The following is a 461373-nucleotide window of genomic DNA, read 5'->3' on the forward strand; positions in this document are numbered from 1 at the left end:
AAGGTTATCTATGTATCGGGAAGTATGGCTTCACGGGCAACCCAAAACAAGGACGCTCCGGTTGATGCCGCCATTGTCGGTATTATCGATACGATAGACGTAGAAATGAAATTTGGAGGGAAGGATTAATGGATGCACTGAATATAAAAGAAGCCCTGCAGTGGCGAAAATTAATTGATACATTACTAGATAAAAATCAATTTGCAGATCTCGTACTTCAAGGTGGCTGTTTCATTAACGTTATTACAAGAGAACTATATGAGGCAGACATAGCAGTAAAAGGAGAGCATGTGCTACTTGTTGGAGATGCCGAGGAGCTAATAGGTCCTTCAACCAAAGTAGAAAATGTAAGTGGTAAGTTTGTCTCTCCAGGATTCATTGATTCCCATATGCACTTTGAAAGTGCGGTATTGACTGTCACAGAATTTTCAAAGCTTTCTCTTCCTACAGGAACGACAACGTTGATTGCTGACCCCCATGAAATTGGAAATGTCTTAGGAGTTAAAGGGATGCAAGCAATGATTGAAGAAGCTACGACACTGCCCCATCAAGTTTTTTATACCGTTCCCTGTCTCACACCCGATGCTCCCGGACTCGAAACGGCAGGATACGATGTGACTTCTAAAGACATGAAAACCTTATTGAATGATCCGTATGTTCAAGGGATCGGTGAGACCCAAGGATTTAGTAATGTTAACCCAGTTTATCAGCATGCTTCGGAGCTGATTGATGACCAACTGGCTTCTGTATCCTATGCCAAAAGCATTGGAAAGACTGTAGAGGGCAATGCTCCCGCCTTATTTGGTAAAGAACTTGCAGCTCATATTATTAGTGGTGGCACACATATTTCCTGTCATGAAACGACAACAAAAGAAGAAATGATTGAAAAATTACGGTACGGTGTGAGTGTCTTTATGCGCGAAGGTTCATCCCAACGTAACATGGCAGAATGTATTCGCGCAATTACCGAGGAAGGACTCGATTCCAGAAGAGCCATTCTCGTATCGGATGATATGGTTCCTGAAGACTTGCTAAAAGATGGTCATATGAACGATATCGTCAAAAGAACGATTGCCCAAGGAATTGATCCTGTAGAAGCCATTCAAATGGTGACCATTAATCCCGCTACTCACTTCGGTTTTCAAGATCTCGGTGTACTAGCTCCAGGGAAACGAGCAGACATCGCTGTTATTTCAGATTTAGAGCAGATGACGATTGATCAAGTGTATGTAGGTGGAAAGAAAATCGCTGAAAATGGTGAACTGACGATTGATATTCCAAGTTATACGTACCCAGAAACGGTTAAACAATCGATCAAACGTGAGCCAGTTAAAGAAGAAGATTTACACATTAACGTAAGTGATCGAAACAGAACGCATTCACATGCTACGGTTAGAGCCATTAAAGCTATACCAGATCAAAATCTGACAGGGACCGGAGAATTTAAATTAAATGTAACAAATGGTATCGTGCAGCCTTGTCTTAAGCAGGATGTTTTACCTCTCATGGTAGTGGAACGTCACGGAAGGTCGGGAAAGATAGGCAAAACCTTTCTCCATGGGTTTCAGCTCCAGTCCGGAGCCATTGCTGAAAGCGTTGCTCACGACACTCATAATATTATTGTTACCGGGACTAACTATGAGGATATGGTAACAGCTGTCAATCGCGTTATCTCCATGCAGGGAGGGATCGCAATGATCAAAGATGGCAAAGTAGTTGGTGACTTGCCATTGAGAATTGGCGGGCTAATGACAGATGAATTTACAGGAAAAGAAGTCAGCAAAAAAATAGCAGAGTTGCATTCGTTGGCTAAGGAAGAGCTCGGTTGCGGCTTCCATGTTCCATTTATGCATTTATCATTCTGGTCATTGGTGACTAGTCCTGAATGGAAAATTACAGACATGGGCTTGATCGAAGTTGATAAATTTAAAATTATTCCTACGATCATTGAATAAATGAGGTATTGATTTGACAAGGGATAAGAAGTAAACATTGAAGTGACAGTTTTATAGAAAGGAGAAGGTGATGTGACTCGACTCATAGACTTATCACAGGAAATATATCAAGGAATGCCAGTATTTCCATTACACCAAAAAACGATGATTTTTCCGAATATGACTCATGAAGAAGCAAAGGAACAAGTAGGCTTTGAATTTGCAACGAATAACCTTTTAATTAATGAACACGGCCCCACTCATACGGATGCTACTTACGAATTTGATCCAAATGGAAAAACGATCGATGAAATGTCATTAGAATATTTTTACGGACCGGCTATTTGTCTGGACCTCTCCTATATTTCTCCTGATGCATATATTTCAGCTTCTGACCTGGAAAGAGCATTGAAGAAATCTTCTCAAGTTATTCAAGAAGGGGACATTGTTCTTCTTTACACCGGTCACTATGAGAGGGCATATAGTACAGATGAATGGTTAACGCGATATACCGGATTGGATTATAACGGAGCGAAATGGTTAGCAGAAAAAGGAGTTGTAAATATTGGAATCGATGCCCCAGCAATTGACAACCCAAAAGACCCTGACTTTTCTGGTCATCTCGTCTGCAGAGAATACCAAATGTCAAATACCGAAAATCTATGTAATTTAGGGGAAGTAGCCGGGAAGAGATTCCTTTACTTTGGCTTACCTTTAAAAATAAGAAATGGGACAGGTTCCCCTATTCGAGCTGTAGCGTTACTAGTTGATTAATATTTTTGAGTTGTAAAGGGGTGGTTAGCTTGCCAAGTTCGGAACAGGTAATAAAAGAGGAAATTCTCATTCCTCCATATGAGGGAAGAAGTATTTTGGTTCGAAAAAATGAAGCCTTGATTATTATTGATGTAGAAGGAAAGCAAGTTGGTGATTTCGTATGCTTTAATTTTCATGACGCACAAGAATATGTATCTCCAGTCCATATGAGAGCATCATTAAGCAGCATTAGGTTAAAAATCGGAGATGGGCTATACAGCAATAAACGACGCCCTTTGATGACTTTTGAACAGGACACCGTTGGTAAGCATGACTTCTTCTTTCCTGCCTGCGATTATTATCGCTACAAAGTAGATTATAATATGGAAGATCACCCTAACTGCCATGACAACCTAAAAAATAGCTTGAAATCCTATAATTTAGATCATTTGCCTGTACCTGATCCGATTAATTTTTTCATGAATAATAAGCTAAATGACCTTGGAGATTATGAAATTTGTGAACCTTTATCCAAACCTGGTGACTACGTACAATTAAAGGCTGTAGAGGATGTTGTGATTGCGGTTTCCACGTGCTCACAAGATATGGCTGCAGTCAATGGGTTTAACGTTACTCCTCTAAAGCTTCAGGTCTTATCAAGCAACGGTTAATCTTTCATACAGGATTTTTAGGAAGGTGAAAATATGGAGGAACTATCTTTCTTACAAAAACTCATACGAGCCAATAGCTCAAATCCACCGGGGAATGAGTATGAAGTTGGAAAGATCATAGCAGAGCGTGCAAAACATTCCGGAATCGATATGACATTTGGTCACCTCGAAACGAACAGATGTAATGTCCAGGCTAGGTTAAAAGGAAATGGCCAAAAAAAAGTTTTATTGTGCGGGCATATGGATACCGTTTCTCCAGGTGAACAAACGTGGGAACACGGTCCATACTCAGGCACAATAGAGGGAGACCGTCTGTATGGTCGTGGTGCTTCCGACATGAAAAGCGGACTGGCCGCAATGTATCTCGCATTTGAATCACTCTATCAATCTAAGAATCATTCATCACTAGGTGAGGTCGTTTTCCTGGGCACTGCGGGTGAAGAAGTGGACAGTTGCGGAGCAAAGCAATATTTAAACGCTAATCGTATCGAAGAATTTGATGCCATTGTCATTGGTGAACCTACAAATGAGAAAGTGGTCATTGGTCATAAAGGTGCACTGTGGCTCGAGATCGTGACATTTGGAAAAACAGCACACGGATCGATGCCGCACCTCGGTATCAACGCTATTGATCATATAACACTTGTAATCGGTCTTATCGAACAACTAGGTCTAGAATGGAAAGTGACGAAAGGACCATTAGGACAAAGTAGTATGGCCATAACGAAAGTAGGCGGTGGCATCCAGACGAATGTTATTCCAGACCGATGTTATATCCAAGTAGATATTCGTAGTATCCCCCCGCAATCTCATAATGAATTATTAGCGATAGTGGAGAACAAGCTAGAAGATATTGCAAGAAAACATCCATCTTTTCGTTGTAAAGTTGAGACATTATTGGATCGGGCACCTTTATTAACGGATCCTTCGACTGACATAATTCAAAAAGCGTTAAAAATTAATGAAGGTCAATTGAGAGAAAATCATGCAAGCGCCTGCTACGGTGTTTCTTACTACACAGATGGGTCTGTATTAAATCCGCAAAGTGAAATTAGTACTCTTATCTATGGTCCAGGCGATGAAAAGTTAGCCCATCAACCAAATGAATGGGTCGATATTCACGCTTACCTACGCTCCATTTCATTTTATAAGGATTTGTTGACATCATATTTTACCGAATAATTTGATGCCACCTACACTTATGACCCCATGAGAGAGACGATTGTAGCTCCAATAAATACAAGAACAGCAACAATTAAGATCAAAAAGGAGACCTTTTCTTCTTTTTTAAGAAAAAACTTGCTGAGAATCACAGTAAGAACAGGATCTATCGCCAGAATGGCTACGGAATAGCTGACGAGAATGTAGGATACTGACAAATAAAAAAGGAGTAATGCTAGGCTCGTCAGCACTCCGGCACAAACGTAATACTTATTGATCTTTTGAAAGTTTGCCCTAATAAACGAACGAATATTTCCTTTTCCAGCTTCGATCACTGATAGAAATAAAAAAGCTGTTAAACACCCTAAAAATACACCTAATATTGGTTCATACATATATTCCATTGCTTGTTTTGTAAGTCCCTGTCCCAGCCCATAGGCTACAGCTGCTGCCAGAGCGAGCCAATACCCTGATCGCTGAGCAACCTTTGCCCCTTCTTGAAAAAAACGCACCCCTAATAATAGTAACCCTACCATAATTAATGATATCCCAACCCAAGGCCAGAGCGTAATTTGTTCGTGAAGGACGACCACTGCAAATAACACCGTAAACGCAGGAGCGGAATTTTTAATCGCAACTGCTTTTGAAGAACCATTTATTCTAATGCTCGAATATAATAAAGACCTGCCAACCACATTGATCAAAAACCCCGCAACAGCAAATAAAATTACGCCTGTTCGGTTCAAATTTGGGAGGCTGCCAAAAATGACAGCGAGGGCTAGTACATGCCCCAGAACGATAACATTTATGAGTGTAATGATCCAAACGCCATTATACTGAGAGTGACTCATTCCTTTTTTCAGGACGATGTTGGTAATCGAATAACACAGAGCCGATAAAAAAGCCAGCATATAACCCATGAATGTCACCCTTATCTATTTATGTGTCACTACAATTCATGTCTGTTAGCCTATGCCACAACTTTTCGTTTGTTTCAGATAATATTAAATGTTGAAGTAGGATTTGTAAAAGGTGTATCGAATCAATGAAAGTGCTCTATAAAGAATTCAATGATAAGGAGAAAACAACAATGAAGCTTCAGGAACACTTCGTTAGATCCGTCCGTTTATATTTTAAATCTGAAGGTGATAAATGGCTGCAAAACTTACCGAGTACTATTCATTACTGTGAAGACAAATGGTCTCTAAAAATGAAAGAACCTTTTGCCCTTTCCATTAACTACGTTGCACCTGCATTAACTGCCACTGGAGACGAAGTAGTGGTTAAGATCTGCATCCCTGGAGAAGAATGTCTTAATGAATTAGAGGCCTTACAGTTATTCGGGGAAGAAAGAATGGTCAGACTGATTCGTTCAGATAAGGAAAAAGGTATTCTTATCTTGGAAAGACTGTCACCCGGGGAAATGCTAGTAGAGATTAATAACGACGAGGAAGCTTGCATCATAGCCGCTAATGTTATAAAAAACATAACCATTCCAGTACCTCCACTGTGTAAATTACCCACCACTCAAGCTAGAGAGGAAGAACTCAGCAAAATGGTACAGGAACATAGAAATGGGATTGGTCCTATTTCACATCAAACCCTTCATCGTGCATTACGCGTTTTTACATATATGAATAAAACGATAAAACAGTATTGGCTACTTCATGGAGACTTTCATCATTACAATATTCTTTCTTCCGGAAGAGGGGAATGGAAAGTTATAGACCCAAAAGGGCTCATTGGTGAAGTGGAATATGATTTAATTCAATATATGTTGAATAATTTGCCCAATGATCATTCATTTGAAGTGATCGAAAAGCGAGTGGACATTTTCACAAATAAACTTAACCTAAATAGAAAACGCCTCCTTCTTTGGGGATACTGTCACACCGTATTAGCAACGGCATGGACAGTGGGTGAGGATGGGGCATATAATGAAAGCTTTTACAGGGGAATTGAAATTTTTAAAAAGCTATATGAAAAGGAACCTGGTAAGATAAGTTAAATAATACCATTAATAGTTCTTTATATCCTCAATTTTGGCTAAAAACTATTGAAGGTTTATTTTTATCCAATCGGGTGAATGGCCGTAATAGGTGGTTCACCAATACCTTTAATAAAACCACTTCCAATACCTTCATAAAGTAACTCGATAATGTAAAACCTATATTGAGTCCGTTCAGTAAATAGTCGAGAAATGCTAAGGGGTGAAAGAAATGGCATTAAATGTTGCCCAAAAACTTATTAAAGATCACTTAATATCAGGTGAAATGTCACCTGGGGAGGAAATTGGGCTTAAGATTGATCAGACGTTAACACAAGATGCAACCGGAACAATGGTGATGTTGGAATTGGAAGCAATGGGAATCGAGCGGGCAAAAACCGAGGCGTCTGCTCAGTATGTAGATCACAATATCATCCAGGTTGACAGTAAAAATCCGGATGACCATTTGTTTTTACAAAGTGCAACGAAACGGTTTGGCATGTATTACAGTAAAGCTGGAAATGGTGTTAGTCACCCGGTTCACATGCAACGGATTGCTATCCCAGGAAAAACATTGTTAGGTTCGGACAGCCATACATGTGCAAATGGGTGCATGGGCATGCTTGCCATGGGAGCAGGTGGAATTGATGTCGCAATGGCGATTGCTGGAGAGCCGATTTATATTAAAATGCCCAAAGTATGGGGGGTTAAATTAACTGGAGAATTAAACGATTGGGTAAGTGCAAAAGATGTTATTCTTGAATTGCTAAGGCGCTACGATGTAAAAGGCGGCGTCGGTAGTATTATTGAGTTTTACGGACCTGGTCTAAATTCTCTAGACTCGATGGACCGTCATGTGATTGCCAATATGGGGGCAGAGTTAGGGGCGACAACGACCGTCTTTCCGTCAGACCAAGAAGTAAAGCGCTTTTTAGCAACACAACAACGCGAAAAAGATTGGGTCGAAATCGTAGCCGATAAAGATGCAACCTATGACTTGCATGAAGAGATTAATTTAACTGAAGTTGAACCGTTAATTGCTAAGCCATCAAGTCCAGGCAATGTTGTCTCTATTTCGGAAGTAGCGGGTGAGCCGATTTATCAATCGTACATTGGATCTTCTGCTAATCCTGGGTACAGGGACTTTGCCATTGTAGCTGAGATCGTAAAAGGAAAATCAGTAGCAAGTGGTGTTTCATTTGATATCAACCCTTCCTCAAGGCAAATACTTACTGATTTAATTAATGAGGGTCACATAACAAGCCTTATATCAGCTGGAGGAAGACTGCATCAAGCTGGGTGTAACGGTTGTATCGGTATGGGGCAAGCTCCTGCAACGGGGCGGAACAGTTTACGAACAACACCAAGAAATTTCCCTGGTCGATCCGGGACTCGTGAAGACAGTGTATTTCTGTGCAGTCCTGAAACAGCTGCTGCATCTGCATTAACAGGGGAAATTACTGACCCACGTACACTCGATATGAAATTCCCGAAAATTGAGGAACCAAAAAAGCCAACGATTGACGTCGATTTATTAGAAACACCTCTCCCACCGGAGGAAGCAAAAAAAGTAGATTTATACAAAAGCCCAAATATTACGTCTATTCCTGAAATGGAGCCACTACCAGATGAGTTAAATATTCCAGTACTTTTAAAAGTAAGTGATAACATTTCCACTGATGAAATTCTCGCTGGTGGTGCTCGTGTGCTGCCATTTAGAAGTAATTTAGAGGAAATCAGTAAATTCTCCTTTGAAATACTGGATGAAACTTACTATGACCGCGCACAAGACGTTTTAGAAAAAGGAGGACATAGCATTGTTGGAGGCTACAATTACGGTCAAGGTTCTAGTCGGGAGCACGCAGCTTTAGCTCCGCGCTTTTTAGGGCTCCGTGCGGTCATTGTTAAAGATTTTGCCCGGATACATTGGCAAAACCTTGTCAATTTCGGCGTGCTTCCCCTAACATTTAAAAATGAAAGTGATTTCGACAAAATCAATGCAGGCGATGTGATTTCCTTTAGTCAACTGAGAGAATCGCTTGAAAAAGGAAACGAAATTACCGCCACGATTAAACCAAAAGACATTCAAATACAATGTGTCCATTCGATGTCAAAAAGACAAGTTGATATTATGCTAAAAGGCGGGTTAATAAATTGGGTAAAATCAAGACAAACATAGTCAGGAGGTCAACATCATGAATAGACAAAATCTTTGTAAAGCCTGTGACGGCTCTGGATTATTGATGGATGATGAAGAATGGAGGTACACCTGCTCCGTTTGTGGTGGTGACGGGGTCATGAGTATGGGGGAGAGTCCTGAACCAGAAAAACCTTTTTCAGTTGATGAAAATAACAGAACTCTTGAATAATGTACAGCAAACAGCCAGTACCCTCTGATCTGGCTGTTTATTTTTTACGAAAATGAATATTCATTTTTTCTATGAAGCGTATTGGTTGATTGGCACCTTAATGGTTATGGTATAATTTGGTCTTCACTACTAAAAAACGAATACTGCGAGGCGTTCACATGACTAAAGTAATTTTATTTGATTTAGACGGGACCTTACTCCCAATGGACACGGATGCTTTTGTGAATCATTACATCAAGGAATTGGCTCCAAAAGTGGGGCATATTGTTGATCCAAATGAATTTGTCAAAGCGCTGATGGCCGGTACAGAAGCAATGATGAAAAATTTAGACGCTAATGAAACGAATGAACAAGTATTTGAAGCAACCTTTTTATCGATTCTTTCCATAAATAGAGAAGATATATGGCCAACTTTAGACGACTTTTATGAGACCGTATTTCCAACTTTTTCGCACATGTGTAGCCCGACTTCTATGGCAAGAAAAGTTGTCAAAGAAGCCACAGACAAAAAGTATAGAGTTGCAATCGCCACAAATCCTGTATTTCCTAAGGCAGCAATTAATCACCGGTTAAAATGGGCTGGTATAGATGACATGCCATTTGAAATCGTAACGGTTTATGAAGAAAGCGTTTACACAAAACCTCACTCCCATTATTACCAAGATATTTGCGATCGTCTTGACGTAAAGCCTGAGGATTGCGTCATGGTCGGAAATGATAAACAAGAAGATATGGTCGCAAGTAATATCGGCATGAAAACATTCTTAGTCGAAGGATGTGTCATTGACCGTGGGCAACCGCAATATCCTATTGATGATCAGGGGACGTTGGAAGAGTTTTATCAGAAACTAAAAGAGCAAACGGGAGTGTTTGCTCATCAATAACAAAATATTAAACACATGGCATTTAGATAAGCCCATGTGTTTTTTGTTTTTAAAGGATATTGGGTTAGTTCTAGAGAAAGAAACATAATTAGTAGTAAAACGGGGGAATCGATATGAAGATTGAAGAGATATTTAATCATTTACCAACGCTTGAAACTGATAGACTTACGCTCCGGAAGTTCACAATTCATGACGCACAGGATATGTTTGCTTATTCATCAGACCCTGATGTATCAAGGTATGTCCCGTGGGAAGTTCACAAAACAATAGATGATTCGATTGGATTCTTAAGATATATTTTAAAACAATATGACGAAGGGAAGTTAGCACCTTGGGCAATTGTTTTAAAAGCTCGGAATGACGGTGGAAGGTACATTACGTGCTAAATATTTTATTAAAGGAAAATTTAGAGATATGGAAGTACACTCAATATTAAAAGAGGAATTTCAAAAAAATACAAACCGGGCAGAATCCTAATTTAAACATATGAATAGGAGGTATCACCATTGGTTATCCAAGCTAACATGTCTCCAAAAGCAATCGGTGAAGTTTGGGAAAACACAACAGAAGTTTTTGAAAATCATCATGTGCCTATCACGGAAAAAACATTGAAAACATTTGTTTAAGAAAACTCCCTTCATACACTGCTTAAAGAATTAAATGCAGTCGTTGGAAGTTCTACTGAAACTTGTATAGGTGGCGGCTGACAAATGCCTTCTAAAAAGGAGTAGGTTACTTCTTTAGAAAGATAGAAGCAATACGAAAAAGTACATCCTCTATTGAAGATGTACTTTCTTTGTATGACTACTATTTAACAACAACACTTGAGTTATTCCTGCTAAAATTGGTAATTCAAGTAGCGGTCCGACAACCAGAATTAAAGCAATAAGTGGCTGGTCCAGGAAAGCCGTCATTGCAATCCCAGTGCTATTGGGGAATTTCTAGCTAATGTTGTCATACTAAAGCTGGTTTTGTCGTAATATGAGAACTTCAAAGCGCTACCTACTTTTTGACCAATGATAAAATTAATTATAAAGAATGATAATATCGGAATGATGATTTTCCATATTAAATCTAAGTGATCAAGTAACAATTGACCTTTCGCAGCAAACATAGCAACAATAGCTAAACTTAAAAATACCGTTGGTAAAATACTCATCGTAGGGCCTATTTTTTCTTTTATTTGTTCCATATTATTTAGAATTCTCTTTGTTATAAACGCTAGTAACAGAGGTATTAACAAAACAAGGAAGATACTTTCAATAAAGATAGAAAAATCGAGATTTACTGTTGTACTACTAAATATCAGTAGATACACCGGTAATAATAAGATTTGCAATATCAAATTGATTGGTAATATAGTCGTAGATAAAGCTACATTTCCTTTTGCTATTCCTGTAAAAATTAAATACCAATCCGTACAAGGTGTCACCATCAACATGATGAACCCTATCCATAATGCAGGATTGTCTGATAAAAATAATAACGCTAGTAACCAGGCTAAAACCGGAGTCCAAACAAAATTCATTAAAATAGTCGCGTAGGTGAACTTTACGTTTTTTAATGCAGACTTTATATTTTCAAAAGGGAGCTGTAAAAAAGTAATATAAAGCATCGCAATTAATAAGGGAAGAATAAAGCTTTCTGCATTCAATCTTACTACTTCAAGTTGCCTTAAACTAATTCCGATTATGATGGATATAAGAATGATAAAAGAATACATTTTCTCCATTAAGTTCAATTTTCCCTCACACACCTATGATTAGTCATGTCAATTTTACCATAATGCATGAACTAAGGTGCCCTAAGTAAAAGAGAAGAATTTAATGAAAAGATGAAGGTTTTATTTCCGGGCAGGACCTATGAAAAACCGCGTTAGCTCGCATGTTTTAAAGTCTCTAGGATGCTTTTCCCTTGAGACGAGCGGCGTGAAGGTAGCTGCTGTCCGCTTTTACCTTCTTATCTTTCAAAGAAAACTTTGCTTGCCGCCAACCATTAATGACGGAAGCCTTAATTGCGCTTAAAACTTTAATCCTTTAAAGAAGTTAAACTTCCTTAAAGTATTAAAAAAAACCTGAGTAAGGACCCAGGCTCTTGTTATAGGAGTAGCGTGGAAAAGCTTGATCATATCTATACTGGGGATGCTAGAGTAATTAAGCTTCGAATATAGCGAAAAGCTGTAATAAAGTCATTCGATTCAAAACGATGAGTTACACCATCAACTTTTTCAACAATAGGCAATACTTCTGCTGCATCTGCGAAACCGGCATGTAGATAAGAAATCTCTACAACATACGGTCCTTCGATGACAAATGGAGTAATCTCATCTTTTTTATTCAATGCATCGATCATTTTCTGTTTAATTAATGCCTGAGATTTTACTGGGGTTAAGTTTCGTGATGTATACCGGTTCACTGTTTGTTTTACAATAGCTGTTTCAACGGAAGGTATGAGTTGTTCTACTTCACTAGCAGCATGCTGACAACCGGTAACAAGCACAGCTGGCACGCCAAATACGCCCGCGATTGCAGCATTAATACCAATTTCTCCGTAATCGACACCGTTGACTTTAATATTTTGAACTACTTTTCCACTAAACGAGTGATTTAAAATACCGTCTTGTCCCATTCTAGCATGATGACCTAATAAAATTGCCGCGTCATAGCTTGAATCTATTCCTTGCATCATTGCTAACATTTTCGGTGAGCCAATGATATAGTCTGCCTCATTATGTACCAATTCTGGGATTAAGTTTCTCATTGTACCATGAGAATCATTGATCAGGATCTCAGTGGCTCCAGCTTCTAATGCCCCTTCAACAGCTGCATTCACCTCTTCAGTCATAAGTGTACGAGCGCGATCGTGTTCTCGACCATCTCTATGAGTATGCTCCTGATGGACAACACCTGCTACACCTTCCATATCCGCTGAAATAAATACCTTCATTTGAATCACTCCTGTGATTATTATTTTCCCTTTCTATATGTATTGGCGTTAAATTGCCGCAAACCCTTTATTTATGTTTGGTTTTAGTTATTAGGACATCGGTAAAGTTTTTTGGTAAACTTCTACGAATAAAAGAGGGATGTTGATAGATACATAGAATAGTCAGACTATAACTATTTTAAAAGAGGGTGAAACGAAAAAAATGCAGAAACAAACGTGGATTTCTAACTTCGAACCATTTGCAGACAAAATTCTTGATAAGTATAAGGTTCCTGGAACGGCCATTGCGGTTTCAAAAGACGGAGAAGCGCTTTATCAACGAGGAATTGGTTATCGTAATCTAGAAAAGAAATTAACGGTAACAGAAGACACCATTTTCGGAATTGCTTCGATCACGAAATCGTTTACCGCAATCGCAATTATGCAGTTACAAGAAGCCGGAAAACTTTCAGTAGAAGATCGAGTGATTACTTACTTGCCAGAATTTAATATTTCAAGAAAAGAGCAAGCGGATAAGATCACTATTCATCATTTTCTTACCCACACTTCTGGATTGCCAACACTTCCAAGTCTTTATTTTGCGATGAAGCGTTCGATGGAGAATGACCCTTCTGTGACTGACAAACAACAGGCAAGATTAAAAGAGCATGATCCAATTGATCATTATCACCACCTCATAGCCTTTATTAGTGAGTTAGAGTTTGACTTACTCGGTGAGCCTGGAACAGAGTTCAGTTATTCTAATGATGCCTACGCATTATTAGGAGCGATCATCGAAAGAGTCAGTGGATTACCTTACGACGAATATGTAACGGAATATATTTTAAAACCTGCAGGTATGACGTCCAGTACCTTTGATTTAGACAGAGTTATAAACTCTGAACACGTAACCACGATATATGCTTCTAAAGAAGAAGAAGAAGAAAAAGAAATTTATGAGGCAGAAAATTGGTGGGATTCACGAGCAATGTTAGCTGGAGGCTTTTTACGTTCCACACAAAAGGATATGATGCGTTATACTGAGCTCTTTTTAAATGATGGCAAAGTAGGAGAACAGAGAATTCTAACACCCGAAAGTGTCAAAGAGATGACGCATCCTCACTTTCAATTTCTAGAAGGTAAATATTATGGCTACGGATTAATGATTACACCTGATTATAATGGAGGCACGTTAGTTGAACATGGTGGCAGCTTAAAAGGAGTCTCTTCGCATATGAGTATTGTCCCTGAAAAAGGCTTAGCAGGTATTGTTTTAACCAATCTAGTTGGGGTGCCGGTATCACCATTATTATTAGGAGCTCTTAATTCTATCCAAGGTTTAACCCCAGAAACACCCCTGCAAACTTATCGCGACTTCAGCGTGAATAGCAACGACCTCATTCGCTACATTGGTAAGTATACTTCAGGAGAGTTTGCAGAAATGGAGATTTCTATGGAAAGTGATCAGCTTTCCTTTACAACTGAAGGGAAGACTTACCCAATGAGACCTGTTGGTAAAGATTTATTTACGATGGAAATGAATGAGACGGAGGTTCCCATACGTTTTTTATTTGATCACCATGGTGAGAATGATCGCCTTTTTATCGGAGTCCGACAATTACTCAAAGAGAATTCAGAAGAAAAAGCGGAAAGTGTATAACTTTATTGGAACAAGCATGGTGAATTATTCATCATGCTTGTTTTATACCTTAAAATTTGTAAGACTGAGAATCCAATCTTTTAAATCAACAACACGTAAGTAATCAGGAGATGTGCTTGTCCCTGTCACAATCATCGGAATAAGCGTGTCATTTTTATGCAAGCCTCCGTGACTAGCCCCTCCTACATGAGTAGGTGTGCTTTCTCCAATAAATTCATGCTCAGGTTTCACAGTGGTTACTACAAAGTCTCCCTTATGAGAGTATAGGGAACTATGGATCCTTTTTAGAGCATCAGGAAACTCCCCAAATTCGATATTGTTCCCATCAACCTTTAAATCAAGAATTGAATAATCCCCAGCAAGATCCCATGTTTGATTATAAACATCTTTCATATTACCGTTTTCTTTAAATTGCAGCGATCCTTCATTACCACCTGATGTAACATGAATCCAGTCAGCTTTTTTCCAAGCTATCATTTCAATTCTGGAGTCCACTTTTAATTTCTCTACGATGTCCGTTAAAGGGACTTCGTCTATGTTTAAAGAGTAAATGTAACAAGATCTAAGATTGATACCTAAGACGATTTGGTCGTCTTTTTGAACACCTTTTCTAAGCTTGGTAATCTTGAGTGGATTCAATACTTTTCGCAAATCAACGGAAGCATGCTGACGATCGCTTGTAATTCTCGATTGACCATTATCCCCAATCAATATCCATATGTTGTTCTCCAGTGCATCTCCCCAAGTAGGAAATGAATCTAAGATCGTTTGGATTTGTTGATCCATCTTTTTAATACCCTTAATTTCCATAGGTCCATGTTTATGAACGTTTTTATCATGATCTGGTAAATAAACAAAGGAAAACGCAGGAATTTCATTATTCTTAACTAGGTGAGAAAATTCTTGCACAGAAAAATCGTTATTAAAACCACATTTGTTCCAAAGATGACTATATTTTTTGAGCGGGCTAAGTTTGTTTAACGATCCATATACAAATTTTGAAGGGGACCGAACCTCAACAGTTTTATCAACCGATAAGAAAAAACGCATTAAGGGTGGCATTGTTAATGTATTTAAAGAAGCTCCCCTATGGACAAGGGGATTTATAGAGGCTGATTCTTTTCCCCGCTCGTGGATCTCTTCATGGATGGTTTTCACGTCTGAATTTAAGTGTTCGTTATTTAGTCGATAGATGACATCATACACACTTCTAGATAACCCCATCTTCAATAACTCCATTATATGAGTCCCGTAATTAATGATTCTGTTATCTTGTTTGCTGTACCAGGAAAGAGCAGGAAGATGATGTTTATCGCAATATTCCCCTGTTAATAGTGTAGCTTCAACATTCACAGACATCGCTGGAAAAGGTGTAACCACATCGGGGTAATAATCAGCATGATCCATAAAGTACTCGAGTGCTGGCAACGTCTCTTCTTTTAGTGCAAGTTGTAAAGCCTTGTCCATCAATGTATCAAGCATAACCATAATAACCTTTTGTTTTTCCATGATTTATCATCCTCTTTAATCATTAATGCAATAATCGATCCTCAAATAAACCCTTACAGGACTTTAGTATGGAGGATACTGAATTAATTATGTGAAAAAGGGTGAATTAGTAAAGCCAAAAATAAATGGTTGTTTAAAAGGAAGTATCAATATTTCCCTAATTGGAAAGATACTATTAGGAATAGGAGAGTGGGTAGTGAAATGCTCAAAGAAGGAGAGGGAGCTTAAGATGAATCAACCATTTATTTTTTCAGCATCCATTGGACATGGTCATAATCAAGCTGCAAAAGCTCTACGACATGAATTCAATAACCAAGGCTTCGAACCCGAAATTATTGATACTTTTCACGCTATAAACCCATATCTACATAAATTTATGTTACATAGCTATATTCACATGTTAAAAGTGAGTCCTTTAGTGTGGCGTAGAATTTATTTTTACGCAGAAAAGCACCCTTTGTTTCTGTTATTAGACCGCTTCGGAACGCTCTTTGTTGAACATCTCCACTTAATGATGATTCAAAAGCGTTGTCCATTTATGATATCAACTCATCCGTTTGTCACAGCCTTTTTATCCAGAATGAAACATAAAAAACAAGTGGACATCCCATTATATACGGTAATTACTGATTTCGTTTTACACCCAGCTTATGTGAGACAAGAAATTGATGGTTACTTTACAGCCTCACCTCAAGTGAATGAATTTGCCAACCTGTATAAAGTTCCTTCCAATCGATTTTTTTCTACCGGAATCCCAATAACCAAAAGTGATAGCTTTAAAAAATCAAGACGAGCTGCACGGTGTGAATTAAATCTTGACCCAAATAAAAAGACCCTCTTAATCGCTGGAGGTGGCAGGGGATTAACCAATTATGTAAAAATCATCCGCACGTTAGAATATTTAAAGGAGCCTATTCAAATTTTATGTTTGATTGGTCACAATCATCGATCTAAGCAAAGTATTATGAAACAGATGAGCAAACATAAAATACGCGCTATCGATTTTACAGATCAATTTTTATTGTATTTAAAAGCAAGTGACGCCATTATTTCTAAGGCTGGTGGTTTAACGATGTCAGAAGCGCTAGCTTGCGAAACACCGATTATCGTTTTTAACCCTGTTCCCGGCCATGAAGAACAGAATGCACAATATTTAGCAGATTGTGGTGCTGCGGTAAAAGTAAATGGCTATTATGAATTGCCAAGTATTTTAGAGCATGTGTTATATGATCAAGGATATTATGAAAAGCTTCAACATCACGCACGAATACTGAAGAAACCAGATGCAGCCAACGAAATCGTAAAGAGAATGCTGATGTTGTTTGAGCAACATAAAAAGGCTTAGAAATAACCAAATAGAGGGTGTCCTAAAAGATCAAAGTCCTTTTGGGGCACCCTCTTAATCGTAGCTTTGATAACTACCATCCAATTTTATTAATGAAGATAGGTTTTGAATTAATTTTCTTTTTTCTAAAAAATTTTACTTATTACTGGTGTTTTATGGTATCATATATCTATAAGATACATATCAATAAGATATATGGAGGGTATCATGTCTAAAGCAAACCAAACGAAGTACGCACTTCTTGGACTTCTAACAACTAAGTGTCGAACAGGATATGCGATAAAACAAATGATTGACCAGAGCCTAAACCACTTTTGGAAAATTAGCTATGGTCAAATTTATCCAAACTTAAAGAAACTTGTCGATGAAGATTTAGCTACAGTTATAGAAGCAACACAAGAAGGAAAACCAGATAAAAAAGAATACCAAATCACAGATAAAGGGTATCTTGCTCTCCAAGAATGGCTGCAACAACCGATTAGAAATTTCAACTCAGAAAAAAATGAACTTTTATTAAAACTTTTCTTCAGCCGTCATCAAGATCGTCAAACTACAATTGATCACCTTAAAACTTACAAAACAATGTTAATTGAGCGGCTTCAAACCTATCACTCTATTGAACAAGGCATTTACTCATTAGATAAAAAAGAAGAGGATGCAGAGTACTGGTTCATTACATTGGATTATGGGAAAAGAAGTGCACAAGCTTGTATAGATTGGTGTGACGCTACGTTAGAAAAATTAAGCTTAAAAGAGCAGGGGGACGAAGAGGAATGAAGAACAAAGTGTACACAGGACGATATCATGCAAAAACCGATGAAGATTTTATTGTATTTGTTATTGGCATGCGTATAAACAAATGGCGTTCGGTAACGAAATGGTGGCCTGTTCTTAATGCGATGCCACCGATGATTAAAGAATTGTATTCGAACAAAGATCACGGCTTTCTTTCATTAGAAACAACGGTTAACTTCCGTACGATTAAAATGGTTCAATATTGGCGCACCTTAGAAGATCTATTAGCCTATGCACATGGGGCAAAACACCTTCATGCATGGAAATCGTTTAATACGAAGGTGGGAAATAATGAAGCGGTGGGAATCTTTCACGAAACCTATGCAATGACTCCGGAGAAATATGAAAGTTTATATGCAAACATGCCAGTTTATGGTCTTGCAAAAGCCATCGGTATTCAACCTGTTACCTCCAACACAAACTCAGCTGAAGATCGTATGTATCATGGATAAAGTCAAGTATGAACTAGCACACTTTTGCAATTGGATAAATTGCTGATAAAATCCCGAATATAAAACTTGTTGTTGCTCAACTAATGAAATGAAAAGGACCACTCGATCTCCATATTAATCAATCAAAAGAAGAAGACGTATATAGTGTTAGTGCCACAAAGGGTGACTATATACGTCTTCTGTCTATTATCCAGACATTTTTCCATCCTGATTTTCTCGCATCCAATGTCGGTGCTGGCCAATCGCATTAATGAACTCTTGGGTAAAAGCTGTTAAATCTGTTGCGTTACGAATTGTCACGACACCTAGATCTGTGAATACTTTCGATTGATCATCCGCTCCAGCCATTGTGACTCCTTGAACTTCAGCTGCTGTTAGTAAATCAATGCCTTCATTCGTTGCTCCGATAGGTTTAGCATGTATAAATGTATCACTAACAAAGGTTTTTGCATCTTTTTGCATCATTAAACTGTTCACACATTGTTGACCTGAAGCGACAAAGAGGGCATCATACATGACAGCTGCACTTGTCGCATAGCTTTTATTTGCCTCTAATTGCTGTCCTTCAGCGCTTGAAAGCATACCTAAGTTTTTGCTTACAATATCCACGTGTATTCCCGCAGTTTGCAAGGCTGTCATCACTTCTGTTACCTCTTTGAAATTAAATCCATTTTCCGCTAAGACGGCTAATTTCCGTGTACGAGCACCTTTGATAGTATTTTCCTGACTTACAGCTGGTGAAGAATCTGTAACACCTGTTCCGCCAGGGCTAGCAGGTGGATCTACACCAATGCCTGCTGCAATTTGGCTCGCTAAGTTACCGTCAACATTGTTGAACATTTCCACTACACGCTGCTTGATCGTTTTATCTTTCACTTTGCCAACTTCGAAGTGGAAAGCCTTAATAATATGCTGTTTTTCAGCAGGCGACATGCTATTCCAAAAAAGGGTCGCCTGTCGATAGTGATCATTAAAGCTCTCGCTACGCGTGCGAATTTTTTGACCGTCAACTTTCTCCATGTAGTGTTTATAACCATTCTTAGGGTCTGGTTGTGGGTCATTTTTCCGCAAAGAGTTTTTTGAGTAGGCAACAGCACCACGATCGATCGTCATGCGATGGAAGCCATCACGCTGATTATTATTAACTGGAGCGGTAGGTCGGTTGATCGGGATTTCATGAAAATTTGGACCACCTAATCGCAAAAGTTGTGTGTCTTGATAAGAAAATAGACGTCCTTGTAGTAGAGGGTCATTACTAAAGTCAATCCCAGGTACGACATTCCCTGTATGAAAGGCTGCCTGCTCGGTCTCGGCAAAGAAGTTATCCTGATTGCGGTCCAATGTCATCTTCCCAATGATTTTAACAGGAACGAGTTCTTCTGGCCAAAACTTCGTTGGATCAAGGATATCAAAATCGAACTTAAATTCATCCTCTTCCTCAAGGATTTGGACACCAAGTTCGTATTCAGGATATTCCCCCATATTGATTGCTTCCCAGAGGTCCTTTCGGTGGAAGTCAGGGTCCTTACCAGCCAGTTTTTGAGATTCATCCCATGTAAGAGAATGTACACCTAGCTTAGGCTTCCAATGAAACTTGACGAAACGAGCTTTCCCTTGCTCATTAACAAACCTAAACGTGTTCACACCAAAGCCTTCCATCATCCGGAAGCTGCGCGGGATCGCTCTATCAGAAAGCAGCCACATCATCATATGAGCCGTTTCGGTATTACTTACTACGAAATCCCACATCGTGTCATGAGCTGCCGAAGCTTGTGGTATCTCGTTGTGCGGTTCTGGTTTAATCGCGTGAACAACATCAGGAAACTTGATGGCGTCTTGAATGAAAAAGATCGGGATATTATTAGCAACCAAGTCATAGTTCCCGTCTTCGGTATAGAACTTAGTAGCAAATCCACGGACGTCGCGAACGGTATCGGCTGACCCTCGTGAACCAACTACCGTAGAGAAACGTACGAAAACAGGGGTCTTTACAGACGGATCTTGTAAAAATTTCGCTTCTGTAAACTCCGCCATCGGCTCATAAACTTGGAAGTATCCGTGCGCACCAAAACCACGGGCGTGGACAACACGCTCTGGAATCCGTTCATGGTCAAAATGAGTCATCTTCTCCCGGAAATGGAAATCCTCCATGATGGTAGGCCCACGTTCGCCAGCCTTTAGGGAGTCATCCGTATTCGTGACGCCAACTCCTTGGTTTGTCGTTAACCTAGTACCTTTATGATCGACACGAGCGTCTTCTAGTTGCATATCCTTTTCGTTTTCCGGATTTGCAGCATCATTTTGCTGGTTATTGTCCATTTTCATACCTCACAATCGTTTAGAATTTAACGTAATTCACCATGTACCAATTTAGGAAAGCCTAAAGTACATTGGTAAATAAGGAATATTTTACTGCTCAAATTAGTTTGTCAATTGCAGACGGTTTTATACTTGGAAATAGGATAAATTCATCAAATGTATCAAAATTGCTTCTGATAACGTAGAACCACCAGGATTTTGTTATTATTAAATTAAAGAAATCTACATTTGAAAGGACATGATTATTTGAAAGCAATCATATTCGATTTCGATGGAACGTTAGCTGATACGTTGCCGGTTTGCTACAATGCGTTTCAATACGTATTTAAAGAATTTGACGGTAAAGACCTGTCCCCAGAAGAAATTAAAAGAATGTTTGGTCCATCTGAAACAGGTATTATTAAAGAGAACCTCTCACATGTAAACAAAGAAGAAGCAATCGAAAATTACTACACAAAGTATTTAGACAATCACACCTATCTCGTAATGGAGAATGAAGAGATAAAAGAACTACTCGTTTATTTGCAAGACAAAGGTATTAAGCTAGGAATTGTTACAGGAAAAGCAAAAAGGAGCTTGGATATTTCATTAAGAGCTCTTCAAATGGAACATTTTTTTGACGTGATCATCACAGGAGATGATGTCACTCAGGCAAAACCTCATCCTGAAGGCGTCGCTAAGGCATTATCCAGCTTGGGGGTGGGAAATGACGAGGCGATGTTTATTGGAGATAGTGATGCAGATGTCGAGGCGGGAATTAGAGCAAACGTTATTACAGTAGGAGTGAACTGGCTGCCCAATTATCAAGCGGTTGAATTTACAAGTCAACCAAATCTTCATTTCACTAATGTTTCAGTATTTCTGGAAACTTTGAAAGCAGGTAAACTGTATGAGTCATAAATGGCTGGAGTGGGCAAAAAGAATTCAATCACTCTCTCAAGCGGGGCTATCTTTTTCAAAAGACGTTTATGATTTAGAACGGTATGAAGAACTTCGCTCACTAAGTGCAGAAATCATGGCAGAATATACAGATGAAGGTATGGAAAATATTCAAGAGCTGTTTACTAATGAACAAGGTTACCAAACTCCGAAAACCGATGTTCGTGGGGCTGTTTTTCGTGAGGAAAAAATCTTACTTGTAAGAGAAAAGCTCGATAATAATTGGTCTTTGCCAGGTGGTTTTTGTGAAGTAGGGCTGTCTCCTGCAGAAAACATCCTAAAAGAAATAAAAGAAGAGTCTGGATATGAGGTTATTCCGCAAAAAATAGTAGCACTGCTAGATATGAATAATCACCCCCATCCACCACAACCCTTTCATTATTACAAAATATTTATTCAATGCAAAATTATTGGCGGCAAGGCAACTACCGGAATCGAAACAAACGATATTCATTTTTTTCCGAAGAGAATTTGCCCTCACTTTCTACCGGTAGAAATACAGCCTCACAAGTTAAAATGCTGTTTGACTATATAAGAGACCCTCATAAAGAAACAACCTTTGATTGATTTTCACAGACAAAAGAGGTGCCATTAAATGAAGACGTTTAAAGTTACAGAATTAAAAAGGGAGCTACAAAAATTAGACAAAAAAGAGCTTATTACCATTATCAGTGACTTATATAAGGCAAATAAAGAGGTAACAAAATCGTTATCTGTCAAGTTTGGCGGGAGTAAAATGGTTGATGAACTATACCAAGAAGCCAAACAATTTTTCCAAAACGAGGAGAACCTAAAATGCGTTTGAAAGAAGCAAAAAGCGCTATAAGTAACTTCAAGAAATTAACAGGGGATGATTTTAAAACATTAAACCTAACACTTAATACGTATGACGATATTAATGAAAATTTTTATGATAGTTTAGAAAATGCCTATGAATCTGTTGTGAATCAATGTTGTGTAAGAGAAGACTATTATAAATCTTTAGCTGATCGGCTTGAAGAGGCTGTTCATAATACGGATGGAATTGGCTGGGGTTTCCATGACGGCTTATGTGAACTTTACTATTCGTTACGATGGCTAGAAAATTAGTTTTATTCTTTGAATACTGATAAGGAGTTAAACGATGGAGCAAATAAAAAATATCTTTTGTATTGGAAGAAACTATGCAAACCATGCAACGGAATTGGGGAATGAAATCCCTTCGTCACCGATCCTTTTCTCAAAGCCCACACATTCTTTAGTAAAAGCAGATGGGAAAGACATTTTGTTTCCAGGCGGTAGAGGAGACATTCACCATGAGCTTGAAATGGTTATTTACATAGGTCAAGAAGTTACTGCCGGGTTTCATGTGGAAGATGTTGTTGAAAAAATAGCATTAGGCGTAGATTTCACCCTTAGAGATGTGCAATCGAAACTTAAGGCAAAAGGTCATCCGTGGTTAAAAGCGAAAGGATTTAAAAATTCAGCTGTTGTGACTGATTTTTGGGATTTTCCAGGGATTGAGATCTGTAAAGAAACAGACTTTTCATTAGTGAAAAATGCCAACGTTGTTCAAGTTGGAAACATTGAAAATATGTTATTTGACTTTAAACAATTAATTGAGCATTGTCATGGTTATTTTGGACTTAATGAAGGCGATATCATTTATACAGGTACCCCAGAAGGTGTTGGCCCAATTCAACATGGTGATGTATTTCGTCTTATGTGGGGGAATGATGAAAAAGGACGATTTCCTGTTAAAATAGGTAACGAATAAATAGAAAAATGAAAAGACCATCAGACGTAATACACGTTCGATGGTCTTTTATTATACCTATAAGAAAAACGGGAAGAACCAATACATTGACTAGAAAAAAGTGGACGTTAACTCGAATTAAGAAACTTTCAATAAAATAGGGAGTCTCACTATACTAATTACTCATTTAAACATACCTTAATAAGTGAAGAAGGCAAGACCTTTAAAATCAATCAAAGGAGGTTAGAGGTATGTCTCATGAATATTACCATTTATGTAGGGATAGTATAGGTGCAGAAGTTGAAATAAGAGACTGTCATGGAAAAGTTTATGTTGGAACAATTGATAGAGTAGACCCTGACCATGTTTATCTTCGTCCAATAGGACCTTGTGATCACGGTCATGGAATGTACTTTTTCGCTGGTGCAGCATTAACTGCTATTGCATTTGCTTCAATCGTAGCTTTCCGCTTTCGCAGAAGAAGACATTTCTTTTAACACAGACTAGATAAAAGGCAATAGACTTTTTAAAAGGTAGCTGCGAGGGTGTGTACTTTGTTATGAAGAAGAAAGAATTATCTTTAAAACCTTTTAAAACGGAAAATTTAATCTTTAGAGAGTTGACTACAGAGGATAAATTAGACATTTACTGCCTCTATTCAGATCCTAAAGTTATTAGATTAGATCACAGTGAACCTTTTAAGAACATGATTGAAGCTGAAGAATTAATAAGAGTTTTTCAACAGTCTAATAATAGCTATAGTTCCATAAGCTGGGGGATAGAATTAAGAGAATCTAATAAAATTATCGGAACGTGTGGATTCAAAAATTGGGATAGATTATCACACCATGCAGAAATCGGTGGGAATATTTTAAGTAAGTATTGGGGTAAGGGCTACGGAACTGAAACATTAAAGTTCATGATGGAATACGGTTTTACTAAAATGCACCTAAATAAAATTTGTGCACATACAAATGTTAAGAATAGCAGTGTGTTAAAGATAATGCCCAGATATGGATTCCAACAAGAAGGAATGCTTCGTGAACATCAACTTTTAGAGGGAGTATTCCACGATGTGTTAATCCTCTCATTACTAAGAAAAGATTATAATCTTCTGTTGGGCTAAAAAACGACCTTGAGTTCGCTAGACATCGAACCGTAGATTTTATATGCTTTCTTTACTCTAAATGAAAAGACCATCAAACGTAAACGTTTGATGGTCTTAGTAATACTTGTGTGTTCAAAAGCCTCTAAAAGAAAAATGGGAAGAACAACCGTCTAATTCCAAAAAACGGAAAGCGATGACGTCTAAATCGTCGGAACCGTCTTGGGTAGCCGTACCCACCACCATATCCGCCAAATCCAAACTGACGTTCATATTCATGATTAGAACCTTGGTCCATATCACCCACAGGAACTAGCATATCGACACCATTTTGATCCATGCCGTCTATAATTCCGTCATAAACCTGCCCATCATTTGTTTCAAATTGTACTAAGTGATTATTGTACGCTTGACATAATTCATGCAGTTGCTGTTGGTGGGCTGCAGGATCTGCTCCTCCGGGTTGCATTTGTTGTTGACCGCCGTGTGGCACCTGATTCATGTTGTATTGTCTCATGATTCCCCCCTCCTTACACGGTTATCATATTTCAGCACGTGGGTATTTGTGCATAAACTTACTGTATTTAAAATTGTATTATCAAATCTCCCCACACGTTTACAAGTAAACCAAAAGGTAGATTACCGCTTTTCATAAGGTAAAAATTTTCCATCTAACGTAATGACAACCCGCTCTCCATCGGGATCCTCATAGTCAGGACGTTTATCTACTTTAATGTCTAAATTGATCGCGCTCATAATCCCGTCACCAAACATTTCATTAATTAGCGCTTTTAATGTAGTGCCGTACACTTGAGTAATTTCATAAAATCGATAAATTAACGGATCAACTGGCACAGCTTTGTCTAAAGAGCCACGCATAGGTGATTCTTCTAGTATATAGGCAATCCTCGAGTCAATATTTAATAATTGTGCTAAATGAAGCGCATCCTCTCTGTTCATGGATTCCTGGCCATGCATAACAGCAGCTATCCATTCTTTACTCCCACCAATTTCGTTTGCTATGTCCTCAAATGTAAATTGTTTCATCTTTTTTGCAATTAAAAGTTGTTGAGATACTCCAGCTCTATTCACATAAGAAGTTGCAGGTGAAGGGTGGGGTTGATATTGTTGTGGACTTTCAAATGCTTGATGGAAATTTCGATAATACTCATTCATTAATATTCCCCCATCATTTCAATCTGTTTTTATTTTACTCTGGGTGCTTTCATTAGGTGTCTATTTGCCACTAAAAAACAGATATAATATAAGAATTCTGTATTTTTCTCACGATGGACCAAAATAATACAATATTTGCACAGGTAATATGCTATAAATAATTATAATCATGCATATTGGTGGTGGTAATGGAGTGACTAAACTCTTTTTCTTAGTATTAGCTTTAATTGGAGGTATGATGACGGGGACACAAGCCTCCATAAATGGAGAACTTGGGAAAAAGATTGGTGGATTAGAAGCGGCATTTGTCTCTTTTTTTATTGGAACGATATTTTTAGCTTTGTGTATGCTTTTTCTGGGAAAAGGACAAGTAGGTCTGGTATTCACTTTACCAAAATGGCAATTAATTGGAGGTCTTTTTGGAGCGGTATTTGTAGCTTTTACTATTTTCTCTGTACCCAAAATAGGTGTAGCCTTAGCTATTTTTGCAGCCATTTTAGGACAGATTATTATTAGTCTTGTTATTGATCATTTTGGTTTATTTAATGTAGAACCTATTTCTATTAATTGGGATAGGTTTATGGGGTTAGTATTAATGCTGTTTGGTCTGTACTTCATTTACCGAGGAAGCTTTTCAAGTTAAGTACAAGGGTTCTATTTTACAATTTGATCATTCAAATTCGAGGATAATTTAACATAATGTATAGTGTATTACACAAATATTCAACGTACAATCGACTTATCTTCAGAATTTTCCGTTAATTTCTAATATTCAATTTAATTATGAGGGAGGGTTATAAAGAAGATACTCAATTAGAAACTCTTCATATGGTTAATCGTTTAATATATATCAAGTTACAGGAGGAGATAATATGTCTGACAACGTAAAAATTGGTTTAATACAAGCTTCAAACGATGTTCATGGTGATGAACCGGTAGATGTTCATAAAGAGAAGGCGATTGAAAAGCATATTAAACTTGTAAAAGAAGCTAAGGATAAAGGGGCACAAATTATCTGTTTACAAGAAATTTTTTACGGTCCCTATTTTTGCTCGGAACAAAGTACGAAATGGTATGATTCCGCAGAGGAAATTCCTAATGGTCCTACCACTAGACGTTTTCAAGATTTGGCTAAAGAACTAGAAGTAGTGATTGTTTTACCTATCTATGAAAGAGAAGGGATCGCTACTTATTATAATACCGCTGCTGTTATTGATGCAGATGGATCCTATTTAGGCAAGTATCGAAAACAACATATCCCTCACGTAGGTGTAGGTAATCAAGGTTACGGCTTTTGGGAAAAGTTTTATTTTAAACCGGGAAATTTAGGTTATCCAGTATTTGATACAGCTTTTGCAAAGGTTGGTGTTTATATTTGCTATGACCGTCATTTCCCTGAAGGTGCAAGACTACTTGGCTTAAATGGAGCAGAAATTGTATTCAATCCTTCTGCAACTGTAGCTGGATTATCTGAATATCTATGGAAGCTTGAACAACCCGCACATGCGGTAGCAAACGGCTATTATGTAGGAGCTATTAACCGCGTTGGACTGGAAGCACCCTGGGAAATGGGTGAGTTTTACGGTCAATCCTATTTAGCAGACCCTAGAGGAAACTTTGTTTCAATAGCAAGTCGTGACCGGGATGAAGTTATTATCGGTGACATGGATAAGAAAGTGATTCGTGAAGTTCGTGATACTTGGCAGTTTTACCGCGATCGCCGCCCAGAAACCTATGATAAAATGACTGCGCTTCTTCCATAGGTAGGCTTTTTTAAACTTTCTTGCTAACCTGTTTTAAAGAACGGAATGATCTTGTTAAAGGAGGTATTTCTAGTGACTAGCAAGGTACCGACTATATCGTTTCAAGATTTAGAAAAAAACTTTGAGGAAGTAAATATAGGGTTGTCAAATCAAGAAGCGAGTGAAGAGGCCAACCGCTGCCTCTATTGTTATGATGCTCCTTGTATTAAAGCTTGTCCAACAGATATTGACATTCCTAAATTTATCAAAAAAATTGCATCCGGCAATTTAAAGGGATCAGCAAAAACGATAATGACGTCTAATCCAGTGGGGGCAAGCTGTGCGCGTGTTTGTCCAACTGAGGAACTTTGTGAAGGTGCTTGTGTACTCAATCATTCTACTAAACCGATTATGATCGGAGACTTGCAAAGATACGCAACGGACTGGGCAATTAAAAATGAGCAAGTGTTATTTAAATCTGGAAAAAAGAACGGCAAGAAAGTTGCGATTGTTGGTGGTGGTCCTGCTGGATTATCAACTGCCCGAGAATTAGCTCTATTAGGCTATAAAGTTACGATATTTGAAGCAGAAAATGAAGCAGGCGGTTTAAATACTTATGGCATCGTTTCATTTAGACTACCTCAATCTATTTCCTTTTGGGAAGTGGATCAAGTTAGAAAATTAGATGTTGAGATTCTTACCAATACAAGAGTTGGAAAAGATGTGTTACCAGAAGAGTTATTAGAGAATTACGATTCCGTTGTCCTAGCAATAGGAATGGCAAGTGTACCCATGCTTGGGATAGAAGGAGAAGACTTAGAAGGAATATATGATGCGATTGATTTTGTTAAAACAACGAAGTCAGAAACAATTAGTGACGACTTTATAGATAAGCGTGTTGTTGTAATTGGAGCAGGTAACACCGCCATTGATGGAGCTACTTGTTCTGTTCGACTAGGTGCTGAGAATGTAAAGATATTATACCGACGAACAGAGCAAGAGATGACGGCATATGACTTCGAATACCAATTCGCAAAACAAGACGGGGTAGAATTTCGTTGGCTAACCTCGCCTATAAGGATAGTAGGGGATGAGAATGGAAAAGTCACAGCAATCGAATGTATTAAAATGACGTTAGGAGCTCCAAATGAAGACGGACGCCGTCGCCCGGTTCCTGTTGAAGGTTCAGAGTTTACTCTTGAAGTGGACGCAGTCATTAAGGCTATTGGTCAATCTCGTTACACTTCATTAATTGAAAGCTTTGGATTAGAACATAGTGATGGGGTAGTAAAAGTAGATCAAGATAGCTATCAAACATCGAACGATAAAGTTTTTTCATGCGGTGATGTTATTTTTGGAAAAGGACAAGGGGAAGCAATGGTCGTTACCGCAGCACAACAAGGAAAAAATACTGCTTATGCCATACACAAACAATTATCCAAAGAAGCAACAGAATCAGCATAGGGGTTGATTTATACAAAACAAGGAGGTTCATAGAATGGCTGATTTACGTATTGATCTAGCAGGAATTAAATCACCCAATCCTTTTTGGCTCGCTTCTGCACCACCCACAAATTCTGGCTATCAAGTTCAAAGAGCATTTGAAGCTGGTTGGGGCGGTGCTGTTTGGAAAACACTTGGAGACCCTATCTTGAATGTTACTTCCCGATTTGCGTCAATGGACTTTAACGGGCAAAGGGTAGCAGGATTTAATAACATTGAACTAATTACAGATCGTCCGCTTGAAGTCAATTTAAAAGAAATCTATGAGACGAAAAAGAAATTTCCTAACCATGCTATTATCGCTTCCTTAATGGTTGAACCAAAGCAGGAAAAATGGCACGAGATTGTAAAACGAGTAGAAGAAGTCGGTGTCGATGGTCTTGAACTAAACTTTGGGTGTCCACATGGTATGGCTGAGCGCGGGATGGGGTCCGCTTCTGGCCAAGTTCCCGAATTAGTAGAAAAGCAGACGTATTGGACAAAAGAAGTTGCCCAAACTCCGGTTATTGTTAAGCTCACTCCTAATATAACTGACATTACAGTAACAGCAGAAGCTGCTGTTCAAGGTGGAGCAGATTCCGTAAGTATGATAAATACGATTAATAGTCTTTCATCCGTTGATTTGGACACATGGAATACAGTACCTAATGTTGCTGGAAAAGGAGCACATGGTGGTTACTGTGGTCCGGCTGTTAAACCAATTGCCCTTAACATGGTCGGAGAATGTGCTCGTAACCCTCAAATTAACGTACCGATTTCAGGAATTGGTGGAATCTCAAATTGGCAAAATGCCGTTGAATTTATGCTAATGGGAGCAACTGGTGTACAAGTCTGTACAGCGGTCATGCATCATGGATTTAGGATCGTCGAGGACATGATCGAGGGGCTTGATAACTATTTAGATGAAAAAGGACTTGAATCAGTCAACCATTTGGTAGGAAAATCAGTACCGAAATATTCTGACTGGGGAAATTTAGACCTAAACCATAAAGTAGTCGCAAGAATTAATAATGATGTTTGCATCAACTGTAATAAGTGTCATATCGCTTGTGAGGATGCGTCTCATCAATGTATTGATATGTTAAAAGATAATAAGGGGCAAGAATACCTCAACGTGCGGGAGGATGACTGTGTCGGATGCAACCTATGTTCGATTGTCTGTCCTGTCGATGGTGCCATTGATATGATCGATATTCCTAGCGCACAGCCAATGACTTGGAATGAACGTCAATCAGCACTGAAATCCGCTGAGCTCATTACTAAAGAAAACGTTGTTAAATAAGTTGACTTCGTAAAGTTTGTTGATTTTTGAGCGAAATTTTATAAAAGAGCCTTAAATAAACAGGAGGTCGCTAATGTGAAAAAAGTAATTAAAAACGGAACCATTGTTACTGCAGCAGACACTTACCAAGCAGACCTATTGATTGTTGATGGTAAAATCTCAACCATCGGACGGGATTTGTCTGATGAAGATGTGGAAGTTGTAGATGCAAAAGGCTGCTATGTCTTTCCTGGCGGTGTTGACCCACACACACATCTTGAGATGCCTTTTGGTGGTACGGTCTCAAAGGATGACTTTGAAACAGGCACTATAGCCGCAGCTTATGGCGGAACAACAACAGTGATTGACTTTTGTTTGACAAATAAAGGGGAACCATTAAAGAACGCTATCCAAACGTGGCATGATAAATCAAAAGATAAAGCAGTAATTGACTATAGTTTTCATCTAATGATTAGTGAAATAAACGATGCTGTCTTAAAAGAATTGCCTGTAGTGATGGATGAGGAAGGAATCACCTCATTTAAAGTTTTTATGGCGTATAAAAATGTATTTCAAGCAGATGACGAGACATTGTTTCGGACATTGGTTACAGCAAAAGAGCTGGGCGGACTTGTCATGGTCCATGCAGAAAATGGGGATGTTATAGACTACTTAGTAAAGAAAGCATTATCAGAGGGGAAAACTGAACCAATTTACCATGCTCTTACAAGACCACCAGAGGTAGAAGGAGAAGCAACAGGAAGAGCTGCACAATTAACTGGATTAGCGGATTCTCAGCTATACGTTGTTCATGTTTCTTGTGCTGAAGCAGCCAGAAAAATTGCCGAAGCTAGAGAGAAAGGGTATGACGTATGGGGAGAGACATGCCCACAGTATTTAGTTCTAGATCAAACCTATTTAGAGAAACCTCATTTTGAAGGTGCAAAATACGTATGGTCACCGCCTCTTCGTGAGAAAGAAAATCAAGAAGTACTTTGGAATGCTTTGAAAAATGGTCAATTACAAACGTTAGGCTCTGACCAATGTTCCTTTGATTTTAACGGTCAAAAGGATTTAGGCAGAGGAGATTTCACGAAAATTCCAAATGGGGGACCGATCATCGAAGATAGGATAAGTTTACTTTTTTCTGAGGGAGTAAATAAAGGACGAATAACGTTAAATCAATTTGTTGATATAACGTCAACAAGAATCGCTAAATTGTTCGGACTATTCCCACAAAAAGGAACAGTTTCTGTCGGAGCAGATGCTGATCTTGTTATTTTTGATCCAAATGCGGAAAGAACGATATCTGCAGAAACTCACCACATGGCTGTGGATTATAACCCGTTTGAGGGCATAAAAGTTACGGGACAACCAGTTACGGTATTATCACGCGGTGAGTTTGTGATTCGTGATAAGCAATTTGTAGGAAAACCAGGTAATGGACAATACTTAAAGCGTGAAAAATATAACCCTAAGCAAAAGGAAATTCAAAAATTAACAAAGTAACACCTGTTAATTAGGACTAGTACAATAAGAAAAGTGCAAGGCGCCCGCATACCCGACGAAATGCAAATGTTCTGTCCGATAAAAAAGTGCTTTCTACTTTTAATCGGTCAGGTTATTTGACACAAGCCGATGGCGCCTAGATCTAGACATTGAAACGTAAATTTTAATACTTTATGAACTTTAAATAAAAAACAAAAACACAACCTCTAGTAAATTTTAATAACAATAGCTTGGCGTAAACCTATATGGTTAAGCCAAGCTATTGTAAAGACCTTTAAAGAACCACATGTCATGTAAAAAGGTTTTTATAAGAGGATGTTCAAAAAGTCCGGGAAAAATAGCTATCGAATATCTGCGTCACCTTACTTTTACACTCCTCACTTATTTAAAGCATACGTTCCGGTGCTCAAAGTGGCGCTTTCTTGAATTTCTCGGCTCTTTTGTTCTCCTTTTGAACACACACTTTAATGGTGAGGGGTGTTGGGATGAGTAAAAAGGATCGTTATCTAAAGTCACCTGATCTATTACCTGTAAGTCACGCCGGCAAGAAAATTAGTTCATTTGGATTTATGATCATGTGGGTAGGGATGGCAGTCGTACTCGCTGCCTTTGCGATTGGGGGAGCCGGTGTTCAAAGTTTACCTTTAGGTTGGGTGATCGTTGCTGGTTTTGTTGGATGTATTGCAATCGGTTTATTTATTACGGTTATAGGTGATATTGGCATTGAACATGGCCTTTCTTTCCCAGTCTATATGAGAGCACCATTCGGAACGGTAGGAACACATATCCCCTCTGTTGTACGTGGTTTAACAGCCTCATTCTGGTTTGGAATTAATACATTCTTTGGCGCTACAGCAATTAATGGAATACTTTTTGTGTTATTTTCATTTGATAATTGGTTCCTCTGTTTTATTATTTTCGCTATAGCACAGCTATTAAATACCGCACTTGGAATTAAAGCTATTGAACGTTTTGCGGATTTAGCTGCCCCTATTATAATCATCATCTCCATTTGGATCTATAGTACACTATCAGGACGTGCCCTTGAACAAGGAAGAGATGTCTGGGTATGGGTTGAAACTCCAGTAACTGGAGTCGCAGCAACAACAGCCTTTTTTATTATCGTCTTTAGTGTCATGGGTTTTTGGGCAACTCTTGCAGCAGACATCCCCTCCATTTCACGTTTTATAAAAGCACCTAAATATGAAAGAAATTGGTTAAAACGAAATAAGTCGTCTCTACTTGGCAGTGTCGTTGCTATGCCACTGGCACAAACATTTATCATCGTCATCGGTGCAGTTTCATATATTGCGGTATCAGATTATGACCCAATAGTTGCCCTTCAAGAAGCAGCAGGAGGAATTGTATTAGTCATTTTACTTGTTATGATTGTGTTTGCCCAGTGGTCGACAAATATAGCAGCCAACTTAGTTCCAGCTGCAACAATTTTCTCAAACGTCGGTGGTCCGAAAGTTCCGTATTGGGCAGGGGTGTTCATGGCTGGGATTGCTGGTACAGTAGTTCAACCTTGGAATTTGTTTGATATATTAATTCCTTTGTTATTAATAGTAGGGGGGATATTATCAGCGATTGTCGGTATTTTATTTACCGATTACTACATCCTCAGAAAACGAAGAGTCAATGTACATGATTTGTATAATGTAAAAGGGCAGTACAGATATTTAAATGGTTTTAACGTCGCCGGTTTCATTGCTTGGATTCTTGGCGGTATCGCAGCTTACTTTCTAGCAAACTATTCATTCATTGTTGGTTTTATTGTCGGGGGTGGAAGTTACTATCTACTGGCAAAATACTGGTGGTTCAATAAATACAAACAATCAGAAATTGAAGATCCCGATGATGAAAAATATTTAGGAATTACAGTTGGGAGAGACTGGGATATAGAAGAAGCAGAGCAGAAGGAACAAACAATTCTACCCAATATCTCATCAACTGAAAAAAATGTATAAACACTAAATTAATTAAGGATAGGTGGGGAGCGATCTATGTCATCTTATAACGAGTTTATTTCGGAAAGAGATAAAATTGATTTTTTAATTGATCAAGGGTATCAAATAAAAGCAGTTACGGAAAATTTAAGTGGAGCATTTGTTGAATTTGAGAAAATTAAGAAAAAACAGGTGGAGGGGAAGCAGGAAACTCGAACATTGCATATTTTAAATGCAGATGCTAGAAAATATTTTTCAACGTTAATTATAAAACAACAGCAGCTCTAACGAAATATAATTTTAAAAAGGATGTTTTTGAAATGAAATGCTCTTGTTGAGCGTTAGGCAAGCTAATGCTTGCCTAACGCATAGCGTGACAGTTTTTCAACTCAAACGATGTTACGGACAAATGAATTTGTCCTCCACCATCATTTGAGTTGAAAAACACGCTCAAAAAAAATAAGCTTTGAGGTAGAATTTTAGGAAAATATTCACTTACTACTTATATCTTATAAACAGGGAATCCCTGTTTTTTTTGTTTAAAGAGGATATTAAAAAAGTCCGGGAAAAATAGCTGGCGAATTTCTGTGTCATCTTATTTTTCCACTCCTCACGTATTAAAAGCATACGTCCGGTGCTCAAAGTGGCCCTTCCTTGAACTTCTCGGCTCTTTTTGTCCTCCTTTTTGAACAGACACTTAAAATGAATATTCCCAAAATTCTTATCAATTACTACTTTCCATACTATAATAGAAATCATAGTTTAACCTAAATCTTATCTCACTTTTAAGGAAGTGCTTTTAAAATGAAATCCTATTTAACAATAAGTGAAATATTAAAAAGAAAGTACTTTGAAAATATTGAAGTTGTTGCTGGTATTAAAGGGTTACAAAGGCCAGTAAAGTGGGTTCACGTAGTAGAGGTCATTAAGATAAAAAAACTGTTAAATGGGAATGAGCTAATTCTAACAACAGGTTTAGGTTGGAAAAAGAATAGTCATTTGTTTAAGTATTTGCTTGAACAACTTATTGAATGCAATGCTTCAGGTTTATGTATTGAAAAAGGAACAAACACCTCATCCATTCCTCGAGAAATTATTGATCTAGCTAATAAACATCAGTTTCCAATTATCATCTTTCATGAAGAAGTACCATTTGTAGAAATTACACAAGACATTCATTCATTACTTATTAACAAACAATATCAAATGATTTCAGACTTAGAAGACTATTCTCAGCAATTAAATAAAAAATTACTCGAAATTGACCACTATGAAGAAATTCTAAAGTTTTTTCACCACTATTTAGATGTGCAAATTATCGCTATATTTAACTTGGATGAAATAAAGTTTATCCCGGAAATACCTAGAGAAGAAAGGGATCAACTCTTAAGACATGTAAATGGAGATGAAAGTAAAAATAAGCAACAAATCGCAAGGCAGCCGGTTCAAATTTTAGGAAACCAATATGCCGAGTTAATTATCGTTACTCACACACGAGAATTTACTGAGTTTGACTATTTACTTCTTGACCGTACAACCACTGCCCTTGCACAACATTTATTACGAAATTTATTTGTCGAAGAGAAACAAAGAATGGAAGAAACAGAATGGATGCTTGATTGGCTTGAAGGCCTACACAGCGAGGAAGACATCCGCGAATATCTGTCCTATCACCAATCTGAGTTACAACTAAGCGGTGGTATTGTTTGTGTGTGTAAATTAAATACAAATAGGTCCAGGAATATAGATAGCACATACTTTAAATTACTTTTTCGAACCATTTTTGAACAATATGGGTTTTATACTTATTCTACAGAGGTCAGGAACCAACTTGTATTTATTTTAGTTAATCAACGAATCCCTACAAATTGGAAACCAAGAATGATCAAAGGCTTTTCTCGTATCAAAAATACCAATTCAACTAAACTTGAAATCTCGTCTATTTCATTTGGAGTCGGGAAATTTGTTCATAACTTGCGTGATATACATAAAAGTTATCGAGCTGCAAAAGAAACGCTGCTGCTTCAAAATACATTGTCTGAAGGAAGTAAAAGCTATTTCTATGATGATTTACATTTGTATCATATTATTTCACTAATCAATAAGCATAGCGATCTTCATGAAATTATTATGGAATACTTAGAACCAGTAATCGACTATGACAAGAAATACAATGGAGCATTAATGGAAACATTAAAAACTTATTTGGCTTGTAATGGTTCAAAGCAAGAAACAGCTAAAAAGTTATTTATCGTCCGACAAACGTTGTATCACCGTATTGAAAAATTAGAAAAATTACTCGGGGATAATTTCATGAGCCCTGAAAAACGATTGGTAATTGAGTTTATGACGATCGCTTATAATTACCTATTTACGTTAGGAGACAAAAACAATGAATGATCAACCGACAACCTATCTCAAAAAGGACTAAAATCTAGTTTTTAGTCCTTTTTTAAATGAAAATGACAAATAAAGTTACATTGTTGAAAAATTTATTCATTATGTGGAACCTTTAACCTTGCTGTTTTTACATTATGTCTAATGAAAGAATGATTTCGTTAATAGATAATAATGGTAACGAATAATATTTTAGAAAATTCTTAATAAAATATAGGAGGTATATTTATGTCAGTAATAAAGAACCAAACCAATGTGTTAAAAAACTATATTAATGGACGATGGGTAGATTCAAATACCAGTGAAACATTAGAGGTACCGAATCCTGCAACCGGTAAAGTGTTAGCTCATGTTCCGATCTCAACAAAGGATGATGTAGATAACGCGGTAAAGGCAGCTAATGAAGCATTTACAAAATGGAGAAATGTACCTGTTCCAAAGCGGGCAAGAATTTTATTTAAGTATCACTATTTATTAACAGAGAACCATGAAGAGCTTGCTAAGCTAGTTGTTCAAGAAAACGGTAAAGCCTATAAAGAAGCGTACGGGGAAGTGCAACGCGGAATTGAATGTGTTGAATTTGCTGCTGGAGCACCAACATTAATGATGGGAGAATCATTATCTGGTATTGCTGAAGGAATTGATTCAGAAATGTTCCGTTATCCTCTTGGAGTTGTTGGTGGTATAACGCCGTTTAATTTTCCGATGATGGTCCCGCTTTGGATGTTCCCACTAGCGATTGCATGTGGAAATACATTTGTACTAAAACCTTCTGAAAGAACACCATTATTAGCTAATAAGCTTGTTGAATTGTTTAGTGAAGCCGGTGCTCCGGATGGAACTTTAAACCTTGTTCATGGTGCGCATGAAGTGGTTAATGGATTGTTAGATCACGAGGATATAAGAGCCATTTCTTTTGTTGGTTCACAGCCCGTTGCAAAATATGTGTACGAACGTGCAGCTTCACAAGGAAAACGTGTCCAAGCACTATCTGGAGCTAAAAACCATCATGTTGTTATGCCTGATGCAGATATGGAAAAAGCTGTTCAACATATTATTAGTTCTACTTATGGGAGCGCGGGACAACGATGTATGGCATGTAGTGCTGTTGTTGTCGTAGGAGACGGAGAAGAATTTGTTAACGCTTTGAAAGAAAAAGCAAGTGAATTAACTATTGGAACTGGATTAGACGAGGAAGTTCTTTTAACACCTTTAATTCGACAAGAACACAGAGAAAAGACATTGGAATATATTAAAAATGGCGTAAAAGAAGGGGCTTCACTTATTCGGGACGGTCGAAAAGAAATGGATGAGCACAAAGGCGGTTACTTTTTAGGTCCGACCATCTTTGACCATGTTAATCCCGAGATGACCATCGCAAAAGAAGAGATCTTTGCACCTGTTCTTAGTTTACTACGAGCGAAGGATTTAGATGAAGGCTTAGAGTATATTCGAAAATCACGGTTTGGAAATGGTGCAACGATCTATACCAACGATGCACATGCTGTTCGTCAATTCCGAGAAGAAGCTGATGCGGGTATGCTTGGAATTAATATCGGTGTTCCAGCAACTATGGCATTCTTCCCATTTTCAGGTTGGAAAGATTCATTCTATGGAGATCTTCATGTGAATGGAAAAGATGGAGTGAACTTCTTTACAAGAAAGAAAATGATTACATCAAGGTTTGACCATTAAGCAATCCTTGATTGTGAGGAGGAGGATTTTGTATGGAGAAAATTAACCATGAACAAACTTCCCAAAAAAAGGATGAACAATATATTTGGCACTCAATGAAGCCTTATAACCCTGATGGAACTATGGTTATAAAGAAAGCTGAAGGAGCTTGGGTAACAGATATAAATGGTAACAAATATTTAGATGCGATGGCCGGATTATGGTGTGTGAATGTAGGCTATGGACGAACAGAATTAGCTGAAGCAGCTTACAAACAGTTAAAAGAATTAGCTTATTTCCCTTTAACACAAAGTCATTTACCTGCAATCGAATTAGGTGAAAAGCTCAACTCTATGTTAGATGGTGAGTACGTAATATTCTTTTCAAATAGTGGGTCTGAAGCAAATGAAACGGCTTTTAAAATAGCACGTCAATACCACCAGCAAAATGGCGACCACCATCGTTATAAATTCATTTCCAGGTACCGCGCTTATCATGGTAGTTCAATGGGGGCACTTGCTGCAACAGGTCAGGCTCAACGTAAATATAAATATGAGCCCTTAGCACAAGGATTCATTCATGTTGCCCCTCCAGATTTATATCGCTCTAATGATCAAATCGACGGTAAACCTGAAGAACTAGAATCTGTGAAAGACATTGACCGAGTTATGACTTGGGAATTAAGTGAAACGGTTGCTGGTGTTATTATGGAGCCCATCATTACTGGCGGTGGCGTTCTTATTCCACCTGAAAGTTACATGTCAGCTGTAAAAAAAGCATGCGAAAAGCATGGTGCACTGCTTATTGTTGACGAAGTGATTTGTGGATTTGGTCGAACCGGTAAACCCTTTGGCTTCATGAACTATGATGTAAAACCAGATATTATAACAATGGCTAAAGGGCTGACAAGTGGTTATCTTCCACTGTCTGCAACAGCTGTGCGAAAAGACCTCTACGAAGCATTTAAAGGGTCAGATGAGTATGAGTATTTCCGTCACGTTAATACATTTGGCGGAAGCCCAGCAGCATGTGCATTAGCATTAAAAAACCTTGAAATAATTGAAAGGGAAAACCTCTCTGATCGCTCAAGAAAATTAGGAGAACAAGTTAGTAGTGAACTTAGCAAGCTGTTACAGTCTCATCCTTATGTAGGAGATGTTCGTGGTAAAGGCCTTCTTATAGGAATTGAGCTTGTAAATGATAAGAAGACTAAAGAACCCATTGATGAGAAAGTGGTCAACAAAGTCATTGCTTCATGTAAGGAAAATGGGCTTATTATTGGTAAAAATGGTGCTACTGTAGCCGGATTTACAAATGTCCTTACTCTTGCACCGCCATTAAACATTAGGGAAGAAGACCTGTCCTTTATTATTAGCACACTATCAAATGCATTGAATGAAGTGAAATAAGAATAAGGGAGGAAACGTAGGTGCATTGTTGAAATTGCTTTTCCAATGCTACTGATGCCTAATTGACCACGCAGCTTATTCGCGAAGTAACGCCGTTGCTTGTGCTAGATATTAAAATGTAAATTTTACACATTTTCAGCTCTAAATAAAAGCTTGAAGTACTTGTAATCAATGGTTAGATTTATTGATTACAAGTACTTTTTTTACATAACATGGGATGTATATGTGTAGTTTAATAACAATAAAGGGAAGCTAGAAGTGTGACATACAGTTTCGTATATTCAATAAGAAAGAAAAATCGTTTGAGGATTTATGTTTTTGTAAGAAGAGTCAAAAAAGGTAGGAACTATATAGATCCAAGTTTTTGAAGACTGTTATCTAAGGAGTGGTAAAGTTGAAACCTAAAATGGTAAAAGAATCGAAGGTTATTAAAACCCACCTAGTTCTACCTAACGAAACAAACAATCATAGTACTTTGTTTGGTGGCATCTTAATGAGGAACGTCGATGAAGTTGCGTCGATAAGCGCAAGAATGCATTGTAGATCAGAAGTGGTTACAGCTTCTACCGATTCTGTTGACTTCTTGCACCCAATTTTCCAAACTGATTCGGTGTCATTAGAGTCTTTTGTTACATGGACTGGGAAAACGTCTATGGAAATTTTCGTTAAAGTTATCGCTGAGAATTTTGAAACAGGTGAGAGAAGAATAGCAGCTACTGCCTTTATTACTTTTGTCAGTCTAGGAGAAGATGGAAAACCAACTGCTGTTCCAGAAGTAACTCCAGAAACAGAGGAGGAAAAAAAGCTTCACGAGACTGGTTTAGATCGTGCAAAAATACGAAAGGAACGTAGAAAACAAAGTAAAGAATTGGCTGAATTTATTACAACTGATAAACCTTGGGAATAGTTTTTTTAAGAACTTAGGTTAGGAATAATTGACATAGAAACCATAGAAATCAACACATCAACATTAAGTTAAAAGATTTTCTTCTTAACCAATTCTTTCATTTTTCACAACCTAACTTCATAAATCACACTCTACTCATTCAATTATAATCAAAACGTTATAACATGCTACCCTTATCTGTTGTGAGAAAAGTATTGAGTAAGCTCACACCTAGAACCAGTTATAATTGGGTAATCGATTAACTTTGTAATATGGATATGCCTCTAAAAATAAATTGAAATGAAGACTATTTTGTTATTTTGTAAAAGGGGGAGAGCGTTTATGATCCGAAAAAAAATGAGGCCAGCATATATTCGTTCCCGTCCTTTAGACGGAAGAGCACAAATCTGTTACACAAAAAAGGAATGGGATGAGTTGAATCAACAACAGGTAACAGTGTTTTCAGAACTTAAATTTGAGAGCAAATTTATTGAGGTTCTCCGTGAAGCAGTTAGTACGATTTTCCCTGGTGCAAAACATGCTGGAGTTGCACGATTTATTTTACAATCACTACGGACTGTCCATCAACAGGATATAGCAACTTATGAAAATGGATTAAAGCAATTGGAGCAACTAGCGAAATCAACGTTCGGCAAATCATTTAGAAGACTTTCCGAAAATAATAGAGCTAGCATTCTTCAAAAGCTTGAAGGTACTGAATTTTTTGAGCTACTCAGGGAGCATACGATGCAAGGGATGTTTGCGGATCCTAAGTATGGTGGGAATCGCAACATGATCGGATGGAAGTTAATTGACTATCCCGGTACCAGATTTCACCCAATTACCCACACTAGTCGAGGTTGGAAAACAGAGGATATCGTTAGCTTGAGAGGAGATGTTAGGAAAAACAATGGCAAAAAAATATGATGCTGATGTCGTTATCGTCGGCTGTGGTTGTGCAGGGGGGATATTAGCAAGGGAACTTACAGACGCTGGTCTTCATGTGATTTCATTAGAGCGAGGACCTGATATTAGTTCCGAGGAATATTCCATGGATGAATTAAAGTTCCCTATTCGGAACAAAGTTTTGTGGGGCCCACAGGATGAACCACGCTTTACTTGGAGATCAGACGGTAGTAATTCTACGGAACGAGTTATTACGGGATGGAATGGATGGGGACCAGGGGGAGATCACCTCCATTGGGGAGCACAATCATGGAGATTCCAGCCTGCTACTTTTGAAGCTAGAAGTGTATTTGGTCAAGTGGAGAATGGAGCGATAGTAGATTGGCCAATATCCTATGACGATTTAGAACCATATTATCAAAGATTTGAAGAGAGAGTAGGCATAAGTGGAGACCACACTAAAGATCCCTTCCATCCTCCACGTACAAAACCATACCCCATGCCCCCAACTGTACCTAGCTATGCCACTCGACATTTTGTAACAGCAGCAAAAGCCTTAGGTTACGACCCCTTTCCGGTACCAGGTGCCATTAACTCCACTGATTATAATGGCAGGTTCGCCTGCGGTTATTGTGGTTTTTGCCAAAGCTATGGCTGTACTGTAGAAGCGAAGGGTGATGTGGGACTGACGGAAATTCGCAAAGCTAGGCATAACTCTAATTTTGAACTCCGTTTTCACAGCCGTGCATTTGAAGTCGCTGTTGATATACACGGTCATGCCGAAGGAGTAAAATATTTTGATAAAAACAAGGATGTGCAGCATGTGACTGGGCGACTTGTAATAATTGCAGCAAATTACTTAGAGTCTACTCATTTAATGCTTCTTTCGAAATCTGCACTATTCCCTAATGGCATTGCCAACAACGGTGGCCAAGTAGGACGTTATTTTCATATGCGCGACATTACCCAGTTGATTGGAATTTTCGACGAGCCGATGAATTCCTTTATTGGACCAACTCCAAGATGGGCAGTGAACAAATTTGCTGATGATAATTTTTCTCCCGAAGAGTATGGAGAAGATTTTGTAATGGGCGGAAATATTACTGGAGCAGATCAACATGGCCTGGCTGGTCAGCCAATAGAATTCACAGGTGCACCAACTCCAGAAGGCATCCCAAACTGGGGTGAAGCATATAAGAAATTTATATCAAAAGCATATACTCACCATTACAACTCTCGAATTTACTTAACAGAACCCCCTCAAGACGATAAACATATTGACTTAGACCCTAATGTAAAGGATTCCTTTGGATTACCAGTACCTCGAGTAACCTTTGACTGGCATCATCAAACCTCAAAACAGCACGCCTTTTTACGTCAGCGAGCGTATGAAATATATGAAAAGGCAGGTGCACTTCACATTTGGGGCGGTGAATTGGGGGATCCATGGGTACTAAACAGTCATGCAGGGGGAACGACCAGAATGGGGGAAAACCCTGAGGAATCTGTTGTGAATCGCTACTGTCAAACTCATGAAATAAACAATCTTTTCGTTGTTGGAAGTTCCTCATTTCCAACTATCGGGGCTTATAATCCTGGGGAAACCGTGGGAGCACTGGCCTACTGGGTAGCCGAATTTATTAAGAAGGAAGCAAAAGTAGGGAAGGTGTTTAATTGAATAATAAATTATGCCAAAGCAATAATTATGTAACTCAATTATTTGTTTAAATCCTCATCCTCGAAAGTTAAACGATGACTAATGTTACATTTTGAAAAAAACTTCAAACTTGTTAAATTAAAAAAAGTTCAGCTAAAAAAGGTACGTTAATAAGTTAATGAGTACCAATAATGTAAATAGGAGGACTAGAGGTAGCTGGAAAAGCAAATATACCGTTAATGAAGATTATTTCAAGACATGGTCAAACAATATGGCGTATATTTTAGGTTTTTTTGTGGCAGATGGTTGTATTACTAAAGATCTTCAAACAATCATTTTCGTTCAAAAGGACATTGAAATTTTACACAATTTAAGAAAAGAACTAAATTCTACACACAGGACTTTTTAAATGAAAAGACAGGGGTTCATTCTCTTAATATTAATAGTAAAATTATGAAAGAAGATTTAATTAAGTTGCATGGGATACACTCTTGTAAGTCAAATATCATAGATTTCCCGTATGTTCCCAATGAATATATGAGCCATTTTATCAGGGGATATTTTGCTGGAGATGGAAGTATTAATTATCGAGGATACACTATTTGTTTTGTAGGTGGATCGGAATCATTTTTCACATCTTTAGATGAAATATTTAGTGAAAAAGGCTACAATACCCGATTAAAAAAGTAAAACAACAAAAATTACCTAAAATTGTTTATCAGCGGGAAAAAATCGGTTAGCGAAAGTATAAAGAATTTCCAGAAGTATAAATTAAATCGTAGCGGGGTAGAGAGTTAATATTTTTTCTACCCTAATTATTTTTTGTTAGTTTACATAATATATATTATAGGAGCCAACAAAAATAAGTAAAATCCAGTATCAAAAGATAAGTAAACTCAATATTTTGAGACAGGATAAATTTTTTAAACAACAATCAATAGTTTCCATAAACATCGAGTGATTCGTTAATAAGTCGTTGATTTATCCCGGTTAGTCCATACTGATCTGAAGTTATCAAACTCCACAATACGGTTTCATTTCACTTTAAATCAAGTTGTCTCATTTCACATTGTGCCCTTTCTCAGAAGGTTTTGTGAATGGTTGGCAGCTTCTATAACCGTCTCATTTGATCATTGAGATCACAATAAACGTCGGTTTTAATCATCAACTTCAATCACAGCTACATGAGCTTTTGGCGATCCAATTGAATAAGCGTTAATTCCAGCTTTAATAAAATCGACTAATAGCCATAGCGTTAATTCAAAGCAATTTCGGTTGTTCCATATTTTACGTGATGTTCTCTGATCAATTCTACAGAACGTTGCTGAACGTCATAATTAGCATGCTGACGTTTAAACCAAGCTTTTGCTAACCCTATGTCGCTAAAGTTTTGTAAACAGCTTGAATGGCTGTACTAAATCCCATGGCTACCTCCTCTGCTCAAATACCTTTTAGTTTACATAATAAAAATATGGTAAGTTACCTTCGATGCTTTTCATTTTTTATTCCTCTTGTGTCAATCTAGCTATTTTTTACCACTCGCTTATTTACATTACTTTCACTCAACCACCCCCCTGCCAATTAAATTGGCTGAAATTGGTCTTGTTTCTAATTCTCTAGCCCAAACAGATAATTGACCTATATGGTGAATTTCGTGTGCAATAACATGATTCATAACTTCTCTATACGTAAAATCATCTATTAACTTGGAATCTAGTTCTGAATTCCATTCCTCAACAAACTTAATAATTGTTGGACGGCATTGCGCCGATAGCTTCTTAACTTTACCTAATGATGAGTAGTCAGCATAATTATAATGAAATTCAGGCTCCCCTCTTAAACCATTTATCCAGGCTTGCTCCACATCAACAATATGAAATAGTGTCTCTAAGATACTTCCCAATCCACCTGTTCGCGGACTTGTTAGTTCTTCGTGAGGAAACTGACCACACCATTGAAACCATTCATTACGGACTTGCCAATTATATCGATATAAAATCTTCAAATGATCTACTCCCCTTTAATCTATTTTCATTTCTTTTAAATCCTTTCTCCACACACAGTTAAAAGAAAAATTGAATATTCATATTGTTAATATTGATATAACGAAAAACATCGAGTGTTATAACCTTTTACGATTGTACACTCGATGTTTTATACTCATTTACTTGTTGATCATTCATTTTTTAATTTAAACAGTAAGTGAGGATAACTCACGAACGAAATACAACAGTAAATGATCATCAACCTGGACTGTCGTCCCAGGTTTGACAGTTCTGTTTTTATACGTGACTCCTTGTTGGTCAGGCATATAACCTCTATTTATATACAGTTTCAAAGCTGAACTGTAATCCTTATATAGTCCAACTCCTAATCCAACAGTATTATGATGCTTTGCAGCAATACGTTCTAATTCATCCATCATTCTTGTCGCTATGCCATTACGTCGAAACTCAGGAAATACGATGAGGTCATTGATTTCTGGTATTTGCTGTTCTTTAAAATAAAGATAACATGACTCACTGACCATTTGGCAACAACCGGCTAGCTGATTATTATGAAATGCAAGTAAGGTGATTTTTTCACCATATTTATTCTCTTCCAAGCATCGCTCAAAATAGTCTTTGTTTCGGTCTATACCGCGAGTAATAAAAGCTGCTTTAAAAGTTTCTATATCTTCTGGTTCAATGGTTCGTATAACGATGCGATGCATGACAAAACTCCCTTAGTATCTTCTAAATATAGTACCTTTTCCAAATGTACCATAAAGAGTAAGCCATGAAGCAACTGTCATGTATCTGTAACGTAGTTGTAAACAGTACGACAAAAATGATTCTGTTTTAAGAAAATCTCGTTAAAATATAGCCGATGCCTACAACCCAAGTTAATAGTCCAAATCCAAAAATACACTTTGTTCCAAAGCTTTTCACTTCATTTACTCCTTTCTTTCTATAAAGTAAGTCAATTCTATCCGGTCGCAACATTGGATCCCGTTTTCAAAAATCAGGTCAGCATAGTTCTCAATAAAGTAATTAGGGATGATTTCCGTCATGCGAAATCCACATTTTTGGTATAAGGCAAGTTGTTGAATACTTGAATTACCGGTAGCGATTAATAACGTTTCCCCGCCCCTTCTATCCACCTCACCAATACCAAAGGTGATCATCTTTCGTCCATACCCTTTCCCTTGTTCAGACTCCTTAACTGCGACATTCATAATTTCATAGCTCATCTTCCCTCTTTGGAGAATAACAATAGCTCCTACAATAGCCTCTTCAACCTCGAGTACAAAAAGTAGACTTTGGCTCAGATAAGCATCAATTTGTGCTTCCGATGGATCTGCTAACATTAGCAAATCCATCGGAACATGTTCATTTTCTTTCAGTAAGCGGATCTTCATTTCAGGTCGTCTTCCCTTTCTTACGCTTCCCTTCGTAGAGCGTTAAGTACGTTGATTCTTGTCGCTTTTGCCGCAGGACGGAAGCCAGATATCATCGCTACAGCAATACTAATGGCTGTTGCGATCAACACTAGTTGAATCGGAATATATGAAAATGTGATATCGAACCCTTGGGATTCTGTAGTGGCTTCAAGAATCATTGGAATCAAAGCATTTGCACCTATACTTACAATATATGCAATCAAGACACCAAAAATGGATCCAATTATGCCGATTGATGCACTTTCCATTAAGAACATACGTTTGATACTCGCAGGGTTGGCACCTAACGCCTTCATTACACCAATTTCATGGGTTCTTTCCGTTACTGCCATCGTCATCGTGTTAAAAATACCAATTGAAGCAATGAATACGGCGATTGTTCCGACAAAGATCAACCCAGCTTTGAATGCTGTGAAAAACATATTGAGTCCTTTTAGTTCTTCTGAAATCGAAAACACTGTAAATCCCTCATCTTTTAAAGCATTTGTTGTGTTTTCAACTTGCTCAACACTATTTACATGAGCAATAACATCGGTATACTTTCTGTCTTCTTGTCCGGCTAGTGCAATCAGTTCCTCACGTTTGTCCTCCCCGATATACAAACTGTAGTCTGATAGCCAATCCCTCGTTGGCTCTACTGCAATCCCAACAATTTTATAATCATTTTGATAAAGTAATTCTTCAGTGTCAGGCTCTTGCATGTTTAGTGTTATCGTCTCATTTAGCACTTCACCTTCAAATGTTCGAGGTTCACTACCTTCTTCGTTTTGGTTCATTTGCTCGCCTTCCTCGGCGTTTTCATGAAGGAATTCTTTAAAATGGTAACCTACGATAATTTCATTATTATTTTCGGGAAAGCGGCCTGCTGATAAACGGAAGTTAGACTCTTTTTCTGCTTCAAAATCTGTAATCGTTACGTTTCCACTCCCACTGTAATCTTCATTGAATGTAATCTCAACTGGTTTTTCATGAATTTGTGACCTAGTAACAACCGTTCGGATATTCTCTGTATTTCTAACGTTATTAATCCATTCATCAGTCATTGGTTCAAATTCATCATTTGCTTGCTTTCCGATAATGTCAATCTGTGTTAGTGGTTGATGACTGGAAGCTTCTTCGACTAGGCTGTCTTGCAAACCAAAACCAATGGAAGCAAGTACAATAAGAAACGAACAGCCCATCGTGGTTGCAAGTACTGTCATAAAAATACGCAATTTATTCTTTTTCATGTTCCTTCTAACAAATTGTATTTGATCACTTAGCTTCATAATGGACACCTCTTTCTTGCTTTAAGACACCATCATGTAAATTCATCGTTCGATCTGCAATCGATGCGACCTCATTATCATGGGTAATCATTAAAAAAGTTATGTTTTGTTCTTTATTTAATTGACGAATCAACTCAAGCACATCTTCTTCCGTTTCAGAGTCTAAGCTTCCTGTAGGCTCGTCTGCAAAAATCATCATTGGCTCTGTAATTAAAGCCCGGGCAATGGAAACCCGCTGTTGTTGGCCACCTGAAAGCTCGTTTGGATAATGTGTTGCATGAGAATCCAAACCTACTTTTTCGAGCATTTTTTCAGCTAGCTCTTTACGGGTATTTCGATCAACACCTTTCAGTGTCAATGGAAGCTCTATATTTTCATAAGCTGTAAGTCCAGGAATCAATTCGTAGTTTTGAAAGATGAATCCGAAATGGTCTAAACGGAATTTTGCCCACTGCTTTTCATTGAATTTAGTTACATCCGTACTATTTATCGTAAGCTTCCCTGAATCTGCTTTTATATAGCCAGACAATAAATTAAGTAAGGTGGACTTCCCAGAACCACTGCGACCAATGATCGAGACAATTTCTCCTTTTTTCACGTTGAAATTAACGTCCTTTAATACCGGTACTAGCGACTGGTTTCCTTTCTTCCCAATCGCGTAAGAATAATGTAAATGTTCTACTTCAATCATTGCTTTCACCTCATCTAAAATATGTGTTTGAAGTGCCAGTGTTAAACGCAAGAAACTGACTCCTCATATAAACAACAGTGTATGTTGTGTGTTGTGTGTATTACACTAATTAGTACACTTAATATATTATTCTCGTAATGAATGAATGTCAATACCTTTTTTTAATTGTGCGGGGACAGTCCCCGCACAATTCGCTCTCGCACATTTTTTTACATAAAGAAGGTCCCCTTGATCTTGAATCAAGGGGACCTTCTTAGTCTTCTCCGTTATTATAACGTTCCATTATTTCCAGCAGGAGGGTCGTTGCTGGTTTCGGGCTTTTCTACCCAAGCGTCAGCTACTTCACCTACGTCTGTTACATCAAAAATAAAGGATCCGTTTGTATAGCGGTCGCTTGGTCGTACTTTTTTAGCTTCAATTGAGCCGACCGTTCCATTTTCTGATTGAATGTAGATCGTTTCCGAACCATCTACAGTAAAGAACTTTGCTATACGATGTGGTTGGCGTTTTAATTCTTTAAGCATAACAACCCCGCGCTTAGCTCTTGTTGTTTTTTCAAAAGCGGAGAGGCTCATGCGTTTATAAGCTCCACGTTGGGTAATTAAGAACAGGTATGGGGTCATATCTTGAGAGAACACTTGACCGCTCACGACAACATCTTCAGCCTTTAAATTAACGGCTTTCACTCCAGCTGTCCTTTGGCCTGTTAAGCTAACCTCTTCTTCATCGTACCATAATCCATAGCCTAGACGAGTCGCAAAGAATAAATCCATTTTCCCGTCGGTGAGATGTACATCAATCAATTCGTCATCTTTCTTCAGCTTCACTGCCATTAATGCTTTAGAATACCGTTGTGCTTTATAATCAGCAAGACCGGTACGTTTAACCATTCCGTTTTTCGTGACAAAAAAGAGGTAATGGTCTTCGTTAAACTCTTTAACTGGCATTGCTTTAAGGATCTCATCGTCACTTCCCATTTGAACGAGGTTTGCGACATGCTGTCCGTTATCTTTCCAGCGAATTTCTGGCAGTTGATGAACAGGTAAATACAAATACGAACCTTTTTTCGTAAATAAAAGTAGTGTTTCTGTCGTGTTGATCTCATATTCACCGATCAGCCTGTCCGTTTCTTTCATACCTGGTAATTCACCTTTTGAGCTTGCGTAGGACCTGAGACTTGATCGTTTGACGTAACCTTCTTTCGTAACGGTCACCATTACATCTTCAGAAGGGACAACGACTTCAAGATTAATCTTTAAATCTTCAATTTGTTCTTCCACCTGTGATTTACGCTCTTCAGCATACTCTTTACGGATCGCGCGTAGCTCACGTTTGATTTCACCAATGAGTTTCTTCTCACTCGCTAAGATTGCTTCGAGCTTCTCAATTTGCTTTTTAAGCTCTTCTGATTCTTTTTCAAGTGTCGTAATGTCTGTATTTGTTAAACGGTAAAGCTGCAACGTAACAATCGCTTCTGCTTGCGCCTCAGTGAAACCATAGGCCTCTTGGAGGGCACGTTTAGCGTCGCCTTTATCTTTAGACGCACGAATTGTTGCAATCACGTCATCGAGAATGGAGATGGCTTTAATTAAACCTTCGACGATATGTTGTCGTTCTTGTGCTTTTCTCAAATCAAACTGTGTCCGTCGTGTAACAACTTCTTTCTGATGCTGTATGTACGCATCTAATAAATGCTTCAACCCTAATTGCTGAGGCGTTTTATTATAGATCGCCACCATATTAAAATTATAGGAAATTTGCAAATCGGTGTTCTTAAATAAGAAATTTAAAATCCCTTGTGCATCTGCATCTTTTTTCAATTCAATGACAATACGTAAGCCTGTACGGTCTGTATCATCTCTGACTTCTGCAATACCGTCTACTTTACGATCTAAACGAAGTTCATCCATCTTTTTCACGAGGTTTGCCTTGTTTACTTCAAAAGGGATTTCGTGAATGATGATTTGCTCACGACCTCCACGCATCGTTTCAATTTCGGTTTTTCCACGCAAAACGATTTTGCCTTTCCCCGTGTTATACGCTTTTTTTAAACCTTCAACTCCTTGGATAATCCCACCTGTAGGGAAATCTGGACCCTTTATATATTCCATCAAGTCATCCACCGTACAATCTGGTTTTTCCATTTGCATGATCGCAGCATCAATAACTTCACCCAGATTGTGTGGTGGAAGATCTGTTGCATAACCACTGGAAATTCCTGTTGAACCATTTACCAACAAGTTTGGAAATCGTGAAGGTAAAACGACCGGCTCAGAATCTGAATCGTCAAAGTTCGGCATAAATTCAACTGTATCTCTTTCAATGTCTTTAAGCAGTTCAGATGATATTTTAGAAAGCCGCGCTTCTGTATAACGCATTGCAGCTGGTGGGTCGCCATCAATAGATCCATTATTACCATGCATCTCCACGAGCAGGTGGCGCATTTTCCAATCTTGACTTAAACGAATCATCGCTTCATAAACGGAACTATCTCCGTGCGGATGATAGTTTCCGATTACGTTACCTACTGTTTTTGCAGACTTTCGAAATGGCTTGTCTGCTGTATTCCGATCATGATGCATCGCATATAAGATACGACGCTGAACAGGCTTTAGTCCGTCTCTTGCATCCGGTAAAGCACGATCTTGAATAATGTATTTACTATAACGTCCAAACCTGTCTCCGATCACGTCTTCTAGAGGCAGGTCCAAGTATCGATCTTTTTCTTGCTCCACTTGATTACTCCTCCTCGGTGACCATTAAATTTTCACTGTCTAAAATGTTTGTTTCTTCTTCAAGACTAAAGGCCACATTTTTTTCAATCCATTTTCGCCTTGGTTCTACTTTATCGCCCATTAAGGTGGATACATGTCGTTCCGCCCGGGCGATATCATCAATTTTAACTCGAACAAGGGTACGGGAGTCCGGATTCATCGTCGTTTCCCAAAGCTGAGTGGCATCCATTTCACCAAGACCTTTGTATCGTTGAATGGTATATCCTTTACCTACTTTTTTCATTGCTTCTTTCATGCCGTCTTCATCCCAGGCATACTCTGTTTTCTCTTTGGCACCAGTACCTTTACTTACTTTATATAGTGGTGGTAGAGCGATATATATTTTTCCTGCTTCAATTAACGGACGCATATAGCGATAGAAAAACGTCAGAAGTAAGACTTGAATATGAGCACCATCTGTATCAGCATCGGTCATAATCACAATTTTATCGTAATTGATATTATCCAAGTCAAAATCAGGGCCTACGTCGCCACCAATTGCATAGATAATTGTACGGATTTCCTCGTTTTTCATAATGTCAGCAAGTTTCGCTTTTTCTGTGTTGATAACCTTACCTCGTAAAGGCAACACAGCCTGGAACTTACGGTCGCGCCCTTGCTTCGCTGAACCTCCTGCAGAGTCCCCCTCTACAAGATATAGCTCGTTTTTCTCTCGATTTTTCGACTGTGCTGGCGTGAGTTTACCACTCAGCATCGCGTCCTTCCGCTTGTTTTTTTTCCCATTACGAGCATCTTCACGTGCTTTTCGCGCAGCTTCTCGAGCCTGTGCTGCCTTAATTGCCTTACGAATGAGCGTGTTGCTGACTTCAGGGTTTTCTTCCAAAAAGAACGTCAATTTTTCACTTACGATTGAGTCAACTGCGGAGCGAGCTTCCGGTGTTCCGAGCTTTCCTTTTGTCTGTCCTTCAAATTGCAATTTATCCTCAGGGACTCGGATCGAAACAATCGCTGTAAACCCTTCGCGGATATCGTTTCCATCTAGATTTTTATCTTTTTCTTTAAGCAGCTGAAGCTTTCGGGCATGCTCATTAAAAATCCGTGTGACACCAGCTTTAGCCCCTAATTCATGGGTTCCACCGTCTTTCGTACGAACATTGTTTACAAATGACAGCATATTCTCTGTATAAGCATCGCTGTACTGAAAAGCGAAGTCAACTTCAATTCCTTGTTGTTCCCCTTCAAAGGAGACTACAGGATGAAGCGTTTCTTTCTCTTCGTTCAAATAGTCGACAAAAGCTTCAATACCAGTGTCAAATTGAAACGTATCGCGAACCGTCTCTCCTTTAGGGCGTTCATCGACGAGTTCAATTTTCATACCTTTAATTAAAAAGGCTGCTTCACGAAGTCGTTCAGATAACGTTTCATAATTATAGTGAATGGTATTGAAAATTTTTGGGTCTGGCTTAAAGTGAACGACTGTTCCAGTTTTACGTGTCGCACCAGTCTTTTCAAGCGTTGTCACTGGTTTTCCACCTTGTTCAAAGCGCTGATGGTGCACAGTACCATCACGGTAAATCGTCACTTCCAAAAACTCTGAAAGGGCGTTTACAACAGAGGAACCTACGCCATGAAGGCCGCCGCTCGTTTTATAACCACCTTGTCCGAATTTTCCTCCAGCATGAAGGACAGTAAAAATGACTTCCGGTGTCGGTTTACCTGTACGGTGCATCCCCGTTGGCATACCGCGTCCCTCGTCTTTTACACTGATACTCTCATCTTTATGTATGGTTACTTTAATCTCGTCTCCGTAACCTGCTAACGCTTCGTCAACCGCGTTATCAACTATTTCAAACACGAGGTGATGCAGCCCCCGGTGATCTGTACTCCCTATATACATACCAGGTCTTTTTCTAACAGCATCTAAGCCTTCAAGTACCTGAATGGCATCATCATTGTAGGTAAAACTAGACTGTTGCGTCAATCTTGTTACTCCTTTCTATCCGTTCAAGCTACCTATTCTGCTCCACTTCTCTTTTTCTACTCATATGAAGCCTATCCCTCTTTTTAACGATCGAAGGAATATAAGAACTGTGCTATTATCATACCATAAGAACAAATGTTCTCGCGTCGAATTCTTAATCAATCATACCATATGATGGAAAGCGCCTTTTGCACTATGTTTAATGTAGCGATTAATGTGCCGTTTTTCAAGCCGTTTTATAAAATAATGTTGAAATCATAGGATTTACGAGTTATTTTATTTATTCATAACAAGAAAAGACCTATATTGATAGGAGCCTTTGTAATCAATATATCCCTCATCATACACTCTAATCCGAACTAACAAAAGCAGACTCTCTTTGCTGACCGGACGTATGAAGCGATGCGAGATACCATTGGTAATAAAACAAAACAAATCCTCTCTTTTACGAGAGGATCGCTCGCTATCTTAGCATTATCATTTCGTTATTGCATGTTCTACTTTAATGCACCGGTCCATAATCACTTTCATGCCTGCATCTTTAGCAATTTGATAGGCATTTTCATTTTCTAAGCCTAACTGTGCCCAAAATACATCAGCGTCAATTTTAGCGGCGTCCTTTGCAACCCCCGGTAAAAATTCACTTCGTCTAAATACATTGACAATATCAACATGTTTGTTAATTTCTTTTAAGGAATCCAGCGCCTTTTCTCCTAACACTTCGCTACAATTTGGATTCACGGGAATGATTTCATACCCTGCAGATTGCATCGCTTCAGAAACTTGATATGATGTACGTTCAGGATTATCTGACAGACCGACAACAGCAATACGTTTAGCAGTTTTTAATATGTCTTTAATTTCATCTCTAGATGGATTTTCCATGGGATCGAACACTCCTTTTTGTACATTTACTAATTGTATTGTTCCTCATTGGAATTGTCACTAAACAAATGACTGGTTATTTAACAATCATAACAGGACACTTTACACGTTTGGCAACTTTATGGCTGACACTCCCTAAAACCATTTGCTGAAACGGATTCAATCCACGGCTGCCAATGACAACAAGGTCCCATTTCCCTTCGTTCACTGCTTTTACAATTGAGGGACCAGGTTCTCCAAAAATAGCTTTCATTTCATAGATTAAATGATGTTTCTTTAATAGGTCTTCAATTGGACGAAGTTTTTCCTTTCGATGTTCCGGCAAAGATTGAAGCGGGTAGCCATTACCCAAAACATCGGACCGAATAGGCGTTTCATCCACAACATGTACGAGCGTGATTTTAGAATGTTCGATTACTTTTGCTATGCCCGCTGCTTTTTCAGCAGCTCTTAAAGAATGATCTGATCCATCGGCAGCTAAAAGGATCTTTTTAAACATCATGATCCCTCCCTTGTAAACGCTTTCTTTCTATTATAATCGATAATCTTTATATTTTCTCGGTATAATACACAATTTTCAGAAAATATTTGCTATATTTTACAAAAGGAGCGTCCCATTGGACACTCCTTTGATCTTTCAGTCGCTTAATAAGCCTTCGTTTACAAGGTAGTCCCTAGCAACATCCATTGCATTTTCATCCCCAACTTCTACTCGATGGTTCATATTCTGCATTTCCTCATCACTGATTTTTCCTTCCAACTGATTCAAAATAGCTTCAAGCTCTGGATATTGATTGAGAGTATCGGCTCTTACTAAAGGAGCTCCTTGATATGGAGGGAAGAGACCTTCATCATCTTTAAGTACTGTCATGTCGTATTCTACGATGTACCAATCCGTTGCGTAAGCGTCCATGAGATCAATATCTCCAGATTCAAGCGCATGTGGTCTGAGACCCGCTTCCATCGTTACAACATCAAAATCGATATTATATAGATCCTGAATGCCTAAATAACCATCTTCACGATCAGAAAACTCATGGGTAAATCCTGCCGTTAAATCGTTGTTATAAGAAACCAAATCGGAAATCATTTCTACATGAAGTTCTTCAGCACGGTCTGTCATCATAGCGATTGCATACGTGTTGTTAAACTGCATCGGCTGTAAGAAAACGAGACCGAATTCCTGCTCCATGACGTCTTTTGCTTGTTCAAAAACCTCCTCTTCATTCGTTGAATTAAGTTCTTCATCAAGTAAGCTCAATAGAGCAGTTCCTGTAAATTCTGGATAAATATCAATATTTGCAGATTGTATCGCATTAAAAACAAAGTCCGTTTGTCCTAAGTTCGGCTCCAAGTCAACATTTAAATCCGTCGCATCCTCAATTAACAATTTATACATATTAATAATAATTTCGGGTTCTGACCCTAATTTTCCGCCAACTGTAATGTCTGCTTGTTGCGGTTTTACAATGAGTGGACTCATTACAATAAGAGTAGCGATCAGTACAACAAAGACAATGGGTTTAATCGAGTTACCAGCAGATCGCCGCTCAGTAAAACGTAAAATAACGTCAAAGAGTAGGGCGAGTAGTGCAGCAGGAATCGCTCCTAATAGAATATACTCATTATTTGACCTGGAAATACCTAACATGATCAAGTCTCCCAAACCACCAGCACCAATAAGCGCTGCAAGCGTTGCCGTCCCAACAATAAGGACCATCGACGTCCGGACACCTGCCATAATAACAGGCATCGCAATGGGAAGTTCAATTTTATGAAACCTTTTAAACGAGCACATGCCCATCCCTTTTGCTGCTTCAACCAGGGATGAGTCTACTTCTTTGACTCCCGTATAGGTATTTCGTAAAATAGGAAGTAGTGCGTAAGCCGTCAATGCTACGATCGCAGGTGTTGTGCCTATCCCGATCAGTGGAATCATAAACCCAAGTAAAGCTAAGCTCGGTATCGTTTGCAAGACTGCTGATGCTCCGATAATTGGTTCAGCTACCCGTGGAAATCGGGTTAAAAAGATCCCTAAAGGTAACGCAATAAATACACTCAGCAGTAAAGAGATGATAGATAGCTGTAAATGTTCCCAAGTAGCCGTCCAAAGTAAATCCTGTCTTGATTGGAATAACTCAACAAAGCTTTGAAATTGGATCACTTTCTATTCCTCCCTTTTAAACGGGCATCACTAATATAGAAAGCAATGTCTTTAATTGTAATAACACCTAACAATTGTCCAGATTCAACGACAGGTAAGACATCTTGATTTGCCTCTTTAAACACGTTCATTGCATCATGAAAAGTCTGAATCGGCCTGACAGTATAGTTAAAAGGGACAATGTCGCCATCTTCACCAAGTACCCCTTCAAATGTATGGTTGTTATATTGATATACAAACAGCGGCTGATCAGGGCTTGTTCGCTCCACATGATTCGTGAAGGTCTCGTTCTTACTGATCATATAGTGCATTCCACTCGACCCTGTCCTGAGTAAGGTCCGGACTTCGTGTGCCCATCTATTCTCACGGTCTCCTATAAATTCTTTAATAAAATCATCTTTAGGTCTTTGCAATAATCGAGACGGCGTGTCTATTTGGACGACACGTCCTTCCTTCATTACACAGATACGATTCCCAAGAGCTAACGCTTCATCTATATCATGTGTGACAAAAACAATCGTTTTCTTTATTTCTTGCTGGAGCTTCACAATGTCTAGCTGTAACTGCTCACGACTAATTGGATCAAGCGCACTGAATGGCTCATCCATCAAGATGATATCAGGATTTCCGGCCAAAGCGCGGACAACTCCAACTCTTTGCTGCTGGCCACCAGACAATTCGCTTGGTTTTCGATCTCGATATTTATCTGGGTCTAACCCTACCATGTCTAAAAGGTCATCAACCCGTTTAGCAACTTCTGCTTTTTTCCATTTTTTTAATTCTGGTACGATCGCAATATTTTCAGAAATTGTCATGTGCGGAAATAAAGCAATTTGCTGTAGCACATAGCCAATATTCCACCGTAACTGTTTAATTTCCTGTTCCTGAATATTTTTACCGTGAATATTAATTACACCTTCAGTCGGTTCAATTAACCGGTTAATCATTTTCATCGTTGTAGTTTTACCACAGCCGCTCGGTCCAATTAAGACAAAAAAATCACCTTTTTCTATCGTAAAAGACAACGAATCAACCGCCTTCGTTCTGTCTTCAAAAACTTTTGATACGGAAGAAAACTCAATCATGGCCACACGTCCTTCATTTGGATACTGGTTACTTCAATTGTTTTTCTAAAGAATTTCCTCTATTAGATAGACTTTTGTATGTATAAAAAGAAACTCTATGTTATATTTCACGTTTCCGATTTTGTGAAACGTTTTTTTAGAGTGAAAGTATAACGAGACAGCTACTTTCACGCCGCTCGTCTCAAGAGAAAAACACCCTTGAGACTTTAAAACATACGACGGAAGCTAACGCTTTTTTTTATAAAAAATTACTACGCGGCTGTCTTATAATTTTTACTTAAAGTACGTGAAATATTTGAATGAAAAAGTGGCTTCCTACTTAAACGACATAGGAAGCCACTTTAATTTTAGTCCTGTGTTGTGAGGTCGTCCATCCATTGACTGACGTGTGTTTTTGCCTCGGTAAATTCGGCTTCCCAGTCTGGTAAAATACCCTCGTTCATTTTAGACTCGGGAAGAATAGCATAATCTCGCCAGTTGGTTCGATCTGTATAAACAGGTATAAACGTTGGTTCATCGATAATCGTGAATGTTGCGGGCCCGGCGATGACTCTTTTTGCTGTCACTTGTGCCATCCCGCCAATTCGCCTTTCGACTCCTTCTTGACCTGAAATGAAGTTACCTAAAGAATAAGCAACAAACACTTGTCTCCCATCACTTGTATGTAACCATTCAAAGGGGTGAAGGACATGGGGATGATGTCCAAAAATGATATCAGCGCCTGCTTCAGCTGCTATGGATGTAATGGATGTCTGAAAATCATTTGGATACGCTGTGTATTCATCTCCATAATGAAGGTTTAAGACAACGACATCTGAATCTTCTTTTGCCTTCGCAACTTCACCTTCGATCCTCTCTTCATCAATGAGGGCGATAAGATGCTCTTTACCTTCCGGGACTTGCATACCATTAGTCCCGTATGAATAGGACAAAAAAGAAAAAGTAAGACCGTTAACATTTGTTGTTCTTAACGTCTGCTTGTCTTCCTCTGACTCATAAGCACCTACATAAGGAAGGTCAATAGCATTCAAATGATGTATCGTATTTTCTACGGCTTCAGCACCATAATCGAGAGTATGATTATTGGCAATGCTAAGCATGTCGAACCCTGTCTTTTGCAATGCATCTCCGACTTCTTTTGGACTATTAAATCGAGGGTAGCCTGATAAACCAACGGTTTCACCCCCGAGCATCGTTTCCTGGTTTGCAATCGCAAAATCTGCTTGCTGTATGTGAGGCGCAATGTGTTCAAACATCGGATAAAAATCAAATCCATCCTCCGATTGTGCATCATGAAAAATACTGTCGGAAATCAACACATCCCCTACGCCGAGAATTGTCGCTTCTTTATCTACTTTAGTATTCCTACTGGATTGTATATATTCGCGAACTGTATGGTTACTTGTTTCCTTAATCATTTCCTGACCACTGACTTCTCCTATAATACGAAAGCCAAAGATAGAACCAACGACCGCAATAATGACTATTAAAGCTGAAATAGACCTTTTCATAAGTTAATTTCCTTTCAATCGTTTCATAAACTATCTAGTTATAAAATATCACTCTTGACGTATTTTTAATTAGATTTTCTCACTCTATCAGCATAACAAAAAATTTCGTTTTTGTAACGTTAATATGACATTTCCATTACAAAAAAGTCGTATATTTTCATACAGTACACAATTTAGTCAAATTTTCGACATACATAACATACAACGAAATCGATTGACCTATGAGATTTAAACAACCAGCTAAGAAGATAAATGCCTAAAGAAAAAACAAAAAAACCCGGAGTTCCGGGTTTTTAAGTAATACGTTTAAACTTTCAGCTTATAGACATCACGATATTTATCTTTTAAATAGTGAATTAAATAACTTGGATCAATTGCTTCTCCTGTCGTTTCTTTTAAGATATCAAGAGGAAGTTTACTTTTTCCGTATTGATGAACGTGCGTTGTCATCCATTCTTTGATCGGTGTGAGTTCTCCTTTGCGGAGAAGATCTTCAAAGTTATCATTCAACTCACTTTGCAGTGCATTCATTAGTTGAGCAGCGTAGACGTAACCTAGCGCATAGGACGGAAAGTAACCAAACGCACCACCAGACCAATGCACATCTTGTAATACACCTTCTCCGTCATCATTTGGGCGAACCCCAAGATATTCTTCCATTTTATCATTCCATGCTTCAGGCAGGTCTTTTACTTCGAGCTCACGATTAATTAAGGCTTTTTCAAGTTCATAACGGACAATAATATGGAGTGCATAGGTCATCTCATCTGCTTCAATTCGAATAAGAGAAGGACCTGCCACATTAATTCCTCGGTAAAACGTATCAAGGTCGACTTCATCAAACTGGCCGTCCGCATAATCTTTTAAAAGGTCATAATTTTTCTCCCAAAAGGCACGATTTCGTCCGACGAAGTTTTCCCAGAAAAGGGATTGTGATTCATGAATGCCCATCGAAGTCCCAGAGCATAATGGTGTACCTACCAGATTTTCTCCGATATTTTGCTCATAGAGAGCATGACCCCCTTCGTGAATCGTACCAAACACAGCGGTGCGAAAATCATCCTCATCGTATTTTGTTGTCACTCGTACATCACCAGGGTTCAACCCAATTGCAAACGGATGCACTGTCGTATCTAAACGGCCTGCCTCAAAGTCGTATTGCATCTGTTCTAATATTTTTTTACTTAGTGCTTCTTGGTTCGAAGCAGGAAATTTTTTAAATAAAAAGTCTGTTTTCGGTTTATCTGCTGCCTCCGTTACCGCTTGTACAAGAGGCACGAGATGATTTCTTAATTCACCAAAGACACGATCTAACGTTTCCACGGTAAGACCTGGTTCATAATCATCGAGTAGGGCATCGTATTTATTACCCTCATAGCCAACCCATTCAACATACTTCCGGTTAAATTCCACAATCTTTTCTAAATAAGGACGAAAGCTTTCAAAGTCTGCATTCTCTTTCGCTTCTGGCCAAATCGATTCGGCATTCGATGTTAACACAACGTAGTCTTGAAACTCTTTTTCTGGAATGTTTTTTTGCTTATCGAAATTTCTTTTACATTCTTTCACAGAAGCGATCGTGACTTTATCAAGTTGATCTTGAACGTTTTCATCACTCAATACCTTTAAATAATGCTCCATTTGAGTTGAAATGGACATTTTAAAGACTTGAGATGACAAAGTCCCTATGACTTCAGCACGCTGACTTGCTCCCTTTTTTGGAGCACCTGTACGTAAATCCCATGCCATCAGACCAAGAGATTCATTATAATGACTCATTCTCTTAACATAGTCCTGAAACTCTTTTTTTATTATCTCTACATTGTTATGACTCAAATCGACTCATCTCCTTACAATTCAATCTTTAACTCATTCGTAATTCCGGTCTTTAATTCCTGCTTTTTTAGGATAAAATTTCTTACCTAATCATGATTATTGATTCTTGTTTGAATTTCAATGTAAAATAAGTAGGCGAAGTTGAGGAGGTTGGATTAATGAATTTAACGATTACTGAATCTGCGGTAAAATTTTATAAACAGGAAATGAAATTATTAGACAATGACGCGGTGCGTTTTTTTGTAAGAGTAGGCGGAGTTGGTTCAGGGGGGTTTTCAGCAGGTATTACAAAAGATCTCCCTGTCTCAGATCGGCATTCCGTTACCGTAAACCATATTACATTCTATGTATCAAGCGATGACGAATGGTATTTTGATGGGATGACGATTGATTTCAACGAAGATCGCGGTGAAGTACAATTTTCTAATCCAAAGATCGAGGACGTAACTAATCCTCAAGGAAAAGGCTAAAAAGTGATGTTGTTCATGGCTGATTTTTTGAGCCCTATTTATACAGTACGTGAAATATAAAGAATAACAAAAGAGGCTGTCTCTTCACGTTTTGTAAAGAGACAGCCTCTTTTGTTATTCTTTAGCCTCATCAAGCTGATTCTCTAATTTTTCGATAAGTCCCCGGGAATATTCTCCTAATTCCCCGCTCATTTCATAATTCACAGCTTCCTGCAATTGTCTTTTTGCGTCATTTAATGCATTTGTTGCGGTCTCAAGCTGACCTGTATCCATGCTCATGGTCGCTTGTCCGACCATTTTTTGAGCAGCTTTGATTGCCATCTCTACTTGCTGAATGTCGTTAAATGGTTTAGACATAATCTTTCCCCTGCCTTTTATAATTTTCTTAATTTACCCTGCATTTTCGATCATTTCATTGACTTCATCTTGATGCTCTTCCACCCATTCACGGGCTAATTCCTCTTCGTCTCCACCGTCTTCAATTTCGGCAATCATTTGCTCCACTTCTTCTACATCTATGCTCCAATTACTGAAAAATTCATAGGCTTCTGGAGCATTTTCCGCTAGTTCTCTATTCACTACAACATGTACTTCCGATGTTTCAAAATATCCTTGTTCATCTTCGAGCACATTCAAATCGTAATCGACAAACATTGGATGAGGACGCCAGCCTAAAAATAAAATTGGGTCTTCAGACGGAACGTGACGTTGGACTTCAGACAGCATCCCCGCTTCACTTGATGCAACATACTCAAGATCTAAGTCGTATTCCTCAATCATTTCTCTTGACGTTTCTGTCATCCCAGCTCCTTCTTCAATGCCATAAATACGATTGTCAAATTGATCTTCCTGTCCTTGCAGATCTTCAACTGATGCAATTCCTTCCACGTAATCAGGGACTACCCAGCCCAACTCTCCGTCTGGATAACTAACTGAAGCACTTTCAATTGTATCCTCATACTGCTCCATATAATCTTCGTGCATATCTGGAAGCCACGCATCCATAAATACATCCAAATCACCTCGTGAAAGCCCTGTATAAACAGCACCTGCATCAGCTTCCTGTAGCTCAACGGTATAACCCATACCTTCAAGAATTTCTTTTGCGATATAGGTAGGAGGAATCGTTGAAGTCCAGTTTGTGACACCAAAGTGAATCGTTTCATCACGGTCTTCCGCACCATCCTCTTGTTCACCTTCATCTGGAGTGGCTTCTTCTCCGGTATCATCCTCAACTTCTTCACCTATGCCACAACCGTTCATTACGAGAACTGCCATGATCCCTAGTACCGCAAACACGAGTACAAACCACGTCCAATGCTTTCTCATTTCTTTCACTCCTTATCTTGAAAATTTATCGTTCCGTCTTGATTCCTTGCGTAATTCGATCCAAAATAATCGCCAATACAACAATCCCTAAACCACCAATGAGTCCAAGTCCTACGTTAACACTTGAAATACCGGATAAAACGATCGAACCAAGGCCTGGTGCTCCAATCATTGCAGCGATAACTGCCATCGAAAGCGCAAGCATAATCGTCTGATTAATCCCTGCCATGATCGTAGGCAAAGCAAGCGGAAGTTGAACTTTCATCAGCATTTGTCCTGAAGTGGAACCGAATGCTCTAGAAGCTTCCACGACGTCTTCTGGCACTTGGCGTATTCCTAAATTCGTAAGTCTGACACAGGGTGGAGTTGCAAAGACAAAGGTTGAAATAACAGCCGGTACGCCCCCTAAACCAAAAAGTAAAATCGCCGGGATAAGATAAACGAAACTCGGCAACGTTTGCATAAAGTCGAGAATTGGCCGGACGACTTTAAGCACGCCTTCTGATTTAGCACTCCAGATACCTATTGGAATACCAATAATGATCGACAGAAATGTCGCAACAAATATAATCGCCAGCGTTTGCATACCCTCTTCCCACAGATCAACAGACCCGAGATAAAAGAGACCAATCAAACTGAAAATCGCAACCCCCTTCCCCGCTAAATACCAGGCAAGAACGACGATTATGATTGTTAATACTTCAGCTGGGATCGCATTTAAAGCCCAATTTATCCACTCAAGTAACGTTCCAATCCATCCCCCTGCCATATCGAAAAACGGACCTAAGGTGGGGATCAGCCAGCTATTTACAAAATCATTTGTCCACTCTTCTAATGGAAAATAAAAATAGTTCATGCTATCCCTCCTTTCCTTGATCCGCCGGGCTAGTATCCGTTATCACTTGGTTAGTAGCCATATCATTCTCATCCTCAGCAGAGTTCTCTTCGTCTTCTGTTTCTTTTCCGATTACGAGTCCTGAAAGAATTGAAACGCGCACGATAATCCCGCGAAGTTTTTCATCTTCCACAACAGCAATCGGATAGTTTGTTTCTGCTGCGATTGGAATTAATTGATCTAGTGGTGTATCAAGTTCTGCAGTGGCATAACCTTGGATGAGTAAGTCATCAATCGACTGATCACTGTCAATGGCTTTAACTGCATCATCAATCGTAAGTAACCCTTTTAGGACATTACCGCGATCGACAACAAAAATACTGGAGATGCCTTTTTCCTTCATTCGCCTTACCGCTACCCTTGGTCCGTCTTTCGATGAGGTAACCACGTCCGGTTTTTTCATGACATTTTCAGCAACAAGTACCTTGGAGCGATCGACATCTTGAACGAAGCTCGCAACATAATCATTAGCAGGCTCTCTCATAATTTCTTCTGACGTACCAATTTGTACGATTGCACCGTCCTTCATAATCGCAATCCGATCACCAAGCTTTAATGCCTCATCCAAATCATGAGTAATAAAAAGGATTGTTCTATTTAGTTTATCTTGAAGCTCTAAAAGTTCATCTTGCATGTCTTTTCGAATGAGCGGATCTAGGGCGCTAAATGCTTCATCCATGAGAAGAATATCAGAATCCGTCGCAAGAGCTCGTGCCAGTCCAACGCGTTGCTGCATCCCGCCGCTCAGTTCATCCGGATAACTGTTCTCATAACCACCAAGACCTACTGCTTCAATTGACTGTTTCGATTTTTCTTCACGTTCTTTCACTTCAATCCCTTGGATCTCTAGTCCATACTCTACGTTTTTTTGGATCGTTCGATGAGGTAAAAGAGCGAAACGTTGAAAAACCATCCCAAGTTTCGCCCTTCTCGTTTCTATGAGCGATTTTTTATTCATCTTTGTAATGTCTTCACCATCAATTAGCACTGATCCTGAAGTCGGTTCGATTAATCGATTCACAAGACGAATAAGTGTTGATTTTCCGCTCCCGGAAAGCCCCATAATCACAAAAAATTCCCCAGCCTCCACTTCAAAGCTTGCTTGGTTTACCCCTACGGTATTACCTGACTCTTTTAAAATCTGATCCTTCGACTTCCCCTCTTTAAGAAGGGAAACGCCTCGTTTAGGATTCGGACCAAATACTTTCGTTAGATTACGCACTTCAATCTTCTTCATTGGCGTTCTCCTTTATAAGTCCTTTATTCTCTGCTTACTATTTACAATTTCTGCTGATTCATGCATAAAAGTGGGAGGAAAATGGGCTTCTTCCTATTGAGATTAATGAGGTCGGATTAATTTAGTGTTCAATCGTTTTCCACAACCTAAAAAAAGCTGCCACCGACAAAGGTGACAGCTTCTGTAGCATTTACTTATCTTCTTTTGGTTTCGGAGGTCTTGGTCCCCAATATTGATACAAATCCGTTTTAATATTCCCGTTATAAAGCTTACGTTTCTTCGTTGCTGTTTTTCCATAATACAACTCAAATTTTTCATGTGATGTAATCATATAGACAGACCATGTCGGAAGATACTCTCGGAAAGTAGCACCGACCTCTTTATATAACTTTTCCACTTCCGCTTTTTCCCTCATCCGTTCTCCATAAGGAGGGTTACCAACAATAACCCCGTATTCTTTCTTTGAGCGTAAATCCTTCGCTTGCATTTGCTTAAACGTAATCAAATCTGGAAAACCTGCTTCTTTAGCATTGTTTATAGCGAGGTCGACCATACGATGATCAATATCAGTCCCATATATTTCAAGAGGCTGATCATAATTTGCCAAATCTTCTGCCTCCTGCATTGCCGAGTCGAACCAGTTTTGTTCAAACCAATCCCAGCCTTCAAAAGCAAATTCCCGATTAAATCCCGGAGCAATATTTTGGCCAATCATCGCAGCTTCAATGGCTATCGTTCCGGAACCACAAAAGGGGTCGACAAAAGGACGATCAGGATGCCAATTTGTTAATTTAATCATCGCCGCAGCTAACGTTTCTTTAAGAGGCGCCTCGTTATGTAAATAGCGATACCCCCGTTTATGAAGGCCACTAGTTCCGCTCGTATCGATCGTGAGAGTAGCAATGTCCTTATGCAAAGCCACTTCAATACGATAAAAACCGCCGTTTTCATCGAACCAATCTTTTTTATAGGAAGCTTTCATTTTTTCCACGACGGCCTTTTTAACAATTGCCTGACAGTCAGAGATACTAAACAGTTGAGACTTTACCGATCGTCCAATAACAGGAAACTCTGCATTCTCAGGTAAGTAATCCGTCCAAGGCAATGCTTTTGTTTGTTCAAATAATTCTTCAAAGCTCGTCGCTTTAAATTCGCCCACTTTAATTTTAATTCGGTCCGCTGTACGCAGCCATAGATTCGTCCTTGCAATCCCGGTAGGGTCAGTTGTAAATGTCACTTTTCCATTCTCTACAGTTACATCATCATAGCCGAGTTCTTTTACCTCTTGGGCTACAATTGCTTCTAGTCCCATAGCAGCTGTCGCGATAAGAGTTACCTTTCCTTTCAATGGTCGTCATTCCTTTCGTATTGAGAATCTCACTTCACTCTCTTTACAATATGTAAAAAACCCCACGAACACAAGGTTGTGGAGTTACATTTCAAAACGTTGCGCCCATTGCGCTCTGTAAGCCATGTTCTGTTCCATTGTACTACAAACGGGGATTGCCCTCGTACTCCGGTGGTAATCATCTATCTGCAGGTGTCACTCGTGCACCTGTCCCCCTCTCCGTTGAGTTCCATTGAGGGGATGCCCCTACCATATTTTGGGTTTCTCGCTCGTGGGGTTTACCTCGTTCCACTCTGTTCATTTCTAAACAGACTTCGTCACTGTGGCACTTTCAAGGGTAGTAGACCGTATCCTAATAGGACGTAGGTTGTTTCCCTGCCGTTAGCCAATAAAAGACTACCTTGACTTATGAATTGGTCAAGCACGAACACTACAGTCACTCTCAGACTGTGCGAGCATGGACTTTCCTCTACACGTAAAAACGTGCAGCGATTACCCGAACACAAAAGACGCTTCGTTACTACCGTTTTATTTGCGACAAAGAATAGTATACCATAAAAGGAATTCAAAAAGCAACAGGTAGGTTACATTTCCATCCCGCATGCTTACTTGTTCATCTGTATTGCTTGTCTTGCCAATACATCGGCTTCTTTGTTTTGTTTACTCGGAATCCATTTAGTAAAACAATGGTCAAAATGAATGTCGATCAGCTTAAGAGCTTCTGTTAAGTAAGTTTCAAAACTGCTTCGTTTTACGTATTCTTTTTCAAGAGCATCAGCAACAATTTGTGAGTCAGTACGAATAGAGAGAATTTTAAACTCATGCTCCGCACACAGTTTCAACGCTTCTAACAAAGCTGCAAATTCAGCTTGGTGGTTCGATAAAGTACCTAAAGGAACAGACTTCCGCAATACGTAACCTTCACCTTTTATGAAAACCCCAGCACCGGAAAGACCAGGATTACCGGCACTTGCTCCATCAATATATACTTCAACCAAGGTCTAAACCTCGCTATTCGTTTAACTTACTGCCAAATACGTGTTTTTCCAAGTTCGATAAACGTCTTAGAATGTCATAGTTCGTATTGCCGTTTTGGGGTTGTGGCTGATGTCGCTTCGTTTGCTCATTAAGTGTCGTAGCTTCTTTTTTCAAACGTTCCGTTTCTTTCTCTAAAAATTGAATTCGTTTTTCATACGCATCGTAATCTTTTATTATTTGATCAAGGAACTGGTCCACTTCATCTTGACTGTATCCGCGTATCGTAGTTTTAAATTCTTTTTCGAGAATTTCTTTTGGTGTTAAACGAGCAATCTTCTTTTGCATTGCGTTCACCTCTGTCAATGTACATGATTATTTTCTTATTTTTTCAGAAACCGCTCTTGTTGTCAATTCCAGTCTTCCTGCTGGTCACGTATGGATTCTTCGATATCATCCGGTGTTAAATAATAAACTGGATAATCGGTTGCCTCATGCTTTTTGTTTGCATACGTTAAATAATAATCCGGTGATCCGGGTGTGAATTCATCATACAGGACGAGAAAGGCATGACTTTTGTCGACAATGAATTGATTTTTCATTCTTAGTTGAGCCGGATTTTCATAAGGTCTCTTCGTTATATGTTCAGTAAAATCACTTTGGGACCAAATCGCTTGGTAGCTTTCCTTCCACGTCTCTTTCCAACGTCCTTCTTGTTCGTAAAATGGGGCTAATGTAGCCAATTGCAAATCAGGATAGTCTTGTTTTAATTCGATAAGGGCTTCAGCTGCCCAGTGTTCAACTCCTGGTTGTCCACTTGTAATAAGCCATTTAAAATCTATTTCTTCTTTTAAGACTTGAATTTTTCTTTTAATCGCTTCCTTCAAATAAGGTAAATGTGGGTGCTTTTCGTCAAAGATTCCTAATTCGTGGGGCTTATAACCAGTCACTGCAAGGGCTTCATACATATGTATTCCTACCTTTCCCCTTTATCATAACATAGCCTGAGGTTAGGAAATACGTGAAATTATCAAAAAAAGAGCGGACTCATCCGAGGATGGTCCGCCCACCTTTTAAGCTAGCAGCACTTTCCTTTACCTTTGCCATGTTGCGCTCCAGCTACTTGACCTGGAAAACCCATGTTTGGATGTGCTTGCGCCCCTGCTACTTGACCTGGAAAGCCCATGTTCGGATGTGCTTGCGCCCCTGCTACTTGACCTGGAAAGCCCATGTTCGGATGTGCTTGCGCTCCTGCTACTTGACCTGAAAAGCCCATGTTCGGATGTGCTTGCGCTCCTGCTACTTGACCTGGAAAGCCCATGTTCGGATGTGCTTGCGCTCCTGCTACTTGGCCTGGCCCCATTTGCGCACCTGCCACTTGAGGTCCACCATTGATATGCTGATGAGACACTTGGTCTACTTGAGAAGCGGTGTGTGGATAACTATGCACGTGTTTATACAAATGGTGATTTACGTTCGTCGTGTGCGTTGGATGCACTTCAGGAACGATATATTCACAACATGAGTGTGTCACTTGTTGCTGTGTAGGATGCACGCGCGGTGGCATACACTGAGCTTTTGTACGCGGACGTTTAAACATACGCTGTATTCCTCCTTTTTGATTCGGTACACTATCAACCTATGTGAGTCCCTACATACATGTACTAGTTATAAAACCTATTTTTGGTGTTTTTCTATGTGTTAGTGCCTGAATAAAAGGGATATTGTGTATAGGGTCGTTTATTCTTTTTCATTTTAAATTACTAAAGTAAAAACCGAAACAAAAAAGGCTTTCTTACAAGCCCTTAATGTGTTTGTTCAACAAAGAAGATTAAACCCTTGCTCGAAAGGAGGACAAAAAGAGCCGAGAAGATCGAGGCGCAGAAGTCTCGAAGCCCAGAGCGTAGGTGATTACTACGTGAGGACTGGAGAGACGATGCAACAAAGAGATTCGACAGCTATTTTTCCCGGACTTTTTGAACATCCTATTAAAGAGTTAGAAACGGAAACTCGACCGCCCCATCCCTCGCCTCTGTCATAAACCAAAACGTAAAGCCAATCACTGCAAAGAACATTAATAAGATCATCGTTTTCATGCTTTCTCTCCCACTTAAAAAACTTTACTATCGTATTGTAAGAATTTCCTATGAAATAATCAACAGGTATTTTGCAGAAAATTGCATTTTTCTTACCATTTCGTCATGATTTTCTCAAAAAACAGGCTAAAACACCCAAAGAAACTACACGATACTCGAATAAGCGCAAAATCTGCGCTCACCCGGGAAATACCCAAAAGTTTATTTCCGTGTTATATTGGGAAAAGATAATTAATAATATAAAAATTGGGGGAGTGAGTGAACAATGCCAAAAGTAGAAGTACCTGGATATGGATCATTCGATACTTCAAAAGGAACGAAGCTTGTTCTAGCGCTGGAGGACAATGGTATTGATATTCTTCATCGATGCGGAGGAAAAGCTAAATGTACAACCTGTCGCGTAGAAGTACATGAAGGAACATTCGAACCTAGGGGTGAAGCAGAAAAAGCGAAATCACTAGAAGAAAACTGTCGCCTTTCCTGCCAGGTCAGCGTTCAATCCGACGTTAAAGTGACACCGAAAATGACTGTGTCATCTTCAGGAATGGATCCAGGTCCAAGACCAGAAAAATAAAAATATCGAATTAAGATCGCAGGACCGGGTTTCTGCGATCTTTTGTTATTTTCTGAAGATCACCGTAAGTGTAGATCTCTTTTTTCTTAAGCTCATCGACTAAATACATAAAGACTTCAGCTGTCATGTGAGCGTCATTTAACGCATGGTGGCGCATTCTTTTTTCAATGCCTAGCCTCTTAATCAGGTGATCGAGGCTATTTTTCTCATTTGGATAAAGGTAGTTCGCAATTTCATAGGCATCGACAAAATAGGGATTAAATTTGGAGAGCCCCCACCTCTTAGAGAGCTCTTTTAAGAAAACGACATCAAAACTTGCAGGATAGGCGACAATGACCGTATTTGACATGAACTGTACAAAACGAAAGAAACCGACAAGAAAGGGTTCTCCCTCTTTAATATCCTTTCGGCTCAACCCTGTTAATTCCGTCACATCGTCCGATACTGGTTTAAACGGTCGGACAACCTCATAAAAATGTTCAGGGAATTTAATATGATTCGCATTTACCTTCATCGCTCCTATTGAAATGACTTCATCCCCCATCCGTGGGAAAAAGCCAGTCGTCTCCAAATCGAAAACGGTAAATGTTAGCTCATCAAGAGAAACGTCATCAATGCTCCCTTCAGGTTGAAGGTCCATCATTTCTGCAATTAACGCATCGTATAGTGCACGGTTTTTTTTAACCCACCTTCGTTTCATTTGATGAAAAAAGTGGATATCAAAAAGAATGTAGCGTAAATAGTGTAGTATGGATACCTCCATGTTAGAGCCCCCTATTTCTCGCAAAGCTCAATTCACTCATTTGCTGCATTCGTTTTGCTACCATTAACGCTTCTTTCAATTGTTTGCGCTGATCTTTCGTTAATCGATGCGTGGCCAGTTCATTTGATAGCGGCTGATTGTCTCCTAATTGACGCAAATTTTCCTGAATCCGAAATTGATATAAATAGTCTAAAGCGAGTTTCGCATTTTTTACATCTCGTGGATGGAACACTTCCTCTTTTTGTAACGTATGAAGACGCCTAAGTGTACTTACCTCTTCAATGCCATAACGAATGGCAAAAATGCGCACTCCGTTTATTATTTGCATAATCGCTGACTTTTTTAAATCAAGAGTCCGATTTTTACCTTTCGTACCAATTCGCCCAAACGCTTGAATTGGCACACGAAAACGAATCGTATCTTTCATCAGCATCGCATGAAGAATTCTTCCTTTTTGAATAGGCGGCGTGATTTTTTTGCGAAGCTTCTCTGCAAGGTTAAAATCTCCGAATAACGGTCGGTAATCAACAAAGATTGTGAAGTCTCTCACTTCCTGGGCATCGGTTTCTTTCACCCAACGTCTCACTTCTTTTTCCCAGTCGTTAATACTTCTTCGCCACTTTTCCTCTTTGGCCATGATCCCGCCAGTGCATTCCGGAAAACCACATACTACTAATCCTTGATTAATTTTTTCCGCAAATCGTTTAAAATAAGCATCAACGTGATCGCGGCTTTCTAGATGTTCATAGTTATCTAAAATAAACCCGTTATCCTGGTCAGTACTAAATGCTTGTTCGCCTCTCCCTTGGCTTCCCATCACGATAAAGCAATAATTGACAGGCGGCAATCCGTGCCCTTCCACTTTCATTTCCCGTAAAGCAGCACGAATGACTTGAATGTGAATTTGATCATTGTATTTTGAAATAAATTCACTCATTTCAGTGCCGTATGTTTGTTCGATGAGAAGCTCTTCTGTAAAGGCAAGAAAAGAGTCATTTGTTTTTGGCGACAGTTTAGCGAGATCTTCTAAGTTTTTTGCATGGCTGACGTTGTAATATAAATTTAAGTATTCCGATTCATGTAGTCGAAGAAAGGACTCAGCTGTAAGAATACCTACTACTTTTTCGCCATTTAAAACGGGCACCATATGGACTCGATCATCTTTAAAATAAGTAAGGACTTCATAGCTAAACGCGTCCGCCTGAGTGGAAACTGGTTTTGCATTCATCCAGCTGTCAACGGAATCATGATTGGCATCGTTGCTTAACCCTTTTAAAAGCTCAGTTTGGGTAATTGTACCTTTGAGATTGTGGTCCTGATCGACCACAGTTAAACCAGGTCCTCTCCAATCACCTAGCGCCTTAGCTGCCTGTATTAACGTTTGCTCTTTGTAAATGAACTTAGGTTTATCCATGATTGTATGTACCCGCGTCTTATACAACGCAACATTTTCTGTATCTGATGTCGTCCCTTTTCCTTTTTTCATTTCATCGTAAAGAGACTTCATGCGCTGACCGATTCCCGCTAAAATAATATCGGAAAAAGCTGTATTTTCTGTCATCACCTTAAGGAAGTCACTTTTTTTCAACTTTACCGTTTCACAGTCTTCCAGAGCCTGTACCGAAAAATTCATCTCGCCTCCTGAAAGCAGGATCATAAGACCGATTAAGTCACCAGGATAATAAAAGCGCACGGAAAACTGTTTGCCATCTTCCCGGTGAAGGACGTTCTTTGCCAAGCCTTTTAATAAGAAGTAAACTTCAATTTCTCCTTCGTCTTCATGAAAAATAAATTCATTTTCACGAAATGATCGTCTTTCGGACTGTCCGATAACCGTCTTAAATTGCTCAGCTGTTAACAAATGAAACGGATATTTATCTCTAATTACCTCAAAATATACTTGTTCTTCTGTCAACGCCCTTCACTCCTTTCTTGTTGAACAGCAACTTTTTTCTCGAGCCGATCCATTCGTTTTTTTAACCTACATAATTTAGGCTGCTCATGACGAGCAACCCGAGCTGCTTCCAGTTCAGCGTTCATCGCTTTCCCTGTAAAAAACAGCGCCTTTTCAAAGTCTTTGTCCTGGTGCTCCATTATTTTAGCGAGTTCTTCATAACTTTCACGCAAACTGGATAAGCCAGTATTTGATTGAATACTTCGCTCAAAAAACCTTTTAGCTTCAGTGAATTTTTTTTGCTTTTTATATATCATGCCCAATTTGAGATATGCGGTGCTTTGTGTGTTGCCATGAGTTAATGCCGCTTTTTCGTAATGATCACAAGCGGCGCCAAAGTCTTTTACTTGTGCAAACCAATTTCCCATTTGGAGATGCTCGATATTCGATGAGTGCGTATCATCTATTTTCAATAACCGCTTAGAAATATCTGCAAACAAAACGATCAACGATAAAACGTCCCATTCATGGTGCCGGAAAATCCCTTCCAGCTCTTCAGGATTTTTATGCTCTAAGTATTCAAAATACAAAATCGGCGCGAGACTTCCTGGTGTCTCGTTTCTCCTTTTTATCTTTAGCCTTTCGCTTTCGACAATGGACAGCCGGCACGATGGTAATTCGTATTTCCAAAGTCTACGAGCCGCATGTAATAAATCAAAATGACCAAACTTCGGTAATTTAGGTACTTCATTTCGAACAAAAGCATGCCGCGACTTTACATGAGGCCAGTCGAATGCTTTCCCATTATAACTGACCAAATGATTACTTGGTTGAAAATCTGATAGAAAACCGTGAAAAAAAGCTGCTTCACTCGCCGGTCCCGGCATAAAGTGCTGGACAACCTCAACATAATCTCCTTTGATACGCGAATAGCCCATTAAGAAAATTGACGTCCCTGCTCCGCTAGATAACCCGGTCGTTTCTGTATCAAAGAATAGAAGGTCTTCTATGTGAACGCCTTTCGTTGAAAGAGGGTGTTCTGTTTTTTGACCCTGCCACGCTTCATGTACTTCTTTAAGCTCTGAAAACCGGCGATTGCCATGGTAATTTGTTATTTTATAGGAGCGCTTGCGAATAAGAGAATACTCACCATCAAAAAAATGCGGTTCAAACCCATATTTTTTCCACAGTTTTTCATGAGAAAAGGGGAATCTGTCATCGGTTTTTTCAAAATCACCTGCCGAGGTTGGCTCTGGACGGCCAGAGCGATGTGATCGTTCTGGCACTTCATTATTCATATACCCTTTCATTCTCTGCAATTTCCCTTGTAAACTCATCATTTCACCCCCTTATCCACACCTTGTTCTATTTTATATGAAAATAAATGAATAGAAAACCACTCTGTTTTTAAATACTAAGTGGAGCTATATTCGAAAAGGGAGCTTACTAAATGAGCAAAGGGAATCAAGAACAGCAAAAACAAAAAAGTTTTATTGAAGTCTTGACTCTTTGCCAAGACTCAGATGACTTTGTCGTTGATGAAATTGCAAGTATCGAGCAAACATTTTACATTTCATTCTTTGATACGTTAGTTGATAATAAAGTTTTGCAAGAATTAATGATTCAACCTCTTCAAAGTGACGCCATCTATTCCTTTGAAGATATGAAAAAAAACCTCCCCTTAGATGAAATCAAAGTCGTATCAACCGGGCCTGAAGTTGAAGATGGCCTCCATAGAGGTCAAGTTCTTATTCAGTTAGATAAAGGTTCACCTTATGGTTTATTGGCGTCTGCCCCAAAAGACCAAAATCGTTCGATAGCGACTCCTGAAATTGAATACAACGTCATTGGGCCAAAGGAAGGGTTTGTTGAGAACCTTTCAGTCAATATTAATTTAGTTCGTAGACGTCTGATCAGTTCAACTTTATCAATAAAAAAGCTGAAGGTAGGCTCGATTTCAAATACAGAGGTAGCTGTTTTGTATTTATCCGACATTGCGAGCGACGAAAATGTCCAAACGATGATTCAGCGCATTAAAGCGATTGATTACGATGAAATAAGTGATAGTTCGTACGTTTATCAATTTATTGAGGATAATAAAAATTCCCCATTCCCGCAGATGATTGATACCGAGCGCCCGGATCGGGTTGCAGCTCAATTAACGGAAGGAAAAGTGGCGGTGCTTGTCGATGGTTCCCCATCGGCTATTACAGCGCCCACGACCATTATTGAATTTTTCGCCTCCTTTGAAGATTACTATTTATCATGGCACATCGCTACTATTTTTCGATTGATTCGTTTATTTGCTGTCATCTTTTCCGTACTGTCAACACCGTTATATGTTGCGGTCATTACGTATCATACCGAACTAATTCCTCAAGATCTAATGGCAACGTTAGTTATCTCACGAGCGATTATCCCGTTTCCACCGATTATTGAAGCTATCTTTTTAGAGCTGACGATTGAACTGTTAAGAGAAGCTGGAGCCCGTTTGCCTACTAAGGTTGGACAAACGATCGGTATCGTAGGCGGTATCGTAATCGGGACTGCTGCGGTAGAAGCTGGATTGACGAGTAATGTTTTGCTTATTATCGTCGCCTTAGCTGCATTAGCTTCATTTACAACGCCTGTCTACCGAATAGGGAATACGATTCGATTGATCCGATTTCCTTTTTTGTTCATCGCTCAGCTCTGGGGAATTATCGGAATAGCGTTGTTATCGACATTTTTCATTATTCACTTAATCACGCTAACATCGCTTGGTCGTCCGTATTTGGAGCCTCTTTACCCGTTTCGTTTTCGTGATCTGCGCGATGCATTTTTCCGACTGCCTTTTAATATGCAATACGAACGTCCTGAATTAATGCAAACGAAAAAGCAGTACCGTTTCAAGAAAAAAGAAGGCAAAGAAATCCGCGACATTGATCATGATATTAACTAAGGAGGGAATGTACAATGTCCATTCATCACAAACAAGGCTTTTCACACATCTCTCCTTTTCTCGTATTTTTTCTAATTCATTCTATGCAAGTCGGCGTAGGTGTTTTAGGATTTCAGCGTTACCTTGCTATGGACGCAGGGTACAATGCTTGGATTACGATCATTTTGGCAGGAGTATTGGTGCATATTTCGATTTGGATGATTTACCGGATACTCTTACGCGATGACAAAAAAACAGACCTCATCGAAGTACACAAGCACTACTTCGGAAAATATATTGGCAATTTTCTTAGCTATGCTTTTCTCGGTTATTTTTTGTTCATGGGAATTACTGTCGTAAGAACGTACGTTGAAGTCGTACAAGTTTGGGTGTTTCCGAGTTTGGCAACTTGGCCGTTGACATTAGCGATTCTCCTCATGATCGTTTATGGGATTTATAACGGTTTTCGTGTCGTTGCAGGGGTCGCTTTTTTAGGAGTCGTGATTCCATTTTTTTTAGTTCTCACGATGTTTTCACCGTTAGAATTCGCTAATCCCAATCGTTTATTACCGGTTGAATTTAATATAAAAGAGCAGTTACCTGCCATAAAGACGATGACACTTAGCTACATCGGCTTTGAATCACTCGCTTTTTATTTTCCGTTTATTCAAGATCCAAAGAAAAGCCAAAAATGGGCTCATTTCGGAAATGGCTTGTCCGTTCTAATTTATTTACTTGTCGCTCTTGTGTCATTTTTGTTTTATAGTCGTATCCATCTCGAACGCATTATATATCCGACTTTAACAATGTGGAAAGTAGTAGAGCTACCGTTTATTGAACGGTTTGAGTATATCGGCATCGCTTTTTGGCTGTTAGTAATCACGCCAAATATTATGATTAGTATTTGGGTCGTAAGCCGTGGTATGAAAAAGCTATTACGAACAAGCCAAAAAAGTACACTATACTTCACAGCAGCAACAGTATTTTTATTTGCGATTTCTTATCAAACACGTGAAAGCATTAACCAATTAAATGATGGGGTGTCAAACGTGGGCTTCTATATCATTTTTGGTTACATCCCTGTTTTGTATATTGTGACAACGATCATGAGGAGGTTTAAGAAAAATGGCACGAAGCAGCAAAACGCAAAATAAGTTGTCCTTACTCTTCCTCATGATGGTCTTAGTAACGGGATGTGTAGAACCGCACATATTAGATGAATTGCAACTTGTTCATGCAATCGGGTATGACCAAGTTAGTGAGGATAATATTGAAGGTACGGTTAGCATTCCCGTTTTCAGAAGTGAAGAAGATATAACTAGTGAAACCATTAGTGCAGTTTCAAGAACAACGAAAGATATTCGATTGTTCTTAGATGCTCAGTCTTCAAAACCGCTACATACCGGGAAAGTGTCGACAATTTTATTCGATCAAGCACTTTCTGAAGCAGGTTTAATGCGAATTCTCGATACGTATGTACGTGACCCAAGAATAGGCATGCGTATTCATCTTGCCATGGTCGAAGGAGTTTCTACCAAAGAATTACTTGAAACAACCTATCCACTTGAAATTGAGACAGCCGTGTATATTACTGATTTGATTGAACAAAACACTGACCAACAAAACCTTCCAGAAACGAACTTCCACACGTTTTTAAGCCAATATTATGGGCAGGGGCGCGATCCTTTTTTACCAGTCTTAAAGAGAGAAGAGAACGTCATAAAATTAACCGGCCTCGCTCTCTTTGATGGTGACAAATATGTTGAATCCATTGATTTAAAGGAATGTTTTTATGTGAAAGTGTTGACCGAACGTTTCGGTGACGGCTTTTATGAAATCATTCTCAATCCAGAAGAAGATGAATATACGACGCTTAGAAATTTTGACGCAAAAACAAGCTTTAAAGTTGAAGACGCAAAAACGAACCCGAAAATTGAGGCAACTATCGATCTAACGGGGAAAATCAATGAATACTCAGGACCTACATTAGACGAAGAAAAAATCGACGAAATTCAATCATTAACAACCAAACAGCTCCAGACAGAAATCAGTCAATTTATTGAACGAATGCAAGAACTAAATATTGATCCAATTGGACTAGGCGACCAAGTTCGACGTCACGACCCAGAGTTCTCCGACGATAAATGGAAACAACAATACTCAGATGCTGAGATAACCGTAAATGTCAAAATCACCATCAAAGAAACCGGCGTCGAAGAATAATTTTGGGGACTGTCCCCGCACAATTTTGTGTAAAATTATGGGGTGTGTATTATAAGATCAATGGAGATCGACTCGTACAACACTTCTTTTGTGAAAAATTGAACTGGAAACAATAAGAAAAACCGCATAGCGGCCTTTTATTAAAAACAGCGTCAGCTCGCATGTTTTAAAGTCTCAAGGATGCTTTTCCCTTGAGACAAGCGGCGTGAAGGTAGCTGTCCTCTTATAAATGCTTATCTTTTTAAAAAGGGCGTTCCGCATGAACGGAACGCCCTTTTTTAAGAGTTTAGAAATTATAAAAAATCTACGTATCGATGTCTAGCTCCAGGCGCCATCGGCTCGTGTCAAATAACCTGCCCGATTAAAAGTAAAAAGCACTTTTTATCGGACAGAACATTTGCATTTCGTCGGGTACTCAGGCGCCTTGCGCTTTTCTTGTTGTTTTACACTCTTTTCGCCATCGGAGGTCGTGATTTCAGGAGGCGCAAAACAAGCTGTTTTGCGTTAGCTTCTTCATTGTCTATACCTGTTTCGGCAGAGCCGATACAAGAGGGGCACCCTTCTTCACAAGGACACGATTCAACGTATTGATTTGCTTCTTCCAACGTGGTGTCTATCTGTTTATACACTTGATCGGATAACCCGATTCCTCCTGGATACCGATCATATAAAAAGACAGTCGGTTTTTCCGAATGAATCGCCTTCACTTGAGGAACTGCATGTAGATCGTTTTTATCACACATGACGCTCACACATGACACATGCTGCCAAACGTGTGCCAACCCACCTAGAGCTTCTTCCAGTGTCTTTTCACCCCACTCCTTTACGAGTTCTTCAGGAAATGATAACGAAACAGCTTGGGTGTGAAGCTCTTGTTCTGGAAGGTGGATCGGTCCAGAGCCGATATTTTCAAACGTCTCCAGCTTGATTTTTTTAAAAATCGTCGCCATCGCCGTTACCATCACATCGCCAAACTCAACCTCACCGTAATTTGAGCTTTTTGTTTCATCCACTTCAAGAACTTTAAGGTTGACCGCTAAGTTGGCATCAGTAAAATACTCCACATCAACTTCTCTGACGTACGCTTTCTTTTCATCCCAGTCAAGCTCTTCCACTTGAAATTGTGTTCCTTCGTGGAGGTAAATCGCCTCGTCATGGAGAAGCGTCAAGGCGCTAAACGTATCCATTTCTCCAATAACCCGGTGGTACGCGACATCAGTTTGATCTATAATCACCACATTTTCCTGAGCTGCAGACCGTAAGCTAATGTTATGTGCCGGAAAAGCGTCATTCATCCAGTAAAACTTATTTCGCTGTGTATGAAGAACGCGTTCATCAACTAAAAATTCCAGCATTTCCTCGACCTCAACACCGTCAAATGACTCGCCTCTTTCAAACGGAAGCTCATAAGCTGCACACTTTAAATGATCAATCAAAATGATCAAATTATCTTTGTTAATCCGTGCTGTTTCTGGAGTTCCTCCAAAGAAAAATTCAGGGTTAGTAAAGATGTATTGGTCGATCGGCGTGGAATTTGCCACCATAATAACGACAGACTCATCTTGTCGTCGCCCCGCGCGACCTGCCTGCTGCCAGCTCGATGCTACCGAACCTGGATAGCCTGTCATAATACACACTTGCAGTTGCCCAATATCAACACCAAGCTCTAGTGCATTCGTACTCACAACACCAATCGTATCTCCTCGCCTCAAGCTCCGTTCAATTTCCCGGCGCTGATTCGGTAAATAACCACCACGATAGCCCCGTATCTTTTTTTGACCCAAGTCGTACTTTATCAACTCTTGGAGATGACTAAGGATAATTTCCACACGTACGCGGCTTCTTGCAAACACAATCGTTTGGATGTTTTGCTTTAGAAAATCAGCAGCCAATTGATTAACAACCTTCGTCGCACCAGCCCTTATGTTGAGCTGCCGATGAACAATCGGCGGGTTATAGAAAACAAAGTGCTTTTTCCCTCTCGGTGCTCCGTTATTGTCAATAAGCGTAACGTTTTCACCAACCAGCTCTTTACTCAATTCGTTTGGATTAGCAATGGTTGCCGATGTACAAATAAACGTCGGGTTACTACCATAATACCGGCAAATCCGTTTTAACCGTCGTATCACATTTGCCACATGAGAGCCAAACACACCACGATACGTATGTAGTTCATCAATGACTACGGTTTCCAGATTTTCAAACAATGAAATCCACTTCGTATGATGCGGCAAAATCGCCGCGTGAAGCATATCCGGGTTCGTAATCACAATATGACCTGCTTTTCGGACGACTTGACGAATGTTCGCCGGTGTATCCCCGTCATACGTATAGCTGTTCACATTAACATCAATATCATCAATCAACTCATTAATTTCACTTTTTTGGTCCTGAGCAAGCGCCTTTGTCGGAAATAAATAAAGCGCGCGACTGTTAGGATTCTCAAGTTGTTTTTGTAAAACGGGTAAATTGTAGCAAAGTGTTTTACCAGACGCAGTTGGTGTGACAGCCACGACATTTTCCCCGCGATTCACCGATTCATAAGCACTTGCCTGATGAGTGTACAACTGAGATATTCCTTTTTTGAGCAACCCTTCCTTTAGTCGTCTATCGATCGAGTCAGGGAATGGAACCGTTCGTGCCTGCTTTTCTTCTATTTCATGCCAGTGGGTGACATTTTCATCATTCTTTAAATCTCGTAAAAGGCTATGTAAGTCTTTTTTTCCAAACATTCGACTTCCCCTCTTTCTATTCCCTTTCTAGTATATCGAATAGACGTTTGCCTCGCAAAAGGAAATGTTAGTTTACATAACTATAAGCAACATAAAGAAAACTTGGCATACCGCCAAGCCTAATTGCGCTTATACTTTATTCCTTTACAGAACAATAAATTTTATAATTCTGAGCTCAGGCGGCTCAACGGTTCAAAGAATGAAAAATGGAGCCCCCCCCCCAAATGTCGCATTTAGGTAAGTGACCAAACAAATGAAATGGGAGGAAACCCCTCAGTCTATTGTACGACAAGATAATCTTTTTAGCCCCCAGCGCAGTAGGCCGGAATCTGCGAGACTCCCTCAGGAAAAGTTGATATGGCGGGGGTCCGCCCGGATTTTGAGGCCCTAAAAAATTTTTTTGTACTCGCCTCCGACTGCCAAGGTCCACATAATTCTTGTAAATACATTTACTGTATTTAGAGATTACGCGTTGCGTTGGGAATGTGGGATACATTTCCATATATAGGTGTAATTCACACGAGAAAAACTCTGCTACAATCAGGTGACTTACCCTCCCATGTCTCCTGGCATCAAGTGCCTACATTCCTTCGTTGGGTCTTGCCTGACGCAGATCTCGGACTCTTACTCCTGCATGGACTGCCCTTTACTGGGCGTCTAAAGTCTCCGTCTTGCCGAATCTCTGTGCCTGTGTTGTCAAAGGTACATTAAAGCACTGTGAAGCCTTACGCTGCCTTGTTCTGAGGATAGTTGGAAGAGTCTATCAACATTCTCTCAGGGTCAAACATTGCCTGTTTCTTGCTAAGTCCATGGAACACCTGAAGCAGCTTTCTGCATAGCACAACCATTGCTTCTTTCTTGGTCAGTGGATTTTGTTCCCGTGAGTGATAATGCATGTACAGTTGACGAAAGCTTGCATTGTTCTGAATGAGCGGAAGGATCGCTTTATAAAGTAAGGCTCGTAGTCGTTTTCTTCCGCGTTTAGAGATCTTCTTTGTGCCTTTATGCTGACCTGAACTGTTCTCACGCAACGTAAGTCCCGCTAGCTTAATGAGTTGGCGTGGATGCCTGTAATTGCGCATAGAGCCTGTTTCAGCCAATAACTCGCTTACAGTGTTCTCGCTGATTCCCGGAATGGAGACGAGGTACTGAAACTCTTCTAATGACTGGGCCTGCTCAACCATCTGGGAAGTCACCTCTTCAAGTTGTGATTCCAATAGTTCCAGCTGTTGAACAAGGCTGCGAATCTCCAGCCGTGACATTTCCTGACTGCGTGTTACGCCAATAGAGTGACGAGCCACTTCAATCAGGGTCACCATTTTGGGTTTCCCAGCATACTTGGCGCCAGCTTTCTTCTGTTGCCTGACCATCTCTTCGACAGACAAATGTGGAACATCCTGGGGAAGAGGTGTCAGCTTTAAAACGGCAAGAGCTTGTTGGCCCAATTCACTGAAGACTTGATTGAATTCCGGAAAGTAAAGATCCTTCCATCGCTGTATCCTGTTTTTTACGGAAGAGATATCTTTTCGTAATCGTTCCCGGATTGCGGATCCATGCCTCATGTGATGTTCAGCGGTTGTCATCTTCCGCGGTATACTAAAATAGCCGTTAGGAAGAAGTTTCGCTATAACGCGTGCATCTTTAGCGTCGTTCTTCGTTTGAGAATTATCGTCCATTTCCTTGGATTGTTTTACATGCATTGGATTGACGATGACAAAAGGGAATTCGAAAGCCTCCAGCATAGCCGCAAGGTTCATCCAGTAGTGGCCGGTTGCTTCAAAACCGATGAGCACATTTGATTTGTTGTGTGTCTCCATCAGTTGTCTAACAGCCTGCTCAAAATGGATGAAACCATCTTTTGACTGGTGGATGCGCCATACTTTCGTTAATTCGCGTCCGCGCAAATCGACGGCACAGGCATAGTGATTCTTTTTTGCAATATCGATTCCAATAACTAGAGTGTTTTCGTTGACTTGATTAATTCGTTCATTTCTACTACGATTCATGAAGGGTTCCTCCTTTGTGATTGCTGGTTTGTTTTTGCACCTTGCATCATATCGGAGGATCCTTTTTTTATCAATAGGGGTAAAACCTATCCGACAGGAATGCTCCTGCGGAAAAACGGACGAGTCAAGACCCCGCAGGGCGCCTTTCCCGAGGAGGCTTGGCGGTTCGTCCGCGGAAAGCGAACAGATTCAGGCCTACGGAGCTCCAAAAAGTATTAATCAAAAAAATTTGTTGACCCATTGCCGTCTCTAGACATTTTTGGGTAGTAGCTTTTCTTCACACCTAACGAAGATTATCTAACTTAATTTATAGATATTGCAAAAGTGCAGTTGCAATGGAAAAATAAATTAATAAACCTAAAATATCATTGACTGTTGTAATAAACGGTCCAGATGCAATAGCTGGATCAAGCTTTAATTTATTAATGGCAACTGGTACCACTGCACCAATAATTGTCGCAATGCTTAATGTTAAGAAAAGTGATATTCCTACGATAAACGCTAGTATATAGCTATCATATAAGAACGGTACAACAACCATTAATACGACAGCACAAATAATTCCTAACATAATCCCTGTTCCAAATTCCCTTTTTATTGTATTAACTAAACCTTTCTTTTCGAAAGAACCAGTTGCTAGTGAACGAACCATTACCGCAAGTGATTGTGTACCAGTGTTCCCTGCGGAGTCCATAATAAGCGGGATAAATACAGCCAGTAACACAATTTCTTCTAAAGTTTCTTCGAATTGCCCAATTACACCAGCGGTTATTAATCCGAAAAACATCAGTAGAATAATCCAAGGGGAACGTTTTCTTGCTGCCGCAAAGGAAGTGATATTAACATCTGTTGCCCCTTTGGCTGCGGAAATCTCTCCAAAATCCTCTGTTGCCTCTTGTTCTAATACATCGATGACATCATCAACGGTTACGATACCAATGAGTTCATTCGTACTAGTAACAACAGGTGCTGCTAATAAATCATAGTCTTTAATTAACTCAGCAACTTCTTCTTGGTCAGTAGTCGCTTCAACTGAAACCACTCGCGTACTCATGATCCTTTCAACTGTTTCCCCTAATGGAGTTACAATTAAATCACGTAATGAAACGACACCAACAAGTTTATCTTTCTCATCAACGACATAAAGATAATAAATAGTCTCCGCTCCAGGTCCTTCTTCTCGAAGACGATTCATAACTGTAGAAGCAGTATCAGTAGCTTTAATAGCTATAAACTCTTTTGTCATTATTGCCCCTGCTGACTCTTCAGGATAAGATAAGAGTTCCATAACTTCATCTGCTTCTTCTTTATCCATGGCATTTAAAATGTCTTTTGCATGAGGTTCATTAATCTCACCTAGGAAGTCAGCAATGTCATCAGACTGCATATGATTAAACATGTTTGCAGCATAATCTTTGTCTAACTCTAAAATAACTTCTTTTTGTGATTCAACATCTAACCCTTGAAATATTTCTGCAAATTCACTAGCAGAAAGATATTCATAAAACATTGGTCTTTTGTCTTTATATAATGCCAGGAAAAGATCCACCTGATCCGTAGGGTGTAATTCTAAAAAGTATTCTAGAAATTTGTCTTTCTCATTATTTTTTAAAGCTTTAAAAATGCTGTCAAAATACTTATCACGTGCGTCTTCATTCAACCTGTTCATTATTTTTACCTCCCTTTTGTCTATGTAAGTATGAAGGGTTCTACTTAAAAGATTCCTTTAAAACAAAAACCTATACATTCTGTCCATTAATACGAGTTTCTGGTGTTGCCATGATTGTCTCCTCCTCATTGAGCCCATTGCCCCACCTCCATTTAAAAATATAAAAAACCATCTTCAAACGAATGAAGATGGTTGTAGTTACATTAGAAATAAGCATCACAAAATCACCTTCGATGGTTTCTGTTGACCCATTGGCGTCTTTGGACATTTTTAGGCAGCAGCGTATCTCCAGCACAGGAGCCTCACCTAACGAGGATTTTATTAATTTTACAATGATCAGATTAGTTTAAACAATGGTGAAGCTTTTCAAGAGATCCCCCATTCCAAAAACATGAATAGATCGAACGCGGAATTATTAAACAAATCGAATGAACAACAGGCTTATCCTCACCTTTTTCCTTATCAAACGCCTCCTCGCCGCCTCACAGGTACTAATCTACTGAGTTATGAGCGTGTTGCAGCGATTAATCTATTAGGATTATTATTAGCTGTTATAAAGCACCACTATCATTCATGTTTTAATCTTCCCTTCGTTACTTTACCTTTTCAATTCAGAAGAAAAAATCTGTGATCTGTCTTGCCCTTTGTTTCTAAATCCTGGTGAAAATACCCTCTCTTTCTCTTTGTTATTCTCATAAGATATTTTAATAAAGAAGAAAGGGTGAAATGTTAAATTGAATCATAATGTAACAGGATTTATATATGACTCCGGCAATGATGACTCCATACATTCACATAACCTATATATAACAACCTGGGATGGAAAACCTCTACACGATCATCACTTTGAAGGCGTTACGACGTTCGACGTAGGACACGATCATGGATATGCAGGAACAACTGAACCCGCACCAAGTGGTGTACAACACACTCATCGTTACTGTACTTTTACCACCTTCGATGCTGAACACAAACATATGATACGTGGCGTAACTGGACCCGCTATACCTTTACCAAATGGAGGACATTATCATAATTTTAGAGGCGTAACTACGGTTGATGGTCCCACTCCCCATAGGCACGGATACTGTGGGAAAACTAGTATTTAGCCCCCTATAGAAAACTCGTTCTTCCTTTGGTGACTGCCTTATGTATTATGACGTATTTCACATTGTATTCTTCAAATATCCAGACCAACCCGTACGCAGGTTTACTATATAGAAAAAGAATAGTCCGTCCTATAGAATTTCCCCCATAGAACGGACACTTTTTCTTGTCGTGTATTACCTTTGGTCCGGAATATTCAACAGTTCCGAAACAGTCACAAACTCATAGCCTTGCTCCTGTAATGTTGGAATGATTTCGTGAAGCGATTCGATTGTCTGCGTTCGATCGAACTCCGGTTCAGCCCCGTCATGCATAAGGACAATTGATCCTGGCTGGATTTGAGTAAGGACATTTTCTGCAATTTCCTCTGGCGTGATTTCTTGCCAATCCAGTGAATCGACACTCCACCCGATCACAGAGTAATTCAATATCTCTAGTTCCTCTACAAGTTCCCTGTATAAAAATCCATAAGGGGCTCTAAATAATGTCGTTCGGAGTCCTAGAACCTCTGCAAGTACATCTTCTGTGCGAGTCACTTCTTCTACAAGTAGATCGACATCGGCTTCTTCAACGAGATCAGGATGCCAAAACGTATGATTTCCGACGACATGACCCTCTTCTACAATTCGTTGTGCAAGATCCGGGTTCGCCTCCGCCCTTGCGCCCATTAAGAAAAAGGTCGCTGGAACATTATACTCGCTTAACACATCAAGAACGCCAGGCGTAAATCGTGGATCTGGTCCGTCATCAAAGGTTAAGGCAATTTTATTTTCTGTCGTCGGTCCTTTTAAGAAAACCGTATCAGGATATTCCTGTTGTAATGTAACGTCTGGAACAGGGTCGAGTTGACGTACTTCACGTTCTGGACCGCCTTTAAGTGGCGGTAATTCCTTGTCGGGTTGTTCCGGGGTGTCTTTATCCTTTTTCCACCACCATTCTTGTTGTACATCACCTGAAGAGTTGTCATTTGCATGAACACTCATAACTCCTAACGCTTGGAAACTAACCAAAAAGACAAGTACTATGAATAGTATGGATCGATTGACTTTCAATTTTCCATCTCCTTTTATTTCAATAACTTCCTACGTAGCTATTTTTTTGTATAAATGGATCCAATTATTCATTTTTAACAACAAAATGTTAAAGTACGTGCTCAATAGTGTCTCTGAAATGAAAATAGAAAGCCTCTGCATTAACAGGGGTTTCCGAGTTTTAGATTGATGTATAATAGAGCAAAATAAGGTTAATCCAGTTCGTCTGCAACCATGTCTTTTACTTCAACCAACGCTCGATTCGGTTCACTTGCTGGATCTTCATTTCCATAATAAGAGTAGCTAAAATAATCAGCATTATAGCCGTTATAATGAACATCAAGATCGTGAATGATTCGGTGGAGATGAAGCAGGTGATCTACGCCTTCTGTTTCGTTTGCTGCAATCGCGATCATTCTAATCCGCTCAAAGTCATAGCTCATCGCTTCTGTTGCAGCAGTGTTAATCATCTCATCGACTTCTTCGAGTAATTGCTCGTGATTTGTCTTTACACTACCCCACTCGATGTTTCGATAGCCCCCATAGCCTACTAAGTTGTTAAAGTAGCGATGCCAATCCGCAATAAAACTTGCCAATTCTCCGTTTTCTGGTTCTGTTTTACTATCGAAGGATTTACCGATTCCGATTCGTTGTTCAAAGTCATTGAGTTGGTCAGCTTCCTCTGCCACAAGACCTTCCTCGTCAGTTTCGATGTTTTCGTCATCTACCTCTTGCTCTATCGTTTCACTGTCGGCCTCGTCTTCTGAATCCGTCAAATAGACCGTCGTGATAAAAAAGACTGTACATAGTAAAAGTAACCCACCCGCAGTATATTGTAATTTTAGTTTCATAGGACCTTCCTCCCCACTCTCTATTGACAATAAAACCACCATACCAATAATTGGGTGTTACGTGAAGTGATGCGACTCAATATAAAAAACCTGCCTTAAAACAAGCAGGTTTTTCTCGTCTTTTTAGACACCCCTTTGGTCGGGGTCCCAAATGATTTTATGAAGCTGTAGACTTACTTTTACATCAGCCAGCTTATTTGCCAGAACCTTCTCCACAAGTTTTTTCGGCGGCATTGTTTCCCAAACAGGGCTGAACAGAACTTGCCCTTGATCATGAAACTCTCCAACCACATTTTTTGCCTCATAAAAATCTGTATCATTTGCAATGACAAACTTCACTTCATCCTGTCTTTGTAAAAGTGCAAAGTTATTCTCAATCATCCGCTCTTTTTCACCAGAAGCTGTCAGTTTATAATCCATCACATAGCGAGCTTTCGCGCAAACAGCTTCGTCACTTCGTCGCAGGGATTCAAACGGTGCCAAATCGATGGCCCCATTTGTTTCAATATGAATATCTACAATGCGATCGAGGTCAGCCATTGCTTTTAGAAGAGCCGCTGACTTTTTCCCGTGAATGAGTGGTTCCCCACCCGTAAAGCAAATATAGCGGCTGTCAAGCTCTTGAATCCGGGTAATGATTTCATCGATAGTTGCCTCAAACTCCGGCTTTTCCGGCGCATAACTATAAGGCGTATCACACCAGTGACAGCGTAAATTACAATGAAAAACACGGACAAAAACGGTCGGAAACCCAGCGGCAGATCCTTCCCCTTCAATCGTCTCAAATATTTCTACCATTGGAAGTTTCCAATTCATGTACTCTTCTTTTGCTGGGAGGTTAAAGTTACGCATCATTTTCTACCATCCACTCGCGTTTCAACGAAGCAGAACTTGTCGGCGTTTCATATAATACGAGCTCTTCTAAACGTTGTCCTTGCTTTTTCATCCCTTCGTCTTCTAAAGCAACGTCTAACTGTTCCCAGATCCAGACGATCATATTTTCTGCTGTCGTATTCATATTCGGAAGGACTTCATTTAAATAACGGTGGTCAAGTTTTGCTTTGATTGTTTCTTCATATATTCGTTTTACATCACCAAAATCTACAGAAATCCCTACGTCATTGACGTAACCGCTAACCGTAATAACTAGTTTATACGTGTGCCCGTGCAAGTTCTTACATTTCCCCTCATAACAATGAAGGTGGTGGGCAGCATCAAACGTAAATTCTTTTGTGATCCCGACTCGTTTATGGTGATACTTTAATTCCGTCGGTTGAATGTCTTCACCAAGCTTTTCTACTTTTTTCGGTATGTTAAATTCCATCTTTTCACGCTCCCTAGTTTTTTTGTTGCGAGGGGTGGGAATTTCGAACCCTCTAATCAACTCGTACCATCTTAACATGATTTCAAAAAATCACAAGGTACTCGAAATTTTCTGATCTTTATCATCCAGAGTGATTATGATTTGAAACTAATTGGACTTGTGGTAGCATTTGGTCTTGTGATTTTTTACGAGTACATATTGTCATCTATTCCTTTGTATGACGAGATAGAAAGGAATTGTAAGTGGCGTGTATAGAATGTGAAATTTCCAACAAATACTAACTTAAACAAAAGTTCTTGAGGAGGAATTTTGTGAAAAACAAACCTGGATTCGATTGGCCGGTCACACTCATCAGTGGTGGCTTGCTTTTATTATTCGTTATCGTTGCGTTAATTGATGTGGACTTTGTATCAGGACTCGTTGATACTGGGTTCGGATTTTCAGCAAATTATTTCGGCGCATTTTGGCAATTATTAATGCTGGCTACTTTTTTTATTGCGATTACCATTGCATTTAGTGCTTTTGGAAAAATTCGTCTTGGAAAACGCGAAGACCCGGAAATGAGTACATTTAAATGGATTGCAATTATCATGTGTACCCTGCTGGCTGGTGGTGGTGTGTTTTGGGCTGCAGCAGAACCGATGTACCACTTCATTGATGTTCCACCAATGTTTCCGGGAGTTGAGCCGGGAACTACTGACGCTATTGCTCCAGCTCTTTCCCTTTCATTTTTAGATTGGGGCTTCCTAGCATGGGCTATCCTCGGAACATTGGGCGCGATTGTGCTTATGTACGGTCATTACCATCGCGGTATGCCATTAAAGCCTCGGACCCTTTTGTACCCGATTTTCGGTAAAAAAATTATGAAGAACAGTGTATTAGGCACCCTTGTCGATGCGTTCTCGATTATTGCTGTAGCTGCTGGTACCATTGGTCCGATCGGATTTTTAGGCCTGCAAGTGGCTTACGGACTGGAAGCACTCTTCAATGTACCAAACGTTTTCTCAACGCAAGTACTGATTGTTATTGGACTCGTGAGTATAGCCGCTATATCTGCTGTAACGGGAATTCATAAAGGCATTCAACTATTGAGCCGGTTTAACGTTATTTTTACCTTTGTATTAATCATAGCTGTCTTAATCCTCGGACCAGGTGGATTTATTATTGATCAGTTCATCGGAACGTATGGTGTTTATTTGCGTGAATTTTTACCGATGAGCTTGTACCGTGACGATCCAGGCTGGTTAGCATTTTGGACAGTTTTCTTTTGGGGGTGGTTTATCGGGTACGGGCCAATGATGGCTATCTTCATTAGCCGTATTTCCCGAGGTCGAACCATTCGCGAACTTGTCGTCGCTGTAGCGATCATTGCCCCTGTGGTCACAAACTTCTGGTTTACAGTTGTTGGAGGAACGGGAATTCATTTAGAACTGATGAATACCGGGTCGGTCTCTGATCCTTTAAATGCTGGCGGACTCCCTGCATCGATGGTTGCTATCGTCACCCAGCTTCCGTTCGGCACAATCCTTGCAGCAGCGTTTCTCATCGTGACGATCATTTTCGTTGCAACAACGAGTGATTCCATGAGCTACACAATTTCCATGGCTGTGACGGGAACAGGTGACCCGTCCAGTGCTCTCCGTGTTTTTTGGGCAGCGATTATGGGGATTGTTGCTGCAGTTCTCCTCTATATTGGTGAAGGCAGTGTCGATGCTCTACAATCGTTTATCGTTGTAACAGCAGTACCGGTTTCCTTCATTCTGCTTCCGTTACTATGGACGGCACCAAAAGTAGCTTCAACATTGGCCATTGAACAAGGCATCAAACAACCAGCGAAAAAGCGCTCGGTGGATCACTAGAATATAAGAAAAGCGTAATGTAGCCGCGTACCCGTCGAAATGTAAATGTTCTATCCGGTTAAAAGTGCTACTTACTTTTTTTGAGCGTTGCAGGCTTTTAACTACTCAAAAAATGATGGAAAAGGAAAAAAACTTTTGCCTTCAACTCCTCATTTGAGTTGAAAAACGCTCAAAAACAACAAACAGACTATTTATTTGAGTAATATATCGGTGCGAGTAGGCGCTTTATCATCTGTTCAAGCATTATATCGGCGAAAATAGACAATATACCAGCGGAAATAGCTCGGATATCGGCAATTCGACAAAAAACGCGCATCAAACTATCTTTAAATTTTACGAAAGGAGCGGGATTAGTCCCGCTCCCATTTTTACATAGCTAATTTTCCCCTAACACTGCAAGCAGCAAATCCGGACGGTCAGTAATAATCCCGTCAACTCCTAACTCAATGAGCTCTCGCATCGTTCCTTCATCGTTAATCGTCCAGTAGTGGATGTCCATCCCGAGTTTTTCCGCGCCATTAATCAACTTCGAATCCACTAAATCAAAAATACTTTCCTCTGTCGGAAGTTGAATAGCATCTACTTTTGGTGAATAGAGCCCGTTTAAGAATAACTTATGCAAAAGAACATACTTAGTGACCTCTTGACGTCCACCGCTCACTGCCACTTGCCCTAGAGATATTTGCGTAAAATAGTCAATAATGTCCTGTTCAAAGCTGACCATCAAAACCTGGTCTTTCATTTCATATTCTTGAATGAGTTCCCAAACCCTTTCGCTCATCTCTTCATAACGTTCTACATCGTTCGTTGCTTTTAGTTCAATGTTTAGTCGCATGTCTTTAAACTCTTGAAAAATTTCCTCAACTGTCGGAATCGTAACACCTTGCCCACGATAACTGTACTCTCCATTCAAGTCTTGAAAGTAATTCGCTGCATCCAGCTGTTTAATCTCCTCTAAGGTAAGATCATTTACTTTTCCAACTCCGTCTGTTGTTCGATCAACTGTAGAATCATGAATAGCAACAAGGTGACCGTCTTTGGTAATATGTACATCAAACTCAATTACATCTACACCTAAGTTACGAGCGTTTTCAAAAGCTTCCATCGTATTTGACGGAGCCAGTTGTTCACCACCCTGATGAGCAATGACTAATGGTTGGTTTCCTTCAGTAAAAAACGCTTTTTCTTCCCTTTCGTTGACTGGAAAAAGGTGAATGATCAACCATAGGACGAAAAGGACGCCCAATACTAAATAAATCCGTTTCCGTAAACTTTTCTTGCTTTTTTCTCTGACTTTCTCTATAACCATCCCCCGACCTCCCTGCTTCAATCACACTCATAACTACTCTTCTAGATGCTTAGATCCATTCCTCTTTTTATAACTTGTCGAAACTTAATAGATGACAGTCGGTAAGTTTATTGTACGAAGAACGCAAGGCGTCTGAGTAGCCGACGACATGCATATGTACTGTCCGATAAAAAGTTTTTTTACTTTTATGCTTATACTTTCCTTTAGTGAAATTGAACTTTCTTAAAGTGCAAAAAACGGCATTATCTCAACCATGTCTCAGAAAGACTGCTTGGATAATGCCGTCATTGAATCGTTTACTTTACCGTTTAGACAAAAGAGTGGACTTCCCTTCGTTTTCACCATTAATGAATGACGCAATTCGTTTAAACACTAACTTTTGAATGGAAGCGGTTTCGTTCAAAAGCTGATGACCAGCACCTTCAAATAAAGCGACTTGTATAAAGGGACATTTATCTTTAAAGAATTCTACGTTGTCCTGCCATTGAACTGTAGTGTCATTTGTCCCCTGTAATAAATAAACGGGGATATTCACTTTTGAACAATTGAGGATCCGTTGTTGCCATTCTGTAAGCGCTATTAACCAAGATATCGGCAGCTCTTTTACTTGTAGGGGGTCCTGTTTCAAAAAATCAAGATAGCGTTCGTCACTGGAATTTTGTTTAAAACGACGCTTTTTTTTCGAGATCCCCTTACTTAATACAGGCAAGATCATTCTTACCCATTTCCACTGATAGGGGTGATACAAAGGACCTGCGAGCATCAAAGCCCGTAACGGGAGGACTTCTTCTGATGTACCGTGAAATAACACAGCTCCTCCTGTACTGTGACCCAACCCGTATAGAGCTCCTCCGCTACGATAAGGTTCCGCAGAAGTCAACCCACTTTGCACTGCGTCCACATAATAATTGAAATCCTGAATGTCCCCTCTGTCTCCTTCAGATAAGCCATGCCCTGGTAAATCAACCGCCACTACTTCATAAGACTGCTTTAATAGTACGTTTACTGTAGCGCTTAACCCACCAGTATGATCCAAGTATCCGTGAACGAATAGCACTGTTCCTTTTGGATTATTAGGAGTAAATATTTGTACGAAAATATTTGAGCGATCAGTCTCTGTAAGCTGACAACGATAGGTTGTTATATGTTTGAAATCAAATTGATAAAACTGCAGGTAATCCGATAAAGAAGCTTCTTTGTAATGGGGATTGCATTGAGTAAAGTCAAGCTTCTTTAGAGGGATCTCCTCCACCCAAGTAACGTCTTGATCGTCGGTCATGGCGTTTTTCTCCTTTCAACCTAAGTTCTTTAAAACAAAGAGACACCTATAACAAAGGTGCCTCTTTCACTAAATCTACTCATCTGCAAGCGCATCTGCAAAGGCTTTTGCATAAGCTGGCAAGTCAGGAGGTCGTCTGCTAGAAATAATGTGACCATCAATCACAACGTCTTCATTATGCCATTCTGCCCCAGCGTTCATCATATCATGCTTAATTCCAGGCGTACTTGTGACATTTCTGCCTCTTAAAATGTCTGCTGAGATGAGAACCCAGCCTGCATGACAAATTTGACCAATTGGACGTTTCTTTTCATCCATGTACTTCACCATATCCAACACTTCGTCATACCTTCTCAGTTTATCAGGAGCCCAGCCTCCAGGCACTAATATTCCATCATATTCAGTAATTTGAATGTTTTCAAAACTGTAATCACTTTTAACTGGTACACCATATTTTCCGGTGTAGGTGTGCTCAGCTTCTTTTCCAGCGATATGAACAATCGCTCCTTCTTCTTGGAGACGGTAAATCGGGTACCACAACTCTAAGTCTTCAAATTCATCATCAACAACGGTTAAAACTTTCTTTTCTTTTAAACGCAACATCTGCCACCCCTTTTTTCTAAAGGTTCAATCCAATATTTAATATTTGGCATTTAAGCCTTAACTATGTATTTCCCCAGGTCCAATTAAGCTAAACAAGGATTGCTACCAATAGAGATATTTTTGTAAAAATAGAGGATACGTTTCATTTAATAAAACAAGCATCCTCTACCTTGTATAGCATAAAAAAGATTCTATTGTCTAATGTTGTGCTGTTGATATATTCTTGATTTGGCATCACATCGCAAACCAAATCCATGGCTTCTTCACCGAGCATTTGTTCATCGAGACCTTTAGGAAGATAGAGAATTCGATCTTTGAGACAGCCACTCGTGTAGAAAGTCTGGCAGCTTTTCTTTTAAAGCAAGACTAATATGCCCGCCTTTTATACGTTTGTAGGTTTTATCCTTACTAGATACTAAATTCATAATCGGTAATGTTAGACTTTCTGGGACAATATGATCCTCGGTTGTAGAAACGACTAATAAATTCGCATTGATATTGGAAAGATTGACTTTCTGGCCGTCTATGAGTAGTTTACTTTGAACGAGTTTGTTATCCCTGCCAAGCTCGTTAATCAATTGTTTTAAAGTAGCACCAGCGAAAGGAATATGCTCGTTCAGCCATTTATTGACGAGCTGTCTTTTTCTCATATACTTTTCGTCGTTTGAGCGTTGTAAAGGAGGTAGGTGAGAACTATAGGTAAACGGAGAGGTCGCCATTCGTAAGCTACTTTCTACCATTTTGGCAGGGATGATCCCATAAACATCTATTAGTTGATCAGCACTGAAATCTCCTTTTTTTAACGCACTAGCCCAGTTAGGAAATAGATGTGCTTTACTGAAATCTAACGGCGGTGCAAAGAGGATGAGATTTTTGATTGGCTCTTTTGCAAGTGCAGTGTATATAACTGCTAACGTTCCTCCGAGACAGTAGCCAACCACAGATAATTCACCTTCATTTGAATGACGTAACGTGTGCTGGGCCCCTTTTTGAATGTACTTGCTCACATAATCGTCCAGCGAGAAATGTTTATCTTCATATCCGGGTTTACCGAAATCAAGTAAATAAACATCATAGCCACTTGATAAAAACGAGTCTATCATACTCATACCAGGGTCTAAATCTAAAATATAAGGTTCATTAAGTAGTGAGTAAATAAGAAATAGAGGTGTGCGGTACTTTTTCTTTGCTGAAGGGTAATGCCAGAGGACTGCTTTGTTTTTCTTCCACACCGCTGTACGGGGTGTTTGTCCGACTTGGAGCTCAGGATTATTTAAATTAGAAGGATATCTCCCCTCTCCACCTTTCCTGCCATTCTTTCCTTTTTTCCTCATTTTATTTTCTCCTTCTTCAATTTATTAACTGTTCAAACAGTACTCGTAGATTATTTGATTTTTTTGTTCCCTACCCTTAACGCACCTTTACTTGGTTTTTGAACAGCATCCCTATCTGTATCTTCGCTTATCTTTTCTTGTTCTTTTGCAAGTAATAGGATTTTCTCTTCTAAGTCGTCTAGCTTTTCTTCAATTTGAATCGCTATTTTTGTGACATTGGCAATATCGTCTTTAGTAGGCATGTTGAGTTGAAGCGCAAGGATTTCTGTATAATCACGTAGCTTTTTTAAAGAATTAGCGTGGTTTTGCATGCGTGAACGAGTTTTTTTGATTGTTCTAGGATCCTCTAACCGTTGATGAACAAGCTTATTTAATTGAGATTCTGACTGAACCCCAAGTAATGATATAAATTCTTGGAGAGATTTCTTATTTGACATATTTGTACCTTCCTTTCCTTAATTACGTTTTACTAGACTAAAACTCTGAACTTTTAATCCTCTCTTTATATTTATATACATACATACATGCAATTGTTAAAAAAATAGTCCTTTTGCCTTCGCGGTGATCACCGAAAACCTCCACGAAACTATTATTTTTCTGTTATTTAAACTATCGTACCTACCTCTTTTCTTTCGGTTCCATAGAATAATGAAGTCGGTTAAATTAAAAGGCTGTTTTCGTAAAGTTTGTTGTTTTTGAGCGTTTTTTCAACTTAAATGATGTTGCGGACAAATGAATTTGTTCTCTATGCGTGACAGTGCAAGCATTTGCTTGCCTAATGCTCAAAAAAACCTTTTATAAAAAAGCTAATAAAAAATAATTGAAAAAGGAATGACGCGATTGGTTAATAGATTTTTTTCACGAAACACTCCCCCAGGTCCTAAAGGAAAATTAATAGTTGGAAGCTTAAATGATTTTCAAATCGATCCCCTTCGATTTTTGTCGCAGCTAACGGAAGAATACGGAAATGTTGTGCGGTTTCGTTTGGGGCCTTTCCAGCGGATATACCTCATAAATGACCCAGAATTAATTAAAGAAGTTCTCGTAACAAAGCAAAAGGTGTTCATCAAATCACGGGACATTCAAACACTAAAAGCTGTAGTCGGAGAAGGTCTCTTAACTAGTGAAAAAGAGCTTCATATGCACCAACGACGGCTTATTCAACCCTCTTTTAAAAAGGTGCACATTAATCATTACGCTCAGGATATGATTGATACAACGAGTGGGTATATTTCCAAGTGGGAAGACAGAGAAGAAAAAATAATCACCGATGAGATGATGAACATTGCACTCGGTATCATTACGAAGACGATGTTCAGGATGGATTTTGAGGAAGGTGCGCATATTCTCGGGGAACCGATGGATGCTGTCATGAAACTAGGGGTAAAGAGAATGAGATCACTCGTTCAGCTGCCTTTGTGGGTTCCTTCAAAAAGCAACCTTAAGCTAAAGAAAGCGGTAAAAACAATTGATCAGGTGCTTTATCGGATGATCGATGAACGAAGAGGAGATTCTAAAACCCGTACAGACCTTCTAAGTATATTAATGGAGGCTCGTGATGAGGAATATGGGATAGGGATGTCTTACAAGCAGCTTAGAGACGAACTAATGACAATTTTCCTTGCAGGTCATGAGACAACAGCAAATGTCCTGTCATGGACACTTTACTTGCTATCGCAACATCCAGAAGTTGATCAAAATCTGTACAAAGAAATTTCAGATGTTACTCATGGAGGATCACTCACTCCTGATCATTTTTCAAAACTAACATATACACAAAATATTATCTGGGAATCGATGCGATTATACCCTCCAGCTTATGTGATTGGCCGTCAAGCAGTCGAAAACGTGGAAATCGGAGGCTACGGGTTGAAAAAAGGGGACATGGTTCTCATGAGTCAGTATGTGATGCACCGCAATACGGCGTATTTTGATGACCCCGATAGTTTTAATCCTGAGCGCTTTGCGGATAATTTCCTAAAAACACTCCCACCTTACGCTTATTTTCCGTTTGGTGGTGGTCCAAGAGTTTGTATCGGGAACCATTTTGCTTTAATGGAAGCTGTTCTCGCACTAGCGTCAATTGCAAAAAAGTATCGTCTGAAGCTCGCATCCGGCCACCATAAAGTAAGACCGCAGCCACTCATCACACTCAGGCCGAAGCGTGGCTTACGCATGATTGTTGAAGACCGAAGCAAACTTGATACAGATTTTTAAATCCGAAACCAATCACAGCAGATAAAAAAACAACCCAACTCTAATAACGAGTGGATTGCTTATATAGTGGAAAGCGTTTGTTATTTTTCGCCCTGCCACTCTGCAAAAAATTGATGTAAATACTGCTCTAGAAACGCATGTCGTTCATAAGCTAAACGCTTTCCAGTGAGTGTATTCATACGTTCTCTAAGCTTTAATAGTTTTTCATAGAAATGATTAATCGCGGTAGATTTTCCTTCCCGATACTCTTTTAAGCTCATTTCTTCCCGGACATTGACTTCCGGGTCATACATTTCGTCTCCCTTTGCCCCTGCATACATAAAGCAGCGGGCAATTCCGAGCGCTCCCAGCGCTTCTAATCGGTCAGCATCTTGGACTATTTTTGCCTCTAACGTTACCGGTGGTGTATTCTTTCCTCCGCGAAAAGAAATCGAAGCGATGATGCTAACAATTAGATCCACTTCGTTTACTTGCTCGTTTATAAGCCAATCCTTTACTGCCGCTTTCGCTGTTTCTTCGTCCGGATAAAACTTGTCGTCTGCCAGGTCATGAAGAAGAGCCGCCAATTCACAGATGAAAGGGTCTCCTCCTTCTTCTTCTGCCAGTTTAACAGCCATCGATCTTACCCGATGCGTATGGTACCAGTCATGTCCTGTATGATCGTGCTTAAAGAAGTCCCAGGCCCATTGTTCTGCTTTTTTTATTACAGTTGCTTGGTTCATTTTTACTTCCCGCCCTTGTCTACTAGGAGTCGAATTTTGAAAAAGTGACATTATGATACTGAAATGGTTTCTTCTTGTATAGAGTGTTGATCGTAGCTTGTTTTATTTCATTTTTTTCAAAGTACTTATAAGGAATAGAGACCGTTATCTCGTCTTTGTAAAACGGGAAGGGATTAAGGAATACTTCATGTTCAGATTGCCACTGCGCCTGAATTTTTTCATTACCTAGTGGTACTAATTGTTGAGGAAAGCCATCTTGAAACCACAACACTTCTTGTTCTTTTTTTACACCCCACTCGTTCATACAGACGTACAGAGACAAATTATCACAAAGCTGCAGCAACTGAAAGTGAAAATGAAGACCTTGTTTTTCTCGATCATCAAAAGAAAAATGGCTATGGAGTCTCCTCTGGCGCTTTTCTTCTTTGTTTGTAAATTCACAGCCTATCCGGTCAATTTTACCGCGGAAAAAGCTCGTATAGTGAAGACTCATTAACAATGCACTGTATTCGTCAATAGCTTCCATCTCATCTACACCTTGTGTGTACGCATCAATTTTTTTCTTTATCGGATAATCAACGAAGGATAGAGGCTTGTTCGTTTCATAATGGAGAAGAATGTGTTCATCAAGGTCAGCCCAGCCGCGATCATGTTGGGTAATGGCTAGCCCTACTTTGTTAAATTGCTCCTGCATTAAAAACAGATCACGCCGCCACGCTCCTGCTAGCGTACCGGAAATATGGGCATGCCGGTCTTGTTCCATGAAATAGTATCCGTTTGAGTTTTCACGAATGATCATCAAACCACCCCACTAGTCGAGACATTCCATTTCTAATGTATTCATGTTCAAAAAGGAAAACCGACTTTTTGAACATCCTCTATATTTCAATTCTTTAATCACTCTATATTTCCCTGCCACTTGCATTAAAAATCCTCAGGTAACCGAAATACCCGAGGATTTTCCAACATCACGTTATTTAATTTCAGACAAACATTCATCACATTGATGATAGTAACAATCGGCCATCTCCTCAAAGACCGTTCCGCATTTCGTACACTCTTTTGGTGGAAGATTTTGAAAAAACTCTTTGTTGGACATAATCATTGTTTTTCCCCTCCATCTCTTTATTATTTTCATTGTATTACAACAATGTAATTTATTCAACAACTATTATAAAACAGTTAATAAAAATATACCCCACTTTTACAACCAAAAACATGATTTTAACTTTATTTATAGTATTAGTTTTAATACAGATACTATCTACACTATTGTTATATGACAGGTTAACGAAATGTTGACGGCGCTTTTCCTGCAACTTAATAAATTTCTTTAGCAGAGTATAAAAATTTACAGCACTATTGGGGAGGACAGTGTTCGTAGGAATAAAGGAATCCCTTTGCCTTTCGAGCTGATGCGGTCTATAATAATACTGATAGTTTTCTCACATACAAAAGAGGTTTTGTTCGACAAGGAGGTTTAACGGATGGCTTTAAAAAAGTGGCTTTCATTCACGTTTGTATTAACGGCTTTCTTCTTAACACCAGTCGCATCAACATTTGCAGCTGAAGGTGGAAATGGGGAAGAAGAAGGTGTATCGTTAATCACTCAAGGTCCGCTCGTCATTATGGGAGTGGCAACGATTATCGTCATGATTTATTACGCATTTCGTGACTAAGAATTTGAAGATATTCTACATAAAAAGCGGAGTGAGAATTTTTTCTCACCCCGCTTTTTGTTATAGTACTTATTCACATTATCCTCTCAAATTTCAACCTTGCGATCAAACAGCCAGCTGATACCGATAAAAATAGCGGCCATAAGACCTAATTCAATTAATGTATTACCTAAATATACAACCTCCATCACTTCTCCACTCTGATTGATGGCTGCTGTTTCCGCCGTTATATCAACCATCAATTCATTCGGGATATTGTCGAGCGTTAAAATCGGTCCCCAATAAGCAATTGCACTATAAATTCCCGTATCGATAATTAGTGACCAGACATAGCTTGCCCCAATGGCAATCCCAATCCCGAGGAGCCATCCAAGTGGGCGAATAACTTTTCCTAGTACGTAAATGAATAATCCTGCAAGACCTAACGGTAGTGCGGCGTAGGCAATAAACGCAAAGATCCAAAGGAAATACTCGCTGTACAAAGAACTAAGCGTCGCAATCACTTCTGCTTCTCCAGGGATTGCACGTTCCTCAAATGTTTGCCCAGCTTTCTTCATGAGAAAGTAAAGGCTGGTCATAGAGAAAAGAAGAGAGAGAGTAAATGCTGTAAATGCTGCAGCAAACTTAGAGGTTAAGAGCTTCCACCCTCGCTGTGGAAGGTTGAACCAAATAAGCGCCGTACGGTCTTTCCACTCTCTTCTTAGTGATAATAAGATCATAAAAAACAAATAAAACGAGTGCATAACTAAAACCGGAATTGAAAAAAACACAATCAGACCGGATGCTTTTTCAATGCCATACCAAACTAACGAAAATACAGCAATTAAAAATACCAGATTTAGTGCCATTAAAAATGTATTTTGACGAATTTCTTTTCCTGTCAAGGCTAACCAACTCATTGGAGGACCTCCCTCATTGCTTCAACTACGCTTTGACCGCGCTCTTCACGAATCGTTTCCACATTTTCAGATAATAATATTTCTCCTTGCTTTACAAACACGATATGATCCAGGAATGGCTCCACTTCAGCGACTTCGTGTGTCGAGATAAATGTGATCTGCTTATGGATGTTCGTGTGTCGGATGATCATTTTTAAAATTTCTTCCCTCACGATCGGATCAAGCCCTGATAATGGTTCATCAAGAAGTAAAATCGGAACATCTCTCGCTAGTGTGATGGCCAGCTTTACCCGGGCTCGATTTCCTTTCGATAAGTTTTTTATTTTATCGTCTAAATCGATATTTAATTCCTCGAGCATTTCTGTTGACTTTGCAGACGAAAAATCTGGATAAACCTTTTCAAAGAAAGCAACTGCCTGACGGACACGCTGGTAGTCATAAAGGGAGTCTACTTCTGCTAAATAGGCAACCTTATTTGCAATCATTCGATTGGTGCGCTCTCCCATAACATAAACATCACCGCTGCTCGGGCGAAGCATACCGGCAATAATCTTTAATAACGTGGACTTCCCACTGCCATTAGGTCCAACAAGACCAACCATTCCAGGTTGGTGCAATTGCAAGTCAACACCGGTCACTGCTTTTTTCCTCTGGTATCTTTTATTCAACCCGCGAATTTCAATATAGTTCTCACTCACTCTTATTTCCTCCCCCGTTATTAACGTATTCCTGTATTAATGTAACAATCTCGCCTTGTGTGTACCCATATTGGTTGAGTGTATCGACAAAAGCTTCAATTTGCTTTTCTGTTGTAGCTTTTTTTAATCGCGCGATAATCGAGTCGTCTTCCGTGACAAATGTTCCCTGCCCCCGTTTAGATTCCACAATTTTTTCGCGTTCCATTTCCATATATGTTCTTGACACTGTATTTGGATTAACGCCCGCATCCACCGCCATTTCACGGACTGACGGTAATTTTTCGCCAGGTTTTAATTCGCCTCGGCAAATGTTCCCGTAAATATACTCCATAATCTGGATATAGATCGGACGATTATTGTCAAATTTTATTCTCATGATTGATATCCCTCCTTTTTAGAGGCTTCTCTATAGCGTTTTGTATCCCAAACCGGTTAATCAGCCTTTTTATTTCTACAGTAGGGATCCATATTGTATCCTTATCCCATCATGTCTTTATGTTCTAGTGTACTATATCGACAGTACACTAGCATACATATTCTGTCAACGTATTTTTGTGAAAAACAGTTAAATGCTCTTTTCTAAGAAAAAGGAGCTGGACTTCAATGTCCACCTCCTTTTATCATCCTTTATTTGATTACTTTCACTTCTTCGATAACGACATCTTCATCAGGGCGTCCTTCACCATCCACAGGAACCGCAGCAATCTCATCGACTACCTCCATCCCGTCAATCACCTGGCCGAAGACAGTATGTCCCGTATCCAAATGCGGCGTGCCTCCACGTTCACGGTACTCCTCAAACACTTTTTCTTCAATGTTTCCACCTTCTATAGCTTGTTCAAGCGATTCGATCATATGGTCGTCGATTTCATCGTTCTGAACGATAAAAAACTGACTAGAGTTAGTGTTTGGGCCGCTGTTGGCCATAGACAACGCGCCTCGGATATGTACGAGATTCGGGTCAAATTCATCTTCGAACGCTTCCCCGTAAATACTCTCTCCACCAGCTCCTGTTCCAGTTGGGTCACCGCCTTGGATCATAAAATCTTGAAGAACACGGTGGAATGTAACGCCTTCATAATAACCCTCTTCTGCGTGGGTTACAAAGTTTTCTACTGTTTTTGGCGTGTATTCTGGAAACAGCTTTAAACGAATCTCGCCTTTTGACGTCTTCATCACAACTTCCTGCTCGTCTTCGGCTACTTCTTCAGTGAACTGCGGATAATCTGAGAGTGCCGCATCACTTTCTCCCTCATCGCTGCCACAAGCGGCTAATAATAGAATCGTACTGAGTGCGATACTTCCCGCTATCATTTTGACTGATTTCCTCATAGTTCCTCATCCCCTTCTATGTATGTCTTCACTATAATATGGATGTTCAAAAAAGTCTGGAAAAAAAGCGACTTCAGCAGCCTCGATCTACTCCGCTCTTTTTACCTTCTTTTTTAAACACGCACTATATGGTTATTATTATTGATTTTGTAGCTCAAGTGCAAGTTGGAATACTTTTCTTATTGACTACTTTCTAAAAATCAGGGTAATATAAATATAGAACACTTGTTCGTTTTAACAAAGAAAGACCTATGAAAGGAGCTGTTATCCTATGGCCAAACTCACAGTTGAAGAAGAACGTCTGAGTGAATCGTTTATTTTGTATGAACTTATGCGCAGAGTTCTGGAAAAAGATTTGGTCAAAATGGCTCAAGCCCCCGTCAAGCTAAAAGATCCATACATTCATTTAGTAGAGCAAACACTCCGTGACCTTAGCAAAAAGCTTCATGATACAAAAGCGCAGATGAAGCGATTGAACATTAAAGTAGAATTAAACGAACACGACGAAACGTTTTCAGAGTACACGATTTTTTTTCGCGGCTATGCATCTACGGCCAAATATTTAAATGTACACTTGAGAAACCAAGTCGCCAAACAAATCGAAGCCTGGTTTTTACATCGATCCGATTTTCACAATGGACCAAACCCGAGTCCCCCGCCCCATTAAAGCGATGCGCGCAGGAGCGGTTTGATCTTCGGAAACACACGAAGAGCGGTATTGTAAAACACATCGTCCCACGAAGACTCTGGTAGATAGGATTGAATAAATTCAACATACGGCTTTACTCTCACAAGAGGCCAATCCGTACCGAACATAAACTTGTCATAGTGATCACAAAACGCGAAAGCATGTTTGAAATGATCAAAAAAATGCGGTGTGTTAGCAATACGGTCTACCGCTTTTTCCTCACCAACAATGAGGCCGGAAAGGTCAGCAAACACATTAGAGTTTTTGTATACCACTTCCGCTGCATCAAGCATCCAGGGGTCACCAAAATGAGCCATAACAAACGTAACACCCCTGTTTTTCACTGCTGTTTCATCAATCGTTAACGGATGGGCATATTTAAGTAGCCCTCGTTCAGAGTAGGTATCCCCCGTGTGCAGGACAACCGGAAGCTGGTACGCTTTCGCCAATTCATAAACAGGAGCATACACCGGGTCGTGAGCATAAAACGGGTAATAGCCTAAATAAATTTTCATCCCGACCGTTTCCGGCTTTAAAAGTGTTTTTTCGAGCTGAATAAGATCGTACTTCCTTAACTGATACGGGTTTATTCCAGCACAATAGCCCATATTTTTCGGTAAGGTTGGAGACAAATCTAGTCCCATAGGGGTAGGAGGAGCAGAATCAGGAAATCCCTCTCCTCCTTCAATTTCTCTAAGCCCCATGGCAATCGTAAACACTACATTCGCTTCAGCAAATTCTTTTTTGTAACCAGCATAGGAATAATCGATATGAGACAAATTCCTCGCTGTATGATGGAAGCTTTTTATGTGTGAAAAGTGGACGTGAGCATCAATGATTTTCATAGCTGACTAGTCCTTTCTGTTACGATCCGAATCAAAACGAAGCGAACGAAGGTCTCTTAATGCCTCGAGAGGAACGTCTGTCTTATTCAACACAAAAAACATTGGGTCAGAGCGAAACAATTCGCCGTCATTTAATGGAAAATTCCGTTTAGATGCCGCTAAGATGACGTCTTGATTCATATAGAGCTCCAGCCCTTTACTTGATTGCTCTGACAAAATAATCAGCTTGTCATCCACACCCGCTTTTGAAATAGTAAGCTGAGAAAAACCGTCCATATGCTGCTCATGAGCATGATGAGAGTACGTAGGAGAACGGTTGTTATCAAGCTGAGCAGAAACGTCCCCAAGTTCACTTCCGGGATTAATATTAAACCCGTGGACAACTTTTTGATCTGGCCAATACGTTCCCGTGTGCTGTTCAATTTCAATCATCGCACCAAGAACAGGAACACCCGGTAGAACGAAAGCATAATGATGAATTTTGACACCTTTATAGTCAGGATGGTCATCAACGGTGTACGATTGTTTAATCGCGGACCATTCGTTGTTATGCTGATCAAACAGTGAAACAAATTGCCCTTGCGAGTTTTGCTGTAACACCGATCGTGCAGTAAGGCCGGGTAAAGTAGGACAGATCCCGCCAATCCAAGGGTTCCACCACGATTTAGGACCTGGCTCAGGAAATGAAGAAGCAAGCCACTCAATCCCGTTTTTCTTTAACGAATAAACGGCCGGATAAAAACCAGGGGCTGCTTTAACGGAAAAAATGCCATTATCCAGCTCCAATACCGAATGATCATTTTCTTGCCCTTCATTATACGAGACCGCCTCATTCGTCACCGGGAACAACAGCGTTGATTTCGTAAACCCTAGCCCTGACAACCGGCCGGTTAGATTTGCAAGCACTGGCTCTCTATGACTGCTAAAAGACGTTTTCACTTCCCAAGTCCTCTTAGCTTGCTCACTCGTCCATATTGTTTCAGAAATAACCTCGCCGTTTCCAAAAGAGGCCTCAAGAGAAACGTCAGAAGATCTGGATAACCGTTGATCAAAGAAAAGGACCGTTTCTTTTTGGATGAACGGGTTCCGGTCCTTCGTTCCCCAACGCAATACATTTTCTGGGTCCCATTTTGTTAAATTCTGCTTCCTTCCAGCATAGTTCCTCACTTCTTCTACAGAGTGAAGAGTACCAATAGAAAAAGTAGTAGCAGACGTTGTCACCGAATCTCCTGAAGCAATAATAGGAAATTTATGTTCAAAATACAAGATGTGCCAGTCATGGAAATGAAGTTTTAATTTAGAATCCCAAATAAGCGCAGCAGGCCACCCTTTATAATTGGAGAAAAGCCAGTTTTCAGAGACCTTACCTTCATCCCAGCTATTTACCTCACTGTTATAAGTGCCTTTATTATGGATCCACTTCCCTTCATAAGGAATGACAGTTTCACTTAGGTCAAACATAAACGGTTCATTTAGTCGAAGCCCCTCTAACATTTGTTCACCATGATTTTCCACAATAAAATACTGGCTCATCATGCCATCCGCAGTTAATTCGAGCATGCGAACGACCGTTACTCCAGGAAACTCCTGTGATGGATATGAAATCGCCACGCCAATTTTGGTATTTTCTTCAAAAAAGCTGACATCTTTTGGTTTCATTTTTGAAAACTCTTCTGAAAATGGCTCCCCTAATCGAGGATAAAACAATAAGTAGTCTCCATTGTTAAAGCGTCCTCGCTCAATTAGCACACTGTTATCCTCTTTTTTTAGCGCTACGTGATGAAGGCCGTAATACAAATGGATATACTTTTTGCACTCTCCGTAAACCCCAGCTCCCATCACGTTCATCGAGAAGGAAAGCTCTTGATCAAATGTTACGTTTTCCTTTTTGCCATGTTCCGGAAAAGTTGCCTCAACACGTAAGGTTTTACGATAAAAGGCCGGACCTTCTAATTGATACGAAAGAGGTATTACACGCTTTTCTTTCTCTTCTAAATGAACGTCATATTCCCTGTTTTCAAATTGAACATTTTTATTTTCAGGCAGCTCAAAATAAACAGAAACAGGTGACTTTGTATTGTTTTCTACTTGGATATACGCTTTGTCTAGTTGCTGCAAAAACGACTGACTTCCAATCATCTTTCCTGAAATGCTCACCGGAGCTTTACAAAGAACGCCAGTTTTCATCGTGACAGCGGAGCCATTAACACGAATGTTTGCTTCAACAGCTGGATGTGTTTGCATTTTCATTTGATCTTCGTGGCGTTCTAAGACAGTGAAGTGGCTTTGAAGCGTTACCTCTGAACCAGCTTGTACTGTCACTTCCTCTTCGTAGTGAAAATGAATATTTTTTTGCTCAATCCCGGTTATGTCAATGTGAATTGTGTCGTCTGATGTGTTTTTAACGATAAAGTTGACCGGATACGTTTTTCCATAAACACAATGATGATGTTCAATCACCATCATTACCTCATACTCATTTGTCTTACATGAGCGTATCCCTCGTCCTGTTTTTTCGAATTGTACTTGTAAGTAATGTTCATCCTTTCCCCATTCGTATGTGTAAAAGTCAAAGCCATTTTCTTTTTTTCCGTCAGGTTCAGTCTTGATTTCCCGAATACTATCAGCGTACCAATCAACTTGCTCAAAAAATGCAGAAAACAACTCAGTCGACCGGACCGTTGGTAAAAAGTTCATTAGATGAACGGTATCGTCACGGTTTTCCCAGAAAAAACCACACTTTTTGTACAAAGGAACTGCTTTAGTGTTGCCTGGCCACGTGTATAAATCAAGCCGTGGCCATTTACGCTTAACCGTTTCTTCTAAAGCTGTCAGAAGAAGTTTTTTACCAATCTTCCTGCCGTGGTAATCATCTCTAACATTTAGTAAAGGGATATAAAGTGCACCTTCATCTTCACGGTACTCTGACAATCCACAATAGCCGACTACACGGTCTCCTTCCATTGCAAGGTAAGTGTAGATATTCGTTGAGTTAGCTTCTTGGGCACGGACCTGTTCTTCTGTTTGCACATCGGAGTGGCCTCCCCACCCTTCTCGACTACAGTTCCACATCTCTGCCACTGCACTTGCTAATGAAGGATCATACGTTCTGATAACGATTTCCTTTTCTGTCACTTCCACCTTGTTCTCCTCCTTTAACCATAAAAGAGCACCTCCGGGCAAGGAAGGTGCTCTTAAGTTAGTTAGTTTGACTCTGATTCTGAATCGTAATAGCCTTTTTCTTTTACTTGTTCGTATGCAGTTGTCAAAATCCCCTGGATCGCCTGGCCGCGGTCTTTTTTACGTTTCTTAAATTCTTCATAAAGTTCGGCGCCGCTAAACCCTTCTTCAACCAACGTTTTTAATAGCATGTCGGATAAATCGTCTTTCTTAGCGACAATGACGCCATCTAAATGGATACAGACATGATCTGTAAGGTCGTTCACTGATTTCACCGAACACACTAACGTAGCAGGGTCATTCGTCTTCTTCGTAATTGTCACCTCTGCCATGAATTGTTGATCTGCTTCTGCATATTCATTAAAAAAATCTCGCCATTCTTTATCTAGGATAGCTTCTACAAGCCAGTTTTTCTCCGCTTCTTCTTTATTAATAATAAGGCCATCCACCAACGGAACCTGTTTCCCTTCAAGTTCCTCTGTTTCATGGTTATCAAACAAAACGGCTAATGAACATAGTTTAAACGTTTTCATCAGGCAACCCTCCATCTCTTCTGGCATCCTATCATGTTCTTTCGCCAAAGAACAGCATAAACCCTCCCTCCATCACACTTTTACACAAAATTGTGCGGGGACTGTCCCCGTTCTTCTTGACATTCGATAGTCGCAGACAGCACAATGACGATAAGAGTTCACCACTTCCACTTGTATGATTTTACCATTCATATTGTTTTATCATGTGCAGATGAAAGCGAAAGCATTCTTTCATATATAAGGAGAAACAAACGAATGTCTAAACGAGAAGTACTTTTTACATCTTTATCTCCAGATCTATTTAACCCACTAATCAAAAACAGGCAACCGATCATGGTCTATCAGGTTGTCCCTCTTTCTCATTATTATATAACCGAGCCGGAAAAACGTTCAAAATATGTAACTTTCAAGTGGGATCTACTCTATAATATCTTCGAAACGGCCGATCGCGTATGGATTGAAGCGTTGCCAACACCAGAGGGATCTCTTATTCAAGGCTCAAAGAATGTCACGCCTTTTTCACAACGAGTTCTTGATGCCTGTTCTATCTTCACAAATACAGAAGTGATTTATTTACAAAAAGTGAAAACACGAGATAATTTGAGACCTCACCGCCATCGTTCCGTGACATCTATCCAATCAATGAAGCTAACAAAAACAACTGACGCAAACGAATGTGCTCAAGATTATATAAACTGGCTTCCGACTGTCACGCGTGGCCTCGTCCAAACTACGTTCACTACCTGCTCCATTGAAATGAACATTCGTCTGGGAAAGTCGCACATCACACTGCTCCGCCTCACCCGAACACAACCTTTTACAGAAAACTTGGCAAGCTATGCCGTAACGGAGGGACTATTAACTAAAAGCGCCACAAAAATTCCAACGGGATATTTTCAATTCCTTATTCATAGGCAGCACCTTTTTACCGCTCTTACTCACTTTCAGCCGGCACTTTGGTGGCCAATATATCGATGTACACAAGGTCCGATCCATGCCCTTGTGATGCACTTGTATAAAAAACGCATTGAAACTAGATAATTCAATACGTACCTAAGAAAAACAGCGTCAGCTCGCATGTTTTAAAATCTCAAGGATGCTTTTCCCTTGAGACGAGCAGCGTGAAGGTAGCTGTCCTCTTATAAATTCTTTTAAAAAGATGCCCAACCATCGTCGGGCATCTTTTTTCCAACTTCATTCAAGTCCGTCTATCGTGTCTGCATCACCGTATGCGATCGGGGCATTTTCAACACGATCAAAGCTTTGTTCGAGATCCTGATACAACCGGACACCTTCAAGAGATATTACGGCTGAACCTGTCGGAGCAAAGTAATATAACGGGAACGGTTCGGGCTTCACCTTAATTTCACCGGCTTCTTGGATTGGAAATACCGTTAAAAATCGGTCAATAACCTGGAAGGCAATCCCATAGATGAAAGTCGTATTTAAATACTCCGTCTTTATCTCATCAAGATCGCCTTCATTTAGATACTCATAGTAACTCCGCCATTTTTGCTCCGCCACTCGACCAGCAGCAGTATGGGGAGAAATAAAAAAGATCATTAGTAGGTTGGATAAAGCAGCTAAGAAAATACCAAGGCCTAAAAAAAGGAAGCATAAATACAAAAACACTGCTGATAACAATCCCAACCACACCCGTTATGATCACAACTAACCTGGGTAAGGTAAGCGGCCGGTACAAATCCAACTTTTCCATTGTAACGACTGTTTCTTTTTCCCACTGATGCAATTCTTGTAAATAACTTTCCATTCTGTCTTTATCAGATGTGAACCGCTCGAGGTCATCTACTCTAAAAGCCCCTTTATCTCCAATACGATAGAGAAGCCACTGTAATAAATAGCGTTCATCGTTTGTTAACGGTTCATGTTTACTTTCTTTTGTTTGGTCAGTAAAAACATACGATTGCTCATTTTCTATAAAGTTTAGTTTTACAGCTTTTTTTGATACTAAGTGCAAAAGCCCGGCTGTCATATCATTTGAAGATAAACCTCGTCTTAATATCAGCTTAACAACTACGGCCGGACTGAGCGAGGTTTTCTCCACGACGGAGAGCTTTTTTTCAACTTCTTTATTTAAAGAGGTCGGACCTTTCCGTTTTTTCTGCTCAATCACCCAAACAGTAACTGCTACACCAGTAATTAAAGTCAACATTGCGATCCCGGAAAAAAGTAACATAACTATATGTCCCCCTTCTCCATATTTTTGTATATATGTTTATCACACTAAAAGTGCGTGTTCAAAAGGAGCATAAAAATAGCCGAGTAGGTCGAGACGGAGAAGCGAGCCAACGAGCTTCCTCAGGATTGGGTGGCTCCTGCGTTGGCCACATGTTTTTAAAATTCAAGATAATTTCCGTTCAGGTACCGACGTGTATTTCTTTGTTAGCACCATTTTTCTAAAATAGTAAGTGAGAATGATAACACAATAGAGCACAAACCCTGCAATCGCCCAGATAAGAAAGGAGTCACTTGCTACATCTTCTATCCATAAAGGAGAAGATAATAACGATAACAGCCAGACCATGGACAGATTTCCAAACAGAGACGACCAAAAATAAGCCTTCCAGTTAATCGGTGTGAAAGCAGCTGCCGCTGAAATCAAGTTGCTTGGAAAAACGGGAATGCTTCGGAGGACAATGATCATACACACACCATATTCGCTAATCCAACGGTAATATCGATCAAATTTTTCTTTCCGCTTTGACCAAATCCGCTCAGAAATGCGATGGTTAAAATGCTTAACTAGATAAAAACAAGCGAGTGCACCTAAAAGGGTTCCTATTAAACTATAAACCGCTCCTTCAATCACACCAAATGAAAGAAGGTGGACGACGATAATAAGGAGAACAGGAAAAAGAGTAAAAATATTTTGTAAAATCATTAATGGGATCGTAACAAATAACAGGAAGTACCCCATTTCCTCGAAAAGCGTATCTATAAAATAGTCTACATTATTACTTCTTGCCTCTGTCACCCAATCACTTTGCCAAACAACAATCAAAATGATAAGAAGAGCAGCGCCGGATAACCACTTTTTCAAGCGCATCACCTTCCATATATAAAACGAATTCTTAAGTCAATTATACTGAAACCACGTTCCTAGCACAATGAAAGCTTCCGTTACATAATCCCTCACTTTTTTCGCAAAATAAACAAGGTAAGGAAAAGTGAGGTAACCTATGGCTAAGACAAATAAAAAAGCAGAAAAAATGTTAACATGGTGGCAATTATCATTATTAGGTATTGCCGCTACAATTGGTACAGGGTTTTTCCTCGGCTCGAGTATTGCGATACAAATGGCAGGGCCTTCGGTAATCTTTGCCTACATCTTTGCTGCGATAGGGACGTATTTTGTTTTCGAAGCTCTTGCCAAAATGACGATTGATAACCCCGAAACCGGGTCTTTCCGTACTTATGCAAGTAATGCATACGGCCGCTGGGCAGGATTTAGCAGCGGCTGGGTTTATTGGGCTTCTGAGATGCTCATCATGGGAAGTCAATTAACTGCTTTAGCGATCTTTACTCGACTCTGGTTCCCTGGAATCCCCATTTGGATATTTGCGGCTATTTACGCGATCCTTGGTATTTTAGTAATTTTATTAGGATCTTCTACATTTGACCGTGTCGAGAATGTACTTGCTGTTATGAAAGTTGCGGCCATTCTCATGTTTATTATACTGGCAATCATTGCCCTTCTTGGGCTACTTGGGGTAAAGCCTGGAAAACTCGAGTTACCTCGAAGCTACGATGCTCTATTTCCTACGGGGGTTAAAGGGCTAATGCCAGCATTTATCTATGGTTTTTACGGTTTTGCCGGTATTGAAATTGTCGGTTTGTTAATTATACGCTTAAAAAAGATGACCGACGCAACGAAATCAGGGAAATTGATGCTGCTTACCTTAGCGTTAATTTATATCACTTCTATTGGACTAGCGTTATTACTTGTACCTTGGGATACATTTACGACCGATGAAAGCCCTTTCGTGACGGCGTTAAACCGCTTTAGAATTCCTTTTATTATGCATATTTTTAACGGCGTTTTCATTATTGCAGGCTTTTCCACGATGGTGGCCTCTATGTTCGCCGTGATCCGCATCCTTGTGGTACTTGCAGGAGATCGAGATGCTCCAGCTTTTTTAGCTAAGAAAATAAATGATAAACTCGCCTTACCCGCTATTAGCTTTATGGCATTTTGGGTGATGGTTTCGGTGATCTTTTCCATGATCGTTCCCGGTCGTATATACGAGTACTTCACAACTGCGGCAGGTATTATGCTCTTATACAACTGGCTGTTTATACTTGCCTCCTACGGCAGATTACTTGAATTGAGCATGATACAACAATTGAAGCGTGTTTCAGGCGTTATTCTAATACTACTCGCTATTTTCGGGACAATCTTTCATCACATTAGCCGTCCTGGTTTTTTTATCAGCATCATCTTTCTCATCATCGTGGCGGTCATTACCCTAATAATGCGGCACCACTGGAATAAGCCAAAAGACCCTGAAATCCCTTCCCTTTTTACAAAAATAAAACGTTAAAAGCTTGAATTGCAAAATAAATACCAAACCCGATCAGGGAAATCCCTGATAAGAGAGAAATAAAAAAGAGGAAGCGGTTTGTCAACAGTTTTTTCATACTGCTCGAAATAAGCGCCATCGTCACGTCCCATGACGCAATTCCAACAAAGATACACGCTGTGTATAAAATAACTTCGTTTGTGTCATAATTACTCACAGTTTTAGCAAGAACAGAGCCAAAGATCCCTAACCAGAATAGAATCGTGAGGGGATTAAATAATGACATAAAAAATCCTGACAAGAATGATTTTGTATAAGGCTGCTTCACCCTAGACTTTTGATAATGATCGGCTGTGAGTTCGCGTGCACCTTGTAGACTTTCAATACCGGTATACACTAACACAAAGAATCCGAATAACCATAAGAATACTTGAATAAACGGAATGCCGATAATGTGGACAACACCGAGGAAAACAAGCAACATATAGATCCCATCTGCTGCAGTTGCTCCTAAGCCGACCAGCCATGAATGGATAAACCCATTTTTTATCCCTCTGTCAAGCTGGGCTGCATTAACAGGGCCGATGGGTGCTGCAAGTGACAGCCCTAAAATGATGTATGTTAAAAAAACACTCATCGAATGACCTCCAACTTTATTATTTAGTACAAACAAACGCTTGTACAGTTTATTAGTGGAGAACGATTCTTAACACTATAAATGGCCACATTCAGAGAGTTTTTTCCATACAAAAAGGGTGGATAAGATTTCCACCCTTGTGAATTCATCTATTTTTTTCTGTCATGTCAAGGTCAACCTTTTTACCGCCTACTGTAAGATAAGAATAAACGTCTAAGTCAGGATTGATTTTCATTAACCCTTGCATGTAAGGCTTCACCAAATCCTTAAAATCTTCGGTGACCCCTTCGTTTTCTAACACGCCATACACATAAATCTTCTCTTTACCATCCATTAAAAAGGCCAAATATCCGACGGGCTCATTATGGTGTGTCACAATATTTAAAACTTGAGCATCTTCTTTAAAGAATTCCGGTGAGAAATAAATTTGCAAGGGAACCCCTCCTTACAGTAAATTGTTCCCATAATAAAAATTAAAATGTATTTTCTCCGATTCTAAACACTAAGGTCAAACTCGCAATTATAAGGGGTAATTAACGAGCGATTTGATCATCATTCTAGACCGTTTAGGATTTTGAATTAGTTTCATAATTCATCTGTCTATTAGTGAATACAAACCCAGAATAATATTTTTTCGTAATTTTGGGTTGTTGCTTGGTGTTAAATTAAGAGTAACTTTATGTAGCTCCGTTGGCCTCCATCTGCTCGCTTTCCGCGGACGAACCGCCAAGCCTCCTCGGGGAAAGCGCCCTGCGGGGTCTCGGCTGGCCCGTTTTTCCGCGGGAGTCTCGCAGATTCCGGACAACTACGTAGGGGGCAAAAAGACTCTCATAGACATGAGGGGTTTCCTCCCATTTCATTTCGTTTGTTTGGTCACTTACTAAATGCGACATTTGGGGAGGTGCTTCTCGGTAGAGTCGGATTTTAGCGCTTTATGTCGAATCGCTGATATGATGCGATTTGCGCAGGTAAAACGCAATATCCACAGAGATAATACTCAAAATCAGCGATCGAATGTTCATATTATGAATTCTTTCATGAATGAAAGGCCCTTGGAGGAAATTGGCTAGAAAAAATCGAAAATGAACCGATTCTGAATTGTATCGGTTCATTCGTTTTAAATTCTGTTTTAGCTTTGCTATTCTCTTTTCGGATCAGGATGTTTTTCAAGAAACTTTTGAACGTACTCCAATTGGTTGTGAAAGATTTACCTACTTCATTAGTTCAAAGCTGTCATTTTTTGTTTATCTGTTTTTCCTTGATCCGTTTTGAAGTAATACATTCGATACAAAAATGAACCGATAAAGCCAATCAGTGCCAACAAGAACATCGTTTGATAAAGCATGCGTACATCAAAGGCGTCAATAATGGCTCCGCCTAAGAGTGACCCGATAACGCCAGATAATCCGAAGAACACACTAACAAATAATAGATGACCTGTTGAAGCCAACTCATATGGAACGAGCCGCGTGACAAATTGAAAAGCAGTTAAATAGAAAATACCAAACGTGAGACCATGAAGTACTTGGAGAAATAACACTCCAGTCGGATTCGGCACAATCCCCATTAATAACCACCTTACGACGTACAGCACAGCAGCAATACTAATAAAAGTGAGTGGGTGGAACCTTCGTAACCAAAACGCGCTGAGTGCAAATACACAGGCTTCAGTTATGACACCGATAAACCAAGCTGTGCCAATCATCGTTTCGTTTCCTCCAAGCTCCACAATGTAGAGCCCAAGAAAGGAATCGTTGATACGGTGCGTCAAACTGATCGAGATCACCATTAGTAAAAACAAAGCGAACATCGGATTTTTCCCTAGACGCAATGCTTGTTTCAAGTCTGCTTTTTTCTTTGACGGTTCGCTGTCCGGTGCTTTTAGACAAAACACGATTGCAATGAGTAAGAAAAACGCAAACACGTAATAAATGTACTCAATTCCAATTACCGCTAAAATATAGCCTGACACTAATGAAGATGTACCAAAACCAAGTGAACCCCACATTCGAATACTGCCAAAGGAGACGCCCTTTTGATACGAAATTTTTTGTGCCAAACTGTCACCCAATGCTCCTGCGGGTGACATGAACGTAAAAAAGATATAAAGCAATGGAATTAGCCAAATAAATTCTTTCATTTGAAAGACGGCAAAGCCAATGACTATTGCTCCACATAAACATAATAAAAGGACAAGTTTAACTGTCCTCCACCTATCACTCATAAATCCCCATACAGGCTGCGCCAAGATTGCAGCAAAGGGGCCTACAGCTAATAAGAAGCCAATTTCTGATCCAGTAAGACCTAGTGATTGAAAATATACTGGCATGTAGCTAATTATAATTGTCATTGCCGAGTGAAAAAAGAAAAGCATTCCTTTTAGCTTCCATGTTTCATGCATGTCTATCCATCCTTTTCTCTCTCCTCAGGAGATTGAACGAGCTTCTTATTTCCCTCTTACACTCTTATAGAAGCCAATCTTGCTCAAATAAAAAGGAAGGATCCAAATCAAGAAAGACAAATTGTTTTCCTGCTAACGGGTATGAATAGGTACGAATTAGCTCATTCGTTTTTATATCTCGATATGTATCTGATAAAATCCCGACTTTTCTTCCTTCCATCTGTGCTAAATTTTCAAGGAAATACGAACGCCAGCTCCAGTTTTTCCCTTTGGCTGACGGATCTTTTTCCCATTGATCGTTTGATTTATTTTTAATCCAGTTGCACGATAGCTGATACCCGAAGCCATCGCAAATATATACACGATATGCGAGTTTTGATAAATGCTTGGCAATTTCATAAGCTTTTTCATCTTCATTAAGACGAGGTCCGTGTTCTTTTTCCACTTGATGGAGATCACGATCTAACTGTAAAACAAATGCAATTTGCTCTTGAAGTAATCCATTTTCATGGCGGATAAACGATTTAATTTTATCCTCGAGCTTAGGTTTAGCTATTTGTTTGTTCGTCCAATTTTTTTCTGGCTTATGCAAATAATCACCTGTTACGTATCTTCCACCATATCGCCACGCTAAGTGAAGATGATGTAAGTCAATGATCCCTTTAAATAACAACGTAGCGCCAATTTTCCGAGAAAATACAGCTAAAGCTTCCAGAACATTACGGTAGTCATTAGAAAAATGATGTGAACCGATACCTCCGAGATCGACTTTCATCATGTTGGGCTCAAGAATGGATAGTCGGTCCAGGTTGCTGCCAAACTTACCGATATCATCAATCGCAACTTGAATGTTATTTGTTGTAAAAAACTTAATCAGATGGCTTAACGACTCAATCTCACCTTTAAAGTCATGTTCGCGAAAATTTAATACGACATTTTCTAACGGCACAGCTTGCCTTTCAAATTCTAAAAGTCTTTCAAGTAACGTTTCATGTACATTTAACTCGGTCAGCACATTCGCATCGACATTGAGAAACAAAAGGGCAGACTCCTCCATACTAGCATAGTGAGTCAACACCCGCTCTTGAATCACAGAATCTACTTCCCATTTATATTCAGCTGGAACATTTTGATCTGAGAAAAAATTCTCTAAACTTAACCATTCGACTCCAACATTCAGTCTTCCGTGAATTTCATAACCGACAATTTCTTGTGCATCTGCACTAAATACAGCTTGATAAAATGGAATAACATCATGTTTATGTAAAATAACATCTAATGGATCCATCGTTTTATTCCCCTTTTCATGCCTTTAACTATACTATTATATCACGAATCTCGTATTTCAAGGTCGACGAATCTTCACTGTTTGTTTTCTGGTCTCTTTTGACCTACCCAACGTTGCGATGAGCATTTTCCAGCAATAAATATCAATTCCGTAGTGAATGCGGTCGCTAGAAAATCTATCTGACTTCTCTGCACAGAACTACACCACAGAAGGGTTATTCCGTTATTGCTTAAAACAAAAGGAATGTAACTGAGATGGAAGGCTATGACACTCATTTCGCACCAACCTGTGTGAGAGAACACTCCTATCGATACGACAGGTTTGATTAAAAATACCAAAGCTTGAAATATGCACGCCCGAAAGAATGTATGGATTGTCCATTGGCTCATGATTCCCTTTTCTAAAAGTTTACTAAATGAAGATAGTGACTTACAGTGCCACTACGCAGTTGGGCGGAACCTGTGAGACTCCCTCAGGAAAAGTTGATATGGCGGGGGTCCGCCCGGATTTTGAGGCCCTAAAAAATTTTTTTGTACTCGCCTCCGACTGCCAAGGTCCACATAATTCTTGTAAATACATTTACTGTATTTAGAGATTACGCGTTGCGTTGGGAATGTGGGGTACATTTCCATATATAGGTGTAATTCACACGAGAAAAACTCTGCTACAATCAGGTGACTTACCCTCCCATGTCTCCTGGCATCAAGTGCCTACATTCCTTCGTTGGGTCTTGCCTGACGCAGATCTCGGACTCTTACTCCTGCATGGACTGCCCTTTACTGGGCGTCTAAAGTCTCCGTCTTGCCGAATCTCTGTGCCTGTGTTGTCAAAGGTACATTAAAGCACTGTGAAGCCTTACGCTGCCTTGTTCTGAGGATAGTTGGAAGAGTCTATCAACATTCTCTCAGGGTCAAACATTGCCTGTTTCTTGCTAAGTCCATGGAACACCTGAAGCAGCTTTCTGCATAGCACAACCATTGCTTCTTTCTTGGTCAGTGGATTTTGTTCCCGTGAGTGATAATGCATGTACAGTTGACGAAAGCTTGCATTGTTCTGAATGAGCGGAAGGATCGCTTTATAAAGTAAGGCTCGTAGTCGTTTTCTTCCGCGTTTAGAGATCTTCTTTGTGCCTTTATGCTGACCTGAACTGTTCTCACGCAACGTAAGTCCCGCTAGCTTAATGAGTTGGCGTGGATGCCTGTAATTGCGCATAGAGCCTGTTTCAGCCAATAACTCGCTTACAGTGTTCTCGCTGATTCCCGGAATGGAGACGAGGTACTGAAACTCTTCTAATGACTGGGCCTGCTCAACCATCTGGGAAGTCACCTCTTCAAGTTGTGATTCCAATAGTTCCAGCTGTTGAACAAGGCTGCGAATCTCCAGCCGTGACATTTCCTGACTGCGTGTTACGCCAATAGAGTGACGAGCCACTTCAATCAGGGTCACGATTTTGGGTTTCCCAGCATACTTGGCGCCAGCTTTCTTCTGTTGCCTGACCATCTCTTCGACAGACAAATGTGGAACATCCTGGGGAAGAGGTGTCAGCTTTAAAACGGCAAGAGCTTGTTGGCCCAATTCACTGAAGACTTGATTGAATTCCGGAAAGTAAAGATCCTTCCATCGCTGTATCCTGTTTTTTACGGAAGAGATATCTTTTCGTAATCGTTCCCGGATTGCGGATCCATGCCTCATGTGATGTTCAGCGGTTGTCATCTTCCGCGGTATACTAAAATAGCCGTTAGGAAGAAGTTTCGCTATAACGCGTGCATCTTTAGCGTCGTTCTTCGTTTGAGAATTATCGTCCATTTCCTTGGATTGTTTTACATGCATTGGATTGACGATGACAAAAGGGAATTCGAAAGCCTCCAGCATAGCCGCAAGGTTCATCCAGTAGTGGCCGGTTGCTTCAAAACCGATGAGCACATTTGATTTGTTGTGTGTCTCCATCAGTTGTCTAACAGCCTGCTCAAAATGGATGAAACCATCTTTTGACTGGTGGATGCGCCATACTTTCGTTAATTCGCGTCCGCGCAAATCGACGGCACAGGCATAGTGATTCTTTTTTGCAATATCGATTCCAATAACTAGAGTGTTTTCGTTGACTTGATTAATTCGTTCATTTCTACTACGATTCATGAAGGGTTCCTCCTTTGTGATTGCTGGTTTGTTTTTGCACCTTGCATCATATCGGAGGATCCTTTTTTTATCAATAGGGGTAAAACCTATCCGACAGGAATGCTCCTGCGGAAAAAACGGGCCAGACGAGACTGCAGGGCGCTTTTCCCGAGGAGGCTTGGCGGTTCGTCCGCGGAAAGCGAGCAGATGCAGTCCAACGAAGCTGCAAATAGATACGCTTTTAAAAAAATGGGAGGAGCATGTTGTGCTGAAATTGTATGCAATTTTAAATATATGAATGATGAACGTGGTTCAACTCTCAAGAAAAACGTGCGTCTCAGCTTAAGAGATACACGTTTTTATAGTGTCTTATTCTCTACATTTTTAACACAGAGTAATGATTAGTTATTGAGAAACCATTTCATTCACTTGAGTCATTAGGCTACTTAACTGAGCCTCATCTACGTGTTTTTCGTAAAGAGTGTCGATTTTATTTTCTCCTGTCAGGATGGCTCTAAGGGCAGCGGTTCCTGCTTTCATCTTTTCGGTGTAGGCTTTGGCTTGCTCATCAAGTTGCAGCTGATACGTTTTTTCAACGGAAGGATCCATACACCGTTCGAACATATCCACCACCTGATCACCGTTTCTCGTTGGATCAATCACATGCGGTGCTGTCCCGTCTAAAATTGCACAGTTCAATTGAGGTATCATAACCATATCAAGACTATCAGGATCTAAAGCACAAGGAAAGTAACAGACATTATAACCTTGTTGTTCTGCGTTTGCGGCTATTTTTCTCATCAATGTTGATTTCCCGCTACCAGAACGCCCTTTAATGATCACTCTTTTGGATAGAAGTTGGGTAATCTCATCAATAAAATTGACTGGCCCAAAAGAAGTCGCTGCTCCAAAAAAACGTTTCCCGGTAAAAGGGACCTCTTTTGAATGTTCTTGTTGACCCAAAAGATCTTCACTAAGATCGTCAGCTACTCGATTTGCTAATGAAAAATCCATGGCTTGAAGATAGATCTCTTCTTTTTTTTCGTGAATCGCTTTTCCTTCCTGAAAACATTGGTAGACATGCTGTTGAAGCTCGCGAAGCCTCTCCACTAGATCTCTGATTTCATTTGCACCCTCTTGAAAACTACTTTTTAAACAATCGTTTAAATTGACTTTACTTGAAGAGGTTTCGCTGTATTTTTGAGAAAATGCGAATAATGGATCATCGGCAAGGACGAGTTTTCCTTTTGAAGTCACCATACCTTCTGCAATTCTTCCATCGGTCGGATGAACAAAGGTTGCAGAAAGCTTTTGCTCCTGAATTTCTTTCTTAATCAACTGATTTAAAATTCCTCCACGCATCTTTTTACTTCCACCTGCTAAAAATAGTCGATCGTCAGCTTGAGTAACAGTATCCTTAGCTAAACTAATATGTCCTTTACTCGTATGTGCTCTTAAAAAGTAATTCGTCATTCTCCACACTCCCGCCCAGTTTAGTGACGTTAGTATGATATTCAACCTTTCCAAAAAAAGTGAATGGTGTCATTCGCGTACAGTTGATAATAAACTACACAACAGGAGTTGAAAATGCAACAAAGCTGTTTTTACCGGACTTTTTGAAGTTCCTCTAATAGTAATTCTGCTTCATGATATGGAAGGTTCGTCACTCCAAGTTCCTCTCCAGCTCTACCAAAAGATTCGTGGTGAAAATCAGAACCTCCTGTTTTTAATAAAGAAGTGCCGGTTTCATTTTCTATTGACTTTGCTAATGCTTTAAAACGGTCAACAGCATCCGTGTCATGATCACGGTGATAAACTTCGATCCCATCTAATCCTCCGTGAATGACCCAGTTTTTGATCTCATCATCCAATCGATAGAAAATCGGGTGAGCAACAACAGCAAGTCCTCCAGCTCCGTGAATCGTATCAATGGCTTCATAAGGTGTAAGTTCTTCTTCCTTCTTCACGTAACACGGCTTCCCTTCGCCAACATATCGATCAAAAGCCTCTTTCACGGTCTTCGCGTATCCTTTTTCTACTAACGCTTTGGCCAAATGTGGTCGTGAGTAAGTATGACCTGTTACATAACGTAAAACATCAGACCAACGAACATCAAGCCCTTCCACCTTACACTTTTTAAGCATCTCATCCATTCGGCTTTTTCGCATGCTTCGATAAAAAGCGATCGTCTTTTGAAATTCTTCGTCTTCAGGATTAATCCCGTAACCTAAAATGTCGACACTTTTTCCTTGGACCCGTGTACTAAGTTCGATGCCTAGGATGAAGGTGACCCCTAATTTCTCGGCTTCTTTCGCCGCTGCTTCAACGCCGCCCGTTGTGTCGTGATCGGTTAGCGCTACAATGGAAAGTCCTCCATCAGCACAACGTTTCATTAACTCAGACGGGTCACAACCGCCGTCTGAGTAGGTGGAATGCATATGCAAGTCTGCTTTCATTTCTGCCATATTAACACCTCAATGTGAAGTCATGTCTAAAAACAATCATGAGTGGCTGCTCTTCCAATGAGCAGCCTCTTAAAGGTTACTGCCACCATTTATCAAACAGTGTAACCGGCAGCTGTCGTTTATGTTCCGTTTGCTGGTATCGTTTCTCCAGGTTCCCTTTTGCTTCTTTACTGATGTCTTTACCTTCCAAGTAATCATCTATTTGATTATAAGTAATTCCCAATGCTTCTTCATCAGGAAGCATTGGCTGACCATCCTCTAAATCAGCAGTTGGTACTTTTGTATAAAGCTGTTCTGGAGCCCTGAGTTCCTTTAACAATGCCTTTCCTTGCCGCTTATTTAATCCAAACAGTGGGGCAACGTCACAAGCACCATCACCAAACTTTGTATAAAACCCCGTGACAGCTTCGGCAGCATGATCCGTTCCAACCACTAAACAACGATAATGTGCAGCGAGATCATATTGTACTTTCATTCGTTCCCTTGCTTTTGTATTGCCTTTGACAAAGTCACTCATTGTCTCCCCTGTAGCCACAGTAAATTGTTCAGCTGAAGCGTCTACTGCTGGCTTAATATTAATCGTTACTCGGTTGTATGGGTTAATAAAATCAAGCGCCTTCTGAGCATCAGCTTCATCCATTTGTGTACCGTGAGGAAGACGGACAGCATAAAAAGTATAACGATCCGTCCTTTCCTCTTTATTCAATTCTTCCATTGCCAGTTGCGTGATTTTTCCTGCTAGAGTTGAATCCTGGCCACCGCTGATACCTAGCACATAGCCGCTCGTTCCTGTTTTTTTTACGTAAGCTTTTAATAAGTCGATACGTTTCTTTATTTCTTCCTGCAGATTTATCTTCGCTTTTACTTTGAGCTCTGAAATAATCTCATCTTGTAATGTGATCATGGGTTTACCCCTCCAATAAAATTAATGAAATCTGTAGTATTGATCCTCAAGCCCTTCCTGAATGAGGATTTCCTTAGCGTTTTCACCTAGTAAATCAAAGTGAGGGAAGTCCTCGCGGTAATGAATCCATTCCCTCTTAAGTCCGTACTGCTTCCCCCAGCTAACGAGTTTTTCAACATCTGCACAGCCTGCTTTCGTGACCGTCTTATATTGCGGAAAGCGTGGATCATACCAATAATGGGTAAGAAAAGCGATCTCCCCGCGTTGAGCTTTTTCTTTAAAAGCTACTAATTCTGTTTTTGTTATCCCAAAGGCCATAACAATCCCCTTTCACTTACTACCTTATTTTATCATTCTCTTGCTGGAATAAATCAATCATAAAGGAGAGGATTGTTAGAAAACCTGCCTTTGTTTTTTTGATTTTATTAATTAGGCTCTGTTAAAGCCCATTCTTTCACTTTCGGTGGACGCGGCTCGAGCCGTTCCCGTTGACGTTACCACCTTTGCTCACCACAACACAACAACCCAGTGTTAACTTCTTTGAGAACAACACTAATTAAACTAATAGTCACTCAAACATAATGTTAGTATAGCAAGTAATGAAAAAAGGCAAGAGCGACTGCTCTTACCTATCCGTTACCCCATATTTACTTTTTAAAAATCTCCACGTTCGTGGTCGGCCTGTTCATCAGCAATTTCGGCTTTGAAACTTTCGATACTTTGTTCACGGCGACGATTTTTCTCCTTAATTGCTTGACGTTCTTCCTCTTTTAAATCAAGGTTGTCTGCTGTTTCTTTTGCGGCTTCCATATTTTCCTTTGTATCTTCCAGCATTTTTTCCAGCTTATCTACATTATCTTGACGTTTATCCGGTTTGGCCATCGATCGATTCCTCCTTCAAAATTACGTTTTTATTTTTACTTGAAAGAGAAATTTTATGCATACTATTTTTTACATTCTTGTGTTATTATCGCTATTTTTTATGCTTTTCATATGCCTCATGCCAATCGGGGAAACGCTTTTTAATATGAATCGGCCGGAATGTGTTTTTATTGACGCAAACATGTTCACTTTGACCAGTGACACACGTGTCTCCGTTCTCATTGACAATTTCGTAACCATAAGTCACACGAATGCCATTGTATTCTTCAATCCAAGTACGAACAACAACAGTTTCTCCATATTTAGCTGGGGCTTTATAAGATAATTGAATATTCGTTACCGGCGATAAAACGCCAACCTTTTCCATTTCAGCATAACGAAATCCTAGCTTTTCAATTAACTCGGTTCGGCCGATTTCACACCAAACTAAATAGTTGGCGTGATAGACAACACCCATTTGATCTGTTTCTGCATAGCGGACAGTCACTTCTGAATTGGTTACTAGCACTAGTGGTTCTCCCCTTTCAACAATTTGCTAAAGTCTGCTGCTGTTAAGGTTATTAACAACTCGTCTTCAATCTCCTTAGATCCCTCTTGTTCAATAATTCGGTAAGATTGGTATTGAATCGCATCTTCAACGGCATCTTTCATCGAACGACCATTGCCTAATGGCTTTTTCTTTGAAAGAAGGTCAGTGATTTTTGCGAAGGCGTCTTCGTCTAATTTATATCCGTATTGTTGCGCATAATACTTGAGGATCCCAACGAGCTCCTCTACAGAATAATCTTCAAACATAATCGATTTTTTAAAACGCGATGATAACCCAGGATTACTATTGATTAGCGCCTTCATTGGTTCAGGATAGCCTGCAAGAATGACGACGAGGTTATCCTCGTGTTTCGTCATTTCCTCAACTAGCGTGTCCACCGCCTCTTTTCCAAAGTCTTGACGGCTTCCTGATAGAAGTGAATAGGCTTCATCTATAAAAAGGACACCGCCCAATGCTTCTCTAATTTTTTTCTTTGTTTTCATTGCTGTTTGGCCTACATATCCACTAACGAGATCGCTTCGACCAGTGACAACCAAATGTCCTCGTTTTAGAAGGTCTAGCTCAAAGAGAGTTTGCGAAAAAATCTTAGCGACGGTGGTTTTCCCTGTACCAGGGTTCCCGATAAACAAACTATGCAATTGAATCGGGACTTCAGGTAAGCCCTTTTCTCTTCGTAGCTTTTGCACCTTTACGAAGGAGGCGAGCGTATTAACTTCTTGTTTTACTTCATTTAATCCAACTAGTTCTTGAAGGCGCTCCTCCCCTGTTACATCTGGCTGTTTATTTGTATCTTCGTTTGAAAAATCACGTTTCGTTAATACTGTAAAAGCCTCTTTAGAAAATTCTTCATTCTTTCCAGCTTCCGCACCTTTTTTAAAAATCGCATCAAGAACGAGATGCTTCGCAGTTCTGGCGTTCCCAAACGACTCGTCAACTTGCTCTTTTTCAATCCGTTGTTGAAAGATTGGAAGGGCTTCTTCTGTAATAGAAAAATCGTTATCTAACGCAACATGTTCGCCAATTTCAAGAAGCTCTTCGACACTGTAATCGGGTAAATGAATATGATTCGTTTCCGGGAAGCGACTACGAAGGCCGGGGTTACTCCATAAAAACCGGCGTATCTCCTCCGGGTACCCTGCCAGAATGACAGCAAATGTCCCTGCATGCTCTCCACTTGTCATTGCAGACACGAGTGTATCAATGGCGGTTTGTCCGTAATCATTACCGCCTGACCCATCACGCTTTAAACTGTAGGCCTCATCTATAAACAAAACGCCACCTGATGCTTCTTTAATGACACTCTTTGTTTTTTCTTCTGTTTGTCCTAAATACGATCCGACAAGATGAGAGCGATCCACTTCAAGCACGTCTTTTCGCGGTAATACTCCGAGTTCATGGTAAATTTGCGCCAGAAGCCGTGCAATTGTCGTTTTTCCAGTCCCGGGATTGCCAGTCAAAATCATATTCAAGCTTTGTTCATCTTGAAAATGAAAACCTTTTTCTTTGCGCTTCTTTTGATACACGAGGTAACGATAATAGTTTCTTACTCTTTCTTTCACCATATCTAAACCTACCATTGTGTGCAGGTCTTTGAGTGCTGTAGGTTCATCTCGTTCTTTTAATGCTGATTCTTGAAGTTCATTCCATCTTTCAACAAGAGCTTCAAGTTCGATAACAGTTTCCTTTACTTGTTTAAGCTGTTCTTTCGAATGATAAATCCCTGATATGGAATCTTTGAATGTTTCGGATGTTTCTTTTAACAGGTTAGCCGCTGTTTGTGCTTCCTTAAGAATAGAGGATATTTTTATTGAAAAATCGTAAGCTTCATAATCATGAATAAGCTGAGTTGTTCTTTCCAATCTGTTGGCTCTTACCATTAATTCCTCTTCTGTTTTTAAGAAAGAGGATGCCATCGAAATATACTGGTCAATGACCATTTTTTTAGCATGGCTGTGGTCTGTTTCCCGGATTCTCGGAAACGGTTGGTGAAATAGTTCTGTCATTAGCGCATCAAAGTCTAGGTCGCGCATGACAGATGCCACGTACGTATTTTTAGGAAGAACTGAGTATGCCGCATGTGCCCATTCACAAACTTTGGAGTCCTCCTGCTGCTTCCTGTGATAGCGGGCTTTTGCTGCTAGAGCATATAAGTAAACCAGCTGAGTTTCTTTCGAATTATTGTCTTCTTCTTCCATATCTTTCACTGTTTGGATCAGACGGACAACCTCAGTTTCTTTCAATCGTATTGCAGGTTTATGTATGAGTGCCTCAATTTGTTCATCAATAGTTGGTCCACTCGTTCGTTCACGTTCCATCGTGTTCCCTCACTTTCTCTCACACATTGTATCACTCTTTCATTCAATTTTCGAAACTGGCAAGCGCTAATATATCCTCCCGTGCATATGATGAAGGAATAAAGAAAAGCGCAAGCGCCTTGGCGCTGGGGCTAGACATCGAAACGTGGATTTTTCTTAACTCTTAAGAAAGGAGATGGGTGAGAGTTGGTTAAAAAGAAGAGATATACAGCCCAAGAAGCTGCGTATAAATTTCAACATACATGGAAAATCGTCATGAGCGATAAGTGTGAAGTTTGTACACAACAATGCGCGCGGGGGATTCATTATATGGAAAAAATGAGACAGCCTGCTGCCATAGGAAAAGGGGTTCCTTGTCATTTAACTAGAGGGAAAGCACCTAAATAAACAACCGGGTCAAATTTGCCCGGTTGTTTCTCAGTTACGGAGCAGACGGATATAAGAACGAATTTCCCGCTCGTATTCAGCCTTATCCATCGGCTCATTTTCTTCTTCTGCTTTTTTTACTAAGGACCTTAGAATCAGCTCTAACTCCTCTCTTAAACCATCGACGCGAAAACCGTCATCAATATATTTCTTCACTCGAGCGTAATAGGCCACGAGTTCATGATACGAGAGAAAATCGTAGCTCATTTTCTTCCTCTCTTTCACCATTTCGTTTTCTCCAGTTTATTCTTGAAATTTAGAAATGTGAGGAATATAAAACCTAGTACAGTGAAGTCCCTAGATCATGCAGAGCCAGCTTCTTTTTCCACCTGTTTTTTCTTGCGGTGAAAATTCCAAAGTGGCTTCGTCCAGGTCCCTACCGTAACTCCAGTCAAGACAAAAAGAGCACCAATAAGATGAGCCAGATAAAGAGGTTCATCCAGGAACAAGACGGCTAAAATGACGGCTGACACGGGCATCATATTTATAAACAATGACGCTTTTGCAGCACCGATGATTTTAATTCCTTGATAATACATAAGAAAACTGACTACTGTAACAATGATGCTCATGTGTAGAATTGAAGACCACACGAGCCAATCGGCACTTTGGACATCGGTCCAACTCGTTTCCCAAACAGCCAGAGGCATGAGCATAATCGTTCCAAATACAACAGCATAAGTAGTCGATACGAGAGACGAAAATTTTCGAAGGGATATTTTTCCTAATACACTGTATAAAGCCCAACATATGACTGCAAATAACAGAACGAGGTCAATCAGTTCCAAACCATTACGAAAAGATTGTACGATCTGACCATTTGTAATAATTACAAAAGCTCCAGTAAGAGCGAGAACGAGACCGATAACGTTTCGTTTTGTAATTGTTTCTTTTAAAACAAGCCCTGATAATAATATGATTAACACCGGATTTGACGCAATAAACAATGAGCTTTTAACAATTGGAGCATATTTAGCTGCTACAAAAAAAGCGATGTTGTAAATCGCAATTCCGGTTAACCCAAGCGCAGCGAGCAAAAACCATTCCTTTCCCCGAGGCCGAGGTGAGTTTTTTTCGAGGATTAGCATCAATGGTATTAAAATGAGTGCAGCAAAGAAAAACCGAAGGAATGCAACGGTTATTGGTTCAAAAACTTCTGTCGCAAATCTTCCGGCAATAAAGGCACTTCCCCACGTGCTTGTAGCGAAAGCCAACATTAAGTAGACAGGCCATAGTCGTTGTTGTGTCATCGGTTATCCTCACTTTTCTCCAACATTATCGGAAAATTCATTCGATAACCGAAATATACACGATTAGTAGCGTTTTGGCTAGTCTTTTTTTGTTAATGTAAAGTTTTCGGCATCTAATAAGACCTTACTACCAACTTCGCGCAGCTTTCTCCCGTTCCTAATCGAGTTTTCATCTACTTTATCCTTTAGCCTTTAGAGAAATTAACTTAGACGGACAAAAAGGAACACCCTACCAGGAGATAAGGTGATCACAATTAATCAAAACTTTTCAATATCATACTGATCACTTAATAGTAGCCAATTTTGCGGAAAAGGGAGACCGAGCTTCCAGTAACTGATCCCTCTAAGCTCTAACTCGTTAATGAGATCAAACTTTTGTTGGATGCTTCGAGCATCTTCGAACCACACCTCGTGTGCGTTGCCCTCTTCATCGGTATATTCAAAAAAAGGTGCCTGGGACTCTTCATCGTATTGGATCGTCACATTGTGATCATACGCCCTAGTGAGTGCTGCATTTGGACTTAAAGCCTCTGCTAAATCTTCACCTGGAGTAAACGGCAGCGTCCAGTCATAGCCGTACAAATTTTGACCGAGCATGATTTTTTCTGCAGGCATTTCCGTTAACGCGTACTCAACAACTTCCCTAACCGGACCTATCGGAGACACAGCCATTGGAGGCCCTCCACTAAATCCCCATTCATAAGTCATAAGGACAACAAAATCAACGATCTCACCATGAGCTTCGTAATCATGCGCTTCATACCAAATTCCTTCTTGGTCAGCACTTTTCTTCGGAGCAAGAGCTGTTGAAATGAGCAACCCTTCTTGACTAAGACGCTCGGCAGCCTTGCGTAAAAAATCATTATACCGTTCTTTGTCCTCAGGTCTTAAATATTCAAAATCAAAATGAATATCCCGATAGCCGATCTCATTGGCTATTCGCACAACTTCGTCAAGAAGCGTATTTTGAACCTCATCATTCGTTAAGATAGCAGCCCCTAGTTCGTCGCTGAATGCGCCTTCCTCTAAGTTAGTTACAACCATCATAAGTGCCGCGTTGTTCTCTGCCGCGATAGATGGAAAATCATTAAGCATTGGAGGATTTAACGTCCCATCTCGATTGACTTCATAACTAAAAGGAGCTAAATAGGTAAGAAAGGGAGATCTAGTACGAACAGATTCAATTAAGTTTTCTGAGACTTCATCTCCAACTGGCTCAACGTACGCATTTACTTCAATCGTTGTTTTGGGTGTCTGCGGGATCATTAGCCTCGTTCCAGGACTTAAAGAGGCATCTACAGAAATGTCGTTCATATCCGCTAACTCTTGCACAGTCGTATTATACCGATTAGCAATGTCAAAAAGGCTGTCTCCTGGGACAACAAAATGAAAAGACCCTGTAATGGGCACGACGATACTTTGTCCGACAACTAAGCGATCTGGTTCCGGGAGCTCATTTGCTTCTGCAATTTCACTTGCAGAGCTATCGTATTGCTGGGCAACATTAAAAATCGTGTCTCCCTCTTTCACGATATGGATTTGCATAATTCCCCTCCTCTAATGGCACGAAAGCCTACATTAAACTTTCTGTTTTACACCTACACAACTATCGTATGATTATAAAAAATAGGCGTGCTACCAAAATTAGGTTTCCCGAGAAATAGGAGGTTCCTTTTTACGAGTTAGCAGCTTCGTTGTATACTAAGGTATGTGCACATTACTAAAAGGAGCTCATCATATGATAAGAAAAATACTGGTCACTTTGTTTTACATAGGAATTGCTGCCTTGATCTATGTCGTACATGAACCTCTTTTACAATGGATCAACCAAGCAGATCGTGAGTATGCATTTGTCACTGCATTAGTTGCTACGCTTATGTCTCTTTTTCCGGTCATCCCTTATCCTATCGTCGGTGGCGTCATTGGAGCTGCCTACGGTCCGGTATTAGGTGGGTTGATTATATGGGCAGGCTCGAGTATCGCATCGGTCATTATGTTTTCGATCGTGCGTTACGGTTATCAAGATTGGGGAGTGAAAGTGTTACACAAGTATAAATACCTAGGTAAATTAACGGTTTTATTTGAGCGGAATGCCTTTATTACCATTACACTACTACGAATGATTCCAGTCATTCCATCGATTATTATAAATGTGTACGCTGCATTGAGCAGAGTGCGGTTTCTATCCTACGCCGTGGCTTCATCTCTAGGTAAAATCCCTTCAATGATTCTTTTTGCACTCATCGGACATACGATCGTGACCGATCCAAAAGAAATTGTATATATGGTTGTCGTTTATGGGACTTTTCTAACAATGATGTACGGAGCATACCGATTATGGCAAAAGCGAGCCGAGGCTAATTTACATCGTGAACAAGAATGTCAAACTGGCCGTACATCATAAAAAGTAAATACTAAAACAGGGTAGACCTTCAAATATGGTCTACCCTGTTATTTTTATATACAGAAGATGAAGTTTTGAGCCTATAGCATAAATTATTGCCCCAATGAAGCCGCCCAGTGTATTTAAAATGACATCATCAACATTAGCTACACGAAACGTAAAGAAATATTGATTTACTTCTATAAAAATCGATAACATCATTGCGAGAAAAGCGACAGGCAATATTCCTAAATAAGAGCGCCTCCAACGTTTATATACGAGAGGAAGTAAAAAGCCAAATGGAATAAACATAATCACATTCCCTAGGAGAATTCGTATTGGATTCGTAAGATCGGGACTGTAGTAATAAATGTTATGAATACTTAAAAGTGGCACGACATTTAAATTCCTGCCGTCAGTGCTAACTGGACCATAAGAAGAACCATAATTCCAAGCAAAAAATGTGATATAGAAAAGTGATGCGAGGTATATAAGAAAAAGAAGAGTAACGAGTGACTTTGACGTCGGTGTTCGTTTTTGGTTCGCTTCTTTGGTTTTTTGGTTTGTTTTCTTCGTATTTGAAGTTGCCATATTGTCACTCCATTCTCCGAACTGCTTGATTATGCGTCCCTCCATTATCTTATGAATGATTTACGTTTGACAAGTCATTTTTTTATAAAATGATTATCCCCGTTGCTCAGAATTATGAAGGCATGAGACATGTTTACTATTTCACTTTTAATTATGGCTCTTTTCGTATGTATTGTTGCTTTTAATCTTCGCAGCTGAAATAAACTGCGACATCACCTACCGCTTCGGAAATACACTACGCTTTCCGCGGAAAGCGACTATCCGGAGCGGAAATCAATCTACTTCTATGTCGCAGTTTATATATTTTGTGTCAAGAACAACAATCTTTTAGAAAACAGCCTTAGATTATAAAGGACCGAAGACACCACGACACTTCTGTGGAAGTATAATATGCTTCTAATATGAATGATTTCTGAGCTAATGACATACTCATATTTTATAATTGAGGACAAAACAGTTACTTACTACAGAACTACAGCTTGGTTACGAATGACTTAGGAAAGTTCCAGCCCTTTCGATCGTTTAAATGCCCCGATACCCGAATTCTATATCCACGCTCTTAACAAAAACACACTGATACATAGAAAAACTGCCACTAGTCCAGTGACAGTTTTCAGGAGCAATCTACTTTCCTTTTGGAGGAATATACTCAGGGTTTTCATTGCTTTTTGTATTCATTTTTTTTCCTTTGTTGGAATCACTTTTTCGGGGCTGGGTTCCTAAATGATTGGGACGAAATTGGTCAAATTTATGGCTCACCGCTTTAACCTCCTTCCATATCTTTAATATGGCCGAAGGTTAAAGACCTATGCGCACCCACTGACTAGAGAGCATCATTTAAACGTTCTTGATGGCGCTTATCTAATCGTTGCTCAATTTTTTCCAGCTCTTTCGGATCATTTAGCAATTCTTGTTTATTTTCATTGATGAGATCCTGGAATCTACGTTTTCTCGTTTTCTTCACATTTATCACCTCTAAATCCATTTAGTAACCAGTATTAACATACTTGATGCCACTTCATACCTTTTCACACATTAAGAATGACCGAGAATCTGGTTTTGTTCTTCCTTGGACAGCTTTTTACTCACATAGACATTGTCTGCTTCATCTAGTGTAAATAAAAAACATTCAGAAGGCTCCTTTAAGCCATGATTCTGTAATTGCTGTTGGAGCCAGCTTTTTGTTTTGTGGCGTTTTAAGTTCTCTTCAACCACTTGTCCGTCCTGAATTAGGACCGCCGGGTACCCTTTAGATTTAGGGAATTGTCCCATATCACTAGGTGAAGTCGAGTCATCTTTCGTATGCTTTATGACACTAATTTGTCCATTTGATTCCAAAACAGCGTAATCTACTTCTGATAGATCAATTGCACTTTGAAGTCGTAAATCCATCATAAGTGATTCGACAGTGATCTTCATTCGTCTAAGTTCGTCATGAAAAATTTTCCCGTTTTTAATAAGGACGATCGGCTCATTCTCAATAACTCTGCGAAATTTCGGCATTTTTAATGCGATATGAGATAAGAAAAAGTGGATACCAGCAATTAAGGCTGCAGCCGATAGCGGTCCTGGAAGTGGAATTTGCCCATCTGCTAAAGGTTCACCCAGGATATCTCCAATAACAACACCGAATAAAAAATCAAGCGGATCGATATTACCAAGCGTTCTTTGACCAAGGATTTTGATCATAATAAAAATATATAAATATACGATGATACCCCGGATCAAATAACTGTAAACGGGCAAATCATGAGCGCCTTCCCAAAATTCAAACAATGACATCACCTTTTTTCATATTAAGAAAAACCGCCTAGCGGTCTTTTAATTTAAAACAGCATTAGTTCGCATGGTTTTAAGTCTCAAGGATGCTTTCCCCTTGAGACGAGTGACGTAATAGTAATTGTCCGCTCTATTCTTTCTTAGCACTTAAAAAACCCAAGAATATTGTGGGTCTTGAGTTTTAAACAAACTCTCACTGTTGAGGGTGATCATTTTCCATTTTTTTCACTTCATAATCAGCAAAGGTTTCTAACTCGGACGCATGGTTTTTTTTACCCTGCTTCTTCGCATTGTTATTTCGTTGTGCATTCGCATTACCTTTTTTTTGTCTTCCCATCTTCTCTCATCCTTTCACGTAGTTCTAACTGTAGTATGGCTTTGGCAATTTGTTATTATGTACTTAAAATCTTTTAAGATTCGGTATGTGAAATATTTGTTTTCATTATTTCGCTTTGAGATGAGTCCGATGGTAAAGGAAATGTTTTAGTTTTAGAGAAATAAAAAGTAAATTACTAATCCAGCTACTGATTATGGCGCTAGCGGATAACAATTTTTACATACGCAAAAATCCCCTCCTTGACTTAACAAGGAAGGGATTTTTATTATCTCTATTTTGTCTGCTTAGCTTCTTGTAAAGATCTGCGCAGAACCATTTGCAGGATGCCGCCGTGGCGGTAGTAATCAATCTCAACTTCACTATCGAAGCGAGCGAGTACTTCAAATGTCGTTTCTTTGCCTGTATCAGGATGTGTTGCTACGACTTTGACCATGTCACGTGGCTGAATGTCATTTGTGATTTGAACATCAATATGCTCTTTTCCTGTTAGTCCTAAAGTATCTGCACTTTCACCATCTTTAAACTGAAGTGGCAGTACGCCCATCAATACTAAGTTACTGCGGTGAATTCGCTCAAAGCTTTCAGCGATAACGGTTTTAATTCCAAGAAGGTTAGTACCTTTCGCCGCCCAGTCACGGGAGCTTCCCATACCGTAGTCTTTGCCTGCTAATACGACAAGATCCGTATCTTCTTGTTTATATTTCATGCACGCATCGTAAATTGCCATTACTTCACCTGTAGGCCAGTGTGTTGTATAACCGCCTTCTGTTCCAGGTGCAAGCTGGTTTTTAATACGGATATTAGCAAACGTTCCACGCATCATCACTTCGTGGTTACCACGACGAGAACCGTATGAGTTAAATTGAGATGGCTTTAACCCTTTTTCCATGAGATACTTACCAGCTGGGCTGTCTTTTGCGATCGCTCCAGCTGGTGAGATGTGATCTGTTGTTACAGAGTCGCCTAGCTTAGCAACCGCACGGAGGTTATTTAACGCCTTCACATCTTCTGGTTCTTCACTCATATCTTCAAAGAATGGCGGGTTTTGAATATAAGTGGATTCCTCGTCCCATTTGTAAAGATCGCCTTCAGATGTTTGAAGGTTGTTCCATCGCTCGTTATTATCAAATACTTGCTCGTATTCGCGCTTAAAGAGTTGTGGATCAACGGCTTCGTCCATTGCCTTTTGAATTTCAGCATGACTTGGCCAGATGTCTTTGAAGTACACATCTTTACCATCTTTATCCTTTCCAATCGGCTCAGAGTGCATATCAATATCCGTTGTACCAGCTAATGCGTAAGCAACAACTAGCGGTGGTGAAGCCAAGTAGTTAGCTTTTACAAGCGGGTGAATACGTCCTTCGAAGTTACGGTTTCCACTAAGTACAGAAGAAACAGTCAAGTCATTGTCGGCAATGGCTTTTTCAATTTCTTCAGGTAGCGGCCCGCTGTTTCCGATACACGTTGTACATCCATAACCTACAAGGTTAAACCCTAATTCGTCAAGATATTTCATTAATCCAGCATCTTCAAGATAACCCGTTACAACTTTGGACCCAGGCGCCAAACTTGTTTTTACATACTCAGGTACTTCTAAACCGCGTTCAACGGCATTTTTAGCTAGAAGACCTGCTCCAAGCATGACGTGAGGGTTGGATGTATTCGTACAGCTTGTAATCGCTGCAATCGTAACTGCACCTGTTTTAAGCGTAGATTTCTTACCGTTTGGATGTTCAACTTCTACACTTTTATCGATTTCAGCTGGGCTTAATCCAAAGCCTTGGTTTCCAACAGGTGCACTTAAAGATTTGTTCCACTCTTGTTTCATTTCAGAAAGAGGAATTAAATCTTGTGGTCGTTTTGGGCCAGATAGGTTTGGCTCAATTGTAGATAAGTCCAACTCCACTACATCTGTAAAATGAGGCTCAGCTTTGCCTGGCTCATAGAACATGTCGTTTGCTTTACTGTATGCTTCGACTAATTTTACTTGCTCTTCACTACGGCCAGTAAGACGCATGTAGTTTAACGCTTCTTCATCAACTGGGAAGAACCCACATGTCGCTCCGTATTCAGGAGCCATGTTGGAGATTGTTGCACGATCAGCTAGCGGCATTTCAGCCAATCCTGGACCGAAGAATTCAACAAATTTACCGACTACATTCTTTTCACGGAGTACTTGTGTAACTTTTAATGCAAGGTCGGTTGCTGTAGCTCCTTCTGCTAAAGATCCAGTAAACTTCATTCCGATAACCTCTGGAACTGGGAAGTATGATGGCTGTTGAAGCATACCTGCTTCGGCTTCAATTCCGCCTACACCCCAACCAAGGACTCCGATCCCGTTAATCATGGTCGTGTGGGAGTCCGTACCTACTAGTGTATCCGGATAAGCGACACCTTCGTTTTCATGTACCACATTAGCAAGGTACTCTAAGTTAACTTGGTGAACAATTCCTGTTGCAGGAGGTACTGCACGATAATTATCTAATGAGTTTTGAGCCCAGCTAAGAAACTTGTAACGTTCTTCGTTACGTTCAAATTCCAATTCCATGTTGCGAAGGAGTGAGTTGGCTCCACCAAATTCATCAACTTGAACAGAGTGGTCAACCACGAGGTCAACAGGAATGGCTGGGTTAATTTGCTGAGGGTCTCCCCCCAAATCTGCCATTGCTTTTCTTAATGAAGCAAGGTCTACCACTGCAGGTACACCGGTGAAGTCTTGTAAAATAACCCGGGATGGTTTAAATGGAACATCGACATTCTTAACTTCATCAGTTCCCCATTTCGCCAAGTTTTGCACGTGTTCTTCTTTAATCACTTTTCCGTCGTGTTGACGTAAGACGCTTTCTAAGAGCACCTTTACAGAGTATGGGAGATTAGAAACGTTTCCAACTCCGGCATTTTCAATTGCTTTTAAATCGTAGTAATGATAAGTTTTTCCATTTGCTTCAAATGATTTCTTTGAATCGTATAAAGTTTTGTAATTCGACATATGTAATACCCTCCTTCACGTACTATCATATAACACATTTTCTAAATTGTCTAAAACCTTCGTGTAATAAAAAATCACAATATCACTTTTGTACAATAACACGTTTGGACAAATTTTTAAATGGAAACGCTTCATTTTATGTTTCTAAATATTCCCGATGTTGAAAACACGAAAACTGCTATTCAGTAAGGAAATATTGAACACCCTAAGCAAGAGTTGATACTGGAGGTGATAGTATGACGCGCGATAAAGCCAACCATATCCGTCCTGGAATGAATGATGCAAAAGCACAAGGTAAAGGGGCCGGCTACAACGAAGGTAATGGTCAAGAACCAATGTCGGCCGCTGAAAGGCAGTTCAACAAAAAGACGAAAAAGCGTAACTAACCCTTTTTGTCATGTCACACATTGCGTGGGAGCCTTTCAACTCAAATGATGGATTAGGGCAAATTTATTTGTCACATCTCACCATTTGAGACAACAATCTAAAATGAATGAGAGCTCCCCGTTTTCCCCGAGGAGCTCTTTACTAAATTGGCTCTTTTTTTGTTTTTGAGTTAAAAAAACGCTCAAAAAGCAACAAACTCACGACTTTCTTATTCCATCAACTGCTGTTGATACTGTTTTAATTCTGTTTCGTATTGTTTAAGCTGGCGTCTTTGATGTTCAGAAGCATTATTATAGGCCTTTTCAATGACTTGAACCGCTTCGTTTAATTCTTGTTCCGCCTGCTTATGATGGTGTCCGTAATCTGGATCTTCTTGATGAAGCTCTCCCATTGCCTCCTGCAGTTGTCCAAAGGCTTGCTGGGCTGCTTGAAAAGCCTGCTGTTTATTTTTATCAAATGGCATGTTAAACACTTCCTTTTTCAAGTAACTTTCCACTTGTAGTATGTGTTCAATAAAGGAGAGATGGAGTCGCAGAAGCTAGGAATTCCGAGTGACGAATAAGCCCTTGCGCATCTGCAACTACTAGCTTCCCGTACCTTTTGAACATCCATTTATAGTGTTATTCGATTAACATTTTTTATCCATGTAAGAAAAGGAAATGATTAGTTATTTCGTTTCATACTTCCTGCTCATTTAAAAACATTGAAAGGACAAACTAGTGATGAAAGGAGGTATTTTCGTGGAAAGAAATACGTATAAAGATCAACGAAGAAACCAACCGAAAAACAACCGATCTGGTCAGCCTAAGCCGATGTCAGGGTCTCATAAAGTTAAAAAAGCCAACCATGTAGGACAAACAGATGGAGAGAGCTAAGTGGTGCCTTTAACCACCACTGCCACTTTAAAACCCCGCTATGACTTTTTTCATAGCGGGTGAGAAGTGTGTGCTTTGTTAGTCATTTCAACTTAAGGAAAATTTAATGTCCATTTTTTGAGATAGCCTCTTCTGCATTTAAAATAGTTAATGCTTCTTTGCATTGTGTTAAGAGTTCAGGAATTTCATCGTAAGTGATGGTACGAAAATCCAGATGAAAATGATCTTCGATTACCCTGCCGATGACCGGGATCTTGGTTTGTCTCAGGGCATGGGAAAATTCACCCGCTGTGAACGTTCCACTCTTGAACTTCACTGCTTTTGATGGAAGTTTTACGACAGGCATCGTTCCTCCCCCTACTTGAGATTCTACATTTACAAGTTCACAATGAAGAGGCCATCCACTGGTTTCCCCCATAAACAACGCTGCTTTTTTTTCAACTTCTTCTTGCGACATCTTTATATCCCGAACCGTTGGAATATCAGTGGGATCACCATGAATGTACATTTGCAATGTTTGCTCGAGTGCAGCTAAAGTCATTTTGTCAACACGGAGAACTCTTGCAAGAGGATGCTTTTTCAAGCGGTTGATAATTTCTTTTCGACCTGAAATAATTCCGGCCTGGGGACCGCCTAACAATTTATCTCCACTAAACGAAACGATATCTGCTCCATTTTTTATCGCTTCTTTTACAACAGGCTCTTCCCCGATACCTTCATGTGTAAAAGGATACAACGAACCACTTCCTAAATCTTCGTAAATGAGAACGTTGTCATAAGCAGAAGTCAGTTGAGACAAGCTCTTTGTCTCAACATCAGCTGTAAATCCTACTGTTTTAAAATTACTTGTGTGTACTTTCATTATCATCGCTGTTTTTTCAGAAATAGCTTCTTCGTAATCAAATGCGTGGGTTTTATTCGTCGTCCCTACTTCCCTAAGTAGTGCGTCGCTCTCTTCCATTATCGTCGAAATACGAAAAGAGCCGCCAATTTCTACAAGCTCTCCTCTTGATATGATGACTTCTTTGTTTTTGGCCAATCCTCTTAGTATGAGGTAAACAGCGGCAGCATTGTTATTGACGACCATAGCGTCTTCCGCACCCGTTAACTCCCGCAATAAATGCTGGAGGATCGAATGTCGAGACCCTCGAATCCCTTCGTCAGTTTGATATTCCAGGTTACTGTAATGACGAGAGGTTTCTGCCACACGTTCAATAGCACTTTCACTCAGCCTTGCTCTTCCTAAATTCGTATGTAACACAGTACCTGTTCCATTTAGGACTTTATATAGACGAAAAGTACGGAAATTCTTTACTCTTTTTTCTGTTTGTGTAAGGATGTGATCGATAATGTGTTCACGCCTTGAAAATAAATGAGGCGAATCGGAAATGTCCTGTCTCACGCTAGCTAATTCCTCTTTAAACCATTTAACTAACTCGGTTTCAGGAATTCCGTCGTTTTGAATCCAGTGCCTAGTCATTTTGTCGTTTTGTAATGCATGTACTGGAGGCAATAATTGCAAATTCAAAGTAAATCTTCCTTTCGAAAAGGTTTAAAAACCATTACTTACCATAATAAAAAGACCCGTCTTGGTTATGATAACTATTGAAGAGAAAGTCACACGCTTTCTTTTCAGAGGAGATGCAGGTTTGCACCATCGACGTGTCTAGAACGAACCTTTAAGACTTCTTGAGGGGTTGTGGTGAGCTTGTACAAGTAACAAGCGAACGTGACACACGTTCAAGGTAACATCACATCATAAAAAATGAGGTGTTCCCGAAAGACAAAAATCGATAGTACCCCATAGCTGTATCGACTCTTTCGAAAAAGGTGGTCACATTGCTGACCACCTTTTTCATATGAAAAAAGTAATGAATTGAGAGCGGTCAACTTAAGAAAAAGAGCTATTTCAAGGTCAATACCTAAAACGAGTACCCATAAAAAAAGTCCGTATTATATAAACGAGCATCCTTCGCCAATCTCTCCCCATATTCCTCTATTATACCCAAAAGTTCAGGGGTCTGTCCCCGTACAATTTTTTAGAACGATTTTTAAAAGGCTGTTCACTATGAACAGCCTTTAGGAATTATGCTTTGTTTTTCATTTCATTAATAACATCGTCTGAATCCGGGAATGAGCCTGTATCCAGTTTGGAATAGATTTTCGATCCGTTTACAGTAACTTCGAATGCACCGCCTGAGCTTGGAATCAACTCCATGGATTTTACTTCAGAACGGAAATGATTAAACAGGTCTTCTGCGAAACTCGCAGCTTTAGGTGCGTAGTTTCACTGCATGCAAAATTCAACGCTTACTCTGTAACTCATGAGATATGTCTCCTTTTTTGAATATTTTAATTACTCGGTCTTTAGTGTATAATATTATTTGTTTCATTTCAAAAGGCTGTACCATATAGATTGTTACTTTTTGAGGGCAAGCATTTACCTTGCCTAACGCTCAAATTAGCAACAATCAATGATAAAAAAGCCTTTCAAAAAACATGCCACTGAATGTAGTAGGAGGTGGGACGAATGACAAATGAAGAAAAACCGGTCAACGATCAACTGAAGCTAACCGCTCTTTCTACAAAAGCTGGCTGAGGATGTAAACTCAGTCCTAGCGACCTGGCGCAAGTTTTGCGTCATTTACCTGAGCCAAAACAACCAAATGAACGTCTCCTCGTAGGTCACGAAACATCTGATGACGGTGGTGTGTATCAACTTACAGAAGACATCGCCCTTGTTCAGACGGTCGATTATTTCACACCTGTCGTCGATGATCCATACGCTTTCGGGCAAATTGCAGCGGCTAATGCTTTAAGCGATGTCTACGCTATGGGTGGAGAACCAAAAACGGTATTAAATATCGTTGGATTTCCGATTAAAAAGCTGCCTCATGACGTGCTTGCTCAAATTTTAGCGGGAGCACAAAATAAAGTCGAAGAAGCCGGTGCCGTCATTGCCGGTGGGCACTCCATCGATGATAGTGAGCCAAAATTTGGTCTTAGCGTTACTGGTACGGTACATCCCGAGCGGATTTTTAAAAATATCGGTGCACAGCCAGGTGATGTGCTCGTGTTAACAAAACCAATTGGTGTCGGAATTGTTACGACAGGAATAAAACGAAATCAAACGAGCCCAGAGCAAGAATCTCTTGTAACAACTACAATGGCACAATTAAATAAACATGCTTGCGACGTATTAAAAAACTTTAACCCTCATGCCGTTACCGATATAACCGGATTTGGTCTGCTCGGTCATGCCTACGAAATGGCTAGCGGCAGTGATGTATCATTTGATATTAAGCTTTCAAGTGTTCCAATCCTGCAAGGCACTCATAAATTAGCCGCTGAAGGGGTTATTCCCGGCGGCAGTAAAGCGAACCATCGCTGGCTTGAAGAAGCGGGAGCTGTCCATTATACCCCTTCATTAACAGCGACTGAACAGCTCATCTTGTGCGATGCAATTACTTCTGGTGGGCTGCTTGTTAGTTTATCACCAACAGAAGCTGAATTATTCATAAACGAATTTAACCGAAAAGACGGATTTGAAGGGAAAGTTATCGGCCGTGTAAAAGATAAACTTAGCGTACCTATTGAAGTCGTTTAACCACAATCAACCCCAAAGTCCCGTAAGGATTTTGGGGTTGATTTTAACCGGCTATGCCCATTCTCGCTCAGTCTCCGATCTTTTCGTGAGGCCTAATTCATCCAACTTCTCTAAAAAAGGAACTAAGTACTTCCTCGAAAGTTGAAGCGCACCTTTTGCTTCTTGAAGGGTAAACGAAGAATCAGTATGAGTTTTCAGTAGGTCCACCGATAGGTCAAACGCCTCTCGGGACACAATATGCTTCTCATCAAGTTGAATAAACATTTGCTCTCTAATTAGGAAATGACGGAAATCATTTTTAAGATCACTTGGAATGCCGCCTTTTTCAACCGCAACCTCCCAAGAAGCCACTTCCATCCCTGCCTTTTTCAAGCTGGCTTCTACACTTCCCATTCTTGTTTTCCACTTCCGAGGGAAATGGCTGGAAAATGAAGGCACAGCCACAAACTGGTCCATCTGAACGAAGTGTTTTTCTTGTAAACCATGATTCAATACAAGCATTGCTAATGATTTTCCGTATGTCGATAGCGATTGCACGAGCTCCGCTTTGTTTATTCCGGGTCTCAGGGGAAAACTTTCGTGATAATCACTCAAGTCAGTCTTGATCAAATCAAGTATCTCTTCAAGAGTCACTTCAAGCAAAACATACTCCCCAAGTTGAATGAATGCTTCGTCTTTGATGAGCTCGACAAGCTCTGCTTTCTCAACACCAACAGCTTCCTCAATTCCACCAGTAGAGAGCCCTTTGTTCACTTTTAATACATCGATGACCCGGTCTTTAGGCGAGCCCTCTTTTTTCTTTTCAAGCATACGAACCGTCTGTTTACCAAACCGATACCGCTCCCCGTTCGGATCAATGACTACACCGCCTCCAATCGTCTCAACCGGTGTTGGCCGTCGTAAAATAAACCGGTCTCCACGTTTTGACACAACCGGCTCATCGAGACGGAGCTGACACAGAACGTGTTCTCCTTGTGTGAGCTCATTTCGATCAAAAAAGACGATTCGACCATGGACCTCTGCGGTTCCGATATGTACTTTTATTGGCGTGCGCTGTTTTAACGGCCAGTCCAATTGAGCCACTGTTTGCAAGTCAACGTCTAACACTTGTGTTGTTTGGTAGTGATTCGTTGAGACGAGCACATCTCCCCGGCGAATTTCTTCTTTTGATAACCCAGCGATATTTAAAGCTACACGCTGACCTGCAAGTCCTCGTTGTTTACGCTCATTATGAACTTGAAGCTGACGTGTACGTACTTTCTTTGTCTGAGGAAGAATTTCAAGCGATTCCCCTTCACGGACCTCCCCTTCGTAAACCGTCCCCCTAACGACTGTTCCTTGCCCGTGCACCGTAAATACTTGGTCAATCGGTAAGCGGAAAGCCCCTTTCGCATCACGTACTTGCACACCTTCCAACGTTTCGACTAATGCTTGCTTTAGTTTCGCAATCCCTTCTCCGTTCAAACTATCTACAAAGTGAAGTTGACCACCTTCAAAAAACGAACCTTGAAGCTTTTCTTCAACATCGGTTTCCACCAACATCCGCATTTCCTCGTCCACTTGATCGATTTTTGTGATAACAATCAACCCTTTATGTACCCCTAAAAACTCGAGAATTTCTAAATGTTCTACCGTTTGCGGCATGACCCCTTCATCTGCTGCAATGACGAGCATCACCAAATCAATCCCCGCTACTCCAGCAATCATTTGCCGAATGAACCGCTCATGACCCGGTACATCGATAATCGACGCGCCGATTTCTTCAGTAAGATTAACCGGGGCAAATCCAAGTTCGATCGAAATACTCCGCTCTTTTTCCTCTTTCAACCGATCCGTATCTACATTCGTTAATGCCTTCGTAAGGGCCGTTTTTCCGTGATCAATATGCCCTGCCATCCCTATCGTAAAATGCTTTTTCATACAGTCACCACGCTCCTCTTGCTCCTAGGTCTAGTTTATCATAATCCATTTACACGATTGAAAATTAACATCGGTAGATTATAAGTGCATTACGTTAAAAAACAAAGTATAATATAGGCTGTAATATTGTGGGGCCGGATGTGTAACTGGTGTTTGCCGAAGTCTTCAAAACTTTTTGAGAGACGCGTGCCGTCTCTGCTGGGTTCGATTCCCAGACGGTCCCGCCAAACCTTAAGCTTTAACAGCCTCGCCGTTTTCCTGCAAGTGCAACAAGTATAAATGTAGAGACTGCCCAAGAAGAATTGATAGCAGAAATCAATTCAATCCATACTAGCGGTTACAGTTACTCAATACAATTTGTCATGTGACTCCTATTAAGACTTCACTTTACTATCATTTCATTTCAATTCCACACGGTGAATCTCTCCCCCGCGACTTGCAAAAACAATGCTGTTATTATAGACAGCTGGTGAAGCTTCAATGTTGTATCCGAAGTTCATGTTATCAAGGAGTTCCCCGCTGTTTCCATCGAGTATGTGGACATTTCCTTGTGAGTCTGCCTGAATAAGGTACCCGTTTCCATCTTCATCATAAACATCAACAGCGGAGCTCCAGGCATAATGCGGCATCTCCCACGTCCAAACTTCTTCTCCTGTTTTTTTATCTAAAGCTATCATGATTCCGGCGTAGCGCTCGTTGTGACGAGCGACTGTAAAGATCACCATGTCTTCTATGTTCTCTTTTCCAAGTACAGGTGTGGCAAGGACGCCTCCTACAACACCTGGATAGTAAAACGCTGTGTAGCTTTGTTTCCACAATACTTCACCTGTTAGTCCGTGGATTTTTCGAATATAACTTTCTCCGTCACGACCGACATTATCAACCTCACTTCCTGTATAAAGATACGGAACGTCTTCAATGACTTCTAAGACAACCGTCGCATCGGTATCGTCTAATGCCGGGAGTGCCCAAACTGGTTTCATCGTTTGTAAATTAACCGCAACAATGGATCCGCCATTGTCAGCAAAATAAGCGAGGTTTTTATGAACCGCCACAGAGTTTTCGATGCCTTGGTAAGCATTGCCGTCTACCTGATATCGAAGCTTATGCTCTTCAGGATCAATCGTAATCTCGCCTTCGTCTTTATTAAAATGAGTATTTAATTTCACTCGATAAAATACACCGTTTTCGCCACCAACGACCATCGTATCGGTCTCGCGGTTGATTAATGCCGAACCATCAAATGCCCCCCATTCTCTGTAAGCAAAGGCATCGACACCCGGAATGTGATAAAGAAGTTCTCCATCAATCAAACTATAAATATAAAAGCCTACCCTTCCGTGTTGGGGCACACCATCTCCAACGTAGAGAAGAGGATATCCACGACTATCAATCGATAAACTCCCTTTGATTGGATTTTTCACCGTGATTGCGTCCCTCGTCTCTTTCCCTGTTTCTAAATCTAAAAAATAAATGTTCCCGTCAAGTGACCCCTGAATGACTTCTACAAATTCGTCATTTTCTTTAAACTCATCAACTATATTCATCATTTTCCTTACATCGTCAGGCCATTTTACAATCGCCGGCTGGCCGGTCCATCCTGCTCCTCCGCCCCAATCAGGATTAAAGCCCGTTCTAAAACTCCAGGAATTTTCTATTTTCATTTGTTCAGCATCAATCCGTCCAAATGAAGGCGAATCTCGGTAGGGACCACCGCGAAAGTTAAGAACACCGCTAATTTCAGTATAAATCTCCGGAAAAAAAGCATCTTTTTCTATGTAATCGGATTCAAATTCATCACTTCTTGCAATCTCAAAGTGAAGGTTTTCTGTATTGTAGTTTTGGATATCAATCGCTTCATAGTTATCCTTCTCTTCTTCAACCGGATTGTTTTCCTTCTTCGCGCTAATGAATACATCGTCCTCATAGAAATTCTGCTCTTGATTTTCTAACCCTTCGTCACTGTTAGTCTCCTTATCTAAACTTTCCACTTCCTGAGCTTGACCAGCACTCCCATCAGCAGAAGAAAGGGTACATCCTGTAGTAGTTAGAAAAAGACAAGAACAAACGAGAAGAAATAGTTTGTTTTTCACATAACATCATCCCTCCTAAGTGTTATTTCTCAAATTAACATAGGGTTTTTGTGTATTTTGTCATAATTTTCAGTCTTACAATGAAAGTTTTTCGACATTTATTCTTATTAGTTAGGGCCAATGTCCTTTACTACAATTGTATGCCTGCTTCTTTTTTTATTTGTAAGGACCGTTTCTACGACTAATGAATCAAAAATATAAGCGGCACCTTTTTTTCACTATTCTTTCTTTTTAAAGTACGTTACGATTGGGAAAAGAAAAATGCGAGGAGGAATGATTATGGGACACATACGTCTTCAAGGTTTGTCAGAGGAGTTGGCAGATGAACTACTTAATTTCGAAGTTAATAACCGTACTTTTTTTGAAGAAGTGATCCCAGGCCGCGGTGATGATTTTTATCAGTCATCGCAGTTTCTAGAAAATTTAAAATCACTTGTATTGGAATCCACTGCAGGGAAATGTTATATGTACGTTGTTAAAAATAGCAGCGGTGAGATTGTTGGGAGAATTAACCTTGTGGATGTACAGGAGACGAATGATGGATTAAAAGTGGCAGAAATGGGATACCGTATCGGTGAAGCTCATAAAGGGAAAGGGTACGCAACCGCTGCCATCAAACTAGCTGTAGAAGAAGCAATTAACCAAAATATTGACCTCCTTATTGCCACTACGAGTACTGATAACATCGGATCTCAAGTTGTCCTCGTAAAGAATGGATTTCACGAAGCAGGGGTATTGAAAGAATCTCTTGAATTTCGGGGCCAGTGGATCGATGGGATCCGCTATGAAAGAGTTTTACGTTAAGTGTCCTGTGAGGAGGGACTTGGAAGCATATTGATTTTGCTCACGTAAAAAAGCATGAGCTATCTCTAAGAGAAATACTCATGCTCGTTTACTATTTCCTATGCCTTCACCGCTCCACGGCAGTAACTCATGATCATATGGTGAAGGAGTTTTTCATTTACATAGATCATTCCTTTACCTGCTTGTTCAAGAAGTTTCTTCGTATTAGTATCATTGAAAGCGACATTCTTACTCAAGTACGTTTGAAACACCGCAAGCGGTTCATTTAATCGTTGCTCTTCTTTCGTTAAATAAGGCATATATTCGTTCGGTTTTAATACGACGTTATCAAGTTGGAGGGCTTCTTTAATAATTGAAAAGATCGACCCATTAGATAGCTCATATCCATTGGTAATATGATAAATTTTGTTACGTTCGGCATACTCTACTCCTGCAAGCAGCACTGTAACCACATAGTCTACAGGAACAAAGTTTGACGGTGTGTCTTCATTACATAAAAACGTAAAGGTTTTTGAACGTTCTTCCACCTTACGATCCATTCTTTTCTTAAACAATTGAAAGCTTCGCAGTAAACCATACAAGGCAAAGTTTGTTTCAGCTTCCCCAGTAACAGAATCGCCTATTATAATGGATGGTCTGAAAATACTTACGTCAAATTCATCGCGATATGAGTATACGAGATGCTCTGCGTGACATTTACTTTCTTCATAGCTGTTTACAAAATCACCATCGAGCTCATGGAGCGTTTCTGTTGCGTACTCTTTCATACCAAGTGTGTAAGCGGTACTAACATGGTAGAATTTTTGTACCCCTATCAATTTCGCAAGCTCTAAGACATTTTTTGTCCCTTCAACATTCGCTTTGAAAGAGGCTTCCCTTTCGCTATCATCGAATGATAAATAAGCGGCACTATGGTAAATCACATCAATCTTATCTCTTTTAAGCTCTTGAAGTTTACTTTCATCTATAGCTAATTGAGAGTCTGATAGGTTACCAAATACAATATGGAAGTGCTTGTGAAGTTCCTCTGGAATCTTCTCTATTAATTCCTTTTGTTTTCGTTCACTTCTCACTAATGCATATACAGTGTGACCTTTTCTTAATAGACCTTCCGTCAATTTTTTCCCGACGAAACCTGTTGCTCCTGTCACAAAAATATTCAAGTGACCCACTCCTTCTGATAGATTCGCATAAGGTGCCATGAAACTATATTTAAATACGTCCCTTCGTTTTTCCTTTTGTGGAAATTAACGGATAAAACGCTTGTCTAAATCGTATTTGTGTTACTATATCGTGACTTATTCTATGATAACATTGTTTTCCCCTCAATAATAAGGTATATTTGTAATTACATGTTTTTGTATATTAAAATAGCCTTTAAATGAGGGTTCTCTATGTTATTAAACTTTCACAGCTTTGAAACGAACCATACAGATGAATGGATTATTTTTTTCCACGGTTTAGGTGGGAACCATTCAATTTTTTATAAACAAATTGAAAAATTCAAGGAACATTACAACCTCTTATGTATCGACTTTCCTGGCCATGGCCAGTCGCCTTCCTTCGAGGAACAGGATTACCTTTCTTTAACGGGACGTAAAGTCGTTGAGCTAATGGACCATTTAAACATTCAATCAGCCCATTTTGTAGGTGTTTCCCTTGGAACGATCGTCATGCAGGAAGTTTCTTTAAACCATAGTCACCGAATCAAGTCAATGGTGCTTGCTGGTGCTGCTTCTCGTTGGTTAAAATGGGGAGAATTGCTAGGTAAATTGACGTTATCTAAGCCGATTCGTAAACTACTTCCTTATATGGTTCCTTATTCTATTTTTGCCTTTCTATTACTACCAAAAAGGAACCACCGCAACTCGAGAGCAATTTTTATTCGTGAAGCTTTTAAACTTGGAAAAGACGACTATCATAAATGGGCATTTGTGGCACGAGATGCCTATAAAACCTATGAAAAACTAAAGCCAAGTTTGAACACGATTCCAAAACTCTACGTTTCTGGATCAGAAGACCATATGTTTCTTCGAGGGATCAAACGCTTTGTTAAGAAAGAGGCATATTCCAAGCTCAATATTATAAAAAATTGCGGGCACGTATGTAATATCGAAAAACCGGATGATTTTAACGAAATCGCTTTAGCATTTCTGCAAACAATAAGCCACTTTCAACATCCAAAAAATGCAAGCGCTATTTAAAGATAAAGTAACCAATAAAGAAAAGTGCAAGCCGCGTTCATTTCAACCACATGTTTTAAGTCTCCTGGATGCTTTGCCCTAGAGACGAGCGGCGTGAAGGTAGCTGTCCACTTATAAATTCCTCTATATAAAAACAACAAAACGCTTGGGTTTTATTCAAGCGTTTTGTTATGAAAATAAAGCTCTTATCCATTTTTCAAAAACTGTCCGGTATAAGAAGCCTCGTGTGCGGACACTTCATTTGGCGACCCTTCTGCAATAACATTTCCCCCATCTTCTCCACCATCCGGTCCAATATCAATAACCCAATCAGATTCAAGAATAATCTCGCTATTATGCTCAACTACAATAACAGTATTTCCAGCGTCGACAAGCTTGTTTAATAACAACAAAAGCTGTTTTACATCGCTCGGATGTAAACCAGTTGATGGTTCATCCAAAATATAAAGCGTGTGAGCGGTCTTTTGTTTGTTCAATTCTTTCGCCAGCTTCAAACGCTGCCCTTCTCCTCCAGATAACGTAGTAACAGATTGACCCCACTTTAAATACCCAAGTCCAACCTCACATAACAGTTGAATGATCTTTGAAATTTTCTTTTGATCCTCAAACAATTCTAAACTCTCTTCAATGCTCATATCAAGAATGTCAGAGATCGTATACCCTTGATAAGTAACTAATAGAATGTCATCGTTGAACCTTCTGCCGTGACATTTCGGGCATTGAACCTCTATATCCGGCAAGAAATGCATGTTGACCGATACAACACCGAGTCCTTGACAGTGCTCACATCTTCCACCAGTCGTATTAAAAGAAAAATGCTTCGCCGTTAACTTATTTCGCTTTGATTCAGGTAATCCGGAGAATAGATTTCGTAGTAAGGTAAACACATCCGTGTAGGTGGCAATGTTTGAGCGCTGCATCCGGCTAAGAGGAGACTGGTCAACCGTAATCATTTTTTTAACGTCTTCAAGCCCGGTAATTTTCTCACAACCATTGTAGTACCGCCTGTCTACATGACCCGAGGCAAGTAAATCAAATAGTAACGTCGATTTACCAGAGCCAGAAACACCTGTTACAGAAACAAAACAACCTAGTGGGAACGAGACAGTTATGTTTTTTAGATTATGCCGATATGCGTTATGGATCGTTACATAACGTCCAGTCCCTCTTCTATCATCTCTATCTATCAGGGTGTCCTCTCTTAGGTGTGCCCCCGTCACCGAATGCTGTTGCTCCTTTAATTCATGCAATAGACCTCGCCCGACGATACGGCCGCCGAACTGGCCTGCGCCGGGTCCCATGTCAATCACATGATCAGCTTCTTGCATCACTTGAAGATCGTGTTCAATGACAAGGACAGTATTGCCTAAATCCCGCAGTTGTTTCAGTACTTTAACTAGGCCTCTTGTATCCTTCGGGTGCAGCCCCGCAGTTGGTTCATCAAGGATGTAAAGTACGCCTGTTAGTCCAGATCCAAGAATAGAGGCTAATCGCAGTCGTTGTGCCTCCCCACCGGATAAGGAAACAGCTTGTCGGTCCATCGATAGATAACCAAGTCCGACATCAACAATTCTCGTAGCTTTAACTACTAAATCATGAATAACCGTTTCCACGATCGATTCGTCTTCTTGAATAAGGTTATTTTGAAGGTTTTTCAACCAAATGAGTACATCTTTTAATGAAGCTCGTGATAGCTCGGTAATGGTAGTTCCTGCAACCTTTACAAGCCGACTCTCTTTGTTTAACCGCTCCCCGTGACAATCATGACATGGTTGTTTTAAAAAATAGGATGCCTCACCAGAATTTCCATCCTTCTCTTTGTACCTTCTCCACATTCCAGTAAGAACACCTTCAAACTTCCCTTTCCCCACACTTTTAGGAGGTTTAATACCTGGAAAATGAGCTGAAAAAACCTCACTTTCAACTCCATAATACAAAAGATCGCGTTGAATATCGTTATAATCTTCTAAAGGAAGGTTTACGTCAAAATCGAATTCATAATACTTAGCCGCAGCCTCTAAAATACTAACCTGGTACTCAGTGAGTGAATCAAACCAAAACGTCACAGCTCCATCTCGTAAACTAAGGTTTTCGTTAAAGACGACTCCGATATTGATATCGACCACATCGCCCAGCCCACTACATGTCTGGCATGCTCCTTCTAACTTATTAAACGAAAAATGACTCCTTGTTAACCTCTCCATCCTATGCTGACAAGTTGGACAATCAATGAACTCGGCATACTCTGAAACTTCTTGTTCAAAAACATGGGCTTCATTTAATTTACTTTCAAAAGAGGGTAATATCCTTGTTTGACAGTTAGGACAAGTACGTTCTCCTAATTTTTCATATACAAGACGCAAATAGGTATACATGTCAGTAACGGTACCAACTGTAGAACGGGGATTACGGTTCGTAATATGTTGACCGACACTAATTGATGGAGATAAACCGACAATGGAGCCGACTTTCGGTTTACTAAACGAATCTGAGACCATTCCGCTTGATTCCATGTATTGTCTTTGGCATTCTCTTTGTAAAATATCCATCGCAAGGGTCGATTTTCCAGATCCTGATGGACCTGTTAAAACTACCAGCTTATGCTTTGGAATTTCAAGTGAAATATTTTTTAAATTGTTCTCTTTTGCATCCTTAATTGTGATTACATCTTTCAATTGAGTACCTCCCATTAATCAATTTTGAAAAATAGTGGAGGGCCCTAACCACTTTTTTCACTCTACATATTTACTTTACAACATTTATGCAAGTGCAAATGCCTTTGTATTTTCATTTTGTTATTATAGTAACTGCAATTTAAAACCTTATCACGGTACTTTAATCTTTTACTTTCACTTTTATCGTAAAAACCGGCACCCTTTCTAGTGCCGGTTCAATTAAGACAATTGCTGTTCAGCAAATTCTCGGTATAACTCATGTGAGTGTGTCAATTCGTGATGGGTTCCAATACCTGTGACTCGTCCTTTTTCAATGAAAATGATTTTATCAGCATCGACGATCGTCGATAATCGATGCGCAATAACGAATGTTGTACGCCCTTCCATCAACCGGGTTAATGCTTGTTGAACGACACTTTCTGATTGACTATCTAGGCTTGCTGTTGCTTCGTCCATCATGAGTAGTTTAGGGTCTCTTAAAAAAGCACGGGCAATAGCAATTCGCTGTCTTTGCCCGCCTGATAGTTTCACACCACGCTCTCCAACTTCTGTGTCTAATCCTTTTGAAAAAGTTGTAATAAATTGATCGGCATAGGCCATCTTTGCAACTTCCCATAAACGTTCATCGGATATCCTTTTCCAATCATCCAAGCCATAACATAAATTTTCGCGAATGGTTCCTGCCATCATCGCGCTTTCTTGAGAAACGTAACCGATTTGGCTCCGCCAAGACAATAACGAGAAATCACTAATAGGCGTACCCCCGATCTGTATTTCACCTGCAGTTGGCTCATAAAAACGTTCCAGTAATCCAAACATCGTTGTTTTACCGCCGCCACTCGGCCCTGCAAATGCGATCATTTCCCCGGGCTGCGCTTCAAAAGATACACCAGCAAGTACAGGCTCGTCCTTACTATAAGCAAATGACACATTTAAAACATGAAGCGGTTCGTTTGTAATGTCTTTTTCTATACCTTCCTGACCGTCTTCAGGAGGTAATTCTAAAATGTCGATGATCCGTTCTGTTGCTCCTTTGGCTTTTTGTAATTGTGTAAAAAACATCGCAAATGAGGTAATCGGCATGATGATTTGAAATAAGTACAGCAAGAAGGCAACAAGTGAGCCAGTTGACATCGTTCCATTTGCAACCCTAATTCCACCATAACCAACAATCACTACGACCACTGCCATCACGATAAAATACATAAGTGGACCAATTAGAGCAAATATGCGAGCTTCCTTTAATCCATATCCAAGCAATTTTTCAACACCAGTTATTCCTTTTGTCTCTTCAACTTGTTCAGCATTTGAAGATTTCATTAGCCGAACTTCACTAAGCGTTTGTTGTATATTACCTGTAAATTCAGCCGTTTCATCTTGTAAACCACGTGATATCTTTGCCATTTTTCTACCTAAAGGAATCATAATTGCGACCGTAATCGGAACTGAAATCAACATAAATAATGTCATTTTCCAATCCATAATAAGTAAAATGATAACCGCACCCAAAATAGAAATAATTCCTGAGATGAGCTGTGGAAAGTGTTGTGAAATTAAATCTTTTACAATACCCGTATCATTAACGACACGACTAACTGATTCACCACTTGTTTTTTTATCAAAGTAACTTACTGGCAGTCGAATGAGTTTTAACCACATAAACTCTCGCAAGCGAGCGACAATTTGTTGACCTACTGCTGCTAGTAAATAAGTAGATACCCCATCGATAACCGCTTGCACTATAAAGACTACACCAATGGCAATGATAAGAGTGATGCTGATTGAAGCTACAGAAAACCCATCTACTAATTCTCTTGTTAGTAATGGTATTGAAAGACCTACAAGGGTTGTCAAAACACTCCCTATTAACCCTACTGTCAGTGCCAATTTCGGAACTTTAGTTGATAAAATAAGGGATATAAATGGCTTTAAGCCATCCTGATTTTTTTCCATGTTCTATTACTCCTATCCATTCGATAACTAATTGAAAGTACAGATTTAATGTTGGACCCCCAGTTTATTCGCGTAATTTAACTTACAATTAAATTTTATGACATTCATGCAAATGATAAAGTTCTTATGAATTAACGTTGAATTTAAATGGATAGTTTATAAAACATTACCACGTTAGTTTAAACTATTTTAAGTGTTTGAATGGACCAACTCATGATTAAACGCTTGGAGATTCCAAGCGTTTGTTTATCTCTTCATTGGTCTTGGATTATGAGAACGTAATTCATTCCTCCAGCAGGTTAAGAATTGTACATAGATTATATAATTCATGTACACCATGAAATTGTTCTCTATTCAGCCAGTGGATACTACTTAAAGAATCCTGCATAACTTGTTTTGCCTTTCCAACACTCTGATGTTCAATAGCACCGATCACTTCTTTCATATTTTCCAGATAAAAAACCGTGCTGCGCAGTGTTCGAATCAAAAGGATTTGTCGTACGTGCGTGCTGTTGAAAGTCCGATAGCCATTGTCCTTGTTCCGATTTGGGCGAATAAGCCCCTCTCTTTCCCAGTGGCGAATGGCTGAAGCTGCCACGTCCGTGAGCTTAGAAACTTCACCAATCGTCATTTCATCTTTAACTCGTCTCTCATCAATTTGATTTAACATTGGGTGTTGTAAGAGTGTCATCGTCTTATCTGCTAGAGTTTTTTCATGATTCAGAGCTGCTTGTGCTTCATTTACAAGCCAAAAAGCCTCGTCTACTTCACCTTGTTGAACATGTTTCATAACATTAGAAGTAAGATTCATACCAAAACCAGAATTCATTACTCGTATACAACGAAAATACGCCAAGTGCTTTTCCTCATAAAGTCGATACCCATTTTTTGCTCGCTTTGGTGCTGGTATAATTCCCCAAGATTCATAATGACGTAATGCACTTGTACTTATATGAAGCTTTTTTGCAATATCAATTGGTTTGTAATACATAGATTCCTCATTTCATTCATTGCTCGATTGTTCTTCCCCAAATGATGCTCAATAAGAAGAATAGCCTTATCTTAGAAAGTCGTCAATCAGAGCATTCACAGCAGAGGGGTTATCTCTATTTGTTGCATGATTGGCGTCTTTTATAATTTCCCACCTGGCATTGGGGATGGTTTCGGCCATATACCGTTGCTGATGTTTGATCATATAATCTTGCTCTCCTTGAATTATCAGCACAGGGCAAGAAATATCTTTTAAATCATCCTGAACGTCCATCTCCGTTAAAGCTTGCCATATCTGAGACCAATCTTTTCTTGTAAGTGATTGCACGGCTTCTTCAATAAATGACTTATTTGCCGGATTAAACCTGGAAAAATAATAACCTTGAGCCTTCGCAAAAGCACGCATAGGCATGACGTAACTAAGCATCCTTTGCATAGGCACAACTAATCGTTCATATCGGTTGAAACGAAAAGTGCATGGTGCTCCGATCAGAATGAGTCCTTTTACTCGCGCTGGATGTTCGATCGCTGTTTGCATCGAAATAATCCCGCCCATCGACAGCCCGCACAAAGTAACCTTGTCAATCCTTAAGTAATTCAAGAGGCCGACTAAATCTTCTGTAAATGTTTTACTCGTAAATGGTTCACCATCATCCTGTGATTTACCGTGCCCTCTAACGTCCCACGTAATGACACGATAGGCTTTTGAAAATTCCTCTACTTGAGGGTCCCACAATTGATGGTTCCAAGAGGCGCCATGTGTAAATACAATCGGTTCACCTTCTCCATTATCTTCATAATACAGCCGGACATTTTTCCCATAATAAAATGGCATCAATCTCTCCCCTTTTTATGACTGAGCTCAGAAGTACACCTTCATTTTACCTATATATTCCATATTAAACAATGATTTAACTCATAATAAAATTACTTTTTTAGTTAACATAATAAAATTACCGTCCTCTTCATAAATAGTTGGAATGAATCGTTTATTTGTGATTATAAATCAATGAAGGGCATCGTTTCACCAGGCAATGATCGAAGCGAATGTTTGCCCTTCATGCATAGCGGGTAAACTCAAATGATGGAGAAGGACACTTATCAATGACCGAGGTGAACACTAAATGAACTTGCTGGTAACTTGTACAATAATACTGTTTGTATTTTTGTCTCTTCGATTAACCCAAAAATTTTCGAAAGTATCTGCCAAACAATGGTGGATCAAATACCTCCCATCTTTCATTACTTTTTGTGCTGCATGGTTATTTTTTATTAAAGCTCATTATTTTTCTACGTTATATCAACCCATTATCGATATGACGTTAATGATTTTATTTTCTAGTATGAGTGTAATTTCCTTTATGATCGTCTTTATTTTTAACCATTTTTCTGAATCATGACCTTACATAGTTAGTAGATCGTTACCATGTTAACTACATTTTTTTAACCAAATACTTAACGATATCAGGACATCTTCCCAAAATCGAGCGTGTCGTTTTCTCTTTTCTATCCCTAACACTTTTCACTTTCCTAAGATTATCGTAAAATAGGGATAGAAAGTATTTGAGGTGAAGATCATTGGCGAACGATTTGTTTATGTGGTTCATCTTCTTGTGGTCTGTTTTATTGATGGTACTCGTATCCATCGGTGGATTTTTTATGTTTCGAAAATTTTTAAAGAAGATGCCTAAAGAAGATGGAAAATCGATACTAGACTGGCAGGACTATTATATTCATGAAACGCTGCATCTTTGGAGTGAAAAAGATAAATCGTTTTTAAATGAGCTCGTAGAACCGGTTCCTGAGTTGTTTCGGGATGTAGCAAAGGGGAAGATTGCGGGCAAGATCGGCGAATATGCACTGGAGGAAAAAGCTGATCGAATGACTGAAGAGCTAATTATTAAAGGGTATATCGCAGCAACCCCGAAACGAGATCATAAATTCCTCGTTAAAAAGTTGCGTGAGAAAAACATTGATATTAATCAATACGAAGCCTATTTCCAACAATAAATCACTTCGTTTTTCTAACATCAAAAAACCCAATGCCAGTTATGGTGTTGGGTTTTCTGATTGCAACTGCCAGTCGCCTGTGTTTGCTGTTTGAGTACGTTTGAATTCTTTCTCAACTCGCTTAAATTTAACAAGCATAGCAACACGCCAAGGAAGAATCATTCCAAAAGCGAGGACAAAAAACATGCCAGCAAGTTCTTCTACTTGAATATGATGACCTAAAGTAAGTTTAAAAACGACTCTTAAAGCAAGAAGACCAAGCAAAATAAAAGCAAAAACTTTTGAACGCTTCATATATATGTTTTCATCTCGAATTTCAAACTTGGATGTTTTGATTAATAGGATCGAAAACAGCAGCCCTACCGCAAATGCTTCAAGAAATTGCAACGCTGTAATACGCGCAGGATCATATAAAAACATAAGAAAACCTGTTGACATGGCAATGGGAGGAATAATTATTTTTCGGGTATTTGCTGGTTTTTTCATCGCCTTCATGCGAATAAAAAGGGCAAACAGCCCCATAAACACCGCTAAGACTGTAAATAAAATTGCATACACGGCCCAGTACCTCCAAACTCTATTTCGGTAATTGTACTCTCATAGTATAGCATTAAGAATAGTCTCACACCACCCTGGTCACGTGGTATCAAAATCCGTCAGTTAAATGAACCAATTTCATAATGATTCCTAATAAAATGATACCAATTCAGAATTATATTTTAATCGTATTTTTTAGTTGTATATGTGTTAATTATACGTACGACTCTATGAAGCTCCGTTGGACTGCATCTGCTCACTTTCCGCGGACGAAACGCCAAGTCCCGTTTTTCCGCAGGAGCATTCCTGTCGGATAGGTTTTACCCCTATTGATAAAAAAAGGATCCTCCGATATGATGCAAGGTGCAAAAACAAACCAGCAATCACAAAGGAGGAACCCTTCATGAATCGTAGTAGAAATGAACGAATTAATCAAGTCAACGAAAACACTCTAGTTATTGGAATCGATATTGCAAAAAAGAATCACTATGCCTGTGCCGTCGATTTGCGCGGACGCGAATTAACGAAAGTATGGCGCATCCACCAGTCAAAAGATGGTTTCATCCATTTTGAGCAGGCTGTTAGACAACTGATGGAGACACACAACAAATCAAATGTGCTCATCGGTTTTGAAGCAACCGGCCACTACTGGATGAACCTTGCGGCTATGCTGGAGGCTTTCGAATTCCCTTTTGTCATCGTCAATCCAATGCATGTAAAACAATCCAAGGAAATGGACGATAATTCTCAAACGAAGAACGACGCTAAAGATGCACGCGTTATAGCGAAACTTCTTCCTAACGGCTATTTTAGTATACCGCGGAAGATGACAACCGCTGAACATCACATGAGGCATGGATCCGCAATCCGGGAACGATTACGAAAAGATATCTCTTCCGTAAAAAACAGGATACAGCGATGGAAGGATCTTTACTTTCCGGAATTCAATCAAGTCTTCAGTGAATTGGGCCAACAAGCTCTTGCCGTTTTAAAGCTGACACCTCTTCCCCAGGATGTTCCACATTTGTCTGTCGAAGAGATGGTCAGGCAACAGAAGAAAGCTGGCGCCAAGTATGCTGGGAAACCCAAAATGGTGACCCTGATTGAAGTGGCTCGTCACTCTATTGGCGTAACACGCAGTCAGGAAATGTCACGGCTGGAGATTCGCAGCCTTGTTCAACAGCTGGAACTATTGGAATCACAACTTGAAGAGGTGACTTCCCAGATGGTTGAGCAGGCCCAGTCATTAGAAGAGTTTCAGTACCTCGTCTCCATTCCGGGAATCAGCGAGAACACTGTAAGCGAGTTATTGGCTGAAACAGGCTCTATGCGCAATTACAGGCATCCACGCCAACTCATTAAGCTAGCGGGACTTACGTTGCGTGAGAACAGTTCAGGTCAGCATAAAGGCACAAAGAAGATCTCTAAACGCGGAAGAAAACGACTACGAGCCTTACTTTATAAAGCGATCCTTCCGCTCATTCAGAACAATGCAAGCTTTCGTCAACTGTACATGCATTATCACTCACGGGAACAAAATCCACTGACCAAGAAAGAAGCAATGGTTGTGCTATGCAGAAAGCTGCTTCAGGTGTTCCATGGACTTAGCAAGAAACAGGCAATGTTTGACCCTGAGAGAATGTTGATAGACTCTTCCAACTATCCTCAGAACAAGGCAGCGTAAGGCTTCACAGTGCTTTAATGTACCTTTGACAACACAGGCACAGAGATTCGGCAAGACGGAGACTTTAGACGCCCAGTAAAGGGCAGTCCATGCAGGAGTAAGAGTCCGAGATCTGCGTCAGGCAAGACCCAACGAAGGAATGTAGGCACTTGATGCCAGGAGACATGGGAGGGTAAGTCACCTGATTGTAGCAGAGTTTTTCTCGTGTGAATTACACCTATATATGGAAATGTATCCCACATTCCCAACGCAACGCGTAATCTCTAAATACAGTAAATGTATTTACAAGAATTATGTGGACCTTGGCAGTCGGAGGCGAGTACAAAAAAATTTTAGGGCCTCAAAATCCAGGCGGACCCCCGCCATATCAACTTTTCCTGAGGGAGTCTCGCAGATTGCATCCAACTACGCAGGGGGCTAAAAAGACTCTCTTGTCGTACAATAGACAAGAGAGGTTTCCTCCCATTTCATTTAGTTTGTTTGGTCACTTACTAAATTCAACATTTGGGGAGGTACTCTTTGTTTCATGTATTAGAACCGTTGAGCCACATAAGCTTAGAATTATGAAATTCATTCAAATAATTGAAAATCCTTTAATAACTTCTTTTATAAAGGATATCCCCACAAAAAATGTTATTTTTTTTACAATTTCTATAACAAAAAGCCAGACCCTTGTGTGGGCCCGGCTTTTTTTGTTCACCTAAATATTAGATAGCATCAAAGCCTTGATCGTCGATTTCTTCTTTCAGTTTATCAAGAGATACATTCGCTTCATCATATTGTACCGTAACATTCTTTTCTTTCAAATTCACTTCAGCCATTTGGACACCATCGACACTTTTCAATGCACCTTCAACAGAAGCTTTACAATGGTCACAGGTCATGCCTTCAACTTGAATCGTTTCTTTTTTCATTTTTTATCCACCTCTTGATTACATTTTTTTAAAAGGATTATGAACGAGAAAACTGTTGAATGACTTTCATCAGTTCTTCGATGGCTTCGTCACCGTCTCCATGTTGTACTGCATCTGCTACACAACCGCGTGTATGATTTTCCAATAAACTATACCCGACTTTTTTTAAGGCAGCGTTGATCGCGGATAGTTGAACAAGGACATCGACACAATAACGATCATCTTCTACCATACGCTGAATCCCTCGAACTTGTCCTTCAATCCGCTTCAGACGGTTAACAAGCTTTTCCTTGTCTTCTTCTGACCTCATTGTAGTCGTATCTGGATGCTCAGGGACAAGTTCGATGTCTAATTCCTTCGACAATCCTCTCACCTCATTTCTACTTATACCATACCCCTGGTCGGTATAGGTTGTCAACTAAACTAATTGATTATTCACTATTTAGGTGATTCAATCACTTGCTTTAGAGTTTTCAAGTGTTCTGCGTCTTCTCTTTTTAGCATACGCACCATAATAGGACGTAACACTTTCATCAACAAGCCATGTGTGTGTACTTCCCCTTTAAAAAGAACGTTTGTCGAATCTCCTGAATCAGAAAATGTATAGTGGTAAACAACTTCAAGTCCCTTGTTTGCACTTTTCACTGAATAAGCGTGTGGAGCATCGTAATGAACAATTTCAAGAACAGCCCCCACCTTTCGATTACTGAATTGGCGGATTTCCTCATATTGTGTGCCAACACCTACGGGACCTTCTGTTAATTTATTCACTTCAACCACGTTGGCCATCATCTCAGTTCCGTTTTCGATATTACTTGCATACGAAAACACGTCGTCAATTGGTTTATTTATCATCACGCCTTCTTCCATATCTGCCATCAGTCATCACTTCGCTTTCTTACGAATAATTGAGTTACATGTTGTATTCGAGTTTCCCCGCTAATTTCCTGTCAACTAGTCTACTCAGCTTGGATTTCTGCTAATTTGTCAGCTCCTTGCTGCAATTGGTACATTTTATGATACAACCCTTGTTCAGCCAACAGTTCGTCATGAGTGCCGCGTTCAACTATTTCACCTTGATGAAGTACAAGAATATGGTCCGCATCTTTTATTGTCGACAACCGATGAGCAATGGCAATCGTCGTTCGGCCACGTCTCATTTTAGCCAAAGCCTTTTGAATTTCTGTCTCTGTTTCAGTATCTACACTTGCTGTTGCTTCATCTAAAACGAGAACTTTCGGTTTTTTCGCCATCGTTCTTGCAAAGGAAATAAGTTGCCGCTGTCCGCTGGAAAAAGTTGATCCCCTCTCACCAACAGCCGAATCATATCGATCAGGCATACGATCAATAAAGTTGTCTGCATGAACAAATTGTGCGGCGTCTCTCACTTCCTGATCGGTTATTTTCTCATCATAAAGCTTAATATTATGCTTTATATCACCTACAAATAGAAATGGATCTTGTAATACTAGCCCTATTTTCAAGCGAAGTTCACTATCTTCATATTCTTCCAGAGGTGTTCCGTCAATGAGAATTTCCCCTCTATTGATCGAATAAAACCGCATAAGCAAGTTAATAATCGAACTTTTCCCACTCCCGGTATGTCCGACTAAAGCTAATGTTTCTCCTTTACTAACTTTAAAATTGATCCCTTTCAAAACATCTTGTTTTCCATCATAGGAGAAGCTTACACCACGAAACTCGATATCACCTTGTTCAATACTCAGCTGCTTATCCCCTTGCTTGCCAGGTGCAAGTTCATCGTGATCCATGAGTTTAAACACACGCCCTGCCGAGATCATTGCCTGTTGAAAAATAGATAAACGCTGCATCATTTGATTAACCGGTTCAAAAAAGCGATCAAGATAATTTACGAAAGCATAAAGAACACCGATTTCAATCGGGCTATTAAATGACATAACCCCAAAAAAGCTCAGTACTAAGACTAGGGCCATAATCGAGATGAAATCAACAGCAGGACGCAATAAAAGTCCATCCAGCTTGATGCTTTTAAACCATGCCTCGTGATGCTCTTGATTTACTTTTTGGAACTCACGATTCATCCTCCGTTCTTGACGGAACACTTGAATAATCGCCATGCCTTGAATCGACTCATTTAAACGAGCGTTTAACTGGCTTAGTTTTTCACTCATTTCTGCATAATACTTGGAACTGAACTTTCGATAAAGCTGCATGATTGTAATTAAGAACGGTAAAATGAGCAAGCAAAACAAAGCAAGCTGGACATTTAACGCAAACATCGCAATAAACACGCCGATTAGAAAGACAATGTTTTGAATAAATACCGCCATCACACTTACATATAGTTCTTTTACTTGCTCAGTATCGTTCGTTATTCTTGATACGAGACCACCAGTAGGAAACTGGTCAAAAAATGATAACCCCAGCTTTTCTACTTTTTCAAAAACATCAATTCTTAGCTGTTGTATAATCCGTAGCGCCACTTTTTGAAACATGAGCAGTTGTACATAGTTCATCACGGCTGCTGAAAAATGTAAAGCTAAATAGCCTGCGCCAAGTAATACTAATGGCTGAACATCAAAAATACCTGGTGTTAAAAAATCATCGATAAATATTTTGATAAGTATCGGGCCTAATATTTCGGCACCTGTACCACCAATGAGCAGCAACAAAGCAACAATGAGCCATTTCCAATGTGGTTTGGCATATGATAGCAGCCTTTGAAACACTAAGCTTTGTTTCAACGGGATGAGAAGGTGCTTATGTCTTTCATTCATGAAGTGTTCCCTCCTTTTTCAACAAGGGATTCTAGTTGCTGGTGCTCATACATCCGCCGGTACCAGCCGTTTTCCTCCATGAGATCATTGTGTGTACCTCTTTCAACGATTTTTCCGTGCTCTAAAACAAGAACAAGATCAGCATGCTTAATCGCACTCAGGCGATGAGCTGTTATAAAGGTCGTCTTTCCACTACGGACTTCACGTAAAGCATGGAGGATTTGTTCTTCTGTTTTGGCATCAACTGCGGATAAGCTGTCATCTAAAATGAGTACCTCTGGATCAGCCAGTAAGGCTCGAGCAATACTGATCCGCTGTTTTTGTCCTCCAGACAACGTTACTCCTCGCTCACCGACAATTGTTTCATAGCCGTCTTCAAAACGGACAATATCTTCGTGAATAGCAGCCAGCTTTGCCGCTGCGACAATTTCTTTATAACTTGCTTCTGGACGTGCAAAGCTAACGTTATCTGCGATCGTAGCCGAAAACAAAAAATGATCCTGAGGTACATATCCAAGAGAAAAACGTAAAGCAGTGAGCGTGTAATCTTGTAGAGGACGGTGATTAAATTCAATCAGTCCCCTGTCAATATCGAACTCTCTCATTAACGCTTTTACGAGCGTAGTTTTGCCACTTCCAGTACGGCCGCAAATTCCAACGGTTTGGCCTTGCTTAATCTCAAAATGAATGTTTTCAAGAGCATTTCCTTCTGTCTCTTCATAACTGAAAGCGCCAATTTGGTAATGAATATCCCCTGACGGAGGAGTGTCTACGGCATCTTCTTTATCTTTTATATCTTGTGGGACGCTTAATAAACTGGAAACTCGATCATAGGAAGCTCTACCTCGTTCGACGATATTAAATAGCCATCCGAAGGCAAGCATCGGCCAAATTAGCAAACCTAAATAAACGGTAAAGCTTGTCAGTTGTCCGATTGTAATCTCACCTGTTACGACGTACCTCGAACCAAAAGCGACCGATAAAAAGAAAGATAACCCTACTATAATCGAAATCGTTGGATCGAAAAGGGCATCCACTCGTGCGACGGAAATATTTTTTTGTACTACATCATCTGATTTTTTTGTAAAAGATTCGACTTCTTCGTCCTCATACCCGAACGTTTTCGTTACACGAATACCTGACATACTCTCTTGAACTTTATCATTTAGCGATGAAAAAGCGGCTTGTGCTTTTGCGAATCGGGCATGAAGCATAGTACCGTATTTACTCGTTGCATATGCCATTAATGGCATTGGAAGAAGGGCAATCAGCGTTAGCTCCCAGCTGATCGTCACGGCCATGTAATGACGACGAAACCACCCATCGTAAGCGAATCAACGAGCGTCAATACCCCTGCACCAGCCGTTTGCTCTATGGCTCGAATGTCATTTGTCGAGTGGGCCATTAAGTCTCCTGTACGTCTTTTTTGATAAAACGTCGATGACATTTTTGAGAAATGCTCATAAAGATTATTTCTTAACAGCCGTGCTAGTTTAATAGCTGAGCCAAAAATTAGAATTCTCCATATGTAACGTAGTATGTAAATAATAATCGCCACGCCAAACAACAGCAGCATCCATTGAAGAAGAACCGTTTCATTAAGTGTATTGTTATTAATATGGTCGACAATGATGCCTACCACGTACGGGGGAAGTAGAGATAATAATGAAACAACAGCTAAAATGGCGATCCCTCCGCCGTACTGCCACTTTTCTTTCTTAAAGTACCACTTGAGGTCCAAAAATACTTTCAAGTGACACACCTCATCTTTCTGTCTATCCAGACTGTTCTCAATGGAAAAGATCATTCTCATCATATCAAAAAAGAAAAAAGTGGAAAAGGAGAAATCTTCCCATTTTCAAAACACAATAAAGTTTGAATTGCTTACGAGAAAAAGAACATGCGACTTTGCTGGAACTCCCAAAAATCGCATGCTCTTTAACGCGTTACTTCAAGTAAGAGATTAATCGTGTTCTACATAGACAACATCACCTGTAAAGGCGTCCACATAAACGTCGACTTCGTGGTCGTTGCCATATTCTATTTCTACTTCATACAAAAGTTTGCCATTTTCTTTTTCAAGTTCAATGTCGTCAATTAATCCTTCACCGATGTGCTTTAAAGCAATGTCCCCTGCTTCTTTAATGGAGATTTTATCGTTTTTATTAGAGGCTTCACTTTTATTTTCACTTGCCTCACCGATAAAAGGCTTTAAATCAGACTCCACGTGAACGAGCTCGCCTGTTTCGGCATCAATATACACGTCTCCATCCTCGTCGTTTATTTCCGCTTCGAATTCGTAAAGAAAACGACCTTTTTTCATTTCAAGTTCCAAATCATCGATTTTCCCATTCGGAAACTCACTTTTTACGATGTCTTTAGCTTGTTGTAGCGAAACACTCATTTCATCTGCTAACGGTGTTTTGAGAAGATCATCATCGATATTGATGACATCACCTGTTCTGGCATCAATATCAAAATCATATTCTTCCCCATCAAACTTGATTTCTACTTCATAGAGCAAAAGACCATCGTCACGATCCAACTCTACTTCCTTTACTTCTCCATCAAGCATTTCTTGTGCAATCGCAACTGCCTCTTCTTCAGAAATGCGATTCGCTATTGAAGTTTCCCCGCTTGATTCTTCAGCAGTTGAACCTAGGTCAACCGAAGTGACAATAGGTTCATTCTTGACTCCTTCATCTTCTGCGTTTGAATTAGCCACTGCTAGTGCAGAGGTACCTCCAATGACGAACAAACTCGTTAATGCAATCGTTAATTTTTTCACTTTAATATCCTCCTTGTGATCTGATAGTTCTATCTTAAACAAGGAAGATGAAAAGACACTTAGAGAAAAATGAGAATTTGATTAGAAAATGAGTAGACGTTGTTCAAAAAGTCCGTTATAAATAGCTGACGTTGGAAATTTGCAGCTTTTTTCTTAGACTTTTTTGAACGTCTTCTATTAGTCATCCCAGATAATCTCGATGATTTCCTCTGTAAATGCATCGATGATAACGTCAGCTTCTATATCTAAATCATCATTTTCAACTTCGACTTCATAAACGAGCCGTCCGTTTTGTTGTTCTAGATCGACGTCATCAACTTCTCCTTCGACTTCACTTAACGCAATCTCCTTCGCTCTTTCTTCTGTGATTGGTTCTGTGCGGGTTGTTTCTTCTAATGTGTATAAAAGTAGTTCGCCTGTTCTTGCGTCAATTTCAAAGGTCCCGATGCCTTCTTCTTGCTGCACCATTACCTCGTATTTCGCCCTGCCTTCTCCTTCAAGCAGTTGAAGCTCTATTATTGTTCCCTCTTCTTCAATCGACTCTTCAACAATATTTTTTACGGTATCTTTATTCAACACTTCTTCCATGTCGTCTGCTTGATCGTCACGAATTTCAAGAAGTTCAATATTTTGAACCGCACCATCTTCCCCAGCTAATTGGACAAAATAGACACCCCCCTGAGCGAGCAGTTCGATTTCATAAACATCCATGCCGTCTTGCCTGTTTAAAGCGATCTCTAAAACTTCACCATCATAACGATCTTCTATCATTTCAGAAATTTCTTCTGCATTCATAGCTGCATTTACTTGTATATTTAAATAAACGGCATAGGCAGCCAATGCTAATATAATCCCGGCTGCTACCCAGACTACTCTTTTTTTCATTCTAACACCTCACGTTTTGCAGGAATCCGAACGGTAAAGGTAGCACCTTCTCCTTCTTCACTATCAACCTGAATCGTACCTTTATGGACGGTAACAATTGATTTAGCTATTGATAACCCTAGCCCTGTACCTCCTGATTTCCGGTTTCGTGCTTTATCCACTCTGAAAAAACGTTCGAAAACACGCTCAACATCTTCTGTTGGAATGCCAATACCGTAGTCTCGTACAGTAATTTCAATCCGACCAGCAACCCTTTTTACCGTGACATCAAGGCCATCATCACTATACTTCAAACCGTTTTCAAATAGAATAAATAGCAGCTGCTTTATTTTTCCCTCATCCACATACGCCGATAACGCTTCACCCTCACATTGAACACGAATGGTTCTTTGATACACCACCTCTAGTTTCTTCGCTGTATCAGTCGTTAGTGAACAAAGGTTTATATGAGAAAAGTCCAATGATTCTTCCGTTTCACCTTTGGCTAAAGCTAACATTTGTTTTGTCATGTCGTTCATCCGTTTTGATTCAGAATCGATTGCTTGAACTGCTTCTTCCAGGACCTCTGGCTTTTCCAATCCCCAACGTTTTAGTAACCTCGAATAGCTCGTGATCACGGTTAGAGGCGTTTTTAATTCATGGGAAGCATCTGATACAAACTGCTTTTGTTTTTCGAAGTTTTCTTTTAATAAATCAATCATGTGATTAAATGTTGTCCCCATCTCACTTAGCTCATCTTTCGAAGACGGATTGACGCTAATTTTTTTGAACGCTCCTTCTTTCCGAATCTCATTCATCGTTTTTACCAAGCTTTGTATTGGTAATAAAATAAACCTGCTTAGCGCTCGCCCTGCCAGGTAGGAAGGAATGATGATGAGAATTGATGCCAATAGTAAAATAACACGCAGCATAGCTAACGTTTCTTCATAAATCGTCATCGGGGCAATCACTTCTAATGTGACAATCGAGCCATCTTCCCATATAGCAGGCGTTTTTGCATGAGCAAAAAGCTGATCTTGAAAGGAGATTTGTGCCGTTGTTTCTTGCTGGGTAAATTTAGTTTCAATATTATTTAGTACGACCTCTTTTGTAACAAAAATAGGTACATCTTCACTCTCACGAACCACTCTGATCATCCCACTTTCCGGAACGGATGCCTGGAGAAATTCATTGATATTAGCCTGTTCATTTCCTGACGAATGAATCGCTTCAGCAACGGTCCGAGCTTGCGATAATGAACGGTCGAGCTCAGCATTCAGTGAATAATGATGAAATAACAAATAGATACTCGTATTTACAATTAAAAGTAAGATAAAAAGAAAAACGGTTGAAAAAAGCGTAATTCGATGTGAAAGCTTCATGAATGGGACTCCTTTAATACATACCCGACACCTCGTACAGTATGAATGAGCGGCTCAACAAAAGGTTTATCCAGCTTTTGTCGTAAGTAACGAACATAAACGTCAACTACATTTGTATCTCCAAAGTAATTGAAACCCCACACGTTTTCTAATAGCTGTTCTCTCGACAACACCTGGTTCGGATGTTCCAGCAAGCAAACGAGAAGATCAAATTCCCTTGGGGTCAATTCAATTATGGTATTTTCCCTCGTTATTTCTCTTGTTTTTGTATTAACAGTTAAATCTGAGAAGTTGAGCTCTCCTGCTTTTAAAGCTTCATCTTCAGCTTGCGGTTTAGGGATTCTTAAACATGCTCGAATTCTTGCAAGAAGCTCTTCAATTTCATATGGTTTCGTGACATAATCATTCGCCCCTTGGTCGAGTCCGGTTACTTTATCTACGATCGCATCTCTTGCTGTAAGCATGATGACCGGTGATTCATTTCCAGTTGCTCTTAACCTCCTCAATACTTCAATACCACTTAACTGTGGAAGCATGACATCAAGTAAAATGACATGCCACGTTTCATTTTGCAAAGCCTGCCATGCTTTAAGCCCATCCCCGGCTACCTCAACTTCGTAACCTTCATATTCAAGCTCAAGCTTCAACACACGCGCGATTTTTTCTTCATCTTCTACAACTAAAATACGGACATTGTTCATGTCCATCATCTCCCTCTTACCTAATATGCTCTTATAGATTTTCATTTAGTGTACACGAAATTGGAACAAAGGGGAAAAGGCAAAATACATTAATGGTCTGAAAACAACAAAAAACACCCCAGGCAAGGAGTGTTTGTAGTTTATTTTTGGTTTTGCATTGCTTTCATCATTTGGTTAATTTTCTTTTGCGATGGGTTCATCCCCATTTGCATCATCATCACGCGTAACATTTTCTCATTGATTGGCGGATTCTTTTTCATATAGCTCATCATATATTGTCGTGCAACGAAAAAGCCAATCGCAACACCCGCCAACAAGCTTAAGACACCGATTAAAATATTTACCCACATAAAACGGTGATCCTCCTTCTCTCTATGTTGTCTTCCACAATCATACTCTATTATGATTTCGTATGGAACCTCATTTATTATAACGTAATGAGGTGGACAATGAAAGAGAATGTCAAAGAAATCCTATTATCAATCCACTTTATTAACCTTGTTCAACAATGCGAAGTGACCTTAACGGGCGCAACCAACCGTATCTCTCCCTTTCGTATTCTACAGCTAAAAAGAAATCGTCGAAGGTTTTTAATGTATCAAAAAAAAGAGTTTCTGCTTCGAAGGTTCCTGTTGCTGCCAGAAGGAGTTTGTCTTTCATTACAGTCAGCTTTGCCTGGCTACTTCCATCTTCTGGCGCGACAACATGGTTGTTTTCTGCTTGGTCATACATATCTTGATTTGTTAACTGATCCTGTAACCATTCATTGAGTTCCTTATGATTATACGGTTTTTGAATATAATTAATCTGTCTGTATGTAATTTCCTTTAAAGGGGTAGAAGCATAATGATGTTCTTTGAACAAATTAAATAGTTTCGCTTCAAAACCATAGTAAATATATGCCACTTCTGCATTAATCAAAAAAATTTCGTAATTTCTCATCCTGACACCTCCTTGAAGGCTCTTTTTCCTATCCTACATTAAATTGTGTACAAGCATTGTCTGATTGTGAAGAAATTCTCCACTGATTTTGTCGAATATCATCGTAAGCCCGTTGCTCTTATCATTCATTTAAAATACTGTTAAATAAACCGCAGGATGAATAAATATGAACCAATCATTCCAATAAGCGAAAAACCTGAAAACAAAACTAGGTTCCTCTTACTTTTCGCACCTTTTTGCTCAGTATCACAATTAGGTATGCTCGTTATTTTACTTACCCCCATAATCGAACCACCGATCAGTCCTAAAATCCCAAGAGAAGCCTCTATTGTCGAAAGATAAATTCCAATCAAAAACAATGCAAATCCACACCAAAATAGCTGACGACCGTTATCGTTAACCTCTTCCATCGGTTGACCCACATCTCCTCCCTTTCCACTCAAAGAAAACGCTTACATTTCCTTCTATTTTATACAATACGCGAAATATCTAGATTTCCCTTTAATTTTAATTAAGCAGTTTTTTTCTAAGGCTCTTACCTAAAAAATGGTTGCCTTTTAATAAGATAAGATTTTCGTTCAGATTCACGCGCGAGCAACGCTTCAGCCTCCTTAGGGAAACCACCCTGCGGGGTCTTCAGTCGTTGCTATTCCCGCTAGAGTCGCTGACTTTTGCCTTCTTGATGCTTATAACAAAGTTTGTGGAAACAACGTTTTTAAAGACTGATATTGTGTAGTGTATAGCTTTTTAGAGTATCAAGTGCCGAGAAGCTAAAAAAAATGAGAGCCCGCACATATGGCAGGCTCTCTGTTCATTTATTTCTCTAATAGCTGTTTAAATCGAGACACAACATTTTCTACTGTAAATCCGTATTCTTCGATAATTCTTTCACCAGGAGCAGATGCGCCGAAACGGTCAATACCAAGAACGGCACCGTTGTCGCCTACATAGCGTTCCCAGCCGATACTTGCCGCCATTTCAATGGCTAGACGCGGTTTCACATCGCTAGGGAGAACAGTGGATTTATAATCAGCTGACTGCTTTTCAAAGCGATCCCAGCTCGGCATACTTACTACCGATACGTATAATCCTTCTTTTTCTAACGCTTTTTGTGCATCAACAGCTAAAGCAACTTCAGATCCCGTCGCAAGCAAAATACCGTCTGCATTGCCATTTGCTTCTGAAATCGTATAAGCACCTTTCTTTACACCCTCATAAGCATTTTTATCGGTATCTGCTAATGTTGGTAACCCTTGACGCGTAAGAACAAGTGCTGTTGGTTCATTCTTGCTTTCAAAGGCAAGCTTATAGGCCGCCGCCGTTTCATTCCCATCAGCTGGGCGGATAACAGAAAGCCCTGGAATCGCGCGCATTGCAGGCAGTTGTTCAACTGGTTCATGAGTCGGTCCATCTTCTCCAACAGCAATGCTATCATGAGTAAACACAAACGTTGCTGGAATTTGCATTAACGCAGACAAACGAACAGCTGGACGCAAATAGTCAGAGAATACAAAGAATGTAGCCGCATATGGTTTTACACCGCCGTGAAGTGCCATACCGTTAACAGCTGCAGCCATCGCAAATTCACGAACACCAAACCAAATGTTACGTCCACTGTAGTTATCCTTCGTAAAATCTTCAACGTCTTTTAACATTGTTTTGTTGGAAGAAGCAAGATCTGCTGATCCGCCAAACACATAGCCGACGTTTTGACCAATGGCGTTTAACACTTCTCCACCGGATGCACGAGTGGCAAGCTTGTCATCTTTACCGTAAACCGGGATATCTTTATCCCAATTTCGCGGAAGCTCCCCTTTAATCGCTAGTTCTAGTTCTTTTGCTAATTCAGGATAAGCTTCTTTGTAGCCTTCAAAAAGATCATTCCACTGCTTTTCTTTTTCAGCACCCGTTGTTTCAAGCTTTTGATAGTGCTCGCGAACTTCATCAGGGATATGGAAATCGTTCTCAAAAGTCCATTTATAATAGTCTTTCGTCATTTTTGCTTCATCTTCACCAAGTGGCGCACCGTGAGAGGCGGATTTTCCGCTCTTATTTGGAGAACCGTAACCAATTGTCGTTTTAACTTCAATCATCGTCGGTCGCTCATCTTGTTTTGCGGTTTCAATCGCTCGGTTGATTTCGTCAAGGTCATTACCGTTTTCTACGCGGATTACTTGCCAGCCGTATGCTTTGTAGCGGTCTTCAACGCTTTCTGTAAACGCTTTGTCAAGATCTCCATCAAGCGAAATGTCATTGGAATCATAAAGGACGATCATTCGACCTAGCTTCAGATGTCCTGCTAAAGACGCTGATTCGGAAGAAACACCTTCCATTAAGTCGCCATCACCGCAAATAGCGTATGTATAATGATCAACTACATCGTAGTGCTCGCGGTTATAAGTAGCCGCTAGGTGACGTTCAGCCATTGCCATACCAACAGCCATTGCCAACCCTTGTCCTAATGGGCCTGTTGTTGCATCTACCCCTGGCGTATGTCCATATTCTGGGTGACCTGGAGTTTTGGAACCCCACTGGCGGAATTCTTTCAAATCGTCCATCGATACGTCATAGCCGTGCAAGTGAAGAAGACTGTATAAAAGCATAGAACCGTGTCCTGCTGATAATACAAATCTGTCTCTGTTAAACCAATTAGGATTTTTTGGATTATGATTCATGTAGTTAGAAAAAAGCGTGTAGGCCATTGGTGCAGCACCCATGGGCATTCCCGGATGCCCAGATTGAGCCTTCTCGATGCTATCGATAGCTAACGTGCGTATCGTATTAATGGAAAGACTATCCACGTTGTTCGCCATGCGCGATCATCCTCTCTTATCATTTCTTGTCGACTTCATACTCATGATATACTTTCTTTTATCAATAGACAACCATTTCAATAGGAGAATTCATTAAGTAGTGCTTAATTAAGTAGAAAAAAAGCACAGAGAGGAACAACCTCTATTTGAAAGTTCCAAACTCTTCCTTATTGTCATTAAACCCAACCATAATTATGCAATAAAAATCGAAAACAGATCGAATATTTAACTCGATCTGTTTTCGCTCAACAATGGTTCTTATTGATTTTCTTCTGTTTTTGACTCCTGCTTTTGTTGTACCTCTTTGTTTTTTTCAGTTTCAAGTGAGGAAGCAACTTCATTTGTTAATTCTTCAATACTCTGTTTTTCATTTCCTTTTCCGGCAAAGTTTTCTATCAGTTCTTTCATATCGAGGCCAGAGGAAGCTTTCAACGACTCTTGTAGGCTTCCCATCAGGTTCGTCGCATAGCCGGTAACTTTGTTTGCTCCACCATTTTCACCATTACTTCCTGTATCCACCACTGTAATTTTGTCAATATTGCCAAGTGGTGCAGCCGCTTGTTTCGCATATTCAGGAAGCATGTCAGTAATCATATCGAGCATCGCAGCCTGACCATACTTGCTGAATGCTTCGGCAATTTTTTCTTTCGCTTCGGCTTCAGCTAAACCTTTGGATAAAATAACATCAGCTTCCGCTTTACCACGCTCACGGTCAGCTTCAGCAGCTCGAAGCTCTCTTGCTTTTTGCGCTTCTGCTTCTTGTTCGACTGCGTAACGCTCTGCGTCGGCTTTCTTCTTCACTTCGGCATCGTATTGTCGTTCACGACGCTGAATCTCTTTTTCTTCTAGTTCAATTTGTTTTTGACGTTCAATAATATTGACTTGCATCTTTTCTTCGGTAACTTGTTGCTGCGCTCTTGCTTCTTGAAGTGAATACGCTTGGTCAGCCTGTGCTTTCGCTTCTTCTTGCTGACGACGATATTCTGCAACTTTTAATTCTTTTTCTTTTTGAGAGTTGGCGATTTCAGCATCTCTTGTGTACTCTGCTGCTTTCGCTTCTTGTTCTGCACGAGCATTTTCAATACGCGCTTCTTTTTCGCGTTCTGCTCTTGCAATCGCCGCATCACGTTTAACTGCTGCGATTTGTGGTTGACCAAGAGCATCTAAGTATCCATTACGGTCACTAACTTCATTCGTTGTGAAAGAAAGGATACGCAGCCCCATTTTACTTAAGTCAGTTGCCGCAACCTTTTGTACTTCTTTAGCAAAAACTTCTCGATCTGAGTTGATCTCTTCTACTGTCATCGAGCTTAAAATTGCACGTAAATGACCTTCAAGAACTTGCCGCGCTTCAGTGTTCATATCTTCATATTTTCCGATATACTGCTCGGCTGCTGTAGAAATTTCCTGAACACTTGAACCGATTTTAATAATCGCATTACCATTAACAGAAACAGGTACCCCTTGTTTTGAATAAACATTCGATGCCCCAACTTCAAGCTTATGGTTTTCTAAGCTGATTCGGCGCGCTTGTTGCAAAACAGGGATAATAAACGCTCCGCCACCATGTATGATTTTCACCTTTTTTCCTTCATCATCGGAAACAACACTCTTGCCACCACCAAGCATACTACCTGTTACGATAAGGGCTTCGTTTTTCCCTACAGTCGTGTATTTCGTAATAAAAAGAATAACTAAAACTAAAATGATGGCAAGTACTACACCACCGACGATCATACTCATATCATCCATTTACTTCTCCTCCGTAATTAACTTTTTTTCTTCTTGACTAACGATCAAGATTTGTTTTTCCATATCAACATCGACGATCTGTACTTCTTCCCCAGCAGGAATTGGATTATCTTCCACAGACCTAGCAGGATAGCCTTTAATAGAGAAGGTCGTTTTTACGATCACTTCTCCGATGTCATCCCCTCTACCGATGGAAGTCGTAACTTTCCCGTAATCACCAATCAAATCTTTTAGGTGGAAGCCTACACTAGATTCTGCTTTAGACAAGGGAGCAAGAACGAGCATATGTAGCAACGTGACTAAAATGACAGCAATCAAAATAGAAATCAAGAACCCTGTTAAGCTCGACAGCCCGGTGCTATTTTCAAATATAAATCCAGAACCGCATAATACTGCGATAAAAGAAAGAACGACTGTCGGATTGATAAAGCCCCCTGGTAAAGATTCAAACACAATATCTAACAGATCCCCAAACAAGGCGTTTATAATCGTGAGCGAGCCCGCTACAATTAAGCCGATTAGATATAGCGTTGACAATTCCACACCACCGATCACAGTTTGTAACCGCGAGAATGTTTCACGGCCTTCCCTCCCCTCAAGTTCTGACAATCTTAGGCCCCTTAACCCAATACCCCCTCCTGTCATTTTAACAAAACGATAACCATTTTTGGGTAAAAAAGGGTGATTTCTTTAACCTCTTACGGTAGAAGTTACGAATCACTGAATAAATGGTTTCATGAACTGTTCGTATTGAAGTTACAATGTTCATTAAATTTTTCGGCTCAAACGATCATGGGAGGTTATATAAGTGGCTTTTATATGTAACGTACGGACATAAAAAACGAGTATAAAACCTATTCGCTTTATACTCGTTGAATCATTTTCATCATTCATTTGTTTAAAAAAACACACTACTTCAAAATAATATGTTCTCCCATTTTTTTGATTAATACATTTTGTAAAAAGCGTATCTTTTTGCAGCTCCGTTGGCCTGCATCTCCTCGCTTTCCGCGGACGAACCGCCAAGCCTCCTCGGGAAAAGCGCCCTGCGGGGTCTTGGCTGGACCGTTTTTCCGCAGGAGTCTCACGGATTCCGGCCTACTGCGTAGGGTGCTAAACAGACAGTTTCCTCCCATTTCATTTCGTTTGTTTGATCTCTTACAAAATTCAGCATTGGGGGAGGTGCTTCTATTTTTATGTCTTAGAACCGTTGAGCTGTCTGAGCTCAGAATTATGAAATTCATTCTCGTTAAATAATATTATTGTAATAAATCATCTGAATTCTGCTTTTTTTTGCTTTCTTGAAGCTTGCTTGGTGTCACGTCGTTACCTTCTTCATCGACTACTTTCACTGAGTGAAGTTGGTTCTTAAATGATTGTCGCATGCTTTGTATATATTCCTGCCTTAAGTCTTGTTGTTCTTTTGATTCTTTATTTGAAAGTCCTTCACTCTTGGATTTTTTGGCTAATTCATTTATACGGGCAATTTTTTCTTTACTTAACATCGGTAAGAAAACCTCCACTATTCTTGTTGTCTTATTATGCTACACGAGAATGGTAAAGCTTTCAAGTAACAGGCTTATCACTCACTTCTTCTTGAGCACGTACAAAATCACGGTAGCGACGGTGAGCTGTCGCTTTGGAAATATCATACCCAAACCCTCGCAAAGTTGCCGCTAATTCATGAAAAGTAAGTCCATTCTTCCGCAGTCTTACAATTTCATCAATAGGAACAGCTTTTTTCTTTCGACCTCCAGCTCTTGAATCACCTAAATTTCGCTCTGGCTTGTAGCCATTTTTAACAGCACTCTGCATCCCACGTTTTATTTTAATGTTGTGTAATTGCCTCTGGTACTCCTCTACTATGGAGACAATATCTAAAACCATCGAGTCCGTTTCAGAAACTGTTAGTGTCCCTTGGTCTTGTACTGTATAGATGGTAACGTTTAATTTATGTAATTGATGTAGAAGCGCAATTTTAGCATTTCCTCTGCCAAGTCTTGTATCATCTTGAATAAGAAGGGTATCTGCTCTTCCGCCTTTAAACACTTCTAACATACTAAAAATCCCTTCTCGTTCGACTTCATACCCACTTGCTTTTTCTTCGATAAGTTGCTCAATGTTTATATTGTATTTAGATGCCAACCTCTCTAATTCTTGTTTCTGTCTCATTAATGAGGTTTCCTGGCTTTCTTTCGTCGTGCTTACCCTGACATAAAGGATCGCTTTCATAATAATTAGTTCTCCCCTTTTTTTATCGGTACAGTTAACGACTGTCCTGTAATAATAACCGTTTCCTCCAGCTCGTTTTGCCCTTTAATCCAGTTAATGACCGTCTCTTTGTTCGTATTCAACTCTTCGTGAAGATCCGCAGCGATACTCCATAATGTATCTCCTTCTGAAACAACAATTGTACTACGTTCATATCCTTCAAGTCCTTTACTGTCGACAGGAATAGTCGTGACTACAATAAAAAGTAAGATGATCATGGCAGTTATAATGTGGGATATTTTAATAGACTGATTAGGTTTAATAAATCGATTCATTACGTACACCTCTTTCCAAGAATGTATGTTCGCATTTTATTATAACGAGAACATCCGTTCCAGTCAACACAAAAACAGAACGAATGTTTGCACCTGTTCGGCCTTCATGGTATAATGTTCCTAACAAACCAATTGATTGATATTTAAAGCCAAGTGACGGTTCATACATATAGAAAAAATGAGGTGTGGAAATGACAAAACTATCAAAGCGGCAACAAGATATTTTGGAATACATTAAGGAAGAAGTAAAAAAGAAAGGATATCCTCCTTCCGTACGGGAAATCGGTGAAGCGGTAGGGCTAGCTTCAAGTTCAACTGTTCACGGCCACTTATCAAGACTAGAGAAAAAAGGGCTGATTCGCCGTGACCCAACGAAACCAAGAGCCATTGAAGTAATCGAACTTGAGGAACAAGCTGAAAAAATGAGAGTTTCTGAAAGCCCTTCGGTATATGTCCCTATTATTGGTAAAGTCACAGCCGGTTCACCGATTACAGCGATAGAAAACATTGAAGAGTATGTCCCCCTCCCATCCCGGATGGTTCAGGATGATCAATCATTCATTTTAGAAATTCAAGGGGACTCGATGATTGAAGCGGGAATTTTTGATGGAGACATGGTTGTCGTTCGCCAGCAGCAGAGTGCTGATAACGGAGACATTGTCGTTGCAATGACAGAAGATGATGAAGCGACAGTAAAGCGTTTCTTCAAAGAAAGAGACCACATTCGTTTGCAGCCCGAAAACTCTTCTCTCGAGCCCATCCTTCTAAAGAATGTTTCGATTCTTGGAAAAGTCGTTGGCGTTTTTCGTACAGTCCATTAAAAACCGCACTATAGTAAGCCCCGATTCCATAGGCTGGAATTGGGGTTTTTAATGTTATCATTGAGAGTACGTTATCTACGCGAATACTTTCGCATCCGTTTTTCCTGTTTGTGATCTGCTACTATGAAACAAGCATGGATCGCTCCAGGCAACCAGAGTATTAACGTAAGTATTAAGTTTAAAATAGCTTGAAACGGCCTTCCTACCAAAAGAACAGCAAGAGGCGGAATTAGAACGGCTAATAAATACATCGTGGTTGTGTTCTCCTTTCTTATCTGCTAATTTATTATATCACCCAATTTAAGAATCCAAACCATATTATTTTCCCTATCAAAAAAAGCGCACCGCTATTACCAGTGCGCCTCTCCTCATTACTTCCTATAACTTACCTCTCCTGAATCATCTACAAATCCCCATCCGCCAATAATTTTTTCATTTACTTCAATGACATAGCCGACTTGTTCTTTGGCGAGCCGAAACGCTTCGTCACGGTCTTCTATAGGAGTACCATATCCTGATCGATATTCAGGAATTGGGTTTGAACCACTCTCACCGCGTAACATTAACTCTTTTTCATGATTTTGTGCTGATTTCACTTTAAAATAAGTTCTGTTCATTGAAAATCTCCTTCGTAGCAATGAGTTGTTCGGACTGAAAAAGCTTCTCTTCTATGTGTATTCGATTGATGGCATGACTCTTTGACTGTTGCTAGGAAAACTTTCCTCAGGCAACCTCTAATTCTCTGCCTTAAAGGCTCTGATACTCGAGAAATAATAATGTAGCAGCCTGTTCCTTTTCATCCATGAATCAATTTTTTCAATATAAGGAGCTGCCACTAATTTTTACAAATATTAGCATATTGTGGGCAGGTTATCCAAACTGACAACACAAGAAGGTCACACCCACAAAAAAACCCCTTAGAACCTTTGTGGCTCTAAGGGTTTCAATTTTAGTACAAACTCAAATACTGTTCTCTCTCCCAAGGGTGAACCTGGGTACGGAACATATCCCACTCGATTTCTTTTGCTTCGACAAAGTGTTCAAGTGCATGACCGCCGAGGGCTTTTGTCATGACTTCATTTGTTTGAAGGTAGTTGAGTGCTTCTTTCAATGTTGCTGGAAGCTCGCCGATTCCTTCGCTTTCACGCTCAGTTCGGTCCATAGCATAAATATTGTTTTCTGTTTGCGGAGGTGGTGTCATTCCTTTACGAATACCGTCAAGACCAGCTGCAAGCATTGCTGCGATTGCAAGGTATGGGTTAGCTGCCGGGTCCGGACTACGGACTTCGACTCGCGTACTCATTCCACGGGAAGACGGGATACGAACAAGCGGTGAACGGTTACGCATAGACCAAGCAACATAACAAGGTGCTTCATAGCCAGGAACTAATCGTTTGTAAGAGTTAACTGTCGGATTCGTAATTGCTGTGTATGCCTTTGCATGTTCTAACGTACCCGCTAGGAATTGCATCGCCGTCTCGCTTAGCTGTGATTCTGTATTTTCATCATAAAAGGCATTATCTTTGCCTTTAAATAATGACATGTTTGCGTGCATACCGTTTCCGTTAACACCAAACAATGGTTTAGGCATAAACGTTGCGTGAAGCCCGTGCTTACGTGCGATTGTTTTTACAACCAGTTTAAACGTTTGAATGTTGTCACACGTTGTGATGGCATCGGCATATTTAAAATCAATTTCGTGCTGTCCCGGAGCTACCTCATGGTGAGAAGCTTCGATTTCAAAGCCCATGTCTTCAAGCTCTAGCACAATATCGCGACGGCAGTTTTCACCGAGATCTGTTGGTGCTAAATCGAAGTATCCGCCTTTATCATTAAGCTCTAACGTTGGCTCGCCTTTTTCATCATTTTTAAACAAGAAGAATTCCGGCTCAGGACCGATATTAAAGTCAGTAAATCCTAGTTCGTCGGCGTCTTTTAACACACGTTTCAGGACGCCACGAGGATCTCCTTCAAACGGAGTGCCGTCTGGATTATAAATATCACATATTAAACGGGCAACCTTTCCTTTTTCAGGTGTCCAAGGGAAAATAACCCACGTATCAAGATCCGGGTATAGATACATATCAGACTCTTCAATACGTACGAAACCTTCAATTGAGGAACCGTCAAACATCATAAGATTGTCTAATGCTTTTGTAAGTTGGTCTACTGGAATTTCCACGTTTTTAATAATCCCTAGTAAATCTGTAAATTGCAAACGAATAAAACGAACATTTTCCTCTTCAGCCATTTTCATAATGTCTTGTCTAGAGTACTTACTTCCCATGTTAAATGATTCTCCTCCTTAGATTTTCCCGTTCTTTTTATGAATCGGGTGTTCCATCCATAAGTAGATTTTGTTCATTTTCTTTATAAGGATGAGCGCCCATACTTTTTTCTATGCTTTTATGTGTGACTATTTTCAAAGTTCAATGATCCTTCATCAAAATGACTGAAAATAAAAACACTTCACTCTCCTTTGATAACTATATCCTATCCAACTTTTCTTTCCCTGTGAATGACTTTGTCAGATAATCTGACAAACAAATTTAAGTAAAGGACAAACCAAGGCGATGAAGTTATTATGTATGGATGAAAGTGATCCTTTAGCCGGTTATGATTCCCGCACTTTTTGAACATCTTTTAATAGGCCTTGATCAATTAAAGCTCCCAACGCATCCATAACCCCAATCTTCACATGCTCAAACGTAAGTCCACCTTGAACATAGGCGCGGTACGGGGCTCTTAGCGGACCGTCTGCGGTTAATTCTATGCTCGCTCCTTGAATGAAGGTACCTGCCGCCATAATAACGTCGTCTTCATACCCTGGCATGTAACTCGGCTGTGGTTTGACGTGAGCGTCAACGGGGGACGCCCCTTGGATTGCCTGACAAAAAGCAATCATCATTTCTGCATTTGGGAATGTCACCGATTGAATGAGGTCTGTCCGTGGTGTATGCCATGAAGGCGTCGTCGCCATTCCAACACCCTCTAAAAGTTTCGCTGTAAACATAGCCCCTTTTACTGCTTGGTTAACGATGTGAGGAGCTAAGAAAAAGCCTTGGTACATTTCAAGCAAGCTATAAAGAGAAGCTCCACCTTCCTTACCGATACCAGGTGCTGCTAGGCGATTAGCACATTGATTGATCAGCTGTTCTTTTCCTACAATGTAACCCCCCGTTTTCACGATACCTCCGCCTGGGTTTTTTATGAGCGATCCCGCCATCAAGTCAGCCCCAACATCGCAAGGCTCGTCGGTTTCTACAAACTCCCCGTAACAGTTGTCTACAAAAACAATCGCATCCGGTTTCACAGCTTTTACGGTATCCACCATCTGTTTAATCTGACTAATATTAAAAGATGGACGGTCATCATAGCCACACGAACGTTGTATGCCAACTATTTTTGTTTTATCCGTCATCGAAGTTTTTACCCTTTCTAAATCTACTTGTTGATTTTTTAAAGGAATTACCGAATAGTCAATACTGAAATCTTTTAAAGAGCCACTTGCTCCCCCGCGAATGCCGATCACTTCTTCTAAAGTATCGTATGGGTTACCGGTTATGTACATCAGTTCATCGCCTGGCCTTAGAATTCCAAAAAGCGCGGTGCTAATCGCATGTGTACCAGAAACGATTTGTGGCCGTACTAGTCCAGCATCCGTGCCAAACACTTCGGCGTACACCTGCTCAAGGGTATCGCGTCCTACATCATCGTATCCATATCCGGTCGAAGCTTGAAAATGAAAATCTGAAATTTGATGGTTTCTAAAAGCTTTCATAACCTTCCGCTGATTCGCTTCGCTTATTCGGTCTCGTTCAGCAAATAATGGACGAATCTCTTCCACTGCTTGTTCTGATTGTTTTTCAATAAAGTCTTTCATCTCTCTATCCTCTATGTTCATCGTTATTCTCCTTCTCCTAGCGTTGATTCTTGTTGTCCGCTGCTTTTTTGCTTTAGTTCATGGTAAATTGCTGAGTTTGGTGAAGCATATCCCCTTACTCTGTACTGTTCTGTCGTTTCGTCGAATGTTCGTTCAACTTGAATCGTTTCTTCCATCAGCCGGTGCAGCCACTTGCCTTCCCATGCTTCAATGTGAATATAGTAAGCGGCAAATTCTTTTTCCATTGACGCTTCAATTTTCGTACGAAGCTTGTCCAAATCAGCTTGATCGTGAGCAGAAATAAGGGCGGATGGTGCGTCTCCTGCCGGGAAAAAGTCTCCGGTTAATTGATCGCGTTTGTTGTATACGAGCAACATCGGAATCGTTGACGCATCAAGCTCTCGTAAAAGATCACTCACCGTTTTTTCATGGTTCACAAAATCCGGGTTTGCAGCATCGACGACATGTAAAATTAAATCAGCTTCCTTTACTTCTTCTAATGTTGAGCGAAAGGCTGCCACTAACGTCGTTGGAAGCTGTTGAATAAATCCGACAGTATCGGTGAGCAGCACATTCATTCCGCTTGGCAATTTAATCCGCTTTGTCGTTGGATCTAACGTTGCAAAGAGCTGGTCTTCAACTAAAATTTCCGCTTTACTCAATTGATGAAGCAAAGTCGATTTTCCAGCATTTGTGTAACCGACTAATGCAATTTGAAACGCTTCATTTCGTTTTCTTCGTTCGCGATACCTCGCACGATGAGCCACGACTTGTTCCAGCTGGCGTCTAATTTCTGTCATCCGCTCCCGGATATGACGTTGATCAATTTCAAGCTGCGTTTCCCCAGGGCCTCTCGTTCCGATCCCGCCGCCGAGACGGGAAAGGACATGCCCCTGCCCCCTTAAACGCGGGAGCAAGTAATTGAGCTGAGCCAGTTCCACCTGAAGCTTCCCTTCTCTTGATTGGGCGCGCTTTGCGAAAATGTCTAGAATCAACTGGGTTCGATCGATAATTTTTACATCCATTTCTTTGGTTAAGTTGCGGACTTGGGAAGCGCTTAGTTCATCATTAAAAATGATTAAGTCAGAGGAAGATTCCTCAGTAAGCTGCTTTAACTCCTCTACTTTTCCCTTACCGATATAGGTGGCATTATCAGGTTTTTCACGGTTTTGGGTCACTGTCATCGCGACTTTGCCACCCGCTGTTTTCGTAAGTGCTGCTAACTCTTCAAGTCGATACTGAAAATCCTCCTCATTCATGTCATCTGATTTTACACCGACTATGATCACATCTTCTGCTTCAACTTTTGCATAGTCACTCATCTTATCCCTCATCTCTTTACTCAGCCGTTCATTTTTTGAAATGCGCTTTGCAAATCTATTGGTTTTAATGTTTGCAGCGATTCTTTTCCATAATCATTTTCATCTAGTAATCTCACGGCCTGAGCGCGGATTGAGCGCTCAAGTAAATTCCGGATGAATCGTCCGTTACTGAAATTGCCTTCGTCTCTTCCTTTAACAGAGATTAGAATTTCTTTTAATGCATGCTTACTTTGTTGATGAAGTCGGTATTGCCGTTGAGTAAGCATTTTCTCAGCGATGATAAATAATTCATCAACTTTGTAGTTAGGAAATGTTACCTTTAACGGGAAACGTGAAGGCAAGCCCGGATTTAAAGATAAAAAACGGTCCATTTCTTTTGGATATCCGGCAAGAATAAGAACAAAGTCATGCTGCTGGTCTTCCATTGCTTTGACGAGTGTGTCAATGGCTTCTTTTCCGAAATCTTTTTCTCCACCGCGAGCTAGTGAGTAGGCTTCATCCACAAACAGTATCCCACCCACAGCCTTTTTAATCAAATCCCTCGTTTTTTGTGCGGTGTGGCCGATGTACTCGCCAACTAAATCAGCTCGCTCCGCTTCGATGAGGTGGCCTTTTTCCAATACTCCCATACTTTTAAATAACTCTGCCACCAGTCTTGCAACCGTTGTCTTTCCAGTCCCAGGATTGCCTTTAAAGACCATATGAAGTGTTTGTTTATTAGGAATAAGTCCGACATCTTCTCTTCGTTTATTTAAATAAAGCCAGGCATAAATTTCTTTCATAAACCCTTTCATTTCATTGAGTCCTACGAGCTCATTTAATGATTTTTCGATTTGTTTAAATGGTTCATGCTCAGCTGTCTGAAAAGAAGGTTCAATAGTCACCGGTGCTATTGGGGCTGGTTGTTGTTTTTTCAGAACGATGTTAATCTGCCCTTTTTTTCTCATGCTGTTCGCCTGATCCAAAGGGGTCACCACCCTTTATTATGAGGTTGAAAAATGTATGGTCACCATTACTATACGCTCCAAGTCTATTTTCGTGACAAACGCCTATAAAGGATGTTCAAAAAATCCGGGAAAAATAAGTGTAGACTTGCAGAAACCATTATTTGTTATAATGAACGTAATCATCCAAACATTTTTAATTTTCTAATTACAGAGGAGGCGTAAACATGACACAACCTGAAAATACTGAGGAATATATTGAATCCTTTTTAATGAACGAGTACGGCGATAAACAGCCGAGCACGGTTAAACGATACCGGTACGACCTCCTGCAGTTCCATCACTGGTGTCAAAAAAACCAAATTAATAATAAAAACGCCTATGATCCAGAAGCGATCCGTGCCTTTTATTTATACTTATGCAAAGAAAAGGACTATTCTATCCATACAATCCGGAGAATTCTTTCTGTTTTAAAGCAGCATTACCGTTTTAATTCCCCATTAGACCACCGCCACACGCCATTTGATAATTATTTGAAAAAAGAAGTTGTCGAGCACAAAAAAAAGGCATCCGATTTTATCAAAACTGAGGAAATTCATAGGCTGCTGCGATCGATAATGAGTCCTCAGGGGCTAAGTGATCACCAATTAAAATCACGTCACTTTTACGACGAAAGAAACCAAGCCATCATTCACCTTATGCTATTTTACGGGCTTTCCATTCAGGAAGTCACAGGACTTACGATGAAAAATATCCACTTCCCCACGGGAATCATTCATTTGTTTTCAAGAAAACGAAAGCCTAGACACGTCACTTTGTTAAAAGAAGATCGCCAGCTTCTTCATCAATATTATCGAACGGTCCCAAAAGCTGTCAGACCGCGTTGGTATACAGATGATCCATTTTTTGCAGCCTTTGATTTTAGGCGAGGCACTTATCGGTGGAGTTATGAAAAAGAACAGCCGAAGCAGTTAACAGATGTAGCCTTGCAAAAAATGATACGCCAAGAAATGCAGCGTGCAGGACTGGGACGTGGGCGGTCTAGTCGCGAACTGCGGCATACGTATATCTTGCACCGCTTACTAGACGGTGTATCAGCGGATTCTTTAAAAGTGGAGCTTGCCTTTGTGACTACTCAGCCTTTCGATAGTTATGTAAACTTTATCCTGGCTCATAAAGAAGTTCTAAACAAATTTCAGCCCCTCACCATTCCAGAACGACAGGAAATGCTTAAGGAGGTCTTACCCGAGAAGCGGTTAATTTGAAATGTAATATGTTAACAAAGAGCTTGGCAAAAGCCAAGCTCTTTGTTAAACCAATATCGTTTTTCGCTACATTTTAAATAAGGGAGAAGTGTGTTACTGTTATTTATCCTGGTTTAGTTGCACATTCCGTTGTGGTGAAAAAGTAGAAATCGCATGCTTATAAACAAGCTGCTGTTTTCCGTCCGTATCTAAAATGACAGTAAAGTTATCAAAACTTTTAACAAATCCCCTTAATTGAAAACCGTTCAGTAAAAAAACCGTCACCGGAATGCTTTCTTTTCGAAGTTGATTTAAAAACTGGTCTTGAATGTTCACAGATTGCTGCTTCATTGTCTCATGGCCTCCCTCAATAGACATTATTATCTTTATTCGTGATTTACAACAGCTTTCCTTCTACAAATTGATGAATTTCCTGAAGCATTTTATCTTTTTCTTGTGTTACATCAAACCAAGTGATGTCCATTTTATTTCGAAACCACGTTAATTGCCGCTTTGCGTAGCGCCTTGAGTTTTGTTTTAAAGTCGTAACCGCTTCCTCTAATGTGACCTTCCCATCTAGATATTCATAAAGCTCTTTATATCCGATCGCTTGAACCGATTGGCAGTTTCGAACTCCCGCTTCGTACAAACGCTCGGCTTCATTCAAGAGACCTTGCTCCATCATAATATCTACACGAAGATCGATGCGTTCATACAGTTTTTCACGCTCCATCGTAAGACCGATGAGACTTACATTATAAGGAGAAATAGGGGGCTGTTGACCTCGTTCTCCAAACGGCTCTCCCGTTATATGATAAATTTCCAGTGCCCGAATGACTCGCCGGACATTATTTGGATGAATTTGCTCATAGCTCTTCGGGTCAACCTCATTTAACTGTTCGTGTAACGCTACATTTCCGTACTTTTTTGCGAACACTTCAAGCTCTTGTCGGTAAGTGTTGTCTTCTTCTACTTCAGAAAACTGATAATCGTAGATCACTGAACTCACATACAGCCCCGTTCCACCGACAAGGAATGGCCGTTTTTTTCGACTTCCAATCTCTTCGATCAGCTTCGTTGCCCGTTGTTGAAACTCCTGGACTGAAAAAGGTTCCGTAGGTTCTTTAATGTCAATAAGGTGATGAGGAATACCGCGCTGTTCTTCTTTTGACACTTTCGCCGTCCCGATATCCATTCCTCTGTAGACTTGCATCGAGTCTCCGCTAATAATTTCACCATTAAATGATTGTGCCAGTTCAATACTCATGTCAGTCTTCCCTACCGCTGTAGGACCCACGAGAACGATTAGATTTTCTTTTTTCATGTTAGTCACCTGTCTACTAGAGCTTGTTCAATTAGGTCAAAGTCTCCTTAGTGAAAACGCTCTATTAATCCATTATACCGTTTGTTTGTTTTTCCCATACTCCAAAATGATAAGTTGCTGAGGGCCGAATTTGCTGCGTTAAGCCTAATGCATTGAATCTTCGAGAGCGAAAGTGGTCTTTTAGTACAACTCGCTGCCTTGCTACTCGTTTTGCTTCTCTTATCGTTTGTCCAAAAAGAATGTCATCTTCGTCATTATAAGCAAGCTGTTTTAACGCTTGGATTCCTGATGACCCTTTAACCGTTTCTTGAAACATAGGGTCAAAATAAACGACATCAATACTCGACGTTTCTTGTTTTTTTAACCATGCTTGATGGTGTTCATTAATGACTTGAATTCTCCGTAGTGCGTTTTCAATGACATTCGGCTCGACTTTGTAGCTTTTTAATCCTTCCTCAATCATATAAGCTAAAATAGGATTAACTTCTGTACCAAAAACCTTCCCCGATTTTTTCACTGCTAAGCTGGCTAACACCGCATCAGAACCTAAACCAATTGTCCCGTCCGCAACCGTCATTCCTTCACGAAGCTTTGCGGCATCTACAAATGGATCGTGACCTGTTTTTAAAAACGCCTTTGCGCGAAACATCGCTGAGTTCGGGTGGTAAAAAAACGGAGCGCTGTCTGTCGCGGTATAGAGCATGAGCCGATCTTGCTCAGCGACGACAACATGAGCCTTATATTTTTCCATAATTCGTGTAACAGAAGCATGACCTCTTTTAATTAAGGGAGCTGAAAGCGCGTCTTGTGCGTGAACAGCTCTTGTCATCATCCGCGTCGTTTCTTTAGGTGCTGTTGTGACAACGATAGGTTTCATTTGATTAGTCCTTTACGATTACTTACATGATCCGCTTAAACATTTTTTCCATTTCGTACGTTGAATAATGAAGGACAATCGGTCTTCCGTGTGGACACGTGTAGGGCTCATGACATGTACGCAATGTTTCAAGAAGCCGGTACATTTCGTCTTGCCGCAAGTAGCGATTCGCTTTAATCGCTGCTTTGCACGACATTAAAATAGCCGCTTCTTCTCGCATTTTTGCTACGTTAATCGTTTTTCCTTCAATTACTAGATCGATCATTTCACGGATGAGCGCTTCTTCTTCTCCTTTAGGAAGCCAGACCGGGTGAGCTCGAACAAGATATGTCCGTTGTCCGAAAGCCTCCAATTCGATACCGACTGATTGCAACGTTTCTTTATGTTCTAAAATCGCAGACTCTTCTTTTTGGGAAAACTCAAACGTCAACGGTATTAGTAAGTCTTGAAGGTGTGGGTCCACTTCCCCAACACGGTCACGAAAGTATTCATATTTAATTCGCTCTTGAGCGGCATGTTGATCAACAATAAACAGACCTTCATCATTTTGTGCGAGGATGTAGGTTCCATGTAGTTGCCCGATTGGATACATGGTTGGCATCAAAGAAGAAGCGTTCTGATCAGCGGCTACTGATGTTGTTGTTTCTCGTACATGCTCAGTCTCATTTTGCTCATCGTTGATCGGTGCTTTTTCCACCACCTGTGTAGGTGATTCAGACCTTAGTATCTCTGAGGTTTTCTTTGTGTCCAAATGATTATCATCGTGATGGGGTGCTACTTTTGTCTCCGCTGGCTCTCTTTCATTTCCTTCAACACCTGTAGAAGGCACTTCCTCTACATTCGGTCGAAGGGTTGTACTCGGTTTGCTTTGAAAAGACAAAGGTACTTGCTCGGATGGTATTTTTTTGGCTGTTGTTTTCTTTACGTCAGGGATTAAAGCCGTTTCTTTAAACACATCTTTTATTGCTTTTGTGACAAGATCCGTTAACTCCTGTTCCTTACTTAGCCGTACTTCAAGCTTTGAAGGGTGCACGTTAACATCGATTAAAATCGGATCCATCGTAATGTGAAGCACGACAATCGGATGTCGTCCAATTGGTAGTAATGTATGGTAGCCTTCGTGTATGGCTTTTGAAACGAGAAAATTTTTAACAAATCTGCCGTTAATAATTAATGAAATGTAGGAGCGGTTTGACCTCGTCACTTCAGGCTTAGCAATATAGCCTTCAACTTGAAAGTCCAGTGAGCTTACTTTTAGCGGTAGCATGTTTTTTGCAACCTCTGTTCCGTAAATTGAGGCTATTACTCTTAAAATGTCGTCTTTGCCATGCGATTTTAGCAATGGTTTTTCGTTATGGTACAGTTCAAACGAAATATTCGGATGAGCCAGCGCCATTCGATTTACGACGTCTGTAGTATGACCGAGTTCGGTATGAATCGTTCGTAAATATTTCAAACGAGCTGGTGTATTGAAAAACAATTCTTGAACAAGTACTTCGGTTCCTTTTCGCGAAAGTGCTTTTCCTTTTTCGACGACCTTTCCACCTGCAAACTTAATCGAGCGCCCCTCACCTTCTCCTGTACTCGTCGTGAGTGTCAAGCGGCTCACTGAAGCAATACTTGGCAGAGCTTCTCCGCGAAATCCGAGGGTGGAAATATGGAAAAGATCACGATCATTTTTTATTTTACTCGTTGCGTGACGGTAAAAAGCCGTTTCCAAGTCATCATCCTCAATACCGTCACCATTATCGAGAACGCGAATGGAAGATAATCCACCTTCAGCTAGATCGACGCGAATATGTGTACTATTTGCATCAACCGCGTTCTCGATTAATTCCTTTACAACAGAAGAAGGACGTTCCACAACTTCTCCTGCTGCGATCTTATTCGATAGTTGATCGTCTAACTTTTGAATAATCCCCATTGTTGTCCTCCTTTTTTATTGGACTCTATTTTTTAATAGGCTGTGAGATTTTTGACTTAACCTTTTGATCATGATTACAAAAACAACCATTTGCTAAGAATGTTTCTTTAGTTTTTGCTGTAATTCATGAATCGTTTGGATTGCTTCCATTGGTGTCACGTGTAAAAGATCCAAGTTTTCGATTTTCTTGAGTACATCTCGTTCTTTCTTTGTATACATATCGGTAACCTTTTTTTCACTTGCCTCAGCATCAAATAGCGCACTGTCAAATAATGCTAGTTGACCTTGAGTTTCTAAAACTTGGTTTCCTGTTGACTCAGGCGTATCCTGGTGATTTGACTTCTTCTCGTTTATTTGAACCGGCTCCATCTCATCCTGTGCGGCACTCGCCTGATCGGTGCTTTCTAGTTGTTCGAGGATTATTTTTGCACGATCAATCAGTTCAATTGGCAAATCTGCTAATTGTGCAACGTAAATTCCATAACTTTTATCTGCGGACCCGTCAACTACACGGTGGAGAAATACGACTTCCCCGTCATCTTCTGCGGCAGAAACGTGAACATTTTTCAATTTATCGAGATCATGTTCCAAAGTGGTCAACTCATGGTAGTGAGTCGAAAATAGTGTTTTTGCACCGATGTGATGATGGATATACTCCATGATCGCTTGGGCAAGAGCCATTCCATCATAGGTCGAAGTCCCTCGGCCAATTTCATCAAGGAGGATGAGACTTCTGTCCGTCGCTTTCGCTACAGCATGCTTCGTTTCCATCATCTCGACCATAAATGTACTCTGGCCTTGGGCTAAGTCATCCGCAGCACCAATTCGGGTAAAAATTTGATCAAATACGGGAAGATCACATGAAGTAGCTGGAACGTAGGAGCCGACTTGCATCATCACAGAGCAAAGTGCAAGCTGACGCATGTACGTACTTTTTCCTGCCATATTCGGACCCGTAATTAATAGCATTTCCCGGTCTTGATTTAATGAAATATCATTGGGGACGTAATCTCCTTGATCAATCATTTTTTCAACGACAGGATGACGACCATCTACAATCTCTACCGTACCGGTTTCGTTGATTGAGGGCTTTACAAAATGGTTGTCTTCGCTCACCTCGGCAAAGCTTTGCAACACATCAAAAGTACTAATGACCTTTGCCAATTGCTGAAGCTTTTCAATGTATCCTTTTACTTGTTCTCGGACTTCAAGAAAAAGCTCGTATTCTAGCTTTTCACTCTTCTCCTCAGCCTCTAAAATGAGCGCCTCTTTTTCTTTTAGTTCAGGTGTTATATACCGTTCTGCGTTAGCGAGTGTTTGTTTACGTTCATAGCGCCCCTCAGGTAAAGAGGCAATGTTTGATTTTGTCACTTCAATGTAGTAACCAAACACTTTATTAAAGCCAACTTTTAACGACTTGACTCCAGTCTCAGCTCGCTCTTGTTGCTCCAAAGCTGCAATCCACGTTTTTCCGTTCCGCATGGCGTCGCGGTATTCATCGAGAAGTTCGTTATAGCCATCTCGAATAATATCTCCATCCGTTATCGAAAGTCCGGGTTCTTCCTGAATGCTTGATTCTAAAAGCTCCTTCAACCCTTCGCACTGGTCTACTCGATCAATGAGGTTATCCGCAAAAGGGTGTTCTAACCGGTGGACAGTTTCAAAAATAGCGGGCACACGTTCAAGAGATTTTTGAAGCTGGATAAGATCTCTCGCATTTACATTGCCAAAAGAGACCTTTCCTGATAACCGTTCGAGATCATAAACCTCTCGTAACTGTTCTTTCAATGCTTCACGTTCAAAGAAATGACCAAGAAGGGAATCTACCAGACTTAGCCGTTCCTCAATTTTTATCCGGTCAAGTAATGGACGTTCAATCCACTGCTTTAAAAGCCTGCCTCCCATTGCCGTCACGGTTTTATCGAGAAGCCATAATAACGATCCGTGCTTCTTTTTCTCCCTAATGGTTTCAATCAGTTCTAAATTCCGCTTAGAATGAACATCAAGCTTCATAAAATCATCGGTAAAATAAAAAGTTGCTGGCTGTAAATGTTCAAGTGAACGCTTTTTTGTTCGGTGTAAGTAATTTAATAATCGAATGACAGTTATCGTGAGGACCTGCTCCTGTAGGTTGTCAACAAGCCTCGTCATCTCCCCGTGCAACGATGTGTCATCCTCTTCTGAAAACGTCGCCTTCACAATCTTGCCCATCTGCTGCTTTTTATCGTCACTAAAAGAAGATGGGATAACAATTTCCTTTGGGGAATAGGAAGCTGCTTCCTGAATGACGTCTTCCAAACCTTCTTTAAACAACGTGACTCGAAGCTCTCCTGTTGTGAGGTCAGCTGCAGCAAGCCCGAACTGATGGTGATCAAACTCAGAAACCGAGAGTAAATAATTGTTCTCTTTTTCCTGAATCGTCGTTCCATCCATAACTGTTCCCGGGGTAATTAGCTGAACGACTTCACGTTTTACAACCCCCTTTGCAGCGGCTGGGTCTTCGGTCTGTTCACAAATCGCCACTTTAAAACCTTTTTCAATAAGTTGCGTAATATAGCCATTACAAGCATGATGTGGAACACCACACATTGGAATACGGTCTTCACCTTTACCGCGGGCAGTAAGAGTGATTTCTAGTTCTTTCGCAGCTTTTATCGCATCTTCAAAGAAAAGTTCGTAAAAATCTCCTAAACGAAAAAATAAAAAGGCATCTTCATATTCTGCCTTAATACGTAAATATTGTTCGATCATAGGGGTATGTTTCGACATTATACTCCTCCAACTACATTGAATCGAGCCGATTCTCGTTTTTTCTGGCTCTTATTATAACATAGGAACCCCTATTCACGAGAGAGGAAAACGTTGTGAATGAATCCATTTGTAAAAGGATTCTATCGCCACCAGATCAGCAGATGACTTATAGTTGTTCTTAAGCCACCGAAAAGTTTTCTCAACAAATAGAAGAATACTATGCCGATCGTTTTTTGTGTAGGCTAGTGCTACTTGTGTAGGGATAAAAAAATAAGGAAGACTCTCGTTTTTTACGACCCACTCTATCCAATTGAATAAAGGAAGACCCTGTTCAATATAGTTATACCATGAAGATAGACTTCGGTACTCGAATCCATTGAAATGGTTCAAACGTACTGATCCTAGTCCTCCATACGTAAATCGCCTCATCTGGCTATTTTCATGATCTAAGAGTGATAAAGGAAGAGTGACGAGCACGTCTAGCTGACTCGTTTTATTAAAGCCTGCCTGGACATTACCAAAATGCAAATGCCCACCTAGCATGAAACGCCCTGTCGGATTCGGATCTGTGACGACTTGATAAGCGCTTTTTTTCAGCCTCTGTTCAAGCTTTTGTTTTAACTTGAGCATTTCTATGTGAAGGTGTTCTCCAGTCGTTTGGGGTCTAGGGTGAAGTTCAAAAATCGGCTTATAAAACTTATTCCCTTTTCTTAGTAAAGCTTGATCAGCTTCGGCTTCAAATTTAGGAACTTGGCTATTTAACGGAAGAGCGTGAAACTTTGTCGTTTTTTTGTGACGAATCATATATTCTATGTCAGCACCAAATGTAATGATGCCTTTTGGTCTTTTTGGAGGCCGGTGGGATGGATATGGCTCATATGGAATGTCGGACTCGATAGAGGTGACCTCAACTCGTTTTCCAACCCGTTGTAAGGTGCAACAAAAGTTCGAAAGATGAAGGGCGTAGGCTGCCCGAAAGGCTGTATCGAGCATTTCTTGTCCTAAATAAAAATGAGAAAGTTTAGAAAGAGGCAGGAGGTTACCTTCATGGGAGTGGGGTGAAAAGCGTTCGATTTGAATCGGTTGATAGCCGGTGGCGCTTACCTTTAATCGAAAATAACCCATCTCACTCTTCCTATCAACCTTTGGAATAGAAAAGGCTTGTAATCTGTTTTTCACCTTATCCCTCCTCGTCTATATCTTAAATAGTTGTATAAAAAGATAATAGACTCTTTAAAAGGATTGTTCCTTTAGCTTTCTGAGCGTTGGGCAAGCGAATGCTAATGATAAGAAAAACCGCATAGTGGTCTTTTATTAAATACAGCGTCAGCTCGCAGGTTTAAAAGTCTCAAGGATGCTTTTCTCTTGAGACGAGCTGCACGAAGGTAGCTGCCCTCTTATAAATTCTTATTTTTAAAAAAGAAATAAGGAAGAAGAGGACCCTTCTTCCCTTTCAGCTTATTCTTCTAGGTCTCCCATTAAGAAGTTCGGATCGAGGTCTTCAAATGCTTCGTCCTCTACGTCATAATCCCAAATCTTCTCATCCCAATCATCTCCAGTGAAGTCTGGGTTTACATAGACACAAACCTTCGTTTCCCCGATTACTTCTACCATGAATTCACGCTCAACTTGTACGTTGACATCTGTAGCGTTAGCAGCAATAGTAGCTTCTAATGTATTCGGTTGCTGAATCGCTCTTGCTAATACTTCCAGCTCTTCAGAAAGGACATTTTTGTCCTGCATCGCCAATGGAACAATATCGGTATAAGCCACCGTTTCTGTGGCCACATTTGTCTTCGTATTATTACTGTACGAATACCAAATGTTGATATCATACTTCCCGTTTACTTCAATGGCATCTCCCTTTTTCTCAGCGTCATACTTGTGATTGATGATCCAGCACCCTAAAATGCTAGTCGGCTTTTGGGAAGGGCTAATATTGTGACTTGCTTGAGAAAACTTTCTTCCCTTTCCGCAAACGGCCTTTGTAATAATCTCTCTGTAATTAAGCTCTCTGTCTGCTGGTGACATTCAATTCCCTCCTCAAACAAATGATTGACTCGCAGCAAAATCAAAACTAAAGAATCATAACGGTTTCATTTGCATCGTATGCAAGACATTTAACCAGTGTGATAAAAAGTTTTATCGCTACGTTACTTTAGCCTATGTGAACAAACATTTGGATGTTACAGAAAAGTTCCGTCCGTTCAAAATAGCCCTCTATTTTAAGTTCAATTATTTATATGAGTCCATCTGTTTGTTCATGCCTCATTTGGGATTTTTTTGTCTCTAGTTTGCAGAGTAATAAAATTCAGTACGTGAAATATTACAAAATTGTCGGGGGACAGTCCCCCGACAATTTTGTGAACGTTATTTTAAGAAACAAAAAAACCGCCGGATAGTGGCGGTTTTTTTGTTTCTTTTTTAACAACCTGAGTTAAATGGATTTTTTGTTGTCGTACCTTGGAGAAGATCTCCTCCAGTAGATTTGATAATTTCGTCTGTAACGTTATTAGAGATAGTAGTAGATACGAGTTGTAATAAACCGTTTACTTCTGTTTGCGATTGTTTGAACTCTCTAACGATTGGTATTTCGTCGAGTTCATCTTGAAGGGCGTCAATTTTTGCTTCGACCTCTTTTAGGCCTTCTGTTTTATTATAATGTTTAAGGTTTACTGCTTCTTTTTGTAAGGATTTGATTTGACCGATGATTTCCTGAATCCGGAGATTTTCGTTGATTTGCGATTCTGCACGCTTAAAGAAATCTACTTCCTCAGTTTCGGCAATAATTTTTGCTAATTCTTTCGCCTTTGTAACAACCTCTTGTTTTGTATGTGCCAACTTATTTCACCTCTGCAGTTTCGACTACTTCGCCATTTAAGGACCAAGTTTTTGCTTCTGTTATTTTAACGTTAACGAGCTCTCCGATGCAAGACTTAGGAGCTTTAAAATTTACTAGTTTGTTTGTTCGTGTGCGTCCAGACAACGTATCCGGATCTTTTTTACTTTCACCTTCAACTAAAACTTCAACGACTTGATCTTCAAGCGGTTTATTCTTTTTAGCCGACAAATCATTTACAACCTCGTTCAACCTGCGAAGTCGGTCACGTTTCACATCATGCGGCACGTTGTCTTCCATTTTTGCTGCTGGTGTACCGTCACGTGGAGAGTAAATGTACGTAAACGCACTGTCATACTCCATTTCTTTCATAAGAGTTAAGGTATCCTCAAATTGTTCCTCAGTCTCATTTGGGAAACCGACAATAATATCCGTTGTAAAAGACGCCTGAGGAATCGCCTTTTTGATTTTCTTAGCTAATTCAATATAAGACTCACGCGTATATTTCCTTGCCATCAGCTTCAACACATCATTATTTCCACTTTGAACAGGTAAATGAATGTGCTCAACGAGGTTTCCACCCTTGGCTAGTACTTCAATTAAGTGATCATCAAAATCACGTGGGTGGCTTGTCGTAAATCGCACGCGTGGAATATCAATTTTACGAATTTCATCCATAAGATCCCCTAAACCGTAATCCATGTCTACTAGATCTTTTCCATAAGCGTTCACATTTTGCCCGAGAAGAGTAATTTCTTTATAACCGTTACGGGCGAGGTGACGTACTTCTTCGATAATGTCTTCTGGACGCCGGCTTCGCTCTTTACCTCGCGTATAAGGGACGATACAATACGTACAGAACTTGTCACAGCCATACATAATGTTTACCCAGCCTTGGATTTGGCCTTTACGGGCACGAGGCATGCTTTCAATGATGTCCCCTTCTTTTGACCATACTTCAATGACCATTTCTTTTGAAAGAATCGCATCACGCATCAAGTGAGGCAAGCGGTGAATATTGTGAGTACCAAAGATCAAATCTACTTGCTGATGCTTTTGCATAATTTTATTTACGACAGATTCTTCTTGGGACATACAGCCGCAAACACCTAAAATTAATTCAGGTTTCTCGCGTTTTAGCGTTTTTAAATGACCAATTTCACCGAACACTTTGTTCTCAGCATTTTCTCGGATCGCACATGTATTAAGAAGAATCACATCCGCATCATTCGTTTCACTTGTCGATTCAAAACCCATATCAAGAAGGATACCAGCCATATTTTCAGAATCATGCTCATTCATCTGGCAGCCGTACGTTCGGATTAAAAACTTCTTCCCCTTACCGACGCCCCTCATATTCTCGGGAACTTCGAAATCATAATGAATTTCCACGTCTTCTTTCCCACGCTTTTTCGCTTGCTTTAAGTTCGGGGGAATGTAAGTCGTTTGAAAATATTGAGAATAGTCCTTTTCCGGTCCGGATTTTTTGTCCGCGGTATAAGTCTCTTTCTCTGTTTGTGTTTGATGCTTGCGTTGTTCTTCATTCATCGATTACTCGACTCCTTTATTTCAACAGTTTGAATACAGTTCTTCCAACCTATAAGTATAAAGCGTTTAACGAGTCTACACAATAGGGGGGATTAGGTTTTTGCAAAAGTTCAAACGTCCATTAGTTTACATATTATTTTTATCGTAAATAAATTCTCTACTAACTCTACATAAAGGAACCTGACACGAGCCGATGTCGCCTGTAGCTAGATGACACTCTTTCTTAAAAAAGTTAAATACATAGGGATTGCTAAATAACTCTAGAACTCAAATACAAAGGGTGCCGCTTCCATGGCTTCAGCCCCCTTGGCTCTCTCAAAATCAGGTGCAAGACTTTTAGCAAAAGAAGAGTTATATCCTTGCAGATTCTCTCCATGAGCAAGAGCATATCCTCTTGCCATGTAGTCGTATGTTACTTATTCAGTAGTCTCTACATAATTACTCAACCAAAAGAAAACAAGCGCCCTGACATTGCATCAGAGCGCTTGTTAAATCTTAAATAATATTTAGTTCTTTTCCTGCTTTTTCGAATGCGTCCAGCGCTTCTTGAAGTAGCTCTTTTGATTGAGCGGCAGTTACAATCGTACGTACACGTGCTTGCCCTTTCGCTACTGTAGGGAAAGCAATTCCTTGGGCAAATACCCCGTACTCGAGAAGCTTATCAGATAACTGGTGAGCTTTCACTTCATCGCCTACAACTACAGGTGTTACCGGCGTGTCACTATTTCCAGTATCAAAGCCGAGATCTTCAAGCTCTTTTTTGAAAAACTTCGTGTTTTCCCAAAGGCGATCAATTAATTCCGGTTCTTCTAACAACACATCAATCGCTGCTGAACAAGCTGCTGTTACAGCAGGAGGGTGCGATGTACTAAAGAGAAATGGACGGCCTTTGTGAATAAGATAATCACGGACGGCTTGGGTACTCGCTACATAGCCGCCAAGAACACCGATCGCTTTACTTAACGTTCCGACTTGGATATGGACACGGCCATTTAAATCAAAATGGTCAACAGTTCCTCTTCCATTTCGACCAAGTACACCACTTGCATGAGCATCATCAACCATGATAAGCGCATCGTACTTTTCACAAAGTTCAACGATTTCCGGAAGCGGTGCGATGTTTCCATCCATTGAGAACACCCCATCTGTCACAACGAGACGTTTACGATAGTCTGCTGATTCTTTTAGTGCTTCTTCTAAACTTTCCATATCAACGTGTTTGTAAATTTTTCTCCCTGCTTTTGTAAGTCTGATGCCATCAATGATAGAAGCATGGTTTAATTCATCAGAAATAACAACATCGTCTTTTGTCAAAATTGAAGAAAGAATTGCTTGGTTTGCTGTAAATCCAGATTGAAGTACAAGTGTAGCTTCCGTATGCTTGAATTCAGCTAACTTTTTCTCAAATTCTTCGTGCATAGAAAAAGTACCCGCAATCGTACGTACAGACCCAGTTCCTGCACCGTATTTTTCAACAGCTTCGATCGCGGCTTTTTTCATTTTAGGATGGTTTGTTAATCCCAGGTAGTTGTTTGAAGACAGTTGTATAACTTCTTTGCCGTCGATCATAACTTTTGCACCTTGATCGGATTCGAGAGGTACGAGATTACGAAACACCCCTTGATCTTTCATTGATTGTAATTCTTCTTGTAAATATTCAAAGCCTTTCACAAAAAATCCCTCCGTTTGCTTTTAGAATAGTAAGGAACAATCACGTATGTACATGAAGGCAGGCGCACAATTCACAGCCCTCAAAGGGAGCAATTGCTGTGCGCCACAACATCACTTACGGATGCAATACTACTTTTCCACATTTACCTTCAATCATCAAGTTAAACCCTTTTTCGAAATCTTCGAGTGGGAAGTGATGGGTAATCATCGGTTTTACATCCACTTGACCAGAACTTAATAAACCAGACACTTGTTGCCATGTTTCGTACATTTTGCGACCGGTTATACCTTGAACAGTAATCCCTTTAAATACGATATCATTGGTCACATCGATTTCAACTGGACGAATAGGTAAGCTTAAAATTGAGACACGACCTCCATTGGTGACCATTTTAAACCCTTGGTTCATCGCGATTGGGTGACCGCTCATTTCACAGACGACGTCTACACCTTCTTGGTTCGTTAATTGATTTACTACTTCAAGAGGATCTTCATTCATTGAATTAACAACGGTTGTAGCGCCCATTTGTTTTGCTAAGTCAAGACGGTATTCGTTGAGGTCAAAGGCAATCACTTGGGAAGCGCCACATGCTTTAGCCACGCCAACAGCCATGATACCAATGGGCCCGCAACCGATGATCGCAACCGTTTTACCAGCGACGTCACCGGCAAGAACTGTATGGACACCATTCCCGAAAGGCTCTTGAACACTTGCTACGTCAAAAGGAAGATCAGGGTCGTTTTTCCAAAGGTTTTCCGCCGGCAAAGCTACATATTCTGCAAAGCAACCGTCACGGTCAACACCGATAATTTGTGTGTTCGCACATATGTGAGCTTGCCCTGTTCGACATTGTTTACACTCTCCACAAACGATATGCGTTTCGGCAGAGACGTGCTCACCTACTTCAACATTGGTTACTTGTTTTCCTTTTTCAACTACAACACCGGCAAATTCATGCCCAAATACATATGGAGGGTTTACCCGACTTTGAGACCACTCATCCCAAGAATAAATGTGGACATCCGTGCCACAAATCGAAGTGGCCTTTACTTGAATTAATACTTCATGATCATTTATTTGAGGAATAGGTACTTGCTCCAGTTTTGCGCCTGGGGATCTTTCTGGTTTAACGATTGCTTTCATTTTGCCTTGCATTTAATACACCCCTTTTGAAAAATTCCCGTTATATTCTCATCTATTTTAGCATGGGGGTTTGTTTGCGTAAACCGAACTGTTTTCTCTGGAAGGACATTTGCGCGCCTGAAAAATTTTCTCTTAATATTTTTTAAAGATTCCCCTCTTAATTGTAAGGGTTTACATTTCGGAGTAAAATATTTCTATTTTAGTCGATTTCAAAAAGGCCAAAGAAGACCAGGCAGGGCGCGGAAATTGCGAATTTCGATCGTGTGCAACGAAAATGTTTAGACAGCTATTATTCCCAACTCTCAAACTTCCACTTAACTTTTGGTTGTTTTCGTAAAGTTTGTTGCTTCTTGAGCGCAATGTAAGTTCTATAAGAAAACCCGTATAGCGATCTTTTATTAAATATAGTGTTAGCTTCCACCGCATGTTTTAGTGTCTCAAGGATGCTTTACCCATGAAACGAGTGGTTTGAAGGTAACTGTCCGTTTATAAATTCTTTCAAGGAAAAAGGCGCCTCGAAAGACGCCATTCACTAATTAAATGAGATTACATAAATTCTGAGACGAGCTTTTCAAACTGCTTCTTCTCAAGTTCAAGCGTTTGACCGGCCAAAGCTTCTTCTTGAAATCCACTTACGAGTTGTTCATATGAAGGTTTTTCTTTATTCTGGTAGATAAGTCCGGTGACTAACCCGTCATGTTTCATGAGCGTATTCATCGCCATCGCTCGATCAGACGGATCGTAATTCTCCACCGCACTCAGCTTCGTAATATTCTCTTTAAACCATTCGTAGGTATTAACCTTATTAAACGTGACACACGGGCTGAAAACATTTATGAATGAAAAACCTTTATGTGCAATCCCTTGTTCAATTAACGAGGTAAGCTCTTTTAAGTCACTGGAGAAGCTTTGTGCGACAAACCCAGACCCTGCAGATAGTGCCATTTCCATTACGTTAAGCGCTGATTCAATGGACCCTCCCGGTGTACTTTTCGTTTTGAAGCCCATCTCACTGCTAGGAGACGTTTGCCCTTTTGTCAGTCCGTAAATTTGATTATCCATGACGATATACGTCACATCAATATTGCGGCGAATCGCATGAACGGTGTGTCCCATTCCGATCGCAAAGCCGTCACCATCGCCTCCTGAAGCAATTACCGTTAATTCACGGTTAGCCATTTTTACACCTTGAGCGATCGGGAGTGAACGACCGTGAATACCATGAAATCCATATGCATTAATATAACCAGAAATCCTTCCCGAACAACCAATGCCACTAACGACTGCTATTTTATCAGGCTCCAAGCCAGCATTAGCAGCTGCACGCTGAATCGCCGCTTGAACAGAAAAATCGCCACACCCTGGGCACCAGTTCGGTTTTACATTATTACGAAAATCTTTAAACGTTGCCATTTTAAAACAACTCCTTGCACGCTTCGTGAATTTCTGCTGGCAGAAATGGGTTTCCATCATACTTATTAACAGGGGTAAGCTCTTTTGAGCCAACTTCCATTTTAATGAGTTGGGCCAGTTGTCCGGTTGCATTGTTCTCAATAACAACGACATTTTTCGCTTGCTCGATTAGCTTTGCAATTTCATTACTCGGAAATGGGTGAAGCAACCGGACGTGACCATGATTGACCTTTAAACCGTCTTTTTCCAGGCGAGGAAGAGCTTCTTGAATTGTTCCCCTAGTGGAATTAAATCCAAGAATGAGAAGATCAGCTTGTTCATGACGAACATCCTTAAATACCGGTTCAGGAAAAGTGTTTGGCAACCTATTAAGCTTTTTCAAGCGCTTATCCATTTGTGCTTTTCGATTTTTAGGACTTTCCGATGGTTTCCCTTGTTCATTATGCTCTACGCCCGTTACATGATGGATGCCGTTTTTCATTCCTGGAATGACTCGAGTAGAAACACCGTCTTCAGTTACTTCATACCGCTTAAAGTACTCTTTTCCTTCAAGTTCTGGCATTTCCTTTTGGGGATCAAATTTTCCTCGGCGGATTTTTATATTTTCGTAGTTTAATGGTTCAACTGTTTGCTTTCCTAATGACAAAGCCAAATCAGACATGACAATGACTGGACACTGGTATTCTTCAGCTAAATTAAACGCTTCGATCGTATCATAAAAAGCCTCTTCCACAGTAGATGGTGCCATGACAATCTTTGGAATCTCACCATGTGTGCCGTAAATAAGCGCCATGACGTCAGATTGCTCCTGTTTTGTGGGCAGGCCAGTACTTGGCCCACCCCTTTGGGTATCTACGATAACAAGCGGTGTTTCTGTAATACCAGATAATCCGATACCTTCCATCATTAAGGAAAGACCTGGACCAGCTGAGGCAGACAAGGAGCGAACGCCAGCATAATTGGCACCAATCGCCATCGTACATGCTGCAATTTCATCTTCTGTTTGAATAACCGTCCCCCCGTGCTCCGGTAGCTTTTTAATTAAGTATTCCATAATTTCAGAGGCAGGCGTAATCGGATAAGCAGGCATAAAGCGAGCTCCAGCAGCTAAAGCACCGAGGGCAATGGCATCATTACCAATCATAAACATCCGTCTATTTACTTCTACATCGGCTAACTGGAAATCTCCTAGAGCATCTCCTGCTTCACTATTAAACCGATTCATCCCCTCCCGGATCGCATCCATATTTTTTTTAACAACAGCATCGCCTTTTCGGGAAAAAATCTGTTCTACTACGCTCGTAAAGTCTTCGGGTTTCACACCTAGTAAAGCACTGGAGGCACCTACGGCTACCATGTTTTTCATGAGGGAAGTACCAAGATCATTTGCTATTTCCGTAAATGGGATCGGAAACAACCTCACAGAAGCGTTATCCGGTTTGACAGGGGAAAATTTGCTGTCAGCAACGATTACGCCTCCATCTTTTAATTCATGAACATTGACATCAATTGTTTCCTGATCGAAAGCGACAAGAATATCTAAGTCGTCTGAGATCGAATTCATTGGAGTTGTGCTTACACGAATTTTATTATTCGTATGCCCTCCTTTAATTCGCGAAGAAAAATGCCGATATCCATATAAGTAATACCCAAGACGATTAAGTGCCATAGAGAAAATTTCTCCGGTACTCTCAATACCTTCACCTTGCTGTCCGCCAACCTTCCACGACAGTTGATTAATCATTTTTTACACTCCTTTATAATCGACGCTCATTACTTACGTGTATTTTCATGAAGGTTATAGATTAATATCCTATTATTTAATGGCTATTCAACCTACCATTATGTATGTCGTTTTCCGTAGGTTTAACATAATGGTTTAACATCAATTGCGTTGAAAAGACGCTCAAAAGAGTTGCGATAACAGCCTTTCATTTTAAAACCTCTTTATGACAACCTATGCTCGTCTGAGTGATTTAACGCTTGTAATCATAGTCGAATTTTCTTTATTATTCCGACAAAAACTTCTTGCGAATAACAAAGAGGGCGTCTCAAAAGGTCAAATTTCAACCTATTGTGACGCCCTGAAAACCAAATGCCTATTAATAGAAAATTCATTATCAAATTCTGACTGTCTTTCTTTAACAACAATTTCAAAAAGGGGGGGGGACAATAACCGAAGATACTTTTCCAGCTATAGTTTCCGTCCTTCTTTGAACAGCTTACCTAACGAGGTTCAATAATTAATTTAATGGCCGTTCGTTCATCGCCATCAATTTGGATGTCGGTAAATGCGGGTATACAAATCAAATCAATACCGCTAGGAGCAACAAATCCTCTTGCGATCGCTACGGCTTTAATAGACTGGTTTAATGCACCAGCACCGATTGCTTGAATTTCCGCTGCGCCTCTCTCTCGAATGACTCCTGCTAAAGCACCGGCAACAGAGTTAGGGTTAGATTTTGCTGAAACTTTTAATACTTCCACTTTAGGACCTCCTTAGGATGGTTTATCGTGTATAGGACTGTTAGGGCAAAAACATAACGAACAATCAATCTCCGTCTGAAAAACTCTCTGACTTTATTTGCTTTGTGAGCAAGAGACGTCTTGACTGTACTCATACATTTACCTCGTTTTGTATATATTCAAAACCAATAAAATTATTCCTTCCGGAAGTTTTGCCTATTTTTAAGAAGTTTAGTCGAAAAATGGCTGATCATCATTAATAACGATCCTCTTGATTGATTCTGCATTTCCCGTTTGTTTATTGAGTGAAATGAAGACTCCGTTTAATTGTTCCCTGCCTTTAGTAACTTCAAACCTAGTTGGTAAATTTGTTAAAAACTTATGGATGACCGCTTCCTTATCAACACCTAGAATTCCATCATATGGGCCCGTCATCCCGACGTCTGTTATAAAGCCTGTGCCTTCTGGCAAAATGCGGTTATCAGCGGTTTGAACATGGGTATGAGTACCAACTACCGCTGATGCACGTCCATCCAAATACCATCCCATCGCTTGTTTTTCACTTGTCGCCTCAGCATGGAAGTCCACTAGAATATGCTTTGTCTTCTCAGATGCCTCAGCAATGAGTTCGTCAGCTTTTCGAAATGGGCAATCAATCGGTGGCATAAATGTCCGACCTTGTAAGCTTATAACAGCTATCGTTTGTGAACCTACTTGCTTATATGTAATCCCTGTTCCTGGATTCCCTTCCGGAAAGTTACCCGGACGAATCATATCGTGTTTATCATCAATAAATTCAAAGATTTCTTTTTTATCCCATGAATGGTTTCCTAACGTTATCACATTAGCTCCGGCTTCTTTTATCTCATGGTAGACCTTTTCTGTGATACCTTTACCAGCAGCTGCATTTTCCCCATTGACGATCGTTACATCCGGACGGTACTTACTTTGTAATTTCTTTAAGTATTCTTTAAGCATGTTTCGACCTGGAGATCCGACAACATCACCTATAAATAATAATTTCATAATAAATGCACTCCTTTTTTCAAGCCTGATGCCTGTTCATACTTTATCCTTTGATTCTTTTTTCATTCTTCTAGCGCAAGCGCCTTAGTTACCTATAACATAGGGAACTTGGATTGCCACTATCACTAACCTTAAGTGTACTTGTACACACTCGACTCCTTTTAGGCTCATTTAGGGATTGCTGAATAACTCTAGAACTCAAATACAAAGGGTACCACTTCCATGGCTTCGCTTTACGTAGGCAACGCTTCAGCCTCCTCATTCGCGAAGGCGTGCTCACTGCGGGGTCTTCTGCTGCTCCTGCGGTTCCTCGTCGCAAAAAGACCATTGTTGCTTTTCCTGAGGGAGTCTCCGCCATTGCAGCAGCACCCTTGGCTCCCACATGTGTATCTCAAAATCAGTGCAAGTCTTTTAGCAAAAGAAGAGGTATTTCCTTGCAGATTCTCTCCATGAGAAAGAGCATATCCCCTTGCCATGTAGGCGTATGCTACTTATTCAGCACCCCCCCATTTAAACACGCCACTTAGAGCGGACGCTTTCTGCGGGCACGGCTCGAGCTGTTCCCACTGAAGTCGCACCTTCGCTCACCACACAACAACTCAGTCTTAACTTCTTTGATAACAACACTAAACTTTAATAGAGCCAAAAATATAAAAATAAAGTGGCAAAAAGCGCCACTTTATTTTGCATACTCAACTGCCCTCGTTTCACGAATTACGGTCACTTTAATGTGTCCAGGATAATCGAGTTGATCTTCGATTTTTTTCGTAATCTCACGTGCTAACCGGTACGAATCTTCATCGTTTATCGTATCCGGCTTCACCATAATACGAACCTCTCTTCCTGCTTGGATCGCAAACGTTTTTTCTACGCCATCAAAGGATTCTGAAATCTCCTCTAGCTTTTCAAGACGTTTAATGTACGTTTCCAGCGTTTCTCGTCTGGCTCCTGGTCGCGCTGCAGAAAGTGCATCGGCAGCTGCTACTAAAGAGGCGATGACTGAAGTCGGCTCCGTATCTCCGTGATGCGAAGCAATACTGTTTATGACGACTGGATGTTCCTTGTATTTAGTGCCGAGTTCCACCCCGATTTCAACGTGGCTTCCTTCAACTTCATGGTCAATCGCTTTTCCGATATCGTGTAACAGTCCTGCACGTTTAGCAAGAGTGACATCTTCTCCAAGCTCACTTGCCATGAGACCGGTGAGGTAAGATACCTCCATGGAATGTTTAAGAACATTTTGTCCGTAGCTCGTACGGAATTTCAAACGGCCCATGATCTTTATGAGATCAGGATGCAGCCCGTGAATACCAACTTCAAAGGTTGTCTGTTCACCATATTCTCGAATCAGTTCGTCCACTTCGCGACGTGACTTGTCCACCATTTCCTCGATCCGAGCAGGGTGAATACGTCCGTCTTGAACGAGTTTTTCAAGAGTCGTCTTTGCGATTTCACGACGAATTGGATCAAAACCTGATAATATAACGGCTTCAGGTGTATCATCAATAATGAGATCAATCCCAGTTAACGTCTCAAGCGCTCGTATGTTTCGTCCTTCTCTACCAATGATGCGACCTTTCATTTCATCGTTTGGTAATGAGACTACGGAGACGGTTGTCTCGGCTACATGATCTGCAGCACAGCGTTGAATCGCCATAGAAAGGATTTCCTTGGCCCTCTTATCAGCTTCATTTTTGGCATTTGTTACTGCCTCTTTGATCATAATCGCTTTTTCATGTGTTAATTCTTCTTCGACTGACTTCATGATGATATCTTTCGCTTCATCTTTCGTAAAGCCAGAAATTCGCTCCAGTTCATCTTTTTGCTGTTGGAGCATCTCCTCCACTTTGCTATTCATCTCGTCGATTGTACGTTGGCGCTTGGCCAATTCTTCTTCACGTTTTTCCAAAGATTCTTCTTTTTTGTCCAAGGTTTCGCTTTTACGGTCTAAAACTTCTTCTTTTTGTACTAAGCGATTTTCTGTTTTCGAAATTTCATTTCTGCGATCGCGCGCTTCACGCTCAGATTCAATACGGAGTTTATGAGCTTCATCCTTCGCTTCAAGAATTGCTTCTTTTTTGCTGGATTCAGCTTCTCGTTTGGCGTCTTCGATCGTGTGCTTTGCCAGTTGTTCCGCACTGGAAATCTTGGCTTCTGCAATGGATTTACGTACGAAGTATCCGATGACGACACTTATTACTGCAGTGAGTAGCAAAATGAGGATGAGAACAAATATGCTGTCAATCATGACTGATTCACCTCCTCATGCTATTCTTGTTGTGTTGATTTTTTAATTTGTTACGTGTCATTTTCATTGTTTCGGTTTTAGCGCACATCCAGCACAGGTATTTCAAATTGAGTATGTGTATGACAGTATTCTTTTTAATTGTATGTCTCAACGTTAGGATTGTCAAGCATTGGTAGAGTTGGATACACCACTGATTCCGTCATCTAATTCTACGTAAAACGCCTTGTCTCCTGATTCTGCCAAGTGTTGATTGTGGGTGATCATGATAACTTGGCGGTGAAACATCGTTGATAAAGATTTTAAAAATTCATATAAATGAAGTTCATATTCATTTGAAAGGTGTTTTCCAGGCTCATCAAGAAGCAGCGGACCTTCCGCTTTCGGTTGAATTGTCTCCAAAAAAGCGACTCTCAAAGCGAGGGAGACAATATCCACTACACCGCCTCCACGGGCTTCAGCGGGCTTTGTTTTTACTTTTGTCCCTTCCATTTCACTTACGACAAAAAATTCAGCAACCGTTCGTTGTCCTTGTTCATCAATCTCAATTTGAAAGGAGATATCAGGGCCAAACACATACTGTAAGGCGTTAGTAACAAGCGTTTCGATTTGTTCTTTCGCTTGACTCCTAGCAAATTCTGCGGACTGCTGGAGAAGAACTGTCACTTTTTCATAAGTTGCTAGCGTTTCTTCCATGTCTCGCAGTTCTTCTTCCTTACGAGTAAGCTGGCTTGCGAGCAATTGATGTTCCGCTTCTAAACGGGTCCACTTGTCTTTTGTATGCTGCCATTGATCCTCAGCTTGGTTTAGCTTTTCCTGCAAACCTTCAGTCATGACGCATCAATTCTTTAGGAATGTTTTGCTTCGCTTTTTCAATACCTTCTGCAATCTCTTTTTCCATTCGATAAATGGTATCGTCTAATTCATCTGGCTTAACCCCTAATTCCTCAAGCTCCATGAGAAGTCTTTTTTCCTGGTTTTCTAATTCTTCAAGTCTAGCTTCTGCTTTATACTTGATATTTTTTGCCCTGTCAATCGCGTTTTTAATTGCCGACAAATCTTCTTCGTACTTTTTCATCGTATATTCCTCCCGTGATTAAGCCATTCCTTTAGAGCGTGTTCTTTGATCTGCTGACCGCAGGTAGGACAATCGCCGTTCAATTCTAGCAAGTCTTGATATCTTGAGGTAAGGGAGTCGAGCTTTTCTTTGTTTTTTTCTAAAAAAACTAAGCCTTCTCGTTTCCTCATTTCAATGTCTTGTTTTTGAGCATGTAAATCTGATAATTTTCGTTTCTGTTCAAGACGATCTGTTAATGGGCGCATCGCACGATCTGTTTCTACGATCGAGTCAACCCGACTTAAGTTATCTCTTACTTTTTTCTGTTTCGTTACTAGTTGTTCTCTGTTGTCCTGAATAGCTTTTAGTTTTCCAAGTACTAATAAGCGTTGGCTGATTTGTTCCGTGGTTAAGACTTGCTTATTTTCAATAAAAGCTGTCTCCTCGAGGTGAATCGTCATTTTTGCTGCATTCTTTTGCAATTCATCATATTGATTTTTCAGCTGTGTTAATGCTCCCGCCCGTTCAATTGTATTTTCTGCTTGGGTCCGTTCTTGTTCTGCAGCTTCAACTGTGCCAAGTTTATTTAGCCACTGCTGCGCTTTCAAACGGTCTCCTTCCATCGTTTGCTTCCTTGTATTGATAGAATTCAATTGTGAAACAGCATTCTTTGTTCTTTCCATTTTTACAAAGGACAACTCCCAACGGTCTACGTTCTCAACACGGGATAAGTGACCCTTTGCTTTATGCTTTTCTAGTTTATTCATAGCAAGGCGCTCTTTTACTTTATGAAGCTTATTTAGCTCATCAATTGCGTCTTGAAACTGATCAAGGTCTCGTTTCGTCTGATCTAAATGCTGTTTCGAATCGGACAGTCCTCGGTAACGAGCAATATCCTGTTCAAGCGTCTCTTTTTCTTGTTCTTCCCGTTTATAATAGCTTCGTAGCCGAGATACATCTTTAACTGTATCCCGCTTTGCCATATCAAGAAAATGGGCTCCGCTAATCCGACCTACCGATTTGGCTCGCATCGCACTTGTATTCGATAATAAAAAAGGACCGTCTAACTGTTCAGCGACTTGTAATGAAAGAGTATGTTCCGAATCAAGACGAAGGCCATACATTTGATGAGCCGCAAGAATCTCTTCTGGAACATGGACACCAAAACCTTCTAAAACGAGTTCTTCCTCATTAGGACGTGTTAGCCGGTAACGGTTTTTAGAAGCTGTTTTCTCACGGACAATTTTCGTGCCGTCATTAAATAACGCTGTTACTCTTACGTAATCAGCCGACACACGCAAAAAATCGCTGCCTCTTGGCTGGTTATAAAGGATCCACCTAAGCGCTCGCAATACCGCTGTTTTCCCACTGTCTGACGGTCCTACAATAACGTTTAATCGCTCATCAAACTCAAGTGTCGTATCTAAATGAGACTGGAAATTTTCCAGACGCATACGCTCAATCCGTTTCATTGTCTCCTCCCTCCCAACGTTCCTGTACGATCGTAATTCTCCTTAGTGCTTCACCTCGAACAGGTTCATCAACTTGTCGGTTGGAAGCAATTTCGTTAATGATGTCTCCTATATTCAACGTTTGAAAATCGGCATGTTCGCGAACTTGTTGAACAAATTCGTGAAGTTTTTCTTCATTTTGTGAAGCCTTTTCCAAAAATGTACGATCAAGCACGTCTTCTCCCTTTTTCGCACAGCGGATCTGGTGTTCTGTTAACGTGGTGCCTTCCTTTGTGATTTCTCCAATAATGTATTTCGGCATTCTGATTAATTCAGACCAATGGTTATTCACTCTAGCGATAGCTCCAGGATTCGCAATCCACTTGCCTTCTTGCTCTTTTAAACCAAACCCTCCGTGAAAATGGCCTGTTAATAACACATCAGCCGTTGTATTCCACATTTGGTCAACAAGCGTATATGGGATTCCCTCAGGGAGCTTCTTTTCAACTAACATACCGTGAACGAGGTGGATTAGTTTGTCTGCTCCCGTTTGGTTTTCCGGATAATAGTCTAATCGTATATCGCGCTGATCAAGGTCATAGTGATAAGGCTGTGCCGATATTTGTACCTTTACGTTGTCGCCTTCAACTAAAACAGGTTCATCAGGTTCAATCACGTGAATGAGTCCAAACGCATCGAGCAAACCAAGCATCGTCCGGTCAATCGTCTTCGGATTGTGACCGTAAGTATCATGATTCCCAGCAACCGTATAAATAGGAGCTTTCGCTTTACGAAACTGTTTCGCAAATTGCCCTACGGTATTCGGAGAGAGATCGGGACGATCAAAAACGTCACCACCATGCAAAATAAAATCTACATCTTTATTGTTAGCTTCTTCTATTACCTCTTCTATCTTTTCTTTAAGCGTTTCAGTAAACGCATCCAAGCGGTTTTTCGGTGCACTTCCTCTAATGTGCGTATCGGTAAAATAAAGGAATTTCATTTTTGACTCCTTATTTAGGTTGTTCAAAGAGGAGGACAATCAAAGCCTAAAATTCGAGTACGAAAGTCACCTAGATCACTGTGACAAGGCAGTTCTTAGTAAGGTTACGTAGTTCGACGGCTAAATTCGGACTTTTTGAACATCCTTTTATAATCAATTAAGCTTTAATAACTATCTTTTTGCAGCTCCGGTACCAGGTCCAGTTGAACTTTCGCCCGTTTCCCTCTCCGGTACCTTACACTGTTTAACTGAAAGAATCCCGACTGGGATAACAAGCGACTGAACCATTAACAGGTAATTCAATTCTACCTAAGGCCTAATCTGGAGTGTTTTGCCACCAGATTTACTACAAGACTTATATCAATAACCGAAAAAATCTCAATAAAACGCTGGGTAGGTTCTAATTAATACAAAGCCTCTATACTAAACAAGCTCTCTAGTCGTACAATAGTCGACATGGAGTCTTTCCCATTTGGGAAGGTACTCCTTTTTTCATGTCTTAGAACCCATGAGCTGTCTGGGCTCAGAATTATGAAAATCATTCTTTTATCTTATAATAGAAAACCAGTGGTTAACAGTACCTTGTTTGCAGGAAGTGTTTACTCCACATAAGAAAAGCGTAAGGCTCCCGTGTACCCGACTCGGGCCGGTTATTTGACATCTAGATGTAACTCCAATTTCTAAAATGGTATCTACAACCTAAGCAAATATAAATTCCTAAACGATTAAAAAATGAGCATCTCATATGGATGCTCATTTGCAACAATTATTTAAGGTCGAGGGGAACGTCTTCCGCTTCGTTTTCAAAGTCCGCTTCACCAGGAGGTACTTCCTTTGGTTCTGAAAGGCCATGATACTCACGAATACGACCTTCAATTTCCGCTGTAATTTCATTGTTCTCTTTTAGGAATTGTTTCGCATTCTCACGCCCTTGCCCTAATCGGTCATCATTAAATGAGTACCAAGCACCGCTCTTTTGCACGATATCTAAATCTGAGCCGATATCTAAAATTGATCCTTCTCTGGAAATTCCTTCTCCATACATAATATCGACTTCTGCAGTTCTAAATGGAGGCGCGACTTTATTTTTAACAATTTTAATTTTCGTTTTATTACCAACCAAGTCATTTCCTTGTTTTAACGCCTCAGCACGGCGGACTTCCAAACGTACAGATGAATAGAATTTTAGAGCACGGCCACCCGGCGTTGTTTCAGGATTCCCGAACATCACGCCAACTTTTTCACGAATTTGGTTAATAAACACCGCAATCGTTTTTGATTTATTAACAGATCCAGAAAGCTTACGAAGAGCTTGAGACATTAAGCGAGCTTGAAGACCGACGTGACTGTCGCCCATTTCTCCTTCGATTTCTGCTTTTGGGACGAGTGCCGCTACTGAGTCGACAACTATCATATCAACAGCACCACTGCGAACGAGAGCTTCTGCAATTTCTAAAGCCTGCTCTCCTGTATCTGGTTGGGAAAGAAGCAGTTCATCAATATTAACACCGAGCTTCTGAGCGTAAACAGGATCTAGCGCATGTTCTGCGTCAATAAAGGCAGCTTGTCCACCTTCACGTTGAATTTCGGCAATAGCATGCAGAGCTACGGTCGTTTTACCTGAAGATTCAGGACCATAAATTTCGACGACGCGCCCTTTTGGGTAGCCCCCTACACCTAATGCAATATCTAATGCTAACGTACCGCTTGAGATCGTAGATACACGTTGTTCAGCTTGTTCTCCTAGTTTCATAATCGAGCCTTTACCAAATTGTTTTTCAATTTGACGTAGAGCCATATCTAATGCTTGTTTGCGATCTGACATTCTTTTATCTCTCCTTTTACAGCTCCCTTTATATTCGAACTCTTCATTTTTCACCTAAAAAAGTAGCTGTTTCAATTACTTACTCTTATCTTACCTTGTTTTGAGACGTTTGCCAATAGTTTTTACAAACATTCGTTCGTATTTTTTAATCAAGTTACGGAGCTTGATGGCAAGATGACAAACCTAAGAGAGGCCACACTCACATCATAGTGTTAATGACAATATGCCATTCCAAATTCATCATATTGTCCGGTAACATCTAAGATAAGCGTTGACTCAAGTGAGCCGTCCATCCTTACAGCAACTTCGTAATTCTGTCCCTTTTCATCAAGGTTTTCCAATTGAACCGAGTATCTTTTATGTTCAGACGAATAACTTGTAGAAGTCACATGAAGGTGTTCTTCATCTACTGTATATTCAAATGAGACAAAGTCCACGGCGTGTTGTTTTGCTGCTTTATGGGCCAAGGGGGTTCCGTTGAAATACAAGTATCCGAATATAGAAGAAACAATAACAGCTCCAACTATACCACTTATAATTAACCACTTCACGTAACTCACTTCCTCCACTATACTTTCTTTCAGTATAAGCGAGAAGAAAACAATTTGGAACGATTTCCGACTATTTTGGTATGAAAAGTAAAAAATAAGTACGAGTATTAAGAAAAGCGCAAGGCGCCCTTACCAGATGGGGTTCCGCCCCATTATAGGATACGACCTATGCTCGGTCGCTCTATGCTTTCTTAACTCTTGAAACGAAAAGCCCGCCATCACAGGGCGGACCTCACTTTAGATAATATTTTCTTAACGTCTTTTCGGACGGGGTTTTGCAGGCTCTAAATTGACACGAGCACCATTTAAGCGAGAGTATTTAATCGCTTCATAAACGAAAGGTGCGGCTTCTTCAGGAACTTCAATGAAAGTAAAGTTCTCAAAAATATCAATTTTTCCGATCGTCCTCCCTGGAATACCAGCTAAGTCTGCTACTTCCTCTACTAGTTTTTTCGGTGTTAAGTCTACGTTACGGCCAACGTTAATAAAAAATCGAGTCATGCCTTTTTGTGCACCCGTATCCCCGAAGTCATAGGCTTCCTCTGCAAGGTTGTCATTTCCATAAAAAGAAAGCTTCAGAAGCGAAGTTACCACTTTTTCAGCTGGATATTCAGATAATAAATCCGCAACAATGGATTCATATAGATCGGTTTCATCATGTGTTTCCATCAAATCAACAATTTGTTTTTTCCACACTTCCTGTTGTTTTTCCACTACTTCCTCAATAGAAGGCAGGTTTTGAGAAGGGATACTCATTTTAATTTCCAATTCGATGGAGCGAAGGTGCTTCATTTCCCTCGGTGTCACGAGTGTTAAAGCAAATCCTTCCCTTCCTGCACGCCCTGTTCTTCCGATACGGTGAACATAGCTTTCTGGATCCTGTGGAATGTCATAATTGATGACGTGGGAGACATTTTCTACATCCAACCCTCGTGCTGCTACGTCCGTTGCAATGAGAAACTCAATGTTAGAATCACGGAACTTTCTCATCACTAGATCCCGCTGTGATTGAGTAAGGTCACCATGCAACCCATCAGCCATGTATCCCCTGGCTTGAAGAGCTTCCGTTAATTCTGCCACACCTTTTTTTGTACGGCAGAAAATAATGCCGAGGTCTATATGCTCACTATCAATCACGCGACATAACGATTCGAGTTTATTTTTTTCAAGAACCTTATAGTAAACTTGAGAAATCGATGGCGCAGTAACTTCTCCTTTACTAATCGTTACTTGCTTAGGTTGTTTCATATATTTATTTGACAATTTGCGAATCGGCGGTGGCATTGTCGCAGAAAATAACATCATTTGCCGCTCGCGGTTCACCATTTTGAGCACTTTCTCAATATCTTCAATAAAGCCCATATCAAGCATTTCATCTGCTTCATCCAAGATAAAGGTATGAATATTTCTTAGTTGCAGCGTCTTTCTGTTCAAATGATCAAGTACGCGCCCTGGTGTACCAACTACGATTTGAACCCCTCGTTTTAACGCCTTGATTTGATGCCCTATGGATTGCCCTCCGTATATCGGCAGCGTTCGAACGTTCTTATGTTTTGACAGCTTCTGAAGTTCTCCTGCCACTTGAATCGCCAATTCTCTTGTAGGGGTAAGGATAATCGCTTGAATGTGATTTGCTTCAGTAATCTTTTCAAGAAGGGGAATTCCAAATGCCGCGGTTTTCCCTGTTCCCGTTTGTGCTTGTCCGATGACATCATCCCCATCTAAAATAACAGGAATGACTTTTTCTTGTATCGGTGACGGAGCTTCAAAACCCATATCTTTAATTGCTTTTCTTATCGGCTCCGAGATTTGGAAGTCTTCAAATTTCATATGCTATTCATCCACCTTTTACTCTTTCGTTGTTCCTTCATTCAATTCTTTTATCAGGTAATAACAGCCATACTTTGCTGCTTTCTCTCTTATTTGAGAGCGATTCCCGGCTAACATTACTTTACGAATAATCGTTCTCTGAGAAGTCGCAATACCAATATAAACAAGTCCGGGTTCTTTATCGTCTAGTGAGTCAGGGCCAGCTACACCAGTAAAGCTTATCCCAATGTCAGCACTCATAAGCGGCTTCACATTCTCTGCAAGCATTTTAGCACATACTTCACTGACGGTACCGTGAGTATCGAGAATATCTTTTTTAATGTGCAGCAAATTTTCTTTTACTTTAGCATCATAACAGATAACACCGCCAGTATAAAAGGAAGATGCACCTGGTTTGGCAGTCATTACTTCCCCAAAGAGTCCGCCTGTAAGACTTTCAGCACTAGCCAATGTTAATTTCTTTCGTTGAATTTCCTTTGCTGCTTTAACAGGCAAAGTCTCTTTTCCATACCCGTAAAAATAAGAACCAAGGATTGTCAAAATTTCCTTTTCGAGAATATCTAGCTTTTCCTCATTCGTTTTTTGTTCACCTTTTGCCGTAAGCCTAAGCGTAACTTCTCCGTCCGAAGCAAGAGGCGCCACTGTGGGATTTCCTTGATATTCAATCATGTCATCAATCAAATCCACGAGTTTCGATTCTCCTATATCAAAAAAGCGGAGTACTCTGGAAGATATTTGTATCCGTTCAGTTGATTGACCCGTTAAATAGGGAACAACATAGTTTTCTACCATCGGGTAGAGCTCTTTAGGCGGCCCTGGAAGCATAATAAAACGGGGATGATCACCAATGGCCATACCACACGCAAGACCATAATCATTTTGGAAAACCTCAGCCCCTTTAAGGATCAGGGCTTGCTTTTTATTATTTGAAGTCATCACTTTCTGTTGCTTTTGAAAAAAAGTTTCTATGCGACCCAACGTTTCATCGTCATGCACAAGCTCAGTTTTCAAGACAGAAGCGAGAGTCTCTTTTGTCAAATCATCCTTTGTCGGACCGAGACCACCAGTTAAAATAACTAGATCTGATCTCTTTCCAGCGCATTCAACTGTTTCCGCTAAACGGTTAGGGTTATCACCTACAACCGTATGATAATACACATTAATTCCAAGTTCAGTCATCTTTTCAGAAAGAAACCGACCGTTCGTGTTCGTAATTTGGCCAAGCAAAAGCTCAGAACCAACTGCTATAATTTCAGCATTCATTCGCTTCCTCCTAACTAGAAAAGCGTACAGCTAGTTATGCATATCGTTATCCATTTGTGCTTTACGTTGATTTCGTCAGTACATGCTTATTTTTAACAAAATAATCCCATCCTGAGAAAACAGTTAAGATGACAGCAACGTAAATCATCAATGTAGCAAATGGAATTGATAAAGCTTCAAACAAGACATTATGTAACATAAGCGCAGAAGCAGCGACAATTTGACTCACTGTTTTCCACTTTCCCCATTTACTTGCAGCAATAACGTCTCCATCAGCTGCAGCGACCAACCTTAATCCCGTAACAGCAAATTCACGGCTCAATATGAGAATGGCTGCCCAAGCGGGAAACAAACCAAGCTCGACAAGGGAGACAAACGCAGCCGTAATTAACAACTTGTCTGCTAAAGGGTCTAAAAATTTCCCCATATTCGTAACGAGGTTGTATTTTCTTGCATAGTAGCCATCAAGCCAGTCAGTTGCAGCAGCAATGATAAAAATGACAGCTGCAAAAAAATGAGAGATAGGGATGACCGTTCCAAGCAGACTCCATTCACCCCATGAGAATGGAACAAGTAAAAATATCATAAAAATAGGAATGAGAAAAATTCTGGAGATGGTAATTTGATTTGGTACGTTCATGTTGGACCTCCTTAATAAAGAAAACCGCCGCTTGAGAAATAGAGTTTCCTAAGGAAAGCGCAAACGCCTTGGTCAAGAGATAAGAAAAACCGCGTTAGCTTCCGCCGCTTGTTCCTTTGAGACGGACGTCGTATAAGTAGCTGTCCCCTTATGTCTTCTTGACTTTTAAAGAAAACTTGGCTCGCCGCCAAGTTTTAGCTGCATTTATACTTGTACGTTCATAGGTGTTATACAGTATAAAAACCTAATCTTGCATCTTTCATTGTTTTAACCCAGCTTCTCCAACTTTAGAATCTTTTTTAATTTTACCAAAATCACACTTGGATTGCGAATTTTAGAAATAAAACTTCTGGCTATAAGGGCCACAAAAATGCTGCTCTACAAAAAGAGCAGCATTTTGCTTTGCGAAACTTATTGTTCAGCATCTAGAGAAAATTGTATAATAATTCGCTGTCGATCTTGATCACTTGGATCAAGCGGGTAGTCAAGTAGCTCATCGTTAATGTAGATATCCACTGAAGGTACAAAACCGATGTTTATTTCAATGGCTTCTTCATCCGTCATATCATAAGTTAGCTCGTCACCTTCTGAGTAAGTACTTACATCTAACACTGTACCTTCACCATCTTTTACTTCTGTCCAGCTACCATCCGTAAACTCAACACGGACGTTAAACTCGTCCGTGTTAGAAAGTGTCATCGTCGAGTTATATCCTTCGGTTCCCTCTAATGTAAGCTCTTGGTTGCCTGTTTCTTCCTCTTCAGGCGCTTCTTCTTCAACCTCATCTTCACCGGTATTTGCTTCTTCTTCACCGTTTTCATCTTCTTCGTTATCTACTTCGTCATCATCATTGATTACGTTGCTATCATCAAAGTCGCCACCTGGGTTAGTGCTCTCCCTAGGTACAGCTCCGTCATCCCCATTTTCACCGTTTAAGTTCATAATCCAAATTCCGGCTACAACAGCTGCCAGAAACAAAGCAATAATCAACGTCGGCAGGAACGATGAGAATTTGGATTTTTTTTTCGTTACTTTCGTTTTTTCCACCTTTGCATTCGTTCGGCTTACTCTAGGAGGTAATGTGGAAGGTTCCCGCTTTGGTTGAGGCAATTCATCGTAATGCTCATCAAACAACATTTCAGCATCCATACCTACTGCTTCAGCATAATTCTTTACAAACGCACGCGCATAAAATTCGCCAGGAAGTCTCTCAAACGCCCCTTCTTCAATGGCGATCAAGTACCTCTTTTGAATTTTCGTTCGTGTTTGCATCTCATCTAATGAAAGACCTAACTCTTCTCTTGCAGCTTTTAAACGAATTCCTAATTCTGACAATACTAACACCTTCCAAACTAGCTAATATCGAAGGATGAAAAACCCGAATCCACAGCCTCGTATGTAATTTCTTCTGATTCATCGCTTCTTAATTCAATAATATAATCAAAATCATTGAGAGAATATTCAGTTTCTCGAATAAAAATATCAGGGTGCTCCACAACTTTTGTGGCAGGCAATCGCATTATATCAGATACAAGCATCCGGTGCTTTTCAGAAGCACGCATCGTTGAAACAATGCCGTCAATAATGTAAATATGATTTTCTGAAAACTCATCATCAGCTAATTGACTACGAATGGTTTGCCGCAATAAGGTGGAAGACAAAAATGACCAGCGCTTACTTGCACATACACTAGCTGCAACGACAGATTCCGTTTTCCCTACTCTTGGCATCCCACGAATTCCGATTAAACGGTGTCCATCTTTTTTAAACAATTCTGCCATAAAATCAACGAGAAGACCAAGCTCATCTCTAACAAAACGAAATGTTTTCTTTTCGTCTTCATCTCGTTCAATATAGCGACCGTGACGAACCGCTAACCTGTCGCGAAGCTTAGGCTCTCTGATTTTTCTAAGCGTAATAATGTCCATTGTTTCAAGAATAAACTTAAGTCGCTGAATCGCCTCATCGCTTTCGCTTCGGAGCAGCATGCCTCTTCTCCGATGTTCTACACCATTTATAGTTACAATATTAATACGTAACATCCCTAAAAGGGAAGCAATTTCTCCTAACAAACCAGGACGATTTTCATGAATTTGATATTCTAAATACCATTCCTTTTTTTCCATGGTCGCACTCCTCTCGTGCAATACTCGAGATATTCATTACTTAAGGTTCTTTTCGCATAGATTGTGGCTATTTGTTTTTAAAGCGTTAGGCAAGCGCATGCTTGCCCTGTCACGCATAGCGTGACAGCTTTGAAAAAACGCTCAAAAAGCAACAAACTTTACGAAAACAGCCTTACTTAATAATAATGTATTTTGTTCATCTTTAAAAGAGGAATGATGGAAAGTTTCACCTTTTAAACCCACTTTCCAAAATAAAATTTATTGAGATGTTCAAAAAGTTCGCTACAAATAGCTGTACTCCTCTTCGATAAAAACATAAAAAATAAAACCTTTTATGCTCCTCCTTAAACACGCATTTACTTAGGGATTGCTGAATAACTCTAAAACTCAAATACAAGGGGTGACGCTTCCATGGCTTCGCTTTCCGCACAGGGTCTTCTGCTGCTCCTGCGGTTCCTCGTCGCAAGAAGACCATTGTTGCCTGTCCATTGTAGCAGCACCCCACCCCTTGCCTATCTCATGTGTATCTCAAAATCAGGTGCAAGGTTTCTGGCAAAAAGGGGAGTTATTTTCCTTGCAGGTTCTCTCCATAAGAAAGAGCATATCCTCTTGCCATGCATGCGTATACTACTTAAGCAGCAGCATCTACTTAAGTTAAATCATTCACTCAACGAAAATAATTTATCAGGCTAACGACAAAAGTGCCGCCTTAAGCGACACTTCAAATCATTTTATTTCTTTTGAACTAATTTTACCATCATGTTGGCAATGGCATGCTGTTCTTCTTCAGAAGCGACATGCCACATATCAGCAAGAACGGCTTCTTGTTCATTTTTTGGCTCAACTTGTTCAGCTAAGTATTCGCCAACTTGATAAGCAACTTCAGATACGACTTGATTGTTCATTCCTTCTTGCTTACCTTGATCTAAACGATCACCTAAAAAGTGCTTCCACTGATCCCAATTGTCTATAACACTCATGCGTGTGACCCTCCCTTTACTTAGTTTCTCCTATAGAAGATGTTCAAAAAGTTTTGGAAAAAAGCGGTGAAACTCTGCGTCTGCTTGCCTAACCTTTTTCGCTTTTTGGTTCCACTTTTTGAATATGCAATTATAGTTTTTCTCATTTGTTAAGAACTATGCATAGGGAGTAATTTTAACAGTGCCAGGCACCGTTAACTGAAAGGATTTGTCCATTGATGTAGCTCGTTTCTGGTGAAGTTAGAAATGATACGGCTTCGGCTATTTCCGCTGGTTTGCCAAATCGTCCGGCTGGAATGTCTTCAGCTATTGCGTCACGTTCTTCTTGTTGTAGGTGTTGATTCATCTTTGTCTCAATGATGCCTGGAGCGATGCCATTTACTTGGATTCCAGAGGGAGCCAACTCTTTTGCAAGAGCTTTCACATAAGCATTTAAGCCGCCCTTAATCATCGAATACAGCACTTCACAGGATGCGCCCGTAAGCCCCCAAATCGATGATATCACAATCACTTTTCCAGATTTTTTTTCGATCATTCCGGGTAAAAATGCATTCGTTAGCCGATAAGGGGTAATCAGCCCAAGCTGTGTAGCCTCCTGCAACTCTTCCTGACTAAAATCTTGAACGAGCCCGGTGTAGCTGCGACCACTATTATGAACGATGACGTCAAGCGGATTTGTAATCGCTCCTGCCAATTTTTCAACCGCATGTGGGCTACGCATGTCAGCTTGCACGAGAACTGGTTTTTGGTCATAAAGCTTGTTAATCTGTTGGGCTATAGATTGAGCCGCTGTATCGTTTTGATGATAATGAAGAACAAGGGAGAAACCATCTTTTGCAAGTTTTAATGCGATCGCACGCCCGATTTCTCCGCTTGCTCCAGTAATCAGAGCTTGTTTTGTCAATTACGTTTCATCCTTTGGAGTAACCAAACATTTACTAAACTGTGTGTCTGTTTTAAAATGTTCTGCCATAGCCTCTTTTAAATTTTCCATCGTTAATGATTCTAGCGTTGGAATAACATCAAACAAATTCATCTCGTTAAACTGATAGCGAGTAAACTGGTTGGCAATATACTCAGGAGAGTTTAAGGAACGCAGGAAGAAGCCAATCTTCTTCTTTCGAATACTTTCGACTGCTGCTTCATCTAAATCGCTTTTGACAAAGACATCTACCATCTCTTTAATACGTTGTGCTAAACGCTCAGGCTCTGATGTATCTCCTCCAATAACTGAAAAGCCGAAACCGAGCTCTCCAGAGTAGTCAAAGGAAAATGTATCATCAATGAGCCCTTCTTGGTAAAGTGTCTCATAGTTTTTTGAGCTCTGACCAAAGACCATCTCAAGCAAAATGTTAATGGCAAGCTCATGCCTTAATAGGTCTTCCCCTTGACGATCAGGACTTCGATCTTTAAAACCGACAAGGCACTTACCCGTTTTCACATTCATCGGGATTTTCTGCTCAGCTTTAGCAACTTCAGCAGGTTCTGCATCAAAGAACCTCTGGACTCGTTCAGGTTCAGGGAATTCTTTGCTGGACTGATTTTCACGAACAAGGGTCATGATTTCTTCTGCATCCACGTTACCAACGATAAACAACGACATGTTGTTTGGGTGATAAAACGTTTCATAACATGTATAAAGAAGATCTTTTGTCACCTCATTAATGGATTCAATCGTTCCTGCAATATCAATTTTTACGGGGTGGTATTCATACAAGTTGCTAATTAACCCGAAGTATCCACGCCAGTCGGGGTTATCATCGTACATTTTGATTTCCTGGCCGATAATCCCTTTTTCTTTTTCAACGCTTTCCTCTGTAAAATATGGCTTTTGAACAAAATCCATGAGGGTCGTTAAATTATCACGGACGTTAGCTGTACTTGAAAATAAATAAGCCGTTCGGGTAAAGCTCGTAAATGCGTTCGCTGATGCACCTTGCTTACTAAACAGTTGAAACACATCTCCCTCTTCATCTTCAAACAACTTATGCTCAAGGAAATGAGCAATGCCATCAGGAACTTTTACAGCCTCTTTTTCACCTAGTGGAATAAAGTCATTGTCGATTGACCCATACTTCGTCGTAAATGTAGCAAATGTTTTGTTAAATCCGGCTTTCGGAAGTACGTACACGTCCAACCCGTTATTGAGCTTTTCGTGATAAAGGGTCTCTTTGAGTTGGTCAAAGGTCTGTTTATTCATCCGATGCACCCTCCGTTCCTTTTAAGAAGTAAATCGTATCTAGCTCCACCTTCTTGGCGACATTGACGATGTCATTCTTTGTGACACTATCAATGTTTGGAATCCACTCATCAAGGTTGCGAGCTTTATCCCCAAGTTCATTGTGATACATAAGTTCAACGAGCCCTCTTGGAGCGTCCATCGTTTCTAATAACTGATTTTTAAGGACCGATTTTGTTTGTTCGACTTGGTCATTTGTAAAATCACCTGATTTCATCGCTTCCATTTGTTCACGAATAATTTTTACCGCCTGCTCATAGTTTGCCGTTTCAATTCCAGACATGACCATCAGCAACCCTTTATGACTTTCTACTCGAGAAGCAGCATAATAGGCGAGACTCGCTTTCTCACGGACGTTTAGAAAAAGCTTCGAATGCGAAAATCCGCCATACAAGCCATTGAATAATTGGAGTGCAAAATAATCATCGTCCTGGTATGTTACATTCGTACGATAACCTAGGTGAAGCTTGCCTTGTTTAAGATCTTGTTCTTCAAACACGACATTTTCTTCAATATCTCTTTGCGTTTGCGAGCTTGGTTGCTGACTTGTTTGTTGTCCAATCCGCTCTTCTAACTGGAGGTGGTTTTTCACAAATTCTTTTACTTGGTCGACATCTACATCTCCTACGACATAGAGGTCCATCTTGTCTTCTTTCATCACTTTTTGGTAGTACTCAAATAAACCTTGTGGTGTAATTTCTTCTAAAGCTTGCTCGTCACCATAGACAAATAGACCATATGGTTCTTCTTTACACATTTCCTCGTTTAATCTCATGTTTGCATAGCGAATTTTATCATCATAAACAGAGGCAATCCGTTGTTTTAAGTTTCGTTTTTCACTTTTTACAACCGAGTCCTTAAACTTTCCGTCTTCCAACAGAGGATTGGTCACAACCGACGTCATCATTTGAAAGGCTTTTTCTAACAGAGGTGTTTCATCTTTTAAATAACGTTCATTAGCAACTTCTAGTTTAAACGATATAAGATGATATTCACCTTTCTTATTCACATCGCCGCTAAGCGTAGCCCCGTACAGGTCGTCCAGTGACTGTCTAATTTGCTGACGACTAGGATAATCTTTTGACCCACTTTGCAATACATGCGGCAATAACGCTCGTTTCGTATGCTCTTCTTGTGTCAGGGGTGCTCGAATATGTAATACGAGCGTGTTTGTTTTATACGTGTCCGATTGCACAACGTGTACACGAACAGGTCCTTGAGAAAATTGATTCACATTAACTGCTTCCACTTAAAAACCTCCCTTAATACTTTCTTACTAATCTGTGTTAATTTTGAACATCTCTTAATAGGATACCTTTCTTTGACTTGCATTATAATTCCTCTTCTTGATTGTAGCGAAAAACAGTACCTATATGCAAAATATTCCACACTCTTCAACTCAAAAAGCCATATAAAAAGAGCATGACAGATATAATCGACATGCTCTTAGCTGAGTATATTTAGCATTACACTCGTTTACGAATGACATGAAATTTAAATTTATCGGCCCTAAAATAATTCAATGAGTATAGGACTGGCTTCTCATCATCATCATAATGCATTTGTTTTAAAGTAAGAAGAGACGTTTCCGGTTCGCACTGCAACGTTTCAGAAACTTTTTCATGAAATCCTAACGGTTCAATTTGAGTTAACGCATAGCTTATCGCCGTCCCGGCAGCTTCAAGCTGATTAAAAATTGACTCTTCTTTATGGGAGACAAACTCAGGAAGCAATTTTTTTGGAAGTTTGTCAAGACAGTAGACTACCGGCTGGTCATCCGCTGTTCGAACCCGTTCAATGATAATGAGTTCATCAAGCTCGTCATCATTAAAACGCATACGATCTTCTTCGTTGGCAGCTTGGACAGAAGATGATAAAAAAATCGTGCCCGGCTCCATGTGACTTCGGCGTATCATATCTGTCACGCTGTTTAATTCTTCGATCCCGGAAGAAAATAGTGGCTTTGAGTTGATAAATGTACCTACACCGTGCCTGCGGATAATGACACTCTCATCTTCGAGCATACGCAAAGCTTCACGTAAAGTAGCCCTGCTCACACCAAGTTGTTTTGATAATTCAAATTCCGATGGTAGACGCTGCCCTGGTTCGTAGCGGCCTTTTTCAATGTCTTCTTTTATACGATCAATGACCTGCAAATAAAGTGGTCGATGGTCAGACTTAATCATAGATCTTCTCCCCTTGCAACCTTATCTCTATTTATCACAATTTTCTAATGCTACTTTATCACGAAACAGGAGAATTAACTACCATTTTTTAAGAGAGAGTCTGTCGTCCTGATTTTAGAGCCTGAAAAATCTCAAAAAGCAAACGTTTTAGAAAATAGCCTATGATAAACCGCATAGCGTGACAGGGCAAGCATGCGCTTGCCTAAAGCTCTAAAAACAAATATGAGTATGTCATTAGCTCAGAAATCATTCATATTAGAAGCATATTATATTTCCGCAGAAATGTCGTGGTGTCTTCGGGCCTTTATAACTAAGGCTGTTTTCTAAAAGATTGTTGTTCTTGACACAAAATATATAAACTGCGACATAGAAGTAGATTGATTTCCGCTCCGGACAGTCGCTTTCCACGGAAAGCGTAGTGTATTTCCGAAGCGGTAATATATGTCGCAGTTTATTTCAGCTGCGAAGATTAAAAGCAACAATACATACGAAAAGAGCCATAATTAAAGGTGAAATAGTAAACATGGATGATGCCTTCATAATTCTGAGCAAAGGGGATAATCATTAAAACAAATAACATCAATGCGAAAAGAGCCTATTAAAAAAAGTGTTAGCTTCCGCCAAATGTTTTAAAGTCGTCCGCTTATAAATTATTAATAAAAAAAGCAGCCCCGTAAATAGCGGACCGCTTCGAACAATAGTACTTAACCATTTGATACTTGATCGTCTTGAGATTTACTTACTAAAACTTCCCGGGGTTTACTTCCTTCATATGGTCCGACAATGCCTCGGACTTCCATTTCATCAATAAGCCGTGCAGCACGGGTATAACCAATTCGAAAGCGGCGCTGCAGCATAGATACCGATGCAGTTTGCATCTCGGTAATAAGCTGAACTGCTTCATCATAAAGGTCATCAGCAACTGCTTCATGGACTTCTGTTTCTCCTTCTTGCGGAATCATTTCTTCTGCGTACTGAGCTTTTTGCTGTTCAATACAATATGAAACGATGCCCTCCACCTCTTCATCGGATAAGAAAGCTCCTTGAATTCGCGTTGGCTTTGAAGCTCCGACTGGAATAAACAGCATATCTCCACGGCCAAGTAATTTTTCAGCCCCGTTACTATCGAGGATCGTTCTTGAGTCTGTTGCACTCGACACACCAAATGCAATCCGTGATGGGATATTCGCTTTGATTACTCCGGTAATGACATCGACAGATGGGCGCTGTGTAGCAATAATAAGATGGATTCCTGCCGCTCTGGCCATCTGGGCAAGGCGAGTAATCGAATCTTCTACGTCGGATGAAGCAACCATCATTAAGTCAGCAAGCTCATCGACGATTACAACAATAAACGGCAAGTAAGGGTGGTGATCTTCTTCAGGACGTTTTGCATTTTCTTTTTTGATATAACTATTATAACCTTCGATATTTCTCGTGCCAGAATCAGCAAACAGCTCGTATCGTCTCTCCATTTCCGACACCACTTTTTTTAATGCTTGCGAGGCTTTTTTAGGATCAGTTACAACTGGTGATAACAAGTGTGGAATACCATTATAAACGTTAAGTTCCACCATTTTTGGATCGATCATCATCAGCTTTACTTCGTGTGGTTTACTGCGCATTAAAATGCTCACAATAATTCCGTTAATACAGACACTTTTTCCGCTTCCAGTAGCACCTGCGACTAAAAGGTGAGGCATTTTATTTAATTCTGCGATGACCGCATCACCGGAGATATTTCTTCCTAACCCAATAGCAAGAGGGTTAGCAGAATCGAGAATTTGTTTTGCCTCGAGTACTTCTTTTAATGTTACTAAAGCCACTTCCTGATTCGGTACTTCAATGCCAATAGCAGACTTGCCGGGAATCGGGGCTTCAATGCGTATATCTTTCGCTGCTAAGGCTAAAGCGAGGTCATCAGATAAGTTTACGATTTTACTTACTTTTACGCCTGCTGAAGGGTAGACTTCATATTTTGTTACCGATGGTCCAAGATGAACTTCGGTTACTCTTGCCTTTACTCCAAAGCTTTCTAACGTCTGTTCAAGTTTGCGGGCATTTTTTGAGAGCAGATGATGCTCTCTTGTCTGGTTCGTTTTCTTTGGATTATTCAATAATTGCCCGTCAGGTAGTTCATAGTTTTCGTTTTCCTTAGAGATTACAGCCAGAGAGGCGGTCGGTACGTTAACAATTTCCTCCTCTACATCATCCTCATTCATCTCTACTTTTTGAGTTTGTCCTGGTTTTGCTTCAACAGCGTCCATTGTTTGCTGTTCCATCTGATGATTAACATCATCTGTTTCATTTCCATCATATGCTTTTGTAGAGAAGTCGTATATAATCGGCTCTTCTTCCTTTTCTACCGATTGAACAGGAGTTTCTTTTGGTTTCACCGTCTTTTTCTTCTCATCTGCCTGTACTTTCATACTCTCTCGCTTTTCCTTAATCGCTTCCTTTAGTGATGACATGCTCTCCATAAACGAAGCTCCAATTGTTGCCACCATTTTCTTTAAATAAGAAACGAAGCCGTCTGTAGCTCTTTTAATCACGTCAATGACAGATCTTCCAGTAATAAGGACAACAGCCATAAACATAAGGCCAATCGAGAAAGCTATTGTACCTCCTTCTGCGAACAGAAAGTGTGTCATGCTAAAGCCGAGTGCTCCGACCATACCGCCTCCAAGTGTTTCAATGGCCGTTTGATCATTAAGCTGCATAAAGAACAGATGACTTGTATTGCGGATCACAGAGCGATCAGCAAATGGTGTCCCTTGAGAAAGAGACTCAAATTGTCGGACGTGGGTCAACAGCGCGATGGCATAAACCAAAATATACACACCGACCATTCTCCTGGTCCAAAAATCAGGCCATTTCCTCTTTATCATAAAATAAAAAGATAAGAGCAACAAACTGATGGTCAACAGAATATGCCAGTCTCCTAAAATAAACCGAAATACTTCTACAATCCCATCTCCTGCAAATCCAAGTCTCGCAAATGCCACTGTAGAGATGACGAGAAGAAAAACGCCAGCCAATTCATAAGTTAACTGTGTCTTCCATTTTTGCTTATTCCGTTTACGTTTTCGTTTTGCCATGAGTAAATCACCTCAACCGAATATGTATAGCACACTTTTAGGTTTATCGAGCCAGACTTGTCTCTTTACCTATTCTAGAAGCATTCTTAAAAAGCCTGTTTCTGATAACAATAAACAAAACTTTATGTAGAAAGGGTTGTCATCAAAAAAGAAGAAGCAGCCATAAATCGGCTGCCATCGAACGCTTGTTTTCATTTTATTATAGCATAGCTTTCTTTGATGAGGCCAGTAAACCTTACACTTAATCTAAGCCTCCTGTTATCATTTGCGGGTCAACTAAACTTCCAGGTTGATATTGATCTTCCAGGTATAAATTTGGATCGGTAGTCAAAAGACGAATGACGCGCAATTTCGTCCCACTGATACCCGTACTATTTACAGCTTCTACTACGAGGGAACCACCGGGAATGGAAACAGTTTGCTGCTTTGAAAACTCCTCTTCTTTTGTTGGAAATATTAAATCTTGGGATTGATATGTGTAGAGGATCATTGCACGACGTCCCCTTTATTAGGCTTCGTTTCATCAATGAGCTCATTCAATTTTGCAATTGCTTTTCCAATGCCTCCGACTTCATTAATCATCCCATACGAAACCGCATCCTCACCAATCACATTTGTGCCGATATCTCTTGTGAGGTTCCCTTTTGAGAGCATGAGGTCTTTAAACTTTTCCTCTGAGATGTTTGAATGTCGGGTCACAAAGCTGATTACACGGTCTTGCATTTTATCTAAATATTCAAATGTTTGGGGAACACCGATTACTAAGCCAGTTAATCGAACCGGATGGATCGTCATCGTTGCCGTTTCGGCTATAAATGAATAATCAGATCCTACTGCAATTGGAACACCGATCGAGTGGCCTCCACCAAGAACTAACGTAACCGTTGGCTTTGAAAGAGAGGAAATCATTTCCGCTAAGGCAAGACCTGCCTCTACATCCCCACCTACGGTATTTAAGATAACTAGCAAGCCCTCAATATTTGCATTTTGTTCTGCAGCAACAAGCTGAGGAATTACGTGTTCATATTTCGTTGTTTTATTTTGCGGCGGGAGTTGCATATGACCTTCAATTTGTCCTACGATCGTCAAAACATGAATATTTGTTTGCTCCATTTGCGGTACATTCGTTGAACCAAGCTGCTGAATCTTATCTAGAATCCCGTCCTTTTCTTTTCCTTTCCCAGGTTCCTGTTGAGGTTGCTGAGGTTGATTAGGTTGCTGAGGTTGATTAGGTTGATTAGGTGCAGGGTTTGAATCATTATTTTGGTTATATTCACTCATTTGAAAAGCCTCCTCTAAAATATCCTAATATAATACGTTGGACTTCCATCTTTAGTATGGAGTAGAGGAGGCACTTTCATTCTGAAAGGTTATTAAGTTTTTTATTAGGTCCTTGGATAATAGATAGGTGCTATTGTTTTTTAAGCGTTTTTTCTGTTCTAGGATTCCATTATGATAGGCATAATCATCGGTCGGCGTTTTGTTTTCTCAAATAGGAAACGACTTAAAACTTCTCTAACATTGTTTTTTAGTTGTGACCATTCCATGATGTTTTGTTCTTTACATCTCGTTAATGTTTCCTGGACGAGTTCTTCGGCTTCCCTAATCAAGTCCTCAGATTCTCTTACGTAAACGAAACCGCGAGAAATGATGTTAGGGCCTGCAATAGCGTTGTTTGTCCGTTTATTCAGAGTGAAGACAACGACAAGAATTCCGTCCTTAGAAAGGAGCCTTCGGTCTCTTAATACGATATTTCCTACATCGCCAATGCCAAGCCCATCTATGAGAACATTTCCTGTAGAAATTTTGCCAATTTGTTTCCCTTTACGGTTTTGAAATTCAACACATTCTCCTTTTTCCAAAAGAAAAATATTTTCAGGATGTACAGAACATGTTTTCGCTAACTCTCCGTGAGCATACTGCATTCTAAATTCTCCGTGAACGGGAATAAAATAACGAGGTTTGATCAAATTTAGCATGAGTTTCAGCTCTTCTTGATGACCATGACCCGAAGCATGAATTTTATCTTTGCCAAAAATGACGTCGGCTCCAGATCTGTGCAGCAAGTCCACGGTTTGTGAGATCGATTTTTCATTTCCTGCTGAAGGAGCAGCTGAAATGATGACACGATCCTTCGCTTTCATCCGCACATGCTTATGAGTTCCTTTGGCCATTCTGGAAAGAGCGCTCAATGGTTCATTTTGACTGCCTGTTGTTAACATTACCAGTTTGTCATCATCGTGTTGACTCATTTCCTCTATTCCAATTAACATCTCATCAGCAATTGACAGATAATCAAGACGTCGTGCGATGTTGATTACCCGTTTCATCGTGCTCCCTACCGGAATTAGCTTACGGCCAGTATTGTATGCCGCATCGATAACTTGCTGGATTCGCTGAATATTCGTCGAAAATGTAGCTACAACCATTCTGCCAGGCGCATCGTAGAACGCTTCATTTAAACTTTGACTGACTTTTGACTCACTTAAACTGTTTCCTGGCTTTTCTGCATTCATACTGTCAGAAAGAAGACATAGAACACCTTTCTCTCCTAAAGATGCGATCTTGTATATTTCAGTATCATTCCCATCTATTGGTGTTTGGTCAAATTTAAAATCTCCGGTATATACAATCGGACCCTGGGACGTATGAATACAAATACCAACTGCATCTGGAATGCTGTGTGTTACATGGAAAAAGGTGAGCGGTGTTCGTCCGACGCGTATTTTAGAATTCTCATTAATTTCTTTTAACTGAGGTTTTTTAACACCTTTTAAGTCATTGCACATCTCTTTAACAAAAGCGAGTGTTAATTTCGTGCCGTATATTGGCACGTCTACTTCCCTTAATAAGTAGGGTATGGCTCCGATGTGGTCATCGTGACCGTGGGATAAGAGGATTCCTTTAATTCTTTCCTTATTCTCGATTAGATATGACATATCCGGTATGACTAAATCCACACCGAGCATATCATCTTCAGGAAACATTATACCGCCATCAATCACAAGGATTTCATCGTCCAACTCCACTACGTACATGTTCTTTCCGATCTCGCCAATACCGCCCAAAGCAAAGATTCGAATGTTTTCTGTTCGTTGGTTTGACAATGTTTTTCCTCCTATAGTTTTGTACCTATGTATTATTTATATCGCCACCGCACATATCACTTATTTAAGTATAACGTACAATCAAAACGAAAGACAAGAAAGAGGATGTATCAAAACTCGGTCTTTAACCATTTGATACATCCTCGAATTTTCGTTTTAAATCTTTTTGAGTAGCTCAGACAGCCTCTGGCGCTCTTCAGAACTTAAAGGGATAATTGGTAAACGAACGCCACCAACATCAAGTCCTTGCAGCTGCAGAGCAGTTTTAACAGCTGATGGGTTAGGCGCCATAAACATGCCATTCATAACTGGAACGAGTTGTTGATGCAATTGACTGGCTGCTTGATGTTTCCCCTTTAAAAAGGATTCGATCATTGATTGCATCTCGTTTCCGAGTACGTGAGAGGCAACAGAGACGATCCCATTACCACCAATAGCCATGACGGGAAGAGTTAAACTATCATCCCCTGAATAAAGTGTAAAATCATCAGAAGTATTCGCAATGATTTCCGTCATTTGGTCAAGGTCGCCACTCGCCTCTTTAACAGAAACAATATTATCAATTTTCGATAGTTTAATTATTGTTTCAGCACTCATTTCTACCATTGTACGTCCTGGAACGTTGTAAAGCATGATCGGCAACTTCGTTTTATTTGCAATTGTTTTGAAATGTTCATACATGCCTTTTTGCGATGGTTTGTTGTAATAAGGAGCGACAAGCATTACGGCATCGACACCGGCTTTTTCAGCTTTTTTCGTAAACTCCACTGATTGATACGTATTGTTAGAGCCTGTTCCCGCGATAATTGGTACACGGTTATCCGCTACTTTAACAGTATGCTCGAACAAAGCAAGCTTCTCCTCATAAGATAATGTCGGTGATTCTCCTGTAGTTCCCGCAACGACGAGAGCTTCCGATCCGTTTTCAATTAAATGGTTTATCAGTTTCGTTGTTTTCGCAAAATCAACGTTTCCCTTTGAATCAAAAGGGGTCACCATAGCGGTTACAACGTGTCCAAAATTCATATGATCAACTCCTAAATATGGTCTTACTCTTGGTGTCCTAAAAATATTTCGTGCAAAGCATTCACAGCTTCAAACATGTCTTCTTCTTTCACTAATACCCAAATCGTCGTATGTGAATCCGCCGATTGAAGGATTTGGATGTTTCGTTCTGACAACGCTTCGACAATTTTGGAAGTAACTCCGGGCACTCCAGTCATCCCAGCCCCAACGGCTGATACTTTTGCACAATTTTTCATCGTCTCAGGAGCGAACCCGAGTGACTCGAGTACTTCGATTGCGCGATCACTAACGTCATCCTTCACTGTGTAAGCAACGCCCATTGGTTGGATGTTAATAAAGTCAACACTAATATTTTCATTAGCCATTGCTTTAAAAACTTTTGATTGAAGATCATATTCTCCTTCGGTTGCTCCAACTTTTATTTGGGTAACTTGATTTACATGGGCAATGCCAGTTATCGTTCGCTCTTCGACATCCTGACCGACTTCTTTAGCCGTTGTCGTTGTAATAAGTGTCCCTTCTGCATCTGAAGAGGTCGAGCGAATCCGAATTGGAACTTTAGCTTGCATCGCAATTTCAACAGCGCGCGGATGGATAACTTTTGCTCCTTGGTATGCCATGTTACAAATTTCATTATAGGTGACAACTGGCAAAGGCTTTGCTTTGTCGACAATTCTCGGGTCTGCTGTCATAACACCTTCAACATCGGTAAAAATATCGACCACTTTCGCATTCAAAGCAGCCCCTAGAGCTGTGGCGGACGTATCAGACCCTCCACGTCCGAGTGTTGCTGTTGTCCCTTTTGGAGTTTGCCCCTGAAATCCGGTAACGATTACTACATCAAATTCAGAAAGCGTCGTTTTTAATTCATCTACTTTCATTTCAGTAATCTTGGCATCCATGTATTCTTCATTCGTTCTAAAGCCTGCTTGTGCTCCTGTTATGGCACAGGCATTAATACCCTTTTCATTTAAGAGCTGAGAAAATACAACCGAAGAAACGACTTCACCGCAGGAAGCAAGTAGATCCAGCTCACGCTTTGAAACGTCGGATTTGAGTCCTCCAACTAAATTCAGTAGTGTATCGGTGGCATACGGGTCACCCGTTCTTCCGATCGCCGAGACAACTACGACGATTTTACCACCTGGCTTTAATGCATTTATTACATGATTTGCAGCCATCTCCCTCATTTCAGTTGATTTAAGAGACGAACCGCCGAATTTTTGTACTGTAATATCCATGACACACCTCAGATTTCTCTACTTTAAAATTCCCTTTTTTACAAGAGTTTGCGCGATTTGAACAGAATTTAGTGCTGCACCTTTGAGTAGGTTATCTGAAACAACCCAGCAATGGAATCCTTTTGTATTATCCAAATCAGGACGAAGCCGTCCAACAAATACATCATCTTTTCCTGTTGCGTCAACAGCCATTGGATACAATTGTTCTTCAGGATTATCCATTACGGTAATTCCCTCAGCTTGCTGGAGCTCAGCTAAAATGTCTTCCCTTGTGACGCCATCCTTCTCTAATTCGAAATAAACCGATTCGCTATGTCCAGTTTCGATTGGTAAACGGACGCAAGTTGCTGCTACTTGAAGGGATGTATCACCGGTAATCTTCTTTGTTTCATTAATCATTTTCATTTCTTCAAACGTATAACCGTTTTCTTGGAAAAGATCAATTTGCGGAACAGCATTAAATGCGATCTGATAATGCTTTTTATCTCCCGCAACAGGAAGTAATTTTGCTTTGGCATTTTCGCCTTCAATTACTTGCTGTGACTGGGTATACATTTCATCAATTGCATCAGCTCCTGCACCGGAGACTGCTTGATACGTACTTACAATAATTTTCTTAAGTCCAAACGCTCTTCGGACCGGTTCAAGAGCAGCCACCATTTGAATCGTTGAACAATTTGGGTTACTAATGATCCCTTGGTGATCCTCTAAATGGTGAGGGTTTACTTCAGGGACGACGAGCGGAACATTGTCATCCATCCGAAATGCACTCGTGTTGTCAACGACAATAGCTCCTCTATTTACTGCTTCAGAAGCTAATTTTTTTGAAACTGAGCCTCCCGCACTAAATAGGGCAAGATCAATGTCTTCAAACGATTCAGGTGTAGCTTCTTTTACTTCTACTTCTTCACCTTTAAAAACTACTTTTGTTCCAGCAGAACGTTTTGATGATAACGGTAAAATAGATGCTATTGGAAATTCAAGTCTTTCTAATGTTTTCATCATTTCTTTTCCTACTGCTCCTGTTGCCCCGACAACGGCAACGTGATATCCACGATTTTCTACCATGATAATCCCCTCTCCTTTACCTTTCAATTTCGACTACTAAAACAATAATTCGGTCCATTTTCAGATTTAATGACACCCATTTTACTGCACTTATACTATGTTTTGATACAAATTCGCCTTCACATTTTATAGAAGAATTCGTTCCACATCCTCTAGTATAAATGCAACGTAGTTAAGGGTTAATCCCTTAACTACGATTTTTTTATCAATTCACCAGATGTGTATCGTTGTTGCACTAATTCTATTTTATCAATTGTGGAGAGATTTTTCATCATTGATTATATCTTTCAATGAGAACAGGTTGATATTGCTTGCCATTTAATGCAGCTTCGACAGTATCTTGTATTTTTGTCATATCCGCTACGAGTGAAGTTGGCTTTTTAAACGGGTGATCTTGCCCAAATGGAATGAAATAAATATTTTTTGTTGCCATCAACCGCATGATGTTTACCCCATTTAACCCTAGTGCATCATTTGTAGAAATACCGAGAACAACAGGGTTTCCATTCCGTAATGTCGCTTTTGCTCCCATAAGAACAGGTGAGTCTGTCAACGCATTGGCGAATTTACTCGTAGAACCTCCTGTTAAGGGAGCAATAACCATGCAATCGAGTGGTGTTTTAGGTCCGAAAGGTTCAGCTGTTACAATGGAATTCACAATCGGTTCTTCCGTAATACTTTTAATTCTCTCTATCCAATCATCACTTTTACCGAACTTTGTATTTGTGCTTTGAACGGTATGTGTGACAAAGGGTGTAACTTTTGCCCCGAGATTTACCAGTTTCTCAATTTCCGGCATTACTTCCTCGTACGTACAATGAGACCCCGTTAACCCAAAGCCAATATGCTTTCCTTTTAAGGACATGAAAAAATCCTCCCCTCAGTTTTTCCGCTGACCAATCAACAAAGACGATAGTACATTTGCAATAATCCGACCCGCTGTTTTAGGAGCAACAATTCCTGGTAATCCAGGAGCTAGTAGTGCCTTAATCCCCCTTTTTTCAGCATAACGAAAGTCCGTGCCCCCAGGCTTTGAAGCTAAATCAACAATTAATGCATGAGAAGGCATTTTAGCTATTACCTTAGCTATTAAAATTTCATCTGGAATGGTATTAATAATCACATCACTATTTTCAGCGTGGTTTTCCAGTTCATTTAATGAAATCGGTTCTACTCCGCTTTCAAACGCTCTTGCTAATAACTCTGTCTCTCTCGCGGCTACTTTTACTTTAGCACCTAGTTGTCTAAATGTATGGGATACCGTCATTCCAACCCTTCCAAACCCTAATACAATAACTCTGGAGGAATGAATAGTGGTGTCGGTATTCTGAATCACCATCATCACTGTTCCTTCTGCAGTAGGAATTGAGTTATAAATCGCTACATCATCCCGATTAAACAGCTCAACAAATGGGCGTTTGTACTTTTGTAATAAATTTCGAAGAGAATCCGTTGATATTCCAGAGTAAATCGTTGTTGTTTTCTTCGTACGACTGATCCATTCCGAATCGATCTTAATCGTTTCACCAGAGAAAATTGACTCCACTTCATCTTTGGAATTCATTCCACTTACAGGTAAAACTATGGCATCAATACTTGTCGGGTCTAATGTTTGTAACGTTTGCTTCTTAGCTCCTGCAACCCCGTCATCTAATTGATCGAAGCCAACCAGGGACAGCTTTGCATCTAACTCTGATAGCTTGCGAATAATCTCTAGTTGTCTGGCATCACCGCCAATAATCGCTACGTGCATATCAGTTAACACACTTTTTTCTCCCCTTTCTCCCAATTCTTTATTGAAGGGGAACCAACTTGCGATGTTCTTCATCCACATACTATGTATTCGCACAAATGAACGTGCTAAACGGAAACCGCGTTCTTAAAAGAATTGTTTATTCGGGCTCAAATGATGTTACCGATAAATGAAGTTGTCCCATTTGAGTTGAAAAGTTTTTTATCAAACATAAAAAAACACCCGCCTGAAGGGCGGACGTTTTTAGCCTGGAAGACTACTACTTCTATTTTGTGTAGGGAATTTCTCATAAAATTAAGCGGTCGTTGTTCAATGTTGAACGTCGATAATAATCATATCTGTGCCGATTTTTTTTATTTGATTCCAGTACACCGTGACTTCCTTATCTTTTTTTCCAAGTCCAAACCATTTGAGTGTCGGAATGACAAAGGCTTGTATTTGCCCTGTATTTTCGTCAATCACTAGGTCGGTCTGACCGAGGACACCGAGGCGTTCTCCTTTATGAAAATCGATAATTTCTTTGTTACTAATCTCACTAAGGCGCATGTGATCACTCCTTTACTCTCTTTTATTGCGTGTTCAAAAGAGGACAAAAAGAGCCGAGAAGATCAAGAGGCGTATGGTGTTAATACGTGAGTCTGCGTGAGCCACAGGACGTGGCAGTTGTTAGCAGAAGATCGTTAAAACAGCTATCTTTCCCGGACTTTTTAAACATCCTCTTTTAATTATATTATGAAGCTGAAAGTAAAACATGCGCACATGTCTAGGAGCGAAGAGAGCTTGGTAATTTACCGTCGGGGCTCACTAGTGTCATCGCAAAATCTTGAGAAAACAGATCATAACTAAGCTTCTTGACATCTGCAAGGGAAACGCGTTCAATTTCTGTAACGATTTCATCCAAGTTACGGTGGCGACCAAGAAGCAGCTCATTTTTCCCATTTCTGCTCATCCGGCTGTTTGTGCTTTCTAACCCAAGCATCAAACTTCCTTTTAGTTGCTCCTTTGCATTTTTTAATTCTTTTTCGGTAAGTCCTTTCTCTTTAACAGAGTCGATGACAGACATTAGGCAACCGTACATTTCTTCCAAATGTTTAACTGCCGTTCCAGCATAAATTGTCAAGAGTCCTGTATCATGAAATCCACTATGATACGAAAATACCGAATAGGCAAGCCCTCGGTTTTCACGAATTTCCTGAAATAAGCGGCTACTCATCGAACCACCGAGAACATTATTAAGAAGGACAAGATTATACACGTCTTCATGTCCAATGGCTATTCCTTCATATCCGAGACAAAGGTGAGCTTGTTCCGTTTCTTTTTTTCTGCCCATTTTTTCATATTTAAATCTTGGTCTCTCCAGCGATTTATCAGAATCAAACTGCCTCATATTTCGAAATGTTTCTTGAATAAATTCTACAAACGATTCATCAACATTACCGCACACCGAAATAACAACATTGTCTGCATTGTAAAACTGGTCCATATATTCTATTAATGAATCTGCTGAAAAGCTATCGAGCGAATCTTCGGTTCCTAAAATAGGAAAACCAAGAGGATGTTCCCCGTAACCAGCTTGACTCAATAGGTCATGAACGATATCGTCGGGAGTATCTTCATACATTTTGATTTCTTCTAAAACAACGCCTTTTTCTTTCGCCATTTCTTTGGAATCAAACGTTGAGTTAAAATACATGTCTGCTAACACTTCTAAAGCATGTTCGGCGTGATCATCTAAAACTTTAGCATAATAACAAGTGTATTCTTTCGATGTGAAAGCATTTACCTGGCCGCCAATTGAATCAAAGGACTCGGCTATTTGCTGGGCATTGCGAGACTTCGTTCCTTTAAAGAACATATGCTCTAAGAAGTGTGAAACCCCATTTTGTTTTTTCGTCTCAAACCGTGAGCCTGTACCAATCCAAATCCCGATTGAAACTGACCTTACTGTATTGTTTGGTTCAAATACGATTCTTAATCCATTATCACTTACTATTCGCTTGATCAAATGACATCCTCCTAATACCACGTCTGGTGTTGTTTTGACATGATGCGTTGTTCATTCAATAGGTCTGAAACGGGGCCAATCGTAAAGCCTTTTTCTTTTAATCCACTAATCATTTTTTCTAACCCGTCACTTGCTGATGACGTTGGGTGCATTAACACTAGAGTACCTGCTTCTGATTTATTAATAATTTTCTCTGCCATTTCGTCAGGCACGGGGTTGCGCCAATCGATCGTATCTGCCGTCCACATCACCGTGTGCATTCCTAACTCGTCCGCAATATCTACAACATCTTGCCGAAAGCTGCCGCTTGGTGGCGCGAACCATCTTGGTACAACGCCTACTGTTGCCTGGATAATTTCATTTGTTTTCGTCAGTTCTTCATAAATTCTTGCATTTGAAAGCTGCTTCATGTCTGGGTGAGAATATGCATGGTTTCCGATTTCATGCCCTTCTTCTACAATCATTTTAGCAAGTTTTGGGTTTTTTTTCACCCATGAGCCGTCTAAAAAGAACGTCGTTTTTACATCATGCTCCTTCAGCGTCTTCAACATATCTGGTAAGTACTCATTACCCCATGCCACATTTACCATTAAAGAAACCATCATTTTCTCAGGATTTCCCCGATAAATCGGATTCGGTGGCAAATCATCGAGTGACACCTTTGGGGGGGATTGTTTATACACAAGTTTTTTTACATCAAACGTACCGTTCTTTTTCATTTTCTCGTATGAAGCAGCGACATTTACTTCTACTCCATTAATTCCCGGGACTGCTTTCCAGACATTGTCTACTTTTGCATCTACGGCAGGAATTTCATAATTATCCTTTCGGTCCATGATATCCTGATATAACGGATTTTCTGCCTTAAATACCGGAGATACTGTTTGTTGCTTTATTTCGTGTATATAACTGGTCGTGATCGGATTTTGAACGCTGGCAAAAGATAAGAGCAGTATAAATAGAAAGGTGCTCCATTGAAGGATAAATTTCTTTACCATAGGCTGTCCCTCCTCATCAGTAAAATATGCATGGAAAAGACCAGGTAGAACGCTGCCTTACTGAAAATTGCCATCCTCCAATGAAGAGGTTTTGCCTTCAACTAAAATGATTACCCTTCTTTTTGACACACTTAAAGCTTAAGAAAAGCGCGATGCACCTGGAGCTAGACATTGAAACGGATAATTCCTTATATTTACTGCTATTAAAAAAAGACCGGAATTCCGGTCTTCACATTTATTTTGATTCCTCAGGAAGTACGGCTTTTCGTGATAAATTCACACGGCCCTGATTATCTATTTCAGTTACTTTAACTAACACTTCGTCACCGATGGAAACAACGTCTTCCACTTTTTGCACTCGCTCTTTTGCTAGTTGAGAAATGTGAACAAGACCGTCCTTGCCTTTGAATAGTTCAACAAATGCACCGAACTTCTCAATACGTTTCACTTTTCCGAGGTACGTTTCTCCTACTTCAACTTCACGAACGATATCTTCAATAATGCCTTTTGCTTTTGTATTCATTGCAGCATCCGTTGAAGAAATGTAGACTTTTCCATCTTGTTCGATGTCAATTTTAACGCCAGTATCTTCAATGATCTGGTTAATGATCTTCCCGCTCGGGCCGATGACATCACGGATCTTATCAGGGTTGATACTCATTGTTAAAATTTTCGGAGCATACTCTGATAGTTCTGAACGAGGCTCTGCAATTGCACTCATCATGTTGTCTAAAATCCTCAGACGACCTGTTTGTGCTTGAGATAAAGCTTGCTCTAAAATATCACGATCAATTCCTTCGATCTTAATGTCCATTTGTAGAGCAGTAATTCCCTTTTGAGTTCCGGCTACTTTAAAGTCCATGTCTCCAAGGAAGTCTTCCATTCCTTGAATGTCTGTTAAGACTGAGACATCGGCTTGGTCTTTAACAAGTCCCATTGCAATTCCAGCTACAGGAGCTTTAAGTGGAACACCTGCTGCCATCATCGCGAGTGTGCTTGCACAAATACTTGCCTGGGAAGTAGAGCCATTTGATTCAAGTACTTCAGAAACGAGACGAATCGTATAAGGAAATGACTCTTCAGAAGGAATCACTTGTTCAAGAGCACGTTCTCCTAGTGCACCATGTCCAATTTCCCGGCGACCTGGTCCACGAATCGGTCCTGTTTCACCTACACTAAAAGAAGGGAAATTGTAGTGGTGCATAAAGCGTTTCGTTTCTTCAATGCCAAGTCCGTCTAACACTTGAACATCTCCTAATGCTCCAAGCGTACAGACGCTCATTGCCTGGGTTTGTCCACGAGTAAAGAGACCTGATCCGTGCGTTCGTGCTAATAAGTCGATTTGTGATGTTAACGGGCGGATTTCATCGATTTTACGTCCATCAGGACGGATTTTATCTTTTGTGATGAGGCGACGGACAATTCCTTTTAAAATTTTATCAAGAATTTCTTTCGCTTCACCGCCTCGGTCTATATCTTCAGAAGCATACTCTTCTGCCACCCGGTCCACCACTTCTTTAATGGCTGCTTCACGTGCATGCTTCTCAAATACCGTAGCTGCTTCTTTAAGGTCGGCTTCTGCTTTTTCACGAAGTTCTTTTTCAAGCTCAGGATCAACAGATGCCAATTTAATATCCATTTTCTCTTTACCGACTTTTTTAACTACATCTTCTTGGAAAGTAACAAGACGTTTGATTTCTTCGTGACCAAACATGATCGCCTCAAGCATGACATCTTCCGGTACTTCTTCCGCTCCGGCTTCCACCATATTGATCGCATCTTTTGTCCCTGCTACAACAAGATGGATATCACTTTTTTCCAGTTGCTCTGTCGTCGGGTTAATAACAAATTCGTTATCAACACGGCCAACAATGACACCTGCTACAGGACCTTCAAAAGGAATATCTGAAATAGATAACGCTAAAGAAGAACCAACCATGGCTGCCATTTCTGGAGAACAGTCTTGATCGTTACTCATGACGATACTGATGACTTGTACATCGTTTCTAAATCCATCTGCAAAAAGCGGACGAATAGGACGATCAATAAGGCGGCTCGTAAGGACTGCGTTCTCACTTGGACGACCCTCACGTTTAATAAAGCCGCCTGGAATTTTTCCCGCAGCATATAAGCGTTCCTCATAGTTGACGGTTAACGGGAAGAATGGTAAATCTTTTGGTTCCTTTGAGGCTGTTGCTGTACATAACACAGCCGTATCTCCGTATCGTACCATTACTGCACCATTTGCTTGCTTTGCAAATCGGCCAGTTTCGAATGTCATCGTACGACCGGCAAAATCAATTGAAAACATTTGCTTTTCTTGTTCCATAAGTACAAGTGCTCCTCTCATTCACATTTAACGTGAATATCTTACTCATTAGTTTTGACTTAAATTTATGTAGTAAACATAGCATCTTAGCCTTTTTATCATATCAAACCCTTTGACTAATTAGCAACGTCTTCCTGCTTTCACTCCTAAACAGTGCTTGAGTCAGGTAAATTTTTCCTTCATGTATAACAAAAAAGCGGGACTTATCCCGCTTTTCTCAATCATGCTTATCGACGTAAACCAAGCTTGTCAACGAGTTGACGATAACGAGCAACGTCTTTGTTACGCAAGTAAGTCAATAGGTTACGACGTTGACCTACCATTTTCAAAAGACCACGACGAGAGTGGTGATCCTTTTTGTGAGTACGTAAATGATCGTTAAGTGTCGTGATTTGCTTCGTTAGGATAGCAACTTGCACTTCTGGAGAACCAGTATCGTTCTCGTGAGTTTTGAATTCGTTGATGATTTCATTTTTGTGCTCTTGTGTTAAAGCCATCCATTACACCTCCTTCAATTATATCCCCAATCGCCTAGCGGACGTCGGTGACTCGTTCTGCCAAGTGATGGTTAACATCTTATAGCATACTAGTTTTCGCTGTGAAAATCAAGGTTTCCCATTGTTTTTTCACACTATTTTTCAAAGTAAGCTAAAGCTTCTACTTTGTCATTATTCAATTGGTCAATCAAGTCATCAACTGAAGAAAATGGACGCTCATCTCTAATTCGCTTTTTCCAGTTAATTTTAACCGTTTGACCGTACAAATCCCCATCAAAATTAAATACGTGAACTTCTACTGTGGGATCCCCATCTGACTTTTTATGAAAAGTAGGTTTATAGCCGACATTGCACATCCCATGATACCATCTATCTGCCGCTTCCAATTCAACGATATATACACCTGTCTTTGGAAGGAGATACGAAGAATCTTTATCTACGTTTGCTGTTGGAAAGCCAATCGTCCGTCCACGCTGGTCACCTTTTACAACTACCCCAGTTGTTTCATAGCTTCTACCGAGCAACTGACAGGTTTCAGTGACATCTCCTTGCCTAATGCAATTACGCACCCTCGTCGAACTGATTTTTTCTTCCTTTTTGTTAAGCTTACTTACGACCGTTTGGGTAAACTCTCCCCTTGAATGAAAGGGCATTGTCTCCATCGTCCCTTTACCCAATCGACCGTACGTATAATCAAACCCTGCAACCACATGTTTTACATTTAAATCAATTAAGTATTGATCGCAAAAACTCTGAGGAGTCAGTTCAGCAAAAGAAGATGTAAAATGGATTACAAATAAGTAATCAACATTCAACTTTTCAATTTCTGCCTTCTTTATTTTTAGCGGGGTTAAATAATCGACCTGCTCTCCCTTTCTTAATACTTCTTTAGGATGCGGGTCAAATGTCATAACGCCACTTTTCCATCCACGTTTTGAAGCCTCTTCTTTAGCTGTTCCAATGACTTTTTGATGACCAAGGTGAATCCCGTCAAAAAAGCCTAGAGCAAGTACTAGGGATGGAAAGTCGCTTCTATTATATTGATGAGGATGTTCGATATGAATCGTTTCCACGTTGCCACCTCTATTTATAGAAAGGGCATGATGCCAGGGAAAATGATCACTTTCATCATCTACAAATTCTGATCCTGAACAATAATAATGTCTCTTCCTTATGAAAATGCTGCGCAGATTTTCCAATTATTTGCAACAAACACCTAAGGTTAAGTTCATTTCTACACTTTCAGCATTTTTTCCGGCTTCATCATACCTTCTTTGTTTGGGTGCTTTTGATAAATTGCTAAGCACTCCCCTTGTTGATTATACAAAGTGAAGCGAGATTCGTCCATCATTTTAGGCAAAGGAAGAACAGCACCATTTATAACCTTCTCTTCCATATTTTTATCGATAGTCATTCGCGGCCAGTTCTTCAATGCGTACTCAATAGGATACAGCGCTTCGTGTAACATTCCTTTTTCCTTTAACGCCATTAGCTGATGCTCAGTATAGCAATCCGCTTTAATAAACGATCCTGATGCAGTACGCCTTAAGCTTGACATATGAGAAGGGTAGCCAAGCATTTCTCCCATCGTGACAGCTAATGTTCGTATGTACGTACCTTTACTGCATTTTACCCGAAAGCGAAATGATAGTAAGCCATCCTCTTGTTTAACCGGAGATGTTCGGACAAGCTCATAAATTTGTACTTGACGTGATGGTCTGTCAATTTCAATTCCTTGTCTTGCATACTCATATAAGCGCTTACCTTTCACTTTAACTGCCGAATACATCGGTGGGGTTTGACTTATCGTGCCTACAAGACGCAAGAGGGTCCCATCGATTTCATCATCAAGAAGTGTTTTTTCGATTCGTTTTCGTTCCACTACTTCACCGGAAGCATCTTCAGTCGTTGTCGAATATCCAAGAGTTGCTTCTCCTTCATATTCCTTTCCTTCGGCTGTTAAGTACTCCACTAGCTTTGTAGCTTTTCCGATACAAATCGGAAGTACTCCTTCTACATCAGGGTCCAGCGTACCGGTATGTCCAATTTTTTTTAGTTCAAACAATCGTTGCATCTCTTTCACACAGTCAAATGACGTCTTTCCTTTTTCTTTCCATAAGGGGAGAATCCCCTGATATCTTTCACTCATCTTCATCACCTCGAACGTAAAAATCAAATTGCCGGAAATCATCGCCGCGAAGCTCTTCGACTGCGGATCATTTACACTTTCACAACTCTCAAAAAAAAGAGGATAGAGCGAATGTCTATCCTCGAAAAAGTTCTAATTACGATCATCCAGCTTACGAAGCAGCTCTTCGATTCTGTTTCCGCGCTCAATACTTTCATCAAATTTGAAAAACAGTTCTGGTGTTTTACGAATCTGAATCCGTTTACCGATTTCAGAACGAATGAATCCAGTCGCTTTCGAAAGTCCTTCAAGCGTTTGAGCTCGTTTCTCATCGTCACCGTAGACAGTGATAAATGCGGTAGCTTGCTGGAGGTCACCAGTTACATCCACGGCTGTAACTGTAACAAAGCCGACTCTTGGATCTTTAATTCCTCGCTGAATGATATCTGTTAGTTCTTTTTTTATTTGTTCTCCAATGCGATTTGCACGAACGTTACTCATCCTGTGCACCCCCAAAATGTAGTTGTGAATTCTATAGGCATTTTCAAAAAGCTGTTTTTGATATGATAAGATTATCGCTCGAATCCGCTACAGGCGGACGCTTTCCGCGGGCAATGCTTCACCTGCTCCTGCGGTTCCTCGTCGCAATAAGACATTCTTGCTTTTCCCGCTGAAGTCGCCGCCTTTCATTCCTTCGACTTATCAATAAAAACAACAATCTATGCGAAAAGAGGCTTGCAAAAAGGAGGATAAATGAACCCTAGCTTCTTAAAATATCCTTTAATGATTAAATCCATTCCCACCGCACCGAAGCCACTTCTATCTCGGGAACGCTGTCGATAAAGTCCAGTGCACGATTTAATTCCTGTTCTGCCCGTACTTTGTCTGAACTCACTACAGCAATGGCTATCTTTGTTCGCTGCCAGACGTTCTGATGGTCCGTTTCCGCAACAGATAGGTTAAAGCGATCGCGGAGACGTGTGACTACACTTTTTAATACAGCACGCTTTTCTTTTAGCGACTGTGCATCATAAATAATCGCTTCAATGGCAAGGGAGCCTATGATCACCGCTTGATTTCCTCCATTACGTAAGCTTCAATGACATCTCCTTCTTTTACGTCATTAAAGTTTTCAAGCGTAATTCCACATTCATAGTTCTTTGCTACTTCTTTTGCATCATCTTTGAAGCGTTTTAAATCGCGAATGCCACCTTCAAATTGGACAACACCATCACGAATTAAGCGCACTGTAGAATCTTTGGTAATTTTCCCATCTGTTACATATGAGCCAGCGATGGTACCAATTTTAGATACTTTAAATGTTTGACGGACTTCTGCTTGACCGATGACTTTTTCTTCGTACTCAGGATCAAGCATTCCCTTCATCGCTTGTTCTACTTCTTCAATGGCATTGTAAATGACACGGTGTAAACGGATGTCTACTTTTTCTTGATCAGCAGTACGTTTTGCATTGTTATCAGGGCGAACGTTAAATCCTATAACGATTGCATTGGAGGCACTGGCTAAGATAATATCAGATTCTGCAATGGCACCAACCCCTGTATGAATGATATTTACCTTCACACCTTCAACTTCAATCTTTTCTAACGAGCCACGCATCGCTTCAACTGATCCTTGAACATCAGCCTTAATAATGATATTAATATCTTTAATATCCCCTTGTTGGATCTGGTTAAACAAGTCGTCAAGACTTACTCTGGAAGTTTCACGACGCTGGGCTTCTTTTTCTTTAATCGCTCGTGATTCACCGATTTGACGAGCTTTCTTTTCATCTTCAAACACCATAAACTGGTCGCCCGCTTGCGGTACGTTATTTAAACCGGTAATTTCAACTGGCGTAGAAGGACCTGCATCCTTAACACGACGGCCGAGATCATTTACCATTGCACGGACACGCCCGAACGTGTTTCCTACAACAATCGGATCGCCGACTTTAAGTGTGCCTGTTTGCACAAGCAACGTAGCTACTGCTCCGCGGCCACGGTCCAATTCTGCCTCAACAACTGTTCCTCGTGCACGTTTATTCGGGTTCGCTTTTAACTCTTCTACTTCAGAAACAAGAAGGATCATTTCTAACAACTCGTCAATGCCTTCACCTTTAATAGCAGAAACGTTAACGAAAATGGTATCTCCACCCCACGCTTCCGCAACAAGACCATGCTCTGTTAGTTCTTGCATGACGCGATCAGGATTTGCCCCTTCTTTATCCATTTTATTCACAGCAATGATAATCGGAACTTCAGCTGCTTTTGCGTGATTAATCGCCTCTACCGTTTGCGGCATAACACCATCATCAGCTGCTACGACGAGAATCGTAATATCTGTTACTTGTGCTCCGCGTGCACGCATTGTTGTAAAAGCCGCGTGACCAGGAGTATCTAAAAAGGTAATCTCTTTATCATTCTCTTTAACTTGGTAAGCACCAATATGCTGAGTGATTCCACCTGCCTCACCAGCAGTAACTTTCGTGTGACGAATACTATCTAAAAGAGTTGTCTTACCGTGGTCAACGTGACCCATAATCGTAACAACAGCAGGGCGCTCCTGAAGATCAGCAGGGTCATCTTGTTCATCGATTGTTTCAAACTCAGCTTCATCGATGACAATTTCTTCTTCCACTTTAACACCAAAGTCTTCGGCTAGAAGTTCGATGGTGTCTTTGTCAAGTTCCTGATTAATTGTAGCCATAACACCAAGACCCATTAATTTTTTTATGATCTCAGAAGGCTCTTTGTTAAGCTTCTCAGCAAATTCGCCAAGGCTAATCGGAGCTGTATACGTAATCTCTTGCGGCATCGGTTTGGCTGCTGGACGTTTTTGCTCTTGATAATTACGGCGGTCATTTCGTTGATTGTTGTTTTTATTTCTGCTGTTGTTTCGACGATCGTTTTTCTTTCCTTGGTTGTTGTTACCTGGCTTGTTTGAACGTTTATTTGCAGATTTTTCATTCATAGGTGACTGATCACGTCCTTCATTACTTCTTTGCTTTTGTTTGCCTTGATTAGAAATGTCTTTTTTCGATTTATTTTGCGGCTTCGGCTGTGTTTTTTCACTTTTGCTTTGTGAATGGTTATTGTTCGATTCCAGTTTTTTGATCGCTGCTTCGTCAATAACACTCATATGATTTGAAACCTCTACTTTTGCTGCTTTTAAACGTTCAATAACTGCTTTACTAGTCGTATTTTTCTCTTTGGCATATTCATAAATACGCATCTTCCTCATATGTTTACCTCCCGCATTCATGGCACTCTTGGTCGCACAGTGATAATCAAGAGATTTTGAAGAGCCATGAATCTTTATTCCATTAACGACTTCAACTTTTTCGCAAAGCCGCTTTCTTCAACTCCCACTACTACTCTCTCATCTTTTCCAATCGCATTTCCAATGGATTGCCGTGTCCACTTAATGACTAGCGGCACGTCATAATAAGAGCATTTGTCTGTAAATCTCTTTTTTGTATTTTCTGAAGCATCTTCAGACATAATCACTAAGCGTAATTTACCTTTTCGAACGGCTTGTAAAACAACGTCTTCCCCTGTAACAAGAGCTCTTGCGCGATACGCAAGTCCAAGGAAATTCAACGCACGATCTTCCATTACTTGTTCTCCTTATCTATTTCAGCCATTAGCATGTCATAGACTTCAGAACTCACTTTTGTTTTTAAGTGACGGGAAAGAATATCCTTTTTCTTCGCTTGCTCAATTACATCTCTTGATGCTGTTAAATATGCTCCGCGTCCTGATTTTTTCGATGTTGGATCATAAATCACTTCTCCATCAGGGGTTCGGACGATTCGAGCAAGCTCTTTCTTCGGCATCATCTCGTTTGTCACAACACATTTTCGCAAAGGAGTTTTTTTAGTACTCATGCTTTTCACTCCTTAGTTCACATTGTCTTCCTCATCATAATCAGTAGCTGCACCTAAATCGTGATCCTCTACAATATCATCAGAATGAGTATACTCTTCGCTACCTTTTGCCTCTAGCTCTTCTTCTAATGGAGCATTCGGGTCATAAATACCGAGCTCTTCAGCATCTGATTGACTCTTAATATCAATCTTCCAACCCGTTAATTTCGCTGCTAGGCGGGCATTTTGGCCTCGCTTTCCAATCGCGAGAGAAAGTTGATAGTCAGGGACAACGACTTGAGTCATCTTTTCCTCTTCGTCTACAGTAACCTGAAGAACCTTCGATGGGCTGAGTGAATTGGCTACATAGACTTTTGGATCTTCTGACCAACGGACAATATCAATTTTTTCACCTTTCAACTCATTAACGATTGTTTGCACTCGCTGACCGCGTGGACCGACACAAGAGCCAACAGGATCAACTTCTGGATCTTCCGCATGAACTGAAATCTTTGAACGATCTCCAGCTTCTCGCGATACTGATTTTATCTCAACCGTCCCATCATAAATTTCTGGAACTTCGAGTTCAAACAATCGTTTTAAGAGACCCGGGTGCGTCCTTGAAATCATAATTTGCGGACCTTTTGTCGTTTTTTCAACTTTAGTAATAAACGCTTTGATCCGGTCGTTATGTTTGTAGTTTTCAGTTGGCATTTGCTCATTAAGAGGCATAATCGCTTCAACCTTGCCTAGGTCAACGTAAATAAATCGATGATCCTGACGTTGAACAATCCCTGTCATAATATCTTCTTCGCGATCTATAAAGTCAGAGTAGATAATTCCCCGTTCAGCTTCGCGCACACGTTGAGTGACGACCTGCTTAGCAGTTTGTGCAGCAATGCGTCCAAAGTCCTTTGGCGTTACTTCAATCTCAACTACATCATCTACCTCGTATTGCGGATTAATGGATCCAGCTGCGTCCAAAGAAATTTCTAACCTTGAGTCGAAAACCTCTTCAACTACAACTTTTTGTGCAAAAACGCGAATATCACCATTTTCACGGTCGATATTGACACGGACATTTTGTGCTTGATTAAAGTTCCGTTTATATCCGGTAATCAGCGCTTGTTCAATTGCTTCTAAAATGACTTCTTTGTCAATGCCTTTGTTTTTTTCGATGCTTGTCAGAGCATCCATGAAATCACTGTTCATGAGTTTTGGTTCCCCCTTTATAGAAAAGCGTAAGCGCTCGTACGCTGTCTCTTCCTCTAATAGTAAATACTACGATGCTTATGCTCGTCGCTAAAGCTAGTCCTAAAATTTGTTTCCTTATGATCTGTTGCTTTTTGAACGTATTTTCAACTCAAATATTGTTACAAACGCTCAAAAAATAAAGCAACACCCTTATATAATAGAGCCTTGAGGATCGTTTAAAAGATTACAGCTAGCCTTGCTTTTGCAACCTTTTCAAATGGTATTTGGACCGTTTTGGTTTTCGTTTTAATCGTTATGTCAATTGTAAGTATATGGCCGTCAAAGTCCGATAGCTTTCCTTCAAACACTTTGTCACCATCAATAGGTGCGTACGTAGTCACGTGCACATTTTTACCAATGGCGCGATGAAGGTCCTGTTCTTTTTTCAACGGTCGTTCTGCACCTGGTGAAGACACTTCTAAGTAATATGCTTGTTCGATAGGATCTTGCTCATCCAACGCTTCACTGAGCTTTTCACTCACGGCTGTACAATCATCTAAATCCACACCGTTATCAGAATCAATATACACACGCAAGAACCAGTTTTTTCCTTCTTTTATAAATTCAACATCCACTAGTTCGAGGTGTAAGTCATCCAATATTGGTTTCGCTAATGTTTCAGTGGTTTGTCTAATGTCACTAGCCAAAATTTCGCCTCCTTGCTTTAAACCTTTGGCCAAAATACTGTGAGCCTTTCATACGGTTTTTTTCACACAATGGATAAGAGATATTGTTGGTATACCCAAAAAACAGTTCTGTTAACAGACTTAGCGTAGAAGTTCTGTGAACTCTCCATTGTAGTATCTGTATAAAAAAGGGAGTGGAGAAGATCTGACTGCTTTTTTCCCCTTGACTTTTGAACACCCTCTTATATCCAAAAGAAAGAGTGGGACGCCCCCACTCTTTCCGCTGCCGTTATTCTAAGTATTGCCATCTTACTATAACATAAACCCCTAGGGGGCGCAAACAAACATTAGCCTTAAGAGCCTAGAATAGCGAGAGTTGATTAGAATCAGGCATTCCTTCTAAACAGCCATGATCATCTAAATTTTCCAGGACTGTTTTTGTTATTTTACTTCTTTCACGTAAATCTTCTTTGGAAAGGAATTCTCCCCCGTCACGTGAATTAACAATATTAATAGCCGCATTGGTTCCTACACCATTCAACGCATTAAAAGGTGGGATTAACGTATCTCCGTCCACGATGAACTCCGAGGCTTTTGACTTATATAAGTCAACTTTCTGAAAGGAGAAACCTCGCTCGCACATTTCTAATGAAAGCTCCAATACTGTGACCAAGCTTTTCTCTTTCGGAGACGCATCGAGACCCTTCTGGTAAATCTCCTCAATTTTCTTGCGGATGCTCGCTGAGCCGCGTGTCATTGTATCGAGATCAAAATCATCTGCTCTTACTGTAAAGTACGCCGCATAAAAAAGAATTGGATGATGAACCTTAAAGTAAGCGATTCTAACTGCCATTAAAACATAAGCAGCAGCGTGAGCTTTCGGAAACATGTACTTAATTTTTAAACAAGAGCTGATGTACCAATCAGGAACACCGTTCTTTTTCATTTCTTCGATCCAATCTTCTTGAAGCCCCTTACCTTTACGAACAAACTCCATAATTTTAAAGGCAAGTGAATGCTCGACACCTTTATAAATCAAGTAGACCATTATGTCATCTCGACAGCCGATCACATCTTTTAATACACAAGTACCATCTGCGATCAAGTCAGCTGCGTTATTTAACCATACATCGGTTCCGTGGGACAGTCCGGAAATTTGCACGAGCTCACTGAACGTGCTTGGTTTTGTATCCTCAAGCATTTGTCGCACAAAGCGAGTACCAAATTCAGGAATGCCATACGTCCCTGTTTTACACATGATTTGTTCTTCAGTTACTCCGAGCGATTCCGTTCCGCCAAATAATTTGAATACTTCTTTGTCATCGACTGGAATATCTTTTGGATCGATTCCGCTCAAGTCTTGCAGCATACGAATAACCGTAGGGTCATCGTGCCCTAATATATCAAGTTTTAATAAATTATCATGAATTGAATGAAAGTCGAAGTGTGTTGTCTTCCATTCTGAGTTCCGATCATCAGCTGGGAATTGGATCGGTGAGAAATCATAAATGTCCAAATGGTCAGGAACAACGATAATTCCCCCAGGGTGTTGACCTGTCGTTCGTTTTACTCCAGTACACCCTGAAACAAGACGATCGATTTCGGCACCTCTTAACCTTAATTGATGGTCGTCTTCATAGCCTTTCACAAAACCATATGCTGTTTTTTCCGCTACTGTACCGATCGTACCCGCACGGTATACATAATCTTCGCCGAAAAGTTCTTTCGTATAGTTATGGGCTACAGGTTGGTATTCTCCAGAGAAGTTTAAATCGATATCAGGTACTTTGTCTCCTTTGAACCCTAAAAATGTTTCAAAGGGGATGTCATGCCCGTCTTTATTATAAGCCTCTCCGCATTTCTCACAATCTTTATCAGGTAAATCAAACCCGGAACCGACTGTACCGTCATCAAAAAACACAGAATGATGACATTTCGGACAAACATAGTGAGGCGGCAGTGGGTTAACCTCTGTAATTTCCGTCATTGTAGCGACAAAGCTTGATCCCACTGACCCCCGAGACCCGACAAGATAACCGTCAATTAATGATTTTTTTACGAGCTTCTGAGAAATTAAATAGATAACGGAGAAACCGTTACTTATAATCGACTTAAGTTCTTTTTCTAGCCTCGCTTCGACAATTTCCGGAAGGTCCTCTCCGTATATATTTTTTGCCCGGTTGTAGCACATTTCCCGCATCTCATCGTCTGCCCCTTCGATATGTGGCGTATAAAGATCATCCGGGATCGGCTTAATTTCTTCAATTTGATCGGCAATCGCATTCGGATTTGTAACGACGATCTCTTTTCGGGTTTTTTCAGGTAAAAACGAAAAGCATTCAAGCATTTCATCCGTTGTACGATAATGGACATCAGGTAATGAATGGCGGTTTAATGGATTCGCTCCTCCCTGAGAGGCGATCAAAATTTTCCGATAGACTTTATCTTCTGGTTGAAGGTAGTGCACATTTCCTGTCGCAACTACCGGTTTTTCCAGTTTTTGACCGAGTTCAACGATATTTCGAACAATCTCTTTTAATTCCAGTTCATCTCGTATGATTTCTTTTTCTAAAAGTTTATAATAATTGCTCGGCGGCTGTACTTCAATATAGTCGTAAAAACGGGCGATGTCTTCCACTTCTTCCGGTGCTTTTTGCATCATCGCATCAAACACTTCTCCATTATCACATCCGGATCCAACGAGAATTCCTGTCCGATGTTGAGCAAGAACAGAACGCGGAATACGGGGAACCCGGTGAAAGTAATCAATGTGAGACATGGAAACGAGCCGATAAATATTTCTGAGACCTTCTTGATCTTTTGCCAGAAGGATACAATGGTTCGGCCGTTGTTTTTTGTATTCATCGCCTTTAGACTGGTGATTTAATTGATTATGGTTGATGATTCCTAGGTCAATAGCATCCTTCACCATTTTCCAGAGTAAATGACCTGTCGCTTCCGCATCATAAATAGCTCTATGGTGGGACACAAGCTCTATATTAAACTTTTTACAAAGAGTATTTAACCGGTAGTTACGAAAAGTCGGGTAAAGAAGCCTCGCGAGCTCCAGTGTGTCGATAACTGGGTTGGGAGTTTTATCATAGCCAATACGTTTATAGCCAGCATCTAAAAATCCCATATCAAAACTTGCATTGTGTGCAACTAGAATTGCGTCGTCCATCCATTCGTGGAAGTCTTTAAGCACATCTCCGACTTCTGGTGCCCCGTCTACCATATCGTCTGTGATCCCGGTTAATTCAATGATCGTCGGACTTAGTTTTTCGTGAGGATCTGCAAAGGACTCAAAACGGTCGATTATTTCACCGTCTTTTACTTTAACTGCTGCCAGTTCAATAATCGTATTATAAACAGCCGATAGTCCCGTCGTCTCAACGTCAAAAACAACGTACGTGTCATCATGCAAAGAGCGGTCCGATTCATTGTAAGCAATGGGTACACCATCATTTACAAGGTTCGCTTCCAGCCCGTAAAGGATTTTGACACCTTCTTTCTTCCCTGCACTATAGGCTTCCGGATAAGCTTGGACGACGCCGTGGTCAGTAATGGCAATCGCTTTATGATTCCACGTTTTCGCTTGAGCTACATAAGCTGAAACTGAAGTAATAGCATCCATTTGACTCATGGGTGAATGAAGATGCAGTTCAACACGTTTTTCATCTTCAGGCGCCTTATCTTTTTTCTCAATTGGCTGGACTTGTTGAATGTCCCGTGCCATCATCGTAAGGTCGCGTACAAAGGTATCGTATTGTACGCCACCTCTTACTTTTAGCCACATACCTTTTTTAATCGATTCAAGAACTGGCACGTCCTCTTTATCTTTAGAGAACATTTTCACTAAGATTGAATCTGTATAGTCGGTTACCTTAAAAGTTAATAGTGTTCTGCCACTTCGCAGTTCTTTTGTTTCCGCATCAAAAACATACCCTTGAATAGTGACGCGTCCTTCTTCTTCCACAATATCCTCAATCGGATTGGGATTTTCTTTTAATTTTTGTCCAATAGAAATAGAAGAAGTCGTGCCTAGTTCTTTAGCTTTCTTCTCTATTTTTTGTTTTTCCATCATCGCTTCGACTACTTTTGAATGGTCTTCTTCCTGTTTCTTTTCAACAAACTTTTCATACGCTTCTTTTGACTCCTGGACCGTTGTCTCAATTGTCATCGACGGAAAACCAGTTTCAATAAGTAATTTTTTTAATGGGTCTGTTACCTTTCGCTTGATCATTTCTGCTTCTGCATCGTTCATGGTAGATATGATCAATTTATTTTGTTCAACACGTGGCTCTTGACCACGCAAGCGCTGGATCAGGCCGTTCGTTGAATGTTTAAGTCCTTCCACGAAAAAAGGCCAATAACTAGCCAGGTATTTTTCAGGTTGAGCTTGTTGATCATAGCGAAACGTCAAATGCACCGTTGCAATATGCTGCAGCCCTTGTTTGATCGTCGTTTGTACAGCATCAAAGACTGGGTATGGTAACATGTACGGCAATCGAATAGTAAAGTGCCATTTCTTTTCGTTTTTAAAAACCTCGAGTTTTTCAATCCAGCCTTCCGTTAGATGAGCTTGGCGTATCTCTTCTGGCATTACGACTTGCTCAAGCAGCAAATCAAATCGCTCTCGGCGAATTTGTTGATCATCTTGCAAACCATTCCCCTCCTTTTAAAGAAAACTTGACTTACCGACAAGCATTTTCGACCGGCAGACTGAAGCCGCTTTCTGGCTTATTCTGACGGGCTAAAATGACCTCGTAGCTGTCTCTTCCTCTGCTAGTAATGCTCCGGTGTGTATCCGTCGAGACAACCCGCAGCTTATTCACGAAGTAATGCTTGTCGCTGGAGCTAGATGTTACTCCAATTACTAAAAAGGTATCCATAACCTAAGTAAATATAAATTCCTAAACGACAAGTCTGTAACTAGGAGATGGTACCCCGTATTGGAGTACCATCATCACAATCGATTGTTTATTGATTCAAATAGCGAGAAATGGTATCGACCAATTCATCATAATGAACTTCGAGGGTTATTTCCGTCTTGCGGATTTTCACTTCAACAATGCCTTCGTCTGCTCGTTTACCAACTGTGATTCGCACTGGCATTCCCATCAAGTCGGCGTCTTTAAACTTTACGCCTGGTCTTTCCGCACGATCATCATATAGTACGTCAAAACGCGCTTTTGTTAGCGTAGAATAAAGCTCATCCGCTAACGTTCGCTGTGCCTCTTGTTTAATATTAACCGGAATCAAGTGGACATCAAATGGTGCAACAGATGCTGGCCAAACAATGCCGTTTTCATCATTGTGCTGTTCGATGATTGCTGCAACCGTTCGAGAAACGCCGATACCGTAGCTTCCCATAACCATTTGTTGTGATTTTCCATTTTCATCTAAAATGGTGGCTTTCATCGCTTCACTATAACGAGTACCCAGTTTAAACACATGGCCGACTTCGATACCTTCTTTAAATTGAATCACACCTTGTCCATCGGGTGAAGGATCCCCCTCTTGGATGAGGCGTAAATCTTCATAATGATTTACATTAAAGTCCCGACTAGGGTTTACATTTACAAAATGTTTATCCTTCTCATTTGCACCGCATACACCGTTAACAACCGCTTCCACTGCATGGTCGCAAATTACCTTCACATGATCAGGGACATTGACGGGTCCAATAAAACCAGGAGTTGTGTTAAGGTGCTGCTTCGTATCTTCCTCTCCGGCTATTTCAACCAATTGCGCGTCAAGGACATGCTTTACTTTTACTTCATTTACTTCATGGTCACCACGTACGAGAATGAGTACTGGTTCTTGGTCAACCATCATGAGAACGGATTTTACGAGTTTACTTTCCTCTACATCGAGAAATTTCGCTACTTCTTCAATCGTCTTTTGATTAGGAGTTGCCTTCTCGTTCATTTCAAGGAGAGGCTCATCACTTTTTGTATAGTTTACGTTTACAGGTGCAATTTCAATGTTAGCAGCAAAAGAGGAAGTATCTGAGTAAGCAATGGTATCTTCACCAATGTCAGATAGCACCATAAATTCGTGGGTATCCTTTCCACCCATTGCTCCTGAGTCAGCGACTACTGCCCGGAAATCTAGACCGCATCGTGTAAACACATTCGAATAAGCTTGATACATTTTTTCATAGCTTTCATCTAAACCTTCGAAACTTGTATCAAAGGAATAAGCATCTTTCATTAAAAATTCACGCGATCTCAAAATCCCGAACCGGGGACGGCGCTCGTCACGAAATTTGGATTGAATTTGATATAGCATCATCGGCAAACGCTTATAAGAACGAATATCATCTCTGACAAGGGAGGTGATGACTTCTTCATGAGTCGGTCCAAGCGCAAATTCCCGCTCGTGTCGATCCTTCACACGCATCAGTTCAGGCCCGTATACGTCCCATCTTCCCGATTCCTGCCATAATTCAGCAGGCTGAATCGCTGGCATTAATACTTCCTGTGCACCTGCTTTATTCATTTCTTCACGGATGATCGCTTCCACTTTCTTTAGCGCTTTTAACCCTAATGGTAAAAAAGAATAAACACCAGCTGAGCTTTGCCTGATCAACCCTGCTCTTAGCATAAGCTGATGACTTTTCACTTCTGCATCACTTGGTACATCACGTAATGTTGGAGATAAATAAGTACTTTGCTTCATATAAAGGCCACCTCAATTTATTGGACAAAACGCAGCTAAAGGTTACGCTGCTGTTTCATCCATCGATTTTAGTAAAGGCTGTTTTCATAAGAGTTTTTAGTAAAAGAAATGATCGTACTATATGTGAGGACAAAAAGAGCCGAGAATTTCAAGGGAGCGCTACAGAAATTCGACACTATTTTTCCCGGACTTTTTGAATATCCTCTATAAGAAAAATTTGTTTATATCATTCCAAGTTACAACAAGCATCAGTAGCATTAAGAGAGCAAATCCAATAAAATGGACGAGTCCTTCTTTTTGAGGATCAATAGGTTTGCCTCTTACAGCTTCCAGTCCAATAAACATTAATCGCCCTCCGTCAAGTGCCGGCAAGGGAAGAAGATTAATAATTCCTAAGTTAACACTTAAAATTGCAGCCCATTGCATAAGCACAAGAACTCCCATAGCGGCTACTTCACCTGTGTAGTTGTATATGCCAACTGGTCCAGCTAGATGATCAAGACTAAACTGCCCTGTAACGAGCATTCCGAGTGCTTCAATGATTAGAACCGTATACTCGTATGTTTGTGTGAAGCCAAACATAATAGATCCTAATACACTAAACTCTGTCGGCGGATAAATACCAACGACTCCTTGTACTTCTTCTTCGGGTCCAAGTCGTTCTTCAGGTACCATTTCCACATCGAAGGTTTCAGAACCTCTTTCAATCTCAAATAAAAGAGCTTCATTTGCACTACCTTGGATAATCGTTGTCATTTCCTCCCATGACTCCACTTGTTGCCCGTCGATCGAAAGAATGCGGTCTCCTTCTTCAATCCCAGCAGAGATTGCCGCACCGTCTTCAGTTACATCTCCCACTTTTGCTTCATCTACAGGCATCCCAGCGATTAAGGCATAACCTGCTAAAATGACGGCCGCTAATAAAAAGTTCATCATCGGTCCTGCGAAAATTGCCATTGCCCGTTGCGCAATTGTTTTAGCGGGGAACTGACGGTTGTAAGGAGCAATTTGGGTTGCTTCTTCGTCATGAATGAACTCAGCTTTTTCATCTATTTCGTAAGTCGTTAATCCCTCTTCATCAGCCATATACCCTTGTACAAAAAGTTTATGTTCAAGGTCAATTTTTTCTACTTGGATGACCTTACAATCAGGGTGCTTTGATTTATTATTTACGATAATCTGACTGACTCGCTCTTCGTTGTTAAATGTGAGGCCTACTTCATATCCCGGTTTGATTTGGATCATTTCCGGGTCTTCACCAGCCATACGTACAAACCCGCCAAGCGGTAAAAGACGAATTGTATATGTGGTTTCATTTTTCTTAAACGAGAAAATCTTCGGACCGAATCCGATGGCAAACTCCCGACATAGAATGCCAGCTCGTTTTGCAAAGATCAAATGACCCCACTCATGGATAAAAACTAATAAGCCAAATATTATTACGATAGATATAAACGTATTCACGTCATCACAACCTTTTATTTCATATCAGATCTGATTTTACTCCGTGTCTTTTCATCGACATCAACAATAGTTTCAAGACTTGGGTTTCTCTCGATAGCATGTTCATTTAAAGCACGTTCAATAATCGTTTCAATTTCAAGAAAGGAGATTTTCCCCTGTAAAAAAGCATCCACAGCTACTTCGTTGGCTGCATTTAAAACCGTAGGGGCTGTACCGCCTGCTTCACCAGCTTCAAAAGCAAACCTTAGACAACGGAAGCGATCAAAGTCTGGCTTTTCAAAGTGGAGTGCTCCGATTTCCCACAAATTTAACCTTTGTTTATCCGGCAACTCAAGCCGGCCTGGTAGGGATAACGCATATTGGATGGGAACCTTCATATCCGGCATTCCGAGATGGGCTAGTACGCTACCATCAATATATTCTACCATAGAATGGATGATGCTTTCTTTATGTAAGATTACGTCTATTTTTTGATAGGGCAAATCGAAGAGCCAGCGGGCTTCGATCACTTCTAAGCCTTTATTCATCATTGTTGCAGAATCAATCGTAATTTTTGCCCCCATACTCCAATTAGGGTGATTTAGCGCATCGTCTATTGTTACCCCTTGTAATTGAGATCGGGAACGCTCACGGAAACTTCCCCCAGAAGCTGTGAGAATCAACTTCTCTACTTCCTCTTGACTATTTCCTTCGAGACATTGATAAATAGCTGAATGTTCACTGTCAATAGGGATGAGGTTGACACCGTATTTGCGAGCGGCTTCAGTCACAATATGTCCGGCAGTTACTAGCGTTTCTTTATTAGCTAAGGCAATATCTTTTCCGGCTTTCATCCCATGCATTGTAGGTTCAAGGCCTACACTGCCCATTAGCGCATTAACAATAACATCACCTTCCACTTGTTCAACAGCCTCTATTAAACCATCGCGTCCCCAGCCTACTTTCACGTCTTCAGGTATGAGCATCTTCAACCTATGGACATCACCTTCATGCTGAACGGATACAAACCGAGGTTGGAATGTTAGAATCTGTTCTGCTGCAAGGTTAATATTCCTGCCGCAAGTTAGTGCTACTAATTGAAACTGGTCCGGGTGGGCGCGAATAACATCTAATGTTTGCACACCGATTGAACCGGTAGATCCTAATAAGATAATTTTTTTTGACATGTTTGATGCTCCTTCATTCGTGGCAATCTTTTATGAGAGCTCAAAAAGCCCTAGAAAATTTCAGCGCTTTCGACATGAACTCCTCCGCTTTTTACCTTCCCTTTATTAACTAGGCTCTTTTCGCAAGGGTGAAGGGCCCTCAAAAGTTAACAAAGTTTACGATAACACGCATTTTAGATAAAGGTAAGCAGGTACAAAATCGGCATAACAAAAATCAAACTATCAAACCGGTCGAGGATACCTCCGTGACCCGGAAGTACTTGTCCCGAATCTTTCACAGAATAATGCCGTTTTAATGCTGACTCTACAAGGTCGCCGAGTTGTCCAGCAATAGAAACGATCAGGATGAAAAGTAATGTAATCATATATGTGGAGAAAACCGGGAAAAAGATTGCATAAATGGAACCGATGATTACTGCAAATACAATTCCTCCTAGTGATCCTTCTATCGTTTTTTTCGGACTTATATGAGGCCACAATTTATGCTTTCCTAAAAAACGCCCGCAAAAGTAAGCACCTGAATCAGTAACCCATACTAATATAAGTACAAAAAATAGAAATACGAGCCCATCTTCCATAAATCGGGCTGCTAAAAAGAAGTGAAACCCGAACCCTATGTATACAGATGATAAAATGATAAATCCAGCTTCATCAAAGGTGAAGGAATTTTTAGTAACTACAGTTAACGCTAATAGAACAACAATCATTAACAAAAACATTTCGGTTCGTTCAACATGAATCGGATCAAAAGACAATATTGTTTCAGGTAGGAGCAATAACCACAAAAATAAAAAGCCTATAAAACCTCGGTAAGAGAAAGGCGACATTCCTTTCATCTTTAATAGTTCCGCCATAGCGACGGTTCCTAATATGAAGATGAGGAGGGTAAACGGCAATCCCCCGAGAACAAGAATACTTATGAAACCCGCACCAGCGATGACGCCTGTTATGATTCGTTGTTTCATTGTCCCTCCCCTTCCTACACTCCGCCATAGCGACGTATTCGCTTTTGATAAACCTGAATGGCTTCATTGAAATGGTTTTCTGTAAAATCCGGCCACAACGTTTCTGTAAACCAAAACTCAGAATATGCAAGTTGCCAAAGCATAAAATTACTTAACCGTATTTCCCCGCTAGTTCTGATAAGAAGATCGGGATCTGAAAGGTCACCCGTCATTAAATGGGAGGAAACAGTTTTTTCATCAATCTCATCAACAGCTAGTCTTCCACGATCAATTTCTTTATAAACCTGCTTCATAGCTTCAATCATTTCATGGCGACTGCCATAATTTAAGGCGAAATTCAAAATTAACCCGTCGTTATTTTTTGTATCCTCAATTGCTTTTTCAACTGCGTTAATGGTGTGGGTAGGTAACGCCTCTTTAGAACCGGTAATTCTGACTTGAACGTTTTCTTCAGTTAGCTTAGGAAGCTCCGACTTTAAAAATCGTTCTGGTAACCTCATTAAGAAGTCCACCTCAGGTTTGGGCCTTTTCCAATTTTCCGTTGAGAAAGCATAGAGTGTAAGAGTTCTAATTCCAAGCTGATTAGACTTTTTCACAATTTTTTTTATAACATTCATACCCTCACGATGTCCTGCTATCCGGGGAAGACCGCGCTTCTTAGCCCAGCGCCCGTTTCCATCCATGATAATGGCGACATGGTTTGGTATATTTCGAGGATCGAGATCGAGACTTCCATTAGTCTCACCCTCTTTTCGATTCGTCCATTTTTTTAACATTTAAAATCCCCCAAAAAGGAAAAGCAAAAGATGCTTTTTATGTGCGTGTTAACCTGAAAAAAGTGCAAATGCCCAGTTTTATACATTAAATACTTTCTGTCACAACTAGGTCTTTACACTTTTCACTTAGTAAAAAAACCCCCAATCATAGAGGGTCTTTTACTCTGTTTATTTTACACGCTTTTGTCCTATACTTCCATGATTTCTTTTTCTTTAGTATCCGCAATCTGGTCAATAGAAGCAACGAAATTATCTGTTACTTTCTGGACATCATCTTGACCACGGCGTAGTTCATCTTCCGTCATGTCACCATCTTTTTCAAGCTTTTTCAGCTCATCGTTACTGTCGCGTCTGATATTACGGACAGCTACTTTACCATCTTCTGCATAACGTCGCACCAGCTTAACAAGCTCTGTTCTTCTTTCTTCTGTTAGTGCAGGAATTGTGATACGAATGATGTTTCCGTCACTTGACGGTGATAAACCTAAATCGGCCTTTTGAATCGCTTTTTCAATGTCACCAATTGAAGACTTATCAAAAGGTTGAATTGTCAGCATGCGTGCTTCTGGAACACCGATCGTTGCAAGTTGATTGAGTGGTGTCATCATACCGTAATACTCGACTTGTACTTTGTCTAAGATGGAAGGGTTCGCTCGTCCAGCACGTAACGTTGCGAGTTCTTTACGTAAAGAATCGATCGATTTTTCCATTCTTTGTTCCGCCTCTTTAATTACTTCTTTACTCATTCGTTATTCCCCCTTATCACAGTTCCAATATCATCACCATTTACCGCTCGTTTAATGTTACCTTCTTCCATTATTGAGAAGACAATGAGTGGAATGTTGTTATCCATGCAAAGCGATGAAGCCGTTGAATCCATTACGGCAAGGCCTTCTTTAAGAAGGTCAAGATACGTTAAAGATTCATATTTTTTCGCAGTCGAATCAACAGATGGATCAGCAGAATACACACCATCGACCTTGTTCTTCGCCATTAAAATAACATCTGCCTCAATTTCAGCTGCACGTAATGCTGCTGTTGTATCAGTTGAGAAATACGGATTCCCAGTTCCTGCCGCAAAGATTACGACACGCTTTTTCTCTAGGTGCCGGATCGCACGGCGACGTATGTATGGTTCCGCCACTTGGCGCATTTCAATAGATGTTTGAACACGAGTTTGAACCCCGATGTTCTCTAAGCCGTCTTGCAAAGCAAGAGAATTCATGACTGTAGCGAGCATGCCCATATAATCAGCTGTAGCACGATCCATACCTTTCGCACTTCCTGCCATTCCGCGCCAAATATTACCGCCACCTACAATAATCGCTACTTCAACATCCATTTCAACGATTTCACGAATTTGATTACCGATGGACTGAATGACGGATGGGTCAATGCCGTATCCTTGATCTCCAGCCAAAGCCTCTCCACTGAGCTTTAACACAATACGTTTATATTTAGGATTTTCCATATTACCCTCCAAGTATAGTCTCATTCCCAAAACCCAGATACACACCACTCTTTTACCAATCATATCATTATCAGTAACAGCTACCGGTCAATCAGTCAAAAAGTGGATTACTTGGGAAAAAGGGACACAAAGTGCCCCTTCAACATAGTTATTTTTTCACTTGAGACATAACTTCTTCAGCAAAGTTGTCTTCTCGTTTCTCCATACCTTCGCCTACTTCGTAACGTACGAAAGATTTTACAGTTCCGCCTTTAGACTGAACATATTTCCCGACTTTTTGATCACCATCTTTAACAAATGGCTGTTCGTTTAAGCAAATTTCCTCAAAGAATTTGCCAAGGCGGCCTTCAACCATTTTTTCAACGATGTTTTCAGGCTTGCCTTCGTTCATTGCTTGTTGTTTTAATACTTCGCGTTCGCGGTTTACTTCATCTTCAGAAACTGCGTCGCGGCTAACGTATTTAGGGTTAATTGCAGCAACGTGCATCGCTACGTCTTTTGCTACTTCTTCCTCAGCTCCTTCAACTAGGGATAGCACACCGATGCGTCCGCCCATATGTAGATATGCACCAAATGTTTCATTATCAGATTTTTCTACAACTTCAAATCGACGAAGGGAGATTTTTTCTCCGATCTTAGCAATCTGATTGTTAATGTAGCTTTCAAGAGTATCTCCTTCACCGTCAAACGCTTGTCCAAGAGCTTCTTCAACAGTAGCCGGTTTGTTTGCTAATAGGTGGTTTGTTAAGTTTGTAACTAAGTTTTGGAAATTTTCATTTTTGGACACGAAGTCTGTTTCAGCGTTCACTTCTACGATGACGCCTGTGTTGCCTTCTGTTTTAACAGCAGTTAAACCTTCTGCAGCGATACGGTCCGCTTTTTTAGCTGCTTTAGCAATCCCTTTTTCACGAAGAAAATCGACTGCTTTGTCCATATCTCCGTCCGTTTCTGTTAATGCTTTTTTACAATCCATCATTCCCGCGCCTGTTTTTTCGCGCAATTCTTTTACCATTTTAGCTGAAATCGCCATGGTTATTCCTCCTTAGGTGATCACTTAGAATTGTTGTACCATCTTTTTTTGAAAAAAGGATGATAAAGGGTCCGGCCCTCTATCACCCTTCAGGAAGTACATTCATTTATTAAGCAGATGTTTCTTCAGTAGACACTTCGTCTTCGCCTTGGTTAGCTTCAATTATCGCATCAGCCATTTTTGAAGTTAGTAAGCGAACCGCACGAATCGCGTCATCGTTACCTGGGATAACCACGTCGATTTCATCTGGGTCACAGTTTGTATCCACAATTGCAACGACCGGAATGTTCAATTTACGTGCTTCTGCAATAGCGATACGCTCTTTACGAGGATCGATAACAAATAATGCGCTTGGAAGGCCATCCATGTCTTTAATACCGCCTAAAAATTTCTCTAAACGGTCCATTTCTTTCTTCAAAAGAACAACTTCTTTTTTAGGAAGAACGTCGAATGTTCCATCTTCTTGCATACGCTCAATGTCTTTTAGACGCTGGATACGTTTTTGGATGGTTTCAAAGTTTGTTAATGTACCACCTAACCAACGTTGGTTGATGAAGTACATGCCACAGCGCTCTGCTTCTTCTTTAACAGAGTCTTGTGCTTGTTTTTTCGTTCCGACGAAAAGAACCTTTCCTCCGTCAGCGGCTACGTTACGCACGTAGTTGAACGCTTCCTCAACTTTTTTGACCGTCTTTTGAAGGTCAATAATATAAATTCCGTTACGTTCTGTGAAGATGTAGCGATCCATTTTTGGGTTCCAGCGACGAGTCTGGTGACCGAAGTGTACCCCTGCTTCTAGTAGTTGTTTCATGGAGATAACTGCCACATCAAACACCTCCTTTGGTTTTTTTTATCCTCCGCACGTATCTTCTTTAAACAAAACTGCGAGTAGCAGCACCATTGTCCAAATCAACATGCGTGTGTGATTAACACCGAAAGTTAATATACCACACCGTGAGTGTTACCGCAAGTTTTTCCAAACACTATTTATAAAATTTTAGCAGAAGTTGGACCTCACCATTTCCGATGTTCAACTTTTTCGCAATATCCAGCTCAGAATACCCTTGGTGATACAATGAAAGCACTTGTGCTGTTTGGGAAGCTTCTACACTTTCCTCTGGCTCGTCTTTCGGTACCGGTGGTGAGTAATTTTGTTCGGTTTCCAAAATTACTACCTCTGGCTCTGGAAATGGGTTTATATGAGGACGGATGTTTTCCGACTGCTGTTTTTCTTTACCCAGTTCTTCCGTCTTATAATCCGAATTACGCGGGTTAGCTGCTTGAGTCTCGTGTTGCTTCTCTACGAGTTCGTTTATCAGTTTTTCGTTACTATCTTTCATTTCAGCTGTGTATGCGACTAATAAATCTTCAATTTCTTGAACCGTCTGTTTATGCTTCTTTTCCGAATAACTGATATTTTGTTGTTTTTGATATAGTAAAATTAAAAAATAAAAACTAATGAAATGCAAAACAATGCTCACTATAAGAAAATAAACCATGCGATCCCCTCTCACCATGTAAAATCAATATTTCTCCCTTTATAAGGATGGCCTTCATCTTTCATTTTTGAATTATCGTCTTCTTTTGGAGATCGTCTTTGATTTTGAGAAAATTTTGAGTTCCCACGTTTTTCCTGATCATTCGCTATTCGTTTTTGTTCACTCTTCTCATTTTTTGTCACTTGTGCACGCCGCTTTTCCATTTGTTTTTTTTCAGTAGCTGCGAGGTGCCCTTGTGTCTGCATAGACCTTTGCTGCAGTTGATCCTGAATTTTCCCTGCTGTTTGTGTTCTCGGTAGAGCAACTTGCATTTCTATGGCTTTCCAGCCCCCCATGCCATCTACCCCCCAAGAAATTTGTTAGTGAGGAAATACTACTTAACAGAGTTATCATTACGACGAAGAGATTCCACTGCTATGCTTCCCGGACTTTTCGATATCCTCTATAAAGTCGTAAGTTTAATCTCACTACTATCCAACGATACCCTCACACACTGATGTTTCGCAAGCAATTTACGGCGATATTTGCCGAAATGAATAAATACACTCGGAAACAAATCTTTATATACTATAATATTTGCATCGTCTACTTTATTTAAAAGGTCATTTAATTCCGACAATTGATCTTCGGCTTGCTGATACTCTTCGTTAACTGTCACTAAGTTATTTCGTACTTTGAGCTTGAGGATCCTGTCATTGGCTGAAAGGGGACCGCTTTTTTCTTTTGCTTCAATTGCTTTGCATAAAGCAGACAACTTCTTTAGTGTTTCGCTTGACTCTTCATGTCGAAGCCGCGCTTCTTTTTGTTTTGAATATACCCTTTCGCTCGTACCTAAAAACAATTGAGTCAGTGTGTTCATCTCATTGCCTACTTCGTTGACTTCGACACCCTTCCCTGCTGATACTTGGCCACCGACAATATTTCCTCGTCGTTCTTTACATACGACGCTTCCAAGGGCTTCTATCTCGCTGTGAAGGATTGATTGGGATACATAAATATCACCGTCGGCTTTCAAGCTACCTTGATTAACAAAGGATGTATAAATATCCCCTTTTGCCTCAATCTGCCCTTTTCCTTGAGCAACGACTCCTTGTAAAACAAAGATCGCCCCCCCACTCGTTAAAAGAGCTCCTTCCACAGAACCGTGCACACGGATGTCACCTTTTGCTTGAACTGTATAGCCGGCGGGAACATTACCGCGAATGTTAACACTCCCGATAAAATCGATATTTCCTATTTTCATATCTAAATCGCCGTTAACCTCATACACAGGGTATACGTGGATCACTTTTTTTTCTGTACTCATTTGTCCGTCAATTGTAGCGACGATTTCGCTGTCATCTTTTATACGTGTATTTTTACCTGGTCGCAGCTTTAAATCTTTCCCTGGCTTCGCACGAATGACTTCTCCGTATACGTTCATACCATCCGTGCCAGATGTGAGAAGAATTTTCTTACCTATTATAGTCCCTTGACTTACGTTTGAGAGGGCGACTACGTTACGTAAATCGAATATCTCATTTTCATGACCACCTTTTCCGCCTAGTGACGGATAAACAGGCTCTAACCGAGCGTTTTCACCATTTATTGCAGACTTGCCATTTGCAATTGTTATTGCCTCTTGGAGATTACCTTGAAGAAGTTTACTTATCGCATCGTCCTCAATTCCATAAACAATCCCAAGCTCATGTAACAGTGTTTTAATGCGGTCTTCAGTAAGGTCTTCTTCTAAGTCCTCAATCGGTTTTAATTGTATTATTTTTGCCGCTAGCTTGTTATCGGAAACTTCAAACCCGTAATAGTCTTGCAGCGCCCCCATATTTCCCTCCTTCGCTAGTTTTCTGTTAATTTTGAGTGTCAAAAGCGCGCTGTAGTCGGAAAAGCGCTTTTGAATGAATTTGTGAAATTCTAGAGGTGGATAATTCCAAAATATATCCAATTTCTGTCAGCGTCAATTCCTCAAAATAAAACAGGCTGACAACTAGCTGTTCATTTTCAGTTAGATTTTTAATTTTTTCTGCCAGATCGTTATATTTAGCTGAAAGTATTGCTTGCTCTTCCGGTGTTTTCATATGATGATCGATAATCGTAGCTGCAAAGGAATCCTCATTTTCACCCTCATTTGTTGATTCATCGATAGATAGTAAGTGGGATACTAAACTTTCATTTACCACTTGTAGAACTTCTTGCTCTGGCATCTCCAGTTCAGAAGCTATTTCACTTGCTTGGGCGTTTCGTCCGAGACGTTGTTCTATTCTTTCTTGTGCTGCTTCTATTTTTTTCGCTTTTTCTCTCATAGAACGCGGCAGCCAATCCTCCTGCCTTAATCCATCGATGATCGCACCTCGAATACGAAAAGAAGCATACGTATCAAATTTTAATTCTCGTGATGTATCAAATTTCGCTAGTGCATCATATAAGCCCATCATGCCATGACTGCGAAGGTCATCTTGCTGGACATTACGAGGTAGTCCTGCAGCGATTCGCTGTACATGGAAATCAACTAACGGTAGATATTCCTCTATGAGATGATCACAGGCTTCTTTATCTCCATTTAACTGCCAGCGATCCCAATACTCAACTAGTCGTTCTTTTTCTGTCAATTTCCTCATGTACTGACCTCCTCATCATTGAAATACATGTTTGAATTTTATACCGCTTTTGTAAAGTGTACTGAAAGGCTCTTAAAACATATACAAACGAAAATTATGTACCGGCATTATCCTTGTACTTGCTCTTGTTCTTGTTCTTGTTTTTTCTCTGTACCCTCATTCGTTTTTTCAAATGGTTCAGCTGCTTTCTCCATTTCCTGTCTCTCTTCTTCATTAGATTTTTTTATTGGTGAAAAAACAACACAAAAAAACAGGGTGAGTACGCTCCCAACCACACTACCTACTAAAAAAGCAATAGCACCTCGATACAAGGAGACAGGCAAGTCGTTAACAGAAAATGAAGCTATGAAAACGATGATGAATGACATGACGCCAAAGGTGAAGGTTACCAACCATTTGTTAATGTTCATATGACCTTTACTCCTTGATTGACTGTTCGCACCTCCAATTGTGCCGTTTCGGGATCAAATTCGATCGTTCGACCGCTCTCTCCGCCAACATCCTCCCCAACTAAAGGAATCTTACGTGTGCGAAGTTCGTCACGTACCGCCTCAATATTTCTAGGACCAATTCTCATCACTTCATTCGTAGAAGCGAATGAAAACATTTGAGCGCCTCCTGCCACCTTCGCTTTTAAGCGGGTCCTTGAAACATTCATTTTCATTAGTAAATACAGCAAATCCTCAATCGCCGTATCAGCATATTTTGCTCGATTTAACTTTGATTTCCCAAGGTCTGAAGAAGGGAGCATGACATGAGCCATACCACAGGCTTTTTTACGTTCATCATAAATAACGACACCCACACAGGATCCAAGCCCCAATGTTCTTATTTTATGTGGCGAATTCGCCACATTCAGGTCTGCCATACTCACTTTGACAATGTTACTCATCCACACTTACTCCTAAGGATTGAAAAAGAGTATCGAATGCTTCTGGATCGGGAAGCAAAAAGAAGTGCCCTTTTGTAATTCCATTTTCTTTTTTACCAATTTCGAAAATTTCAGTGTCAACAACGAGGGCATAGTCACTAACTTTTGAATGTGCGATTAACCCGTGGCTTACAATCGCGACCGCCATATCAACGGCTGTTTGTGGCGGAGATGGGTACATTTGCAGCTTTGTAAAATCCATGAGTGACGTTAAGTAGGAGCCCGCTAAAATATTGCCCACTTCATTAAAAGCAGATACTGCCATTTCTGAATAGGGTCGAGAGTAAAACGAGTGTGACGTATCGCCAGTCAGCTTTTGAACAAGAGTTGTCGCTTCCTGAACCGGCAGCATAAAGAACAAGTTCCCGGGTGCATCCCCTTGAACCTGGAGGAAGACCGCACAAACAACAGCCTCCTCTCCTCCTAACCGGTCATTCATCTCTTCAAATGGCACAACATCCACAGAAGGGACGTTCATATCCATTGGTTTATTTAGTAATTCAGAAAGAGCGGTGGCAGCATGACCTGCTCCAATATTCCCCACTTCTTTTAACGCATCAAGATGGTGCTCTTTTATTTGTAAGATATCCATTAGGAATTAGCCTCAATCGACTTAAGTTCTTGGAGCTCAGCTTTGCTCAATACTTTGTGCAAGTTTAATAGAATTAATAAACGCTTCTCGAGCTTGGCTACTCCTCTTAAATAATCAGCCTCTATGCCTCCAACCACTTCAGGAGGTGGTTCGATCGCATCTGTTTGAATGTCCATGACATCGTTAGCTGCATCGACGATCAGTCCAACTTCCATATCTTCAACTGAAACAATAATAATTCTTGTTTGGTTGGTATGTTCTCTTTCCTCAATTCCAAACCGGAGTCGTAAATCAAGGACGGGGGTAACAACACCTCTTAAATTGATAACCCCTTTTACAAATTCAGCTGCATTTGGCACTCTCGTGATTGGTTGAACTCGCTCAATCGAACGAACTTGTTCTACTCCTACACCGTACTCCTCTTCCCCTAGCTGAAAAACGATCACTTTCTGGCTTTCTAAAACTGCGGATTCATTCATGGAAACCCCTCCTGTAAGTTTACTGGTTTTATTTTATAATCGTATTGCAATCTAAAATTAGAGCCACTTGTCCATTTCCTAAAATCGTCGCACCTGAAATCGCGAATACGTGGGTTAAGTAGTTGCCTAAGGCTTTTAGGACAATTTCCTGCTGGCCGATAAACGAATCAACAATTAATGCCGCCATTTTATCGCCCTTTCGTACGACAACGATAGAATGATGTTCGCTTTCTGATTTCCTTGTTTCCGGAACATTATAAAACTGCTTTAAATCAATAAGTGGAACAACATGTCCTCTAAAGTCAATCACTTCCTGATTATGAGCTCGGAGAACGTCAGATTTTCTAATAATGGCAGTTTCAATAATCGACGACAGTGGAATTGCAAAAGTCTCATCTTGAACTTCAACGAGCATGACAGACATAATTGAAAGCGTTAAAGGAAGCTGTACAGAGAACGTCGCCCCCCTTCCTTTTCTAGAGGTAATGGTCACGCTGCCTCCAAGTGACTCAATTTTGTTTTTCACGACATCCAAGCCTACTCCACGGCCGGAAATATCGGAAATTTCTTCTCTTGTACTCAAGCCGCTTGAAAATAATAAATCATAGACTTGGCTATCCGTAAGTGATCGTCCAGCTTCTTCGGTAATGACACCATTATTAATCGCTTTGCCGAGAACTTTATTCCTGTCAATCCCTGCACCGTCATCAGACACTTCAATAAAGACGTGATTACCACTATGGAATGCCGTTAAAACAATCGTTCCTTGCTCATCTTTTCCAGAGCTCCGACGTTCTTGAGGGCTTTCGATACCATGATCAATCGAATTACGTAAAAGGTGGACAAGAGGATCACCAATTTCATCAATCACCGTACGATCAAGTTCCGTTTCAGCCCCCCTTATCTCTAATTGGATTTGCTTGTCTAGTTCCTTAGCTAAGCCTCTTACCATTCTTGGAAAGCGGTTAAAGACTTGTTCTACTGGCACCATTCGCATCGTAAGGATGATGTTTTGTAAATCACCTGAAATTCTGCTCATATGTTCTACTGTTTCCGTCAATGCTGTTTCTTTTAATTCTTCCGATATTTGTTCTAATCGTCCTTTATCAATTACAAGTTCCTCGAATAAATTCATGAGCGCATCTAAACGGTCAATGTTGACACGAATCGTTTTGTTAGTTCCTTGGTTACTAGCTGTTTGTGGCGCTTTATCAGCTTTATCATCTGAAGTTTCAGATTTCTGTTTCACTGGTCGATTATTGTCTTCTTTTCTATCTTGTTGATCTTCCTTAACAAGCTGTTCAAGTTCGATGGCTTCACAATCGACGCGCTCCACTTCACTAACTTTAAAAATACGATCCCTTAATTCGTCTACCGATTCTTTCGATAAAACTGTCAGTTGGAACTCACTTTCAAATTGTTCTTCTTCTAACTTTTCTACCGGCGGTTCGCTTTTAATTACCTCTCCGACATGTTCAATGACTTCAAAAATCATCACAACACGAGCAGCTTTTAGAATACAATCAGCCCGAAGTTCAACTTTGATATTAAATGCGTTATAACCTTGTTCATGGGATTGAGCCAGAACGGCTAATTCAAAATTATCGAACACTTGAGATTGTGCTCTTTCTTTTGTATCAGTCGGAGATGATAAAGAAGCTTCAGCAGATACAGCTACTTCTTCCGCAACTCTTCCGCTTTCAATTTGCTCAAGTTTATTTAAAATAGCGGTTACATCTTTTTTTCCGTCTCCCCCTTGCACAATATCATCGACCATTTTCTCAAGGTGGTCAACGGCTTCAAAAACGATATCAATTAAGTCAGTGTTTGCTTCCATCGTCTTATTCCGAATCCCATCCAGGAGGTTTTCCATTTGATGAGTTAAATTTGTAATATCTTCAAACCCCATCGTGGCTGCCATTCCTTTAAGAGTATGCGCGGAACGAAATATTTCGCCGATAAACGTTTCATCTGTCGGGTTATCTTCGAGCTTTAACAGGTGATCGTTAATGGTTTGGATGTGTTCTCTGCTTTCGTCTATAAACATATCTAAATATTGATTTTTATCCACTTGTTTTTCCCCCTCTACTACTGTAACTGAGAATTGCCGTTGTCACTTCATCAAGCGGTATTATGTGATCTACTACCTTCTCTGCAATAGCTGCTTTAGGCATCCCATAAACGACAGCTGTTTGTTCTGATTCAGCAATCGCCACCGTATTCCCGCGTTGCTTTAATTGAATCAACCCCTTTGCCCCGTCTGCCCCCATCCCTGTTAGTACGACACTAAGTACGTTTACTCTCTGAAGAGCTGCTAAAGAGTAAAACAGTGCATCCACCGATGGACGGTGACCATTGAGAGCTTCACTTTTATCATCTAATCGAACTACGACTAAAGACCCTGATCGCGCTACTTTTAAATGGTAGCCTCCTGGAGCGACATAAGCAATCCCTTTGTTAAGAATTTCACCATCTTCTGCCTCTTTAACTTGGATAGCCGATAGTGAGGCTAAACGACTGCTAAGGGACTTGGTAAAACCGGGAGGCATATGCTGAACAATCAAGATTGGGTAAGGAAAATTCGCCGGCAGCTGTGTTAAGATTTTTTGTAATGCTCTCGGCCCTCCAGTAGACGTTCCAATGGCTACAATCGTCCGATCTAGGTCCTCTACTACCGGCATGGGTGTTTTATTGTTCTCCTGCTTTTGTATTCGGTCTACGATTGTGTTATCTAAAGGCGGTGCTTCAGAAAATACAGTTTTTAGTTTTGAGATTTGAGTAGATGATGCTGAGATTACTTTTTCTATTAATAATTTTTGCACCTTATGTATATCTAAAGATATTGGACCTGATGGTTTGGAAATAAAATCAAATGCTCCGATGTTCATCGCTTCCATCGTTGTTTCTGCCCCTTTTTGGGTCGTACTCGAAACCATGATTACAGGAGTCGGGCATTGTCTCATAATGATTTTGAGCGCCTCTAGCCCATCCATAACAGGCATTTCGACGTCTAAGGTCACGACATCAGGGTTTAGATTTTTAATTTGTTCAACCCCATCAGCTCCATTTCGTGCCTTACCAACTACTCGTATACGTTCATCTTGCTCTAAAAGATCACCAATCATCTTACGCATAAATGCTGAGTCATCAATGATTAAAACAGTTGTGCAAGGTTTGTTTATGCTCATTCTTTCAACAACCACCCTTTAAACTTTTTCACAAACGCTTGAAATGAAGGCTCACTTTCAATCTTTTTGCCTAAATACTGCTGTGCTACTCGATGCATTGCTTTACTCACTTTGGCATTTGGTTCATGAACCAAATAGGGTTTCTGGTCGCATACTGCATTCCATACTGCTTCGTCTTTTGGTAAATAACCAAAAGATTCGATCTTCTTATTAAGAAACTTTTCTGTCACGCGAATTAAGTTGTCAGCTACCCTTTTCCCCTCTTGATCTGTCCGACATTGGTTGACTACTAGCTGCATCGGCAAATCCTGGCTATGAGAATGAATGAATTTAATCATGCCATATGCATCCGTCATTGCTGTCGGTTCAGGCGTTGTTAATACGATTATTTCATGGGCGGCAAGTAGAGCTTGAAGGCTGGCCTGGCTCACACCAGCTCCAAGATCAAACAAAATATATTCATAATCATCTGAAAGAGACGTTAATTCTTTCGTAAAAAAGCGGAGGTCTGCTTCGTTCAATTCAACAATTTCAGTCATTCCTGTTCCCCCGGCTATAAAACTAATTCCATCCGAGGTATGTTCAATTATTGAGCGAATCGATTTACGCTCGTAAATCATATCTAAAAACGAGTATCTGGCTGCCTTCCCTAGTAATATATCGATATTTGCCATCCCGATATCCATATCGATGATCAACACTCGCTTTTTTTGCTTTATTAAACTAAGGCTGAAGTTTATGGTGAAGTTTGACTTCCCGACACCACCCTTACCACTAACCACCGCCATTACTTTTGTGCTTGAGGAAGGGGTTGCCTTCCTTTCACTTTCCTTTTTCATACCATAGTTCTTCATTTGGTTTCGCAAAATAGTTGCTTGATCGTTAGCCATGAGGCAGTTTCCTTACGAGCTGATCGATAAGTTTTTGTTTGTTTGCCACTTCCAAGTCGTCGGGTACATCCTGTCCAGTCGTAATGTAAGAAATCGGTAAAGCTGTTTCCTTCATTACATTGACGATCGCTCCGTATGTGCTCGTTTCATCCCATTTCGTAAAAATGATGCGATCGGGTTGAATGAGTTTAAATTGTTCGATAATATCCGCCATATCTTCGTATTTGGATGTGAGAGCAAGGACGAGGTGCGTTTGCATATCCATTGAAAAGTCAATCACACCTTTTAATTGTTCCACATAGTCCGCATCACGAAAGTTTCTTCCAGCAGAATCAATAAAGATAAGGTCATAGTCTAATAGTTTGCGCTGCGCTTCAGAAAAATCATCGATCGTGTACGCTACTTCAACGGGAACATTTAATATTTTCGCATAGGTTTTTAATTGCTCAACAGCGGCAATTCGGTACGTATCGGTCGTAATAAATGCCACCTTCTTTTGATCATGAATGACGGCGCGCGAAGCCATTTTTGCAAGGGTTGTCGTTTTACCCACTCCGGTAGGACCGACTACATTCACATACCTTGTCTCAAAACCTGAAGTCTGAAAACGAGTGTGTGCAAGTATCTCTGTCAATGCGCTTTGTGTCCAGTCCTTCAAGTCTATGGCATGGTGATTGTCTTCTCGATAATACTGTTTTGTAAGCTTCTCCATCACTTCTTGGATATAAGTAGATTGAACGCCCTCTTTTTCAAGACAGGAAGCTACTTGATTTAAAGGACCAGGATAAATCCCCGAATGCTTGGGTACTGCGGACTGCGATTGAAGCTTGTTAACAGCCGACCTTAATTGGTCAATTTCCTGACTTAACGCAGGAGATTTTCTTTGGTCACTTGCTGGTGGTGCAGGTTGTCGTGGGTTGAACTTTTCCTTAGGTCCTCGAAGATCAGGATCTATAGCTGCAGTCACTTCCAATTTCTTCTTAGTAAAAAATCCGAGAAAACCGCCCTTTTCAATCGATCTTGAATTTAATATCACGGCATTTTGCCCGAGCTCTTCTTTTATTTTTGTCATTGCTTCTGGCATATCATTTACAACTATTTTTTTTACCTTCATGATCCATTCACCACCCCGACGCTTTGTACCTCAACATGAGGCTCCAATTCATTGTAAGAAAGAACTGGGATTTGCGGCATGTACCTTTCTATTAAATGTCGGACGTACATGCGTACTGCAGGAGAGCACAAGATAACAGGCATATGTCCCATCCCCTGCATTCGTTCGACTTCGTGCATAATATTCTCTATGATTTGTTGCGAGTTTTGCGGATCCAGAGCGAGATAATTTCCATGCTCTGTTTGTTGTACTGCATCAGACAACGCTTTTTCAACAGCACCACTTACAGTTAAAACATGTAAAGCTTCATCTTCTGAAACAAATTGTTTGGAAATTTGTCGAGATAAACCTTGTCGAACATATTCCGTTAATAAATCCGAATCCTTCGTCATTTGACCATAATCCGCTAACGTCTCAAATATAACAGGTAAGTTGCGAATCGAAACTTTTTCTTTAAGTAGTCGACTAAGAACCTTTTGGACTTCACCTAAGGACAGCGGGTTCGGGGTTACATCTTCAACAAGTGTCGCGTATGTCTCATTTAGATGATCGACTAACTGCTTTGTTTCCTGGCGTCCTAATAATTCATCTGCATGGTTCTTTACGACTTCAGTTAAATGTGTGGACACGACAGAAGGAGGATCGACAACCGTGTATCCTGACAGCTCAGCTTGTTCCTTCAAGTCCTCTGAAATCCATAAAGCTGGTAAACCAAAGGCCGGCTCCACAGTTTCAATCCCAGTAATTGCATCGTCATCAACGCCTGGACTCATTGCCATGAAATGATCGAGAAGCAACTCTCCTTTTGCTACCTCATTTCCTTTAATTTTAATTGAATATTCATTCGGCTGAAGTTGGATATTATCCCGAATCCGAATGACAGGAACAATCATGCCCATTTCAATAGCAAGCTGTCTTCGGATCATGACAACGCGGTCTAATAGATCTCCGCCCTGATTCGTATCAGCAAGAGGAATCAGACCATAGCCAAATTCAAATTCAATCGGATCCACTTGCAGCAAGTTGACCACACTTTCAGGAGTTGTGAGGTCTTCTTCACGATCTTCATCGGTTTCTTCTCTCTCTTCTTGTTCATGAGCGACCTTTTCATCCTTGCCCATAAAGAACGCACCGGCACCTAACATAAGGGCAACGATCGTTGGAATTGGCCATTCAATCGGCGTTGCTACTCCGAGTAAAAAGATCGTGATCCCGGCAACGTACAGCATTTTTGGATAAGCTAGTAGCTGTTTTGTTACATCGTGTCCTAAATTCCCTTCAGAAGCTGCTCTTGTAACAACAATTCCTGTAGCTGTTGATACGAGAAGTGCTGGAATCTGACTCACCAATCCATCTCCTACTGTCAAAAGCGTATATTTATCAGCAGCAGACGCTAGAGGCAGCCCCTCTTGCAGCATGCCGATTACTAACCCGAAAATAATATTAATGATGACGATCACAATCCCGGCAATCGCATCCCCTTTGACGAATTTACTCGCGCCATCCATCGACCCATAAAAATCAGCTTCTCGCTCAATTTTTTGGCGTCGCTCTTTTGCCTCTGTGTCCGAAATCATTCCAGCGTTTAAATCAGCGTCAATACTCATCTGCTTTCCGGGCATCGCATCAAGAGTAAAACGGGCACCTACTTCAGAAACACGTTCTGCCCCTTTAGTAATCACGATAAACTGTATGACAACAAGGATGATAAAGATTACAAACCCAACGAGAGCGTTTCCTCCCACAACAAATTGCCCAAAGGTTTCAATCACATTTCCTGCGTCACCATGATTGCCTAAAATAGCCCTTGTCGTTGATACGTTCAGACCAAGCCGAAATAACGTCACGAGAAGAAGCAGCGTGGGAAAAATGGAAAACTGCAACGGTTCCTGCGTATTCATCGCTACTAAAATGATCAGAAGCGCAAGAGATATATTTACAATGATTAAAAAGTCAATGATGCCGGTTGGCAACGGAATGATCAACATGATCACAATCGTTACCACCCCAAGTAATACGGTTAAATCTCTAGGTGCCATTGCACTTCTCCCTTTCTCTATATGTTCCTTCTCATAATTAGCTCATTTACTTGACCTTTCTTTGAATCTGGTAAACATAAGCGAGTACTTCTGCGACAGCTTTAAACAAATCTTCCGGCACTTCATCTCCTATTTCCGTCTGACTGTACAGAGCGCGTGCGAGAGGACGGTTCTCCACAGTGACTACGTTATGATGCTTGGCAATTCCAATTAATTTTAATGCTACATAGTCTACTCCCTTTGCCATCACTGTTGGCGCTTGCATATCGCCTTCATCATATTGAAGAGCGACCGCATAGTGAGTCGGGTTTGTTATGACTACATCTGCTTTTGGTACTTCTTGCATCATTCTGCTCATCGCCATCTGCCGTTGTTTTTCCTTCACTTTTGACTTAATTAACGGATCACCTTCCGTTTTTTTATGTTCGTCTTTCACATCTTGCTTTGACATTTTAATATTTTTTTCATGATCATATTTCTGGTACATATAATCGAGAATTGACAGAAAGACAAGCAAGAGAGCAACCGCCAACCCCATCATGACCGTGAGTGTTCCAATCATCCGAACGCCTTCACCTACGGAATAGAGAGACAGCTTTAAAATATCATCCATGTACACCCAAATGATTGTAAACGTAACAAGGCCAACTAAACTGATCTTTAACATCGATTTCAAAAATTCCACGAGAGCACGCACCGAATAAATCCGTTTAAAACCTTTAATTGGATCAATTTTGCTCAACTTCATCTTAATGGCTTCAGGTGCTACTAAAAATCCCACTTGCATGTAGTTACTAAGAATCGCTCCAATCATCGCAACGAACATGATCGGTCCAACAATCATTACCACCTGGTAAGTTAAATCTAAAAACAAGGCTTGCACGTTTTCTTCTGTTAACTCTGTCATTAGTAAATTTTCGAATGTAAATTGAGAGAGCGTAAATAGTTGCTCTGCAGCAAAGCTACCGATGAACCATAAAAATAAAAACACAAATAATAGAATAAAGGCGGTATTCACATCGGTACTTTTTGCTACTTGACCTTTGTTCCTGCTCTCTTTTCTTTTTTTAGGAGTCGCTTTTTCCGTTTTTTCCTGTGAGAAAAACTGAAGATCAACGGTAATATACATCTACGACAGCCCTCCATACAGTTCTAAAAGTGTACGCATTGTAACTGTCACCGTCTCAATCAAGTAACCAACAACAACGAAAAACGGTGCCATCACTAAAAACAAGATCACAAAACCAGCGATAATTTTAAGTGGCAAACCAACGACGAATACGTTAACTTGGGGAACGGTTCTTGACACCATACCGAGCGCAACATCGACTAAAAACAATGAGCCGACAATTGGCATCGCCATTTGAAAAGCAAGGATAAACATCGTGTTGATCGTCGTAACGACATGTTCAATGAGAGCAACTTCTCCAAAAGGTAAAAACATCTGATCCATAGGAACGAATTGGTAGCTGTAAAAAACCCCGTCTAATAACAAATGGTGAGCATTTGTTGCGAGTAAAAACAACAGCGCGAACGTATAAAGGTAGCCACCCGTTAATGGGCTTTGTGCTCCTGTTTGCGGATCGATGACATTAGCAATCATAAACCCCATCTTTATATCGATGAAACCACCAGCAACTTGGACAGCATATAGGACTAAAATGGCAACCAATCCGACCGTTAATCCAACGAGAGCTTCTTTTAGTATCAATAAAAAATAAATATGATCAATTTCTAACACGGGCCAATCATGTGAAAAAAACATCACCCACGACATAAAAAAAGCAAAGCCAATTTTATATGTGGCAGGTACATTTTGATACGAAAACAATGGGAGGGTGACGATAAAAGCAGACAGCCTAACAAGAATAAGCAAAAATGCAGGAAACCATTCAAGAATTCCAATCATTTCCTATTACCCTACGAATTGATGCAAGTTGCTAAAAATATCTTGCGTAAATGTTATAGCGGTCTGCAGCATCCACGGGCCAAAAATGACTAAGCCGAGAAGTACCCCGACGATCTTCGGAATAAATGCCAGTGTTTGCTCTTGAATTTGCGTTGTTGCCTGAAAGATACTGACGAGCAGCCCGATCCCTAACGCTAATATCAATAATGGACCTGCAATCATAATAACTGTAAAAACCCCTCGTTCTGCTAATGAAACTACCATTTCTGAACTCATACTTCACACCCTCTAAAAGCTTAGTAATAATGATCGAACCACAAGATGCCAACCGTCTACCATTACAAATAAGAGAATCTTAAATGGTAAAGCTATCATAACTGGCGGAAGCATCATCATCCCCATTGACATTAAGACACTGGCCACAACCATATCAATGACAAGGAACGGCACAAAAATCATAAACCCGATTTGAAACGCCGTTTTTAACTCACTAATTACAAAGGCCGGTACTAGAGCTGTAAGAGGAATGTCTTCTAATGACTCTGGGCGCTCCAATCCTTGATAGCCCATAAAAAGGGCTAAATCCTTCTCCCTCGTGTGCTGAGCCATAAATTCTTTCATTGGATCAGCAGCTGCCTCAAAAGCTTCTTCTTGGGTCAGTTCCCCTTCAAATAAAGGTTGCAAAGCTTCCTCATTTATGTCCGAAAATACAGGTGCCATAACAAAGAAGGTAATAAATAAAGCAAGGCCAATTAACACTTGGTTTGGAGGCATTTGCTGTGTCGCTAGTCCTGTTCGTACAAAAGACAAGACAATGACCACCCGTGTAAAGCAGGTCATTAAAACTAGTATACTCGGAGCAAGTGCCAGCACCGTCAAAAGCAACAATAATTGAATCGTTGCTGTTAAGTTGGCAGGTTCTTCACTGAATATATCCAATGCTGGAATTTCAATCATTACTCTTTCTCCTTAACTGCTGAATGTACTTTGTCATGAGATGCCTTAACACCTTTCATCCTCTCATCAAGTAAGGCTGAAAATGAGGAATCCTGTGAGTTACTTTTAAGTTGTAATGACCTTTTAATCCATTCCCCAGCTTTATTAATTGGAGCTTCAAAGGATTCCTGCGGACGGTGTTCCTCGAGCATTTGTTCAATTTCAGCAGGGTCAGTTACTTCTTTCAAAAGCTGAATCGTTTCCCCCACACCAACTACGAGAAGACGGTTACCGACTTTCACTAGCTGAACTGACCGGTTCGGCCCCAAGTTGACACCACCGATCGATCGAATCGTCGAATGGTTGCGCATTGACTGCGAGCGTTTATTTACAAGTTTCAATATCCCATAGATTAAAGCAATGACAAAAGCTAGTGCTAAAAACATTTGCACAATCATCCAAAAATAATTCTGGTCGTTTTGCACAGGCAACTCGCTCTCATTACTACCAACTTCATTGTTGCCAGTAGATGGCGAAAGTTCTTCGCCAACTGCTGGGTCTTCTTCTGTATCTTTTTGAAGACCTTCAATAACGGAGCGGCTCCCTTCTCCAAAGTCATCATTTTCTGCTTTCATATTCTCTGGATATAACAATACAGCAGAAACGATGGAAATAAGGAAGAGAACCCGCTGTTTTTTACTTACCATATCGATCATGAATCTCACTATCCTAACGTTTTCCCGATCGCCTCTAATACACGTTCTGCTTGAAATGGTTTTACAATAAAGTCTTTTGCCCCTGCCTGAATGGCGTCAATGACCATGGCCTGCTGTCCCATTGCTGAACACATAATTACTTTTGCTTCTGCATCTATACTCTTAATTTCTTTTAGTGCTGTAATACCGTCCATTTCCGGCATCGTAATGTCTAGCGTTACAAGGTCTGGATTATGCTCTTTGTAAAGATCTACAGCCTGTTGACCGTCTGCTGCTTCTGCAACAACTTCATAGTCGTTTTTTGTTAAAATATCTTTAATCATCATTCTCATAAATGCCGCGTCATCTACTACCAATACTTTTGCTTTCATATTGATTACCTCCTCAGGTCATTTATTCTTAGGTTATTTTAATTTATGCAATCGATCTTTTTGGCTGACAATGTCTGTTACACGAACTCCGAAATTTTCGTCAATGACAACAACCTCACCCTTAGCAATGAGCTTTTGATTTACTAGAACGTCGACAGGTTCGCCTGCCAATTTATCGAGTTCTAAAATTGACCCTTGTGAAAGCTCGAGAATCTCCTTGATCGATCGTTTCGTTCTTCCCAACTCGACCGTTACTTCTAAGGGGATATCTAACAGCATGTCGAGGTTTTTGGCTTCCGCGTGTTTTATGCTCGGTGAGTCAAAATTTGAGAAAGCAGCAGGTTGAACATCGGCTGTCCGTTGGTTCAGCGGATTGGGTGTCACATATTGCAGCTCTTCACTCCGCTTTTGGTGTTGTTCCCCCCCACGCCTTTCCTTTTGTGAAGAGGTCTGAACGGATTCATTATTATTTGGCTGGAGATCTGTTTTTGTCCCTGATGCAGTGTTAGTCCCCTCACCCTCGCTTTTATCTTGTTGTTCGTCTGCCTCAGGGTTCAGGAGAAGCTCGACCATCTCTTTTGCAAATGGGATCGTCACAAGCTGCATAATCTTAGAATCTATCAAATTGCCTACTTTTAAATCAAAGGCAATATTCGCAAGCACTTCTGATGAAGGAATCGCCTCCATTCCCTCATCTCTTTTCACATCAAGTAAATCAATTCCGGGAGGGGAAATGTCCACTCGTTTACTAAAAATCGTAGACATGGATGTCGATGCCGATCCCATCATTTGGTTCATCGCTTCCTGAACAGCACTTATGTGCATTTCTGAGAGGTCTTCACTAACGTTTTGGCCATCTCCTCCAAGCATAAGGTCAGCAATAATTGCCGCATCACTCGTTTTAATGACAAGAACATTTACCCCTTCAAATCCCACTGTATATTCAACATGGATCGCTACATGAGGTTTTGGAAACTCTTCTTCTAATTCATCTTTTTGAATGACAGATACTTTCGGAGTCGTAATATCTACTTTTTCATTTAATAAAGTAGATAGTGCTGTAGCCGCACTTCCAAACGAAATGTTGCCGATTTCACCGAGTGCATCCTGCTCAATTCCCGTTAAATAATCTTCTGTTGTCAACGTTTCACCTTGAGCATCATCTTTTTCTTCATTCATCCCATTTAAGAGGGCGTTTATTTCATCTTGGCTAAGCATATCGTCAGTCATTATGTTCTCCCTCCTCAATCACATCGGTGACTTGTACAGCTAATTGATTATTCATTTTCCCAGGCTGTGCTAAATATTTTGCCTGTTCACCCACTCGAATGACGAGTGGATCTTTTATATTCTGGTCGAGTTCAATGATGTCATCTTTACCAAGCTGCAAAAATTCCTCGATCGTAATATTAGAATGGCCTAACTCGACTGCAAGCGGTAACTTTGCTTTTTTAACATTTTTCGTTATCGCCTCTTCTTCACCTGGAAGCCTTTCTTTTTGCTTCGTTTGCATCCATAAGTGGACAGAAAGCTTTGGAAGCAAGTGTTCGATTACCACGTGTGGCAAACAAATATTAATCATTCCTGATGTTTCCCCGATCGTTGTCGCAAGGGAAATAACAATCACCGTTTCATTTGGAGAAACCAGTTGTAAAAACTGGGGATTAACCTCTAGTTCCTCCATGATTGGATCAAACTCTTCTACCGAACTCCACGCTTCTTGGAACGTATAAAGCGATCTTTGAAACAGCTGAGTCATGATTTTCGATTCAATCTCTGTAAGAGAGTCGTTACTATTTGAAGCTTCTCCCCGCCCTCCAAGCATGCGGTCTAGCATTGCGTAGGCGATGTTTGGATTCACTTCCATTAATAAACGCCCTTCAAGAGGAGCAGGTTCAAATACAGTTAGAATCGTCATTTTTGGAACGGATCGGATAAATTCCTCATACGGGAGCTGATCGACAGATGCAACATTGATCTGTACAAATGTCCTTAATTGAGCCGAAAGCTGTGTCGTCAAAAGACGAGCGAAATTTTCATGGATTCTAGTTAATCCTCGAACCTGGTCTTTTGAAAATCGGAGTGCTCTTTTAAAGTCATACGTTCTGACCTTCTTCTCTCCCTCTTCTTTCTTTAACTCATCTGCATCCATTTCACCTGTTGAGATCGCTGATAGAAGGGCATCGATTTCTCCTTGTGATAGTACATCTGCCAAAAATCTTCACCTGCCTTTGCTCAGAACAATGTTGTCTTTACTGAATGACTCTTTCCCGCATATACACATCGACAACTTCTCCAGACTGCATCACTTCATTGAAGCGGCGTTTCAAGTGTTCCTCAAGATCTAAAATCCCACTAGAACCATTAAAGTCGCTTGCTTTGCGGTCAGATAATTCTTGAATAATAATGTTCTCGATTTGGTAATCCCGCTTCTCAAACTCATCTTTTCCAGTTTGAGCGTCAAGCTGGATTACAAACTTGGAACGAATAATATCATTGGATAATAAGTTCGTAGTAATTTCTTCTGTTTCTACATTCAATTCAATCACTTCATCAATAGTTGGCTCTCCATCAGCACTTGTTGGTTGTAAAAATTGAGTGATGACAACAAGAGCAATGACCCCAATTAGCGTAACGGTTACGAGGATCACGAGCATAATGTTAACTAATCGATTGGCAAACATACCTATCCCTCCTTTTCATTAGTTTGGATACGTAAGGTGGAGGACGCTAAACCTACTTGGCCAAAAAAGTGAGTGACCTTTTTGGATACCTCTCTTTCATTTTCCTGAACAACAATTTTTTTTCCGTTAATGAGCGTAATCGTCGTATCCGGGAAGGATTGAATTTGCTCGATAAAAACAGCATTTAAAGTAAAGACCTGTCCATTTAACCGTGTCAGTTCCACCATGTATGACGGCTGTATGTGAGCCTTCCTCCTTCTTTGAAATGTATCGGTTTGGAGCTTGAATGTTACCAAAACTACTCAAACAAATAAGTGAAGCCCAGCACCCTGTGCGACAAGGTGCTAAGCAGCCTTAAGATTAACGCTTTAAGTTAACAAGTTCTTGAAGCACTTCATCAGAAGTCGTGATCATTTTTGTATTTGCTTGGAATCCTCGTTGGCTGACAATCATTTCTGCAAATTCTTCAGACAAATCAACGTTTGACATCTCCAGTGCAGCTCCGGTTAATGAACCCCGACCGCCGTCACCAGGCACGCCAACTTGTGGGTCACCTGAGTTGTTGGACGATTCATAAAGGTTATCCCCTGATTTAGAAAGTCCCCCAGGGTTGTTAAAGTTCGCTAGTGCTAGCTGGCCAAGGAGTCTTACTTCACCATTAGAGAAAACCCCGTTAATTTCACCTGATTCAGAAATGTTATAGCTCTCAAGAACTCCGTCAAGATTACCATTTACATGATCGGCGTCAGCATTTGATGAGCGGGAGAACTGGGTCATACTGCTTAAATCAAGGCTAATATTTATCGGTTCTGCCCCGTTTATAGCAGGTAGGGTTATGTCTTCTAAATCTGCCTCCTGAAAAGTTCCATTCCCGCTAAATTGGAGATCATCTGCAAGTTGATTAAACATTTGCTCGTCTCCATCATCAGTAAGATAGCCCACTTGCCACGTATTTTCACCTGTCTTTTGAAAGACAAGCTCTATTTCATTCACTTCACCTAAAGAGTTGGCTACATTAAAGGAAGCTATCGTTCCATTCCCTTGAATCATATCAGAAGAAAATGCCTCTCCATCCTCAAGCAAGGAGCCGACTTCTGCACTTTCGGAAGTCGCATCCAAATTCCCTTTAAAACTAGCTTCTGTTGTTGCTTGTGGTGCCATTGCATCACCTGCGGCAATTTCTAAATCACCAACTTGATTTTCATTTAATACACCATTTTCATCCGCTGAATAACCTTGCACTCTTAAGCCGTCTGCTGTGACCAAGCTTCCTTGTTCATCAAGATAAAAATTCCCTGCTCTTGTGTAATAGGATTGGCCTCCGTCATTTGCGATGAAGAAACCATCTCCTGATATCCCTAAATCAAGATCTCTCCCTGTCGTCTGTAAGGATCCTTGTGTATGAATCGTATCAATGGAAGAAAGGGTGGAACCAAGACCCACTTGTTGAGGATTCGTACCTCCACGGTTGTCATTTTCCGTACTCGCTCCTGATAATTGCTGTGAAACAAGATCTTGAAACGTTGCCCGCCCTTTTTTGTAGCCAAATGTGTTCACATTGGAGATATTATTTCCGATAACGTCTAGTTTCGTTTGGAAGTTTTTCATTCCTCCGATTCCTGCATACATCGATCTGATCATGATTTTCGCTCCCTTCAATTTTGGATGCTGATTCAGTCATTCCACAGCATCATGGCTTCCTTTCGGTCCAGCCCCTTATTTATTCATCAATTAACACAGTGCCGTTAATTCCAGTAAATATTTGCGAACCCGCTTCCTGGCGATCCATTGCAGTAATAACAGTACGGTTATGAGCACTGACTACTAATGCTGCATCCTTTGTCACAACTAAAGATTCCTGAATTCCTTTTTCTTTCGCTTCGCTTATTTTCTCTTCAATTTTCCCCCACTCGCGATCACTAATGTTAATTGCACGTTCTTGTATCCGCTTTTTTGCATGCTTACTCATTTTTAACGTTGAAGATTGTTCAAGTGAGTCCGCTAACATCGACTGGAAGGAAACATTTTTTGAATCGCCACTTGGCTTATTTTTAGTTGGATAAGGAAGTGGCTGTTTAACATGGTGTGCCTGAATGTTGTAGGTCACTTCAGCTTCACCTCGCTATTCAGTTAAATTAGGTAAGGCAATTCTATTAAGCTCTTCAGGTTTAAGGGTATGTTCACCATCGATTACGAACGAGGTTTTCCCATCTTTGAATGAAACTGCAGTAACTAATCCTGTCATCTGTTCGATAACCGTAGATCCATCTTCTAATTTCTTTTCGGAATCCCATTCGACTTGTTTGCCAATCATTTCTCCATGGGAAGAAAAGGGTGGATTTGACTGAGATTCTAGAAATTGATCGAGCTTTGAATTGATGTTTGTAACCTGTTCTACAGAAGTAAACTGCGCCATCTGAGCAATAAACTCCTTATCTTCCATCGGATTCATTGGATCTTGATTTTGTAGTTGCGTCATTAATATCTTAAGGAATGCATCTTTATCGAGGTCATTATTTCGCTTTGACTGCTCATGCTTTTGATAGTCTTCTAAGTAGAGGCTGTCGTTAATGGATTGAACCATAGTAATCACCTTACACCTTCGTATTAATTGATTGTTCTAATACACCAGCAAAACTTTCTTCCTCTTCTGGTTGACCCTCATCGTCATCTTTTGCATTTTCTTGTTGATGGGAATGCTGCTCAGGTTCTTCATTCTTATCCTTTAAGCCTGGTTGCTGAGACTGCTGCTGAGTAACTTCAATTCGATCCACTTGGATTTGCTGGCCTTGAAAAGCGTGGCGAAGCTGATGTAATTGAGACTCAATGATTTCTCTTGAAAAAGTATTTGATGCCATCATCCTTGCTACCATCACGCCGTTTGTTTGTGTAAGGGTAATATCAAGGCGGCCTAAATGTTCAGGATGTAGCTTTATAGAAAGTTGCTGAACACCTTGTCCCACCTGTTGAAAGGACCGATTTGATAAAATAGACTCAAACTGTCTTATGAATTGTTGTAGCTGTTGTTCGCTGCTACGGCTCTCCCCAAGATGAACCACATGTTGCTGGACCTTACTCATAGGTAGTGTAGTAAAATCTCCTCCCGGTTGTATGGAAGCGGAAGGTTGATTTTGAACGAGTGATTCAGTCATGTGACGGGAAAATGCTGCTTTTACAATTTTTTCAGCTTGTTGAAGTTTCATGCCGCCAAATATCGAGTCAGGTTGCCCCCGGTCAATGCCTTGTCGAACGGCAGTTAGTACATCACGCCACTGAAGCAGCTGGCCTGATGGTTTTCCTTTGTTTTCTTTCGGTAAAAGGGAATGAAAAATGGCTTTTAATTTTTCTTGCTCGCTTTCACTTCTCATTTCCCTGTCAGTATGAACATTGTGTTGCTGAGCACTGTAAATCGCCAGTAATAGCTCATCAGGTAACTCTTCATCCAAGAGCATGGTCATAGGTGCCTCTTCTTGGATTAACGAATGGACTTTCTCTGACACTTCATCAGAGTAAAAAGACAGAAGGTAGACGAATTCTTCATTCGTTAATAGTTCATCTGCTAAAAACATCTCTTCCTCTTTTAAAAGTTCAGTGACTAGTGCTTCCAACGACAGATCTTCTATTTGTTCACCTTCACTTAGTAAAAGAGAGGATAAATTACTAGACAACTCAAGGTCACCTTCTCCTTCATTCCCTTTCAACAAAGTGTTTAGCAATTGTTCAAAAGGCGCTTTACTATCGTTTTCTCCGTGTTTCTTAGGCGCAACGTTGGTTAATAGCTCAGGTTTTCCTTTTTCCATCACCTTCGATAAGAGAATTTCGTTCACACATTCACCTCCCTTCTCGTCTCACGATTAATTAGACATTAAACTTACAATTGAAGCCGCTGCTTCCGGGTCCATTCTTGCGAGAATTTCAGAACGTTCAGAAGTCCGCATTAACCGTAAGTAAAGAACTGCTTCGTCTTCTTCAACATTTGTAAGAATGTCTGCTGCCTTGGAAGCCGTCATACCTTCTATTGTCTTGACAACTTCCTGAAGGTCGGTCCGCTCCTCTGTTTCATCTATCTCTTCTGATTCCGATTCGCTGTCGCGGTTGTCTTGAACCTCTTCTTCAAGCATGCTAATTGTTTCGTCTCTATCAGCCAATTGTTGTTCTAGATGTTCGTTGGTCGATGCATACGTTTCGTTCTCATGCTCTAATTGAATGATACGTTTTTCCATTTCTTCGATTGCCATCGTTTCTTCAGTTTCAAAGTATTGACCAATTCCAGGTATGGAAGCTCCTGCTCGTGAAATAGAATCAGTTACATTGATGCCAAGAATCGTAAAAATGGCAAAAACAAGAATCACTACAGCGACAAAAGGAATGAATAAGAGCATAAAAAATGTTTGAGCCTTACTGTGTCTTTTTTTTGATTTTTCCATTATGTCACCCTGCTTCACTTCCACATAAACTGTTGAACGGCGATTTCATCTAATGATTTCATGTCGTTCGCTTTTTGCCAGGACGCATACTGTTCCTGCTTTTTTTGTTTGACCTTTTCATACTTCTTAACATCAACTGCTCTAAGTGTCCGCTTATGTTCAGAGCTTTGCATTTTTGCCCGCGCTCTCTGAGTCTCCTTTTGACTGCGGTGAATGATTCTTTCCAAGTCTGAAAGCCGGGTTTGATAATGTTGTAAATGTGAGATGGAGATACCTTTTTCGAGCGCTCCATGATAGTCATTTTCCATTTCTTCTTTTTGTTTCAGAAGGTGATAAAGTTCCATTGCAACTTCTTCAAACTCACTTGTTGCTTCGTTCCATGCCTCATCGGCTTGGTTTCTTTCATGTTCTTTAAGCTCAAGAACCTTTTGTAGTGAAAATGTAAAAGACAATTTATCCACCCTTTCTGAAGAGGTCAATCAACTGACCAACAGAATCTTCTAACGTGATTCGTTCGTGATTACCCTGTTTGAGGAATTGAATGAGTTCAGGATTTAACTGAATCGCTCGATCGACTTCCTTATTTGACCCACGCTTATAAGCTCCGATCGTAATGAGATCCTCAGAGTCTTCGTATACAGACAGAAAATGTCGCATCGTGTCTGCTGCTTCTAAGTGGTCAGCACAAACGATGTCCTTCATCACCCGGCTGACACTTTTTAATACATTGATAGCTGGAAACTGCCCCTTGTTCGCGAGCTTTCGATCAAGAACCAAATGCCCATCCAAAATACCACGCACAGCGTCAGCAATCGGTTCCGATAAGTCATCCCCATCGACAAGAACTGTATAGAAAGCGGTAATTGTTCCACGTTCATTTGTTCCGCTACGCTCCAGTAATCGTGGCAAAAGAGCAAATACAGAAGGTGTATACCCTTTTGTTGTTGGAGGTTCACCTACAGCTAAGCCGATTTCTCGTTGTGCCATCGCGACTCGAGTAACACTGTCCATCATTAATGTGACGTTTAATCCTAAATCACGAAAATATTCTGCAATCGCAGTTGCGGTCATTGCTCCTTTAATCCTCATTAGGGCTGGTTGATCAGAGGTGGCTACAACGACAATCGTTTTCTTTAAGCCCTCTTCACCTAAATCTCTTTCAATAAAATCTCTTACTTCACGACCTCTCTCGCCAATGAGAGCGATCACATTGACATCAGCGTCAGAGTTTTTTGCCATCATCGCCATCATCGTACTTTTACCAACACCGCTACCTGCAAAAATTCCTAGTCTCTGTCCCTTTCCAACGGTAAACAAACTATCGACAGCACGTATTCCGAGGCTTAAAGGCTCTTCAATGCGAGGACGCTGTAAAGGGTTAGGAGGATCGTTCTCTGTAGGAAACGGTTGAAGACCATTAAACAATTCTGGGTCATGTAGCGGCCTGCCAATTCCATCGATGACGTTTCCAATCAAACTCGTCCCAATTTTGACTCGTAAAGGATTCTTTGTTGATTCAACTAAGCTACCAGGAGAAATATCATGGATCGCATCATAAGGCATTAACAAAACATTTTCGTCTTTAAAACCAACAACCTCTGCCATTATTTTTCGTTGCTGGTTTTTGCCTACTGTAATGTAACAAAGCTCGCCGATCGATACTTGAGGACCTTTTGATTCAATCATCAGACCAACAACTTGAGAAACTTTCCCATACCACTTATATGGAGACAAACCGGCCACTTCATTGATTAACGTTTTCATGCTGATTACTCTCCCCTTGCCTCAACAATTCACCGAGCTGATCTTTAAGCTCTTGTAATTGACTGCCTACACTGGCATCGACTTTTCCAAAAGAAGTTTCAATTGTACAGCCATTTTTATCGAGCTGGGGATCTGAATAGATCAATACGTGTTTAACGTGAGGGGCTAGCTGATGAAGTTCATTTTTATGTTGCAGTGTCATTTCATACCGGTGTGGATGTACAAATATTTCAACTTCTTCCTGGTCTTTCATTTCTCTGACAGCTTGGGTCACAAGGCTTGTCCATGAACTCGCATCTTCTAAAACTGAGCCGATAATTCGTTCTGCAACACAAATGCCCAGTTGCAAGATGTCGGGTTCTACTTGGTCCATTTTTGTATAATAGTCTTTCTTAGACAATTCAATGATTTGCTTTGCTTGCTCCAACTCTGTTTCATAGGCATTAAAACCCCTTTTTTTCCCCTGTTGATACCCTTCTTCCCAACCAGATTCCTTCGCTTGGGTGAAGGCTTCCTGCGCATCTTCCTCGACCTGCTTTTCTCGTTCCTCCATGCGTTTATCAAAAAGTCGTGCTTTTTCTTCTGCTTCTTTTATGATCTCGTCTGCCTCTATGTACGCTTCATGAAGCAGATTTTGCTTTAAGGCCGTTACTTCAAGGTCATTTGCGTGGTCTGAACGATCCTTTTCAATTGGAGTTTCTTCATTAGGGTTCACCCATGTATTATTAATCGTAATTACTTTGGATGGCGTGTTTGTAACGACTCTTGAAGACTTAATAATGTTAGACAATCACATCATCTCCTCCTCCACGGGCAATCACGATTTCACCCGATTCTTCAAGGCGGCGAATAATCGATACAATGCGGGTTTGTGCCTCTTCAACATCCTTTAAGCGCACAGGCCCCATATATTCCATTTCTTCTTTGAACGTTTCAGCCATGCGTTGGGACATATTCGTAAACAGTACTTCTTTCACCTCTTCAGAAGCTACTTTTAATGACAGCTGTAAATCTTCGTTCTCTACATCACGAATCACACGCTGAATCGAGCGGTTGTCTAATGTAACAATATCCTCGAATACGAACATTCGTTTCTTAATTTCTTCGGCAAGTTCAGGATCTTGGATCTCTAAACTATCAAGGATTGTACGCTCGGTTGAGCGGTCTACACCATTTAATACTTCCACTACTGATTCAATTCCACCAGCTTGGGTGTAATCTTGAGTTACAGTAGCAGACAATTTCTTTTCTAGTATCGTTTCTACTTCATTAATAATTTCAGGTGTTGTTCCTTCCATCGTAGCAATCCGTCTCGCTACATCTGCCTGAACCTCTTGAGGAAGCGCGGACAAAATTTGACCTGATTGCTCACTATCTAGGTAGGAAAGAATGAGTGCGATTGTTTGCGGATGTTCGTTTTGAATGAAATTTAGTATTTGCGATGCTTCAGCTTTCCTGGCAAAATCAAAAGGCCGTACTTGGAGAGTTGATGTTAACCTGTTAATAATCGACATCGCCTCACTTTCACCAAGCGCCTTCTCCAGTACATCTTTTGCATATGATATCCCGCCTTGGGATATGTAGTCCTGAGCCATCGCTAACTGATGAAACTGTTCAAGGACTGCCTCTTTCATATCCGATTCAACTTTTCTTACTCCGGCAATTTCAAGAGTAAGCTTTTCAATCTCTTCTTCCGTTAAATGTTTATACACTTGTGCTGATACATCGGGACCAAGAGAAATGAGTAAGATTGCGGCTTTCTCTTTGCCTGATAATGTTTTACGCTTTGCCACTTCTCATTCCTCCTTAATCTTCTGACAACCAGGACCGTACGAGCTTCGAAAACTCTTCAGGTTTTTCTTTTGCCATCTTTTCAAGCTGACGGCGACGCGCTTTTTCTTCTGTATCTCGTTCTTTATTAACATCCGGTATATCGAACATAGGTGGTTCGTCACTTATTACCGTTTCCTCTTCTTCTTTTTTAGATTTCGACTTTCTTAAAAGAAGGAAAATGAGTAACAGGATAGTCAATCCAAGTAAACCAACTAACCAGTACCACCACGTAGAAGCTGGCTGCGCTTGGTCTAGTTCCGGTTTGCCGTTAAATGTTTGAGAGGAGACAAATACGCGGTCATTTATGTCCGCATCGTCCCATTGTGCAAGTACGTCATTCGATACTGACGTTCGAACAATCTGCCCTAAAATTTGTTGGATGTCATCGATTCTTTCTTGAGGTAATGACAAAGGATCTTCTGGATTCGGAGGTTCTACCATCACTTGAATACCGAGGTCCATCACCTGATAGGGGCTTTCTACAATTTCTCTATGAATCCGGTTTACATCATTATTAATCCGTTCTTCAATGCGCTCATAATCTCCGCTTCCTGCACTTCCCGCGCCCGGGAAGCCTGGAATGTCCTCTTCTCCCGTGCCGGCAATTCCGCCTTCTTCAAATTCATCTCCGGTAAAGGTTTCCGTTACTCTCTCTACACTGACTGCGAGCCCTTCCATATTCTCTTCATCTACAGGAGTAACTAATTGCTCTTCTCTGTTCTCTTTAGTGAAGTCAATATCAGTTGAAACGGTCACCAGTACTTTATCAGGTCCCATCATCGTGCCTAACATCTGCTGTAATTGGCGTTGAATATCTGATTCAATTTCTTTTTGAATACGACGGTGCTGCTCATAAGCTGAAAGAGTTGAATCGATTTGCATTTCATCTTCATATTCAAAATGTCGGGACATTTGATCCATTAAAACAATGTTTTCAATCGGTAAATTCGGAATACTTTTCGATACTAAATGATAAAGGGCACGTACTTGTTCTTGTTCCATTGCGTAACCTGGGGATAAATTTAATACGATTGAGGCTGAAGCAGTCTGCTCTTCATCACTTAGCCAAACCGATTCCTCTGGTAACGTGATCATTACCTGTGACCCTTGAACCCCATCGACATTCCGAATGAGTTTTTCTAGTTCCGTCTGCATTGCTGCACGTTCGATGACATTGAATTCTTTATCCGTTGTACCAAAACCCATATTCTCCTGAAAAGAGCTGTAATCGATGCTTCCTGTACGGGGTAACCCTTCTGCAGCGAGTTCAACCTTTAAGTCATCGACCATCACCTCAGGAACTCTAATCGTTGAACCATCTTGGTTTACTTCCGAATCAATCCCTCTTGCATCGAGTGTCGCTTTAATTTCTCCAGTTTCTTGAGCTGTTAGGTTCGTATACAGTGGCACATAATGTGTCCTCGATCCTAACCACATTAGCATGAATAGCAGAATAACAACGAAAATGACGGAACCAATGAATAACCCCTTCTGCTTTGTTGTTCGTGATTGCCAAAACTCAATCGATTTATTTTTGTAGGTGGTTAATGTGTCGTTCATGGTTCCTCCTAAATCCTACTTCCTCATATCATCAGAATGCTTTTCTACCTGGTAGCTGTCCCTTCCTCTGCTAGTAATGCTCCGGTATGTATCCGCCCGAGACAACTCGCAGCTTTTACTTTCTGATCTTTCAAGAAAGAACTGCCTCTAAGTCTTAATGGCGGGAGTCGCCAAAGTCTTGGTTCCTTAAAAAAGTGAGGTATTTTTTAAAATGAGTGAACACTCTTAAAACTCTTTATGCAAATGTCGATATAATTTATATCAAAACCACACCCAAAAATTTTAATGAGGTGGCGAATGATATGTTGAATAGAAAATAACAGATTTTTATACTTGCATTCTCATAATTTCTTTATATGATTCCATAGCTTTATTTCTAACTTCCACTGTTGTTTGTAAAGCAACACTCGCTTTTTGTGACGTGATCATCACATCATGCAAATCGATGTCTTCGCCTCTTGCCATCCTTTCTGTTGCGATCGTCGATTCTACCTGTTTATTGTTTACATCTTTAATAGCATCATTTAACCATGTGGCAAATGACTGTTGTGCTTCAGACCCTTGTTTCGTACTCATTTTGCCTTCATTAGGCTTCATAACTGAAGCAACTTGATTGTTGAGCGTACCGATGGATTCCATTTCATTCACCTCAAAATATGTTTATCGACCAATTTCCAGCGCTTTCAACAATAAATTTTTATGTGCATCAAGTGCTGTGACATTCGCTTCATAGGAACGGGTCGCACTCATCATATCTACCATTTCCTTTAACGGATCAACATTCGGTAGTTCTACATAGCCTTCCTCATTGGCATCAGGGTGTTCTGGTTGAAAGACTTGCTTAAACGGTGTCTGGTCATCAACGATTCGGCTCACTTGCACACCATTTCCAGTGTTTTCACTAGTTATTGCCGCCCGGTTTAAATGCGACTTAAAATCTTGCTTCGGTTCCATAGCGACCATTTTTCTTCGATATGGCTCCCATTCCCCATCAACCATTCTTCCTCGAGTCGAATCTGCGTTCGCGATATTAGAAGAAACAACATCCATACGCAAACGCTGAGAGGTTAGTGCAGAAGCAGAAGTATTTATGCCATTAAACATCGTCATTTAACCTCCCCCTTGCCCAAGAACCGTTTTAATACTATTAAACCTTCCGTTCATTCGATCCACTAATGTATTATAATAGATTTGATTTTTAGCCATTTCTGACATTTCGTGATCTACGTCTACGTTGTTTCCATTATGGTTATACATCGTATTCGTTCTCGTTTTCACTTGAGTCCCATCACTCATTTGGCCTATCCCTCCAAATGGAATGTGTCTCGCATCAGTTTGCTGGGCTTTTAGTTTAGCCCGGTCTACTGCCCTTTCTAATTCATGTGAAAAAACCGTCTTTTTTGCCTTGTAATTTGGTGTATCAACGTTAGCGATATTATTAGATATCGTATTTTGTCGTGTCATCGATGCATTCAACGCTGTTTCCAACAATTGATTTGTCGAATTATTGAACAATTCCATGCAACCGCACCTCACTTCGAAAGAAAATTACTAAAAACGACAATCGCTTCTATCCTAGTCGTATTTTATATAATAATAAGTCGATTGTCTAACTATGATGAAAAATGGTATTAGTTCAATTAAATAGTCCTATCCGCCTTCATGATAATCGTCACGCCACTATAAAGCCAGTGCCACTATAGTTTTTCAGACCATCTGTAGCATGCAAAAGAGCTAAACCGGCGATTTGTATAGGTATATATATCTAGAACCTTTCACTTTCACTATGCGGACTATTGTGCGACTTTTTAGTTTTCAGTCAGAATCATTTGATAATTGATTGTGACTTGATACTGTTAATAAAGTGGGATATTAGGATTAAATAGAGAGGTTCGGAAGGGAGGGGAGTGGATTCGAATCTAACATGTTGAATTGCATCTTCTCGAATCACGTCGAAAAATTGCGATAATTCCGAATCGATCAAGTGTTTTCCTATAAACGACCTAAAGCAAATTCAGCTTACCGTCATTTGATAAAAAAACTACACTTTCATTGACTTATACTTTTTCCCTTTAGAGAAGATAAATTTCTTAAAGTATATAAAAAGAAGCAATGGATTTGCTCGCTGCGCGCCCGCTATGAATCTCACAGCGGGCTTCTTAATGAGCAGCGAGCTACGCCATTGCTTTGTTTTTTAGGAAATCTTAAGTTTAACTGTGACTGCTAAGATTTCATACTAACATTTGACTAATTTTTAAGCTTGTCTAGTTCTACTAGAAACTTATCGTTTAAAACTTTAATGTAGGTTCCTTTCATTCCTAGAGAACGGGATTCGATCACACCAGCGCTTTCTAGCTTTCTTAGAGCATTTACGATAACCGAGCGCGTTATTCCTACTCGGTCAGCAATTTTACTCGCAACGAGTAAACCTTCATTTCCTTCAAGCTCTTCGAAGATATGCTCGACAGCTTCAAGCTCACTGTAGGATAGAGAACTAATGGCCATTTGCACTACCGCTTTTGACCGTGCTTCTTGCTCGATTTCTTCAGTTTTCTCGTGAAGGATTTCCATACCGACTACAGTAGATCCATATTCGGCTAATAGCAAGTCATCATCATTAAAAGAGTCTGTTAAACGTGCTAAAATAAGTGTTCCTAATCGCTGGCCTCCACCTTGAATAGGAACGATGGTTGTTAGACCTTGTGAGAATAAATCTTTGTTTTCAACAGGAAAAGCCGTAAATTGGCTCGTAATATCAAGGTTAGAAGAAGTATCTTCAACTTTAAATAAGCCTGACGTATACTCTTCAGGAAATTGGCGGTCTTCAAGCATTTGCTTCATACGCTCATTTTCAATTTCCTGTTTAATTGCATACCCTAAAAGTTTTCCTCTGCGGCTCACTATAAAAATATTAGCTTCAATAACATCCCGGAGTGTAACAGCTACGTCTTTAAAATTGACGGATTGCCCCCCGCTTTTTTGTAATAGTTCATTAATCCTTCTTGTTTTTGATAGTAAATCCATTACTGATCCTCCCGTTATAAAATATATTGGCTTAAGTCGCGGTTTTCAACGACGTTTTGCAATTTTTCTTCGACATACTTTGGTGTTATGACAACTTCTTCTAAATTAATGTCAGAAGCTTCAAAAGATAAGTCTTCTAATAATCTTTCTAAAATCGTATGAAGGCGACGAGCTCCGATATTTTCTGTTTCCTCGTTTACTTTCGTTGCAATTGTTGCAATCTTATAAACAGTTTCGTCAGAAAATTTTAAAGATATACCTTCTGTTTCCATTAATGCTTGATATTGCTTGATTAATGCATTATCGGGCTCTACCAGAATACGAACAAAATCATCGACAGTCAAGCTAGACAACTCAACCCGGATCGGGAAACGTCCCTGAAGTTCCGGAATTAAGTCTGACGGTTTCGAAAAATGGAAGGCACCTGCTGCTACAAATAAAATGTGATCCGTTTTAACCGGCCCGTACTTCGTCATTACCGTTGAGCCTTCGACAATCGGTAGGATGTCCCTTTGTACACCCTCTCTGGAAACATCAGCCGATTGCTGCTGATTTTTCCCTGCCACTTTATCTATTTCATCAATAAAGATAATTCCCACTTGCTCCGCTCTTGAAACGGCTTCTTGTGTGACCTCATCCATATCGATCAGCTTCTGTGCTTCATCTTCAGTTAATACTTTTCTTGCGTCTGAAACCGGCAGTTTTCGTTTTTTCTTCTTTTTAGGTACCATTCCACCGAGCATTTCCTGCATGTTCATGCCCATTTGCTCCATACCGGATCCTTGGAACATATCCATGAAATTTCCTTGTTGCTCTTCTACTTCTACCGTAACGATATGATCTTCTAATTCACCAAGAGCGAGCTTATGAGCCATACGTCTCCTGCGGTCGTGGAGGGTTTCTTCTTCTTGTTGCTCCTGAGATACTTCTTGCTGATTTTCTTGATTTCCGCCGAAAATCATTTCAAACGGATTTTTATAATTGTTTTCTTTCTTTTTTGAAGGTACGAGTAATTCCACAAGCCGCTGGTTGGCATTTTTTTCTGCCTGATCTTTCACGTCAATAACTTTTTGCTCTTTCACAAGACGGATGGAAGTTTCTACTAAATCTCTCACCATCGATTCAACATCTCTGCCGACATATCCCACTTCAGTAAACTTCGTCGCTTCTATTTTTACAAACGGAGCCCCTACCATTTTCGCAAGTCTTCGGGCAATTTCCGTCTTACCTACACCGGTAGGACCAATCATTAATATGTTCTTCGGAGTAATCTCATCACGAATCGATTCATCTAGCTTCCCTCGTCTGTGTCGGTTCCGTAATGCTACAGCGACAGATCTTTTCGCTTGGGTTTGACCAACAATATACTGATCGAGTTTTTCGACGATTTGCCTAGGAGTATACGCTTCACTCATCACTCATCCTCCTTCGTTTTTCAGGGATTTTCATGAAAGCTCTTCAACAATAATTTCATTATTCGTATAAACACAAATATCGGCAGCCACTTGAAGCGCTGAACTTGCCAACTCACTAGCAGATAGATCTTTACCATGTGCTTTCAAAGCTCTTCCTGCAGCAAGTGCATAGTTACCGCCGGAGCCAATGGCGACAATTCCATCATCAGGTTCGATAACCTCACCTGTACCAGCGATTAAGTAAAGGTCCTTCTGATCCATAACAATAAGCATAGCTTCGAGCTTTCGTAGCACCCGGTCACTACGCCATTCTTTTGCTAATTCAACCGCAGCCCGTTGAAGGCTCCCATTATACTCTTCCAATTTGTTTTCAAATTTCTCGTATAATGTGAATGCGTCAGCTACGGATCCTGCAAATCCTGCAACTACTTTACCTCGATAGAGTTTACGTACTTTTCGCGCTGTATGTTTCATTACAACAGCATTGCCAAAGGTTACCTGTCCGTCTCCTGCCATAGCGCAAGCTCCATTATGTTTAACAGCAAATATCGTAGTACCGCGAATTTGTTCCATGTGTACCTCCTTAACTAAAGCGAGCGACTTTTTTACGCTCGCGGATGAGAGTGACGATAGACTTCTTGTAATCGATCTTTTGTAACGTGAGTGTATATTTGGGTAGAGGATAAATGACTATGCCCTAGAAGTTCTTGAACGGTTCGAAGATCTGCACCTGCGTTTAACATATGTGTGGCGAAGGTATGTCTTAATACGTGAGGACTGATTCTCGCTGTAAGAGAAGCGTCCTCAACCATTTTATTAAGTAATGTCCTCATACTGCGCACTGATAACCTTCCACCCCTATAGTTTAAAAACAACGCATCAGGTGACTCTTTTCTTCCGATAATTTCTTTACGGCCGTCATTCAAATAAGTTTCAATCGCCTCTATCGCAAAACTACCCACAGGTACATATCGCTCTTTTTTCCCTTTCCCTCTGACAAGCAAGGTCCCTAGATCACGGTCAAGATCAAGTACGTTCACCCCTGCACATTCACTGATCCTAATCCCTGTAGCATACAGCAATTCAAGTATAGCCAGATTTCGTTGTCCAAGAGAATCCTTAACCTCTATTGTATCAAAGAGAGCCTGCATCTCCTCATTATACAAAAACGTCGGTAGGCGGAATCCCCCTTTAGGCGTAGAGCTTAAGAGAAACGAATTCTCGCTAACAGCTTCCTCCCTTAACAGAAATCGATAAAAAGATCTCAGTGAGGAAAGCTTTCTTGCTACGGTTTTTCTTGCATATTCATGTGAATGTAGGTCGGATAAATAAAGGCGAACGACCTCATATGAAACATCAGAGAAATGGCTAAGCGATTGTTGTTTAATATAGCGGGTAAAATCATCGATGTCGATTCGGTAATTTTCCACAGTATGTACCGAAGCTTGTTTTTCAATTTGTAAGTATTGTATAAACTTTTTTATCCATTCTTCCATCATTTATACCTTCACCTTAGCTTATTTTCTAAGAATCATTGTCCGTGGAATCAAGCTTAATGACCAACTATAATCGTACAATCATCACGAAAGCTACTAAATCGTAACACAATTTAGTAGCCTATTCAATAAACTTTACATTTTTTTCACAAAATTCTGAATTGTTGTCACTGCCCGTTCACCATGGGCTTCATTACGCTCTTTTTTGTTTCGAATTCGCTTTTCAAAAGGTGGCAGCAGACCAAAGTTGGCGTTAATCGGTTGGAAGTTATCCGGATTCGCGGTCGTAATGTAATTTGCCATTGCCCCCATCATTGTTTCCTCAGGAAAGACGATAGGGTCTTCCCCGCATACTAGCTTCGCGGCATTGATACCGGAAATAAGTCCTGCGGCTGCTGATTCGACATATCCCTCTACCCCTGTCATTTGACCAGCAAAGAACAAGGAGTCCCTTTCCTTGTATTGGTATGTCGGGCGTAATAGGTTTGGGGAATTAACGAATGTGTTTCGATGCATAACACCATAGCGGACGATTTCTGCATTTTCCAATCCAGGGATAAGTGAAAATACTTCCTTTTGCGGGCCCCATTTCATGTGCGTTTGAAAACCTACAATATTATACAATGTACCCGAACTGTTATCTTGTCGTAATTGAACAACAGCATAAGGGCGTTCGCCGGTTTTAGGGTCTTCTAAACCAACTGGTTTCATTGGACCAAATAAAAGTGTTTTCTTACCTCGTCTGGCCATCACTTCAATCGGCATACATCCTTCAAAAAACATCTCTTTTTCAAAATCCTTAACAGGTACTGTTTCAGCAGAGATAAGGGAGTCATAAAAACGGTCAAATTCTTCTTCTGTCATCGGACAATTCAAATAAGCGGCTTCCCCTTTGTCGTAGCGAGATTTCAAGTACACTTTTTCCATATCAATAGAATCTGTTTCCAAGATTGGTGCCGCTGCATCATAAAAATACAAATACTCTTCACCAGTCAAAGCCTTTAATTCATTTGATAAACTTTCCGAAGTGAGTGGGCCCGTAGCAATGATTGTCGGTCCTTCTGGGATTGAAGTGATTTCTTCATTATAAACCGTTACATTTTCGTGCCCTTTTACCCGTTCAGTGACAAGTTGTGCGAATTCATGCCGATCCACGGCTAATGCGCCGCCCGCAGGAACAGAGCAATCATCTGCGGATTGAATAATAACAGAATCAAGTACTCTCATTTCCTCCTTCAAGATTCCAACAGCGTTTGCCAGCCCATTGGCTCTTAAAGAATTGCTGCACACGAGTTCTGCAAATTTATCTGTATGATGCGCAGGCGTCTGCTTAGTTGGTCGCATTTCATAAAGATGAACCTGAATTCCCCTTTTTGCCAGTTGCCAAGCGGCTTCACTTCCTGCAAGCCCTGCACCTATTACGTTTACATGTTGTGTCATCTTTTTTCCTCCTTGTAAAAACAAAAACACCGGAGATCAATATCTCCCGGATTCAGAAAATATGAACCGTTAACTCATCACATTTATTTTAAACAGAATAGTAATCTTGTCATGTGGTATGTACATGTTCCGATGGCTAATATACCTTATTGGGCTTGCAAATGCAACTATAAGGTTAAACATTCAATAAAGGTTGCTTTTGAAGGCTGTTTTCGTATAGTTTGTTGCGTTTTGAGCGTTTTTTCAACTCAAAAACAATAAAACAAAATGATTATCTCCTTTGCTCAGAATTACGAAGGAATCAGACATGTCTAATATTTCACCGCTTCGGAAATACACTACGCTTTCCGTGGGCTCACGCTGGAGTCTATGTGTATTTCCTTCGCTGGTATAGTGCTTTGTAGATTCATCACATTTATATATTGCTTGATGAAGTCAAACAATGGCTATTCATTTTTATAATGAATGATTGGAGCGAAGGGCAGTCGACTCCTGCGGGAAAAGCAACAACTGAAGTTAAAAAGCCATAAAGAAAGAGGATGCCCAAAAAAGTTAAAACGAAATTTTTGAGACTCCTCCTAGTATTAGATCCACCGTTAATTAATTTCTTCCTTATAATCACAGGAAGAACACTGAACGTGGATTCCTTTTTTACTTTTCTTTTCTACAAGCATTTTTTCACATTTCGGACACGTTCTTGCAATCGGTTTATCCCAAGAGATGAATTCACATTCCGGATAGCGATCACAACCGTAAAAAATCCGCTTCTTCTTACTTTTTCGTTCAACGATATTGCCTTCTTTACAATTTGGACAGTTCACACCGACTTCCTTAACTATCGGTTTTGTATTACGGCAATCCGGAAAATTGGAGCACGCCATAAATTTTCCGTAACGGCCCATTTTAAAGACCATTTCGTTTTCACATTTTTCGCAGTTTTCCCCTGCAGGTTCATCACGTATTTCAACTTCCTTCATTTCTTCTTCCGCTTTTTTCAAGCGTTTTTCAAAGTCATGATAAAAATGATCAATGACTTTAACCCAGTTTTCTTTCCCGTCTTCAATGGAGTCGAGATCCGTTTCCATTTTTGCTGTAAATTCTACATTTAAGATTTCCGGGAAGAATTCCAAGATTAATTCGAGAACAATTTGACCTAATTCAGTAGGGACAAACCGGCGATCTTCGAGTGCTACATAGCCCCTTCTTTGAATTGTATCCAACGTTGGTGCATACGTAGAAGGTCTGCCAATCCCTAATTCCTCCATCGTTTTTACAAGCCTCGCTTCGGTGTACCGTGGCGGGGGCTGGGTGAAATGTTGGTTAGGGTCAATGTCTTCAATACTCACTTGCTGTCCTTCATGTAAATCAGGTAACAAACGGTCTTCTTCTTTTTTACCTTCGTCATTTCCTTCTATATACACTTTCATAAATCCAGGAAATTTCAACTTAGAACCCGTTGCTCTAAACACAACTCCGTTATTTGTTAAATCAACGGACATTGTATCCATGATTGCAGGAGCCATCTGACTTGCTACGAGGCGTTCCCAAATCAATTTGTACAAACGGTTCTGGTCCCTCGAAAGATATGACTTCACTGTCTTTGGATCTTTCATAACAGATGTAGGACGTATCGCTTCGTGAGCATCTTGTGCTTTCGTATTTTGCTTCACTTTTTTTTGTGACGAAGAAATGTATTCTTTTCCATAGGTTTGCTCTATATATTCTTTCGTTTCTTTTTGTGCGGTTTCTGAAATACGAGTCGAATCCGTACGCATATAAGTGATAAGACCGACTGTACCTTCTTTTCCTATATCAATACCTTCATACAACTGTTGGGCGAGCATCATTGTCTTTTTCGCCCGAAAATTAAGTTTCCGAGCAGCTTCCTGCTGTAATGAGGATGTCGTAAAAGGTACGACCGGGTTTCGTTTACGTTCTTTTTTCGTTACACGGTCGACTGTAAATTCATCTCCAGACATTTGACCGAGAACGCCATCTACATTTTCTTTTGTTTTTAAATCCGTCTTTTCCCCGTTAACTCCATAGAACTTCGCATCAAACGTTTCTCCGCTTTTGTTTAGCTTCGCTTCAATAGACCAATATTCCTCCGGTTGAAATGCGTTGATCTCTTGTTCACGATCAATAATCATTTTCACTGCAACAGATTGAACACGCCCTGCACTCAGCCCCTTTTTTACTTTCTTCCATAATAAAGGACTAATATTGTATCCTACAAGTCGATCCAATACACGTCTGGCTTGTTGAGCATCCACTAAATCTGTATTAATTGTTCGCGGTGTTTTAAACGAATCTTTAATGGCTTGTTTTGTAATTTCATTAAAAACGACACGGCATTTTGATGTTTCCTCTATATTCAGGCTATGGGCGAGGTGCCAGGCAATGGCTTCCCCTTCACGGTCGGGGTCGGCAGCAAGGTATACTTTTTTTGCTTTTTTCGCTGCTGTTTTTAATTCTTTTAAAACCGGACCCTTGCCGCGAATGGTAATGTATTTCGGTGTAAAGTTTTCTTCTACATTTACACCCATTTGACTTTTTGGTAAGTCAATGACATGACCCATTGAGGCTTTCACAGCATATTTCTTTCCTAAATATTTTCCGATCGTTTTCGCTTTTGCTGGGGATTCGACGATCACTAAGTAATCGGACATAACGTTGTTCCTCCCCTTCAGAGGTAAAGTGTCTACTACATTCACGAATAAAATACGTGTTCAAAACGAAAGACGTCAGCGCAAGTTAGAACGAAGAGCGATGCAACGAAGACCATTCCATCGTAGTTGAACATCATCATAAAATGTAAAATTAAAATCCTCCCTATTATTAACTACACTTTTACTGTTTGTCAAACCCGAAAACGGAAAAATACGGATATTCCATGTTTCATTTCCTTTTCTACTTCCTGAATTCGAGCCATTTTCTGTTAGAATTTTTAGAAAGAAATGTGTTTGTTTGATATTTATTCACCTTTTTTTATATTCCATACCTCTTTTTTTAATATTCTTCTTTTAAAGGGGTATACCTATTTGTTTTTTGAGCCCTATTCATCTATTCGTGACAGTACAAGCATGCGCTTGCCTAACGCTCAAAAAAACAACTAGCAACAACCTTTTAGAAAAGAGCCAATTCTAAAGATGAAGCAGGGTAAATAAATTTTCCCTGCTTCATCTTTTGAGCTTAAAAAATACTCAAAATACTAGAGACTTTTAAAAATCAGCCTTTAGTATTCTTCTAAAATATCGTCTGCTGTGATAATGGGTTTCGCTCCTTCTTGAATAAGGCGTAAACAGCCTCGTGCTTCTTTTTTTAACGGTGATCCAGGTATAGCGAATACTTCCCTTCCTTGTTCTAATGCAAAGTTCGCTGTATTCATAGAACCGCTTTTTTCGCGCGCCTCTACGATCAGTACAGCTTTGCTTAAGCCGCTGATCAAGCGATTACGTTGAGGAAAATGCCACTTTTGCGGTCGTATTGCTGGAGGATACTCACTTATAATTAACTGTTTTTTCATCATATATTTGGCAAGGGAAGTATGCGACCTTGGATAGATATGGTCAAATCCCGACCCTAGAATACCTACTGTATCCCCTTGATGGTGGATCGCAAGCTTATGGGCCATCCCATCAACACCTTCTGCCAGTCCTGAAACGATGATCAAGCCTTTTTTTATTAAAGGAGATATAATCGCTTTCATCAATGGCTCCGCCTCACTAGAAGGCTTTCTTGCACCAATAACGGCTAATGGATTTTGATTGGCTATTAAGTGAATATTTCCACAGTAAAATAAGATCCACGGAGGATCATAAATCGTTTGTAAAAGCGGAGGAAAGTCAGCGTCCAAACGAGTGATCCATTGAATTTCTCTGCGCGCATATTCTTCTGTTAATTGTTCGATTGATTGTTGCTGAAGGAAGGTTGAGATCTTAGTAGCTCTTTTTAGGGAAATAAGGAAGGTTTGGGCTAAATCAGATGCGCTCATAAAATAAGGCGCTTTTAAAGTTGGATCAATCTGGTACATTTTACTCAGGAGAATAGCATCAACATTTGTGGCATGATGAAGGTGGAAAATTCTTAACCGGAGTGCTTCCATTGGGGCACCTGCCTTTTCAGAGGTTTGATTGGGGGAAAAGTTGATAATTATTCGGAGATGTTCAGAATACGCGGAAAACGAATGTGCGGGAAATAAGAAGAGGCTCCCCCGGACATTAGTCCGAGGGAGATGGTAAATTTAAACTTTATGCGTTACACATTGCTCATAAATATCGTTTTCTTTTAATGATGAAATTAAAGTTTCTCCCATAACTGCAGGCGTTTGAGCAACTTTCACACCACAGCTTTCAAGAGTTTTAATTTTTTCCGATGCCGTACCTTTACCACCGGAAATAATTGCACCTGCGTGTCCCATACGTTTCCCTGGAGGTGCTGTTTGACCGCCAATAAAGCCTACAACAGGTTTGTTCATGTTTTCTTTGATCCACTCTGCTGCTTCTTCTTCTGCTGTACCGCCGATTTCACCGATCATAATAACAGCATGTGTATCTTCATCTTCATTGAAGTGTTTCAATACATCGATAAAGTCCGTACCGTTTACTGGGTCACCGCCAATACCTACAGCAGTGGACTGACCAATGCCCTCAGTTGAAAGCTGGTGAACCGCTTCATAAGTTAATGTACCAGAGCGGGACACAACACCCACATGTCCTTTTTTGTGAATGTAACCAGGCATGATTCCAATTTTACATTCTTCAGGCGTGATGACACCAGGACAGTTTGGTCCGATTAAACGTGTATGTTTCCCTTCCATATAACGCTTTACTTTGATCATATCCGTTACAGGAATACCTTCTGTAATCGTAATAACGAGATCGATTTCTGCATCAGTTGCTTCCAAAATCGCATCTGCGGCGAATGCAGGTGGAACATAGACGACAGAAGCATTAGCACCCGTTTTTTCTACTGCGTCAGAAACCGTATCAAAAACTGGAATACCTTCTACTTCAGTACCGCCTTTACCTGGTGTTACCCCGCCAACAACGTTCGTTCCATATTCAATGGCTTGTTTCGTATGGAATAAGCCAGTCGCTCCAGTAATACCTTGTACAATTACTTTTGTGTCTTTATTAATCAGGATACTCATCTGCTACACGTCCTTTCTTACTCTTTAACAAGAGAAACGATTTTTTCTGCACCATCAGCCATAGAACCAGCTGCTGTAATGTTCAACCCGGAATCCTCAAGAATTTGCTTTCCTAATTCTACATTTGTTCCCTCTAAACGAACGACGAGTGGAATTTCCAATCCTACTTGCTTCGTTGCTGCAACAACACCTTCAGCAATAACGTCACACTTCATAATGCCACCGAAAATGTTGACATAAATTCCTTTTACACTTTTATCGGAAAGAATAATTTTGAATGCTTCCGTTACTTTTTCCTTCGTCGCACCGCCGCCAACATCAAGGAAGTTCGCAGGATCGCCACTGTAATGCTTAATAATGTCCATCGTTGACATCGCAAGTCCAGCACCATTAACCATGCAGCCGATGTTTCCATCTAACGAGATATAGCTTAAGTCATATTTTGAAGCTTCGATTTCTTTTGGGTCTTCTTCATCTAGATCACGGAATTCTAAAATATCCTTTTGACGGTAAAGTGCATTGGAATCGAAATTAAGCTTCGCATCTAATGCCATCACTTTTCCGTCTCCGGTAGTTACTAGCGGGTTAATTTCAGCAATTGAGCAGTCCTTTTCTTCAAAAACTTTATATAGTCCCATCATGAACTTTACTGCATCACGAACTAATTCTTTCGGGATATTAATATTAAACGCCAAACGACGCGCTTGATAAGGCATTAATCCTACGACAGGATCAATCACTTCTTTAAAGATTTTTTCAGGTGTTTCCGCGGCGACTTCTTCAATTTCAGTTCCGCCTTCTTCGGATGCCATCATAACAATACGTGACGTATCACGATCGACGACTAGACCGATGTAATACTCACTTTTAATGTCACAGCCTTCTTCGATGAGTAAGCGCTTAACTTCCTTACCTTCTGGTCCTGTTTGGTGTGTGACTAATGTTTTACCGAGAATTTCATCGGCATATGTACGAACTTCATCTAGATTTTTCGCTACTTTAACTCCACCGGCCTTTCCTCGGCCACCTGCGTGGATTTGCGCTTTGACAACGGTTACATCTGTGCTTAACGACTGGGCTGCTTCTACAGCTTCATCTACTGAATAAGCAACTTTTCCGTTAGGAACTGCGACACCGTAGTTTCTTAATAATTCCTTACCTTGATACTCATGGATATTCATTGCCATCCTCCTAACTTAATTGTCCATTTCAGTTAACTTGCTACACTAAAGACTGTTCAAAAAGTTCTCCTTTTTGAACACGGACTACTACAGGATTCGATACATTTTTCACAAATCCTTTTTCAGTAAATAAAAATTTGTCTATTATTCGTGTGTGAATCAAGATTTCGCACTCGATTGTTTCTTGTTTCGTCACACAGTTTTTATTTTACTATACTTTTCGACAATTTTGTGTATAAACGCTCAAAAAAAATATTTTAAATTTAATGCCCGCTAAATCAATGCTCTAGCAACAAGCTTTTATAAGAGAACCAAACAAAAAGAAAGGCCAGATACTGAACAGTGGTCCAGAGTCTGCCCTCTCTTTCTGCCTACTTTTTTAGCGGTCTTTCTTCTTCATTTGGTCGATGACTTTGCGGGTAGCATTTTGCGTAATCTGATCAGATTCGCCCGCTGCTCTGTAAACCCCGAACTCTTGTGCAATTTCTTCACGATAAGAGTTCATGTATTCTTCCACACCATCTACAAGTAAACCGTTTCGAAACTGCTGGTTTTTTTCCACCATAAAGACTGACCTCCTATAAGAATGATCGCAATCCCTTTTATTTTTTCCGGAGGCGAGTGTTTCAAACTGGGAATTATTTGCTTTTATCGAGCCGATAAACAAACGCGAAAATTTCAGCGACTGCCTGATAAAGATCTTCCGGTATTTTTTCGTTCATTTCTAGTTCACTTAAAACCGCTACAAGTGAAGGATCCCTCTGGATCGGCAATTGCTGTTCAACCGCACGCTCAATAATTTTTTTTGCTACGTAACCTCTCCCTTTTGCTTTAACGATCGGGCTTTTATTATTAGAACGATCATAATTTAATGCGACCGCCCGTGAATCTTTTACAGTTACCTCTTTGCTGTATTTTTTCATATACGAATATCAACTCCTGAAGGGGCGCTGCCTAGTTCGTATGCCGACTTCGACTGACTTATCATTTCCTTTACAGTTTCTGGTTGTTTCCAGTTTACAGAAGAGAGCTGGTAATCAAGACGAAAAAGCTCGTTTTCCAAGTGAGGTCTTAAGCTATTAATGGCTTGTTCAGACATAGCATTTTCATTATAAACCGTCAATGACACGACGCGGTTTTGGATATGTACATCTACTACGGTTGATTTTAGAGCCTCTAAATCTAAATAAAAAAGAATTCGACAAAAATCACTATCCCAATCCCCATTCCGCTTTTTTCGTCCTTCCCATTGAACAGTGACATCCTGTAAGAGCGAATGATTTTTATACGGAAGGTGAACGATCTGCTGATGCAAATATGGGTGTTGCTCTGTAGCAAGCAGCTGCGTCCCTGTGATTCGATAAATGATCGCGTTGGCAGAATCTTTTAGCTCACCTGAAACATTTTGTGATGAAAGAAAATGCAGTAGTTCCTGTTTTAATGATCTCGTTTCCAAAGGGCGTTCATCAACTACATGTCGTTTCAACTGTGACTCATAATCAAGACCTAGTTGTTGCAAGAAAGCAGTGAGTTGAGGAGGAAACGGCGTATTTCCTCCTGCTTTCTCCTTTGCCCCTCCTCCTTGCATCATCGATGTGAGCAGGTTATAAAGGCGAGCAAATCTCCCGTCACCTTCAATGTTTTTCGCCAGACTGTCGATCAAGATAGCTAAGCTTTCTGCTGATTGTAAAGATGCAACACTTAAAAAGGTCTCCCTAGTTAATGGTAAACCTCGCTCGATCATAACTGAAAGAAGTTGAAATGCTTTTTGTTCCGATAAAGAAGAAGCTTGCGCAAGCCGAACACTGTCAACGAGTTCCTGATTTGAAAAAGGGAGCTTTTGTTCGCTAAAAAAGCGAATCATCCGTTCTTCTGTCCCGCCGAGCGGCATATTGAGTGATTGAGCAAGAACCCTCGCACCTTCTTTACCTCCGTCTGTAGCAGTATGCAGGGGTTGAGTGTTGTCGAGTACTTTTAATAACGGCATCCCTTCACTAGAAACGACTCGGAACCAATAATGACGATCGCGCTCTAAAGGAACCTCCAGTTTGGCTGCGAGATTCGTTCCACCGTAATTTAACTGAGCAACCTGGCCGGGGTAGAGCTGTTTGATCTTTCCTTGTATAAGTTGACCCGCTCGAAGACTAATGTTTCTCTTTGGAGTTGCCGTAAGTTGATCAAGCCATTTGCTACTCCCTAACTCAACCATATCCGCCCCCCCTTTTTCAAATTGGTTTATTAACTCGTGCTAAAGGATAGCTTTTACTGGGGCAAATGATTTCCGATGCTCCTTTGTAGCTCCGTGTTTGTTAAGAGCTTCCAGGTGATCTTTTGTACCGTAACCCATATGGTTATCAAAACGATAGGCAGGGTACACTTCCGCTAAGTCTTCCATCATTTCATCTCGCGTTACTTTCGCTACAACTGATGCCGCAGCAATACTGATACTTTTTGAATCCCCTTGAATGAGAGAAGTTTGAGGTAAATCTACCGGTAACTTCATCGCGTCTAAGAGTAAATACTCACAAGGGTAATTTATATTGTCAAGCGCCCTGGACATCGCAATTTTTGTCGCTTCATAAATATTGTGCTGATCAATCTCTGAAGCAGTCGCGATACCAATACCTACAGCCAATGCGTTTTCATGGATATATGCAGCATAGTTTTCCCGCTTTTGCTTTGAAAGCTTTTTTGAGTCTGTTAGCCCTAACAAATAAAAATCATCCGGCAAAACGACACTAGCTGCGACTACAGGACCTGCCAATGGACCGCGCCCTACTTCATCAATACCAGCAATACGTAAATACCCTTCTTTTTTTAAGCTGTTTTCATATGTATTCATATTAGTAAATTGCTGTTTGAGTTCTTGATCATACTCTCGTTGTTTTTGCTGAGAACGTAACAGTTGTTGAACTCCTCGGCGTGTATCGCTCTCAAGCTCTTTCAGAAAAAAAGTGTCTTCCGGTTTTTCTGTGAGGCGCTTTTTAATTTGGTTTATCGTTAATTTCTTCATTTTATCACCTTCTATTTTTATATCGGTAGCTCCATCAGTTTTTAACAGCAAGCCTTAGAAAGAGGCTCTTTTTTAAAGGGCGACTCCAGCAATGAAAAGCAACAGGCTGAAGCATAGACCGCAGAAAGCATTGTCCGTAACATCAATACAACTTTTACCAAACCCGCCTATCTCATGGATTGCTGAATAACTCTAGAACTCAAATACAAAGGATGCCGCTTCCATGGCTTCGCTTTTTGCAGGTAACGCTTCGGGACCATTGTTGCTTTTCCTGCTGGAGCATTCCTGTCGGATAGGTTTTACCCCTATTGATAAAAAAAGGATCCTCCGATATGATGCAAGGTGCAAAAACAAACCAGCAATCACAAAGGAGGAACCCTTCATGAATCGTAGTAGAAATGAACGAATTAATCAAGTCAACGAAAACACTCTAGTTATTGGAATCGATATTGCAAAAAAGAATCACTATGCCTGTGCCGTCGATTTGCGCGGACGCGAATTAACGAAAGTATGGCGCATCCACCAGTCAAAAGATGGTTTCATCCATTTTGAGCAGGCTGTTAGACAACTGATGGAGACACACAACAAATCAAATGTGCTCATCGGTTTTGAAGCAACCGGCCACTACTGGATGAACCTTGCGGCTATGCTGGAGGCTTTCGAATTCCCTTTTGTCATCGTCAATCCAATGCATGTAAAACAATCCAAGGAAATGGACGATAATTCTCAAACGAAGAACGACGCTAAAGATGCACGCGTTATAGCGAAACTTCTTCCTAACGGCTATTTTAGTATACCGCGGAAGATGACAACCGCTGAACATCACATGAGGCATGGATCCGCAATCCGGGAACGATTACGAAAAGATATCTCTTCCGTAAAAAACAGGATACAGCGATGGAAGGATCTTTACTTTCCGGAATTCAATCAAGTCTTCAGTGAATTGGGCCAACAAGCTCTTGCCGTTTTAAAGCTGACACCTCTTCCCCAGGATGTTCCACATTTGTCTGTCGAAGAGATGGTCAGGCAACAGAAGAAAGCTGGCGCCAAGTATGCTGGGAAACCCAAAATGGTGACCCTGATTGAAGTGGCTCGTCACTCTATTGGCGTAACACGCAGTCAGGAAATGTCACGGCTGGAGATTCGCAGCCTTGTTCAACAGCTGGAACTATTGGAATCACAACTTGAAGAGGTGACTTCCCAGATGGTTGAGCAGGCCCAGTCATTAGAAGAGTTTCAGTACCTCGTCTCCATTCCGGGAATCAGCGAGAACACTGTAAGCGAGTTATTGGCTGAAACAGGCTCTATGCGCAATTACAGGCATCCACGCCAACTCATTAAGCTAGCGGGACTTACGTTGCGTGAGAACAGTTCAGGTCAGCATAAAGGCACAAAGAAGATCTCTAAACGCGGAAGAAAACGACTACGAGCCTTACTTTATAAAGCGATCCTTCCGCTCATTCAGAACAATGCAAGCTTTCGTCAACTGTACATGCATTATCACTCACGGGAACAAAATCCACTGACCAAGAAAGAAGCAATGGTTGTGCTATGCAGAAAGCTGCTTCAGGTGTTCCATGGACTTAGCAAGAAACAGGCAATGTTTGACCCTGAGAGAATGTTGATAGACTCTTCCAACTATCCTCAGAACAAGGCAGCGTAAGGCTTCACAGTGCTTTAATGTACCTTTGACAACACAGGCACAGAGATTCGGCAAGACGGAGACTTTAGACGCCCAGTAAAGGGCAGTCCATGCAGGAGTAAGAGTCCGAGATCTGCGTCAGGCAAGACCCAACGAAGGAATGTAGGCACTTGATGCCAGGAGACATGGGAGGGTAAGTCACCTGATTGTAGCAGAGTTTTTCTCGTGTGAATTACACCTATATATGGAAATGTATCCCACATTCCCAACGCAACGCGTAATCTCTAAATACAGTAAATGTATTTACAAGAATTATGTGGACCTTGGCAGTCGGAGGCGAGTACAAAAAAATTTTTTAGGGCCTCAAAATCCGGGCGGACCCCCGCCATATCAACTTTTCCTGAGGGAGTCTCCGCCATTGCAGCAGCACCCCTTAGCTATCCCATGTGTATCTCAAAATCAGGTGCAAGTTTTTTGGCAAAAGAAGAGTTATTTCATTGCAGATTCTCTCCATGAGAAAGAGCATATCCTCTTGCCACGCAGGCGTATGCTACTTATTCACCAGCCTCTATCTTAAAGGGAATGTTCTCTTTTTTAATTTGCTTCGTGCAATATGGAAAACCGGCTACTTTTACACGTTAATAACCCAATCTAACATGAGAGCTTGCCAGAAATTGAAAAGCAGATCATTTTAAATAGGAAAGACACGCTCAAGGCGTGTCTTATATGAATGACTTATCCGGACGTTCCAAACTTAGACGACCAAGCTTACCTCCACGAAAATCTCTTAAGATTAATTCTGATGTGCGGTCGTAGTCTACCATACCACCGCTGACAAGACAGCCTCGCTTTTTACCAATTTCGTCAAACAACTCACTAACTTCTTCAGAAATTTCTTGAAGCTGGTAGCGTTGTTTTAACGTATCAGGATAAACCTCTTTTATGTAATTCAAAAGAAATACAGCTGATTCTTGAAAATCAAAAATGTCTTCTTTAATCGCTCCGGTTAATGCTAAGCGAAACCCAACCGCATCATCATCAAACTTCGGCCAAAGTATCCCTGGAGTATCTAACAGCTCCATTTCCTTACCAACTTTAATCCACTGCTGACTTTTCGTCACCCCTGGCCGGTCTCCGATTTTAGCAATTTTCTTATTCGCTAGACGGTTGATAAGTGTCGACTTCCCTACGTTAGGAATCCCTAGAATGAGCGCACGAACTGCTCGGGGATTCATCCCTTTTCGTTTCATTTTCTCAATCATCGCTGACGCTTGCTTTTTTACAGCTAATGAAATATCTTTAATCCCTTTTCCTTTTTGGGAATCTACTTCAAGAACGAGATAGCCTTTAGCTTCGAAAAACTCACGCCATAACTGGTTTACATTTCGATCTGCTAAATCAGCTTTATTGAGGATCATAACTCTTGGCTTATTTTTTGTAATCTCGTCAATGACTGGGTTACGTGAAGAAAGGGGGATGCGGGCATCTACCAGTTCAATCACGACATCGATGAGCTTCATTTTTTCTTGCGCTTCCCGCTTGGCTTTTGCCATATGACCTGGGAACCATTGGATTGACATTGCTCGATTTACCTCCTAGTTTACAATTCGAACGTCGTTAAACGGCCAAAATACAAAGTTAGCTTTTCCGACAACTTCATCATATGGAATGACACCGATGTGCCGGCTGTCCTTACTATGTTGGCGATTGTCACCAAGAACGAAGACATGGCCTTCAGGAATCTCGTCAAGTCCCGTTAAGTCCTCCAAAGTAAAATCATGTGTAAACGGACTTTCGTTTGTAGCAGCCTTGAAGTCATCCAAATGCGGCTCCTCAACGGGTTCACCATTGATATAAAGTGTATCCTCTTGATAAGAAACAGTATCGCCCGGCAAGCCGATGACTCGTTTTATATAGTCTTTACTTTCTGTTGCATGAAAAACCACAATATCAAAACGATCGGGCTCTGAAATGGTATACCCGATTTTATTTACAATCATGCGATCATTATGTTCTAGTGTTGGCATCATCGATTGTCCATCTACAACAATCGGTGCAAAGAAAAAATAACGGATAACGACAGCTAAAATTAATGCGACGGCAACGGCTTTTAACCATTCCCAAGACTCTGATTTTGCCATATGGCCTAGCCTCCAAACGAAATAATCTGCTCATAGTTATTGGATGTGTTCAAAAAGAAAGAAAAAGAGATTTAACCGTTATTTCCCCTGGACTTTCTGATCATTCTCTTAATATTGTAAAGGAAAACTCCGTTATTTTCCATAAGTAATCAGGGCTGTTTTCTGGCAAATCAACGTTCGCTTATATGCAAAAAGGAGCCTGGATCACCCAAGCTCCTCTTCAGACATTTAGCGTTCTTTAATTCGTGCTGCTTTACCGCGCAGTGCACGCAAGTAGTAAAGTTTAGCTTGACGTACTTTACCGCGACGAGTCACTTCGATCGTAGCTAGACGAGGTGAATGTACTGGAAATGTACGCTCGACTCCAACACCGTTGGATACTTTACGAACAGTGAACGTTTCGCTGATTCCAGTACCACGGCGTTTAATAACAACACCTTGGAATACCTGGATACGCTCGCGTGTGCCCTCAACAACTTTTACGTGTACACGAAGAGTATCTCCGGCACGGAATGTTGGAAGGTCACCTTTCAACTGATCTTTTGTAATATCGCGAATGATTTGTTCCATGGCTGTTCGCCTCCTTCCCTACAGATGTTCATGTCCGACTTGCGACAGCGGAGCATCTTGATAATGTGGCTGAAACCACAAATTATATAATAGCACACGTGACGTGCGAGTACAAGATTATTTTTAACGCTGTTCTTCCCTCAATTTGTCTAAGTAGATCCTGTCATCTTCATTGAGATCCAGTTTATCCAATAGATCAGGCCTTCGTTCATATGTGCGTCTTAATGACTCTTCACGGCGCCATCGTTCAATTCGCTCGTGATGTCCTGAGAGAAGGACTTGAGGTACTCCCATTCCTCTGTACTCAGCAGGACGGGTATAGTGAGGATGTTCTAACAATCCGGTACTATGAGAATCGGTAACAGCAGACATTTCATTCCCTAATGCGCCGGGAAGAAGCCTTGTCACACTATCCGCTATGACCATTGCCCCTAGTTCTCCGCCGGTTAACACAAAGTCGCCGAGGGAGATTTCATCGGTTACAAGGTGCTCACGGACGCGTTCATCATATCCTTCATAATGACCACATAAAAAAATCAGGTGCTCTTCATCAGCCAATTCCTCTGCTTTTCTTTGATTAAAGGGTTCACCTTGTGGACAAAGAAGAATGACTCGAGGTTTGCTTGCTCCATCTTCATCTATGCGATGCGCCTCGACTGCATCAAAAAGCGGCTGGGGTGTAAGTACCATGCCGCCACCACCGCCATATGGATAATCATCAACCCGGGAATGTTTGTTCGTGCTATAATCCCTAAAATTTACAACATCAAAAGAGACGGCCCCTTTTCGCTGAGCCTGTCCTAATATTGATGTATTAAAAACTCCTGTAAACATCTCAGGAAAAAGTGTCAAAACCGTCATTTTCATTCGTCAATCAAACCTTCCATCAATTCAATCGTGACAACGTTTTGCTCAAGATCAATCTGTTTAACGACTGAATCAATATACGGAATAAGGGCATCCTTGGCACCTTTGCGTTGTATAACCCAGACATCATTTGCTCCTGGGGAGAGAATTTCTTTAATCACTCCCACTGCTTCACCTTCCGTCGTCTTTACGTTACAGCCGATGATTTCGTTATATAAGTATTCTCCTTCTTCAAGAGAAGGGGTGTCCTCTCCTGAAACTTGGAGTAATGACCCTTTATATTTTTCTACGTCATTTACGTTAGCAAGCCCATCAAATGACAGTAGATCAAATTGCTTATGTGTACGATGGCTCGCAACTGTTACCGGCTCACGCTGCCCACCTTCAAGTTGAATATACAAATTTGCTCCCGGCTGATAACGTTCTTCCGGGAAGTCAGTTCTTGAAATGACGCGAACCTCGCCGCGTATTCCATGGGTATTGACGATCTTACCCACATTTAACCAATTAGTCATCTTCCATGCCGCCTTTTCGAATTTCATCTACGACACCGTTCTTTACGACGATCTCTGTACCCTTCATTATCCCTTCCCAATTATCACCTTCTTCAACCTCTTCGATCATTTGAATTGAACCTTCACGAATTTCTGACCCTAATTCTAATTCATCGAGTTGACTTAACTTAAGTTCAAGTTGGCGAAGCTTTTCTTTTCGACGTTGCAATTCACGACGAAAGCTTTCTTTTAAAGAATTTTGATAGTTTACGTTATTTTTATTCGCCTTGAGCTTTTTGTGAAGCACAAATTCCAGTTGTTGAAGTTCTTTGTTGAGTTGATATTGCTTCGATAAAAATTGCTCTTTCAGCTGCGTTTTACTGTCTTCGGTTAATATTTGTTTTACAACTACTTTTTTAATTATTTGCAAGCTCATCACCTCCGCGAAAGTCGCGCTACTAATCTTTGTTATCCCGCAAACAATGTCCGGATATACGGAAAAAGGGAGAGGACAGACCCCACCCTTTAACCAATTTCTAAATTAATGCGTTTGTTTTGATTTGCTCCTGCAGCATAAACTACAGAGCGAATCGCTTTTGCAATGCGACCTTGTTTACCGATTACCTTACCCATGTCGTCTCTGTGGACTGAAAGTTTAAGTGTGAGTGAACGACCTTCGTCTTCTTCAGTGACATGGACATCTTCGGGATGATCTACAAGTGCTTTTGCAATGGACTCCACTAATTCTTTCAAGTCACTCACCTTCTATCACATTTATTGATGTTGTAACAATTATAATACGAAAACCTTATTTTTCGTTCTTCGCATTATGAAACTTTTCCATCAAACCAACGTTAGAGAAAAGGTTGCGAACTGTGTCCGAAGGCTTCGCGCCATCTTTCATCCATTTCAACGCTTTTTCTTCATCAACGTTAAACTTAACTGGGTTTTCTAAAGGATTATATGTTCCTAACTCCTCGATCAAGCGACCGTCACGCGGAGAACGAGAGTCCGCTACAACGACACGATAGAATGGAGATTTTTTAGCTCCCATACGCTTAAGACGAATTTTAACTGCCATGTGTTTCACCTCCAAATCAAATTAACACAATTACAGATGGTATCATAATTCCACCTTAGTGGCAACCCCCGTAAAGTAAAAAAACTTAACAGGATATTCACCACATTAATGGTTTACATAAACGGAAACTTCATTCCGCCTAAGCCACCTTTTTTCTTTTTTCCTTTTTGCATACCCGACATTTGTTTCATCATTTTTTTCATTTCGCCAAATTGTTTGATGAGACGGTTCACATCTTGAATTGTCGTTCCGCTTCCTTTTGCAATCCGTTTACGTCGACTCGCATTTAAAATGGAAGGGTCTTCTTTTTCAGCTTTCGTCATGGAACGAACGATTGCTTCAATTTGACCGATTTGCTTTTCATCGACTTGAACGTTTTTTAAGCCCTTCATTTTCCCTGCTCCTGGCATCATATCCAACAGTTCATCTAAAGGACCCATGCTGCGAACTTGACTGAGCTGTTCCAAAAAATCATCAAAAGTAAGATCATTGGTGCGCATTTTTCGCTCAAGTTCTTTGGCACGCTCTTCGTCTACATTCGTTTGTGCTTTCTCGATGAGAGTAAGAACATCGCCCATACCGAGAATTCGTGAAGCCATTCGTTCTGGATGGAAAGGCTCTAGTGCATCGATCTTTTCACCCATCCCCGCAAATTTAATCGGTGTGTCGGTAACTGCTTTGACACTGATTGCCGCACCACCACGTGTATCGCCGTCAAGCTTTGTTAATACAACACCAGTTATACCAAGGCGTTCATTAAAGTTTTCGGCTACGTTTACGGCATCCTGACCGGTCATGGCGTCGACAACGAGTAAGATCTCATCAGGTTTGGCCAAATCTTTAATTTGATCGAGCTCGCCCATTAACTCTTCATCAATATGAAGACGTCCAGCCGTATCGATCAACACGTAATCGTGATGATCTTCTTTTGCTTTCTCTAGTGCTTTTTGCGCGATTTCCACAGGACTGACTTGATCGCCCATAGAGAAAACCGGCATATTCAATTGCTTACCAAGCGTTTCTAATTGTTTAATCGCGGCTGGGCGATAAATATCTGCCGCAACCATGAGTGGATTACGATTATGTTTTTTACGTAAATGATTAGCAAGTTTTCCAGTTGTCGTCGTCTTACCTGCACCTTGCAGTCCTACCATCATGACAACGGTTGGTGACTTTTGAGCAACGGCAATTTTACTTTGCTCGCCACCCATAAGTGCAGTCAGTTCTTCATTTACAACTTTAATGACTTGCTGTCCGGGAGTTAAACTTTGTAGGACTTCTTGTCCGACTGCCCGTTCTTTTACGCGAGCGATAAAATCCTTTACAACTTTAAAATTTACATCCGCCTCTAAAAGTGCCAGCCTCACTTCTCGCATCATCGTTTTGACGTCTGCTTCTGAGACCTTCCCTTTCCCGCGGATTTTATTTAAAGTTCCTTGGAGTCGCTCCGCTAAACCTTCAAATGCCATTAGGTCGCCCCCTATTCAAGTTTCTCCAGGGTGTGGAGGACACGAAGGACTTCTGCACTCTCTTTTCCATCTTCAATTAGGGTTCGAAGCTGTTTCAATAAGCGATTTCGTTCTTGATACCGCCCTAATAGCGAGAGTTTCTCTTCGTATTCTTCCAACAAAGCCTCTGTGCGTCGTATATTATCATACACTGCTTGCCGACTCACTTCAAAGTGTTCAGCAATTTCCCCTAATGACCAATCGTCCAAATAATACATTCTCATGTATTTGTTTTGTTTATCAGTCAATAGAGATTGATAAAAATCATACAGGTAATTGATTCGTATGGTTTTTTCAATCACTGAACGCACCGCCTTGTTAAGTGAATATCCTTTACATTGAATTATAATACAGGAGTAGTGACAATCTGTCAAGATTATTTCTTGACGAGAATTTGAAGGCGGGGAGTGGGTGGGATCTGGTCACATGGAGCGGGGATCTAGTCAGCCAAGTAAGATCTAGTCAATTGCCGTAGATCTGGTCAAATGGGAATCCGATCTAGTCAGCGAGTGACGTATGTAGTTTTTTTAGGCTCAAATAACGTTGAGCAAATGCAAAAAGAGCGCCACCGAAGTGACACTCTTCCTTTTCCAAGAAAAAACGTTAAGATTCACTGTTATCTTCAGTAGGCGCTTCTGCCTGCTCGAGCACTTCAGCAAAGAGGCCGTGGACGTATTGTTCAGCATCGAACTCCTGCAAGTCGTCCATTCCTTCACCGAGACCGACTAATTTGACAGGGATATCAAGCTCATGACGGATCGCGAGAACGATGCCGCCTTTCGCGGTTCCATCTAGTTTCGTTAGTACAATGCCTGATACATCCGTAGCCTTCCCGAACGTTTTTGCCTGGCTCATCGCATTTTGACCTGTTGTTGCATCGAGGACGAGCAATACTTCATGAGGAGCATCGGGAATTTCACGCTGGATGACACGCTTTACTTTCTCTAGCTCATTCATTAAATTCACTTTATTTTGCAGTCTTCCAGCGGTATCACACAACAGCACGTCCGCTTTTCGGGATTTAGCAGATTGAATGGCATCATACATAACGGCTGCTGGGTCTGATCCGGCCTGTTGTTTGATTACATTTACGCCGACTCTTTCACCCCAGACTTCCAACTGTTCAATGGCTCCAGCACGAAACGTATCACCTGCAGCAAGGACGACTTTTTTACCTTCTTGCTTAAATTTATGGGCTAGTTTTCCGATTGTCGTCGTTTTCCCGACACCGTTAACTCCTACAAATAAAATAACCGTCATTTCGTCTTGCATATTCAACTCAGTTTCATCCTCTGACTTTTGCAGAAGCTCCGCGAGTTTTTCTGAAATAACGGGTTGAATATCTTTAGCATCTTTAATGTTTTGCCTTTTTGCTTCCTCTTTCAATTCGTCGATCAACACCATTACGGTATGGACCCCTACATCAGCTGAAATTAAAATATCCTCCAGCTCTTCAAAAAACTCTTCATCGACTTTCCGGTAGTTTTTTACGAGCTCATTCATTTGACCGACAAAAGAATCTCTCGTTTTCGATAAACCGTCTTTGAACTTCGTTGTAACTGAATCGGTTTGTGTCGTGATTTTTTCTTTTAACTTTTTAAAGAAGCTCATTTTAATACCCCCATCCTTATTGCTGAGGTCGGCTTAGTTGCTTCCGACCAAGGCTTCCGTTTCTTCTAATCTGACAGAAACCAGTTTTGACACCCCTGACTCCTGCATTGTAACGCCGTACAATACATCAGCTTCTTCCATCGTCCCTTTACGGTGAGTAACTACGATAAATTGTGTCTTTTTACTGAACTCTTTTAAATATTGGGCAAAGCGAGCCACATTCGCATCATCCAATGCTGCTTCAACTTCATCTAATACACAGAAAGGGACCGGACGAACTTGCAAGATGGAAAATAGTAAAGCAATTGCTGTAAGAGCGCGTTCGCCACCAGATAACAGACCAAGGTTTTGCAGTTTTTTCCCAGGTGGTTGCGCGACGATCTCTACTCCTGTCATCAACAAGTCTTCTGGATTAGTTAAAACGAGATCGGCTTTTCCTCCTCCAAATAATTCTACAAAGACGTGCCTGAAATGAGTCTGAATCTGTTCAAACGTCTCTTTAAAACGCCGGACCATTTCTTCATCCATTTCTTCAATCACTTGAAGAAGGGTCGATTTGGCCATTTCGAGATCTTCCTTCTGCTCATTCAAGAAGTCATAGCGTTCTTTTACGCGCTCATACTCCTCAATGGCCCCAACATTTACAGTTCCTAATTCATCAATGGCTAGTTTAATTAGCTTTACTCTCGTTCTCGCCTCATCGATTGTCAAGCTGAGCGGGTAATTTGTCTTTGCTCCCTCAAAGGTCAGTTCATACTCCCCTTCAAGTTTATTAAGCCGATTTTCCAGCTCCACATCGGTTCGGTTCACAAGCACTTCAGTTTCATGAACGGCATTTGACATTTGCGTTAATAGACGTTTTTGCTCCTTTAGTTCGGTTTCGGTGTCGTCATGATCTTGCTGAAGCGATAAGCGAGCTGATTTTCTCTTAGAAATAAGCTGGATCGTCCGTTCTTTTTCCACTTTTCGTTTAGCTATGACTTCCTCCAATGTTTCACCGTCATCCGCTTGCGAATCGATCTCCCGTTTTAACTGACTGTATTCTTCTTCGCGATAGGTTAAATCCTTTACTACAGAATTATAGGACGTTTGCAGTTGTTCCAGCGTCTGCTCCATATAGTGGAGCTGCTCTTTTTCTTTCGTTTCCTTAATTCTCTTTTCTGTAATTTCTTGTGAAAGACTGTCTTTCGAAATAGCTTGCTCCGCTTTTTGCTGTGTCAATCTCTCAATGTCATTGTTTAACTGATCCGTTTTCATTGACGATTGCTTAATTTGCTCTTCTAATTCTTCTAGACGTGACTCTTTTTCTTTTCGCTCACGATCAAATTCTTCTTTTTCCTGGTCATAGATACGTAGCCGATCATTTAAGTTCCCGATGGCAAGCTGCAGCTCTTTTGTGTTGCCTTTTTCTTCTTGTTCTTGTTCTCTAAGAGATTCCCCTTTTTTACGAAGGTCTTCTCTTTCTTGTTCTAATTGGGTGAGGAGTTGTTTTTTCGCTTTAACCTCTTGTTTAACTTTTTCGGCATCATTTTCCAAACGTTCGAGTTTTTCAGCAATGCGAGCTAGTTCCTGTTGTCTTCCGAGAAGCTGTGATTTCTTTTGCTTCATACTCCCACCAGTCATCGCGCCCCCAGGATTAATCACATCTCCTTCTAGTGTGACAATCCGGTAGCGATAACGAATATGTTTCGCGATTGTATTGGCATGCTTTAAATCTTCAGCAATAATCACTTGACCAAGAATTTGAGCTACGACGTTCTCGTATTTCCTGTCAAACGATACGAGGTCTTTCGCTACTCCGACAAATCCAGGTAAAGTCTTAAGGCTATTTAAGTCCGAGGGTGCTAAAAAACGGCCTTTGATTACATCAATCGGTAAAAATGTCGCCCGCCCTAACCGGCGCTGCTTTAAAAAAGAAATCGCTTTTCGTCCGGTTGATTCATCTTCTACAACAACGTGCTGTTGCACAGCTCCTAATGCAATATCAAGAGCGATTTCATGCTCTTTTTTCACATCAATAAGTTCTGCAACCGCTCCTTTAATACCAGGGAATTGCCGGTCGCGTTCTTTTAAAATTTCCTTGACGCCTTGAAAAAAACCTGAATAGTCGTTTTGCATGTCTTCAATAAACTCTTTTTTGGAGCGAAGTTGCTCCACATGCCGATAAGCTTCATATAGAAAAGTTTCCTTCTTCCTATATTCCTGTTCCGCTTGTTGAGCCTGTGTGCTCTTTTTACGATAGGCAGCCACACATTGATCAATGTCATCTTTCACATTGACGTATGTTTTTTCATGATCCGCTTGTGCTTTTGTAAGTTCATGCCTCTTTTCTAACAGGCCACTGTTCTCTCGCTCAAGGCGCTCTTCTTTAAACTGCTGCTTTTCTAGCTGCTCAGCGAGATAACGTTTTTCATTTTTAAAGGAAGCAGCTTCATTTAAAAATTCTATGTATTCACTTTTAAGGGACTCGATACGGTCTTCTGTGCTTTCTGATAAAGATTGAAACACTTCTTCTTGCTGTTCCAAAGCCTCTCTCGTCTGTTTTAGACGTTGCCTTGAGTCGTTAACCGTTTGTTTTTGAGTTTGTAATTCATGCTCTAACTGCGCTTTTTTTTCTTTTAATTCTTCCATCTCTTCGACAAACTGTTCACGATTTTTCAAGAAGTTTTTCTTTCGTTCTTTCCAGACTTGCTTTTGTCCTTCTTGCTTTTCGAGTTCTTCACTTGTTGATAAGAGCATATCTTGTAATTCCTGAATCGATTCGTCAATGGCGTGCATATCACTTCGAAACTGCTCTATAGCTTTTTCTTGTTCGCCCACTTTACTAGACAATACGTGTTTTTTTTCGCGGTACACTTCTAGGTTTTCTTTTTCGCCCGTCCATTTTTCATGAAGTTGTTCGATTTCCTTAACAATCAATCCAACTTCAAAATCTTTCAGCTCTGCTTTTTTTTCAAGAAACTCTGTTGCTACAGAAGCCTGTTCTCTAAGTGGCTCAATCTGGTCATGGAGCTCATGGAGGATATCATCAACTCGATTCAAGTTGTCCTGGGTTTCAGTGAGTTTTTTCTCTGATTTAAGTTTACGGTTTTTATATTTGAGAACGCCCGCAGCTTCTTCGAAAATTTTTCGCCTTTCTTCAGCTTTACTGCTTAGAATTTCTTCGACCTTTCCTTGTCCTATTATGGAAAAGGCTTCTTTTCCAAGACCCGAATCCATAAACAAGTCGACTATATCTTTTAACCGGCATGGTTGGTTATTAATCAAGTATTCACTTTCTCCTGATCGATAAACTCGCCTTGTGACACTTACTTCACTGTAATCAATCGCTAAATGCTGATTTTCATTATTTAAGGTTAGTGTTATTTCTGCCATATTTAATGGTTTTCGTGATTCGCTTCCAGAAAAAATGATATCTTCCATTTTTCCTCCACGAAGGTTTTTGGCTGATTGCTCACCCAGTACCCAGCGAATCCCATCTGATATATTACTTTTACCGCTTCCGTTTGGACCGACCACTGCGGTCACACCAGAAACAAAATCAATCGATAACTGGTCAGCAAATGACTTAAAGCCGACTAGATCGAGACGTTTAAGGAACAATGCCATCCACCTCATTTATTTATTCCATCATCGACGAGGGGTTTTTTTCGTCTGAACCCATCTATTCTACCATAAAGACTTTATAATTTGGAATGAACGATAAGGCTTTCTTTTTAAAGTTTGTTGCTTTTTATTGATGAGTCCGAGGAGCGAAAAGCGGCAACTCCAGTGGAATTGAACGGTAATCTTATCTTATCAAAAAGCAACAATCATAAAGATGGGTGGTCAAATTTATGAACCGTGTTAAAATAAAGAAATAAGACGATGGAATAGGAAAGGATGACACAATGAATTTAGATCAGAAGACCGAAGAAAACATTAACTTTATGCTAGATGAAATTAAAGATAAGTTACAAATCGTTAATGCTAGCGCGATTAAAGCGAAAGACTTTGATCTCAATAAATATGATGATTTGCAGGACATCCACGCTCACGTGATGAAAAAGGACAACTTTAGCGTGAATGAAATGGATGCAATTGTATCCGAGCTTGGTCAAATGAGAAAATAATAAGCCAGACAAAACGCCCTTTCAAAAGCGAGGGGCGTTTTTTTATTTTTTGCACCTGGAGCTAGACACAGAAACGTAGACTTTTATACTTTAACTCTTAAAAAAATTATTCACACTCTTAAGACTGGTAAACGAAAAAGCCGACCCTATTTGAGCCGACTTCGATTGTTTCTACTTATTTTCTTTCGTAAGTTTCTCTAATGCTTTTTGTGCCGCATGCTGTTCGGCTTCTTTTTTTGAGCGGCCAGTGCCATTACCTAATTTTTCTTCTTCCAGCCATACTTCACTTACAAATTCACGACAATGGGCAGGACCCCGTTCTTGAACAATCCGATATTGCACTTGTCCATGGTCTTCTCTCTGGATGTATTCTTGAAGCTGGCTTTTAAAATCCATCATGTGTGAGAAGGCGCCTTCTTTCACTTTTGGATAGACATTCGCTTCTAAAAATTGATAAACCGCTTCTAAACCCTGATCTAAATATAGTGCGCCTACAAAGGATTCAAACACATCCGCTAAAAGAGCTGAGCGAGTTCTGCCTCCCGTCATTTCTTCTCCTTTACCGAGGAGAACATACTCCCCAAACGAAAGCTCTCCTGCGAACTTTGCTAGAGAAGGCTCACAAACGATAGCAGCTCTGAGTTTGGTCATCTCTCCTTCGCTCATTGCGTCAAAGGTCTTATATAAGAATTGTGAGATGGCCAATTCCAAAACTGCATCGCCAAGAAATTCAAGTCGCTCGTTGTCATCGTAAGGACGAATACGATGTTCGTTTACATATGATGAATGAGTAAATGCTTGGATGAATAAGTCCTCGTTATTAAAGTCAAAGCCTAACGAGCGTAGAAATTCCTTGTATTTCGTCTTTTGTGCTTTTGTTATTTGTATTTTCTTTTGTTGTCGTTTTAATCCTTTTCTACGGACCTTTCGTGACGACTGTTGCATGAGAACCCCCATCATTTCTAAGTGCATGTTGGAATTTGTCTTCCTACCATTTCAATTTACGAAAGCCCAAGCTCTTAATAAGTAAGAAGGCTCAGGCTTTCAAAGTTTATGCACTATTGTTGATTATCTATGTAATTAATAACATCACCAACAGTAGCGATTTTTTCAGCATCTTCATCGGAAATTTCCAAGTCGAATTCGTCTTCAAGTTCCATAACGAGTTCAACAACATCCAAGGAGTCTGCACCTAAGTCTTCTTTAAACGTAGCCTCAGGCTTTACTTCTGATTCGTCTACTCCTAGACGCTCAGAAACGATTTTGGCGATTCGATCAATTGTAGCTGCCATATGTTTCACCTCCTCTCAGTTATTATAGGATAATCCGGTTAAAAAAACTAGCACAGATTACATTACCATGCCACCATCGACATGAAGTGTCTGACCAGTCATATAGGAAGCAGCATCACTTGCTAGAAAGTTTACCACTCCAGCGACTTGAGAAGCAGAACCTAATTTACCTAATGGGATCTGTTGCAGCATCGTTTCTTTCATTTCCGCCGATAGAGCATCTGTCATATCGGTTTCAATAAATCCTGGAGCTACAGCGTTTACGTTAATGTTACGGTTTGCCAGCTCACGTGCCAGTGATTTTGTTAATCCAATAACCCCAGCTTTGCTTGCTACATAATTTGCTTGACCGGCATTCCCGAGCACACCAACGACAGAGGAAATATTAATTATTCTGCCATAACGCTGCTTCATCATTTGACGAGTAACCGCTTTAGAGCAATTGAACACTCCTTTTAAGTTCGTGTCAATGACAGCATCAAAATCTTCCTCTTTCATTCTCATAACAAGCCCGTCCTTTGTAATACCTGCGTTATTCACGAGGATTTCCAAGGAACCGAATTCAGCTAATACGACTTTCACCATATCCTGGACATCTTTTCCATCTGCAACATTTGCCTGAACAGTGATGGCTTTAACACCATAAGATTCACATTCTCTTGCGACATCAAGAGCTCGCTGTTCATTTCCAGCGTAGTTGATCGCTACGTTCGCTCCGTTTTTAGCTAAATGGATAGCAATTTCCCTACCGATGCCACGTGACGCCCCCGTTACGAGTGCGGATTGTCCTTCAAATAACATTTAGTTATCCTCCTTTAATTTCACCAACGCTTGATCTAATGTCTCTTCATCAAAAACCGGGAGTACCTTCGCACGACGATGAACTTTTTTTACGAGTCCACTCAAGACTTTCCCCGGACCTACTTCGATGAATGTATCAACACCTTTTTCTACGAGCGTTTTAATCGTGTCTTCCCATAGAACCGGAGAGTAAATTTGCTCATAAAGAAGTGTTTGAATGTCTGCTTTATCATAAACAGGTTTTGCTGTTACATTCGCAACGACATTCATGTTCGGTTCTCTAACAGATAAGTTATGTAGCGTTTCCTGCATTTTTTCTGCTGCAGGTTTCATTAAGCTCGAATGAAACGGTCCACTGACGTTTAGTGGCAGCACACGTTTAGCACCTGCTTCCTTTAACTGTTCGGATGCAGCCTTCACACCTTCTGCAGAGCCTGAAATAACAATTTGACCTGGGCAGTTATAGTTTGCCGGTTCCACGACACCTGTTGAATGGGAAATGTCTTTTGTTAAACGATCCAGCTCCTCTCTTTGAATCCCGAGGACAGCAGCCATTGTCCCTTGCCCTTGTGGTACCGCTTCTTCCATCAATTGTCCGCGCTTTCTAACTGCGACGCAAGCTTCCTTAAAACGTAGTGCTTCAGCTGCTACTAATGCCGAATATTCTCCAAGACTGTGTCCAGCTGCAAAGTGTGCTTCCACTCCTTGTGCTTTTAACACTTGCCAAATGGCGGTGCTTGCTGTTAATAGAGCAGGCTGTGTATTTTCGGTCCGTTTTAATTCTTCTTCTGTTCCTTCAAATATGAGATTCGCTAATGAAAAATTCAAAGCCTCATCTGCTTGTTTAAATACATCCATTGCTTCTGGATATTTATCAGCCAACTGTTTTCCCATTCCGATTTGCTGGGAACCTTGTCCTGGAAATAGAAGAGCAACTTTACTCATGATAATTCCACTCCTATCTATTTGATTTCTGACGTAATAAGATCAACAACTTTTTCTTCGTGCATCGTTTTTGCCTGGCGAATAGCACTGAAAATCCCCTGAGAATCTGAAGATCCATGTGCTTTAATAACAGGAGAACGAAGACCAAACAAGCCAGCCCCACCATATTCAGCGTAATCCAGCTTTTGCTTTATTTGTTTAAAGGATGGTTTAAGTACTCCGGCTGCCAGCTTATTTTTAAATGAAGAGGTGAGTTCGTCTTTTAACAAAGAAAACATCGAAAGTGCGGTTCCTTCGATCGATTTTAAAACGAGATTCCCTGAAAAACCATCACAAACGACAACATCAGCAGCGCCATTTAAAAGGTCTCTTGCTTCTACATTTCCAACAAAATCAACGGGAAGATCTTGATCTTGGAGCTGCTGGTAAACTTGCTTCGTCAAATCATTTCCTTTCCCAGCTTCCGTTCCCACGTTTAAAAGCCCGACGCGAGGAGTAGAAATGTTGCGGACTTTTTGCATATAAATGCTCCCCATTACCGCATATTGTACAAGGTGAGTGGGTTTAGCATCCATGTTTGCTCCGACATCTAATAATAAGAAGCCCTCTCCTCCCAAGGTTGGAAGCATCGGAGACAAAGCCGGGCGTTCAATCCCTTTAATCCGCCCGACCACTAACAAGCCAGCTGTCATGTAAGCCCCTGTATTCCCTGCAGAAATACAAGCATCCGCATTTCCATTCTTCACTTCTTGAACTGCTCTTACCATCGAAGAGTTTTTCTTTCTTCTAACTGCACGGACGGGAGAGTCGTCACTTGAAATAACTTCGTCTGTATGTATAACCGTTAGACGATTCATTCCTTTTGAATATTGCTTGATTTGGTCCTCATTACCAAACAATACAATTTCTAAATCTTGATATTGGGTTAAGGCTTTCTCAGCACCTTCCACGACTGCTTGAGGTGCATGATCTCCACCCATCGCATCAATGGCAAGTTTCATAATTTCAACCTTCTTTCTCTACATGGTCTTGCCTGAACATTGCAAATTCACCTGTGAATACAAGCTCTTGCTCCACATAGCTGTTGACTTTGACATAGGTGCGGTCATTTTGTATGTCAGACACCGAGGCTTTCGCAATGACTCTTTCTCCTATTTTCACCTGCCGTTTAAAAGAGACATTTGCTTTTGCCGTTAATGCCAGTTCATCGTCAATGATCGCGACCGCTAATGAGTTCGCCTGGGCAAACAAATGATGACCTCTGGCAATACCGGTCCTTGAAAAAACATGCTCTTCAGCAATATCGAGTATCGAGATGGCATGCTTGTCTAATTCCAAGTCGACCATTTCGCCAATGACTTCTTCAAGCTGCAGTGCTTTTACCGTATCATATTGCTTCTTGGCCACGTGCTTAATGCGTTCTCGCACTTCAGGAATGTTCATCTCTAATCGATCAAGCCGTATCGTTTGAACGCTCACTTGGAAAAAACCGGCGAGCGCTTCATCCGTAATAAACGGATTGTCGTCGATTTTTTCTTTAAGCTGAGGCTGACGTTGTTTTTTTGATAGCTTCACTACGAATCACTTCCACGCTTCTATGACTAGGTACTAATAGTAGTATATAATTGCAGCCTTTATATTTCAATCAAAAATCATCTTCTCTTGTTAATCAAGTCGTCCCAGGCTTAGAATGCCCTGTTTTTCAAGCCATCCCCGCAAATGAAAATAATCCTGAGACTTCCAAAAAGCTTCTGATTGAACGAGCTTAGCTGCGTCTTGTCTGGCAATTTCTAAAACACGGTAATCTTGAACGAGGTCTGCGACTTTAAATTCAGGTAAACCGCTTTGTTTGCGCCCAAAAAAGTCTCCTGGCCCCCTTAGTTCCAAGTCTCGTTCTGACAGTTCAAAGCCGTCATTCGTCTCGGTCATAATTTTCATCCGCTCTTTTCCCGTGTCTGATTTAGGGTCGGCTAGTAAGATGCAATAGGATTGCTCACTGCCTCGTCCGACGCGTCCACGTAATTGGTGGAGTTGGGATAGCCCGAAACGCTCGGCGTCATAAATAATCATAACCGTAGCGTTCGGAACGTTAACCCCTACTTCAACAACAGTTGTAGACACAAGAGCTTGAATGTCATTATCTGCAAATTGACCCATTACTTCTTCTTTTTCATCTGGAGTAAGCCTGCCATGCATTAGACCGACATTTACATCAGGAAGGCCTTGACTAAGCTGAGCATGGACATCAATCGCATTTTGAACATCCAGCTTGTCGGATTCTTCAATGAGTGGACAAATAACATAAGCCTGCCTTCCTTGTTTGAGCTCTTTTTGCATAAATGTAAGCACTCGTTCGAACATCGCAGGTTTTGCCCAGTACGTTTCAATAGGCTTTCGTCCTTTTGGCATCTCGTCAATCACCGAAACGTCCATATCGCCAAATGCAGATATGGCGAGCGTCCTTGGAATTGGCGTGGCTGTCATAAATAAAACGTCTGGGTGCAGTCCTTTTTTCCGTAAAATTCTTCTTTGCTCGACTCCGAATCGGTGCTGTTCATCGGTAATGACGAGGCCCAAATTTTGAAAATCTACACCTTCTTGAATAAGGGCGTGCGTCCCGACAAGAATATCAATGTCTCCAGCTTCGAGTTGGGCTAATATTTCCCTGCGCTCTTTAATCTTTGCACCGCCTGAAAGTAGACGAACATTTACGTTATATGGAGCGAGCAAGTCAATCAGTGACTCTAGATGCTGTTCTGCTAAAATTTCAGTAGGAACCATAAGTGCCCCCTGAAACCCGGCTTTAACAACAGCAAATAATGCGACAGCTGCGATCACCGTTTTCCCCGAACCAACATCTCCTTGCAGTAAGCGATTCATACGGTAATTAGACGTAATATCTACTAAAATTTCGTCTTTTACTCGTCTTTGAGCTCCTGTTAACGGAAATGGGAGGGACTCAATGAATGCTTCCACTTCATGCACTGGGATTTTTTTCGTTTCTCCTTTTTGCTGGTCTCTCTCCTGTTTACGATACGTCTGCATTTTTAGTTGAAACAATAGAAGCTCTTCGTAGATCATTCGCCTTTTTGCTTGTTTTAAATCATTTGGCGAGTTAGGAAAGTGGAGCTGATGTATCGCTTCTTTTCGCGGCATTAATCTATAGGATTGTATGAGTTGTTCAGGTAAGATCTCTTCAAGTTCATTTCCATATGTACCCATCGCTTCATGAATAAATTTCCGCAATGTTGCTATTTTCAAATCACCTTTCACAGAGTAAACGGGTTCTAATCCTTGTTCATTCGTCTGTTTTTTCGGCTTCATCATTGCCGGAGATATACTCGCTCGATGCTGATCCCACTTTCCGTTAATAACAATTTCTTGTCCTAGTGAAAGCTGCTTTTTTAAATAAGGCTGATTGAAAAAAACCGCTTGAATAAGAAGACCGTCCACGAGTACGCGAACGGTTAGCCGTGATTTCTTTTTTCCATAAAACCGAACGGATGGCTCACTTTGTACTTGCCCCCGAACGGTTACTCTTTCTTCATGATTCACTTCTCCTAACCGTCGTACCGCGTAATCCTCGTGACGGAACGGGTAATATTCAAGCAAGTCACGAACAGTAAAAATATGTAGAGTAGAGAGCATCTCTTGTGTATGCTCTCCGATTCCTTTCACGTGAGAAACTGGAAGTTCTAACGTTTGGCTCACTATGAACGCGACGATTTACCGAATATTTCCTGCTGCAAACGTCGACCGGTCGGTGTCGCCGCTAGCCCCCCTTCTGCTGTTTCTCTTAAGGCTGACGGCATGGTTTCGCCAATACGATACATAGCATCAATCACTTCATCAGTAGGGATGCGGCTTTCTATGCCAGCCATTGATAAATCAGCCGCGACAATGGCATTGGAAGCACCGAAGGCATTACGTTTTACACATGGCACTTCAACGAGTCCTGCAACAGGATCGCATACAAGACCAAGCATGTTCTTTAAGGCAATTGCCATTGCTTGTGCTGATTGCTTTGGGGTACCGCCTGCCATTTCGACAACGGCAGCAGCTGCCATTCCGGTAGCCGAACCTACTTCAGCTTGGCACCCGCCTGCTGCTCCTGATATCGATGCGTTATTGGCGACGACATAGCCAAATGCTCCACTCGTAAATAAAAAGCGAACCATGTCTTCGCGCGTGGGGTTGAGCTTCTCGTTTACCGAAAATAACACACCTGGAACGACGCCAGCGGATCCTGCCGTTGGTGTTGCACAAATCGTTCCCATAGCAGCATTGACTTCATTTGTCGCCATCGCTTTACTAACGCCATCAAGTAGTAACGTGCCTGAAAGGGTATCATTTTTTTGCATATATTCATGTAATTTTTTTCCGTCTCCACCTGTTAAACCGGAAACGGACTCTACTTCTTCTTCTATTCCTCGTTTTACCGCCTGTTCCATCACCGTTAAGTTGCGATCCATTTGCTCGATGATTTCATCGCGTGTACGGTTATGGATCTCCATTTCTTGCTCAATCATCACTTCTGAAATGGGGATGTTTCTTTCTTCTGTGATTTTAATTAGCTCTTCTACGTTACGAAACATCTGCGTCCCTCCATTACACCTTTAGTCGTGGATTTTCGTTACTTTATCAATCGATGATAAGGCACCGATTTCCGATAACAATTCCTCGTTTACATTTTGATCGACTTCAATGACCATTAATGCCTCTTCGCCTTTGTCTTTACGGGAAACTTCCATGTGACCGATATTGATCTCATGCTGAGCAAGAACAGCTGATACTGATGCAATCGCTCCGTACCGGTCATTATGAACGACAAGTATGGCAGGGTGATTCCCGCTCAGCCGGAGCTTAAAGCCGTTTAATTCTTTTACTTCTACTTTCCCGCCTCCTATGGAAACGCCAACTAAATCCATCGTTTCGTTTCCTTTACCGAGTTTTATTTTAACGGTATTCGGGTGATCCAGGTCATCATCTTCTTCGATAAACTGAATCTTTATATTTTTCCCTTCTGCCATCTTAATTGATTCAGGAATTCGTTCGTCAAACGTATCAAATCCTAATAGCCCACCTACAAGAGCAACGTCTGTACCGTGGCCTTGATAGGTTTTTGCAAAAGAACCATACAAATGAATATTTGCCCATTCTGGTTCTTGTTGAAATAATTGCCGAGCAACGAGACCAATCCGCGCTGCACCTGCAGTATGTGAACTAGAAGGTCCTACCATAACGGGACCGATAATATCAAAGACACTGCGAAACTTCATGTGCCTCTCCTCCTCCATTTGCTTTAACAAGCCAGCCAGTGCTAGTAATTAAGCATTCGTGTAACACGTCTTTATAATTCTATGGTAACAAATGATCAATGAAAGGGCTATCAAAAAGATAAATGCAATAATTTTTACACCTCTAAGTGCAAACTTCACAAAAACAACTGCAGAAAAAAATCCTCCCCATTACGTTTTGGGCAGGATTTTTACACTATTATTGCGCGTTCAAAAAGGAGCCGAGTATAAACAAGCCAACGAGCTCCTGCGTTCGCCACAGGACATGGCCGACAGCTATTTTTAGCGGGCGTTATGAACATCCTCTATTATTCTTTAAGATCGAGTAATCGTTACTGAAATCGTCCCCGGACCTACGTGAGCGCCAATTACAGGACCAATAGAGGTAGTGACAGAAGAAGTTACGTTTAAACGATCTTTCGCTTGATTTAAAAAGGCTTCTGCTTCCCCTTGCGCCTCTGCGTGCGAAATTCCTAGATGAACAGAATCTGAACCGTACCTTCCTTCGAATTCCTTTAGAATACGTGCCACAGCTTTTTTCTGTCCTCTTGCTTTTTCAAAGGGATATACTTCGCCATCAGAATTTAAGGATAAGATCGGTTTAATTTTTAGTAAAGAACCGAGAACCGCTGAGGCTTTACCAATACGTCCATTTCTTTCTAGATACTCAAGAGTATCAACCATAAAAAAGACCGTTGTGTCAGTTAACAATTTATCTAATCGTTTCAGGCAAGCTTCTTTATCTGCCCCTTCTTTGGCAAACCGGGCAACCTCTGTAACAATAATACCAATCGCATAAGAAGCTCGCTTTGAATCGACGACAGTAACATCTACTTCCCCTTCAAGCTCTTGAGCCGCGATATTTGCTGATTGGTACGTCCCGCTTAATTTAGATGAGAGGTGAATTGAAAGAATCGGCGAATCTCCCTCAGACTCCGCTAAATGTCGATACTGCTCCTCAAACTGGTGCGGGGTTGGCTGTGAGGTGCTCGGCATCAAGTCTGACTCGTGTAGCTTGTGATAGAATTCCTTTGGTGTTAAGTCAACTCCATCTTCGTACATTTCCTCACCGAAATGAACTTTAAGTGGCACAACCGTAATGCCAAGCTCCTCAACTAATGCTGCCGGAATATCAGCTGTTGAATCTGTTACTATTTTAACGTTCCCCACGATAACAACCCCTTTGCAAAATAGTTCGTTTTATTCAACGGAAATAATATAGGAATACAATGGCTGTTTTCCGTCGTGAACCTCTACTTCAACATCACCAAAGTTGTTTTCCAAATACTCTACAAGTTCATCTGTTTCTGATTCATTGCGATCTTCCCCGCGAATAATCGTAACAATTTCTGAATCACGGTCTGTCATTTTATCAAGAAGTTCTTTTGCAACACCTTGAACAGAAGGCCCGGTCGACACAATTTCCTTGCCTTCAATTCCCATGAAGTCACCTTTTTTAATAGCGACACCATTTAAGCTCGTATCACGTACAGCATATGTGACTTCTCCTGTTTTCACTTCTCCAATGGCTTCAACCATACCTTCTTTGTTTTCATCAAGGCCAGCCATAGGGTTAAAAGCAAGTAATGCAGCAAGACCTTGGGGAACAGATTTAGATGGAACAACAACGACTTCTTCTTCTACAACTGAGTTTGCTTGCTCAGCTGCCATGACAATATTTGAGTTGTTTGGCAATAAGATCACTTTTTCCGCATTCGCTTCGCCAATCGCTTTTACGAAATCTTCAGTAGAAGGGTTCATTGTTTGTCCGCCTTGAATAATGCCAGTCGCACCAAGTCCTTCGAATAAAGCAGCAATCCCATCACCCATCGCTACAGTAATAATCGCATATTCTTTCTTTCCTTCTTTGACAGGAACATTATGTACAGACTCATCAAGCTGTTCTTTCATGTCATTTTCAAGCAGGGTTGTATGCTGTTCTCGCATATTTTCAATTTTCACATGCGATAATGCGCCGTATTTTTGTGCCTCAGAAATGACATGGCCTGGGTATTCTGCATGGATGTGAATTTTTAACAAATCTTCATCAGAAACGACGAGTAATGAATCACCATACTCGCTTAACTTGCTGCGGAAATCGTCTTCAGCATATGGATTTTCTTTTGTTTTTTCATCTTCAAATTTAATCATAACTTCAGTACAATAACCGAATTCGATATCTTCTGTTGCCATATGGCTTTGAGCTGAATGATGTTCGACCTTTACGAGCTCGTCCATTGAAGGCGTTTGCTGAATGGAACTTGCAACCTTTTCACCTTTTAAGACAGCTAGGAACCCTTCATAAATCGTAACAAGACCTTGCCCCCCAGAGTCTACTACACCCACTTCCTTTAAGACAGGCAGTAAATCTGGTGTACGTTTTAACGAAGCTTTTGCTTCAGTCAAAACTTCTTGCATTAACAAAATGATATCATCATTGTCTTTTGCAACTTCTACACTTTTACGGGCAGCGTCCTTTGCCACCGTCAGGATCGTACCTTCAACTGGTTTCATGACAGCCTTATACGCCATGTCAACACCAAATTCGAAAGCTGCACTCAAATCAGCTGCAGTGATCGCTTTTTTTCCTTCAACTGACTTGGAGAACCCACGGAATAATTGAGATAAAATCACTCCGGAGTTCCCTCTTGCTCCCATTAATAATCCTTTTGCAAAAGATCCAGCTACTTGACCGACATGCTCTGTTGCATTATGTTTTATCTCTTTTACACCTGAAGTAATGGTAAGGTTCATATTTGTTCCTGTGTCTCCATCAGGAACAGGAAAGACGTTCAAGGCGTCAATCGCTATAGAGTTATCCGATAAATTGTTTGCTCCTTCAATGAGCATATGAGCAAACTTTTCACCTTCGATCTTCTTGATAGTCACTAATTGCTCCTCCTAACCGATAACTATGGATTTGTCACCCGTACACCTTGTACGAATATATTGACCGAATCAATAATCAACCCAAGCATTTGCTCCAATTGATACTTAACTTTAGATTGAACATTATGTGCCACTTCTGAAATTTTCGTTCCGTAGCTGACAATGATGTACATATCAATATGAATTTCGTCATTTTCCTCTTCTCTTATAACGACACCGCGGCTTAAGTTTTCTTTTCCCAAAAGGTCTGTAATGCCGTCTTTCAATTGTTTTTGAGAAGCCATGCCAACAATACCGTAGCAGTCGATAGCTGCTCCACCTGCGATCACGGAAACAACTTCTCTCGATACGTCAATTTTTCCATAGTTCGTTTTCATTTCAATAGTCATGCCAAAAGCCTCCTTTTGGTTTTGCCTCATTGGCTATCGTCATTTTACTATAATCTTCCCTATTTTGAAAGAAAACCTTGCATCCATTGACCTACTTTTAGTACGTATTTAATAATAAAGACAATAAAGCTTGCAAATATCGAGCGACACAACTTTTATGAGTCGTTCCTCTGTTTATACGAGCTCTCTTTGATGGTGTGTCAAGAATTTTCCCTTGATAAACTATTCACTGCCTCTTGAAATATACATACGGCTATGCTAAGATTTACAAGTATTTATATAGGCTGTTTCGTAAAATGTGTTGCTTCTTGAGCGTTTTATCACTCTACGTGTGACATGGTAAGCATCCACTTGCCTTACGCCCAACAATCTTTTATAAAAGAGCCAATTAAAAAGCGTGCTCAAAATGGACAGCGTGCTTCTGAAATTTTTGAGCAGCTATTAAAATGAAAATGTACGTTATGTGCAATGCTTTATTTCTAAGAAGGAGGGATAGTCATGGCACGAAAATGTGTAGTAACAGGTCGCGGACCTAGTTCCGGTAACAAACGCTCTCACGCCCTGAACGCAAACAAGCGTCGCTGGGGAGCTAATGTCCAAAAAGTACGCATCTTAGTTGATGGAAAACCAAAACGTGTTTACGTATCTGCTAGAGCGTTAAAGTCAGGAAAAGTTGAACGCGTTTAATATAAGCTAAATGAATAGAATGATGCTTTCAACAGTAAAATGCAAAAACGGCGCAGAATATGCGCCGTTTTTTGTATGTTCATTATTCATACAGATTCCAAACGATGTGGTTAACTTAAAAATGGTTGTGCCTTAGTGTGTTTAAAAGGAGGACAAAAAGAGCCGAGAAGGTCGAAGTGCGGCCGGCTACACCGACACGAAATGTAACTTCACCTAGGTTTACTTCAAGCTGCGACGAGTAACCGAAGTGACACAGGAACATCTTCCTGTGCATCTCGACAGCTATTTCTCCCGGTCTTTTTGAACATCCGCTATTAGAGTACTAGCTTTTCTTAAATGTCCCCAGCATCGCCCGGATGACTCCACCTAAAAACCTGGGCAATTTGATCGTATAAAATTTCATTTTTCCCCCTCCTTGAGTGAGCTCCCGCCTAAAGAAACCAGCACCTTCTAAAAAATAAATGTAAAATAACGCGCTTCGTTATTACAAGTATATTCATTAGAGCAAAAATAGTACCTATTTTATTGGTCCATACTTTCAAAAAATAACAGCAGCCCTGTAGTAAAGGAAACTTTTCCTGACTTTTGCACCAGTCGGTTACTTACGCTTAAACTCGTGCCTTGCCAGAGAGTATCATTGTGGAGTTCATATTTAAAGCCTTCAATCGTTATCTCTTCGACTTTGGGGGTGAATGGAATAAACGAATAGTAAGATAACGGTGACCCGGTGACTGTATAGCTCCCAGGTTCACGTAACTGAACCCGGTTAAAACAATCCACCATAGTAATTGGCACTTTCTGTTTAATACCCTTAAGCAACAGCTGGACATTGGCAAAAAGATGGTCAAGCCTTCCTCCTGTAGCCCCATAAAGATAGATATGTCGGGGGTCTTGATTTAATACCCAATTAAGGGCCAATTCCATATCAGTTTCGTCTTTTTCCTCAGGATAAACAGAAAGGGAGATACTTTGCTCGTTGATCCAATCTAACTCCGTTTCAGTCAATGAATCAAAATCCCCGAAAGCCTGGTGAGGAATAATATGGTGTTGAACAAGGTCATATACGCCCCTATCGACACCAATCCATAGTGCATCAGGGTGTTCCTGTTTTATTTTTTCTAACGATGGAAGGAGAGAGCGAGGCCCTCCTGCTAAAATAATATAATCCATAAGATCTTCCTAACCTTCAGCATGGATAATACGTTTATTTGCATTCGTGAGCAAGATCATCACGATTAAACATACGATAAACGAAGGCAGGATATACGTAATGTTGTATACGAACGAATAAAGGTATGCATTTGCTTCGTCTGGTGCAAACACATCGATCCAAATTACGCCTGATGCAAAATGAGCCGCAAAACGAAGTAACGTCCCTAAGAAAACGCCCAGCACAATCATGCTGATGCGATGTTTAACAGAGCGCTCTTTCGAAACAAAAAATAATCCGGCAAACCCGACAACAAAAAAGGCTAACGGGTAATCGAGGATTGCTTGGGCTGGATGAACAATGTATGCGCCAAAGCTTAAATTTAGTAGCCCTACAATTAAACCCGTTGCAAGCCCTGCCTTTAACCCTCTTCTAAATGCCATGATAAAAATCGGCAGCATCATTAAAGAAATCGAGCCCCCTTGCAGCCACGCAAACCCGAAACTAACAAAATCCAATAGAAATCCAATGGCTCCCATTATTGCTATTTCAGCCATGACAACAACTTTTGTATCTTTCTTCATTTTATATCCTCCCCTTTTAAGGTGCTATTACAATAAGCTTTGTTTCATTTTGACAAAAAGCACCATACGATTAACTAATAGCAACAATCTTTTATAAAAGAGCCAAACAATAAAGCAGCTGCAAGGATATGCAGCTGCTTTAAGTCTTAGGAAAGCAAACCGCCACATCCCTACGCAAGTCTAAACTCACAGGTTCAAAGGGTCGAAGCGCCCAGCTTCCTCTCAGTCTTTCTAAAGACTCCCCTGGTGGCTATTTAAAGTTTAAAATACAATAAAGTATGCTAATTATTACGTTAGCCTCTGATATCTTCAATCGCTTTTTTACGGTCTTGTTTATTGTAAATTGCAGAACCGGCAACGAGAACATTCGCTCCTGCTTCAACACATAGGCGTGCTGTCTTTTCATTTACACCACCGTCAACTTGAATATCGACATCTTCATTGCCAGCTTGGACACACATCTCTTTGACTTGGGTGATTTTCGGAAGAACTTCCTCGATAAAAGATTGTCCTCCGAAACCAGGGTTTACCGTCATAAGCAAGATCAAATCGACATCTTTTACAATGTGGCGAATACTCTCGACTGGTGTCGCTGGATTTAGAACGACACCAGCCTTGACTCCCTCACTTTTAATTAAGTGAATCGTCCGGTGGAGGTGAGGACACGCTTCCACATGAACAGAAAGAATATCGGCACCACTCTTCGCAAAAGCAGGAATATACTGATCGGGATTTTCAATCATAAGATGGACATCCAAAGGTAGCTTCGTTACCGGGCGAATAGCATCAACAAGAAGCGGACCTATCGTAATATTCGGGACGAAATGACCGTCCATCACATCTACATGGATATAATCCGCTCCTCCCTTTTCTACATCTTCCACTTCTTCACCTAGTCGCGCAAAATCTGCTGATAGGATGGATGGCGCAATTTTTGTCATACTGCTAGTACCTCCGCTTTTGGTTTTTTATTTCTTCTACGAATTGAACGTAATGCTTATATCTTGTAGTGGAGATTTCTCCTACTTCTAAACTATCTTTTACCGCGCATTTAGGCTCGTTAATATGTGTACAACCTCTAAATTTACAATCGTTTATTCGCTCCCGCATTTCCGGAAAACAATGGCTGATATTTTCAACTGATATTCCGTCAAAGTCTAACGAACTAAAGCCGGGCGTATCAGCTACATAGCCGTCTTCAACAGGAATCAGTTCCACATGTCGCGTCGTATGTTTTCCTCGCCCTAAGCTTTTGGAGATCGTATTCGTCTCCAAATCAAGCTCAGGCTTTAATGCATTTAATAACGATGATTTTCCTACGCCCGACTGCCCAGCAAAGACAGAAACTTTTTCTCTTAAATAAGGTCTGAGCAATTCAATGGTTTCATCTACATAAATCGATGTACTTATCACAGTGTAGCCGAGTTTTCGATAGAGCGCTTCAGCCTCACCCATAGAAACCTCCATTTGTTCATTGAGTAGATCAACCTTTGACAGACAAATGATAGGCTCTATGTCGTTAGCTTCAACATGAACAAGAAATTTATCAAGTAACAACGGACTAAAATCTGGCTCCTGCGTGGAGAAAACAAGTACTGCTTGCTCAACATTTGCGATCGGGGGACGAATCAATTCATTTTCTCTCGCAAAAACTTCGAGTACATAGCCATCTGTAGGGTTGGCAGCATCGAACCCAACCCAGTCCCCAACTAAAGGGGTAATTTTTTTCTTTCTGAAGTTTCCTCTGCCTCGACATTGAAAGATGCCTTCTTCATTTTCAACGTAATAAAAGCCACTCAATGCTTTAATAATTCGCCCTTCCGCCATGCAAGCCTCCTTGATTGTGTAGTTTATTCATCCGTTTCATACTGCTTTACTTCGTCATAGGTATATTCAAACGGACTCTCTGCGTGCTCTTCATCATTGTGATATAAAATGATGTATCCTTTGTCTTCTTGTTCGTCCAGCTGCATAGGAATGTTAAAAACTTCGGTTTCAGTAATTTCTGTATCCACGACCGTTTCCTGTTCTTCCGTTGTCGAATCAATGACAGCAATAAGAACACCGTGCCCTTCATTTCCGGATTCTTCAGGCACAGTTACACGAAACGGGACTTCTGCGAATGTAGGTTCTATTTCTTCTTCATTATTCTCATCAGATTCTGGTTCAGGTTCAGGTCCTTTTGAAAAAACGACAGTGACTTCTGTTTGCTCATCAATTTCACTTCCCCATTCAGGGTTCTGAGAGATGACCTTTCCTTCTTCAATCGATGGATGAAAATCTTCTTCATACGCAGCTGATATCATCTGATGCTCAGAAATATATTCGCTCACCTCATCACGAGTCCCTCCCATTAAATTGGCCATTGTCATAACGGGTTTCTCACTCACAGTGAGCTTAACAACCGTATCTTTGGGAATCACCTGATCTTCAGGTGCTGGGGATTGCTCTAGGACCGTTTCATCATCTTCATCCGCATTTTCCTCTGTACTAATTTCTACCTCTTTAAAATCCTCTAATTCATTTTCTATCGCACTAAGAGAACGTCCAGTAAAGTCGCTCATAGAAACCGGCTCTGCTCCTTCACTTACTCTTAGTGTCACCTGTGTTTCGACTTTCACAGTTCTGCCGGCAGCTGGTGTATGACCAATTACTGTACCTTCTTCAGCTTCTTCATCATAATCGAGTTCTCTTTCTACACGCAAATTCATATCGATAAGTTCTTGAAGTGCTTCCTCATAACTCTTTCCAACGAGATCATCAGGAATCGTTACTTCGTCTACGTGAAGCCACTGTGGCAGCCACGTAAATGCTATAGCCGTAGCTCCAAATAAGAGCAACAAGAGCAGTACAGCAGTTGTCAGCCATTTTTTCCAGCCTTTTTTCTTTTTATTTCCCTGAGGTGGTGTCGCAGATTGAGATTGATTTGCATTACTTTGTGTAGGGGTGCCTACTACCATCGTTTCTTCTTCATTGGTTTTATCCGTTGAGTCATGTCCCACAATCGGAATCGCCTTTGTTTGATCGTGGTCAATAGCATCCCGTAAATCCAGCTTTTCCTCATCTGCTCTTAACGGGCTTAACACTGTATCTAAATCTTCTCCCATACTAAATGCTGTAGAATACCGATTAAATGAATCTTTAGCTGTCGCTTTCATGATGACATTTTCTACGCTTTGGGGAATATCTGGATACTTTTGCCGAATTGAAGGCAATGGTGTCTGTAAATGTTTAATCGCTACAGAAACAGCTGTATCCCCGCTAAAAGGCACTTCACCTGCCAGCATTTCATACATGACAATTCCTAACGAATAAATATCTGATTTGTAGGTTACATGTCCCCCTCTCGCCTGCTCAGGAGATAAATAGTGGACTGAACCTAGGATTGAATTCGTGTGCGTAATCGTCGCTTCACTAATTGCCCTTGCTATCCCAAAATCAGTTACTTTCGCAGTTCCATCATGTCCAATTAAAATGTTATGAGGCTTAATATCACGATGAATAATCTGGTTATCATGAGCGTGTGCAATAGCAGACGTTAAATGAGCCGTAATGCCTACAGCTTCATCTACCTCGAGACTACCTTTTTGCTGGATATATTCTTTTAATGTTGGACCTTCGATGTATTCCATCACTAGGTAGTATAGACGATCCTCTTCGCCTACATCATAAATATTCACGACATTCGGATGGGATAAACTAGTGGCTGCTTGTGCTTCTCTTCTAAACCGGCGGATAAAATCTTCGTCTTGAGAAAATTGCTCTTTTAACACCTTCACTGCAACATCTCGGTTTAAGATCATGTCATGTGCCAAATAGACATCGGCCATGCCGCCCCCACCAACAGACTTTATTATTTTATACCGATCATTAATTCTTTTTCCTATCATGATTGTTCCCCGCCCTCATTTTCTGTTTCCAGACGGACAATCGCAATCGTCACGTTATCCTCTCCGCCGCGGTCATTGGCTATTTGAATAAGCGAATCTACTGTTTCTGTTAAACCTCTACCTTCTAAGAGTTCTTTCTCAATTTCTTTATTGGACACTTTATCAGTTAGGCCGTCAGTACATAAAAGTAAATAAGAACCCTCGTCCCAATCTATCGTTTCCAAATCAATTTTCACTTCGGCTTCTGTGCCTAATGCTCTAAGCACCACATTTCTTCGCGGATGATTCATCGCCTCATCTTCACTGATTTGTCCTGAACGAACCAACTCCCCAACGAGGGAATGATCGCCAGTCAACTGTCTAAAACCTTGGGCACTGCTTAGATAGACTCTTGAGTCACCTACATGAGCAATTGTGATAAAATCATGCGTACACAAAGCTGCAACAATCGTCGTTCCCATTCCTTGACAGTCTGTATGGTGCTGGGCATGGTCATACAATTCACCGTTAATTCGTTGTACACTTTCTGATAACCATTGTTCTGCTTCTTTTGGTGTTTCAAAATTATCGGTATCTAACCATTTTTTTAATAATGACTCTTTTGTCATCTGGCTCGCTACATCACCAGCTTGATGTCCCCCCATACCATCAGCAACTAGCACGAGCACCTGACCATGTGAATTGACTGCAAATGCCCCATCGTCTTCATTATGAGCTCTGGTTTGACCTACATCTGTTTTAAAAACAGCATCCATTCATTAACCCCTCGTTTCTTCATCCCACTCCTTCGCTATTAGCTGTTCCTATGCAGCTTAATCACATAGTCTTGGTCACGCGGAGTGCGGGTGTACTCTCTATTACAATATTCACCATCCATGTTCAAAGAGAAGGACAATGAAGCCTTCGAAGATCATCCATTTATAGTGGTCAACGTGTAGTCATTCGATAAAAAATGCCTTAATTCCTTCTGCCTCTTATGTTTTTTTAATGGCAGCAATAAAAAAACCGTCAGTCTCCCTGTCATCCGGAAATACTTGCAATGTTCCGCGTTCTGATTCAAGTCGTTTCATCTTTTCCGGCAGCCGTTCTTGCATTGTTTCATCTAGTATTGCCCGTCGTTCATTTGTTAAAAACGTATCGACAACATGGTCGTTTTCTTCCTTATCAATGGTACATGTGCTATAGACGAGAATGCCGCCAGGTTTTAACAACGGCCAAACACCTTTTAAGATATCCCCTTGGATCTCAGCTAACCTTGTAACATCGTTTTCACTCTTTGTCCATTTCAGGTCAGGTTTTCTTTTTATGACACCTAAACCCGAACATGGAGCATCCACTAATATCCGGTCAAAAGACTCTTTAGCAAAATATTCGCTCGCTTTTCTAGCATCTATTTCATTTGCATTCACATTATGTAACTGAAGGCGCTTGGCTTGATCTTCAATGAGCGATACTTTGTGTTTATGAATATCAAGAGAATGAACAGCTCCTGTACCGGTCAGCTTTTCAGCAATGTGTGTCGTTTTTCCACCTGGGGCTGCACATGCATCAAGTACAGTGTCATGACATTGAGGATCTAGTGCATAGGCCACAAGCATAGAACTTTCATCTTGAATCGTTAAATTACCTGCCGCAAAGGCTTTTGTTTTGGAAATCACACCTTTATTTACGACAATCGCTTCTGGAATCCATTCACTTTGCTCGGCTTCGAGTCCTTCTTCTCGTAAAGATGAAAGAACCTCTGCAACCGTCGTCCGGTGTATATTCACACGAGCAGTTTGTTTTGGGTGAGTTAAATTAGCTGTACATATAGCTTCTGCTTTTTTTTCTCCGTATTGGTTGGCCCACCTTTTCACTAGCCATTCTGGGTGACTCGTTTTCACCGCAATTCGTTCAATCGGATCTTTAAGTGTGTTAAAAGACGGTAACCCCTCTCGTTGTAACGAACGCAGGACACCGTTAACCATACCCGAAATTCCTTTATGTCCACGCTTTTTAGCGATTTGTACTGCTTCATAAAACGCAGCTCGTTCGGGAACACGATCTAAATAGACCGTCTGATAAACCGTCAGCCGAAGTAAAATCCGAACCCAATCGTCAAGCTTATTCAAGGGTTTCTTTACAAACGGGCTCAAATAAAAGTCCAGCGTCTTTTGATGCTGGATTGTGCCATATACGATTTCTGTAAATAAACCAGTATCTTTCGGGTTTAGTTTTTGCTTATTAATGGTGTCATTCAGTAAAAGGTGACTATAGGCTTGATTTTTTTCTACTTTCAAAAGGACTTCCAAAGCTGCTTCCCGTACATTTCCTTTACTCATCATCAAGACCTACCTTCGCACCTACTTGAAGTTTATTTCCTGCTCCACGATAAAAGGTTGCAGCATCCATGCGCTTTTTACCTGCAGGCTGCAAATCAACAATTTTAACCGCTTTGTTATCCCCTGTAATGACTGTAAGCCCTGTTTCATCAAATGCTGTGATCATACCTGGCTTCCCCGAATAAGGTCCAGTTACTTTCTCAGCCTGCCATACTTTCAAGCGTTTCCCATCAATGGTCGTATACGCGACTGGCCAAGGGTGCAGTCCACGTATCTGGTTATAGACAGCTTTCGCGGGCATTGTCCAGTCAATCCGTTCTTTTTCCTTCGTAATGTTTGGAGCATATGTAACATAATCTTCGTCTTGTGGGAAAGCTTCAATTCGACCATTTTCAAGAAGAGGGAGGGTTTCCTTTAAAAGTTCTGAACCGAGCTGGCTTAGCTTATCGTGCATCGTACCGGTTGTATCTTCATCGCCAATCGAGATGGCTCTTTGAGAAAGGACGTCACCTGCATCAAGTGCTTCTACCATATACATAATCGAAATTCCCGATTCTTTTTCACCGTCAATGACCGCCTGGTGAATCGGTGCACCGCCACGATATTTCGGAAGTAAGGACGCATGAACATTGACACACCCAAGTGGTGGGACATCCAATAAGCCCTTCGGTAATATTTGACCAAAAGCAGCCGTTACGATTACATCAGGCTCTAAATCTGCAATTTTTCTCCACTCGTCTTCCACTCGAATCTTCTCGGGCTGCAATACGGGTAAGTCATGTTTTAGAGCTTCTACTTTAACTGGAGGGGGGGTGAGTTCCCGCTTCCTGCCTTTAGGACGGTCTGGCTGCGTAACAACAGCGGCAACTTCGTATCCTTCCTCTAAAAGCATACGGAGGACTGGCACTGAAAAATCAGGCGTCCCCATAAAGACTAGTTTCATATTCGTCTCTCCTTTATTTATAAGAGATTGTTTTAGTTTTATTAAAAACAGCGTTAGCTCGCATGTTTTAAAGTCTCAAGGGTGCTTTTCCTTTAAAACGAGCGACGTGAAGGGGGCTGTTCGCTCTAGACATTTTCCCTGCTTTCATTCTCCTATATATGAACACGCGCGATAACAGTTTACATTAACATGTAGGGATTTGTATCGATTATTATATTCAAGTCTGTACGTGTCATTTCAGTTTGGTACGTTTTTAAGATTTCTTGTAATACATGGGTAAGCTTCGGTTCATTTTTGTATTTTATCATGCATTGATAGCGATATCTATCTTTGATTCTAGGGATAGCAGACGTCGTAGGTCCATGAACAACGGTTTCCTCTGAAAGACTTTCCCTTAAAAAACGCGCAATTTTTTCTGTGTTGGAAACGACTTTCGTTAATTCCGTAGCACTTACATTTACTAGCGCGACAAAATAGTATGGAGGATACTCACTTTGTTTTCTGAAATACATTTCCCTTTGGAAGAAAGAGTGGAAATCGTGTTCTTTTACAAGCTGGATACTAAAGTGATCTGGCGTATAACTTTGTACGACCACCTCTCCTGGCTTCTCATGCCTTCCAGCTCTTCCACTTACTTGCGTTAACAGCTGAAATGTTTTTTCTGACGAACGGAAATCCGGTATATGAAGCATCGTATCTGCTGCTAGGACACCAACCAACGTAATATTTGGAAAGTCAAGTCCTTTAGCAATCATTTGCGTACCTAGCAAAATATCGCCCTCCCCTTTTTCAAAGGCCGATAGCAGCTTTTCGTGAGCCCCTTTCCTTCTCGTCGTATCGACATCCATCCGAATGACCTTTGCTTCGGGTAAGAGCTTAACGAGCTCTTCTTCAACACGCTGTGTCCCTGAGCCGAAAAATCGGATATGCTCACTTTCACATTCCGGGCACCGATTCGGCTTCGTTTCCTGATAGCCGCAATAATGACATTGGCACGTTTGGTTTGAACGGTGATACGTTAACGATATATCGCAATGAGGACATTGCGATACATACCCACAGTCTCGACACATTATAAAAGTGGAATACCCTCTGCGGTTTAGAAATAACACGATCTGTTCGTTTTTCTCCAATCGTTCTTTCATCGCTTCAGTCAATGCTGTAGAGAACATACTTCGATTACCACTTCGTAGTTCGTTTCGCATATCAACAATTTCTACCGTTGGCAGTGTTACATCATTCACCCGACGGTCCATCGTAATCAATCGGTAAACCTTTTTTTTTGCTCTGGCAAAACTCTCGAGTGACGGCGTGGCACTTCCAAGAACTACAGGGCATTGATACGTCTTTCCCCGTTCGATTGCCACATCTCTCGCATGATAACGTGGCGTTTCTTCCTGCTTATAGCTTGCTTCATGCTCCTCATCAATGATAATCATGCCTAAGTTTTCAAAAGGAGCAAAAATGGCCGAGCGTGCACCTACTGCTACTGTAACTTCTTTATCACGGATTTTTCGCCATTCATCATATTTTTCTCCTTTGGATAATGCACTGTGGAGAACCGCAACATCAGACCCGAATCGTTCTTTAAACCGTGTGACCATTTGCGGTGTTAATGAAATTTCAGGAACGAGGACGATCGCTTCCTTCCCTTGCTTAAGTGCATAGTCAATCGCTTGGAGATATACCTCAGTTTTACCGCTCCCGGTAATTCCATGAACCAAAAAGGTTTCATGAATCCCTTTTTCAAGTGTTTCCACTAGGTCATGTAAGGCTAGTGCTTGCTGCTCCATCAAAGGTAGCGGCTCTGAAGAGGCAAATTCCCGATCAACGTAAGGATCGCGGTACTGCTCGACTTCATTTTGTTCAATCCAGCCTTTTTTAATGAGCGCCTTTACAGATTCCCTGGACACGTCCAACAATTCTAACACCCTCGGGAGGGCAACTGGTTGTTTTATATCGACGAGGTGCCGAAGAACCTCCCCTTGCTTTGGTGCACGCCGTTCCACCTGGTCTGCTTTCTTGAGCAGGTCTTCCCCCGATAATAGGGGGCTGATCACATTGGTTTTCTTCCTTGTTTCCTTCGACTTTACGACGGGTTCAATGACGAGAAGCCCACTTTTTACTTCTTTTTGAACATCAACAATTAGCTGTTCCGACTGTTTCATTAGTTGTTCCCACCACACTACCTTGCTTTCCTTAAAGAAAGGCTGGAGGTGTTCCGGAAGCAACTCCAAATTTTTTTCATCTTTAAGTTCAATTTTTTTGTGGTAAGAAGCCCGCATCGCTGCAGGAAGCATCGATTTAAGTGCGGTGATTTGTAGACAGAGTGTTTTTTCAGACAACCAGCTCGCTAAAGAAAGCAACTCACCGGTGAGAGCAGGTTTAATATCAACGAGGTCTTCAATTGCTTTAAGCTTCTGGCTGTCGTGTTCAGTATGTGTTTTTACGTGAACGACAAACCCTTGTACCTTCCGAGGACCGAATGGAATAATAACACGCATACCTGGTTCGATTTGACTTTCAAATACAGAAGGTACTAGATAATCAAATGCCCGGTTCGTTTGACTAGCTGCCACATCCACTACGACGCTTGCAATCATTGTATTCCTCTTTGTTCAAGAAGAATTGCTGCTTCACTCAATAATCGTTTCGCTACGTCACTCTTAGATAGCATCGGTAGCTTTTCAGGAGAGTGGCCTTTTTTAATAAACGTCACGACATTCGTATCTCCTTGAAACCCAGAGCCTGGATCTACAATGGAATTCGCAACGACAAGGTCCAAGTTTTTTGAATGCAGTTTTTTCTCAGCATAGGCTTCTACATTTTCTGACTCAGCTGCAAAGCCAATTAACACTTGGTTTTCTTTGCGCTTCCCTAACTCCTTTAATACGTCCTTCGTTCGTTCCATCTCTATACTCATCGGTTCACTTGATTTTTTCACCTTTTCGTCGAACACTTCTTGAGGCCGGTAGTCCGCGACAGCAGCTGATTTGACAACGAGCTCTGTGTCAGCGAAGCGTGCTGTCACTTCTTGAAACATCTCTTCTGCGCTCGTAACCGGAACAAATGTAACACCAGGAGGAACTGGGAGAGACACCGGCCCTGAGACAAGCGTTACTTGAGCCCCCCTCTTCGCCGCCTCCTCTGCTACAGCATAGCCCATCTTGCCAGAAGATCGGTTGGATAAAAAGCGAACCGGATCAATCGTTTCCTGAGTCGGGCCTGCAGTAATAAGGACTTTCCGCCCATGCCATTCAGGATAATCCTTTCTCGCAAAAAAAGCATCCACTTCCTTTTGGATCACTTCAGGTTCTTCCATTCTGCCTTTACCTTCATAACCACACGCTAAAAATCCTTCACCAGGCTCAATAAACGTGTAGCCAAACGTTTTTAACGTTTCCATGTTTTTTTGTACTGCAGGGTGAGCATACATATGTACATTCATAGCAGGCGCAATCATAATAGGGGCAGTCGTTGCAAGCAGCGTCGTTGTCACCATATCATCTGCAATTCCATTGGCTACTTTCCCTAAAACGTTTGCCGTTGCAGGAGCAATAACGACGACATCGGCCCAGTCTGCAATGTCAATATGGGCAATTTTAGAAGGATCTTTTTCATTAAAAGTATTGATATATACCGGATTTCTAGATAATGCCTGAAAAGTTAATGGCGTGACAAACTCCGCGGCCGATTCTGTCATCACTACTTTCACCTCATAGCCGCTTTGTGATAATTTACTCGTTAAGGCTGCTGCTTTAAAAACAGCAATACCACCTGTTACACATAAAAGAATTCGTTTCTTTGCACTCACAGTAGGTCCTCCCTAGTTTTGTCACCATGAATTTCACGTTTACCTTCTTTCACTTTATCGAAAAATCACTGAGAAAACAAAGGAAAAATGCTTATACTTTTGCTCTGACGAGATTAGCTGTCGCTCTAAACTTTCATATCTCGCAAAATAAAAACAACCTATTCGAAAATAGGTTGCATCACGATTATTCATCGCCCTCTTTTAATTGTTGTCGGACATAAGTAAGCTGCTCTGCTTCAACCTCTTCTAGAGCCATTCCAACGAGATTAACTGATCTTGTATTTTTAACTTTTAATTTTTGCTCAGTGTTATCTCTTAAGTAACGCGCACGCTTTGCAGAAACTGTCACTAACGTGTACTTTGAATTAATTTTTGTCATTAAGCTGTCAATGGATGGGTTTAACATTACTCAACCTCCGCTAATTCTTTGTATTTTTCAATCAAACGTTCCTTTTTACAATGCTCTGCAGTGACAATGGCCTTAATCCTTTCAACTGCTGCTTCTACTTCATCGTTTTCAACAACGTAGTCATACTTGTCCATCATCTCAATCTCATCTTTAGCAACCGTCATCCGGCTGTCAATTAAATCCTTCGTTTCTGTACCTCGTCCTTCAATTCTGCTTCGCAATTCCTTCAAGCTTGGAGGCATTAGGAAGATAAATACACCTTCTGAAAAAGACTCTCTCACTTGAAGCGCTCCTTGCACTTCGATTTCTAAAATAACATCTTTCCCCTGTGCCAACGTGTCTTCCACATAGGCGCGTGGGGTACCATAATAATTATCGACGTACTTCGCCCATTCTAAAAGCTGACTATTTTTTATCATACTTTCGAACTCTTCTTTTTGTTTAAAGAAGTAGTTCACGCCGTCGACTTCTCCTTCACGAGGATTTCTTGTCGTTGCTGATACAGAATATTGAATATCTGTGTCGTGATTTCTTAACGCACCGCAGACCGTACCTTTCCCAACGCCTGATGGTCCTGAAAGAACGATAAGCAACCCTTTATCTTTTTTCATAGTTCCCTCCAACTTTACTTAATATTTCTTAGTGTTTCTTACATAGAGAGGCTACACTCACTTAATTTTAATTATCTGTATTTGACAAAACACGAAGCCACCGGATAAACCGATGGCATTGTCAAGTGTGTTTCTAATGTACAAAAAAAAATGAAAAAGGGCAACCTTTATAGAGGATGTTCAAAAAGTCCGGGAAAAATAGCTGTCGGAGAATAGGATCTCCTGCTAAATACAGCCACGTCCTGTGACAACGCAGGAATCACCCCCATCCTGGGAAAGCTCGTTAGCTTGCTTCTGCGCCACTCATGTAATAATACCATACGTTCCGTTGCTTCAAGCTGCGCTGCCTCGATCTTCGCAGGCTTATTTGTCCTCGCACGCACTTATAAGAGAATATTCTTATAAGCTCAGAAACCTAAGGTATTGAAAGCATCTACTACGAAGGACCGCTTGAACAACCTCTAATAATAATTATTCGTCTGTTACGTCATCTTTATTAAATACTCGTTGAGCCACGGTTTCTGGCTGTACTGCAGAAAGGATTACGTGGTCACTATCTGCAATGATCACCGCTCTTGTGCGTCGTCCATATGTAGCATCAATGAGCATATTCCGGTCTCTCGCATCGGTAATAATTCGTTTGATCGGCGCAGATTCTGGACTTACGATCGAAATGATTCGGTTTGCCGAAACAATATTTCCAAATCCTATATTTATTAACTTAATATCCATGGTGTTTTCCCCTAACCTATTCATAGTATTGTTTTAGCTATCTTACATTTTAAATCTTTAAAGCGGTTATCTTTCTTTAGCAAATTCTTTTTTGTTATTCAATATTTTGAACTTGTTCACGGACTTTTTCTAATTCGGCCTTTAAATCTACAACGCGCTGACTTATTTCAATATCGTTGGCTTTTGATCCAATCGTATTAAATTCTCGATTTAATTCCTGAACGAGAAAGTCCAACTTCCTGCCAACAACGCCATCACCTTTAATGATTGTAAAAAACTGTTTTAAGTGACTATCGATTCGGGTTAATTCCTCTTGAATATCAGATTTTTCACTAAAAACAGCAACCTCTGTTAAAATACGAGATTCGTCTGCTTCCAGCTTACCCGATAGAAAGTCATTCACTTTTTTCGTTAATTTTTCCTGGTATTGCTGATGAACAGCTGGTGCATAGCTGCGTAATTCATCCGTCCACTTTTGCATTAACGAAGCTCGTTCTGTTAAATCATGAAAAAGTGTTTCGCCTTCTCGCTTTCTCATTTCATGAAGCCTATTGGCTGCTTGTTCGATTGTGTTAAACAAAAGATTCTGAATCTCTTCAGTCACATCTTCTGCTTCTTCAACTGAAACGACATCTTCATGAGTTAACATGTGATCAAAAGGAAATAGTGCACTTTCCTCCTCTAAGGTATGCTTCATTTTCTCAAAGGCTTGACGATATTCTAAGAGAAGGTGCCAATCTACAGACAGTTTTCGTTTGACTAAGCTGTCTCCGCTTACAGTGACAAATACATCAACTTTTCCACGGTGGACGTAACGCCCGATGATTTTTTTCAACCGGTCTTCAACCATTAGAAATTGACGAGGCATGCGTACATTAATTTCGCAAAATCGATGATTAACACTCCTCATCTCTACTGTAACGCTAAAAGATTCGTTCTCCTCAAAGGATCGTCCATATCCTGTCATACTTACTAACATTTCTATCACATCCACTCTATTTCTATTCTAAAATATCTTAAACACCTTTTCAAATATTCGTGTGTTTTAAAGCTTTCGTGCCTTAGCGTAGAGGCTGCTGAATAAGTAGCATACGCCTACATAGCAAGAGGATAGGCTCTTTCTCATGGAGAGAATCTGCAAGGACATAACTCTTCTTTTGCTAAAATCTTTGCACTTGAATTTGAGAGTTGTATTTGAGTTCTAGAGTTATTCAGCAATCGCTAGCGTAAAAGTGCGAGCTCAAAAAGAGCCGGGTAGGTCGAGGCGGAGAAGCGAGCCAACGAGTTCCCCAGGATGGGGGGGCTCCTGTGTTCGCCACAGGACGTGAGCGGACTTTTTGATCACCCTCTAAGTGAAAATAGCAAGTGCTTCGTGGTCAACATCGAGACAACTCGAAAATTGCACGAAGCACTGTTCAGTTGATTTCCTCTCTTTTTTTATTTAATCATGAAAGAGCGTTTTCTGCCAAGTCTTTCCTTATGATGAAACAGTTGAAATCCAGCTAACGCAACTGTCGGAACTGAAGCAGAAGCTAAAATTAACAGCCAGTGGTCAATGCTTAGGTTGACGGTGTGGAAAACGGACTGTAGCGGCGGATAATAAATGACGACCAACATTAACGCAATTGACGATAAAACAGCCCCTACAAGGTACTTGTTTTCAAAAGGATTCCGGTGAAACACGGAATGCTCGCTTCTGCAGTCAAACACATGGATGAGCTGAGCCATAACGAGAGTAGCAAAGGCTACCGTTTGAGCTAACACGAGATTTTCCCCACTTGACTGATATGTCTGCCAAAAGGCAAAAAGAGTAACTGCACCGATCATAAATCCACGGCTAATGACTTTCCAACCGAGCTTTCGGGCAAAAATACTTTCGTTTGATGCACGAGGGGACCGTTTCATCACATCACTTTCTGCTTGGTCCATACCAAGAGCCATTGCCGGTAAGCCATCTGTAACAAGGTTAATCCATAAAATTTGAATCGCAACTAAAGGCAGCGGCATCCCTAACATCATCGCAAACAACATAACGAGAATTTCACCTACATTGGACGCTAGCATGTAACGAATAAACTTGCGAATGTTATCGTAAATGTTACGTCCCTCTTGAATCGCTGCTTTTATCGTTTTAAAGTTATCATCACTTAATACGAGGGAGGACGCTTCTTTTGCTACATCTGTTCCTGTTGTCCCCATCGCGATACCGATGTTTGCTGCCTTAATTGCCGGGGCATCATTAACCCCGTCCCCGGTCATTGCAACAATATGGTCGCGGGCTTGAAATGCCTTCACAATTTTTAACTTGTCCTCGGGCGTTACGCGTGCAAATACGTAAACATCATCGACAACACGACTGAGTTGTTCAACGGTGCAAGCCGCAAGTTGAGAACCGGTCATCACTTTTCCTCCAGAAGGCAGCATTCCGAGCTTTTGAGCAATGGCTTGAGCAGTTAATGCGTGATCTCCTGTAATCATCACCGTTTTGATTCCGGCCTTTTTACATTCTTCAATGGCGCCATAAACTTCCTCCCTTGGCGGATCGATCATTCCTTGGATTCCGATGAACGTCAGATTTTTCTCAGCTTCCCCTTCCGTTTCTGGTAGCTCTCCTGCTTTGAGCTCTCGAAAAGCAATAGCAATCGTTCTGAGCGCCCTTGAAGCCAATTCTTCTACGAGTGCAAACTGTTTTTCCTTTTCGTATGACCCCATCTTCGCTTTTCGCCCGTTTTGCAATAGCATATCTGTGTTCTCTAGCACGACATCCGGTGCGCCTTTCGTGACAATAAAACGCGAACCGTCTTTCTTGTTTTTCACAATGACACTCATCATTTTCCGACTCGAATCAAAAGGAAATTCTTTTTCAATTTCATAGGACTGCATTAATGAGCTTTGCGAGACACCGGCTTTTAATGCTGCAGCTAAAAGAGCTCCTTCTGTCGGATCCCCATCAAGAACATACCGCTCCGCCTCTTTCCGTTGAAGTTGAGCATTATTGCATAGTACCCCGAATGTTAATAGCTGCCATAACGGCTTTTCTTTTACCGGATCTATTTTCTTTTTTCCCAAATAAAACTCGCCGTCCGGTTGAAACCCACTTCCTGTTACTTCCCAAAGTGTTTGATCGGAATAAAGAGTTGTCACTGTCATTTCGTTTTGTGTTAAAGTTCCCGTTTTGTCTGAGCAAATGACAGTGGCACAGCCTAATGTTTCTACTGCTGGGAGCTTTCTTACAATGGCATGACGCCTAATCATTCTTTGGACACCTAATGCAAGTGCAACAGTTACGATTGCTGGTAGCCCTTCAGGAATAGCAGCGACAGCTAACGATACACCTGCAAGGAACATCGTATACACGTCATGCCCTTGAATAATCCCGAATAATACGACTAAAGAAGTTAATAAAAGGGCTGCTGCAATAAGCACCTTTCCTAACTGTTCCAATCGTCTTTGCAGCGGAGTCTCCATCGTCTCGGTCGTTTTCAGCAGGTGTGCGATTTTCCCCATTTCCGTCTTCATTCCTGCAGCAACAATCATCCCGACACCGTTTCCCTGGGTAACGAGTGTCCCCATAAAGGCCATATTTTCCTGATCACCCAAAGACAGTGACTCATGTGTATGAAGAGCTTCTGAAGACTTTCTAACTGAGAGCGATTCTCCGGTTAACGCCGATTCCTCAACGTACATACTCTCACTTTGGAGGAGGCGTAAATCTGCGCCTATACGATCACCTGCCGACATCTTCACAATATCACCGACGACAGCTTCATGGGACGGAATCCGTTTCCACTGTCCTCCTCTAAGTACTAGCATTTGTGGTGCGGATAATGCTTTTAATGATGCAAGAGACTTTTCAGCTTTGCGCTCTTGGAAGAAACCGAGAAAGCCGTTCAACAAAACGATGAACATGATCGTCATTGCATCAATGTACTCACCAAGTAAACCTGAAATGAGTGTAGCCGCTAATAATACGAGCACCATAAAGTCTTTGAACTGTGAGATGAATAAAAAGAAGAGCGGAGTTCTTTTCCCATCATCGAGCTTGTTCAGTCCGTGCTGCTTTAGGCGTATTTGCGCTTCTTCATCTTGGAGTCCGTTAGTTAAATCCGTCTCAATCTCTTGTTCTACTTGGTCGACATCCATCTGATACCACTTCATCGCTCCACCTCTTTTATCTCATGAATAAATAAGTGTTTGATTGTTTTGTGTTTGACCATCCTATTTTTCAGTAAGACAACCTTTACAAGCTATCTTTATTCAGAGAGTGAGGGAAACATGCTAGAATGTGGGTGGTTGTCCGAATTCCTTTTTGGTTAGCGGTCTCTTTGCTATAATGAAAGTAATGTGGAATTCAATTGGCGGTGATTAGAAATGGCATTTGATGGAATTGTAACGAAGGCTGTCACGGAAAGCCTGCAAGAAACGCTTGTAAGTGGACGAATTACAAAAGTTCACCAACCTTATAAATCTGACTTAGTGATTACGGTTCGGGCGCGCGGAAGAAATCACACATTATTTATTTCCGTAAACTCAAACTTTGCCCGTTTTCACCTTACAAAAGAAAAATATGATAATCCTAAAGAACCACCTATGTTTTGTATGCTTTTAAGAAAGCATTTAGAGGGTGGCATCATTGAAAGAATTGACCAGGATGGACTGGAGCGGATCGTTACGGTCTATGTTAAAGGCCGAAATGAGTTGGGGGACGTATCCGCTAAAAAACTCGTTTTAGAGCTTATGGGACGTCATAGCAACCTCATTTTAGTCGATGATGACGAAGGAATGATTTTAGATAGTATCAAGCATATCCCACCTTCTTTATCAAGCTACCGGACAGTTCTTCCCGGTCAACCTTACAAAGAGCCTCCACACCTAGATAAACTCAATCCACTGGATGCTGACGAACGTTTACTCCTACGTAAGCTCCAGTTTCAAAAAGGAAAGATGGATAAACAAATTCTTGAAAAATTCAGTGGCTTCTCTCCGATGATTATTCAAGAAATTATCCATCAAGCAGGACTCGTCAATCAAACGACACTACCGTCTGCTTTTTTTAAAGTATTGGAACCGGTGAAGCAAAAAAACTATACACCTCAAATTCTATTCGGCAAAAAGCAGGAGTTCTTCTCTGTCTTGAATTTGACACATATCCAAGGAGAAAAGCATTCCTTTAATTCCGTCCACGACATGCTCGATCGTTATTATTACGGCAAAGCACAGCGGGACCGGGTTAGGCAACAGGCTCATGACTTAGAGAAATTATTAAAGAATGAATACAATAAAAATAAAAAGAAAATTAAAAAGCTGGAAAGAACGTTACAGGATTCAGAGAAAGCTAATCGTTTTCAGCGATTCGGGGAACTGCTTACAGCTCATATGCACCTCGTGAACGAAGGAGATGCATATGTAGAAGTGATGGATTATTACGATCTTGATCAGAAAATGGTCACCATTCCCCTCGATCCGCAAAAAAGCCCTTCTGCTAACGCTCAGCACTTTTATAAAAAATACAATAAGCTAAAGAACTCCGTAGCTGTAGTCGAAGAACAGATTGTTAAAGCAACTGAGGAAATGGCGTATTTGGATCAGCTTATTCAGCAAGTGGAAGCAGCCGCTCCAAGTGATTTAGAGGATATCCGCGAAGAGTTGGCAGACGAAGGCTATATTAAAAAACGTCGCGTTGCGAAAAAAAAGAAAAAGACAGACAAACCCCAACCTGAAAAATACCGTTCAAGCGAAGGTATTGACATTTTTGTTGGGAAAAATAATAAACAAAACGAATTTGTAACTAACCGGATGGCACGACAAGATGATACGTGGCTCCATACGAAAGATATTCCCGGTTCTCACGTCGTTATTCGCAGTCAAGACTTTACGGAAGTAACATTACATGAAGCCGCTAACTTAGCTGCCTACTTTAGTAAAGCAAGAAGTTCAGGACAAGTACCTGTGGACTTTACGCTCGTTCGACATGTAAAAAAACCGAGTGGTGCTAAGCCTGGTTATGTCATTTACGATCAGCAAACAACGCTGTTTGTAACACCAAATGAAGAATTAGTCCGAGAATTAAGAGCGAAGTAAGCGAGGCCGGTGGATTTGAAGAAAATGGCTCTTGATAATTAGAGGCTACTCAATAAGTAACATACGCCTACATGGCAAGAGGATATGCTCTTTCTCATGGAGAGAATCTGCAAGGAAATAACTCTTCTTTTGCTAAAAGCCTTGCACTTGATTTTGAGAGAGCCAAGGGGGCTGCTGCAATGGCGGAGACTCCTGCAGGAAAAGCAACAATGGTTTCCTTGCGACGAGGAACCGCAGGAGCAGCAGAAGACCCCGCAGTGAGCACGCCTTTCGCGAATGAGGAGGCTGATGCGTTGCCTGCGGAAAGCGAAGCCATGGAAGCGGCACCCTTTGTATTTGAGTTCTAGAGTTATTCAGCAATCCCTAATTACGTTTCGTGACTAATCAATCACAAAAACGACCTCAGCCAACATCGGCCAGAGGTCGTTTTCTTATTAAGGATATAAATAAAGCTTATTTACTGCCCAGATGCATCATTCAACACTTTAAACTGCGCTTTGACGAGATCGTAGTATTCGCCTTTTTGCTCCATAAGCTCACTGTGATTACCTTGTTCCAAAATGTTACCGTGTTCGAGCACGATAATATTGTCTGCTTCACGAATCGTTGATAGTCTATGCGCAATCATAATAGCGGTACGACCATCTAATAATCGCTTAAGTGCTCTTTGAATGAGTTGTTCCGTTTCGGTATCAATTGAAGCTGTTGCTTCATCTAAAATTAAAATTTGCGGATCAGCTAACAAGGCACGGGCAAAAGAAATCAATTGGCGTTCCCCAACAGATAATACGTTTCCTCGCTCTTCAACCTCGGTTTCATAGCCGTTTTTTAACTGTTGAATGAACTTTTCAGCCCCAACCGTTCGGGCTGCTTCCATGACTTCTTCATCTGTTGCATCAGGCTTACCAAAACGGATATTCTCCATAATCGTACCTGAAAAAATAAACGTGTCTTGTAATACAATACTTACTTTTTGACGTAGGCTGTTGAGTGTTACGTCTCTTAAATCATGACCGTCGATTGTGACCTTTCCTCCTGTCGGGTCGTAAAACCGGCTGATCAAGTTGACGACCGTCGTCTTCCCGCTCCCGGTATGACCAACAAGTGCAACTGTATCGCCACTTTTAATCGAAAGGTTAATGCCGTTTAATGCTTTACGCGCATCATCATAAGAAAACGCGACATCCTTAAACTCGATATCACCACCTATATACTTAAGCTTTTTCGCATTAGCTCGTTCCGGTACTGATGGCTGTTCGTCTAAAAATTCGAAAATTCGTTCGGATGAAGCCATCCCCATTAATAACTGGTTATACACTTGACCAAGTCGGGAAATCGGCTCCCAGAACATTCCGATGTATAATGCAAAAGCAAAGAAATCACCGATGGAGATTGAGCCGCCTTGAATTAAGAAAACTCCGTACCATAAAAGGACTGCTGTTCCGATTGCTCCGCTCATTTCTACAAAAGGACGAAACATCGCATTCTTTTGTGAAGCATTGCGCCAAGCCTCATAGTTTTCTGAGTTCATGTTGTGAAAGAATCCGATGTTTTCTTTTTCCTGCGTATAGGATTGAGTGACGCGAATGCCTTGGATACTTTCATTTAGATGCGAATTGATTTGTGCTTGCTTAATTCGCACATCCTGCCATGAACGTCGGATATTTCTCCGAAGTTTCGTGGAAATAAAGAACATAATCGGTAAGACAACCATGATCGCCAGCGTTAACTCCGGGCTGATCATAAACAATAGGAAAATGATTCCGAAGAGCATGAGTAAATCCATTAACAGATTAATAACACCATTTGTGAACAGCTCTTGTAACGAATTCACGTCATTTGTAATACGGACGAGTATCGATCCGGCAGAACGCTGGTCAAAAAAACGGTGAGACAGGCGCTGAATGTGATCAAATAAGCTTTTTCGCAAATCAAAAATTACATATTGTCCAAGTTTATTCATGTAGCGGATCCGTAAATTATTTCCGATCCAGGAAAGGACATAAAGGCCGGCTATGATCGCGACCATTAACCAAAGATAGTTAAGATCCCCGTGTTCAATAATGTTATCTAACGCGTAGCTACCAATGAGCAGCGGTGCGATGAGCCGAACGGCTGTGGAGATGATCATCGCGATTATAGCCATCGGCAAAAGTGTTTTCGAATAGGGTTTCATATACCGCAGCAATCTCACCATTTGCAGCCAGTTGAATGGTTTTTCAATCGCCTGGTCTGTAGAATAATGAAACCTCTTTAATGTTCGATCTTCAGTTTGTTTGTCATGGATATTTTCCTGCGCCATTTAATCACCCCCTCATTACTTCGCTTCTTGTAAAACGGCGTGGCGGTCCTTAAATTGAATATCGTAAATACGGCGGTAATGACCGTTGTCACTCGTTAACAACTCTTCGTGTGTGCCGCGTTCCACCACTTCCCCGTTATCTAACACGATGATTTCATCTGCATGCATTAGTGATGAAATACGGTGAGCAATAATAAAGGTTGTTCTGCCTTTCATTACTTCATGGAATGCCGCTTGAATTTTCGCTTCTGTTTCCATGTCCACCGCACTCGTTGCGTCATCAAGGATCAGTATGCTTGGGTCTATGCAAATTGCTCTGGCAATTGCGATCCGCTGCTTTTGTCCGCCTGACAGACCCATTCCTCTTTCTCCTAAAATCGTGTCATAACCGTCCGGAAGATCTTCAATAAAATCGTGTGCTTGGGCCCGTTTTGCTGCATCGATGATTTGTACCATCGTCGCATCAGGAGACCCGTAGGAAATATTATCTTTTATTGTTGACGAAAACAGAAATGATTCTTGAAGCACAACACCAATATTATGACGTAGTGACTTTAACGTATAATCATCAATCGGTCTCCCGTCCACATATATTGTTCCGCGATCCGGTTCATAAAAACGAGAAATCAGTTGCGTGATCGACGTTTTTCCAGATCCTGTCGCACCGATTAAACCAACTGTTTTCCCTCTAGGAGCATTAAAATTAATATTCTTTAATGCCAGTTGCTCTTCCTCATCATAACGATGACTCACATTTTCAAAGGTAACATCCCCATCTAAACGTGTTTTTTCAATAGCTCCTGGTTTATCAAGAATATCTTCATCTTCATCTAACACTTGCAGGAGTCGCTCTCCTGATGCTTTAGATTGAGAGAACGTATTGACGATAAAGCCTAAGTTCATTAATGGTCCGATAATGTACCAAATCAAGCTGAAAAAGGCGACGAGGGCACCTGGCTGAAGGGCACCTGTAATGACAAGCCAGCCACCGTAGCCTAGTAACGCCACAACCGAAATGTGACCGATCAATTCCATTAACGGGAAAAACTTCGCCCAAATGTTTGCTGTGTACACATATTTGTCTTTATAATCGGTGTTTTTATCTTGGAATCGCCCCATTTCATAGTCTTCTTTCGAAAGCGATTTTACTGTATTCATCCCACTTATATTTTCTTGTACCTTCGTTGTCATTCCCGCAAAGGATTTCCGAATACTCGTAAATGCCGGATGGACTTTCTTATCAAACCGGTAAACCGTAATGACGAGAAATGGCATTGACGCCAATGTAACAAAGGCGAGTGACGGGCTGTAATAAAACATAATGCTTAAACTTAATCCGACAAGCATCGTTAAGTTTATTAACTGAGCAAAGCCGAATGACAAAAAGAAACGGAATCCCTCAACATCCGCCGTCAAACGTGACATCAGGTCCCCCGTCCTTGCGTTATCGTAATATCGAAAGGGTAGAAATTGCAGCTTTCGGTATAAGGCGTCTCGTAATTGATAGACAGCCTTAATCCCAAAAAGGTCACCTAAATATTGGTGGAAGTAGGTTGCAACTCCTTTTAATGTCATAAGGACCATAAACCCAAGTGCTACGTATGGAACCAAGTCATAATTGCCAGCAATGACGACGTTATCAATCGTAATTTGCAAGATAATTGGATAGACAACAGTGATGCCCGTAACTAATAGTAAAAATAGAATAGACCAGAAAAAGTATCCTTTAAAAGGCCAGTAAAACTCTTTTAAGCGTTTAAATGTATTCACAATTCGTCACCTCCTAAATCGTATGTACAGCCTTATTTTCAGAATAATTTTAAAAAAGTAACATTACTAATTTACCGAATTCCGAAATAAATGGCTATTCCATTATTTAGTTATATTCGTTCATAATGGGGGATTTTTCAAAACTTTTCTTGTTATTTCTTGGATTTAAGTACTATTACACGCATTTTCATAAAGTTTCTAAGTGCTCGACCTCCTATAAGAGTTAGTACTCGCTTGTAAAATCGGCGTTTTGGCTCGTAAAAGTATTTTTGTAGCATATATCAGCTTAATTCTAAAGTATATCGGTGGAAATGAAGCATATTTTGAGGGTTCGGCAGATAATGCAACGTGATTCCCCCACTCCCTCTCAGCTCGTCTTAAAATATAAATAAGTGCCTCCTTATTTTTATTAAGAAGACACTCCCATCCATTTCTATGCTTTTGTTGCGACCGTTATTAATGCCATTTCTTCAAGTCCCGAATAATGTGATACGTTACACCAGCCGGCTTCAGTTAATAGTGCTTCGATCCTCTCTGATGAGAAACGATGGCGCTTTTCTGATACACGCCCCCACTGCATCAGCGTATTCCGCTCATCTCCGGTTAAACGGTGCTTTTCAATATACGCTGAAACCGTATCAAGTGAAATATTTTTCGAAGGGTTTAGCAGCCCGATCTTACCTTTACTTGTTGAAACTCGATGAACCTCTTTGAGAACGTTTAGCGGTTCTGGCATGAGAAACAATACGCATGCAGCGAGACTGACATTAAAATGATCGTTTTGAAAAGGCAAGCGTTCTGCATCTGCGACAACAAATTGCGTTTTGGTACGAGGATGTGTATCTTTTAAAAGTTGTTCGCTCCGCGTCACCATCGCTTTTGATAAATCAATGCCAGTTAAATTGGCGTTATCTATCGCTCCTTTGGCTAAAATACGCCCCGTTCCGCAGCCGATATCGAGAATGTTTTTTCCCTCCCACGAACCAAGTGCAGACAGCAACTGTGCATGTAAAGCTGAAAGCCATTTAGTTTGTGCCATTCGATCAAAAAACTCGACTCTATCATCAAACTCGCTGCTTGTAAATTTTCTCATGATTGAATCCCAACCCTTATTGTTGTTGTGACCAGCCGATTGGATCCTGCTGCCAAGACAAAAGAAGGTTTTGCTCATTTGCGGTAATTTCTCCTCTATTGACCGCTTCTGTTACAAGGGCTTTAAAGTCGGTGATCGTTTGGTAATCGAGCTCACAAGCATCAAAAGCTTCCTTCCCTTTCGCTAGTCCGTAAGTAAAAATCGCAGCAACTCCTAATACATGAGCACCAGCTTCTTTAACCGCTTTGGCTGCATGAATCGAAGAGCCCCCTGTTGATATTAAATCTTCGATAACAACAACACGATCTCCTTTTTTCAACCGGCCTTCGATCAAACTCTTTTTTCCATGTTCCTTTGGTTTTGAGCGGACATAAACCATAGGAAGACCAAGCTCCTCTGCAACCCAGGCCGCGTGAGGAATCCCTGCCGTCGCCGTTCCAGCAATAGCCGTCACTTCAGGATAATGGGTGTTAATTAGCTTGACAAATCCCAAAATCAAATCACGTCGGACATCAGGGTAGGACATCGTGACGCGGTTATCGCAATAAATCGGCGCTTTCAAACCAGAACTCCACGTAAAAGGCGCTTCGGGCTTCAAAGAGACCGCCTCAATCGATAATAAATGATTTGCAATCTGTTTATTCATGACTACCTCTCCATTCTGTTAAATACTCGGTGTACGCTGCTTTAGGGGCGTCAGCTCGTGTAATTCCACGTCCAACGACGATGGCACTGCAGTTCATTTTCCGTGCCTCGGCTGGTGTTACGACACGTTGTTGATCTTGTTTATCATCACTAGCAAGACGGATTCCGGGAGTCACTGTCAGGAACGCCTTTCCTAATCTTTCAGTAATCGCTTTTGCTTCCAGTGCTGAACAAACAACGCCGTCCATTCCACTCTCATTCGATAGTGAAGCTAAATGTAACACATGCTCTTGTAAACTTTCATGAATATGCCATTCCCTTTGAAGCATCGTTTCATCGGTACTCGTTAAATGAGTAACAGCGATACATGAAGGACGGCGCTTCCCGGCAGCTGTGCCCTTTTCTAAACCTTCTCTTGCTCGACTCATCATTTTTTGACCACCTAACGCATGGACGTTTACAAGATCAACTTCAAGCTTTGCTAGATTCGTCATCGCCCGTTCTACTGTAGTCGGGATATCATGAAGCTTTAAGTCTAAAAAAACCTGATGGCCTTCTGCTTTAAGTTCTTCAACAAGAACCGGTCCTTCACGGTAAAACAGCTCCATGCCAACCTTTACAAACAGAGGTTCATCAAACGATGTTAAAAAGTTCATGGTTTCTAGTTTTTCAGGAAAGTCAAGAGCAACAATTAACGGTTTGTTAAGTGTAAGGATGGCTTCCAGCTCCTTCCGACGAGTTCTGTAATATGCTCTACGTCATATTCTTCAAGTTTCTTTTCGAGATCATTAATAATCGTTGGACAAGCATATGGGTCAACAAAATTTTGCGTCCCGACTGCGACAGCACTTGCCCCAGCCAAAATCAATTCCAATGCATCATCCGCTGAAGTGACACCCCCCATTCCGATAATCGGAATGGACACTTCTTGACTCACTCCGTGAATCATTCTAACCGCTACAGGCTTAATCGCTGCACCTGATAATCCACCCGTTTCATTGGCGATAATCGGTTTTCCTGTTTTTAAATCTAGTCGCATGCCTAGGAGCGTATTAATCATACTCAACCCGTCAGCCCCGCCTTTTTCTACAGCTTTGGCAATGCTAACAATATCGGTTACGTTCGGTGAGAGCTTGACATAAACGGGGACTTCACATACGTCTTTTACTCTCGAAGTCAGTTCTTTTGCGACATGTGGATCTGTACCAAATGTGATGCCTCCTTCTTTTACATTCGGGCACGAAATGTTAAGTTCAACTGCATTCACACTTTTTGCCTTTGAAACCGTTTTTGCGACGTGCATATACTCCTCTACGGTATTTCCTGCAATGTTCACGATCACCGGTACATCAAATGATTCTAGCCAACGGAGTTCATGTTCCATAACGCGATCAAGCCCCGGGTTTTGTAAACCGATCGCGTTGAGCATTCCACCGTCTGTTTCGGCCACCCTTGGTGTTGGGTTTCCTTTTCTAACAGAAGGGGTCACCGCTTTCACACAAATAGCACCCAGTGTGGATAGATCGTAAAATTCACTGTACTCTTTTCCGAAACCAAAGCAGCCTGATGCAGGCATGATTGGATTTTTCATATCGAGTCCGGGTAATGATACGTGGCACTTTGTCATACAACAACCTCCCCTACCGGAAAAACCGGCCCATCTGTGCAAACTTTTCGGTAACTCACTTTATCTTGAGTATCACAAACACAGGCAAGACATGCTCCAATGCCGCACCCCATCCGCTCTTCTAATGAAAGATAACCATTTTCAGGCATCATCGTTTCAAGTGCTCTTAGCATCATTCGTGGTCCACATGCATAATAACGATCACAGGAAAGTTGATACTTTTTAATGATATCGGTGACAAATCCTTGTTCGCCGCTCGTACCGTCTTCTGTCACGACATACGTATCTCCTAATATTGCAAACTCTTTTTCTAAAAACACATCGTCTGTGCTTCTAAATCCGATTACCGTCGTTACGTTGTGACCCTTACTTACGAGCTGCTTGGCCAATTCATAGAGAGGGGGCACACCAATGCCCCCACCTACTAATAAGCAATGTGCGTTTGGCTTCAGCCCTTCGATCGGAAACCCGTTTCCAAGGGGCCCGAGGACGTCTACAGTCTCGCCATCACGCTTTTCACTTAACAGCTTCGTTCCTTTTCCTTCAACACGATAAATCATTGTGAGGCTCTCCTGAGCGCGGTCAATCTCACAAATACTGATTGGCCGCCTTAATGTTGGCTCAGTACCTCCTGAAACTTTCACATGAACAAACTGTCCTGGTTCTGTAATCTCGTTGACTAATTGACCTGATAGAACACATTTATAGATCTTGCGGGCGATTAATTCATTGGAGAGAACTGTCATATTCTCAACTTTTTTCATTGCACGACCGCCTCCTTGCGATTCGTTCCTAACGCTTCTGTTGAAAAGCTAATCGTTTCTAAAACGGAAAGGAGCGCTTCTGCTGTATCCATGGATGTTAGACAAACAATGCCATTTTCTACAGCTTCGCGACGAATTCTAAACCCGTCTCTCGCTGGCTGTTTTCCTTTCGTGAGCGTATTAATAACAAATTGCGTTTTTCCATCTCGGATAGTATCAAGCAGCGTTGGACTTTCGCCGCCAATTTTAGAAATCACAGTGACTGGTATTTGTTCTTCTTGAATCTTATCTGCCGTTCCTTCAGTTGCTAATATCCGGTAGCCGATTCTATGGAAGCGACGCACAAGGTTCATCATCTCGGGTTTATCTTTATCCGCGACAGTAAACAATACCGACCCAAAGGTTGGAATCTTCATCCCCGATGCGATAAGGCCTTTATAAAGGGCTTTTTCTAATGTGTCATCTTTACCCATGACTTCACCTGTTGATTTCATTTCCGGTCCGAGTGTGATATCTACACTGCGTAACTTTGCAAAACTAAACACCGGTACCTTTACACAAACTTGGTCAGCTTCCGGCAGACATCCACTCTTAAATCCAAGTGCAGCTAATTGCTCACCGAGAATCGCTTTTGTCGCAAGGTTTGCCATGTTCACACCTGTTATTTTACTTAAAAAAGGTACCGTTCGACTTGAGCGTGGGTTCACTTCGAGCACATAAATATCGTTGTCACATAAAACGAATTGAATGTTTAGAAGTCCAACGATGTTTAACCCTTTCGCTATTCTCATCGTGTAGTCCGTTAATTTTTTCTTTAATTTTGCAGAAAGCTGTTGCGGTGGGTAAACGGCGATCGAATCTCCTGAGTGAACCCCCGCGCGTTCGATGTGCTCCATAATTCCAGGAATGACAACCGTCTCTCCGTCTGAAATCGCATCTACTTCAAGTTCTTTTCCTTGAAGATAGCGGTCAATGAGCACTGGATGCTTTTCATTGATTTTCACTGCTCTATCCATATATTTTAGAAGGTCTTGTTCGTGATATACAATTTCCATTGCCCGGCCGCCTAGAACATACGACGGACGTACTAGAACAGGGAAACCGATATTTTTTGCAATCGTTAATGCTTCATTTACCGATGTTGCCGTTTTTCCTTCAGGTTGAGGAATGTCAAGGGCAAGCATAAGCTGCTCAAAGCGGTCCCGGTCCTCTGCAGTGTCCATATCTTCTAACGACGTTCCAAGTACTTTAACACCTCTTTGAACGAGTCCATCTGCTAAGTTAATTGCCGTTTGCCCGCCGAATTGAACGATGACGCCTTCTGGCTGCTCTAAATCAACGACGTTCATCACATCTTCTACTGTGAGTGGTTCAAAATAGAGTTTGTCAGAAATACTGAAGTCCGTTGAAACTGTCTCCGGATTGTTGTTAATGATAATCGCTTCATATCCCGCTTCTTGGATCGCTTGTACAGTATGGACTGTCGCATAATCAAATTCGATTCCTTGCCCAATACGAATCGGACCTGATCCGAGAACGAGAACGGAAGGTTTCATCGTTACTTCAGATTCATTTTCTTGCTCGTATGTTCCATAATAGTAAGGAGTGTAAGAAGCAAACTCTGCCGCACACGTGTCGACCATCTTAAACACTGGTGTAATGTGCGCCTCTTTTCGATATTGTTCGACCTCTTGTTCTTCTACTCCCCATAAGCTTGCAATTGTTTGGTCGGAGAACCCCAATTCTTTTGCTTCTCGTAAGGTTTCCATGTCAAAAGGTGAGCGTTCCAACATTTGCTCCATATCGGTAATCGTGCGGAGTGTTTCCAAGTAAAACACATCTACACGTGTCATTTTATGAAGTTCGTCTGTGGAATAGCCAAGGCGAATCGCTTCAGCAAGTAAAAACAGACGCTCATCATCTGCATTTTCTAATCTTGTTCTCAGCCATTCATGGGAAAGCTGCTCGCGATAAGGCACCATCAGATGGTCAATCCCATTTTCTGTGGAGCGAACAGCTTTGAGCAAACTTTCTTCAAGCGTACGCCCGATTGCCATAACCTCACCTGTTGCTTTCATTTGTGTCCCTAAAGAGCGGTTAGCTGAGTCGAACTTATCAAATGGCCAGCGAGGAATCTTCGTAACCACATAGTCGAGAGCTGGTTCAAAACTTGCAAATGTTGTTTTCGTAATTGGATTTTCACACTCATCTAACGTAAAACCAGCTGCAATTTTCGCTGAAAGTTTCGCAATTGGGTACCCCGTCGCTTTTGAAGCTAGTGCTGACGAGCGGCTAACCCGCGGGTTTACTTCGATGATGTAATAGTTTTCACTCATCGGATCAAGCGCCATCTGAACGTTACAGCCACCTTCAATTCCTAGTGCGCGAATTATTTTTAATGATGAATTTCTAAGAAGCTGGTATTCACGGTCTGTTAACGTTTGACTTGGTGCAACAACGATCGAGTCGCCTGTATGAATCCCAACAGGATCAATATTTTCCATATTACAGACGACAATCGCCTGGTCATTGGCGTCACGCATCACTTCGTATTCCACTTCTTTGAAGCCCGCGATACTCTTTTCAATTAAACATTGATTTACAGGACTGTAAGACAAACCAGCTGCTGTAATTTCTCTTAATTTTTCTTCGTTATTTGCAATTCCGCCTCCCGTTCCTCCTAATGTATAGGCCGGGCGAACGATTACTGGGTAGCCAATGCTGTCAGCGAACTGAACCGCTCCTTCAACAGTATTTACAATATCACTTGGCGGTACCGGCTCACCTAGTTTACGCATGAGAGTTCGAAATTGATCGCGGTCCTCGGCTTGTTGAATCGCTTTTAAATTTGTGCCGAGAAGCTTCACTCCGTACTCTTCTAATATTCCACTTTCATCTAGTTCGATCGCCATGTTTAAGCCCGTTTGGCCACCAAGTGTCGCAAGTAGTCCGTCTGGCTGTTCTTGGCGGATAATCCGACTCACAAATTCAAGGGTAATCGGTTCAATGTAGACCCGGTCTGCTACTGCCTCATCCGTCATAATGGTTGCTGGGTTGGAGTTAATTAACACCACTTCAAACCCATCTTCTCTAAGTGCCTGACACGCTTGGGTTCCTGCGTAATCAAACTCTGCTGCTTGACCAATGACGATCGGTCCTGAACCGATCACTAATATTTTCTTAACTCCTTGAATTTTAGGCATGAACAATCCCCTCTTTCTTTGAAATTTCGATTTTCGTTTGCTTTGCGTGGACCATTTGCTGAAATTCCAAGAACAATTCCTTCGCGTCTTCAGGGCCTGGTGATGCTTCAGGATGATATTGAACACTAAATGCCGGAACTTGTTTATGACGTAATCCTTCAACAGATTGGTCGTTAACGTTAATATGGGTAATTTCTAGGTCAGAGTTAGCTATTGAAGCCGGACTTACGGTATAGCCATGATTTTGGGAAGTAATTGCGACTTTTCCTGTTCTTACATCCTTGACCGGATGGTTTGCTCCTCGATGACCAAACCGCATTTTTTCTGTTTTTGCACCTCCAGCCAGTGCGAGAAGTTGATGCCCAAGACATATGCCAAAGATTGGAACTTGACCGAGTAGTTGCTTCACCGTTCTAACAGCTTCTGGGATATCTTGTGGATCTCCCGGACCATTACTGAGCATGACACCATCAGGGCTTAACGCTAAAATCTCATTAGAAGAAGTTTGATAAGGAACAACGATCACTTCAAAGCCTAATGAAATTAAATCTTTGACAATCCCTTTTTTCGCACCATAATCAATGAGTACAATTCTCTCGCCTGAAGCAGGATTCACGTATCGATTTTTCGTGGAGACTTGCGATACCTGATTTTGCGGGAAACGTATTTGTTTTAATCGTTCAAGGACACTTTCTGTTTCCTCATCCACTTCAGCAAACATCCCTTTCATCGTGCCGTGTTCACGAATCATTCTCGTGAGCATTCGCGTGTCAATGCCATACAGACCTGGGATACGATTTGCTTTCAGCCATTCGTCTAAGGAAAAGCGGCTGCGAAAATGACTTGGATGAACAGAAGCAGATTTTACAATGAGGCCTTTTATGAAAGGGGTAATCGATTCAAAGTCATCACGATTAATTCCATAGTTACCGACAAGCGGGTAGGTTAACGTTAAAATTTGACCGCAATAAGACGGATCTGACATCATTTCTTGATACCCGGTCATCGCTGTATTAAATACGACTTCCCCTGAGCTAGCATCATCACTTCCAAACGCCTTACCAGTAAAAACTGCCCCGTTTTCTAAAACTAATTTACGTTTTTTATTCATTTTGCATCCTCCGTCCATACTTGTTTTCCACTATATACCGTCATTTTCGGCCAGCCTTTTAATGATTCTTTGTAGAAAGGGGTATTCTTTCCTTTTGACACGATATCTTCAGGTCGAACGACTTTTTCTTCTTTTAAATCGAGAACGGTGAAATCAGCTGAATTTCCTGCCTCTAGAAGGCCATATGGTAACGAAAAAGCGTCAGAAGGCTTAGCAGTAAGCCAGTCGATGATTTCTTTTAACGTGAATTCGCCGGTTTCAACGAGTTTTGTATAGAGTAATGGGAAAGCAAGCTCTAATCCGATGATTCCAAATGGTGCCTCCTCCATTGGTAGCTCTTTTTCTTCTTTTGTATGGGGGGCGTGGTCAGTTGCAATAAAATCGAGTGTGCCGTCTTTTAACCCTTCAACCAACGCGTCACGATCGGCTTTTCCACGTAGCGGCGGATTCATTTTGTAATTTGCATCGTTCCCTGGAATGGCTTCTTCACTTAAAAGGAGATGATGAGGCGTAACTTCCGCCGTTACATGAATGCCTGCTTTTTTTGCATCGCGTATGACTCTGACAGATTCTTTCGTACTGACGTGGCAAACGTGATAGTGAGCGTTTGCTGCTTCAGCGAGGAGAACGTCTCTTGCGATATGAACAGATTCACAGATTGAAGGGATGCCGGGGATATTCGCCGATTGCGAGAATGTCCCTTCGTGAACAGCGCCACCGTAGATTAATGAATTGTCTTCACAGTGAGCCACCACCGGTTTCTTGATTTTAGCGGCTCTTTTCATGGCCTCATACATCATTTGCGCTTCTTGAACACCGACTCCGTCATCAGTAAAAGCAAGGACGTCATCAGCGATGGATTCCATGTTTACGAGTGCTTTACCAGCTTCACGTACTGTAATCGATCCGTACGGCAGAACACGGATGAGCGCGTCTTGTTGAATTTTTTCAAGTAGAAGATCGACATGGTCTCTAGAATCAGGAACTGGACGAGTATTCGGCATCGCTGCTACTGTTGTGAATCCACCTTTAGCTGCGGCGTGTGTCCCTGTTTTAATCGTCTCTTTAGCTTCCCCGCCTGGTTCACGAAGGTGAATGTGCAAGTCAACGAAACCTGGTACAACAAGTTTTCCACCTAGATCTACTTCGTTGTCGAATGTCCAATGCTCACTTACCTCTGCTGCTTTTTTTTCTAGAATTCCTGTATCTTCATTAACAAGCAGGTGCATTTCTGTAAACGTCCCGTCTTCTTTTAGTCCTCTTGCGTGCTTATAAAGTGTTTTCATAAACCTTATCCTCCTTTAGTGATAATGCCCTCATGAGTACGGCTTTTCTTACCGCTACACCATTGGTTACTTGTTTAAATATTCGCGATCGTTCACACTCAACGACATCGTCTGCAATTTCCACTCCTCGGTTAAAAGGGGCTGGATGCATAATAATCGCATCAGATTTCATTCGTCTTTCGCGCGCTTTAGTTATCCCGAAACGTTGATGATATTCGTCTTTTGACCATGTGGAATTGTGATCGTGACGTTCGAGCTGGATTCGTAACAACATGACAACATCAGCGAATTTTACTGCGTCATCAAGATTAACAACGTTTCCGTTTGTTATTTCTTCATTCAGCCACTTATCGGGTCCCGAGAAGTAAACGTTAGCGCCCATTTTTCTTAACATGGTAGCGTTCGTTCTTGCTACACGACTATGGCGAACATCTCCACAGATAACGACATTCAGTCCTTGGAAAACTAAAAACTCCTGTTGGATCGTTAGTAAATCGAGTAAAGACTGTGTCGGATGATCCCCTGCACCATCACCTGCGTTAATGATTGATAAATTCATGTTTTCAAGTTGCTTATAATAAGCTTGTTCTGGGTGCCGAATGACGACAGTATCACAACCAATCGCTTCTAAGGTTTTCACCGTGTCATACAGACTTTCTCCTTTTTGCACGCTTGAGGAATCTACGTTAAAAGATAAAACTTTTAGCCCTAATTCGTGCTGTGCCATCTCAAAGCTGCATTTTGTCCGCGTACTCGGTTCAAAAAAGAGATTGGCCACTGTTTTTTTTGGCTCCCTTATCGGTTGTTTTCCGTTTAAGAACTGTTGTGCATCCTTGAGTAATTCATCACATTCAGATAAAGTCAGGTCCTCCATTGTTCGCAATTGAAACAATCTGTTCAACCCCTTTGCTAGGTCTTTTTAATGTACAAGGAAAACTTAGCTTACCGCTGCACGTCTGGTTTTTCTTAAAGTATAAAAAAGTGCGCCCAGCTATAAGGGCGCACAATCGTATAATCGAATGAGTAGGAGAGACGCCGCTTCATTTTCGATGAAGGACAGACGCAGGTCCTGAATTTCGACTACCATGTGATACCCTTTTGAGCCTCTCTGGACTCGGATTAAAGGATGTAATTGTCAAAGTATTAAGCTGACTTTTCTTTTTTATCTTCACTTAGAAACATTTCATCTTCAGAAATGGATTGTTTTTCTCGACCTGGTAACACAAGGTTCAGCACAATGCCAATCACTGTTGCAAGCGCCATACCTGCGATTTGAATTGTTTCAGTTACCTGTATAAAGGCGCCGCCAATCCCGATGACAAGGATAACGGATGAAATAATCAAGTTCCGCTTACTTCCTAGCTCCACTTTATTTTCGATCATCATCCTTAGACCGCTTGATGCGATTATTCCGAATAGAAGGATCGAGACGCCCCCCATAACCGCAGTCGGAATCGTCGTAATGAGTGCTGAAACTTTACCGATGAACCCGAAAATGATTGCAACCACCGCTGCTCCTCCGATGACGAAGACACTGAATACGCGAGTAAGAGCAACGACACCAATGTTTTCGCCGTACGTTGTATTCGGTGGTCCGCCGAGGAAAGAGGAGAGCAAAGTAGCGACCCCATCTCCCATAATCGAGCGGTGCAGACCTGGTTTTCTAATAAAATTTTTCTCCGTTACTTTACTAAGAACCATTTGATCGCCGATATGTTCAGATAGTGTCACAACTGCAATCGGCACGAGGATAAGGACAATTTCCCAGTGCAATTGCGGTGTGTAAGTAACAAACGGTATGAGGAAGTTTGGTACTTCGATCCAGCTTGCTTCCCTGACCGCTGTAAAATCAACAAGCCCTTGAGTGTAAGCAAACGTATATCCACCCACGATCCCGATGAGAATTGGTATCAGTCCGAAAAAACCTTTAAAGAAAGCTGTTGCTACGATCGTAATTAGGAGCGTAACTAATGCTACGGTAAAATGTATACCGCTGTAGACTTCTGTTATTGGGTCGTTCATCGCCATGTCAATGGCTACACCTGCAAGACCTAATCCGATGACCATGATAACCGGACCGACGACAATTGGTGGCAGGAGATTCATGAGCCAGTTTACACCGATGCCTTTGATGATGAGTGCGACAATGCCGTAAATCAAACCTGCGAAAAAGCTCCCGATCATCGCTCCCTCGGGCCCGCCGATGCTAATCGCTGCAATGAGCGGCATGATGAAAGCGAAGGAAGAGCCTAAAAAAGCAGGAATTTGTCCTTTTGTGACTAGAAGGTACGCAAGAGTTCCTAATCCGCTGGAGACAAGAGCCACTGCTGGGCTTAACCCGACTAGCATCGGCACTAAAATAGTCGCGCCAAACATAGCGAACAGATGTTGAATGCTTAATACAAGCCATTTATCTAAACGGGGAATTTCATTAATTTCAATTGTAGGTTGTTGTTTTTTCATGATGTATTTCCTCCTCTGATTTTTGTCTAACAAAAAACCTCTTTGTGTCCAAAGAGGTATCATCAGCCCTGAGTATACACGAATGGTGTGTACCAGAGGAGTGTACCCCTTCTCAGCCTCACGGGACTGTCTTAAAGGGAAGTTGTTCAAAAAGTCCGAGAAAACTACTTAACTTTTCGAACACACACTTATATGGAGGTTTTTTGTTGTATGATCACTTCGTCGATCTCGTCGACTTCTTTAAGTTTTGCTTCTACCACTTCTGACTTTGAAGTGGGAACATTTTTTCCGATAAAGTCAGGACGGATCGGCAATTCCCGATGACCTCGGTCAATTAACACTGCCAGCTGAATATGGGCAGGCCTGCCATGATCAATCAAGGCATCTAGTGCTGCCCGCACCGTTCTTCCTGTGTAAAGGACGTCGTCAATTAGGATAACTTTTTTATTCGTAATGCTGCTTTTAATTGCCGTCCCTTTTATCTCAGGCTCATCATCCTTCGTTTTTGTCGTAAGATCATCTCGGTAAAGAGTAATATCTACTTCGCCAACTTCAATGGCTTGGCCTTCGATTTTTTCAATTCTCTCTGCTAACCTCTGCGCGATGTGAATGCCTCTTGTTTTGATGCCTACGAGGATGCAGTTCTCAATTCCTTTATTTCGTTCAATAATTTCGTGAGCAATTCGGGTTAAGGCCCGGTTTATTGCTTGTTCGTCCAAAATTGCTTTACTCACTCGCCTCTCCCCCTTCCTTAAAACTACATAAAAAACCTCTCACCCGGTCCAGATGAGAGGAATTATTTCATACACATGATTACACCTACCCTATACTACAGATAGAGTGATGTCGTTGCGTCGATTCCTTCTCAGCCTCACGGGACTGTCTTAAAGGTTAACTATTCAATTCTTATGTTATTATGGCACGGTTAAATTAAGAAGTCAACTGTTTTCGCGCTTTAACTGCTCAAGACAGGCTACCATATCTTCAGGGAGCGGTGCTTCAAACGTAAGCTCTTCTCCTGTTTTAGGGTGAACAAATCCGAGTAGCGCAGCGTGAAGCGCTTGCCCCTCAATTGGAAACGTTGATTTTTTCCGTGGGCCGTATTTCGGGTCGGCCACAATCGGAAAGCCGATGTATTTCATATGGACACGAATTTGATGAGTTCTTCCTGTTTCCAATTCACAAGCTACGTGTGTATGGTTTTTATAACGGCTGAGAACTTGAAAATGTGTGACAGCATCACGGCTGTTTTTCTCTGTTACAGTCATGCTTTGTCTGTCATCTGTATCTCGTCCAATTGGAGCATCAATTGTCCCAGTGTCGTGGCTAATCACGCCATGGACGATAGCATGATACACACGTTTCGTCGTTTTCGCTTTTAACTGCTCGACAAGTGATTCATGGGCACGATCATTTTTTGCGACCATTAATAGCCCAGACGTATCCTTATCGATCCGGTGAACGATTCCAGGACGAATGACGCCATTAATCCCAGAAAGGTCGCTACAATGAGCCATCAGCCCATTTACTAACGTACCACTTGTATGTCCAGGTGCTGGATGAACAACCATTCCCCGTGGCTTGTTAACGACAAGAACGTCCTCATCTTCATATACAATATCCAAGTTCAGGTCTTCAGCAACAACATCCAATACTTCTGGATCCTTTTCCTCAATGGTAATGTTATCGCCTTCAGCTACTTTATAATTACTTTTAACAGTGTCATCATTTACTTTTATGTGTCCATCTTGAATCATTTGTTGAATTTGTGAACGGGAAAATTGCTCGTAAAGATCAGCCAATACTTTATCTATACGTTTCCCCTTTAAGTCATTTGTAATCGTGGATTGAAATTGATTCATGGTTTTTTCTCCTGCCTATTTCTTTGAATTCGAGTTCGCTTTTTGAGCATCCTCTTTGAATACGTAAATGATTAACATTATGACACCAACAACAAGAGCCGAGTCTGCTACGTTAAATATCGGGAAATTGTATGTACCAATATAAACGTCGAGAAAATCGACGACTTCTCCAAACAGTAGGCGATCAATGAAGTTCCCGATCGCACCACCTAAAACAAGACCTAAGCATACACCAAACCATGGATGGTTTTTCCCTTGGGTTTGGATATAGTACGCCACAACAACGAGTACAATAAGCGTGGCAATAAAAAACAACCACATCTGTCCTTGCAAAATACCAAATGCTGCTCCTGCATTGCGATGAGATGTGAGGTGAAAGATATTTTCAATAATTGGAATCGATTGCCCAATTTCCATACGCTGCACGACGAGCCATTTCGTTACTTGATCAAGAAGAATGATAACGAGTGCTATCCCATAATAGATAAGTGCTTTCAAATTTTTTCCTCCGTTCAACATTTGTATCCTTTTGCATTTTAGCACAAGACACATGAGGGAGACAATCTTTATCGCACTGTATCAGTTTAACAAGACGTATCGGGGATACCGATACGCCTAATGTAAAAAATGCTCGATTTTATTCTTCTTCTTCTTCACTTTCCCCTTCAGGCTGAAAAACATTCTCCATCACTTGATTAACATAGTGGTTATAATGTTCATTTCTCTCAAAATGAACACTTTCTGTTCCGCGGTAGCCATCAAGACCTGTGGATAAAAAACCTTCAAGTTCTTCAACATAGCCAATCAGTTCAGTAGCTGTCTCTACCCCAAGCTCATCGTGCATCGCATCAATGTCATTAAATTTGCTGACGGACTGAATGCTGTCTTCTGCATCAAATTCTGTTTCTCTGTCATCCCTGTCGTAATTATAACGATCAAATCCACCCAATACTTCCTCTTCAACTGATCGATCCGAGTAAGTCGCACCTTGGTTAGCTTCACCCTGGTCTTTAAAAACGATGGTTTTCGCTAACGGATTGGCTTTTAGCCTTTCCTTAGGAATAGGTTCCCCTGTTTTTTCACAAATGCCATACGTACCATTTTCCATTTTAGTTAACGCTTCATCGATATCTCGTAAATGATTTTTTACTTGTTCGTGCAAAGCTAAATCTTTTCCTCGTTCAAATAATTCCGTACCTCCATCGGCAGGATGGTTATCATATTGTGATAAATCACCAGTTTGATCAGACAGGGACTGTTCCAATCCGAACTCTTCGTCGTGAGCTAATCGTTCTAACACTTCGGCTTTTTCTGCTAGCAATTGTTTTTTAAACTTGTCAAACTTCCCCATCCATTTTCCCTCCCTTCAGGATTGGTGGTGTATTTGACTCATCTTTATTTTCTCCGCAACAATCTGCCTTAGACTGGACAACTTTTGCTAAGTAAGGGAATGGGTTTTCAAGTATTGTTCTATTCGAAATGGCTCGTGATTAAATCAAATCGGCTCATAAAAGTTGGTCATCGTGAGTTGAAAAGTTAAGATTGTCGTTCTATTCCGCTACAGGCGGACTCTTTCTGCGGGCAACGCTGGACATCGTTTATAAAAGAATAAAAAAAGAACCGCAAATTGCGGCTCTTTTTAGCATTAAGAATAGTGATTTTCTACAATCTCAGCACAGCTGGAGCAAAGTCCAGGATGGTTTTCATTCGACCCTACCGTTTTACTTACAACCCAGCAACGTTCACATGTTTCGCCTGCTGCAGGTTCAACAACGACGCTCAAATGTTCATACTTTTTTGCTTCAGAGGGTGCTTCATTGCGCCCTTCTTTTAACGAGACATCAGAGACAATAAGAAGTTTGTCAAGATTGTTCAATCCGTTTAACAATTCAAATTGTTCTTTATCAGCAAAAACTGACACGTGAGCAGTTAAAGATTTTCCGATCACTTTTTCACTTCTTGCTTCCTCTAATGCTTTTAGGACATCGTCACGAAGCGCCATAAACGTATCCCATTTCGCTTTCAATTCAGCAGCTTCCAGATACTGAGTCGCCTTCGGCATATCCGTAAGCTGAACGCTTTTTGCTTCCTTAGTCGGTAACTGCTCCCAGGCTTCGTCGGCAGTGTGAGACAAAATTGGGGAAAGCAGTTTCAGCAAAGTTACGAGAACTTCATGCATGACCGTTTGAATTCCTCTTCTAGTTGGATCATCAGCATGTTGAATGTATAACGTATCTTTTGCAATATCCATATAAAATGAACTTAGATCAATGGTACAGAAATTGTGTACTTTATGATAAACCTGTGCAAATTGATAATTGTCGTAAGCCGTTTTCACGTCGCCTGTAAGGTCATTTAACTTCACTAGCATGTAGCGGTCAAGTTCGGGCAGTTGATCATAATCAACTCCGTGTTCTTCAGGGTTAAAGTCATGAAGATTGCCGAGAAGGAAGCGGAACGTATTACGGATTTTACGATATACTTCTGCAACCTGCTTTAAAATGTCGTCGGATACACGAACATCAGCTTGGTAGTCAACAGAAGCTACCCAAAGACGTAAAATATCAGCGCCGAGTTGCTTCATTACTTTGTTAGGCACCATAACATTACCAATACTTTTACTCATTTTTCGCCCTTGTCCATCGAGTGTAAATCCATGGCTTACGACAGTTTTATAAGGTGCCTTTCCTGTAACCGCTACAGCTGTCGATAAGGAAGAGTTGAACCAGCCACGATATTGGTCTGATCCCTCTAAATATACATCAGCTGGGCGCTGCAATTCGTTTCTTTCTTCAAGAACTGCTTGGTGAGAAGAGCCTGAATCAAACCAAACATCCATAATATCCATCTCTCTAGTGAAATGACCATTAGGACTGTGCTCTGACGTGAAGCCTTCTGGAAGAAGTTCTTTCGTTTCCCACTCAAACCAGATGTTCGACCCGTGCTCACGGAAGAGACCAGATACGTGATTAATCGTTTCATCATTAATAATCGGTTCTCCATTTTCTCCGTAGAAAATCGGAATCGGTACACCCCAGGCACGCTGCCGGGAAATACACCAATCGCCACGATCCCGAACCATATTGTAAAGGCGAGTTTCTCCCCATTTTGGCAGCCACTCTACATTGTTTACTTCTCTTAAAAGGTCGTCCCGGAAATCTTTAATGGAAGCGAACCATTGCGCGGTTGCACGGAAAATAACAGGCTTCTTAGTACGCCAGTCATGCGGATAAGAATGTGTCATAAACGATAAGTTTACGAGCGCACCGGCTTCATCAAGCTTCTCTGTAATCGGCTTATTCGCAGTGTCGTAAAACAAACCTTCAAAGCCTGGTGCTTCTTCAGTCATCACGCCTTTATCATCTACTGGACAAAGGACATCCAACCCATACTTTTGACCGATGATGTAGTCATCTTCCCCATGTCCCGGTGCTGTATGAACACAACCTGTACCTGCATCTAACGTTACGTGATCACCGAGCATAACTAAGCTGTCACGATTATAAAGTGGATGTTGAGCAACTGTATGTTCAAGTGTAGCACCTTTTACTGTGCGCTCGATTGTATAGCTTTCCCAGCCGATCGCTTCAGAAACGGTTTCTAATAGTCCTTGTGCGAGGATGTATTTCGTTTCATTTACATTTACAATGACATAATCGAGGTCAGCGTGAACGGCAATCCCTAGGTTTGCTGGAATCGTCCAAGGAGTTGTCGTCCAGATTACGAACTTTTCATCGCCTTGGAGAACACCATTTCCATTCTTAACATCAAAAGCAACATAAATTGAAGGTGAGCGCTTATCTTCGTATTCGATTTCGGCTTCTGCCAGTGCAGACTCTGAAGAAGGTGACCAGTAAACCGGTTTTTTCCCTTTGTAGATATAGCCTTTTTTCGCCATTTCTCCAAAAACTTTAATCTGTTGAGCTTCGTATTCGTGTGTAAGTGTCACGTACGGGTTATCCCAATCTCCACGCACACCTAATCGTTTAAACTGTTCCCGCTGACTATCCACTTGGCCGAGAGCATATTCTTCACACTTTTTTCGAAATTCTGCTACACTCATTTTTTTCCGGTTCACTTTGCCTTTTTTGGTTAAGGCTGTTTCAACCGGCAACCCGTGCGTATCCCAACCTGGAACATAAGGGGCTTGAAAGCCCGCCATTGATTTATAACGAACGATGAAATCCTTTAACACTTTATTTAAAGCGTGACCCATATGAATATCACCATTGGCATATGGCGGACCATCATGCAAAACAAAAAGCGGTCTGCCTTCTGTTCTTGTTTGAACTTGTTCATAGATCTTTTCTGATTCCCATTTTTCTTGCATGCCCGGTTCTTTGTTCGGTAAATTTCCACGCATTGGAAAGTCTGTCTTAGGCATTAAAAGTGTATCTTTGTAGCTCATGTGTCTTCCTCCTTATACATATCGCATTACAATTGGAAATTGGGTTTCGCATTGAAACGTAGATTGTTATATTTTCTTAATTCAAAAAAACTTCTCATCCCAAAATAGGGACGAGAAGTTTTACCCGCGGTACCACCCTAATGAATAGACATCACTATTCACTTAAGCATTCGTAACGAGAATGACCCGACACAGCTTACTCCGTATGTTTCAGTGCGCAACTCAAGGGTGATTTTCCGTTCATCCAGTACATCAGGCTCACACCGTCCCTGACTCGCTAGTGTACAAAAGATTAACGTACTCTCCCTATCTTCGTTTTGGTTTTATGAATAACATTATTGGCATTTATGAAATGAATTATAAGTCAAATACAAATTGGCCGTCAAGCTTAAGGATTAACACTTTCGTAGGACTCTTCGGTTTCTTCTTCCAATCCCTTGCTTAAATCGTCCCACTCATCGCCGGATAGCATTTCAAGTTGAGCTTGTAGCAACATTTTAAACCGAGTACGGTACACTTTGGATTGTTTCTTTAGTTCTTCAATCTCAAGGGCAATTTTCCTTGATTTTGCCAACGCTTCGTTAATAATACGATCGGCATTTTTTTCCGATTCTTTAATGATTAATTTTGCTTCTTTGTCCGCACTGCGCTTTACTTCTTCAGCCGTTTCTTGTGCGACAAAGATCGATTTATTTAATGTCGTTTCAAGATTAGAGAAGTGATCAAGTTTCTCTTCTAATTCATTGACACGATCATAAAGCTCTTTCTTTTCACGAATGACCATTTCATAATCTTTAATCACCTGATCAAGAAATTCATTCACTTCATCTTCATCATAACCGCGAAATCCCCGTGTAAACTCCTTATTATGAATATCTAATGGGGTTAATGGCATTACTTAACACCTCCAAATAATCTTTCACCTTCACTTGTAAGCCGTTCAAAACAACTGTCCTCTATTATCACCTTGACCATTTTAACAAGTGGTACCCTGTTACCTATGTACCGTTAATCATTTCGACAAAGAAATGGGATATCCTTTTTTTCTAGTTATTTTGTCACCGGATAACCCATCGTTAGCTTCCAGCGGTCTTTTTTCGTACGCCCCTCTTCTTCTATGAGTTTCGCCCGACCCTTTCCCCTAACAGAAAGCATGTCTCCTGACCACAATTGCGTGCTTGGATCGGAGACGATTTTCCAGTTCACTTTTACATGTTCACCTTCAATCAAAGCTTTCATTTTTGATCTTGAAACGCGGAAAACTTCTGCTGCTACCGTATCCAGTCTCAATGACGAAACAGTAACCATAGAAGTTCTCCAATCTTCTGTCGGTGGAAGAATTTGATCTAGAGGTAGTCGTTCAATCTTCACTGTTGCTTTACCTACTTGAGAAACATTCATTTCTACAAAATCAGCAATCTCTTCGGCTGCCACAAATTGGAGCTGATCTTTTTTTTGAACGATATCACCAAACTTTTCCCGCTTTACTCCGAGGTTCATCAATGCCCCTAACAATTGGGGATGCTCAAGTGTAACAAATTTACTCGGGTAATGGATCTGGAAAAGTACGAGCTGATAGTCGCTTTCTGACACTTGATAGTAATCAGGATATAAAAATGCTCGTTTTCGTTCTGTGTCTGTGTGACCTCCAAAAAATTGGACAATGACATCATGATCTGTCCCTACCAGGCTTTTTACGATCGTTTGTTGCCGTGGATCAAGAAAATCAGAAAGACGAGGACTGTACTGATCTAGGACTGCTTGTTTCCATTCCAGCACCTGGTCAACAAACGCATGCTCTTCTTTACGAAAATGTTGATAAATCGACATCAGTTACCCTGCTTTCTTTTAGAGGTTGTTCAAAAAGCCCGGGTAGAGTATCCATTGAGACAACTTAGAAGCGGGCGCTTCCATGGACTTCTCGGCCTTTTTATTCCCCTATTTGAACATGCACTCTTAGAACAGTTGTCCGATATAAAGTAAGCCCTGACGTGCAAAGTTCAGAACTAAGATCGCAACAATCGGAGAAATATCAATCATACCTAAAGGGGGAATGATATTTCGAAATGGTGTTAAATACGGCTCCACTAACCGGCCGATCATTTGTCCAAATGAAGACTCTCTAGCATTTGGTACCCAGGACATAAAAATATAAATAAACACTAAAATCATATAGAAAAACATTAATTGATAAAGTAAACCTATTACCATACCCAATTCTATCACCTACCTAAAAATTCTTCTGTCTTTCATCTGCAAATATTTCCGAGATTGATCCGGTCACATCGACATTATCTGGTGTACACAAGAAAATATTAACCCCTAGCTTTTGAATGTCTCCTCCAATAGCATACACTGTTCCACTCAAAAAATCGACGACTCTTTTTGCCTGATCATGATGAATACGCTGCAGATTAATCACAACAGCTTTGCGATTTTTCAAGTGATCGGCAATATCCTGCACCTCATCATAACTGTGAGGTTCAATGAGCATTACCTTTGCATTACTTTGTTGCTGCACGCTTGATAACGATACAACATTTCCTTTGTCTTTCTTTTCTTCAGATGCAGCAGCAGTTTGTTCTGAAAAAGAATTAGTAGAGTTTTCGTAGTTTTCTTGCTGATATTCTTCTTCAGAATACTCATCATCGAGTTCAAAAAAACGTTTAAATTTCGTTTTAATACCCATTGCTAACCTCTCCTTTACTCAGTTACTTTTTTAGTCGCGAGAGCCTACCAGGGCTGAACCGATTCGAATAAAGGTAGCTCCCTCTTCCACAGCCACTTCAAAATCATTTGACATTCCCATTGACAGCTCCCGGCACGGGGCATGTGAATAATTTTGCTTTTCCACTTCCTGTTTTAATTTGCGAAGCCGCTGAAAATAAGGACGCACTTCTTCAGCTTCAATGTATGGGGCCATGGTCATCAATCCGACTACTTCAATGGCTGGGTATTGCCGTAGTTCCTCAATAAATGCAATCGTATTTTCAGGGTTCAGTCCTGATTTTGTTTCTTCACCAGATACGTTCACTTGAACAAAGCATTTCAATTGTTTTCCTTCTGGCATTCTTTTTTGGATTTCCTTAGCTAAAGAAAGACGGTCAAGAGAGTGAAGGTAATCAAACTTTCCGACTATGTGCTTCACTTTTTTTGATTGAAGGCTTCCAATGAAATGCCATGTACCGGAGTCACCTAAGGCATCCCACTTTTTCACACCGCCTTCAACTCGGTTTTCACCGATGTGACGAATGCCCGCGTGAAGGGCTTCCTGCGTTCGTTCTTCACTTACGTATTTCGTTACTGCTACTACGTGGACAGCATGCGGGTTTCTGTCATTTTTCTTACATGCTTGTCCGATTCGCTGTTGAATATCAAAATAATGATCTTTTACACTCATCGATGTGCCTCCTCATAAGGACAGTTATGTCGGAAGTCCTATGAAGCTCATCATTCTTCCTGTTTTTCCACTGTCTCGACGATAGGAATAAAATAGTTGCTCCTCTTTATATGTACAATATCGAGAAACAAAAATATGGCTTTCATCAACCCCGCTATTTAGTAAAAGCTGGCGGTTTACTTCTTTTAAATTTAAAAAGTAACGTTGATTTTGTCGGGGTTCAATGACACTTTGCATATCCGAACAAGATAATTTTTTAATTTCTGAAACCACTCGGTCATCAACTTCATAACAACGCTTTGATATAGCTGGACCAATAGCTGCATAAATCCCACTTTTGTCTGCACCTTCTTTTACAAAAGCATCAATCATATTTTGAACAATATTTCCTGTCGTCCCTTTCCAGCCAGCATGCGCTAAACCGATCAAGTCGTGATCAGGAGCATAGAAATAGAGGGGAACGCAATCGGCGTACATACTAGTGAGCAAAATCCCACGCTCTTTAGTATAAATCCCATCGGTTTCAGGTATGGCTGTAGTAAGGTCGATTGCGCCGCCACCTTTATCGCGTTCAGCTATTTTTCGAACGTGATTAGAATGAATTTGTTCACCTACGACCCAATTTTTCAAAGGAAAGCGCAAGGACTCCCCTAGTTTTTCCCTGTTTTTTGTTACAAGGTTATCAGCATCAGCTGTATGTAAGCCTAAATTTAATGAGTCATATGGAGAGATGCTTGTCCCTCCCTTTCTCGTCGAAAACCCGACTGTAATAGACGGATTCAAGTCTAAAAAAGGGGATAATTGTAAATGAAGGGGGGAGTTTGATTGAATAAAAGGTTCGTCTCTCGTCATAATCGTACCCCCATTTCATCGTTTCTCTCTATTCTACCATTTTTTTCACTAATGAGGAACAAAGCTGGCTGTTTTTATGTCGGATCTTCGTTTGAAGTTGCTCGTAAAGTCTGGGAATGGTAGTTGAACTCGCACTTTTATGTCGGGCCTTCTTGGCTGGGAGGTAGAAATTGCCCGGTAGCATAGCTTCCTTCATTGTATCGTACGAGAATGACATCCGAACCGATCTTGACGACATTATTCCAAGGAACAACAACTTCCTGCTCTTTCCCAAAAAAGTTCATCACTTTTCCTCCGCCAATAATAAATGCTTCCACTCGACCTGTCTCTAAATTAATATCTAAATCAGAAATATGACCAAGTAATCGTCCGTCAGCCAAGTTTACGATGTCTTTTGCCTGAATATCTGAAATTTTGAGCATTCTGTCCCCTCCTGTCTTGGTCCATTATATGCAGGAGAACGAGCGGATATGTTGCCACTCATATAAGGAATGCCCGTCTCATTTTAAGAAATAAACCTTGCATTTGAATCAACTTCATCATTCATTTGTTTAGAAATGAATACAAGTTCAAAATGCTATGTTGTCGTAATTTTTGGGTTATTGCTTGGTGTTAAATTAAGAGTGACTTTATGCAGCTCCGTTGGCCTCCATCTGCTCGCTTTCCGAGGACGTACCGCCAAGCCTCCTCGGGAAAAGCGCCCTGCGGGGTCTCGTCTGGTCTGTTTTTCCGCAGGAGTTTCGCAGATTACAGTACTACGCAGAAGATCATTTATATTAAGGGAGCTTTTAAACACGTTTCAGCTTGGCTACGGTCTCCAGCTTGCTTGGTGTTAAATTAAGAGTAGCTTTATGTAGCTTCGTTGGCTTGCATCTGCTCGCTTTCCGCACTTCACAGTAAAAAAACCTGCACAATGGCAGGTTTAGGGTATTATTCTTTTGCATGTTTATTCATTTGTTGGATTGCCGCTTTTTCTAAACGAGAAACTTGTGCTTGAGAAATTCCAATTTCATCTGCTACTTCCATTTGGGTCTTTCCTTGGAAAAATCGCATATCTAATATAAGCTTCTCCCTGTCATTTAACCGGATCATCGCTTCTTTTAAAGCGATTTCCTCGATCCACTGCGTGTCCTTTTGCTTGTCATCACTTATTTGGTCCATTACAAAAATAGGGTCTCCGCCGTCGTTATAAATCGGTTCAAATAACGATACCGGATCTTGAATCGCATCTAAAGCAAACACAATGTCTTCTTTAGGTACATCTAGCACCTTTGCAATTTCCTGAATTGTAGGTTCACGGTCTCGCCGTTTTTCATTCATGATCGTGTCTCTAATCTGTAATGCCTTATAGGCAATGTCTCGTAACGAACGGGAAACACGAATCGGATTGTTATCACGAAGATAACGGCGGATTTCACCAATAATCATCGGTACAGCGTAGGTGGAAAATTTGACATTTTGTCCTAAATCAAAATTGTCAATGGATTTCATAAGTCCAATGCAGCCGACCTGAAATAAGTCGTCTACATACTCTCCCCTATTGTTAAAGCGTTGAATCACACTTAAAACGAGGCGCAAGTTTCCATTTACAAGCTTTTCTCTGGCTGTAGTCTCACCATTTTGCATCTCTTCGAACAACACTCGCATTTCCTTGTTCTTGAGTACTGGTAATTTTGATGTATCTACACCACAGATTTCAACTTTGTTTCGTGTCAATGCCTTCCCTCCCAACAGGAGCTGATGTACAAGAATCAGTATCTCCTTGAGAGGGAAAATTATGCAGAAATTACTACTCTGAAAATTTACACTTTATCACGAAAAGCTTCAGGCCTTGATGTTGCTGCTATACCATTTTATTAAATTCTTTTCTTAAGCGTTTAATGATTCGCTTTTCCAATCTAGAAATATAGGATTGAGAAATGCCTAATAAATCGGCTACATCTTTCTGTGTTTTCTCTTCATCTCCTGCTAAGCCAAAGCGAAGCTCCATAATTTGCTTTTCACGAGCAGACAGCGTTTCTAGTGCTTTAACTAACAATTTACGATCTACTTTATCTTCAATACCCTTCGTAATAATGTTTTCCTCGGTTCCTAAAACATCCGACAGCAACAATTCATTACCGTCCCAATCGATGTTTAATGGTTCATCAAACGACACTTCTGATCGAATCTTATTATTTCTTCGCAAATACATTAATATTTCATTTTCTATACACCGCGAAGCATAGGTAGCAAGTTTAATTTTCTTTTCAGGATCAAACGTATTTACAGCCTTAATAAGGCCGATCGTCCCAATGCTTATGAGGTCCTCGATATTTATGCCAGTGTTTTCAAACTTTCTTGCAATATAAACGACTAGTCTTAAATTTCGTTCAATCAACATTGAACGAACGGCTTCATCCCCTTTAGGGAGCTTTTTAAGTAAATGTGCTTCTTCCTCTTTTGACAATGGCGGAGGTAGCGCTTCACTTCCTCCAATATAAAAAACTTCGTCAGACTTGATACCAAACTTCATCAGAAGTTTATACCACCATAATTTAACCTTCATCTTCAAAATCCGCATTGTTATCCCCCCAAATAAGTTCAAGCCGGTGATTGCTTTTGGTTTTGAAACATCCCCGGATGTAGAATACATTCGTAGTCATCAAGTGAAGATAATGGTGTATAGCTAAGCCCAATGAGCACTTGGTTACAAGAGAAGCTTTCTCCGATTTCTCCTGGGTGAATCACCACGGATTCAGGACGCAAAGCCCATAAAAATTGATGATTTTTCCCAACCGTTCGATAAGGGATCAGTGTCATCGTGTACTCTTGGACTGTCTCAAAATCAACAACACTCTCTGTTCCTTTTCGAGTAAATTCAATAAACTCAGAAGGGAATTCCTTTTCAAGTTGTGTCATATCTATAATCATGACTGGGCGATTGGAGATTGGGTCTTTTAATTGGTTTCCACTGTCTACAAACCCCTTGAGACTCAGCTGGATACCACTCACATTTACATCAACGTGCACAATCTGGTCAAAACGAATCTTGGCTGTTTCCACACCATGAATCGACTTTTTCGAAAAATAGTAGACGACTGGAAACCCAATCACTACAAACAACCAACTTATCGGACTACCAAATCCGCTTAATCTCGTGGCAAAGGTATCGTTTACTAAAAAGACTTCTGTTGAAAAAAAGGAGTGAGCAGCAATTAAACCTCCACCAGTGACAAAACTTACGAAATAAAACATCATCCAAACTTTGAAAAACGGTTTAAATCCTTTGAAACCAAAGGTAGTTAACACGATCCCAACGGAGTAAAGCACTTTAATTAAAGGATGGGCAACATAAGTAGTTAAAGGTGAGAATAAAATAAATAAGTACGATGAAGCAACCAATGCTCCTAAAACGAGCCGCCATTTACTCACAGACCGCTTAACCGTAATAGCCGTAAGTGCGAGAAGCATCCAGTCAATGAAAAAGTTCAACAGCCAAATCACATCTAAATAGAGCGTCATCGTATCGAAAACCTCTTTTAATATGGATTTTGAGATTAGTATAGCTTAACCAACTCTGTAAGTCTGTCACTTTTTGAATGTCACAAGCCTGTTATTTTGAATTTTTTTATGCTAATTTGTCATATTATATTTCTTTGAATGTTGTCTATGAGGAAACAATACTTGAAAGTCTACTTAGAGGCTAGAGAATTTCGTGAAGAAATGATAGATTTTCTTTTGGGTAGAGGGGAGTTCTATCTACTAAAAACGCAGCCACAATGGGCTGCGTTCTGATTCATCCGACTATCGACGACGACGGTTACGTAGGAACGTAGGAATATCTAAAGAATCGCCTTCGTTTTCCGGAGGTTGGGTGTATGTTTTGTTGTTAGTAGCAGGCTGGCTGCTTGGTTCCTGATAGGAAGGAGAAGCTGACTGCTGGTTATTCGTCGGTTCAGGTTTTTGTTGTACTGGTGCTTCACGACGGCTCGCATTCATTTGCTGGCGTTGCATCGCAGGAGCATCTGCTACGTCTTCAAAACCTGTAGCAATAACCGTAACAACAATTTCATCTTTTAAATTTTCATTAATTACGGAACCGAAAATCATGTTTACTTCACTATCAGATGATGAAGATACGATTTCAGCTGCTTCATGAACTTCAAATAAGCTTAAGTTGGACCCACCTGTAATGTTCATGAGCACACCTTGCGCTCCATCGATCGACGTTTCGAGTAGTGGTGAGGAAATCGCCTTTTTCGCCGCTTCAGCAGCACGGCTTTCCCCAGTTGCAATCCCGATTCCCATCAATGCAGAACCTTTTTCACTCATGATCGTCTTCACATCAGCGAAGTCCAAGTTAATGAGTCCAGGTACAGCAATTAAATCGGAGATCCCTTGTACACCTTGACGGAGAACGTTATCTGCTTCTCTGAACGCTTCAAGCATCGGTGTATTTTTATCAACGATTTCAAGTAGACGATCATTTGGAATGACAATGAGCGTATCTACTTTCTCTTTTAATGCACCAATTCCGCTTCCTGCTTGTGTCATTCTCTTACGCCCTTCAAAAGTAAATGGGCGAGTAACTACACCTACAGTTAATGCGCCGAGGTCTTTGGCAATTTCAGCAATAACAGGAGCAGCTCCTGTACCAGTACCTCCGCCCATGCCAGCTGTAATAAAAACCATATCTGCACCTTGAAGAACTTCTTCTAAATGCTCGCGGCTCTCTTCTGCTGCTTTTTTTCCGATATCAGGGTTGGCACCTGCACCAAGACCTCTTGTAAGCTTGCCGCCAAGCTGAAGTTTCTTTTCCGCTTTTGATAAGTGCAATGCTTGAGCATCGGTATTGACAGCGATAAACTCAACACCTTGTAGTCCATTTTCAATCATTCGGTTCACAGCGTTACTTCCTCCGCCACCGACACCGATGACCTTTATCGTAGCTAATTGTTCCATATCCATTTCAAACTCTAGCATTTCCGGTCCTCCAATCCATCATGATACACATGATATTCACTTTAAACTTATTCAAAAAATACTTTAAACCAGTTAGAGACACGTTTTTTTACACCCGCGTCATTCTGTTTCTTTTGTGGAGTTGATTGTTTTGATTTTTTCGTTGGTCGTTCCTGTAGTTCTTCGGTTCGTTCTTGTGGTACCGATGCTATCCCTGCAGCAATTTCTTTACCTTGAATTCTCGCACTGCGATGAGCGTATTGGATGAGACCGACACCATTTGTGTATTGTGGTTCTCGAACACCGATATAATCGGGAATTGCGACACGAACATTCTTTTGCAAAATTTCACGAGCTAATTCAAGTACACCTGGTATTTTAACTGTCCCTCCAGTGAGGACGTAGCCACCAGATACTTCGCCAAAGCCGAGTTTTTGCACTTCTTTATGAACTAACCCTAACATTTCTGCCATTCGGGGTTCAATAATTTCTGCTAAATCACTTTGCGAATATTCTTGTAACTCATCACTACCGATCTCCGAAACTTCGAAAAGCTCTTCGTCCGACGCATGATCAATATACGCACAACCATATTCTTTTTTAACTTTTTCCGCCTCATCAGTCGATGTTCTTAAGACTACTGAGATGTCATTTGTAATATGAACACCACCTAATGGGATAACCGTTGTTCCTTGCAGTGTGTCGTTTCTAAAGACCGAAATAGTAATCGATCCTCCTCCGATATCTACAAGAATGCAACCGAGACTTCTTTCGTCTTTTAGCAATGCAAATGATCCTGCAGCTAAGGGCTGAAGTGCAATGTCAGCAATATTGAGGCCTGCTTTTTCTACACATCTTAGTAAATTATGTAGCATCGTTTTCGAGGCTGTAATGATCGTACCTTCCATTTCCAGTCTGACACCGATCATACCGCGTGGGTCATTAATTTCATCGAGTCCGTCAACAATAAATTGCTTTGGGTGAACATTTACAATCTCTCTTTCTGGAGGGATTGAGACGACTTGTGCGGCATCAATGACTCGGATAATATCTTCGTCACCTATTTCCCGATCTTCACTCGAGACTGCAACGACTCCGTGGCAGGACTGAAGTTGAACATGGTTGCCTGAGACGCCTACAATGATATTTTCTATTTTGAGCCCGACCATTCGTTCTGCCTTTTCTACTGCTGCTTTAATCGAACGGACAGTCTCATCAATGTCCACGATCGAACCTTTTCTTATTCCTTCTGATTCTGCTTCTCCAACTCCAATAATATTCAACGTACCATTGGCGATTTCACCAATAATGACTCGGACAGCAGATGTGCCGATGTCCAACGTCACGTACGTGTCATGGTTGTTCATACTTTGGCACCTCCTTCGATTCCTCCATCTATGTAACATAGGTAATGATTCCAATGTTTCATTACTTCATCATAGCAGTTGTCCTATTACACACATTTAGAACTATAACCGATAGATTTGTAAGTACACAATGTATTCCACATCTTTTTTACATTCCCTCTTTTTTTACGTAATTTTACCGTAAAAAGTTAAGAAGGTTAAGGAATTGGTGTACCTTTTTTTCGTTTCTTAGACCAGCTTTCCAACAGTAAGCGTCTGATTTGAGCAATGTTATTAAATAAGCGTACACCAAAAGCAAAAACAGCAGCTAAGTATAAGTCTACACCAAGATGAACGCCTAGGAAAGCCAAACCCGCAGCTAAAATAATATTTGAGAAAAATCCTGTAATAAATACCTTTTCTTCAAACGTATTTTCTAAATATGCCCTTATTCCCCCAAAAAGCGTATCTAAAGCTGCCAGTACTGCAATTGAAAGGTAGCTCGTATACGCATCAGGCACGCGAATCCCCGTTGATAGACCTAATAAAATACCGACTAACAAACCAATAATCGGAAGCCACACCTTATGATTCCTCCTTTATTGGAGACATGTACCGAACACGAAGCGTTTGGTCATATGCCGGTAAAGTAAGTTCACTTACCGTGGTAGATGTGAGCTCCAGGTTTTCATAATGAAGATACTCCTTTATTTCCGAGGTCATCATGTAATGGTGTAATTGTTCCGGATCTTCAGTCAGCACTCTAACTTGTAATGGAAATGTTGTCATTCTACGGCTGTTTACGTGAGTTACACCTTGAACTTCCCGAATAGGAGTCGTTGATACTATTCGCTGAGAACCCACGGCAATGTCCTTCGCACCGTAAATATTTAATTCATTTATCAACATTCTTAATAAATGTGGTGGGACTGACCTAATCGCTCCTCCTTGGTAATCCTCATCAAAAACCGGGTTGACCTCAATAATAACACCTGAACCTGTAGCTTCAGTTAAACCTGCACTTTTACGCAAATCTTCAATCGCTTCTTCGATGACGGTCTCAACATTTTCAGTTTCTTGCAATTGTCCGAGCAACTCTTCTTGATTTCCAAGCTCTTCTATTAACTCCTGCTGGCGTTCTTTCTCAGCCGTAAGTTCTTGACGCAGTTCCATTACAGAACGTGTGTCACGTACATTCGGCTCCTTCGTAGTTTGAAATTGTATCGCTACCATAAAACCGACAATGGTAGTAATGATTGTAAAAACGATCATCCTATCTTTCATGAAAGACTCTCACCTTCTTCAAAGTAAGGGTCAAGAACGATTTCATTTTTCTTTTCCATCCGGACTTCGACATTCTCATTGACAAGTTGGTCCCGAACTCCACCTGATAAATTCAACGCCAATTCTAATTGTTCACTATCCCCAATGGCTGTAATGACAAACGGGGCAAATGAACGCTGACCATCAATTTCAATCACAGGCCCGATACACTGAATATAGGATTGGTGATTCACACGGTGCCCATTTACTGCAATGGCTTCTGCCCCTGTGACAATCAATTCGTCAATCACTTGCTGGACATGCTGCTCATGTACGATAAAATTATTAGCGTGTTGATCTTCAGGTATATATTCGGCATCATCGAGTCGAACTTCAATCCCTTCGCCTTTCACCGCGACTGCTCCTGTGATCATTCTCAATTTATCCATGTCTTCAACCAAATTAAAATTCCGTCTTTCATGGTTTGCCACGTCTTCTTCTACACGATTCATTTCAGTCTGAATGATCCGTAGCTCTTCCGTTAAGTTTCGATTAAGAGATTGTTGAATTAAAATCTCATTCCTTAATTCATCTTCCACTTCCCACTGGGAATTGGTCATCGTTTCTGAAGAGCCATTGTCATTTGTTAGCTGAAATGAAAAAGCAAGAATAAAACCGGCAACCAATAGCACGAAAGACAAAATGACAACATTACTCTTCAGTTTCACCTTCATCTTCCTCCCCGGTATAACTTTCAAAATAAGGACTCATTCTCATATGGATTACACCTTCTTGATCTGCTTCTAACTCTTCAACAATTGAAGGGTAGGGTGTAATTCTCTCTGAAAAATTCCTTAAAGTTGAATGAACTTCAAACCCATCATTCATAAAAACTTTCAGCTGTAACGGATCATTATCTGCTGGGGATAAGTGGATTTCTGAGATACGTTGATGTAGACTACCAGAAAGAATAGTAAGTTCTGAAGCTATTTCCCTCAGTTCCCCTTCTTGTGAGAAACCATAAATAACAGGTGCATCATACGGTTGTTCACGCCTGTCCGTTTCTCTTAATATATCACCAGTCTCCAAAACAGGAAGGTAGGAATCGTCTTCTACCACATAGGCAATACGGCTCAGTTCATCCATTTGAATGACGATTGTATTCGGTAGCCTTCTTGATAAAGTAACAGTGCCTATCTCAGGGTGAGCTTCTAACCGTTCTTCAATCCCGTCTTTATCATAGCGCCAAATACTTACATCCTCTAATAAATTTGATAGAGAAGTAACTTCTTCCTCCGTAACATGTTGATTTCCAATCACCTCTACTTCTTTCACGTGACTGAAAGACGATTGGAAATAGATTACCATTGTCATTAAAAGAAAGAATACAGAAACATATAAAATTAAACGTCGGTTTGCCCGTTGCTTGCGACGCTCTTTTAATGTAGGAATTCTCTCTTCAATTTCAACAACTTTTTTCTTCTCCATATTCGTCTTCCTCCATTATTAAGCAGGCATTAACTAAAAATCTTCACGGTTTTGGTCAAAGGAATGTGTTTTAAACACGGTTACTTCACCATCGTTTAATGGCTTGTACCACAACCGTTAATTAACAGGCTAGCGGGTTCGTTATTGAACTTCCCCCACCCATTCGACTTCTGTCGCCATCTTAATATCGTATTCTCTAGAGATAGTATCCTTTATATGATTGATGAGCTTAAGAACATCTTTTGCCGTCGCATCCCCTTTGTTTACGATGAAGTTGGCGTGCATCGTGGAAATTTGTGCTCCACCTATCGAATAGCCTTTTAGACCAGATTGCTCGATAAGCTGCCCAGCATAATGAGGGAGTGGGTTACGGAAAACACTGCCGCAGCATGGGTAATTCCAAGGTTGTGATTGGCGTCGGTAGTCTTTATTTTTCTGCAAAGTTGCTCTGACCTGCTCTTTATCTCCTTTTGACAAGCCAAATTCTGCTTCGATACATATACCGCGCTCACTTTGTAACTTAGTTGTTCGATACGAAAATGCCATTTCTTCACGATCAATCCATTTAAATGTACCATCAGGATATAAAATATGAGCACGGATAAAGATGTTTGAGATATCTGATCCATGGGCCCCGGCATTCATAAAGACAGCGCCCCCGACCGTTCCCGGAATCCCACCTGCAAACTCTAATCCGCTAAAGCCCTCCTTACTCATTAGCGTAGCAAGTTTAATAAGCGAAACCCCACCGCCCGCTCGAACTCTTGACCCTTCCAGCTTTATATCTGCTAATTCTTCGGTCAATTTAATTATCACTCCATGAAACCCTTCGTCTGATACGAGGAGGTTCGAACCCTTGCCAATTACAAACCATTCGACCTGAGACTTTTTGATAAACTCGACAGCTTTTTTTAATGCTTCCACGTGACCCGGAACAAAGAATAATGAAGCTGGTCCGCCAATCTTCCAGGTAGTATGGTTTTTTAGTGGTTCATTTTCTTTGATTTCTCCATCTTGAAGCCGTTCCAGTTTTTCTTTTAATGCCTTCACCTTTCGCCACCCCGTTCCAGCTATTGTTTTTCAGCTATAACTTCTTCCATTAGCTTCCTCAAAGTAGTTGCTGCTTCTGGAGTTCCCATGGCCTTTGCTGCTTCGTGCATGACTTGCCAGTTTTCTTTTTCAAGACTCGCATCCATTTCTTGAACGAGGCGATCGGCAGACAATTCTTTTTCCACGATCACTTTGGCTGCCCCGTTGTTTTCAAGAGCCCGAGCATTTTTTTCCTGATGATTATTTGTTACATACGGGCTCGGAACTAGCAATGAAGGCAGTCCGAGAGCCGTCGTTTCTGACAGCGTAGTTGCACCAGCTCTGGCTACTAAAAGATCGACGTGCTTTAACACTTGAGGCATATCGTGAATAAACGGAACACAGACGATATTGGTTAGCTCTCCAAATGTTGTTAATTCGGATTTAATTGACTCGTAATGAACGTCTCCTGTCACATAAAGACATTGAAAAGGTTTATCCTTCAATGCAGGTACTGCTTGTAAAAATGCTTCATTAATTGGCTTTGCACCGCGGCTCCCTCCAACAATTAACACTGTTTTTTGGTTCGGATCAAGCCCAAGCTCTGTTAGGCGCCCGCCGCTTTTTTCTAGGGACGCTTCATACACTTGTTGAGCGCGCGGGTTTCCAGTAAGTGCCACTTTTTCTTTAGGGAAAAAGGTTTTAGAGGCTTCAAAAGAAATAGCGACACGGTCCACGTATTTACTTAAAAACTTATTAGTTAAACCGGGAACGCTATTTTGTTCATGTATGAGTGTTGGAATTCGTTGTTTAGCAGCTGCAAAAACGACCGGACCACAAACATAGCCTCCTGTACCAATAACGACATCAGGGTGAAAATCACGAATGTACCTTTTAGCTGTAGATACTGCTTTTAAAAATCTGAGTACTGTTTTTACATTTTCAACGGACAATTTTCTTCTAAATCCCGAAATTGTTACCGTTTTAAAGGGAATTTGATTATCAGGAACAATTCTTGATTCAAGACCGTTATCTGATCCGATATATAAAAATTCCGCATTCGGTATTTCTTTTTTTATTTGTTCAATTAACGCGAGAGCAGGATAAATATGTCCGCCTGTTCCTCCGCCAGATATAAGTACTTTCATAAACTACCTCCAAAATGGTTCTTCCTTCTTATTATAGCTTAAATGCGAAAATCTTGATATGAGATATGAAAAATGTGGATATTTTTTTGAACTTTTTTTGAGCTTGAAAACCAGCTTTTATTTTTACAATGTTTTTCTATAAGTGCGTGTTCAAAAGGAGCATAAAAAGAGCCGAGTAGGTCGAGGAAGTCTTCGAGCACCAGAGCGACAAGCAAAGACTCTGATGTTAATACACGAGGAGCGGGGAAGCGAGAGTTCTTCCCTAGGATGGGCTGACTCCTGCGTTCGCCACAGGACGTGGCGGTATTTAACAGGAGATCCTATTCTACGACTGCTATTTTGCACAGCCTTCCGCTCTTTCGTTTCATAAATCAATAACGACAGTCTATGCGACCTTTTAACCAATGAAAATGAAAAAAGCCCTGCTTGAAAATAGCAAGGACCCTGGTTTTAATCGGCTGTTTTCGTAATGTTTGTTGCGCGGGTTTTGTTACCTGTTATGCCCTAGCAAAACGACTAACACTGAGTAGAATACCGATCGATGAAAGCATTAATGTTAATGAGGAACCTCCGTAGCTGAGTAATGGCAACGTAATCCCCGTAACTGGCATCAGTCCTGTAACGACGCCGATGTTAATCATCACTTGAATCGCAATCATTCCAATAATTCCAGTAGCTAAAAACGTGCCGAACAAGTCAGGTGCATGCAAGGCAATACGCAACCCCCGCCATAACAATATGGCAAACAAAATTAAAACAAACACTCCTCCGATAAAGCCCAACTCTTCTGCTAATATTGCATAAATAAAGTCCGTTTGCGGCTCGGGTAAATAAAAGTATTTTTGTCTGCTTTCTCCTAATCCCAGTCCTAGCAAGCCGCCTGGGCCGATAGCATAAAGAGATTGAATGATTTGAAAGCCGCTTCCTAGCGGGTCTTGCCATGGATCCAAAAATGAAACAATTCGCATCAGACGATAAGGTGCAGACAAAACCAGCCCAACTAGTCCACCTAGTCCTATCATGGCTAACACCAAAAAGTGAGAGGTTTTAGCTCCAGCGATAAAGACCATGACCACACAAGTTAGTACCATTACCATACCCGTACCTAGGTCTGGCTGCAGCATGATTAACGCGAATGCGGTTAGAACGAGACCTAACGTAGGGAATAAGCCTTTCTTCCAAGTCGTGATGTATTTTTGTTTTTCAGATAAGTATTTAGCCAGGAACACGATCATTGCGATTTTCATAAATTCCGAAGGCTGGATTGAAAATGCACCGACTCCGAGCCAGCTTTGGGCACCTCCGCGAACAAGTCCGACTCCAGGAATTAACACAATGACCAATAACCCAAAACAAACGACAAGCAAAAGCTTTGCCCACGACCGCCATGCCCAATAGTCAATCTGCATTAAAAATACCATAGCTATAATGCCTAGCGCAGCAAAAAACAACTGTCTTTTTAAAAAGAAAAACGAGTCAGCAAATTTAAAATCCGCCCATACAGCACTCGCACTATAAACCATGATCATTCCGACCGCTAATAAGGCAAGCGTTGCGGCAATTAAAATAAAATCAGGTGTTGTTTTCGTTTTTGGCAATAGAGACACCCCAGTCTTTTCTTCCATCTATCTAATAGAGTGGATTCATAAAGGAGGAAAAAGAGCGAAAAAGTTCAGCTTTTAATCGCGAACTTTTCCAACTACCTCTCTATTACCGATTGTATGTGGTTATTGGACAAACATGACTATTAGCTGTCCAATTTTTCAACAGCTTCTATAAAACAATCGCCTCTAACTTCAAATGTCTTAAATTGGTCCCAGCTAGCGCATGCCGGAGATAAAAGTACGATATCCCCTTCACTAGATTCGGAGTAAGCTTTAGGTACCGCTTGTTCTAAAAAGTCTGCTTGGTAAACGGGTATCCCTGCTTCCTTTGTAACACGGGCAATCTTTTCAGATGTTTCTCCGTAGGTTACTACAGCACGAACTTTCCCTTTCAGCCAAGGAATCAGTTCATCAAATTCATTTCCGCGATCGAGTCCGCCGGCAATTAACACAACGGGTTGCGTAAATGCTTTTAAGGCTGTGATCGTAGCAGGGATATTTGTCGCTTTTGAGTTGTTATAAAACTTCCGGCCTTTAATACTCTTCAAATATTGCAATCTGTGCTTGACGCCACTGAAATTCTTTAAAACAAAAGCGATGCGATCAACCTCTGTCTGGTAATGACGAGCGACAAGTGCTGCTGCCATTGCATTCTCGATGTTATGCTCACCTGGCAGTGACATCTCATCTCTATGAAGAATCGGTTCTCCATTGACAATTAAATCGTCATTTTCAATCCAAGCCCCTTCCGTTAGCTTTTCTTTCACGGAAAATGGCAAGAGCTTAGCTTGGACTCGTTCAGCCATCTCTCGAACTTGCAAATCGTCATAATTATAAACGATAACACTTTGTTCATTCAGGTTCTTAAATAACTGTCCTTTTGCATTAGCGTACGCTTCCCTGCTGCCGTGATAATCGAGGTGAGCATCGATCAAATTTAAGAGCACCGCTATCTCTGGCTTGAACGTATCAACTCCCATTAATTGAAAGCTGGAAAGTTCAGTGACCATGACGTTTTTTTCGGAAGCTTCTTGAGCGACTTCACAGCTTACCTTTCCAATGTTACCTGCAATAAGAGGATCATAAGAACTAAACTGAAGCATGTGATCAATCAGAGTTGTCGTGGTTGTTTTACCGTTCGAGCCAGTAATACCTACGATAGGCGCTTCACTTATCCGGTAGGCTAGCTCCACTTCGGTAATCACAGGGATGTCCTTTTGCAGAGCTTTTGCAACAAGGGGATTGTCATAGCGAATACCGGGATTTTTAATGACAAAAGCCACTTGATCATGAACGAGAGATAAAGGGTGGTCACCGCATACTACGCGACACCCCTCTTTTTCTAACATTTGAGCCGCTTCGTTTTCTTCTAGCTGCTTTTGGTCATTCACTGTCACCCGAGCCCCTAATTTAAGGAGTAACCTGGCTGCTGCTGTCCCGCTTTTAGCAAGCCCTAACACGAGTACCTCTTGATTAACAAAGTCTCGCACATCTTTCATTTACAACCACACCTCTAAATATATTCCCGCAACAGCGAATAAGATACCGACAAGCCAAAATGTAACGACCACGCGCCATTCACTCCACCCTGACAGTTCATAATGATGGTGAAGTGGACTCATCTTAAAGATTCGCTTTCCAGTCGTTTTAAAAGAGATAACTTGAATAATAACACTCAGCGTTTCAATAACGAAAACACCACCAATAATGACAAGCAGCAGTTCCGTTTTCGTTAATATCGCGATCGATGCCAAAGCTCCACCGAGAGCTAGTGATCCCGTATCACCCATAAATACACGAGCAGGGTGGGCGTTGAACACTAAAAACCCAAGCACTGCGCCGACAACGGCAGCACTAAATAAAGAAACTGTAAACATAGAAGCTGAATAAGCGACAATCGCAAACGCCCCAAATGCAACTGCGGCTGTTCCTGCAACAAGTCCATCCAATCCATCTGTTAAATTGACCGCATTAGACGCTCCCACTAACATGATGATAATAAGAGGAAAATAAAACCAACCGATATCTACAGAGAATGCCGTACCAGGTATGTGAATGTCTGTTGACAGTCCGCTCTGGAGAAGAACGACATAAAAAATTCCAGCAATAATAAGCTGACCTAAAAATTTCTGCTTGGACGTTAGTCCTAGGTTACGCTTTTTCGCTACTTTAATAAAATCATCTAGAAATCCTAACAAACCAAAGCCAAACGTCACAAGTATAACGAGGAAAATTTCTACATTTAAAGAATGAAATTTCCCACCCATTACCAGTGTGGTCAAAATGATCGCTAAAATAATCATAATTCCACCCATCGTAGGTGTTCCTGTTTTTTTCTTGTGAGATTCTGGTCCCTCATCTCGAATGCTTTGCCCAAACTTCAAACGCCTTAAAAATGGAATGAATATCGGGGAAAGCACCACCGTTACGAGAAATGACATGATTAGTGCAAATAATAAACCTTGTTCCAGCATTTAAGGAACCCCTTTCTAGTACGTGTCAAACTACCTTTTCTAGCTGTGAATTAATTGTTCAATCAATTGTTCAAACTCCATGCCCCGCGAAGCTTTAAATAAAAATACAGTATCGGGTGCATTGAAGTGTTGTAATCGTTTCATTGCTTGTTTTTTATTTTCGTAGTGTTCAATATTCAGTGTATCGTCTTTTCGGCTCTTTAATGCCTCTGCAATCCAAAATGCTTTTTCACCAATCGTGACTACATTCATAGCTGTACCGACACAAGCACTCGCAACAGACTCATGTAACGTTTTTTCATGAACTCCCAACTCTAACATATCTCCTAGCACGACTACTTTGCGAGAGTAATCTTCCATTACCTTAACGGTTTCGATCGCGGCTTTCATCGAAGTAGGACTTGCATTGTAAGCATCATTAATTAGTAGCGCCCCTGTTTCTGCTGTGAGTTGCTCCATTCTCATGCTTGTAACGGTTAAATTTTTCAAACCGTTCCTGGCATCTTCATCCGTTAAACCAAGGTGCGCTCCTAAAGCAATCGCGTAGAGGGCATTTTTCACATTGTGAGCACCTAAAACAGGAAGCTCAAACGCTTCGGGAATGCCCTTGACAGTAAAAGTTACACCTTGTGGCGTGTTTTGAATCGAGTGAGCATAGAAAAGAGCCTCTTCATGAAACCCGCACTCGATGACAGATGTTTTCCATTCGCGGTTTAATAACATTTCATCTCCATCAAGAATGAGAACACCACTCGCTTTCATACCGTCAGTGATCTCACCTTTAGCCTCGGCTATCCCTTCTCTTGAACCAAGTTGCTCCATATGAGATTCTCCTATGTTTGTGATCACACCATAATGGGGTTCAACGAGCTCACTTAAAAATGAAATTTCTCCTTTATGATTCATTCCCATTTCACAAATAAGGACATCTGTATCTTCTTGCATTCGTAAGACGGTTAACGGAAGGCCAATATGGTTATTATAATTCCCTTCTGTTTTATGGACATTGAGTCGTTCGCCCAATACAGATGCGATCATGTCCTTCGTCGTTGTTTTTCCATTTGAACCGGTAACCGCAATAACAGTAGGCCCTACTTGTTTTTTGTATGCTTCCGCTAATTGCTGCAACGCTTCTAACGTGTCTTCTACAAAGTAGACAGGGAAGTCATTTGGTAGCATATCCGGTAATGGGACACCTTTTTGCCAGAACGTTCCGCTTGCTCCGCCTTCAATCGCAGCTTCTAAAAACTGATGACCATCAAATCTGTCACCAATAATTGGGACAAACAAAGATCCTGCTTCAATTGTACGGGTATCGATGCTGACACCGTTAAAAGTATCAATGTTTGATCCTGTTTGATTTAGAGAAACCTTTTGTACCAGGGAAGAACTAAGGTTAAGCTTTTTCATCAGACAACGCCTCCATCGCTTGTTTTGCAATCACTCGGTCATCAAAATCAAACGTCTGATTTCCTATCGTCTGGTATGTCTCATGGCCTTTTCCGGCAATAAGAATAACGTCCTTTTCACTCGCCATGTTCACCGCTTTAAAAATCGCGTCTTTGCGGTCAACGATGACTGTGTATTGATCTCCTTGCATGCCTTCTTCCATGTCTGTAATGATTTGACGCGGGTTTTCTGAGCGCGGATTATCAGAGGTTAGTAATACATAATCAGAATGCTCCTCAGCTACACGCGCCATTTGCGGGCGCTTCGTACGATCGCGATCCCCGCCACAGCCAACGACAGTGATCACACGGCCAGTTGCAAATTCATTAATTGTTTCCAACACATTTTCAAGACTATCTGGAGTGTGGGCATAATCAACGAGGACAGTAAAAGGTGAGTCGTCGTCTGTTACTTTTTCAACACGCCCGGATACGCCGTTAATTTCCTCTAGACTTTTAATCACTTCTTTTAAAGGAATACCCGATGGACGGACAGCTGCAATTGCAGCTAACGCATTATAGACAGAAAATTTCCCAACCATATTTAAACGGACCGGGATAGATTCTTCTGGTGTTGTTACTGTAAAGCGTGAGCCGCCTTCATCAAACTTGACATTTACGGCTCGAATTTCACTATCGTTGTCGATCCCATATTGAATGACAGGAGCTGCTGTCATTTTCAATAGTTCAGTTGAAGCAGGATCATCACTATTTAGAACAGCCAATGGATTTTTTTTAGGAGAGTACCCATTTCCTAGTTGAGCAAACAATAAGCCTTTAGCGTGTAAATACTTCTCCATTGTTTCATGATAGTCCAAATGATCTTGAGATAGGTTCGTAAAAACAGCCACGTCATAATGACACCCGTGAACACGTCCCATTTCCAGTGCATGAGAAGAGACTTCCATCACAGCAGTATCTACGGATTCTTTTTTCATTTCATTAAACGTATGTTGCAGCGGAAGTGATTCAGGCGTCGTATTTTGAACTTTTTTTTCCTCTCCGCCGTAGCGCACATACATCGTGCCGATGATTCCTGTACGCTGGTTCGCATCATTTAAAATCTTTTCAATGAGGTGGGTGGTCGTTGTTTTTCCGTTCGTGCCGGTCACCCCAATAAGGTTCATGTCCAAAGTCGGGTAATCGAAAAAACGATTCGCAATTAACGCCATCGCACGCTTTGAATCTTTGACAAGAATAACAGGAACATCTACTTCTAGTTTTTCTTCAGCAACTAAAGCGACAGCTCCTCTTTTCACTGCCTCGTGAGCATACGCGTGCCCATCTACTGTGAAACCTCTTACACATATAAACAAACTGTGTTCAGATACGTCACGTGAGTCCATGTGAACGGAGGATATTTCCGGGTTTGCTTCCCCTATATACTGATAATAAGGTAACGTGTCTATTAGTGATTGAAGAGACTTCTTCATATGTAAATCCCTCGCTTTTCTATCATTCGTTACATCTTTGAGAAGGAAAGGTCGTCTTCCTTCTCAAAGAAGCATAGCATTTCTATTTTACTGGTCTTCAGTCGTTTTGTCATCCATATATACACGAACGGCAGAGCCTGCTTTAACTCTAGTACCAGGATCAGGTGACTGCATCGCTACTTCATTGCCTTCTCCTGATACATCCAACCTAAGTTCATAATAGGATTGGTTGATGTCCCGGACCGTTCTTCCGATTAAATCCGGAACCTCAACGATCGGTTCATCAGTCCAGGTACGTTCCTTTTCAATCTGGTCTTCTCGTTTTTCAACCCCCATCGCTTGGAGACTATCCTCGATAATGTTCCCGACAATAGGAGCTGCTACAGTACCACCAAACTGGGTAATTTCTTTCGGGTTGTCCACAGCAACGTAGACTACGATTTGCGGATCGTCAGCAGGCGCAAAACCAATAAAAGATACGATATGATTATTTTCAAGGTAGCGCCCGTCTTGTGCTTTTTGGGCTGTACCCGTTTTCCCACCGACTCGGTAGCCGTCAACAAAGGCATTTCTACCCGTCCCTTTAGCTACGACGTGCTCAAGAGCATCACGGATTTGAGCGGATGTATCTTCAGAAATAACATGTCTTTTCATCGTTGGAGAAGTGCGTGAGACGATTTCACTCGTGTCAGGGTCAGTCCATTCCTTTGCCAAATAGGGCTGATACAAATACCCGCCGTTCACCGCAGCAGCAACGGCAACAACTTGCTGTAGCGGCGTGACGGATACCCCTTGCCCAAACGAGGTCGTCGCTAATTCTAGGGGACCTACATTTTCAAGGTCAAACAAAATCCCTTTTCCTTCACCTTGTAAGTCAATTCCCGTTTTTTCACCAAAACCAAAATCGTGTATATAATCGAACAGGGTTTCTTTTCCTAATCTTTCGCCTAAAGCTACAAACCCAGGGTTACAGGAGTTCTGGACAACTTCTAAAAAGGTTTGGGACCCATGACCACCCTTTTTCCAACAGCGTAGACGATGTCCTGATACTTCAATATAGCCCGGGTCATGGAATTGGTCCTCTTTTAAATCAACCTTTCCTTCCTCTAAAGCTGCTGCAAGTGTAATAATTTTAAATGTGGAGCCGGGTTCATACTGACTCCAAACCGGTTTGTTTTGATTAAAAATTTCCGGAGGCACTTCTTTAAAACGCTCCGGATCATAATCAGGACGTGAAGACATTCCTAGAATTTCACCTGTATTCGGATTCATCGCAATCGCCATCGCACCATCGGGATTGTAAGTCGCTTCAGCATTATCAAGTTCACGTTCGATGATCGTTTGAATATTTGAATCGACCGTTAAAGACAAATTCACCCCGTCTACAGGGGGGGTATACTCATCGGCAAGGTTCGGCATTCTCCTCCCTTTCGCATCTGAATAAAAAGATACATGCCCTTCTTGACCTTTAAGATACTCATCATAATATAACTCTAAACCAGTCAGACCTTGATTATCAATGCCGGCAAACCCTAATACGTGGGACAGGTATTGTCCAAAAGGATAATGGCGCCTATTATCTTCGGCAATATAGACGCCATCTAGCTGTAAAAGTCTCACTTCATTTGCCAGTTCATTCGCGATTTTTCGACCCTCTGGATTGATTCGAACGATGGACTCCTTTTTTGTCACTAATTCATAGGCTTTTTGCGTATCCATATTTAGTGTTTCCGCTAATTTAGCTGCCGTCTCGTTTGGGTCTTCCACTTGTCTCGGGACAACTAATACCGAAGGAGCACTCACATTAGTAGCCAGTGGCACCCCGTTTCGGTCAAGAATTTCCCCACGGTTCGCTTCAAAAGGGATGTTTCTGCTCCATAAATCGGATGCTTTTTCAGAAAGGTCATCCCCTAGTACAAGCTGAACATAACCTAGTCGTATTGCAATAACCGAAAAAACAACCAACCCAACAAACAACGATAAAATTAAACGCTTGCGTACGGTAACATTAGAAACCCGCTTTATTTTCATTACCCTGAACCTCCCACTCTCTTCAAAGACTGGCTTGGTTCACTTTTATGTAAAGAAAGGACAGGTTAGAACCTGTCCTTTCGGTTTTATCGGGGGATATATAGCGGATTAGCTTAACTTATTGGCTTAATCCATAAAGAACGAGTCTTCATCATCTTCGGTTTCTTCAGGATTTTCCTGATAATCATCGTCTTCATCTTCTGGTTCTGAATGCTCCTCGGTCGTTTCTTCTGTCCTCTCTGTATCTAATTCAATTTTCACCTGGGTACCAGGATCAACCTCAGTTCCAGGGGAAATGCTTTGTGTACTTACATAACCGCTACCTTCAATCGTCACGTCGAGATCTGACAATTTCATCCAGGCATACACATGTCGGGCCGACCACCCTGTAAAATCGGGGATGGCAAACGAATCACCTTCTGTTAACAAGAAAACTTTCTCATTCGGTAAGACCGATGCTCCTTGTGACGGAAACTGGGAAATCACTTCGTCGTTTTCCCCAATTACTATTGGGTTCAAAGCGGCACTTTCAAGTTGATCACTGACATCTGTTACTGAAAGCTCCGTATAGTCTTCAACTTCTAAACCTGCCTCCTCTACATGTTCTTCTTCAATCGTTTGAGGGGTAATATTCATATATTGAAGACTTTGTTGCATGACGGGCTTAAACACTTTAGAAACTGGGATTGACCCGCTTTCGTGGAGGTCAATATCCGGTCGGTCCACCGCAACATAAACAATGACTTCCGGATCATCAGCAGGTGCCATCCCTAAAAAGGAATAAATATGGTTACCGTGACCCGATAATCTACCAGGTCCATCAGGGTCATTGATTTGAGCTGTCCCTGTTTTTCCGGCAATATCAAAGCCTTCAATCGCATAAGGCTGACCAGTTCCCGCTGACGAGGTAACAACGGATTCTAAAATTTCCAGCACTTGCTTTGATGTGCTTTCAGAAATGGGTTCCCCCGCCACTTCTGGTTCACTCTGATGAACGATATCCTCGCTGTCTTTATCATAAATTCGATCAATTACATAAGGCTTCATCATCTTTCCACCATTAGCGATAGCAGTAGCCGCTTGAATTTGTTGAATCGGTGTAATCGCAGACCCTTGACCAAAGGCAGTTGTTGCAGCATCAATCGGTCTGTAGTCAGCTATTGCACTGTTTGCTTCTTGAGGAAGATCGATTCCGGTTGTTTCACGGAAGCCAAATGCCTCGACGTAGTCGAAAAATCGCTCGGGCTTTAGATTTTCCAAAGCTAGTTTAGAGAAAGCAACGTTGGATGATCGTTGAACTCCTTCGTTAAAGGTAATTTCTCCCCAACCTTCCCCAGCATTGTGGTCAGGGATCGTGTCTGGTCCAATTTGGTATGTTCCAGATCGAAACTTTCCTTCTCCATCGTATACCCCTTCTTCTATAGCTGCAGCTAACGTAAAAGCTTTAATTGTAGAACCCGGCTCAAAACGTGATGAAACGGCATAATTCGTATAGTTGCTTATGTCTTCATAATGATTCGGGTTAAAGCTCGGACGATTCGACATTCCGAGGATCTCTCCGGTTTTCGGATCTGCGACAATGGCGATCATTCTTTCAGGTGAATATTCATCGTTAACCTGTGTCATCGCTTGCTCTAATACCATTTGAATCTTTGTATCAATGGTCAAATATACATCATTTCCGTTGTCGGGAGGGGAAATAGTATTTTCCGCATCAGCAAGGCGACGCCCCCTTCCGTCTTTTTGGTAGGTAATTTCCCCACTTTCATCGGATAAATACTCGTCAAGACTTTGTTCCAACCCCATTCGTGCAACACTCATATCTCTTTCGGTATAACCAATTAAATGAGAAGCAAACGTTTGGTTTGGGTAATAACGTTTCGGATCCTCACGGAATGTAATCCCGTCAATTTCAAGGTCTTCGATTTCTTGTCGAACTTCGGTGCTCAAATATCTCGCTCCTGACACCTCTACCTGAACAAGATCTTGAGAAAACCTTTCTTCTACAGCATCGACTGGAAGATCTAAAACCGTTGTTAATTTCTGTGCCGCTTCTTTCGGGTCTTTTATATGGTTATCATACGTATCATCTAAAATAGCAATGAGTGTATAGGAAGGTACTTCTTCTGCAATCGCTTCTCCTTCACGATCAAAAATGGTCCCTCTTTTCCCGTCAATAACATGCGTCTGGGACCACCGCTCTTCAATTAGAGAGTTTAAGTCTTGTCCCTGCACTTCTTTTGCAGCTTGAATGTATACAAACCTGAAAAAAATCAATCCAATAAAGAAAAGGAAGATTCCGAGAATGATAATGGCGCGTACGGTAATCTTCCTACTTTTTAATTGTTCCATTTCTCAACACCTGCTCATTAATCCTGATTTTGGATTACTCTTACATTTTGATCATCCAATTCCATCCCAAGTTCATTTTGAGCAATCTGGAGAATACGATCTGGGTCTGATAATTCTTTCACCTGTAAGGTAAGGCCATCATTAACAGTCGTCTGCTCTGCAATTACTTGTTCAGTTTGCTGGATGTGATGGTTTGCTATGTAGATCGAAGCGTAGTTAGAAACCATCATATAGGCTACAACGATCACTCCAAGCAAAGCCAATGGATAAATGATTCTCTCCCCTTTTGTAAGACCGCCTTTAAATACACGTTGCTTTAACGTTTTCGTTTCGTGCTGAGGCATCGAGTGCTGTTGATGTTGTACTTGTTTATCTGCCAAACTCACGGTGAACCCCTCCCTTAATTTTTCTCAGCAATCCTCAACTTTGCGGATTTCGCTCTTGGATTTTTCTCTAATTCTAAATCATTCGCTAAAATCGGCTTACGAGATACGAGTGTAAGCTCTGGTTCATACTCTTTTGGTATCACAGGTAATCCTTTTGGCAATTCCGGTGTGGAACTTTTTTGTTTAAACACTTTTTTACAAATCCGGTCTTCTAATGAATGGAAAGTAATAACCGCAATTCTTCCAGCAGGTTTAATTAACGCGATCGCATCTTCTAATGCTGATTCGAAAACATTGAGTTCGTCATTTACAGCGATTCGGATCGCCTGAAATGTTCGTTTTGCTGGATGTCCACCTTTTCTTCTTGCAGGTGCAGGAATGGCATCTTTAATAATGTCCACAAGTTCTCCTGTCGTTTCAATCGGAGCTTCTTCCCTTTTCGCCTCAATTTTCCGAGCAATATTTTTTGCAAATCGCTCTTCACCATATTGACTAATGACTTTCATTAATTCATGGAACGACCACGTATTCACCACATCGTAAGCAGTAAGCTGTTGCGTTTGATCCATTCTCATGTCCAACGGGGCATCATAACGATAGCTAAACCCTCTCTCTGGTTCATCAAACTGAGGAGAGGACACACCTAGATCAAATACAAAACCATCAACCTCTGTAATGCCTCTTTCGTGAAGTTCATCTTTTAAGTGGCGAAAATTCGAACGTACAAATATTACGTTCTCCCTGTAAGATTCTAAACGTTCTTTGGCAAACGCTAAGGCTTGATCATCTTGATCAAAAGCATACAGCTTTCCTTTTTCACCGAGTTCCTTTAATATCCGCTCACTATGACCTCCACCACCTAGTGTACAGTCCACATAAATCCCATCCGGATGAACATTAAGCCCTTCTACGGTTTCTTCCTTTAGCACTGTTTCGTGTTCAAACATTTTCTACACCTATCCTTCAAATTCACCTGCGTTACAAATCAAAATCTACAATTCCTTCAGCAATTTCAGTAAACGAGTCTTCAGATTCAGCAAAATACTCTTCCCAAATCTCTTTACTCCAAATTTCCACGCGGTTTGAGACACCAATAATTACACATTCCTTTTCCAGCTTTGCATATGAACGAAGAACGGAAGCAACATTGACTCTTCCTTGCTTATCAAGTTCACATTCAGTAGCTCCAGAAAAGAAAAACCTTGTAAAGGCCCTTGCATCTTTTTTTGTAAACGGCAAGGTTTTTAGTTTCTGTTCTAAGTGTCTCCATTCTTCTTCAGGATACACAAACAAACATTGGTCCAAACCTCTTGTTACTACGAAGGAGGAGCCGAGATCGTCACGGAATTTAGCTGGAATAATCATCCTGCCTTTTTCGTCGATATTATGGCGAAACTCTCCCATAAACATCTCGGCTCACCTCCTTCCCCCACTTCTTATCACTAATTTACCACATCCCCCCACTTTCCTCCACTTCCTTTTAAAAAAAGTATTTAAATTGTAATGAAAACATCAATATTAGAGGAAAATGGACTATTTTTTTACAGATGTGTTCACTAGTGCGTGTTCAAAAAGGTGAAACCAACACTTTTGTTTAGAAAAGCCAAAAAAAGTGCAAGCAGCTGCTTCCCCTGTCACGTATAGTGCGACAGTTTTTCACCTTAAATGATTCGCCCCCGGAAAAACACTCTAAAAGCTATGAAAAGCCTTGAAACAACAAAAAACCTTGCGCAAGGCACAAGGTTTTTTGCTGTTAAAAGAGAGGACAACCGCCACACCGTCTATATCAGGAATTAGACAGTTATCGTCTTATAAAAATACAAATGTGTGATAGTGATGCTTAGATCCACGATTTATAATTTCTACCGAAAGTCTCTGAATAAGGTCTGAGCCGTATTCATTTAAAAATGGTAAAACATTGACTGTTCTTTCCTGTAGCCCTCCGTTAGGGTGTAAAACAGTCCGTACATGATCGAAGTGGTTTAAAGTGGGGCGTAAGAGATGATCAACTTGTTTGCCTACTGTCCGTTTATATTGCTCCAGCCCTTGCAAACTTCTCTCAGTAAACCGCTCGTAGTCCATTTTTGTTGCATCAGTCGAATTAAGTCCCTCCGCTACTTTTTCCATCACCTTTCTCATCTCAGCTTCAGCCGTTTCAAAGATAGGGTCGTAATCGATAGGTTTATTTTTTTCATACCACTCTTCTCTCGACTCTTCCACCCCCGCTGAGGCTACCTGCCAAAGATTAAGGTCGAGGGCTTTCAAGTACTTTTCAGCGCCTCTTTCTACTATGCTGAACTGCATCCGGGGGAGAAGTGGGGGGATTTGAAAATTAAAAAAATGAAACAGCTTTTTCAATGTTCCCCAATATCGAATCTCCCCAGGACCGGAAATAAAACCAAGAACTGGAAGTAGCCATTCTTGCATAAGTGGCCTGGAAATGACGTTGTTGCTTAACCTCTCCGGTTCTTCTTCAGCCACTTTTAATAATTCATTTTTTGTCCATGATCGGTGACCTTCTTTATCAACGAAAGCTTCTCGTTCTTCATCAAAATACAAAAGAATTCGTTCGTCATTATCATGGATAAACAAGTGACTCAGGTTCATGTCGACCTGAACCGGACTTCCATTGCCCGCTTCTTGAAAGGCTTTTGCTTGTTCAGTAAATGCATCTCGAACGGATTCATTCTCTTCAATAAGGTCTTTGAAAAATGGACGCTCCAATTTTCGAATCTGTTCATCAGCTGCATCCATTAACACGAGTCCTGTCCCTTCGAATAGTCGATGGATGAGTTTAGCGAAAAATTCAACATAAGTGGTGGAACTAAAAATCAGCTGTTCCCACTCTTCGTAAAGATCTTTTGTATGTACAGTTTCCCTTAAATAAAGAAGAGATTCCTTTAACTGCTTCATCACTTGAGATTGATCGAGACTCCGCTTTGAAGCTGGAATTTTGAGATCGTTCCGTTCACGCATAGCTACTCTTTTTAATTCACCTTTATAGTGAATAAAAGCGTGGTTAATTTCATCGATATCATGATCCTCACCTGCTATCCAAAACAAAGGGACGACGGGCACGCCAAGGTTTTCTTCGGTTTCTTTAGCATGGGCCAAAATGGAGATCACTTTGTTAATTGTATACATAGGACCTGTAAAAAGCCCCGCCTGCTGCCCACCTACAATCATGAGAGAGCGATCATCACCGAGCTTGTCAATTTGTTCGAAGGTGGCTTGATTCGATGTGAGGCTCTCATTATATGTTTTTAAGACAGATTTCAATTTAGCTCTTTGAAAGTTCCGGGCTTTTAACTCTTTTGCCCTCTCTTGCAAATCCGTTACTTGGTAGCTGTAATCGTAAAAGGTCATTAAAGCGGGGTCTTCTTCTATGTATCTATCTAGAAAGGGATTATGCCCTGACAATGGTTCATACTGGATGTGCATATGTGTAACAACCTTTCGCCTTCGATTCATTTCGAGTGCCGATATTTTACTCGTACATTATAGCAAAACTTCTGCTTATGACCAATTGATTAAACTTGCGTCCCCCCGAAAGTAAACATAAACATTTCTGAAGCAAACCCATAGAACATTAACACGAAATATAAAACTAAAAAGACGACAAACTGAAACCGCCAGACCCCTTTGATAATTCGCAAAATCTTGATTTCCTCATACATTCTCCAATGGATAAAAGTAAAAACAATAGCAGTTAGCAAGATAAGAGCAATCATCATTCCAATCAATGAAACGTTCCAAATTTCCATTATGATAAAATGAACGGCAAACATAAACAGCAACAATGACCAATCTACAGCTAACTTTAACGCGTAAACTTTTTTCTTCGTCATTTTCACAGTAATGATATAGACCAAATAAAGACCAATGATGGGTGCGGTAACAAGTGTCGCCACGACATAAGCCATCACATCACCTAACATTAGCACTCCCCCTTTCCAAACCTTTGACTGATTCATGCAAAAATGACACAATTGGCAGCTTGTGTCCCTGCTCTTCCCCTTTGTCCAGTATGTACCCTGTTATCGCATCTATTTCCGTTCTTCTTTTCAAGCGAATATCTTCATACATCGAAGAATGGTTTTTCGAGGTTTTTCGGATGATATCCTCCACCTGCTCCCACCTCGGAACAGGGGTTATGACATTTTTGATTTCGATATATACTGCTTTTGCATTTTCATAGTAAAATTCATTGGATAAAAGTGCGCCATTCTCCACCCTATATAAAGCTGTCAATGGATTAATTACCGCATTCACTACCAATTTTTCACGCATCCAGCGAGTAATATCGACCTCAGACTTTGCAGTAAAACCAGCTTGATCCAGTCTGTAAATGACAGAGTCCAGCTCACCATTCATCCCTTTCAATGAGCCAATTTTGCATTCACCAACGCCTGTGTGACGCACTTGATTATCAGTTATTCTTTTTGCACCATGCGTAACTACACTAGCATAAAGCGGCGTGTTCCCTAAATATCTCTCAGCTTTCTCCACGTGCCCCATTCCATTTAAAACGAGAATAACCGGACAGCTAAGAACCGTTCTTGAAAGTACGCTAAGGACATGGTCAAGCTGATATTGCTTAACAGCTATAAATACACAGTCCCATTTACCTGGATTCCATTCTAAGAACGAGTTTGCTTGTATTCGCGTATGCAAATGAATCGAGCGCTGATCTTGAAGGAGATGAATGCCTTCCTTTTGAATGACATCAGCTTGTTGTTTTCTTTGTGTAAACAGTTTCACTTCATGGTCAGCCAATTGTAAATAACTTGCTAGCAACAGACCTATTGACCCGCTGCCAATAATACCAATTGTCACATTCATCCCTCCTGGATTTAGAAAAACTGCATAGCGGTCTTTTATTAAAGCAGTTTCCTAAATGATTATTGCTTTTTAATAAGATAAGATCTTCGTTCGGATTCACGGTGTTTTCAGCTTTTGCTTTTCCCGCAGGAGTCGACTGCCCTTCGCTCCAATCATCCATTATAAAAATGAATAGCCATTGTTTGACTTCATCAAGCAATATATAAATGTGATGAATTTACAAAGCACTATACCAGCGAAGGAAATACACGTAGATTCCAGCGGGAAAGCGAAGACGTTGAGACCCCACAGTGAGCGCACTTTGCGAACGAGGAGGCTCAGCGCGAGCCCGCGAAAGCGTAGTGTATTTCCGAAGCGGTAGGTGATGTCGCAGTTTATTTCAGCTGCGAAGATTAAAAGCAGCAATACATACGAAAAGAGCCTTAATTAAAAGTGAAATATTAAACATGTCTGATGCCTTCATAATTCTGAGCAAAGGGGATAATCATTTAAATCAATAACGTCAATCTGAGCGAAAAGGCCTTTATTAAAAATAGCATTAGTTTCCGCCGTATATTTTAAAGTCTCAGGAATAAAAAAACTACTCTATCATTGTCTTCACACTCACAGAAACCACTAAAAAAGAAATAAAACAAGACTTTGATATTACTCATTTTATCATATTTTCCATCCATGCACCTTTTTCCCTTTCATTTCAAACTTTCTCTTTTCAAATTATAAAAATATATAGATAATTCCGCCGTTGTTATAGTAAAATAAAATTAACTGATAAGTTGGAGGGACAGCCATGGTTGATTACAAAGAAGTTAAGCGCTTACGTATAAACTTTAAAACACTTGAAGAGTTTGAAAACTTTCGTGAGTATGGATTGCAAGAATTGTCCATGAAAGAAGACTTGCAAGGAAACATGATTGATAACGACAGTGAATCTCCATTCTATGGCATTTATTACGGTGACAAATTAGTCGCTCGCATGAGTTTATACAAAGTAGACGAAAAATACGATCGCTATTTCGAACCTCCTCAAGATTACTATGAACTTTGGAAACTTGAAGTTTTAGAACCTTACAAAGGAAAAGGCTTTGGTAAGTCTCTTGTTGATTATGCCAAATCATTAGAGCTACCATTAAAGACAAATGCCCGGCAGCGTTCAGATGAGTTTTGGAACAAGATGGGTTTTGAACCTTTAACGTACGACACCCAACGAGATCGTGGGGAAAACCCATACGTTTGGTTTCCGGAAGGAGTAAAAGAACAAAAGACAGAAAACGAAAAATAAAGATTATTGAACGTAAAAAGTATAAAGAAAACTTGGCTTGCCGCCAAACCATAATGACGGAAACCGTCCGCTAACTCCTATACAAAAATGAGGAAGGAAGCCCATCACAGGCTCCCTTCCTCGTTTTTCGTTCTCCCGGCAACTATGATGGAGAAGAAGCTGCCGTTTTGTTCCGTTTTGCTGCACGTTCTACGACATTGATCATAAGCTGATAATCGTTTTTTATTAATTCATAATCATCTTTTACTTTTGATAACTCTTCATTCAACGCTTCATTTTCCTGCTTTAATGATTCACACTTCTGGGTGAACTCTTCAGGAGACATGTACTCCGATACGGTTTGCAGTACCTTTTTCTGTTTGGTTAGAAACTCGATCACTTCATTAAACGCTTTGACAACATCTTCATTACTCCCATTAAGTTGACCGACTTTTTCTTGATAACTCTCATCACCTTTTGGCATGTCAGGCAAACGGTTTAGATGAGATTTCACACTTTTCCTTTGCTTTTTCGCTAGCTGTATCGCTGTGTCATACTTTTTCCTTATCGCTGAATTCCACCGAAAGCCACAAGCAGCAGGAGTCCTAGAGAGCTTTTGACCTACTTCCTCAAAAGCCGATAATTGTGTGCTGCCTTCTCTAATATGTCTTAATACAACTTCTGCCAATGTAAGATCCTCATCATTATTCCAAGCATCCTGTCGAACCACGTGGTGTCATCCCTCCTTCTCTCATCAGTTACCTTCAACCCATATGTATGCGGATGATAGAAAAGATAGACTCTTTTCTCTTATTTTCAGTATTCACTTTTTTCAAGAGCCTATTCAATTATCGAAGGGGAACAACCTTCAATACTACTTTGAAAGGAAAGCATTTACCGCTTGGTGGTGCTCTTCTTTCTCCCAAAGAGTCGCGCATTCTTTTACCTCTGTATCTATATTCTTAAACAACTCTCTAGTAACTTGTTTATTTCTAAGCGAATGTTTGTAAGTAGATAATACTCCATGTGATACCAGCTTCCATTGCTCGCACCACACCCTCAATTCGTCTTCATCTTCTACAACAGCTTGAATCCAACCTAAGCTTACTCCTTCTTCAACTGTAAACGTGCGAGCTGTACTCAGCATGATCAATGCATTAGTAAAACCGATTTTTTCCTTTAAAAGGGATGCTCCACCCCACCCCGTTGTAATTTGTAGTTGTCCTTGAATAAATCCAGTTTTCACATACGGTTTAGCAACACGAAAATCGCAGCTTGCCGCTATTTCACAGCCTCCACCTACTGCATGACCATTCATATAAGCAACTGTAATGAATGGAAGAGAGGCGAATCTTTTTAATATTTCACTCATTGGAACTAGCATTTTTAATGCATCTTCTGCAGTTTTAAGCGAATGGAATTTACTCAAATCCCCTCCTGAACAAAAAGCCTCACCTTCTCCAGTAATGATAGCAAGGCGAACCGTAGAATTCGTTTCAAGTTTGTCTAGTATTGTATTTAATTGGTCAATAACGTCTTCGTCGATGGCATTTCTAACCTCCGGGCGATTAAGTGTAATTTTCACTACCCCTTCTCCGAGAGCAGTAAGAATTACTTTTTGCTTTTCTGTCATCACGACCACTCCTTTTCGTTATTATTCGACATCTGATTATTTATTCTTTGAACCTAGTTCAAAATCCTTTAGGTATTTTCCATCCCTGCTACAACATGAGAAAAAACGCACAGCGGTCTTTTGTTAAAGCCGTTCCCTAAAAAGATTATTGCTTTTTGATAAGATAAGACAAGACAATCTATGCGAAAATTTAAAGTCTCAGGAATGCTTTTCCCTTTAGACGAGCGGCTGTGCTTATACTTTATTAAAGTATAAAAAAACAGGAAGGGTTACCCCTTCCTGTTTCGAGTCAAACATTATTTGTTTACAACGTCTTTACCTTTGTAAGATCCGCAAGCTTTACATACACGGTGAGATAGCTTAGCTTCACCGCACTCCGGACAATTTACCATGCCAGGTACATTCAATTTGATGTGAGTACGTCGCTTGTTCTTACGCGTTTTACTAGTTCTACGAAAAGGTACTGCCATGATTGACACCTCCTTGAAAAATTCAAAATGAAGAAGGGATATTCAAAAATTCCCGGAAAACCCAAGTCGTCAAACTTCATCGTTACGACATACGAACATGACGTGAAGGTTTCGATTCTGATTGTCCGCTTTTTTTGAATATAGTTACTCTTCTTTTTCGAAAAACTTCTCAAGGTCCTTGAGTCGGGGGTCGACTTTTTTCCCCTGTTCTTCTTCCGGGACTAATTCCCAGTCTTTACCAGAAACAGGAGCAGGTCCTTCCTCCTCATCACTGAACACTTGCATCGGTTTTTCTAACAAAATACGTTCTTTAACATAAGGTAATAAATCTACCGTGTTATCTTCCAACTCATGAACGTCTTCTTCCTCTTCGAAGGTGGCCCATTCATCCAACTTAAATATTTCGTTGGCTTCGATGGAGAAAGGATATTCTACATCATTTAACGTCCTCGCACAAGGGAGTGTCATCTTTCCTTCAATGTGCAATCTAAATGTGATTGCATCGTTCGAAAATAATGTGTCTCCTGTTACATGTACAGGACTGATATGGCGGATTTCACGGTCTTTCTTTACTAAATCTGATACATCTACCGATTCGTTAACGTGCAATCCTTTTTGCTTATAGGATAACAACTGTTGAACCGACCATTTCATTCTATTTCACCTCAAGACAACAAATGTTATTATATCCTTGGCAAGTTGTTTTGTCAAGGTAACTTCTTTACATACAAAATTTAATTTTTCATTGCCAGCATCAATCATAGCAAAGTAATCAGCAAATTCAAACCCGAACGTTTATTGATTGATTGATTGTTCCTCTAGCTTTTGAGCGTTTGGCAAGCGAATGCTTGCCCTGTCACGCAAAGAGTGACAGTTGAAAAAACAATTTCAAAAGAATATAGCTCTTAGCTTTTGAGCGTTAAAAAACGCGCAAATAGCAACAAAAATTACGATAATAGCTTTATTTTAACCCGTTCCCGCGAAAAAAACAGTTTAAACAGAGACAATAATTGCTTATCCTTGTAGTAGAGCAATCAGAGGAGGAACTCACGTGAAATCAGTAGGCCTTGTTGTAGAGTATAACCCTTTTCATAACGGACATTTATATCACTTAACCGAATCAAAAAAAGCAGCCGGAGCGGACCTTGCAGTTGCAGTAATGAGTGGGTCTTTCCTGCAGAGAGGGGAACCTGCGTTAACCGATAAATGGACGAGAACAAAAATGGCACTACAAGGTGGGTGTGATATCGTTGTTGAGCTCCCTTTCGCTTATGCTGTCCAACACGCAAACCTTTTTGCCCAAGGAGCTGTCGCTGTTCTTGATCAATTAAACGTCGATTATATATCCTTTGGCAGTGAAGATGGCGATATAGACCACTTTGTTCGGACACTTCATACAATGACAGAGCATCGCGAAGAAATTGACCAAGCGGTTCGCAGCTTTTTGTCAGAAGGTTATAGTTTTCCTAAAGCATGCTCATTAGCATATGAAGCCATTTTGCCCTCCACTGGTGTTGACCTTGCAAAACCAAATAACATTCTGGGATTACAGTATATTAAAGCTGTACATGACCTGAACAGTTCAATTAAGCCATTAACGATCCTCCGCGAAAAAGCAGGCTATCATGACCTTAAACCTTCGGATGAAGCGATCGCCAGTGCAACAATGATCCGAAACCGGCTTGTTTCTGAAAACTTCACTCTAGAAGATATTCAAGCCTATGTACCGGAGACCACCTTTGAAAACCTCGTTCAATACAAAAAAACATACGGACAGTGGCATACGTGGGAACATTATTTTCCATACGTTAGGCAAAAAGTAATCACCTCATCACCCGCAGAGCTACATGAATTGTACGAAATGGAAGAAGGCATGGAGTATCGCTACAAGAAAGGCATCAAACATAGTGAATGTTTCAGTTCCTTTATTGATTACCTAAAAACGAAACGATATACAAGGACCAGGTTACAGCGGTCGATGGTCCACTTATTAATGAATACAAAAAAATCATGGATGAAAACACACGCAAACGCTCTCTCCCCGTCCTACATTCGTCTGCTTGGAATGAGTACAGTCGGTCAAGAATATCTTTCTTCAATCAAAAAGCAGATAGGTGCGAGGATGATCACAAATGCAAGTAAAGGAAAAGACCCTCTTCTCCAAAAAGATATCGAAGCAGCGACCGTTCATCATTTGCCACTCATTAATCATACGAACCACTGTCTTACAAGGGAATTTACCGAAAAACCGATTCGCTATCACCGCGAAAAAGGCACTTTCCTATAACGGAAAGCGCCTTTCATGATCTATTGTACGCGAGTAAATAGGCGATAACACTTAACCTACGGGGATACTTCCTCTAAAGGGTTTCTAAATAAGCCAGCGCCTCTTCAAACGTGTCAACAGCGACAACTTCCATGTCAGTATCAATCGATGCGGCGGTTTCCATTGCGACTTCATAATTCGACCCTTCTACCCCTTCTTCGTTTGGAGCAAAGAAAACAGAAGCGCCTGCCTTATCAGATGCAATTATTTTTTGTTTCACGCCGCCTATCCTGCCGACGAGCCCTTCTTCACTTAATGAACCCGTACCAGCAATGTGGTGCCCTTTCGTAATATCTTCTTCAACAAGCTGATTATAAATTTCGAGCGCAAACATGAGTCCAGCAGAAGGGCCGCCAATTTCAGCAGTATTTATTGTAACCTCCGGACTTTTTATGAGTTCACGGTCGGTAATTGGATGGGCAATCCCGATACCTCCTCGCTCGCCGGTAGGATCGAGTTCCTCTGGAAATGGTTCTACATTTATCGTAACCTCAAGCGTCTCTTCGTCCCGTTCTGCTACCAAGTCAACTTCATCACCGATCGTTACTATACTAAGGACATCGAGAAGCGCTTCTGCTGTTAATGTTTCCTCATCATTAACCTCAATGATCCGATCGCTGACTTCAAGTTTCCCTTTTGCATCCATGCCATCAACAAAACTGGTGACTAAGACTCCGTAGTTTTCAAAATACGCCTCTTTTCCTGCAGCATTATAAGCAACAAGAACAGAGACATCCTGGGAGCTCGACATCATCATTAGCTGCCGGTGATGATATTCTTCGTCTGTTTCCCCCTCAGGCCGGACTAAATTCTCTGGGATGATATCCCTTTCATTACTTAATAGCGACCATATATAATTCACTGTATTCGCTTTTCCCATTCTGACTGTTGTCAGACTTAAGGATCCTTCATATTCGTTTCCTTCCTCCACCTCAATCACTTCACTTAAAACTTTGGCATCACCTGGAATACTAAAGTAATAAGGCAATTGATAGAAGTTCACAAACACAAGGATTAAAATAAAAACAGTCCAACGGATAACCGATGCTTTACTCTTCTTCTCTTTCGTTTCGTTCATGATGTTTCTCCTTCCATGCCGCTATTATCTCTTTTAATAAGGAAAGGTGTTTTTCCATTTCTTTTTCGCCTTGCCTAATAATTTCTTCAACTTCTGTGAATTGTGTCGCTTTAATATGTTTAAAGATCGGTCTTATCATTAAATCAGATTCTATTTCCCGATATCTTACCATTTCTTTTTCCATTATGTCCATACTTTGGATAATCACATCATAAATCGACGTAATGTCAGGCTCTGCATTAAAGTAAGAAACATCGACCGCAACGACAATCTCAGCACCCATATCTTTAACAACACTAACAGGTACTCGGTCAACAACCCCGCCATCAACAAACAAACGCCCTCCGATTTTTTCTGGCACTAAAATACCGGGAATCGCAATACTCGCTCGTACAGCTTGAGCAATATCACCTTTTGTAAAAATGACTTTTTCTCCTTTTTTCAAATCAGTCGCCACCACAGATACGCTCGGTTGAAGCTCCTCAAGCATTTTTTGTTTCACTAGCATCCGGATCACATTCTTCGCTTTTTCTCCCTTAACAAACCCCATCTTAGGCACGGTAATATCTACAAAGTACTTCCGCCTGAATTGGAATGCCATCTTCTCCATCAATTCAGGAGAGTGGCCTGCGCCATAAAGAGCACCAATAAGGGCTCCCATACTGCTGCCTGCTATAAAGTCAATGGGGATCCCTTCTCGGACTAATACCTTTAATACGCCGATATGAGCAAACCCCCTAGACCCTCCAGAGCCAAGAGCTAAACCAATCTTTGGGTCCACCTTATCGCCCCCTAACTGAACTGTTCATCCGTTACACGTTACAGGTCTAAACTCTTTATTGTTACGTATATTGAATTAAGGACAAGTTTATGAATGCTGCCTGAGAGGAGGCTTGGCGTTGACAGCCTCAGTATTTAAAACAATTACCTTTGGAAGTACAGCTACTTTTTTAGCTGTCACTTTTATATTATTCCCAAAAGATGCCTATGAAGCTTCTGTCCGAGGGTTGGAAATGTGGTGGGATGTCGTATTCCCTTCATTATTGCCTTTTTTTATCATGGCTGAATTTTTAATCAGCTTCGGTGTTGTCAGCTTTGTAGGTGCATTTTTCGAACCTGTAATGCGACCGTTGTTCCGTGTTCCAGGTGTTGGAGGCTTTGTATGGGCGATGGGGATGGCTTCTGGCTTTCCCGCTGGCGCAAAATTAACGGCCCGTTTACGAAAAGATAAAAAACTAACAGCTATACAAGCTGAACGTCTCGTATCTTTCACCAATTCCTCTAACCCTGTTTTTATATTCGGGGCTGTTGCTGTAGGTTTTTTTCATAACGCACAGTTAGGTATTTTACTTGCAGCTTGCCACTATTTAGGGAATTTCATCGTCGGAATTGTTATGGGATTTTACGGACGAAAACATGAAATAAACGAACCTAAAAACACTCGCTACCATTCTTCCTTCTCTATTCGTCAAGCCTTTAGACTTATGCACGAAGAACGTTTAAAAGATAATAGACCTCTTGGAAAAATGATGGGCGATGCTGTACAATCGGCAATTACAACGTTAATGATGATCGGTGGATTTATCATTCTCTTTTCAGTATTAAACCGGTTACTTACAGTCATTCACATTTCTGATTTTTTTGCTGTTTTGACTACCGTCATTCTTACAGCGCTCCATATTCCTAACGAACTAAGTCCTGCTCTTATTTCAGGATTATTTGAAATCACACTCGGTAGCCAAATGGCAAGTGTGACAAATCAAACAACCCTTTTACAACAAGTTATTATTACGAGCTTTATTCTTGGCTTTAACGGGTTTAGTGTTCAGGCTCAAGTAGCCAGTATTTTAGCTGAGACAGATATTCGCTTTAAACCTTTTTTCTTTGCCCGCTTACTTCACGGATTATCGGCTGCTGTGTTAGCTGCACTACTCTATGAACCACTTTATGCTTCCCGGTTGGAGAGTACAACTCAGGAAGCCTTTTCTCCATTGTCTTCTGCCGGTGGGCAAGCTCTATTTGTAGCCATTTATGAATGGCTCATCCGCTTTGGAGGCTTAATTACGCTATTCGTACTTTGTTTCTTTATCCTTATTAAGATGAAACAATTCTTACAAAAATCAGCATAAAATACTTGTTCCAAAGGAGCGCCAAAAGGTCCGAGACGGTTTCGCTGAGCTTTGAATTTGTATCTTTTCTTTATTTAAATTTTTCAAGTAATGCCGTCTCAACCTGCGCTGGAACAAGATCTGTAACAGAAGCTTGATACTTGGCCAGCTCTTTAACGATGCTTGAGCTCAAATAAGAATACTGGTTATTAGTCATCATAAAAAACGTTTCGATATCTTCATCAAGCTTTCGGTTTATCGAAGCCATTTGCAGCTCGTATTCAAAGTCAGATACCGCACGCAACCCTTTAATAATCGCATTTGCTTGTTTATTTTTAACGTACTCAATTAACAAGCCATCAAAGCTATCGACTTCTACATTAGGTAAATGAGCTGTCGTCTCTTTTAATAATGCTACCCGCTCGTCTATCGAAAACAAAGGATTTTTGCTTCGATTATTTAACACGGACACAATGACACGATCGAAAACTTTGGCTCCTCTCGTTACAATATCTAAATGACCCAATGTAACCGGATCAAAACTACCTGGACAAACTGCCACACTTCCCATGATGTTGCCTCCTTAATAAAATTTAATTGCTCATCACGTAAATCGAAATTACCGTGTCTCCATATCGTTCAGTACGAACGAGGCTGAGTCTCCCATATTGATGTTTAAGGACTGTTTTTATCCCATGCTCTACGACGACCTGCCCTTCGTTCTCAAGAAGTTGATGATCTGAAATAAAGGTGAGTTCATCAGCTAGACGTTCCCTAGCATACGGAGGATCGAGAAAAATATATGTAAACGTTCGTTCGCGCTTGACGAGAGCCTGTAACGCTCGTTTGGCATCATTTTTATAAACTTCAGCTTTGGACTCAAGCTTGCATGATTTAAGGTTGGCTTTGATCGTTTGAATCGCTTTATATTCCCGGTCTACGAATACGGCCGTATCGACTCCTCTGCTCAACGCTTCAATTCCAAGTCCACCAGCTCCTCCATATAAATCGAGGGCTGTACCACCTTGAAAGTATGGACCGATCATATTAAAAATCGATTCTTTTACTTTGTCTGTAGTCGGTCTTGTAGATTGTCCAGCTACAGCTTTAATCGGTATTCCTTTTTTGTCACCACTAATCACTCGCATAGTATTGTATCCCCTTTGTCCTTCATCTACACTACTTCTAAATCTATTTTATCGTAGCATAAACGGGAGCGTAGCAAAAATATCCGAAGTTCGAAAATTCAAAACTACACTTAGTTGTGTATAAAGATTGGTCTCTTGTCCATAATAAGGATAGCAACATGATACCAATGTTGCTGACAACCGCGGAGAAGGCTTACGTTTCCCCATAAGTTCTTCCTCCGGTTTCTCCTCTCCCATAGCCTTTGTAGTCCATTTCCTTTAATCGGAGCGGAATACAATAGGGCAGCTCGCAGAAAAATATTCTGCGAGTTTTTTTCTTATGTATTTGAAAACCACTGGCTATGCCGGGGGTTTTCAAATACATAAGAAAAAGCCTTCGCTAAAAAGCGAAGGCTATAATCCCATTTTATAGTCGTATTCTTTTGCTTTATCTGGTTTTGAGTTTTGAAATTCAGTATTTAGCCAAGGTCGCATCGACAACGATACACGTTTTACAAAATGAAAGGACTCGAGCTTCTCTTTTGTTTGGTCCACCTTTTCACCATCACAGTAGATTACGATGTATTTCATTTTGCGTGATACGTAATGAATGTTGCCAAATCGTCTAAGCTGTTTAACATGCTTTAACGACTGTACCCAAACAGCCAGTCCGACGCGATTTCCGATCATCGTGCTCCCTGTCCCCTTTTTCGTCAATTCTTTATCGATAGTCTAGCATTACTCCTGACTAGTTGCAATACTAAAGAAAAGCGCAAGGCGGCCGGGCTAGACATCGAAACGTAGATTTCTTTACTTTCTTAACCCTCGAAAATAATGACTACGAACATCCGCAGCTGCCACCAGAACCACAGCCTCCAGAACAGCCATCTTGATCAAAGAAAGGGTTCCCTGTAGGGACTTTAATACTTTTCGATACTGTATCAGCAATGATCAAACTTACATCTCTTAGCAGCTCTTCTAAGGCCTTTTCAGCTTTTTTATATTGTGCGATCGATTCATGAGTGTCAACCATCCGCTTTGTTTCCCGAACTTCCTTCGTCACCCGTTTAAAGTCAGGGTGATACTTTCCAAAACGTTGAACTTCATCATATTGATCCTTTAAGCGCGTAAATGTTGAGATTAATTGCTGCGCTTCTTCATCATTGTCCACCGTTTTTTTTGCTTCTATATAATCAACGTACACTTCTGAGGAAGTGACAAAGTCTCCGAGCTCATAAGCAGAATGGAGGACACCCGACCCTGTTGCAGTTGTAATCAAAATGAACACCTCCGCAATCATTATAACATGAACAAGCTAGGGAAGTTCAATGGTTGATTGATTGTGCCTTTTAATGCCCATGTCTTTTTCCAGATCGGTCATTAATTGAACTAAAGCAGCATCCTTTTGCTTCGCTTCAATCATTACATCAAGCTGTTTGACACTTCCGTTCACTTCTTTTAGAAATCGCAAAAAACGGTTGGCATCAATATAATCAGCGTGATTCCTATCTAAGGGCGCTGCTTTCGGACTGGAAATATGCATTTTCATGGGCAAAGCACTCGTTTCCCACGTCTGAACAACACGACCCCAAAAGTCAGCAATTTCTGTTTGACCGTGGACATCATGGTGGTGCAAGTCAAAAACGATAGGAATTTCAAGTTTTTCTCCTAAGTACAACGCATCGTTTATTGTATAATTTTTGTCGTCATTTTCGACCATAAGCATCTGACTTAATGATGTTGGAATCTCCTGAAATCTTTCAATGAACGTTTCAAGCCCTGTTTCAACCCCTTGTTTTTTTCCGCCGATATGAAGCACACACCTGTGTCTAGTTGACTGACCCATACCTTTTAAAAGCTTATAGTGATATAGGAGTGTGTTTAAAGACCGTTTAAAGATAGCATGATCACCAGTATTTAATACAACAAAGTGGTCAGGATGAAAATCAACTCTCATACCATGTACGTTGATCAATTCTCCCGCTTCACGTAAAACAGGCAGAAGTTCGCGATCCCATCTCCAACCTTCAGTAAGCGGATGGTTCACCAGTGGGACGAGTTTTGATGAGAGTCTGAAAAAGGAGATATCATAGGCTAAGTTATGTTTAAGTAACCTCATACAGTTTCCGAGGTTTTGTTCGCCAATGCGTAATAGCTTTCTTAGACCCGCTTCACGGTCTTCCAGTTTTTCAAATTGGGTGGCCGTCATCGTATGTGATGGAGAAGCGTTTTCGAGCATAGTACTCATCGCTACGTAGCCAAATCGAACGATCATGAAAGCCCCTCTTCTCTTAGATATAATTCTATTTCATCAGGGTGTACGATACTGATGGCAACGAGTCTTTCAACGTAATAGCTTTGGTTATCCTTTGTTAGAAAATAAGGACAAGCTTCTCCCGTTACACAAAGGCGCTCTATTTCTGCAAAAATTGACTTTTCTTCGCCCGCTACTTTAAACCGGAGCGGGAGATGTAACGAAAGCGCTTGACGAATGATTTTAAGCACCATTTTTTCTGAATAACCTAACATGGAAAACCATTGTCGCGGTAACAAATCTATTTCCGCCGAGTACGGATGGGATCGGTTTGCTCCATCTTCAATCTTCCATTTTTTGATCGGAATCTTCTCTTCGCTGCTCTTCTCAGCAAGTTGTTTCTTTAAAAATCCGCTACTTTCAAAAACTTTTCTCGCCCGGTTCACTTCTTGTTCCTTGACAAAAACGCCACCTGCTGCCGATATGTATGGAATGTTTTCCCGAGACAACGTCTTCAAGCAAATAGGTTCTACAGCCGAGTCCAGAATACTGAAGTACGTATAGGTCTCGTTTTCCTTTATCGGCTCATTTTCTAATTGCCATTGTTCAAATTGCGAGCGGTAACGGTCGAGATCAATAAAAACAGAATAAAACGTCTCAAAAAAATCATCAAGAGACTCCCCTGAATCAACCGCTCGTTGAACAGATTCTTTTGTAAAAATGACATGGGCGACTCCCGTTTCAAAGGAATCTTTATTCCAGTCGAGATCTCCCCATTTTAAAACTTCCCAGATTAATCGGACATCTATTGATTGCGGGATGATCCATTCAAAATTCCCCAAGTCGATAATGGTAGATGCCCGGTCATAGTAAAGACGATCGAGAGCAAACGACAATCTGATTTTTCCACCTTCCTTGATTAGTACGCCGCGGTCTACGAAACTCTCAAGAGCGGCTGATGTTACTCCTTTTTCAGTCAATGTCTTCATCGGCACATAACATCCGTGAATGAGGTCTTTGATGCAGCCTCGCACGTCAGCTCGTTCTGATTCAAACAAAGCTTCGATCATCATTTCTAAAAAATCATCAAATCGATAGGAGAGCCACTTTTCAAACTGCCTCACTTGCCAATTTCCATCTATTACCCAACCCGTTCTGCGAAGGACGTTTACAATAAATCGATCCTCTTTGGAAAGGTTTTTGTTTCCTATAAAGTACTGCTGCAATGCCGCCAAACTTGTCCAAAAAAATAGCCCTGATTGTTCCGAACAATGAGTTACTGCTTTTTTTTCACGGACTTGATAAAAAGCCGTTTCCCATTCTCGTGGTATGAACCATGTTTCTTTCTCACCATCTGATAACGAAAATACAACGCCTGTATCTCTTAAACGTTGAAGAGCTTGTTGATCGAAAAGTGACGTTTGTAATGGAGGAAAAGAATCTCTTGAATCAACCGGCCTCATCATGATCTCGTCGAGCATTTTTTGCTGCCTTCGTCCGATCTTTTTTAAAATCTCCCTTGCCCCATTATGACGGTCTGCTTCTTCGTCAATAAACAAAGCTGGCAACCCCTTCTCCAGACGCGTTTCATTTACATGACGTTCTTGTTCACTTGTCAGCAATCCACGTAATGCTTGTAAATTCATGAACTCCACTCCTCTGATTCGTACTCATACCCTTGCTCCACCATGAAAAGCTGTCGATTCATTGCCCGTTCTTGTTCTTTCGTAAAAGGTGTTACGAGAGAGTAAAAATGAACCGAAGCTTGTTGCGATGGACGTAACAACCGACCAATTCGCTGCGCCTCTTCTTGTCTGGAGCCGAATGTACCTGAAAGTTGAATTCCTACTTGCGCATCCGGTAAATCAAGAGCAAGATTCGCCACTCTGCTTAAAATTAACGTTGAAATTTTTGAGTTGCGAAATTGCTCAAATAAGACTTCTCTTTGTTCCTTTGGCGTTTGTCCCGTTATAAGCGGGTAGGAAAATCTCTTCGCCACCTGTTCAAGCTGGTCTATGTACTGTCCGATGATGAGAATTTTTTCACGTTTATGCTTTTTTAACAGTTCTTCAACAACATCAAGCTTTTTCGGGTTTTCACTTGCTATTCGGAACTGATCCCGTTTCGAACTTTCCCAGTAATGACGAGCCTTGTGTTCATCAAAGGGAACTTTAATTTCCTTACAAACTGGATGCGCGAGCCAGCCATGTCTTTCGAGACTTTGGATTCCAATTTCATATCGTTTTGGTCCAATCAGACTAAAAATTTCTTTTTCCTTTTTATCTTCCCTTACACACGTGGCTGTTAGCCCCACGCGCCTTACACTTTGCAAGCTCGCTGCAAACCGAAACAATGGTGCAGGAAGAAGATGAACTTCATCATAGATCACCAGCCCCCACTTCCGACTTTGGAAGGTTGGAAGGTGTGAAAATTTCTTCGTCTTAGCGTTTCGGTGCGTCAACATTTGATAGGTGGCAATCGTAACTGGCGCAAGTTCTTTTTTCGTCGACGAATAAAAACCAACCTTTGAGCTGTCGATCGTTGTTTTATCCATTAGCTCCCGCGCCCACTGGCGGAGAGAGGTATCATTAGGGGTCAATATTAAAACTTCTTGTTTCAGCTCTGCCATTAATGCAAGACCGACAATCGTTTTGCCCGCGCCGCATGGCAGAATAATCACGCCATTTCCTCCATCTGTTTGCTTTCTTTTTAAAAGTGCTTCAACAGCTTCTTTTTGATAAGATCTCAGCTTCATTGCCGGGAGTGTTTCAATAGGAAGAGGTGTACCTTCTTCATATCCGCCTTGATCTCTAACTGGATAATCGAATGCCATAAATTGAGCTTTGATCCATCCTCGTTCCGATTCATCAATGAATACCCCTTCTCCCTCTTCCACTGGGCACTGGCGATAATCGTGGTTTTTTAAAATTTGACCGATCAGACCTTTTTCTTTTGAGCGTAAGCAAAACTGTCCTGAATTATCTTGGATGATCTCTACTAATCCAAAGCGGTAAAATTGCTGTTCCATCCAATCTAACAACGGTTTTGGAGGACTCAATTTCCCAAATTGTTCAAAGAAGGTTTTAATTTGATGAAATTCAATCCCTTGTTCACAGGCATACCAAATTGACTGCTCGGACACTTGATAAATGTGCGTCGTGGAAGGTGTTTTTATTAAATCGGCAATATCTTGTAAAATTGGACGCACGATCCCATATTCTTCATGAGTCGTGTCCGCGTATATAAATCGATCTTGCTGAATGAGAAGAGGGCGTCGCTGCATCACAAATAAACACATCCTACACATCGTATTTTTCAAATAAATTCTTGGGCTGAATGACCACACATCTCACTCTAATTTTTTGCCAATGACAGGAAATTATGCACTCTTTATCCTGAGCGTAAATAGGGATTTAACTCTAACTCTAGAACTCAAAACCTCGTCGCAGACATGTTGCTTTTCCTGCTGGCGTCTCCGCCATTGCAGCAGCACCCCTTGGCTATCTCATGTGTATCTCAAAATCAGGTGCATGGTTTTTTTCGTAAAGTTTGTTGCTTTTTGAGCGCTTTTTCAAAGCTCAAAAAGCAAATAGCAACAATCTTTTAGAAAAGAGCCTTGGCAAAAGGAGAGTTATTTCTTTGCAGATTCTCTCCATGAGAAAGAGCATATCCTCTTGCCACGCAGGCGTATGCTACTTATTCAGCAGCCTCTAAAAAGACTCTTTATACTTAAAAAGCCTTAACGGCTATTTGACCGTTAAGGCTGCTGTCCCATTTGCCTCACCATGTCAACTAACATGACGGCAAGGTTCATATTATTTTGCAAGCGGTCCATACGCTGGGGAAAGGTCTTCCCATAAAAAACTTTCGCCTCTTTTTCCATTTCCACTAAAGCCCCAGGGTTTCGAGACAGCGTCCGATACCACTTTGGATGGAGCCTTAAGTACCTCCATAGTTCCGGTTGAGAACGGACTTGTTGCATCACTTCAACTCTCACACTGGCTCCTCCTTACGATGCTAGTCTTCTCTATAAGAAAATGGGGAGGATGATGTAGGTGGAGAAGATGAAGAGCTCCCTGACCCTTGCCGGAAGGTACCTAGTAAATCTTGAATCGATGTAAGTGCACCATTGAATTGTGCCAGCTGTTGCTGTAAATCATTAAAATTCATTGATTTTATCATGTTTATAATATTTGATGAATCGGTATCAGCTTTAGCTGTGGACGATTGGGCCTCTTCTTGAGGCGCTTCTTGTTGATTTTCTGATGCCCCCCCTTCTCTGTACGACTGCCAAATTGGATCATCTTCACCAAATAACACCCATTCCTCATAAAGGTCCTGCAACGTTTTGTCACTTGATTTCACTTCTCTTAAGACATAAGGATTCTCCTTAACAAAAGCTTTAAACCTTTGAACGTTAGGATGTAAACCTCCCAACGCACTCACCCCCCTAATAAAAAACCTAAGTGATTAACTAGAACATAACCTATTTCCTTATTACTATTTAATGAATAGCCCAAGGAGGTGTGCGCCCATTTTCATAAGGTGTTTCAAAAGATTAACGCCCACATGAGATAACCACTCAAAAGCCTTTTGGGACAACCTTTCTACCACGGAATTAGAAAGTTTTGCGTATAAAAGTCCCGATAAACGCCGACACCGATGTGAGTAAATTCATCGTTTAACAAATTTACCCGATGCCCTTCACTATTTAACCAGCCTTCAACAGCTGCTGCTGCATCGGAGTATTTGGCTGCTATGTTCTCAGCGGCCATTCGAAACTGAATCTCCTCGGCTTGCAAACGATCTCTTAATTCACCCTGGCTTGGCGAAGTATGGGAAAAATAGTTGTTTTCCTGCATATCCTTACTATGAAAAAACGCTACGTGTGCCGTTTCATCGTCCCACTCCAACAAAGGAAGGTTATGCCTTTCCCTTATCGTATTCGTCAAATCAAAAACTTGCCTTGCCATCCCACGTTCAACCTCTTCCCATTCCTCTGGTGAAAGTTCGCTTTGCTCAGGTAAGCTCCCACGATAAACAAGGTTGTAGGGCTGATGTTTTAATAACGTTTCCTTGTCGAGATAACGTACGGAAGATAGCGTCTCATCAAAGGTATCAAAGTATAATTGTGCCCAACCTTCCTCTAACTCCACTAACGGACGAGTCTCCACTTCATCCTTCGATAAATTAAATTCATAAGAGTTATAGCCGTTCGTAAAAGAAACACTTTCAGCTAATTCCCATTCTTCAGCTACTTTTTCAAAAGGGGACCCAATTTCAAAAGGGCTCGTCTCAGAGGCTGGCTCATTCGTGTATAAAGTAACTACTTTTCCATCTTCAATGCCGGCCTGAAAATGCAAGTCACCTTCATTCCACACATACCATTCATAGCCATATGGAGTCTGATCTTTGCGAACGGGGTCTCCATAAGCAGCTAAAAGCTCACTCTCACCTTTTCCAAGAAAATAGTGATAGCTATTTTTTTGCTCGTCTGTTTCTTCTTCAATATTTGAAACGACTTCTTCCGGTTCCGCCTGCTCGTTTTCCCGTTCTGTTTCATCCTCCTCGTTCGCTTCGTGGTGCTCGTACTCATCTACCGAGTGATTTCCTTCACCGACTATCGGTATTTCTTCTAATAATTCTTCTTGTTCATGCTCGTCTAATAGAAAAATAAAGGCAATTATTGAAAAACAAAATCCTATAATTAGAGCTTTTATGATTATACGCATAGCTTCTCCTCTCGCTTTTCTGAAGCTTTCTTCTCTCTTTTCGTTCACAATCCCTGTTTCTTGCCCTAACGTTACAAAACTTTTAATCATTTGACAATAAGGGACAGCTTTGAAAAAACGATCAAAAAGCAACAAACTTTACGCAAACAGCCTACTAAAAAAAACTAATCTTATATTTTATTCCTTTAGAGAAGTAAAAATTTCTTAAAGTATAAAAAAAGAGCATTCAAAAGGGCGTCCCTTTTGAATACCCTGTTCCCATTTCTTTAATGGTGAATTTCGGGTTGTTCTGAGATCTCTGAAAGAGCAAACCCTGCCTCATCTTCAGTGGATGTATGGACAGCTAAGTCTCCAAGAGAAACAATTCCGACTAACTTGCCGTTATCCACGATCGGCAGCCTGCGAATCTGCTTTTCAGCCATTAATTGTGCAGCTCGGTCCACATCCATCCCCGGGTCACCTGTTACGAGGTGATCACTCATAACCTTTTTTACAGAAGAAGAATTCGGGCGTTTTTCAGCAACACCTCTAAGAACAATATCCCGATCGGTAAGCATGCCCAATAAATGTTCATCCTCACAAACAGGAATGGCCCCAACATTTAATCTCTTCATTTTTATTGCTGCTTCAAAAAGGTTATCATCGGGTGTGCAGTATTCTACATTTGTCGTCATGACCTCTTTTAATCTTTTCACTGATTTTCCTCCCACACAGAATTTTTATTCAAACGGTAATCTACCCAATTTATATAGATTCATCCTCATTCATAACAAGTTTTACAAAGTTACGAATCTTAGCAGGAAAAAACAAGCGTTTCGTTGCATCTGAATACAATTCGTAATATGATAAAAAGGAGTGAACATTAGATTTGGTAGGAGGTAAAGGAAGATGAAATTTGAAGCTACAGAACTTGAAGGCATGGAAGTCGAATTTCAAGCATTAGAAGAAGTTATGGACGGATTAGGGTTTACTCATGTCTATGATTATGAACGTGTAACCTTTGACTATAAGTTTGTCGATCAAGTACGTGATGATGTGTACTATTTTCGAGTTCAAGGATATGCAGTAGAAGGAGAAGTCCCAATGCCTCATAGCGTAATAAAAATAATGACGGCACTATTGGGCAAACACTATTATCCACACGGTGTTGAGTACGAAGGTGAAGAATTTCCAAAACATATCGTCGATAAGTCAAAGAAAAAGCTAGAGAGTTTAAAAGAGCAGCTACCGAACGAATCACGCTAATCAATACATAACGGATCGTTTTAAAAAGCGCTCAATCATTTAACTCAGAAACTTTATAGGACATGACTCGAATATTAATCTCTTTTAGGTTAACTGAGGTTTGTTCGCTTAATTGCTCAGCGATATACAATTGCAGCTTTCGGCACAAAGAATGGATGGGAATGCCACTACTTATCGTGACCGCCATTGTGATCGAAAGCTTTTCTCTTTCTTCTTTACAAATGTGAAGTTTAATAGAGGTTAAAGGATCTTTCCAGCTTTGATCTTCTGATGCTAATCGTATGTTTGAATTATTTAAACGAAAGCTTTCAAAAATGTAATAAATACATTCTCGGAAAGCTTGTAACGAAATCGACAGGTGACCTGTATTTTCTTTTTCAATTTGAACATACACATTCTTTCTCATTAGCTTCACTCCTTTAATTCATCTCGTAAAACACGGTTCATTTTTGACTGCCACCAACCCGTTTTACTAACATCAATAGGTAGAGCGTTTGCAGTCAGAAAGGGGTTTGACGTTGACAACAAAAAACTATAGAAAATATTTATATATCGGCATTGGCATACTCGTTGCAGCGCTTACTTTCTACTTCATTTTGCCGGTTTCAGTTCCATTAATCGTCGCCCTGATCACAGCGTTATTCTTGACTCCGGCAGTATCAGCGCTGCAAAAACGTGCAAAGCTTAAGCGTAATCTTGCAGTGTTTGTTGTCTTTATGACATTTTTATGTATCATCAGTTTGTCCACATACATCCTTACTACAAAAGCGATCACACAAGTCAATCAATTTGTTGAAAGCTTACCTAGAACCATTAACGAAATAAATTTTGCATGGATGAATTTTCAAGATAATATGAATGCACAGCTTGGTGAACTTTCACCCGAATTAGTCTCTGAACTTGACCGCCAAGTTACGGGCAGTCTTGATAACTTTAGAAGCTATTTTGAACAATTGAATTTAATTAATCACGTCACAGGTTTTGTCATCCAAATTCCGTCATATCTCGTTTCATTACTTGTTTATTTAATTGCGCTCTATTTGTTCCTTATGGAGCTACCTAGACTTAAAGCTAAAATGTTTTCATATATGACGGAAAAAACAGCTGAAAAAGTTCGATTTATGAGTTCAAGATTGTCATACGTCATTTTTGGATTTTTTAAAGCACAATTTTTAGTAAGTATCATTATTTTTGTTGTTACCTTTATCGGATTATTATTCATAGCCCCTGAGGTTGCGCTTATTATGTCAATTATCATCTGGGTTATCGATTTTATTCCAATTATCGGTTCGATCGCCGTACTTGCTCCATGGGCAGGCTATCACTTGGTGGCCGGAGACACCGTTCTGGCTGTAAAACTACTGATCTTAGCAGCGGTACTCCTTACGATCCGCCGTGTTGTTGAACCTAAAGTGATGGGACATCATATCGGGCTGTCACCTTTAGCTACATTGATCTCGCTTTATATTGGTCTACAGCTCATCGGTATTCTTGGCTTTATTCTCGGACCACTCGTTGTCATCCTGTTTACGAGCGCAAAAGAAGCAGGCATTATTAAAATGAATTTTAAAGTATAAGAAAAGCGGCGTTAAGATAACTGTCCGCTTATAAACCCTAACTTTCAAGAAAGCGCAAGGCATTATACTTAACTCTAAAAAAGAGGGTTTCTCAAGGTTAAAGAACGAACCTTGAGAAACCCTCTTGCATTTTTTATAATCCTAAAATCGCCCGCCAAATGTTTGTCGTCTCTCCTGGTGGATAAATAACATAAAGCAAAAGATAGACAACAACTCCTGAACTTGCGGAGATAAACCATATTACAGACGTTATCGGCCCGAGCCGACGATGAACTGATAGTTTATTTTTATACCCCGTAATCAAAGACCAAATTCCAAGAACGGCAGCTATAGTCGCTAATACAATATGAAATAACAAAAAGATTGTATAATAGACCCGTATTTCATCAGGACCACCAAAAGCTGTGCTTCCGATAAAAAATGTTTTTGAAAGGTAAGTAATGAAAAATACACTTGCTAATACAGCCGCCCAAAACATAGCTTTTTTATGCGCTTCGATTTTACGCTTCGCAATTAAATACCACCCTATGGCGACAAACACACCACTAGCAGCAATAAAGATTGTGCTAATGAAAGGCAAAAAGGTTGCCACTGTCGAACCACCTTCCTATTTTCAAACATGTCTCTACTCCATTTTAACCAAGTTTTCTTAGAAAATGGTCATAGTTTTTGACAATTTGTTGAATTCTTGCGCTTATGAAAGGCCCCTGCATCTGCAGGGGCCTCTAAATTTCTAGACACGCAATTAACTTCTTTTCTCTAGAATTTTATAACACCAATCAATAGCATTAACGTAGCTATAGTTAAAGCTGCAACAAACACTCCTGTCCACAGCATGACGTTTGCCCAACCTGTACCTTTTTCATTCAAATGCATGAAATAATACAGCTGCATAACGACTTGTACTGTTGCGATAATCAAAATGAAAGGTATAGCAAAACCAGACGGAATCGTATCACTTGCAATTGTAAGAAAGGCAAGAGAAGTTAAAAAGATCATAAACACAAATGAGATCGTTTGATATCTCATTTCTTTTGCTAACTTTCTACGAGTATTTTTCGAAGGCTCCCCCTGTAATGGAGCACTTGGATCAGCATGTTGTCCCATTAACTTAACCTCCTATTCCCATCAAGTAAACTACGGTAAAGATGAATACCCAAACAACATCGATAAAATGCCAGTATAGAGATGCTACATAAAACTTAGGCGCGTTCGTTAGGGTAATTCCTGCTTTTCTATAGCGAATAAGCAGGGTAATGATCCACAAAATACCGAACGTTACGTGAGCCCCGTGTGTTCCTACAAGTGTGTAGAATGCAGAAGAAAAGGCGCTCGTCGTAAATCCTAGTTCATACTGATTAACATAGATCACAAATTCGTAAATTTCAAAACCTAAGAATCCTAGACCTAGTATTACTGTTACCCACATCCAGAGCATTAACCCTTTAAAATTACCTTTTTTCATGGCAATCATCGCAAATACACTCGTTAATGAACTCGTTAAAAGAAGCATGGTCATAATGAAAACGAGATCAAGGTGGAACAATTCAGCAGGTGTAGGTCCATCCGCAACCCCGTTTCGAAGACCTAAATAGGTCCCGAACAGGCTTCCGAATAATACTGTTTCTCCTCCTAAGAAAAACCAGAATCCTAGAAATTTATTTTTCCCTTCTAGTGTGGCTGTTTCCGGGTTTGGAGGAAGGGTTTGATCATGTTTCACTTCTTCTGCATGTGCCATCTTACCCGACCTCCTCATCTTTTTTAATATCTTCTTTATGAATATGATATCCATGGTCTTCTTTAATAGAACGCACGAACATCGCTCCAAATGTAATCGCTAACCCGAGAATCGTAATCACGTGTGTGTGATAAATCAATCCGAATGAAGCGACAAACAATCCGATTGACATTACGACCGGTAAGATCGATCCATTTGGCATGTGAATATCATCTAACGGCTCTGCTGCTTTTAGCTTGCCGTTACCGTGTTGCTTTTCATACCATAGCGGGTCCAATTCGCGTACAAGTGGTGTTTGAGCAAAGTTATACTCAGGTACCGGAGTTGGAATAGCCCACTCAAGCGTACGTCCATCCCAAGGGTCAGCTTCTGCTTTGTTTTTAACAGAAACGACGACGTTGACTAAGAACAGGATAAACGCAATCGACATAAGAAATGCACCTAATGAACTTACAAAGTTTAAACTGTCTAAACCTTGACCCGGAAGGAAAGATGCTACACGTCGTGGCATTCCCATTAAGCCAACAAAGTGTTGTACAAAGAAGGTTAAATGGAAACCAAATAGGAATAACCAAAAGAACCATTTTCCTAACGGTTCGTTTAATTTGTAACCAAACATTTTTGGCCACCAGTAGAAAGCACCACCAAACAAACCGAGTACTACCCCACCGATAATAACGTAGTGGAAGTGAGCAACAACAAAGTACGTATCATGGAACTGGTAGTTCGCTGCACTTGTTGCAAGCATAATGCCTGTCACCCCACCCATTACGAACGATGGAATGAAACCTAAGGCAAATAAGTTTGCGGTCGTAAACTGAATCCGTCCACCCCAAAGTGTGAAGAGCCAGTTAAAGATTTTAATACCTGTTGGTACGGCAATGGCCATCGTTGCAACAGCGAAAATCGCATTCGCAACAGGACCCATACCTACTGTAAACATGTGGTGAGCCCATACCATGAACCCTAAGAAACCAATAATCAGCGTTGCAAATACCATTGCTGAGTAACCGAAAAGGCGTTTCTTAGAGAATGTTGCTAGAATTTCAGAGAAAATACCGAATGCCGGTAAAATTAAAATATAAACTTCCGGATGTCCGAATATCCAGAATAAATGCTGCCAGATAACGACGTTCCCGCCAAGTTCTACAACAAAGAAATTACCGCCAAACAAACGTTCAAGCATAAGTAGCAATAAACCGATTGTTAGTGCTGGGAAAGCGAAGAGAATTAGTGCTGACGCCACGAAACTGCTCCATGTAAAGAGTGGCATACGCATCATACTCATCCCTGGTGCACGCATGTTAATAACCGTAACCAAGAAATTTATCCCGGCAATCAGTGTACCAGCACCACTAATTTGCAGACCTAACACATAGTAATCTATACCGGTTCCCGCATATTCACTGGATGATAGTGGTACATAAGCTGTCCAACCAGCATCAGGTGCTCCTCCAAAGAACCAGCTCAAGTTAAGTAAAATCCCCCCGAAGGCGAAAAGCCAAAAACCAAGTGAATTTAAAAATGGAAAGGCAACGTCCCGGGCACCTATTTGTAGTGGGACGATAAAGTTCATAAAACCGAACAATAACGGCATAGCCGCAAGGAAAATCATCGTTGTACCGTGCATCGTTAATAATTCATTAAACGTCTGTGCAGGTACGAATGAAGCTTCAGGAAACATTAGCTGAATCCGCATAAGAACGGCTTCAAGCCCACCAAGGGCGAAGAAGAAACCGCCGGCAACTAAGTAAAGAATACCGATTTTTTTATGGTCAACGGTTGTCAGCCAATCCCAAAGCACGCTTTTTTGTGCTTTCGCATTTGACACGTTGTTTACCCCCTTGTGGACATTATTCATCATCTAATACTTTTAATGTGTTCAAATATTCAATAAGTGCAGCCATTTCATCGTCATTTATATCGTCATGATCAAATGCAGGCATGACATTTCCTGGTTTAAGTTCTTCAGGCTGACGAATCCAGTCTTCAAGATTTTCATCATTGTAATCCAAGTAGCCTGCGATAACTGTACGTTCACCAAAGTTTGTTAGGTCAGGTCCACCTTGTGGATTACCACCTTCACCACCAACGGCGTGACAAGCTAAACAGTTTTGTTCGTATACTTCACGACCTTCTGTAGCAACTGCAGAAGTAGGCTCAACAAGCTCACTTGAAGGTTCTGCCATATTTTCAGCCCAAGTATCGAAAGTATCGCGATCCACTGCAACGACTTTAAAGTCCATTAACCAGTGACCTTCACCACAAAGCTCAGTACACTTTCCTTGGTAAACCCCTTCTTCTTCTGCCAAGAACCACATGTCATTTACAATACCAGGTACATTATCTTGCTTACCTGCAAGCGCTGGAACCCAAAATGAGTGAATAACATCAGAAGCTTCTAAGTTAATGATAACCTTTGTATCTGTTGGAATATACATATCCTGCCCTGCACTAATCTCTAAATCAGGATATTCAAACTCCCACCAGAACTGGTGTCCAGTTACATTAACCACTATGGAATCCTCTTCCGGTTCGGTGTCCGCTAGTGTAAACGTATCCATTACGTTCGGAACAGCAAGGATAAGAAGCAGTAATACAGGAATGACAGTCCAAATTATTTCAAGATTTTTGTTCCCTTCAACCTGCTTAGGGATATGATTGTCACCTGGTTTTTCTCTGAAACGTACGAGTACAAAGATGTAAATCGCCGCAACAACCACGATGACAAAAATCATAATCAATAAGCTGAGATTGATTAAGGAATACTGCATGTCTGCAACAGGTCCTTGTGGATCCAAAGCAGACAAGTTTTGCTTACCACATCCGGCTAAAAATAGCAGAATAAAAGAAAATGGAAGCACTCGCCACAAATTCTTCATCGCGTCACAAACCCCTCTTTCTGTCTTTTCTTAGAGTCTTTTAATTCTTTAGTTCGTGTTCAAGAAGGTGGATAAAAAGTGCCAAGAAGATCGACAACTTTTTTCCGTACCTTTTGAACAACATCTTTTTAGAATATATGAACAATGACCATCACGGCAAACAAAATCATGAGATAATACAATGAGTAAATAAACATGTGTTTTGCCCATTTGATGTCATCATCATACTTTTTATAACCAGCAAAACCAAGTGCAAGCCAGCCAATTCCAAGAACTAAGGCTACTGTCGTATAAATGACACCAAAGCCATATAGTGTCAAGGACACGGGAATTAACGCTGCAGTATAAACGAGAATTTGTCTTTTTGTTACTTCAAATCCTGCTACAACTGGCAGCATCGGGATTCCTGCTGCTCGGTACTCCTCACATCTCCTCATTGCCAAAGCAAGGAAGTGAGGTGTTTGCCAGACAAACATAATTAAAAATAGTGACCAAGCGTAAGGGTGAAGCCCTGGATCTATCGCAGCCCAGCCAATCAGTGGCGGAACAGCTCCAGAAAAACTACCCACAATCGTATTTAACGTTGTCGTTCGCTTTGTCCACATCGAATAGAACACTACATAAATAATGAGACCAGATAAGCCAATTACAGCAGCTGTCATATTAACAGCAGCAAGCATACCTGTTCCAAGAGCAGATAGAATTAACCCAAACCACAGAACTTGGGATCCCCCTAATTCTCCGGTTACAGATGGTCTTTCTTCCGTCCTAATCATTTTATAGTCAATATCTCTATCAACATAGTTGTTTAATGCACATCCACCAGCGATGGTCAGGGCAGAACCTAACAGTGCTAAAATAACAATAAGTGGCTGTGTGGCAAGGGATGTCTGTGTATAGTGAGCTGCTAGAAATAGGCCGGCAAACATCGTGATCATGTTGGACTTTACAATTCCAGTTTTCGTAAGGGCCATATACGACCGCCATGTAGCTTGCTTATTTACACCAGCCTGATTTTCTTCATTACGTATCACTTCTGTTGATGAAATGGCATTTGATTTGTTCATCTCTTTCACCCCCCTATGTCGAATGAATATACATATGTCGAATTTTATCCCCATACAAGTCTAATCGTTTGTTTACGAACATGGAAGTCCTAAATTTAAAAAAGATTAATTTCTTGAACTTTTTCAAGTATAAAATTAAGACACCAAATTTCAAATACAAACAAAATCAGACCTACATCTCACATTATATATGATGACGAAGTCTTTTTCATCTCATTATAGGGATTACGCATAAGTTCCAAACCATATTCTATCACATTCAAAGCTTAATAAGATAACTATTTCACTATGGAGGAGTGTTTTCTTTGAATTTGTTACAAATCAATGAACAAATGTACAAATTAAATCGTACCGCTGTAAACTATGAGATAATTGTTGAGAAATTGACAACTGCCTTGTTTCTCCATAGAATGAAGGGCGACACATATATTAAAACAGTACGTTTAGAATTTCATATTATCATAACCCTTTATTAATAAGAAAAACCGCATAGCGGTCTTTTATTAAAAACAGCGTTAGCTTCCGCCGCATGTATTAAAGTCTCAAGGATGCTTTACCCTTGAGACGAGCGGCGTGAAGGTAGCTGTCCTCTTATAAATTCTTATCTTTTTAGAAAGCCGGTGAACACGTTGAATAAAGGTTTAAAAGTTTTTAGTATCTTCGCTTCGCTAGGCATGCTTGTCGTGTTACTTCAAGGAGCGTTAGTTACTCAAACGGGGTCTGGGGATGCATGTGGCACATCTTGGCCTCTTTGTTATGGTCAAGTACTTCCAGAAACACCTACGATCGCAACGCTCATTGAATATACCCACCGTATCGTTTCAGGCTTAATGGGAATTGTCGTTATTATTTTATCCATTTGGGCTTGGCGGAAAATCGGGCATGTAAGGGAAACGAAATTTCTTGCGGTTCTTGCTATTTTCGCTATTATTTTCCAAGGTTTATTAGGAGCAGCAGCTGTAGCTTGGGGTCAATCAGATGCAGTCATGGCTCTTCATTTTGGTTTTTCACTTGTATCGTTTGCCAGTGTAGTATTAATTGCTGTACTTGCTTTTGAAGCTGATAACAAGGGCGGAGTATTCGTTCCTAATATTAGCTCTAGAATGAGGAAATATTTATACTTTACGCTCGCTTATTTATACGCAGTTGTCTATACCGGAGCCTTTGTAAAGCACACTGGTGCCAGTGGAGCTTGTACGGGGTGGCCGCTTTGTAATGGACAACTCATCCCGCCACTGGAAGGGACGGTAGCCATTCAATTTGGCCACCGCGTTGTTGCTGGTCTCTTATTTTTCGTTATTGTGATTTTGTTTATTCAACTCTTCAGAAATTACCGGAACGAAAAAGTGTTAGTGACAATCGGTGCATTATCCCTGATATTGGTTACGATCCAAGTGCTAAGCGGTGCTGTGGTCATTTTTACAGGATTCACACTTTGGGCAACTCTTTTCCACGCTTTATTTGTCAGTCTTTTGTTCGCTGTATTAAGCTATGGTGCTATCATTTCATCCCGCAAAAAATAATAAAATATAAAACAAAGGGTCTGTCTCGATGTCGAGACAGACCCTTTACTAATCTCTTTTATTGTTCAAGATAGGATTGAAACATCCAGTTGTGCTTTTCAAAAGACTGTCTTATTGCAATAAGCATGTCAGCTGTCGCTTCGTCTCCTACTTCTTCTTCTAAAGTTTCTATATCCGCTTTTAACTCTTCGATCACTGTACTGAAGTCATTTGCAGTCACTTGCACCATCTCGCCTGCTGACTTTTCGCCCTGCGCTTCTTGTAGGGTTGTAGTCTCAAGGTATTCTTTCAGGGTTGCCAAAGGGACTCCTTTTAGTCCGATCAGACGTTCAGCTAATTCATCAATGTGCTCTGCCATTTCATTGTATAGCTCTTCAAATTTTTCATGTAAGCTAAAGAAGTTCGGTCCTTTTACAAACCAGTGGTAATTATGTAGTTTGACAAAAAGGACGTTAAAGTTTGATACATGACGGTTCAAAATTTCTGTTTGTTTTTCATGTGCCATCGCAAAGATCATCTCCCTTTTTAAGTATCTACATAGATAATTCCCTGCGTATAGAAATATTAAACCGGAATTTATTTGCAATGGCTTCGCTCATTGCTTCAGGTCAACGCCAAAGGGCAAAGACCGCCCTTTGGCGTTGACCTTTATTCAAATTCAATGAGTAAGTCTCCTGCTTGGATGGATTCTTCATTCGTCACATGGATACTGGCAACGGTTCCGTCGTAAGGAGCTTGGACAGTGGTTTCCATTTTCATCGATTCTGTAATGATGAGGTGGTCACCTTTCTTCACCTTGTCGCCTTGTTCTACAAGCGCTTTTATGACGGTACCGGGCATTGAGGCTCCGATATGACGGTCGTTATTTTTATCAGCTTTCAGTTTTAGCTTAACTTCAGATTCAATGCTTTCATCTTTCACATAAACTTCACGAGGCTGTCCGTTCAGTTCGAAATAAATGACGCGGGTTCCGTCTTTTTGTGGCTCCCCAATTGAAACAAGCTTGACGATCAACGTTTTCCCATGCTCGATTTCAATTTCAATTTCTTCTCCCATCCGCAAGCCATAGAAAAAGGTCGGTGTATCAAGGACTGATATATCTCCATATTGCTCCATGAACGTTTCATTATCCATATATACTTTTGGATACAAAGCGTAAGAAATAGTGTCATGACTCGTAACTTGGCGACCAAGTTTATGATAAAGCGAATCACGCAGTTCTTCAAAATTCACCGGCTCGAGCAACTCTCCTGGGCGAACAGTTATCGATTTACGGTTTTTAAGAATGACTTTTTGCAGATCCTCAGGGAATCCTTGATAAGGCTGTCCTAAATAACCCTCAAACAGTTCAATAACGGAATCCGGAAAATCAATGTTCTCGCCTTTCTCATAAACATCTGTCTCTGAAAGATCATTTTGAACCATAAATAAAGCCATATCACCAACAACTTTGGACGAAGGTGTCACCTTTACAATATCACCAAACATATCATTTACACGTCTATACATTTCTTTTACTTCATCCCAGCGATCCCCAAGACCAACCGCCTTAGCTTGCTGTTGTAAATTACTGTATTGTCCACCTGGCATTTCATGAGCGTAAATCTCCGAGTGCGGCGATATCATTCCACTTTCAAAGTCTTGATAATAATGGCGAATGTCTTCCCAATAGCCATTCAATGCTTCTGCTTTTTTAATTTCCACATGAGGTTTACGTTCATGACCAGACAGCGCATGGTATAAGCTATTCATGCTTGGTTGACTAGTAAGTCCAGCCATAGAACTCACGGCCGTGTCAACGATATCCACTCCGGCATCAATTGCTTTAGAATAAGTAAAAATACCGTTTCCACTCGTATCGTGAGTATGAAGGTGGATTGGAATATCAATGTTTTCTTTCAACGCCGAAATCAGATCATACGCTGCATTTGGCTTAAGAAGTCCTGCCATATCTTTAATACCTAAAATATGAGCACCTGATGCTTCAAGCTCTTTTGCTAAATTCACGTAATAGTTTAAGTCATATTTTTGACGGTTACGATCGAGAATGTCACCTGTATAACACATACTTGCTTCAGCAATTTTTCCTGAGTCACGCACTGCCTGAATGGCCGGACGCATTCCTTCAACCCAATTTAAGCTATCAAAAATTCGGAACACATCGATCCCGGCATGGGCTGACGTTTCAACGAATTCGTCAATAACATTATCGGGATAATTTTTATACCCGACCGCGTTCGAAGCACGTAATAGCATTTGAAACAATACATTAGGGGCTTTTTCACGTAGTAAGAGCAATCTCTTCCATGGATCTTCATGTAAAAAGCGCATCGAAACATCAAACGTGGCGCCGCCCCACATTTCCATTGAAAATAAGTTCGGTAATAATCGCGCCGTTGGTTCAGCTATATGTTTTAAGTCATTCGTCCGTAAACGTGTAGCTAGAAGGGATTGATGGGCATCACGGAATGTCGTGTCCGTAAGCAGCACTTCACGGTTTTCTTTTACCCACTCTGCAACACCTTCTGCTCCTTTTTCTTCTAAAATCTGTCTTGTTCCATTCGGTATCGGCTCGAGTAAGTCTACTTTTGGAATCCGTGGACGATCAAAAATAGGCTTTTTCTTCTTCCCTATTCCTGGATACCCATTCACAGTTGTATACCCGATGTAGCTAAGCATTTTCGTACCACGGTCTTTTCGTTTCGGAAATACAAACAACTCAGGCGTTTGATCGATAAACGACGTATCATATTTACCATTTACAAATTTCGAATGAAGAACAACATTTTCAAGAAAAGCAATATTCGTTTTAATTCCACGAATCCGGAATTCTTTTAAGTTACGCACCATTTTATGCGCCGCATCCTCAAAGCTTAACGCCCATGTCGAAAGCTTAACTAAAAGAGAGTCGTAGTGTGGTGAAATCACAGCGCCTTGGAATCCGTTGCCTGCATCAAGACGGACACCAAACCCGCCTCCGGTACGGTAAGCCATAATCTTACCTGTATCCGGCATAAAGTCATTAGTCGGATCTTCTGTTGTAACACGAGATTGAATCGCAAAGCCATGAGTATAAATATCTTCCTGCTTAGGAATTCCTACTTCTTTTGAATGCAGTGATTTTCCGTCTGCAATAAGGATTTGAGACTGAACAATATCGATGCCTGTAATCATTTCAGTAATTGTATGTTCTACTTGGACACGTGGGTTGACTTCAATAAAGAAAAACTCACCGTCATCAGTAACGAGAAATTCTACTGTTCCTGCATTTAAATAGTTAATATTTTTCATCAGCTGGAGAGCTGATTCACATATGCGTTCTCGGAGCTCAGTGCTTAAAGCCACGCTTGGGGCAACCTCTACTACTTTTTGATGACGTCTTTGTACAGAGCAATCCCGCTCATACAAATGAACCAAGTTCCCTTCGTGATCTCCAAATATTTGTACTTCAATATGCTTTGGTTTTTCAACAAATTTTTCAACATACATTTCATCACTGCCAAAAGCAGCTTTTGCTTCTGAGCGGGCACGTTCATAAGCTTCCTGCAAATCTTCAATCGAACGAACGATCCGCATTCCACGACCACCGCCTCCAAGAGAAGCTTTAATCATTAGCGGAAATCCGTGGTTTTCAGCAAATGTCTCCACTTCACTCAGCCCACTAACAGGTCCGTCAGTCCCGGGGATAACAGGAATCTTTGCATCAATAGCTGTTTGTCTTGCTTGTACTTTGTCCCCAAACATTCTTAAATGTTCCGTGTCCGGTCCAATAAAAATAATGCCTTCATCCTTACACCGCTGGGCGAAGTGTATGTTTTCAGATAAGAATCCATAGCCCGGATGAATCGCATCGATGTCATTTCGTTTAGCGATCTCAATAATCCCTTCAATATCAAGATAAGCATCAATCGGCTTTTTACCTTCCCCTACGAGATAAGCTTCGTCGGCTTTGTAACGATGAAAAGAGCCTGTATCCTCTTTTGAATAAATCGCCACTGTGCGGATATTTAATTCAGTACATGCACGGAAAATTCGAATCGCTATTTCCCCGCGGTTTGCGACTAACACCTTTTTTATGTTTTGTAATCGGTCCATACTATGTAACCTCCTCTAAATGTCATCTTGATTAACCGGTGGTCGATTTGTATGTAGTGTGTGAAAAAACAAGGATTCATAACCTATCCTGATTTAATTCACGGTTTAGAATCGATACCAGCTGTTAACGAACGCTAAAACCGTTGCCCTTTTTGTATACACAAAAAAAGCTCTAAATAAGTTCATTCTACAAAAAATGCTATTTCCCTTCCGTTTAATATAATTGTTTTCGTAAATATTGTTGTTTTTTGCCGCAAAACCATATTAAATGAATGAATTTGTCCTCCACTATCATTTGACTTGAAAAAGCCTCAAAAAACAAATAGCAACAATCTTTTAGAAAAGAGCCTAATAAAAAAAGATCTTCTACGCAGTTGGCCGGAATCTGCGAGACTCCCTCAGGAAAAGTTGATATGGCGGGGGTCCGCCCGGATTTTGAGGCCCTAAAAAATTTTTTTGTACTCGCCTCCGACTGCCAAGGTCCACATAATTCTTGTAAATACATTTACTGTATTTAGAGATTACGCGTTGCGTTGGGAATGTGGGATACATTTCCATATATAGGTGTAATTCACACGAGAAAAACTCTGCTACAATCAGGTGACTTACCCTCCCATGTCTCCTGGCATCAAGTGCCTACATTCCTTCGTTGGGTCTTGCCTGACGCAGATCTCGGACTCTTACTCCTGCATGGACTGCCCTTTACTGGGCGTCTAAAGTCTCCGTCTTGCCGAATCTCTGTGCCTGTGTTGTCAAAGGTACATTAAAGCACTGTGAAGCCTTACGCTGCCTTGTTCTGAGGATAGTTGGAAGAGTCTATCAACATTCTCTCAGGGTCAAACATTGCCTGTTTCTTGCTAAGTCCATGGAACACCTGAAGCAGCTTTCTGCATAGCACAACCATTGCTTCTTTCTTGGTCAGTGGATTTTGTTCCCGTGAGTGATAATGCATGTACAGTTGACGAAAGCTTGCATTGTTCTGAATGAGCGGAAGGATCGCTTTATAAAGTAAGGCTCGTAGTCGTTTTCTTCCGCGTTTAGAGATCTTCTTTGTGCCTTTATGCTGACCTGAACTGTTCTCACGCAACGTAAGTCCCGCTAGCTTAATGAGTTGGCGTGGATGCCTGTAATTGCGCATAGAGCCTGTTTCAGCCAATAACTCGCTTACAGTGTTCTCGCTGATTCCCGGAATGGAGACGAGGTACTGAAACTCTTCTAATGACTGGGCCTGCTCAACCATCTGGGAAGTCACCTCTTCAAGTTGTGATTCCAATAGTTCCAGCTGTTGAACAAGGCTGCGAATCTCCAGCCGTGACATTTCCTGACTGCGTGTTACGCCAATAGAGTGACGAGCCACTTCAATCAGGGTCACCATTTTGGGTTTCCCAGCATACTTGGCGCCAGCTTTCTTCTGTTGCCTGACCATCTCTTCGACAGACAAATGTGGAACATCCTGGGGAAGAGGTGTCAGCTTTAAAACGGCAAGAGCTTGTTGGCCCAATTCACTGAAGACTTGATTGAATTCCGGAAAGTAAAGATCCTTCCATCGCTGTATCCTGTTTTTTACGGAAGAGATATCTTTTCGTAATCGTTCCCGGATTGCGGATCCATGCCTCATGTGATGTTCAGCGGTTGTCATCTTCCGCGGTATACTAAAATAGCCGTTAGGAAGAAGTTTCGCTATAACGCGTGCATCTTTAGCGTCGTTCTTCGTTTGAGAATTATCGTCCATTTCCTTGGATTGTTTTACATGCATTGGATTGACGATGACAAAAGGGAATTCGAAAGCCTCCAGCATAGCCGCAAGGTTCATCCAGTAGTGGCCGGTTGCTTCAAAACCGATGAGCACATTTGATTTGTTGTGTGTCTCCATCAGTTGTCTAACAGCCTGCTCAAAATGGATGAAACCATCTTTTGACTGGTGGATGCGCCATACTTTCGTTAATTCGCGTCCGCGCAAATCGACGGCACAGGCATAGTGATTCTTTTTTGCAATATCGATTCCAATAACTAGAGTGTTTTCGTTGACTTGATTAATTCGTTCATTTCTACTACGATTCATGAAGGGTTCCTCCTTTGTGATTGCTGGTTTGTTTTTGCACCTTGCATCATATCGGAGGATCCTTTTTTTATCAATAGGGGTAAAACCTATCCGACAGGAATGCTCCTGCGGAAAAACGGACCAGTCGAGACCCCGCAGGGCGCTTTTCCCGAGGAGGCTTGGCGGTTCGTCCGCGGAAAGCGAGCAGATGCAGGACAACGGAGCTACAAAATGATCCGCTTTTTACAAGAAGAAATAATCAAAAAATGGCATCATTTGAGCTAAAAAACTGTCATGCTATGTGTGACAGGGCAAGCATCTTCTCTAATCCTTGAGACGGCGGCGTGCAGGTAGCTATCCGTTTTATAAAGAAAGCTTTAGTTGTGCTTACACTTTACCCCTTTTAGAGAAGTTAAACTCTATTAAAGTTAAATAAAACCAAGCTTGTATGGCAACAAGCTTGGTTTTTCTGAAATACTAAGCCTTTTTATTTTCTCTTAAACAGGCTTCATGTAAGGCTGATAACTGCTTTTCCAGCTGATCGAGCAACTGTTTACCTTCCTCTTCTTGAATAAGGCTTAAACGAATAGCAAAATCGATCTCCCTAGAAAGTCCGAACATTTGTGTATCTAATACTTCCTCATACAGAGGACATTGAGGCATAGTCAAGTTCGTCATCTGCACTTCAATGAGATTCAAAATTTTTTGAGCATCTTCTTTTAGAAGGGCATACGCTTTTTCACTCTGTCCGGATAACGTCTCAATTGACATTGTCATCCCTCCTATTATCCAAAAGAAACTATCCCTACTTATTTATATTATCTTTTCAACCCATAAAATGCAATAGATATAGTCAGAAAAGCGAAACCAAGTTCCTGATTATTGGAAAAATTGAAAGCCGCCCAAAAGTGCACATTTACAGTAACGAGCCTTAACTTAAAAGATACTTAAATCATAGCGATGTGACAAAGACTCTAAAAGCTTCATACCGGCAATACTATTTCCACGATCATCAAGTGCAGGACCATAAATACCGATTCCGAGACCATGAGGGATAGAAGCCATAATACCACCCGAGACACCACTTTTAGCCGGGATCCCTACTCGAATCGCGAACTCCCCCGAAGCATTGTACATCCCGCAAGTGACCATGAACGTTTTTAAAATTCGTGCAATATGCAGAGGGATAATCGGCCGCTTGGAAAAAACATGCTTTCCTTCATTTGCGATTACGTAACCAATTTTAGCAAGGTCCTGACAGCTTACTTCAATAGCGCATTGCTTCGTATATAGGTCTAATAGGTCTTCCACATCGTCGTCAAATACACCGTGCTGCTTCATAAAATAACTGAGTGAACGGTTTAAATGAGCCGTTTTTAGTTCAGATTCAGCCACCTTCTCATCATAACGAATTTCCGGATTCCCAGTTAATTCATGGATAAACGTAAGTAACCTACCGAGTTTATGGTCTGGTGTTTCACCACTAATCATCGAAGTCACTGCTAATGCTCCGGCATTGATCATCGGATTAAGAGGCTTATTCGGTTGATTTGTCTCCAGTTTAATGATCGAATTAAACGGATCTCCTGTCGGTTCCATACCAACGCGTGAGAATACTTCCTCCTCGCCTTGGTCCATTAATGCTAACGCTAGTGACAATACTTTTGAAATGCTCTGTAGTGTAAACGTTTCGTCAACGTTTCCGACTGCAGCACAAGTTTCTCCACCATCATAAATTGCCAAAGACAAAACCGATGGATCCGCTTCCCTTAGTGCAGGGATATAATCTGCTAGCTGGCCATAACCCGTGTAAGTCCGGGCTTCTTCAATCATTGATGCTAGAACTTCTTTATCTTCACAAATCATTTAAGAACCTCCTGAAGTAAATCGACATGTGACAAATGTGGTTATAGCTTTTATACTTTCAATTAGAGGAGTGAAACTGATGAACCAACAAGAGATGATTGTAACTATTACTGGAAACACCGAACATACGATTACTTTAGACCCGGGCTCTTTTATCTTCGACTCCCGCAAGGTAAACCTCGAGGCGTTCTTTTCTAATGAATACACATCAGAGGACCTTTTCGAAGATCAAAGCCTAGCAAAAGCATGGGACAGTCACCGATCACAAGGGATGAAGGTAAAAAACGAAAATGATGTTAAAGTAGACCGCAAAGCGATTCAAACAGAAAGCTTCGGTATTCCTTTAGCGCCGTTTTTAGAAAACGCTTCCCCAAGAGAAGACGTACAATCGCTTATTTTTGAGACCGCAAAGGGTGAACAGACAAAAATGAGCTTTGATGAGGGGAAAGACTTAATTTTGGCGTTTTCTCATAAAGGAAAACCGTTAAAAGAAACCGGTCCCGTTCACGCTTATGAAAAGGATGGGTCGAATCAAGAAAACCCGTTAACCCACATCGTAAAAATTATTGTCGAATAACATTTCCAAACAAGAGTCAATGTTTTATCATTTCCTTTTTTACATGTAAGTAAACATGGACACCGAAACAGCTTTCGGTGTCTTTTTCATTAAGTTAAATAACTAGACATTTACTATTCGAGGTAATCTTCGCCACCCCACGGAAAAAACAGGAACCTCCTTGATTTAGGAGGTTCCTGTTTTAATTAAGTAACGACATTAATCTTTAAGTGCCGTTTTTCCGATTACTTTGAAGCATTCGTAACAGGCTTTTTCTTTTCTGGTGCCATATGAATCGCACGCCCCTTTATCCCTTCCACTGCTTCTAGCCAATTTTCATTCAAACTTGGGTGTGGATAAAACGGATATGATAAATCTTCATCTCTCGCCACCATCTCAAGCGCGGTTACACCGTGAGAAATGAGTTCGACAGCACCTTGTCCAATCGTATGAAAGCCCAGAAGCATATCGGTGTTTTGGTCCACTACGATTTTCGTTTTCCCTTCTTTTTCACCGAGGATACTTGCAAATCCGTTTCCAGCGGCAGCAAATTCACTCACCTTCACATCATATCCGGCTGTGACTGCTTCAGCTTCTGTTAACCCAACAGAGGCGATCGGTGGGTTTGTATGTGCCACCCGAGGGATAAAGTGCAAATCAAAGGTTGCTAGGTGACCACTGCAATTCTCTGCTGCTACTTTTCCTTGCTTCAAAGCTTTAACAGCCAAGGCTGGTCCAGGCGTCACATCTCCTACAGCATAAATCGAAGCGACATTAGTTTGAGCAAATTGGTTCACATCAATATAACCGTCAGGCGATAACGTGACACCCGCACGATCAAGGCCAAGGTCCGCTGTATTCGGCTCTTGTTTCGATGCGGCAAAGAAATGAGAACACGTCAGTTCTTCTTTGCCTTTTTGTGATTCAATTTCTATCTTGACACCCTTTTCAATCTCTGTAACTTGCGTAACACGACTTTTTTTATAGACGCGAATTTTTCTTTTTTTCAACACTCGTTGCAATTCTTTTTCAATGCTTAAATCAAAGCCAAAACCATCTGTTTCCTCATCTAAAATAATCGAGACGCTAGCGCCTAACTGCATATAACCGAATGCAGCTTCTAGTGAAATATAATCCGACCCTAGGACAACGAGGTGCTCTGGGACCGTGTTTATTTTAAAAATCGACCGTGTATCTAAGATTCTTTCATGATCAATAGCAATGTGTTTCGGATGAATTAACGTGCTTCCTGTTGCTATGATAGCTTGTTTAAAACGATACGTGTCAAATTGATGACCACTTTCGACACCGATACGATCGTCTGACAAAAAAGAAGCTTCACCTTTAATAACCTCAATTTTATTCGCTTTGCATAACGCCTCAACGCCACCTTTTAAACCAGAAACGACTTTGTCTTTCCATTCATGCATCCGCTCCAGTTCAAATGTGACTTCACCTGTCTGAATACCAAATTGCGAAACGCTTTTTGTTATGGAGAAGGTGGATGCACTATGTGTGAACACTTTGGATGGGATACAGCCTTCATTCAGACAAACCCCCCCCATATTTTCTTTCTCGATTAAAACCGTATCCAGACCAATCTGAGCCGCGCGAATGGCTGCTGAGTACCCTCCTGGTCCGCCTCCTATGACAATGAGATCTTTATCCTGGACAATTTCTCCAACTACCATCTACACCATCTCCAGCATCATCTTAGTAGGGTTTTCAATAAGTTCTGCAAATCGATTCGTAAACGCTACAGCCGCCGCACCATCAGCCACACGGTGGTCAAACGACATCGAGAGATTCATTACCGAGCGAATGACAATTTCATCATTTCTAACGACTGGCATTTTTTTCGTTTTATGAAACGCTATTAATGCTACTTCTGGGTGGTTGATAATCGGTGTTGCTCCTACACTGCCAAGAGGACCTACGTTGCTTACGGTAAATGTACCACCAGTGAGATCTGCTTTGGACAACTTGTTTTCTTTTGCCAGCTTCATTACTCGCTTCATTTCTGTATGAATCTCTGTAATCGATTTTTGATCCGCACTCTTTACGACTGGGACAATAAGCCCCTCATCGGTATCAGCTGCAAGGCCAATATTGTATGCGTCCTGCAGTTGAATCTCTTGCTTTTCTTCGTTTAAAATCGCATTAAAGATCGGGAAGTCTTTTAACGTGATCGCAAGAGCTTTAATGAAAAAAGCGGCTACACTAACCGTCGATCCACTTTCTCCTTGCTCCGCTTTTAGTTCTTCTCTTAGAGCAAGTACATTTGTTACATCCACTTCATCAAAATGTGTCACGTGAGGAATGGTTTGAAGAGAATGTGTCATCTTCGTGCCAATTTGCTTGCGGCGACCGCGATAAGGAATCGTTTTTGCAGGTGTCTGCGGTAATGTGCTTTCTTTAGATGCAGTATCCTTCTCTACCACAGGCTCTGCGGCTACAGAAGCCGCCGGTGCTTCTTGCTCACCTTTTACAAACCGATAAACATCATCATCCATCACTCTTCCCGCGGGACCCGTCCCTGTAATCTTCTCAATATCCACGCGGTTTTCTAAGGCGATCCGTCGTGTATAAGGAGTTGCGAGAACACGGTGGGTATTTTTCGTGGGTTGATGTCGTGAAATCTTCATTTGAACTTTCGTTTGCCCTAAAGCAGACTTCTCTTTTGGCTGTCCCTCTGGTTGTTCGTCATTATCTACACTAGCTCCTTCTTTTTCAAGAACAAGTACCGTAGTTCCTACTGTAACGACCTCTCCGATTTCAGCGCGAATTTCTTTAACAGTTCCTGCTACTGGAGAAGGAAGCTCTGCAGACACTTTATCTGTTTGCACCTCAACGAGCGGTTGGTCGATCTTTACCTGATCACCAACTTGAACGAGAAATTCACTAATTTCACCTTCTGTCATCCCTTCTCCCACATCATGAAGCTTAACTTCGACCATAGATTTCCCCTCCTAAAACGTAACCACATTTTCAATTGATTTTAGAACGCGATCTGGTGTTGGCAAGTAGTCTTCCTCTAGTGAAAAGAACGGTATTGGTGTATCAAATCCAGCTACTTTTTCTACAGGTGCACGTAAGTATAAAAACGCATTGTCGTTAATGATCGATAACACATCATTCCCTACGCCACCTGTCGAAGGTGCTTCATGTACGATGACGGCTCTTCCGGTTTTCATAACAGACTCTGCAATGATGTCTTTATCAAGAGGATACAACGTTCTTAAGTCGAGCAGCTCACAGGACACACCCTGTTCTTTCTCGATTTTCTCAACGGCTTTTTGTGCGACAGCTACCATATTGCCCCATGCAATAACAGTCACATCGTCCCCTTCCGTCACTTTTGCACCTTTCCCGAGCTCGACGGTGTATTTTTCTTCAGGCACATCAGATTTAATCGAACGATAGCTCCTCATCGGCTCCATAAACAATACAGGGTCTGGATCTTCAATGCTTGCAATCAGCAGCCCTTTTGCATCATACGGATTCGATGGTACGACCACTTTAATACCTGGCATATGCGTAAAGAGCGCTTCTACACTATCAGAATGAATTTCCGGTGCACGAATACCAGCACCATACGGAGCACGGATGACCATCGGTACGTTAAAACGGCTCATCGTTCTTGTTCGGATTCGTGAAGCATGGGTCATGATTTGCTCATAAGCTGGATAAATAAAGCCTAAAAATTGCATTTCCGCGACCGGTCGAAATCCGTTAATGGCGAGCCCAATTGACGTTCCGATGATGCCCGCTTCCGCAAGAGGTGTGTCAACGATTCGATCCTCTCCAAACTCGTCGACCAGGCCGTCTGTTGCCCGGAACACCCCGCCGTTTTTCCCAACGTCTTCTCCTAAAACAAGCACGTCATCATGTTCTTTCATCATTGTTCGTAAACCATCAGTCACCGCTTGAACGAGTGTAAGCTTATTTGTTTTTACATCAGCCATCGTTTTCATACGGTTTCACCTCGCTTCATGGATAAAAAAGCTTCCTTTTGCTGTTTAATCGTCCACGTTGGTTCTTCAAATACATGATCAAAAATATCGTTCACGTCTGCTTCTGGATAAGCCTCCATTTCAACCACGGCTTTTTCGATTTCCTCTTCGCACTGTTTTTGCACTTGCGCTTTCCAACCTTCCTCCCACACACCTTGTTTTTCCATATACCGCTCTATTCGTAATAACGGATCTGTTAATTTCCGTTTTTCAGCGCTAAGCTCCTGGTCACGGTATTTTGTTGGGTCATCCGCTGTCGTATGAGCACCATAACGCCAAGTGACAGCTTCTATCAGAGTTGGGCCTTCGCCTTTTCTTGCCTTTTCAATCGCCTTTTTCGTTTCAAAATAGACAGCAAAAACATCATTTCCGTCCACTCGCACGCCATCGATATCATAAGACACTGACTTTTGCGCAATCGTCTTTGAATTCATTTGTTTTTCAATGGGTACGCTAATCGCATACCCATTGTTTTGATTAAAAAATACGACAGGCGCTTTGAACACACTTGCAAAGTTCAACCCTTCATGAAAATCGCCTTCTGACGTCGCTCCGTCACCGAAATAGGCAATCGAAACCCGGTCTGATCCTTTTCTTTTCTCGGCAAGTGCTGCTCCAGTTGCATGAGGAAGCTGGGTAGCAATCGGAACCGCCGGCGGGAAAATGTTTTTTCCTTCAGGAGGTACACACCCTTCAACTCTACCTTTCCAATAAAGCAAAATCGTAGAAAGTGAATGACCAAACGTTAACGTAGCTGCATGGTCACGGTACGTTGGAAACATCCAGTCTCCTTTTTCTAAAGCTGACGCACTGCCCACTTGAGCTGCTTCTTGACCTTCGAAGGGTGCATAGGTCCCAATTCGACCTTGCCGTTGCAGGTTCGCACTCTTACGATCTAACGTTCTGGCACGAAGCATCTTTGTATACAGCTCTTTTAACAGCTCTTCAGTAATCTCAGAACCAAATGTTGAATCAATGAGATTACCATTACCGTCAATGATTTGTTTGATCGGAAATTCCTTCTCCATTGCTGTCATTTATTATCCCTCCAGGATTTGAAATGATAAAGGACGTTCAACAGTCCGGTAAAAATAGTTCCTCGGCTCTAGGCACCCTTCATCTTGAACTCGTATAGTTAGCAGCGAACTTCCCACTTTAACCGCTTTTTATGTGAAAAGAAGCTGTTACGCTTTTTACGGCTTTCGATTCTTGATTCACAAAAGTCATTCGCTGCCGCTTCCGTAGAAATTCCTTGAATATTGGATTGCAAATAAATTTCCGTGAGTGTTTCATAGATCGCTTTTGTTCCGCGAAGGACGCGCTCTTTATTCGGCCCGTAAAGCTCATCAGCTACTTGGATAAGACCGCCGCTATTCACGATATAATCGGGACCATAAAGAATCCCGCGATTTTTAAGGAGTTCCGCGTGTTTCAAGTCCAGGAGCTGATTATTTGCCGAACCAACAATCGCTCGACATTTAAACCGATTAATTGTCTGGTCATTAATAATCCCTCCTAAAGCACAGGGAACAAAAATATCAGCATCGGTTGAATAGATATCATCTCCTGAGACAATCTTTACAGAGCCGCTAAGCTGCTCTGCTCGGCTGGAAATGTTAAGAAGAGCTTCGTGATTAATATCAGACACATAAAGCTCAGCCCCTTCTTCTAGGAGCGTCTCTGCCACTTTGTAGCCCACTTTTCCAAGTCCTTGTATCGCGTAACGTTTACCAAACAACGAATCAGAGCCAAAGAGCATCTTATTGGTCGCTTTAAGGCCATAAATAACGCCAAGAGATGTTGGTACCGAAGAATCACCACTCCCGCCGTAAGCTTCCGGAACACCGACGATACAATGTGTTTCTTTACGAGCATGAACAAAGTCATCAGGGGTGGTCCCCATGTCTGTTCCAGTGTAAAAACGCCCATTCAAAGACTCCACAAATTGCCCAAAAGCGCGAAAAAGTTCCGGTGATCGATCCTGTTCGGGATCACCGATAATAACTGCTTTTCCTCCCCCAAAATCAACATCTGCTGCTGCACATTTATATGTCATCCCCTTTGAAAGGCGAAGGACATCTTCCAGTGCATCATCAACAGTCACATAAGGTCTCATTCGACAGCCGCCTAATGCCGGGCCTAAGGTTGTGTTATGTATCGCAATGATAGCCTTTAATCCCGTATCTTCATCGTTACAGAAGACGACTTGTTCATGATCGCTAATGCGTTCGAATGATAGCATCATTCATCCCCCTATTTGCGTTTGACCCACTTAGAAAACGCTTTCATTTTCACTTAAAAAACGGTCTTCGCTTGTTCTATTTTTTCGTCTAAGTCTTTTCGCGGCAATATAAATTGTGTGACCTCGCCTTTCCCTACAACATGATCACCATGTATAACCTGTAGAGCGCAGACAATTTTATTTGCTACTAACTCTGTTAATGTAGCCGTTACAGCTAACTCTTCTCCCGCTGGTGTCGGTGAAAGATGCTTCACTGTGACCGCAGCTCCAATCCCTTCCTCTCCTTCTTCTATGTAAGGAAGAATAATTTGCCTCGCAGCCCATTCCATGTGGTAGACCATGGAAACCGTTGAATAGGCAGGATGGACGACATTTCCTTCAAATTGCGCATACATATCAGGTGTAACGGAAACTGAAATGGTTGCTTTTTGCCCAACTTCCATACCTGGCTTCATTTATGTACCCCCCCATTTTAAATAACGTTTATATAACGATAGAATAACATCACGTCATACAAACGTCAAATTTATTTCTTAATTTTCAGATGATTAAAATTACACATTACCTCTTCCTCTATCATTGGAGGCAAAGCGTTAGCTGTCGCTCTCTACTTCCTTTTCTCAGACAAAAAGACACTCTCAAAGTAAAGTGTCTTTTATCATCCATTTATTTTACTGTCGTTTTTAATCTCTCTGAGAGCTGGGAAACGTCGGCGATCATGGATTCGATTAGTTCTTTTACGGTGGGAACATCACGAATTAATCCAGCGATTTGCCCTCCATTTAAATGACCTTTATCAATGTTCCCGTAGATCGCACCCGCAATATGATGGGTTTCATCCGTTCTTCTATCAAATTCCTCCAAGCTTGTTCCTTGCTTCTCAAGCTCCAATAGCTCCTCTGCATAAGAGGTTTTTAATAGTCTGCGAATCTTACCTAAAGACCTTCCGACAACGAGTGTATCCACGTCAGTAGATTCCATCAGCTTTTGTTTATAATGTTCATGAACGAGTGCTTCTTTTGTTGCAATAAACCGGGTCCCCATCTGAACTCCTTCTGCACCAAGACAAAAGGCAGCAGCTACGCCTCTTCCGTCACCGATCCCGCCTGCTGCTACAACTGGTATATCAACAGCGTCAGCTACTTGGGGAATGAGCGTCATCGTTGTCGTTTCAAACGCAGAATTGATGCCTGCTGCTTCATACCCTTCAGCGACAATGATATCTGCTCCAGCTTCCTCTGCTTTTTTTGCTTGTTTGACAGAAGCTGCGACGACAATAATCGTCACTCCCGCTTCTTTAAGAACAGGGATGAGAGGCTTCGGGTTTCCTGCTGATAGGGAGACGATAGGAACGTTGTAGTCGAGGATTAACTGAACAACTTCTTTTACGTTTGGTTGAACGCGAATAGGAATGTTGACACAAAAAGGCTGATTCGTCAGCGCTTTAATGTTGACTAGTTCTTTCTCTACTTGTGACAGGGTCATCGTTCCAACCCCTAATGTTCCCAATCCGCCCGCTTCAGAAATCGCTGCTGCAAGGTTAGCATGACTAATATTTCCCATGCCTCCTTGGATGATCGGATACTGAATATGTAATAAACGCGTCACTTTATTCATCTTTTTTCTCCCCTCGTTAAAAAAATGTTATACTTAAGATAACATAAAAACAGGAGGCGTTCATATGATTTATCCATTCGGAAACAAAAATCCACAAGTCCATGAGAGTGTTTTTTTAGCACCTGGATCGAGAATTATTGGCGACGTAACGATCGGAAAAGAATCCAGCGTTTGGTTTAACGCCGTTCTTAGAGGCGATGAAGCCCCAATTACAATCGGTGAGCGGTGCAACGTCCAAGATAATTCTACTTTACACCTTTATGATGAATATCCTCTTGTATTAGAAGACGAAGTGTCAATTGGCCACAATGTGATTTTGCACGGCTGTACAATCCGAAAGGGCGCTTTGATCGGCATGGGTGCGACCATTTTAGATGGAACAGAAATCGGCGAATGGTCGTTAGTAGGGGCAAATACATTCATTCCTTCCGGTAAAAAAATACCGCCATGCTCGCTCGTTTTAGGATCTCCAGGTAAAGTCGTCCGTGAATTGACAGATGACGACTTCGAACTCATTCAATTAACAATCGATACATATCACAAGAAGGGAAGAGAGTTTAAGAAGCAGTTTTCAGAAGCGAATGAGGGATAGAAAAGAGACAGTGTTCCGGGGCACACCCTTATATTATATATGTTACGGAAGGGACAACGCACCTGTGGAGTATACAGGTGCGTTGTCTCGTTACGCATTCATTATTTACACAGGTTCACGTATACACACGCGCTAAACCAACGAAAATCAATCCTAACAGAATTATCAAATAAAAAGGTAGATCAATTTTCGGACACGCTTTGAAATAGAACATTAGAAAGAATGATGAAACAGCTAAAATGTAAATATGAAATGATATCAGAGTAAGGCAGTAAATTTTCCTTGACCTTCAGGTAAACGAAAGTCATCTAATGCTTGCTTATTGGTAGGTTTATAAAAATCGAGTTGTACATGACTCGCTTAATTCATTTGCACCCTCCCCATCCTTAATTCATACACGATTTAAATGTGTGTCTTTAAAGTTTGTCGGATACTTCAAACCATAGCCAACCATCCTATCCATCCCAATATGAGCAGCTAGGATTATACCTATTGCTAAGGTAGTTTGACTTGACAACCATAATCCACATATCACAACTAGGATTGGGAAGCTGTAGGTATGGAATATATTATAAAGTACCGCACCTACTTTATTATTATGTAAATATCCTAGCATTGATAGATCTGGCGCTAATATAAATATTAAAAACAGCAGCCAACTAAAGTCATTAATAGAGTAGAAATAAAGACTCAGAGTTAACACTGCAAATCCTTCTACATGTAACAGTTTTTTATTCAACAATATCCCCCCTTCTTTTTTCAATGAATTAAAGATAATTACCACTTAGATTAAACGGCTATACCTTATTTTCATACGCAGCTTCTTCATGTTTATGAATAAAACCTCTTTTCTCATAGAATAGTTATGCGTTTCTGTCCCACAGCACTAGCTTTTTATCTGTCCATTTCTAGTTAAGATCTAAAATACGCCTTTTTTAAACGATCGCTTACTTTAGGCGTCTTATCAGCGGAATTAGCATAGATATCGGCGATTCGACAAAATAAGCCAAAATACGACTCGCCCCAATTTGCTCTATTTAAAAACGAACTACCTCGGCAGTTCGTCTTGAAGAGGACTCTTCTCATTCTTATGCTCAATTTTACTAGTGATTTCAATTTCTTTTAACGCTTGCGAAGCTAATTGGTCTGCTTCACGGTTGTTTTTCCTTGAGAGTAATGTGTATTCTGGTTCAATTCCTAACTGCTTAAATCTGTCTTCAATTCGGTCAGCCCAATTATTAAGCGCCTTTTCCATAACCGGCCACTCACCAGTTAGCTGATTTATCACAACCTGAGAGTCTCCTGCAAACGTAACGGGCAAGTGATGGACTCCTAATTGCTCTAATTCTTGTAAACTAAGTTCAAGCGCAGCGTATTCGGCCTCATTATTAGTATCAAGCTCCCCGATTAACCGGTTTTTACGAAGGCGAAATGATTTGCCATTTTGCTCATAATAAATGGCACAGCCTAAGCCAGATGATTTTGTTTGTTTATCAAAGCCACCATCAAAATAAACGGTAACGTTGTGAGGTTCCGTTTCAACTTCCTCCATGAACTTCTTTAATTCCTTCAAGCTCCAGTTACGTTCACGAGTGTCAACAAACGTTATATTCTTCAAGCGTCCTGTTCTTTCTAGGTCGTTTGCAATAAGCAAAGCTTTGTCTGCACGCATGTCATCCGAGCTGAATGTTGTTTCTGCTCCTTTAGGCGTTTTGTATGTGAGTTCTAACCTGACGTTCATTATTAGCCCTCCCCAAAAAGAAAATAAGCTGCATCACCATTGTACCCTGAATGAAACGGAATTATTTCCCCCTAATTGTAAGCAGGTTTAGAATACAACACTTGAAGAAGGTTGCTAGTTTTTCTATTTTACCTCAACATTAATTTCCTACTGCATGAACCCTTTTCATAATTGATTCCTTATAAAATCAATACAATTTCAGAATTATATTTTCATCGTATTTTTTAATTGTATCATGTTGTTAATTATACGTACGACTCTATGTAGCTCCGTTGGCCTGCACCTGCTCGCTTTCCGCAGGCAACGCTTCACCATCCTCATTCGCGAAAGGCTGCTCACTACGGGGTCTTCTGCTGCTCCTGCGGTCCCTCGTCGCAAGAAGACCATTGTTGCTTTTCCTGGAGTCTTCGCCATTGCAGCAGCACCCTTGGCTCCCCCATGTGTATCTCAAAATCAAGTGCAAGGCTTTTAGCAAAAGAAGAGTTATTTCCTTGCAGATTCTCTCCATGAGAAAGAGCATATCCCCTTGCCACGCAGGCGTATGCTACTTATTCAGCAGCCTCTAATTACAAGTGATTGAACCATTGCAGGGTAATTTAAGCATAAAAAAGAGTAAGCAGGTTGAAAAAACAGCAAAAACCATTATGGTATTGCTGTCTATAATAACTTGCTATTATTTTTTCTTCACTTTAATAGAGCTAGTTTTTCCTATAAGGTAACCTTCTAATCTTCCTCCAGCACTCCCAAAGCTTCTTTGGCCATCCTTTCATACTCTTTTTCACCAGAAACTTTTGCAAACTCAGCGATATCAATGGCATAAGTCGCAGTTAGCTCGATAATATGTTCTTTCATAAGCGGCCACGTGACCCCTCCGGCTTTACTGTATGCTGCAATCGCCTTCTCTAAACCTGGTTCGCCAAATGTTCTTAAATGACCTATAAAGTCTCTTGATACATCCGTGACAGCAGCTTCGGTCCAGTCGATTAAACCCGTCACCTCTGCCTGCTCGTTAATCAGCGTATGACCTGCATGAACGTCGCCATGGATTAACCCTGTGTGTTCTGGCCACATTTCATCATTTGCAAGCCATGTTTGCCACCTTGCCCATAGATCCTCCCTAACGCCATACGTTTCTTTTACCTCGTTCATTCGCTTTATCATCGACGCTTTTGCTTCTTCGGCACCATTCAACGTTAAGCCCGGCAGGCTCAATTTCTCTTTAGGTACGTGGTGTAACTTAGCTAACACTTTTCCTATTGAGGCGTGGTAGCTTTCGGGAACATTATTTATATCAAACTCCCAAACGTAGTTTTGAATTTCCGGGTCAATGGTTCCAGCTGGAACGCCTGATAACTGCTTATAAGCGATGAGATCGTCTGTATAAACAGACCAGACCGGAACTTCAAACGAAACATGTTTGTTTACAGTATCCAACACACTTTTTTCAAGATCGGTTTTTGCCATTACGTCTTTCCTTCGCGGAATTCTTAGGATCCATTTTTCATTACGGTTGTCAATTGCATGGACAACCTGGAAATCTAGCCCTGAATCATTTATTTTGATGGAATCTTCTTGAACGTTAATCCCATTTTTCCTTGCAATCTCTGTTATTTCTTTTCCTTTTTTATTCATCGTCAATGAAACCACCTTACTTCCTTAATGTTAGTTGTTGATTTTCAATGTGATAAACGTTGTCTGTTACAAGCTCAATAAACGTCCGGTCATGTGAAACGAGAAGAACGGTGCCTTTATAGGCTTTCAGAAATTTTTCTAAAGCTTCGATGCAGTCCACATCCAAAAAGTTTGTAGGTTCATCCAATACGAGAACGTTGTATTTGCCGAGGAAAAGCTGACACAAAACGAGGCGAATAGCTTCTCCGCCGCTCAGTTCACGAACATCTTTTTTCATGTCACTTCCTCTAAAGTTCATCATATGAAGCACAGCTCGAATCTTGCTTTCACCTTCATCCGTGTTTCTTTTCATATAAGCGAGAACGCCTTCTGTTTTCTCAAACTGGTAGTCCATTTGTTCATACGCTCCAAAAACAACCTTTGGCGAAAGATCGATACTCTTACCAGCACTTAAAATGTGCTTAAGAAGCGCTGTTTTACCTGAACCATTATTTCCAGTAATGGCAATCGTTTTACCTAGTGCAAATTGAAAGCTCGCTTCTTTTAACAGAACCTTCTCCCCAGCCTTCAGTGTCAGGCGGTCAGCCATTACCGGAAACTTATTGTGTACTTGAAGAGCATCTGGCTGATGAAAATGAAGTTCCGTTTCTTTTTCAGGCGCTTTAACCACTTCCAGCTGCTCTGCCCGTTTTTCCATCGCTTTTGCAGCTCGCTGAACCGATTTTTGGCTAGTATCTTTTGATTTTGTCATGAACATTCGGTTTGCAGTGGCCTTCGTCTCTGTTTTGGACATTTGTCCACTCGCCTGTGTAATCTTGTCTGCCTTTTTCATTTTCTCGTCAGCAGCTTTTAATAGTCGGCTTTTATCTTTCACGTATTTTTCATGTTGCTCCTGCTGCTGTTTTTTTTCTAATTCTTTCTGCTCCACATAATCTGAATAGTTGCCTGTATACTCGGTTACTTTCCTATCTTCCACTTCCCATATTTTTGTAACGAGCTGGTCCAGCACGTAGCGGTCATGGCTGACGAGAACAAGAGCACCGTAGTAATACCGAAGTTCCTCGACTAAAAAGTCAGTTCCTGAAGCATCCAAATGTGTGGTAGGTTCGTCAATGAACAAACCTTCATAATACGTGGAAAACAACCGGGCTAACTTCATCCGCGTTTGCTCTCCCCCACTTAACTGATCGAGGTCGTTTTGCGGAACCAATAGTTTTCCAAGCAACTCATAATCAACGTTCTCCTCCACGGGCTTTGATGTTTGCTCGAAGTACCCAAAGTCCACAAGCCGGTTCACTTGCCCCCGATGCGGTGTGATAATACCGTTCATCACCTTTAATAACGTACTTTTTCCTCCACCGTTCTTTCCAACAATTCCGATCCGATCAAACTGATACACCGACAACTTAGGAATGTCTAACACCACTTCATCTAGATAAGATATTTCAATATTTGATAGTTCTAAACATAATTGTTCCATTACCTGTTTCCTCCCATTACTAAAAAAATCATAGGCAATCTGCCTATGATTCAGAGTAAACGAAAAGAAACCTATCCTTACAGTGAAGGTAAAACGTCAAACACTTCACCAAGTAATCCTGGAAAAAAGGAAGGTTATAACATAAAAATAGAAAGACAGAACGATCCGCCTTTCTACATAAAACATATCTCTATGCAAAATGAAGATTATTAAAAAAGGACAGACTGCTCCCGTTTACTCTGCAATCACAAACAGAGCCTTTGAACGTATTAAATTACGAGTTCAAAGTGCGGAAACGGATTCTGGATGGTAACATTTTTAATAATCCTCCTTTAATTTATAAGTATAATCAAAGTATATCTTGTGGTATAAATGATGTCAATTTCCTTTTTCCGAATTCTTAACTGTTTTTCACCGGCTTCAATCCCCTACCGATAAAATTTGCAGATACTGGCTGTAACTTTAATTCCCTCGCCCAAATGGAAAGCTGCCCCACATGATGAATTTCATGGGCAATGACATGATGAATAATTTCACTTTTTTCAAATTGACCTTGAATCCATGGCGCAGTGATGAGTTCGTCTTCATTCGCTTCCTCCAAGCACGCAGATAAAAGATCTTCTACCTCCATTCGACAGGTGTCTGAGAGCAGTTGAACTTTTTCGACCGTGTTGTAATCACTAAACTGTAATTCAATATCTTTTTTTCCACAGATAGCGCGAAGCCAACTATACTCCGCATCGACAATGTGAAAAAGCGTAAATAAGATACTTCCTGTACCGCCGACTCGTCTTTTTAGCCATTCATCAGCAGGTAATTGCCTGCACCAGTCAAACCATTCATCACGAACCTGCCAGTTATACTCAAAGAACGTTTTCAACCCGAACCCCTCCATTTTTTCCTCGTTTAATTTAGAGTTGGCTGTTTTTCCCAGAATACCTTTATATTTATGAAAGTTTTTGCAAGTTAACTTATTCCCAATGTCATAAGCATTCGTTCTACAATTGAGTTTGAATTTTACAGATCCATAATAAAATAACAACATGAGATCACTAATCAGCCAACCCCTTGTTTTTCATTAAGAATCTCCTCTTCTTTTTTAACGGATTCTCTTTTCCCACCCCATAAAATCTTTTGCATGATAATACCGGTTAACCCGATCAACAATGTTGTAAATCCGCCAACCTGATAGAGAGTAAATACACCAAACCACTGAACAAGAAGTCCACCAGTTACAGGGGCAACAAGTAGAATCATCCCTGTTAACGAGTTAAACATCCCTGACATTTGCCCGACTTTTCCTTGGGGGCTTTCCTTTTGCAAGATATAGCTATAGATGACACTAAATATGCCAACGCCTATGCCAACGAAGAGTGAAGCCGCAATTGGCCACAAAACAGTTACGCCAGGTTGGGTAAAACCAATGGTTGTAAATCCGAAGCCAATGAAAAAAATCGAACCCCCTAGGTACCAGCCATACTTCCTCAATTCCTTTAACCGATTTAAATAAAGGAGGATCCCTACAGCTCCCGCACCTGAAGTAGACATCGCCCACCCTAATACGGAAGGGTTGTCAGGATACACTTCCCGGAATAACACGGCATATTGAGCGTCAACTAATTGAATAGACGTAAACGCTAACAGAGCGAAGCAAAAACTGATAAAGAGCACTTTTGACCGAAACAATAAATGCCACCCATTTCGCCATGTGTGCCAAAAGGAAACTGTCTTTTCTTCGTCCGAAGTTCCTTTGGAACGGTCGGTATCCACATGCCGGACAAAAAGCAGTATACACGCGGAAATCACTAGAGCCACGGCATAAATAACAAAGCTCATTTTTGGTGAAAATGCAGCTGCGATTGACGCTCCAAGAAATGGACCAATGATTTTAGATAATTGATTCACCGTTCCGTTTAAAGTAACCGCTTTTAACACGAAGTCTGGTTGAACGACCTGTTGAATAAGTGCCTGCTGAGCCGGAAAGTGAACAATGGTGAAAGTCGACCGTACAAGGAGAATAACCAAAGCCACCCAAGGACTTGAAATAAAAATTAACATTATCGTTAAACAGGCCGTTGCGACATCTGCTAGTAACATAATGAAAACCTTTTTATTTTTATCAACGTAGATCCCAGCAAACTGACTAAACAAGGCATGAGGCAGGGCATAAACGACAGGCACTAAAGCAACCATCCAAGGCTCTGTTTGCCAAACATAGCTAAATAACAAAATGACAGCCAACATGTCAAAAAACTTCCCCATCGTGGAGATGGCATATGAGCTGAATAACTTCAAATACGTACGATTTTTCCAAATAGAATCGATTTCGGCTGTTTGTTTATCCACATCCATCACCTATCCTTTAATAGAAGTGTAGATGATGAATGTCAGAGGAATATCAGAGGAACGTACGAATGTGTTGGTGAATAACTGCTTTTAAATTCAGTAAATTCGTCGTTTTGTAGTACTTGCCTTTTTCGCTTTGATAATATCTGATCATCCTTTTATCAGCACCGGCTTTAGACAGCAAAAAATCGAGTACCTGGTAAATAAACAAAAAGTAATAAGAGTGTCCTGACTGATTGATAATGAGAATGCCTTCATTAATCGCATCTCTTCCTTTTATCTTTTCTCCTCCGGCTAATAAAGCTAACCCTTTTAGGACCTGAAGAGCTCCCTGTTCCCTTAAATAAGGACGGAGCTTAAGAAGCTGATCAATAGCAACAAGTTCTCCATTAACCGCCACCAATTTGTTCTCATAAAACAACACGATCGTCTTCATTATTTTTAACAGTGGATAAAAGCCGTGATCAGCCGATTGTATCTCTTCAAGCCCTTGTTTAACCAACTTCATCGCAGCGTTTGCCTGGTCCACCTTCAAATACAACATCGGCAAGCTAAAGTAAGCGAGGTCCATATGTTCTTCTTCACGCAACACCTGCATGTTGATCACTTTCTCATACATTGAGATGACTCGCTTTGTATCATTTTCAACATACCCAAAAAGATGTAAAGGGAAGAATTTGTTGTTCATTGCCCTTCCCCCCTTATTAAGTAATGAGGTGAAGTCGCTTTTTAATAAAAGAAGAACACTCTCATGCTTTTCTTTCAAAGGAAAGCCCAGATCTTGATTTGTCATTAATGCCTTGAGCGCTTTCCCCTGCCCGTACTTATAGTACATATTAAACAATTGATTCGCCTGTTGGAAAAGCTCTTCAGGTATCTGGTCTGGTGCGCACTGTTTTTTCTCTTTGACCTCTAAGCGATAACCGAATCCTTTTACTGTTTTAATGGACACGACACCTTTAAAGGGGGCTAATTTTTTTCTGAGCCGGTAAATATGGTCATCCACAGTACGATCCGTCGGCTCCTCTAACGGCCAGACAGCATCTAAAATTTCCTCACGTGAAAAAGCCCTTCCGTGGTTCTTATGTAAAAATGAGAGTAAGAAAAATTCTTTTCTAAGTAACACAACCTTATCCCCTTCACAGGTTAGCGAATAATCTGCTTGAGAAAAATTCATAACAACTCCCCTTCTCCACTGAAGCGTCTCCTATATTCAATTATATTGGAAAACGAATAGAAAAACGACATGGCAAATGAATAGCCATGTCCGTTTTCAGGTGAAAACTTCGTGTGGGACCTATAGTTTAGGATAGTGGCGCAACCACCGGAAAGGTTGCGCCACTTTTTTTGTCAACGATAGTCACCACCAAAAATAGCTACATTCTGCCGGTCAGGAACAAATTCTTGCCCGTTCCACTTGAGAACGGTTTGTACAAAGCCGAGTGAGTCAGCATTGTACTGCCCTGCAATCCTTTGATACGCTTTAAGATCATACGTGCCATCTCTGTTAAAATCAACAGGATACAGACCAGACAAAGGATTGACCCAACCTTCAATCGGTGCCACTAGAACTCCATTCCCATCATAAATATCCGATAAATATTCTTGCCCCTTATAAGTCAAATCAAGAATGTACTTTTCCTTACGTTTATAGCTGATAACAGACGCTTTGTATTGATCCAGATAAGTTACACTGTACTTATAGTCTTCATTGAAAACATCAGAATCGAAAATCTGCCTCACTTGGCCATTTATACAAGAAAATAAATACGCATAAATGGTCCCACCACTACCTCCCGTATCAATGATTACTAAAATATCATCCACGTGGTTACCTGTAACATCACCAAGGAAAAGTGTTGGATTGTAGCCAGCGTTATTTTTTAAAGGAATTTGCTGATCATGATTTGTTTTTCCATTTTGGACGATCAAGGTAATATTTTCCCAAAATGGACTATCAGGTGTACTATTTGCTGTAAGAAAGACATTGTCAATAATCCCGTCACCGTCAATATCACCCTGCTTTGCAGTCACTATTGAAGGACCGTTTAAATTTATTTCTCTTAGTGAAACAGACTGAAGTTTCGCCTGCACTTCCAATAACTCTTTCCTTGAAGGATAAGGATTTGGTAGCAACAAGGCATTATTAATCGTTTGTAATGCTTCTTCTGTTAACCCGGCCCTTAATTGCGCATCAGCCAAGTAGTACCAAAAATACGGTTCGTTCGTTTCTTGGATTTTTGTGTAATAATAACGTATCGCATTTCTGAAATAATCCATGTCCATATTCATCCCGCCTTCCACTTTATTCTCAATACAGAATTATATGAAATAAACCGGCGAGATAGCATTTTCGATTTTTTCTAGCCACTTTTCCTCCAAGGACCCTTTCATTCATGAAAA

426 protein-coding genes, 1 tRNA gene, 1 other RNA gene, 5 pseudogenes, 2 riboswitches and 1 other annotated feature (1 of these 436 running past the window's edge) are annotated in these 461373 nt (G+C 40.8%); of the genes and pseudogenes, 72 read left to right on the forward strand and 361 right to left on the reverse strand.

What is annotated here, in order from left to right:
* From CDZ94_RS03615 to CDZ94_RS03635, 5 genes are all read left to right on the forward strand, one after another.
* A protein-coding gene (locus CDZ94_RS03615) for a EutN/CcmL family microcompartment protein (RefSeq protein ID WP_096435165.1) crosses the window boundary here: on the forward strand, positions 1 to 129 show its 3' portion. 159 nt of this gene lie to the left of the window's left edge; only the last 129 of its 288 coding nucleotides appear in the window; its start codon lies off the left edge, out of view; its stop codon occupies positions 127 to 129.
* Positions 129 to 1955 carry an adenine deaminase gene (ade, locus tag CDZ94_RS03620; RefSeq protein WP_096435166.1) on the forward strand — a complete coding sequence of 609 codons (1827 nt, stop codon included), beginning with the start codon at positions 129 to 131 and terminating at the stop codon, positions 1953 to 1955. The genes CDZ94_RS03615 and ade overlap by 1 nt, the downstream gene beginning before the upstream one ends.
* A gap of 72 nt (positions 1956 to 2027) precedes the next feature.
* The gene (locus CDZ94_RS03625; protein WP_096435167.1) at positions 2028 to 2708 is read left to right on the forward strand and encodes a cyclase family protein; all 681 of its coding nucleotides are present in this window, start codon (positions 2028 to 2030) and stop codon (positions 2706 to 2708) included.
* Between the two features lie 29 nt (positions 2709 to 2737).
* On the forward strand, positions 2738 to 3358 hold the full coding sequence (locus CDZ94_RS03630; protein WP_096435168.1) for a DUF1989 domain-containing protein: 621 nt from the start codon (positions 2738 to 2740) through the stop codon (positions 3356 to 3358).
* A gap of 33 nt (positions 3359 to 3391) precedes the next feature.
* Entirely contained in the window at positions 3392 to 4540 is a 1149-nt protein-coding gene (locus tag CDZ94_RS03635) for a M20 family metallopeptidase (RefSeq protein WP_096435169.1), read from the forward strand.
* A 17-nt stretch (positions 4541 to 4557) separates the two neighbouring features.
* On the opposite strand, the gene CDZ94_RS03640 is transcribed toward CDZ94_RS03635, so the two are convergent.
* Positions 4558 to 5439, reverse strand: a complete 882-nt coding sequence (locus CDZ94_RS03640) for a DMT family transporter (protein ID WP_096435170.1) — start codon at positions 5437 to 5439, stop codon at positions 4558 to 4560.
* A 125-nt stretch (positions 5440 to 5564) separates the two neighbouring features.
* Between CDZ94_RS03640 and CDZ94_RS03645 the strand changes: the two genes are divergently transcribed.
* From CDZ94_RS03645 to CDZ94_RS03660, 5 genes are all read left to right on the forward strand, one after another.
* A complete protein-coding gene (locus tag CDZ94_RS03645) occupies positions 5565 to 6527 on the forward strand; it encodes an aminoglycoside phosphotransferase family protein (RefSeq protein WP_096435171.1) in 963 nt (320 codons plus the stop codon).
* 211 nt (positions 6528 to 6738) lie between these two features.
* Positions 6739 to 8685: an aconitate hydratase gene (locus tag CDZ94_RS03650; RefSeq protein ID WP_096435172.1), complete on the forward strand. Its 1947-nt coding sequence runs from the start codon at positions 6739 to 6741 to the stop codon at positions 8683 to 8685.
* A 16-nt stretch (positions 8686 to 8701) separates the two neighbouring features.
* Entirely contained in the window at positions 8702 to 8875 is a 174-nt protein-coding gene (locus CDZ94_RS21500; RefSeq protein WP_198520837.1) for a hypothetical protein, read from the forward strand.
* A 158-nt stretch (positions 8876 to 9033) separates the two neighbouring features.
* Positions 9034 to 9759 (forward strand): HAD family hydrolase, encoded by a 726-nt coding sequence (locus CDZ94_RS03655; RefSeq protein ID WP_096435173.1) that lies wholly within the window; start codon positions 9034 to 9036, stop codon positions 9757 to 9759.
* A 113-nt stretch (positions 9760 to 9872) separates the two neighbouring features.
* Positions 9873 to 10145: a GNAT family N-acetyltransferase gene (locus tag CDZ94_RS03660; protein ID WP_245415701.1), complete on the forward strand. Its 273-nt coding sequence runs from the start codon at positions 9873 to 9875 to the stop codon at positions 10143 to 10145.
* Between the two features lie 390 nt (positions 10146 to 10535).
* Here CDZ94_RS03660 and CDZ94_RS03670 read toward each other — a convergent pair.
* Positions 10536 to 11500: pseudogene (locus tag CDZ94_RS03670) on the reverse strand (arsenic resistance protein).
* A gap of 389 nt (positions 11501 to 11889) precedes the next feature.
* The gene (locus tag CDZ94_RS03675) at positions 11890 to 12705 is read right to left on the reverse strand and encodes a M55 family metallopeptidase (protein ID WP_096435174.1); all 816 of its coding nucleotides are present in this window, start codon (positions 12703 to 12705) and stop codon (positions 11890 to 11892) included.
* 202 nt (positions 12706 to 12907) lie between these two features.
* Between CDZ94_RS03675 and CDZ94_RS03680 the strand changes: the two genes are divergently transcribed.
* Positions 12908 to 14344, forward strand: coding sequence for a serine hydrolase domain-containing protein (locus CDZ94_RS03680; RefSeq protein ID WP_096435175.1), 1437 nt, complete (start codon positions 12908 to 12910; stop codon positions 14342 to 14344).
* Between the two features lie 42 nt (positions 14345 to 14386).
* On the opposite strand, the gene CDZ94_RS03685 is transcribed toward CDZ94_RS03680, so the two are convergent.
* On the reverse strand, positions 14387 to 15853 hold the full coding sequence (locus CDZ94_RS03685) for an alkaline phosphatase family protein (RefSeq protein WP_096435176.1): 1467 nt from the start codon (positions 15851 to 15853) through the stop codon (positions 14387 to 14389).
* 229 nt (positions 15854 to 16082) lie between these two features.
* On the opposite strand from CDZ94_RS03685, the gene CDZ94_RS03690 reads away from it, so the two are divergent.
* From CDZ94_RS03690 to CDZ94_RS03700, 3 genes are all read left to right on the forward strand, one after another.
* Complete coding sequence (locus CDZ94_RS03690) at positions 16083 to 17198, forward strand: MGDG synthase family glycosyltransferase (RefSeq protein WP_096435177.1); 1116 nt, start codon at positions 16083 to 16085, stop codon at positions 17196 to 17198.
* A gap of 207 nt (positions 17199 to 17405) precedes the next feature.
* Positions 17406 to 17975 (forward strand): PadR family transcriptional regulator, encoded by a 570-nt coding sequence (locus tag CDZ94_RS03695; RefSeq protein WP_096435178.1) that lies wholly within the window; start codon positions 17406 to 17408, stop codon positions 17973 to 17975.
* A complete protein-coding gene (locus CDZ94_RS03700) occupies positions 17972 to 18445 on the forward strand; it encodes a DUF4188 domain-containing protein (RefSeq protein ID WP_096435179.1) in 474 nt (157 codons plus the stop codon). Before CDZ94_RS03695 ends, CDZ94_RS03700 begins: the two co-directional genes overlap by 4 nt.
* 186 nt (positions 18446 to 18631) lie before the next feature.
* On the opposite strand, the gene CDZ94_RS03705 is transcribed toward CDZ94_RS03700, so the two are convergent.
* Positions 18632 to 20764 (reverse strand): catalase, encoded by a 2133-nt coding sequence (locus CDZ94_RS03705; protein WP_096435180.1) that lies wholly within the window; start codon positions 20762 to 20764, stop codon positions 18632 to 18634.
* 246 nt (positions 20765 to 21010) lie between these two features.
* Between CDZ94_RS03705 and CDZ94_RS03710 the strand changes: the two genes are divergently transcribed.
* The 7 genes and pseudogenes from CDZ94_RS03710 (at position 21011) to CDZ94_RS03740 (ending at position 24564) form a co-directional block, all read left to right on the forward strand.
* Positions 21011 to 21664, forward strand: a complete 654-nt coding sequence (locus CDZ94_RS03710; protein WP_096435181.1) for an HAD family hydrolase — start codon at positions 21011 to 21013, stop codon at positions 21662 to 21664.
* A pseudogene (locus tag CDZ94_RS03715) lies at positions 21654 to 22270 on the forward strand (NUDIX hydrolase). Before CDZ94_RS03710 ends, CDZ94_RS03715 begins: the two are co-directional and overlap by 11 nt.
* A 28-nt stretch (positions 22271 to 22298) precedes the next feature.
* Positions 22299 to 22508, forward strand: a complete 210-nt coding sequence (locus CDZ94_RS03720; protein ID WP_096435182.1) for a hypothetical protein — start codon at positions 22299 to 22301, stop codon at positions 22506 to 22508.
* Entirely contained in the window at positions 22499 to 22792 is a 294-nt protein-coding gene (locus CDZ94_RS03725; RefSeq protein ID WP_096435183.1) for a hypothetical protein, read from the forward strand. The genes CDZ94_RS03720 and CDZ94_RS03725 overlap by 10 nt, the downstream gene beginning before the upstream one ends.
* Before the next feature lie 34 nt (positions 22793 to 22826).
* A complete protein-coding gene (locus CDZ94_RS03730; protein WP_096435184.1) occupies positions 22827 to 23459 on the forward strand; it encodes a fumarylacetoacetate hydrolase family protein in 633 nt (210 codons plus the stop codon).
* 230 nt (positions 23460 to 23689) lie between these two features.
* Positions 23690 to 23935, forward strand: coding sequence for a hypothetical protein (locus CDZ94_RS03735; protein ID WP_096435185.1), 246 nt, complete (start codon positions 23690 to 23692; stop codon positions 23933 to 23935).
* Positions 23936 to 23997: 62 nt separating this feature from the next.
* Positions 23998 to 24564 (forward strand): GNAT family N-acetyltransferase, encoded by a 567-nt coding sequence (locus tag CDZ94_RS03740; RefSeq protein WP_096435186.1) that lies wholly within the window; start codon positions 23998 to 24000, stop codon positions 24562 to 24564.
* Positions 24565 to 24688: 124 nt separating this feature from the next.
* Here the strand turns inward: CDZ94_RS03740 and CDZ94_RS03745 are convergent, their stop codons facing one another.
* Positions 24689 to 25060, reverse strand: coding sequence for a hypothetical protein (locus CDZ94_RS03745; RefSeq protein WP_096435187.1), 372 nt, complete (start codon positions 25058 to 25060; stop codon positions 24689 to 24691).
* Positions 25061 to 25182: 122 nt separating this feature from the next.
* Positions 25183 to 25719 carry a cyanase gene (cynS, locus tag CDZ94_RS03750; protein ID WP_096435188.1) on the reverse strand — a complete coding sequence of 179 codons (537 nt, stop codon included), beginning with the start codon at positions 25717 to 25719 and terminating at the stop codon, positions 25183 to 25185.
* A 193-nt stretch (positions 25720 to 25912) separates the two neighbouring features.
* Between cynS and CDZ94_RS03755 the strand changes: the two genes are divergently transcribed.
* The 13 genes from CDZ94_RS03755 to CDZ94_RS03820 all read left to right on the forward strand — a co-directional run bounded on the left by CDZ94_RS03755 (position 25913) and on the right by CDZ94_RS03820 (position 42633).
* Entirely contained in the window at positions 25913 to 26362 is a 450-nt protein-coding gene (locus CDZ94_RS03755) for a DMT family transporter (RefSeq protein WP_232735750.1), read from the forward strand.
* Positions 26363 to 26591: 229 nt separating this feature from the next.
* A complete protein-coding gene (locus CDZ94_RS03760; RefSeq protein ID WP_096435190.1) occupies positions 26592 to 27482 on the forward strand; it encodes a nitrilase-related carbon-nitrogen hydrolase in 891 nt (296 codons plus the stop codon).
* Between the two features lie 72 nt (positions 27483 to 27554).
* Positions 27555 to 28925, forward strand: a complete 1371-nt coding sequence (locus CDZ94_RS03765; protein WP_425352519.1) for an NAD(P)-dependent oxidoreductase — start codon at positions 27555 to 27557, stop codon at positions 28923 to 28925.
* 34 nt (positions 28926 to 28959) lie between these two features.
* Positions 28960 to 30246: an NAD-dependent dihydropyrimidine dehydrogenase subunit PreA gene (gene preA / locus CDZ94_RS03770; RefSeq protein WP_096435192.1), complete on the forward strand. Its 1287-nt coding sequence runs from the start codon at positions 28960 to 28962 to the stop codon at positions 30244 to 30246.
* 75 nt (positions 30247 to 30321) lie between these two features.
* Positions 30322 to 31734, forward strand: a complete 1413-nt coding sequence (gene hydA / locus CDZ94_RS03775; RefSeq protein ID WP_096435193.1) for a dihydropyrimidinase — start codon at positions 30322 to 30324, stop codon at positions 31732 to 31734.
* A gap of 485 nt (positions 31735 to 32219) precedes the next feature.
* The gene (locus CDZ94_RS03780) at positions 32220 to 33704 is read left to right on the forward strand and encodes an NCS1 family transporter (RefSeq protein ID WP_096435194.1); all 1485 of its coding nucleotides are present in this window, start codon (positions 32220 to 32222) and stop codon (positions 33702 to 33704) included.
* Between the two features lie 36 nt (positions 33705 to 33740).
* The gene (locus tag CDZ94_RS03785) at positions 33741 to 33971 is read left to right on the forward strand and encodes a hypothetical protein (protein WP_096435195.1); all 231 of its coding nucleotides are present in this window, start codon (positions 33741 to 33743) and stop codon (positions 33969 to 33971) included.
* Between the two features lie 516 nt (positions 33972 to 34487).
* Positions 34488 to 36083: a PucR family transcriptional regulator gene (locus tag CDZ94_RS03795; RefSeq protein WP_096435197.1), complete on the forward strand. Its 1596-nt coding sequence runs from the start codon at positions 34488 to 34490 to the stop codon at positions 36081 to 36083.
* Positions 36084 to 36308: 225 nt separating this feature from the next.
* The gene (locus CDZ94_RS03800) at positions 36309 to 37775 is read left to right on the forward strand and encodes a CoA-acylating methylmalonate-semialdehyde dehydrogenase (RefSeq protein WP_096435198.1); all 1467 of its coding nucleotides are present in this window, start codon (positions 36309 to 36311) and stop codon (positions 37773 to 37775) included.
* A gap of 32 nt (positions 37776 to 37807) precedes the next feature.
* Positions 37808 to 39163 carry an aspartate aminotransferase family protein gene (locus CDZ94_RS03805; RefSeq protein ID WP_096435199.1) on the forward strand — a complete coding sequence of 452 codons (1356 nt, stop codon included), beginning with the start codon at positions 37808 to 37810 and terminating at the stop codon, positions 39161 to 39163.
* 406 nt (positions 39164 to 39569) lie between these two features.
* On the forward strand, positions 39570 to 40070 hold the full coding sequence (locus tag CDZ94_RS03810; protein WP_096440569.1) for an acyl-CoA thioesterase: 501 nt from the start codon (positions 39570 to 39572) through the stop codon (positions 40068 to 40070).
* Between the two features lie 321 nt (positions 40071 to 40391).
* Positions 40392 to 40976, forward strand: coding sequence for a gluconate 2-dehydrogenase subunit 3 family protein (locus tag CDZ94_RS03815; protein ID WP_157811973.1), 585 nt, complete (start codon positions 40392 to 40394; stop codon positions 40974 to 40976).
* A complete protein-coding gene (locus CDZ94_RS03820) occupies positions 40960 to 42633 on the forward strand; it encodes a GMC family oxidoreductase (RefSeq protein WP_157911693.1) in 1674 nt (557 codons plus the stop codon). Before CDZ94_RS03815 ends, CDZ94_RS03820 begins: the two co-directional genes overlap by 17 nt.
* A gap of 1537 nt (positions 42634 to 44170) precedes the next feature.
* Here CDZ94_RS03820 and CDZ94_RS03825 read toward each other — a convergent pair.
* From CDZ94_RS03825 to CDZ94_RS03885, 13 genes are all read right to left on the reverse strand, one after another.
* Complete coding sequence (locus CDZ94_RS03825; RefSeq protein WP_096435202.1) at positions 44171 to 44617, reverse strand: DinB family protein; 447 nt, start codon at positions 44615 to 44617, stop codon at positions 44171 to 44173.
* Positions 44618 to 44803: 186 nt separating this feature from the next.
* Positions 44804 to 45325 (reverse strand): GNAT family N-acetyltransferase, encoded by a 522-nt coding sequence (locus CDZ94_RS03830; protein ID WP_096435203.1) that lies wholly within the window; start codon positions 45323 to 45325, stop codon positions 44804 to 44806.
* A 222-nt stretch (positions 45326 to 45547) separates the two neighbouring features.
* On the reverse strand, positions 45548 to 46012 hold the full coding sequence (locus CDZ94_RS03835; RefSeq protein ID WP_096435204.1) for a GNAT family N-acetyltransferase: 465 nt from the start codon (positions 46010 to 46012) through the stop codon (positions 45548 to 45550).
* A gap of 20 nt (positions 46013 to 46032) precedes the next feature.
* Positions 46033 to 47322, reverse strand: a complete 1290-nt coding sequence (locus CDZ94_RS03840; protein WP_096435205.1) for an ABC transporter permease — start codon at positions 47320 to 47322, stop codon at positions 46033 to 46035.
* A complete protein-coding gene (locus tag CDZ94_RS03845) occupies positions 47309 to 48013 on the reverse strand; it encodes an ABC transporter ATP-binding protein (protein WP_096440571.1) in 705 nt (234 codons plus the stop codon). The genes CDZ94_RS03840 and CDZ94_RS03845 overlap by 14 nt, the downstream gene beginning before the upstream one ends.
* A 269-nt stretch (positions 48014 to 48282) precedes the next feature.
* Positions 48283 to 50748 (reverse strand): DNA topoisomerase IV subunit A, encoded by a 2466-nt coding sequence (gene parC, locus CDZ94_RS03850; RefSeq protein ID WP_096435206.1) that lies wholly within the window; start codon positions 50746 to 50748, stop codon positions 48283 to 48285.
* A gap of 4 nt (positions 50749 to 50752) precedes the next feature.
* Positions 50753 to 52729, reverse strand: coding sequence for a DNA topoisomerase IV subunit B (gene parE / locus CDZ94_RS03855; protein ID WP_096435207.1), 1977 nt, complete (start codon positions 52727 to 52729; stop codon positions 50753 to 50755).
* A gap of 477 nt (positions 52730 to 53206) precedes the next feature.
* A complete protein-coding gene (locus tag CDZ94_RS03860; RefSeq protein WP_096435208.1) occupies positions 53207 to 53614 on the reverse strand; it encodes a CoA-binding protein in 408 nt (135 codons plus the stop codon).
* Between the two features lie 76 nt (positions 53615 to 53690).
* Positions 53691 to 54113, reverse strand: coding sequence for a universal stress protein (locus CDZ94_RS03865; protein WP_096435209.1), 423 nt, complete (start codon positions 54111 to 54113; stop codon positions 53691 to 53693).
* Positions 54114 to 54251: 138 nt separating this feature from the next.
* Positions 54252 to 55778 (reverse strand): ABC transporter permease/substrate-binding protein, encoded by a 1527-nt coding sequence (locus CDZ94_RS03870; RefSeq protein ID WP_280951823.1) that lies wholly within the window; start codon positions 55776 to 55778, stop codon positions 54252 to 54254.
* The gene (locus CDZ94_RS03875; RefSeq protein ID WP_096435210.1) at positions 55775 to 56863 is read right to left on the reverse strand and encodes an ABC transporter ATP-binding protein; all 1089 of its coding nucleotides are present in this window, start codon (positions 56861 to 56863) and stop codon (positions 55775 to 55777) included. The genes CDZ94_RS03870 and CDZ94_RS03875 overlap by 4 nt, the downstream gene beginning before the upstream one ends.
* Before the next feature lie 347 nt (positions 56864 to 57210).
* Positions 57211 to 58374 (reverse strand): CapA family protein, encoded by a 1164-nt coding sequence (locus CDZ94_RS03880; RefSeq protein ID WP_096435211.1) that lies wholly within the window; start codon positions 58372 to 58374, stop codon positions 57211 to 57213.
* 306 nt (positions 58375 to 58680) lie between these two features.
* A complete protein-coding gene (locus CDZ94_RS03885) occupies positions 58681 to 60210 on the reverse strand; it encodes a carboxypeptidase M32 (protein WP_096435212.1) in 1530 nt (509 codons plus the stop codon).
* A gap of 158 nt (positions 60211 to 60368) precedes the next feature.
* Here CDZ94_RS03885 and CDZ94_RS03890 point away from each other — a divergent pair, with 158 nt between their 5' ends.
* Positions 60369 to 60680, forward strand: coding sequence for an iron-sulfur cluster biosynthesis family protein (locus CDZ94_RS03890; protein ID WP_096435213.1), 312 nt, complete (start codon positions 60369 to 60371; stop codon positions 60678 to 60680).
* Between the two features lie 114 nt (positions 60681 to 60794).
* On the opposite strand, the gene CDZ94_RS03895 is transcribed toward CDZ94_RS03890, so the two are convergent.
* The 10 genes from CDZ94_RS03895 to CDZ94_RS03940 all read right to left on the reverse strand — a co-directional run bounded on the left by CDZ94_RS03895 (position 60795) and on the right by CDZ94_RS03940 (position 68064).
* Positions 60795 to 61037 carry a DUF2564 family protein gene (locus CDZ94_RS03895; protein ID WP_096435214.1) on the reverse strand — a complete coding sequence of 81 codons (243 nt, stop codon included), beginning with the start codon at positions 61035 to 61037 and terminating at the stop codon, positions 60795 to 60797.
* Positions 61038 to 61070: 33 nt separating this feature from the next.
* Positions 61071 to 62009, reverse strand: a complete 939-nt coding sequence (locus CDZ94_RS03900) for a glycine betaine ABC transporter substrate-binding protein (protein WP_232735749.1) — start codon at positions 62007 to 62009, stop codon at positions 61071 to 61073.
* Between the two features lie 25 nt (positions 62010 to 62034).
* Entirely contained in the window at positions 62035 to 62865 is an 831-nt protein-coding gene (locus tag CDZ94_RS03905) for an ABC transporter permease (protein WP_096435215.1), read from the reverse strand.
* A 1-nt stretch (position 62866) separates the two neighbouring features.
* Entirely contained in the window at positions 62867 to 64141 is a 1275-nt protein-coding gene (locus CDZ94_RS03910; RefSeq protein WP_096435216.1) for a quaternary amine ABC transporter ATP-binding protein, read from the reverse strand.
* Between the two features lie 190 nt (positions 64142 to 64331).
* The gene (locus CDZ94_RS03915) at positions 64332 to 65489 is read right to left on the reverse strand and encodes a THUMP domain-containing class I SAM-dependent RNA methyltransferase (protein ID WP_425352520.1); all 1158 of its coding nucleotides are present in this window, start codon (positions 65487 to 65489) and stop codon (positions 64332 to 64334) included.
* A gap of 113 nt (positions 65490 to 65602) precedes the next feature.
* Positions 65603 to 65993: RNase P RNA component class B (gene rnpB, locus CDZ94_RS03920), an RNA gene on the reverse strand.
* Between the two features lie 101 nt (positions 65994 to 66094).
* Positions 66095 to 66487: a reverse transcriptase-like protein gene (locus CDZ94_RS03925; RefSeq protein WP_096435217.1), complete on the reverse strand. Its 393-nt coding sequence runs from the start codon at positions 66485 to 66487 to the stop codon at positions 66095 to 66097.
* Positions 66488 to 66500: 13 nt separating this feature from the next.
* Complete coding sequence (gene gpsB / locus CDZ94_RS03930) at positions 66501 to 66812, reverse strand: cell division regulator GpsB (RefSeq protein ID WP_096435218.1); 312 nt, start codon at positions 66810 to 66812, stop codon at positions 66501 to 66503.
* Positions 66813 to 66874: 62 nt separating this feature from the next.
* Entirely contained in the window at positions 66875 to 67432 is a 558-nt protein-coding gene (locus CDZ94_RS03935; RefSeq protein WP_096435219.1) for an SLOG family protein, read from the reverse strand.
* 110 nt (positions 67433 to 67542) lie between these two features.
* A complete protein-coding gene (locus CDZ94_RS03940; RefSeq protein ID WP_096435220.1) occupies positions 67543 to 68064 on the reverse strand; it encodes a spore coat protein in 522 nt (173 codons plus the stop codon).
* A 761-nt stretch (positions 68065 to 68825) separates the two neighbouring features.
* Here CDZ94_RS03940 and CDZ94_RS03945 point away from each other — a divergent pair.
* Complete coding sequence (locus tag CDZ94_RS03945; protein ID WP_096435221.1) at positions 68826 to 69134, forward strand: 2Fe-2S iron-sulfur cluster-binding protein; 309 nt, start codon at positions 68826 to 68828, stop codon at positions 69132 to 69134.
* 10 nt (positions 69135 to 69144) lie between these two features.
* Here the strand turns inward: CDZ94_RS03945 and CDZ94_RS03950 are convergent, their stop codons facing one another.
* Genes CDZ94_RS03950 through CDZ94_RS03960 form a run of 3 tightly spaced genes read right to left on the reverse strand, consistent with a single transcriptional unit; the run spans position 69145 to position 73128 of the window.
* On the reverse strand, positions 69145 to 69897 hold the full coding sequence (locus CDZ94_RS03950) for a 3'-5' exonuclease (RefSeq protein ID WP_096435222.1): 753 nt from the start codon (positions 69895 to 69897) through the stop codon (positions 69145 to 69147).
* Position 69898: 1 nt separating this feature from the next.
* Positions 69899 to 71812, reverse strand: a complete 1914-nt coding sequence (locus CDZ94_RS03955) for a DUF294 nucleotidyltransferase-like domain-containing protein (RefSeq protein ID WP_096435223.1) — start codon at positions 71810 to 71812, stop codon at positions 69899 to 69901.
* Positions 71809 to 73128, reverse strand: a complete 1320-nt coding sequence (locus CDZ94_RS03960; protein ID WP_157911694.1) for a ribonuclease H-like domain-containing protein — start codon at positions 73126 to 73128, stop codon at positions 71809 to 71811. Before CDZ94_RS03960 ends, CDZ94_RS03955 begins: the two co-directional genes overlap by 4 nt.
* A gap of 113 nt (positions 73129 to 73241) precedes the next feature.
* On the opposite strand from CDZ94_RS03960, the gene CDZ94_RS03965 reads away from it, so the two are divergent.
* Genes CDZ94_RS03965 through CDZ94_RS03975 form a run of 3 tightly spaced genes read left to right on the forward strand, consistent with a single transcriptional unit; the run spans position 73242 to position 76934 of the window.
* Positions 73242 to 74732, forward strand: a complete 1491-nt coding sequence (locus CDZ94_RS03965; RefSeq protein ID WP_096435225.1) for a spore germination protein — start codon at positions 73242 to 73244, stop codon at positions 74730 to 74732.
* Positions 74733 to 74746: 14 nt separating this feature from the next.
* A complete protein-coding gene (locus CDZ94_RS03970) occupies positions 74747 to 75865 on the forward strand; it encodes a GerAB/ArcD/ProY family transporter (protein ID WP_096435226.1) in 1119 nt (372 codons plus the stop codon).
* A complete protein-coding gene (locus CDZ94_RS03975) occupies positions 75837 to 76934 on the forward strand; it encodes a Ger(x)C family spore germination protein (RefSeq protein ID WP_096435227.1) in 1098 nt (365 codons plus the stop codon). The genes CDZ94_RS03970 and CDZ94_RS03975 overlap by 29 nt, the downstream gene beginning before the upstream one ends.
* A 443-nt stretch (positions 76935 to 77377) precedes the next feature.
* On the opposite strand, the gene CDZ94_RS03980 is transcribed toward CDZ94_RS03975, so the two are convergent.
* The 3 genes from CDZ94_RS03980 to mgtE all read right to left on the reverse strand — a co-directional run bounded on the left by CDZ94_RS03980 (position 77378) and on the right by mgtE (position 83341).
* Complete coding sequence (locus tag CDZ94_RS03980) at positions 77378 to 79666, reverse strand: DEAD/DEAH box helicase (protein ID WP_096435228.1); 2289 nt, start codon at positions 79664 to 79666, stop codon at positions 77378 to 77380.
* A gap of 725 nt (positions 79667 to 80391) precedes the next feature.
* A complete protein-coding gene (locus CDZ94_RS03985; RefSeq protein ID WP_096434449.1) occupies positions 80392 to 81672 on the reverse strand; it encodes an IS110 family RNA-guided transposase in 1281 nt (426 codons plus the stop codon).
* Between the two features lie 307 nt (positions 81673 to 81979).
* On the reverse strand, positions 81980 to 83341 hold the full coding sequence (gene mgtE, locus CDZ94_RS03990; RefSeq protein WP_096435229.1) for a magnesium transporter: 1362 nt from the start codon (positions 83339 to 83341) through the stop codon (positions 81980 to 81982).
* 166 nt (positions 83342 to 83507) lie between these two features.
* Positions 83508 to 83662, reverse strand: a riboswitch (M-box (ykoK) riboswitch).
* A 413-nt stretch (positions 83663 to 84075) separates the two neighbouring features.
* Here mgtE and CDZ94_RS04000 point away from each other — a divergent pair.
* Complete coding sequence (locus CDZ94_RS04000) at positions 84076 to 84450, forward strand: YmaF family protein (RefSeq protein ID WP_096435231.1); 375 nt, start codon at positions 84076 to 84078, stop codon at positions 84448 to 84450.
* 174 nt (positions 84451 to 84624) lie between these two features.
* Here CDZ94_RS04000 and CDZ94_RS04005 read toward each other — a convergent pair whose 3' ends face one another.
* From CDZ94_RS04005 to queD, 4 genes are all read right to left on the reverse strand, one after another.
* Complete coding sequence (locus CDZ94_RS04005) at positions 84625 to 85500, reverse strand: polysaccharide deacetylase family protein (protein WP_232735748.1); 876 nt, start codon at positions 85498 to 85500, stop codon at positions 84625 to 84627.
* Positions 85501 to 85691: 191 nt separating this feature from the next.
* Positions 85692 to 86330, reverse strand: coding sequence for a hypothetical protein (locus CDZ94_RS04010; RefSeq protein WP_096435232.1), 639 nt, complete (start codon positions 86328 to 86330; stop codon positions 85692 to 85694).
* A gap of 123 nt (positions 86331 to 86453) precedes the next feature.
* Positions 86454 to 87185: a 7-carboxy-7-deazaguanine synthase QueE gene (locus tag CDZ94_RS04015; protein ID WP_096435233.1), complete on the reverse strand. Its 732-nt coding sequence runs from the start codon at positions 87183 to 87185 to the stop codon at positions 86454 to 86456.
* Positions 87175 to 87654, reverse strand: a complete 480-nt coding sequence (gene queD, locus CDZ94_RS04020; protein WP_096435234.1) for a 6-carboxytetrahydropterin synthase QueD — start codon at positions 87652 to 87654, stop codon at positions 87175 to 87177. Before queD ends, CDZ94_RS04015 begins: the two co-directional genes overlap by 11 nt.
* Before the next feature lie 311 nt (positions 87655 to 87965).
* Between queD and CDZ94_RS04025 the strand changes: the two genes are divergently transcribed.
* Entirely contained in the window at positions 87966 to 89513 is a 1548-nt protein-coding gene (locus CDZ94_RS04025; protein ID WP_096435235.1) for a BCCT family transporter, read from the forward strand.
* Positions 89514 to 89889: 376 nt separating this feature from the next.
* Here the strand turns inward: CDZ94_RS04025 and CDZ94_RS04030 are convergent, their stop codons facing one another.
* The 5 genes from CDZ94_RS04030 to CDZ94_RS04050 form a co-directional block, all read right to left on the reverse strand.
* Complete coding sequence (locus tag CDZ94_RS04030) at positions 89890 to 90822, reverse strand: glycerophosphodiester phosphodiesterase family protein (protein ID WP_096435236.1); 933 nt, start codon at positions 90820 to 90822, stop codon at positions 89890 to 89892.
* Between the two features lie 301 nt (positions 90823 to 91123).
* Complete coding sequence (locus CDZ94_RS04035; protein WP_096435237.1) at positions 91124 to 92101, reverse strand: alpha/beta hydrolase; 978 nt, start codon at positions 92099 to 92101, stop codon at positions 91124 to 91126.
* A 75-nt stretch (positions 92102 to 92176) separates the two neighbouring features.
* The gene (locus CDZ94_RS04040) at positions 92177 to 92701 is read right to left on the reverse strand and encodes a type 1 glutamine amidotransferase domain-containing protein (RefSeq protein WP_096440581.1); all 525 of its coding nucleotides are present in this window, start codon (positions 92699 to 92701) and stop codon (positions 92177 to 92179) included.
* A 293-nt stretch (positions 92702 to 92994) separates the two neighbouring features.
* Complete coding sequence (locus CDZ94_RS04045; protein ID WP_096435238.1) at positions 92995 to 94038, reverse strand: alpha/beta fold hydrolase; 1044 nt, start codon at positions 94036 to 94038, stop codon at positions 92995 to 92997.
* Positions 94039 to 94088: 50 nt separating this feature from the next.
* Complete coding sequence (locus CDZ94_RS04050) at positions 94089 to 94475, reverse strand: hypothetical protein (RefSeq protein ID WP_096435239.1); 387 nt, start codon at positions 94473 to 94475, stop codon at positions 94089 to 94091.
* Between the two features lie 403 nt (positions 94476 to 94878).
* On the opposite strand from CDZ94_RS04050, the gene CDZ94_RS04055 reads away from it, so the two are divergent.
* The gene (locus CDZ94_RS04055; protein ID WP_245415702.1) at positions 94879 to 96255 is read left to right on the forward strand and encodes a cytochrome P450; all 1377 of its coding nucleotides are present in this window, start codon (positions 94879 to 94881) and stop codon (positions 96253 to 96255) included.
* An 80-nt stretch (positions 96256 to 96335) separates the two neighbouring features.
* Here the strand turns inward: CDZ94_RS04055 and CDZ94_RS04060 are convergent, their stop codons facing one another.
* The 3 genes from CDZ94_RS04060 to yhfH all read right to left on the reverse strand — a co-directional run bounded on the left by CDZ94_RS04060 (position 96336) and on the right by yhfH (position 98082).
* Positions 96336 to 96977, reverse strand: coding sequence for an HD domain-containing protein (locus CDZ94_RS04060; protein ID WP_096435241.1), 642 nt, complete (start codon positions 96975 to 96977; stop codon positions 96336 to 96338).
* A 22-nt stretch (positions 96978 to 96999) separates the two neighbouring features.
* Complete coding sequence (locus CDZ94_RS04065; RefSeq protein WP_096435242.1) at positions 97000 to 97776, reverse strand: DUF3891 family protein; 777 nt, start codon at positions 97774 to 97776, stop codon at positions 97000 to 97002.
* A 174-nt stretch (positions 97777 to 97950) separates the two neighbouring features.
* Entirely contained in the window at positions 97951 to 98082 is a 132-nt protein-coding gene (yhfH, locus tag CDZ94_RS04070) for a protein YhfH (RefSeq protein ID WP_096435243.1), read from the reverse strand.
* A 382-nt stretch (positions 98083 to 98464) separates the two neighbouring features.
* Here yhfH and CDZ94_RS04075 point away from each other — a divergent pair, with 382 nt between their 5' ends.
* Entirely contained in the window at positions 98465 to 98656 is a 192-nt protein-coding gene (locus CDZ94_RS04075) for a hypothetical protein (RefSeq protein WP_096435244.1), read from the forward strand.
* Between the two features lie 86 nt (positions 98657 to 98742).
* Here the strand turns inward: CDZ94_RS04075 and CDZ94_RS04080 are convergent, their stop codons facing one another.
* The 4 genes from CDZ94_RS04080 to CDZ94_RS04095 all read right to left on the reverse strand — a co-directional run bounded on the left by CDZ94_RS04080 (position 98743) and on the right by CDZ94_RS04095 (position 101585).
* Positions 98743 to 99555, reverse strand: coding sequence for a hypothetical protein (locus CDZ94_RS04080; RefSeq protein ID WP_096435245.1), 813 nt, complete (start codon positions 99553 to 99555; stop codon positions 98743 to 98745).
* Positions 99552 to 100253, reverse strand: coding sequence for an ABC transporter ATP-binding protein (locus CDZ94_RS04085; RefSeq protein WP_096435246.1), 702 nt, complete (start codon positions 100251 to 100253; stop codon positions 99552 to 99554). The genes CDZ94_RS04080 and CDZ94_RS04085 overlap by 4 nt, the downstream gene beginning before the upstream one ends.
* Complete coding sequence (locus tag CDZ94_RS04090) at positions 100246 to 100629, reverse strand: GntR family transcriptional regulator (RefSeq protein WP_096435247.1); 384 nt, start codon at positions 100627 to 100629, stop codon at positions 100246 to 100248. The genes CDZ94_RS04085 and CDZ94_RS04090 overlap by 8 nt, the downstream gene beginning before the upstream one ends.
* A gap of 251 nt (positions 100630 to 100880) precedes the next feature.
* Positions 100881 to 101585: a peptidylprolyl isomerase gene (locus CDZ94_RS04095; protein ID WP_096435248.1), complete on the reverse strand. Its 705-nt coding sequence runs from the start codon at positions 101583 to 101585 to the stop codon at positions 100881 to 100883.
* A 271-nt stretch (positions 101586 to 101856) separates the two neighbouring features.
* Between CDZ94_RS04095 and CDZ94_RS04100 the strand changes: the two genes are divergently transcribed.
* The gene (locus tag CDZ94_RS04100) at positions 101857 to 102252 is read left to right on the forward strand and encodes a YhjD family protein (protein WP_096435249.1); all 396 of its coding nucleotides are present in this window, start codon (positions 101857 to 101859) and stop codon (positions 102250 to 102252) included.
* Here the strand turns inward: CDZ94_RS04100 and CDZ94_RS04105 are convergent.
* The 3 genes from CDZ94_RS04105 to CDZ94_RS04115 form a co-directional block, all read right to left on the reverse strand.
* Positions 102249 to 103118, reverse strand: coding sequence for an amidohydrolase family protein (locus CDZ94_RS04105; RefSeq protein ID WP_096435250.1), 870 nt, complete (start codon positions 103116 to 103118; stop codon positions 102249 to 102251). The genes CDZ94_RS04100 and CDZ94_RS04105 overlap by 4 nt on opposite strands.
* A gap of 6 nt (positions 103119 to 103124) precedes the next feature.
* Entirely contained in the window at positions 103125 to 106259 is a 3135-nt protein-coding gene (locus tag CDZ94_RS04110) for a GNAT family N-acetyltransferase (RefSeq protein ID WP_096435251.1), read from the reverse strand.
* 62 nt (positions 106260 to 106321) lie between these two features.
* Positions 106322 to 106831: a YwpF-like family protein gene (locus CDZ94_RS04115; RefSeq protein WP_096435252.1), complete on the reverse strand. Its 510-nt coding sequence runs from the start codon at positions 106829 to 106831 to the stop codon at positions 106322 to 106324.
* 255 nt (positions 106832 to 107086) lie between these two features.
* On the opposite strand from CDZ94_RS04115, the gene CDZ94_RS04120 reads away from it, so the two are divergent.
* On the forward strand, positions 107087 to 107872 hold the full coding sequence (locus CDZ94_RS04120) for a hypothetical protein (protein ID WP_096435253.1): 786 nt from the start codon (positions 107087 to 107089) through the stop codon (positions 107870 to 107872).
* A gap of 153 nt (positions 107873 to 108025) precedes the next feature.
* Here the strand turns inward: CDZ94_RS04120 and CDZ94_RS04125 are convergent, their stop codons facing one another.
* The 3 genes from CDZ94_RS04125 to CDZ94_RS04135 form a co-directional block, all read right to left on the reverse strand.
* Positions 108026 to 108355, reverse strand: coding sequence for a hypothetical protein (locus CDZ94_RS04125; RefSeq protein ID WP_096435254.1), 330 nt, complete (start codon positions 108353 to 108355; stop codon positions 108026 to 108028).
* On the reverse strand, positions 108324 to 109028 hold the full coding sequence (locus CDZ94_RS04130) for a DUF2207 family protein (RefSeq protein WP_096435255.1): 705 nt from the start codon (positions 109026 to 109028) through the stop codon (positions 108324 to 108326). The genes CDZ94_RS04125 and CDZ94_RS04130 overlap by 32 nt, the downstream gene beginning before the upstream one ends.
* A gap of 165 nt (positions 109029 to 109193) precedes the next feature.
* Entirely contained in the window at positions 109194 to 109892 is a 699-nt protein-coding gene (locus tag CDZ94_RS04135; protein ID WP_157811971.1) for a TVP38/TMEM64 family protein, read from the reverse strand.
* A 139-nt stretch (positions 109893 to 110031) separates the two neighbouring features.
* Here CDZ94_RS04135 and CDZ94_RS04140 point away from each other — a divergent pair, with 139 nt between their 5' ends.
* Positions 110032 to 111393: an amino acid permease gene (locus CDZ94_RS04140; protein ID WP_096435257.1), complete on the forward strand. Its 1362-nt coding sequence runs from the start codon at positions 110032 to 110034 to the stop codon at positions 111391 to 111393.
* On the opposite strand, the gene CDZ94_RS04145 is transcribed toward CDZ94_RS04140, so the two are convergent.
* The 4 genes from CDZ94_RS04145 to CDZ94_RS04160 form a co-directional block, all read right to left on the reverse strand.
* Positions 111374 to 112009: a LysE family transporter gene (locus CDZ94_RS04145; protein WP_096435258.1), complete on the reverse strand. Its 636-nt coding sequence runs from the start codon at positions 112007 to 112009 to the stop codon at positions 111374 to 111376. The two genes, CDZ94_RS04140 and CDZ94_RS04145, sit on opposite strands and share 20 nt — an antisense overlap.
* Positions 112010 to 112154: 145 nt before the next feature.
* Complete coding sequence (locus CDZ94_RS04150; protein WP_096435259.1) at positions 112155 to 112442, reverse strand: hypothetical protein; 288 nt, start codon at positions 112440 to 112442, stop codon at positions 112155 to 112157.
* Positions 112443 to 113228: 786 nt separating this feature from the next.
* Positions 113229 to 114410 carry an MFS transporter gene (locus CDZ94_RS04155; RefSeq protein WP_096435260.1) on the reverse strand — a complete coding sequence of 394 codons (1182 nt, stop codon included), beginning with the start codon at positions 114408 to 114410 and terminating at the stop codon, positions 113229 to 113231.
* A 64-nt stretch (positions 114411 to 114474) separates the two neighbouring features.
* Positions 114475 to 115698 carry an EAL domain-containing protein gene (locus tag CDZ94_RS04160; protein ID WP_096435261.1) on the reverse strand — a complete coding sequence of 408 codons (1224 nt, stop codon included), beginning with the start codon at positions 115696 to 115698 and terminating at the stop codon, positions 114475 to 114477.
* Between the two features lie 170 nt (positions 115699 to 115868).
* On the opposite strand from CDZ94_RS04160, the pseudogene CDZ94_RS04165 reads away from it, so the two are divergent.
* Positions 115869 to 116096: pseudogene (locus CDZ94_RS04165) on the forward strand (IS5/IS1182 family transposase); the annotation flags it as partial.
* A 457-nt stretch (positions 116097 to 116553) separates the two neighbouring features.
* On the opposite strand, the gene CDZ94_RS04170 reads toward CDZ94_RS04165, so the two are convergent.
* The 8 genes from CDZ94_RS04170 to CDZ94_RS04210 form a co-directional block, all read right to left on the reverse strand.
* Complete coding sequence (locus CDZ94_RS04170) at positions 116554 to 117834, reverse strand: IS110 family RNA-guided transposase (RefSeq protein WP_096435262.1); 1281 nt, start codon at positions 117832 to 117834, stop codon at positions 116554 to 116556.
* A gap of 384 nt (positions 117835 to 118218) precedes the next feature.
* The gene (locus CDZ94_RS04180; RefSeq protein ID WP_096435264.1) at positions 118219 to 119286 is read right to left on the reverse strand and encodes a hypothetical protein; all 1068 of its coding nucleotides are present in this window, start codon (positions 119284 to 119286) and stop codon (positions 118219 to 118221) included.
* A gap of 131 nt (positions 119287 to 119417) precedes the next feature.
* Complete coding sequence (locus tag CDZ94_RS04185) at positions 119418 to 120278, reverse strand: PHP domain-containing protein (RefSeq protein WP_096435265.1); 861 nt, start codon at positions 120276 to 120278, stop codon at positions 119418 to 119420.
* A 76-nt stretch (positions 120279 to 120354) separates the two neighbouring features.
* A complete protein-coding gene (nadE, locus tag CDZ94_RS04190) occupies positions 120355 to 121182 on the reverse strand; it encodes an ammonia-dependent NAD(+) synthetase (protein ID WP_096435266.1) in 828 nt (275 codons plus the stop codon).
* 21 nt (positions 121183 to 121203) lie between these two features.
* Positions 121204 to 121500, reverse strand: a complete 297-nt coding sequence (locus tag CDZ94_RS04195) for a hypothetical protein (protein ID WP_096435267.1) — start codon at positions 121498 to 121500, stop codon at positions 121204 to 121206.
* Positions 121501 to 121836: 336 nt separating this feature from the next.
* Positions 121837 to 122064 carry a small acid-soluble spore protein Tlp gene (gene tlp, locus CDZ94_RS04200; RefSeq protein ID WP_096435268.1) on the reverse strand — a complete coding sequence of 76 codons (228 nt, stop codon included), beginning with the start codon at positions 122062 to 122064 and terminating at the stop codon, positions 121837 to 121839.
* A 91-nt stretch (positions 122065 to 122155) separates the two neighbouring features.
* Positions 122156 to 122572, reverse strand: a complete 417-nt coding sequence (locus CDZ94_RS04205; protein WP_096435269.1) for an acyl-CoA thioesterase — start codon at positions 122570 to 122572, stop codon at positions 122156 to 122158.
* Positions 122572 to 124929 (reverse strand): AAA family ATPase, encoded by a 2358-nt coding sequence (locus CDZ94_RS04210; protein WP_096435270.1) that lies wholly within the window; start codon positions 124927 to 124929, stop codon positions 122572 to 122574. Before CDZ94_RS04210 ends, CDZ94_RS04205 begins: the two co-directional genes overlap by 1 nt.
* A 186-nt stretch (positions 124930 to 125115) precedes the next feature.
* Between CDZ94_RS04210 and CDZ94_RS04215 the strand changes: the two genes are divergently transcribed.
* Positions 125116 to 125316, forward strand: coding sequence for a hypothetical protein (locus CDZ94_RS04215; protein WP_096435271.1), 201 nt, complete (start codon positions 125116 to 125118; stop codon positions 125314 to 125316).
* A 30-nt stretch (positions 125317 to 125346) separates the two neighbouring features.
* On the opposite strand, the gene CDZ94_RS04220 is transcribed toward CDZ94_RS04215, so the two are convergent.
* The 3 genes from CDZ94_RS04220 to CDZ94_RS04230 all read right to left on the reverse strand — a co-directional run bounded on the left by CDZ94_RS04220 (position 125347) and on the right by CDZ94_RS04230 (position 128150).
* Complete coding sequence (locus CDZ94_RS04220) at positions 125347 to 125583, reverse strand: hypothetical protein (RefSeq protein ID WP_096435272.1); 237 nt, start codon at positions 125581 to 125583, stop codon at positions 125347 to 125349.
* Between the two features lie 74 nt (positions 125584 to 125657).
* Entirely contained in the window at positions 125658 to 126605 is a 948-nt protein-coding gene (locus CDZ94_RS04225) for a DMT family transporter (protein WP_096435273.1), read from the reverse strand.
* A gap of 258 nt (positions 126606 to 126863) precedes the next feature.
* Positions 126864 to 128150 (reverse strand): glycoside hydrolase family 18 protein, encoded by a 1287-nt coding sequence (locus CDZ94_RS04230; protein WP_096435274.1) that lies wholly within the window; start codon positions 128148 to 128150, stop codon positions 126864 to 126866.
* Positions 128151 to 128343: 193 nt separating this feature from the next.
* On the opposite strand from CDZ94_RS04230, the gene CDZ94_RS04235 reads away from it, so the two are divergent.
* On the forward strand, positions 128344 to 129009 hold the full coding sequence (locus CDZ94_RS04235) for a TVP38/TMEM64 family protein (protein WP_096435275.1): 666 nt from the start codon (positions 128344 to 128346) through the stop codon (positions 129007 to 129009).
* A gap of 39 nt (positions 129010 to 129048) precedes the next feature.
* On the opposite strand, the gene CDZ94_RS04240 is transcribed toward CDZ94_RS04235, so the two are convergent.
* From CDZ94_RS04240 to acnA, 6 genes are all read right to left on the reverse strand, one after another.
* Positions 129049 to 129579, reverse strand: coding sequence for a VanZ family protein (locus CDZ94_RS04240; RefSeq protein WP_096435276.1), 531 nt, complete (start codon positions 129577 to 129579; stop codon positions 129049 to 129051).
* A gap of 624 nt (positions 129580 to 130203) precedes the next feature.
* The gene (locus CDZ94_RS04245) at positions 130204 to 130338 is read right to left on the reverse strand and encodes an acid-soluble spore protein N (RefSeq protein ID WP_096435277.1); all 135 of its coding nucleotides are present in this window, start codon (positions 130336 to 130338) and stop codon (positions 130204 to 130206) included.
* A 64-nt stretch (positions 130339 to 130402) separates the two neighbouring features.
* Positions 130403 to 130543: an FbpB family small basic protein gene (locus CDZ94_RS04250; protein WP_096435278.1), complete on the reverse strand. Its 141-nt coding sequence runs from the start codon at positions 130541 to 130543 to the stop codon at positions 130403 to 130405.
* 71 nt (positions 130544 to 130614) lie between these two features.
* Positions 130615 to 131355 carry a DUF421 domain-containing protein gene (locus CDZ94_RS04255; RefSeq protein ID WP_096435279.1) on the reverse strand — a complete coding sequence of 247 codons (741 nt, stop codon included), beginning with the start codon at positions 131353 to 131355 and terminating at the stop codon, positions 130615 to 130617.
* Between the two features lie 196 nt (positions 131356 to 131551).
* Positions 131552 to 131695, reverse strand: a complete 144-nt coding sequence (locus CDZ94_RS21505; RefSeq protein WP_198520835.1) for a hypothetical protein — start codon at positions 131693 to 131695, stop codon at positions 131552 to 131554.
* A gap of 271 nt (positions 131696 to 131966) precedes the next feature.
* Positions 131967 to 134684 (reverse strand): aconitate hydratase AcnA, encoded by a 2718-nt coding sequence (gene acnA / locus CDZ94_RS04260; protein WP_096435280.1) that lies wholly within the window; start codon positions 134682 to 134684, stop codon positions 131967 to 131969.
* Positions 134685 to 134920: 236 nt separating this feature from the next.
* Here acnA and sspO point away from each other — a divergent pair, with 236 nt between their 5' ends.
* A complete protein-coding gene (gene sspO / locus CDZ94_RS04265) occupies positions 134921 to 135070 on the forward strand; it encodes a small acid-soluble spore protein O (RefSeq protein ID WP_096435281.1) in 150 nt (49 codons plus the stop codon).
* Between the two features lie 209 nt (positions 135071 to 135279).
* Here the strand turns inward: sspO and CDZ94_RS04270 are convergent, their stop codons facing one another.
* On the reverse strand, positions 135280 to 135534 hold the full coding sequence (locus tag CDZ94_RS04270) for a hypothetical protein (RefSeq protein WP_096435282.1): 255 nt from the start codon (positions 135532 to 135534) through the stop codon (positions 135280 to 135282).
* A 277-nt stretch (positions 135535 to 135811) separates the two neighbouring features.
* Here CDZ94_RS04270 and CDZ94_RS04275 point away from each other — a divergent pair, with 277 nt between their 5' ends.
* Positions 135812 to 135946: a small acid-soluble spore protein P gene (locus tag CDZ94_RS04275; RefSeq protein WP_096435283.1), complete on the forward strand. Its 135-nt coding sequence runs from the start codon at positions 135812 to 135814 to the stop codon at positions 135944 to 135946.
* A 103-nt stretch (positions 135947 to 136049) separates the two neighbouring features.
* Here CDZ94_RS04275 and selA read toward each other — a convergent pair whose 3' ends face one another.
* Together selA and CDZ94_RS04285 are read right to left on the reverse strand one after the other, a co-directional pair.
* Positions 136050 to 137474 carry an L-seryl-tRNA(Sec) selenium transferase gene (gene selA / locus CDZ94_RS04280; protein ID WP_232735746.1) on the reverse strand — a complete coding sequence of 475 codons (1425 nt, stop codon included), beginning with the start codon at positions 137472 to 137474 and terminating at the stop codon, positions 136050 to 136052.
* Between the two features lie 558 nt (positions 137475 to 138032).
* Positions 138033 to 138221 (reverse strand): annotated as a pseudogene (locus CDZ94_RS04285) (Rdx family protein); the annotation flags it as partial.
* A 255-nt stretch (positions 138222 to 138476) separates the two neighbouring features.
* On the opposite strand from CDZ94_RS04285, the gene selD reads away from it, so the two are divergent.
* The gene (selD, locus tag CDZ94_RS04290) at positions 138477 to 139553 is read left to right on the forward strand and encodes a selenide, water dikinase SelD (RefSeq protein WP_096435285.1); all 1077 of its coding nucleotides are present in this window, start codon (positions 138477 to 138479) and stop codon (positions 139551 to 139553) included.
* Between the two features lie 51 nt (positions 139554 to 139604).
* Here selD and selB read toward each other — a convergent pair whose 3' ends face one another.
* Positions 139605 to 141473 (reverse strand): selenocysteine-specific translation elongation factor, encoded by a 1869-nt coding sequence (gene selB / locus CDZ94_RS04295; protein WP_096435286.1) that lies wholly within the window; start codon positions 141471 to 141473, stop codon positions 139605 to 139607.
* Positions 141474 to 141603: 130 nt separating this feature from the next.
* Here selB and CDZ94_RS21160 point away from each other — a divergent pair.
* A tRNA-Sec gene (locus tag CDZ94_RS21160) sits at positions 141604 to 141700 on the forward strand.
* A gap of 171 nt (positions 141701 to 141871) precedes the next feature.
* Here the strand turns inward: CDZ94_RS21160 and CDZ94_RS04300 are convergent.
* A complete protein-coding gene (locus CDZ94_RS04300; protein WP_096435287.1) occupies positions 141872 to 143566 on the reverse strand; it encodes an outer membrane protein assembly factor BamB family protein in 1695 nt (564 codons plus the stop codon).
* 279 nt (positions 143567 to 143845) lie between these two features.
* Here CDZ94_RS04300 and CDZ94_RS04305 point away from each other — a divergent pair, with 279 nt between their 5' ends.
* Positions 143846 to 144370 (forward strand): GNAT family N-acetyltransferase, encoded by a 525-nt coding sequence (locus CDZ94_RS04305; RefSeq protein WP_157811970.1) that lies wholly within the window; start codon positions 143846 to 143848, stop codon positions 144368 to 144370.
* 98 nt (positions 144371 to 144468) lie between these two features.
* Here CDZ94_RS04305 and CDZ94_RS04310 read toward each other — a convergent pair whose 3' ends face one another.
* Complete coding sequence (locus CDZ94_RS04310; RefSeq protein ID WP_096435289.1) at positions 144469 to 145533, reverse strand: SDR family oxidoreductase; 1065 nt, start codon at positions 145531 to 145533, stop codon at positions 144469 to 144471.
* 231 nt (positions 145534 to 145764) lie between these two features.
* Between CDZ94_RS04310 and CDZ94_RS04315 the strand changes: the two genes are divergently transcribed.
* The gene (locus CDZ94_RS04315; RefSeq protein WP_096435290.1) at positions 145765 to 146574 is read left to right on the forward strand and encodes an alpha/beta fold hydrolase; all 810 of its coding nucleotides are present in this window, start codon (positions 145765 to 145767) and stop codon (positions 146572 to 146574) included.
* A 185-nt stretch (positions 146575 to 146759) separates the two neighbouring features.
* Here CDZ94_RS04315 and uvrA read toward each other — a convergent pair whose 3' ends face one another.
* From uvrA to CDZ94_RS04335, 4 genes are all read right to left on the reverse strand, one after another.
* Positions 146760 to 149249, reverse strand: a complete 2490-nt coding sequence (gene uvrA / locus CDZ94_RS04320; RefSeq protein ID WP_096435291.1) for an excinuclease ABC subunit UvrA — start codon at positions 149247 to 149249, stop codon at positions 146760 to 146762.
* A 219-nt stretch (positions 149250 to 149468) separates the two neighbouring features.
* On the reverse strand, positions 149469 to 151202 hold the full coding sequence (locus CDZ94_RS04325; RefSeq protein ID WP_096435292.1) for an ABC transporter ATP-binding protein: 1734 nt from the start codon (positions 151200 to 151202) through the stop codon (positions 149469 to 149471).
* A gap of 283 nt (positions 151203 to 151485) precedes the next feature.
* On the reverse strand, positions 151486 to 152193 hold the full coding sequence (locus CDZ94_RS04330) for a MerR family transcriptional regulator (RefSeq protein WP_096435293.1): 708 nt from the start codon (positions 152191 to 152193) through the stop codon (positions 151486 to 151488).
* 66 nt (positions 152194 to 152259) lie between these two features.
* Positions 152260 to 153027: an alpha/beta fold hydrolase gene (locus CDZ94_RS04335; protein WP_096435294.1), complete on the reverse strand. Its 768-nt coding sequence runs from the start codon at positions 153025 to 153027 to the stop codon at positions 152260 to 152262.
* 761 nt (positions 153028 to 153788) lie between these two features.
* On the opposite strand from CDZ94_RS04335, the gene CDZ94_RS04345 reads away from it, so the two are divergent.
* Entirely contained in the window at positions 153789 to 154202 is a 414-nt protein-coding gene (locus tag CDZ94_RS04345) for a DUF2621 family protein (RefSeq protein WP_096440585.1), read from the forward strand.
* Between the two features lie 39 nt (positions 154203 to 154241).
* Here CDZ94_RS04345 and CDZ94_RS04350 read toward each other — a convergent pair whose 3' ends face one another.
* Positions 154242 to 154760, reverse strand: coding sequence for a CcdC family protein (locus tag CDZ94_RS04350; protein ID WP_096435296.1), 519 nt, complete (start codon positions 154758 to 154760; stop codon positions 154242 to 154244).
* Positions 154761 to 155142: 382 nt separating this feature from the next.
* Between CDZ94_RS04350 and CDZ94_RS04355 the strand changes: the two genes are divergently transcribed.
* The gene (locus tag CDZ94_RS04355) at positions 155143 to 156423 is read left to right on the forward strand and encodes an IS110 family RNA-guided transposase (RefSeq protein ID WP_096434449.1); all 1281 of its coding nucleotides are present in this window, start codon (positions 155143 to 155145) and stop codon (positions 156421 to 156423) included.
* 707 nt (positions 156424 to 157130) lie between these two features.
* Here CDZ94_RS04355 and copZ read toward each other — a convergent pair.
* The 18 genes and pseudogenes from copZ to yneA form a co-directional block, all read right to left on the reverse strand.
* Positions 157131 to 157337, reverse strand: a complete 207-nt coding sequence (gene copZ, locus CDZ94_RS04365; protein WP_096435298.1) for a copper chaperone CopZ — start codon at positions 157335 to 157337, stop codon at positions 157131 to 157133.
* Positions 157338 to 157374: 37 nt separating this feature from the next.
* Positions 157375 to 157647: a metal-sensing transcriptional repressor gene (locus tag CDZ94_RS04370; RefSeq protein WP_096440587.1), complete on the reverse strand. Its 273-nt coding sequence runs from the start codon at positions 157645 to 157647 to the stop codon at positions 157375 to 157377.
* A 128-nt stretch (positions 157648 to 157775) separates the two neighbouring features.
* Positions 157776 to 158216, reverse strand: a complete 441-nt coding sequence (locus CDZ94_RS04375; RefSeq protein ID WP_096435299.1) for an SRPBCC family protein — start codon at positions 158214 to 158216, stop codon at positions 157776 to 157778.
* An 80-nt stretch (positions 158217 to 158296) separates the two neighbouring features.
* Positions 158297 to 160096: an ABC transporter ATP-binding protein gene (locus CDZ94_RS04380; RefSeq protein WP_096435300.1), complete on the reverse strand. Its 1800-nt coding sequence runs from the start codon at positions 160094 to 160096 to the stop codon at positions 158297 to 158299.
* Positions 160093 to 161849, reverse strand: a pseudogene (locus CDZ94_RS04385) (ABC transporter transmembrane domain-containing protein). The gene CDZ94_RS04380 and the pseudogene CDZ94_RS04385 overlap by 4 nt, the downstream one beginning before the upstream one ends.
* A 210-nt stretch (positions 161850 to 162059) precedes the next feature.
* The gene (locus CDZ94_RS04390; RefSeq protein WP_096435301.1) at positions 162060 to 162884 is read right to left on the reverse strand and encodes a PepSY domain-containing protein; all 825 of its coding nucleotides are present in this window, start codon (positions 162882 to 162884) and stop codon (positions 162060 to 162062) included.
* A 177-nt stretch (positions 162885 to 163061) separates the two neighbouring features.
* Positions 163062 to 163769, reverse strand: coding sequence for a PepSY domain-containing protein (locus CDZ94_RS04395; protein ID WP_096435302.1), 708 nt, complete (start codon positions 163767 to 163769; stop codon positions 163062 to 163064).
* The gene (locus tag CDZ94_RS04400; RefSeq protein ID WP_096435303.1) at positions 163766 to 165130 is read right to left on the reverse strand and encodes a sensor histidine kinase; all 1365 of its coding nucleotides are present in this window, start codon (positions 165128 to 165130) and stop codon (positions 163766 to 163768) included. The genes CDZ94_RS04395 and CDZ94_RS04400 overlap by 4 nt, the downstream gene beginning before the upstream one ends.
* Positions 165127 to 165831: a response regulator transcription factor gene (locus tag CDZ94_RS04405; RefSeq protein ID WP_096440589.1), complete on the reverse strand. Its 705-nt coding sequence runs from the start codon at positions 165829 to 165831 to the stop codon at positions 165127 to 165129. The genes CDZ94_RS04400 and CDZ94_RS04405 overlap by 4 nt, the downstream gene beginning before the upstream one ends.
* A gap of 140 nt (positions 165832 to 165971) precedes the next feature.
* A complete protein-coding gene (locus tag CDZ94_RS04410) occupies positions 165972 to 166181 on the reverse strand; it encodes a YneF family protein (RefSeq protein WP_096435304.1) in 210 nt (69 codons plus the stop codon).
* Between the two features lie 142 nt (positions 166182 to 166323).
* Complete coding sequence (gene sirA, locus CDZ94_RS04415) at positions 166324 to 166773, reverse strand: sporulation inhibitor of replication protein SirA (protein WP_096435305.1); 450 nt, start codon at positions 166771 to 166773, stop codon at positions 166324 to 166326.
* Positions 166774 to 166913: 140 nt separating this feature from the next.
* Entirely contained in the window at positions 166914 to 167195 is a 282-nt protein-coding gene (locus CDZ94_RS04420; RefSeq protein ID WP_096435306.1) for a hypothetical protein, read from the reverse strand.
* A gap of 393 nt (positions 167196 to 167588) precedes the next feature.
* Positions 167589 to 169586 (reverse strand): transketolase, encoded by a 1998-nt coding sequence (gene tkt / locus CDZ94_RS04425; protein WP_096435307.1) that lies wholly within the window; start codon positions 169584 to 169586, stop codon positions 167589 to 167591.
* Positions 169587 to 169844: 258 nt separating this feature from the next.
* The gene (locus CDZ94_RS04430; protein ID WP_096440591.1) at positions 169845 to 171329 is read right to left on the reverse strand and encodes a flotillin family protein; all 1485 of its coding nucleotides are present in this window, start codon (positions 171327 to 171329) and stop codon (positions 169845 to 169847) included.
* 9 nt (positions 171330 to 171338) lie between these two features.
* Entirely contained in the window at positions 171339 to 171947 is a 609-nt protein-coding gene (locus tag CDZ94_RS04435) for an NfeD family membrane protein (protein ID WP_096435308.1), read from the reverse strand.
* A 650-nt stretch (positions 171948 to 172597) separates the two neighbouring features.
* The gene (locus CDZ94_RS04440; protein ID WP_096435309.1) at positions 172598 to 172843 is read right to left on the reverse strand and encodes a DUF896 domain-containing protein; all 246 of its coding nucleotides are present in this window, start codon (positions 172841 to 172843) and stop codon (positions 172598 to 172600) included.
* 61 nt (positions 172844 to 172904) lie between these two features.
* Positions 172905 to 173570, reverse strand: coding sequence for a YneB family resolvase-like protein (locus CDZ94_RS04445; RefSeq protein WP_096435310.1), 666 nt, complete (start codon positions 173568 to 173570; stop codon positions 172905 to 172907).
* 5 nt (positions 173571 to 173575) lie between these two features.
* On the reverse strand, positions 173576 to 173884 hold the full coding sequence (gene yneA / locus CDZ94_RS04450) for a cell division suppressor protein YneA (protein WP_096435311.1): 309 nt from the start codon (positions 173882 to 173884) through the stop codon (positions 173576 to 173578).
* A 191-nt stretch (positions 173885 to 174075) separates the two neighbouring features.
* Here yneA and lexA point away from each other — a divergent pair, with 191 nt between their 5' ends.
* Positions 174076 to 174705 carry a transcriptional repressor LexA gene (gene lexA / locus CDZ94_RS04455; RefSeq protein WP_096435312.1) on the forward strand — a complete coding sequence of 210 codons (630 nt, stop codon included), beginning with the start codon at positions 174076 to 174078 and terminating at the stop codon, positions 174703 to 174705.
* A 71-nt stretch (positions 174706 to 174776) separates the two neighbouring features.
* Here lexA and CDZ94_RS04460 read toward each other — a convergent pair whose 3' ends face one another.
* The 6 genes from CDZ94_RS04460 to spoVK form a co-directional block, all read right to left on the reverse strand.
* Positions 174777 to 174956: a YqaE/Pmp3 family membrane protein gene (locus CDZ94_RS04460; protein ID WP_096435313.1), complete on the reverse strand. Its 180-nt coding sequence runs from the start codon at positions 174954 to 174956 to the stop codon at positions 174777 to 174779.
* Positions 174957 to 175076: 120 nt separating this feature from the next.
* Positions 175077 to 175322 (reverse strand): hypothetical protein, encoded by a 246-nt coding sequence (locus CDZ94_RS04465; RefSeq protein WP_096435314.1) that lies wholly within the window; start codon positions 175320 to 175322, stop codon positions 175077 to 175079.
* A gap of 332 nt (positions 175323 to 175654) precedes the next feature.
* Positions 175655 to 176992: a type I glutamate--ammonia ligase gene (glnA, locus tag CDZ94_RS04470; RefSeq protein ID WP_096435315.1), complete on the reverse strand. Its 1338-nt coding sequence runs from the start codon at positions 176990 to 176992 to the stop codon at positions 175655 to 175657.
* 327 nt (positions 176993 to 177319) lie between these two features.
* Entirely contained in the window at positions 177320 to 178588 is a 1269-nt protein-coding gene (locus tag CDZ94_RS04475) for a methionine gamma-lyase family protein (RefSeq protein ID WP_096440592.1), read from the reverse strand.
* 23 nt (positions 178589 to 178611) lie between these two features.
* The gene (gene hflX, locus CDZ94_RS04480; protein WP_096435316.1) at positions 178612 to 179910 is read right to left on the reverse strand and encodes a GTPase HflX; all 1299 of its coding nucleotides are present in this window, start codon (positions 179908 to 179910) and stop codon (positions 178612 to 178614) included.
* 20 nt (positions 179911 to 179930) lie between these two features.
* Complete coding sequence (spoVK, locus tag CDZ94_RS04485; protein ID WP_096435317.1) at positions 179931 to 180875, reverse strand: stage V sporulation protein K; 945 nt, start codon at positions 180873 to 180875, stop codon at positions 179931 to 179933.
* 206 nt (positions 180876 to 181081) lie between these two features.
* On the opposite strand from spoVK, the gene CDZ94_RS04490 reads away from it, so the two are divergent.
* A complete protein-coding gene (locus tag CDZ94_RS04490; RefSeq protein ID WP_096435318.1) occupies positions 181082 to 182119 on the forward strand; it encodes a tyrosine-type recombinase/integrase in 1038 nt (345 codons plus the stop codon).
* A gap of 99 nt (positions 182120 to 182218) precedes the next feature.
* Here the strand turns inward: CDZ94_RS04490 and hfq are convergent, their stop codons facing one another.
* The 114 genes from hfq to CDZ94_RS05065 all read right to left on the reverse strand — a co-directional run bounded on the left by hfq (position 182219) and on the right by CDZ94_RS05065 (position 305296).
* Positions 182219 to 182449 carry an RNA chaperone Hfq gene (hfq, locus tag CDZ94_RS04495; RefSeq protein WP_096435319.1) on the reverse strand — a complete coding sequence of 77 codons (231 nt, stop codon included), beginning with the start codon at positions 182447 to 182449 and terminating at the stop codon, positions 182219 to 182221.
* 46 nt (positions 182450 to 182495) lie between these two features.
* Positions 182496 to 183431 carry a tRNA (adenosine(37)-N6)-dimethylallyltransferase MiaA gene (gene miaA / locus CDZ94_RS04500; RefSeq protein ID WP_096435320.1) on the reverse strand — a complete coding sequence of 312 codons (936 nt, stop codon included), beginning with the start codon at positions 183429 to 183431 and terminating at the stop codon, positions 182496 to 182498.
* A 55-nt stretch (positions 183432 to 183486) separates the two neighbouring features.
* Positions 183487 to 184299: a class I SAM-dependent methyltransferase gene (locus CDZ94_RS04505; protein WP_096435321.1), complete on the reverse strand. Its 813-nt coding sequence runs from the start codon at positions 184297 to 184299 to the stop codon at positions 183487 to 183489.
* A 22-nt stretch (positions 184300 to 184321) separates the two neighbouring features.
* A complete protein-coding gene (mutL, locus tag CDZ94_RS04510) occupies positions 184322 to 186223 on the reverse strand; it encodes a DNA mismatch repair endonuclease MutL (protein WP_096435322.1) in 1902 nt (633 codons plus the stop codon).
* 93 nt (positions 186224 to 186316) lie between these two features.
* Positions 186317 to 188992, reverse strand: coding sequence for a DNA mismatch repair protein MutS (mutS, locus tag CDZ94_RS04515; protein WP_096435323.1), 2676 nt, complete (start codon positions 188990 to 188992; stop codon positions 186317 to 186319).
* 75 nt (positions 188993 to 189067) lie between these two features.
* Positions 189068 to 190153, reverse strand: coding sequence for a putative amidoligase domain-containing protein (locus CDZ94_RS04520; protein WP_096435324.1), 1086 nt, complete (start codon positions 190151 to 190153; stop codon positions 189068 to 189070).
* Positions 190154 to 190432: 279 nt separating this feature from the next.
* On the reverse strand, positions 190433 to 191005 hold the full coding sequence (locus CDZ94_RS04525; RefSeq protein WP_096435325.1) for an outer spore coat protein CotE: 573 nt from the start codon (positions 191003 to 191005) through the stop codon (positions 190433 to 190435).
* Positions 191006 to 191398: 393 nt separating this feature from the next.
* Complete coding sequence (locus CDZ94_RS04530; protein ID WP_096435326.1) at positions 191399 to 191815, reverse strand: YlbF/YmcA family competence regulator; 417 nt, start codon at positions 191813 to 191815, stop codon at positions 191399 to 191401.
* Position 191816: 1 nt separating this feature from the next.
* On the reverse strand, positions 191817 to 193361 hold the full coding sequence (gene miaB, locus CDZ94_RS04535) for a tRNA (N6-isopentenyl adenosine(37)-C2)-methylthiotransferase MiaB (protein ID WP_096435327.1): 1545 nt from the start codon (positions 193359 to 193361) through the stop codon (positions 191817 to 191819).
* A 495-nt stretch (positions 193362 to 193856) separates the two neighbouring features.
* Positions 193857 to 195032, reverse strand: coding sequence for a glycine C-acetyltransferase (locus tag CDZ94_RS04540; RefSeq protein ID WP_096435328.1), 1176 nt, complete (start codon positions 195030 to 195032; stop codon positions 193857 to 193859).
* Between the two features lie 115 nt (positions 195033 to 195147).
* Entirely contained in the window at positions 195148 to 196188 is a 1041-nt protein-coding gene (gene tdh, locus CDZ94_RS04545) for an L-threonine 3-dehydrogenase (protein WP_096435329.1), read from the reverse strand.
* Between the two features lie 534 nt (positions 196189 to 196722).
* Positions 196723 to 197589, reverse strand: a complete 867-nt coding sequence (locus CDZ94_RS04550; RefSeq protein WP_096435330.1) for a 2-oxoacid:ferredoxin oxidoreductase subunit beta — start codon at positions 197587 to 197589, stop codon at positions 196723 to 196725.
* Position 197590: 1 nt separating this feature from the next.
* Positions 197591 to 199333 carry a 2-oxoacid:acceptor oxidoreductase subunit alpha gene (locus CDZ94_RS04555; RefSeq protein ID WP_096435331.1) on the reverse strand — a complete coding sequence of 581 codons (1743 nt, stop codon included), beginning with the start codon at positions 199331 to 199333 and terminating at the stop codon, positions 197591 to 197593.
* 482 nt (positions 199334 to 199815) lie between these two features.
* Complete coding sequence (locus CDZ94_RS04560; protein ID WP_078595664.1) at positions 199816 to 200076, reverse strand: stage V sporulation protein S; 261 nt, start codon at positions 200074 to 200076, stop codon at positions 199816 to 199818.
* 210 nt (positions 200077 to 200286) lie between these two features.
* Positions 200287 to 201081, reverse strand: coding sequence for a TIGR00282 family metallophosphoesterase (locus tag CDZ94_RS04565; RefSeq protein ID WP_096435332.1), 795 nt, complete (start codon positions 201079 to 201081; stop codon positions 200287 to 200289).
* A 679-nt stretch (positions 201082 to 201760) separates the two neighbouring features.
* Positions 201761 to 203329: a ribonuclease Y gene (rny, locus tag CDZ94_RS04570; RefSeq protein WP_096435333.1), complete on the reverse strand. Its 1569-nt coding sequence runs from the start codon at positions 203327 to 203329 to the stop codon at positions 201761 to 201763.
* A gap of 162 nt (positions 203330 to 203491) precedes the next feature.
* Complete coding sequence (locus CDZ94_RS04575; protein WP_096435334.1) at positions 203492 to 204160, reverse strand: OLD family protein; 669 nt, start codon at positions 204158 to 204160, stop codon at positions 203492 to 203494.
* Positions 204153 to 204404 carry a hypothetical protein gene (locus CDZ94_RS04580; protein ID WP_096435335.1) on the reverse strand — a complete coding sequence of 84 codons (252 nt, stop codon included), beginning with the start codon at positions 204402 to 204404 and terminating at the stop codon, positions 204153 to 204155. Before CDZ94_RS04580 ends, CDZ94_RS04575 begins: the two co-directional genes overlap by 8 nt.
* Positions 204401 to 205855, reverse strand: coding sequence for an AAA family ATPase (locus CDZ94_RS04585; protein WP_096435336.1), 1455 nt, complete (start codon positions 205853 to 205855; stop codon positions 204401 to 204403). The genes CDZ94_RS04580 and CDZ94_RS04585 overlap by 4 nt, the downstream gene beginning before the upstream one ends.
* Positions 205842 to 206837 (reverse strand): metallophosphoesterase family protein, encoded by a 996-nt coding sequence (locus tag CDZ94_RS04590; protein WP_096435337.1) that lies wholly within the window; start codon positions 206835 to 206837, stop codon positions 205842 to 205844. The genes CDZ94_RS04585 and CDZ94_RS04590 overlap by 14 nt, the downstream gene beginning before the upstream one ends.
* A gap of 766 nt (positions 206838 to 207603) precedes the next feature.
* Positions 207604 to 208662, reverse strand: a complete 1059-nt coding sequence (gene recA / locus CDZ94_RS04595) for a recombinase RecA (protein WP_096435338.1) — start codon at positions 208660 to 208662, stop codon at positions 207604 to 207606.
* 212 nt (positions 208663 to 208874) lie between these two features.
* The gene (locus tag CDZ94_RS04600) at positions 208875 to 209213 is read right to left on the reverse strand and encodes a YfjL-like protein (RefSeq protein WP_096435339.1); all 339 of its coding nucleotides are present in this window, start codon (positions 209211 to 209213) and stop codon (positions 208875 to 208877) included.
* Between the two features lie 252 nt (positions 209214 to 209465).
* Positions 209466 to 211043: a DEAD/DEAH box helicase gene (locus tag CDZ94_RS04605; RefSeq protein WP_096435340.1), complete on the reverse strand. Its 1578-nt coding sequence runs from the start codon at positions 211041 to 211043 to the stop codon at positions 209466 to 209468.
* Between the two features lie 18 nt (positions 211044 to 211061).
* A complete protein-coding gene (locus tag CDZ94_RS04610; RefSeq protein WP_096435341.1) occupies positions 211062 to 212306 on the reverse strand; it encodes a competence/damage-inducible protein A in 1245 nt (414 codons plus the stop codon).
* A gap of 61 nt (positions 212307 to 212367) precedes the next feature.
* Positions 212368 to 212946, reverse strand: a complete 579-nt coding sequence (gene pgsA / locus CDZ94_RS04615) for a CDP-diacylglycerol--glycerol-3-phosphate 3-phosphatidyltransferase (protein WP_096435342.1) — start codon at positions 212944 to 212946, stop codon at positions 212368 to 212370.
* 411 nt (positions 212947 to 213357) lie between these two features.
* On the reverse strand, positions 213358 to 214281 hold the full coding sequence (locus CDZ94_RS04620) for a helix-turn-helix domain-containing protein (RefSeq protein WP_198520833.1): 924 nt from the start codon (positions 214279 to 214281) through the stop codon (positions 213358 to 213360).
* Between the two features lie 17 nt (positions 214282 to 214298).
* Entirely contained in the window at positions 214299 to 215072 is a 774-nt protein-coding gene (locus CDZ94_RS04625) for a DUF3388 domain-containing protein (RefSeq protein ID WP_096435344.1), read from the reverse strand.
* Between the two features lie 731 nt (positions 215073 to 215803).
* Positions 215804 to 216052, reverse strand: coding sequence for a DUF3243 domain-containing protein (locus tag CDZ94_RS04635; RefSeq protein ID WP_096435346.1), 249 nt, complete (start codon positions 216050 to 216052; stop codon positions 215804 to 215806).
* A 175-nt stretch (positions 216053 to 216227) separates the two neighbouring features.
* Entirely contained in the window at positions 216228 to 216956 is a 729-nt protein-coding gene (gene ymfI / locus CDZ94_RS04640) for an elongation factor P 5-aminopentanone reductase (protein ID WP_096435347.1), read from the reverse strand.
* Positions 216957 to 218252, reverse strand: coding sequence for an EF-P 5-aminopentanol modification-associated protein YfmH (gene yfmH, locus CDZ94_RS04645; RefSeq protein WP_096435348.1), 1296 nt, complete (start codon positions 218250 to 218252; stop codon positions 216957 to 216959). It abuts the gene before it with no gap.
* Complete coding sequence (yfmF, locus tag CDZ94_RS04650) at positions 218245 to 219540, reverse strand: EF-P 5-aminopentanol modification-associated protein YfmF (protein ID WP_232735744.1); 1296 nt, start codon at positions 219538 to 219540, stop codon at positions 218245 to 218247. The genes yfmH and yfmF overlap by 8 nt, the downstream gene beginning before the upstream one ends.
* Positions 219541 to 219757: 217 nt before the next feature.
* On the reverse strand, positions 219758 to 220477 hold the full coding sequence (locus tag CDZ94_RS04655; protein WP_096435349.1) for a GntR family transcriptional regulator: 720 nt from the start codon (positions 220475 to 220477) through the stop codon (positions 219758 to 219760).
* A 704-nt stretch (positions 220478 to 221181) separates the two neighbouring features.
* The gene (locus CDZ94_RS04660) at positions 221182 to 223575 is read right to left on the reverse strand and encodes a DNA translocase FtsK (protein ID WP_096435350.1); all 2394 of its coding nucleotides are present in this window, start codon (positions 223573 to 223575) and stop codon (positions 221182 to 221184) included.
* Positions 223576 to 223816: 241 nt separating this feature from the next.
* Entirely contained in the window at positions 223817 to 224065 is a 249-nt protein-coding gene (locus CDZ94_RS04665) for a YlzJ-like family protein (RefSeq protein ID WP_096435351.1), read from the reverse strand.
* Complete coding sequence (locus CDZ94_RS04670; protein WP_096435352.1) at positions 224062 to 224856, reverse strand: ClpP family protease; 795 nt, start codon at positions 224854 to 224856, stop codon at positions 224062 to 224064. Before CDZ94_RS04670 ends, CDZ94_RS04665 begins: the two co-directional genes overlap by 4 nt.
* 158 nt (positions 224857 to 225014) lie before the next feature.
* Entirely contained in the window at positions 225015 to 226682 is a 1668-nt protein-coding gene (locus CDZ94_RS04675) for a ribonuclease J (protein ID WP_096435353.1), read from the reverse strand.
* Positions 226683 to 226838: 156 nt separating this feature from the next.
* The gene (dapA, locus tag CDZ94_RS04680) at positions 226839 to 227708 is read right to left on the reverse strand and encodes a 4-hydroxy-tetrahydrodipicolinate synthase (protein WP_096435354.1); all 870 of its coding nucleotides are present in this window, start codon (positions 227706 to 227708) and stop codon (positions 226839 to 226841) included.
* 23 nt (positions 227709 to 227731) lie between these two features.
* Entirely contained in the window at positions 227732 to 228949 is a 1218-nt protein-coding gene (gene dapG / locus CDZ94_RS04685) for an aspartate kinase (RefSeq protein ID WP_096435355.1), read from the reverse strand.
* An 18-nt stretch (positions 228950 to 228967) separates the two neighbouring features.
* A complete protein-coding gene (locus tag CDZ94_RS04690; protein ID WP_096435356.1) occupies positions 228968 to 230017 on the reverse strand; it encodes an aspartate-semialdehyde dehydrogenase in 1050 nt (349 codons plus the stop codon).
* Between the two features lie 271 nt (positions 230018 to 230288).
* The gene (locus CDZ94_RS04695) at positions 230289 to 230882 is read right to left on the reverse strand and encodes a dipicolinate synthase subunit B (RefSeq protein ID WP_096435357.1); all 594 of its coding nucleotides are present in this window, start codon (positions 230880 to 230882) and stop codon (positions 230289 to 230291) included.
* 15 nt (positions 230883 to 230897) lie between these two features.
* Positions 230898 to 231782: a dipicolinic acid synthetase subunit A gene (gene dpaA / locus CDZ94_RS04700; protein WP_096435358.1), complete on the reverse strand. Its 885-nt coding sequence runs from the start codon at positions 231780 to 231782 to the stop codon at positions 230898 to 230900.
* 297 nt (positions 231783 to 232079) lie between these two features.
* Positions 232080 to 232316, reverse strand: a complete 237-nt coding sequence (locus CDZ94_RS04705) for a YlmC/YmxH family sporulation protein (RefSeq protein WP_096435359.1) — start codon at positions 232314 to 232316, stop codon at positions 232080 to 232082.
* Positions 232317 to 232533: 217 nt separating this feature from the next.
* The gene (locus CDZ94_RS04710) at positions 232534 to 233775 is read right to left on the reverse strand and encodes a M16 family metallopeptidase (RefSeq protein WP_096435360.1); all 1242 of its coding nucleotides are present in this window, start codon (positions 233773 to 233775) and stop codon (positions 232534 to 232536) included.
* Positions 233776 to 233786: 11 nt separating this feature from the next.
* Entirely contained in the window at positions 233787 to 234773 is a 987-nt protein-coding gene (locus CDZ94_RS04715) for a polysaccharide deacetylase family protein (protein ID WP_096435361.1), read from the reverse strand.
* Positions 234774 to 235008: 235 nt separating this feature from the next.
* Positions 235009 to 237102 carry a polyribonucleotide nucleotidyltransferase gene (locus tag CDZ94_RS04720; RefSeq protein WP_096435362.1) on the reverse strand — a complete coding sequence of 698 codons (2094 nt, stop codon included), beginning with the start codon at positions 237100 to 237102 and terminating at the stop codon, positions 235009 to 235011.
* A gap of 227 nt (positions 237103 to 237329) precedes the next feature.
* On the reverse strand, positions 237330 to 237599 hold the full coding sequence (rpsO, locus tag CDZ94_RS04725; RefSeq protein ID WP_096435363.1) for a 30S ribosomal protein S15: 270 nt from the start codon (positions 237597 to 237599) through the stop codon (positions 237330 to 237332).
* A gap of 134 nt (positions 237600 to 237733) precedes the next feature.
* Positions 237734 to 238672 carry a bifunctional riboflavin kinase/FAD synthetase gene (gene ribF, locus CDZ94_RS04730; protein WP_096435364.1) on the reverse strand — a complete coding sequence of 313 codons (939 nt, stop codon included), beginning with the start codon at positions 238670 to 238672 and terminating at the stop codon, positions 237734 to 237736.
* 161 nt (positions 238673 to 238833) lie between these two features.
* The gene (gene truB / locus CDZ94_RS04735) at positions 238834 to 239748 is read right to left on the reverse strand and encodes a tRNA pseudouridine(55) synthase TruB (protein ID WP_425352521.1); all 915 of its coding nucleotides are present in this window, start codon (positions 239746 to 239748) and stop codon (positions 238834 to 238836) included.
* Between the two features lie 132 nt (positions 239749 to 239880).
* Positions 239881 to 240228, reverse strand: coding sequence for a 30S ribosome-binding factor RbfA (gene rbfA, locus CDZ94_RS04740; RefSeq protein WP_096435365.1), 348 nt, complete (start codon positions 240226 to 240228; stop codon positions 239881 to 239883).
* Positions 240229 to 240514: 286 nt separating this feature from the next.
* Positions 240515 to 240793, reverse strand: a complete 279-nt coding sequence (locus tag CDZ94_RS04745) for a DUF503 domain-containing protein (protein WP_157812142.1) — start codon at positions 240791 to 240793, stop codon at positions 240515 to 240517.
* Positions 240793 to 242970, reverse strand: a complete 2178-nt coding sequence (infB, locus tag CDZ94_RS04750) for a translation initiation factor IF-2 (RefSeq protein ID WP_096435367.1) — start codon at positions 242968 to 242970, stop codon at positions 240793 to 240795. Before infB ends, CDZ94_RS04745 begins: the two co-directional genes overlap by 1 nt.
* Before the next feature lie 74 nt (positions 242971 to 243044).
* The gene (locus CDZ94_RS04755) at positions 243045 to 243344 is read right to left on the reverse strand and encodes a YlxQ family RNA-binding protein (protein ID WP_096435368.1); all 300 of its coding nucleotides are present in this window, start codon (positions 243342 to 243344) and stop codon (positions 243045 to 243047) included.
* The gene (gene rnpM / locus CDZ94_RS04760) at positions 243344 to 243616 is read right to left on the reverse strand and encodes an RNase P modulator RnpM (RefSeq protein WP_096435369.1); all 273 of its coding nucleotides are present in this window, start codon (positions 243614 to 243616) and stop codon (positions 243344 to 243346) included. The genes CDZ94_RS04755 and rnpM overlap by 1 nt, the downstream gene beginning before the upstream one ends.
* A 12-nt stretch (positions 243617 to 243628) precedes the next feature.
* The gene (gene nusA / locus CDZ94_RS04765; RefSeq protein ID WP_096435370.1) at positions 243629 to 244807 is read right to left on the reverse strand and encodes a transcription termination factor NusA; all 1179 of its coding nucleotides are present in this window, start codon (positions 244805 to 244807) and stop codon (positions 243629 to 243631) included.
* Positions 244808 to 245025: 218 nt separating this feature from the next.
* Positions 245026 to 245496 carry a ribosome maturation factor RimP gene (rimP, locus tag CDZ94_RS04770; protein ID WP_096435371.1) on the reverse strand — a complete coding sequence of 157 codons (471 nt, stop codon included), beginning with the start codon at positions 245494 to 245496 and terminating at the stop codon, positions 245026 to 245028.
* Positions 245497 to 245836: 340 nt separating this feature from the next.
* On the reverse strand, positions 245837 to 250138 hold the full coding sequence (locus tag CDZ94_RS04775) for a PolC-type DNA polymerase III (RefSeq protein ID WP_096435372.1): 4302 nt from the start codon (positions 250136 to 250138) through the stop codon (positions 245837 to 245839).
* A 317-nt stretch (positions 250139 to 250455) separates the two neighbouring features.
* Positions 250456 to 252159 (reverse strand): proline--tRNA ligase, encoded by a 1704-nt coding sequence (locus tag CDZ94_RS04780; RefSeq protein WP_096435373.1) that lies wholly within the window; start codon positions 252157 to 252159, stop codon positions 250456 to 250458.
* A gap of 204 nt (positions 252160 to 252363) precedes the next feature.
* Positions 252364 to 253623 (reverse strand): RIP metalloprotease RseP, encoded by a 1260-nt coding sequence (gene rseP, locus CDZ94_RS04785; RefSeq protein ID WP_096435374.1) that lies wholly within the window; start codon positions 253621 to 253623, stop codon positions 252364 to 252366.
* A 14-nt stretch (positions 253624 to 253637) separates the two neighbouring features.
* A complete protein-coding gene (gene dxr, locus CDZ94_RS04790; protein WP_096435375.1) occupies positions 253638 to 254789 on the reverse strand; it encodes a 1-deoxy-D-xylulose-5-phosphate reductoisomerase in 1152 nt (383 codons plus the stop codon).
* Between the two features lie 173 nt (positions 254790 to 254962).
* The gene (locus tag CDZ94_RS04795; protein WP_096435376.1) at positions 254963 to 255754 is read right to left on the reverse strand and encodes a phosphatidate cytidylyltransferase; all 792 of its coding nucleotides are present in this window, start codon (positions 255752 to 255754) and stop codon (positions 254963 to 254965) included.
* A 14-nt stretch (positions 255755 to 255768) separates the two neighbouring features.
* Complete coding sequence (locus CDZ94_RS04800; RefSeq protein ID WP_096435377.1) at positions 255769 to 256530, reverse strand: undecaprenyl pyrophosphate synthase; 762 nt, start codon at positions 256528 to 256530, stop codon at positions 255769 to 255771.
* A gap of 188 nt (positions 256531 to 256718) precedes the next feature.
* Positions 256719 to 257276: a ribosome recycling factor gene (gene frr / locus CDZ94_RS04805; protein WP_096435378.1), complete on the reverse strand. Its 558-nt coding sequence runs from the start codon at positions 257274 to 257276 to the stop codon at positions 256719 to 256721.
* Positions 257273 to 258001, reverse strand: a complete 729-nt coding sequence (pyrH, locus tag CDZ94_RS04810) for a UMP kinase (protein WP_096435379.1) — start codon at positions 257999 to 258001, stop codon at positions 257273 to 257275. Before pyrH ends, frr begins: the two co-directional genes overlap by 4 nt.
* A gap of 148 nt (positions 258002 to 258149) precedes the next feature.
* Positions 258150 to 259031 carry a translation elongation factor Ts gene (tsf, locus tag CDZ94_RS04815; protein ID WP_096435380.1) on the reverse strand — a complete coding sequence of 294 codons (882 nt, stop codon included), beginning with the start codon at positions 259029 to 259031 and terminating at the stop codon, positions 258150 to 258152.
* 109 nt (positions 259032 to 259140) lie between these two features.
* Positions 259141 to 259857, reverse strand: a complete 717-nt coding sequence (rpsB, locus tag CDZ94_RS04820; protein WP_096435381.1) for a 30S ribosomal protein S2 — start codon at positions 259855 to 259857, stop codon at positions 259141 to 259143.
* A gap of 157 nt (positions 259858 to 260014) precedes the next feature.
* Positions 260015 to 260530, reverse strand: coding sequence for a DUF6115 domain-containing protein (locus CDZ94_RS04825; RefSeq protein ID WP_096435382.1), 516 nt, complete (start codon positions 260528 to 260530; stop codon positions 260015 to 260017).
* A gap of 11 nt (positions 260531 to 260541) precedes the next feature.
* On the reverse strand, positions 260542 to 260865 hold the full coding sequence (locus tag CDZ94_RS04830; protein WP_096435383.1) for a hypothetical protein: 324 nt from the start codon (positions 260863 to 260865) through the stop codon (positions 260542 to 260544).
* Positions 260866 to 260972: 107 nt separating this feature from the next.
* Entirely contained in the window at positions 260973 to 262349 is a 1377-nt protein-coding gene (locus CDZ94_RS04835; protein ID WP_096435384.1) for a flagellar assembly protein A, read from the reverse strand.
* Positions 262350 to 262374: 25 nt separating this feature from the next.
* Positions 262375 to 263142, reverse strand: coding sequence for a FliA/WhiG family RNA polymerase sigma factor (locus tag CDZ94_RS04840; protein ID WP_096435385.1), 768 nt, complete (start codon positions 263140 to 263142; stop codon positions 262375 to 262377).
* Between the two features lie 107 nt (positions 263143 to 263249).
* Complete coding sequence (locus CDZ94_RS04845) at positions 263250 to 263552, reverse strand: hypothetical protein (RefSeq protein WP_096435386.1); 303 nt, start codon at positions 263550 to 263552, stop codon at positions 263250 to 263252.
* A complete protein-coding gene (locus CDZ94_RS04850; protein WP_096435387.1) occupies positions 263549 to 264034 on the reverse strand; it encodes a chemotaxis protein CheD in 486 nt (161 codons plus the stop codon). Before CDZ94_RS04850 ends, CDZ94_RS04845 begins: the two co-directional genes overlap by 4 nt.
* Positions 264027 to 264665, reverse strand: a complete 639-nt coding sequence (locus tag CDZ94_RS04855; RefSeq protein ID WP_096435388.1) for a chemotaxis protein CheC — start codon at positions 264663 to 264665, stop codon at positions 264027 to 264029. The genes CDZ94_RS04850 and CDZ94_RS04855 overlap by 8 nt, the downstream gene beginning before the upstream one ends.
* Positions 264665 to 265144, reverse strand: coding sequence for a chemotaxis protein CheW (locus tag CDZ94_RS04860; RefSeq protein WP_096435389.1), 480 nt, complete (start codon positions 265142 to 265144; stop codon positions 264665 to 264667). Before CDZ94_RS04860 ends, CDZ94_RS04855 begins: the two co-directional genes overlap by 1 nt.
* A gap of 28 nt (positions 265145 to 265172) precedes the next feature.
* Positions 265173 to 267215, reverse strand: coding sequence for a chemotaxis protein CheA (locus CDZ94_RS04865; protein ID WP_096435390.1), 2043 nt, complete (start codon positions 267213 to 267215; stop codon positions 265173 to 265175).
* Positions 267208 to 268332, reverse strand: a complete 1125-nt coding sequence (locus CDZ94_RS04870; protein WP_096435391.1) for a protein-glutamate methylesterase/protein-glutamine glutaminase — start codon at positions 268330 to 268332, stop codon at positions 267208 to 267210. Before CDZ94_RS04870 ends, CDZ94_RS04865 begins: the two co-directional genes overlap by 8 nt.
* On the reverse strand, positions 268329 to 269222 hold the full coding sequence (locus CDZ94_RS04875) for a MinD/ParA family protein (protein ID WP_096435392.1): 894 nt from the start codon (positions 269220 to 269222) through the stop codon (positions 268329 to 268331). Before CDZ94_RS04875 ends, CDZ94_RS04870 begins: the two co-directional genes overlap by 4 nt.
* Positions 269215 to 270336 (reverse strand): flagellar biosynthesis GTPase FlhF, encoded by a 1122-nt coding sequence (flhF, locus tag CDZ94_RS04880; RefSeq protein WP_096435393.1) that lies wholly within the window; start codon positions 270334 to 270336, stop codon positions 269215 to 269217. Before flhF ends, CDZ94_RS04875 begins: the two co-directional genes overlap by 8 nt.
* Positions 270333 to 272375: a flagellar biosynthesis protein FlhA gene (gene flhA, locus CDZ94_RS04885; RefSeq protein WP_096435394.1), complete on the reverse strand. Its 2043-nt coding sequence runs from the start codon at positions 272373 to 272375 to the stop codon at positions 270333 to 270335. Before flhA ends, flhF begins: the two co-directional genes overlap by 4 nt.
* A 46-nt stretch (positions 272376 to 272421) precedes the next feature.
* Positions 272422 to 273504 carry a flagellar biosynthesis protein FlhB gene (gene flhB, locus CDZ94_RS04890; protein ID WP_096435395.1) on the reverse strand — a complete coding sequence of 361 codons (1083 nt, stop codon included), beginning with the start codon at positions 273502 to 273504 and terminating at the stop codon, positions 272422 to 272424.
* Positions 273505 to 274284, reverse strand: coding sequence for a flagellar biosynthetic protein FliR (gene fliR / locus CDZ94_RS04895; RefSeq protein WP_096435396.1), 780 nt, complete (start codon positions 274282 to 274284; stop codon positions 273505 to 273507).
* A gap of 6 nt (positions 274285 to 274290) precedes the next feature.
* Entirely contained in the window at positions 274291 to 274560 is a 270-nt protein-coding gene (gene fliQ / locus CDZ94_RS04900) for a flagellar biosynthesis protein FliQ (protein ID WP_096435397.1), read from the reverse strand.
* Positions 274561 to 274572: 12 nt separating this feature from the next.
* Positions 274573 to 275241, reverse strand: a complete 669-nt coding sequence (gene fliP / locus CDZ94_RS04905; protein ID WP_096435398.1) for a flagellar type III secretion system pore protein FliP — start codon at positions 275239 to 275241, stop codon at positions 274573 to 274575.
* Positions 275241 to 275936, reverse strand: a complete 696-nt coding sequence (gene fliO / locus CDZ94_RS04910; RefSeq protein WP_232735743.1) for a flagellar biosynthetic protein FliO — start codon at positions 275934 to 275936, stop codon at positions 275241 to 275243. The genes fliP and fliO overlap by 1 nt, the downstream gene beginning before the upstream one ends.
* 8 nt (positions 275937 to 275944) lie before the next feature.
* Positions 275945 to 276307 carry a response regulator gene (locus CDZ94_RS04915; protein ID WP_096435399.1) on the reverse strand — a complete coding sequence of 121 codons (363 nt, stop codon included), beginning with the start codon at positions 276305 to 276307 and terminating at the stop codon, positions 275945 to 275947.
* A gap of 33 nt (positions 276308 to 276340) precedes the next feature.
* Positions 276341 to 277537 (reverse strand): flagellar motor switch phosphatase FliY, encoded by a 1197-nt coding sequence (fliY, locus tag CDZ94_RS04920; protein ID WP_096435400.1) that lies wholly within the window; start codon positions 277535 to 277537, stop codon positions 276341 to 276343.
* The gene (gene fliM, locus CDZ94_RS04925) at positions 277530 to 278522 is read right to left on the reverse strand and encodes a flagellar motor switch protein FliM (RefSeq protein WP_096435401.1); all 993 of its coding nucleotides are present in this window, start codon (positions 278520 to 278522) and stop codon (positions 277530 to 277532) included. Before fliM ends, fliY begins: the two co-directional genes overlap by 8 nt.
* A gap of 37 nt (positions 278523 to 278559) precedes the next feature.
* Positions 278560 to 278991 carry a flagellar basal body-associated protein FliL gene (gene fliL / locus CDZ94_RS04930; protein WP_096435402.1) on the reverse strand — a complete coding sequence of 144 codons (432 nt, stop codon included), beginning with the start codon at positions 278989 to 278991 and terminating at the stop codon, positions 278560 to 278562.
* Positions 278992 to 278993: 2 nt separating this feature from the next.
* The gene (locus tag CDZ94_RS04935) at positions 278994 to 279218 is read right to left on the reverse strand and encodes a flagellar FlbD family protein (RefSeq protein WP_096435403.1); all 225 of its coding nucleotides are present in this window, start codon (positions 279216 to 279218) and stop codon (positions 278994 to 278996) included.
* A gap of 133 nt (positions 279219 to 279351) precedes the next feature.
* Positions 279352 to 280632: a flagellar hook protein FlgE gene (locus CDZ94_RS04940; RefSeq protein ID WP_096435404.1), complete on the reverse strand. Its 1281-nt coding sequence runs from the start codon at positions 280630 to 280632 to the stop codon at positions 279352 to 279354.
* A gap of 79 nt (positions 280633 to 280711) precedes the next feature.
* A complete protein-coding gene (locus CDZ94_RS04945; RefSeq protein WP_232735742.1) occupies positions 280712 to 281098 on the reverse strand; it encodes a TIGR02530 family flagellar biosynthesis protein in 387 nt (128 codons plus the stop codon).
* A 15-nt stretch (positions 281099 to 281113) separates the two neighbouring features.
* Positions 281114 to 281575, reverse strand: a complete 462-nt coding sequence (gene flgD, locus CDZ94_RS04950; RefSeq protein WP_096435405.1) for a flagellar hook assembly protein FlgD — start codon at positions 281573 to 281575, stop codon at positions 281114 to 281116.
* A 10-nt stretch (positions 281576 to 281585) separates the two neighbouring features.
* Complete coding sequence (locus tag CDZ94_RS04955) at positions 281586 to 282818, reverse strand: flagellar hook-length control protein FliK (protein WP_096435406.1); 1233 nt, start codon at positions 282816 to 282818, stop codon at positions 281586 to 281588.
* A gap of 27 nt (positions 282819 to 282845) precedes the next feature.
* Positions 282846 to 283418: a MotE family protein gene (locus tag CDZ94_RS04960; protein ID WP_096435407.1), complete on the reverse strand. Its 573-nt coding sequence runs from the start codon at positions 283416 to 283418 to the stop codon at positions 282846 to 282848.
* A 14-nt stretch (positions 283419 to 283432) separates the two neighbouring features.
* Complete coding sequence (fliJ, locus tag CDZ94_RS04965; RefSeq protein WP_157811967.1) at positions 283433 to 283870, reverse strand: flagellar export protein FliJ; 438 nt, start codon at positions 283868 to 283870, stop codon at positions 283433 to 283435.
* 1 nt (position 283871) lies between these two features.
* A complete protein-coding gene (gene fliI, locus CDZ94_RS04970) occupies positions 283872 to 285188 on the reverse strand; it encodes a flagellar protein export ATPase FliI (RefSeq protein WP_096435409.1) in 1317 nt (438 codons plus the stop codon).
* A complete protein-coding gene (gene fliH / locus CDZ94_RS04975; protein ID WP_096435410.1) occupies positions 285163 to 285972 on the reverse strand; it encodes a flagellar assembly protein FliH in 810 nt (269 codons plus the stop codon). The genes fliI and fliH overlap by 26 nt, the downstream gene beginning before the upstream one ends.
* Positions 285965 to 286975, reverse strand: a complete 1011-nt coding sequence (fliG, locus tag CDZ94_RS04980; RefSeq protein ID WP_096435411.1) for a flagellar motor switch protein FliG — start codon at positions 286973 to 286975, stop codon at positions 285965 to 285967. Before fliG ends, fliH begins: the two co-directional genes overlap by 8 nt.
* 13 nt (positions 286976 to 286988) lie before the next feature.
* Entirely contained in the window at positions 286989 to 288575 is a 1587-nt protein-coding gene (fliF, locus tag CDZ94_RS04985) for a flagellar basal-body MS-ring/collar protein FliF (RefSeq protein ID WP_096435412.1), read from the reverse strand.
* A gap of 327 nt (positions 288576 to 288902) precedes the next feature.
* Positions 288903 to 289172 (reverse strand): flagellar hook-basal body complex protein FliE, encoded by a 270-nt coding sequence (gene fliE / locus CDZ94_RS04990; RefSeq protein ID WP_483414908.1) that lies wholly within the window; start codon positions 289170 to 289172, stop codon positions 288903 to 288905.
* Positions 289173 to 289235: 63 nt separating this feature from the next.
* The gene (gene flgC, locus CDZ94_RS04995) at positions 289236 to 289685 is read right to left on the reverse strand and encodes a flagellar basal body rod protein FlgC (RefSeq protein WP_096435414.1); all 450 of its coding nucleotides are present in this window, start codon (positions 289683 to 289685) and stop codon (positions 289236 to 289238) included.
* Entirely contained in the window at positions 289686 to 290096 is a 411-nt protein-coding gene (flgB, locus tag CDZ94_RS05000) for a flagellar basal body rod protein FlgB (RefSeq protein WP_096435415.1), read from the reverse strand.
* Positions 290097 to 290822: 726 nt separating this feature from the next.
* A complete protein-coding gene (gene codY / locus CDZ94_RS05005; RefSeq protein ID WP_096435416.1) occupies positions 290823 to 291599 on the reverse strand; it encodes a GTP-sensing pleiotropic transcriptional regulator CodY in 777 nt (258 codons plus the stop codon).
* A gap of 14 nt (positions 291600 to 291613) precedes the next feature.
* Positions 291614 to 293014, reverse strand: coding sequence for an ATP-dependent protease ATPase subunit HslU (hslU, locus tag CDZ94_RS05010; protein ID WP_096435417.1), 1401 nt, complete (start codon positions 293012 to 293014; stop codon positions 291614 to 291616).
* Positions 293015 to 293044: 30 nt separating this feature from the next.
* Entirely contained in the window at positions 293045 to 293587 is a 543-nt protein-coding gene (gene hslV, locus CDZ94_RS05015; RefSeq protein ID WP_096435418.1) for an ATP-dependent protease subunit HslV, read from the reverse strand.
* Between the two features lie 32 nt (positions 293588 to 293619).
* Positions 293620 to 294513 carry a tyrosine recombinase XerC gene (xerC, locus tag CDZ94_RS05020; RefSeq protein WP_321196080.1) on the reverse strand — a complete coding sequence of 298 codons (894 nt, stop codon included), beginning with the start codon at positions 294511 to 294513 and terminating at the stop codon, positions 293620 to 293622.
* 132 nt (positions 294514 to 294645) lie between these two features.
* Positions 294646 to 295950, reverse strand: coding sequence for an FADH(2)-oxidizing methylenetetrahydrofolate--tRNA-(uracil(54)-C(5))-methyltransferase TrmFO (gene trmFO, locus CDZ94_RS05025; protein ID WP_096435419.1), 1305 nt, complete (start codon positions 295948 to 295950; stop codon positions 294646 to 294648).
* Positions 295951 to 296546: 596 nt separating this feature from the next.
* On the reverse strand, positions 296547 to 298619 hold the full coding sequence (topA, locus tag CDZ94_RS05030; protein ID WP_096435420.1) for a type I DNA topoisomerase: 2073 nt from the start codon (positions 298617 to 298619) through the stop codon (positions 296547 to 296549).
* A 566-nt stretch (positions 298620 to 299185) separates the two neighbouring features.
* Complete coding sequence (gene dprA, locus CDZ94_RS05035) at positions 299186 to 300055, reverse strand: DNA-processing protein DprA (RefSeq protein ID WP_096435421.1); 870 nt, start codon at positions 300053 to 300055, stop codon at positions 299186 to 299188.
* A gap of 138 nt (positions 300056 to 300193) precedes the next feature.
* Complete coding sequence (gene sucD, locus CDZ94_RS05040; protein ID WP_096435422.1) at positions 300194 to 301102, reverse strand: succinate--CoA ligase subunit alpha; 909 nt, start codon at positions 301100 to 301102, stop codon at positions 300194 to 300196.
* Between the two features lie 17 nt (positions 301103 to 301119).
* Positions 301120 to 302283: an ADP-forming succinate--CoA ligase subunit beta gene (sucC, locus tag CDZ94_RS05045; RefSeq protein WP_096435423.1), complete on the reverse strand. Its 1164-nt coding sequence runs from the start codon at positions 302281 to 302283 to the stop codon at positions 301120 to 301122.
* 379 nt (positions 302284 to 302662) lie between these two features.
* The gene (locus tag CDZ94_RS05050) at positions 302663 to 302848 is read right to left on the reverse strand and encodes a small, acid-soluble spore protein, alpha/beta type (protein ID WP_096435424.1); all 186 of its coding nucleotides are present in this window, start codon (positions 302846 to 302848) and stop codon (positions 302663 to 302665) included.
* Positions 302849 to 302921: 73 nt separating this feature from the next.
* A complete protein-coding gene (locus CDZ94_RS05055; protein ID WP_096435425.1) occupies positions 302922 to 303206 on the reverse strand; it encodes an EscU/YscU/HrcU family type III secretion system export apparatus switch protein in 285 nt (94 codons plus the stop codon).
* Positions 303203 to 304492: a hypothetical protein gene (locus tag CDZ94_RS05060; protein ID WP_096435426.1), complete on the reverse strand. Its 1290-nt coding sequence runs from the start codon at positions 304490 to 304492 to the stop codon at positions 303203 to 303205. The genes CDZ94_RS05055 and CDZ94_RS05060 overlap by 4 nt, the downstream gene beginning before the upstream one ends.
* A 39-nt stretch (positions 304493 to 304531) precedes the next feature.
* Positions 304532 to 305296, reverse strand: a complete 765-nt coding sequence (locus tag CDZ94_RS05065) for a ribonuclease HII (RefSeq protein ID WP_096435427.1) — start codon at positions 305294 to 305296, stop codon at positions 304532 to 304534.
* Positions 305297 to 305678: 382 nt separating this feature from the next.
* Between CDZ94_RS05065 and CDZ94_RS05070 the strand changes: the two genes are divergently transcribed.
* Positions 305679 to 306959: an IS110 family RNA-guided transposase gene (locus tag CDZ94_RS05070; RefSeq protein WP_096434449.1), complete on the forward strand. Its 1281-nt coding sequence runs from the start codon at positions 305679 to 305681 to the stop codon at positions 306957 to 306959.
* Positions 306960 to 307660: 701 nt separating this feature from the next.
* Here CDZ94_RS05070 and ylqF read toward each other — a convergent pair.
* From ylqF to smc, 12 genes are all read right to left on the reverse strand, one after another.
* Complete coding sequence (ylqF, locus tag CDZ94_RS05075; protein WP_096435428.1) at positions 307661 to 308518, reverse strand: ribosome biogenesis GTPase YlqF; 858 nt, start codon at positions 308516 to 308518, stop codon at positions 307661 to 307663.
* A 15-nt stretch (positions 308519 to 308533) separates the two neighbouring features.
* Positions 308534 to 309079: a signal peptidase I gene (gene lepB, locus CDZ94_RS05080; RefSeq protein ID WP_096435429.1), complete on the reverse strand. Its 546-nt coding sequence runs from the start codon at positions 309077 to 309079 to the stop codon at positions 308534 to 308536.
* A 228-nt stretch (positions 309080 to 309307) separates the two neighbouring features.
* On the reverse strand, positions 309308 to 309649 hold the full coding sequence (gene rplS, locus CDZ94_RS05085; protein WP_096435430.1) for a 50S ribosomal protein L19: 342 nt from the start codon (positions 309647 to 309649) through the stop codon (positions 309308 to 309310).
* 123 nt (positions 309650 to 309772) lie between these two features.
* Positions 309773 to 310516: a tRNA (guanosine(37)-N1)-methyltransferase TrmD gene (gene trmD, locus CDZ94_RS05090; RefSeq protein WP_096435431.1), complete on the reverse strand. Its 744-nt coding sequence runs from the start codon at positions 310514 to 310516 to the stop codon at positions 309773 to 309775.
* Entirely contained in the window at positions 310513 to 311031 is a 519-nt protein-coding gene (rimM, locus tag CDZ94_RS05095; RefSeq protein WP_096435432.1) for a ribosome maturation factor RimM, read from the reverse strand. Before rimM ends, trmD begins: the two co-directional genes overlap by 4 nt.
* Positions 311024 to 311440, reverse strand: coding sequence for a YlqD family protein (locus CDZ94_RS05100; RefSeq protein WP_096435433.1), 417 nt, complete (start codon positions 311438 to 311440; stop codon positions 311024 to 311026). The genes rimM and CDZ94_RS05100 overlap by 8 nt, the downstream gene beginning before the upstream one ends.
* A 95-nt stretch (positions 311441 to 311535) precedes the next feature.
* Positions 311536 to 311763: a KH domain-containing protein gene (locus tag CDZ94_RS05105; RefSeq protein ID WP_096435434.1), complete on the reverse strand. Its 228-nt coding sequence runs from the start codon at positions 311761 to 311763 to the stop codon at positions 311536 to 311538.
* A gap of 55 nt (positions 311764 to 311818) precedes the next feature.
* Positions 311819 to 312091, reverse strand: coding sequence for a 30S ribosomal protein S16 (rpsP, locus tag CDZ94_RS05110; RefSeq protein ID WP_096435435.1), 273 nt, complete (start codon positions 312089 to 312091; stop codon positions 311819 to 311821).
* A 113-nt stretch (positions 312092 to 312204) separates the two neighbouring features.
* Positions 312205 to 313560, reverse strand: a complete 1356-nt coding sequence (gene ffh / locus CDZ94_RS05115) for a signal recognition particle protein (protein ID WP_096435436.1) — start codon at positions 313558 to 313560, stop codon at positions 312205 to 312207.
* Positions 313561 to 313571: 11 nt separating this feature from the next.
* Positions 313572 to 313901, reverse strand: a complete 330-nt coding sequence (locus CDZ94_RS05120; protein WP_096435437.1) for a putative DNA-binding protein — start codon at positions 313899 to 313901, stop codon at positions 313572 to 313574.
* 301 nt (positions 313902 to 314202) lie between these two features.
* Positions 314203 to 315210: a signal recognition particle-docking protein FtsY gene (gene ftsY, locus CDZ94_RS05125; protein WP_096435438.1), complete on the reverse strand. Its 1008-nt coding sequence runs from the start codon at positions 315208 to 315210 to the stop codon at positions 314203 to 314205.
* 33 nt (positions 315211 to 315243) lie between these two features.
* Positions 315244 to 318813: a chromosome segregation protein SMC gene (gene smc, locus CDZ94_RS05130; protein ID WP_096435439.1), complete on the reverse strand. Its 3570-nt coding sequence runs from the start codon at positions 318811 to 318813 to the stop codon at positions 315244 to 315246.
* A gap of 287 nt (positions 318814 to 319100) precedes the next feature.
* Between smc and CDZ94_RS05135 the strand changes: the two genes are divergently transcribed.
* Positions 319101 to 319322 carry a DUF1128 domain-containing protein gene (locus CDZ94_RS05135; RefSeq protein ID WP_096435440.1) on the forward strand — a complete coding sequence of 74 codons (222 nt, stop codon included), beginning with the start codon at positions 319101 to 319103 and terminating at the stop codon, positions 319320 to 319322.
* A gap of 171 nt (positions 319323 to 319493) precedes the next feature.
* On the opposite strand, the gene rnc is transcribed toward CDZ94_RS05135, so the two are convergent.
* From rnc to CDZ94_RS05195, 12 genes are all read right to left on the reverse strand, one after another.
* Positions 319494 to 320267 (reverse strand): ribonuclease III, encoded by a 774-nt coding sequence (gene rnc / locus CDZ94_RS05140; RefSeq protein WP_096440598.1) that lies wholly within the window; start codon positions 320265 to 320267, stop codon positions 319494 to 319496.
* Between the two features lie 113 nt (positions 320268 to 320380).
* The gene (gene acpP, locus CDZ94_RS05145) at positions 320381 to 320614 is read right to left on the reverse strand and encodes an acyl carrier protein (RefSeq protein WP_096435441.1); all 234 of its coding nucleotides are present in this window, start codon (positions 320612 to 320614) and stop codon (positions 320381 to 320383) included.
* A gap of 57 nt (positions 320615 to 320671) precedes the next feature.
* A complete protein-coding gene (fabG, locus tag CDZ94_RS05150) occupies positions 320672 to 321415 on the reverse strand; it encodes a 3-oxoacyl-[acyl-carrier-protein] reductase (protein ID WP_096435442.1) in 744 nt (247 codons plus the stop codon).
* Complete coding sequence (gene fabD / locus CDZ94_RS05155; protein WP_096435443.1) at positions 321416 to 322360, reverse strand: ACP S-malonyltransferase; 945 nt, start codon at positions 322358 to 322360, stop codon at positions 321416 to 321418.
* 17 nt (positions 322361 to 322377) lie between these two features.
* Entirely contained in the window at positions 322378 to 323361 is a 984-nt protein-coding gene (plsX, locus tag CDZ94_RS05160; RefSeq protein ID WP_096435444.1) for a phosphate acyltransferase PlsX, read from the reverse strand.
* A gap of 4 nt (positions 323362 to 323365) precedes the next feature.
* On the reverse strand, positions 323366 to 323935 hold the full coding sequence (gene fapR / locus CDZ94_RS05165; protein WP_096435445.1) for a transcription factor FapR: 570 nt from the start codon (positions 323933 to 323935) through the stop codon (positions 323366 to 323368).
* A 90-nt stretch (positions 323936 to 324025) separates the two neighbouring features.
* Positions 324026 to 326071 carry an ATP-dependent DNA helicase RecG gene (recG, locus tag CDZ94_RS05170; protein ID WP_096435446.1) on the reverse strand — a complete coding sequence of 682 codons (2046 nt, stop codon included), beginning with the start codon at positions 326069 to 326071 and terminating at the stop codon, positions 324026 to 324028.
* A complete protein-coding gene (gene sdaAA / locus CDZ94_RS05175) occupies positions 326071 to 326955 on the reverse strand; it encodes an L-serine ammonia-lyase, iron-sulfur-dependent, subunit alpha (RefSeq protein WP_096435447.1) in 885 nt (294 codons plus the stop codon). The genes recG and sdaAA overlap by 1 nt, the downstream gene beginning before the upstream one ends.
* Positions 326956 to 326976: 21 nt before the next feature.
* Positions 326977 to 327639, reverse strand: coding sequence for an L-serine ammonia-lyase, iron-sulfur-dependent subunit beta (gene sdaAB, locus CDZ94_RS05180; protein WP_096435448.1), 663 nt, complete (start codon positions 327637 to 327639; stop codon positions 326977 to 326979).
* Between the two features lie 333 nt (positions 327640 to 327972).
* Complete coding sequence (locus tag CDZ94_RS05185; protein ID WP_096435449.1) at positions 327973 to 328827, reverse strand: DegV family protein; 855 nt, start codon at positions 328825 to 328827, stop codon at positions 327973 to 327975.
* A 30-nt stretch (positions 328828 to 328857) separates the two neighbouring features.
* Positions 328858 to 330546 (reverse strand): DAK2 domain-containing protein, encoded by a 1689-nt coding sequence (locus CDZ94_RS05190; RefSeq protein WP_096435450.1) that lies wholly within the window; start codon positions 330544 to 330546, stop codon positions 328858 to 328860.
* Between the two features lie 23 nt (positions 330547 to 330569).
* Positions 330570 to 330935, reverse strand: a complete 366-nt coding sequence (locus CDZ94_RS05195) for an Asp23/Gls24 family envelope stress response protein (protein ID WP_096435451.1) — start codon at positions 330933 to 330935, stop codon at positions 330570 to 330572.
* 498 nt (positions 330936 to 331433) lie between these two features.
* Between CDZ94_RS05195 and rpmB the strand changes: the two genes are divergently transcribed.
* Complete coding sequence (rpmB, locus tag CDZ94_RS05200; RefSeq protein ID WP_096435452.1) at positions 331434 to 331622, forward strand: 50S ribosomal protein L28; 189 nt, start codon at positions 331434 to 331436, stop codon at positions 331620 to 331622.
* Between the two features lie 322 nt (positions 331623 to 331944).
* Here the strand turns inward: rpmB and spoVM are convergent, their stop codons facing one another.
* The 16 genes from spoVM to CDZ94_RS05280 all read right to left on the reverse strand — a co-directional run bounded on the left by spoVM (position 331945) and on the right by CDZ94_RS05280 (position 350234).
* The gene (gene spoVM, locus CDZ94_RS05205; RefSeq protein ID WP_096435453.1) at positions 331945 to 332025 is read right to left on the reverse strand and encodes a stage V sporulation protein SpoVM; all 81 of its coding nucleotides are present in this window, start codon (positions 332023 to 332025) and stop codon (positions 331945 to 331947) included.
* A gap of 119 nt (positions 332026 to 332144) precedes the next feature.
* The gene (locus CDZ94_RS05210; RefSeq protein ID WP_096435454.1) at positions 332145 to 332792 is read right to left on the reverse strand and encodes a thiamine diphosphokinase; all 648 of its coding nucleotides are present in this window, start codon (positions 332790 to 332792) and stop codon (positions 332145 to 332147) included.
* Between the two features lie 9 nt (positions 332793 to 332801).
* The gene (gene thiT / locus CDZ94_RS05215) at positions 332802 to 333356 is read right to left on the reverse strand and encodes an energy-coupled thiamine transporter ThiT (protein WP_096435455.1); all 555 of its coding nucleotides are present in this window, start codon (positions 333354 to 333356) and stop codon (positions 332802 to 332804) included.
* A 150-nt stretch (positions 333357 to 333506) separates the two neighbouring features.
* A riboswitch (TPP riboswitch) is annotated at positions 333507 to 333611 on the reverse strand.
* A gap of 38 nt (positions 333612 to 333649) precedes the next feature.
* On the reverse strand, positions 333650 to 334297 hold the full coding sequence (gene rpe / locus CDZ94_RS05220; RefSeq protein ID WP_096435456.1) for a ribulose-phosphate 3-epimerase: 648 nt from the start codon (positions 334295 to 334297) through the stop codon (positions 333650 to 333652).
* A 4-nt stretch (positions 334298 to 334301) separates the two neighbouring features.
* On the reverse strand, positions 334302 to 335183 hold the full coding sequence (rsgA, locus tag CDZ94_RS05225) for a ribosome small subunit-dependent GTPase A (RefSeq protein WP_096435457.1): 882 nt from the start codon (positions 335181 to 335183) through the stop codon (positions 334302 to 334304).
* Between the two features lie 23 nt (positions 335184 to 335206).
* The gene (pknB, locus tag CDZ94_RS05230) at positions 335207 to 337246 is read right to left on the reverse strand and encodes a Stk1 family PASTA domain-containing Ser/Thr kinase (protein WP_096435458.1); all 2040 of its coding nucleotides are present in this window, start codon (positions 337244 to 337246) and stop codon (positions 335207 to 335209) included.
* Positions 337243 to 338001, reverse strand: coding sequence for a Stp1/IreP family PP2C-type Ser/Thr phosphatase (locus CDZ94_RS05235; RefSeq protein WP_096435459.1), 759 nt, complete (start codon positions 337999 to 338001; stop codon positions 337243 to 337245). Before CDZ94_RS05235 ends, pknB begins: the two co-directional genes overlap by 4 nt.
* Positions 338002 to 338220: 219 nt before the next feature.
* Positions 338221 to 339567: a 16S rRNA (cytosine(967)-C(5))-methyltransferase RsmB gene (gene rsmB, locus CDZ94_RS05240; protein ID WP_096440599.1), complete on the reverse strand. Its 1347-nt coding sequence runs from the start codon at positions 339565 to 339567 to the stop codon at positions 338221 to 338223.
* Positions 339560 to 340510, reverse strand: coding sequence for a methionyl-tRNA formyltransferase (gene fmt, locus CDZ94_RS05245; protein ID WP_096435460.1), 951 nt, complete (start codon positions 340508 to 340510; stop codon positions 339560 to 339562). The genes rsmB and fmt overlap by 8 nt, the downstream gene beginning before the upstream one ends.
* Positions 340511 to 340689: 179 nt before the next feature.
* Positions 340690 to 343113 carry a primosomal protein N' gene (gene priA / locus CDZ94_RS05250; RefSeq protein ID WP_096435461.1) on the reverse strand — a complete coding sequence of 808 codons (2424 nt, stop codon included), beginning with the start codon at positions 343111 to 343113 and terminating at the stop codon, positions 340690 to 340692.
* Entirely contained in the window at positions 343110 to 344324 is a 1215-nt protein-coding gene (gene coaBC, locus CDZ94_RS05255) for a bifunctional phosphopantothenoylcysteine decarboxylase/phosphopantothenate--cysteine ligase CoaBC (protein ID WP_096435462.1), read from the reverse strand. The genes priA and coaBC overlap by 4 nt, the downstream gene beginning before the upstream one ends.
* A gap of 184 nt (positions 344325 to 344508) precedes the next feature.
* On the reverse strand, positions 344509 to 344730 hold the full coding sequence (gene rpoZ / locus CDZ94_RS05260; RefSeq protein ID WP_096435463.1) for a DNA-directed RNA polymerase subunit omega: 222 nt from the start codon (positions 344728 to 344730) through the stop codon (positions 344509 to 344511).
* A complete protein-coding gene (gene gmk, locus CDZ94_RS05265) occupies positions 344730 to 345344 on the reverse strand; it encodes a guanylate kinase (RefSeq protein ID WP_096435464.1) in 615 nt (204 codons plus the stop codon). Before gmk ends, rpoZ begins: the two co-directional genes overlap by 1 nt.
* Before the next feature lie 471 nt (positions 345345 to 345815).
* Positions 345816 to 346076 (reverse strand): extracellular matrix/biofilm regulator RemA, encoded by a 261-nt coding sequence (remA, locus tag CDZ94_RS05270; protein ID WP_096435465.1) that lies wholly within the window; start codon positions 346074 to 346076, stop codon positions 345816 to 345818.
* A gap of 94 nt (positions 346077 to 346170) precedes the next feature.
* Positions 346171 to 347055, reverse strand: coding sequence for a YicC/YloC family endoribonuclease (locus CDZ94_RS05275; RefSeq protein WP_096435466.1), 885 nt, complete (start codon positions 347053 to 347055; stop codon positions 346171 to 346173).
* 458 nt (positions 347056 to 347513) lie between these two features.
* Positions 347514 to 350234, reverse strand: a complete 2721-nt coding sequence (locus tag CDZ94_RS05280; RefSeq protein ID WP_096435467.1) for a cation-translocating P-type ATPase — start codon at positions 350232 to 350234, stop codon at positions 347514 to 347516.
* Positions 350235 to 350447: 213 nt separating this feature from the next.
* Here CDZ94_RS05280 and CDZ94_RS05285 point away from each other — a divergent pair, with 213 nt between their 5' ends.
* Together CDZ94_RS05285 and CDZ94_RS21165 are read left to right on the forward strand one after the other, a co-directional pair.
* Positions 350448 to 352157 (forward strand): Rqc2 family fibronectin-binding protein, encoded by a 1710-nt coding sequence (locus CDZ94_RS05285; protein WP_096435468.1) that lies wholly within the window; start codon positions 350448 to 350450, stop codon positions 352155 to 352157.
* A gap of 179 nt (positions 352158 to 352336) precedes the next feature.
* Positions 352337 to 352504, forward strand: coding sequence for a hypothetical protein (locus CDZ94_RS21165; protein ID WP_157811966.1), 168 nt, complete (start codon positions 352337 to 352339; stop codon positions 352502 to 352504).
* A gap of 110 nt (positions 352505 to 352614) precedes the next feature.
* Here CDZ94_RS21165 and CDZ94_RS05295 read toward each other — a convergent pair whose 3' ends face one another.
* The 48 genes from CDZ94_RS05295 to CDZ94_RS05530 all read right to left on the reverse strand — a co-directional run bounded on the left by CDZ94_RS05295 (position 352615) and on the right by CDZ94_RS05530 (position 406725).
* Positions 352615 to 354459, reverse strand: a complete 1845-nt coding sequence (locus CDZ94_RS05295) for an ABC transporter ATP-binding protein (RefSeq protein ID WP_096435470.1) — start codon at positions 354457 to 354459, stop codon at positions 352615 to 352617.
* Positions 354460 to 354474: 15 nt separating this feature from the next.
* Complete coding sequence (locus CDZ94_RS05300; protein ID WP_096435471.1) at positions 354475 to 356229, reverse strand: ABC transporter ATP-binding protein; 1755 nt, start codon at positions 356227 to 356229, stop codon at positions 354475 to 354477.
* Between the two features lie 433 nt (positions 356230 to 356662).
* Positions 356663 to 357322, reverse strand: a complete 660-nt coding sequence (locus CDZ94_RS05305) for a class I SAM-dependent methyltransferase (protein ID WP_157911695.1) — start codon at positions 357320 to 357322, stop codon at positions 356663 to 356665.
* Between the two features lie 16 nt (positions 357323 to 357338).
* On the reverse strand, positions 357339 to 357968 hold the full coding sequence (gene pyrE, locus CDZ94_RS05310; protein ID WP_096435473.1) for an orotate phosphoribosyltransferase: 630 nt from the start codon (positions 357966 to 357968) through the stop codon (positions 357339 to 357341).
* Positions 357961 to 358623 carry an orotidine-5'-phosphate decarboxylase gene (pyrF, locus tag CDZ94_RS05315; RefSeq protein WP_245415703.1) on the reverse strand — a complete coding sequence of 221 codons (663 nt, stop codon included), beginning with the start codon at positions 358621 to 358623 and terminating at the stop codon, positions 357961 to 357963. Before pyrF ends, pyrE begins: the two co-directional genes overlap by 8 nt.
* A gap of 35 nt (positions 358624 to 358658) precedes the next feature.
* A complete protein-coding gene (locus tag CDZ94_RS05320; protein WP_096435475.1) occupies positions 358659 to 359594 on the reverse strand; it encodes a dihydroorotate dehydrogenase in 936 nt (311 codons plus the stop codon).
* A complete protein-coding gene (locus tag CDZ94_RS05325; RefSeq protein ID WP_096435476.1) occupies positions 359591 to 360358 on the reverse strand; it encodes a dihydroorotate dehydrogenase electron transfer subunit in 768 nt (255 codons plus the stop codon). Before CDZ94_RS05325 ends, CDZ94_RS05320 begins: the two co-directional genes overlap by 4 nt.
* On the reverse strand, positions 360355 to 363561 hold the full coding sequence (gene carB / locus CDZ94_RS05330) for a carbamoyl-phosphate synthase large subunit (protein ID WP_096435477.1): 3207 nt from the start codon (positions 363559 to 363561) through the stop codon (positions 360355 to 360357). The genes CDZ94_RS05325 and carB overlap by 4 nt, the downstream gene beginning before the upstream one ends.
* Entirely contained in the window at positions 363554 to 364672 is a 1119-nt protein-coding gene (locus tag CDZ94_RS05335; protein ID WP_096435478.1) for a carbamoyl phosphate synthase small subunit, read from the reverse strand. The genes carB and CDZ94_RS05335 overlap by 8 nt, the downstream gene beginning before the upstream one ends.
* Positions 364669 to 365958, reverse strand: coding sequence for a dihydroorotase (locus CDZ94_RS05340; RefSeq protein WP_096435479.1), 1290 nt, complete (start codon positions 365956 to 365958; stop codon positions 364669 to 364671). The genes CDZ94_RS05335 and CDZ94_RS05340 overlap by 4 nt, the downstream gene beginning before the upstream one ends.
* Positions 365942 to 366850: an aspartate carbamoyltransferase catalytic subunit gene (locus CDZ94_RS05345; RefSeq protein WP_157911696.1), complete on the reverse strand. Its 909-nt coding sequence runs from the start codon at positions 366848 to 366850 to the stop codon at positions 365942 to 365944. The genes CDZ94_RS05340 and CDZ94_RS05345 overlap by 17 nt, the downstream gene beginning before the upstream one ends.
* 251 nt (positions 366851 to 367101) lie before the next feature.
* Complete coding sequence (locus CDZ94_RS05350) at positions 367102 to 368421, reverse strand: solute carrier family 23 protein (protein WP_096435480.1); 1320 nt, start codon at positions 368419 to 368421, stop codon at positions 367102 to 367104.
* Positions 368422 to 368609: 188 nt separating this feature from the next.
* A complete protein-coding gene (gene pyrR, locus CDZ94_RS05355) occupies positions 368610 to 369155 on the reverse strand; it encodes a bifunctional pyr operon transcriptional regulator/uracil phosphoribosyltransferase PyrR (RefSeq protein WP_096435481.1) in 546 nt (181 codons plus the stop codon).
* 204 nt (positions 369156 to 369359) lie between these two features.
* Positions 369360 to 370283 carry an RluA family pseudouridine synthase gene (locus CDZ94_RS05360; protein WP_096435482.1) on the reverse strand — a complete coding sequence of 308 codons (924 nt, stop codon included), beginning with the start codon at positions 370281 to 370283 and terminating at the stop codon, positions 369360 to 369362.
* Between the two features lie 15 nt (positions 370284 to 370298).
* Positions 370299 to 370781: a signal peptidase II gene (gene lspA, locus CDZ94_RS05365; protein ID WP_232735739.1), complete on the reverse strand. Its 483-nt coding sequence runs from the start codon at positions 370779 to 370781 to the stop codon at positions 370299 to 370301.
* 139 nt (positions 370782 to 370920) lie between these two features.
* Positions 370921 to 371634, reverse strand: a complete 714-nt coding sequence (locus CDZ94_RS05370) for a TraR/DksA C4-type zinc finger protein (protein ID WP_096435484.1) — start codon at positions 371632 to 371634, stop codon at positions 370921 to 370923.
* Positions 371635 to 371928: 294 nt separating this feature from the next.
* Entirely contained in the window at positions 371929 to 374691 is a 2763-nt protein-coding gene (gene ileS, locus CDZ94_RS05375; RefSeq protein ID WP_096435485.1) for an isoleucine--tRNA ligase, read from the reverse strand.
* Positions 374692 to 374794: 103 nt separating this feature from the next.
* Positions 374795 to 375013, reverse strand: a binding site (T-box leader).
* Positions 375014 to 375079: 66 nt separating this feature from the next.
* Positions 375080 to 375586: a DivIVA domain-containing protein gene (locus CDZ94_RS05380; protein WP_096435486.1), complete on the reverse strand. Its 507-nt coding sequence runs from the start codon at positions 375584 to 375586 to the stop codon at positions 375080 to 375082.
* A 155-nt stretch (positions 375587 to 375741) separates the two neighbouring features.
* On the reverse strand, positions 375742 to 376521 hold the full coding sequence (locus tag CDZ94_RS05385) for a YlmH family RNA-binding protein (protein WP_096435487.1): 780 nt from the start codon (positions 376519 to 376521) through the stop codon (positions 375742 to 375744).
* Between the two features lie 126 nt (positions 376522 to 376647).
* Positions 376648 to 376902 carry a YggT family protein gene (locus CDZ94_RS05390; RefSeq protein ID WP_096435488.1) on the reverse strand — a complete coding sequence of 85 codons (255 nt, stop codon included), beginning with the start codon at positions 376900 to 376902 and terminating at the stop codon, positions 376648 to 376650.
* Positions 376903 to 376921: 19 nt separating this feature from the next.
* Positions 376922 to 377380 carry a cell division protein SepF gene (locus CDZ94_RS05395; RefSeq protein ID WP_096435489.1) on the reverse strand — a complete coding sequence of 153 codons (459 nt, stop codon included), beginning with the start codon at positions 377378 to 377380 and terminating at the stop codon, positions 376922 to 376924.
* A 30-nt stretch (positions 377381 to 377410) separates the two neighbouring features.
* Positions 377411 to 378091 (reverse strand): YggS family pyridoxal phosphate-dependent enzyme, encoded by a 681-nt coding sequence (locus CDZ94_RS05400; protein WP_096435490.1) that lies wholly within the window; start codon positions 378089 to 378091, stop codon positions 377411 to 377413.
* Positions 378092 to 378115: 24 nt separating this feature from the next.
* Positions 378116 to 378943 (reverse strand): peptidoglycan editing factor PgeF, encoded by an 828-nt coding sequence (gene pgeF / locus CDZ94_RS05405; RefSeq protein ID WP_096435491.1) that lies wholly within the window; start codon positions 378941 to 378943, stop codon positions 378116 to 378118.
* 137 nt (positions 378944 to 379080) lie between these two features.
* Positions 379081 to 379365: a YlmC/YmxH family sporulation protein gene (locus CDZ94_RS05410; protein WP_096435492.1), complete on the reverse strand. Its 285-nt coding sequence runs from the start codon at positions 379363 to 379365 to the stop codon at positions 379081 to 379083.
* A 508-nt stretch (positions 379366 to 379873) separates the two neighbouring features.
* Positions 379874 to 380719: an RNA polymerase sporulation sigma factor SigG gene (sigG, locus tag CDZ94_RS05415; protein WP_096435493.1), complete on the reverse strand. Its 846-nt coding sequence runs from the start codon at positions 380717 to 380719 to the stop codon at positions 379874 to 379876.
* Between the two features lie 67 nt (positions 380720 to 380786).
* Positions 380787 to 381506: an RNA polymerase sporulation sigma factor SigE gene (gene sigE / locus CDZ94_RS05420; protein ID WP_096435494.1), complete on the reverse strand. Its 720-nt coding sequence runs from the start codon at positions 381504 to 381506 to the stop codon at positions 380787 to 380789.
* Between the two features lie 20 nt (positions 381507 to 381526).
* Entirely contained in the window at positions 381527 to 382447 is a 921-nt protein-coding gene (gene spoIIGA / locus CDZ94_RS05425; protein ID WP_096435495.1) for a sigma-E processing peptidase SpoIIGA, read from the reverse strand.
* A gap of 282 nt (positions 382448 to 382729) precedes the next feature.
* A complete protein-coding gene (gene ftsZ, locus CDZ94_RS05430) occupies positions 382730 to 383908 on the reverse strand; it encodes a cell division protein FtsZ (RefSeq protein ID WP_096435496.1) in 1179 nt (392 codons plus the stop codon).
* A 47-nt stretch (positions 383909 to 383955) separates the two neighbouring features.
* On the reverse strand, positions 383956 to 385254 hold the full coding sequence (ftsA, locus tag CDZ94_RS05435; RefSeq protein WP_096435497.1) for a cell division protein FtsA: 1299 nt from the start codon (positions 385252 to 385254) through the stop codon (positions 383956 to 383958).
* A gap of 197 nt (positions 385255 to 385451) precedes the next feature.
* A complete protein-coding gene (locus CDZ94_RS05440; RefSeq protein ID WP_096435498.1) occupies positions 385452 to 385817 on the reverse strand; it encodes a small basic family protein in 366 nt (121 codons plus the stop codon).
* 1 nt (position 385818) lies between these two features.
* The gene (locus tag CDZ94_RS05445) at positions 385819 to 386517 is read right to left on the reverse strand and encodes a DUF881 domain-containing protein (RefSeq protein WP_096435499.1); all 699 of its coding nucleotides are present in this window, start codon (positions 386515 to 386517) and stop codon (positions 385819 to 385821) included.
* Positions 386514 to 387230, reverse strand: a complete 717-nt coding sequence (locus tag CDZ94_RS05450; protein ID WP_198520832.1) for a DUF881 domain-containing protein — start codon at positions 387228 to 387230, stop codon at positions 386514 to 386516. Before CDZ94_RS05450 ends, CDZ94_RS05445 begins: the two co-directional genes overlap by 4 nt.
* Positions 387208 to 387984, reverse strand: a complete 777-nt coding sequence (locus CDZ94_RS05455) for a cell division protein FtsQ/DivIB (RefSeq protein ID WP_096435501.1) — start codon at positions 387982 to 387984, stop codon at positions 387208 to 387210. Before CDZ94_RS05455 ends, CDZ94_RS05450 begins: the two co-directional genes overlap by 23 nt.
* A 141-nt stretch (positions 387985 to 388125) precedes the next feature.
* Complete coding sequence (gene murB, locus CDZ94_RS05460; RefSeq protein WP_096435502.1) at positions 388126 to 389034, reverse strand: UDP-N-acetylmuramate dehydrogenase; 909 nt, start codon at positions 389032 to 389034, stop codon at positions 388126 to 388128.
* 20 nt (positions 389035 to 389054) lie between these two features.
* Positions 389055 to 390161 (reverse strand): undecaprenyldiphospho-muramoylpentapeptide beta-N-acetylglucosaminyltransferase, encoded by a 1107-nt coding sequence (gene murG, locus CDZ94_RS05465; protein ID WP_096435503.1) that lies wholly within the window; start codon positions 390159 to 390161, stop codon positions 389055 to 389057.
* A gap of 497 nt (positions 390162 to 390658) precedes the next feature.
* Positions 390659 to 391759 carry a stage V sporulation protein E gene (spoVE, locus tag CDZ94_RS05470; protein WP_096435504.1) on the reverse strand — a complete coding sequence of 367 codons (1101 nt, stop codon included), beginning with the start codon at positions 391757 to 391759 and terminating at the stop codon, positions 390659 to 390661.
* A gap of 149 nt (positions 391760 to 391908) precedes the next feature.
* Positions 391909 to 393264: a UDP-N-acetylmuramoyl-L-alanine--D-glutamate ligase gene (gene murD / locus CDZ94_RS05475; RefSeq protein ID WP_096435505.1), complete on the reverse strand. Its 1356-nt coding sequence runs from the start codon at positions 393262 to 393264 to the stop codon at positions 391909 to 391911.
* Positions 393265 to 394239 carry a phospho-N-acetylmuramoyl-pentapeptide-transferase gene (gene mraY, locus CDZ94_RS05480; RefSeq protein ID WP_096435506.1) on the reverse strand — a complete coding sequence of 325 codons (975 nt, stop codon included), beginning with the start codon at positions 394237 to 394239 and terminating at the stop codon, positions 393265 to 393267.
* A gap of 39 nt (positions 394240 to 394278) precedes the next feature.
* Positions 394279 to 395649, reverse strand: a complete 1371-nt coding sequence (locus tag CDZ94_RS05485; RefSeq protein ID WP_096435507.1) for a UDP-N-acetylmuramoyl-tripeptide--D-alanyl-D-alanine ligase — start codon at positions 395647 to 395649, stop codon at positions 394279 to 394281.
* Positions 395636 to 397120 carry a UDP-N-acetylmuramoyl-L-alanyl-D-glutamate--2,6-diaminopimelate ligase gene (locus CDZ94_RS05490; RefSeq protein ID WP_096435508.1) on the reverse strand — a complete coding sequence of 495 codons (1485 nt, stop codon included), beginning with the start codon at positions 397118 to 397120 and terminating at the stop codon, positions 395636 to 395638. Before CDZ94_RS05490 ends, CDZ94_RS05485 begins: the two co-directional genes overlap by 14 nt.
* An 87-nt stretch (positions 397121 to 397207) precedes the next feature.
* Positions 397208 to 399151 (reverse strand): stage V sporulation protein D, encoded by a 1944-nt coding sequence (locus tag CDZ94_RS05495; protein ID WP_096435509.1) that lies wholly within the window; start codon positions 399149 to 399151, stop codon positions 397208 to 397210.
* A gap of 126 nt (positions 399152 to 399277) precedes the next feature.
* The gene (locus CDZ94_RS05500; RefSeq protein ID WP_096435510.1) at positions 399278 to 401503 is read right to left on the reverse strand and encodes a penicillin-binding protein; all 2226 of its coding nucleotides are present in this window, start codon (positions 401501 to 401503) and stop codon (positions 399278 to 399280) included.
* 17 nt (positions 401504 to 401520) lie between these two features.
* Complete coding sequence (gene ftsL, locus CDZ94_RS05505) at positions 401521 to 401889, reverse strand: cell division protein FtsL (RefSeq protein ID WP_096435511.1); 369 nt, start codon at positions 401887 to 401889, stop codon at positions 401521 to 401523.
* A gap of 14 nt (positions 401890 to 401903) precedes the next feature.
* The gene (gene rsmH / locus CDZ94_RS05510) at positions 401904 to 402836 is read right to left on the reverse strand and encodes a 16S rRNA (cytosine(1402)-N(4))-methyltransferase RsmH (protein WP_096435512.1); all 933 of its coding nucleotides are present in this window, start codon (positions 402834 to 402836) and stop codon (positions 401904 to 401906) included.
* 31 nt (positions 402837 to 402867) lie between these two features.
* Entirely contained in the window at positions 402868 to 403299 is a 432-nt protein-coding gene (gene mraZ, locus CDZ94_RS05515; RefSeq protein WP_096435513.1) for a division/cell wall cluster transcriptional repressor MraZ, read from the reverse strand.
* Positions 403300 to 403698: 399 nt separating this feature from the next.
* A complete protein-coding gene (bshC, locus tag CDZ94_RS05520) occupies positions 403699 to 405330 on the reverse strand; it encodes a bacillithiol biosynthesis cysteine-adding enzyme BshC (RefSeq protein WP_157811962.1) in 1632 nt (543 codons plus the stop codon).
* Positions 405331 to 405419: 89 nt separating this feature from the next.
* Positions 405420 to 405827, reverse strand: a complete 408-nt coding sequence (locus CDZ94_RS05525) for a DUF3397 domain-containing protein (RefSeq protein WP_232735738.1) — start codon at positions 405825 to 405827, stop codon at positions 405420 to 405422.
* Positions 405817 to 406725 carry a 2-dehydropantoate 2-reductase gene (locus tag CDZ94_RS05530; protein ID WP_157811961.1) on the reverse strand — a complete coding sequence of 303 codons (909 nt, stop codon included), beginning with the start codon at positions 406723 to 406725 and terminating at the stop codon, positions 405817 to 405819. The genes CDZ94_RS05525 and CDZ94_RS05530 overlap by 11 nt, the downstream gene beginning before the upstream one ends.
* Before the next feature lie 793 nt (positions 406726 to 407518).
* Here CDZ94_RS05530 and CDZ94_RS05535 point away from each other — a divergent pair.
* Positions 407519 to 408010: an N-acetyltransferase gene (locus CDZ94_RS05535; protein ID WP_096435517.1), complete on the forward strand. Its 492-nt coding sequence runs from the start codon at positions 407519 to 407521 to the stop codon at positions 408008 to 408010.
* Positions 408011 to 408152: 142 nt separating this feature from the next.
* Here CDZ94_RS05535 and CDZ94_RS21800 read toward each other — a convergent pair whose 3' ends face one another.
* From CDZ94_RS21800 to CDZ94_RS05555, 4 genes are all read right to left on the reverse strand, one after another.
* Positions 408153 to 408719 carry an RsfA family transcriptional regulator gene (locus CDZ94_RS21800; RefSeq protein WP_096435518.1) on the reverse strand — a complete coding sequence of 189 codons (567 nt, stop codon included), beginning with the start codon at positions 408717 to 408719 and terminating at the stop codon, positions 408153 to 408155.
* 144 nt (positions 408720 to 408863) lie between these two features.
* Positions 408864 to 409622 carry an enoyl-CoA hydratase/isomerase family protein gene (locus CDZ94_RS05545; protein WP_096435519.1) on the reverse strand — a complete coding sequence of 253 codons (759 nt, stop codon included), beginning with the start codon at positions 409620 to 409622 and terminating at the stop codon, positions 408864 to 408866.
* Positions 409623 to 409918: 296 nt separating this feature from the next.
* Positions 409919 to 410092: a 50S ribosomal protein L32 gene (rpmF, locus tag CDZ94_RS05550; protein ID WP_096435520.1), complete on the reverse strand. Its 174-nt coding sequence runs from the start codon at positions 410090 to 410092 to the stop codon at positions 409919 to 409921.
* Positions 410093 to 410236: 144 nt separating this feature from the next.
* Positions 410237 to 410746, reverse strand: coding sequence for a YceD family protein (locus CDZ94_RS05555; RefSeq protein WP_096435521.1), 510 nt, complete (start codon positions 410744 to 410746; stop codon positions 410237 to 410239).
* Positions 410747 to 411143: 397 nt separating this feature from the next.
* Here CDZ94_RS05555 and CDZ94_RS05560 point away from each other — a divergent pair, with 397 nt between their 5' ends.
* Positions 411144 to 412379: a nucleotidyltransferase gene (locus tag CDZ94_RS05560; RefSeq protein WP_096435522.1), complete on the forward strand. Its 1236-nt coding sequence runs from the start codon at positions 411144 to 411146 to the stop codon at positions 412377 to 412379.
* Between the two features lie 73 nt (positions 412380 to 412452).
* On the opposite strand, the gene CDZ94_RS05565 is transcribed toward CDZ94_RS05560, so the two are convergent.
* Positions 412453 to 413496: a SepM family pheromone-processing serine protease gene (locus CDZ94_RS05565; protein WP_096435523.1), complete on the reverse strand. Its 1044-nt coding sequence runs from the start codon at positions 413494 to 413496 to the stop codon at positions 412453 to 412455.
* On the reverse strand, positions 413468 to 414277 hold the full coding sequence (locus tag CDZ94_RS05570) for a patatin-like phospholipase family protein (RefSeq protein WP_096435524.1): 810 nt from the start codon (positions 414275 to 414277) through the stop codon (positions 413468 to 413470). The genes CDZ94_RS05565 and CDZ94_RS05570 overlap by 29 nt, the downstream gene beginning before the upstream one ends.
* 118 nt (positions 414278 to 414395) lie before the next feature.
* Between CDZ94_RS05570 and ylbJ the strand changes: the two genes are divergently transcribed.
* Positions 414396 to 415625 carry a sporulation integral membrane protein YlbJ gene (gene ylbJ / locus CDZ94_RS05575; RefSeq protein WP_425352523.1) on the forward strand — a complete coding sequence of 410 codons (1230 nt, stop codon included), beginning with the start codon at positions 414396 to 414398 and terminating at the stop codon, positions 415623 to 415625.
* Between the two features lie 70 nt (positions 415626 to 415695).
* On the opposite strand, the gene coaD is transcribed toward ylbJ, so the two are convergent.
* The 11 genes from coaD to CDZ94_RS05630 all read right to left on the reverse strand — a co-directional run bounded on the left by coaD (position 415696) and on the right by CDZ94_RS05630 (position 425412).
* Positions 415696 to 416175: a pantetheine-phosphate adenylyltransferase gene (gene coaD / locus CDZ94_RS05580; protein ID WP_096435526.1), complete on the reverse strand. Its 480-nt coding sequence runs from the start codon at positions 416173 to 416175 to the stop codon at positions 415696 to 415698.
* A 22-nt stretch (positions 416176 to 416197) separates the two neighbouring features.
* Positions 416198 to 416752, reverse strand: coding sequence for a 16S rRNA (guanine(966)-N(2))-methyltransferase RsmD (gene rsmD, locus CDZ94_RS05585; RefSeq protein ID WP_096435527.1), 555 nt, complete (start codon positions 416750 to 416752; stop codon positions 416198 to 416200).
* A gap of 393 nt (positions 416753 to 417145) precedes the next feature.
* Positions 417146 to 417421, reverse strand: a complete 276-nt coding sequence (locus tag CDZ94_RS05590) for a YlbG family protein (RefSeq protein WP_096435528.1) — start codon at positions 417419 to 417421, stop codon at positions 417146 to 417148.
* Between the two features lie 148 nt (positions 417422 to 417569).
* The gene (locus tag CDZ94_RS05595; RefSeq protein ID WP_425352555.1) at positions 417570 to 418013 is read right to left on the reverse strand and encodes a YlbF/YmcA family competence regulator; all 444 of its coding nucleotides are present in this window, start codon (positions 418011 to 418013) and stop codon (positions 417570 to 417572) included.
* Positions 418014 to 418046: 33 nt separating this feature from the next.
* Positions 418047 to 419006: a UV DNA damage repair endonuclease UvsE gene (uvsE, locus tag CDZ94_RS05600; protein WP_096435530.1), complete on the reverse strand. Its 960-nt coding sequence runs from the start codon at positions 419004 to 419006 to the stop codon at positions 418047 to 418049.
* Positions 419003 to 420631 carry a hypothetical protein gene (locus CDZ94_RS05605; protein WP_096435531.1) on the reverse strand — a complete coding sequence of 543 codons (1629 nt, stop codon included), beginning with the start codon at positions 420629 to 420631 and terminating at the stop codon, positions 419003 to 419005. Before CDZ94_RS05605 ends, uvsE begins: the two co-directional genes overlap by 4 nt.
* Positions 420628 to 422268 (reverse strand): DNA repair helicase XPB, encoded by a 1641-nt coding sequence (locus CDZ94_RS05610; RefSeq protein ID WP_232735821.1) that lies wholly within the window; start codon positions 422266 to 422268, stop codon positions 420628 to 420630. Before CDZ94_RS05610 ends, CDZ94_RS05605 begins: the two co-directional genes overlap by 4 nt.
* Before the next feature lie 474 nt (positions 422269 to 422742).
* A complete protein-coding gene (locus CDZ94_RS05615; protein ID WP_096435533.1) occupies positions 422743 to 422982 on the reverse strand; it encodes a YlbE-like family protein in 240 nt (79 codons plus the stop codon).
* Between the two features lie 20 nt (positions 422983 to 423002).
* Positions 423003 to 423422: a YlbD family protein gene (locus CDZ94_RS05620; RefSeq protein ID WP_157811960.1), complete on the reverse strand. Its 420-nt coding sequence runs from the start codon at positions 423420 to 423422 to the stop codon at positions 423003 to 423005.
* Positions 423423 to 423592: 170 nt separating this feature from the next.
* Positions 423593 to 424717 carry a CAP domain-containing protein gene (locus CDZ94_RS05625; RefSeq protein WP_198546696.1) on the reverse strand — a complete coding sequence of 375 codons (1125 nt, stop codon included), beginning with the start codon at positions 424715 to 424717 and terminating at the stop codon, positions 423593 to 423595.
* A 266-nt stretch (positions 424718 to 424983) separates the two neighbouring features.
* Complete coding sequence (locus CDZ94_RS05630; RefSeq protein WP_096435536.1) at positions 424984 to 425412, reverse strand: CBS domain-containing protein; 429 nt, start codon at positions 425410 to 425412, stop codon at positions 424984 to 424986.
* A gap of 193 nt (positions 425413 to 425605) precedes the next feature.
* Between CDZ94_RS05630 and CDZ94_RS05635 the strand changes: the two genes are divergently transcribed.
* The gene (locus tag CDZ94_RS05635) at positions 425606 to 425962 is read left to right on the forward strand and encodes a YugN family protein (protein WP_096435537.1); all 357 of its coding nucleotides are present in this window, start codon (positions 425606 to 425608) and stop codon (positions 425960 to 425962) included.
* Positions 425963 to 425993: 31 nt separating this feature from the next.
* Here CDZ94_RS05635 and CDZ94_RS05640 read toward each other — a convergent pair whose 3' ends face one another.
* Positions 425994 to 426368, reverse strand: a complete 375-nt coding sequence (locus tag CDZ94_RS05640) for an Asp23/Gls24 family envelope stress response protein (protein WP_096435538.1) — start codon at positions 426366 to 426368, stop codon at positions 425994 to 425996.
* 112 nt (positions 426369 to 426480) lie between these two features.
* On the opposite strand from CDZ94_RS05640, the gene ytvI reads away from it, so the two are divergent.
* Positions 426481 to 427539, forward strand: coding sequence for a sporulation integral membrane protein YtvI (ytvI, locus tag CDZ94_RS05645; protein WP_096435539.1), 1059 nt, complete (start codon positions 426481 to 426483; stop codon positions 427537 to 427539).
* A 133-nt stretch (positions 427540 to 427672) separates the two neighbouring features.
* Here the strand turns inward: ytvI and CDZ94_RS05650 are convergent, their stop codons facing one another.
* From CDZ94_RS05650 to cyoE, 6 genes are all read right to left on the reverse strand, one after another.
* Positions 427673 to 428131 (reverse strand): DUF420 domain-containing protein, encoded by a 459-nt coding sequence (locus CDZ94_RS05650; RefSeq protein WP_096435540.1) that lies wholly within the window; start codon positions 428129 to 428131, stop codon positions 427673 to 427675.
* Between the two features lie 167 nt (positions 428132 to 428298).
* Complete coding sequence (locus CDZ94_RS05655) at positions 428299 to 428646, reverse strand: cytochrome C oxidase subunit IV family protein (RefSeq protein ID WP_096435541.1); 348 nt, start codon at positions 428644 to 428646, stop codon at positions 428299 to 428301.
* Positions 428647 to 428650: 4 nt separating this feature from the next.
* Positions 428651 to 429277 (reverse strand): cytochrome (ubi)quinol oxidase subunit III, encoded by a 627-nt coding sequence (locus CDZ94_RS05660; RefSeq protein ID WP_096435542.1) that lies wholly within the window; start codon positions 429275 to 429277, stop codon positions 428651 to 428653.
* A 1-nt stretch (position 429278) separates the two neighbouring features.
* Positions 429279 to 431138, reverse strand: a complete 1860-nt coding sequence (gene ctaD / locus CDZ94_RS05665; RefSeq protein WP_096435543.1) for a cytochrome c oxidase subunit I — start codon at positions 431136 to 431138, stop codon at positions 429279 to 429281.
* Entirely contained in the window at positions 431131 to 432159 is a 1029-nt protein-coding gene (coxB, locus tag CDZ94_RS05670) for a cytochrome c oxidase subunit II (protein WP_096435544.1), read from the reverse strand. Before coxB ends, ctaD begins: the two co-directional genes overlap by 8 nt.
* 128 nt (positions 432160 to 432287) lie before the next feature.
* A complete protein-coding gene (cyoE, locus tag CDZ94_RS05675) occupies positions 432288 to 433226 on the reverse strand; it encodes a heme o synthase (RefSeq protein ID WP_096435545.1) in 939 nt (312 codons plus the stop codon).
* Positions 433227 to 433846: 620 nt separating this feature from the next.
* Here cyoE and CDZ94_RS05680 point away from each other — a divergent pair.
* Positions 433847 to 434749, forward strand: coding sequence for a COX15/CtaA family protein (locus CDZ94_RS05680; RefSeq protein WP_321196078.1), 903 nt, complete (start codon positions 433847 to 433849; stop codon positions 434747 to 434749).
* Positions 434750 to 434807: 58 nt separating this feature from the next.
* Here the strand turns inward: CDZ94_RS05680 and CDZ94_RS05685 are convergent, their stop codons facing one another.
* The 5 genes from CDZ94_RS05685 to glsA all read right to left on the reverse strand — a co-directional run bounded on the left by CDZ94_RS05685 (position 434808) and on the right by glsA (position 442751).
* A complete protein-coding gene (locus CDZ94_RS05685; protein ID WP_096435547.1) occupies positions 434808 to 435254 on the reverse strand; it encodes a Dps family protein in 447 nt (148 codons plus the stop codon).
* 143 nt (positions 435255 to 435397) lie between these two features.
* Positions 435398 to 438844, reverse strand: coding sequence for a pyruvate carboxylase (gene pyc, locus CDZ94_RS05690; protein WP_096435548.1), 3447 nt, complete (start codon positions 438842 to 438844; stop codon positions 435398 to 435400).
* 781 nt (positions 438845 to 439625) lie between these two features.
* Complete coding sequence (locus CDZ94_RS05695) at positions 439626 to 440906, reverse strand: IS110 family RNA-guided transposase (RefSeq protein WP_096434449.1); 1281 nt, start codon at positions 440904 to 440906, stop codon at positions 439626 to 439628.
* Positions 440907 to 441362: 456 nt separating this feature from the next.
* Positions 441363 to 441656 carry an Fpa/YlaN family protein gene (locus CDZ94_RS05700; protein WP_096435549.1) on the reverse strand — a complete coding sequence of 98 codons (294 nt, stop codon included), beginning with the start codon at positions 441654 to 441656 and terminating at the stop codon, positions 441363 to 441365.
* A gap of 165 nt (positions 441657 to 441821) precedes the next feature.
* The gene (gene glsA / locus CDZ94_RS05705; RefSeq protein ID WP_096435550.1) at positions 441822 to 442751 is read right to left on the reverse strand and encodes a glutaminase A; all 930 of its coding nucleotides are present in this window, start codon (positions 442749 to 442751) and stop codon (positions 441822 to 441824) included.
* A gap of 79 nt (positions 442752 to 442830) precedes the next feature.
* On the opposite strand from glsA, the gene CDZ94_RS05710 reads away from it, so the two are divergent.
* Positions 442831 to 443328 (forward strand): molybdopterin-binding protein, encoded by a 498-nt coding sequence (locus CDZ94_RS05710; protein WP_096435551.1) that lies wholly within the window; start codon positions 442831 to 442833, stop codon positions 443326 to 443328.
* 224 nt (positions 443329 to 443552) lie between these two features.
* Here CDZ94_RS05710 and lpdA read toward each other — a convergent pair whose 3' ends face one another.
* From lpdA to CDZ94_RS05745, 7 genes are all read right to left on the reverse strand, one after another.
* Entirely contained in the window at positions 443553 to 444998 is a 1446-nt protein-coding gene (lpdA, locus tag CDZ94_RS05715) for a dihydrolipoyl dehydrogenase (protein ID WP_096435552.1), read from the reverse strand.
* On the reverse strand, positions 444999 to 446264 hold the full coding sequence (locus CDZ94_RS05720; RefSeq protein WP_096435553.1) for a dihydrolipoamide acetyltransferase family protein: 1266 nt from the start codon (positions 446262 to 446264) through the stop codon (positions 444999 to 445001).
* Positions 446265 to 446276: 12 nt separating this feature from the next.
* Complete coding sequence (locus tag CDZ94_RS05725) at positions 446277 to 447281, reverse strand: alpha-ketoacid dehydrogenase subunit beta (protein WP_096435554.1); 1005 nt, start codon at positions 447279 to 447281, stop codon at positions 446277 to 446279.
* Positions 447278 to 448348 carry a pyruvate dehydrogenase (acetyl-transferring) E1 component subunit alpha gene (gene pdhA, locus CDZ94_RS05730; protein WP_096440601.1) on the reverse strand — a complete coding sequence of 357 codons (1071 nt, stop codon included), beginning with the start codon at positions 448346 to 448348 and terminating at the stop codon, positions 447278 to 447280. Before pdhA ends, CDZ94_RS05725 begins: the two co-directional genes overlap by 4 nt.
* Before the next feature lie 107 nt (positions 448349 to 448455).
* Entirely contained in the window at positions 448456 to 449562 is a 1107-nt protein-coding gene (locus CDZ94_RS05735; protein ID WP_198520876.1) for a Leu/Phe/Val dehydrogenase, read from the reverse strand.
* Positions 449563 to 449615: 53 nt separating this feature from the next.
* The gene (locus CDZ94_RS05740; protein ID WP_096435556.1) at positions 449616 to 450017 is read right to left on the reverse strand and encodes a thioesterase family protein; all 402 of its coding nucleotides are present in this window, start codon (positions 450015 to 450017) and stop codon (positions 449616 to 449618) included.
* A 211-nt stretch (positions 450018 to 450228) separates the two neighbouring features.
* Positions 450229 to 451179, reverse strand: a complete 951-nt coding sequence (locus tag CDZ94_RS05745) for an NAD(P)H-dependent flavin oxidoreductase (RefSeq protein ID WP_096435557.1) — start codon at positions 451177 to 451179, stop codon at positions 450229 to 450231.
* Between the two features lie 64 nt (positions 451180 to 451243).
* On the opposite strand from CDZ94_RS05745, the gene CDZ94_RS05750 reads away from it, so the two are divergent.
* Entirely contained in the window at positions 451244 to 451771 is a 528-nt protein-coding gene (locus CDZ94_RS05750) for a gamma carbonic anhydrase family protein (RefSeq protein ID WP_096435558.1), read from the forward strand.
* A gap of 391 nt (positions 451772 to 452162) precedes the next feature.
* On the opposite strand, the gene CDZ94_RS05755 is transcribed toward CDZ94_RS05750, so the two are convergent.
* The 9 genes from CDZ94_RS05755 to CDZ94_RS05795 form a co-directional block, all read right to left on the reverse strand.
* The gene (locus tag CDZ94_RS05755) at positions 452163 to 452510 is read right to left on the reverse strand and encodes a DUF4260 domain-containing protein (RefSeq protein ID WP_096435559.1); all 348 of its coding nucleotides are present in this window, start codon (positions 452508 to 452510) and stop codon (positions 452163 to 452165) included.
* 309 nt (positions 452511 to 452819) lie between these two features.
* Positions 452820 to 453512, reverse strand: coding sequence for a ribonuclease H family protein (locus CDZ94_RS05760; RefSeq protein ID WP_096435560.1), 693 nt, complete (start codon positions 453510 to 453512; stop codon positions 452820 to 452822).
* 204 nt (positions 453513 to 453716) lie between these two features.
* Positions 453717 to 453926 (reverse strand): hypothetical protein, encoded by a 210-nt coding sequence (locus CDZ94_RS21170; protein ID WP_157911698.1) that lies wholly within the window; start codon positions 453924 to 453926, stop codon positions 453717 to 453719.
* Positions 453927 to 454235: 309 nt separating this feature from the next.
* Positions 454236 to 455144 carry a macrolide 2'-phosphotransferase gene (locus tag CDZ94_RS05770; protein WP_096435562.1) on the reverse strand — a complete coding sequence of 303 codons (909 nt, stop codon included), beginning with the start codon at positions 455142 to 455144 and terminating at the stop codon, positions 454236 to 454238.
* A gap of 16 nt (positions 455145 to 455160) precedes the next feature.
* A complete protein-coding gene (locus CDZ94_RS05775; protein WP_096435563.1) occupies positions 455161 to 456624 on the reverse strand; it encodes an Msr family ABC-F type ribosomal protection protein in 1464 nt (487 codons plus the stop codon).
* 400 nt (positions 456625 to 457024) lie between these two features.
* Positions 457025 to 457504 carry a DinB family protein gene (locus CDZ94_RS05780; protein ID WP_096440602.1) on the reverse strand — a complete coding sequence of 160 codons (480 nt, stop codon included), beginning with the start codon at positions 457502 to 457504 and terminating at the stop codon, positions 457025 to 457027.
* 176 nt (positions 457505 to 457680) lie between these two features.
* A complete protein-coding gene (locus CDZ94_RS05785; protein ID WP_157911699.1) occupies positions 457681 to 458970 on the reverse strand; it encodes an MFS transporter in 1290 nt (429 codons plus the stop codon).
* 52 nt (positions 458971 to 459022) lie between these two features.
* On the reverse strand, positions 459023 to 460147 hold the full coding sequence (locus CDZ94_RS05790; RefSeq protein ID WP_096435565.1) for a winged helix-turn-helix domain-containing protein: 1125 nt from the start codon (positions 460145 to 460147) through the stop codon (positions 459023 to 459025).
* 173 nt (positions 460148 to 460320) lie between these two features.
* A complete protein-coding gene (locus tag CDZ94_RS05795; protein WP_245415704.1) occupies positions 460321 to 461256 on the reverse strand; it encodes a VCBS repeat-containing protein in 936 nt (311 codons plus the stop codon).
* Between the last annotated feature and the right edge of the window lie 117 nt (positions 461257 to 461373).

Source organism: Alteribacter populi, assembly GCF_002352765.1.
Lineage (GTDB): Bacteria > Bacillota > Bacilli > Bacillales > Salisediminibacteriaceae > Alteribacter > Alteribacter populi.

Coding starts and splice junctions, on each gene's coding strand:
- ade (WP_096435166.1), top strand. CDS start 129: ATGGATGCACTGAATATAAAAGAAGCCCTGCAGTGGCGAAAATTAATT.
- CDZ94_RS03635 (WP_096435169.1), top strand. CDS start 3,392: ATGGAGGAACTATCTTTCTTACAAAAACTCATACGAGCCAATAGCTCA.
- CDZ94_RS03640 (WP_096435170.1), bottom strand. CDS start 5,439: ATGGGTTATATGCTGGCTTTTTTATCGGCTCTGTGTTATTCGATTACC.
- CDZ94_RS03645 (WP_096435171.1), top strand. CDS start 5,565: ATGAAAGTGCTCTATAAAGAATTCAATGATAAGGAGAAAACAACAATG.
- CDZ94_RS03650 (WP_096435172.1), top strand. CDS start 6,739: ATGGCATTAAATGTTGCCCAAAAACTTATTAAAGATCACTTAATATCA.
- CDZ94_RS21500 (WP_198520837.1), top strand. CDS start 8,702: ATGAATAGACAAAATCTTTGTAAAGCCTGTGACGGCTCTGGATTATTG.
- CDZ94_RS03655 (WP_096435173.1), top strand. CDS start 9,034: ATGACTAAAGTAATTTTATTTGATTTAGACGGGACCTTACTCCCAATG.
- CDZ94_RS03660 (WP_245415701.1), top strand. CDS start 9,873: ATGAAGATTGAAGAGATATTTAATCATTTACCAACGCTTGAAACTGAT.
- CDZ94_RS03675 (WP_096435174.1), bottom strand. CDS start 12,705: ATGAAGGTATTTATTTCAGCGGATATGGAAGGTGTAGCAGGTGTTGTC.
- CDZ94_RS03680 (WP_096435175.1), top strand. CDS start 12,908: ATGCAGAAACAAACGTGGATTTCTAACTTCGAACCATTTGCAGACAAA.
- CDZ94_RS03685 (WP_096435176.1), bottom strand. CDS start 15,853: ATGGAAAAACAAAAGGTTATTATGGTTATGCTTGATACATTGATGGAC.
- CDZ94_RS03690 (WP_096435177.1), top strand. CDS start 16,083: ATGAATCAACCATTTATTTTTTCAGCATCCATTGGACATGGTCATAAT.
- CDZ94_RS03695 (WP_096435178.1), top strand. CDS start 17,406: ATGTCTAAAGCAAACCAAACGAAGTACGCACTTCTTGGACTTCTAACA.
- CDZ94_RS03700 (WP_096435179.1), top strand. CDS start 17,972: ATGAAGAACAAAGTGTACACAGGACGATATCATGCAAAAACCGATGAA.
- CDZ94_RS03705 (WP_096435180.1), bottom strand. CDS start 20,764: ATGGACAATAACCAGCAAAATGATGCTGCAAATCCGGAAAACGAAAAG.
- CDZ94_RS03720 (WP_096435182.1), top strand. CDS start 22,299: ATGAAGACGTTTAAAGTTACAGAATTAAAAAGGGAGCTACAAAAATTA.
- CDZ94_RS03725 (WP_096435183.1), top strand. CDS start 22,499: ATGCGTTTGAAAGAAGCAAAAAGCGCTATAAGTAACTTCAAGAAATTA.
- CDZ94_RS03730 (WP_096435184.1), top strand. CDS start 22,827: ATGGAGCAAATAAAAAATATCTTTTGTATTGGAAGAAACTATGCAAAC.
- CDZ94_RS03735 (WP_096435185.1), top strand. CDS start 23,690: ATGTCTCATGAATATTACCATTTATGTAGGGATAGTATAGGTGCAGAA.
- CDZ94_RS03740 (WP_096435186.1), top strand. CDS start 23,998: ATGAAGAAGAAAGAATTATCTTTAAAACCTTTTAAAACGGAAAATTTA.
- CDZ94_RS03745 (WP_096435187.1), bottom strand. CDS start 25,060: ATGAGACAATACAACATGAATCAGGTGCCACACGGCGGTCAACAACAA.
- cynS (WP_096435188.1), bottom strand. CDS start 25,719: ATGAATGAGTATTATCGAAATTTCCATCAAGCATTTGAAAGTCCACAA.
- CDZ94_RS03760 (WP_096435190.1), top strand. CDS start 26,592: ATGTCTGACAACGTAAAAATTGGTTTAATACAAGCTTCAAACGATGTT.
- preA (WP_096435192.1), top strand. CDS start 28,960: ATGGCTGATTTACGTATTGATCTAGCAGGAATTAAATCACCCAATCCT.
- CDZ94_RS03780 (WP_096435194.1), top strand. CDS start 32,220: ATGAGTAAAAAGGATCGTTATCTAAAGTCACCTGATCTATTACCTGTA.
- CDZ94_RS03785 (WP_096435195.1), top strand. CDS start 33,741: ATGTCATCTTATAACGAGTTTATTTCGGAAAGAGATAAAATTGATTTT.
- CDZ94_RS03795 (WP_096435197.1), top strand. CDS start 34,488: ATGAAATCCTATTTAACAATAAGTGAAATATTAAAAAGAAAGTACTTT.
- CDZ94_RS03800 (WP_096435198.1), top strand. CDS start 36,309: ATGTCAGTAATAAAGAACCAAACCAATGTGTTAAAAAACTATATTAAT.
- CDZ94_RS03805 (WP_096435199.1), top strand. CDS start 37,808: ATGGAGAAAATTAACCATGAACAAACTTCCCAAAAAAAGGATGAACAA.
- CDZ94_RS03810 (WP_096440569.1), top strand. CDS start 39,570: ATGGTAAAAGAATCGAAGGTTATTAAAACCCACCTAGTTCTACCTAAC.
- CDZ94_RS03815 (WP_157811973.1), top strand. CDS start 40,392: ATGATCCGAAAAAAAATGAGGCCAGCATATATTCGTTCCCGTCCTTTA.
- CDZ94_RS03820 (WP_157911693.1), top strand. CDS start 40,960: ATGGCAAAAAAATATGATGCTGATGTCGTTATCGTCGGCTGTGGTTGT.
- CDZ94_RS03830 (WP_096435203.1), bottom strand. CDS start 45,325: ATGCATCGCATCGTTATACGAACCATTGAACCAGAAGATATAGAAACT.
- CDZ94_RS03835 (WP_096435204.1), bottom strand. CDS start 46,012: ATGAAGATCCGCTTACTGAAAGAAAATGAACATGTTCCGATGGATTTG.
- CDZ94_RS03840 (WP_096435205.1), bottom strand. CDS start 47,322: ATGAAGCTAAGTGATCAAATACAATTTGTTAGAAGGAACATGAAAAAG.
- CDZ94_RS03845 (WP_096440571.1), bottom strand. CDS start 48,013: ATGATTGAAGTAGAACATTTACATTATTCTTACGCGATTGGGAAGAAA.
- CDZ94_RS03860 (WP_096435208.1), bottom strand. CDS start 53,614: ATGGAAAATCCATCTAGAGATGAAATTAAAGACATATTAAAAACTGCT.
- CDZ94_RS03865 (WP_096435209.1), bottom strand. CDS start 54,113: ATGTTTAAAAAGATCCTTTTAGCTGCCGATGGATCAGATCATTCTTTA.
- CDZ94_RS03875 (WP_096435210.1), bottom strand. CDS start 56,863: ATGATTGAGTTTTCTTCCGTATCAAAAGTTTTTGAAGACAGAACGAAG.
- CDZ94_RS03880 (WP_096435211.1), bottom strand. CDS start 58,374: ATGAAAAGGTCTATTTCAGCTTTAATAGTCATTATTGCGGTCGTTGGT.
- CDZ94_RS03890 (WP_096435213.1), top strand. CDS start 60,369: ATGAATTTAACGATTACTGAATCTGCGGTAAAATTTTATAAACAGGAA.
- CDZ94_RS03895 (WP_096435214.1), bottom strand. CDS start 61,037: ATGTCTAAACCATTTAACGACATTCAGCAAGTAGAGATGGCAATCAAA.
- CDZ94_RS03900 (WP_232735749.1), bottom strand. CDS start 62,009: ATGAGAAAGCATTGGACGTGGTTTGTACTCGTGTTTGCGGTACTAGGG.
- CDZ94_RS03905 (WP_096435215.1), bottom strand. CDS start 62,865: ATGAACTATTTTTATTTTCCATTAGAAGAGTGGACAAATGATTTTGTA.
- CDZ94_RS03910 (WP_096435216.1), bottom strand. CDS start 64,141: ATGAAGAAGATTGAAGTGCGTAATCTAACGAAAGTATTTGGTCCGAAT.
- gpsB (WP_096435218.1), bottom strand. CDS start 66,812: ATGCAAAAGAAGATTGCTCGTTTAACACCAAAAGAAATTCTCGAAAAA.
- CDZ94_RS03935 (WP_096435219.1), bottom strand. CDS start 67,432: ATGTATGAAGCCCTTGCAGTGACTGGTTATAAGCCCCACGAATTAGGA.
- CDZ94_RS03940 (WP_096435220.1), bottom strand. CDS start 68,064: ATGTTTAAACGTCCGCGTACAAAAGCTCAGTGTATGCCACCGCGCGTG.
- CDZ94_RS03945 (WP_096435221.1), top strand. CDS start 68,826: ATGCCAAAAGTAGAAGTACCTGGATATGGATCATTCGATACTTCAAAA.
- CDZ94_RS03950 (WP_096435222.1), bottom strand. CDS start 69,897: ATGGAGGTATCCATACTACACTATTTACGCTACATTCTTTTTGATATC.
- CDZ94_RS03960 (WP_157911694.1), bottom strand. CDS start 73,128: ATGAGTTTACAAGGGAAATTGCAGAGAATGAAAGGGTATATGAATAAT.
- CDZ94_RS03965 (WP_096435225.1), top strand. CDS start 73,242: ATGAGCAAAGGGAATCAAGAACAGCAAAAACAAAAAAGTTTTATTGAA.
- CDZ94_RS03970 (WP_096435226.1), top strand. CDS start 74,747: ATGTCCATTCATCACAAACAAGGCTTTTCACACATCTCTCCTTTTCTC.
- CDZ94_RS03975 (WP_096435227.1), top strand. CDS start 75,837: ATGGCACGAAGCAGCAAAACGCAAAATAAGTTGTCCTTACTCTTCCTC.
- CDZ94_RS03980 (WP_096435228.1), bottom strand. CDS start 79,666: ATGTTTGGAAAAAAAGACTTACATAGCCTTTTACGAGATTTAAAGAAT.
- CDZ94_RS03985 (WP_096434449.1), bottom strand. CDS start 81,672: ATGAATCGTAGTAGAAATGAACGAATTAATCAAGTCAACGAAAACACT.
- mgtE (WP_096435229.1), bottom strand. CDS start 83,341: ATGAACAGGTTGAATGAAGACGCACGTGATAAGTATTTTGACAGCATT.
- CDZ94_RS04010 (WP_096435232.1), bottom strand. CDS start 86,330: ATGAAACTAAAATTACAATATACTGCGGGTGGGTTACTTTTACTATGT.
- CDZ94_RS04015 (WP_096435233.1), bottom strand. CDS start 87,185: ATGATGCGTAACTTTAACCTCCCAGCAAAAGAAGAGTACATGAATTGG.
- queD (WP_096435234.1), bottom strand. CDS start 87,654: ATGGAATTTAACATACCGAAAAAAGTAGAAAAGCTTGGTGAAGACATT.
- CDZ94_RS04030 (WP_096435236.1), bottom strand. CDS start 90,822: ATGGTTATAGAGAAAGTCAGAGAAAAAAGCAAGAAAAGTTTACGGAAA.
- CDZ94_RS04035 (WP_096435237.1), bottom strand. CDS start 92,101: ATGACCGACGATCAAGACGTTACTTGGGTGGAGGAGATCCCTCTAAAG.
- CDZ94_RS04045 (WP_096435238.1), bottom strand. CDS start 94,038: ATGAGGAAAAAAGGAAAGAATGGCAGGAAAGGTGGAGAGGGGAGATAT.
- CDZ94_RS04050 (WP_096435239.1), bottom strand. CDS start 94,475: ATGTCAAATAAGAAATCTCTCCAAGAATTTATATCATTACTTGGGGTT.
- CDZ94_RS04060 (WP_096435241.1), bottom strand. CDS start 96,977: ATGAACCAAGCAACTGTAATAAAAAAAGCAGAACAATGGGCCTGGGAC.
- CDZ94_RS04065 (WP_096435242.1), bottom strand. CDS start 97,776: ATGATCATTCGTGAAAACTCAAACGGATACTATTTCATGGAACAAGAC.
- yhfH (WP_096435243.1), bottom strand. CDS start 98,082: ATGATTATGTCCAACAAAGAGTTTTTTCAAAATCTTCCACCAAAAGAG.
- CDZ94_RS04075 (WP_096435244.1), top strand. CDS start 98,465: ATGGCTTTAAAAAAGTGGCTTTCATTCACGTTTGTATTAACGGCTTTC.
- CDZ94_RS04080 (WP_096435245.1), bottom strand. CDS start 99,555: ATGAGTTGGTTAGCCTTGACAGGAAAAGAAATTCGTCAAAATACATTT.
- CDZ94_RS04090 (WP_096435247.1), bottom strand. CDS start 100,629: ATGAGAATAAAATTTGACAATAATCGTCCGATCTATATCCAGATTATG.
- CDZ94_RS04095 (WP_096435248.1), bottom strand. CDS start 101,585: ATGAGGAAATCAGTCAAAATGATAGCGGGAAGTATCGCACTCAGTACG.
- CDZ94_RS04100 (WP_096435249.1), top strand. CDS start 101,857: ATGGCCAAACTCACAGTTGAAGAAGAACGTCTGAGTGAATCGTTTATT.
- CDZ94_RS04105 (WP_096435250.1), bottom strand. CDS start 103,118: ATGAAAATCATTGATGCTCACGTCCACTTTTCACACATAAAAAGCTTC.
- CDZ94_RS04115 (WP_096435252.1), bottom strand. CDS start 106,831: ATGAAAACGTTTAAACTATGTTCATTAGCCGTTTTGTTTGATAACCAT.
- CDZ94_RS04120 (WP_096435253.1), top strand. CDS start 107,087: ATGTCTAAACGAGAAGTACTTTTTACATCTTTATCTCCAGATCTATTT.
- CDZ94_RS04130 (WP_096435255.1), bottom strand. CDS start 109,028: ATGTTACTTTTTTCCGGGATCGCAATGTTGACTTTAATTACTGGTGTA.
- CDZ94_RS04140 (WP_096435257.1), top strand. CDS start 110,032: ATGGCTAAGACAAATAAAAAAGCAGAAAAAATGTTAACATGGTGGCAA.
- CDZ94_RS04145 (WP_096435258.1), bottom strand. CDS start 112,009: ATGAGTGTTTTTTTAACATACATCATTTTAGGGCTGTCACTTGCAGCA.
- CDZ94_RS04155 (WP_096435260.1), bottom strand. CDS start 114,410: ATGCATGAAACATGGAAGCTAAAAGGAATGCTTTTCTTTTTTCACTCG.
- CDZ94_RS04160 (WP_096435261.1), bottom strand. CDS start 115,698: ATGGATCCATTAGATGTTATTTTACATAAACATGATGTTATTCCATTT.
- CDZ94_RS04170 (WP_096435262.1), bottom strand. CDS start 117,834: ATGAATCGTAGTAGAAATGAACGAATTAATCAAGTCAACGAAAACACT.
- CDZ94_RS04180 (WP_096435264.1), bottom strand. CDS start 119,286: ATGACGAATTACTTTTTAAGAGCACATACGAGTAAAGGACATATTAGT.
- CDZ94_RS04185 (WP_096435265.1), bottom strand. CDS start 120,278: ATGGCAGAAATGAAAGCAGACTTGCATATGCATTCCACCTACTCAGAC.
- nadE (WP_096435266.1), bottom strand. CDS start 121,182: ATGATCACATTACAAGATGAGATTATTTCAGAGCTCAAAGTAAAAGCG.
- CDZ94_RS04195 (WP_096435267.1), bottom strand. CDS start 121,500: ATGGCCTTTGGGATAACAAAAACAGAATTAGTAGCTTTTAAAGAAAAA.
- tlp (WP_096435268.1), bottom strand. CDS start 122,064: ATGGCCAAACCGGATAAACGTCAAGATAATGTAGATAAGCTGGAAAAA.
- CDZ94_RS04210 (WP_096435270.1), bottom strand. CDS start 124,929: ATGGAACGTGAACGAACGAGTGGACCAACTATTGATGAACAAATTGAG.
- CDZ94_RS04220 (WP_096435272.1), bottom strand. CDS start 125,583: ATGGTGAAAGAGAGGAAGAAAATGAGCTACGATTTTCTCTCGTATCAT.
- CDZ94_RS04225 (WP_096435273.1), bottom strand. CDS start 126,605: ATGACACAACAACGACTATGGCCTGTCTACTTAATGTTGGCTTTCGCT.
- CDZ94_RS04230 (WP_096435274.1), bottom strand. CDS start 128,150: ATGCAAATCCATATCGTGAAAGAGGGAGACACGATTTTTAATGTTGCC.
- CDZ94_RS04235 (WP_096435275.1), top strand. CDS start 128,344: ATGATAAGAAAAATACTGGTCACTTTGTTTTACATAGGAATTGCTGCC.
- CDZ94_RS04240 (WP_096435276.1), bottom strand. CDS start 129,579: ATGGCAACTTCAAATACGAAGAAAACAAACCAAAAAACCAAAGAAGCG.
- CDZ94_RS21505 (WP_198520835.1), bottom strand. CDS start 131,695: ATGGGAAGACAAAAAAAAGGTAATGCGAATGCACAACGAAATAACAAT.
- acnA (WP_096435280.1), bottom strand. CDS start 134,684: ATGTCGAATTACAAAACTTTATACGATTCAAAGAAATCATTTGAAGCA.
- sspO (WP_096435281.1), top strand. CDS start 134,921: ATGACGCGCGATAAAGCCAACCATATCCGTCCTGGAATGAATGATGCA.
- CDZ94_RS04270 (WP_096435282.1), bottom strand. CDS start 135,534: ATGCCATTTGATAAAAATAAACAGCAGGCTTTTCAAGCAGCCCAGCAA.
- selB (WP_096435286.1), bottom strand. CDS start 141,473: ATGAAAAAGCATTTTACGATAGGGATGGCAGGGCATATTGATCACGGA.
- CDZ94_RS04305 (WP_157811970.1), top strand. CDS start 143,846: ATGGGACACATACGTCTTCAAGGTTTGTCAGAGGAGTTGGCAGATGAA.
- CDZ94_RS04315 (WP_096435290.1), top strand. CDS start 145,765: ATGTTATTAAACTTTCACAGCTTTGAAACGAACCATACAGATGAATGG.
- CDZ94_RS04325 (WP_096435292.1), bottom strand. CDS start 151,202: ATGGAAAAAAATCAGGATGGCTTAAAGCCATTTATATCCCTTATTTTA.
- CDZ94_RS04330 (WP_096435293.1), bottom strand. CDS start 152,193: ATGTATTACAAACCAATTGATATTGCAAAAAAGCTTCATATAAGTACA.
- CDZ94_RS04335 (WP_096435294.1), bottom strand. CDS start 153,027: ATGCCATTTTATTATGGGAAAAATGTCCGGCTGTATTATGAAGATAAT.
- CDZ94_RS04345 (WP_096440585.1), top strand. CDS start 153,789: ATGTGGTTCATCTTCTTGTGGTCTGTTTTATTGATGGTACTCGTATCC.
- CDZ94_RS04355 (WP_096434449.1), top strand. CDS start 155,143: ATGAATCGTAGTAGAAATGAACGAATTAATCAAGTCAACGAAAACACT.
- copZ (WP_096435298.1), bottom strand. CDS start 157,337: ATGAAAAAAGAAACGATTCAAGTTGAAGGCATGACCTGTGACCATTGT.
- CDZ94_RS04370 (WP_096440587.1), bottom strand. CDS start 157,647: ATGAGGTCAGAAGAAGACAAGGAAAAGCTTGTTAACCGTCTGAAGCGG.
- CDZ94_RS04375 (WP_096435299.1), bottom strand. CDS start 158,216: ATGGCAGATATGGAAGAAGGCGTGATGATAAATAAACCAATTGACGAC.
- CDZ94_RS04380 (WP_096435300.1), bottom strand. CDS start 160,096: ATGAATGAAAGACATAAGCACCTTCTCATCCCGTTGAAACAAAGCTTA.
- CDZ94_RS04395 (WP_096435302.1), bottom strand. CDS start 163,769: ATGAAAAAAAGAGTAGTCTGGGTAGCAGCCGGGATTATATTAGCATTG.
- CDZ94_RS04400 (WP_096435303.1), bottom strand. CDS start 165,130: ATGAAGCTTTCACATCGAATTACGCTTTTTTCAACCGTTTTTCTTTTT.
- CDZ94_RS04405 (WP_096440589.1), bottom strand. CDS start 165,831: ATGAACAATGTCCGTATTTTAGTTGTAGAAGATGAAGAAAAAATCGCG.
- CDZ94_RS04410 (WP_096435304.1), bottom strand. CDS start 166,181: ATGTGGGTAAATATTTTAATCGGTGTCTTAAGCTTGTTGGCGGGTGTT.
- sirA (WP_096435305.1), bottom strand. CDS start 166,773: ATGAGAAATTACGAAATTTTTTTGATTAATGCAGAAGTGGCATATATT.
- tkt (WP_096435307.1), bottom strand. CDS start 169,586: ATGGCGAACAACGTGGATAGTCTTTCCATTAATACGATACGCACGTTA.
- CDZ94_RS04430 (WP_096440591.1), bottom strand. CDS start 171,329: ATGAGTATGATCGTCGGTGGTGTAGTACTTGCCATCATTTTAGTTTTA.
- CDZ94_RS04440 (WP_096435309.1), bottom strand. CDS start 172,843: ATGTTAAGTAAAGAAAAAATTGCCCGTATAAATGAATTAGCCAAAAAA.
- CDZ94_RS04445 (WP_096435310.1), bottom strand. CDS start 173,570: ATGAAAGCGATCCTTTATGTCAGGGTAAGCACGACGAAAGAAAGCCAG.
- yneA (WP_096435311.1), bottom strand. CDS start 173,884: ATGAATCGATTTATTAAACCTAATCAGTCTATTAAAATATCCCACATT.
- lexA (WP_096435312.1), top strand. CDS start 174,076: ATGACAAAACTATCAAAGCGGCAACAAGATATTTTGGAATACATTAAG.
- CDZ94_RS04460 (WP_096435313.1), bottom strand. CDS start 174,956: ATGTATTTATTAGCCGTTCTAATTCCGCCTCTTGCTGTTCTTTTGGTA.
- CDZ94_RS04465 (WP_096435314.1), bottom strand. CDS start 175,322: ATGAACAGAACTTATTTTAAAGTGAAATCAGCACAAAATCATGAAAAA.
- glnA (WP_096435315.1), bottom strand. CDS start 176,992: ATGGGAAGTAAGTACTCTAGACAAGACATTATGAAAATGGCTGAAGAG.
- CDZ94_RS04475 (WP_096440592.1), bottom strand. CDS start 178,588: ATGAAAGACTTTATTGAAAAACAATCAGAACAAGCAGTGGAAGAGATT.
- hflX (WP_096435316.1), bottom strand. CDS start 179,910: ATGAGTGACTATGCAAAAGTTGAAGCAGAAGATGTGATCATAGTCGGT.
- CDZ94_RS04490 (WP_096435318.1), top strand. CDS start 181,082: ATGACACAACCTGAAAATACTGAGGAATATATTGAATCCTTTTTAATG.
- hfq (WP_096435319.1), bottom strand. CDS start 182,449: ATGAAGCAGCAATCTGTGAACATTCAAGACCAGTTTTTAAATCAACTT.
- CDZ94_RS04505 (WP_096435321.1), bottom strand. CDS start 184,299: ATGAAACCTATCGTTGTCACAACAGCACCTAAAGAAACGACGCGGATG.
- mutL (WP_096435322.1), bottom strand. CDS start 186,223: ATGGGGATTATTCAAAAGTTAGACGATCAACTATCGAATAAGATCGCA.
- mutS (WP_096435323.1), bottom strand. CDS start 188,992: ATGTCGAAACATACCCCTATGATCGAACAATATTTACGTATTAAGGCA.
- CDZ94_RS04525 (WP_096435325.1), bottom strand. CDS start 191,005: ATGTCACCAGCAGACAGAGAGCTTAATTACAGAGAGATTATTACAAAG.
- miaB (WP_096435327.1), bottom strand. CDS start 193,361: ATGAATGAAGAACAACGCAAGCATCAAACACAAACAGAGAAAGAGACT.
- tdh (WP_096435329.1), bottom strand. CDS start 196,188: ATGCAAGGCAAAATGAAAGCAATCGTTAAACCAGAAAGATCCCCAGGC.
- CDZ94_RS04550 (WP_096435330.1), bottom strand. CDS start 197,589: ATGGCAACGTTTAAAGATTTTCGTAATAATGTAAAACCGAACTGGTGC.
- CDZ94_RS04555 (WP_096435331.1), bottom strand. CDS start 199,333: ATGATTAATCAACTGTCGTGGAAGGTTGGCGGACAGCAAGGTGAAGGT.
- CDZ94_RS04565 (WP_096435332.1), bottom strand. CDS start 201,081: ATGAAATTATTATTTATAGGTGATGTTGTCGGATCTCCAGGTCGAAAC.
- rny (WP_096435333.1), bottom strand. CDS start 203,329: ATGATTGACAGCATATTTGTTCTCATCCTCATTTTGCTACTCACTGCA.
- CDZ94_RS04575 (WP_096435334.1), bottom strand. CDS start 204,160: ATGACTGAAGGTTTGCAGGAAAAGCTAAACCAAGCTGAGGATCAATGG.
- CDZ94_RS04580 (WP_096435335.1), bottom strand. CDS start 204,404: ATGAAAAAGTACGAAGAAGATTTGTCGGCAATTAAAAACGCGATTGAC.
- CDZ94_RS04585 (WP_096435336.1), bottom strand. CDS start 205,855: ATGAAACGGATTGAGCGTATGCGTCTGGAAAATTTCCAGTCTCATTTA.
- CDZ94_RS04590 (WP_096435337.1), bottom strand. CDS start 206,837: ATGAAATTCCTTTATTTTACCGATACGCACATTAGAGGAAGTGCACCG.
- recA (WP_096435338.1), bottom strand. CDS start 208,662: ATGTCAGATCGCAAACAAGCATTAGATATGGCTCTACGTCAAATTGAA.
- CDZ94_RS04605 (WP_096435340.1), bottom strand. CDS start 211,043: ATGAAATTTGAAGACTTCCAAATCTCGGAGCCGATAAGAAAAGCAATT.
- CDZ94_RS04610 (WP_096435341.1), bottom strand. CDS start 212,306: ATGAATGCTGAAATTATAGCAGTTGGTTCTGAGCTTTTGCTTGGCCAA.
- pgsA (WP_096435342.1), bottom strand. CDS start 212,946: ATGAACGTACCAAATCAAATTACCATCTCCAGAATTTTTCTCATTCCT.
- CDZ94_RS04625 (WP_096435344.1), bottom strand. CDS start 215,072: ATGGAAAAAAAGGAATGGTATTTAGAATATCAAATTCATGAAAATCGT.
- CDZ94_RS04635 (WP_096435346.1), bottom strand. CDS start 216,052: ATGAGTGTTATAGACAATTGGGATCAGTGGAAGCACTTTTTAGGTGAT.
- yfmH (WP_096435348.1), bottom strand. CDS start 218,252: ATGAATAAACAGACCTTTGACCAACTCAAAGAGACCCTTTATCACGAA.
- CDZ94_RS04655 (WP_096435349.1), bottom strand. CDS start 220,477: ATGATTAAGTCTGACCATCGACCACTTTATTTGCAGGTCATTGATCGT.
- CDZ94_RS04660 (WP_096435350.1), bottom strand. CDS start 223,575: ATGGCAAAACGAAAACGTAAACGGAATAAGCAAAAATGGAAGACACAG.
- CDZ94_RS04665 (WP_096435351.1), bottom strand. CDS start 224,065: ATGATCCTCTACACATATCAATCCCAAGATTTAATATTTCCAACAAAA.
- CDZ94_RS04670 (WP_096435352.1), bottom strand. CDS start 224,856: ATGAGTGAATATAACCAAAATAATGATTCAAACCCTGCACCTAATCAA.
- dapA (WP_096435354.1), bottom strand. CDS start 227,708: ATGAATTTTGGACACGTTGTAACCGCTATGGTGACCCCTTTTGATTCA.
- dapG (WP_096435355.1), bottom strand. CDS start 228,949: ATGGATATTACAGTACAAAAATTCGGCGGTTCGTCTCTTAAATCAACT.
- CDZ94_RS04690 (WP_096435356.1), bottom strand. CDS start 230,017: ATGGTAGAAAATCGTGGATATCACGTTGCCGTTGTCGGGGCAACAGGA.
- CDZ94_RS04695 (WP_096435357.1), bottom strand. CDS start 230,882: ATGTCCTTAAAAGGAAAGCATATTGGCTTTGGGTTAACGGGGTCTCAT.
- CDZ94_RS04705 (WP_096435359.1), bottom strand. CDS start 232,316: ATGCGCCTTAGTGAGATTAGTAACAAAGAAATTATCGATTTTCATAAA.
- CDZ94_RS04715 (WP_096435361.1), bottom strand. CDS start 234,773: ATGGTAAAGAAATTTATCCTTCAATGGAGCACCTTTCTATTTATACTG.
- CDZ94_RS04720 (WP_096435362.1), bottom strand. CDS start 237,102: ATGGAACAAGAAAAGCAAATGTTTTCAATTGATTTTGCCGGTCGTACG.
- rpsO (WP_096435363.1), bottom strand. CDS start 237,599: ATGGCTTTAACACAAGAGCACAAAAATGAAATCATCAACGAATTCAAA.
- truB (WP_425352521.1), bottom strand. CDS start 239,748: ATGAGTGAAAGATATCAGGGGATTCTCCCCTTATGGAAAGAAAAAGGA.
- rbfA (WP_096435365.1), bottom strand. CDS start 240,228: ATGAGTAACGTTCGTGCAAATCGCATTGGAGAACAAATAAAAAAAGAA.
- infB (WP_096435367.1), bottom strand. CDS start 242,970: ATGAGGAAGATGCGTATTTATGAATATGCCAAAGAGAAAAATACGACT.
- CDZ94_RS04755 (WP_096435368.1), bottom strand. CDS start 243,344: ATGGAAGATCGTGCGTTGAATTTCCTTGGACTTGCGTATCGCGCAAGA.
- rnpM (WP_096435369.1), bottom strand. CDS start 243,616: ATGAGTACTAAAAAAACTCCTTTGCGAAAATGTGTTGTGACAAACGAG.
- nusA (WP_096435370.1), bottom strand. CDS start 244,807: ATGAACAGTGATTTCATGGATGCTCTGACAAGCATCGAAAAAAACAAA.
- CDZ94_RS04780 (WP_096435373.1), bottom strand. CDS start 252,159: ATGAAGCAAAGTACTTATTTATCTCCAACATTACGTGATGTACCAAGT.
- dxr (WP_096435375.1), bottom strand. CDS start 254,789: ATGTCAAAAAAAATTATCTTATTAGGATCTACCGGTTCAATCGGTGTG.
- CDZ94_RS04795 (WP_096435376.1), bottom strand. CDS start 255,754: ATGAAACAACGAATCATAACAGGCGTCATCGCTGGTGCGGGTTTCATA.
- CDZ94_RS04800 (WP_096435377.1), bottom strand. CDS start 256,530: ATGTTAAAAAAATGGACGAATCGAAAAGAGGGTGAGACTAATGGAAGT.
- frr (WP_096435378.1), bottom strand. CDS start 257,276: ATGAGTAAAGAAGTAATTAAAGAGGCGGAACAAAGAATGGAAAAATCG.
- pyrH (WP_096435379.1), bottom strand. CDS start 258,001: ATGGAAAATCCTAAATATAAACGTATTGTGTTAAAGCTCAGTGGAGAG.
- tsf (WP_096435380.1), bottom strand. CDS start 259,031: ATGGCGATTTCAGCTAAAATGGTAAAAGAATTGCGCGAAAAAACAGGC.
- CDZ94_RS04825 (WP_096435382.1), bottom strand. CDS start 260,530: ATGGTTTATTTTCTTATAGTGAGCATTGTTTTGCATTTCATTAGTTTT.
- CDZ94_RS04830 (WP_096435383.1), bottom strand. CDS start 260,865: ATGGGGGGCTGGAAAGCCATAGAAATGCAAGTTGCTCTACCGAGAACA.
- CDZ94_RS04835 (WP_096435384.1), bottom strand. CDS start 262,349: ATGGGGGCGCTGCAAGACTATTACGGGTTTGAAGTTTCCGATAACAAG.
- CDZ94_RS04840 (WP_096435385.1), bottom strand. CDS start 263,142: ATGAGGAAATTGACAGAAAAAGAACGACTAGTTGAGTATTGGGATCGC.
- CDZ94_RS04845 (WP_096435386.1), bottom strand. CDS start 263,552: ATGAACATTAACAAATGGTTGGTAACCTTCACCTTTGGCGTCATGTCA.
- CDZ94_RS04850 (WP_096435387.1), bottom strand. CDS start 264,034: ATGAGTAACATTGTCAAAGTGAGTATGGCAGACCTGAATGTGGCGAAT.
- CDZ94_RS04855 (WP_096435388.1), bottom strand. CDS start 264,665: ATGGATATCTTACAAATAAAAGAGCACCATCTTGATGCGTTAAAAGAA.
- CDZ94_RS04860 (WP_096435389.1), bottom strand. CDS start 265,144: ATGAATGAATCCGCAGTTTTAGAAAGCCAGAAAGTGATCGTTTTTCAG.
- CDZ94_RS04870 (WP_096435391.1), bottom strand. CDS start 268,332: ATGAGCATAAACAAACCTTGCACAACTGTTTTAATCATTGATGACTCA.
- CDZ94_RS04875 (WP_096435392.1), bottom strand. CDS start 269,222: ATGGCTAACGATCAAGCAACTATTTTGCGAAACCAAATGAAGAACTAT.
- flhF (WP_096435393.1), bottom strand. CDS start 270,336: ATGAAGGTAAAAAAAATAGTTGTAAATGATATGCCAGAAGCAATGACA.
- flhA (WP_096435394.1), bottom strand. CDS start 272,375: ATGGCACCTAGAGATTTAACCGTATTACTTGGGGTGGTAACGATTGTG.
- flhB (WP_096435395.1), bottom strand. CDS start 273,504: ATGTATATTACCGTTGATCTTCAGTTTTTCTCACAGGAAAAAACGGAA.
- fliR (WP_096435396.1), bottom strand. CDS start 274,284: ATGATTGGAATTCTTGAATGGTTTCCTGCATTTTTGCTTATTCTTGTT.
- fliQ (WP_096435397.1), bottom strand. CDS start 274,560: ATGAGTTCAGAAATGGTAGTTTCATTAGCAGAACGAGGGGTTTTTACA.
- fliP (WP_096435398.1), bottom strand. CDS start 275,241: ATGATTGAAATTCCAGCATTGGATATATTCAGTGAAGAACCTGCCAAC.
- fliO (WP_232735743.1), bottom strand. CDS start 275,936: ATGATCGATATGGTAAGTAAAAAACAGCGGGTTCTCTTCCTTATTTCC.
- CDZ94_RS04915 (WP_096435399.1), bottom strand. CDS start 276,307: ATGAAAGCAAAAGTATTGGTAGTAGATGACGCGGCATTTATGAGAATG.
- fliY (WP_096435400.1), bottom strand. CDS start 277,537: ATGACTGACGATATGCTTAGCCAAGATGAAATAAACGCCCTCTTAAAT.
- fliL (WP_096435402.1), bottom strand. CDS start 278,991: ATGTTTGCCAATCGATTAGTTAACATTATGCTCGTGATCCTCGTAACC.
- CDZ94_RS04935 (WP_096435403.1), bottom strand. CDS start 279,218: ATGGTGGAACTGACACGGTTAAATGGACAGGTCTTTACTTTAAATGCT.
- CDZ94_RS04940 (WP_096435404.1), bottom strand. CDS start 280,632: ATGATCAGATCGATGTATGCAGGAATCGGAGGAATGAAAAACTTCCAA.
- flgD (WP_096435405.1), bottom strand. CDS start 281,575: ATGGTTCAATCCATTAACGACAGCCTCTACTTAGAAGACTATCAAAAG.
- CDZ94_RS04960 (WP_096435407.1), bottom strand. CDS start 283,418: ATGGAAAAATCAAAAAAAAGACACAGTAAGGCTCAAACATTTTTTATG.
- fliF (WP_096435412.1), bottom strand. CDS start 288,575: ATGAACGACACATTAACCACCTACAAAAATAAATCGATTGAGTTTTGG.
- fliE (WP_483414908.1), bottom strand. CDS start 289,172: ATGAAGCCTAATGAAGGCAAAATGAGTACGAAACAAGGGTCTGAAGCA.
- flgC (WP_096435414.1), bottom strand. CDS start 289,685: ATGACGATGTTTAATGGCATAAATACTTCTGCTTCTGCACTAACCTCT.
- flgB (WP_096435415.1), bottom strand. CDS start 290,096: ATGGAATTGTTCAATAATTCGACAAATCAATTGTTGGAAACAGCGTTG.
- codY (WP_096435416.1), bottom strand. CDS start 291,599: ATGGATTTACTATCAAAAACAAGAAGGATTAATGAACTATTACAAAAA.
- hslU (WP_096435417.1), bottom strand. CDS start 293,014: ATGAGTGAAGCGTATACTCCTAGGCAAATCGTCGAAAAACTCGATCAG.
- hslV (WP_096435418.1), bottom strand. CDS start 293,587: ATGGAACAAATTCGCGGTACTACGATATTTGCTGTTAAACATAATGGA.
- xerC (WP_321196080.1), bottom strand. CDS start 294,513: ATGATGGAAGAATGGATAAAAAAGTTTATACAATACTTACAAATTGAA.
- trmFO (WP_096435419.1), bottom strand. CDS start 295,950: ATGACACAACATGTAAACGTAATAGGTGCAGGGCTTGCAGGAAGTGAA.
- topA (WP_096435420.1), bottom strand. CDS start 298,619: ATGTCCGATTACTTAGTGATCGTCGAATCCCCAGCAAAAGCGAAAACG.
- dprA (WP_096435421.1), bottom strand. CDS start 300,055: ATGGAAGCACTCCGGTTAAGAATTTTCCACCTTCATCATGCCACAAAT.
- sucD (WP_096435422.1), bottom strand. CDS start 301,102: ATGAGTATCCTGATTAATAAAGACACAAAAGTAATTGTACAAGGTATT.
- sucC (WP_096435423.1), bottom strand. CDS start 302,283: ATGAATATCCATGAGTATCAAGGTAAGGAATTATTAAGAAACTACGGT.
- CDZ94_RS05050 (WP_096435424.1), bottom strand. CDS start 302,848: ATGGTGGAAAAAAACCAGCAGTTTCGAAACGGTTTACTTGTAGATGGT.
- CDZ94_RS05055 (WP_096435425.1), bottom strand. CDS start 303,206: ATGAAAAAATACAGCAAAGAGGTAACTGTAAAAGATTCACGGGCGGTC.
- CDZ94_RS05060 (WP_096435426.1), bottom strand. CDS start 304,492: ATGGTTGAGTTAGGGAGTAGCAAATGGCTTGATCAACTTACGGCAACT.
- CDZ94_RS05065 (WP_096435427.1), bottom strand. CDS start 305,296: ATGAAGAAATTAACGATAAACCAAATTAAAAAGCGCCTCACAGAAAAA.
- CDZ94_RS05070 (WP_096434449.1), top strand. CDS start 305,679: ATGAATCGTAGTAGAAATGAACGAATTAATCAAGTCAACGAAAACACT.
- ylqF (WP_096435428.1), bottom strand. CDS start 308,518: ATGTCAATCCAATGGTTCCCAGGTCATATGGCAAAAGCCAAGCGGGAA.
- lepB (WP_096435429.1), bottom strand. CDS start 309,079: ATGGCAAAATCAGAGTCTTGGGAATGGTTAAAAGCCGTTGCCGTCGCA.
- rplS (WP_096435430.1), bottom strand. CDS start 309,649: ATGGAACAAATCATTCGCGATATTACAAAAGATCAGTTGAAAGGTGAC.
- trmD (WP_096435431.1), bottom strand. CDS start 310,516: ATGAAAATGACGGTTTTGACACTTTTTCCTGAGATGTTTACAGGAGTT.
- rimM (WP_096435432.1), bottom strand. CDS start 311,031: ATGACTAATTGGTTAAATGTGGGTAAGATCGTCAATACCCATGGAATA.
- rpsP (WP_096435435.1), bottom strand. CDS start 312,091: ATGGCAGTTAAAATTCGTCTTAAGCGTATGGGAGCTAAAAAATCTCCA.
- ffh (WP_096435436.1), bottom strand. CDS start 313,560: ATGGCATTTGAAGGTTTAGCGGAGCGACTCCAAGGAACTTTAAATAAA.
- ftsY (WP_096435438.1), bottom strand. CDS start 315,210: ATGAGCTTCTTTAAAAAGTTAAAAGAAAAAATCACGACACAAACCGAT.
- CDZ94_RS05135 (WP_096435440.1), top strand. CDS start 319,101: ATGAATTTAGATCAGAAGACCGAAGAAAACATTAACTTTATGCTAGAT.
- rnc (WP_096440598.1), bottom strand. CDS start 320,267: ATGCAACAGTCGTCACGAAAGGTCCGTAGAAAAGGATTAAAACGACAA.
- acpP (WP_096435441.1), bottom strand. CDS start 320,614: ATGGCAGCTACAATTGATCGAATCGCCAAAATCGTTTCTGAGCGTCTA.
- fabG (WP_096435442.1), bottom strand. CDS start 321,415: ATGTTATTTGAAGGACAATCCGCACTCGTAACGGGGGCGTCACGTGGC.
- fabD (WP_096435443.1), bottom strand. CDS start 322,360: ATGAGTAAAGTTGCTCTTCTATTTCCAGGACAAGGTTCCCAGCAAATC.
- plsX (WP_096435444.1), bottom strand. CDS start 323,361: ATGAAACTTGCCATTGATGCGATGGGTGGAGATCATGCACCTCAAGCA.
- sdaAA (WP_096435447.1), bottom strand. CDS start 326,955: ATGTTTCGTAACGTAGAAGAGCTAATTAAAATCACAGAAGAAAGAAAC.
- sdaAB (WP_096435448.1), bottom strand. CDS start 327,639: ATGAAGTTTCGCAGTGTCTTTGATATTATCGGTCCCGTTATGGTAGGA.
- CDZ94_RS05195 (WP_096435451.1), bottom strand. CDS start 330,935: ATGACTATTGAAATGAAAACGAACTATGGAAAAATTGACGTATCGAGA.
- rpmB (WP_096435452.1), top strand. CDS start 331,434: ATGGCACGAAAATGTGTAGTAACAGGTCGCGGACCTAGTTCCGGTAAC.
- spoVM (WP_096435453.1), bottom strand. CDS start 332,025: ATGAAATTTTATACGATCAAATTGCCCAGGTTTTTAGGTGGAGTCATC.
- CDZ94_RS05210 (WP_096435454.1), bottom strand. CDS start 332,792: ATGGATTATATTATTTTAGCAGGAGGGCCTCGCTCTCTCCTTCCATCG.
- thiT (WP_096435455.1), bottom strand. CDS start 333,356: ATGAAGAAAGATACAAAAGTTGTTGTCATGGCTGAAATAGCAATAATG.
- rpe (WP_096435456.1), bottom strand. CDS start 334,297: ATGACAAAAATTGCGCCATCCATCCTATCAGCAGATTTTGCGCGACTA.
- rsgA (WP_096435457.1), bottom strand. CDS start 335,183: ATGGCGGAAGGGCGAATTATTAAAGCATTGAGTGGCTTTTATTACGTT.
- pknB (WP_096435458.1), bottom strand. CDS start 337,246: ATGATAGGAAAAAGAATTAATGATCGGTATAAAATAATAAAGTCTGTT.
- CDZ94_RS05235 (WP_096435459.1), bottom strand. CDS start 338,001: ATGGATGCTGTTTTTAAAACAGATGTAGGTCAAACCAGAGCTCATAAT.
- rsmB (WP_096440599.1), bottom strand. CDS start 339,567: ATGAGTAAAGGAAATGTACGGGAAGCAGCTTTGGAAGTCCTTTTGAAA.
- fmt (WP_096435460.1), bottom strand. CDS start 340,510: ATGAAACTAGTCTTTATGGGGACGCCTGATTTTTCAGTGCCAGTCCTC.
- priA (WP_096435461.1), bottom strand. CDS start 343,113: ATGATTGCAAGCGTCGTAGTGGATGTGGCAGCTAGTCAAACGAACCGG.
- rpoZ (WP_096435463.1), bottom strand. CDS start 344,730: ATGTTAAACCCATCCATTGACAGCTTAATGACAAAAATTAATTCAAAG.
- gmk (WP_096435464.1), bottom strand. CDS start 345,344: ATGAAAAAAGATAAAGGGTTGCTTATCGTTCTTTCAGGACCATCAGGC.
- remA (WP_096435465.1), bottom strand. CDS start 346,076: ATGGATATTAAGTTAATAAATATAGGATTTGGAAATATTGTTTCGGCA.
- CDZ94_RS05275 (WP_096435466.1), bottom strand. CDS start 347,055: ATGTTAGTAAGTATGACAGGATATGGACGATCCTTTGAGGAGAACGAA.
- CDZ94_RS05280 (WP_096435467.1), bottom strand. CDS start 350,234: ATGAAGTGGTATCAGATGGATGTCGACCAAGTAGAACAAGAGATTGAG.
- CDZ94_RS05285 (WP_096435468.1), top strand. CDS start 350,448: ATGGCATTTGATGGAATTGTAACGAAGGCTGTCACGGAAAGCCTGCAA.
- CDZ94_RS21165 (WP_157811966.1), top strand. CDS start 352,337: ATGGCGGAGACTCCTGCAGGAAAAGCAACAATGGTTTCCTTGCGACGA.
- CDZ94_RS05295 (WP_096435470.1), bottom strand. CDS start 354,459: ATGGCGCAGGAAAATATCCATGACAAACAAACTGAAGATCGAACATTA.
- CDZ94_RS05305 (WP_157911695.1), bottom strand. CDS start 357,322: ATGAGAAAATTTACAAGCAGCGAGTTTGATGATAGAGTCGAGTTTTTT.
- pyrE (WP_096435473.1), bottom strand. CDS start 357,968: ATGAATAAACAGATTGCAAATCATTTATTATCGATTGAGGCGGTCTCT.
- pyrF (WP_245415703.1), bottom strand. CDS start 358,623: ATGAACTTTTTAACATCGTTTGATGAACCTCTGTTTGTAAAGGTTGGC.
- CDZ94_RS05320 (WP_096435475.1), bottom strand. CDS start 359,594: ATGACAAAGTGCCACGTATCATTACCCGGACTCGATATGAAAAATCCA.
- CDZ94_RS05325 (WP_096435476.1), bottom strand. CDS start 360,358: ATGAAAAAAGTTGAGAATATGACAGTTCTCTCCAATGAATTAATCGCC.
- carB (WP_096435477.1), bottom strand. CDS start 363,561: ATGCCTAAAATTCAAGGAGTTAAGAAAATATTAGTGATCGGTTCAGGA.
- CDZ94_RS05335 (WP_096435478.1), bottom strand. CDS start 364,672: ATGAATAAAAAACGTAAATTAGTTTTAGAAAACGGGGCAGTTTTTACT.
- CDZ94_RS05340 (WP_096435479.1), bottom strand. CDS start 365,958: ATGAAAACACTTTATAAGCACGCAAGAGGACTAAAAGAAGACGGGACG.
- CDZ94_RS05350 (WP_096435480.1), bottom strand. CDS start 368,421: ATGAAAAAACAACAACCTACAATTGAAATTAATGAAATTCCCCGTTTA.
- CDZ94_RS05360 (WP_096435482.1), bottom strand. CDS start 370,283: ATGAATCAATTTCAATCCACGATTACAAATGACTTAAAGGGGAAACGT.
- CDZ94_RS05370 (WP_096435484.1), bottom strand. CDS start 371,634: ATGGGGAAGTTTGACAAGTTTAAAAAACAATTGCTAGCAGAAAAAGCC.
- ileS (WP_096435485.1), bottom strand. CDS start 374,691: ATGAGCTACAAAGATACACTTTTAATGCCTAAGACAGACTTTCCAATG.
- CDZ94_RS05380 (WP_096435486.1), bottom strand. CDS start 375,586: ATGCCATTAACCCCATTAGATATTCATAATAAGGAGTTTACACGGGGA.
- CDZ94_RS05385 (WP_096435487.1), bottom strand. CDS start 376,521: ATGTCGATTTATCAACATTTTCGTAAAGAAGAGCATGCGTTTGTTGAC.
- CDZ94_RS05390 (WP_096435488.1), bottom strand. CDS start 376,902: ATGGTAATAGGTTTACTTTATCAATTAATGTTTTTCTATATGATTTTA.
- CDZ94_RS05395 (WP_096435489.1), bottom strand. CDS start 377,380: ATGGGTATTAAAACGAAATTTAAACGTTTTTTTGAACTCGATGATGAG.
- CDZ94_RS05400 (WP_096435490.1), bottom strand. CDS start 378,091: ATGAGTGTAAAAGATCATTATTTTGATATTCAACAGCGAATCGGACAA.
- pgeF (WP_096435491.1), bottom strand. CDS start 378,943: ATGACGAGAGACGAACCTTTTATTCAATCAAACTCCCCCCTTCATTTA.
- CDZ94_RS05410 (WP_096435492.1), bottom strand. CDS start 379,365: ATGCTCAAAATTTCAGATATTCAGGCAAAAGACATCGTAAACTTGGCT.
- sigE (WP_096435494.1), bottom strand. CDS start 381,506: ATGCGGATTTTGAAGATGAAGGTTAAATTATGGTGGTATAAACTTCTG.
- spoIIGA (WP_096435495.1), bottom strand. CDS start 382,447: ATGACGCTCTATTTAGATGTGATTTGGCTGTTGAACTTTTTCATTGAC.
- ftsZ (WP_096435496.1), bottom strand. CDS start 383,908: ATGCTAGAGTTTGAAATGGATATGGAACAATTAGCTACGATAAAGGTC.
- ftsA (WP_096435497.1), bottom strand. CDS start 385,254: ATGAACAACCATGACACGTACGTGACGTTGGACATCGGCACATCTGCT.
- CDZ94_RS05445 (WP_096435499.1), bottom strand. CDS start 386,517: ATGAAAGATAGGATGATCGTTTTTACAATCATTACTACCATTGTCGGT.
- CDZ94_RS05450 (WP_198520832.1), bottom strand. CDS start 387,230: ATGAAGGTGAAACTGAAGAGTAATGTTGTCATTTTGTCTTTCGTGCTA.
- CDZ94_RS05455 (WP_096435501.1), bottom strand. CDS start 387,984: ATGGAGAAGAAAAAAGTTGTTGAAATTGAAGAGAGAATTCCTACATTA.
- murG (WP_096435503.1), bottom strand. CDS start 390,161: ATGAAAGTACTTATATCTGGCGGAGGAACAGGCGGACATATTTATCCT.
- murD (WP_096435505.1), bottom strand. CDS start 393,264: ATGAAAGATGTGCGAGACTTTGTTAATCAAGAGGTACTCGTGTTAGGG.
- mraY (WP_096435506.1), bottom strand. CDS start 394,239: ATGCTGGAACAAGGTTTATTATTTGCACTAATCATGTCATTTCTCGTA.
- CDZ94_RS05485 (WP_096435507.1), bottom strand. CDS start 395,649: ATGAAAAAGCTTAACCTTAGTTCTTCCCTGGTACAAAAGGTTTCTCTA.
- CDZ94_RS05490 (WP_096435508.1), bottom strand. CDS start 397,120: ATGAAGAAGTCTCTTCAATCACTAATAGACACGTTACCTTATTATCAG.
- CDZ94_RS05495 (WP_096435509.1), bottom strand. CDS start 399,151: ATGAAAATAAAGCGGGTTTCTAATGTTACCGTACGCAAGCGTTTAATT.
- CDZ94_RS05500 (WP_096435510.1), bottom strand. CDS start 401,503: ATGGAACAATTAAAAAGTAGGAAGATTACCGTACGCGCCATTATCATT.
- rsmH (WP_096435512.1), bottom strand. CDS start 402,836: ATGTTTGAACACGAAACAGTGCTAAAGGAAGAAACCGTAGAAGGGCTT.
- mraZ (WP_096435513.1), bottom strand. CDS start 403,299: ATGTTTATGGGAGAGTTTCGCCATAATATCGACGAAAAAGGCAGGATG.
- bshC (WP_157811962.1), bottom strand. CDS start 405,330: ATGCACATCCAGTATGAACCATTGTCAGGGCATAATCCCTTTCTAGAT.
- CDZ94_RS05525 (WP_232735738.1), bottom strand. CDS start 405,827: ATGTTAGGTGATGTGATGGCTTATGTCGTGGCGACACTTGTTACCGCA.
- CDZ94_RS05535 (WP_096435517.1), top strand. CDS start 407,519: ATGGTTGATTACAAAGAAGTTAAGCGCTTACGTATAAACTTTAAAACA.
- CDZ94_RS05545 (WP_096435519.1), bottom strand. CDS start 409,622: ATGACAGAAAAGCAAAAAGTAATTCTTACTGCTCTCGGAGAAGGGGTA.
- rpmF (WP_096435520.1), bottom strand. CDS start 410,092: ATGGCAGTACCTTTTCGTAGAACTAGTAAAACGCGTAAGAACAAGCGA.
- CDZ94_RS05555 (WP_096435521.1), bottom strand. CDS start 410,746: ATGAAATGGTCGGTTCAACAGTTGTTATCCTATAAGCAAAAAGGATTG.
- CDZ94_RS05565 (WP_096435523.1), bottom strand. CDS start 413,496: ATGAACGAAACGAAAGAGAAGAAGAGTAAAGCATCGGTTATCCGTTGG.
- coaD (WP_096435526.1), bottom strand. CDS start 416,175: ATGGGAAGTGTGGCAGTTTGTCCAGGTAGTTTTGATCCGGTTACATTG.
- rsmD (WP_096435527.1), bottom strand. CDS start 416,752: ATGCGAGTGATTAGTGGTGACAAAAAAGGAATACCGATTAAAGCTGTA.
- CDZ94_RS05590 (WP_096435528.1), bottom strand. CDS start 417,421: ATGATCGGAAATCGCGTCGGACTGGCTGTTTGGGTACAGTCGTTAAAG.
- uvsE (WP_096435530.1), bottom strand. CDS start 419,006: ATGATCGTTCGATTTGGCTACGTAGCGATGAGTACTATGCTCGAAAAC.
- CDZ94_RS05605 (WP_096435531.1), bottom strand. CDS start 420,631: ATGAATTTACAAGCATTACGTGGATTGCTGACAAGTGAACAAGAACGT.
- CDZ94_RS05610 (WP_232735821.1), bottom strand. CDS start 422,268: ATGCAGCGACGCCCTCTTCTCATTCAGCAAGATCGATTTATATACGCG.
- CDZ94_RS05625 (WP_198546696.1), bottom strand. CDS start 424,717: ATGCGTATAATCATAAAAGCTCTAATTATAGGATTTTGTTTTTCAATA.
- CDZ94_RS05635 (WP_096435537.1), top strand. CDS start 425,606: ATGAAATTTGAAGCTACAGAACTTGAAGGCATGGAAGTCGAATTTCAA.
- CDZ94_RS05640 (WP_096435538.1), bottom strand. CDS start 426,368: ATGAGAAAGAATGTGTATGTTCAAATTGAAAAAGAAAATACAGGTCAC.
- CDZ94_RS05655 (WP_096435541.1), bottom strand. CDS start 428,646: ATGGGACAACATGCTGATCCAAGTGCTCCATTACAGGGGGAGCCTTCG.
- CDZ94_RS05660 (WP_096435542.1), bottom strand. CDS start 429,277: ATGGCACATGCAGAAGAAGTGAAACATGATCAAACCCTTCCTCCAAAC.
- ctaD (WP_096435543.1), bottom strand. CDS start 431,138: ATGAATAATGTCCACAAGGGGGTAAACAACGTGTCAAATGCGAAAGCA.
- coxB (WP_096435544.1), bottom strand. CDS start 432,159: ATGAAGAATTTGTGGCGAGTGCTTCCATTTTCTTTTATTCTGCTATTT.
- cyoE (WP_096435545.1), bottom strand. CDS start 433,226: ATGAACAAATCAAATGCCATTTCATCAACAGAAGTGATACGTAATGAA.
- CDZ94_RS05685 (WP_096435547.1), bottom strand. CDS start 435,254: ATGGCACATGAAAAACAAACAGAAATTTTGAACCGTCATGTATCAAAC.
- pyc (WP_096435548.1), bottom strand. CDS start 438,844: ATGGACCGATTACAAAACATAAAAAAGGTGTTAGTCGCAAACCGCGGG.
- CDZ94_RS05695 (WP_096434449.1), bottom strand. CDS start 440,906: ATGAATCGTAGTAGAAATGAACGAATTAATCAAGTCAACGAAAACACT.
- CDZ94_RS05700 (WP_096435549.1), bottom strand. CDS start 441,656: ATGTCAATTGAGACGTTATCCGGACAGAGTGAAAAAGCGTATGCCCTT.
- glsA (WP_096435550.1), bottom strand. CDS start 442,751: ATGATTTGTGAAGATAAAGAAGTTCTAGCATCAATGATTGAAGAAGCC.
- CDZ94_RS05710 (WP_096435551.1), top strand. CDS start 442,831: ATGAACCAACAAGAGATGATTGTAACTATTACTGGAAACACCGAACAT.
- lpdA (WP_096435552.1), bottom strand. CDS start 444,998: ATGGTAGTTGGAGAAATTGTCCAGGATAAAGATCTCATTGTCATAGGA.
- CDZ94_RS05720 (WP_096435553.1), bottom strand. CDS start 446,264: ATGGTCGAAGTTAAGCTTCATGATGTGGGAGAAGGGATGACAGAAGGT.
- CDZ94_RS05725 (WP_096435554.1), bottom strand. CDS start 447,281: ATGAAAACGATGGCTGATGTAAAAACAAATAAGCTTACACTCGTTCAA.
- pdhA (WP_096440601.1), bottom strand. CDS start 448,348: ATGGAGAAGGAATTTCCGATCAAACAAATCATTGACGGTAATGGTAAT.
- CDZ94_RS05735 (WP_198520876.1), bottom strand. CDS start 449,562: ATGCTATCATTCGAACGCATTAGCGATCATGAACAAGTCGTCTTCTGT.
- CDZ94_RS05740 (WP_096435556.1), bottom strand. CDS start 450,017: ATGAAGCCAGGTATGGAAGTTGGGCAAAAAGCAACCATTTCAGTTTCC.
- CDZ94_RS05745 (WP_096435557.1), bottom strand. CDS start 451,179: ATGAATAAAGTGACGCGTTTATTACATATTCAGTATCCGATCATCCAA.
- CDZ94_RS05750 (WP_096435558.1), top strand. CDS start 451,244: ATGATTTATCCATTCGGAAACAAAAATCCACAAGTCCATGAGAGTGTT.
- CDZ94_RS05760 (WP_096435560.1), bottom strand. CDS start 453,512: ATGAACGTCAGGTTAGAACTCACATACAAAACGCCTAAAGGAGCAGAA.
- CDZ94_RS21170 (WP_157911698.1), bottom strand. CDS start 453,926: ATGGCGAAGACTCCAGGAAAAGCAACAATGGTCTTCTTGCGACGAGGG.
- CDZ94_RS05770 (WP_096435562.1), bottom strand. CDS start 455,144: ATGAATAAAAAAGGAAAAGAAATAACAGAGATTGCAAGGAAAAATGGG.
- CDZ94_RS05775 (WP_096435563.1), bottom strand. CDS start 456,624: ATGGAACAATTATGTTTAGAACTATCAAATATTGAAATATCTTATCTA.
- CDZ94_RS05790 (WP_096435565.1), bottom strand. CDS start 460,147: ATGAATTTTTCTCAAGCAGATTATTCGCTAACCTGTGAAGGGGATAAG.
- CDZ94_RS05795 (WP_245415704.1), bottom strand. CDS start 461,256: ATGGACATGGATTATTTCAGAAATGCGATACGTTATTATTACACAAAA.